Below are 424982 nucleotides of genomic sequence, written 5' to 3'. Positions count from 1 at the left end.
GCGAGAGTAGCTCAGTTGGTAGAGCGTCAGCCTTCCAAGCTGAATGTCGCCGGTTCGAACCCGGTCTCTCGCTCAAAAAAACCGAAACATTTGTTTCGGTTTTTTTTATTCATTTAACTTTAGCTTATCTCCAAACAAAAACATTACTAAAATAATTAACCCCATAATTCCAATCATTATTGGATTATTACTAACAACGCTAGGTTTCAAAAATAACGTTAAAACATAACCTCCTATAGCTCCACCTAAATGCGCTGAGTGACCAATATTCCCCAACTGTTTCTTCATCCCATAAATTGAATACACTAAATAACCTACTCCTAACGCATAAGCCGGAAAATCTATAAAAGGAAAAAACATAAAACTATATGTTTCATTAGGATACAACATAATTGCAGAAAACATAATACCAGAAACAGCCCCAGACGCACCTACTGCACTATAATAAAACTCATCTTTATGCTGATACAAAGAATACATACTCCCCAACAACAAGCTCCCAAAATAAATTAACGCAAAATTTATTGTAGAAAAATTACCAATTACCAAACCACCAAAAAGATATAAAGCATACATGTTAAACCCTAAATGAACCCAATCGGCATGTAAAAAACCAGAAGTTATCATTCTTATTTTTTCTCCATTTAGAATTTTTTGAACTTGAAATTTATAGCGATCAAAAAAAAGACGATCATTAAGTCCTTTATAAGAAACTAATACATTGGCTATTATTAATACTAATATTATCTGACTCATAACTTTCTTTAAATATCAACAAACATAATCAAAAGTTAATAAAGTAGTAGATTGATATTTTAATGCGATATTTGCGTTTTAAATTTAAAACATGCAATTACTACTATTTACTATTGTTTACCCTATAGTTTGGTTGATTTCAAGACTACCAATGAGAATTTTATATTTTTTCTCAGACATCTTCTTCCTTATTCTATACTACCTAGTTGGTTATAGAAAAAAAGTTGTTGAAGCAAACATTAAAATGGCCTTTCCAGAAAAGAGTGATTCTGAAGTAAAAAAAATATCTAAAAAATTCTTCAAACACTTTGTCGATTTAATTTTTGAGAGTATAAAAGCTTTTACTATTAGTGAAAAAGAGATATTGAAACGTTACAAATACAAAAATCCCGAACTGATAAATGAAATTGCAGCGAAAGGGAAAAGCATTGCTTTAGTTGGTGCGCATCAAGCTAATTGGGAATGGTCTATTAACCTACCTCTTGCTCTTAATATAAATGTTATTGGAGCATATACCAAATTAGGAAATAAATATTTTGAGAAAAAAGTAAAAGAATCTCGAATGAAATTTGGCGTTACAGGCTTTAAGACCTCAGAAACTGTAAAAGCCATACATAAAAATTACATGAATAAAATTCAAGGTTTATACATACTACTTAGCGACCAATCGCCTCAAGTGCATAAAACACACTATTGGACAGAATTTATGGGAATTAAAGTCCCTATCCATACTGGTGCAGAAATGTTAGCTAAAAAATACGATTTTGTTGTTGTTAATTACGTAGCCAAAAAAATAAAAAGAGGGTATTTTGAAACCCATTTTGAACTCATTACAGAAAACCCTAAGGAATTTGACAATTATCAAATTACTGATAAATATTTAAAGATTACAGAAAAAAATATTAAAGAGCAGCCTGAATGTTATTTATGGTCTCATAAGCGTTTTAAACATAGAGATAAATATGAAGAATGGCTTAAAAATTATAAAGCTTCTCGAAAATAATCGAGAAGCTTTATTTTTTTCATTGATTTTTATTTTACCTAGTATTTTAAAATAAAAAAAGCTTTCTCTAAACGAGAAAGCTTTTTGGGTGGATGATGGGATTCGAACCCACGACCCTCGGCACCACAAACCGATGCTCTAACCAACTGAGCTACAACCACCATGTGACTTGCGGGTGCAAATATAAGACAGTTTCTCATATCTGCAAAACTTTTTTTTAAATTAATTTACTTAAATTTTCTACTGCCACGTAACGTTCTGAGGTATAACCTTCTGCAAAATCGACTCCAATTAATCTTCCTAAATCTTTTGCTCTATACTCTACACTTTCTGTAAAATTTTTGCTTGTTATTGGTGTTTCTGGCTCATTACTTTTCGGATCAAAGAACTGAGATGAGTATGCTAACACCGATTTTATCTTTTTATCCATGAAACCTGATACATCAATTACAAAGTCTGGCTCAATGTTTTTCCATTGAATATAATGATACACTTGTTTTGGTCTCCATTTTTCTTGAGACATTCCATCCAATTCAGTTTCTATTTTCAACAATCCGCTTAAAAAACATGCATCAGATACCACTTGACTTCCTTTTGGATGATCAATATGACGATCATCAATAGCATTGCATAATACTATTTCTGGTTTGTACTTACGTATCATCTTTATAATTTTCAACTGATGCTCTTTATCGTTTCTAAAAAACCCATCAGCAAAACCTAAATTTTCTCTTACAGACACCCCTAAAATCTCGGCAGCCTTAGCAGCTTCTATATCTCGTAATTCGGCAGAACCTCGAGTACCTAATTCTCCTCTAGTTAGGTCAACAATTCCTACTTTCTTTCCTAAAGAGACTTCTTTTGCTATGGTTGCAGCACAGCCTAACTCTACATCATCTGGATGTGCTCCAAATGCCAATATATCTAGTTTCATTTATTCTATATTCTTTTCTTAATTGTTACCAACTATAACAATTGATTTATAAATTTTCTATTATTTCTATAAACAAGTTTAACTATAGTATAAAACTGCTTTTACACCTGAACTGTTTTCCATTTTCCTTTTCTAAATAACCAAATACCTATTACTGCAATTAGTACCTCAGCTAATGTTATTGACCAAAACACTCCTTTAGGTCCAAAATCTAAGACAATAGCTGATATATATGCTAAAGGCAATTGAAACATCCAAAAGCATATAAAATTAATTAATGTTGGTGTTTTCGTATCTCCAGATCCATTAAACGACTGTATTACAACCATTCCATAGGCATAAGCTATATAACCTGCTGCCATGATTTGCAAACATAAAGATCCATTTTCTATAACTACGGTACTGTCTGAAAACCAACTTAGAAAAGTAGGCGCAAAAAGGATATAAATAAGAGACACAGCTCCCATAAAATAAGCACATAATCTACTAGTAATCCATACTGATTTTTCTGCCCTATCAGGTTGTTTTGCTCCTAAATTTTGTCCTACTAAGGTTGCTGCTGCATTACTCATTCCCCAAGCAGGCATTAATGTAAACATCATTATACGAATAGCAATGGTATACCCTGCTAAAACTTCACTTCCAAATTTTGCCATTATCCACATTAAAAACACCCAACTCGATGTACCTATAATGAATTGTCCTATTCCTCCTAATGATGTTTTTACTAAATTAATCATTACTGAAGTTCTAAGTACTAAGTCTTTTAATGCTAATTTTACTTTTCCTGCTCCAAAAAACAATATTAATAATTGTGCTACCACAGCTACACCTCTACCTGTTGTAGTTGCAATTGCTGCCCCTTCTACACCATAAGCTGGTATAGGACCTAGTCCGAAAATAAAAATAGGATCTAAAATAATATTCAATCCATTAGATAAAATCAATGTCCACATAGCAATAGAAGCATTTCCTGCGCCTCTAAAAATTGCATTGATTAAAAAAAGTAACATTACAGTAATGTTCCCCCCTAATATTATTTGTGTATATCGATACCCTTCTTCTATTAAGGCTGGTTCTCCACCCATTAACTCTAATATTTCCTTTGGGTATAGTATACCTACAAAACTAATTGCTATAGAAATCGCTATTCCTAAAAATATTACCTGTACAGCTGTTTGATTTGCTCCTTCACTATCCTTTTCTCCTGTTCTTCTTGCTACCAATGCGGTTGCAGCCATACTTAATCCAATAGCTACTGCGTATACTAAGGTTAAAACAGACTCTGTGAGCCCTACTGTTGCTACGGCATTTACACTAACTCTTGATACAAAAATGATATCTACTAAAGCAAAAATTGACTCCATCATCATTTCAAGAATCATAGGAGTTGCCAACATGAAAATAGCCTTATTGATACTTCCTTGTGTAAAATCTTGCTGTTTCCCGAAAACTGCGTCTTTAAAAAGTGAGAATATATTTTGTTTGGTTGTTTGATTGTTCTCTGTCATCATTATTTTTTTGATATGAAAAATAATCCTTAAAGTATTAAGGATGAAATTGGGGTCGTTAAATACGACAAGTCTGAAGTAAAAACTTAAACAATCATAATACTACAAATATGCAAAAAATATTTTTAAGTAATTTCTCTTCCATAAAAATATATATCTTCGCTATTATGATTCGTGTATGTATTCTTGGAGGAGGCAATGTAGCAATACATTTAGCCAAAGCTTTTTTAAAAGCTTCTAATGTAGAATTAACGCAAATATATGCGCGTTCTATAGAACAAGTTATCGATTTTAAACATCAAACTTCCATAACGAATTCTTTAGACTTACTTAATGAGGCTGATGTTTATATTATAGCCGTTTCTGACGATGCCATTGGAAAAGTTTCTTCTGAATTAACAACAAATAATCAGTTGGTAGTACATACTTCTGGTTCTGCTCCTTTAGACTTACTAAAAAAGCATTCTCGATTTGGTGTGTTTTACCCGCTTCAAAGTTTTTCAAAAGAAAAAGAAGTAGATTTTTCTACGATACCATTTTGTTTGGAAACATCTAATGAAGAAGATTTTCCAATACTTGAACAATTAGCTTCAGCCATAGGAAAAAAAATATATGCTATAAATTCAGAACAAAGAAAAAGATTACACGTAGCAGCTGTTTTTGTAAACAACTTTACCAATCATATGTATAAAATTGGTTCTGACATTTGTACAGAATATAAAGTTCCTTTTGAAGTTTTGCTTCCTTTAATTCAAGAAACTTCAAAAAAAATTATTGAACTATCACCTGAAAAAGCACAAACTGGTCCTGCTAAGAGAAAGGATCAAGATACAATTCAAAATCACTTAGAATTGTTAAATACTGAACAACAAGAAATTTATAAATTAATTACAAAATCAATCCAAAACAATGGAGAAAAGTTATAAAGAAATATTACCTCAAATAGATACATTTATTTTTGATGTAGATGGAGTGTTAACCAATGGCATTGTTACAGTTTTTCCTGATGGACAATTAGTACGTCAAATGAATATTAAAGATGGTTATGCCTTAAAAGCTGCTGTTAAAGCTGGCTATAGAGTTTGTATTATTTCTGGTGGTAAAAACGAAGGTGTACGTACTCGTTTGGCTAATTTAGGCATTAGTGATATTTACTTAGGAGCACATGATAAAACAAAACAATTCAATGAATTAGTTGAAAAATACAATTTAAACACAGAAAATGTGTTATACATGGGTGATGACATTCCAGATTTCCCCGTAATGAAATTAGTTGGTATGCCTTGTTGCCCTAATGATGCTGTTAGAGAAATCCAACAAGTATCTAAGTATATTTCTGATAAAACTGGTGGAAATGGTTGTGCTCGTGATGTTATAGAACAAGTATTGCGAGTTCAACAAAAATGGGATAGCAATTTTGATGCTCAATACGATTAATTGGAATAATTTTTGAAATTTTCTCTCTATAAAACTTATAAAAAATGAAAAAAATAATTTTTACCTTTTTATGTATCGCTTTTAGTACTTCAATTTTTTCTCAATCTATCTTTGGTAAATGGCAAAATATTGATGAAAAAACCAACAAAGTAGATTCTGTAATTGAAATTTATGAACAAAATGGAAAAGCCTATGCTAAAATTATAGAGATTACTGATAAAGACAGACAAAAAGCTGTATGTGACAAATGTAAAGGCAAGCGCAAAAATGCACCTATTTTAGGAATGAACATTTTAACTGGATTAAAAAAAGATGGTGATGAATGGTCGGGCGGAAAAATTTTAGACCCAAAAAATGGGAAAGAATATAAATGCTATATCAAACTAGAAAATAAGAATAAGTTAAAAATTCGTGGATATATAGGCTTTGCCGCTTTTGGTAGAACTGCTTATTGGTATAAAAATAAATAATAAATTAATTAAAAATAGTAATAAAGCCCAAACGAGAAATCATTTAGGCTTTATTTTTATAAAAATGTTTGTAAGGTTTAAACAAAAACCACAACTAACTAAATGAATTTGAATTAATTAAACCTAAAGTATTAATTAACACTGGAGCATTTAACCATGCTCCTTTTTTATTTCATATTGAAAATCGTATTTACATTTCTCTCTTACGTTTTTGAATTTATCTTATTTCACATTTTCTTTTTTTATTTTTTAGTCAATAGAATTTTTAAATCATAACATAAATACAATAGGGCAATGAGGTGGTAAATATTTTAATTCAATTCCCTGATTGATTTTAACATTAAAATTTTCTTGAGGAAACAAACTTCTTATTACTTTAAGGGAAACTAATAATTTGATTAACTCAAGTAAAATAGAACAACTACTTCCCTCATTGCTTACTTTTTCATTAACTAGTTGATTTATTTTAATTCTTCAACTAGTTTTCTTGCTATAACTGTATCGTATATTATTTTCAACTTAGATATTTTATTTTTAGAATCTAATTCAATAATATCAACAACATCAAATTCTACTTTCTTATTATTTTTTAAAGTCCATTCATAAGTAAAATACAGAGCTAAATCATTTGAATCATTTTGTTCAAAAACTCCTTTTAGATACAACTTTGATTTTGTAGTATCATCTTTTAATTCATGGTAAAATTGATTAGCTCTTTTTACTCCATAAATAGGTGAATCGACTATTCCTTTTTCATTAAACAAACCAATTACCTTTTCAATATCTCCATTTTCAAGATATTCTAAATATTTAGTAGCTAACTTATTTTTATTCATTTCCCTTTGTTTTTATATATTCTCTTTTAGAATTTCAAATTGTTTTTTCAATATAAATTGATTTCGGTTATGACCTGCTCCTTTTATTGTAAAATACCCCTTACGTGGTGCCTTTATTTTTTCAAAATACAATTTACTTATTTTTTCAGATGTCAATATATCTTTATCTCCTTGTACAATATAAATTGGCACTTTAAACGTTAAAGAGTCATTATAAAAATCAAGGTTTTCTACCATAGATTTAACTCCCATCTTTTTATGCCCTGCGAAATATAAAAAAGAATAATCGTCTCCATAAAACCTATTTTGTTTATCAACTTTATTATTGTACTCTGGATTTATTTTCCACCAATTATCAGGAAGTGGGGTAGAATTTTTACGTTCATATTTTTTTACAATTCTTAACATTTGACCTAAATTCCTCGTGTTTTCATACGGAGGTTTTCCTAGTATCTTAAGTTTATTAATTGAAATACTATCTTTAGAGCTTTCTGCTAATGCTAAAACAGATTTATAGGCATTTAAATAATTTCTTTTATAACCAACAAATTGTGCATTTCCTATATATCCTTTAAATAAACTTGGTTTTGCTTGCACCATTTTTATTCCGAGTATTGACCCCCAGGATGCTCCCATTAATATAATTTTTTTCTTCTTTAAATGTTTTATAAGATATTCGGATACTTCTATTCCATCTTTTACCATCATATCTAGTGTAAGCTTTTTTTCTATAAAATAATCTTCACTTATTTTCTCTGGAACATTTTTTCCAAATGTTCTCCCTGCTCCTCTCTGGTCCCAATTAACTAGAATAAAATCTTTCTTCCAATTTTTGTAAATACTATCACAATAAGGACTCATAACACTTCCTGGCCCACCATGTAAAAAAAGAATTACAGGTTTTTCTTTATCCTCCCCTTTAATTGTTATCCATTGTTCAATTCCTCCAACTTTTATAAATCTATTTTCATTAATCGATTTTTCTTGAGCTATTAAACTATTTGATAGTAAAACAATTAAAATTGCTAAGTATAGTATTGTTTTCATGTAAAATATTTTTAGAAAAGGACATCTTTAAAATAATATTGTTACACCTTATCTAAACTTAATAATTCAAAACTCTAAAAAACAACTTTTTATGATTATTTTTTAATTAAAAAAAGATATCCTTTGCTTTAGTAATCTTAAAAATTTTCTTAAAAAAATGTTAATTACGTAGGGTAAAATCAATCTTAATAGTTTAATTATTGTGTTTCCCTTGAATTAATATGATAGAGGATGCTTCTTCGGAAGCGTTCTTTATTATTATCAAATCCTTGTTTCAATCAAAACAATAAGATAAAATTAAGGTAAATCAGTTTTTAATAGTTAGTGATAATGCTCCTTTCGGAGCATTTTTCATTTTTTTAAGAAAACTTCTTGTAAGTTTTAAAAAATTGCTCGTCTAAAAATTCGAAATTGAATTGCTAGGGGGCTTTTCATTTTTACACTATGAAGGGGAGCATTTTTATGCTCCTTTTTTATTTAATCTATATTTTTCAATGTTGCTTATTATTATGGATTTACCTTACTTTTTTTATGGATTTTCTCCCTTAAAAAAAGTTATATCTATCTAAATTTGAGAAACTTTAATTTTCAAAACTATGTTAAAAAACATTTCAAAATTAGGTACTCCCCTAAACAAAAAAGAACAAAAAACTATTAATGGTGGATTTAGATGGTCTCAATGTGGACGTAGAATGTGTTGTGCAAGATTTCCAAATGGTGAAATTTTTAGGGAGCCATGTTATTGTGATTCATGGGGACATTGTACCTTACTATAATTAATAATCAAACTGCTGAAGTTCTTGGTTACAAACTTCAGCAGTTTAACTTCTTACTACTTTAATCGTATAGCTTTTTCAAGTCAAACTTTTCTATTAAATATTTGTCTTTCCAATCTTTATTAACATGTTCTATTACAAGAGCTTCTGCAAATCCTATATCATAAACAGTTATTCTCTTCTCCTTTGAAAGCTTCATTTTTTTCACATTCTCTAAATGTCGAGTATAAAATTCTTTTAAATACACCTCATAAGCTACAAAGTCTTTTAAATTTAAAACTTCTTTTGAAGGTTCAAAATCTTGCAATAATCTCAAAAATGCATATTCAGTATATCTAGCAATTCCTTCTTGATACCATTGAAAAGAAATATATTTATAATCATCTGTAGGGCTAGGATGATTAATCAGATACTCATACCTATCGGTAACTAATACAATTGTAAAAGGTGATTTATTAAAACCTTTCCAAATAGCATCTCCATAAATTTTTGAAATCTTAATAGCTTCTTTTATTCTAATCCTATCTTCCAATCTAAAATCTAAATTAGCCTTAGAGTTTATTGTAGCAAAACTAATTGTACAAAAAATTGTAATCATTCTTAAAACATCCATTATTAACTTTTTAGTGTTTTTATAAAGGACTGATAATAATTATTAGTGTTGCAAAAACTATTAATAATAAAGATGTTACTGTATTTTTTTAAATATTTTTTTTTACTGCGTTAAATTAAAATTAATGCACAAATCCATACAGTAATTATAAACAAGTTAAAAAAGATTAAATTTAATCGAGCATTTTCTGTAATCTCTTTAGCTAAATTTACATAAACTATAGAAACCAACATAATACTATTAAACAAAATCAATAAGAATTTATTAAATCCATTAAACCCTGATGCTAAAGCTACACTTATATTATCGGGTATTATTACCGTTTTTACTGTTTTAAAAAGCGGACTTACTGTTAATTTTATATTTCTTGATTCTATTTTAGTTTCTATAGTAGAGAACTTTAAACCTGTAGCTGTTGTGTATTTATACCCAATACTTTTATTGGCTCTAACAGAATTATCTTGTGATGTTTGTGGTGTTTTTATAAAACTAACATAAGAAATTGAATCATTTACAATTGTCTCAGGTAAAAGAAAAAAATCTACTAAAAACAAAGCTGTTATTAATATTGGTTTCAATAAAAAGATTGTAAACTTCTTTTTAAAATCTTTTTTAAAAAACAAATTAATCTTTCCTGATACAATATTTATATGCATAATAATTCAATTAAACTGATTTAATATTTTTTAGCATTCTAATACACATAGCAGCTGTTTGTATTAACTCCTTTTCTACTTCTTCTATTTTCCCTCCTTCATATTCAAACTGTAATGCTGCTCTAGTTGCTTCTCCAGACTCTTCATTTACTATTGCTATTTGATGCAATATATCTTTTGGCCAATTTGGATGCATGATTTCTGCTTTATTTAACTCTTCTTTTATTTTTCTTATTGCTAAACTTTCAGTCATAATTTTGTTTTATTATTTTTACTTTATGGAAAATTGCTACGACAACTAAATATAGAATTTATTGAAACTAAAAAACCTTCTTTATTTGTTAAATTCATTTCTTTAAGCTTAATTTTTCTTCTAATGTCTTTATCGCAAATTGTTCCTGATTTTTCAACCTGCTATTGTTATGAGACTTTATCAGATTTTAAAGGTTGTGTTTTTAACTTTAACTCTTAGATTTCTTTAAATTTTAGACTAACAGACTGTAACGCTTTCTGATTTTTCTCTATTTATAATAAACAATTGGCTATGCAAAAATCAAGGATATTCATTTTATTTATTTTAGGGTTAATCTCAATATCTTCATCCTATATATTCGGGTATCTTTTTAACCTTTCTGACCTAGTAAAAGATATTTTTATAGGGTTAGGAATTGGATTATTAATTGTTCCCTTGAAACACCACAAATTTAAAACACTATAAAGTAGTGACTTATCTAAAAAACAAATCAAAAAAGCTTTAAAATTACTTTTATCTCCCTTTTACATTTTACGGTTTTACCTTACTTTTTTTACGTTTTTTTCTTCCTTTTATATTTTTTTGCATCCTATTTTCGCAGCTAATGTGTTATGGGGATGACACTTGTAATGAATAATTAAGGGGTTTCAGAAATGAGCTCCTTTTTTGCTTCATAAACTTCAAATCTTTCTCCTTAAAAGAGTATTAACAATCCAGCTCTTTTTAATTGTTACAAATAATCTTCAAGCAATTTATTTTAACTAATTTTTTGAAATTTTTAACTTTATTTATTCATTTCCAACACATAGATTTGCTTAAAATAATTTCATTCTGTTAGTCCCCTAATTAAGATCTCTATACCCCCTATTATTGAGGTCTTTTTTTTTACAAAACAATATTGTAAACTACTTTACCTCTAAAACATTTTATTATAAAACCATAAAGCTTTTAGGCTTATAATAAATTAAAACAATTCAATTAATAATTTTATTTAACCTAGCATTTTCAATATTATTTTTTCTTTCTTTTATTAAATATTAACATTTTCAAGTAACTTTATTTAATAATTAAGTATCTTTATTAGGCAATGAGGATATAGTTATATTTAAATTCGGTCCCCTGAATGAAATAAACTACAGAAGTTTTTTTATATCTAATTTTGCCATCGAAATCAAAAATTAGCTTAGAAAACTTCATTGAGGAATTTTATAGGTCAACAAGAATTAACCTTTCGTAAGATATATGATTAGACTCCTCATTGTTTTTACACACCGAAATATCTTATCCTATTTTTACTTAAATCGTAGCTAAAGTCTCTTCATCGAAACTTAACTACTCTTCATCTAATTTTTAAAATAACAACCTTTTATCCTAACTATATTTGAAGTATAAATAAAGATTTTGTTTTTTTCATTATATAGTTAGATTGATTAGTTAGTTTTAAGAAAAGAAGTATCCTTGATGGCAGATTACTTCTTTTCTTTTTTTGTATTAAGGTCTAAAACAATCGTTATAATTAACTCATATTGTCTAAAAGCTTTCTACATATTCCTAAAAAAACATACATACAATATCCTACAAAGGTACCTCAAAAAACTAAGACATAAGCTGACATATATCATTCCAAAACATATTTCTTACAGCTAAATTTGAATATCAAAACAAAAAAAAATGGAAGTACATATTCAATTCGTTAAAATGCCTGTAAGTGAAAATTTACAAGAATTCATTCAAAAAAAACTTGATAAACTTTATAAAAAATATGATTGGCTTATAAAAGTGCAAGTTTATATAAAACATGAAAACGACCCTACATCAAAAGGTAAAATCTGTGAAATGGTTTTAAGTCAATCTGGTCCTCAAATTTTTTCCTCTTCTAATGAAGATAATTATCAATTGGCTGTTAAAAATACTGTTAGCGACCTAGAAAGACAGTTAAGTAAGCGTAAGCAGATTATGAAGTCTCATTTATAATTTCTAAAACCTACTATTATGAAACATATTTTAATACCAACCGATTTTTCAGAGAATGCATGGACTGCCACTGTTTATGCACTTAAACTCTTCACCAATGAACAATGTGTTTTTCATTTACTTCACTCAGCTCCAGTTAAGTCATCGAGAATCTCTTCATTTTCAAATAAGTTAACCCGTGTAATGCAAGAAAATGCTGTAAATGATTTAAAACATTTACTTGAACGAGTAGAAAAAACATTTGCGAACCCTAACCATAGTTTTAAAATATCTACAAGTACACATGATATTGAACAAGCAGTTGCTATTGCTGTAGAAAACCATGATATAGATTTAATTGTTATGGGAACCAAAGGAGCAACAGGTGCTAAAGAAATTTTCTTAGGAAGTAACACTGTAGAAATTATAAGTAACCTTTCTAAATGCCCAATATTAGCAATACCAACTGGTATCGAATACAAAAAACCTGAGAATATTGGTTTTTCTAGTGGATTTAAACGCTTATACAATAGTACAGAACTAGATGAAATTAAAAATCTTATTAGTTTGTATAATTCTAAACTAAACGTATTCCATATACAAACAAATGAAGAATTAGATACTAGTCAAAAAGAAAATTTAGATTCTTTACAAATGTATTTGAAAAATGTAGAAACTAATTATACTGAAATAACTCAGTACACAAACATAACAGATGAAATTATCGATTTAATTAATACTAATAAAATTGATATTTTGACAATGATAAAATACAAACACAGTTTTTTTGAAAACCTATTTAGAGAACATGTAATAACTAATTTAGGACATCAATTAACTATTCCTTTTATGGTTATTCCATCTGTTAAATAAATAATTGCTAAAGTATAAAACCAAAAAGCCTTACTAAAATCAGTAAGGCTTTTAATAATTATAATTAATTCTAGTAGAAAATCTACTTATTTATAATTTAAAATTTTAGTAACAAATTCAATCCAATCTTGTTTAGGAATATCTTTACTTATATAATAATCTGGTTGAATACCTTTGTTATCAATTGTCATTTCAGGAATACGTAAACTTTTCGTTAAACTATATCCTAATTTAAGATTATTACAAGGAGAGTTTACAAAATACATGTTTGAAATATCTAAAACTCCAACGGTAGTTGCCCCAAACAACTTTACTTTCTTACTTTGTTTTGCTGCTAATAAAAACTGTTCTGCAGTACTTCCATTACCTTTATTTATTACAATACCAATATTTTTAGGATACTCATGAATAGTATCAAAAGAAGTAACAGATACAGGGTCTTTTTTTAGCATAACGAATTCACCAATATGCTTAGAAAGTGTATCGTATGATTCTTTTGCCCATTTTTTTCCTTTTTCATCAAATCCATAATTTTCATTATTAATAAAATCTAACATTCTCTGATTGTTAAGAGGCGTAGACAAGTATTGAACTCCTACTGTACAAATCGGGTTTGTATATAAAATAGGTAGTAATTCATCAAAACTAGAATCACTTCCTCCTCCATTGTTTCTAATATCTAGAATTAAATTTTCAGTACTTAATATTGTAGCTTTATTATCTTTAATTACTGCATCTATTTTTTTCTTTTCAGAACCTCTAAAACTTGGAATTCGTAAAAGCACAGTTGTGCTGTTTATACGTTTAAAATAAGGGTCATTTGCCGAAATTGCCTTAATATAATTAGACATTTTTTTACTTTTCTTAAGTATTGGATAACTACGTTCTAAGTTTATATACCCCATTTCTATAAAGTTAGAATCAAATAACGTAGCTTTTTTAAAGTCAACTTTAGAATGATCACGTAAATAGAATTTAGCGGCTCCTTGTGCGTCTATTTTTAGCTTAACTTGTCCTTTACTCCAGTAAACTCCATCTGCTTCAATAATAAATCCAACATAAATATCTCCTTCTTTTTTAATTCCAATTGTATAAGGAGAAGAAACCCAAATACCTTCAAAATCATGAGTTTTTTTCGCTGAAAGGTATTTTTTAAATGCCTTTAAATCGATAGTTCGCTTTTCCCAATCTTTAAAACTCGCTTTAATTTCAGCATTACTTTGTTTCTTTTTTGAGCTATTGGTTGGAGTTAGTATACTACGAATGCTAAGATGTCCTGATCGTAAAAAAGTTAACCATTCAGAAATTGCTTGTCTACAAGCATCTAATGTTTTTATTGTTGCAACTTTCTTTTTATAAATAGCGGTATGGTTATTATAAATCTCTTTTCCTTTATTACTGATTGCAAAAGCAAAACCTGCATCATTTTCTTCTATAGTCTTTTGCACCCATTTAAAATTAGCTGTACAATCACATTTTTGAGAAAATATATTGAAAGTTGTTATAAATAGTATAAAAAAGAAGTACTGTTTCATCATGTTATTTTAAATTGTATGTAATGTTGTGTTTATATCTTATTCTAAAAACAGAATATCTTCAGAAGCTGTATAATTAGCAACTTCTTTAGTTATGTTTTTTTCTAAATTATTTTTAAATCCTTTTCTAACTACTTCCCAATGATCTCCGAACACAGATTTATAACAGATACGTATGGAAGTTTTGTCGGAATACTTATAAATATAATTCATTAATGACGGATTTAGAGACCAATCTATTAATAAAAAATCTTCACCAGGTTTAATAACTCTATTTAAAAGAATATCGTTTCCATGTCGCTTTATAATGGTATCTGGAACTTTGGCTGCTTTATAAAACTCTTCCCAATTGGAAATAGGCTTTCCATCAAAAGTAATTTCAGTTTGTGTTACAATGGCAGGACCAATGCCTCTATTAGAAATTATAAGTGAGAATTCACTTAAAGTATCATTATCAAAACTACGACTCATACCAATACTCAAACTAGGCCAAGCACTAGATTTAGATTGCTCTAAAAAAATTTTAGTTTGCTCATTCATAATAGAAGCTTGTCTTGTAGAAACTATAAGCGCGCCAATACTAGCTAACAATACTCCAAATGCTATAATTAAATTGGCATCAAAGCGTTTTTTGTACTTTTTACTTTTTTTCATAATAATCTATTAGAGGTTGATTAAAGTGCTAACAAAAATATTCTTTCCTGTAATTAGACATTAAATTTTAACATAAAAAATGTCATGTTAAAAAGGAGAATATTTAACTATTCTTATTGTAGAGTTTTAAACAGATTTTCACTCTTTTACCATTAAAAGTATTTCTATGGTAAATACTCTATTTTTATTAAGCTTTTGAAATTCTAGAAAACAAAAAAGCCTTATTAAAACTAGTAAGGCTCTTCTAATCGTTATATAATTACTCTCCTTATTCTTTTACTCCTTCTATCTCTATTTTCTTATAATGGAAAATTAATTTATAACCCTCATTTATTTTTCTAAACTCAAAATAATCTTCTTCTTCAGGTTCTCCAAAAAAAGTATTTTCAGTTTCAGCTTTTAAAACACCGTTTTTTTCGCCATTTTGGTACATTACTAACTTTTTATTCTCTACTTTGTATTCAAAAACATGATTATTAAATTCTTTAACTCTGTATTTACCCTCATATCTTTTGAGAATATTCTCTGAAAGCTCTATTTCTTTTCTGTTAATTTTTCTAGGCAATTCATAAGACTGATTATTCATTATTCTATTTACAGTTTTTAAAATATCTCCAAACGGTATTTCATCATAGTTAGAAAAGAAAACTAATTCATAGTTTTTAGAAATATCATGTTCTACGTGAGATAAAATTCCATCTCCTCCACCAGACCAACCTATTTTATTTGAATTATTTTTAATTTTTTCACGATAGGGTGAGTTCATTATATGATTTATAAAAAGTGATAAATCTTCAACTGTAGAATATATTTTAGCTTGATTTTTATCATTTCTTCCAATGTTTGGTACTACAATTATTTCTTTATCATTTTTTTCATGGTTCTTCACTAAATTGTTAAGATTATTTTTCTTTAAATAAAAATGAGCTCCAGTGCTTTTCATGTTCAACGGCTGAAAGTATTTTTCATTAAGATACTGAACAAAAGGCTTTTTCGTTATTTTAGAAATTATATAATAAAGTAATTGATAACCCAAATTAGAATATACTGTGTCTGATCCTGGTTCAAATAATAGTTTCTCTTGCTTTATTAATTCAATTATTTCTTCTGAGTTTTTTTCTATTAGATTCTCAATTTTAACAGACAATCCTCTAGGCAAACCTGACTGGTTATCTAACAAATGTTTTATTGTAATTCTATTTCCATTAGGAAAATTAGGGATAAAACTAGAGACTTTATCAGTTACTGAAATAAGATTCTCTTTTTCTAAATCTACTATTACAGCTTTAGCCATTAACTTTGATATGGAGTGAATATCAAATTGTGATTCTTTTACAACTCTAAGACTACTTGTATCACTTTCTGACATATTATACACCTCAAAAAGTAAGCGTTTTCCTTCTTGCTCAATTAGTACTACTCCATTGAACTTCTTTAAAGTTTTTAACTTTTGAAAATACTCATCTAGTTTAATATAAAAACTATTATCTTGTTTTTGTTGAACTTCATTTTTTTTATTTTTAGAACTACAGCCTAGAAATAGAAAAATGCTTACCAAAAGTAATATGATGTTATTTTTTAGCTTATTATTCATTATTTATTTTTTCACAAAAAAACTATTCTTTTTGATAGTTTAATTGTAAAAACGGAAACAAACTATTTATGCCTTAATATAAACTCTGAAGGGGATTTAAAAAAAGTTTTAGGCGTTACACCACAAACTCTCTTAAAATCTCTTATAAAATGAGATTGATCAAAATATCCGTATTCATAACTCAGTTGCGTAAGTGTTATTCCTTCATTTTTAATCTTAAATTTCACTAAATCTAAAATTCTAACAGTAATTATAAAACTTTTAAGACTATAAAGAACTTCACTTTTAAAAACTCTATTCATGTATTGTCTTGTCTTATTAAACTGTAAACATAATTCATTAACCGAGATTTTTCCTTTTCGATTATAAATGTATTCACAAATACTTTTCACAAACTTCATTTTATCTGTAAATGTAACTTCGTGCTTCTCTATATAACCATATATCATTTGCAACCTTGTCATTACATCTTCTTCTTCAAAAATTGCTTGATGTAATAATTCTAAATCTTTATTATTTACAGCTAGATTTACAATACCATTCGTATTTAAATCAGAAAAAAAATAAGCATTCATCCAGGGTTGAAACTTAATAGTAACAAAAGAAAGCTTTTTATTTATTAGTAATTTATAAGGTGGTATACTTAAATCATGAATAGTAAACACCTTAGAGTTTAAAGAAAGACTTACTTGATCTTTTCCATATATAAACTTACCTAAACTTTCTTAAAAAAAGACTATATCATAACAGCAATCATCTATTAGAGGAATATAGTTTTTTTCTTTATTCTCCTTTATTGTAATATCATAAAATTCTTTATAAACATGCTTATAAGAAGCATTAGGAACATAGCTCTTTATTTTCATTAACTAATTTTAAGTTCAAAACTTTTTCAAAAATAACTTAAACATAATTATAACAAAAAAGCCTTACTGTTTCCAGTAAGGCTTATTGTGATCGCGACAGGATTCGAACCTGTGACGGTCTACTTATAAGGAATATCCTAACCCACCACAAATACTTTTATCTAGTAATTATAAATAACTCTTTAAACAAGATTAAAAAGATTTTTAAACACAATTTATTTAACATTTGAAATAGAAGGAACGTTATATTGGGTTAATTTAACATGACCTTTCTCTTTCAAAAACTTCATCCATAGAAAAGCTTTTTCAGACACACTATACAACATATTACTAACACTATTATTAAATTTTCTATCCTCACCAAAATGCTTATTAAAATATAACTCTAACAACCTTATTATTGAATACACATGTGTATGCCTTTCATAATCTCTTCCTCCTATAAATCCGTCTACAAGATTAAATTCTAAAACATTATATATTTTTTCAAAATCTAACTTTCCATTTTTTTTGTAAACAACCCCAGTTTTATCTAAATAAAACGAGTACAACTCAGCTTCGCTCATAGCTTCATAATTCTTATTAAACTCATTTATTAGTTCATCACTATAATCGTCCATTAAACAAAAACCTAAATCTCTGGTTAAATATTCAAGTCTTTTATAATCTGTAATAGGTAAATCTTTATAATACTTTAATACAGTTCCTAAATCTTTATAATTTGCATCTTTTAGTATTGATTTAGCCAGCTCCGTCCCTTCTGATTTCATAGCTATAACTTTTTGTAAAACATTTTCAATAGGTTCTCCTTGAAATTCTATGACACCGATAAATTTATTTACATATAGATAGTTAAAACTATCCTTTCTCAATATATTACGATACGCCTTTAAGGCTTCAATTATTTCTTCTTTATAAATACTACTTATATTAATTTCTTTAACCCAGTTCTTAAATTGTGTATTCCACATTAAATTGTAGTACATTTTACCTCTTTCACTTGGTTCAAAATTTTTAGATACTTCTTTTATATAATCTATAATTTTCTTGGGTGGTAATCCTTTAAATATTGTAACAACCCGTTCCAAATCTCCAGCATTAAACGAAGCATCTCTAAAATACCTAATATCTTCCATTCCTAGTATCCCTTCCTTAAGTTCTAAATATGAAATTGCATTTTTAGGCTTTACTTTAGCTAACGAAGAAAAAACTAAACTTTTATCCTCATTTTTATAATATTCAGACGATAATATTACATTTATATCTTGTATAGTAATGGAATCTTTCTTTTTCAATTTTTTAATTCTATTGAGATAAAAATTTCTTCCCCAATTTTTATATCCTTGAGCATTCTTCTCAAATAATTTCCCCCACTTATTTGCTGTTTTATGCTTGTTTCTGAAGTAACTACTGGATGATCTAGAAGAGGAAACAAATTTCACATCAAGTTTTGGGTCTTGTGGTATCGGAAAAACATGATTATGTATATGTTCTAAACAAGCTATTATCTTATCTGACACAAAAATATTATACGAAATACTATGATAATTCATATTTTTATCATGCCTACTAATATTCCCTTGATCTACTAACGTTTTAATAGTAAGTGATTTTATAAGAAACGGAGTCATGTTTACATTAACATTACGCATTATAATAGTTATAAGATTATTAGCTTCTTTTTTATCTGCTTTTGCTAAAGCTCCAAACAATGCTTCATAATCTTCTTCTGTATTCACTTTAACCAAACTGGCTGTTTCTTCACTTCTATTTTTTTTATTAGTTAAAAAATCAGATAAGGATATTATTATTTTTTCTTTTTTAGTACTATCTGTATAATTATTTAGCACCTTAAGAGCCATTGCTTTTATATCTTCATCATTTTCAAGTTTTACTAAGGCTTTAAGTTTTTTTATCGTTGAGGGCTTAGCATTATTAAACTTAAAAGCATATTTATTTACATTACCTATAATTCCTAATCTATCATATAAAGCTGATTTTTTGAGATAAAGTTTTAACTCTTTATTATCACCTACTATTTTATCCCAATTTTTTGAATACCATTTATCCAAAATTCTGGAAACTGATGAATTGGCTTTGTTATTAATTAAAGTATAATATTCCAAAGGAGTAATATCTTTAATATTTAATGATTGAATTAGTTTGTTTTCTATTTGGTATTTTTTTTTGAATGATTTTGTTTTATCTAATACATTTATTTCACTCACTAATGAGTTTGAAGGCAGATAAATTACTTTATGATTTTCACAATAAGCCGTTAATTCTACTAATTGCAATAGAAATTTTTCAGCAAACATCGGCAAGCTTCCATTTGAGTCACCAAAAGAAGAAAGATTATATTGATTTATTTTACTTTTAACTATTTCAGGTTTTTGTTGTGTTAATTGCAAATACGCATTTAACGCAATGGAATCATTTTTATTAAATAATTTTTTAAATAAAATAGAGACATAATCTGGCTCTAATATTTGATCATAAGTATTTTCAAATTGTTTTTTTAATGAATTCCACTTATAATCTTTATAATGATTATACCAATAAACAAGATAATTTACTTTGGCTACATCATCGTTATAATTTGCAGTCCAGTTTCCAGTTCTATCTTTAACTTCTAATTTCACCCCTGTTTTCTCTTCCATTATCTTAATAATATCAAATTCAACTCTTCCAAGATGATCATTATAAATAGATACTTTTCGATGTAACTGGGACCCCACATATCTCAATGAAAGTGGGTCATTTGATTCAAAAATATCTTGTAATGCATGATAGTTAATCCACCAATAATCAGACGAGTTCAATAACACAGTTCCATAAAACTCTGCAATGTTATCGGGGTCAAAATCATGATTCTTAAAAACAGCTTCGTATCCAAACTTTTTAAGTTCTTTAATACTTGGATAGGCTTCAAATAATTGCTTATATTCTTGCGTAATATTTTCATAGCTTTGATTTTTTATCACTAAATCGACATTTGTTATTTTAGATAATGCAAGAATGCATTCATCAATACTATACACTTCATGATTCTCAAGTATCTCTACAATCAATTTTGCAGATTCAATCGTCTTAAAATGCCTTAAAGAATAGCAAATTCCTGAATAAATTTGTTTCCCCCTATCATTTTCCCCGTTATCCCAATACCGACCTTCAGCACATTCTTTTAAAAATTCAAAAGCTTCGTTTGATTTTAATCTTGCAGCTGATTCTATTTTTTCTATAATATTATAATACCTACCATTTCCAACTAATTCTTTTATTTCTAACTTAATAGCTCTTAAAGAAGGCTCCTCTTCTATCTCCTTATTTAATTTTCTTAATCTATACTCGACCTTGCGTTCGCTAAGAGGAATGTTTATGAACTTATTTAAAAGATTAGAATATTTAATTTTTAAATTATTGTTATAAAGAAATTTTTTAAAAGATGAAGTTGTTAAAGAGTCATTAATAGACAAACCTTCAAAATCTGTATAATAATACAAGATTGATAAAGCTACCTCTCTAAGATTAGTTGTATTCGTATTCTGCCCTCTTTTTCGGATAAATTGACGTTTATCATCTAAAAAAACAGACACATCTGATATGGCTTTCCTATCTCCATTTTCAATAAGCTCAAGTAAATTATCTAGTTTTCTATTAAGTTCTATACTTTGCTTGTCTAGTTGAGAAAACATTATAGTAGGATAAACAAATAGAAGAGCTAATAGTTTTTTCATATTCAATTAATTTTAATTTTCAATAGCATACCAAAAATAAAGAAATTAACTTACATTTTCATGTAATATTTACAGGATACCCTGCTTAATTTATAAGATTAAAAAAGTGTAGCAGTTAATACACAAAAATTAAACACTAATTTTCATAGAACTGGAATTAATTAAAACCTTTTAATATAAAATTAAAAGATATTAAGTCGTCCTAAAATAGGTTGACGATTAATACTATATTTTAATGATGTAATGAAGTTAACTTCATTGCGTTTTTGTTATATATAAAGTTAGATGTTTTATAATTAAGACTTAAATGTGATCTTTTATCATTATAAATCTGAATAAATTCTCTTCTTAGGTAATCAAAAAGCGCATCTCTACCTATTTTGACTCCTTGATTATTAAACCTGCCTTTAAGCATATATTATAACTTTTTTGTGCCTATTCTAGACATAATCACACGTATTTCTTTAACTAACTTTTTGACAATAATCAACTCTTGTTCTCTGAATAAGAATCTACGCTCAGACTGATATATCGCTTGTCTATTAATCTCAAATAATCGACAACAATAAGAAAGGCTTAATCTTGCTTTTGTTTGATGCATCTGATTGTTAGAGTGAAAACTTTTTTCTAATCGAGGTACCATACTGCTTATCTGAAACATCAATCGTCTTATTTAGAATCTGACTCCTTAATTTTTCATCTTTAAGCTCTTGCTCTAATCGCTTAATCTTTTGTGCTGGTGTTTACTTTGATTTTGATATAGTATGAATTGAAGGTTTATTTCTGTCTAGGTTACCATGTTTTCGTAACCAAACCAAAACAGTACTTTTTCCTTGAATAACATAATCTTTTTAGAGTCTGTTTATAGGTCATTTATCCCTTTTCTACTTGAGAAACAACAGCTAATTTAAAATCCAAGGTATAATCTCGTTGTATACGTTTTTCTTTGGGCTCTCTGAATAATTCATAAATAAACCCAATTTATTTAAACTTATTTTAGGACAAGAAATATAAAACAAAAAAGCTCCACTAATTAAAGTGAAGCTTTATGTGAGCCCGATAGGATTCGAACCTATGACTATATATTTAATATTTACAATACCTCATACACATTTATTTAAATTAGTATTCCTAAAAACTCCCCTTTTTCTATATAGATGATTCATATTCCCATTTGTATCCTCCAGCTGAATTACGCTCATTTCTACAACACTTTGCTATACAAGTCTTATTAATTTTAGTTTTCCTGCTAGCCTCTGCTATTGAATTAAAAAAATTAATAACTTGACCAGAAGAAAGAGAATATTGAATTACCTTCTTTTGTCTGTTATCTTTTTTAGGTTGAAAAGGAATTTTTAATTTATAACTCCAATAAAAATTAGCGTATTTAATCTTATTTAAACATGCTCTAGAAACTTGTTGTTTAGTACCTTCTACTGTATTTGCTGCCTTATCAAGGCATTCAAATTTAGCTACTAAACTTCCATCTTTGATTCTATATTTGTATACAGATTTTTGAATACCTCCACCAGAATCCATATTAAGCGAAATACCTTTACCTTTATTTTCACTAATTAATTCCTTCTCTTTTCTAGCTAATTCATCAATAACATAAAGAGTATTATCTGATTCCCATTCAAAAGCATCAATCTTATAAGTTACTATAGAATTATAAAACTTACTTTGTTTACCTGATATCGTTTTTTGTAAATGGTCTTTTTTTCGAGCTTTTATAGAAGTAGTTGTTATACCAACATAAACTTCTTTAGTTTTCTTATTTGTTACGGTATACAAAATACCTTTTTTAGAATTATTTTTCATACCTACATAAATTTTGGCTTTAAATAAAATTCATATTTATTTTCCGACTTTCTATCTTCATATATTAAGTCTTTATCCTTAGCATAGGATTTCATCCATTTAGTAAATCTATGTGATGATATATTATTATAATGTTGATACTCTGATATAAATAATTCTAAAACTACTTTTTTGCTTATCCATTTTTCAACTTCAACTATTCCTGTTTCAATAAATCTCACAAACTCATGATTTGTTAGACTAATTAATTTGTTTCTTTTTAGGTTTATTGGCTTTGCTATAATTAATCCATGTTCAAAGTATTTTAAAACACAATTCATCATAAAGTAATAAAAAGAACTCCATTCTTGAATATCCCAATCATCAAAAAAAGTACAATTGAACTCATCAAAAGGAGTATTATCCCCATTATAGTGATTAGCAACCTCAAACTCACATCGACGTCTTGTATCTGTATTTCCTCCTGTCCCCTTAACAATATAGTTACTCGAAATAGCTATTTTTGGAGCATTTTCAGGTTTAATATAAATCTCATCTTTATATTTTTTATCTACTGTAATTCCTGTAGTAATCATTGAATATAATTCCTCTAAAGAAAAATCTCTATTTACATCATCATAAAAAATTATATCAGTTGTCAGTTTTATTCTCTGATTTTTAAACCAACTTTTACTTTTCAGGTTTTTACCATCAACAACAACTAGCTCCCTACATTTCCCTATTGCCTGTAACAAAAGGCTTTTCCCTGTCCCGCCATTAGCTGTTCCATCATAAGAAATATTCTCATCTATAAATATTAATGCTCTTGAATTTTTTGAATCATTATTTCTATGAAGTAAATACCCAATGTTAGTTTGTAACGCTAAATATCTAACATCGTTTTTACCCGATAAATTATAACAAAATTTCTCAAATTGAGACTTAGTAAGTTGTTTAGAGTCATATTCATTCTCTAAAACTCTTGATTCCCATATTTTATTTTTAAAATTTTCATATTTAATTTCTTTAATTTTATTATCGCCAACTTGACAACAAATGTTTTTGAAAAAGAAATAACTATTTTTTTCTATATCTCTGTCATTTATAAGTTCTGTCTTGGGTAGTAATTTTAATTTAGTTTTATTAATATAACTTGAAACTCCTTTAGAAAATTCTTCTATAATTTTTGTGTTTCCTATTTCTTTTAGATATTTTGAAACATAATCAATTACTACAGTATCTTCAATTTCTGAAACTCTATTTTCTTTTTCATAAACTAATAAAAACTTAGTATTTGAAATTTTTGCTTTATAAAAACCTGAATTAGCTAAAAACTCGATTAGCTTGCTTTGACTTATTTTAATATTTGTTTTGTTATCTATTAACCAAAAAACAAAGCGTTTATTTTTTAGATTCATTAATCTATTTTATTATTAATTATCAAAATGCTCTAAAAAAATAGAAGAAAGAGCTTAGTTCTTCTATTAATCTCTCTGCAAATATCTACTTAATAGTTAAAAAAAAAGTTAAACCTAATCTCTTAAAAAGCAATTTAAAATTGCGCAATTAATTTTTCTTTATTCTAAAGGGAATTATATTTTTGCGATATTTTATTAAAAAAATTTAATAATCTTTTTGAAGGTAATATTATTCTTTTTTTTATTCTACTTAATTCTGGTGTACAATTATTTATCACTACATAATCCTTTTTACTTATAGTTTCCCTTTCTAGAAAATGAGTAATAATCAACTCTGAAAAATACTTATTACTATCTACACCTTCTATAAAACCTTCTTCTCTAAGAAAATAAAAAACAAATCTCTGTTTTACTTAAATTAAATTTTATCTTGTTTTTCTCAAAATCATTTGAAAATTGTAAATACTCATTAGGAAGTATGTTTCTAATTGTTTTATCTATTTCGAATAATAAAACTTTCCTTATTTCATCATACCTTTTAATAAAATCATTATTTTCAAAAAAATTCTTTTCTGTTTCAAGAAAATTTATCAAGCTATTACAATTATAATATAGGGCTTGAGGATTCCCAGAATACTTATGACACAAACCTCTCATTTCCATCTCATAACCATAACATATTCTTTTTATTTTATTTGGTAAATATTCATTAAAAAAATCTACAACAACCTCTTCTGGATACACTATTTCTTCTTTTCCATTTTCATCATAATACTGATTACCTGGTCTTTGAAAATAAGCTTTGTATTTTTCATTTTCTAATAAGATCCCTTCCAACTTAAATCTTTCATAATTTTTTTGAAATTGTTTTTCTGATTTGAAATAATCAAAACTATCTATTGGTAATAATTCTTCTCTCATATTTTTTTATTAATAACACAGCAATATATAAATTACTGTGCTATTAATAAATAAGCTAACCTTTTCAGTATCTTTTTCATATAGAACAAACCATCTAAGAAATTAATATAGCATAATCATACTTTAAGCTATATATTATAACAAAGTATTTCAAAGTGATAATAGAAGAACCATTTACCCTTAATTTTAAACACATATTTTCCATTTTGGGATAATGCAGTTGCTTCTACTAATACTATTTTACTTTTTTTAAACCTATCAATATTGTAGATAAACTGTACAGGAAAAGGGCAAAACAAAGTTATTAATTCATTCCATTGAGTAACAACTAAAATTCTATTGGGGGCATAATATTTATTAAACGTTACAATTTCACTTTTACTCATACTGTTTTTACATTCATTTTATATTCTTCATTTTTAAGTTTTAGCTATATAACACTAATACAAGAAAAAATTAGGTTGTTCATTTTGTAGTGAATCAGCTAGCTCTTGGATAAACTCGTATGCTCGTAACTCACGTTGGAGAAAAGTATCTATATAGGTACTTTTTACTGCTCCAGTAAATAAGTTATATAGCTCCCATAAGTTTATCATCCCTTTTGGAGAAATATTGAAGTTTTCATCTTTGAAGTAGTTTTTAGCAATAGTATTTATTTGAGTATCATTAAAATCCAAAGGAAATAAATGCTTTTTCTCTGAACTACTTAAATATTGATACATTTTCATCTTACCAATTAAGTGAGCCACTTGTTCCATTGATAAATAGAACTTACTTAACCTTTCCATGTTTCCTAAATGTTTCTCTTGATTATAGGCTTTAAAAAGATTAATTACTCCTTGTTGTAAATCATTAATATTTAACACCTTTAAATCATCTTTAAAACCATCAGTAGCAACACATAAATTTGTACATACTGCGTTCACAAAACCAATAAAAATCTTAAACTTTTCATATGATTTTTTACTATATAAATTCTCATTGTTAAAAGCTCTTACTCCCCCAACTACAAGTGACAACTCATTTCCATTAACATTTTTAGTAATACTCGGTATTTCAATACAAAAAGCCATTCTTTCATAATAAATAGTTTTCTCATGTTCTTCTAGCTCTTTAACAGACTTACCAATAGCACTAGGTATTCTTCCTTTTACAATATGAGAAACCCTAACATTAGGTTCATTGAATTGATGAATAGGGAATACTTGTTCTAACGCTTCTATTGTAGTATTAATAAATACTGCATGACTAATAGTAACTTCATTGTCTTTTGAGAAGACAGGTAAAATAGTGTCATTAATCAAATGCTGAACAGTAACCTCTTTTGTATTAGCTTCGATAAATGGATTTTTAAACCTTTTATTACTTCGTTTTTCTGGTTGTAAATTTCTCAATTGAGTATTTACATTATTAAGAATTAATTCCATTATTACTTATTTTTACTGAGTCAAAAATTTGTTTGTTATCTATAATTTCAGAATTAGAAGATTCTATTTCTTGTTTTCTCTCTAATACCTTTTCTTTTATAGTTTCTTGTAAATTAGGGTGCTTAGTATAAATATGTCTCAATCCTTCAATTGTTAAACATTGATTAATTTCATTAAAAACATTCTCAATAGTAGTATCTGTATCGCACCATTTTTTAAGTAGTTTACCAGTACCAGAAGAGATAATAAATTCTGGTTTATTCATAAATAAACCTGTTCTATCTTTACTCGCTACTGTTAAATGTTTATCATTTACCAATTCGAAATTTACAGTAAGCTCATACTCAAACCCTTCACGTGTAATTTCTTTTGTTCCATGTTTAATTACTTTTGATTTTCCATTTGAATAAATATCTAAAGAATAATCAATTTTTCTTCGAACAGTAGTAATGATATGACAGTTTGATTGTAAGATTTTATCTATAAAAGTCTGATGTCTTGGAGTAACTTTTGCCCAATCTTGGAATCTTCCTCCTAGTTGCTCATGAATTTGCAAACAACCACCTGTGCCATTCCACTCGTGAGTAATACTATCAATTATGATTACTTCCATTTGAGCTTTTTCACATAATTCAATAGCTTCAATATACCTTTCTGGTGCATAAGGTGAATGCAATGCAACTGTATTATAATTCCCTAATTCTGCATACAAATTAGCTGAACCATTTTCTGTATCAATGATTGCTATTTTACTCCAATCTTTAGTTATTCCGTATGCTAATAAAAGTGCTGAGTAACTTTTCCCAAACCCTGATGCTCCACTTAAACCAATACGTAATTTTACTTGTTCTTTTTTTGCTTGTTGTAATTTCATATAAATGATTTTTAGTTAATGTATATATCAAAAAAAAGAGCCATAATTGGCTCTTTGATTATTAGTAATATCAAAATGTGATTATATCACATCTCTTTCTGGTATTAACTGCTCGTTGATTTCCTCCAACACTTCATCTCGATATTCATATCGATGCTTTAATGTTATAACTTCACCTGTTTCTGGAATAGCAAACTCAAATGGTTCACACTCGATTTTAACTATTTCTCCTGGGAATTTAGTTCCAACTAAATCTTCACACATACTTTCATCGAAAGTGCATGAAACTGATGCTGTTTTAGCTGTAAAATACATTCTTCCAGTGTTTTTACTCTTTACAGATGCAACTCCGCCTTGAACAATTAACACATTAAATTTTTCTCCTTCTGAATTTTCTCTTTGTTTGTACCCTTTAATAGTAACCATCTTTTTAAATTTTAAATTAAACAATGGCAGGGTACTTACCCCAACCTAAACTAAGGGGGAAGTGTTTGTTTAATCATCGTGGGCTTTTATCCAGAAAAAAGTGATGAAAAAATTAAAAATATTTTTTTTAAAAAGCTGGCTTTTTGACTTTAGCCAAGTTGACAAGTTTATTTCAAAAATAATTCTATTAACTTCATTGTAACTTTAGTTTATCAAAATAATAAAGCTAATACACAATAACCTATCATTATAAAAATAACAAAAATTGCATTTTTTAAGGTTACTGAAGATCTAAATTTGTTTTTTGATTATTCACTAATTATAGCAGTAGGAAAGCTGCTATTTTACATAATGAAACTAAAGTTAACGAGAAGTACCATAAGCTTCTATATGCAACTTAGCTTTGAAAAAAGTATTAATCTAACTCCATATAAGCTATACAGTCTTTAACAAAATCATTACATGCTGGTTCCAATTTTGATTTTTTTACATCGTCTATGAACTGATAGGCTTCATCCAAATAAAATTCTTCTTCTTCAAAATCATTAAAAAACCAAAGTGATATTTCAAAGATTGCAGAAGCAAGTTCTTCAAAATCCTTTGCTACACATGTAAAACAAACACTTAAATGTTCTGAGGGAGAAACATAATCATATTCAAAACTATCAGAAGCATTTTTTAACATTTGGCCTGAAAAAGCTAAAACAGCATAATCATTAGCAATATCTTGATTAGTACTATGGTAAAGCATTGTTTCTTTTGGAACAAAAATCTCAAATGGTTGATTCTTCTCTTCTAGTAATAAATTGATAACATCTTCTTTTGACGCGTTTTTTATTTCCTGAATTTGTATCATATTTTATAAATTTAGAACCCCTAGCCTAGAAACATGAGAAGCTAACTTAATCTGAATATCATTTACAAGATTTGTTCTTAAAGTAAATAAATAATCTTTCTTTTGGATTTCTTGTTGAGTGCTTGAAACCAAATATCTTAAATCCAAACCTAAAAATACGTCTTGACCATTGTAGTGAAAAACTGGTGTCTTAACAAAATATGCTAAATTATTTTGTGTTAAATTATAATACTCACTCGAAATCATATAACCAGTAACAATTCTGTGATACACTATTTTACCCTGTACAATATCACAAAGAGGAGAGAGATTTATTTCTATAATTGAAGCTGTTGAAAAAATACTAACTAAACAATAATCATCCTGTAGTTTCTTTAGCTCATCTGCTGGAATTACTCCTTTTATTTTACTCTCCTTTTTGTAAGCCTTAATGTACTCTTTACTAGCTTTAGAATTATCGAATGTATCGAAGAAAATTTGCTCAAAACCAGTAATATCTTGCGAAATACGATAAATGGACCCTGTTAAATCTATCTTATTGGGTTTAAAAATTAAAAGCTTGTTGTTGAGTAATGAAGAATTAACATCCCTCTTTATTTCTTTTATTTCGGAAATATCTTTGGCTTTCCATTGTTTAAACTCTTGTTGTCTCTCACTTAGTACATTCCTATCTACATCATCATTTAGAAGTTGAGTTAATGTCAATAAAACGGAATCTGTTCTATCTTGATTTTCTGTAAACTTTAAGTAACCTTCATCACCTGAATACGCTATAGACATAGCTGTTAGAATCTTAGCAAGATGTTCCTCCCTTTGATTTTCATCTGAAATATCATTTATTAATCCCATAATATCATCAATAGTATCTCCTGCTGATTGTGATATCACTTTATCCCACTCACAAAAGAGATTGAACGCTTCTAACTTTTCAAGCTGTTCATTGATTCTTTCCCTTAACTCTTGTTCTTTTTCTCCTAAAAAGGTATATGTTCCATCTTCTTGCTGTTTAAAAAAATCAGGTTTTGATAATGAAATTATTTTATAAGGAAGTTTAGATGTTTTATACTTTTCATCTTTATCAAAAATATTCAAGTAATGTTCTTTATATTCTTCCTCCTCATTACTCCAAATAACCAAAATAAAACTACGATTGCTATTTTTTAAAAGATTATTTAAAATCTGAGAATGAAGTCCCTTAAAAGTTTTTTGATTTCCCTCCGTAGTTAAACCGCCTGTGAACTGGAAATCAAGATTTAAGTCCATGAAGACTAGATTATAGTGTGCAGGCTTATTCCTATCAGGTAATGGGTAATCCGAATTAGGCTTACCTTGAGAATAAATAAAAGGTACATGTAGTCTTGTCAGAGAATCCAGTAAAGGTTTTGCTTCTTCATATTGATCGTCAATTACAATTGTTTTACCTGTTTTAAAATTTTCATGAATCATTAAGTAATTTTTTTTGGAAAAATCAAGCTAATAACCGCACCTTTTTTAAATTCTTCGGGAATTTGGTAATCCCCAAAATCAGGAATGTTTAATTTGCCTTTATGAGATAGCATTATCTCATTTGCAATATGAAGCCCAAGCCCCATACCTGTCTTTTTTCCTGTCACGAAAGGTTGAATTACTTCTTCTCGACTTAGTAAGAAGCCTGTGCCATTATCAGCTATTATTATATGAATATTTTTTTCTGTTTCTTCAATATTTATAAAAATCTTTTTCTGAGAAATAGACTTGTGTTCTTTTTTAGCAATCTCAAGCCAGTAAATTGAATTATCAATTAAGTTAATAATAATCCCTTCGATAAGCCCCTTTGATAAGTTTACATTACTAGTAGACTTCTCATACTCCTTTATAACTTCAACTTCATGAGCTTTTAATCTAAATTCTACAGAAAATAATGCGTCTTCTATAACATTTTTAACATCAATATAACCTCTACTGGATTTTTTAAAAATTTCCGCATACCCCTTGACTAGTTTGTTTAGTCTTTTAATTAGGTTAGTTATATTATCTGACCCTTCATTCTTAATAATATGTAGAAGCTCACCAATGATTTTCTCAATTTCATGAAGAACTATTCCTAAACTTAAACCTGCACTAGCACTTTTTATAAGTTGATTTTGAATAGTAGAATAACTTGATTCAATATCATTTATATATTTATTAAGAGCAATATTTAGTGGCTTATCATTTTTAACTTTTTCATTAACTAATGAACGTAATTTATTAATCGATGATATTACTGGCTCTTCACCTCCTTTGGGCCCATATAAATCTCTTAAAGCTTTAACATCAGATTTTCTAAAAATATCAATCACACTAACACTATGGTTAATTGCATCTCTGAAGTTTTTATAATTCTCATCTTCAATAAATCCTTGTCTATCTGTTTTTTCCTTTAAAGCCTTAGTACTTTCTCTATCAAGAAAAACGCCTCCAACAATTAAGTTATTACTAATACTTGATGAGAAGTTAACCCTTTTTAAATTTAACCCTAACCAATCATTTCCTGGCTCACCATAATTATAAACTCTAACAAAACTAGCTTCATTATCTTCATTTGGCTCAGTACCTCTATAAACCTTAATACCACTGTTTTCTGATAAATAAGATTTCAGTCCTTTTTTATCACTAACAGTATCCTTAATTACAAAAGCTTCAAGGTTAAATATATATCCTTTAAACTTGATAGTTCCTAGACCAGAAATATTTATTGATTCAGATTTTTTTGTATCTTCCAGAATAGTCTTATTAGCAGAAACGAGTTCATCTTCAAATGAAATCAAATTACCATTTTCATCTTCAAATTTTCCATATTTTACTATTCTCTTCTTTGCCTTTTCAAAAATAGCATGAGGCTCATATTCATAATGAAATTTAATAATCTCTTTACCTGATATTTCTATTTCAAATTGAATTATTGAATAATCCTTAACATCTTCCCAACTAATTATATCTTTTTTCCATTCTGGATTATCTAAAATATCAATTGTAGGTTTAAAGTTCTCATTGGTTTCTTCGAAAGGACTAGTAAATGAAGTTATCGTTCTTAAGATATTCCTAAACTTTCCACGAGTCCATTTTGTCTTTTCTTGAAAATCCGTAATAGCTATATAAGTTCCTTTAGTACCATTAAAAAAATGCACTGGAGTATCTTTTTCAATAACCTTAATAGGGACATCTTCTAAATATCCTCCTTTCTCAAACTCTCTCCAGTCAATATTTACATGAACTTCTTTTTCATTACTTTTCTTAGTAATTAATTCAATCTTATTTCCCAATTTATGTACACCTAATCTCCCTATACCTTTTTCTCCTATGGGAAGTCTACCTTTAGGTGTTGGTTGAGATTTTGCTATCAGTTTAGTTTTATAATCACTTGCCAATTCTAACCAAACGTTTAATACTAAATCCAAATTCATTCCGACACCATCATCCTCAATAATAATAATGCCTTCCTTTGGATCTGTTATTTTTTCCACCAAAACCTTAACCTCATCAGCATCAGCATCATATGAATTCTTGATTAACTCAAGAAAAGCTACATCCTCACTTTTTATTAACATATCTCCTAATTGAGGCAAAAGACGAGCTCTAGCTTTAAAAGGCTTTTCGATTACCTTATCTCCATTACTATTGTAGTTGACTATATTGCTCATTAAATTAGTTGTTGATATATTTTATTAGCAATTTCTTTTGCCATTAAAGGAGGTACGGCATTACCTATTTGTTTAAAAGCAGAAGTTCTACCTCCTTCAAAGAAAAAATTATCTGGAAAAGATTGGATACGCGCTGCTTCTCTAACAGATAAAGATCTTACCTGCTTTTTATTTGGGTAAATATAATGATGTCCATCTTTAGCTATATGAGCTACCATAGTATGTGAATGACCATTAGCATCAACTACCTTAAATCTATCTACAAAAGATTTTTGGTTTTTATGAGTCTTTAGTCTTTCTGGTAAATCAGGATATTTTAAACGTTCTCCTTTTTCAAACTTTTTAATAGCTATTTTATATATCTCTAAATCTCTATTATTATGTGGTCTAGCTACATGCTGAGTGACAAAATCTACTCCATTTCGTAGTTCAAAATGCGATAAATATTCAGTTGTGTCAGATTTATATTTTGTAATATTATTTTGCTCTCCATGTTTAAGTTTTTTTAAATCCACTAGTAAATCATTTACAATCCAATTATTAGTGATTTTTTCAAACTTCGGAAATTCAAAATCAATATTTTTTTGCCATCCAATTAAAATAATTCTTTTTCTTTTTTGTAAAACACCATAATCAGAAGAAGTTTCAATTGAATAATCTAATTCATAACCAATTCTTTTAAAATAAGCTTTCATGTTTTTAAAAAACTTCCCTTCATTTGCGGTTATTAATCCTATTACATTTTCAAATACAAATGCCTTGGGATTATATTCTTTTAAAAACTTAGCATATTCCTTGTATAAGTAATTTCTAGAATCATCTTTCATTCCATTTTTATCTCTAGCTCTTCCAATTAATGAATATGCTTGACATGGTGGACCTCCAACAACTAAATCAATTTCTCGGTTATTAGCAAGATTATTAATTTTATTAAAAATCTCTTTGTTATTATTACCTCCAATGGCTGTATTAATAACAGATTCTGAAATTCCTTTACTACCAAATTTTGACATGAAGTTTTCTCTAGAAATCTTTTCTAAAAGATAATCGTAATAATTATCTAATTTGTTTTCTTCTTTAAGCTTATGGTAAACTAGTCTTGTTTCTAGTGTTTTACACGCATTAGAGTCTATTTCTACATGAGCAATTGGGTTAAATCCTGCTTTAATAAAGCCTTCAGATAAGCCACCTGCTCCAGAAAATAAATCTATAAAGTTCATTAAAAATATTTTATAATACTCAAAAATATGTTTTTTAACTCAAAGTTCCTGGTACTTTTTCAATTATATTTACGAAAAATTATTGATAGTTAGATTCTTTTATCTTTTGAATTTTTATAGAAAGCTATCAAATTAAAGAATTGACACATTCGAGAACGGACAAGGCTTCTGTATCATTCTTCTAGTTCTTGTTTCAATTGAATATAACGAATTAAAGAAATTCTTACTTATTATTTTACTGTTTAATAATATTAATGAACATGAAATAACATAAAAAAAACTTGGCAAAATAACCTAAGCCAACTTACCAAGTTTTATTTCAAAAAATACTGCTTTGATTATTGTAATTTTAACTCATCAAAACAATTAAAGTGCGGTATATCTCTACTACAATATGTAATAGATTTATCCTTATTTTGTACCCATTCTGTTATTTTATAAGCGACTCCTTCATCATTATAATAAATAATGGTTTTAGTATAAATTTTTCTCTTTTCTGGACAAACGTGCCTTATTAGTTTAATTACGTCTCCAGAATTCAATCTAACATATTCTTCCATTTTTAACTTTAACTATCTTAAAATTATCTAGTATATAATATCCATTATTAGCAATGCCTCCAAGTAAAAAAAATACATCTCCAGAAGAATGTGAATTTTTGAATTTATGCCAATATTCAACTTGCTTTCCAAAAATTGTTTTCTGTTTTGAAATTGAATAAACCTTCACAACTTTATTATTCTCTATCTTGACTCCTTTTATTGCTCCTACTTTATAAAAGTCATTTTTTAATTTATTATCATGATTACTGACAAAGTCACCAGATGAAATATTCTTATACTTTTGAAGTATAGTTACTTTATTATTTTTGTCAAGTACATATTTCCCCTTGAAATAACGATTAGTTATCACACTATCATTTAAGACAATTAGTTGTTTTTCAGTTTCTAATTCTTTTAACTCTGTTTGTTTATTATTTATTAAAACCTTTTTTCCTTCAATGTTGAACTTTGAATTACCATCAATAATCTCTACAATGGTATTATCCATTAGTTTTAGTTCTTTAATATTAAGAGCTTTTTTTCGATGGTTAGCAATTAAGGTAATAAAGTCTTCTTTGTTGAGTTTATTCTCATTAAAAAAAACAAATGTTTCAGTATTAGTAGAATCTCTCTCTAATACCAAAACATCTTTTTCAAAATAACTATTATTAAACAATAGTTTTTCACTCCCTATCCTAACTATTAAATAACCATTTACAAACTCATAAGTACCATCTGATATAGTCCCGTTTACAGAAACACTTAACTGATTAGCCCTTTTAAAGAACCATTTTTTATGAATTCTTGCATTATCAAATTGAACCCAAGTTTTATTAATTATTTTTGTAATATCTTTTATTTCAGCATTACTCTCTTTTAATTTTTGAAAATAATATTTTAGAAAGGCTAGCATAACTATAGTTTATTATTTAGAGTATTTAAGAACTCTAATTATCTGTTGACTACTAGACTGACTGATGTGATTTACTGTTAAAGTATTTCCAGAAACAATAGCATTTGCTTTATCTGTTGCTCCTGTAAATTCAATTTTGTATTCTGAATCGTTTATTTCAGAAAAACTACCAGAAATTGAATTCATATCACAATCAGCTTCATAGTGAGTACCACTAATAGTATTATTTGAATTAAAAATAAGAGTCGATTTTTTCATACATTCTGGAAGTGAAATTAGGTCTGAGTGACTAATTAGTTTCCATGTTCCAGTAATTGAATTAGTATCTATCTCATCATCTGATGAGCATGAAGTGAATACTGTAATTGCTAATACTATTAATAAAAGGGGCTTCATAATTGATTGGTTAATGTTTATTTTCATAATTGTTTTTATTTTAAGTTCAAATATACAAAATGTAGCTATTTAAGGTTACAATATATTACTTACCATATAAGACTTTTACTACATGGTAGAATTGTCTGAAAAAAAATTGGATGAATTAAAAAATTCAATTCCAGTTAAAATTGGTGAAAGAGTTAGGTTTTTAAGGAAGCAAAAAGGATTAACTCAAACTGAATTAGCAGAGTTAGTAGGTAAGGACAGACAGTACTTGTATAAAATTGAAAAAGCTGTTGTTACACCAAATGTTGTAACTATTTCTACACTGGCTATTGCTATGGAAATCCCATTAAAAGAGTTTTTTGATATTAAACTTTAATACACAATTATTTACATTACTTTTATTGTTTAAATCTATTTCTTAAACCAAGTATCGTAAAAGTTAGTATTATTACACTAAATAGTTTTTGGATAAATTTAGGGCCCCAAGGTTGTTCTAAATTTGTTTTTACAAAGGGGAATGAATTTGAGATGCTTTTTTCTAAAGCTTCTGAATAATTATGAACACCTAAGGCATCTACTTCAGTAAACAAATAACATATTGGAAAAAAAAGTAAAGTAGAAAATAAAAATATTGATAACGGTCTTACATAGTTTTGAGTATAGCTTCCAAATAATTTATAAAATTGAAAAACCAACCACTCCAAGCTATATTTTGAAAAATATCTTAATTTATTTTCATCTATATGATAACCTATTTTTTTTAAAACCATCTCCATTTCACTAATATATGCCAAACTTGCCATGTGCCAATTTTCATCTTTCCTAAATATTCTTTTTAATTGACGGTACTGCCTCTCTAGTTGTTTTGCAGATTTGATATAATCCTCTGCTATAATCAATCTATTGGTAATGTGCCAATCACAATCTAAAAATTTTAATTTTTCAATATTTGAATTACCAAAATGAAAATTTTTTAAATTAATTGAATGAAATGTTAATAAACCCAATACCAAACTTTCCTCTAACCTTACATCAGGTTTAAAAACATACTGTTTCTTATATAAAAAATAATTTCTAAAAACATTTATTAAACTATCTCTATTACTTTTAAACTCATCTCCTGTTAGTTTTTTTTCTAAAAATTCAGAAAAATCGTTATCATTAAATCTAGCAAAGAATGAACCTAAAAATTTATTATTTTGTTTATCCTCTAAATGTTTTTCATAAATTTTATAAAATCTTTCAACAATTAAATAATTTTCAAAACTATATAAAGAATCATCAATACTTTTTAAATCTTTTATTAGACTTTCTTTTTTAGAGTTGAAAATTATTTTTTTTAATATTAATGAATTTTTAATAGACAAAGAATTAAAATTAAACCTTTCAATAATTTGGGTATTATTTAATACAATACTCTCAAAAAACAATCCTCCTTCAATTAAAAAAGTATTTATTTCTGAATCAATTAAATTTAAATTTCCTGATAATACAATAGACTTAATATCCAAAAAATCTATCTCGCATGACATAAAAAACACATTACTTTCTAAAACACAATCAATCAAAGAAAACTGTTCTATCTTCAACCCTTCAATAACAAAATCATCTAAAAAAGTACATTTAGAAAAGACAATATTATCTAAACTAATTGTAGATAATAAAACTTTTAAATCATCTCTGTTAAATCTTGGAATAATAATATTATTAATTTCATTATCAGATAACTCAATTAACCTATGAAAATGTAGCCAATAGTTCTCAATAAAGTTATCTTCCCAAACTTTTATATGATTATCATCCAAATAATAATTTTTAGAAAGGTCTGAACTATAAAAATCTAATATTTGTACATCAGAAAGTTTTTCCATCTTTAGCTTTTTTTGAAATATAAATATAATAAGGCTACCTCAATTTATCTATCTCCTTACTAACTTTAATTTGAACTATTTTACCATAATGAGCTTGTGTAATATTCATATTAGAATGTCCCAACAGTTCTGAGACTATTTCCATTGGAACACCATTATAAAGTAGTACAGTAGTTGCAAATGTTTTTCTAGCTATATGATGCGTTAATTTCTTTTCTATCCCTAAAACATGAGCTATTTCTATTAAATATGAATTAAACTTCTGATTAGATATTTTAGGCAATTCATTATTATACTTTTCTAAAATAGCTTTTGCTTTAGGCAATAAAGGAACTGAAATTTTACCATTAGTTTTTTGTCTATACATTTCAATCCATTCATTACCATCAAACCCTATTTTAATGTGATTAGAAGTTAAACTAGACATCTCTTGATATGCTAATCCTGTATAGCAACAAAACACGAATAAATCTTTTACTTTCTGTAATCTTAATTGATTAAAATTATGTTTTTCAAGCTTATCTAATTCTTCAACTGACAGATAAATAATTTTAGTTTTGTGCTTCTTATTCTTGTATAAATTAAAGGGGTCTCGCTGTAAATAATTTTCAGCAATAGCAAAGCTTATTATCTTTTTTACTCTCTGCATACTTCTGTAAATAGTAGCTTGTTTTAAATTTAATTCAGTTTTAAAATAATACTCTAAATCCTTGATAAATTTTAAATCCAAGTCTTTCAACTTAACATCTTTCTTTTTATAAAACTTAGTAATAAACCCCGCTACCTTTCTTCTACTCTCAACATACCTACTCCAAGACAACTCATTAAAATCAACGCCTATTAGTTTTTTAGTTTTCTCATTATGCAAATCATAAGCTCCCAATATGGTTATTTCTGTTTTAACATCTTCTCCTTTATACTTCCTATAAATATCATCTACATCGAAATTTTCTGACGAAATTTGAAGCAATAAAAAAGCCTCATTAATCTTCTGACTAATAAGGCTCAAATGCGTATTGATAATATTGTTTTGTTTATTGGGAGGTTTAGCTAACTGTTGTTTACTATTCCAATAATCAGGATTTATAAAAAGTCCTGTAGAAAATATTTTTCTCGTTTTAGAATATGTAATTCTACACCTCACAGGACAAAGTCCTTTTTTATTCATTTTTACCTTATTGAGTAAAAACAAAATTGATATTTTATAATCGTTCATAATTTTAAAAATTAAAGGGTGTACCTTAAGTAAAAATGGTGTACCCAAAGGTGTACCTGAAAAAGCACACTTTAATTAAATTGTAAGTTTATTGAAATATTCAAAAAGACTATTAAAACAAGCTGTAATTACTACTAAACCTGCAAAAACAAAAAAGCCTCACTAATTAAAGTGAAGCTTTATGTGAGCCCGATAGGATTCGAACCTATGACCGCCTCCTTAGAAGGGAGGTGCTCTATCCAGCTGAGCTACGAGCCCGTAGTTTTTATGTTTCTACGAAAACAGTGTCGGGGTGGCAGGATTCGAACCTGCGACCTCCGCGTCCCAAACGCGGCGCGATAACCGGGCTACGCTACACCCCGATTGCAATTCTTAGCGGAGAGACAGGGACTCGAACCCTGGCGACGGTTTCCCGTCGACAGATTAGCAATCTGCTGCATTACCACTCTGCCACCTCTCCGGGACATTCAAAGCGTTTAAAACTTTGAATTAAAAATTGCGAGTGCAAATATATAACCGATTAAACATTCCTGCAAGTTTTTTTGAAGAAAAAAATCATTAATCTGGATACTCAACACGTAAGTGATAGATATTCATTAACTTATTCTTAATAATTTTTTTTATTTTTTCTATTTCTCTAAACGTAATATCCGAATTTCGGAACTGATTATCGTTTTTTTGCTTGTTTATAATCTTATCGATTAATTCATCGATTGATTGTGCTGTTGGATTTTTCAAACTCTTTGAAGCTGCTTCTGCTGCATCACACATCATTAAAATTGCCGTTTCTTTAGAAAAAGGAATTGGTCCTTGATATTGGAAATTCTTTTTATCTATTTCTTCGTCTGGATTATTTTCCTGCTCTTTTTTATAAAAGTAATAAGTTACACTTGTTCCATGATGCGTTCTTATAAAATCGATAATTCTATCTGGTAACTTATTCTTCTTGGCTATTTCAATTCCGTTAATTACATGATCTAAAATAATTCGAGCACTATCTTTAGGTAACAAATCGTTATGCGGATTAACTCCTGTTGATTGGTTTTCGGTAAAATACATAGGTTGTACCATCTTCCCTATATCATGATACAAAGCTCCCGTTCTTACTAACATTGAGTTCGCCCCTATTTCATTTGCTGCTGCTTCAGCCAAATTAGCTACTTGCATAGAATGTTGGAATGTTCCTGGCGCTTTTTCATTTAAATCTCTTAAAAGCTTCGAATTTGTATTTGATAACTCTAATAACGTAACATCAGAAACCAACCCAAATAATTTTTCATAAAAGTAGATAAAGAAAACTGCTAAAAATGATAATAATCCATTTGCTGCAAACAATCCAAAGTACAACCAATTAATTTTATCTGCATTTCCTTCTTTAAGTATTGAAAATGCAAAATAAGTAATCATATAAATCAGTGTAATTTGTCCTATTGAGACAAATAAACTAGCTCTCTTATACAATTCAGAAACCGTTAAAATAGTTACAATCCCTGCAATGATGTGTAAATAAATAAATTCGAAACTATTGGGTACAATAAACCCTAATAATAATACTGTTAGCACATGAGTAAACAATCCTAATCGTGCATCAAAAAAAGCTTTTAAAACAATTGGTAAAATACTTAGAGGCACAACGTATAAATATTCTGAATTGTACTTAACAACCATTGTTTGTACAAAAATCATTAAGAAAATATTGAAGAATATGAAAGTTACTTTATTATTGTTTTTATAAATCTCTAGTCGGTATTTCTCTAAGAAAAGTAATAACATTAACAAAGCCAGTGATACTAAAATTGTATACCCAAAAACAATCCAGTTATAATTCGATTCTGTCCAAATTTGAGAGCTAGAAGCTAGCTCATATGATTTTAATACATTAAACTTTTTTCCTTCAACAATATCACCTTTTAAAATAATTAACTCTCCTTTCGACACTTTACCTTTAGCTAATGAAATACTATTTAAAGCCTCTTGTAGCTCTCTTTCGCTATATTTCACATCGTAACTTACATTTGACCTTAAAGTCTCTGATATGTATCTTAAAATTAGTTGTTGTTGATTTACATTTAAATCTTTTACTTTCTGATTAACATAACTTAAAACTTCATTGGATTGAATCAATCTAGAAAAAGGTATGTCCTCTATAGAATTTCCTTTTCTTAAAATAACAACATCACTTTTATTAGCTTTTGCATTACTAATTGCATCTAATAAACCATATCTGTATATAGAATTAATAATACTTTTTCCTATTTTTTTCAGAAACTGAACTTCTTTAATTGATAAAGAATCTGATGGTATAATTTTACCTTCAAATTCTTCCAATACTTTTGTTTTAATACCAGTATCTACAACAAAATATTTTTTTGAATTGGCTTCAATATTCTTTACCTCTTCTTCTTTTTCTTTTTCCGTTTTTTGAATTGCAAAATCAAAGGGTGAATATAAATTATCATACTGCCATGGCTTACCTTGAGGAAAATCGTATTTAAACTGCCCTCCCTTAGGAAATAAGTAAACAATTGCTGTAACGGTTATTAAGAATAATAATACTTTATAAATTATTGCATTGTTCTTATACAATTTATTGATAAAATCGTTCATTTTTAGCTTTTAAAAATGTAAATATAACCTTTCTCTATTATTTGAGTACTTGTTATAAAATGGTTATTTTCGCAGAACTAATCTTAATACAACATACTCAATATATGAAAGAAGTAGTTATCGTATCGGTTGCAAGAACTCCAATAGGTAGTTTTTTAGGAACTTTATCAACTACACCAGCTCCAAAATTAGGAGCGGTAGCAATTAAAGGAGCTTTAGATAAAATAAATTTAAAACCAGAAATGGTTGAGGAAGTTTTTATGGGAAATGTAGTTTCTGCTGGTTTAGGTCAAGCACCTGCACGACAAGCAGCTATTTTTGCTGGAATTCCTGATACTGTTCCTTGTACCACAGTTAACAAAGTTTGTTCTTCTGGTATGAAATCTATTATGTTAGCGGCACAAACAATCGCTTTAGGTGATGCTGAAATTGTTATTGCTGGTGGTATGGAAAACATGAGTATGATACCTCATTATCAACACGCTCGTAGTGCTACTAAATTTGGTCCTGTAAAAATGGAGGATGGTATGCAAAAAGATGGTTTAGTTGATGCATATGAGCAAGTAGCAATGGGTGTATGTGCTGATGAATGTGCTACTGAGTATGAATTTTCTAGAGAAGATCAAGATGCTTTCGCTATTGAATCATACAACCGTTCTGCTAAAGCTTGGAGCGAAGGTAAATTTGCAGATGAAGTTGTTCCTGTAGAGATTCCTCAACGTAGAGGAGAACCAATTATTTTCTCTGAAGACGAGGAGTACAAAAACGTAAAAATGGAAAAAATTCCAGCTTTACGTGCTGCTTTTACGAAAGAAGGAACAGTAACAGCTGCTAATGCTTCAACAATTAATGATGGTGGAGCTGCTTTAGTATTAATGTCTGCAGAAAAAGCTGCTGAATTAGGGTTAACTCCTTTAGCAAAAATTAAAGGATATGCTGATGCTGCTCATGAGCCTAAATGGTTTACTACTGCACCTGCAAAAGCATTACCTAAAGCTTTAGCTAAAGCTGGAGTTTCTATTGATGATGTAGACTATTTTGAGCTTAACGAAGCATTTTCTGTAGTAGGATTAGCTAATATGAAAATTTTAGGATTATCTGCAGATAAAGTAAATGTAAACGGAGGAGCTGTATCATTAGGTCATCCTTTAGGTGTTTCTGGAGCTAGAATTATAATTGCTTTAACATCTATATTAAAACAAAACAACGCTAAAATTGGTGCTGCTGGTATATGTAACGGTGGTGGTGGTGCTAGTGCAATGGTAATTGAAAGAGTATAATTTTAATAAAAGCTGTTAATGTCTTTCGGAATTTGTAATTTAAGTGTTGTTCCTCTTCGACTAGAGCCTGCTGATGTTTCAGAAATGGTGAATCAGGTTGTTTTTGGTGAACATTTTGAAGTTTTAGAAAAAACTAAAAAGTGGAGTAAAATTCGTTTAGCCTTTGATGATTATGAAGGCTATATCGATAACAAACAATACGAAGAAATTTCTAATGAAGACTACAGTCTATTATGCCAAGAAAAAAAGCATTTTGCAGGTGAATTAATAGACTTTATTACTGATGATAGTCATAACTTAACTACCATACCAATGGGAGCTAGACTTCCTTTGTTTAATAACAACAAAATAACCATTAATGCTACTTCCTATTTTTATGAAGGGAAGGTATGTAATAAACAATTAACAAAAGCTGCTATTATAGAAACAGCATATTTGTTTTTAAATGTTCCGTATTTATGGGGAGGTAAATCTCCTTTTGGAATTGATTGTTCTGGTTTTACACAAACAGTATATAAATTATGTGGTTATAATCTTTTACGTGATGCTAAACAACAAGCAACACAAGGAGACGTATTAAGTTTTATTGAAGAAAGTGAACCTGGAGACCTTGCCTTTTTTGATAACGAAGAAGGTATTATTACGCATGTTGGTATTATTATGAACGATTATAATATTATCCACGCTCATGGTAAAGTTCGTATAGACAAATTAGATCACAGTGGTATTTATAATGTAGATACTCATCAACATACACATAAACTTAGAGTAATAAAGAGATTAATCGATTAATCTCTTTATTGTAAATAATATAATATTAAACATAAAAAACTCTTTCTTTACAGAAAGAGTTTTTTATTACTATTATTTTAAATAACTTTTATTTAATTACTGGTTTAATAAAAGCTTCTAATTCTTCTTCGTTGGCTGCATTTACTTCATCCCACCCCATATCTTTGGTTGGAGATAATGCACCTCTTTTAAAGTCTAAAATTCTTTTCTTATCTGTAATTAGGTATGCAGATGGATAATCTAATTTATGAATGAATCCAGCAACTCTAATACTTGATCTATCAGCTAATTTTTCTTTAGAAGGCACTAAGAAAATTCTCTTATCTAATTTTTTTGCCATCCTTTTTACTCCATCTTCTTTATCCCAAAAAAGCATGATAAATTCAACTTTATCACTGTACTTTTCTACTAACTTATTTAAAGCTGGTATTTCTCCCCAACAAGGAGCACACCAAGTAGCTGCTGTTAATAATACGATTGGTTTTTTTATTGCATCTGTACTAATTGTTTTTCCATCGATAGAAGTAAAATCATAGTTAGAAATGTACTTATCTCTTATACAATTGTACACAATATCGTCTAACAACGCAGCATCATTGCTTGAAGTTGCAATACAATCGTCTACGATATCTTTATAATAAATCTTCTTTTGTGCAAAAGTATTCGAGACAGCTATCAACGCTAAAACCAGTAATAATCTCTTCATTTTTAATAATTTAAGGGGATTAAATTTTAAATATTATACTCCTTTACCGCATCAATAAATGCCTTTGCATTATCTAGCGGAATATTAGGTAAAATTCCGTGCCCCAAGTTAACAATATATTTGTCTTTACCAAACTCATTTATCATTTGGTGTACCATTTTTTTAATTTCTGCAGGTGGAGATAATAATCTAGATGGATCAAAATTACCTTGTAATGTAATATTTCCTCCTGATAAATAACGTGCATTTCTTGCTGAACATGTCCAATCAACTCCTAATGCTGATGCATTTGATTTCGCCATTTCTCCTAATGCAAACCAACATCCTTTTCCGAAAGCGATTACTGGAGCATCATCTTTTAATGCCTCAATTATTTGATTAATGTATTGCCATGAAAATTCTTGATAATCTGTTGGAGATAACATTCCTCCCCAAGAATCAAAAACCTGAACAGCATTTACACCTGCTTGTACCTTAGCTTTTAAATAAGCAATTGTGGTATCTGTTATCTTCTGTAGCAATTGGTGTGCCAAAATTGGTTGCGTATAACAAAACTCCTTTGCTTTATCAAAATTCTTAGACCCCTGACCTTGCACTACATAACACAAAATAGTCCATGGAGAACCTGCAAAACCTATTAAAGGAATTTCGTCATTTAATTTTTCTTTGGTTGCCTTAATTGCATCCATAACGTATCCTAATTCTTCATGAACATCTGGAATTATTACGCTATCTAAACCTTTTTTATCTCTTACTGGATTTGGTAAATAAGGCCCAAAATCTGGCTTCATTTCTACTTCAATATTCATTGCTTGTGGTATTACCAAAATATCTGAGAATAAAATCGCAGCATCCATTCCATATCTACGAATTGGTTGTACTGTAATCTCTGATGCTAGTTCTGGAGTTCTACAGCGTGTAAAGAAATCATACTTTTTTCTAATTTCCATAAACTCTGGTAAATATCTTCCTGCTTGACGCATCATCCATACTGGTGGACGATCAACAGTTTCTCCTTTTAAGGCTCTTAAAAATAAATCGTTTTTTATCATTCTATTCTGTTACAAAGACTATGTCTTTCTTTGTTTTTGGTATTTTTACTATATGTATTGGTTGTGTAAGAGCCATAGTAACCATATCCAAAGGTTTTGGTTCTTTAGACTCTATTGTTACCAATAGCTTACTTTTTTCTTCTTTTATTTTTGAAATTTCTATTGAAAACCCTCCTGTACTTTTTTCCGAGTCTATAGCAATCACTACCATATCCTTTGAAAAATCTATCAAATTATCTATTAGATTGGCCACTTCTGTTTTTTCTAAAAACGTTTTCCAGTCTCTTTCTGATTTGATTACAAGATTCTCTTTTTTAAATTTCCCTTGACTATCTGCTGATAATGTTCCTTTATATAAAGAGTTTATCATTGTTTTTTGATTTTCTTGACTATTATTTGGACATGATGCCAATAGTATACTAAAAAAAATTGCGAACATTGTTTTCATAAACTCCTTATTTTAATTTACATTTTAGAAACAGCTTCCATAGATTTATCAATCGCTTTCGCTATCTTTTCTATATCTTTTTCTGATAAAGCTGAAGATAAAAACCATGCTTCGAACTGTGATGGAGGTAAAAATACTCCATTTTTCATCATTTCCCAGAAAAACACAGCAAACTTCTCTGTATCACATGTTTGTGCTTCATCAAAATTCGTTACTTTTTTATTCGTAAAGAAAGGATTAATCATTGACCCAAACCTATTCACTGTTATTTCTACTCCATATTTTTTTGCTGATTCTAACAAGAATACCTCTATAATTTGAGCTATTTCGTTAAACTTCTCGTATGGATTTTGTTTTTTTAACTCAGTTAAAGTAGCAATTCCTCCTGCCATAGCAATTGGATTACCACTTAATGTTCCTGCTTGATACATCCCTCCTAAAGGTGCTACCATTTCCATAATTTCATTACGCGCTCCGTAAGCTCCCACCGGGAAACCTCCTCCTATTACTTTTCCTAAACAAGTAATATCAGCTTCTACATCAAATAATTCTTGAGCTCCTCCAAATTTCGATCTAAAACCTGTCATTACCTCATCTACAATTAACAAGGCTCCTTTTGATTTTAAATACTCTTTTAGCTCCTTTAAAAAATTATTTTGTGGAGTTACAACTCCCATATTACCCGCTACTGGTTCTAAAATAACTCCTGCAATATCATCATGTTCTTCAAAGTGTGCTTTTACACTTTCTAAATCGTTATAATTAGCAATTAAAGTATTCTTTACAGCTCCTTCCGGCACTCCTTTTGAGCCAGGTAAACTTAAAGTCGCTAATCCTGATCCTGCTGCAACTAATAATGCATCTTGGTGCCCATGGTAACATCCTGAAAACTTAATAATTTTGTCCTTTCCTGTAAAAGCTCTTGCTAAACGTATTCCACTTAGAACAGCTTCAGTTCCTGAGTTTACAAAACGAACTTTATCCATACCAGGAAATGCATCACAAACTATTTTTGCTAATTTAATTTCGTTTTTAGTTGATGCTCCAAATGAATATCCATTTTTTAAAGCCTTTGTAATTGCCTTTTGTACTTTTTTATGACGGTGACCTAATATCATTGGCCCGTAAGACAATACTAAATCTATATAAGAATTACCATCTACATCGATAATTTTACTTCCTTTTGCTTTTTTAATAAACAATGGATTCCCTCCTACTGAAGCAAATGCTCTTACTGGTGAGTTTACTGCTCCTACTAGATTTACTAATCCTTGTTGATATAATTCTTGTGATTTTTTAAATTCCATAACTCTACTTTAGTTATCAATTAAATTATTTTTTAGTCTGTGAGTTGTTTATTTTAATTGTAATAAATCCCACAAATTTCCATATAAATCTTTAAATACTGCTACCGTTCCATATTCAGCTTCTTTAGGCTCTCTAACAAACTCAATTCCTTTAGCTACCATATCTTTATAGTCTCTCCAAAAATCGTCTGTGTTTAAAAAGAGAAAAACTCTTCCTCCTGTTTGATTTCCTATAAAGTTTTTTTGCTCTTCTTTAGATGCTCTTGCTAACAGAATTGATGTTCCTTCTGAATTTGGTGGGGCCACAACAACCCATCTTTTATTTTGTTCTGGTTGATATGTATCTTCAATCAAAGTAAATTTAAGTTTTTTTGTATAAAACTCAATTGCTTCATCATAATCTCTTACTACTAAAGCTATATGTACTATTGATTGTTTCATTTTTTATCGCATTAAAACTCTTGCTGCTTCTTTAGCAAAATAGGTAATGATAATATCCGCCCCTGCTCTTTTCATAGATAACAAGCTCTCCATCATTACTCTTTCTCCATCTATCCATCCTTTTTCTGCAGCTGCTTTTACCATTGCATATTCTCCACTTACATTATAACAAGCTATTGGACGATCAAAATTTTCTTTTAAATCTCTAATAATATCTAAATACGACAATGCTGGTTTTACCATTAAAATATCTGCTCCTTCTTCGTCATCAAACGTAGCTTCACGTAATCCTTCATCTCTATTTGCTGGGTCCATTTGATAAGTTCTTCTATCTCCAAAACTTGGTGCAGAATCTGCTGCATCTCTAAATGGCCCATAAAATGCTGATGCATATTTTACTGAATATCCCATAATTGGTAAATTCGGATATCCTGCCTGATCCAAGCTCTCTCTAATCATGGCTATTGTTCCGTCCATCATTCCTGAAGGTGCTACCATATCTACTCCAGCTTTTGCATGCGATATTACTTGCTTTGCTAAGTTTACTAAAGTAGCATCATTATCAACATCATTATCACACAAAACACCACAATGTCCATGAGAAGTATATTCACAAAAACACACATCTGTGATCACATATAAACTTGGGTAGTTCTTTTTAATATAACGAACTGCTTGTTGCATAATTCCGTTATCATTCCATGTTTCTGTTCCTACCTCATCTTTTTCAGTTGGAATACCAAATAAAATAACCGCTGGTATGTTTAAAGCAACTACTTCATCTAATTCTTTTGAAACAGTATCTAAAGACCAACGTTTTATTCCTGGCATAGAAACAATCTCTTTTTCTATTCCTTCTCCTTCTTCAATAAATAAAGGATAAATAAAATCGTTTACCGACAATTGATTTTCTCTTACTAATCTTCGGATTCCATCTGTTTTTCTTAGTCTGCGTGTTCTAAACATAGTTTATCATATTTTCAAACAGAGCGCAGTTGAGATTTTTTTACAAATATCTCTAAACTGCGCTCGTATGACATTTTAATCTATTTTTTTACAAAGTGTAAATTCACCAATTCTATTACACTTTCTACTGTAGGTAATTTTGCAACTTCTACCTTTTCAAAATGTTTTCTTGCCTCTTTAGCTGTGCTTTCTCCTATACAAAAAGCCACTTTATCTGCTGCATTTTCTTTCATGTAGCTTTCAACTGTAGATGGACTATAAAATAAAACTCCGTTTACTTTTTCATCTACTTTAGCTGGACTATACATGGTTTTATAAGCTTCTACTTCATTTACTGTAATTCCGTTTTCTGCTAAAACATTTGGTAATGTATCTAATCTTAAGTCGCTACAAAAATATGTTACTTCCTGATCTTTTATTTCTTTTATAAGATACGCTGCTAACTTCTCAGCATTTCTTTCTGAATGTGTAACCTTACCTATTTTTTGCTCGATTAACTTTTTTGTTCTTCGACCAACACAATAAATATTTTTAAACTTCAATTCATCAGAAGTAAATGAATTCGCTATTGTTTCTACTCCATTTTTACTTGTAATGATTACATTTTCAATTTCATTTTTAACAACTTTAGGAGCTATTCTATTAAAACGAATTTTAATAAAATCGCTATCCTCAACTGCTATAGAGGTTGGTAATAATTTCTTTTGAATTTCTGATAATTTCTTTGTTGAAAATATGGCAAACTCTTTTTCAAGTCCCATATCTTCCATCATTAATTCTTTTCCTCCTTTATTAATTACATAATCTGCACAATCTTTTGCTAAAAATTTATGACGTCCAAGCTTTCCTTTCTTATTTACAGAAATCTTTTTCTTTCCGTCTCTACTTAACAAAATACCTTTAAAATTAATCTCTTCAGTTTTGTCGTCAATATAAGCTAATGCTCCAATTGGTGCTGTACATCCTCCTTCAAGTCTATTTAAAAACTCTCTTTCTATCCCAACACAAACTTGCGTTTCATAGTGATTCAATTGCTCACATGCATCTTTAGAGAAATCATCATTTTCTAAAGCTGTAATCATAATTGCTCCTTGTGCTGGTGCAGGTATCATCCATGAAAGACTAATTGCTCCCTTTGGTCTTATTCCTATTCTTTCTAATCCTGCCGCTGCAAAAACAGCTCCATTCCAATCGTTGTTTGCTAACTTCTCTAAACGCGTATTTACGTTTCCTCTTAAATCAACAACCTCATGTGTTGGGTAACGATTTAACCATTGTGCTTTTCTACGTAAACTACCTGTTGCTATAATTCCTTTTGGCTGTCCAAAAAACTCTTCATTGTCTTTTAACACCAAAATATCAGCATAGTTTGCTCTTTTTAATACAGCTGCTTGCACAATTCCTTGTGGTAATACTGTTGGAACATCTTTTAATGAATGTACTGCTATATCAATATCGCCATTTAACATAGCGATATCTAAATTCTTAGTAAATATTCCTGTAATTCCTAGTTCGTATAAAGGTTTATCTAAAACTAAATCACCAGTAGATTTAATTGGAACTATTTCACATTTATACTCTAACTCTTCTAATTGCTTGCGAACTTTGTTTGCTTGCCACATAGCCAACTGGCTATCTCGTGTACCTATTCTAATTATCTTCTGCATGGATAGTTTCTAAATTTGCTCCAAACACTTTAGCCATTACTTCTATACTTTTGTTTACAGAAGTTTCTTCATCTTTTAAGTGTTTTACAAACTGTGTAGTTATTTTTTGGATAAATCTTGATGTTATAACTTCTGCTTGAGTTTCATCAAAATCTTTTATTTTTTTCTTGTGGAAAGCTATTTCTCCTTGTTGAATTGTTTTTAACGATTGTTTTAATGCGTTAATTGCCGGTGTAAACCTTCTATGATTTAACCACTCTTGAAACTCTTCATTGTGTGTTTCAATAATTGCTTCTGCAACAGGAATTTCTTGTTGACGAATAGCTAAGGTTTCATCAGTTATTTTAGATAGTTCATCTACATTTACCAATGTTACATTATCTAATTCAGCTACTTCTTTAGAAACGTTTGCTGGCATAGACAAATCTAAAATTAACAATTCTTTATTTGTTAAAATATGTTCTTTCTTGATAGTTGCTTCTGAAGCTCCTGTAGAAACTATTAAAACATCTGTATTCGCAATCTCCTTATTTAAGTTTTCATACTTCGCATTTCTAATTGAAGTATTTTCTTTTACAAAGGCTATTGCTTTTTCTTCTGTTCTATTAATTAAACTTACCGTTTTATTTTGTGTGTACTCCGCTAAGTTTTTACAAGTATGCTTTCCCATTTTACCTAATCCAAAAACTAAAACATTTTTTGAATTATAGTCTTCTAGGTTTTTAATCATGTATTGAACAGCTGCGTAAGAAACGGATGTTGTCCCTGAACTTAACCTAGTTTCATTTTTAACACGCTTACTTGCTTGCATTACGTGGTTTAGCAATCGCTCGAAATATGCATTAGTAGTCCCAGCTTCTTTAGCTAACTTAAAGGCTTGTCTTAACTGACCTACAATTTCATAATCTCCTAAAATTTGACTATCCAATCCTGTCCCCATTCGAAACAAGTGGTTAATCGCCTCTTTATTCTTATATACATTTGATACTTGAGCAAATTCTTCTACAGACCCATTTGAATACTTACAAAGCATTCCAATTAATTGAAATGGATGATCTGCAAAACCAGTTATTTCTGTTCTATTACAAGTTGACAGTACAAAAATACCTTCCATACCTTTACTCTTAGCTTCCTCTAAAAGTGCTACTTGGTTTTCTTTAGAAACACTAAACTTCCCCCTAATAGTTGCGTCAGCTTTTTTGTAGCTAACTCCTATATTGTATAAATTCTTGTTATGTTTTTCTTCTACCATTAAGTCTTCGTCAATAAAAAGTGGGTCAAAAATATAAAGTTTCCTCATAAAAAAGTATCGCTAAAAGAACTTTTAATGTCGTTATTTGTTTTTTATCGTAAAATTAATGCTAAAACACAGATAAAGTGTATTTTTGCAATAAAATCAACTATTAAGGATGGATTACATTAGAATCATTCTAAATAAAAATTTTTAATTTATCTTTTGATATATGTCAAAAAACATCGCAGAAAGTACATTTAGAGAAGTTTCTTTAGAAAAAGTTTTTTTTGTATTAAAATTCCAAAACAACTCTAACAAAACTGAAGTATACAAAAGAGATATTGACAGCTCTTATATTCAACTACATTACTGTGTTAAAGGAAATTGCAAATTTCATTTTAACAACAATAGTTACACTTTTAACGTACTTGACAAGCATTCAATTTTCTTATACAACCCTCAACAGAATTTACCTATTAACTTAGAAATTCTACCAAAAACATCTTTAGTTTCAATAATTATATCTATTGAAAAATTTCATGCGTTGTTTTCTAACGAGGCTAGCTATATTCCTTTTTTAAGTGACGACAACAAAAACAAAAAATATTACGACAATACTGAGATAAAAGCAAATGCTTTAATAGTGCTTCAACAAATTCTAACGGCAAAAAACCAAAGCTCTATGCGTAACCTTTATATTAAAGGTAAGACATACGAACTTTTAAGTCTTCATTTTGATAATGGTGAAAACACTAACGATGAATACTGTCCTTTTTTAGTTGACGACAGGGATGTTTTAAAGATTAGAAAAGCAAAGGATATTATTATTTCAAAAATGAGTGAACCTCCTAGCCTACAAGAACTAGCTAATGAAGTAGGTTTGAACTTAAAGAAGTTAAAAGAAGGGTTTAAACAAATATACGGAGATACTGTTTACAGTTTTTTATTTGATTATAAAATGGAGCATGCTCGTAAACTTCTAGAAAGCAACCAGTTTAATGTAAATGAAGTTGGTATTCAAGTTGGATATAGCACTTCTAGCCATTTTATAGCTGCTTTTAAAAAGAAGTTTGGTACTACTCCAAAACAATATGTAATGAGCTTACAAAAAGAATAAATGAAACAACTAACACATTACGACATACAAAACACACAAAAAAGTTTTCCCATCACCATAGTTTGTGATGCTATAAGAACACCTGAAAATATTGGGATGTGTTTCCGTATTTCTGAAAGTTTTGGTGTCAAAAAAATATTTCTGCATGAAAATTCTCCAACAGTTGAAAATAGAATTGTTAAGAAAACTGCTAGGAATACATTAAGTCAAATTGACTATGAATATTATACCAATTTTGAAGAAACTATTAATAATTTAAAAGAAGAAGGAAATACTATTGTAGGTATTGAAATCACTGACGAAAGTGTAAACATTCAAGAATTTGATTTTTCCTCTAAAGAAAAAATAGTCTTGCTATTAGGAAGCGAAAGAAACGGAATTGAAAATATAAATTTAGTAGATGCAACTGTTGCTATTCCAATGTTTGGGCGCAACTCTTCTATGAATGTAATTCATAGTTTGGCTATTGCTCTATATGAAACCACAAACCAACTGAAAAGTATATAATGAAAGGAGTTTTACTTGTAAACTTAGGTTCACCAAAAAGTACTGACCCTAAGGACGTAAAAGAATATTTAGGTGAATTTTTAATGGACGAACGCGTTATTGACGTTCCATTATGGCTACGTACTTTTATTGTAAAAGGTATTATTTTAAATACTCGTCCAAAAAAATCAGCAGCTGCTTATAAAAAAATATGGTGGAAAGAAGGTTCACCACTAATTGTTTTATCGGAAAGACTACAAAGCAAGGTTCAAGCAAAAACTGAACTTCCTGTAGCATTAGCTATGCGATATGGAAACCCATCTTTAAAGACTGGATTACAAGAATTACATGACAAAGGTGTTACTGAAGTCATGCTAGTTCCACTCTATCCACAATTTGCTATGGCAACTACTGAAACAATCGTTGTGTTAGCTGAGGAATTACGTAAAGAGTTTTTCCCTCAAATGAAGATTAATGATGTACCTGCTTTTTACAACAAACCAGAATACATCAAAGCTTTATCTAACAGCATTAAAGATTACTTATCTGACAAAGATTACGATCATATATTATTCTCTTACCATGGAGTTCCAGAACGTCATATATACAAATCCGACATCACAAAAAGTCATTGTAAAATAGATGGTAGTTGCTGTAATACTCCATCTAAAGCTCATGAATTTTGTTACCGCCATCAATGCTTACAAACCACTAAAAACGTAATATCTGAATTAGATTTAGATGAAAATAAAGTTTCAACTTCATTCCAATCACGTTTAGGAGTAGACCCTTGGTTACAACCATACACTGATAGAACTATTGTGAATAAAGCCGAAAAAGACGGTATTAAAAAACTTGCAATTGTTACTCCTGCCTTTGTTTCTGATTGTTTAGAAACTCTAGAAGAAATTGCCATGGAAGGTAAAGAAGAATTTTTAGAAGCTGGCGGTGAAGAATTCTACACCGTTCCTTGTATTAATGATAATGACGAATGGGTTGATGTTTTAGCTGGATGGATTAACGATTTTAACAAAAACTAATTATGGATTTTTTATATGTAAAAGCTTTACACATTATTTTTGTAGTAACTTGGTTTGCAGGGTTATTCTATATTGGCCGTTTATTCATTTACCATGTAGAAGCTGAAAAAAAAGACGAACCTGCCAAATCCATCTTACAAACTCAATACAAATTAATGTCTAAACGTTTATGGTATATAATTACTTGGCCATCCTTATTTTTAACTAGTTTTTTTGCTTTTTGGATGCTTTGGAAAAATCCTATTTATTTAGAAATGCCATGGATGCATATAAAACTTTCCTTCGTATTAGCCTTATATTTTTATCATGGATTTTGCCACAAAATATATAGTGAACTACAAAATAACAAAATCCGCTACTCCTCTACCAAGCTTCGTATTTTTAATGAAGCTCCAACCATAATTTTATTTGCAGTTGTATTTTTAGTTGTTCTAAAAAGCACCATTAATTGGGTATGGGGAGTTATAGGCATTATTCTTTTTGGCGTTTTACTAATGATAGGAATTCGTTTTTACAAAAAAATTAGAGCTAAAAAATCTTGGGATAAATACGAACAAGAACTTATTGACGAAGACAAAAAATTAAACAGTTAAAATAACCAAAAGTTAAGTTTCAATTCTAACTCTTAAAACTCATTTATCCTTTCAATTATCTTCATTAATGGATTTTACAGAAGTAATAAAAGAAGTATACAAAAAAACAAGTAACATTGAGAACAAAGGTGAATTAGCCACTTACATACCTCAATTAGCAAAAGTGGACCCTTTAAATTTTGGGGTCCATATATCTACATTAGATAATTTGAACTTCGGTATTGGAGATTATTCTGAAAAATTTTCTATTCAAAGTATTTCCAAAGTTTTATCATTAAGTTTAGCTTACCGAACTCTTGGGGAAGATATCTGGAACCGACTTGGAGTTGAACCTTCTGGTAATGCCTTTAATTCTTTAGTTCAACTTGAAACTGATAATGGAATACCGCGAAATCCATTTATAAACGCTGGTGCTATAGTTATTTCAGACATTCTTCTCAGCATATTAGACAATCCTAAAAATGACTTTTTAGATTTTGTAAGAAACATAAGCAACAATCCAAAATTAAACTATTCTAGTAAAATTGCTACTTCTGAAAAAGAAGTTGGGTTTAGAAATATTGCCTTATGTAACTTTATTAAATCTTTTGGAAACATAAAAAATGACCCTGATGATGTTCTTGATTTCTATTTCGACCTTTGTTCTTTAGAAATGAATTGCAAAGAACTTTCCGAAGTATTTTTATTTTTAGCTAACGAAGGAAAAACAACAACAAATTCTCAAATTTTAACCAAGAGTCAATCAAAAAGAATCAATGCTTTAATGCAAACTTGTGGATTTTATGATGAGTCTGGAGAGTTTTCTTTTAAAGTCGGGTTACCTGGTAAAAGTGGTGTTGGCGGTGGAATTATAGCTGTACACCCAGGAAAATATAGTATTGCTGTTTGGAGCCCTAAATTAAACACTAAAGGAAACTCTTACAAAGGAATGAAGTTTCTTGAAGAATTCACTACAAATTCAGAATTATCCATTTTCTAACACTTCCACCAGTACCTATTCAAATTAACGAAACCTTCAATTCACCTATAGATTCATTCACTTTATCTAATTATTTCAACTTAATCAATTCTCAAAACTAATTTTAACCCAAATTTTTAAATTAGAATGAGATGTCAAATTCCTTTTTAGAACTAAAACGTTTAACTAACGAGTCTTTTCAAGACTATCTTATCAGAATTAGAAAAAACAATGCTTTTAACCATATTCCTGACGAAGTACTAGAACAATGGATGTACCCACATTTTAATCAATCTTTTACTATTAAAAATTATTCATCTATTAATTTTTATGAAGTAAAATTCAGTTTAATTGAACTCACAACAAATCAAATTAATAAGCTTACTATACTTAACAAGTTCAGCTCTTATGTAGATATGAAATCAAAACACAAGAGCTTTGAGAGTTTTTCATACTTAAACCCTAAAGATCTTAATTACTGGAAAAACAATAAAACTTGGGCTACACCTCCTATAATTATAAAACCTATAGATTTCCCTGAATTAGACAACACTAATATAAAAATTCAGAAAAATCATCATTTAATTGAAGGACATAATCGATTGGGGTATTTTAAATCTATAAACTCTTTTTCTAAATTAGCAGATACTCATAAAGTTTTTCTAATTAGAAAATAACCCTATTCCACCTCTTTTCTTACCTCCTCTCTTCCTTATCTTATCCAACTAAATTTGGAGGTTTTTTTTATACATAAAAAATCATAACAAATACATTCATAACACCATTCAACTAAGTAAACCAATCTTTTTTTTCTTTTAATTACACATTACCACATCTCAACTACACTTTCACTCTATTCATCTAATTTTCAATAAAACAACTACCATACCCTACTATCTTTGAAGTATAAACTAAAAGTTTTTTTTAATAGTTTGATTGATTAGTTAATTTAGAAAAGAAGTATCCGGGGGGGGACAGCTTCTTTTCTTTTTTATTTCAAAAAAAAGTCTCTCTTCCTTAAGAAAACTATAAAAATTGATTTCTTACTCACAATCAATCGTATATACATTTCTTACTTACGCTTATGAAATCACCCTAAATAACACGCCTTAATTGCCTTTATTTGAGAAACTTAAATTTTCATATTATGATAAACAACATTTCAAACTTAGGTGCAACTTTAAACAAAGAAGAGCTACAATCAATTAAAGGTGGAGGATATGGTTCTGTAACTTGTGGTGATGGAACTGTATTTGAAGCCACAGCAGAATCAATGAATTCAGTAGTACAAGGTGGTACTTTCTGGTGTCTACATCACGGACATGGTAATCCAACAAATTTTTCTTTCAACCCAAGATAAAATACCATCCAATTATTAAATCAGCTCTCTATTCAGAGAGCTTTTTTATTCTTCACAACCATTAAACATAGTTTTGTTTTAAGTATATTCGCTACAAACTACCCCCACTAAATAATGAATGAGATAAAAATTTCTATAAACGCTTTTGGTTTCACTGGTAATGAATATGTAGAAAGAGAAGTTCAGCAAGAAAATATTCTTACCAAAAATTCTGACGACAATTATTTAAACGAAATAGATTTAAAGCAAATACTTGAAACTATAATTCTTTCTATTAAAAAAACAAAACTATTATATCCCTGCTGTAAACAAACTAACACAATTCTTCACAACAACAATAGATTAGATAGCATAAAGTTTGAAATAAAATTTATCGATGATACTAGCACTTCTAAAATATTAGAAGAACTATCTTTTTTTGAATTAGTAGCTAAACACGAAAGTTTAGCTCCATTAATTTTAGAGTATTGTAAAATCACTGATAATGGTGAAGATGGCAATCGATTAATAATAAGAAACGAATATGACCAAGGACCTCCGGCTGGAACTTATGCCATACTTTCATTAGTTCACCAAAACAAAAAATGGATTCCTAATTATATTGAATTTTTAAGGACCAATGATTTAGAGCATGAAATTGAACAAATGTGGGATATCGAAGCTATCCTAAAAAAATACAGCTGGTGTGTTGAGACCCATAATCTTGCAATTGCAAGGAACATTAGCTGTTGTGGACAAGCTGGCAAAGAACAGTTTGAACGCTTTATAGAAAACGGCCTTGAAGAATCACTTAAAAACAAAAAAATCAGAAACCACTTTTTAAACAATATTCTAAATGAATTTCAAGAATGGAATTCTTTTAAATTTAGGTTAAAAGACGGTTCTTTTGAATATTATAAAAAGTACATCATTTCTTATGTACAACACTTTGAAAAACTATTAACAAAAAATGAAATTGTAAGTATTGAATCTTTTCTCTTACAAAAATGGGATGACTACAATAAAACAATTATAATTTAATTTCAAAACTAACAACATCTTAAACTAATGTTTTCTTTTAATTTGTAACATTTGTTACAATAACAACATTCCACTTACCATACATTTACAGAAATAATTAAACAAACAATCTTAGACAACAACTAACTGCACTAATAATGATTTCCCTCAATTTCCCATGTGCAGTTAGTATTATTAATTAAAAAAGCAACAAAAGCTTTTTCAAAAACAGTCTTTAGTTAATAATTTGTCTTTCATACTTCTTCTTAATACTACAATTAACAACTAATTCAAAAGAGTTTTCTTTTTTAAAATTCTTCATAAAATCAATTTTATTATAATTAATAGAACATAAAAAACTCCCTAAGGAGTAATTATTAATTAAAAACAAAAATTATGGAAACATTAAAAATTGAAATCCCTAAAGGATTTATCGTAAAAAATTTCGACAAAGAAACAGGTGAAATTGAACTTGAGGCTATACCTAAAAAAATAACGGAAGCCATCAGAACTATTCAAGATGTTTTGAATGACAATAACATTACACAAGAAAAACTTGACAAAATGTTTGAAAACACTCCAAAACATTTAAAGTATCAGTACATCATTGAATTATTATGTAAATCTTTAAATGAAGAATGGGTCCCTGATTGGAGCAACCCTAATGAACACAAATACTATCCTTGGTTTAAAATGAGCTCGTCAGGATTTCGCTATGATGACCATGGCCGTTGGGTTACATTTTCAGACGTGGGTTCTCACCTTTGTTTTAAAAGTCCCGAATTAGCAAAGTATGCTGGTGAACAGTTTACTGATGTTTTTAGAAAGTTTATGATAATAGAATAACTCTAAGGAACATCAATTATTTAAGGGGAATCCATATCTATTTGTAAAATGTTTCGATAAAGTTCTAATGCTTTAATTTTTTACTCTTAAAAAGCAAAATAGATATCAAAAAACTTCTATAGTTTATTTTATTCAGGGGGCCGAATATAATAAAAACTATATCCTTATTTTCATATAAAAAAACACAACTAAATACATTTTTTAATGGGTATTTAGTACTAACATACTTTAAAATAAATTTGCTTTTAAGTATATTAGCTATCACCAAAGAAAAGCTTATGAAAAGAATATAAAACACTTATTCTTCTATTAACTCCTTTCAATACTTTAGGACAGAATCTTGACAAATATAGAACTGAAAAGCATTACGAATGCTACAATTTTTTAATATGAAAACAGAAAATGAGTAATTACAAAGAAAATATTAACAGCTATATACATGAAGCCCTAATTTATTTAAAAAAAACTAAAAATTTATGGATAAAAGAAGACCATCCAGAAATTATTGAGCGACTTGAAAACTGGAATTGGAAAATCGATTTAATAAAAATTGAGCAACGCTTGCAATCAGCATATAAAGAAATTCCTTTTGAAGAAAACACGGGTACCATTGCCATAAACTGGGATGATTATTACAACAACGGAGTAACTCTTTATTTTGGTTCTGAAAGCGAATACCAAGAATGGGGTAATGATGATTGGTTAGATTGGGAAATTGATCTGACAGATGTAATAAACCAAATATTTGAAGGTATTGACAACTGGTATAATGAAATGGAAGTTGAATTAGATCTTTTTAAAGAATTGTTTTTAGGACTTGTTGAAATAGCAGCTATTCATTCTACAAAAACTGAAGAATTTAAACAACTCAAAAAACAGGATACTTATTTAATATCTAGCGCTTTATGGCATGACTCAGAATACGACATGATATTCAATTCTAAAGAACCTATTACTTATAAAATATCTCTCCGTGAAGAATACAAAAAAACAACACCCGAAATTTTAGAAAAAGGCTATTATGCTTTTTTTGGCGAAAAACATAACATCTCAACAAAATGGATTAGAGGCAATGGTTCTAAAGAAGGAATTATACCAGAAGAAATTGGACTCTTTCAAAACGTAGAGGAAATTAAAGCAAAAAACGAATACTTAAAAAACCTTCCTAAGTCCTTATTTTCTTTATCCAAACTACAAGATTTAGACCTATCACATAATAAATTAGAAAGTATAAGTAAAGACATTATCAAACTACAAAACCTAAACGTATTTGACATATCAAATAATCATTTAAGTCATTTACCAAACGAATTAGCTGAGTTAATAGAGTTAAAACGATTAAATATTGAATGTAATCAACTAACAAAACTCCCTTCTTTAGAAAAACTCCCAAAATTAGACTCACTAAGCGCTCACAATAACAATATAGAAGAGTTTTCAAAGTTACCACAAAGTCTTACTTGGCTTAATTTAAATTCTAATGAGTTAGAACAACTCCCAAAATCCATTACCAACTTAAAGAACTTAAAAACCTTAATACTATCAAAGAACTCTTTCAGTTCTTTTCCTAAAGAAATACTAGAACTAACATCTCTAGAAAGTATAGAACTAGGTGGAAATCCCATAGAAGATTTACCCAAAGAACTTCTTTCACTTCCAAACCTAAGAGAATTAAGAGTAATTCCAAACAAGTTTTCTATTGAAAAACGTAAGGAATTAAGAGAAGCTTTTGGCTATATTTTATTTGTAGGTTTCGATAGTGACTCCAACTCATTTATGTAAAAAACTTTTCTTTATACCTAATTAAAAAGATTAATTCCTGAGATTAGCGAGAAAATGCTAATTCAAGAATTAAAAAAAATGACCTCCTCTAACATCTTAAATAGAAAAGCCTACCCGGAAATTCCACCAAGAGTTGAATATTCTCTTACTGATAAAGGACTAAAAGTACTACCAATACTTGAACAAATAAAAAACTTTGGAATGGAGTTAATGAAAAAAGAATAACAGCTTTTATAATTATAAAAAAAGCTAGCTACCTTTAATTAATTCCTCAAAAGAAATTCAATTAACAAACACAAATATCAATAAGTCAAAAAAAAATAAACCTAAAGTTAAAACAAAAGTGAAGTATCTGTAAATCTAAACTTCCAAAACCTACAACTTTTTTTACACCTATATAGCTAACCACTACTCTTTTACATAAAAAAGAACAAAAGATACTAGAAATTCCTTTGTAAACTTACCGTAAAAAGAGATTAAAAGACTTATTTTTATCTTAGTTCGCTATGTTAATTTAAAACTCAATAAAATTATGAACATTGCTTTATGGCAAATTATAAATATAATAGTATACATCATTATAGGATATTTACTAATTAAATTTTTAAAAATATTGAAAAAGAAGATAAAAAAATGAAGCTAAGAAATTTACTATACATTATCCCTCTATTACTTTTATCATGTTCTCAAAATGAAAACATTATTAGTAACTAGAATAAATTAAGAGAGGAGTTAGGAATAAAACAAAATAATTTAACTAAATCAGAAATTAAAGAAATAAAGAAAACACAACCCCTATTTATTTTAACAACATTGAAGATGTTAAAGTTTTTTTAATGTGCAGAAGATAATATACATATAAGAGAATAACTATCAAAAAATAAGTAATCAAATAACAACATATCGAATTTAATATTTATAAAAAATCAACATTTATAAAATGTTGATTTTTTTCATTTTTAGACCTTAAAATCTCTTTAAAAACTATGGTTTTAAATGAAATATTAAATCACTAATTTAGAATAACAAATAACAACTTAAGATTTAAGGCTTTTTTCAAAAGGAATCCTATTAACAATACTTCTTCCTAAGGTAACCTCATCAGCATATTCTAACTCCCCTCCTACAGCAATACCTCTTGCAATAGTAGAAGTAGTTATATTGTATTTTTCAATCTGCTTATATATGTAGAAATTTGTGGTATCACCTTCCATAGTAGAACTTAAAGCAAAAATCAACTCTTTAATTTCACCTTCTTTAACTTTTTCAACTAACGATTCTATTTTTAAGTTTTGAGGTCCAATACCTTCAATAGGTGAAATTTTACCTCCCAATACATGATACAAACCTTTAAATTGTGCAGTACTTTCAATAGCCATTACATCACGGATATCTTCAACCACACAAACAATTTCTTCATTTCTGTTTGGATTACTACAAATGTCACATAAAATAGTATCAGAAATATTATGACATTTCTTACATGAATTTACATCATTACGTAAGTTCGTTAAAGCCTCTGCTAAATACTTTGTATTTTCTTTAGGTTGCTTTAATAAATGTAACACCAAACGGAGCGCTGTTCGCTTACCAATACCCGGTAATCGACTTACTTCATTCACTGCATTTTCTAATAATTTTGATGAAAAATCCATGCTGCGAATTTACAATTTTTCAACTAAGAAACGACCAATATATTTCATCTAAAAAAAGTATCTTCGTACTTTAAAACTAAACTAACAATTCACAATGAATTCGGAAATAAAAAACTTAGAACCTAAGGCAGTTTGGAAAAATTTTGCTGACTTAAATGCTGTACCTCGTCCTTCTAAAAAAGAAGAAAGAGTAATTCAATTTATGGTTGATTTTGGTAATAACTTAAATTTAGAAACCATGGTTGACAAAGTTGGAAATGTAATTATCCGTAAACCAGCTTCAGCAGGTATGGAAGACCGTAAAATGGTAGTAATGCAAAGTCACTTAGACATGGTTCACCAAAAAAATGCCGATACTGATTTTGATTTCGATACTGAAGGAATCAAAATGTTTGTAGATGGTGATTGGGTTAAAGCTGATGGAACTACTTTAGGAGCCGATAACGGATTAGGAGTTGCTTCTATTATGGCGGTTTTAGAATCAACTGATATTGAACACCCAGCTATTGAAGCTTTATTTACCATTGATGAAGAAACTGGTATGACTGGTGCTATGGGACTTGAAGGTGGGATTTTACAAGGTGAAATCTTATTAAACCTAGACACCGAAGAAGATGATGAAATAGGTATGGGATGTGCTGGTGGTGTAGATATTACAGCTACTAGAACTTATAACGAAGAAGACACTCCAGAAAACACCACTGCTTTTCAAATTTCAATTACTGGATTAAACGGTGGTCATTCAGGAATGGACATCATTAAAGGTTTAGGAAATGCTAACAAAATAATGAATCGTTTATTATTTGATGGTTTTACCAATTTTGGCTTACGTGTTTCTGAAATAAACGGAGGAAGCTTACGCAACGCAATTCCACGTGAAAGTTTTGCTACTGTGATAATCGATACAGTTTCTAAAGAACCTTTCTTATTTGAAATTCACGAATTAATCAACAGTATTAAAGCTGAATTTGCGACTTTAGAACCTAATTTATCTATTGAATTAACACCTGCTGAAACTCCAAGTAAAGTAATGGATTTAGGAGTTCAAGAAGGTTTAATCAAATCTTTATACACTGCTTTAAACGGAGTATATCGTATGAGTCCAGATATTGAAGGACTGGTAGAAACATCTAACAATATTGCTCGTGTTATTGTTAAAGAAGGAAACATTAAAATAGGATGTTTAACACGTTCTTCTTCTGAGACAAACAAATGGGATTTAGCAAATTCATTACGTGCTGCTTTTGAATTAGCAGGATTTAACGTAGAGTTTTCTGGTTCTTACCCTGGATGGTTGCCAAATGTAAATTCAGAAATATTACAAACAGTTACTAAATTATATGAAGATTTACATGGAGAAAAACCTAATGTAGCTGCTTGTCATGCTGGATTGGAATGTGGAATTTTAGGTCAAAACTATCCTAACATGGATATGGTTTCTTTCGGACCTAATATTAAAGGAGCACATTCTCCTGATGAACGTGCTCAAATTTCTTCAACTCAAAAATATTGGAAGTTTTTATTAGAAATTTTAAAAAATACTCCAATAAAAAACTAGTCAAAAACATATTTTTTAAAACCACAACTTTTAAGTTGTGGTTTTTTTTTACATTTATCAAATGAATTTTTTAGCCCATCTATACCTATCTGGAAGTGATACTGAGTTGATGATTGGAAATTTTATTGCCGATCATATTAAAGGAAATAAGTTTTCACACTTTCCCGAAGGCATAAAAAAAGGCATTATTTTACATAGAGAAATAGATACTTTTACTGACACTCACGAAATCGTTAGAAAAAGTAAAAGAAGATTACATGAACGCTACAGACATTACAATGGCGTTATCATTGATATTTTTTACGATCACTTCTTAGCTAGAAACTGGAAAAAGTATTCAGAAATACCACTTGATGTATATACTAACTCAGTATATAAATTATTAGAAGAAAACATTGATATACTCCCTGAAAAAACACAAGAACTACTTCCTTATATGGTAAAGTACAACTGGCTCTACAATTACCAGTTTGCCAAAGGAATTCAAGAAGTATTAAACGGAATGAATAGACGAACTCAAGGTAAATCAAAAATGAATTTGGCTACTGAAGATCTATTAATCCACTATCAAACATTAGAAGAAGATTTCACCTTATTTTTTGAGGAACTACGTAATTTTTGCAATTCAAAACTAAATCAGACTGCTTAAACATATGAAAAAAACATTTCTAATCGCTCTTTCATTAATTAGTATTGTTAGTTGTAAAACAACACCTAAAGAAAAAGAAAAAATTACAGGTTTAATTACCGACAAAGCTATGGTTGTTTCTGCTCGTGAAGAAGCTTCTAAAATTGGCTCAGACATTCTTAAACAAGGAGGTAATGCTTTTGATGCAATGGCTGCAACTGAATTAGCTTTAGCTGTAGCTTATCCATATGCAGGAAATATTGGCGGTGGTGGTTTTATGGTGTATCGAAAAAATGATGGAGAAATTGGAGCTTTAGATTATAGAGAAAAAGCACCACTAGCATCATCAAAAGATATGTTTTTAGATGAAGAAGGTAACATTATTAAAAACAAAAGTACTTTAGGTGCTATGGCAGTTGGAATTCCTGGTACAATGGCAGGAGTTTTTGAAGCTCATAAAAAATTTGGAAGCTTACCAATGTCTAAAATATTAACTCCAGTAATTGCTTTAGCTAAACGAGGAGTTATTGTTACTGAAAAACAAGAAAAAAGAATAAAAAAATACCAACCTTATTTTTTAAAAGCCAATAAAGAACCTATCATTTTTGATAAAAACTGGAAAAAGAACGACACTATTAAATATCCAGCTTTAGCAGAAACTTTTGAACGTATTTTAAAAAATGGACGTGATGAATTTTATAAAGGAGAAACTGCTAAACGTCTTGTAAAATTTATGCAAGACAACGGTGGAATTATGACCGAAGAAGATTTAGCTAAATACGAAGCTAAATGGCGTACACCAATCACTTTTTCATACGATGATTTAAGAGTAATATCAATGTCACCACCATCAAGTGGAGGAATTTGTTTAGCACAAATTATGAATGCTATTGAGCCTTATGAATTAGACAAGTACGGACATAACGCTACTAAAACCATTCAAGTAATTACAGAAGCAGAAAGAAGAGCTTATGCAGACAGAAGCCATTTCTTAGGAGATCCTGATTTTGTGAAAATTCCATTGAAAACATTAATTAGTAAAGAATACACAAAAGATAGAATGAACGATTTTTCTTTTGAAAAACCAACATCATCAAAAGATGTATCACACGGAAGCATTCAAATGGTTGAGAGTAACGAAACAACACACTATTCAATTGTAGATTCATTTGGAAACGCTGTATCGGTTACTACAACTATTAATGGAGCTTATGGCTCTAAACTATACTGCTCAGATTTAGGTTTCTTTTTAAATAATGAAATGGACGATTTTAGCAGCAAACCAGGTGTTCCTAATATGTTTGGGTTAATTGGAGCAAAAGCCAATGAAATAGTACCAGAAAAAAGAATGTTAAGTTCTATGACTCCTACCATTGTTGAAAAAAACGGTAAGTTATGGATGGTCGTTGGAACTCCGGGAGGATCAACTATTATTACTTCTGTTTTACAAACCATTTTAAATGTACATGAATTTAAAATGGGAATGCAAGAAGCTGTGAATCAACCACGTTTTCACCATCAGTGGTTGCCAGATGTTGTAATGATGGAACCTAATAAATTTGATACAACGGTAAAACAAGATCTACAAAAAATTGGATATACGTTAAACGAAGAGGATGCTCCAGTTATTGGTAAAGTTGAAGGAATCTTAGTTTTAAACAACGGAAAACTAGAAGGAGGAGCTGACCCTAGAGGTGATGATAAAGCTGTTGGGTTTTAATGACACTATCAGAGACACACAAAGTACCTTTATTAGAAAATCCTATTCGATTACAAGAATATGCCGTTGGAATATTTAAAACTATTCCTACAAAATCTGGTATAAAAAAGGCCATAAAAAAAGAGTTGGTTTTTGTTGATGGAAAACTAGCTTCTACTGCTCTATTCATTAGAGGTAATGAAACCATAGAGCTATTTAAAATCGAACAAAATTCTACAGTTAAAAAATTCAATTTTTCTTTAGAAGTTTTATTTGAAGATGAACATTTAGCCATTGTATACAAACCTTCTGGGATTTTAGTCAGTGGAAATTCTTTTGCTACCATCGATAATTCTTTAGAACAAAACCTAACAAAAAGTGCTTTATTTGATGCTGTACGCCCGAGACCAGTTCATCGTTTAGATTACCCTACCAGCGGACTTCTTTTGATAGGCAAAACAACTTCAAGTATTACTTTACTAAATCAATTATTTGAAAAAAAGAATATTCAAAAAACATATCATGCAATTACTATCGATAAAATGGAGATTAATGAAGAAATAAACTACCCTATCGATTCTAAAAACGCTCTTACACATTATAAAACCATTCAAACGCATACTTCTCCACGCTTTAAATACTTAAATTTAGTAGAACTCAAACCAGCTACAGGTAGGAAACATCAACTAAGAAAACACCTACTTTCTATAGGAAACCCTATACTTGGTGATAAGGAATATTATATAGATGGATTTGTTTTAAATGGTAAAGGATTGTATTTACATGCCACATCATTAGAGTTCATACATCCATTTACAAATGAGTTAATAAATATAAAAAAAGAACTTCCTAAAAAATTTAAAAAAATATTTCCCGAATCCTAAGCTAACCTGTCAGTTTTTCAATCTTTTTCCGACTCTATTAAAAACTGTTTTCACATGAAGTTAGTATTCTTTTTTTTAGTTTTCTTTAGTTACACAATCAAGGCTCAAAATATGAGTATTGAAAAGCTAGATGAGATAATAACTAAAAGTTCTGATAGTCTCTTAAGTAAAAACAATACATGGAGATTTATTTATAAAAACAGAATACTGATTTGTGTAGCCGACAAAAAAGCAAATCGAATGAGAATTATTTCTCCCATAGCCAAAAAAGAACAACTTACGGAAGAATTAATTTTAAATTCATTAGTTGCAAATTTTCATACTGCTTTAGATGTTAAGTATGCACTTTCAGATGAAATCTTATGGTCAGTTTTTACACATCCACTAAAAGAATTATCACCACAACAAATTGAAGATGCAATTTCTCAAGTGTATTACGCTAATATAACTTTTGGAACATTGTATTCGAGTACTTCATTAACTTTTCCTGGAAACACAAAAAAGAAAGAACTTAAAAAAGAGATACCTTTTAAAGAGAAAATTTAAATTTTCTGCAAAGAATTTCTTAAAAAAGAAATTATAATTCTTGTACATTTGCAGCTATGCGTATAGATATTATTACTGTAGCTCCAGAACTACTGAGAAGCCCGTTTGAACATTCAATGATGAAACGCGCTATAGATAAAGGTTTAGCCGAAGTACATTTTCATAACTTAAGAGATTATGGAATTGGTTCCTATAAAAAACTAGACGACATGCAATTTGGTGGTGGCGCTGGTATGGTTTTAATGATTGAACCTATAGCTAAATGCATTGAAAAACTTCAAGCAGAGAGAACATACGATGAAATTATCTACATGACTCCAGATGCCAAAACTTTGAATCAAGCTACGGCAAATTCTTTGTCATTAAAAGAAAATATTATTATCTTAACAGGACACTATAAAGGTGTAGATCAGCGAGTTCGTGATAAATATATCACTAAAGAAATATCTATTGGCGACTATGTTTTAACCGGAGGTGAATTAGCTGCTGCAATTTTATGTGATGCCGTTATTCGATTAATCCCAGGAGTATTAGGAGATGAACAATCTGCTTTAACTGATAGTTTTCAAGACAACTTACTATCGCCTCCTGTATATACGAGACCTTCTGAATATGAAGGCATGAAAGTTCCAGACATATTATTGTCAGGTAATTTTCCAAAAATAGAAGAATGGCGAAACGAAAAAGCATATGAGCGGACACAACTAATTAGACCAGATCTTTTAAATGACTAAACTTATCAATTTCACCAAACAGCATCCGATAATAAGTATTATTCTTGGATTTCAGTTATTCAGACTAATCCTTCTTCCTTTTATGGGACTAATGCCACAAGATGCTTATTATCATTTTTACGGTGAAAACTTATCCCTATCATACTTCGATCATCCTGGTATGATAGGATATATTTTAAGAGGTTTTACATTTGTTTTTGGAAAATCTGTTTTTATTGTAAAACTAGCCGATTTTACCATTACTTCGCTAACTCTCATTTGTTTTTACAAACTAGCTTCCAAATTTCTATCTAAGCAAAAATTAAACAACGCAATAATTCTTATAACATCTACGCTGTTTATTTCAATACTATCTTTTAACTCAACACCAGATGTACCTCTTTTATTGTTTTGGACACTTAGTATTATTTGTTTATTCAAAGCTATTTTTGAAAACAAAAAAACATATTGGATTTATGCAGGTATCGCTATGGGTCTAGCCTTTAATAGTAAATACACAGCTTTATTATTACAATTTGGATTGATAGCTTTTGTTTTGTTTTCTAATAAATATAGAAGATTACTTTTAACACCTTGGCTATGGATTAGTTTAGTCATTTCTGCTTTAGTAACCCTTCCTATTTGGTGGTGGAATTACCAACATGATTTCGCTTCATTTGTTTTTCAATCCTCTAATAGAACTGGAGATATTTCTGAGTTTAACTTATCACCTAAATATTTTTTAGGAGCTATTTGCCACCAAACTTTATTACTATTACCTATTCTTTTTGGAGTTATTATTGTTTTTACTACCAAATACATAAAAAGAGCACTCACTAAATTCAAATTACCTAGTAATAAAACATTGTTTTTATTAGCCTTTTTTATCCCTACATTTATTGGATTTTTTGCTATCTCTCCAATTTATTGGGTTAAATTAAACTGGATGATGCCTTCTTACATCACTGGAATTATTTTGGCAGGAATGTTTATTTCCAAAAAACTCGTCAAGTACCAAGTAATCTCTTCAATAGGATTACACTTACTATTAAGCCTTCAAATTTTATTTTATTTAGTTCCTATTAAAAGTGATGATACATGGGTTGGCTGGAGTGAATTAGCAAATAAAACAAAAGAAATTCAAAAAACATATACTCCAGATACTTTTATTTTTGCTGATGATGGGTATAAGACTTCAGCTGCCTTAAACTTTTTTATGGAAGAAAAAGTATATGCTCAAAATATTATTGGCTTACCTGCTTTACACTTTGATTATCTGGGAGACAATTTATCTTTATTAAATAATAAAAATGCTATTTTTCTAGATTCTGACAAACGTTTTAAAAACAAAAATATGAAAGGAGACATACCTAAAAAACTCCTCCCATATTTTAACACTGTCACCGAACTAGAACCTATAATACTTCATTATAACAACAAGGAAGTTCGTAAATTTTGGGTCTATTACTGTACTAACTATCAACCTAAGCCTTAGACATCTTATATAAAAATATATACTTTACAATAATTCCTTTTCTTTCTATCGGGACAGCTTTTATTATTGAAATATTTTGGTATTCATCTGCATATAAATCTCTGGGATCTTTAAAATTTCTACCATCAGTTATATACAAAACTTCATTTCCTAATTTTGAATTTTCTTTATTAATCCAATAATACTTATGTATTTTATCTAAAGTTCCAAGCCCATATACCTTCATACCATTTGGTCTAGCTATATAATAATCTATATGTGCAGCTGGATACCAATTATTCGATACAATAGGAATTTGGTTCAAATCATATTCTTTAAAAATCATTAATAGCTTTTTAGAAGCCTGCTCCCACCCATACATATCTAATAAAACATCATTCTTTCCTAATTTTTCTTTTTCTAATGTAGTATCTACAGATAACATTATTCCTCTATTAATTACTTGTGAAACCACAATCAATAATATTGAAAGTACAGTTACACCAACTAATAATCTCTTTATGATATTCTTTTTATCTACAATAAACAATGCTATAATTGGTAACAATGTAACATAGGCAACCCCAGACCAATGCGGTAGTGTGTTTCTATATAATGAAAGATAGATTGTAGTTAAAATTAACGGAATGCTACACAAATAGAAAAAGTATTGTGTAGATTTATTAAAAGTAAACTTTTTCTTAAAAAAAGCAATCAACACCAATATAAAAGTAACAACTATGTATGGGTTGTTATAAATAAACTGCCCTAAAACTTCCCTTATAAAAGAATTGACATTAAAATCTAAACTAAACAATGACACTCTTTTATTATGAAATTTATAACTAATAAAGTCATTCTCATAATTCCAGTAAAATATTAAACCAATAGCTACCAAAGGAAAAATAAACCCTACATATAACCATATATTTTTCAACCAAGACCTTGAGAAGAAAACAACATATAAAGCTACACCAAGTAGTAAAAAAACAGCCTGATACTTAGAATAAATAGCGCAAGCCGCAAAGAAAAATGCCAAAAGAAGTTTATTGTTTAATTCTTTACTAGACACTTGAGGTAAAGCCTGAATAAAAAAATAAAAACTCAACAACCAAAAGAAAACTAATGGAGAATCGGGAAGTATAAATGTTCCAGCAATTATAAAACCATAAATATGTAAGTGATATAATAGTACAGCGATAAAACCTACTTTTTCATTTTTAATATAACTTCCTATTAAAAAAATAACATACATATTTATACTTGTAGGTATAATTGCTGCTAATCGAATAAAAAACTCTGAATCAAAATATAAATTCCCTGTAAAAAACTGAATAAAAAAACCAACCATAGGAGGATGATCAAAATGACTTAAATCAGGATACTTTGCATACAACCAATAATAGACTTCATCATTTCCAAACTCCAAAACTCCACCTAAAAAAAGTCTTAGTAAAGTTCCTAAAACTATAAGTACTATTGTCATATTTTTATATGACCATTCCATTAACTTAATTTGCTTTTTTTGAACAAAATAACCCCATACTTACAAAACCTATCAAAATCCCTACAATCGATCCTACAAAAATATCAATCCAAAAATGTTGAGAAAGATACACTCTAGACATACCAGCTATTAAAGCTAATCCTAACCATAAATATTGTAAGCCGCTTTTTCTAAAATATAAACACAGAATAGTAAAAATAGCAAAGGCTGTAATTGTATGACCAGAAGGAAAGCTATTCCAATACGCCATTTTCACCCCTTTAATTAAATATAAACTTTCTTCTCCTAAAGCTCCAACTGGTCTTGGTACCCCTTTAAATATTATTTTCTTAAAAAAGTGAGTTATAACAAGGGTTAAGACTCCACTTGTTAAAAAAACTAAAGACATTCTTTTATTTATAAAAAAGAAAAGAAGAACTAAAACACCAAACATGATTCCATCACCTAAATGTGTTGTATATTTAAAAAAGAAATCGAAGAAAGGAGTATGAAACTTATTTATATATAAGTGAAGTGAAAGTTTATTAAACAAGCTGACTAAAAAAAATGAGCTTAAAAAAAACACTCCATAAATAAAAAACACTTGTTTTTTTACTGATAAGAATAAATCCCCTAGGATATGCTTTTGTTTTTTTAATCTAACACTAGAAAAAACAGCTCTACTATAGTTCATAAAATAAATACTTTTACTAAATTATTTTAACAATTGACCAACAAAAGTATAAAGCACAGTAAAGCTTTTATTTACAAAGGAATCCTATAACGTGTTTTAGGAGTTATTTCAGTTTTTAGGACTTATTTTACGTAAATTCGGACTTATTTTATAATTAAAATTTTAGGGTATAATACAATTATTACCTTTTTATCTTTTTAACTCAAAAAAAATTAATCCTATTTTCAGCTTAACAACAATACTTTAAATTATTACCATAAAGCTATCCATAGAGTATTCTAAAAACATCAAATTAACTTTAAGTATTTTTAAATATTTACCGCTTAATTAACGTTAAGCCAACTCTTTATTAAAAGCGAATTGAAAAAAGCTAACAAAAAAATAATTAACAATTAGAGTTTAATTATTAGAAAATAAGTCTTAAATTTGCAGCCACAAAAATCAACCTCTGACGAAAATCGTGAATGTTGCTTTTATACAACCATATAAATATTTATTAAAATGGATTTAGTAAAATTTGTTCAAGAAGAATTTGTAACAAAAAACGAATTACCAGAGTTTTCAGCTGGAGACACTATTACAGTGTATTACGAAATTAGAGAAGGAGAAAAAGTACGTACTCAGTTCTTTAGAGGAGTAGTAATTCAAAAAAGAGGTTCAGGTACTTCTGAAACATTTACTATCAGAAAAATGTCTGGTACTATAGGTGTTGAACGTATTTTCCCTGTAAACTTACCTGCTATTCAAAAAATTGAAGTTAATAAGAGAGGTAAAGTTCGTAGAGCTCGTATCTACTACTTTAGAGGTCTTACTGGTAAGAAAGCAAGAATTAAAGAAAGAAGAAACTAAGAATTTTTCTTTCCAAAAGAAATTAAAAAGCATTTTGTTTAAACAGAATGCTTTTTTTATTCACAAATGTTAATAACCAACGTTTATATCTTGTTGATATTTAAACTATTAAATATTTTATTTCAAGAAAATTGCATCATATATTTGAACAGAGTTTATTCTTAAATAGAAATAGTTACTACTATATATAATTTAAAATAAACTTATAAAGTAACGTTCTTTATATAAAGCTTTTAAACACTTTAAAGCAAGTAGACAATATCAATTTAATGATGATTATAAGTTATTTCATAATTTATAATTATTTGGTTATAAGTAATTATTAAATACATTTAACTTTAGAGTTCGTTAAAAGCAAAAGAAACATTAAAATTTATAAAGGAATATTTATAAAAATTATGTTTCGATTTGAAAATAGTTAAGCAGTAATTTCTAAGGAAATAACATAAACACTGTTTTATTTGACGATGTAGCAATACAGGTCAGTGCAAATACTATTTCAAAAGAAAGCCATGTTAGACAAGAAATTGTTTGATATGGCTTTTGTTTTTAATAACAAAAACAGCATCTTTCTTTTTTATTTTATCATATTCGCAATAAAACAAGCTAATTAATAACATTTTAGCATCAAAAAACTCATTCCGAATTCTTAAATTTGCATCACTTCAAAATTAATTTAATTTTTTATCTATAAACATGAACAAGACTGCTAAAATTATGTACACAAAAACGGATGAAGCTCCAGCGTTAGCTACACGTTCGTTTTTACCAATTGTAAAGGCATTTACAAAATCATCTAACATAGAGATAGAAACTAAAGATATTTCTTTAGCAGGAAGGATTCTTGCTAACTTTTCAGATTATCTAACAGAAGAACAAAAAGTAGAAGATGCTTTAGCCTTTTTAGGAGATTTAGCTAAGAAACCTGAAGCTAACATTATAAAACTACCTAATATTTCTGCTTCTGTACCTCAGTTAAAAGCTGCTATCAAAGAATTACAAGCCTTAGGATATGCTTTACCTGACTTCCCAGAAGAGGCCAATACAGAAGAAGAAAAAGCAATTTTAGCACGTTACAACAAAGTTAAAGGATCTGCAGTAAACCCAGTTTTACGTGAAGGTAACTCTGACCGTAGAGCTCCTAAAGCTGTAAAAAATTACGCAAAAAAGAATCCTCACTCAATGGGAGCATGGAGTTCAGACTCTAAAACTCATGTAGCAACTATGACCGATGGAGATTTTGCTCACAGTGAAAAATCAACAACAGTTCCAGCAGCTACTGACGTACAAATTGTTCATACAGATTCAAACGGAAACAAAACTGTTTTAAAAGAGAAAGTTTCATTATTAGCAGAAGAAGTAATTGACGCTTCATTAATGAGCAAAAAAGCTTTATTAACTTTCCTAGAAGAACAAGTAAAAGACACTAAAGAAAAAGGCTTATTATTTTCTTTACACATGAAAGCTACAATGATGAAGGTTTCAGACCCTATCATTTTTGGTCACGCTGTTCGCGTTTTCTTTAAAGATTTATTCGCTAAACATGGACAAACTTTTGAAGAAATTGGTGTAGATGTAAATAATGGATTTGGTAATTTATTAAGTAACCTTGAAGAATTACCTGCTGATAAAAAAGCTGAAATCCTAGCTGATATTGACGCTATTTATGCTAACAACCCAGATGTAGCCATGGTTAACTCTGATAAAGGAATTACCAACTTACACGTTCCTTCTGATGTTATTATTGATGCTTCAATGCCTGCAATGATTCGTACTTCAGGACAAATGTGGAACAAAGAAGGAAAACAACAAGATACTAAAGCTGTAATTCCTGATAGTTCTTATGCTGGATTATATCAAGAAACTATCGATTTCTGCATAAAAAATGGTGCTTTTGACCCAACAACAATGGGAACAGTTCCTAATGTTGGTTTAATGGCTCAAAAAGCTGAAGAATACGGTTCTCACGATAAAACTTTCCAAATTGCTTCTAACGGTAAGGTTCAAGTAATTGATGCTAGCGGAGCTGTTTTATTAGAACACAATGTAGAAGAAGGTGATATCTGGAGAATGTGTCAAACAAAAGACGCTCCAATTCAGGATTGGGTAAAGTTAGCTGTAACAAGAGCTAAAGCTACTCAAACACCTGCTGTTTTCTGGTTAGGAAAAAACAGAGCTCATGATGCTGAAATTATTAAAAAAGTAGAAAAATATTTACCAAACCACGACACAACTGGTTTAGAAATAAAAATATTATCTCCAGTAGAAGCTACTAAATACACTTTAGAAAGAGTAAAAGAAGGAAAAAACACAATTTCTGTTACAGGTAACGTATTACGTGATTACTTAACAGATTTATTCCCTATTTTAGAATTAGGTACATCTGCCAAAATGCTTTCTATTGTTCCTTTAATGAATGGTGGAGGTTTATTTGAAACTGGTGCTGGAGGATCTGCTCCTAAACACGTTCAACAATTAGTTGAAGAAAACCACTTACGTTGGGATTCTTTAGGTGAATTTTTAGCTTTAGCTGTTTCTTTAGAACACTTGGGAGAAACAAACAACAACAGCAAAGCAAAAGTGTTAGCAGAAGCATTAGATGATGCTACTGATAAGTTACTTGATAATAAAAAAGGTCCTTCTAGAAGAACTGGTGAACTAGACAATAGAGGTTCTCATTTTTACTTAGGTATGTACTGGGCACAAGCATTAGCTGCTCAAGATAAAGATGCCGAATTGAAAGCTCAATTTACTCCTGTGGCAGAAAAATTAGCTACAAATGTAGATACAATTGTAAATGAATTAAACTCAGTTCAAGGTAAAGAAGTTAATATTGGTGGATACTACGAGCCTATTGATAATTTAGCTGACGATATTATGCGTCCAAGTGAAACATTAAATACTATTTTAGCTAGTATTTAATAACACAGCAATAAATAAATTTAAAAAGCAGATGAGATTTCATCTGCTTTTTTTATTTAAACAAAATACTCTTCCAACCTTCTCTCCTATCTTCCATTTAAACATCTATAAATAGCTTTATTTTTTATAGCTTTCAAAAGTTTATAATTAGTAAATTTGAATTATGAAATTCACCAAAACAACAGAACAAGATTCAAACTATAATGATTTAGAAAAAATGAATATTTCTGAATTATTATTCAACATAAATAAGGAAGACCAAACTGTACCTTTAGCAGTTGAAAAATCATTACCACAAATTGAAAAACTAACTGAACAAATAGTTTTAAAATTAAAAGAAGGTGGACGATTATTTTATATAGGTGCTGGGACTAGTGGTCGTTTAGGAATTGTTGACGCTAGTGAATGCCCTCCAACTTTTGGTGTATCTCATGATTTAGTAGTTGGATTAATTGCTGGTGGAGATACAGCTATCAGAAAAGCTGTAGAATTTGCAGAAGATTCAACAAAACAAGGATGGTTAGATTTAGTTGATTACAACATTTCAGAAAAAGATATTGTAATTGGTATCGCTGCTTCTGGAACTACTCCTTATGTAATTTCAGCTTTAGAAAATTGTAATAAAAACAATATAGTCACAGGCTGTATTACTTGTAACGAAAAAAGCCCTTTAGCATTAACAGCTAAATTCCCTATAGAAGTTGTTGTAGGACCAGAATTTGTCACAGGAAGTTCTAGAATGAAAGCAGGAACAGCTCAAAAATTAGTTTTAAACATGCTTTCAACTGCTACCATGATTCAACTTGGAAAAGTAAAAGGTAATAAAATGGTTAATATGCAATTGTCTAACAACAAACTTGTAAATCGCGGAGAAAACATGTTAGTTTCTGAACTAAACATCGACAAAAAAACGGCAAGTCAGTTACTAGAAAAATACGGAAGTGTAAAAGAAGCTATTAAAAATTTTGATAATGACTAAAACTACAACTTTTGACAAAGTAGTAAAACGATTCTTAATTCTACTTGGATTATTAATTGTATCTCCAATAGTTTTAAGTATTGGATTCAAAGCTTTACGGGTTTTTACTGAGAGCCCTAAAAATTATATAGCCTATACACTACTAACGCTAGGTGGTTTTTTAATTTTATTTACCGTTTACTATGGATTTAGAACTATAAAAGCTTTCTTAGACAATCTATTTCAAAAATAAATTGAAGTCAAATATTAAATTAACAAAGCTCTTAAATTGGGAACATTGGCCTTCTTACATGTTCTATATTCCCAACATCCCTTTTGCTTTTTATCATGGAGTAAAAGCTGGTAGTTTAGTTTTCTACACAGCAACCAACCCTGGTATTGAAAATTCTGGAATTGGAACAGAATCTAAACACAAAACACTTCAATTATTACCTCAGGAATATTTACCAAAAACGATATTTCATAAGGCTAATTCAAATATAGAAGACACATTAAAAGCAGTTAACAACAACAAAATAACATATCCTTTAATAGCTAAGCCTGATATTGGTTTTAGAGGCTTATTAGTTAAGAAAATTGAGAATAAAGACAATTTAATTAGCTATTTAGAAAAGTACCCAATAGACATTTTAATTCAAGAATTTTTAACTGAAGAAAACGAATGTGGAATCTTTTATCATCGATTACCAAATGAGAAGAAAGGTAAAATTACCTCTATCACTTTAAAAGAATTTTTACATGTTATTGGTGATGGAACATCAACTATCGAAGAACTCATAAAAAAAGATAATAGAGCTAAAATTTATTTAGAACTAGTTAAAGAGAATTCAAAGAATATAGATTTACAAAAAATCATTTCAAAAGGTAAAAAGATAAAATTATCATCTATTGGAAATCATTCAAAAGGAACTCGTTTTATCAACGGAAATCATCTTATTTCAGAAAAACTTGAAGCTACTTTCAATAAATTAAACAATCAATCTAACGATTGGTTTTATGGAAGATTAGACCTTAAATACAATTCTTTTAGTGATGTAGAAAACGGGGATTTTAAGATTCTAGAGTTGAATGGAATTTTAGCAGAACCCACTCATATCTATGATTCAGAGAATATTAATTACTTTCAAGCATTAAAAGAAATTAGAAAACATTGGACACAATTAAACAAAATAGCAAGATATAATCACGACCAAAAAAACGTACCATACAGAACCACAATAGGTTTACTTAAAGACGTTAAAAAACTAGTCAATTACACTAAATATATTGCTAAATTAAACAAAAGTTAATGTACCTTTGTGACCTTTTAAAAAACTCTGTGTCAAAAGAATAAAACAAGGTTTTTCTGGTTAAATTTATTTTTTTTTAACAAAAAATTTAGTTATTATTGTAATACTAACCCCCAAAAGTATGAAGGTAAAAATCTCTTTAATACTTCTCTTAATCATTCAAATCCCTTTTTACGCTCAAGTAAAAATTGGGGACAATCCTTCGGTAATACATCCAAGTTCTGTATTAGAATTAGAAAGCCCAGATAAAGTTTTAGTAATTAGTAGAGTTAGTACTTCTGTTATGAATAGTATAACACCACTTGAAGGTGCATTAGTATATAATACCGATGTAAAGTGTGTTTTCTTTTTCAATGGAACTACTTGGGAAAACTTGTGTAATAACGGAACTAGTACTGGGATAAATGTAACAACTTCTGGAACAGCTCCTACTAGTAACAACACAGGTGATTTTTGGATTGACAGTTCAAAAAATAATGCAGTTAGTATCTGGAATGGAACCACATGGATTAGAATAGATTCTAACCCAACAAGAGGTAATGGACCTCCTCTTTTTAATCCTTCTTTAACACCTATAGCAGGTGATGTATACGTAGACCAAAGTAATGGTAGGATTTATGCATACAATGGGACAAATTGGGTAGCTGCTGGTAGTGGTTCTGGTACAAGTTTAAATATTAATGCAAATAACGGATTAGCTGCTACAACAAATGGTTCTGGTACAACAATAGAACTAGGTGGAGTTTTAATCAAACCAACAATTATAGAAGCATCTGCTGTAAACACACTTTCAATCATAGGTTTACAAGATGGTGATACAACCCAAGACGACATAGTAACTGTTAATAAAACCACTGGACAGTTAAGAAAAGTACCTTCTTCAGGTTTCTTTAGAGAAGAAGTCACAGAAATAGTTGCTACAGACGGACAACTACAATTTACCCCATCTATACTTATAAGCGATTCTAAAAAAGTAAATGTTTATAGAAACGGTGTAAGAATAGATTTTACTGTTGTAAACAATACAACTATAGAAATAGAACCTGAAGCAGTTTGCTATCAGGGTGACCAAATAAGAATAGTTCAATTTTATTAAACCCTATATATAAATCTTAAAACAATTATGAAGACAATTACGAACAAATTTAAATTAGCATTAGCCGCCATTGGTTTATTAGCTATTGGTACTGTGAATGCACAGACAACTACAGGTGATATCACCAAGCAAGCAAATGCTACGTTAAACTCATCAAATACTGCGGTAAAATTAGTAGACAATAAAGGTACTATTAAGTATTTACAAGCTGTAAATGGTTTAACTTCATTCACAAATACAACTCCTTCTGGTGGTGTAGTTACTACTTGGCAATTAGGAGGTGTGTTAACTGATAACACTTATATTACTGCTGACGCTGCTAAAGAATTTGCTTTAGATGGTTTACAATTAGTTACTGACGCTAGTACTGCTTCTACTAATGCTGTAGATCGTGAGGCTCATGGTAATGTTGGTACAGGTTTTACTGTGTTAATTAGAGATGAAGCTTCAGGTGCAGTTCAAAAAATGCAATTATCTGACTTATTAAAAGTTGATGGTATTAGAGTTGAATACACTCAAAGTGCTGCTGGTTCTGGTACTCCTGATGGGGCTGGAAATGCTACTGCTAATGTCGTCGTTGCAGTAACTGGTTTACCAACTTTAACAGCTGCAACTACTGCTGCTAAATTATTTGTATATAGAAATGGTGTAAAATTAAGATTTGGAACTGACTTTTCAGTTGCTGCTGATGCCGTTACAATAAACTTTAGCGCTACCGAATTACCTATGTACAACGGAGATGTTATTGAAATACAATACATTAAATAATAATTTTTAATGGTTAATAGTGGTTTTCTAAAATTGACTCTAACTTTAGCATTGATTTTTTTCTCTTTAAAAATCAATGCTCAAGAAGTTAGTGTAGTTGACAATAAAGGAACTATAAAAGCCATTAATAACAACAATGTATTTACAGCTACAACAGACCCTAATACCCCTACAGTTGTAGCAGTAGAAAACGACATTTGGATTAACACTAGTACTAGTCCAAATTCAATAAATATATGGAACGGGACAACTTGGGTAGACATAGCACATACTGGTACTACAGGTTCTATATTTTTTGCGGGAACAGATGGTAAACTTACTGAAAACAACACTAATCTATTCTGGGACAATATCAATAATCGATTAGGAGTTGGTAACAATACACCCAATGAGAGTTTGCATATTACTAACAACATGCAATTAGATGGAACTTTTAAAGATAAAGATGGAGATGAAGGAATATCTGGTCAAGTTTTATCTTCTACAGGTACTGCAACAGACTGGGTAGATTTAAATTTAGCTTCAGTAGATAATAAAACCTCAAATTACACATTAGTTGCTTCTGACAATGGAAAAGTAATCACTTTTAATAGTGCTTCAAACGTTACACTTACAGTACCTACAGGTTTACCTATTGGATACAACATAAGCATCTATCAAACTGGTAATGGAAGAGTTACTATAAGTGGGGCTGGAGGAGTTACCATTTTAAATAGACTTTCAAGGTTTATTACAGCTGGCAGAGATGCAGGTGCTGGATTAGTAGCAACAAGTACCAATACTTTTCATTTAACAGGAGATCTAAGGAGATAAATCAAATATTATGATTAAACAAAAAATTATTTTATTCTTTTTTTGTTGTATTTACTCCTTTACTTACAGCCAAATAGTAAAATACAATAACTTTCCTACAATGAAGCCTCATCATATACTTGATGAAAATTTAGGAAATATCAGTTTTGCTTTTTCAATGAGAGTTATTGAAAGCGACTATAATGGTCCTTTAGTTAGACTAAGAAGAGCTGGAGATAATGCTGAGCAAGACTTTACATGGGGAGATAATGATATTGTAGACATAGCTGCTATAAATGCTTGGCGAGGCGGAAGCAATGTTTTTATCCACACATGGTACGATCAAAGTGGATTAGGCAGAGACGCTATTCAAACAACAAGAAATCGACAACCTCGATTTTATCCAGACACAAGTAATCCTTATTTTCAAGGAGATGGATCAAATGACCATTTACTTATTGATACACCTAACGGAATTCAAGATGTTACCAATGCTGGAGATGAAGGAACAGTAATTACAATAGCAAGGGCTACAAATAATTATCAACACTCTTTTGGTGTATTAACTAACGCCAATAGATGGGCCACTCACATAAATTGGGGTAATGGAAGGCTTTATTTTGATCCCGGTGTTTGCTGTAATGCCACACGTTCTTTTATCAATAATTCAAACAATAATGTTTGGGAAATATATACTTTTATGAAAACAAACACCAATACAATTGCTCGTTCTGGGGGAACACAGCGATTTAATGGAGTTTACAATAATGGTAGGTGTACCCGGACAGAAGATTTTACAATTGGATGGGCCAATGGTAATCAAACAGGAAATCACGCAAGAACTAGTTTTACAGAATTTATAATGTACAACAGAGACATTACAACAGCACAAATACAAGAAATAGAACAAAATGCAATCACATTTTGGGGAATTTAATTTATAATCATTAAAAATAAACATTGTTTAAAAATTTATGATTCACTCTAGTAACATACTAAAGTTTATAGTTACAATTTTATTGTTAACATTTACCATTTCAACACAATCTCAAGAAATCAATGTAGTTGATAAAAAAGGAACTGTAAACACGGTAAATAACAATAATGTTTATACCTCTGCAACAGATCCAAACACCCCTACTCCAGTTGCAGTAGAAAATGATATTTGGTTCGATACAAGCACAGCACCAAACACCATAAAAGTATGGGATGGAACAACTTGGTTATCATTAGCTAATAATTTTTGGTCATTAACTGGTAATGCTGGAACAAATTCTACGACTAACTTCCTAGGAACCAGTGACGGACAAGATTTAGCACTTAGGACAAATAATATAGAGGCTATGAGAATAAACCAATCAAACCAATATGTCGGCTTAGGAATAGCGGGAGCTACTAGCCCTCTTCATATTAGTAGAGACTTAGCTGATGGGGTTGGAATTATTCGTGTTCAAGGGACAGAACCCGATATTAATTTCAATGACACTGATGGTGGATTTAATACCTTTACTTTTGAAAATGCCGGAGTAGCAAAATTTGCTTTCGGAAGAAGAAATACTGATGCCTTTTACATCACTAGAAATGATGGTACATGGCATGATGAAACATTCAACATTTTAAACAACAATGGACACGTTGGTTTAAATACTGACGCACCTACTGAACGTTTAGATGTTAATGGTAAACTTAGAGTTAGGGACATCTCTACAGTTACCACTAATAATAACATTTTAACAGCAACAGCAACTGGTGTTGTTGAAAAAAAAGAATTAATTGCAGCTGAAACCGATAATCAAATAACCACAGGAGCTAACGGAGGAGTTTATTTAGGCCCTACTGTTTTTGTTGGTTCATTTATTATTAACGGTCCTGGCGGAGGTTCAGCTACATTTACGCAAGATATAACAGGACTACCTTTTCAACCTTCACAAATAACATTTACAGCTCACGCAAATGTTGAGTCAGCTAATATTGATAATGATAATGGGGTTGGAAACAACAATGCATGGATTAATAATTCATTCGGGACAATGAATGGTTTTGTAAGAGACACTGGGGCGCCTTTTACACAACAAGTTATCTATGTTGGGGGACACGGAAATTCGATAAATGACATCTCCCGTTATGCTTCTAATTCAAATTGTATAGGAATTAGATATGGAAGTCAAAACGGTGATGATTTAGGGAAGATTACAGCTTCTTTAAATACTTTTTTATCAAATGGATTTAGACTTAATGTAGCCTATTCTTTGGGAACAATAGGACCTACTGCTAGGAGAAATGATGTTTTAAACGAAGATTTATTAGTAATTTACACAGCTTATAAATAAACATAATTTTTAGCATCAATTTACACAACACACAATCTTAACTAGTTAAAGATCTATTAGTTAAACAAAATTTTAACAAATAAAAGCGCAAGAGTCTCAAAAAAACATATTACTTTTGCAGCTTCAAAATTAAAAGTTTAATCCTCTTAAAAAAATTATAACATTTAATGCACATAAACCTACTACTACTTCAAGAATAGTTTACCTAACTATTAAAATATTTTCGTCTGAAAGTATATAGAAAAACTATAATAACATGCGGGTGTTATCATAATTATTACATATGCTTTGTGTTTGAAATTCAGTTAATACTTAACTGGAATATCTTTTAACATACGTTAAAAAAACAGTAAAACCTTATTATAAAGACGAATCCACTAGCCAGAAGAAAGATATACTTCAACCAATCTATGTCTCAAACTTAATTGAATCATAGCAATTTTGAAGCATACGTAGGAATTATGCATCTCTGTGTAATGAGGACAGTTACAAAACGACAACCATGTGGTTTTTAACTAAATGAAGATTTAATACAGTGGTATTATGAAGACGATAATTAAAATAACCATATTAATATTTACTTATTCTATAAGTGCTCAAACTGCATTTCACAATTTTGGTAATGTAAAAATGCACACAAACGCTAGCATTGGTTTTCATACTGATTTAACTAATGATGGTACTCTTGATGATGACAATGTTGGATTAGTTGGTTTTTATAGTAATAATGAAACAAGAATAGTATCTGGAAATAATAAGGCTATCTTTTATAATGTAGAGATAGATACTAATAACGATTTAGAACTTAGAAGTTCTTTAGGAATCACTAATGAATTAAGCTTTATAAATGGAAAGGTTATCACTCCAAAATCGGATACTAGTATATCTTTAGATTTTATTCAACATGATTTTTATGCTGGCGAAGATGATAACAGACATGTTGATGGATATGCTGCTGTTTCTGGAACTGAAGAATTTATTTTCCCTATTGGTGACGACAATAGATTAAGACCAATGATTATTCCTACTCAAAACCTAAACACTACTTTTAAAGGTGCTTATTTTAGTGAAGACCCAAATTCACCAACTACATTTACTCAAACATTTTTAACAAATCAAAAGCAAGTTTTTATAGAAAACATAAGTCAACTTGAATTTTGGGATTTAAACGGAGCAAACAAAACAACAGTCACATTAACTTGGGATAACCAAAGTGATATTGCTGCTATAGCCAATAATGTTGCTGAGTTAAAAGTTGTAGGTTGGAGCAAAACTGAAAACAAATGGATGAATCTTGGAAATAGTAATGTATCAGGTAACTTAACTTCTGGTCAAGTAACTTCTAACGAGTTTATTCCTGATGATTATGAAATCATTACTATAGGTGCTGGAGTTGCTGATGGTGAATTAGATGATGTAAATATCATATTTACTCCTAATGGAGATAGTACAAATGAAACTTTAGTCTTTGAAGGATTAGAACAATACAATAGAAATGTGTTAGAAATTTATAACAGGTGGGGAAACATTGTTTACAAAACATCTGATTATAAAAACGATTGGAAAGGAAAATCATCGGGAAGAGCTACAATAAACTCTAATGATGATTTACCAGTTGGAACTTATTTCTACACTTTAAAATTCGGTAACGATTCATTAAGTAAAACACAAAAAGGTTGGGTTTATATCCAAAGATAGAACAACTTCAACATAATTTTAAAATATTTAAAACTTATATGAATACCATTTAACGTACGTTAAATGGTATTTTTTTGACCTTATTTTTTCTAGTCAAATTCGTTAATCGGCAGAAAAACACAGTTCAACTAAAACCGCCATTAATCCTTATTGATTTGAAGCATCTTTGAAGTGTAAATACAAAGAAACATTTACATAACAATAACCATTTTAAATCAATAATTATGAAAACAATAACTAAAATAGCCGTATTATTATTTACATATTCTGTAGGTGCTCAAACTGCATTTCACAACTTTGGTAATGTAAAAATGCACACAAACGCTAGCGTTGGTTTTCATACTAATTTAACTAATGATGGTACTCTTGACAATAACAATGAAGGTTTAGCTGGTTTTTACAGCAATAATGAAACAATAACTGTTTCTGGAAGTAACAAAGCTACTTTTCAAAATGTAGAAATAGATGCTACTAATAATGTAGAACTTAAAAACTCTTTAGGAGTAACTAATGAATTAAGCTTTATAAATGGAAAGGTTGTTACTCCAAAATCAAATGCTAATGTTTCTTTAGATTTTATTCAACATGATTTTTATGCTGGTGAAGATGATAACAGACATGTTGATGGATATGCTGCTGTTTCTGGAACTGAAGAATTTGTTTTTCCTATTGGAGCTGACAACAAATTAAGACCAATGATTGTTCCTGCTCAAAACCAAAACACTACTTTTAAAGGAGCTTATTTTAATGAAGACCCTAATTCATCAACTACTTTAAGTCAAACTTTTGTTACAAATCAAAAGCAAGCTTTTATAGAAAACATTAGTCAATTAGAATTTTGGAACTTAAAAGGAACTAACAAAACAACAGTTACATTAACTTGGGATAGTCAAAGTGATATTACAGCTATAACTAATAACGTAGAAGAATTAAAAGTTGTTGGGTGGAGCAAAACTGAAAACAAATGGATGGACCTTGGAAGTAGTGATGTATCAGGTAACTTAACTTCTGGTCAGGTAACTTCTAACGAGTTTATCCCTAATGATTATGAAATCATTACTATAGGTGCTGGAGTTACTGATGGTAAGTTAGATGATGTAAACATCATATTCACTCCTAATGGAGATAGCACTAACGAAACTTTAGTATTCGAAGGATTAGAGCAGTATAACAAAAGCGAATTAGAAGTTTACAACAGATGGGGAAATCTAGTTTACAAAACAACTGATTATAAAAACGATTGGAATGGAAAGTCTTCTGGAAGAGCTACAGTAAATACTAACGATGATTTACCAGTTGGAACTTACTTCTACACTTTAAAGTTTGGTAACGATACATTAAGTAAAACACAAAAAGGATGGGTATACATCCAAAGATAAAAACAAATTCAACACTTAAGAGACAGCTCTCTTAGGTGTTGTTGGATTATAACCAAAATCAGGATCTGGTAGTTCTATATCTAATTGATTAATAATAAAACCAATACTTGCAAAATGATGTATTGCATGACTATGAGCTTGAGCCAAAGCACTCGCTAAAGTATAATTAGTAGTTACTTTACCAGTTCCCAAATCATCAGTAACAGAAATAATTTTATTGAAATCATCAGGATTCAAAGAATGCAATTGGCAAATTACACTATTAAAGTATTCAATACCTGCCGCTGTTTTTTCTTCCGCTAATTGATTACGCTCTCTATTAGAAAAATCAACACAATTTGTATCTAAACCACTAAAAATGCACGCAAAAACATCTAAAATATGACGCATGTTTGCTCCTATACTTGAATAATAAGGAGGAACATTCTTATCACTATATTGTTCATCGGTAATAGAATTTAATAACTTAACTCCTCTTTGTAAGTTTTTCTCAATTGCATCAATCATTGGTAAATCTAAATTTTTCAAGTGTGTCGTATAAATATAGAGCTTTTTACAAGTACTCATAAAATATTTTTGTAAAATTTATCAAACAACTCATTATCAAATAAATAAAAACACATTTCTTCTCTTAAAAAGTCACGATAACTTGTTTCTTCATTTTTTTGGCACGCTCTTTGAAAATTACACTTCAAACGCGGAAGCCGAAAAGCGAACAGAGTAAGCATAACCCTAAAATTAGCAATTATGAGAACAGGGATACTTTTTTTATTAGCAATCATGTCATTAGCAACAGTAAACGCTAATAACACAAACAAATCAACTAGCAAAATTGGGGTTACAAATCGCTATGACGATGTAGTTACCTTCGTAGAAAGAGGGGTACAATTTCATGTATTTTTAAATGGTGATTTTGACTTTAACACTCACTATAAAAACACGAGATATGTAGACTATTATGGTAGACGTACTAGAGTAAACCGTGGTGTTAGAATTGAACGTGACTTCAAAGGTAGAGTAAGACGTGTAGGTAATACTTTTATAAACTATGATAGCAGAGGAAATGTAAAACGAATTGGTAGTGTTTATATAAGGTATCGTTTTGGACAATTATCTAAAGTAGGTAATTTAACAATTAGATACGATCGTTGGGGAAATCCAAGATTTTATGGAAATGTAAAATTCGATGAGTACTGTGGAGATGACGTATATTATAACGACAACATAGATATTGATATTAATATCGGAGGTGTTTTTGATTACGATGATGTATATTTCTATAAGAGAAATTTTAGAAGAAACTACCGTCAATTTAAAGAAGATAATGACTTCTATTATTACAGAGCAGTACCAAATGCAAAAATTGGTAAGAGAAGTAGAATTATTAAAAGACGTAAGCAAAGGAGAAATCACAATGACGATTTATACTTCAAAGCAACTCCAGAACAAAAAGGAAAATCAAGAAGAAATAGATAATAAAAAAAAGCCTCATCAAATGATGAGGCTTTTTTTTATTGATTAAGCTATTAATTATTTAGCTACATTAACAGCTCTTGTTTCTCGTATTACAGTTACTTTAACTTGCCCTGGATACGTCATATCATTTTGAATTTTTTGTGAAATATTAAATGATAACTCAGCAGCTTTAGCATCATTTACTTTAGCACTCTCAACCATAACTCTTAATTCACGTCCAGCTTGAATTGCATAAGCTTTTTGAACTCCATTAAATCCAAAAGCAATGTCTTCTAAATCTTTTAAACGTTGAATATAAGAATCTAATACTTGTCTACGAGCACCTGGTCTAGCTCCAGAAATAGCATCACATACTTGTACTATTGGCGATAATAAACTCTTCATTTCAATTTCATCGTGGTGTGCTCCAATTGCGTTACATACATCTGGTTTTTCACCATATTTCTCAGCCCATTGCATTCCTAATAATGCGTGAGGTAATTCACTTTCAGTTTCAGGAACTTTACCTATATCGTGCAATAAACCAGCTCTTTTAGCTGCTTTAGCATTCAATCCCATCTCAGCAGCCATAATACCACAAAGGTTAGCTACTTCACGAGAGTGTTGTAATAAATTTTGCCCATAAGAAGAACGATATTTCATACGTCCTACAGTTTTAATTAACTCAGGATGTAACCCATGAATTCCTAAATCAATAACAGTACGTTTACCTACTTCTATGATTTCTTGACCAATTTGCTTCTCGGTCTTCTTTACAATTTCTTCGATTCTTGCTGGGTGAATTCTTCCGTCAGTTACCAATTTATGCATTGATAAACGAGCAATTTCTCTACGAACTGGATCAAAACAAGATAAGATAATTGCTTCAGGTGTATCATCAACAATAATTTCAACTCCAGTAGCAGCTTCTAAGGCACGTATGTTACGTCCTTCTCTACCAATGATTCGCCCCTTAACATCATCAGATTCTAAATTAAATACAGACACACAGTTTTCTACAGCCTGCTCTACTCCTACTCTTTGAATAGTATTTAAAACAACTTTTCTAGCTTCTTGTTGAGCTGTCATTTTTGCCTCTTCTACAGTGTCTTGTACAAAAGACATTGCATCAGCTTTAGCTTCATCTTTTAACGAAGCTACTAATTCTGTTTTAGCGTCTTCAGCAGATAAACCTGAGATTTGCTCTAGCATTTCTACATGGCGCTTATGAAGCTTATCTAATTCAGTTTCCTTTTTATCTAAAAAGTCTAATTTATAATCTAAATCCCCTGCTTTTTTCTCAAGTGATTTATTTAATTTTTTATTCTTATCTAATTCTGAAGAAACTTGACTTTCTTTATCTCTTATTCTCTTTTCTACGTCAGAAACTTTCTTTTCTCTTGATAAAATTACCTTTTCGTGTTCAGATTTTAATTCTATAAACTTTTCTTTGGCTTGTAATATTTTATCTTTTTTTATTGCATCTGCTTCTACTCTTGCTTCTTTTACAATATTCTTAGCCTCTTTTTTTGTCTCTTGAATTAATTTATTAGCGTTAGATTTCTCTAACATTTTAGCAATAAAGAATCCTATTGCTACCCCTATAATCCCTGCTAATACAGGGAATAATATTCCTTCCATAATTTTGATTTGATTGTATAAAAAAACCTACATTAATAGGGTTTTATAAACTCCAAAAAACAAGTTTAGGACTAACTGGCTTATCAAGGATCCGAGTAAAATCGGCATGCTTTACGAACCAAGACTCATCCTTTCTAAATAAATAGTGTTGAGTTTAACAAACAATGTACTAATGTAGGCAGTAATATTAAATTTATGTATTTTAAAGAACGTTATAAATGATTTTCTAACAACTTAGTCAATTCATTTATTTTATGTAATACTTCGGTATTTTCTTTAGTATTTGTTAATGATACTATTTCTGCTTTAGACGCATACTGCAATGCACACATTGCTAATACATCTTGTTTATCTGCTACCGCATAATTTTGTTCAAACTTGGCAATCAATTCATTAATATCTTTTGCAGCTTTACGCATTCCTTCCTCTTCATTTGTGTCTTTCACACTCAACGGATACGTTCTACCAGCAATTACTACATTAACTTTTATTTTTGCCATGTAAAGAACTTTTTATGAATTCAAAAGAGTAATACATTTATCAATCTCTCGAACTAAAGCATTTATTTTGAGTTTTGTTTCTCTCGTGTTTTCGTTACTACCTTCTATAGTTTTTGCAACTTTAAGCAATTTATATTCTTCATCCCTTGCTTTTAATTGTTGCTCTTTCTCTTCTAATAAAATATGTAACTTGGCATTATTTTGAAGCAGTACCTGATTTTCTTCTTTTAAAAATTCATAATTGGAAAGTAGTTTTTTCAACTTATCTTCCAGTAAATGAACTGCTTCTAAAGGGTTACTCATTTAATTTTTAGAATAAAACTATATCTACAAAGTTATTAATATAGATTTTAAATCGCAACTCTTTTGCTATATTTTACTAAAACACTAGTAATTAAACGTCTAACTCTTTGATATTATTTTAGTATTTTTGTTTAAAACTGTTATCATTTGAAATTTATTTTCTCTTTCTTTTTAAGCTTCGTTTTTTGTTTTAGCTACGCACAAAAACAATATCCAAAAAACTATTTTTCAGCACCTTTAAAAATTCCTATTGTACTTGCGGGTACTTTTGGTGAATTAAGAAGTAATCACTTTCATGCTGGAATTGATATTAAAACTCAAGGCAAACAAGGAATTCCAATATATGCTCCTGCCGATGGATATGTATCTCGTATCAAAGTAAAGCAATATGGTTATGGTAAAGCTCTATATGTAAAACACCCAAATGGTTATACTACTGTATATGGGCATCTTAAAAAATATGCACCAAAAATTCAGAAGTATGTAAAAGCTATACAGTACAAAAAAGAAAACTATAACACAGGAAACCTTTTTCCTAAACCAGAAAAATTCCCTGTAAAAAAAGGAGATATTATAGGTTATACAGGTGATACAGGAAGTTCTGGAGGACCTCATTTACATTATGAAATAAGAAATACAGAAACCGAGCACATTATCAATCCAATGCATTTTGGTTTAACTGTGGCTGACGATAAAAGTCCAAGTATAAAAAAATTAATCGCCTATCCACTTAATGATAATTCTCGTATTAATAATTCATCATTAAAAACTCTCATATCCTTTAAAAGCATAGGAGATAATAAATTTATAAGTGAAAGTATTAGTGCCAGCGGTGTAATTGGTTTTGGAATTAGTGTTTTTGACAGATTAAATGGTGCCTTAAATAAAAACGGTATTTATAGTTTAGAAATGAAAGTAAATGGTAGTAGAGTTTATTATCACGATGTTGAAACTTTTTCTTTTGCTGAAAGTAAATACATCAACTTATTAATTGATTATGAACATTACAAAACCTATAAGAACAGAGTTCAAAAAACTCATAAAGTAGATGCCAACAGATTAAACCTTTATGAAGACTTAGTAAACAATGGGAAAATAAATATTGAAAACGGAGCTAGTTACAATATTGAGATTATTGCCAAAGACTTTAAAAACAATACTTCTTCATTAACTATTCCTGTGAAAGGAGTAGAAAGTAATTTAGTTTTCAAGCGAAAAGATACTACTAATTACAAAGTAATAGCCAAAGACTTCAATAAGTTTACGCATAAAAACATAACTATAGCTTTTCCTAAAAACACATTCTATGAAGATTGCTTTATTGATTTTTCTTTAGACAATGGAATTGCTAAAATTCATAACCCAACCATTCCTCTTGACAAAAGATATACATTAACCTTTGGAACATCATTCTTAAATGAAGAACAAAAGCAACATGTATATATTGCAAATGTTACCAATACAAAATATCCAAGATACGTTTCAACTAGAAAAAGAATTGATAAAGTATTTACCACCACCAAAGTATTAGGGGACTATACATTATTATTCGATAAGGAAAAACCAAGCATTCAATCTTATAATTTTAAAAATGGACAATGGATTTCTAAAAACAAAACATTAAAATTAAGAATAAAAGATCGCAAATCTGGAATAAAAAATTATCGTGCAACCATAGATGGTAAGTGGGTTTTAATGGAGTATAATCATAAAAAAGGCATCCTTACCTACGATTTTTCCGATAAAAAGTTGGTAGGTAGCAAACATCTTTTTAAACTTGTAGTATCTGATAATGTGGGAAATACTAAAACTTTTTCTGCTACATTTTTCAAAAAAAATAAATTATAAAACCCTTGAGAAAACTACTTTTATTACTACTGTTCCCTTCATTAGTTTTTGCACAAAAAACAGTGATTGTAAAAGGAAAAATTACTAACAAATATAACGCCCCTATTGAAGGAGTAGCAATTTCCTACTTATCAAAAGGTACAACTACAAAAGCTGATGGTACTTATCAATTTACCATTCCTATGCGAAAAACGGTTGCGGTAACTTTTAGTCATGTATCGTATAAATCAGTTGTAAAAAAGTTTACCTCAAGAGGCAGAAAAGTTTTTAACTACTCTCCTACTTTAAATTTCAAATCTCAAGAATTAGAAGAAGTAGTTGTTAAGAATCTAAAAAAAGAAGCTCAAGGAATTACTAAAATCAAAGCTAAAAAAGCTACTACCATATTAGGAGCCAATGCTGGAGTAGAAAATATTCTAATGACGCTTCCTGGAGTTAGCAATAATAATGAACTAAGTACCCAATACAATGTTCGTGGAGGAAACTTTGACGAAAACCTAGTATATGTAAATGGGATTGAAGTATATCGTCCTTTTTTAATTCGTTCAGGGCAACAAGAAGGATTGAGTTTTATAAATCCCCATTTAGTACAAAATATTAATTTTTCGGCAGGAGGTTTTCAAGCAAAGTATGGCGATAGGCTTTCTTCTGTTTTAGACATTACCTACAGAAAACCTAAAGATTTTGCTGCCAAATTAGACTTAAGTTTATTGGGAGGAAGTTTTTCTATTGAAGATACTTTTTTAAATAATAAATTAAGTGCAATTGTGGGTGTTCGTTATCGAGACAACAGCTTATTTGTAAATAGTAAACAGGTAGAAGTTAATTTTAGACCTCGTTTTACAGATGTGCAAACTTTTTTATCGTACAAAGCTACAGATAAACTTACCTTAAATTTATTAAGTAACTTTTCACTAAACGATTATAACTACAAACCTTTAACGAGAAAAACTCGTTTTGGTACTCTTGCCAATCCTTTAGAGTTAATTGTATTTTACCAAGGACAAGAAATCGATCAGTTTAAAACACTTTTCGGGGCTTTTTCTGCGGAATATCAAGCTAACGAAAATCTAAAAATTACAGGAACAGTTTCTTCATTTAACACCCAAGAAGAAGAACATTTTGATATTGCTGCTTCCTATAATTTAGGGCAAGTTGACAGTAATATAGGTTCAGAAAATTTTGGAGAAGTACAATTTTCTCAAGGAATAGGATCGCAAATTAATCATGCTCGTAACGATTTAGATGCCTTAATCAGTAATGTTCAACTTAGAGCAACACTAAAAGATGGAAAAAATGAATGGAGAGCGGGAATAAAATATCAAACAGAAAATATTAAAGATCGTATACGTGAATGGGAAGTAATCGACTCGTTAGGGTTTTCGGTACGTCCACCTCATCATACAGGAAATAATCAACCCTATCAACCATTTACTGGACCTATAGAACCTTTTAGAAATGTTAGAGCTGAAAATGAAGTAGATATTAATCGTTTTTCTGGATTTATTCAATTTAGTAGAAAAACAAATTGGGGAGATCATCAAATTTGGATGAATATTGGTGTAAGAGGACAAACTTGGAAAGTAAAAACAGCTACAAGTAGTAGTAATAACCAATTTATTTTTAGCCCAAGAGCGCAATTTGCTATAAAACCAGACTGGGAAAAAGACATGCTTTTTAGAATTTCAGGAGGATGGTATTCTCAACCTCCATTTTATAAAGAACTCCGTGGTTACGATGGACAAATAAATCCGAATGTAAAAGCTCAAAAGTCGATTCACCTTGTTGCGGGTAATGACTATAGTTTTACACTATGGGAACGTCCATTTAAACTAACTACAGAATTATATTATAAAGACTTATCTGATGTTAATGCTTATTCTGTAGACAATGTTCGTATACGCTATCGTGCCGATAATGTTACTAATGCCTATGCTTATGGTTTAGACATACGCTTAAATGGTGAATTTGTTCCTGGTAATGATAGCTGGGTAAGTTTTGGGTATTTAAAAACAGAAGAGAACATTAATAATAGAGGTTATATTGCAAGACCTACCGACCAACGTTTAAAATTTGGTGCTTTATTTCAAGATTATGTACCAAATTTACCAGATTTAAAAGCGCATTTAAATATTGTTTACAATACAGGGTTACCTGGTGGAGCTCCTGCCTATGCTGATGTTTATCAATATCAAACTAGATTAGACGATTATAAACGTGCAGATGTTGGTATTTCTTATGTATTTGCTGATGCTAATAAACAACACAAAACTGGTTTTTTAAAGAACTTTAAAGAGTTAACTACTGGTTTGGAGCTATTTAATGTATTTGATATACGTAATTCAATTACCAATACATGGGTTAGAGATGCTTATAGTAAAGCACAATATGGAATACCAAATTTTATGACTGGTAGAGTTTTGAATTTTAGAGTAGGAATGCAGTTTTAAAATTCTTCTATAGGCTCATATAAAAAGCGGTATAACTCAAAAAACACCTTATACACACTACGACACAGTTTCGCTACTCTCTTACTAGAAAATGGTACAGATATAAGAAACAAAGTTGCGCGTAAAACAAGTTAGCAAATATTAAAAACGACAATTTGAAACAAAATCTTCTTACAATATTAACCTTACTAATCTGTTCGAGTTCTTTCGGACAGTTTGCTTTCAATAACATTGAATTTAAGCTAAAAGAACCACCTGAATCAGCTTACCGAATTATACAAACTGAAAAAGGACAATTAAAGAAAATCCTTGAATTTAACTCTGAAAACAAAATCATATTTGACTACCGAGAAACCGAAATCCCACCTTTTTTCAAATGGAAAGAACCTCATAGGTTTATTTACGCAAATGAATATGGAAAAGATGGTAGAATTGTAAAACGGTATGACTTTAATTCAAATGTTGGTTTGTCAATTTACACTTATGAATACGGACAAAACCCCTTAACAAAAACATTATTTACTCAAGAATATCCAGAAACAAAGGATTTCAAACAGAACACAAATGCTTATGCTTATATTTCAAAGTTTAAGGATTTTAAACAATTAAAGAATTCCAAAGAAGTTGAAAAAATCATTTTATCATCTAAACTGAAAGGTTACACAGAAATCCTCAATTCTAAAAACAAACCAATTGAGAAAAAAGAATATAGTAGAATGTATCGTGATACAATTGTGACTTCTTTTCAATACAATTCAAATGGAGATGAAAATTTCAAGAAAGTTGTAGGAATCAGTAATAATGAAACCAAAAGAGAAATAAATAACACTTTCGGACAAGACTCTGAAACTACGGAAATAAAGAATTTCAGAGATGGACAAGTAACTTCGGTTTATCGATTTGCTAATTCAAAAAATCAAGATAAGAACACAAAGACAGAATTTTCAGAAAGAAGAGGTATTTTGAATATTCGTCATTATGAATATGACAAAGACGATTACTTGATTAAAGTTTCAGTGTACGAGACTGAATACAATGGAAATCTGATTGTGCCAATTACATCAGACTTGCAAAAAACATCTGAAATGGTTTACGAATACAATAAAAATGGACTTCTTGAAAAGGAAAAAATGACAAATTACAAAAAGAACAAGAAGGACATCCGAAAGTATAAATATCGAATTGAAATAATTGAATAAATAACATTTGCTAACAATGCTATAGGTAATTGGAGGAAAGTGATAAAAAGAAAGTATAAACATAAAACTAAGGTCAAAGCTAAATCGAAAAGTTAGTGTGTAAAAACCCAAACTGCCTATAGCCGATACCGTTTGACCCAAACTGAGAATGAAGTACCTAATAATAATAATTCTTTGCTTATCGATACAATCCTGTGACCAAGATTGTGAAAATGTTTATTTTACTGAAAATGACAAAACTTGGTTCTCTAATTACAATATTGGAGATAAACTAATTTTTAAATCTCAAAAGAATGATTTGGATACTATTTTCATAACTAATAAAGTATTGAAAGAACCAAAAGGGAATTGTAAAACCTTCGTTTCTGGTGGATTTGATAGAGAGTTTGCTAGAATTGACTATAAAATAAAAAAAGACTCTCTGAAAACAATTGAGGACTATTTTATTCAAATTAATGCAAATGAGAAAAAGAAAGATGCAAGCCCTGTAATTCGTTTATTAAATTTAGAGTTTAGTAGTTTTAATAATATTCTTCCCAAAACAAAACAGTCTGAATTAAAAACTGAATGGAAAAATGTTTACACGTTTAACAAAGATAATTGCCCATATTCAAATCTAAATGGGAAATTTGGACTAACGGAATTTGAATGGGATAAAGATTATGGACTTGTATCATATACAAATGACAAAGGAGAAAAATGGGCTTTAATTAAAAAAGAATAAAAACGTGCTACAACAATGTAAAACCACAATTACAGAGTAGATTCGGACATAGTGGAATCTACTCTGTAATTGCAAAAAGCTGTGCTAAATCGAAAATTAACGCATATTAATCCGTAACTGACGATTATACGAGACCGTTGTAGTCAATTGCACATGATTCATTACTCTGAAAATTACTCACACCAAACAAAATAAACTTATGACGGAAATTCTCGCAACCCAAAACGAAGAAAAACCACAAAAGAACAAAAAGAAATTAGTCTTATCTATTGGAATAACAATTCTGAATATAGTACTTTATATCGTTGCTGGAAACACAAATATTAAATATACTGGAAATACGGAAGGTCCTTCCTTAACATCACAATTGATTAATTTTTATGTCGGATTTATTTTTATAAGTGTAATTCTAGGATTAATAATTGCTTTTATACCAAACAAAAAACTGAAATATTTAGAAAGGTTAATCCGTTCTACTTTAACTATATATTTTCTCCTGAATACTCTTCTATTAATTTTGACAATTAGAAGTGTAATTTTATTTTCATTTTGACATTTATGACAAATTTAAAACTTACTACAACACGTTTATAATTAATTGCTCTTCTATTCTGAAAATCCTCACGAATTTTCAGTATGATATATACTTGGAAAGTTGAGTACCAGCAACACAAGCACCTATATACAAGACCATTAATAAACATTTGACGCAACCAAATGGGAATAATTTCATCTATTAAATAAAAATACTTTAATCATGAAAAAATTTATATTTTTAATAACGACAATAGTAGTGCTTACAAGTTGCTCTAATAACGATGATATTTCTAACCAAATAGCTGGAAAGTGGAGATTAGTTGAAGCTAAGTTTTATGGACTGGAAAGTGGAAATTCATCTGAGAGCTCGATTGATTATTCAAAAGATAATATTATTTATAGCTTTCAATCAAGCGGAAATCTTGTTGTATTTGGAAGTGGAGAAAACGCTGGATATCCAAATGGCGAATATGAATATTTTTTCGGTAAAGACCATTTAGGTGGAGGCAATGATCCTGAAATTCTTTTGGTTAAAATTAATAAATCCAAATGGACCTATGATTTAACAAATGGCAAAATGACATTAGGAAAATCTTATGTTGACGGACCTGATTTAGTATTTGAGAGAAAATAAAAAATTATTTGGCAACATTATATAATTTATTGCTAATTATAACCTATTTCTGAAAATCCTCACGGACTTTCTATTGGGTATATTTACTAAATTAGGAATTGTTCAAATCAGTGTCAAACAAATCTACGCATATTAACAGCTAGAATTTATACGAGACTGTTACACATCATATAAAAAAATAAATACTAGAATGAAAAGAATTACAATTTTTTGCGGTTCAAGTTTTGGGACTGATAATAATTTTGAACTTCAAGCAAAAGAACTTGGAAAAAAACTAGCTCTTGAAAATATTGAATTGGTATATGGAGGAGCTAATGTTGGATTAATGGGAGCTGTAGCCAATGGAGCACTTTCAAACTCAGGAAAAGTAATAGGAGTTTTACCTACTTTTCTTAAATCAAAAGAAATAGCTCATACTGGATTAACTGAATTAATCTTAGTCGATTCCATGCACGAGAGAAAAACCAAGATGAATGAGCTTTGCGATGGTGTTATAGCTTTACCTGGAGGCTTTGGAACCATGGAAGAGCTTTTTGAAATGTTGACGTGGGGACAATTAGGACTGCATAAAAAACCTATTGGAATTCTTAATATTAATGGATTTTACAATAGCCTTATCACTTTCTTAGATCATATGGTTGTAATGGGACTTTTAAAAGAAAGAAATAGAAAAATGGTTTTAATTAGTAAAAATATTGATGAACTACTTACTAAAATGAAAACTTATCAAGCGCCAACCTCTGGTAAATGGATTACGAAAGAAACTACTTAAATTTCTATAAATAATATTTTAGTCATTTAAACCATTTAAAAGTTTTAAAGTCTATTAGAATAGAATAAAACTTTTAGATATGAACAAATTAAATTTAACATTACTATTTCTTATCAGTATTGTTTTTCTTTCTTGTAATGAGAACGATAATTCCCCTGAATCAATTGTAATAGCCAATTTTGAAACTGAAATACTATTAGGCGAAAATCAAGCGATTGTAGCTCTTACTAATTTATCTCAAAATGCAACTACCTACAAATGGTCATCATCCGATGGGGTAATTGAAAATACAACAGACGATAATACTTCAATTTATTTTACAGAGAATGGCACCTATCAAATTACATTAGAAGCATCTAATGGCATAAGTTCAAACACTAAAACAATTGATATTACTATTGATAATATTACTAATAACGGATATACCCCCTATCGTTATCTCGAAAACGATGGCATCTTTATGTATTATGAAACTGACAATGTAGAAGTATACAAAAGCTTAATCCCTGATGAATTTAATATGCCAAGTCGTATGATAGTCTTTGCTTTCTTTAATGACTTTTATAAGTTAGATTTCGGGGCAACACCATATAAAGAAAATGCAATATCAATACTTGTTGAATATCAAGGTGAAGAATTTTTCCACTGTGTATATATGCCTGTAACCGATGAGCATTCAATGAGAGCTGGTATTATTGGACTAGGCTTACCTAAAACAATGGGAAATATTAATTTTTTCAGAAACACTCCTGTATATGATGGATCTGCAGAAAATCAATTAGAAGGTACAATGAATATGAGTATCAATACTGAAAATTATTACATAAATAACGATGTTAAGCAGGAAATGATTAATCTACAATTATTAAAATCTCTGCAAATTAGAAATGGAAAAGTAATAGTAATTGGAAACACAGGTGGTAATGAAAATAGTGTAATTCAAACCGCTAATCAATATCCGAATTTGATAACATTAAAATTCGGTAAACCATCAATTACAACCAATACCGATGCTATTTCATTTAACCATCCTTTAGATTTAAAACCATCTCGTATAATTGGTGGCTTCTATCTTAAAAATACAATTCCTTTTGGGTTAACAGGAAATGCTTTTTAAGGTTTTAATAAAATACTGTGGGCAATATGTTATATTCCAATGATAATTCTATTTCATTCTAGAATACAATTATTGCCCATAACTCATGAAAATTGCTCTCTCTTAAGTGAGCAATTTTCCTATGTAACTAGGATTACAAAAATGTTCTAGTATGATAAATTGTTATGAATTAAAAAAACTTTTGAGGAATTATAATATTCTCTTTCTTTATATTGCGTATCATAAAAATTGAAAAAGATAAACGGAACTTGTTTTATTGAAAGTTCTGCATATAATCAAGTTAGAAATAATTATGAAAATAAAATCTCTACAGATCCTAATATTTTTGCCCCCTATTCTTTTATTTTCTCAAGTACATTTTGATAATTATGTTGAATGTGTTTACAATAAAGAATCAGTTAAGCCATTAATTATTTATGAATCTAGAAACGGTAAAGAAATTTTACGCTTAAAAAAAGGAGAGGAAAATTGTTATTATAAATTAGTTATAAAAAAAACAAAAAAAGGATGGGCTAAAATTTATAAACTAATAGGAGCTCCAAATTGTTCAGAAGATACTAAAATCAGAGAAAACAATGATTACAAAAACTTTTGGGTTAAACTTGATAATTTTGAAATGTATTCATTTTTTGCACCTAGAGGAAAAACATATATAAGTTTTTTAGAAAAACCAGACTTTAATTCTCGAAAAGTAATTACAATTGACAAATACACAAAATATCAATTAGTTGAGACAAAAGGACTATGGGCTAGAGTAAAGTTTGAATTCAAAGGACAAAACTATATTGGTTGGATTCACAAAAAAGACCAATGTTCTAGTCTTTGGACAGCATGCTAATAAATATTATTACTAACAAGAGCTATAATTAATACAGGTTTTGTTATTTAATCCAAATTAAGTGTATTTTAATGAAGTCCGCCAGATCTTTTGATTTGGTTTTAAAACAAAATAAAAAGTTTTGGTTAATTGATTAATCGAAAATTCATTGCTTTTAATCCCTTTACAAACCATAGCCGAGACCGTTACCTTACATTATTTATGAAAAATTGAAAGTTCACTAATTGAACACAAAAAAGTAATCACTTTATTGATTGTTTAAATTAAAAAGTTTTTAATCTTTACAAAAAATAATTTGCGCTCTAATTAAAACATTTAAATAAAACACCTATGAAAATAACAATAACCTTACTCTTATCCACAATCTTATTCTTTTCTTGTACAAAGACAAAGAAAACCAACTATTCTGAATTCAATAAAGCATATACTAATTTCATAGAATTAGTTACAAATGAATATGGAGCGAAGTACGGAATGGCTATATCGGTCGTAAAAGACGATCGTATCATATTTGAGAAATATCTCGGAATGGCTGATGTGGATAAAAACATAAAAGTTAGTAAGAATACTCTTTTTTATATTGCTTCAGTTACAAAATCATTCACAGCAATGGCTGCTTTAATTCTTGAATCTAAAGGTAAACTTGATTTTGATAAATCATTAGCTGAATTATTACCTGAAATTAATTTTGCTCCAGAGCTTAAAGCTGATAGTATTAAAATTGAACACTTAATTACGCATACATCGGGAATAGAAAATAACCCATTAAGGAATATAAAAGCTTATTCAGGCTCATATGACAAAAATAAATTACAAACTATAGTGGAGAAATTCACTGTAGTTAACAAAGATGCTCCTTTTGGTAAATTTGAATATACCAATACAGGGTACATCATCTTAGGAATGATTATAGAAAAAGAATTGGGAGCTGATTGGAAATCTTTAGTTCAGCAAGAAGTATTACACCCTTTAAAAATGAAGCATACGACTACCCGAATGTCTAAGGCTATTGAGCAAGGTTTCGAAATTGCAAAACCACATACACAGAATAATGATGAAAATAAATTAGTCCGTCTTTTTTTAGAAAAAAAGGATAATACAATGCATGCAGCTGGGGGTATGTTATCAACTGCTGAAGATATGGCTAGATATATGATCGTAGCATTAAACAATGGTAAAATTGATGGAAAACAAGTAATTGACTCAAATTTAGTTAAGAATAGCCAGTTAAAACATGCTAAGCAGAATAGAATGTGGTATGATCTTAAACGATTCGGTTATGGTTACGGTTGGAACATCGCAACAACTCCGTTAGGAGACACACTAGTGCACCATTTTGGCAGTTTTACGGGTATGCATCCTCAATTCTCATTCGTGCGAGAAACCGGAGTAGGTGTTGTTATAATGGCAAATGAAGGAAAAATTAGTTATGATCTTAATATGCTCCTTAGTGGCTATGTTTTTGATTATTTCTCTAAACGAGAAAACCTCGATACTCACTATAAAGAGAAACTAAAAGAGTATCACGAAAACTACATTAAAAAGAGAAAGTCAGATACTGAATATATGATTAAAATGGCGAAAAGACCTTGGAAACTTGAACTGCCTTTTTCTTTATATGCTGGAACTTATACAAGTGATTTATTTGGTACACTAGTAGTAAAAGAAGTTGGAGAAAATAAATTGATAGTTACAATTGGAAACCTTAAATCTGATATAGCAACACCACACAGAACTAATGCTATTAGAGTTGTTATGGGTGAGGATGGTTCAGTAGTCCAATTTGGAATAAACAATGGTAAGGTAGAAAAAGCTATCTGGAAAGGACTAATATTTACCAAAATGATACATTAAAACAACAAAAAGGTAAAATCGTATAAAATTAATTTCTAGATAAACCTAACTACGAAAATCCTCACGGACTTTTCTATCTGTGATTTATGCGCTAACTTTAGTGCTCAAACCACGCAACTAATCATACACTAACCGTTTGGTGTAAGTAGAAAAAACGAATGTTTAAAAAATATACATCCATAGAAAACACATATCGTGATGAGTTTTTAGATCGAATTAAAGATCATGGATTTTGGGATGATGAATTTGTTGTACAGGAAAAAGTTCATGAAGCCAACCTCAATTATTGGACAACCAATGAGAAAGACTTTTTTTCTGCAAAAAGAACTAACCTGATTGCGAAAGATGAAAAATTCTATAATAATGAATTAGTTCTAGAAGAAATAAAACCAAAGCTTAAAAATATTTGGTTTTATTAAAAAAAGATTGAAAGCTTAAATCAACTCACAATTTTTGGAGAAATTATCGGAGGAGATTACCCCCACAAAGAAGTTGAAAGTGATAAAAAATCTATAATAGTCCAAAAGGGAATATTTTTATAGTCCAATGATAATTCTATTTCATTTTAGAATAAAATTACTACCCATAGCTCATGAAAATTGCTCACTCAAGAGAGTGAGCAATTTTCATATACACTATAATTACTAAAATATTCTAGTATTTTAAGTTGTTATGAATTAAAAAAACTTTTGAGGAGTTATAATATTCTCTTTCTTTATATTGCGTATCATAAAAATTGAAAAAGATAAATGGAACTTATTTTATTGAAAGTTCTGCATATAAACAAGTCACCTAACAACCTGATAAAAAATGTGTAAAGAAGATTTAAAAATACATTTTTGTACATGCTCGAAAAAAGAGATAATTAATACTGATTTCGCTGATGAAGTTGTAAAATTATATGAATCAAAGAAAAGTGATTCACTAATGGCAATATTAAATGAAGATGAATCATATACTGATACCTATTTCAAATGGACTCTCTTTTCTTTTCATGAAAAAGTAAGTGAGCGTAGTGTTATGGGAATGATGATTTATCCAAAAAACAAAATCAATAAAGAACTTACAATTGATAATATTGACAAAGCTTTAAATTCAGATAATTGCTTTGATTTTGAATATAAACCTCAAGAAAAAGATTTGATTAGAATAGAAGAGAAATATAAGTTTATTGAATTGAAAAATAATCCTCGACCAAAAATAAATGGATATATTTCTTTCAGATTTGAGAACGGAAAATGGGAATTTGGTAGGTATCCAATGCACTATATTCACAAAGAAACTGAAATGGGAAAAATAAAAACGTTGCACAACAATGTATAACCGTAATTACTCCGGATTCGACTGCGTCTGAATCCACTCGATATTGCCAACGCCTATACCAAACCGAAAATTAGCGCATATTAACCCGTAACTGACGGTTATACGCGACCGTTACCTACAATTTGAAAAAATGAACAAACCTACTAAGATTTTACTTCTAACACTAACTGTATCACTTTTTATAAGCTGTGATTTTATTAATAACGCATTTACCTACAAAGACACTACTAAGGAATTTGTAAAAGCTCTAATAGAAGAAGATTATGAAAAAAGTATGAACTTTATGGCAATAGAAAACAAAGCCTTTAAAAATACGAATATAGATACGTTAAAAATAGGTTTAAGAAATTTTCAAAATATAATAGTAAAGAATTTTGGAAAAGAGTTAGACTTTAAGTTTATGACAGCTAAAAAAACTTTATCGACTGTAGCAGGAAAAAGTACGGCACCAAACACCACTTTAGCACAAATCGAATTTTCAAATGACACAGAATTTGGAGTCTTCGAAATTACTTTTGATGATGATTCAAATAAAATATTATACATCAAAACACTTAACATAAAAGAGAAAACTCCGAATATGACTTTGTTCTGGTTATTTGGGATTTTAGCAATTTGCGTTCCGATTTTTAACATTTGGATAATTAGAAAAATTAAGAAAAGTAATCTAAAGAGAAAATGGCTGAAATATATTGCTGTGATTTTCCTAAATGTTCCAGCAATAACTTATAGTGCAGTTTATGGGCTTTCTTTTAATTTATTAAGTTTTCAAATACTATTTGGAATTAGCTTTTCATATATGGGGTATTTAAGTTCAGTTTGGTCTTTCGGAATACCACTTGGTGGATTATATTGGTTATGGAAATTGAACAAAAAACCGAAGGACGAAGTAATAACAGAATAAAAAAAATGGTAGTAATACAGTGTATAAAACATAGCTATAAGTACTTAACCGAAAGGTTTATATAAATATATATATATATTTAGAAAGCCTGCCTAATTTTTAATTTGGCTTTAAAAAAATTGATAAATTAAAAACAAAATATAAAAATCCGGTTCTGTGTTAATCCGAAAAGTCAATGTCTTTTTACATGCTACGTTTCATACACAAACTGTTACCTATAATTAAGAGAAACATCTATCTATGAAAAAAATATACTGTCTGATTTTATTAATCTTCACATCAATTTATACATATCCCCAAATTGAAATAAGTGATTCTGATTTAAATAAACTAGTTGAGATTGGAGAATACTACTCTAAAAATGTAATGCTAACAAAAAAGTCTGCTATTGAGGATTTAGAGAAATTTAGAACCGAAAAGCTAAATAACATAATAGATGTACTTCAAACCCAATCTAAACAGAGTATTAAGATTTTAGACAAAAAATATTTGAACAGACCGAGTTATGATGATTTAGTAATGTGGTATGTAATAAGAGAAATTCATTACAATTTGAGAGATAAGGAAAATAAACCGAGAATTAGTATCGAAGTAGCCAAAGAGTTTCTCAATAAAAAAATAGATGAAAGATGGCTTTTGGATAATTATTATTTCAGACTGTATGGCGCTGTTGCAAGAATTTTCAATAAAACTGACTTAAGTAAATACAATATTGAACTTGACAGTTATGGATTAAAATCTAATACTGAAAAAGCTATTGTCTATTTAAATTTAATGGATGCTCTCGGTACAAGGTTTAAAGTACTTCAGATGATAAAGAATAATAAAAAGTTAATTGAGTTTGCCTCAAGAATGCCTAAATTCAATGGTAAAGAATATTTTTATTATTCAGATTTCCAATACGAAGATTTTGAATGGATTGGACATAGAAAAAAAGAAATGTTCAATGAAAGACATGTGGGACTTCTTTATGAAATTATTTTAGCCCATATGAATGCTGAATCAGATATTAATGGCAGGAAAGGAACTTTAGAAATATATCAAAATTCTATAATGACTAAACCAGAATATTTTAAGTATTCAAGCCTCAAATCTGAATTGAAAAAATTATATAAAAAGAGCAAATAACTATAGGCAACACCGTATAAAATTAATTGTAAGCCATTTGAGAAAACGCCAATGAAAATAATAATCGGAATAATTATAGTAATCGGACTTTTGTTTGTTTACCTAAACAAAAAGAAACAAAATACGACAGAATCTACATCTGAAAACACAAAACCAACCACTTTCTATTCATTAAATGACGGAAACCAAAATCAATTACTTATCTCAATAGAAATTCCTCAAACGTGGCTTGATTCAACAAAAACCAAATATGATTGGAACGAATTTGATGAATACGACAACAGAATGTGGGAATATATGTATAAATTATTTGACGAAACAGTTGCAAAAAGTGGAATTGAAGACTACAATGAATTATGGAACAAATTAACTCGTGAACAAAAAATATTCTGGGCATTTTTATCATTTAATGGAAATACTGACAATGGCGGAGTTTATCAATTTATTTTCAACCGACCTGAATTTATTGTGGCTGTTGCAGAAACTTGGGAAGAATTAAAAATAACGGAATTGGAAACTGACTACGAAAACGTATTGAAAGAATTAACTGGAAAATCTTCAAAAATTAGCGAACTAAAAGCAAATTTTAATGATGAATCCAGAGATTGGAAAAAAAGATGGAATTCGTTTGCAGATGGATATAAAGAATTAAAATCGACCGAAAAGATTGAGGAATATTATTACAACAAAAAATTTAAGAAAAAACTATACAAACAAGTTGCTTATTTAATCGAGAATAATGTTGATAAATTTGCAACAATAACGAAATAAAAAACGGCTTATAACAATGGCTATAATTCCTTGTTATGAACAAACTAAAACAAAATAACTAACTTTAATACAGCTTGATTTCTATGATTTTCAACCATAGAAATCATAGCCGGGAGATTTTACAACATATGAAACTAACATTAGTAATTACCTTTTTATCTATTTCATTGTTCTACTCTTGTGGCATTCAAACCGAAAGAGTTGAAAACAAATTAATGGATTGTAATAACCAAAGTTTTGTTGATGGAGGAAAGCAGCTAAAAGAATTAATAACCGATTATGAATCCAACTTGATAAAAGCAAAAATTATTTCAGATAATTCAGGAGAAAGTTATTTAAAAACAATAAGCCAAATATCCAATGGTATAGAACCTAAAGAAAAACCTTATTATTCATTCGGAGAAATGCTAAACGGGATTGAAAAAAATCAAAATTCTATATCAAACACTTGCTTTCAAACAGTATTATCAGATTCTACAAAATATGATTTTAAAAAGTTTTTGAAATTTCAAAACTCATTAGAGAATACCATCAAAAATGCTGTAAATTTAAGAATAGAATTATTAGCTACAGAATTTTCAAATATTTTATCCGAAAAAGATTTTGAACTTGACTTTTACAAAATGAAAGCATTTTTGTTATTCGATATGTTGCGTCCATATGGCGGAATAATTAAGGGGTTACCTAAAAAGAATTCCAATTTAAAAAACGCCTTTAAAATATACTTGAATAAAGAGAATAAAATATTTGTAAATAATACGGAAATTAAACTTAAAAGTTTGAAATCTAAAATAGTTAAATACTATAAAAACAATGAATCTAAATCTGTAATTTCAATCAAAACAGATAAAGAAACTATATATTCAGACTATGTTACTGTTCAAAACGAAATACAGTTTGCAATTAATTTAGTTAGAGATAATTTATCTAACAAAAAGTTCGGAAAAAAGTATGCAGATTTGACTAATGAAGAACAGAAATTAATAAATGAACAATATCCGAAATCAATAATTGATGAATAAAATACATTGCACAACAATGTATAACCACAATTACGGTGAATTCGACTACGTTCGAATCCTCTCGAAATTGCTAATGTCTGTTACAAACCGAAAATTAACACATATAAACCCTTAACTGACGGTTATACGAGACCGTTGTAACACATTTACCAAACTACCGCAAATGACTGAAATTAAGATACCATTAAGCAAAACGAAAATCATATTATTTATGCTTGGAGCATTAGCATTTGTTATTGGTGGAGCTTGGGGAGTTTTGGAACCTGAAAGATTTGCTTCTATTGGTTATCCGAAAAACATTGTTTTTATAAGCGGATTAGCTGGAGTTTTATTCTTTGGACTTTGTTTCGTTTTTATTGCTAGAAAAGTCTTTAGCGGAAAAGCAGGTTTGACTATAAATGATGACGGAATTATTGACAACTCGAACGCAACAAGTGTTGGACTTATAGAATGGAAAGATATAACTGGAGTAAAATCTTGGGGAACAGGTTCAGCAAAAGTAATTGTTATACTGACTTCTGAACCAGAAAAATACATTGAACGTTCCAAGAACATAATCTCAAAAAAAGCAATGAAAGCGAATAATAGAATTTATGGTTCGCCATTATCAATTATATCTAACTCATTGAAAATAAATTTCTCGGAATTGGAAAAACTGATTTTGGAACAAATTGATAAACGAAAAAAATAAAAACGATTTGCCAACACCGTGTATAATTCATTGCTAGTACTCGCCTACTTACGAAAATCCTACCGGATTTTCTGTTCGGTTTGTATTTACTAATTTAGTTGACTAAACACGCAATGAATTATACACGAATACGTTACAAACATTTATAACAAGATTTATGAAAAAAATATTACTCTCATTTTTAACTCTATTAGGAATAAGTGTCGGAGGAAAAGCTCAAACAATGGAAAAGTTAGATATTGGTCTGAGAAAAACTATAGAATTGACCTCTAAAAAATTTGAAAGAAATAATCACGCTTTTTTAATTAATGTAGCTAAAGATAATGTTGTCGTTATTCAATTAATTCATGGAATATTAATTCCAATGAGTTTAGGAAAATCTATGAACGAAATTAAAAATTCTGATAGGATTTTTAATTTTTCACTCAATTTGCCTTTCAATAATCATGAAAAAAATGAATTAGAGAAGTTTAAAAACCTTGATGTTTTTGAGAAATTTAAATATTATGATGCTAATGGAATACCTTGTTATTCAATTAATTTTGGAACGAATCAACAAGAAGCTAAACTAGTTACATTAGAAATTCTTCAAAAAGTCTATAACTATAAATTAAATGACACTTTTGAATTCGAGATTTACGACCAAGGAAGATTTTAAAAACGATTTACTAACAACACTTAAACTGCATTAAAACGCAGCTTAGCCAAACCGTTACCTTCAATTTAAAGCTGCAGTCCTGAAAACAATCTTTGCCATATCATTAAGTCTCATTTTCCTCGTCTTTAACCTGAATAGCGGAATAAAAACAACTGAAGTACAAAAATCAATAAATGAACAATATCCGAAATCAATAATTGATGAATAAAATACATTGCAAAACAATGTATAAACGTAATTACGGCGGTTTCAACTGCGTATGAATCCACTCGAAATTGCTAAACATGGTGCTTAACCGAAAACCCTAACTTAAAACCCGTAACGGATGGTTATACGAGACCGTTAGCTAAAATTGAAAATGAAATATTATCTCAATCATCCATTAAAAACTGAACCAATTGAATCTGGAGAAATTAAAAAAGAGGATTTCAAAGAAATATTTGACAGATTTCCTTGGATTGAGTTTCTACAAAAACAATTAGTAGCTATCGAAAAAGAAATAAAATGCTCACCTTCAATTACATTAGAAAATAAAGAAGGAATTGGAATCGATTTTTCAATAGTCGGAGAAATAGATAATTATGAATTTTATATTTGCTACAAGCGACCAATATTACGGAAAAAGAAAAAGTGGTTTAAAACTATAGAATATCTTGACAAAAACTGGCATAGCATAATTCCTGAACAAAATATGAATGACGGAATTGAAGCCTTTAATTTATTATTTGACAGAGATTTTGAAACTTTAGAGAAAAAATGGGGATAAAACCATTTGCTAACAATGCTTATAATTAATACGGGGCTTAGTGTTTAATCAGAAGTTTAATGTATTTTTAGAAAGTCTTCAAATCAAAAAGATTTGACTTTTGAACAAGAAAAAATTAAAACAAATAAAATGCTTCGTCTTAGTGCTAAATTGAAAAAAACCGAAATTGATAAAGAAAATTACATTAATCGGAATTGTTTTTCTTTTGGTTAGCTGTTTGCCAATTGAAACAAAGAATGCGGAAAAAGCATATAAATATTGGTCTGGAAGTGAAGTCCCGAATGAAATTGAATTGATAAAAGGAGAATATTATCAATCACCTCATTTTTCACTCGAATACGAGCTATTCCTCAAATTTAAATCGGACGAAAAATGGTTTGAGGAATTTGTTGAATACAACGGACTTGAAATTGACACAATCGGAAACGACTGGACACGTTGGACTGAATTACCAGAATGGTTTAAATCAGACCGTGATTTTCTGATTTATGCAAAAGACCAATCGGATGAGTTTGAACGCTCAAGATATATGAGAAATCCTAAAACTGGAATTAGTTATATCTACGAAACTGTTGGGATGTGAGAAATAAAAAACTACCGTAGAGATAGTTTCTAATGACTGAATGAATGATATATTTGAAGCTACAATTCAAGCTGTTGAAGAAGCAATAATAAATGCTATGGCTTCTGCTGAAACAAAGGAAGGAATTAATGGAAATAAAGTTTATGCTCTACCACACAATAAGCTGATTGAAATAATGAAAAAATATAATCGAATAAAATAACGAATTGAATTTAATGGAAGTGAGAAATTTTCATTGTTTGAACTTCTAAATGCTGAATTACATATTCAACTAAAAATTTATTCGAATTGACTCTGAATCAATTAATCAAAAAACTAACTAGAACATAATAAATGAAAAAGTATTTTAAAAGATTTGTAAAAGAAATAATCCCTGTTTTTTTTGGAGTATTAGTCGCTTTATGGATTAATAATTGGAACGAAGAAAGAAAGGACAAAAAATACATTGATAACTTCTATTCTTCCTTGAAAAAAGAGCTTAGTGATACTAATAAGGAGATGATTAAAAAAAGACCTTCTCAAAAAAAATTAGTAGACACTCTTGAATTTTACTCAAAAAATAACACAATTCCTTTACTTCAAGTTATTAGTAAAGGAGGAGGTGTTAATGGTCCACTTATTAAACTTAATTACTGGAATGCCTTATCTAACTCAAAAATAGAGTTAATAAGCTATGAGAAATTAGCTATATTAACAGAAATAGAAGAAGGAAAAAGTCTCTTAAAATACAAACGAAATAAACTTATTGATTTCATCTATTCTAATATGACTAAAACAACTAAAGAAGAAAAAGTGGTACTAAAAATTATGGTATTAGAATTAATGAATACAGAAAAACAAGTTCAAAGAAATATTCAAAAAATACTGAACAAATAAACAATTATTCCAATAATCCTTTTTTATTTAATCAAAGTATATTGCAATCTAAAAAAATAATTATTTCAGTATTATTTAGGTTATCTCTAGATTAAATCTATTCCAATACATTCATATATGACACAAATAATTAAATCAAGATGGAAATGGGATATAAAAGAGAATTCTTTTGATATAAACTTAGGTGATGATATAGCTGACTTGCTTTCTAGAAATATTATCAGAAAAAATGCCTATAACGAATATGAAAGTGTTAATGAACAAGTTTGGAGTATTGCAGAAACAAACGGAAAAGTAACTTCAATTTCGTTTAGAGAAAACTTTTTTGAATTTATTAGAGACGACTTATGGGAATTGGAATACCCCAAGTTTGAAAGCGAGCTAAACAGTAAATTAACAAAAGTGAATGACGAATTTAAAGGAGACTCCTTACATGTAGTCTTTAGAGGAAACTTCATTGCAATAGCAATCTTGAAAAGGAACTAATATAATCTATATATAAAAGCATTACATATTTATCATTTACAATTTAAAAACAATTGAAACTAAAAAAACTTACTACATATTTTGACACAAGAAAACAAAAACTCAGAATTAGCTGATAAAGAAATTACTAATCAAAAACAGAGCTCAAAATTAATTAATGCTTTACTAATTGGTTTTTTAGCAGGCATCATTGTTACTGGATTCATTGCTTGGATTATTGCAAAAAAGACTTGGGGAATTGTTCCAATGATAGCTCCTATTTTTATAATTTACTTATTAGTAAAAAAAGCAAAATAAAATACACATATCAACAAATGAAACCTAGAACAGCTAAACCAACAAATTATAAAAAATGGTCATTCAAACTATTATTATATTTAATTATAATAAATATTGTTGTAGCATATTTGGTTTTTAACTTTGCTATTGGACTTCACGATTCTTCAAGATTTAATCAAAATATAGGAACTTTATCTATTATCGGAAACTTGATTTTATTGGCTGGTATTGTTCTAACAATTCTAAGCATAGTAAATAAAGAAAAAAAGAACTATCAATTTTATATTTCTATTATTGGCTATCCAATATTTATCATTCTAACATTTTTATCTTTATTTTAAAACCACATAAAATAAACAATACTAAAATGAACTTTGAATTAAACAAATCAATAGAAATTTTAGAAAAAACTCCTCTAGTTTTGGAAAGCTTATTAAATGGTTTATCTAAAGAATGGATTGTAAATAATGAGGGAGAAAATACTTGGAGCCCTTATGATATTGTTGGACATTTAATATTTGGAGAGAAAACAGATTGGATTGTTAGAATCAAAACAATTTTAAGCAAATCTGAAAATAAGCTCTTTGAACCTTTCGATCGTTTCGCTCAACTTAAAGAAGATCAAAACAAACCAATTCAAGAATTAATAAAAGAATTCAAAACAATAAGAAAAAGTAATCTAAAAGAATTAACAGCTTTAAATATTACAACTGAATATTATAATCTTACAGGAATTCATCCCGAGTTTGGTCAAGTAACACTCAAACAATTAATTTCTACTTGGGCTGTTCACGACTTGGGACACATTGCTCAAATATCTAGAGTTATGGCTAAACAATATACAGAAGAAGTTGGTCCATGGATAAACTATTTAAGGATTTTAAACAAATAATACATTCAAAATAAAAAACATGACCATCAATATTCTAAAACATTGATGGTCATCTTTACATAACATAATCTTATCTAGATTATTAGTAATGTGGTCTCTCGATTAACAAACACAATGAGACCAATCTAATCCATAAAGTTCTAATTGACTTTGAATGTAATAAGCTCTATCTCCTTCTCTCCAACTGGTTCTACAAAAATCTGCACAACTAAAAAACATTCTTCCTCCTTTAATTTCTTGTTGATCTTTTTTGTTTAGTGCTTTACCTAAATCTAAAATTTGTTTTTTCATAATAATATATTTTTAATTATTCAAACATAGATAATTAGCATTACAACAATTAAGAAAAAACCATAATAATAGTAAGGGAATACCCTCTTTATTATAACTAATATATATTTTAAAGTATTTTTAATTCCTTATCAAAATCGTAACCATTTATCAACTTTTGTTGTCTATATAGAAAAGCTTATGAATAAACCTCAAAATCAAATTAAAAATGTTACTTCTTATATTACTATTATGATTTTAGAAAAACTATAAAAAGTAATCTTAAAAACCTAACCTAAAACAATTCAATTTTAATGTTTAAACACCACTACCTACTACTCGTTACCGTCTTTCTATTCGTATTAAACAGTAATGCTCAATTTTCAAAATGTTCTGATCAAGAAGAGTTTCCAGAATTCAAATCTTCTTTATGTACCACAGTAAAAACACCTCTGAACTACCAATCAAATAAGAATCAAACCTTAGATATATTTGTTAGAAAATTTCCTTCACTTAAAAAGAGGAAAGGTTCTATTTGGCTTATTGCTGGAGGACCTGGTGAATCTGGTGCTAGTTTTTATCCTTTAATCAACCAGTTTTCAAAACTATTCCCCCATTTAGATATTTTTGTTCCAGATCATAGAGGTACTGGATTATCGAGTAAAATATGTCCTAAACAAGAAAGTGTTGATTCTCCAAACGGTATCGCTTTAGCTAATAATGAATGGGGACCTTGTTTTGGACAAATGTTTAGTAACAAATCATACACACAAGCTTTTTCTATTACCAATGCTGCTAATGATTTGAGTGTTTTAATAAATCAATTAAGTGGAAAAGGGAAACGTTATGTATATGGAGTTTCTTATGGAACTCAATTAGTATTACGTTTACTTCAATTAAACTCAGTTAAGATTGACGGTGTTATTCTCGATTCACTAGTTCCTTTACAAGATGATACTGACTATGATTTAAGTCAAAGATCATTTGTAACGAATAATGTTGGTCGTGCAGTTTTAGATTTATACAACAAACGAGAACCAAACAATACTGTTTCATTAAACGATCAGTTACAAAACATTCTTAAGAAAACTCAAAACAATAGCCACTTTGCGAAAAAATTACCTAAACAAGATTTATCTATAATTTTAGGGATGATGTTAGATATTCCTGAAGTTAGAAATAAAATTCCTACGATTATAAAAGCATTAGCAAACAACAATGTAGAACCATTAAATAATGCTATTGCTGGTATTACAAAGTTTTATACAGATTATGGAGCTAAATACAAAACCTCATCTAATTCTATACCTTTAACTCAAGTTATTACGGGTTCTGAAAATAATTTAAAACCAGAAACTAAAAAAAGTGACGTTACTGAAGAATCGAAAGGCTTATTATTTACTAGTCCATTGCCTAAACTAATTGCTGAGAATTCTATGCCTACTTATCAACGTGATAACTACTTTGCTAAAGTCCCTAAAAACATGCCTCCAACATTAATCATACATGGAACATTAGATCCAAAGACGCATTACAATGGAGCACTTCGTCACTATGAAAAAATGGCCAAGAACAATGATATAACATTTATTGGTGTAAAAGATGCTCCGCATTTTATTGCTTTATTTGCACCTACAGCTTTTACCTCAACCGTAACATCATTTATGAACGGTCAGAAGTTAACAAATAAAACAATTATTGATAAAAACACGTTGATTAAATAAGTGTAATTCTCAATAATAAACTTAGAATATTAAAAGTTTTAGAAAAGACTAAAAAATTATAAACAATAAAATATCTTTGATTATTAAGAAAAAGTCTTAAAATGAGCACTAAACCTTTATTAGATTATATTAATAAACATACTTCCTTAACAGCAGAGGAAGAAGATATTCTTAATGCTAAAATTACATTCAGAAACTATTTAAAAGATCAATATATAGCTCAGCAAGGCGATGTGTGTAAAACGGTTAACTTTATAGTTTCTGGATGTACCAAAACCTTTTATACAAATCAAGAGGGGCAAGAGCATGTTGTAATGTTTTCTATTGAAGATTGGTGGGCTTCAGATTTAGGGAGTTTTATAACACAAACTCCTTCTGATTTTAATGTTCAATGTATTGAAGCTACTCAGCTTATTCAATTTACTTTTGAAAACCTTGAATATTTATATGCTGAAATTCCAAAGTTAGAACGCGTATTTAGAAAAATAGTAGAACGTGCTTTTGTTGCTTCTCAAAAAAGAATTATTAGAAACTTTAGTCTTTCTGCTAAAGAACGTTATTTAATTTTTAAAGAAACATATCCTAAAATAGAACAACGAGTTCCTCAATATATGATAGCTTCTTACTTAGGCATTACTAAAGAGTTTTTAAGTAAAATTAAAAGTCAAATTATTCAAAACCAATAAAAGTTAATCTAGTTTAACATCATTTCATAATCTACTTCATTTTTAGTCTTTTTTATGCTTTAGATATTTGTACCATAATATTTAAACAAAAAAGATGAATACTTTATTAGAAAAAATCAGCACTGTTAATGATATGATTCTTCAAGGTAAAGCCTTAGAAGCTTTTGATCAATTTTATCATGATGATGTTGTAATGCAAGAAAATAACGACCCAATTATTGAAGGAAAATCTGCTAACAGACAGCGTGAAGAAGAGTTTTTTGCTGCTATTACAGAATTTAGAGCTGCACAACCGTTAAAAGTTGCTATTGGAGAAAATACAACGATGGTCGAATGGCATTTTGATTATACTCATAAAGATTGGGGGATTAAAAACTTTACACAAGTTGCCGTTCAAGACTGGAAAGATGGAAAAATAATTAAAGAAAAATTTTATTACAACGCTTAAAAACAATAAAAATGAAGAATACAATTAAAAATATCGGAGCCATAACATTATTAGCTTTTCTTACATTTTCTTTTACTACTATAAAAGACACTAAAAAAGATATTAAAATTAAAAACAGTAAAGTTGTTTGGAAAGGATATAAAGTTACTGGTTCACATGAAGGAACTATTGCTTTAAAAACGGGTTCTTTAAGTTTTAACAACAATAAATTAACTGGTGGTGAATTCACTATAGATATGACAAGTATTGCTTGTACTGATTTAAATGGTGAATATAAAAATAAGTTAGAAGGTCATTTAAAGTCTGATGATTTCTTTGGAGTTAAGAAAAACCCAACTGCAACTTTAGTTTTCAAAAAAGTAAAATCTACAGGAAAGAATTCATATAAAGTTACTGGTGATTTAACTATTAAAGGCATTACTAAAAAAGTAGATTTTGTACTTTCTGTTTATGGAAATAAAGCAAATGCTTCTTTAAAAATAGATAGATCTAAATACAATGTGAAATATGGTTCAACTAGTTTCTTTGATGGATTAAAAGACAAAGCTATTTATGATGAATTTGACTTAGTTGTTGATTTAGAATTTTAATACAGTAAATTAATAGTTAGTATATAAAAATTCCCCTGAGTTTATACTTAGGGGAATTTTTAATTATAATTTTAGGAATGATATTTGCTTTAAATTATAAAACTAAAATTATGAAAAAGACTATACTTACTTTACTCTTAATCTTTGGCATTAATTCAATTTATGCTAATTGTTTTCTTTGTGCTAGTAGTGGAATGGAATTTTTCCCTAAACAAAAACAAATAGGTTTAAACCCTATGTTTATAATTGAAGGCTATGCTATGAGTCAGAAAACTATTAATGGTTTTAAACATCGAAAAATATATTTGGAAACTAAAAATGGAGAATTAATTGAACTAAATCTTCAGAAAATATTAAAAGGTCAAATGAGTTTGACCCAGGCTATCTTTAAACCTTCAAAACAGTTAGAACCTAATTCAATCTACTTTTTAAAATATTCTAACCAAACTGAAAAAGAAGGAAAAGAAATGACACAATATAATAGAGAGAGCAAAAAAATAGAAAAAGTTTACTGGGAAACAACTAAAAAGAATGTAAAAACCTCTGAAAAATACAATAATCTTGATATCTCTTTTATCAGATCAAATGTCACACATTTTGGTTGTGGACCTGCAGTAAGTGCTATTTTCAAAATTAAAAATATGAAAACATTTGACTTTTGGTACAAAGCTGAAGTGATTGAAATTAGCTCTAACACAAAAACAACTTACTATATAAAAAGCCGTAATAGTAAACTTTCTATAGGACATGGAATGTGTTCAGGAGCATTTACATTTAATCAAAAAAGTAAATATAAGGTTAAATTCACCCTAATTAATACTGAAGGAAAACCATTAAAAACTACCAATTGGAAAAGATTTGATAGCCCATATACAAAAGATAACAGTAGGTTTTAATTATCCAAGTCCATTTTTTAAATTGATAAACTTGATTTCTTCAATCTGTTCTTCTAAAAATGTGATTGCCTTTTTACTTCTTATTCCCGACTTACAATACACAACTACATTTTTTGTTATATCTATTTCTTCAAATCGTTGTTGTAACTCTCCTAGTGGAATATGCTGTCCACCAATATGATGTTGCTCACGCTCCCAATCTTCTCTAACATCTAAAAGATGATACTTTTCAGTATTCTCTTCTAACTCTGCTAATGTTATTTCGTTAGCAATTGTTTTAATTCCACAGAAAAAATCATAATCATCTTCTAGTGCTGTTACTTTTGACTTTGATGTTTTTTCTAAATTCAAAGTCATTTGACGCATATTTAAAGTATTATACATTAAAAGCTTATTGGCTAATACTTCTCCAATTCCACAAATAATTTTTACTACTTCATTTGCTTGAAATCCACCTATAATTCCTGGTAACACTCCTAGTACTCCTATTTGTGAGCAATTTGGTGATTCTTCTGGTTTTGGTGGTGTAGGATATAAACATCTATAGGTAGCACTCCCATTATAATTAAATACACTTACTTGTCCTTCAAACTTAAAGATTGCTCCGTAAACCAATGGCTTATTTGTTAGTACTGCTGCATCATTGGTTAAATATCTTGTTGAAAAATTATCACTTCCATCAACAATTACATCATATGCATTAAACATTGAAATTGCATTATCTCTGGTTAACTTTTCTTTATAAACATTAAACTGGATAAATGGATTTAGTTTTGACAATCGTTTTGCAGCACTTTCAGCTTTTGAAAAACCAATATCGTCTATAGTATACAATATTTGACGTTGTAAATTACTTTGATCTACCAGATCATCGTCAATTATTCCAATAGTTCCAACTCCTGCTGCTGTTAAGTATTGTAGCACTGGACATCCTAAACCTCCTGCTCCTATTACTAAAACTTTGGCTTGTTTTAATTTTAGCTGCCCCTCTACACCTATCTTATCTAGAATTAGATGACGATTGTATTGTTTTTGTTCTTCTTTTGTTAAGTCCATCTATTTATTCTTTTCCCATATAAACTTATCTTCCTCTCCTAATTCATAAAAAGTTGAATGAACCTTTTCAAGCTTTTCTTTATCTCTTAAATAATTTAAAACTTGTACTAATTTTGGTGTGTTATTGTAAAAAAGTTTACTTAGAGTTTTAAATTCATTTGTTGTTTTTAAAAATTCTTGAAAGAACCAAAAATCTAAAACACCATAATAACCATTATACTTCAAATTAACCTCAACAATTTGCTCTGTTTTATGATTATAGAAACGAACATCTTCTCCATGGAAATGATATCTCCATTCTTTAGATAGTTCATAATCATCATTCTTAAGGGTATCCTCTATCAAAGAAAAAGACTGCTCATTATTTTCAAAACTAAAATTATACTTAGACTCAAACTTTTCTATTAGTTTTTCACATATAAATCTATATTTTTTTGTAGCCTCCTCTAACTTTAGAGCCACATGCTCTATATCTCTTTGTGAAAGAGAATTTGAGTATAATCTTTTTATTTTATTTTTCCATTCTAAAATTTTATTTAAAAAATTCATAATCCTTTAATAACTTATACAAATTGTTCCCAATCCTTCCAAACTACTTCTAATCCTTGTTCTTTTAGCATGGTAACTATTTCTTCTGTGCTTCTTTCGTCTGATATTTCAAACTGCTCTAATGATTGTGATTCAACACTATAACCTCCTGGATTGGTTTTAGATTCTGCACTCATAGAAGTAGCTCCTAAATTAACAATATTATTTCTAAATACTTCACTTTCTCTGGTAGACATTGAGAGTTCTAAATCTTCATCTAATAGCCTAAATGCACATATTAACTGTACCAAATCTGCATCAGTCATTTCTACCTTTGGTTCTAATCCACCAGAATGAGGACGTAAACGCGGAAACGATATTGAGTACTTAGTTTTCCAATAGGTTTTCTGTAAGTATTTAAGATGTAAGGCAGTAAAAAAACTATCTGCTCTCCAATCTTCTAATCCAAACAAAGCTCCCAATCCTATTTTATGTATTCCTGCTTTTCCTAAACGATCTGGAGTATCTAATCGATATTCGAAGTTTGATTTTCTCCCTTTTGGATGATGTTTTTTATATTCATCTCTATGATATGTTTCTTGATATACCAAAACTGCGTATAAACCACTCTCTATAAGCAACTCGTATTCTTCTTGATCTAAAGGCTGTACTTCTATAGTAATGTTTGAAAACTGTGAACGTATTAACTCTATAGCGTTCTTTATGTATTCAACACCAACTGTTCTATTGGCTTCACCTGTTACCAACAATATATGATCGTATCCTTTTTCTTTTAAAAAAGCTACTTCTTTTAATATCTCAGCATCTGTTAAGGTACGGCGCGGAATTTTGTTAGTTAAGCTAAAGCCACAATAAGTACATATATTTTGGCATTCGTTACTTAAATACATAGGAGCATACATTTGTATGGTATTTCCAAAGCGCTTTTTGGTAAGCATACGGCTTTTTTGTGCCATTTGCTCCAAATAAGGCCTTGCTGCTGGGGAAATTAGTGCTTTGAAATCTTCCAAATCTAGTTTTTCCTTTGACAAAGCTTGTTCCACCTCTCCTGCTGTTTTCTCAAAAATGCTTTGGAGGGTAGTATCCCAATTATATTGGTTGAATATGTTTTCAAAAGTTTGTTCTATCACAATTCACTTTTTGTTATTTCATCTTAAACGCTAATGAAATATGTTGCAATTCAATAATTCTTAAAAATTACTTTGTTAACTCCTTTTTAAACTGTCTTAATTTAAAAAACTTGTCAATGGACTACTTGCTTCTGCTTGTTTCCTTACAGGTGCTAATTTAGCCTCGTACGCCATTCTTCCTGCTTCTACTGCCATCTTAAATGCTTTTGCCATGGCTACTGGATTTTCTGAAACGGCTATAGCTGTATTTACTAATACTGCATCTGCTCCTATTTCCATTGCATGAGCTGCGTGCGATGGTGCTCCTATTCCTGCATCCACTATTACTGGCACATTAGACTGTTCTATAATTATTTCTAAGAACTCTAAGGTTTTTAATCCTTTGTTACTCCCTATTGGTGCTCCCAATGGCATTACACATTGTGCTCCTACTTCTTCTAATCGTTTACACAAAACAGGGTCAGCATGTATATAAGGCATAATTACAAAACCTTGTTTTACCAATTCTTCTGCTGCTTTTAGAGTTTCTATTGGGTCTGGTAATAAATATCTTGGATCTGGATGTATTTCTAATTTCACCCAATTTGTTTCCAATGCTTCTCTTGACAATTGTGCTGCAAAAACGGCTTCTTTGGCTGTTCTTACTCCTGAAGTATTGGGTAATAAATTTATTCTTGAATGATTTAAATGTGTTAAGATATCGTCATCTTCATTTTGTACATCTACTCTTTTTAACGCTACCGTTATTAATTCACTTTCCGATGCTAATAAAGCATCTCTCATTAATTGTGACGTACTAAACTTTCCTGTTCCTGTAAATAATCGTGAATTGAAAGTTTTGTCTGCTATTTTTAATTCTGTGCTCATAGCTTCTATTTATTATCACCCAATTTATACACCTGTTCATTAGTGCTCGGTGCTTTTAATATTTTATGAAATGCTCCTATTTTATTGAAGTCTTTAGTTATTTCTCCAGATACTGCAATACCATATACTCCTGTATTTATAATCTCTGGCACATCTTCTATAGTAATTCCTCCTATAGCAATGATTGGAGTTTCTGTTTTTAGTTCTTCTAATAATACTTGATAACCTACAGTTCCTAAAACTGGACTTAAATTCTTTTTAGTTTCTGTAAACCTAAAAGGTCCTAATCCTATATAGTCTACTTTCTTTTCTAAAAGTTTCTTACAATCCTCTAAAGTATTGGCTGTTCCTCCAATTGTATAGAATTTCCCTAAGTAATTACGTGCTTTTAAAGGACAAGTATCTTTCTTTCCTAAATGAACTCCATCTGCATTTACTTCTTTCGCTATTTTATAATAATCGTTAATAATTAGCCTTGTTTGAAAATGCGCTGTTATTTCTCTAGCTTTCTTAGCTGTTTCTAAAATTGTTTTAGGATCTAGTTTTTTTAATCGGAGTTGAACCCACTCTGCTCCCGATGAACATGCTCTCTGAATATTTTCTAAATGCTCTTCTGGAGTGCTTCCTTGTGTTATATAGTGTAATTTACTTACCATCTTAGTTATAATTATGAACTCCTAGTAAAGTTTCATTTGAATTTAAAAATTGTTCTGTATACCATTTTGCTTCTTTACAAGCATCTTCCAATGGTTTTTCATTTGCTATATTAGCTGCTAAGGCTGCTGATAATACACAACCACTACCATGCTTTTGAAAAACAGCTGCTGTGTTTGGAGGAATATTCATTTTTACAATTTTACTGTAATACACTTCATCCCATCCTTTTTTTTCTGTTCTATGCCCTCCCTTTAAATAAACATTTGTTTTTTCCGAAATAAAGTCAATTGTTTCCTCTATTGTCTTTTCTGGAAATAATGCTTTTATCTCTTCATAATTTGGAGTGATAAATTCACATTCTTTCAATACGTTTTCAAGTATTTCTAAGTTTTCCTCTGTGTGAAATTTAAAACCTGCACTTGCTTTTAATATAGGATCTAGAATTATTTTTATTGATGGATTTAATCCCTTCAATGTTTGTAATATTTCGAGTAAAATTTCCCACGATTGAACAATTCCAATTTTTACAACAGGAATAGTAAACCGATTAAAAAGCAATGTTATTTGCTCTAAAATCATTTCCTTTTCAATCCAGTTACAAGCTTTAAAATCAATGTCATTTTGAGCCGTTACTGCAGTACATACAGACAGTCCATACAAACCATGAGCTTCAAATGTTTTAATATCTGAAGTTATTCCTGCTCCACTTGATGGATCTATACCTGCGATAGTGAGTATATAGTTTTTTGTATCTTTTTTAATCGACATCTTAAAATTTTAGATGGAATAATTTACTGCTTTGTATTCTCTTCGTAACTACGTTTAATTTCCTTAAAACTCTCTACTGGATTTTCAGCATTCCATACTCCTCCTAAAACTCCTATTCCTTGAAATCCTAAAGTGAGTGTTTTACCAATTGTACTTGCATTTATTCCTCCCATACCTATAATAGTTTTATCTATATGATTTACATCAAAACCTCTTCCTTCATACCCTTTCTTAGATATTGATGAAAATACTGGACTTAATAAATGATAATCAAATTCAATATCGCAAGCTGCTAATTCTTCTGGCTCATGAAACGAACTACTCATTGTTTTTCCTATCATGTTTAATCCTATAAAATATTCTTTTCCATTCTCTAAAGCGTCTATTCTTTTTTGTTCCTGAAAATGAATTCCTTTTAAGCCAAACTCATTAATTAACTCATGAAAATAATGTGTTACAATTCTATCATGATATTTCTTATCAATTTGCTTCAAATAGCTAACATGCTCCTCATATGTTTTAGATGGTTTTCTAAAATGATAATACATTAATCCTTCTTCAAATAATTGATGTAAGATTTCTATTTCTTTATCTATATCTATTTCCGGTGCTATTAAAACAATCATGATATTGGTTTATTTATTATGAATTACGAATGTACAATTAACTGCTAACTGTACATTCGTATTCAACAAAGATTATAAGTATACTTCGGAACCCTTATCTTTAAACTCTTTCGATTTTTCTTGCATACCTTTTGCAAACACTTCATCTCCTTCTACTTTGTTTACCGCTGCAAAATCGCGTACTTCCTGTGATATTTTCATTGAACAAAACTTCGGTCCACACATAGAACAGAAATGTGCAATTTTAGCTCCTTCTGCTGGTAATGTTTCATCATGGTATTCTCTAGCTAACTCTGGATCTAACCCTAAATTAAATTGATCTTCCCATCGGAATTCAAATCGAGCTTTACTTAATGCATCATCTCTATGCTGTGCTCCTGGATGTCCTTTTGCTAAATCTGCTGCATGTGCTGCTAATTTATAAGTTACTACTCCTGTACGCACATCATCTTTATTTGGTAATCCTAAATGTTCTTTTGGTGTTACATAGCATAACATTGCACATCCAAACCAACCAATCATTGCAGCTCCAATACCTGATGTTATATGATCATAACCTGGAGCAATATCAGTTGTTAAAGGTCCTAATGTATAAAATGGCGCTTCATCACATGCTTCCAGCTGCTTATCCATATTTGCTTTAATCATGTGCATTGGAACGTGACCTGGTCCCTCTATAAAACACTGTACTTCGTGTTTTCTAGCTATTTGTGTTAACTCTCCTAAAGTTTCTAACTCTGCAAACTGAGCTTCATCATTCGCATCTGCAATTGAACCTGGACGTAATCCATCTCCTAATGAAAAAGCTACATCATAAGCTTTCATTATTTCACAAATTTCTTCGAAATGAGTATATAAAAAGCTCTCTTTATGATGTGCTAAACACCATTTTGCCATTATTGATCCACCTCTTGATACAATTCCTGTAACACGTTTTGCTGTCATTGGTACATAGCGTAAACGTACTCCTGCATGAATTGTAAAATAATCAACTCCTTGCTCTGCTTGTTCTATTAAAGTATCTTTAAATATTTCCCAAGTTAAATCCTCAGCAACTCCGTTTACTTTTTCTAATGCTTGATAAATTGGTACAGTTCCAACTGGTACTGGTGAATTTCTAATAATCCATTCACGTGTTTCATGAATATTCTTACCTGTAGATAAGTCCATAATATTGTCTGCTCCCCAACGACAAGCCCAAACGGCTTTTTCTACTTCTTCTTCTATAGAAGATGTTGTTGCCGAATTTCCAATATTTGCATTTATTTTCACCAAGAAATTACGTCCTAAAATCATAGGTTCTGCTTCTGGGTGATTTATGTTTGATGGAATTACTGCTCTTCCTCTTGCTACTTCTTCTCGTACAAACTCAGCAGTAATTTTTGAAGGAATACTAGCTCCAAAATCTTGACCTGGATGTTGTTTAGTTAATCTAGTCATTTCATCTATTCGTTGATTTTCTCGAATAGCGATGTATTCCATTTCTGGAGTAATTATTCCTTTTTTTGCATAATGTAATTGCGTTACATTTTGCCCTTTCTTTGCTCTCTTAGGTTTGTTTTTTAAGTTAAATCGTAAGTGATCTAATTTTTCATTATTCAAACGTTCATTGCAATATTCAGAAGAAAACTCATCTAATTCCTCAACATCTCCTCTATCTAAAATCCACTGCTCACGAATACGCTCCAATCCATTATGAATGTTTATTTCACAATTAGGATCTGTATAAGGTCCAGAAGTATCATAAACTGTTACTGGCTCATTAGGCGTTCTTTTTTTAGTCATTGAGTCTACGGTATCGCTTAACTCAATTTCTCGCATCGCTACTTTTATTTGTGGATGGATTTTACCTTCTACATAAATTTTCTTTGAATTTGGAAACGGCTGTCTTGTTACTCCTTTACTTGGAGCTGTATCTTTTTTCTTCATACTACTGTTTAATGAATCAAATTAGTTGTTGTTATTTATTTTTTTATCCTCCTTGAGTTGATTTTATAATTAAAACCTCGTCGTTATTTTGGAGTGTTTCTGAAGTCCAATTTTCTTTTTTTATGACATTATTATTTACAGCCAAAGCAATACCATTAGTTTGAACCTTAAGGTTTTCTATTAGTTCTTTTACTGTTAAATTATTTGAAAACTGGTGTTTATTTTCGTTTACTTTAATTAAAATCATATTCAATATTTAAAGTAAACTATAGAAGAATGCATAGTACTGACTTACATCATGCACTAAATTTTAAGATACTAACTTTTTCCTACGCTGGTGTTAACCATATCAGGTTCTAAGGATATTTCTCAAACTAGTTACCTAGCTACTCCTAAAGCTTACGTTGACAAATGTAAGTAATTATTTTTTATTGAGTTAATTATATTAAAAACTAACACGATATATTTATAAAATACTCATATTTTTTTATTTCTAAAAAAAGAAATTAACTAAAATAAATAAGGGAAAATATCAATATATAAAGGGTAAAAACCCCACCTCTACAAAGCTTGTTAAGATTAGTTTTGATAACCTAATTACAAACTTTATATAATTATGAAAACTGAAACTTTAACAGAAAACCAAACAGTAGTTGGAGGATGGTCTCCATACACAGCTTTAACTCCAGAAGATCGTAAAGTATTTGATGAGGCTATGGCTGGATTAGTAGGAGTTAACTATACTCCAGAACAAGTTTCTAAGCAAGTAGTTGCTGGAATAAACTACCGTTTTAAATGTGAAGCTTCTATGCCTCCTTCAATGGCAGTATGGCAAGCTATCGTAGAAATTTATCAACCTTTAGATAAGAAACCTCACGTTGTTGGTATTATTCGTTTATAATTTTTAAAATTATATCATGTCTACAACAATTCAAAGCGCAGTTAATTCGAATACTGAATTAGAAAAATTATCGAATGGAGATATTGGTATCATTGCTGAATATGCTTTTCAAAACCCATATTCTATAAATGGTCCATTCGGTACAATGGAACTAACACTTTCTAGTGATCATGCTTCTGGTGAAAACATTGCTATAGGCAGTATTAAAATTAATACGCTATGGGGATTAGGTTCTAGTACTAATCTTCATTTTGACAGTGTTGATAAGTTTAATGGAAGTACTGGATATACTTCAATTAATACAGAAGCAAAAGGTAGTATAACTGTTCGTCCAAATCCTCCGAAATTAATTAGAGCCAAGGTTATTATTTCTTTAGAACCTGGCTTTCATCAAGGTACAATTAGTATTGAAGGTTTTTTTAGCGATTTCCAAATAAAAGCTACTAGTATTCATTACTCTAACGAGTAATAATTAATTTTGATTTTTTACATAAAAAACGAGCCTTATTATAAGGCTCGTTTTATTTATGATTTGTGTGCAAGTAATTACAACTTTTCTATAGTTTTTGTTACTTCTTCTAGTACTTCAAAAGCTGTTTCAGCCATCTTATTTCCTTTAAAATCAAGTAAAGGATTTATTTCAACAAACTCTAAACAAGCTACTTTTTTACTTTCTAGTAATTGATTTATAATTGCTATTACCTCATGTTGATCGAAACCTTTTGGAACTGGTGTTCCTGTTCCATAAGAAACCATATCACAATCCATAGCATCAACATCAAAAGAAACATAAATTACATCACAATCTGATAATTTTTCTAAAGCTTCTTTTACACAAACTTCCAATCCTCGGTATCGAACTTCTGCAACCATATAGTTCTTAATACCGTGCTTCTGCATTTGCTTATCCTCTGGCTCTTCTGTGTCACGTACTCCAAAAAATACAATATCCTCTGGTAAAACTTTTTGCCCAGGTGTACCAATATTTTTCATTCTATCCCATAACTCACTAGTTTCTCTATCTACATCATTTATTTGACAATCTAAATTATCATCAGAAATAGCTGCTGATAATGGCATTCCGTGTATATTTCCTGAAGGAGAGGTATACGGTGAATGTAAATCTCCATGGGCATCAATCCAAACTACTCCTACTCTTTTGGTTGAGTTTGCTGATTTTACTCCACTAATAGTTCCTAAAGCAGATGAGTGGTCTCCTGAAATTACAATTGGAAATTTTCCTTCTTGCAAATTTACTTTTACATGATTACTCAATCTTTTACATTGATTAAATACACTGCTTATTCTCTTTGCAAATGAGTTATTTTCTTTATTGTAAACTGATTCATTTTCTGTAATTACATCTTCAAATTCGTAAGAATCAAAATAATTACTATTTCTATTAATAGCTGCTATTTCAACAGCATCAATTCCCATATCAGACCCACGTGTTCCAGCTCCAATATCCGACCTATTTTTGATAATTTTAATTTCTTTCATCATCAATTATATTTAATAAAAAATGTCATCTAAATTTTAAATGACATCTTTTACGATTTTTTTATCTTCTACTAAGTTTTACAAATTCTCTGTGGTTTTCTCCTGTATAAACCTGACGTGGTCTACCAATTGGTTCTTTACCTAAACGCATTTCTCTCCATTGAGCAATCCATCCTGGTAAACGTCCTAAAGCAAACATTACTGTAAACATTTCCACTGGAATTCCCATTGCTCTGTATATAATACCTGAATAGAAATCTACATTTGGATATAATTTACGCTTTACGAAGTATTCGTCATTTAAAGCTTCTTGCTCTAACGATTTAGCGATATCTAAAATTGGATCTTCAATTCCTAAGTCAGCTAATACTTCATCGGCAGCTACCTTAATAATTTTTGCTCTTGGATCAAAGTTTTTATAAACTCTGTGTCCGAATCCCATTAAACGGAAAGGATCGTTTTTATCTTTAGCCTTCGCCATGTATTTCTTAGTATCTCCTCCATCTTGTCTAATCGCCTCTAACATTTCTAATACAGCTTGGTTAGCTCCTCCATGTAAAGGTCCCCATAAAGCTGAAATTCCTGCTGATAAAGATGCGAATAATCCTGCATGAGATGATCCTACAATTCTTACTGTAGATGTAGAACAGTTTTGTTCGTGATCTGCATGTAAAATTAATAACTTATCTAAAGCATCTTTAATTATTGGATTGATTTCGTAGTCTTCATGAGGCTGCTCAAACATCATTTTCATAACGTTTTCTACATATCCTAATTTTGAAGACCCATAATTTAAAGGTAACCCTTGTTTTTTACGCATTGCCCAAGCAACTAATACTGGGAATTTAGCTAAAATTTTCACAATAGCATTATACATCTCTTCTTCTGAATCAACATTCACAGAAGATGGATTAAATGCTACTAAAGCACTTGTTAAAGATGATAACACTCCCATTGGGTGTGCATTCTTTGGGAAAGCCTCAATAATTTTCTTTACGTCTTCGTCAACAATTGCTTTCGAACGAATATCGTTATGAAACTTATCTAGTTGTTCTTTGTTTGGTAACTCTCCAAAAATTAATAAATATGCTACTTCTAAGAAATCAGCTTTTTCAGCTAAATCTTCAATAGCATAACCTCTATAACGTAAAATTCCTTCTTCTCCATTTAAAAATGTAATAGCACTTTGGCAAGAACCTGTATTTTTATATCCTGGATCTATAGTAATAAGCCCTCCAGTAGCTCCTCTTAATGTTTTAATATCAATTGCAGTTTCATTTTCTGTTCCTTTAACTAATGGAAACTCATACGTATTTTCGCCAATTTGTAATTTTGCTATATCTGACATTTTATTTCTTAAAATTTTTATTATTGAAGTGAGTTGCGAAGATACCAATTTTTGTAAGATTTTAAAAATAGGTATTCATAGATTTTTAATATGAAAAAATAGGAACTACTTATAACATAATTTGTTAAAAAAATTGTCTTTTATTCTTAAAAAAAACGATTTTGTATAAACCCTAAAATTTTAAAAATTCATTATTAACCGAAAAAATCATCTTTATTATTTTATCTGATTTTTCTTTATTTTTTTCAGTATTCTTGTTAAACTAGTAATAATTATATTATCTGCACTTTTAGAAAAACCAAAATCTTCATTATTTTTTGGAATATGCATTTTTCCAATTGCTGATTGAGAATATATTTTTTCAAGTAAATTTAAATCGTAAATTTCTAATGTAATTTCTCCAGAATTCTCTAAAGAAGACAATGTATTCCCTGTTTCTAAAAACCCAACTTCATCAGATATTTTCTTTGCTTTTATATTGATAAGATAATCATAACCTGTTCCATTTTTAATATCTTCTAAAATTGATTTACTTGGATTATTTGGAATAGTATTAGGTACAAATATTCCTCCCACATTAGTAGCTATTGAAAACCTCTTTCCTAATAATATTTTAAATTCTTCCTTAGCTATTTTTGTTAAAATATCTTGAATATTTTTGTGTGATTCAACATTTTTTAATAACCATTTCCCTTTTTGAAAATTCAAACTTGAGTTTACATTTCCAGAATGATAATATTTAGTTGAATGACAAGAAATAAAAGCAATTGTTGTAAGTATAATAAATATCTTCTTTTTCATAGTATTTTAATTAAAGTATAAAGAAACAAAAAACCTCGTTAGAAAATCTAACAAGGTTTGAATTATTGTATTTACTATACTTTTATTTTACTTTAAATGCTTTTTCTTGTGGAAAGAAAGCAACATCTCCAAGCTCTTCTTCAATACGTAACAATTGATTATACTTTGCCATACGATCTGAACGAGAAGCCGAACCTGTTTTAATTTGCCCTGTGTTTAATGCTACCGCTAAATCTGCAATAGTATTATCTTCTGTTTCTCCAGAACGGTGACTCATTACTGATGTAAACCCGGCGTTATGCGCCATATTTACTGCTGCAATTGTTTCAGTTAAAGTACCTATTTGATTTACTTTAATTAAAATTGAATTTGCAATACCATTTTCAATTCCTCTAGATAAACGTTCTACATTAGTTACAAATAAATCATCTCCTACTAATTGTACTTTATCTCCACAAATTTCAGTTAAATATTTCCATCCTTCCCAATCATTTTCATCCATACCATCTTCTATTGATATGATTGGATATTTCTCTGCTAAGGATGCAAGATAATCAGCTTGTTCTTTGCTTGAACGAACTTCTCCTTTGGCTCCTTCAAACTTCGTGTAATCATATTTACCATCTACATAGAATTCTGCTGCTGCACAATCTAAAGCAATCATTACTTCTTCACCAAATGCATATCCTGCATTTTTAGTAGCTAAAGCAATTGTTTCAATTGCATCTTCTGTTCCTTCTAATGTTGGAGCAAAACCTCCCTCATCTCCTACTGCAGTAGATAAATTACGATCGTGTAATACTTTCTTTAAATGGTGAAAAATCTCAGAACCAACTTGCATCGCCTCTGTAAAGTTCTTAGCCTTTACTGGCATTACCATAAACTCTTGGAATGCGATTGGTGCATCTGAATGTGAACCTCCGTTGATAATATTCATCATTGGTACTGGTAATGTATTTGCTGACACCCCTCCTACATAACGATATAATGGCAATCCTAATTCATTTGCTGCAGCTTTAGCAACGGCTAATGATACTCCTAAGATAGCATTGGCACCAATTCTAGATTTATTTGGAGTTCCATCTAAATCAATCATTAACTGGTCAATCATGTTTTGTTCAAAAACTGATACTCCTAATAATTCTTGAGCGATTAATGTGTTTACATTCTCTACAGCTTTTAACACACCTTTCCCCATATATTTATCACCTCCATCACGCAACTCTACTGCTTCATGCTCTCCTGTTGAAGCTCCTGATGGAACTGCAGCTCTCCCCATAACTCCATTTTCTGTAGTTACATCTACTTCTACTGTTGGATTACCTCTTGAATCAAAAATTTGACGTGCGTGAATGTTGATTATAATACTCATAATTGTTTATTTTTAATATAGATTCCCGTGAATTTAAACTCACGGGAATGCTATTTTTATACTTGCTAATTTACTAATTGTGTCCGATTATTGGTTATTTGTGTAAAACTAATTACGAAAACGTTTACGCTTCTACCTTTGCCTTTTTTATATTTTCTATAAACTGATCGAATAAATATTCTGAATCATGTGGCCCTGGACTTGCTTCTGGGTGATATTGTACTGAAAATACGTTTTTAGACTTCATTCTAATTCCTGCTACCGTATGATCATTTAAATGTACATGTGTAATCTCAACATCAGCATGTGCTTCAGTTTCTTCTCTATTGATAGCAAATCCGTGATTTTGAGAAGTTATTTCTCCCTTTCCTGTAAGTAAATTCTTTACAGGATGATTAATTCCCCTATGCCCATTATGCATTTTATAAGTAGAAATCCCATTAGCTAAAGCAATAACTTGATGTCCTAAACAAATACCAAATAGTGGTAAATTTCTTTCTATTATTTCTTTTGCTGTATTTTGTGCTTCTACTAATGGCTCTGGATCACCAGGTCCATTAGAAATAAAGTAACCATCAGGATTAAAATCGCTCATTTGTTCGAAACTAGCATTGTATGGATATACTTTAACGTAAGCTCCTCTTTTTACTAAGTTTCTTAAAATATTCTTTTTAATTCCTATGTCTAAAGCCGATATTTTAATAGATGAATTCTCATCTCCAACAAAAAATGGTTCTTTAGTAGATACTTTCGAAGCTAATTCTAATCCTTCCATATTTGGAGTTTCAGCTAATTGCTTCTTTAACTCATCAATATTATCAATCTCTGTTGAAATAATAGCATTCATTGCTCCATTATCTCTGATGTAAGAAACCAATGCTCTAGTATCTACATCAGATATAGCAACTAGATTATGTTTTTCAAACCAATCGTATAAGTTACTATCAGAATCTACTCTCGAGTGTGTGAAACTAAAGTTACGGCAAATTAAGCCTGATATTTTTATACTTTCAGATTCATTTTCTTCATTATTGATACCATAATTACCAATATGAGCATTTGTAGTTACCATCATTTGTCCAAAATAAGATGGATCTGTAAAAATTTCTTGGTAACCTGTCATTCCAGTATTGAAACAAATTTCCCCTGTAGCTGTTCCTTCTATTCCGATAGATTTTCCGTAGAAGATAGTTCCATCTGCTAATAGAACTAATGCTTTTTTACGTGCTTGATATTTCATTTAGTGTGTTGTGTAATTTGTATGCAAAAATATATAAAAAAAGGGATAAACATTAAATGTTTATCCCCTTGATATAATTTATAAAAACTTTCATTTTTATTCTTCTTCTTGTGAAGTTGTAGTTTCAACAGCAGCTTCAACTTTCTTCGCACCACCACGACGGCTACGACGAGTACTCTTCTTAGCTTTGTTTCCTTTTGGATTGTATAATTCGTTGTAATCAACTAATTCTACCATTGCCATAGGAGCGTTATCTCCCTGACGGTTTCCTAATTTGATGATACGAACATATCCTCCTGGTCTGTCTCCTACTTTTACAGAAACTTCTTTGAATAATTCTGTAACAGAGTATTTATTACGTAAGTAACTAAATACAACACGACGGTTGTGAGTTGTGTCTTCTTTAGACTTAGTAATTAAAGGCTCAACAAACTTACGTAAAGCTTTTGCTTTCGCAACTGTTGTATTAATACGCTTGTGTTCAATTAATGAACAAGCCATATTTGCTAACATCGCTTTTCTGTGCGCTGTTTGTCTACCTAAATGATTAAATTTCTTTCCGTGTCTCATGACATTTGGTTTTTAGCTCTCATCTTGCTTCAACCCACTAAGGGGAGCAAAATATGAAAGGTTAATCTCTATCTAATTTATATTTGCTTAAATCCATTCCGAAACTTAAGTTTTTGTTTGCCACTAACTCATCTAATTCAGTTAACGACTTCTTACCAAAGTTTCTAAATTTCATTAAATCACTTTTGTTAAATGATACTAAGTCTCCTAAAGTATCTACTTCTGCAGCTTTTAAGCAGTTTAAAGCACGAACTGATAAATCCATATCAACTAATTTCGTCTTTAATAACTGACGCATATGTAATGATTCCTCATCATATGTTTCAGTTTGAGCAATTTCATCTGCCTCTAATGTTATACGCTCATCTGAGAATAACATAAAGTGGTGGATTAAAATTTTAGCTGCCTCTGTTAATGCATCTTTTGGATTGATAGAACCGTCAGTATCGATATCGAAAACTAATTTTTCGTAATCTGTCTTTTGTTCTACACGGAAGTTTTCTACACCATACTTTACATTCTTTATAGGAGTGTAAATAGAATCTGTAAAAATTGTTCCTAATGGAGCTCCTGCTCTTTTGTTTTCTTCAGCTGGTACAAAACCTCTACCTTTTTCGATAGTGATTTCTGCATTGAAGTTTACAGACTTATCCATGTTACATAATACTAAATCTGGGTTTAGTACTTGGAAACCTGAGATAAATTTTTGTAAATCTCCTGCCGTTAATTGCTCTTGACCAGATACTGCAATAGAAACTGTTTCTCTATCAGACTCTTCAATTTGCTTCTTAAAACGAACTTGTTTTAAGTTTAAGATGATTTCTGTTACATCTTCTACAACACCTTGAATAGTTGAAAACTCGTGATCAACCCCGTCAACACGTAATGATGTAATTGCGAACCCTTCTAAAGAAGATAATAATACTCTTCTTAAAGCGTTTCCAATTGTTAATCCAAAACCTGGTTCAAGAGGTCTGAATTCGAATCTTCCTGAAAAATCAGTAGATTCAATCATTATTACTTTATCAGGCTTTTGAAAATTTAAAATTGCCATAGTTTTTGTTCTTCTTTTTAATTGTTATTCAGTTGCGCGGTTTATAAGTTTGAAGAAGTTCAAATAAACCCTTTGGCTGAATTTCAATATGATTAATTTATTATTTAGAGTATAATTCTACGATTAATTGCTCTTTAATGTTCTCAGGAATTTGTAATCTTTCTGGTGCTTTAATAAAAGTTCCAGATTTTTGATCAGCATTCCAGCTTAACCATTCGAAAACATTGTTGTTAGATGCTAATGAATTCTCAATAGCTTCTAATGACTTAGACTTTTCTCTTACAGCAACAACATCTCCTGCTTTTAAACTATAAGATGGGATGTTTACGATTTCACCGTTTACAGTAATGTGACGGTGAGATACTAATTGACGTCCTGCTCTTCTAGAGTTAGCTATTCCTAAACGGAATACTACGTTATCTAAACGAGACTCACATAATTGTAATAAAACCTCACCTGTAATTCCTTTAGAAGCAGATGCTTTTTTGAATAAGTTTCTAAACTGACGCTCTAAAATACCATAAGAGTATTTAGCTTTTTGCTTTTCCATTAATTGGATAGCATATTCAGATTTCTTTCCTCTTCTTCTAGCATTTCCGTGTTGCCCTGGAGGGAAATTTCTTTTTTCGAAGTTTTTATCTTCTCCGAAGATTGCCTCGCCAAATTTACGAGCAATTTTAGTCTTTGGTCCTGTATATCTTGCCATTTCTTAATAATTTAGTAGGGATTATGAATTAAGGCTAACTCCTTCGATAATCTTATTCCTACTTTTGTTTAAAATATAATTTGTTGCGTACAAAAGTACACTAAAACAAAATATAAGTTGATTTACATCAACTTATACTCTTCTTCTTTTAGGTGGACGACATCCATTATGAGGAATAGGTGTAACATCAATAATTTCTGTTACTTCGATTCCTGAATTGTGGATAGATCTGATTGCAGACTCTCTACCGTTACCTGGTCCTTTAACATACACTTTTACTTTACGTAAACCTGCTTCTTTTGCTACGTTAGCACAATCTTCTGCTGCTAATTGAGCTGCATAAGGAGTGTTCTTTTTAGAACCTCTGAAGCCCATTTTTCCTGCAGATGACCAAGAAATAACGTCACCTTTTTTGTTTGTTAAAGAAATAATAATGTTGTTGAATGATGCAGTTACGTGAGCTTCACCTACTGATTCAATTACAACTTTACGTTTTTTTGTTATTTTAGACTTTGCCATAATTCTTTACTATTAGTAAAAAATAATCAGTGATTATTTTTTCTTGTTAGCTACAGTTTTTCTCTTACCTTTTCTTGTACGAGAGTTATTCTTAGTTCTTTGTCCTCTTAAAGGTAAACCTAATCTATGACGAATACCTCTTTGACATCCGATGTCCATTAAACGTTTGATGTTTAACTGAACTTCCGAACGTAACTCACCTTCAATGGTAAAAGTTCCTACTTGCTCACGAATCGCTGCAATTTGATCATCAGTCCAATCTTGAACTTTGATACTCTCATCAACTTTTGCATTTGCTAAAACTTCTTTAGCTCTGCTGTTTCCTATACCAAAGATGTAAGTTAAAGCGATAACACCTCTTTTATTCTTTGGAATATCTATACCTGCTATTCTTGCCATTACCCTTGTCTTTGTTTAAATCTAGGATTCTTTTTGTTTATTACGTATAATCTGCCTTTTCTGCGCACTATTTTGCACTCGGCACTTCTTTTCTTTAATGATGCTCTTACTTTCATCAGTGTGTTTTTTTAATATCTGTAAGTAATTCTTGCCTTAGTTAAATCGTATGGACTCATTTCTAATTTCACCTTATCTCCAGGTAATAATTTGATATAATGCATACGCATTTTTCCTGAAATGTGAGCCGTAACAATATGTCCGTTCTCTAATTCCACTCGAAACATTGCATTTGATAATGCTTCTGTAATGGTTCCGTCTTGTTGAATTGCTGGTTGCTTAGCCATACTATTTTAACGATTTTCTGTTACTGTTACCTGTTTTCATTAAACCGTCATAACGACTGTTTAATAAATACGAATTGATTTGCTGAATGGTATCTATTGCAACTCCAACCATAATGATTAAAGATGTTCCTCCAAAGAACATTGCCCAGTTTTGAGTAACTCCAAACTTAACAATGATTGCAGGTAAAATAGATAACGCTGCTAAAAAGATAGACCCTGGTAATGTTATTTTTGATAACACTGAATCTAAAAAGTTAGCTGTTTCTTCTCCTGGTTTATATCCAGGAACAAAACCATTACTTCTCTTTAAGTCTTCAGCCATTTTGTTTGTTGGGATTGTAATCGCCGTATAAAAATAACTAAAAACAATAATTAAGAAAGCAAATATAACATTGTACCATAACCCGAAATTATCAGTTAAACTGTTTAATGCTGGGAATTTTTGACCTAAAGCTACTGGTAAAAACATAATAGCTTGTGCAAAAATAATTGGCATTACTCCAGCTGCATTCAATTTTAATGGAATGTACTGGCGAGCGCCATCAACATCTTTAATGTTTGTAACTGCTGTACGACGTGCATACTGAACTGCTACTTTACGTACTGCTGTAACTAATAATACGGTTAACAAGATTACTACAAACCAAACTATTAATTCGATTAATATCATCATTATTCCTCCAGCTCCTGCCGTTTGCTTAGAAAGCAATTCTTGAATAAAAGCAGCTGGGAAATTAGCAATAATACCAACAGTAATTAATAACGATATTCCGTTACCAACTCCTTTATCAGTAATACGCTCTCCTAACCACATTGCAAAAATTGTTCCTGCACTTAAAAGAATAATTGATGACACCCAAAATTGAACTCCTGTTACTAAAAATGCTTCAGGTCCTAATCCCATTTGGTTTTGAATAATACCAATATAGGTTGGTGCTTGAAACAATGTAATAGCAATAGTAAGCCATCTTGTTATTTGCGTAATCTTCTTACGTCCACTTTCTCCATCTTTTTGTAATTTCTGTAAATATGGTACCGCAATACCCATTAACTGAACTACAATAGATGCTGAAATGTAAGGCATTATACCAAGTGCCATAACTGACGCTCTAGCAAATGCCCCTCCTGTAAATGCGTTTAATAAACCTAAAAGACCTTCGGAAGTACTGTCTTGTAAAGCTGATAACTGTGTTGGGTCAATTCCAGGTAATGGAACTGCCGCCATAAAACGGTAAACAGCAATTAAACCTAAAGTTAAAAGTAATTTCTCTTTTAACTCTTCTATCTTCCAAATATCTTTTAAAGTATTTATAAAATTCATCATTTACAATTCTTATAAGGTAACTGCCTCACCACCTGCAGCCTCAATAGCCGCTTTTGCTGATGCAGTAAATTTATGTACAGTTATATTTAATTTAGCTTTTAATTCTCCACCACCTAATATTTTTACTAAGTCGTTTTTACGAGCTAAACGATTTTCTACTAAAACGTCTAAATTAACTGTATCTGTAATTTTTCCGCTATCTACTAATCCTTGTAATTTGTCTAAATTAACACCAACGTATTCTTTACGGTTAATGTTTGTGAAACCAAATTTAGGTACACGTCTTTGAAGTGGCATTTGTCCTCCTTCAAATCCTACTTTACGAGAATAACCAGAACGAGACTTAGCTCCTTTGTGACCTCTAGCAGCAGTACCACCTTTACCAGAACCTTCACCACGTGCAATTCTCTTAACTTTCTTAACAGATCCCTCTGCTGGTTTTAAGTTGTGTAAACTCATGATTATATATTGTCTTATTTAACTTCCTCTACAGAAATTAAGTGTTTAACTGTATTTACCATACCAATAATAGAAGGAGTTGCCTCGTGCTCTACTGTTTGGTTCATTCTTCGTAATCCTAATGCCTCTAAAGTTCTCTTTTGATTTTTAAGGCGACCGATTTGACTTTTTACTTGTGTAACTCTAATTTTACTCATCGTCTTAAATTTTAACCGTTAAAAACTTTCTCTAAAGAAATACCTCTTTGCTTAGCAATAGTAGCTGCACTACGTAACTGTAATAAAGCATCAAAAGTAGCTTTTACTACGTTATGTGGATTAGAAGATCCTTGAGACTTAGATAATACGTCTTTAATACCAACTGATTCTAATACTGAACGTACTGCACCACCGGCAATAACTCCCGTACCATGTGAAGCTGGTTTAATAAAAACTTTTGCTCCTCCAAACTTACCTTTTTGTTCGTGAGGTAAAGTTCCATCTAAAATAGGAATACGTACTAAATTTTTCTTTGCATCTTCTACTGCCTTAGCAATTGCAGAAGCAACATCTTTAGACTTTCCTAATCCGTGACCTACAACTCCATTACCATCTCCAACAACTACGATAGCAGAGAATCCAAATGCTCTACCTCCTTTAGTTACTTTAGTAACACGTTGTACACCAACTAATTTATCTACAAGCTCTAATCCGCTTGGTTTTACTCTTTCTACGTTTTTATATCCTAACATAATATAATTTCTTAAAATTTTAAACCAGCTTCTCTAGCAGCATCTGCTAATACTTTTACTCTACCGTGATATAAAAAACCATTTCTATCGAAAGAAACTGTTTCAACGCCAGCTTTAACTGCTTTTTCAGCAATTGATTTACCTACTGCTGTAGCTGCCTCTGCTTTAGAACCAGATGCAATTCCTTTATCTCTTGATGAAGCTGATACTAAAGTTACTCCAGCTACGTCATCAATTAACTGAGCATAGATTTCTTTGTTACTTCTAAAAACTGATAATCTTGGTTTAGCAGCTGTTCCTGTAACAACTTTTCTAATTCTATACTTAATTCGTTGTCTTCTTTCAAGCTTTGATAATGCCATAATAATTTCTCTTAATTTATTATGCAGATTTACCTGCTTTTCTTCTTAATACTTCTCCTACAAACTTAATTCCTTTTCCTTTGTAAGGCTCTGGCTTACGGAAAGAACGGATTTTTGCTGCAACCTGACCAACTAATTGTTTGTCATGTGAAGATAATTTAATGATTGGATTTTTACCTTTTTCAGATACTGTCTCAACCTTAACCTCTGGAGCTAAATTTAATACTATGTTGTGAGAGAAACCTAAAGCTAAATCTAATTTTTGCCCTTGGTTAGATGCTCTATAACCTACACCTACTAACTCTAATTCCTTAGTATATCCCTTAGTAACACCTTCAATCATATTATTGATTAAAGCACGATATAAACCGTGAGCTGCTCTATGGTCTTTACTATCTGATGGTCTTTCAACTGTTAAAACACCATCTTCGATTTTTACAGTAATATCAGATTTTAACTCTTGAGCCAACTCACCTAATTTACCTTTTACTGTAACCACGTTTCCGTCTACTTTTACTTCAACACCTTGTGGTAATGCGATTGGATTTTTTCCTATTCTACTCATTGTACAAAGTGATTAATAAACGTAACATAATACTTCTCCACCAACGTTTTCTAGTCTTGCTTTCTTGTTAGTCATTACACCTTTCGATGTAGAAACGATAGCAATACCTAATCCGTTTAATACTCTTGGCATCTCTTTTGAACCAACGTATTTACGTAAACCTGGTGTTGAAATTCTTTGAATCTTTCTGATTACTGATTCTTTCGTGTCACGGTCATATTTTAAAGCTATCTTGATAGTTCCTTGAACTTTATCATCATTAAATTGGTAGCTTAAAATGTAACCTTGATCGAACAAAATTTTCGTCATTTCCTTCTTCAACTTTGAAGCAGGAATCTCAACTACTCTGTGATTTGCTGCAATAGCATTTCTCACTCGAGTAAGAAAATCCGCAATTGGATCTGTATACATAATTAATTAAATTTCGGTTTTGGTTTTCAATATTTTGTTTTTTATTGTTTGATAATAAACAGCTACTGAACCTGAAACCAGTTAATATTCATTTTTTGTTTTTCAGAAATAAATCACTTGCAAGGCTTTGTTAATTAATAACAGTTACTTACAAGACATAATTTACCCTATAAAAAACAGAGTGCAAATATACATATTTTTTTTAAAATTCAAACGTTTTTAAATCTTATCATTTTGACTCTTAATTTATTGGAACAAACTAGGTCTAATTTCTATCTATTTTCAACTTAAATTAAGCCAAGTAATCTATGGTATATAATTTTAGAAAAAGCAAAAAAGGCATATAGCATTTTACTGCTATATACCTTTTTTAATTTATAAAAACGTGCTGTTTACCAGCTTGCTTTTTTTACTCCTGGAATTAATCCTTGGTTAGCCATTTCACGGAAAGTTACACGTGAAATTCCGAACTGACGCATATATCCTTTTGGACGACCAGTTAATTTACAACGATTGTGCATTCTAATTGGTGATGCATTCTTTGGTAATTTTTGTAACGCTTCATAGTCTCCAGCTTCTTTTAAAGCCTTTCTCTTTTCTGCATACTTTGCTACCGTTTTAGCTCTTTTGCGCTCACGCGCTTTCATTGATTCTTTAGCCATCTTTTAGTTCTTTTTAAATGGTAAACCTAATTCTCCTAATAATGATTTAGCTTCTTTATCAGTGTTTGCAGATGTTACAAAAGTAATATCCATACCACTAATCTTTTTTACTTGATCAATATTAATTTCAGGATAGATGATTTGTTCAGTAATACCTAAATTGTAATTACCTCTACCATCAAAACCGTTAGCTTTGATTCCGTTAAAGTCTCTTACACGTGGTAAAGAAGCTGTAACTAATCTATCTAAAAATTCGAACATTTTATCACCTCTTAACGTAACTTTTGCACCAATTGGCATTCCTTTACGTAATTTGAAGTTTGCAACGTCTTTCTTAGAAATTGTTGGAACTGCTTTTTGACCTGTGATAGTAGTTAACTCATCAACAGCATATTCAATTAATTTCTTATCTGCTATAGCTGCACCTACACCTTTACTTACAACAATCTTTTGTAATTTAGGTACTTGCATTACATTGCTATAACCAAATTCATCAGTAAGAGCTTTGATAACTCTGCTCTTGTACTCTTCTTTTAATCTTGGTACGTAACTCATGGTTATATTGCTTTATCTGATTTTTTTGAAAATCTTACTTTCTTATCTCCTTCTACTTTATAACCAACTCTTACTGCTTCGCCATTTTCAACTAATGCAACGTTTGATATATGTAATGGAGCTTCTTTCTTTACAATTCCTCCTTGAGGATTAGCAGCGCTTGGTTTAGTGTGTTTAGACACCATATTAACACCTTCTACTAAAACTCTATCTTTATCTTTAAGAATTTGTAAAACTTTACCTTCCGATCCTTTGTGATCTCCTGCTAATACTTTAACAGTATCTCCTGATTTAATTTTGAACTTCTTCATCTTAATGTCGATTTAAAGCACTTCAGGTGCTAATGATACTATCTTCATAAATTGCTTATCACGTAATTCACGGGCAACAGGACCAAATACACGAGTTCCTCTCATTTCCTCTGTAGGATTTAAAAGAACACAAGCATTGTCATCAAATCTGATGTATGATCCGTCTTTACGTCTAATTTCCTTCTTAGTACGAACAACAACTGCACGAGATACTTGACCTTTCTTTACAGTTCCGTTTGGAGTTGCAGACTTTACAGTTACTACAATTTTATCTCCAACGCTAGCGTAACGCTTTTTTGTTCCTCCTAAAACTCTAATCACTAAAACTTCTTTTGCTCCAGTGTTATCTGCGACTCTTAATCTTGATTCTGTCTGTAACATATTATTTAGCTCTTTCTAGGATTTCTACTAATCTCCAACGTTTAGATTTACTCATAGGACGTGTTTCCATTATCCTTACAGTATCTCCTTCGTTGCAATCGTTATTCTCGTCATGTGCAACGTACTTTTTCGTTTTTAATACGAACTTACCGTACATTGGGTGCTTTACTCTTTTTACCTCAGAAACAACTATAGATTTCTCCATTTTGTTACTAGATACAACACCTATTCTCTCTTTTCTAAGATTTCTTTTTTCCATCTTTAAAACTGACTAGAATTATTGTAATTCTCTTTTGGTTAACTCTGTAGCAATTCTTGCCACAGTTCTTCTTAAGCTACGTAACTCTAATGGATTTTCCAATGGAGTTATGGCGTGAGCCATCTTAAGATCCGTATAATTTTTCTTTAACGCTCCTAACTTTTCTTGTAAGTCTGCGATAGATAATTCTTTAATTTCTGATTGTTTCATGTCTTTTAGAATTAAGCGTTAAAATCAAAATCTCTTGCGATAACAAACTTCGTCTTTACTGGAAGTTTTTGAGCTGCTAAACGTAAAGCTTCTTTTGCTACTTCCATTGGTACACCACCAACTTCAAACAAAATTCTACCTGGTTTTACAACAGCAACAAAATGATCTGGAGCACCTTTACCTTTACCCATACGTACTTCTAATGGCTTCTTAGTAATAGGTTTGTCTGGAAATATTTTAATCCAAAGCTGCCCTTCTCTTTTCATATAACGAGTTGCCGCAATACGAGCTGCCTCTATTTGGCGAGAGGTTAATAGGTTTTGGTCTAATGATTTGATTCCAAACATTCCGTTAGAAAGTTGGTTTCCTCTATTAGAGTTACCTTTCATATTACCTTTGGCCTTCTGTACCTTACGGTATTTTACTCTTTTTGGCTGTAACATTTTTAATTTCTAATTTTAAAAATTATTTTCTTCTGCGAGATTGACGCTTACCATTACCGCCACCTTTGTTTGAGTTACCTTTTTGTTTAGATAATCCAACTAATGGAGATAATTCACGTTTTCCATAAACCTCACCTTTCATAATCCATACTTTAACACCGATTCTTCCGTATTGAGTATGTGCTTCAACAAGTGCATAATCGATATCTGCTCTAAAAGTAGAAAGAGGAATTCTTCCTTCTTTATAATGCTCAGAACGCGCCATTTCTGCTCCGTTTAAACGACCAGATAATTGGATTTTAATCCCTTCTGCATTCATTCTCATTGAAGCTGCGATAGCCATTTTTGTTGCTCTCTTGTAAGAAATTCTGTTTTCGATTTGACGAGCTACACTAGCTGCTACTAATTTAGCATCTAATTCTGGACGCTTAATTTCGAAAATATTAATTTGAACTTCTTTACTAGTAATTTTCTTAAGCTCTTCTTTTAACTTGTCTACCTCTTGACCTCCTTTACCAATAATGATACCTGGACGTGCAGTAGTGATAGTAACGGTTACAAGTTTTAAAGTACGCTCAATAATTACACGAGATACACTTGCTTTAAATAATCTAGCATTAATATACTTTCTTATTTTATCGTCTTCAGCTAATTTATCTCCGTAGTCATTTCCACCATACCAGTTAGATTCCCATCCTCTGATGATTCCTAAACGATTTCCTATTGGATTTGTTTTTTGTCCCATTTCTACTTTGATTAATTACTGTTATTTTTAGTACCTAACTCTAAAGTTACGTGATTAGAACGCTTACGAATTCTGTGTGCACGCCCTTGTGGAGCTGGTCTTAATCTTTTTAACATACCTGCGCTATCTACACAGATTGATTTTACGAATAATCCAGCATCTTCGATACTTGCATCTTCATTTTTAGCTTGCCAGTTAGCAATAGCTGATAATAATAACTTTTCTAAGTTACGAGATGCTTCTTTTGGACTAAACTTTAAGATTTGTAAAGCTTTCTCAACCTCTACTCCTCTTACTAAATCTGCTACCAAGCGCATTTTTCTTGGTGATGTAGGACAATTAGTTATTTTAGCGAAAGCTCTAGACTTTCTAGCTTCTTTTAACTGTGTTGCCATGTTATGTTTACGACTTCCCATAATTTCCTACTTATTTTTTTCCTTTATTTTTTGCACCAGCGTGCCCTCTAAAAGAACGTGTTGGTGAAAATTCGCCTAATTTATGACCTACCATGTTTTCTGTAACGTAAACTGGTACAAACTGACGTCCGTTGTGAACTGCAATTGTTTGACCAACGAAATCTGGAGTAATCATACTTGCTCTTGACCAAGTTTTAATAACTGATTTGCTCTCAGTTTCAACGTTTGCCAACACCTTTTTCTCTAGTTTATAGTGAACGAAAGGTCCTTTTTTTAATGATCTTGCCATGTCTTATTTCTTTCTACGTTCTATAATATACTTATTACTAGCTTTAGTCTTAGACCTAGTCTTAAATCCTTTAGCTGGAATACCGTTTCTAGATCTTGGATGTCCTCCTGAAGAACGTCCTTCACCACCACCCATTGGGTGATCAACTGGATTCATTCTAACTGGGTTAGTTCTTGGTCTTCTACCTAACCATCTACTTCTACCTGCTTTACCAGACACTAATAATTGATGATCTGAGTTAGAAACAACTCCGATAGTAGCCATACAAGTTAATAAGATTAATCTTGTTTCACCTGAAGGTAACTTCACTGTAGCATACTTTCCATCTCTTGCCATTAATTGAGCAAATGAACCAGCTGAACGAGCCATAACAGCTCCTTGCCCTGGACGTAACTCGATACAAGAAATAGTTGTACCTAAAGGAATTTCACTTAAATACATAGCATTTCCAACTTCTGGAGCTACGTCTTTACCTGAAACGATAGTTTGACCTACTTTTAATCCGTTTTGCGCAATTACATAACGTTTTTCACCATCAGCATAACTAACTAATGCAATAAATGCAGTACGATTTGGATCATACTCGATAGTTTTTACTGTTGCAGGGATACCTTGTTTATCTCTTTTGAAATCGATAATACGGTATTTTTGTTTATGACCTCCACCGATATTACGTGTTGTCATTCTACCCTGATTGTTTCGACCTCCAGATCTTTTTTTCGGAGCTAATAAAGATTTCTCCGGCTTATCAGTAGTAATGGTGTCGAACCCATTTACAACTCTAAAACGCTGACCTGGTGTTATTGGTTTTAATTTTCTAACTGACATTCTGTCTTTTCTTAAAGATTGTTATAAAAATCAATAATTTCTCCTTCAGCTAACTGAACAATTGCTTTCTTGTATCCACTTTTTATCCCTGTTACTAAACCTTTCTTAGTGTATTTAGTAGTTCTTTGAATAGGATAGTTCATAGTTTTAACAGAAGTAACCGCTACACCATAAGCAGCCTCAACAGCTCCTCTGATTTCAACTTTGTTAGCTTTCTTATTTACTACAAATGCATAACGGTTATATACCTCGCTATCATTTGTTGCTTTTTCCGTAATAATAGGTTTTATTAAAATACTCATTTCGTTCCCTATTTACTTAAATTAGATTGAATTCCTTCTAAAGAGCTTTCAGAAATAACTACTTTATTAGCATTTAAAACACTGTAAGTATTTACTCCTGTAGCATTAACCACTTTAGATTTTTTTAAGTTACGAGATGATAAATAAACATTTTTATTTTCTTCTCCTAACACGAATAAAGACTTTTGAGTCTCTAATCCTAAAGCTTTTAAAACATTGATAAACTCTTTAGTCTTTGGAGCTTCAAAATTGAAATCTTCAACAACTACTAAATTGCTATCTTTTGCTTGAATACTTAAAGCAGATTTACGTGCTAAACGCTTTAAGTTTTTATTTAATTTGAAAGAATAGTTTCTTGGTCTTGGTCCAAACATACGTCCACCTCCTCTGAAAACTCCAGATTTGATAGAACCTGCACGTGCTGTACCAGTTCCTTTTTGCTTCTTAATCTTTCTTGTACTACCAGCTATCTCAGCTCTTTCTTTCGATTTATGAGTACCTTGTCTTTGATTTGCCAAATATTGCTTAACATCTAAATAGATTGCGTGATCATTTGGTTCAATTCCGAATACTTCGTTAGAAAGCTCAACTTTTCTACCAGTATCTTTCCCTGTAATATCTAAAACTGCTACTTTCATTATTTCTCGATAGTTACAAAAGCATTTTTGTGACCAGGAATAGCTCCTTTTACTACGATAAGATTCTTATCAGCAACCACTTTTAATACTTTTAAATTTTGAACTTTTACTTTGTCTCCACCCATACGACCTGCCATACGCATTCCTTTGAATACTCTTGCAGGGTAAGATGCAGCACCAATAGAACCAGGAGCTCTTAAACGGTTATGTTGACCGTGAGTTGCTTGTCCAACTCCAGCAAAACCATGACGTTTTACAACACCTTGAAATCCTTTACCTTTAGAGATACCAGAAACATCTACGAACTCTCCTTCTATAAAGTGTTCTACAGTAATTGAATCTCCTAATTTGTACTCTCCATCAAAACCTTGAAATTCAACGACTTTTTTCTTAGCAGATGTTCCAGCTTTTTTAAAGTGTCCATCTAAAGCTTTATTAGAGCTTTTTGCTTTTTTGTCATCGAAACCTAGTTGTAACGCATTGTATCCGTCAACTTCTTCGGTTCTGACTTGGGTAACTACGCATGGTCCTGCTTCGATTACAGTACAAGGAATATTCTTCCCGTTCTCATCGAATAAGCTGGTCATACCTACTTTTCTACCTATTAACCCAGACATATTTGTTAATTTTAAGACGATAGATTTATATTTTATCCAGCGCGTCTATTAATAATAATTGTTTGAAACAAAAGTTTCAGTTTTTCCTTTGATTTTCTCAAAAAAAAAGAGCGAAAAACTCCTTCACTCTGAATTTGTTTTTACCGTTTTTCCTTCGCGAAACCCTCAGGACATGTTAAATTCTGATAATCAACAGAATTTTTACACCACGAAATACAAAATTTCGGTGTGCAAAAGTAAAAAAAACTTTCGGTTTAACAAAATTAAACCGAAAGTTATCACTTACTTATACTTTTATCTCAACTTCAACACCGCTTGGTAACTCAAGTTTCATTAAAGCATCAATAGTTTTTGAAGAAGAACTATAGATATCTAATAATCTTTTGTAAGCAGATAATTGAAATTGCTCTCTAGATTTTTTGTTTACGTGTGGTGAACGTAATACTGTAAAAATCTTTTTATTTGTTGGTAAAGGAATTGGACCGTTTACTACAGCTCCAGTTGACTTTACTGTCTTTACGATTTTCTCAGCAGATTTATCTACTAAATTGTAATCGTAAGATTTTAATTTAATTCTAATTTTTTGGCTCATCTTAATATCTTATTAACCTTTAGCTTTTGCGATTACATCCTCAGCAACATTTGTAGGAGTCTCTGCATAGTGAGAAAATTCCATTGTAGACGTTGCTCTACCAGAAGACATTGTTCTTAAAGCAGTAACATAACCAAACATTTCTGATAATGGCACTAATGCTTTTACAACCTTAGACCCAGCACGATCACTCATATCGTTAACCTGACCTCTTCTTCTATTTAAATCTCCTACGATGTCCCCCATGTTTTCCTCTGGAGTTAACACTTCTAATTTCATTAACGGCTCCATTATTTTAGCTTTTGCAGCTTTTGCAGCAGCTTTATAACCTAATTTCGCAGCTAATTCGAATGATAACTGATCAGAATCTACAGGGTGGAAAGACCCATCCTTTAAAGTCACTTTCATTGAATCCATTTCGTATCCAGCTAAAGGACCATTTTTCATTGCTTCTTTGAATCCTTTTTCTACCGACGGAACAAATTCTTTAGGAACGTTACCACCTTTAATTATAGATTCAAATTGTAATCCTTGAACACCTTCATCTGCAGGCTCCATAGTAAATACAATATCAGCAAATTTACCACGTCCACCAGATTGTTTCTTATAAACCTCTCTGTGATCAGCAGCAGCAGTAATAGCCTCTTTGTACTCTACTTGTGGTTGACCTTCATTAACCTCTACTTTGAATTCACGTTTTAAACGGTCAACAATAATATCAAGGTGTAACTCTCCCATTCCTGAGATAATAGTCTGACCAGAAGCCTCATCTGTTCTTACTGTAAATGTAGGATCTTCTTCTGCTAATTTAGCTAAAGATAAACCTAATTTATCTACATCAGCTTTAGTTTTAGGCTCAACAGCAATACCGATTACTGGATCTGGGAAATCCATTGATTCTAAAATAATTGGGTTCTTTTCATCAGATAAAGTATCACCTGTTTTAATAGATTTAAACCCTACTGCAGCTCCAATATCTCCAGCCTCGATATATTCAATTGCATTTTGTTTGTTTGAGTGCATTTGGTAGATACGAGAAATACGTTCTTTCTTTCCAGAACGATTATTTAACACGTAAGAACCAGCATCTAAACGCCCAGAATAAGCACGGAAAAACGCTAAACGCCCTACGAAAGGATCTGTAGCAATTTTAAATGCTAATGCTGAAAAAGGTTCTTTTGCATTTGGCTTACGAGAAATCTCCTCACCTGTATTAGGATCAGTTCCAACAATTGCATCTTTATCTACCGGAGAAGGTAAGTAACGACAAACTGCATCTAATAAAAACTGAACTCCTTTATTTTTAAATGCTGAACCACAAATCATAGGAATAATAGACATATCCATTACAGCAGCACGAAGAGCAGCATGCACTTCTTCTTCTGTAATTGAATCTTCATCTTCCATAAATTTTTCTAAAAGATTCTCATCGTAAGCAGCAACTTCTTCAATAAGTTTACCACGTAACATTGCAGCTTCTTCTTTTAAATCTTCTGGAATATCTACAATATCAAATGTAGCTCCTTGTGTATGATCATGCCAAATAATAGCACGGTTCTTTACTAAATCAACAATACCTTTAAAATCTGCTTCATCTCCAATATTCATAACGATTGGAACAGCATTAGATTTTAACATATCTTTTACTTGCTGACATACAGCCATAAAATTAGACCCTTGACGATCCATTTTATTTACAAAACCGATACGTGGCACTTTATAGTTATCAGCTAATCTCCAGTTAGTTTCAGATTGAGGCTCAACACCATCAACAGCACTAAATAAGAAAACCAATCCATCAAGAACTCTTAACGAACGATTTACCTCTACCGTAAAATCAACGTGACCTGGAGTATCAATAATATTAAAATGATATCCTTTAGTATCTTTTGTAGGTTGACCATTTTCCACAGGAAACTTCCACTCACAAGTGGTAGCAGCAGAAGTAATTGTAATACCTCTTTCTTGCTCTTGCTCCATCCAGTCCATAGTAGCAGCACCATCATGTACCTCACCTATTTTATGACTTACACCTGTATAATATAATACACGCTCAGTTGTAGTAGTTTTACCTGCATCAATATGAGCAGCAATACCAATATTTCTAGTATATTTTAAATCTCTAGCCATTTCTTAGAATCTAAAGTGTGAAAATGCTTTATTTGCCTCAGCCATTTTATGAGTATCAACTCTTTTCTTAACAGCAGCTCCTTCTTCTTTAGCAGCAGCTAAAACCTCTGCAGCTAAACGTTGAGCCATTGTTTTTTCATTACGCTTACGCGCATAAGAAATCATCCATTTTATAGCCATTGACACCTTACGGTCTGGTCTAATTTGCATTGGAATTTGAAATGTTGCTCCTCCTACTCTACGAGAACGCACCTCTACATGAGGCATTACATTTGACAATCCATCTTTCCAAATTTCTAAAGCCGACTTTTCTTCGTCAGTCTTTTTTTCATTCACGATATCCATTGCATCGTAAAATACTTTGAACGCTACAGACTTTTTACCATCCCACATTAAGTTATTCACAAAACGTGTTACCAATTGGTCGTTAAACCTTGGATCCGGTAACAAAATCCTTTTTTTCGCTCTTCTTTTTCTCATGTCTTTACATTAAAAAAGTTAATTGATTAATTTTACTTCTTAGGGCGTTTTGCACCGTATTTAGACCTACGTTGAGTTCTTCCCTCAACTCCTGCAGTATCTAACGCACCACGAACAACGTGATACTTAACACCTGGCAAATCTTTTACCCTTCCACCTCTAACTAATACTATCGAGTGCTCTTGCAAGTTGTGCCCTTCTCCTGGGATATACGCGTTAATTTCGTTACCATTTGTTAACCTTACCCTTGCTACCTTACGCATTGCTGAGTTAGGTTTCTTAGGTGTAGTGGTATACACACGCGTACAAACTCCACGTCTTTGAGGACATGCTTGTAATGCAGCCGATTTACTCTTCTTAGTTATTTTGGTTCTTCCTTTACGAACTAATTGTTGAATAGTTGGCATACTAAATTATTACTTGTTTTTAATTTGTACTTAAATTACTCTAATTTTAAGAGTGCGCAAATGTACGATATTTTTCTAAACATTCAAATACCAATGAGTTAATTTTAAAAAACAAATCAAATATTATATTCATTAAATCTTCAAAACAATATTAATTATTAACATTAATAAACCGCACATTTCAATATAACTCACACAAACACTCACTACATAATTTATACCTCCTTTTATTTTTAAACACCAAAAACATAAACATCCAAAAACAACTTCTAGAAAAAAACAACATACCCTATATATTAATGACACATTAAATACACCCAGCTCTATTTAATTATAAAGACTATACAAGTAAAACAACCTATACTTTTAAAACTGTATCTAAAAATCACTCATCACAAGAAAACATATAAGATTGATTCAATTATATACAAAACACATAAAAATAAAATCATCAAATTATATTTCACAACACAATAGAATCATTTACACAACTATTATTTAATTGTCTAATAGCAAACATTTACAACATTCCTTTGAATATTTTTCATCTTTTTTTGTTAAAAAATTGTGTATTTAAGATAAAATTAAGATTTTAGCGACTAATTAATTCAAATAATTACATAATGAGAACAAAGTTTAATGGAATTTTGACGCTTCTATTGGCGTTGATTGTGCAGATATCCTTTGCACAAGACAGAACGATTTCAGGTACTGTTTCAGACGAATCAGGACCTTTACCTGGAGTTACAGTATTAAAAAAAGGTACCACTCAAGGTACTGAAACTGATTTTGATGGTAACTATACTATTAAAGTTAAAACAGGTGACGTACTAGTGTTCAGTTTTGTTGGAATGAAAACAACAGAAAAAACTATTGGTGCAGCTAATACAATTAACGTTACAATGGTTCAAGATAGTAACCTTCTTGATGAAATCGTTGTAACTGGTGTTGCTCAAGGTGTTAGTACAAAAAAATTAGGTTTCAAAGTAGAAAAAGTTTCTGTTGAAGGTACTCAAACTGTACCAACTGTTGATGCTGCCTCAGCATTAATTGGTAAAGTAGCCGGTGCACAAATCGTTAGAGGTAGTGGTAACCCATTACGTAATTCTGCTATTATATTAAGGGGAGCTAGTTCTATTGAAGGTAGTACTGAGCCTTTAGTAATAATAGATGGTATAATCACTGAAGGTGGTATGAGAGACATCAACATGAGTGACGTACAATCTTTTGAGGTTGTTAAAGGTGCTGCTGCAGCTTCTTTATATGGGTCATTAGCAGGTAATGGTGTTATACAAATAATCACTAAAAAAGGTACTAGCGGAAAACCAAAAGTTACTTTTAAAAGTGAGTATGGTTTCAACTCTATAGCTAACTCTTATCCTTTAGCTACTAAGCATGATAGAGCAATCAATGCAGATGGTTCTGTTGATTTCGCTAATGCTGATCCTGATGGTTTATTTGACAATGACTTTCAACAACCTTTAATTAACAATATTGATACATTTGTTAAGTCTCAAGGATATTCTCAATATTCTGCATCTATATCTCAACGTTTAGATAAGATCGATTACTTCGCATCAGCTCAAAGATCAGAAGTTGAAGGTATTATTCAAGGTTTAAGACCATACGTAAGAAAAAACTTTAGATTAAACTTAAACGCAGATGTTAATGATAAATTAAGTCTTGGTTTCACTACTAGTTTTATTGAAAGTAAAGGTCAAGAGGTAGCTCAAGCTGGGCAGGGAGATAACTTATTCTTCAACTTCTTAACTGCAAACCCAACAGTAGATTTAAATCAATTAGACGCTAACGGAAACTTTATTCCTTTCTTTAGTGGTAATGGATGGATCAATGAATACCAAAATCCTCTTTATGTTGCAAGAAATAGAAAGGATGATAGAAAAGAAGATAGATTTATTGCAGGTATTAATGCTAACTATCAAGTAACAGATAATTTATCTGTTCAAGCTAACTTATCTAAAGATAGAAATGCTTTTAAATATACTAGACTTTTCCCTAGAGGATATGTAAGTGGATCTGTTCCAAATGCAACTAGAGATAATGGTAATATTTTTATTAGAAACTCTGTTACAGAAAGAACAAATTCAAGTGTGCAAGTTAACTATAACACTAAGTTTAATGACTTTAACTTAAGATCTTCTTTCAAATATTTATTAGAGAATGTTAATTTCTCAAGAGAAGATGGATCAAGTTCAAACTTCTTAACTAATGATGTTTCTAACCTTCAACAAGGTACTCAAAATATTAATGTTAGTTCATTCAGATCTGCTACTAAAACACAAAACTTTTTCTTAACTGCAGATCTTGATTGGAAAGATAAGTTAATTATTGGAGGTCTTATTAGAACAGATAGAAGTTCTTTATTTGGACAGAATAATAGAGATCAAATATTCTATAGAGGTTCTTTTGCTTATAGATTAGGTGAAGATATAGATACAGAATGGATTGATGAATTAAAATTCAGAGCTTCTTACGGTACTGCTGGTTTAAGACCTGGATTTGGTGATATTTTTGAAACTTTTACAGTTACAGAAGCTTCAATTACTTTTAACCAAGTTGGTAACCCTAACTTAAAATCTCCAACTATTAGTGAGTTTGAGGCAGGTTTTGATTTAGACTTTTTAAACAAGTATAAGTTTGGATTTACATATGCTAAATCTAATACTAAAGACGCTTTATTAACTGTACCTTTATCTGGTGCTGTACCTGGAAGAACTACAGTTAGAAACTTAGGAGAGACTCAATATACTGCTTATGAAGCTAGTTTATCTGGTACTCCAATTTCTAATGAAGATTTTTCTTGGAATTTCGGTATTACTTTTTCTAGTGTAAACAACGAATATGTAAGCTTAGGAAATGTAGCTCCTTTTAACAGAGCTTTTGGTGGTACATTATTTGATTCTGCTCCTGCTATTAACTTATTTAGAGTAGAGGCTGGACAACCATATGGTGCTATGTTTGGTAACAAGTTAGTAACTTCATTAGACCAGTTAACTGTTGATGCTTCTGGTAATGTATTAAATGAAGGTTTAAACTTACCTCTTTCTGCTTTCTCTGTAAACGCACAAGGTCACGTAATTGTTACTGCTAATGATGGTAATACTGGACTTGTTAATGCTGGAGGAGAGCAAGCTATAAGATTATGGGATGCTAACACAAACTCAAGAGCTGTTGAAAGAATAGGAAATACTACTCCTGACTTTATCTTAGGTATTAGTAATACTTTTAACTACAAAAACTTCTCTCTTTATACTTTATTTGATATTCAACAAGGAGGAGATGTATACAACTATACTAAGCAATTATTATATTTTAACGACAGACACGCTGACTTACAAAAATTTGGAGCTCAAGGACAACCTGCATCTTATGCAAATGCAAGTTCTACTATTTATAATGGTGCTGCTCCAATTGATTACTTTGTTGAAGACGGTAGCTTTGTTAAATTAAGAGAGGTTTCTTTATCTTATAACTTTGGAGAAAAGATTTTAGGAACTGATTCATTCTTCCAAGATATTAAACTTACTTTATCTGGTAGAAACTTAATTACTATTACTGACTATACAGGATGGGATCCAGAAGTAGCTCAAGGAGGAAGTCCTATCTTCAAACTTGATGAATTTGCTTATCCAAACTTTAGGACTTATGCATTTTCAGTACAAGCTACTTTTTAATCATTAAAAACTCATAAACAATGAAAAAATTAATTTATTTATTTAGTGGGTTACTAATGTTATCATGCTCTCAAGAGGATTTTAATATTGACAACCCTAATCAGCCGAATGCTGCTGCTGTATTATCTAATGCTGCAGACTTTAAGAACTTTAATACTACCAACCATACTACTTTATTTTCTAATCAAATAGGTTTTGCTGGTATTTATTTTAGAGGTTTATCTGATCAGTTCACTACAACAAATGCTTTTAGAAGTTTTTGGAATTATTGTGATCAACCGAGAAGACAAATCAACAACTCTACTTCAGATGATGATTTAGCTGCAAGTGTTGCTTCTCCATGGGGAGGTTATAACGGTGTTATTAACAATGCAAACATAATTATTAATAATATTGAAAATCAATCAGGAAGTGTTGTTGTTTCTGGAAATGATTTAACACAACAAGAGCTTTCTGCAGCTTATTTTGATAAAGGAGTTGCTCAAGGTTATTTATCTATGATATATGATAAAGCTTATATCGTAAACCCAGATACAGACGTTAACGCTTTAGTTTTCTCTAGTTATACTGAAATGTTAGCTGCTGCTATTGCTAACATTGAAAAAGCAGTTTCAATAGCTAATGCTCAATCAGCAATTACTTATGAAATTTACCCTGGAGGTCCTGCTATTAACAAAGCTACTTTTATCCAGTTAGCAAATGCTTATATGGCTAGATTCTCTATTGGTGTTGCAAGAACTAATGCTGAAGCTTTAACTTTAGATTATGATAAAATACTTACATATGCAAATAATGCTATAACAAGTAACTTCCAACCTGAATCTAAAGAAGATGTTCTTTTTAACAACTTACAAGATTGGTCTTTATTTTTATTAGGTAGTGGTGCTGGATATATGCCAACTGATATTAAAATTGCGCACTTATTTCAACCTTCATACCCAACAGATTACCCAACTGACGCTACTATTTTACCAGCGGTTACAACTAGTGATCCAAGAATCAACTATTATGAATATGTTGGTGATAAATTTGGTTTCTTAAGAGCTTCTAGAGGTAGACACTTATTTTCTAGTTACAGACACGTAAGATTTTTCAATGGAAATAATGAAAATGTAACTGGTTTACCTTGTCAGATTTTCCCTAAAGCTGAAATTGATTATATTAAAGCTGAAGCTTATTACAGAAAAGGTGATATTACTAACGCAGTAGCTATGTTAGATGCTTCTCCTAGAAAAACTGTAGGAAATCAATCTACTACTGCTTCTGCTGACGCTGTAAGAAATTCATTAATTTATGAAAACTCTATCGAGCTTGATTTAGCAAGTGGTATGGCAGTAAACTGGGCATTCATGAGAAGACATGACTTATTACAAGAAGGTTCTCCAACTATGTACCCTGTTCCTGCATCTGAATTAGAAATTACTCAGTCTCCTATTTATACTTTTGGTTCTCCTGCAAATAAAGGAGAAGTAGGAACTGCTTCTGGTTCTAATGACTGGAGAAATATTACATTAACTTATTAATAATATTTAAGTTAATTAATTATTAATCATAAAAAATCACCTTAAATTAATTTTTAAGGTGATTTTTAAATTTTATAAAATGAATAAATATATATATATATTACTTATTTTTTTTGTCTCTTGTAATAAAGGTAACAACCTAGAATGTTTATATGAGGCTAAAAATATGACAATTGATTATGATGTTATGCTAAATAACAAATCATTTAATTCAAAATCTTTTTTAGATATAGATGGTACTCGTTTTTATCACTCGAGTATTTATGATAGTATTAAATCAAGTAATTATCTACCAAAAGGTAAAATTACACTGTTTAGTGTTGAAGGAAAAGAAGCCAAAATAGATTTCAATAAAATTATTTTAGCACAAATTTTATCAAGTAAAATAGCCAAAAACAATAACTATTTGATTCTAAACAAACCTCAAATACTTACACAAGGTATTATAAAATTTAAAAGAAAAGACAATAAAAACATTGTTATTACTACCTCAGAAAAATATCCGGTAACTATAAACAATGAAATCTGTAATTAAAATATTTTTTTCATCACAAATTGAACTACATTTGCAGTATGGAAGAAAATACAACTATTTTTGGTATAAGAGCAATAATTGAAGCTATAGAAAGTAATGCTTCAATTAACAAAGTTTACCTTCAAAAAGGACTTAGAGGAGAGTTATTTTTTCAATTAGATAAATTATTAAAAAAAAATAAAATATCTGTTAGCGTAGTTCCTATAGAAAAATTGGATAGATTATCAAAACATAATAATCATCAAGGTGCTGTTGCTAAAATTTCTCCTGTAGATTTTCATGATTTAGAAACACTTATTGAAAATACATTAAGCTCAGATAAAACTCCTTTATTCTTATTATTAGATCAAGTTTCAGACGTACGTAACTTTGGAGCAATCATAAGAACTGCTGAATGCACAGGCGTAAATGGGATTATAATTCAAAAAAGTGGAAGCGCTCCTGTTAACGCTGAAACTATAAAGACATCTGCTGGAGCTGCTTTTAAAGTTCCTATTTGTAAGGTTGATCATATTAAAGATGCTATTTTTCAATTACAGGCTGCTGAAATTAAACTAGCTGCTGCTACTGAAAAAACAGAAGATTCTATTTTTGATATTGATTTTAAACAACCAATTGCTATTGTAATGGGATCTGAACATAAAGGAGTAAGTAATTCCGTACTAAAGATGGTAGATTATAAAGCAAAACTTCCTTTACTAGGAGAAATAAGCTCTTTAAATGTTTCTGTTGCTTGTGGAGCATTTCTTTATGAAACTGTAAGACAAAGACGTTAATAAAATAGAAAATACGATAATAAAAAAGCCTTGAATATTCAAGGCTTTTTTATTTTTTAAAATCATCTATTACAAATCAATGATGTACCTTATTATAACTTTTCGAGTTAGAATAGATAAATTATACCTCCTATCCTATTTAAACATCATTATATTTCTTTTAATAAATACTAATTGAATTATTTAGTCTCATTTTGTACGAAAGTTTAAACCGTTTATTACACCAAAACAACCGTTTATTACATAATATGACCGTTTATTAATTTACCATACATTAAAGTGTTTTGAATCATTAAATTTTGAGCTTAATTAATTCAAATTCGTATGATTAAAACAAAACTTAATGGGATATTAACGTTAATATTAGCGTTAATTATGCAAATTTCTTTTGCACAGGAACGAGTAATTTCTGGTAATGTATCTGATGAATCAGGGCCACTTCCAGGAGTTGCAATAATAAAAAAAGGTACAACAAAAGGTACAGAAACTAATTTTGATGGAAATTATTCAATCAAAGCAAAAAAAGGAGAAATACTAGTTTTTAGTTTTCTCAGTATGAAAAAAGTAGAAAAAGTTGTTGGAAACTCTGATCAAATAAATGTTATCATGAAAAATGATAATTTGCTTGATGAAGTAGTTGTTACCGCTCAAGGAGTTAAAAAAGAAAAAAGAGCATTAGGATACTCTGTTGCTACAGTTAATTCAGAACAACTATCTAATAAACCTCAAAATGATGTAGCTAGAGCATTAGCTGGTAAAGTACCTGGTGTATCTATTGTAGGTGGTGGTGGTGTTTCTGGAGCAGCTGCAAATATTAATATTAGGGGTATATCTTCTATTAATGGTAATAATTCTCCACTATTTGTAATTGATGGTGTTTTGGTTTCATCATCTACTAATACACAAAGTGGTGCTTTATCTTCTTCTGGAGCTTCAACAGCGAGTAGGATCAGTGATATAGATCCTAATAATATTGCTTCTTTAAGTATTTTAAAAGGATTAAACGCTACTGTGCTTTATGGTTCACAAGGTAGAAATGGAGTTGTTTTAATAACTACAAAAACAGGAGCTGGTAATAATAAAAATGGTAAAACTTGGGCTAACATAAGTACTTCTTACTATGTAAATGCAATATCATCAACACCAGATTATCAAAACACGTATGGTAATGGTTGGCAATTAGGCTCTGGTAAAGCTTTTAGTAATTGGGGTCCTAAATTTACACCTGGAGCAACAATTAACCACCCTTATTCAGGTAACACTTATGCAACAACTCAAGGAGGAGGCTCTTTTGATACCTTTTTCCCTCAATTTGTTGGTCAAACTTATGAATATAAGCCATATAATTCTGTAGATAATTTTTTCAAACCTGGAGATATAGTTAATGTTTCTCTTTCTTTAGGAAAAGCATCAGAAGATTATTCATACTCAATGAGTTTTTCTAATTTAGAAGAAACCGGTTTTACTCCAGGTAGTACATTAGATAGACAAAATTTTAGTATTGGAGGTTCAGCCAACCTAGACCACGGTTTATCTATTCAAGGTAATATAAATGTTTCTATAACGAACAAAAAAAACCCTCCTACTGCGGGGAGTACTGGAACTTCAAATGTTGGAGACGGAGCTGCTGGTGTTTATGCTAATGTCTTATATACTCCAAGAAGTATTGATTTAAATAATTTACCATATCAAGATTCACAAGGTAGAAGTGTTTACTATAGAAGTTCTAATGATATTCAAAATCCTTTATGGACAGTAAACAATCAATATGTTAAAGAAAAAACACCTCGTGTTAATGGAAAATTTCAGGCTTCTTTAAAATTATTTGAAGGCGCATCCTTAACTTGGAAAACTGGTTTTGATATTTATTCAGAAACTCAAGAGTTTTTTTCAAATAAAGGAGGAATTCAAATAGCTCTAGGTTCATATCAGAAAATTAAAAACACTGAATTTACTTGGGATCATTCAGCTTTATTTAATTATGAAGCAAATTTAAATGATAATATTTCTTTAGAATCCTCTATCGGATTTAGTATTTATAATAATACTTTTGAAAGGTTATCTTCAAATTATTCAGAACAATTAGTTTTTAATAAATTCTTTGCTAGTAATTTTGTTAATAAAAATGCTGGTAGTTTTTATAATGAAGAATCAAAAATTTTAGGTTTATTTGGTACTGCTACATTTGGTTATAAAAAATATTTATATCTAAATATAGCAGGTAGAAACGATTGGGCATCAACTCATGAAATAGCTAATAGATCTATATTTTACCCTAGTACTAGTATTTCTTTTATACCAACTTCAGCTTTTCCAAGTTTAAAGTCAAAATATGGCTTAAATTATTTAAAGTTAAGAGGTGGTTATGCTACGTCGGCTAATTTTGCAAATCCATATAGAACTAGAGCTACTTTAGGAATAGGATCTAATCTCTGGTTATTAGATGGTACTGGAAATCCAATAAATACAAATAGCGTTAGTAATGTTTTAGCCAATCCAAACTTAAAACCTGAATTATTATCAGAAATTGAAATAGGGTTGGACGCTAAACTTGTTAATAATAGAATTGGTATAGATTTATCTTTATACAGAAAAAACGCTAAAGACCAAATAGTTAATCAATCTTTGGATCCATCTACTGGAGCTACTAGTACTACAATAAACGCAGGTGAATTAGAAACAAAGGGAATTGAGTTAGGTTTAAACTTAATCCCTATCAAAAATGAAAACTTTAACTGGGACACCTATTTTAACTTTAATTCAGTAAGAACAAAAGTTATTTCTTTACCTAACGGAATTAAAGAATTAAGAACTGCAGGTCCTTTTACAAATTTAGCAAATTTTGCTATCGTCGGTGAACAATACAACTTGATTAAAGGGTCATACATACAAAGGGATGCTAACAACAACCCTATAGTTAATGAACAAGGTTTTTATACGCTAGCTCCTGGTGAAAAAGTTATAGGTAATCCAAACCCCGATTTCACCTTAAATTTCACTAATAATATTAGATATAAAAATTGGAATTTAGGAATGCAATGGGATTATGTAAAAGGTGGAGATATTTATTCTGCAACGGCATATACACTTACTTCAAGAGGATTAACTAAAAACACCGATTTTGATAGAAGTATTCCTGTAATATTACCTGGAGTTAAAGCAGATGGAACTCCAAATGATATCCAAATTTCTGCAAATGATGCATATTGGGCTGGTAGTGCATTCTCAAGTGAATTTAGAATTTATGATGCTACTACTATAAGATTAAGAGAGATCTCTTTAACTTATAAGTTTACAAAGGAAATGCTTAAAGGAACTTTTTTTAATAATGTCTCTTTGTCTTTAACAGGAAATAATTTATGGTTCAAAGCTGTAAATATGCCTGATGCTATAAATTTTGACCCTGAAGTAACAAGTTTAGGTGTTAGTAATTCAAGAGGATTCGATTTATTAACAGGACCAACTTCAAAAAGGTATGGACTTTCACTTAATTTAAGTTTCTAAATAATTTTAAAATGAAAAAAATGAAAAAAATAAACATATTTATTATTCTCTTAATAACAATGGTGTTTGTTTCTTGTAGTTTAGATGATTTACAAGAGAATCCAAATGCCGCTACACCTGCTTCTGCGGATATTACTTTACTTGCTAATGGAGTACAAATTAACTTTGCAAATTTTGTTACTTCTGCTCAAAATCAACCTATGGGTGTTACAAGAATGATTCTAATGTCGGGAGTATATAACAATGCCTATAGCTCTGTAAGTTTTGATTCTAAATGGCGAAATGGTTATTCAGGTTTGTTAGCTGATGCTGTAACTTTATTAAATAATGTTGGTTCTGATCCTATTCACAATAATGTCAAAGCACAAACACAAATTTTAATGTCATATACTTTAACTACACTGGTTGATTATTTTGGAGATGTTCCTTATTCAGAAGCTATAAAATTTGATAGTAATACTAATCCAAAATTAGATTCAGGTGAAGCTGTGTATAAAGAAGCATTGAATTTGCTCAATAATGCTATTCAAAACATTAATAACAATTCAGCTTCAAATAAATTGGTAACAGACATGTTTTACGGAGGTTCAATGGCTAAATGGAAAACTTTAGCTAACACTCTGAAACTAAGAATTTATAATAATACACGCTTGGTCGATGCTAATTCAAAAGCAGAAATTAATAAATTAATTTTAGAAAACGATTTGATAGACACTCCCGATGAAGACTTCGTTTGGAAATATGGAACTCAAAGAAATGACCCAGACACAAGAAGTCCAAGATTCATAGAGTCTACAACAAGGAGTAATTACATGGGACAATATATCATGAATATTATGAAAAATACATATTCAAACCCAGACCCACGAATTTATTACTATTTCTACAGACAATCAGGTACATATCCTGGCAATGATGCGCAAGGGCTTTTCGATAGACCTTGTCAAAGATTTCCAAAGCCAATACATTATACCGCTAGCGACCCGTATTGTAATTCTATAGGTGATGGTTATTGGGGTAGAGATCACGGTAACAATGAAGGTGTACCAAGTGATGAAGGTAGGATTACTATATGGGGATTATATCCATATGGTACAAAATTTGACAACAATTCTTTTGCTACATTATCGGAAACTGGAAATAATGCTGGAGCTGCAGGTCAAGGGTATTTTCCAATTTTTATGTCTTCTTGGACTTCTTTTATTAAAACTGAAGCAGCATTAACCCTATCTACAGATGGAGACCCAGTTAGTTTATTTAGAGATGCCTTAAATAAGTCTTTTAATACAGTTAAAAATTTTAACACAACTCAATCTACTGGCTCAAATGCTATGACAACCAATAGAGTTAATGATTATATAAACGTTATAATAACTAATTATAATAATTCTAATGCTACTGAAAAATTGGATTTAGTTATGAAGCAATTTTACTTAGCTACATGGGGTAATGGATTAGAGGCTTATAATAATTATAGAAGAACTGGCTATCCTTCTGATATTCAACCTAACCTCGAAAGCGCTCCAGGTGATTTTATTAGATCTTTTAAATACCCAGCTTCTGCAGTTACTAATAATTCAAACATCAACCAAAAGCCAAATCAATCAATTAAAGTTTTTTGGGATACCCAAACTACTGTAAATATTAATAAATAATAAACATAATGAAAAATATAAAAAATTATAAAAAATTGGTTCTGCCCCTATTCTTTATTGGAATAGTATTTTCATTTATTTCTTGTTCTGAAGTAAATGATTCAGGCCAATTTCAATTTGATCAAAAACTTGGACAAGGTGCATTACTAAGAATAATAAATTTAAAATCTTCGTCTTTTGAATTTTCTGACCCAACAAACGCAGTATTTTCTTTTAATGGAGAGTTAATTAGCGAAGATCAAGGCAAAAATGTAAAATCTGTTAAAATTTACGCCACATTTAAAGATAATACAATAACTCCAGGTTCTACTGACCTTTCTGTAAATTCAAAAACCTTTATTAAAGAATATAATCAATCTAATTTTACAGATGGAGACAATGGTTTCAAACAACTTGAAGTATCAGTTTTATTAACAGAAGCAGCTTCTGCTATTGGTGTTAAGATTTCAGATATTTTATCTACAGATTTTTTTGAAATTTATGAAGATATTGAGTTAACAGATGGTAGAATAATTACTTCTAATCTAATAGCTAACTCTCTAAAAGGTAATAGTTATAATTCTCCTTTAATAAATAAAGTTGCCGTTGGTTGCGCTATACCAACCAATAAATTTTCAGGAGATTATATGATGAAAGTTACTGGAAGCGGATTTTTTCCTAAATCACAACAAGTAAAAATTACTTCTTTGGGTGGATTTGGGGCTAGACAAGTAGATTTTAATTATTCTGGTTTTGCTAGAAACTTTAAATTTGATTTAATTTGTAATCAAATATCAGTTCAAAAAGTATCAACAGGACTATCGTGCGGTGGTAAAGGTGATATTATTTTTACCACTACAGGAAACAATTCTACGTTTAATTTAAATGATGATAGTCAAATAGTATTTAAGTTATTAGAGACTGGAAGTTGTGGTCTAAATTCAACAAACACAATTACATTAACAAAAATGTAATTAATAATAGTAATAAATTATTTTTAGAGTCCATTTGCTTTTACATTTGGGCTCTTTTTAATTAAGTAGAATATTTTACTATAAAATTAATATATCTTACAGCTTAAAAATTTACTACTAAAAAAAGTCTTTTCAATTAAAAAACTTATTTATTCATCCCCTTTATAAATATATTTATAATTTAATTCTTTAATCTCTAATTCATCTTCTATAATTGGAGGCATATAATTTCCATTTTCATCAAACATATCATCAAATTCAGTTTTGGAAAACTCAAATTTTTTCTTTGTAATTCCCTTAGTTCTATAAAATATCGCTAAAATAAACCCTGTTATAAATCCTGACAGATGCCCTTCCCAAGACATTCCTTCCTTAATGGGTAATACATACCATATCATACTACCATATAAGAAAATTGTTATTAATGAAACTGCCACTAATCGATAATGCTTCTTTATAATTCCACTAAAAAAGATAAAACTAAAAAGTAAATAAACAATTCCACTAGCTCCAATATGATAAGATTCTCTAGCTATAATCCATGTAAAAAAACCAGTTGCTAATCCTCCATATACTAAAACTTTCAATGCTACCTCTTTATAAAAATAAAAAAGACATGTTGAGAGTACAAATAAAGGCACTGAATTATTAAAAAGGTGATTTGTATCACTATGAATAAAAGGTGAGCTTAAAACCCCTTTTAAACCTGTTAATTTTCTTGGTAATACTCCAAACTTGTTAAAATTAAATCCAAACTTAATCTCTATCCAATAAATAAACCATATTATAAAGACAAAAAGAAAAGGAATAATAAAAACCTTATTTGAATATTTTAATTGACTTTCTTCTTTCATTATAATAAAATTAACAAAAATAAATCCAAACAAAAATTTCGGAACATCTGTCATAAAACTTTTCTATTTTTACCAAATGAATCAACCTTTGGCAGAAAGAATACGTCCACAAAAATTATCAGATTATATAAGTCAGCAACATTTAGTTGGTGATAATGGTATTTTAACCAATCATATTAAACAAGGAATTATTCCTTCTTTAATACTTTGGGGACCTCCTGGAATTGGTAAAACAACACTTGCTAATATCATTGCAAAAGAATCCAACCGACCATTTTATACCTTGAGTGCTATTAGTTCTGGAGTAAAAGATGTTAGAGATGTAATTGAAAAAGCAAAGAAAAGTGGAGGGTTGTTTACGCAGAAAAACCCAATTCTGTTTATTGATGAGATTCATCGTTTTAGTAAATCTCAACAAGATTCTTTATTAGGTGCCGTAGAAAAAGGTTGGGTTACTTTAGTTGGAGCAACTACAGAAAACCCAAGTTTTGAAGTTATCCCTGCCCTACTCTCTAGATGTCAAGTATATATTTTAAACTCTTTTGATAAAAATGATTTAATCGCTCTAATACATCGAGCTATAAAAGAAGATGATTTTATATCTCAAAAGAAAATTACTTTAAAAGAAACTGATGCCTTATTGCAAGTATCAGGTGGTGATGCTCGTAAACTGTTAAATATATTTGAATTACTAGTTGCAGCAGATCAAGAAGTAGAAATAACTAATGAATTGGTTTTATCTAAAATTCAAAAAAACACAGTTAGATATGATAAAACAGGCGAACAACATTATGATATAGTTTCGGCTTTTATAAAATCCATCAGAGGAAGCGATCCAAATGCTGCTGTATATTGGTTAGCTAGAATGATTGAAGGTGGTGAAGATGTGAAGTTTATTGCTAGAAGAATGTTAATTTTAGCTTCTGAAGATATTGGTAATGCAAATCCTACAGCTTTTATAATGGCTAATAATACATTTCAAGCTGTTTCTACAATTGGATATCCTGAGTCTAGAATTATACTAAGTCAATGTGCTATATATTTGGCAAATTCCACTAAAAGTAATGCTTCGTATATGGCTATTGGTGAAGCTCAAAATTTGGTAAAAACTACAGGTGATTTATCTATTCCTTTACATTTAAGAAATGCCCCAACTAAATTAATGAAAGATTTAGACTATGGTAAAGACTATCAATACTCTCATAACTATCAAAACAATTTTGTAAATCAAGAATTCTTACCTGATGAAATAAAAAACACTAAACTTTATGAACCAGGTAATAATGCTAGAGAAAATCAATTCAGGGAATTGTTAAGACAACGTTGGGGTGAGAAATATAATTATTAAGTTAATTAAAATTTAATCTGATATTTTTCAATTACATTCTCTTCACCTTTGTAATATTCAGCAATCCAAATATTTCCATTTTTATATAAGATTCCATTCATATTTTGAATTACATAAACATCTTTCACATTAGTTTTTAATATTTTAAAAACTACTTTAGGCTTAGAATCGATTACTTGGTATCCAGTATTAGTAGACTGGGCGTATAGAATTGGGGTTGTTACAACCTTAGTATCACTCTTTATATTTTTCTTAACTTTAATGACTTTAGGTGTTTTAACTACAACTTGACTTTCTTCTACTACTGCCACCTCATTTTCATTTGATACTGGAGTATACTTATACTTTAATTGTTCTATAGATTTAAAAGCATTTCTTATTGCTTCATGATAAGCTTTTTTGTAATCTTTATTAGAACTTTTTCCCTCTTTAGAGGTATATATTAAATTATTATAACAATCTCTTAACTCAATAATACTTTTTGTATTAAACATCCCTGAATCATCTTTAACTGTTCCTATTAAAGCCTTACATCTATTTTTATTCAAACTTTCAGGTAAATTTTCATTGCTTAAGAAAGCTTTAAATCCATATTTATTAAATAAAAACTTAGTTAATGAGCTTGTCTTGTACTGATCCTTCTTTTTTACAAAATCAAACCTAACCGGTACAATAATATACTCATAGTTATTAACGCTTTTTTGACCAAAAACTGTTGCTGATAAAAGCAACAAAACAAAAAATATTTTTTTCATATTTATTTAAAAATTAAATTCATACCTAATTGAAATGAAGCTGTATTAGTGTCTGCTAAATCAGCTAATCCAAATATATTATCTACTAAACCGTAAACGTGAAATTTACCTATTTTACTTGATAATCCCAAACCTATATTTGTATAAGAGAAATCATCTATAGTATAAGTAAATTTAGTATTGACTTTTCCTGATAATTTACGCTCATAAAATCCTGTTAAAGCAAATTTAGGTCCGGTTGGTCTGAAAACAGAAAATAACTGGGCTCCTACAGAATTATTGTAATATTCTTTATAAGACATATCACTACAATTTTCTTCATTTCTACTTCTCCCCCATCCATATTTATAAGAAGCATTAAACTTAATAGGTCTCATTACAGAATAAGCTTCTTTATTTTCCTCCGAAGGAACTTGTTGTTTAAAATCATTATTCAAATTTTCCCAATAATTTGTATTAGAACTATCATATAAAAACTCTATTCCAGAAAAAGTATAATCTCCTTTAGCTGTTACATTTCTTATATCACTAGAATAACTAACAAAACCTATATCTAATAAACTCGCTGTTATTTTTGTTTGTTGATCTAATTGGTAACTAAAACCAATATCAAAACCTAAGCCTAAATTAGAAAAGAAAGCTTTACCAACAACATCACTTGCTGTTATATCATTTTCATAATAAAGCCCAGAACTATAACCATTAAAATTTAGATTATTAATTGTATGAGTATAAATATTATTTTGTCCTAAGCGAGTAGTAAAGCTACCTGTATTATTTGTTGAAGTAACATTTGCTATTCCTGAATATATTTTGAACCTTCCTCCAAGTGTAAATTGAGAATTAATTTTTCTTGAAAGCCCTACATGTAAAACACTTAAAGCTTCAGCTTTTACATTTACTTGTGAAACTAAAAACGTTCTATTTAAGTTTGCTGCATTACCATCATTAATCAAGTCAATAGCATCCTTCGGGTAATTAGCAAAAAAATCTATTTCTGTATAAAAACCAGCACTTAAAAAATCCTTTTCATTTAATCTATAACTTCCACTTAAGACTTCAATTTGATGATTAAAGCTTACATAATCATCCACTGAAACTCTATCTATAGCATTTCTAACCTTGATATTGAAATCTACATTATCATTTCTAAATAAATCAGCTACTGTAATTTCACTCAAACCAGCATTAAAATGAATTCCAGACAACAGTGGAATTCCAATATGTGCTTTGTAACCAGGTCGAACACTAGGATTTAATAACATTGTTTGAGGTATCTCATCAAAATCATATAGTAGAGGTTTGTTTTGACCATTTACAGATAAAACACCACATACTAACAGTACAATTAGTTTAAAAAAATTTCGCATTAATAATTATATTTTAAAGGTAAATGTACCTGCAGATTTAAAAATAAACTCATTTAAATCATTAGGGTCTATAGGTGCTCCTGTTGTTGTAATCAACTCTAAAGAAGTTCTTATTTTTCTTGTATTTAAAAACAAAGGAGAACTACTAATTGTAATCGTTTCTTTGTGTTGAAACTTTGGAGTATTTGCTTGTATTAATAGAGGAGTTACAGCATAAGTAACTACATTTGAATCGTCTAGAAATTCAATATTTATATTAATATTTCTATTAAAAGGATTGGTTATTTCAAAATCAAAAACAATTTCTAATAAATTATCCTGTACTACTTCTTCTTCTATAACTGTTAAATTTGATCGATCAGTAATAGGCCCAGTTATCTCTGTATTAGTATTATCTAAAAAACTTAATGCTGGAATTTTAAAAAAAACTAACGAAGCAATAAACTTAGGTTTAGAATTAAAATCATTTACTTGATCTAAATCTACATTCTTAACACACGACAAGAATGTGAAGCCTAACAATAGGAATAAACAATATCTTTTTAGTTTCATAATTTGGTTTTCTTATAACGCAACAAACCTATAAATATTGCTTTAATTGAGCAAGCGAATTAATACTAGTTACTGTATTATTTACATTAGGTTCAATAACAAAATGAATAGCATTCATTCCAATATTTATTGCTCCTTCTATATCTGCTTCATAACTATCTCCAATCATCATTGAATTATTTGCTTTAGCATTGGCTTGTTTTAAAGCATATTCAAAAATTTTAGGGTTTGGCTTTTTTACGCCTATACACTCAGAAGTTATTACTCTTTTGAAGTATTTATCAATTCCTGATTTTTTTAGTTTTACATTTTGCACTTCTTCAAAACCATTTGTAATAATATGCAGTTCATATTTTTGTACTAAATAATCTAAAATCTCAAAAGCTCCTTCAAACAAGTAATTATGATTAGGTAAATATTTAATATAATCTTCAGAAATCTTATCAATTAAAATATCTGAAGCATCATATTTAAGTGTATCAAAAGCTTCTTTTAACCTTTTATATCGTAAATCCTTTTTTAAAATTTTATTTTCTCTGAATAACCTCCAATATTTTAAATTGATAGGCATATAAACTTCTAAGAAGTCATCTATTTGAATTTCAATATCCAATTCCTTAAATATTTGTTCAAATGTTAATTTTGAATTTCTGTCAAAATCCCATAAAGTATGATCTAAATCAAAAAAAATGTGCTTTATATCCATCAACCTATTTTTAACTTCTCACTATTTTCAGCATAGAACTATATACCCTTCTCCAACCTTTCCATCGCTGATAATTACTTAAACTTTCATTATGAAAAACGGTTATAAAGGTTCCATTAACAGCTTTAACTTCATTTTTTAAATCCCTTATCTTTCCTAAAGACTGTTTAGCTGTTAATTTCATATAATCATTCAATGTAGAATCTATCAAAGCAAATGGAAAAATTTTTAGAGGTGTTTGAATTTCAAACTCTAAATCATAAAAATAAAATGGAGTACAAGTACTTGCTCTAAAACCAGTATAATTTGGATACCCCATTGAATAATCTTCTTCAATCTCTAAGTCAATTAATTTCTGATAAGTTTCTGGTAACGATACTCGTAAATAGTGCTGACGAGATCTTTTAACAGGTACATTCGTTATACTTTCTAACCTTTCAACTTCTTTTTTTAATAAATTTCCATTGTTCATAGTATAGTATGATGGATGTAAACCAACCCTCGCATAGTCAACCATATCCTTGATTAACAACCTGAACTTACTTTTTGAAGTAGATACATTCGTATCAAAAGTTGTATAATCACCAATTAGAAAGAAAAAAATAGTTCTTACTTTATATATTTTTTTCAATTCTAAAATCGTGCTAAATGTATTAAATGGGTCTCTTTTAATACCGAACAATACAGCGAATCTATCCCAAATGGTAAAAATTTTAAATTGCGAAATATCCTTAAAAAAACCTCCTATTGTTCTTACAAAACTTTTATGCTTATATGCAAATGCATTATCTACGTCTACAGTTGAAATGTATTCATATTTTCTTGTTGTATGTTCATAATCTGGAAACTTAATCTTTAATTTCTCTAAAAATTTATAAGCCCAAATATCTACTAATGGCTTTTCTAAAAAGTTGTTCTTAAAAGCTATACTTTCTTCTGCAGAAAACCTTCCATATTTATCTTTTATATGTGGTAAATACTCTTCATATCTTGATATTAAATAAAAACTGGCTGCAAAAATATCAAATGGTATTTCGGATTGTTCTCCTGTTAAAAAAAAGCAAGAAACATCATCCCACTTCTGAACATTAATATCAATATCCCTTACTCCCTGTTGAAACAATAATTCATTACTTTTTACAAAAAACTCTTTTCCTAAGGCTACATTGGTATATGAGAATTTTGCTCCATTATAAGCCACAAAATCTTCAACCTTTCCTGTAAAATCAATTGGAATTTGTAAAATACGTGTAAAAATATGTTTAAAAATATAACGTACTCTTGGTGTTACCTTATGAGTATAAATCAGTATCATAGTGAGTAAAAGTTAACTGTAAAGCCTAAGATTTATAAAATCATTTCATCGGCAAAGCTAAAGTACGTTTTTTCAGTAACTATTATATGATCCAATAGTTTTATGTTTAATGTATTTCCAGCACTTTTAATTTTTTTAGTCAACTCAATATCTGAATTGCTTGGCTCTAATTTCCCTGATGGATGATTATGACAAACGATTATTCCAACAGCCGACAATTCTAAAGCTCTTTTGTATAACAATCTAATATCTACTAAAGTAGCAGTAAAACCTCCTTTACTAATTTGAAATTTTTCTAACACTACATTTGAATTATTTAAATATAAAGCCCAAAACTCCTCATGCTCAATATCGCCAATTAAAGGTTGAAAGATATTAAAGGCATTTTTAGAACTATAAATTTTTAATTCTTCTTCTTTTTGCATGAATAATTTTCGCTTTCCAAACTCTAAAGCTGAAACAATTGCAATTGCTTTCGCTTCTCCTATTCCTTTAAATTTCATTAAAGCTTGTACTGATAATTTTGACAAACTATTTAAATCATTATCAACAGATAACAAAATTCTTTTAGCCAAACCTACAGCTGATTCTTGTTTATTTCCTGCTCCAATTAAAATTGCGATTAACTCTGCATTTGAAAGTGTACTTTTTCCTTTTAGTATCAGTTTTTTGCGTGGCATATCGTCTATAGCTCACGACTTTATTGGTATCTTTTTCATATAAATTTATTTACATAGCAAGGATAAATATAATTCATTTTTTGCACAACCCAAAGAAGCACAGTATCTTTGCGTTCTATCTTTTTCAATAAAAAATATGAAGATTATTATAGCCGGGGCTGGAGACGTTGGTTTTCATTTGGCTAAACTCCTTTCTTACGAGTCGCAAGACACCTTTGTGATAGATTTTGATGGTGATAAATTAAATTACATCAATAATCATTTAGATGTTTTTACTAAAAAAGGAGATGCTACCTCAATAAAACTTTTGAAAGAAATTGGTATTGAATCTGCCGATTTATTATTAGCTGTTACTGAAAGTCAAAATACAAATTTTACCATTTCAGTAGTAGGAAAAGCTTTAGGTGTAAAAAAAACAATTGCTAGAATAAACAACCCTGAATTTTTAAAAAACGATTGTATCAATTTTAAAGATTATGGTGTTGACTTTATGATTTCTCCAGAAGAATTAGCTGCTGAAGAAATCAAGTTTCTTTTAAATCAATCATCATTTAACGATACTGTTGCATTTGAAAATGGTTTATTTAATATCATGGGAACTACCCTTGGTTATAAATCTCCTATTTTAGATTTAACGGTAAAAGAGGCTAAGGATAAGTTTAGCTTAGTAGATTTTATTACCATTGCTATTAAACGAGAAGGTATTGCTCAAACAATTATTCCTCGTGGTGATACTGTTTATAAAATGAACGATCAGGTTTATTTTTCAGTTCCTAATTATAGTATTGATAAATTACATCCTATAATTGGTAAAGAGCAAATAGATATAAAAAATGTAATGATTCTAGGAGGAAGTAGTATAGGGCGAAAAACCTCTAGAAATCTTTGTAAAGATAACTTTAAAGTTAAATTAGTAGAGAAAAAGAAAGAAAAAGCCTTAAACCTTGCTGAAGACCTAAGAGATACCTTAGTAATTCATGGAGATGGTAGAGATTTAGGACTCTTAGAAGAAGAAAACATTAGAGAAATGGATGCTTTTGTAGCGGTTACAGGAGACTCTGAGACTAATATTATGTCTTGTTTAGTAGCTAAATCTAAAGGTGTTAAAAAAACAATAGCCTTGGTTGAGAATATGGATTATATAAACATTTCTCAAACCATTGGTATAGACACACTTATTAATAAAAAACTAATCGCTGCAAGTAATATTTTCCGTCATATCCGTAAAGGGGAAATATTAGCCTTAGCTAACTTACATAACATTGATGCTGAAGTTTTTGAATTTGAAGTTCAAGAAAACGCTAAGGTGACTAAAAAGCCTATTAAAGAATTACGTTTTCCAAGAGAAGCTGTTTTTGGTGGTGTTGTTAGAGAAGGGAAAGCTCATATGTCTTTTGGAGACTTCCAATTACAAAGCGGCGATAGAGCAATTGTGTTTTGTTTACCTGAAGCTATATCAACAGTAGAAGATTTATTCAACTAATGGAGAGTCTTAATTTTAAATTAATTTATCGTTTTTTAGGAATAACAGCAATTCTTAATGGATTGTTTATGTGGCTTTCATTACCTTTTAGCTTCTATTATGATGAGCCTTCTAAATGGGGAATTTTAAATGCTGGTATTATCACCGTTGCTTTAGGTTTAGTACTTTATTTTTTTAACAAACCTGATAATAAAAAAATTCAGAAAAAAGAAGGATATCTTATTGTAACTTTAGGATGGCTTACATTATCGTTTACAGGGATGCTTCCCTATGTATTATCAGGTAGTATACCTAGTATTACAAATGCTTTTTTTGAAACTATTTCTGGCTACTCAACTACGGGTTCTTCTATCTTAACTGATATTGAATCAATGCCTAAAGGAATACTATTTTGGCGTAGCGCTACTCATTGGATTGGTGGTATGGGAATAATCGTATTAACCATTGCTATATTACCTTTATTAGGAATTGGAGGTATGCAATTATTTATGGCTGAAGCTCCAGGCCCTTCTACAGACAAATTACATCCTCGAATTACCGACACAGCCAAACGTTTATGGCTAATATATGTTTTATTAACTGTTATAGAATTTTTACTTTTAAAAGTAGCTGGCATGACTTGGTTTGATGCAATAAATCATGCTATGGCTACGGTTAGTACAGGAGGGTTTTCGACAAAGAATGCTAGTGTAGCTCACTGGAATGGGACACCTTTAATACAATACATTATCATCTTTTTTATGTTCATAGCAGGTACAAATTTTGTACTAACCTATTTTGCTTTGAAAGGAAAAGTAAGTAAAGTAATTCAAAGTGAAGAATTCAAATATTACCTTTTTGGAACAATCATAATATCTTCTATTGTTGCTGTTATGATTATTTTTTATCAAGACCCAGCATTACAAACTACTGTCAATCATCCTATGGTTTTGGGTAAAGTAGAAAGTGCTATTAGACATTCCTTATTTTCGGTAATATCAGTAGTAACCACTACTGGTTTTGTAACGGCCGATTTTACCATGTGGAGCTTTTTTGTTACAGCTATTTTCTTTTCTTTATTTTTCTTAGGAGGATCAGCAGGATCTACTTCTGGAGGGGTAAAAATTGTTCGACACATTGTAATGCTAAAAAACAGCTTTTTAGAATTCAAAAAATCAATTCACCCTAATGCTATCATACCTGTGCGTTATGACGGAAAAGCTGTAAATCAAACTATTGTATTCAACATACTTTCTTTCTTTGTTTTATACATGCTTATTTTTATTATTGGAACAGTAGTTTTAGCTTTCTTTGGTTTAGATCTATACTCTGCTTTAGGAGCTTGTGCTTCTTCTTTAGGTAATATAGGACCAGCTATTGGAAGTGTTAGCCCTGTTGATAATTTTAATCATTTATCTACAGGAGCAAAATGGTTTTGCTCCTTTTTAATGCTTATTGGACGTTTAGAATTATTTACGGTTCTAATTTTACTTACACCTTTCTTTTGGCGTAAAAACTAAGTACTTACATACTATTTTTTTTTTTAGAAAGGATGTTTTCATCATACCTTTTAGGGGAAAAACACCCCAAAAAATAAATCTTCTGATATTAAATTTGGTATTCAAATTAACCAAACTTAACTATACATGTACGCACTTACTATTCAAAACAATTATATATGGGATATTAAAGTTTCTAATGGAAATAACGTATCAAAAGAAGGAGGCACTAAAACTTTTAACAAACTAGGTTCATTATATTTAACATTACCTGGAATGGGTGAAATCAGTTTTATCTATTTAGCCGATAAAAAATTAGATGGATATCCTTTTCCTTCTCAAAAATGGGGTGTGTTAATTAAAATTGGCACCATTGAATCTTACTATCGTTACAATGATAGCGGACAACTAACTGCCACAATAGATTCTTTTGGCTGCCTAACCTTAAGCACTACAAATGGCGATATGATTGAAATTTCATTACCAGAACTCACTATTAAATAAATATTAATGTTTCTTTCTTTAAGAAATTTAAAAACACTTATTACAAAAAAATACCCACTCATTCCTTAAAACACTTCACTTAATACTTTTCTAAAAAAAACTATGATAGTGATTAATAGCTTTGTTATAAGGAATTAAATAAAATCATTAACCAAACTAAAACTATTTATTATGAAATTAAAATTGAAATTCATCGGATTACTATTTATCTGCTTATTATCAGCTACTGAGAGTAAAGCACAAGAACCTATTTTAGGTGAAGTTAGAATCTTTGCAGGAAATTTTGCTCCTAGGGGGTGGGCTTTTTGTGACGGACAATTATTACCTATTTCTCAAAACTCTGCTCTATTTTCTTTACTAGGAACTATGTATGGAGGCGACGGAAGAACTACTTTCGGCTTACCTGATTTACGTGGTAGAGTAGCTATGAGTGCTGGTAGACACCCTGGTTCTAGCTATAACTATATACAAGGGCAAAGGGGAGGTCTTGAAGAAAGGTCACTAAATATTTTACAGTTACCTCAACACAGTCATTCTGTTACTAATGGTACAGGATTGGGCTCTCATGTTTTACTAAGCACTGATAATGCCGTTAGAGAAACTCCAATGGCAGGAGATGTACCAGCTGTAGGCACATTTACACAGGGAATCAGTAATCAATCAGTTAAAACTTACGGACCTCCTACAAACCTAGTAAATGGTCAACCTGTAGGTGGTAGTTCTTCTCTAATTATTAACAACGCTGGAAGTAGTCAACCTGTAGACAGCAGGCAACCTTATCTTGTTCTTCGTTATATTATTGCTTTACAAGGAATTTTCCCTTCTAGAAGCTAAATATTACAAAAATTACAAACCTCTTACACTTAAAATGTTTTTTAAGTGTAAGAATTTTTTTGGTCAAATAACAGCTAATTAAACACACAAAAAACATGAAAAAAATTACTCTTTTGTTAAGCTTTTTCTTCTTAACATTTATTTCAAACATCCATTTACATTCGCAAACGCTAGCTGGCTCTACAGTTACACTTGTTGAAACTAGTCAAATGGCTACTGTAACGGACGGAGATGCCTCTGTCCCTGGTGAGTATACTATCGGTAATACAAACTTTGATATTGATGGCACTCAAATCATCTATAGTTTACGAAACGGAGGTAGTATAGGTGTTCCTATAAATTTTACATTTACTGGAGGAACAGTAACGGGAATTACAAGCATAACCCTGAACAGTGGAGCCTCTACGGCCAATACAGCTGGAGTTACTGCATCAGTAGCTGGCTCAGGCATAGGAGTAACTATAGATATAACATCAGTTTCCAACGCTTCTCCGACTAATCAACAAATTGTATTTGATTTAGTTGTAACTGGAGCTGCCCCAAACACAGATCCTACAATCTCCATTGACAATACTGTACTAGCTTACACAGAAGGAAATACAGCTACTCAAATAGACGCTACAGCAACTGTTAATGATTCAGATGGAGACTCAGATTGGGATGGTGGAACATTAGTTGCTCAAATTACAGCTAATGCAGAAGCAGCTGATGAAATCAGTATTTCTGATACCGATGGAGATGGTACAGCAATTACTACAAGTGGAACAAATATTTTAGCTAATGGAATAGATATTGGTGATTTAAGCACTATTAATGGTACTGTTACAAATGGCACCGCACTTACCATTACTTTTGATAGTGATGCCACCAATGCCATTTTACAGGAAGTATTACAATCTTTACGATATAGAAATACCTCAACAACCCCAGGAACATCTAATAGAACTATTACAATAACTGCTACTGATAAAAATACTGCTAGTGCTAATGACACAAGAACCGTTAGTGTTTCTTCAGTACCTACTGCTACTCCAGTAGTAACAACTCCCTCTGGAGCTATTACTATAAATGCAGCAACACAAACAATTTCTGGAACTCATACCAAAAACGGTGTAACTGTACATGCATATGCTGATTCTAATAATGATGGAACTGCAGACAATGCTGTTTCTTTAGGTTCTGCTACTGTTAGTGGAAATGCTTGGAGTTTTTCTGTAAACTTAACACAAGATACAGCTAATAATTTTGTAGTACAAGCAAATGATAGTGGTGATACTTCTAGTGATGTCGACGTACCTACAATTACAGAAGACTCAACAAGTCCTGCCAATCCAATAGTAACTACTCCTTCTGGAGCTATTACTGTAAACGCAGCAACACAAACAATTTCTGGAACACTTACTGAAAACGGTGTCACCGTACATGCATATGCCGATGCTAATAACGATGGAACTGCTGATAATACTGCTTCTTTAGGTTCTGCAACAGTTAGTGGAAATACTTGGAGCTTATCTGTAAACTTAACTGCTGACACTGCTAACAATTTTGTGGTACAAGCGGAAGATAGTGCTGGAAATACTTCTAGCGATGTAGATGTACCTACAATTACAGAAGACTCAACAAGCCCTGCCAATCCAATAGTAACTACTCCTTCTGGAGCTATTACTGTAAACGCAGCAACACAAACAATTTCTGGGACACTTACTGAAAACGGTGTCACCGTACATGCATATGCCGATACTAATAACGATGGAACTGCTGACAATACTACTTCTTTAGGCTCTGCTACTGTTAGTGGAAATGCTTGGAGCTTCTCTGTAAACTTAACTGCTGACACTGCTAACAATTTTGTGGTACAAGCGGAAGATAGTGCTGGAAATACTTCTAGTGATGTAGATGCACCTACAATTACAGAAGATTCAACTAGTCCTGCAAATCCAATAGTAATTACTCCTTCTGGAGCTATTACTGTAAACGCAGCAACACAAACAATTTCTGGGACACTTACCGAAAATGGTGTCATCGTACATGCATATGCCGATGCTAACAATGATGGAACTGCTGATAATACTACTTCTTTAGGCTCTGCTACTGTTAGTGGAAACGCTTGGAGCTTCTCTGTAAACTTAACTGCTGACACTCCTAACAATTTTGTGGTACAAGCGGAAGATAGTGCTGGAAATACTTCTAGCGATGTAGATGTACCTACAATTACAGAAGATTCGACAAGTCCTGCAAATCCAATAGTAACTACTCCTTCTGGAGCTATTACTGTAAACGCAGCAACACAAACAATTTCTGGTTCACATACCGAAAATGGTGTCACCGTACATGCATATGCCGATGCTAATAACGATGGAACTGCTGATAATACTACTTCTTTAGGTTCTGCTACAGTTAGTGGTAATGCTTGGAGCTTTAATGTAAACTTAACCACTGATACTGCTAACAATTTTGTGGTACGAGCGGAAGATAGCACTGGAAATACATCTAGCGATGTTGATATACCTACAATTACAGAAGATTCAACTAGTCCTGCAAATCCAATAGTAACAACTCCTTCCGGAGCTGTAACAATAAACGCTGATACACAAACAATTTCTGGTTCACATGCCGAAAATGGAGTTATCGTACATGCTTATGTGGACGCTAACAACGATGGAACTGCTGATAACTCAGTTTCATTAGGTTCAGCTACAGTTAGTGGAAATGCTTGGAGCTTTAATGTTAATTTAACTCAAAATAGCATCAACAATTTTGTAGTACAAGCAGAAGATGATGCTGGAAATACTTCTAGCTATATAGATGTGCCTACAATTACAGAAACTTCAGCCATTACATGGACTGGAGCAACAAACAACTCTTGGAATACAGCTTCTAACTGGAATACAAATTCAGTTCCTGTCGCTACTTCAAATGTAACTATTCCAAATGGAATTACAAATTACCCAACAATCTCATCATCTGTAACAGTTAACTCTATAAATATTGCTTCAGGAGCTTCATTAATAGCCAATGCTTCTGTTACTGGTACAACAACGTATTCAAGAAACTTACCAACTACCAACTGGTATTTGGTATCTGCTCCTGTTTCAGGAGAAACACAACAAGATGCAATTGCTAATCATACTTTTGCAACTGGTTCTGGAAGTAACATTGGTATTGGTGCATTTACAAATAACGGTCCTACTCCATGGGTTTATGCTACCAATGCAACTACTGGTCCTTTAGTATCAGGAGCTGGTGTATCTATGAAATTAGCTGCTTCTGGAGATGTTTCAATTACTGGAAGTTTAAATACTTCTAATATAAGCTTCCCTATTGCTACAGGTAGCAGAAACAACTTTAATTTAATTGGTAATCCATATACGTCTTTTGTTAACTCAAGTACTTTTGCTGTTGCAAACACAGGATTATTAAGTGAAGAAACAGTTTGGCTATGGGATGGTTCGCAATATGTAACTTATAATGCTGTGAGTCCAATTCAAATAGCTCCAGCCCAAGGATTCTTTGTAGAAGCAAGTGGTTCTGGTAATGTTACTTTCGCTACAGCAAATCAAAGTCACCAAGGTTCTGATACCTTTATGAAACAAGCACCAAAGACTTCTTTTGAATTATTTGTTTCTGAAGGAAAAAACAAAAAATCTACTAAAGTGTTCTTTATAGATGGAAAAACAAAAGGGTTTGACAATGGATATGACTCTAAAATGTATGGAGGAGTAAATCATAAATTTGCTGTATTTACAGAATTATTAAATGATAATGAAGGAAAAAAGTTAGCAATTCAAACTTTACCTAATTCGGATATAGAGAAGATTGTTATTCCTGTAGGGCTTATCAGTGATGGAGATAAAGAAATTACATTCTCTATAAATTCACAAAACCTACCTTCTGATACTCAAATCTTTTTAGAGGATCGAATCAATAATAAATTTATTAATCTTTCTGAAGGAGAACATACGGTAAGCTTAACAAATGCCACTAAAGGAATTGGACAATTTTACATACATACTACGGCTCAAAAGTTAAACACACCTAGCACTTCTCTTGAAAATGTAAGCATGTACAAATCTGATGTACAAGAAATTACTGTAGCTGGTTTACGAGCTAAAGCCAATATCAAAGTATACTCTATACTTGGTAAAGAAATAGTTAATACAAATATTAACTCTAATGGAGTAAGTAGAATTACATTACCAGTTTTAGCTTCAGGAGTTTATATCGTTAAACTAAACTCTGATTTAGGTAATATGTCTAAGAAAATTATTTTAGAATAACCCCCTTCACATTTTAATTATGAAAGAACAAAACAAGAATACAGATAATATATCAAGAAAAGAAGCATTAAAAAAAATAGGTAAGTATGGAAAATATACTGCTTTAACTGCTTTGGGAACTTATATGATATTAAACCCTCAAAAAGCGCAAGCTCAAAGTCCAGAAGATCCTGGTGATGGGTTTTAATTAAATATTATAATTTTAAAAAAGGCTTCAATGTATTATTGAAGCCTTTTTATTTCTTTAACAAATTGTTAACATTTTAAAACAAGCTCTCATTTAAAGCATATTTTTTATAACTTACTAATTCAGAACACCATAAAAACTATATAATGAGAAAAAATTACTTTTTGATAATATTTCTATTATCAATTTTTATCCCCACAATTTCTTCAGCTCAAATTTATAGCGCTGATTTTTCTAATGATAATGATGGTTTTGCCGACCATACTAGTGCCAGCCCTCCTGCTGCAGGAGCTACTACTGTAGGCCCATTTGGTACCGCACCTAATCAATGGTCTTTATCTTATACCACAACTCCTAATACAGATGGCACCGCAAACTCTTTTAAAGTTAGTGGAGGTGCCTTAGTAAGTAATGACTGGGGAGGACAAGGTATATTTACTAGTCAATCAATAGACATATCTGCTATTTCAACTATAAACATTTCTGCTATTGGCTCTAACACTGGTGCTAATGATGATAATTTTACATATTTTTATATTTTAGACGGAGGAACTAGAGTTGAAACTGCAATTGGTGCAACTTCAAATGGAGATCCGGTAAACTATAGTATTAGTAGTTTAGACGTATCTGGAAACAATTCTATTCAAGTTGGATTTGAATTTAGTGAAAATGGTAGCGGAGATGGCTATTCAATATCTTCCTTCACAGTTACAAATGCAGCTAACCAAACTGTTAACTTTGATAATTCTACTAGTTCGGTTAATGAAACAAATGCTACAGTTAACACATTAATCCCAGTTACTCTTGCAAGCTTTAACGCTAACGTAACCCTAAGTGTAACAATTGATGGTAGTAGTACAGCAGCTGCAGCAGATTATACTTTAAATACTAGCTCTTTAAATTTTACTGGTAATGGAAGTCAAAACATTTCTTTAGACATTAATAACGATGCTGATTACTTAAGTGAGACTGTTATTTTAAATATTGCTGTTACTTCTGGTACAGCCGACATAACTACTTCTCAACATACTGTAACTATTACCGATGATGATGTACCAATTGTGATTAATGAAATTCATGCTGATCCAGATTCTACAAACGGTGACGCTAATGGAGACGGAACAGTAAATACATCTCAAGACGAGTTTGTTGAAATATACAATATAAGTGGATCTAGCTTAGATATTTCTGGATGGATTTTAGCCGATGGAGCTAGCGACAGACATACCTTCCCTAACGGAACTATTATCCCTGCAAACGAAGCTATTGTTGTTTTTGGTGGAGGTACTTTAGTAACTGTTCCTGGTTTAGTTCAATTAGCAAGTACAAATGCTTTAGGTTTAAATAACAGTGGAGATACAGTTACAATCAAAAATGAATCAGGCACTATAATTTTAACCGAAGTATATGGCGCAGCAGGAAGTAACCAATCTATTGCTAGAAATGTTGACTTTACTGGTTCTTTTGTAAATCATTCTACTATTGTTAGCAATCCTGTTTTATTTTCTCCAGGTAGAGACAATACAGATAACACTTCATTTGCTTCAACTATTAAATGGACTGGTATTACCGATAATAACTGGAATATAACAACAAACTGGTTAGGAGGAGCTGTTCCTTCTAATAGTGCAGATGTAGTTATTCCTGCTGGATTAACCAACTACCCTACGATTTCTTCAGCAACTACTGTTAACTCTATTATAATAGAATCTGGAGCTTCTTTAATAGCTAATGCAGCATTTACAGGAAGTGCTACTTACAAAAGAAATTTACCAACCACAAACTGGTATTTAGTTGCATCCCCAGTTTCAGGAGAAAGTGTTCTCGATTTAAGAACAAATAACACTTTTGCTAATGGTTCTGGTGGAGGAAGAATAGGAATTGCTCCTTATAAAAATGATGGAACTGCATGGAATTATTACACAAATACCTCAACTGGAACTATTTCCTCTGGTCAAGGTTTATCCGCTAAACTAGCTTCTGTAGGCGATTTAAAATTCACAGGAACTATTAACTCTAATAATATTAATTACGGAGTTACTCAAGCAACCAACAATTTTAACTTAGTTGGAAATCCATTTACATCTTACATTAATTTAGGTACCTTTCTTACTGATAATGTTGGTAATTTATCTGAACAAACAGTTTGGATGTGGAATGAAGCTACTAGTAGCTATGACGTAAGAATGTTTGGTACACACGGAAGTTTCCAAATAGCGCCTGGTCAAGCTTTCTTTGTTAGTGCAGGTTCTAATACCGATGTAACTTTTAATACTGCAAATCAAAGTCATCAAACAACTGATACTTTTCAAAAAAGTTCAAGAACTGAAATATCTGTAATTGTGAATGAAGGCAAATCTTCAAAATCAACTAACATCTATTATATTAATGGAGCTTCTAAAGGATTTGATAATGGTTATGATGGTTCTATATTTGGCGGAACTTCTTCTAAATTCACATTGTACTCTCAATTAGTTAGTAACAATAATGGAAGAAACCTAGCCATACAGTCGTTACCTTTAAGTGATATAGAAAAAACAGTTGTTCCTTTAGGACTTAAAGCTGATTCAGGAAAAGAAATAGAGTTTTTAATTAATGCTAAAAACTTACCTAATGGTCTAAAAGTATTTTTGGAAGATCGAATTGATAATAAATTTATCAATCTATCAGAAAATAATTACAAAGTTACTTTAGACAAAAACCTGGATGGTATTGGTAGATTCTATATACACACTACTACTTTAAAAACTGTAGCTGAAAATAGTTCTATTGAAGACGTTAGCATGTACAAATCAAATACTAACACTATAACCATTGCTGGTTTACAAGCCAAAAATGCTTCTTTAAATGTTTATTCTATTCTAGGAAAGAAAGTTTTTCAAAAAACATTTTTATCTAACGGAATATCTTCAATCACAATTCCTTCTTTAGCTAAAGGTATTTACATTTTTGAAATTAACTCAGAAATAGGAAAAACTAACAAGAAAATCATTTTAGAATAAACCCCGTCTAATTTTTGAGATTATGAAAGAACAAAACAAGAATACAAACAATATATCTAGAAAAGAAGCATTAAAAAAAATAGGTAAGTATGGAAAATATACTGCTTTAACCGCTTTAGGAACTTATATGATATTGAATCCTCAAAAAGCACAAGCTCAAAGTCCAGAAGACCCTGGTGATGGTTTTTAAATTCAATAACATTTTTAATAATAAAACCCTGATATAGTCAGGGTTTTATTATTTTTACAACACATGATTATACATAAAAAAATAGACAATAAATCGATAGTTTGGTTTCAAGACAACAATGAATATATTGTTGTTGAACCTTTAGTTACTGAAATCTTAACTTTATTAGATAATAAAGTTGACAAAACTCTAATTGTTACCAACATATTTAATTCTATAAATATTCCTTATCAACAAGCAGAAAACTTAGTTTCGGATATACAAAACTTATTAAAAACGAATGCAGAAGAGGTTAAAAACATTGAAGATATAGAAATACCTAAATCGTTCAATTTTCAAAAACATTACCTAATAAATGATATAATAATCCAAGTTGATTATTTATCTGATTTTGAACTTTCGTTGGTTCATCCAAAATTTGCTCATTTAGAAACTCAAAATCAACAAAAAGCTAAATTTCATTATAAAGTATATAGCAATAACGATTATATTAGTTTTTCTATTAATAATGAAATAATTAATACTTGGAACATAAATGAAGTTCATTATTTTCAAGGAAAATTTTCTATGAAAATAGTAGAACATATCCATGAAAAAATTGAAGATGAATGGCTTGGTGTATTTCATGCTTCAGCAATTAGTAACGGTAAAGAATCTATGTTGTTTTTAGGTGATTCTGGAAATGGAAAAAGTACTTCTTTAGCCCTATTACAAGCAAGTGGTTTTACATGTTTGGCAGACGATTTTGTTCCTATTGACTCAAAAAAACAAGAAGTATATAGCTTCCCTTCTGCTATCTCTATAAAAAAGAACAGTTTAGAAACTCTGTTCCCTATTTACCCTGAATTAAAAACATCTGCTGAATATCATTTCAAGAAGTTAAATAAAATAGTGCGTTATTTACCTCCTAATAATTCAAATTACACTGCTCATTTACCTTGTAAAGCTTTAATTTTCATAAAATATGAACAGGACAGTGATTTAATTTTAAAAGAAATATCAAAAATTGATGCTTTTGAGAAATTAGTACCAGATTCTTGGTTATCTCCTATTACTGAAAATGCAAAGGTTTTTTTAAACTGGTTTTCTAAACTCCCATGCTATCAACTTACGTATTCAAACAATAACAAAATGATAGAAACGGTTTCAAAAATCTTTAACAATGACTTATAAAGAAACATTATTTTTTGTTGGAAAGTGTCTAACAATTACACATGAGACTAAGAACAAAGAGATTATTGAGAAAGAATTAAAATCGGGAAATGTTGATTGGGATAATGTAGTAAAATTAAGTACTTCACATTATGTATTTCCTGCCTTATATTGTAATTTAAAACGTGCTAACTTTCTTCATTATTTACCAAACGATTTGGTAGAATATATGAAGCATATTACTGATTTAAACCGAGAACGAAACCAACAAATAATAGCACAAGCTAAGGAAATAAATGATTTGTTATTAGCGAATAATATTACTCCTATTTTTCTGAAAGGCACAGGAAATTTACTAGAAGGTTTGTATGAAGATATTGCAGAAAGAATGGCTGGAGATATTGATATACTAATTGTAAATAATGATATTTTAAAAACTGTTAAAATATTACAATCAAAAAAATATTATGTATTTGATAATAAAATTCCAAAATCTTACGGACGTCATTATCCAAGATTAATTCATGACACTAAGATTTGTGGTGTTGAAATTCATAGAGAACTTCTAAGAAAAAAGCATCGAAATCATCTGAACTATAACCTCATCTCTTCCCAAATTATTCAAAATAAAGAAAAATATACCTCTTTAGCTTTACCCCACAAATTCACTTATAATATACTTGCTAATCAAGTAAATGATTTTGGTTACTTATATAGAAATATTAATTTAAGAACCATATATGATACTTTTCTTTTTTCACAAAAATTAGATACTCTAAAAAGTAATTTATCATTTAAATATCATTTTAATATTTTAAATGACAATATTGCTTTAAGTAGTTTGTTATTGAATACTAATTCCAATTTAAAATATAATAACACTATTTCTTCAAAAAAATTTACTGCTAATGTATTTAAAAACAATAAATTTAGAAATAAAATAATTTCATCTATTCTACCTTTTTATAGAGGACTAATTATTAGTAAACAAATTATTACCACAAAAGAGTATTTTACTTTTTTTATTTTAAAATTTTTCAATAAAAATTGGTATAAAGAACGCTTTTTTAACACAAAATAATCAAATTCTTAACCTCTTCAAAATCCAATCCTCCATAATTACCTGAACTCATTAAAAGTACAGCTGTATTTTCTATATTTTGTTTGAATAAGAAATCCTTAAATTCTTGAGGTTTTGTATAAATGATTAAATCATCTCGTTCAAAAGCTTTAGCTATTTGTGCTTCTGTTACCTCTTCTAATTGTTTAATTTTTACAGCATGTGGCGAATAAAAGACAACAGCTTTATCAGCATTATCCAATGCTCCTTTATATTCTGCTAAGAACTCAGCATTTAAGCTACTGTATGTATGTAATTCTAAACAAGCCAATAAAGTTCTATCTTTATATTGATTTTTAACAGCAGTTGTAGTCGCTTCTACCTTACTTGGACTATGAGCAAAATCTTTAAAAATTACTGTAGAACTATTTTCTGATATTTTCTCTAAACGTTTACTTGCTCCTTTAAAACTCTCAATCGCTTCATAAAACTCATCTTCCTCAATTCCCATATGCTGGCAAATCCATTTAGCTCCAGCTATATTTTGCAAATTATGCTCACCAAAAACTTCTAAAGGCAAATTACCTTCTTCAGTTTCTATAAAAGTAGTTCCATTTTCAATAAAGTACGGAGGTGTTTTATATGAATATTTTTTTATTGGATGTTCACTTTCCTCTACGACCCTTTTTACATTTTCATCCTCTTCATTATACACCATGATTCCTCCATTGGTAAGAGAATTGGTAAAAATTGAAAACTGCTCAACATAATTTTCAAAAGTTGGAAACACATTTATATGATCCCAAGCTATACCACTTAACAAAGCAATATTTGGCTTATACAAATGAAACTTAGGACGCATATCAATTGGTGAACTTAAATACTCATCACCTTCTAAAACGATAAACTCGTTCTCTTCAGTAAGTTTTACCATGGTATCAAACCCATCTAATTGAGCTCCTACCATATAATCTACTTCTCTATCGTGATAATTTAACACATGTAAAATCATTGAAGTAATGGTAGTTTTTCCATGAGAGCCCCCAATAACAACACGAGTTTTATTTTTTGATTGCTCATATAAAAATTCAGGATACGAATATATTTTAACTCCTAATTCTTGAGCTTTTAATAATTCTGGATTATCTTTCTTAGCATGCATCCCTAAAATTATAGCATCTAAATCTGTAGAGATTTTTTCAGGAAACCACCCAAATTCTTCTGGTAACAAACCTTTCTTTTCTAAACGCGACTTAGACGGATCGTGAATAGTGTCATCACTCCCAGTTACTTGATATCCTTTTTGTTGTAATGCTATTGCTAAATTATGCATAGCACTTCCTCCTATAGCTATAAAATGTATATTCATGTAAACACCCTAAATTTTCCGTAAAGATAATGAAGTATAACAGCATATAGAAAGCAAAATAATTCTTTTTAAAAAGAAGGCCTCTTTTTTTATTAATCCCCAAATTTTCCGTTTTTTTGTAGTCAGAAAATAACAATATAAATTGCTATATACGATGTTATTAAGATCCACTCTTCTTATTTTTTTATTTTGCTTTGTTTTTATTTCAAATAAAGCTTTTTCACAATGTGCTGGTGCAAACAATTCTATTACAATTTGTAATAAGGATGCTGACCCTAATTATCAAAACTTCAATCTATTTAATCAATTAAATGGAGTTCCCGAAAATGGAGGTACTTGGTCTGCTAATACTCCAATCAATCAGCATGTCATTAACAAAACTACCGGTATAGTAAACTTATGGGCTATTAATCGATTTGGAGAACATAAATTTACCTACACAAATCCTAAATGTGGTGAAAGTGCTGAAATCACTATTCTTCTTGGAGGTTACCCAGGGGAAGACAATGTAGATGGAGGTGCAAATGCATGTAGTGATAATAGTACTGTAGACCTATTTACGTTTTTAGATAATGATTTAATTAACTTAAGTGCTGATATTAACGGACAATGGAGTCCTGCAGCTGGTACTCCTGCTGGACTTTTAACTGACAACTACTTTAATGCACAAGCTGCTGGTGTTGGTACATATACTTTTACGTATACTGTTGACAAAGTTGATACTTGCATCGCTAGAGAAGCTAGAGTAGTTATAGAAGTACATAGAGCAGCTAATGCAGGAACAGCTCAAAAAATTGAAATTTGTGACACAGATGATTTAACTCCTTATACCAATGTTAATTTGTTTGATTATATCATTGGAGGTGACTCAAATGGTATATGGGTAGAAGAAAGTGGAACAGATCAAATTAGCGGTCCATTAGATGCTATCATCAACATTCAAGAAATCTATAATAATTTTGGTTCTGGTAAATATGATTTTAAATATACTGTATATCCTGTACATGGAGTTTGTGGTGAAGAAACTGCTACCGTTTCTGTAATTCTACCTAAAATATCAGGTAATTTTTCTGTTCAAAACCAATGTAGAGAAAACTCTTTATTAATCAAAATCTTACATGACCGTACGCTAAACTCTACATTGACGTACAATTTAGAGTACGAAATAATAAATGCTACCACTAATGCAGTCATGTATACTAATAAGCTATTAGACATTGATATTGTTAACCCTGATGGAACAATAAATTCTCCTGAAATAACATTACCAAATACTACCTTACCACCTGGAAGTTATATAATCAGAACAAAATCAATTGAAGATATTAGAGGTATTATTTGTAATTCATTTACAGTAGTAGAAGATACTTTTACTATCAACGAGGCACATGCTAGACTAGATAATACATGCTATGATGGAGGAAATATAGATTTAACTATTTATGATTTTTACGACAAGAATGGTAATTTGTCAAATAATATTGAAACTATTACATATACAATTACAGGTGATAGTTCAACCTCAACCATAACTAATTATGATATTAATTTTGTAAATGGAAAAGCTATTATCCCTCTAGATTTATCTAAATTTCCTGTAGCAGAAAATGATTTTAATTTTAAAATCACTCCAGCTACTGAAAACGGATTGAGCTGTATTAATTACAATTTTACTATTAACAGAATTCCTGATGACATTCAATTAGATTTAGCTATAGATAATAAATGTGATGCTTCAGATTTAAAAGTAAAGATTGATGCTCCTAAACTCACAAGTGGTAATTATACTATAAACTATAAAGTAACCGAAGTTGCCACCAGTAAAGTATTAACTGAAAATACAATTGTTTTCAGTGGAGGAATAGCAAACTATAATATTGATATTACCAATTTAGACAAAGGTTTTTATAACGTTATCTTAAAAAGTACTCAAGATGATACTACTCCTTGTAGAACAAAGTTTGACTTTGAAATTGAAGAGAACTTCTCTATAGATGGTATTCCAGATGCACCAGACCTGGATGCTAATCAAACTTTTTGTACTTCAGATTTTCATCCGAATTTACCAACCCTAGCTGATATAAAAATAAAAAGTGGCGATAACTTATCTTGGTACGCTGATAACACTACTAGTGTTAAACTTAATCCAAATACAATCTTAGTTGATGGTGAAGATTATTTCGTAAGCGCTACAAGTTTAAATACAAACTGTGAAAGTTCTAAAAGAACTCTAGTTACAGTCACTATACTTGCACCTCAGAATGTAACCTCTACTAATACCACACCTTTGTTTTGTGGTATAGACAAACCTACTCTTGCCAATTTAGATGCCATTGTTAACTCAGGAACTCTCCTTTGGTACGATAGTTTATCAGGGGGTAATTTATTAGCAGTAGATACGCTTTTGGTAGATGGAGTTACTTATTATGCTACAGAAAGCATTAACGGATGCGAAAGTGTTAACCGATTAGCTTTTAATGTTACAGTTATCACTCCTCCCAAACCTCAACTAACTGGAACTACGCTTTTATGTGGGTTGAAAAAACTTACTCTTTTAGATTTTGAAAGCTCATTAACGAATAACACTGGTCATGAACTTATTTGGTACGATGCTTCAACTGGAGGTACTGAGCTTGACAAAGCTGATTTATTAGAAGAAGGTATTGTATACTATGTAGCTAATACACATATAAACTCAGGATGTGAAGGTGAACGTATACCTATTGAAACAACACTTAACAACTGTAATCCTGAAGATTACGACTTTTTTATTCCTGATGGTTTTTCGCCAAACGGAGATGGTGTCAATGATTTCTATTACATTCCAAATATCAGATATTTCTATCCTGACTATCAATTAGAAATTTTTAATAGATATGGTCAACTACTGTTTAGAGGAAATATCAATTCACCTAAATGGAATGGACAAAACTTGTCGAATAGCGATGTTACTAGTGGGGTTTACTTTTATATTCTTAATTATAACAGAGATAATATTAAAGCTAAACAAGGAAGAATTTACTTAAGTAAATAAGAATATGAAAAAGATCTTTTTAATAATTGTATTTATCAGTACGTTGAGTAACGTTTTTTCTCAACAAGACCCACAGTACACAAATTACATGTACAATCAAAGTGTTATAAATCCAGCCTATACAACTAATGAATTAGGAGTTATTAACTTTGGTTTTATGCACAGAACTCAATGGACAAATGCTGTTGGAGCACCTAAAACATATACTTTTTTTGCACACACTCCAATTACAGAAAAATTTGAAGTAGGTTTATCTTTAATAACAGATAATATTGGTGATGGAGTATTAAGAGAAAATAATGTTTATGCCGATTTTGCTTATATTTTATCATTAAGTGAAGGACATAAACTTTCCTTAGGATTAAAAGCTGGATTTACTAATTTTAGAACGAATTTTGCTAATTTCACATTCCCAGATGACGATCCAGTTAATGGAATATTAACTAGCGATACTGCTTTTGACAACCAAAATAAAACATCTCCTAATTTTGGAGTTGGAGCATTTTACTTTACCGACAAATATTATGTGGGACTTTCAGTTCCTAACCTTTTAAACTCGAAACACATTACAGAAAAGAACGGTTTAAGAAGTATCGGAGGAGAAGAAATTCACTTATTCTTAAACGCAGGATATGTATTTAGATTAAGTGACGTAGTTAAATTAAAACCTTCAACATTGGTAAAAGCAGTAAAAGGTTCGCCTCTTGTTGTTGATGCTTCTATTAATGTTCTTTTCAATAACAGATTAGAAGGTGGTTTATCATATCGATTTGACGATTCTTTAAGTGCTATGTTTAATATAAGAGCAAGTAGTAGTTTAAAAATCGGGTATGCCTATGATTATACAACTACTAATCTAAGCAACTTCAATTCAGGAACACATGAAGTATTTGTTCTTTATGATCTTGATACATTAGGGCTAAAAAACGGCTATGATAAATCTCCTAGATTCTTTTAAAAAATCGATATGAAAAAAATAATAACCTTACTAATTACCATATTCATCGTTAGTTTGAGCAATGCCCAAATTAACAGAGATTTAAAAAGAGCTCATAAGTATTTTAACAGAACTTTTTATAGCCAAGCAATTCCTTTATATGAAAAAGCAATTTCAGAAAACAAAAGTTATGAAGCTATAAGAAACTTAGCAGATGCTTATTATTTTCTAAATAATATGAACAAGGCTTCAAAGTATTATAAACTACTTTTTAGAGATTATCGTAAAATTATAAAAGAACCTTATTTTTTCAGGTATGCAAATGCCCTTAAAGCACAAGGAGAATATACTAGGGCAAATAATTTACTCCGTTCTCATTATAAAAATGAGCAATTATCTGATTTAGAAAAATCAATAATGTATCTAGAAAATATAGCTGCAATAGGTAATCGTTATAAAATTGAAAACCTAAATATCAATACAGAAAACTCAGAGTTTGGCGCTATTCAAAAAGGAAGTTCAATAATTTTTGCAGCTCCTAAAAAAGAAGAAGGTTATCACAAACGTTTTGGTTGGACTGGAAACAATTATTTAGACATTTATGAGATTTCTGACAATCAAATTGAAGAAGAAAGTATTAAAAGCTTCTCTTCTTCAATTAACACAAAAGTTCACGAATCAAATATCATCTTTACCAAAGATGGAAAAACAGCATATTTCACCCGAAATAACTTAGTAAAAGGAAAACGAAAAAAGGACAATAAAAAAGTTACTCACGTCCAAATTTACAAAGCAGAACTCATTAAAGGAAAATGGAAAAACATAACTCCTTTACCTTTTAACAGCAATGAGTATTCTACAGAGCATCCAGCATTAAGTAATGATGAAAAAACACTTTATTTTGCCTCTGACATGCCTAATGGATTTGGTTCGTTTGACATCTATTCGGTAACAATACACAACAATAATACTTATGGAGTTCCTCAAAATTTAGGTGCTACTATAAACACAGAAAAGAAAGAACAATTTCCTTTTGTTAGTAAAGATGGTAAATTATACTTCTCTTCAAATGGGCATCCAGGTTTTGGTTCATTAGATGTTTTTGTCAGTGCTATAACCGATAATAAATACGCTAAACCAAATAATGTTGGGTTTCCTATAAATTCAGGATACGACGACTTTTCTTTTAATATCAATTCAGACACCAAAGAAGGTTTCTTTGCATCAAACAGACTTGAAGGAAAAGGAAGTGATGATATTTATAAAATTGTAGAAGAAAAACCTTTAGTTATCGAAAACTGTAAACAATACATTTCAGGAATAATTACTGATATTGATACTGAAGAAGTTTTACCTAATACCACAATTATTCTAAGCAATAAAGCAACTAATAAAACTACTGAAATTAATACCGATAATGAAGGTAAATTCTTTTTTACTGTTGCCTGTGAAACAACTTATACCGTAAAAGCAATTAAAGAAGGTTATAAAACTAAACAAAGAACACTAAGCTTAAACAAGGAACGAAAAAAGAACAACGATGCCTCAATGAGCTTGAAGTCTATTTTACAACTAGAAAAAGAAAAAAGAGAGGCTATTGCTTTACAAAATGCTAAAGAAAAAGAATTAAAAAGAAAACAAGACTTACAGTTAGAAATAGAAAAACAAAAAAAGATAAAAGAAATTATAGCTAAAGAGAAAGATATTGTTCCTAAAAATGGACAATTAATAGTGAAGACAGATGATATTAATTTTGACTATAATCTTTGGTATTTAAGACGTGATACTAAAAAAGCAATAGATAAGGTTATCAACCTTATGAAAAAGTATCCTGATATGGTTATGGAAGTAGGAACACATTCAGACATTAGAGGTAATAACAGATACAACTTAGAATTATCTCAAAAAAGAGCTACAGCAGTAAGAATGTATTTTATGAAAAATGATATTGAACCTGATAGAATTACCGCTGTTGGTTATGGTGAAACAAAACCAATTATAAAATGTAAAACAGAAGAAGATTGCTCTGAAGAACAACATGAACTTAACAGACGATGTGAATTTGTAATTAAACAAATATTATAGATAAATATAAAAAGCAAGCTAAATGGCTTGCTTTTTGTTTATACCAATAGAAATACTTTAAGTATCTTTAAAACGAAACTCTTTGAATAGTTATGTTCACTCACTTAAAATCGAAGTTAACACATTGCCTATTGCATTGTTCATAAACATTTAAGTGCTTTGAATAATTAAATGAATATAGTTATGAAAAAACTAACCTCAATTATATTAGTGATTTTATTTTCAACCATTGTAAACGCTCAAAAAAACTACAAGAACATGTGGGAAGAAGTTCACAAGTTTGAATTAGAAAACTTACCTAAATCTGCTTTAAAAGTTGTAGAAAAAATCTATACAAAGGCTGAAAAAGAAAAGAATACTCCACAACTAGTTAAAACCTTATTGTACAAGAGTAAATTTTCTTTAACATTAGAGGAAAATTCGCAACTAAAAGTCATCAATCAATTTAAAAAGCTTATTGATCAAAGTGAATTTCCTACAAGCAATTTTTTAGAAAACATCTTAGCCAATCTCTACTGGCAATATTTCAACCAAAATAGGTGGAAGTTTTACAATAGAACACAAACAAAAGAAAAAGTTGACACTAATGATTTTAGAACATGGGATTTAAATACTTTGTTCAAAGAAATACATTTAACATTCCAAAAATCATTAGAAAATAAAAAACAATTACAACAAATTGATATTTATACATTTTCTGATATTTTAAATATTGTAAAAGACTCTAAGAGATATAGACCAACGCTTTATGATTTTTTAGCGCACAATGCATTAGAATTTTATAAAACAACAGAAACAAATATTACCAAGCCAGCGTATCAATTTAAACTAAACAATAAAAAATATCTTAGCGATGCTGGTACTTTCAATTCACTTAAACTAGAAAGTAAAGATTCATTATCACTTCAATTTAATGCATTAAAAATCTATCAAGATTTAATCAAATTTCATAAAAAAAATAACAAAAGAGCTTTAGTTGACGTTGATTTACATCGTTTAGCCTTTGTAAACCAACATGCCGTTTTTAGTAATAAACAGCAAACACTTATAGCAACTTTAATCGCATCACAAAATAACTTAAAAGGCAATGAGCTTTCTGGTTTATACGCTTATGAATTAGCAAAATCTTATAATGAACTTGGTAATTTGTACAAACCAGAAAAAAACATCGAATATCGATTTAAAAATAAAGAAGCGCTTGCTATATGTAATGAAATTATAAAACAATTCCCTAAAAGTAAAGGAGCATTAAAATGTGGTACTTTAAAGAATAAAATACTAGAAAAAACAATTCAATTAACTACTGAAAAAAATATTCCTTCAAACCAATTTTCTAAAACATTAGTAAGCTATAAAAATTTAAATCAAATCTATTTCAATGCTTACGAAATAAGTAAATCAGAATTAGAAAAATTAGAAAAGAGTTATCAGAAAAAAGATAAAATTGAATTAATCAATACCTTAAAAAAAGTAAATTCTTGGTCTTCAAAATTAAAAAACGAAAACGATTACCAACAACATACAAGTGAGGTAGTAATTCCTAAATTAGGATTAGGAAACTATTTAATAGTCGCTTCAACTTCTAAAAACTTAGAAGAAGCCATTATAGGTACAGCAGATGTTCAAGTAACAAATTTAGCCCTAATAGCTAGAAATAATGACGGAAGAAAAACTTACCAAGTAGTTAATAGAAATACAGGAAAACCTATAGAAAACGCTAAAGTCGAATTCGCTAATAACCCTAATCGCTATGAGAAAAAAATAGCCAAATATTTCACAACTGATCGTAATGGAGAATTTACTTACAATCCAAGTAGCTATTACTATAATGTAACAGCTACCGTAAGTCACCAAAATGATACAGCAGTTTTTAAACCGTTTTATTTAAACAAACGTTTCAAAAATAACGACGATTATAAATCACACGTTCAAACCTTTTTATTTACTGATAGAAGCATATACCGTCCTGGACAAATTGTTCATTTTAAAGGAATATCAATGAAGGTTTTTAAAAACAAATCGGAAGTTGTTACTAATAAAAATGCGACCATTAATTTTTATGATGTTAATTATCAAATCATAAAAACTTTAGAATTGAAAACCAATGATTTTGGTTCTTTTTCAAGTACTCTAACAATTCCAAATACAGGACTTACAGGAAACTTTACTATTGAAGTAGAAGTTGGAGGCAGAAAAAATTCAACAAGAATAGCTGTAGAAAAATATAAGCGTCCAAAATTTGAAACAGACTTTAATCCAATTACACAATCGTACAAAATAAACGATAGTGTTACGGTAAAAGGATTTGCAAAAGCATATTCTGGTGCCAACATAACCGATGCAAAAGTTGTGTACAGAGTACATAGAAAAGTACAATACCCTAGATGGTGGTATTGGTACAAACCAAGTTTTGTTTCAGAACCACAAGAAATAACTTTCGGAGAAAGTACTACAGACGATTCAGGAAACTTTACAATCAAGTTTAAAGCTTTAGCAGACGAAAGTGTTTCTAAAGATAATCTTCCAATTTTCACCTATGAAGTTACCGCGGATGTAACAGATATCAACGGAGAAACGAGAAGTGCTACTACCTCAGTAAAAGTTGGTTATCATAGCTTAATTGCTGCTATTGACATGGAGAATTCAATAGATAAATCGATTAAGAATAATTCTTTTAAAATTGACACAAAAAATCTAAACGACGAATTTGTAGCAGCTAGTGGAACAATTAAAATATACAAACTACAAGCACCGGATTATTCGTTAAGAAAACGTCCATGGAAAGCACCAGATTATCAAATAATACCTAAAAAAGAGTTTATAAGTAAGTTTCCTCATGAAGCATATCAAAACGAAGATAATGTGTACCAATGGAAAAAAGGAAAATTGGTTTTTGAAACAAAATTCAATACAGCAAAAGAGAAAGAAGTTCAATTAAAAAACATCAAAAAATGGACTTCTGGGAACTATGTAGTTGAATTAAATACCAAAGATAAATTTGATCAAAAAGTAACTGATAAGCATTTCTTTTCGGTATATTCTTTAAAAGATAAACTTCCTTCAGATAACAAATTAGTACAAGTAACAACAGACAAAGAAAACTACAAAGCTGGAGACACTGCTATACTAACTGTTAGTTCTAATTCAGAAGATATTACAGTAATGCTTTTTGTAGAGAAAAAACATCAAATTACCAGTTCTTATTACATAAAACTAGATAAGAATAGTAAAACTATAAAAATCCCTGTAACTAAAGAGGATATTGGCGGATTTGGTATCACTTATTATTTCATCAATTATAATGCATTTGAACAAGAAGCAATAAGCATATCTGTTCCATACCCAAGTACAGATTTAGAAATTATCACAAATACGTTTAGAGATAAACTACAACCAGGTGCCAACGAAACTTGGAAATTTACCATAAAAGGAACACAAAAAGATAAGTTAGCTGCTGAATTATTGGCAAGTATGTACGATGCTTCTTTAGATCAGTTTAAAGCACACCAATGGCAATTCAATCCAATTGAAAAACCAATTTACCATGCCTATAACACAGCTACGGCCAATCAAAGTTTTGGAAACACTCGATTTAACATACATAATTATTCAGATAGAAGAAGCAACTATGGTTTCCCACAGCAAAGTTATGATCGTTTAAATTGGTTTGGATTTAGTTTTACTAATAGAAGTTGGGTTAACAGGCAATACTTAAGTAATTTATCTATTCAACGTACTAATTTTGATGGAACTCTTACAGGAGTTGTAGAAGACGAAAGCGGTCCATTACCTGGCGTTACTGTTATTATTAAAGGTACTAACTATGGAACTGAAACAGATTTTGAAGGAAACTTTAGCCTAAAAGTAAATAAAGGAGATGTTTTAGAATTTAAGTTCGTTGGAATGAAAACTGTAGAAAAAACAGTTGGGGACTTCAAACACTTGTTCGTAGTAATGGAAAACAGTAATGCTTTAGAAGAAGTTGTAGTAACAGCTTATGGAACTAATAAAAGAAATAAATTGACAATAAGAGGGCAAGCTGCTGCTCCAGCAATGATGAAAAGTGAAGTATCTAGACTGAACGGAAATGTCGAAATGGAAAAAGGATGGGCTCCTCAAGACTCTTCTGAGAAATATCAAGATATAAATACTGAAAAAGAAGACTTTTCAAAAGGAATACAGATCCGTAAAAACTTACAAGAAACAGCTTTCTTCTATCCGCATTTAACAACTGATGCAAAAGGAAATGTTTCATTTAATTTTACAGTTCCTGAAGCTTTAACTAAATGGAAATTACAGTTATTAGCACATACCAAAAACTTACACTCAGCTACAAAAACCTTAACAACGGTTACACAAAAAGAGTTGATGGTAGTTCCAAATGCACCACGTTTTTTAAGAGAAGGAGATAAAATTACCTTAAGTGCAAAAATTTCAAATTTATCAGATAAAAACTTACAAGGTTTAGCACAGCTTATACTAAGCGATGCCATTACAGGAAAAGAAATTAACTTATTAGATAATTCAACAAAAAATCAATCATTCACTGTAAATAAGGATGGAAATACTAATGTATCTTGGAATTTAACTATTCCAACTACAGTACAAGCAGTTCAATATAAAGTAATAGCTAAAGCAGGTGATTTTTCTGACGGTGAGCAAAATGCTTTGCCAGTATTATCTAACAAAATGTTAGTAACAGAAACCTTACCAATGTGGGTTCGCTCAAATCAAACAAAAACATTTACATTAAATAAACTTAAAAATCATACCTCAACAACGTTAAAAAACCATAAACTAACTTTAGAGGTTACTTCAAATCCAGCATGGTATGCGGTACAAGCATTACCGTATTTAATGGAATATCCATACGAATGTTCTGAGCAAACATTTGCACGTTACTATGCCAACACTCTAGCAAGTCATATTGCAAATTCTAGTCCTAGAATTCAAGAAGTATTTAATCAATGGAAAACAAGTGAAGCATTGCTTTCAAATCTTGAAAAAAATCAAGAATTAAAATCCTTAATTATTCAAGAAACACCATGGTTACGAGATGCGCAATCAGAAACTGAACAGAAGAAAAGAATTGCATTGTTGTTTGATTTAAACAAAATGAAAAACGAACAACGCAAAGCAGTTAACAAACTTCAAAACATGCAAATGAGTAATGGTGGTTTTCCTTGGTTTAAAGGAGGACACTACCCTAGTCGTTATATCACCAATTATATTGCAAGTGGATTTGGACATTTAAAGCATCTTGGTATTAACCAATTTGATTCAAAAACTACTGCTATAATTAATAAAACAGTACAGTTTTTAGACCTTGAAATAGAAAATCAATATCAAGAATTATTAAAAGAAGCACAGCGTGTAAAAGAGAGAAATGGAGAGAAAAAGTATACAGAATACTTAACTAAGAACCATGTAAACTATTTTGTTTTACAGTATTTATACATGCGTAGTTTTTATAATGATATTACAATTGGTAACGAAACAAAAAAAGCTATTGATTATTACACAAAGCAAACAGCTAAATATTGGGATCAACAAAACTTATACGGTAAGGGATTGGTTGCATTAATTCAGCACAGAACAGGAACTAAAACAATTGCAAACAAAATTCTAAAATCATTAAAAGAAAATAGTATTACTTCTAATGAATTAGGAATGTACTGGAAGGCTAACAAACCAAGTTGGTTTTGGTATCAAGCACCTATTGAAACACAATCTTTACTGATTGAAGCATTTTCTGAAATAGAAAACGACACTAAAACAATTGATAATTTAAAAATATGGTTGTTGAAAAACAAGCAAGTAAGCCAATGGAAAACTACCAAAGCAACTTCAGAAGCAGTGTATGCATTGCTATTACAAGGTAGCGATTGGATATCAGTAACCAATGCTGTTGATGTTACTTTAGGTGACCTTAAAATTGAACCAAGTAAAATGTCAGCAGTAAAAGTAGAAGCAGGTACAGGTTATTTTAAAACTTCTTGGAATACTTCTGAAATCACTAAAAAAATGAGTGAAGTAACCATTTCTAAAAAAGGAAAAGGTATTGCTTGGGGAGGTTTATACTGGCAGTATTTTGAAGATTTAGATAAAATTACTTCAGCAAAAACACCTTTACAATTAGAAAAGAAATTATTTAAAAAAGTAAACTCAGATACTGGTAAAAAACTTATTGAAATAACCGACAAAACTTCATTAAAAGTAGGTGATTTAATTACCACAAGAATTGTATTACGTTCTGATAGGAATATGGAATTTATCCATATGAAAGATATGCGTGCTAGTGGTGTTGAACCAGTAAATGTATTATCAGAATACAAGTGGCAAGATGGTTTAGGTTATTACCAAAGTACTAAAGACGCTGCTACAAACTTCTTTTTCGATTACTTACCAAAAGGAGTATATGTTTTCGAATACGATGTAAGAGTAAACAATGCTGGTAACTTTAGTAATGGAATTACTACAATTCAAAGTATGTATGCTCCTGAATTCAGTAGCCACAGTAAAGGAACACGTATAACAGTTAAATAAAATTATTTAAAAGCTTAAACGCTCTTTAAATATATAGGATTGCCTTCTGGAGATTTCTATTTCTTCTCCAGATTGCATTTCTATTTTTAATTTCCCATTAAACCATGCTACTACTTTTTTTACATGGTTAATGTTTATTATTTGTTGTCTGTTAGCTCTAAAAAACAATGCCTCTGGCAACTTCTCTTCTATTTGTGCAAGCGACTTATATATTAATGGTTTATTGTCTTTAAAAAACACTCTAGTATAGTTTCCTACAATTTCAAATAGAGTTATATGTTTTATTTTCACCAACCAACAACGCTCTCCCTCTTTTATAAAAATTTGTTTTTCTGGACTTAACTTATTTGCTGTTTTTTCTTCTTTACTATCATCTTTACTATGCTCTTCTACAACTTTCTCTATAGTTTTAGCAAAACGCTTCGGATTAATTGGTTTTAATAAATAATCAAAAGCATTGTATTCGAATGATTTGATAGCATATTCATCAAAAGCTGTTGTAAAAATAGTTATAGGAACTTCATCTAACATTTCCAAAAGCTCAAAACCGTCTTTCTCTGGCATATTAATATCCAAAAACAATAAATCAGGATTCTTTTTTGTAATCAATTCAAAGCCTTCATCTACATTTTCAGCTTCTCCTTCCAATACTATTTCCTTATGCTCTTTTAATAACTCTTTCAACTCATTTCTAGCCAAACGAGAATCTTCTACTATAACCGCTTTTAATTGTTTCATGATAATGGTATTTCTATAATAGCAACAACTTCTTTTTCTCTTTCCTCTAAACTAAAAACAGCCTTAGACTCATACAATAACTCTAATCGTTTTTTTATATTCTCTACCCCTACCTGAGTAGTTTTATTGTCTTTTTTTAAAACTCCTGAATTTATAACACTGATGAATAGTTTCTCAGAATCTACCTTAGTTGATAATAAAATTCTTCCTCCTTCTTTTAATTTAGAAATCCCATGCTTAATAGCATTTTCTATTAGCATTTGAACGAGCATTGGAGGTATTTGTACACTAAGAGATGAATTATCTATTACAGTCTCATAATGCAATCTATTTTCAAATTGAATTTTAGAAATATCAATATACTTTTCTACCATTTCCAATTCGTCTTCCAACGCAATGGTTGTAATTGAATTTTGAGTAAGTGCATAACGTAACGTTTCTGATAATGACGTTAGCATTTGTCTTGCTTTCCCTACATCTTCCAACATTAATCCTCGAATATTATTTAAACTATTAAACATAAAATGAGGATTAATCTGCCCTTTTAAAGTATTTAACTGCGATTCTTTTAAAGTTGCCTCTAAAACTAGGTTTTTCATCTTAGCTTCTTTTACCTCTGTATACAAATTAAATGCGGTAAAAGACACAAACCATATAATCCAATTAAGCCAATTAAAAATACGAGTTGCAAACTTACCGTGGTAACTTGATTTATTCAGAAAATATTCATGTAACAAATCTATCAAAGGCCAAAAAACATAATTAAAAATAACAGAAGTAATTAGCATTAACAAAACTAAATACAAGGCTTTAACAGTAACTTTTTTGTTTTTAGTAAATGTTTCTAAACCAATTTGAATAACTCCTGTTAATAGTACTCCTATAAAGAACCAAAGCATACATTCTGAAACCAGATAATAGATTAGCTCCCTACTTTTTCCTAAATCACTAATTTTCATCACATATGAAGACATTAATGTAATTGCCCACACGCTGTAATTAGGTATTGCTTTTTTTGAGAAAAAATAATTCATCATTAAATTTCTTATAGCTATTGTTAGAAGTTATTCAAAAAAGTAAATGTATTTATTTTGTGGTAATATCAACTAAATAAGGAGCCAATAAATAACCATCTTTAGAGCGAAAAATATCTGTTATTAATAATTGTTGCCTTAAATTAGGTTGCAGCGCTATCTTATAAGTAATTTTCTTTTTGTCTTTAGACCATCCTACAATATCAGTTATCTCTAATAAATTCTTTTCACCTAAAGGTCCTAATCGTAAATTTACCATTGTAATATCCATTGCTTTAGAAAACTCAAGTGTCATTGTTTTAATAGCAGTATCAACTTTTGCTGAATTGTTTTCAAATTCGCTAATACCAATAACACGAGGTCTGTAATGCTCAAACTCTTTTTTATATACAGCTATTGGTTTTTCAAAATACATAGATGCATCTATAAATTTATAAACCTCATCTTCATCTAAATAATCCAACTCAATCATTTCTTTTATCGCTAGCTTCTTATCTTCAGCTTTCTCATAATAACTTTTACAAATGGCATACCCCACATAATAACCTAAATCTCCTACTTTAAACTGATTGTTAGTATTAGACCAAAACCATCTGATTTCAAATTTGGTAAACATTTCCTTTACAAAGGCATCCTTTATCTTTTTATCGTGTTGTTTACCATAAATTACACTTTCGTTTGGCGATGCTATGTTTAATGACTTCTCTGCAACAAACTCCCCTACTCCTTCAATTAATGTTTTAGACAATAATGAATTGGCTATAGTAGTATCCTGTTGTGTATGGACATATTCATGTACGTTACCAAACACAATACTTTCATCAGGAACATTTAATTTAAAGTGGTTTAACAAATTAGGAAAGTCTCTTTTTAATTCAGAAGCGTTTACAGATAAATCACCCAAAGCAACCTCAGAACCAATAAGTACTTTATCATCCATAGTCGTTCCTCCTGTTTTAAGTGCTCCAATAGTAAAATATATTGTAGCTGGGTTTGCTTCTGGATATAAACTCTTAAATCGTTCAATTCCATTATGTATCGCTTCTTTATATCCGTTTATTTTTAAAGTATTAGGTCGAATTGTTTCCCAAAATTTAGGATACTTGTGTATTGCTTGCATATAAGAATCGGCCGTATATCTTCTCGCCTCCATAATAGCTTTTAGTCCAGCGGTACCTTTATCTAAAAACAGTTCTTTTAAATAATTAATTTGCTGAATAGAATCTTTTGTTTTTTTAATTTTATCATAAGCCTCCCAAAAATTAGTTACATCTGTACTTATAATTGTATTTGGATTCTCTTTAATAGATGTACAACTTGAAAAAAGTAGTGCAATTATTAATATTTTCAACGTTTTGATCATAATAGTATATTTTGATTTTTTACTCAAAACTAGCTTGATTATAAAAGGCTAGAAACAGAATTATGACCAACGGTAAAATAAACTAGTTTAACGGAATTATGAGAATACTATTATCTTCAGTAAAACGTTAATTAGTATATTCGCATAACATTAAATCAGAAAAAAAATGAAAAAAATACTTTTAACTATCGGGTTATTTTTAGCTGCATTTACAATGCAATCACAAGACATTTCTGAAAATGCTATTGGGGTACGTTTTGGAGGTAATAATGGTTTTGGAGGAGAAATCTCTTATCAAAGAAAATTAAGCGATAGCAACAGATTAGAAATTGATTTAGGTATTAGAAAAGGTGATGCTTTTAAGGCCACTGGATTATACCAATGGGTATGGGCATTAGAACAAAACTTTCAGTGGTTTGCTGGTGCTGGAGGAGGAATAGCTTCTGCAAATAGTAGTACTGCTATTTTTGCTGCTGGTGTAGTTGGTATAGAATACAACTTCGATATTCCATTAGCAATTTCTTTAGACTATAGACCAGAAATTGGGTTTAACGGTTTTTACGACGGATTCCAATCTGATTTTGGTTTGGGAGTTCGTTACCGATTCTAACAACCAATCTTAATATAAAATACAAACCTCCATTATTTGGAGGTTTTCTTTTTACTAGCTTTTGCTAATGGATTATAATCTAAAGCTAATTGTAACCAGTAATGTAAATCTTCATCTAAATCAAAAGCTTCTTCAGTTAATATCACATAGCCTTTTACAGGTTTTCTTTTTCCACTAAAGCTCATATCTTCACAACCATCTTTTGTTAATGCTTCCTCATAAATATCAGGATGTATTCGAGCCATTAATTCGTTTTTGTTTACAATAACACACATCTTATCATTAACCATAAAACAAAGCGAACCAAACATTTTCTTCTCATAAAAAGAAACGTGTTTCTCATGAAAAAACTGCGATATCCTATCGGTTAAAAACTCGTTATATGCCATAGTAAATGTTTTTAAAAAGTAATTTTTACGTAATTTAAAATTAAACTAAACATTAGAAAATATTCAACAAATTAACAATCTATTAATCTTTTCATTAAAAGTTCGTAATAGTTTACTAACAATTTCAAAATCCAATTGCTCTTTTTGATAAATAGTTTTGCATGAACTAATTCAACATCAATTATATACAAAATGAAAAAACTACTACTAGTTAGTATTTGTCTTTTAAGCTTATGGGGGTATGCACAGGACAAATCTAGTTTAAAAGGAAGAATTTTAGACGAAAGTAACCTTCCTTTACCTGGTGCCACTATTGTAATACCATCCTTAAAAATTGGTATTTCAAGTAACTTTAATGGATACTATGAGCTTTTAAACATTCCAGAAGGAAATCATGTAATCTCAATTTCATTTATAGGATACCAAACAATTGAAGAAACTGTTTCTATACAAAATGGTGTTTTAATTAAGAACTTTTCTTTAGCTCCTAAAATGAACAAACTAGAAGAAGTAATTATTAAAGGAAGTATTGGAAAAGGACAAGCAAAAGCTTTAAATCAACAAAAAAATAAAGCGAATATTACCAATATTATTTCTGCAGATCAGGTTGGAAAATTTCCCGATGCTAATATTGGAGATGCTTTAAAACGTGTTCCAGGAATTTCAATGCAAAACGATCAAGGAGAAGCAAGAGATATTATTATTCGTGGTTTAGCTCCTCAATTAAATTCAGTGACTTTAAACGGAGATCGAATTCCTTCAGCAGAAGGAGACAACCGAAGAGTTCAAATGGATTTAATTCCTTCTGATATGATTCAAACTATTGAAGTTAACAAAGCAGTAACTCCAGATATGGAAGGAGATGCAATTGGTGGTTCTGTAAATTTAATAACACGCTCTGCTCCTAGTACTTTTAGAGCTTTTCTAACAGGATCATACGGTCAAAATCCAGTAAGAAATTCGCCTAATTATAATTTTTCAGCTTTAGTTGCTGATCGAATTTTCAATAAAAAACTAGGATACGTAATCAATACTTCATACAATTCTAACGATTATGGATCAGACAACGTAGAGTTTGAATGGGAACAAGAAAACAATAAAACCTATATTGGTGAACACGATATTAGACGATACGATGTAAAAAGAAATAGAATGAGTGTTGCTGTAAACTTAGATTGGAATGCTAGCAGTAACAATACTTTTTTCTTTAAATCAATGTATAACCAAAGAAACGACTTTGAAAATCGTTACCGATTACGTTTTAGAAAAATTGACGAGCCTAACGCTGCTGGAATTTCAAAAGCAGAAGTCCGTAGACAAACCAAAGGAGGAATCAATAACAGTACTAATGATAATACACGTTTAGAAAAACAAAGTGTATATAAATTGTCTTTGGGAGGTGAACATCTAATTTTTGGAAACATTAAATTGGATTGGAAAACGGGAATTTCAAAAGCGAAAGAAGAACGTCCAAACGAGCGTTATATTCGTTTTGAAAACGATAATATTGAAGTAACTCAAGACTTTTCAAGAGCAAAGTTTCCTAGTTTAATTCCAACAAACAACGACTTTAATGATCCTTCTAAATTTGTATATGACGAAGTAACTCAAGAAAGACGTTTTACACAAGAACGTAAAATTAGTTCTAACTTCAACATCTTAATACCAATTAACGCTACAGGAACTTATAAGAATTCTTTAAAATTTGGATTCAAGCACAAATACAAGGAAAAATTAAGAGATAATAATTTCTTTGAATATGATTTAGAAAGTCAGATTCCAACTATGAATGCTACAATTACTGCCGATTATACTGTAAATGGTTTCTTAGCAGGAAACAATTATAAATCGGGATTATTTACTTCAAAAGAATTTTTAGGAAGTCTTATTTTGGCAAATGGTGAAGCTGTATTAGATGAGTTTGTTCCTGAAAATTATGATGCCAACGAAAACATATATGCTTTCTATGGAATGCTACAACAAAAATTAGGTCAAAAATTCTCGATTATCGCTGGACTTAGAGCTGAAAAAACAACGATTGATTATAATGGTTTTGCTATTGATGTTGAAACTGCTCAAACAATAGACGACGCAACTAGAACATCGGGAAGTAAAAACTATACCAACTGGTTACCAAATTTCCATGCTAAATACAAAGTAAATAAGAATACAATACTAAGAGCTGCTTGGACCAATACAATTGCTAGACCTAATTATTTCGATTTAGTTCCTTATAGAAATATTAATAGTGACGATATAGAAGCAGAATATGGGAATCCAGATTTGAATCCAACCGAATCTATGAATCTAGATTTAATGTTTGAACATTATTTTAGTAACGTAGGAATTATATCTGCGGGAGTTTTTTATAAAGACATTGATAAATTTATTTATAATTCAATTTCAAAAGAATCGATAACCATAAATGGAACTACAGATGTTTATGATGTAACAAGACCTTTTAACGGAGGTACAGCTGAAATCTATGGTTTTGAAATAGCTTTACAAAGAAAATTAAACTTCTTACCTAGCTTTTTAAGAAATCTAACTGTTTATGGAAACTATACTTTTACAGATTCAAAAACAGATGGAATTGCTGACAGAAACGATGGTTTACCATTAGCAGGTGCCGTAAAAAATATGTTCAACGCTTCACTAGCTTATGAAACTTCAAAGCTATCGGTAAGAACATCGTTAAACTTTGCAGATGATTATATTTCTGAATATGGAAAAGACACCTTTACTGATGTATTTTATGATCAGCAATTATTTTTAGATATAAACGCTGCCTATAACATTACTAAAAAGCTTCGTGTTTTTGCTGAAGCTAAAAACTTAACTAACCAAGAATTACGTTTCTACCAAGGAACTAAAAACCAAACTAGACAAGCCGAATTCTATAACTACAACTGGAATATTGGGTTAAAATATAATTTCTAACAATGAGAATCATTTTTAAAATAATTATTACAGCTACTCTATTTATAGCTTGTAAAACAGAAAAAAAAGCAACAATCCAGACAAGCAATAGCAATCCTATAATTGCGTTAACTGCCGATGCTGAAACAACTCCTGTTACTTCTTACGACGATGCTGCCGATGACCCTTGTGTTTGGATCAATCCAAAAGATGTTTCAAAATCAACAATCATAGGTACCAATAAAAAAGAAGGTTTAGAAGTATATAGTTTAGAAGGAGAACGCTTATACTCTTACAAAATAGGACGTGTGAACAATGTAGATATTCGAAATGGATTTGTACTTAATAACGAAACTGTTTCTGTAGTTACTGCAAGTAACAGAACACACAATACAATTTCTATTTTAATAGTAAAACCAACTGGAGAATTAGAAGAAGTTTCAGCAAGACCAATAACATCTAACTTAAATGAAGTTTATGGATTAGGCATGTATAAAAGCAAAAAAACTTCTAAAATATATGTTTTCTTGGTAGGAAAAGAAGGAGGTATAGAACAATGGGAACTATTTGAAAACAATAGTAAAATTGATGCTAAAATAGCCAGAAGTTTTGCACTAAAAAGTCAAGGAGAAGGAATTGTTGCTGATGATTTTTATGCAAAGGTTTATATCGGAGAAGAAGAAACTGCCCTATGGAAGTTTAATGCAGAACCAGATACTTCTATAGATGCTACTGAAGTAATTAGTACTAAAGATAAAAATATGCATCCAGATTTTGAAGGAGTTACTTTATACGATTCAGGAAACGGTAAAGGTTATATTATTCTTTCTTCACAAGGAAACAATAGTTATGCTGTAATAGATAGAGTTAGTAATAAATACTTACATAGTTTTTCGTTAAAAGACAGCATTATTGACGGAACTTACGATACAGACGGAATTGATGTTACCTCAGTTAACTTAGGAGCTAAATATCCGAAAGGTATTTTCATCGCTCAAGACGGAGCAAATACTCAAAATAAAGACAGTTTACATCAGAATTTTAAAATAGTAGACTGGAGAAAAATTTCTAAAAATCTAACTTTAGATTAGTATTTTAGTAGTGTGTTGTAATGAAAGCCTCTATATTATTTAGAGGCTTTTTTTGGTGGATAACCTTTTAATATTTCTGTAATTACTTTTCTATAATGCATTACACGTTCTTGGGGTGTACTACGTTGTTTCAACTCACTATTAGCTATTCCTTGCCAAACAAGTTCATCACTTTTACTTTCAACAAAATCAATAATCAATTCTTGATTTATTTTCTTACTACCAATAGGAATACCTCCAGAAATTCCAAAACCAACATTTCCGCCACCACCTAAGCCAACACCAATGGTATTTCTTCTTTCTGATTCTCGCTCTTGTGATACAATATTGATAAAAACATCTGGTTTATCAGACAAACGCATTCCCTTAGCTTTTAGTTTATTGGTTAGTTCGTTAGTTATTCTTTTTACATCTAACTCATTCAAACCTTTACCAGCATCTTCAAAAAAATTAAAGGTTTTATATGCTGTAAAATTTGTTTGACTATCGTAATCATATACCACTTTTGTAGAAGAACAACTTATTAAAACAAGTAAGAAAAGGTATTTAAAGTATCTCATAATTTTAAAATTTACTGATTAGCTATCAAAAAACGTGCCTGATAAAAATACAAAAAGCCTCGAATTAACGAGACTTTTTGAAGATTAGTTAGTTGATTGAATTATTGAACTGCTTTTAAAGCATCGATATTTCCATATCCATAATCTGAGTGTTTATTTGGATAAAAATCTGCAGATTCTTTCATTTTTTGTAGTACTTGAGCACGTGTCCACGTTGGGTGTTTCGCCCATACTAAAGCTGCAATACCAGCTGTTGTTGCAGTTGCTACAGATGAACCACCTACATAATTAGCTTGCCCATTGTAGTAACTTAATACAGGAACTTTATTGTCTGTTCCATTCGTGCGTTGCATTTGAACTGTAAAATCGATTTTAGAACCAGAATGACATACATCACATTTATTATATTGTCCTTCTCTTACTCCTGTTACAGCAACTGTTTCTGACATACTTGCTGGAAAAATAACTCCATACCAAGTAGTAAAAGAAGTTGAAGTACCTCCAGCTGCTAACACCATTTTACCTTTACTATGTGCATACTTTATAGCATCCGATACGTTACCAATACTAAACGGATATCCTAACGACATTGATATCACTTTTACATCACTTCTGTTAGCTAATGCAGTTAAAGCTTCTACAATACCTCTTTTTTCATGGTAATCATTAATCACTACATTTTCAACAGCTCTATAAGAAACTAAGTTTGCATTGTATGCTACACCAACAGGTAAGTTATCATTATTTCTAGGAGCTGTAGCTACTGCAGCCATTTTTGTACCATGACCACACTTATCGTCTACACCATCATAGTTATTAGACCAAGCCCACCAAGAATCGACAAAAGTTCCATATTTCTGTACAAATCTTCCAGAAGAAGCTCCATCGTTAAAATATTGATTCATCCATTTTTGCTCTGGCGATAATCCAGAATCAACAATAGCAACTGTAATTCCAGCTCCTGTACTGTGATTCCATGCTTGTGGTATATTGTGTGCATCGAAAGACCAAGGCACTCTTGCTCCTGGCGACACTGTGCGGTAATCATTAGAACTTAAATTAGCCGTTCCATAACCACATCCAGATCCTCCAGATGACGAAGAAGAAGAACGTGCTTGATTATTTTCATCAACAAAACTATAGCCACTTGGTTCAATATAGCGTACTCTGCTATCTTTTAATAAAATTCCGATTGTTTCTTTATTAGTAACCTTAATATCTATTACATTAATATTTTCATCTACATATAGTTCAGTAGCTCCTTTTGCAGAAGTTCCTTCTAAATTTCTTACCAAAGCAATTAAATCGTTTTTAATAGTATTGGCTTCTGCACTTCTTGCAAAGTTATTTTTTGAAGTACCATAACCAATAGTTAAAATATTTTCTCCATGTTTAACAGCACTCCAAATTGTATTCACTTCTTGCGAAGTCCATTCAAAATCTCCAGTAGATTGTAAAGATTTATTAATAATTGCATTAATTTCTTTTTTAGAAAGCACATCTCCCTGAGGGTCAGAAACTTCTAAATTGTCATTTTGGGAACACGAAAACATAGCAAATACAATAGCTAGGCTTAAAATTTGTTTTTTCATAATATTGAAGGGTTTAATTAAAACTTTGCGAATATACTAAAATTTTAATATAATTTTAACAACATAACTAATTTAACTACATCTAAATTACCAAAACAACAAATAAAACTTAATTTCATTAAGAAAAAACCATAAAAAAAGAGCCTTAAAAAAGGCTCTTTAAAAAAATTGTTTTTAAGTATTATTTTTCTTCAATAACAACCCTAGTTGGGGTATCTTTTCCGTTAATAATACTTTCGGTTCCTTTAGCTACTGCTTTTACAGTTTCAGTAAGAATACCAACATCTAAAGTTTCAGCTTCATCAGATACATTATGGTAATCTTTGTCAATATCAATAGGTGTTGTTGAAAAAGTATGAGATGGCACTCCTAAACGTGCTAAAGAAGCATTATCTGATCTGAAAAATAAATTATATTTTGGGTATGGATCTGGAAATAATTTGTAGCCAGTACCTTCCAAATTTTTCTGAATAATCTTTCCAAAGTCTGAACGTTCAAAACCACTTAACCAAGCTGTTTTTGGTCCTGTTTTTGGCTCCTTCCCTATTAACTCTAAGTTTATTCCTGCTACAAATTTTGATGGATCTATATCTTTCCCAAAATATTTAGAACCTATTAGTCCCATTTCTTCTGCTGTAAAACATACAAACAAAATACTACGCTCGTTGTTTCCTTTTTTCGCATAATAGTCCGCTAAAGCTAACACTCCTACAACACCAGAAGCATCGTCATTGGCTCCATTAAAAATACGATCACCTTCTCCATCTTCCTTCATTCCTAAATGATCGTGATGAGCTGATACAATTACGAATTCATCTTTTTTAGTAGTTCCTTCTAACACACCAATAATATTACTCATTTGTATACCTTCGTGTGTAAAATTCTGACGGTAAGTTGATAAAGTATCAAAATGTTTTAAACCAATTCGTTTGTATTCATTTTCTATATACTGCGTAGCTTTTTCCATTCCAGGTGTCCCAGGCTTACGCCCTTCCATATCATCAGCAGCCAATGTATATAAGTGTTTTCTTACCAAAGAAGAATCTATGTTTACTGAATTGTTTAACTCTTTTTTAGGAGCTTCTACAGTATTTTTTGTTTCTTCTGCATCCTTATTTTTAGGTGTTTTACAGGCTACTGTTAGCACTGCCAAAGCCATTACAGTGTATATAGTTTTTTTCATCTTATTTAATTTAAAAGGCTAAAGATAGCCAATTTAATTTCTTAATTTTGTTCAAAATTTTTAATCATGGATTTAAACCTTATTCCCAATATAAAACACGCTGATTCTAATAACTTTTTCCTTTTAGCTGGCCCATGTGCTATTGAAAGTGAAGAGATGGCATTGAGAATTGCTGAAAAAGTAGTTTCTATAACTGATAAATTAGAAATTCCTTACATCTTTAAAGGGAGTTTTAAAAAAGCAAATCGTAGTAGAATTGACAGCTTTACAGGTATTGGTGACGAAAAAGCTTTAAAAATATTAAAGAAAGTTTCTGAAACTTTTAATGTTCCTACCGTAACTGATATCCATGAAGCATCTGATGCTGCTAAAGCCGCTGAATATGTAGATGTTTTACAAATTCCTGCTTTTTTAGTACGTCAAACCGATTTAGTAGTGGCTGCTGCAAAAACTGGTAAAGTGGTTAACTTAAAAAAGGGACAGTTTATGAGTCCTGAAGCTATGCAACATGCTGTTAGAAAAGTACACGATGCCGGTAATGAAAAAGCATGGATAACTGACAGAGGTACTATGTTTGGATACCAAGATATGATTGTTGATTTTAGAGGTATTCCTACTATGCGTCAATTTGCTCCTACTATTTTAGATGTTACCCATTCTTTACAGCAACCAAACCAATCTAGTGGAGTTACTGGTGGTAGACCAGATATGATTGAAACTATTGCAAGAGCCGGTGTTGTAAACAATGTAGATGGATTATTTATTGAAACACATTTTGATCCTTCTAACGCTAAGAGTGACGGTGCAAATATGTTGCATCTTGACTACTTAGAAAAGTTACTTACCAACTTAACTTCGATAAGAAAAACTATAAATAATTTATAGGCACAATTTTTGATAAATAAAGTTGTTTTAACTTATAGTATGAAGCAACTTTATTTTTTCCTTTTTCTTACTGTCTCGTCCTTATCGGCACAAGACTTTTCTGCTGTAGACAATACAGTAAAAACTTACCCAAAACATATTACTGCTGAAAAATTAGCAGACCAAATTGCCACAGATTTTACTTCTGATGAAGATAAAGTAAGAGCTGTTTTTATTTGGTTAGCCAAAAATATTCGATATAACTTAGATGAATATTTCAACCCTAAACAAAAAAGAATAGGCTTTCGATATAAAAATGAAGCTGATAAACAAGCTAAACTAAGAGCTATAAAAGACAATATTGTTAAAAAAACATTAGCTAGTAGAAGTGCTGTTTGCGAAGGATATGCTCAAACATTTAGTAAAGTTTGCACCCTTTTAAATATTGAAAACGAAGTAATCAAAGGCTATGTACGAAATTCTTCTCGCGACATTGGTCGTATAAGAAATACTACAAACCACGCTTGGAATGCTGTTAAAATTAATAACAAGTGGCAATATATAGACCCTACATGGGCAGCTGGTGCAGTTACCAATGGAAAATGGCAACGTAACTTTAACAACTATTTTTTCAACATTCCAAAAAGCAAGTATTTTTTCACGCATTATCCAGAAGAAACTGTATGGCAACTTAGGGTAAAAAGAATGACTATAAACGAATATTTTAACCAACCTATTTATAATTCTCCTTTTCTTAAAAAAGATTATATCTTAAGTAAACCTACATCTGGAATTTTAAAGAGAACTGCCAACTCTTCTGTTAAGCTCACATTAAAAAACATAAAGCCAACTCAAAGAATTCACTTTGGTTTTATTGGAGATCGATATGTTAAACAACCTGAAGTTACTTTTAAAAATAATACTGCTCAAATTAGTATAATTCCCCCTTCTAATAGTAAAACAGCTTTCTTACTTATTGATGGAGAAATAGCCATTGAGTTTCTTTTGATATAAAATGATTATATTGGACAGCAAAATGCTATCCTATGAAAAAAATTATATTTTCCTTATTTGTCTTTTTCTACAGTTTAAATTTCTTTTCACAAGATTTTGAAACGGTTGACAAAGTTATGTTGTCTTATCAAGAACCAAAATCTATTAAAAATTTAGCTGAAAGAATAGATTATGATTTTAAATCTGATATTGAAAAAGTTAGAGCTATTTATACATGGATGTGTTTAAATATAGCTTATGATTTACCAAGTACTAAAACATTAAAAAGCCCTGAATTTGTTAATTACTCTAATAAAGATGATTTCAGAAGAACACAAACACAAATAATACAAGAAATAATTAATAAAGCTTTCAGAAAAAGAAAAGGAATCTGTTTAGAATATTCTTTGTTATTTAGTCAGTTATGTAATTTAATGAACATAGAAAATGAATTAATTTACGGGTATACAAAACTTTCTGTTAACAAGATAGGTTATATTCCTACAGGTAAAAATCATGTATGGAATGCTGTAAAAATAAATAATGAATGGTTGTTTATTGATACAACTTATGGAGCTGGTTATATTTATAGAGGCGTGTGGCAAAAAGAGCAAAATTTAAACTATTTTAACGCTAAAAAAGAAAATTTAAGACTCACTCATTTTCCTTTCGCAAAGAACTGGCAAGTTTTATTGAAACAAAAACCTTTAGTAGAGTTTTGTTACGAACCTTTTTACCAAAATGCTTATTTAAAGTATAATATTGAAATCATTGGCCCGAATATAGGTGAGATTGATGTAAAAAATAAAAAGAAAATACACTTAAAAATTAAAAGACAAAAAAACGTAGAAAACATAAAATATATATTTTCTTATGATAATAAAGTTAGAACTGCTCGTATTATAAACGACAATCTTGTTACTAACATATATCTAAAAAAGCCTAAGCAAAATACAAATCTGCATGTATATGTTGAAAACGAGTTGGCGCTTCAATACAAAATAAAAACAGAATAATATTTTATTCTCTTATTTCATAGGCATCAGTTAAAACAGTAATTAATACTTCGCTATTAATACCATCTAAACTACTATAGCGAAGTGATTTTACTGCTTTTCTTTTTTCTGAAACAACGAACTCATTATATACGGTAAGTGGTGTTTTAGAATAAAAACCAACATCTACATATCCTTTTTTGGTAGCGTTGAAATAACATAGAGGTTTGCCTTTTAAATAATAAAATGGAAGTTTCCATTTATACAACAACTCTACCTCCTCAAAGTTTGTTTCTATTAAAATTTGCAGATGCAGTAAAATAGACTTGAAAGGTTCACTTTGTTTTAAGATATATTCTTCAGCTGGTTTCATGATTTAAAAATACAGCATTTTTTTATTTGTCAAATTAAAATAAATACATTTACTTTGTATTTCAAAGTTCTTTAAACTATGAGTGAAAAAGATTATTTAAAAGACATTACAGAAATTAAAAACTTAATGAATAAATCATCTCGATTTATTTCTTTAAGTGGATTATCTGGAATCATTGCAGGAATTTACGCTTTAATAGGTGCTTCATTTGCTTATTGGTTAGTTCAAAATAGCGAACAAGGATATTTAATATTAGATGGAAGAATCTTTCGTTTAGTTATTTCCGATTTACTTATCGTTGGATTCCTTAGTATTTCTACTGCTATCTTTTTAACAACCAGAAAAGCTAAAAAGAATAACGAAAAAATTTGGGACGCAACTACGAAGAGGTTATTAACAAGCTTCTTAATTCCCTTAATAGCTGGAGCTATATACATCATTATCATTTTAAAACAACAACGCTACGGACAAACTGGAGCATTAATGCTTTTATTTTACGGCTTGGCTTTGTTAAATGCCTCTAAATATACTATAGGCGATATAAAATACCTTGGATATACTGAAATTGTATTAGGTTTAATTTGTGCAATTTTTCCTGGCTATGGTTTTTGGTTTTGGGTATTAGGATTTGGAGTAATGCATATTGTATACGGACTAGTAATGTATTTTAAATACGATAAAAAATAGTTGCTTATTTTCGCACAAAATATAGTTTTTTGAAAAACATTATTCTAAATATAAATAAAGCTTTTGACCATAGAATACGACTAGGTATTATGTCGGTTCTAATGGTTAACGAGTACGCTGAATTTAAAACACTAAAAGAACTTTTAGGCGCTACAGATGGAAATCTAGCAAGTCATTCAAAAGCATTAGAAAAAGTAGGCTTTATTAGAGTAGAAAAACAATTTATAGGACGAAAGCCAAACACTAGGTACTATGCTACTGCCGAAGGAAAACTTGAATTTAAAAAACATATTGAAGCTTTAGAAAAGCTAATTAATAATAAATAAATTTTTTTACATATTTACTTTGAATTTCAAAGTTCTTTAAAACAACAAACTATGGAAACAATAAATAACAAAAGTGGGAAATTTGCTAAATGGATTAGAACATCAATAACTGCTAGAATGGTCATGGTTGGCTTTTTGATTTTAATTTTATTAATCCCTTTATCCTTTATAAAAAGCTTGATTAACGAACGAATGTATAGACAAAAGGAAGTAGTACAAGAGATAAATCAGAAATGGGGAAAAGAGGTACTTTTATACGGACCTATTTTAAAAATCCCTTATAAAACTTATCATAAAAAATCGATTTTAAATCAGCAAACTAATGAGTTACAGACTGAAATGATTGAGGAAATTAACTACGGTTATTTTTTTCCAGAATTGCTAAACATAAATTCTACTATAAATCCTGAAGAAAAGAAACGAGGGATTTATAAAACAGCTGTTTACAAAAGTCAAATAAATATTACCGGTGATTTTACTAGCCCTGATTTTAGTGAACTAGACATTAAAGAGGAAGATATTTTATGGAATAAAGCCAAGTTAATTATAGAAACTTCAAATCTTAAAGGGGTGAATAGTTTGGTAGAAATGAAACTCAACAATAATTCTTATTCTTTTACTTCTAAATATGAAAACAAGAACAGAAGATCAAACTATTTAGATTTACATAAACTGGAAAGTAAATTTCTACAAAAAGAAGATTTACCTTTAAAAAACAATGTCAATTTTAGTTTAGAAATGAACATTAATGGAAGTAAACAAATTCGTTTTATCCCAGTAGGAAAAGAAACCAATGTTCAAATAAAATCTGACTGGAAAACTGCTAATTTCTTAGGAGAATACTTACCACATAATTCAGACAAAATAACCAACGAAGGTTTTAATGCAAAATGGAAAGTATTGGACATTAACAGACCTTTTTCTCAACAATCATTCAGCGGTATTCCTAATTTAAAAGAATATGCTTTTGGGGTAAACTTTATGATTCCTGTGGATGAATATCAAAAAAGTGAGCGCTCAACCAAATATGGTTTCTTAGTAATTGTTTTAACCTTTTTAGTGTTCTTTTTAATACAAACTATGAGTAAAATTTCTATTCATCCTTTTCAGTATTTAATGATAGGAATTGCTTTAACCATGTTTTACACTTTATTAATATCAATTTCTGAGCATAGTAGCTTTCTAAAAGCTTATATTATTGCAGGAATAAGTGTAGTAGCATTGATATCGCTGTATTCAAAATCTATTTTAAAAGGTATTAAATTTCCACTCTTCATTGCACTTTCTTTAATTGCTTTGTACTCTTTTATTTTTATCATAATTCAATTAGAAAACTATGCACTATTAGTAGGAAGTACAGGTTTATTTGTCATTTTAGCTTCAGTAATGTATGCTTCTAGAAAAATTGACTGGCAAAACGAATAAATAAATTTTATAAAACTAACGTCAAACCTTTTGATGGGTTTGACGTTTAAAAAATTAGTTATGAGATTACATATTAAAAGTCTTATTATTTCTTTACTATTATTTATAACAGAATTATTAATAGCACAAACTTCAGGATTTATAAGACATACTTTTGGAGACTATTTGGTCGTTATTTTATTGTATTATCTACTAAAATCCTTTTTCAATTTACCTCCTAAAACAATTGCATTAGTAGTATTATTCTTCTCTTATACTATTGAAACTTTACAGTATTTTAATTTTGTTAACTTGATTGGATTAGGCAATTCTAAAATAGCTAACATTATTATAGGAAATACGTTTAGCATAGATGATTTAATCGCTTATACTCTGGGCGTTATTACTGTATTAATTATTGAAAATAAAACTCAGAAAGCTATTGAATAGAGTTTGAAACTTATTTAAGTTTACGTAAAATATCATCTAAACCATTTAGCTGCATTTCGTATACCAATCCCATCATCTTTCCCAATTTCCCAGCAGGAAAACCTTTGTTCTTATACCAAACCAGATAATACTCAGGAATATCTACTAAATAGGTTCCTTTATATTTCCCAAAAGGCATTTTCATCTTTGCAGTATCAATTAAAAACTGTTTGTCTGGCAACATATATTTTAGGCTATAAAAAAACCCGCTCATAGCAGGCTTTATTTTTATTCTTTTCCGTCTACGTAATCTTGTAAATATAAATAACGTTTGGTTAATTTCCCATCGTTGGTAGTCATTTTAGCTCTTTCTAAAATACCATCTTTATCCTCATTGTAAAATGCTGGAATAACGTGTTCTAAAAACATATCACCAAAACCTTCACTAGCATCTTTTGGTAATTCACATGGTAAATTATCTACAGCCATTACCGTAATAGCCTTCTCATCATTAAAATCAATTTCCGATTCTGTTGCTGGATCATATCCATAAATCGGATCGGCAATTGTTGAAGGTCTTATAGTAGAAGCAACTGGTCCATCAATATCACATGATATATCCGCTACATACTTTATTCTAAAATCTGCTTGTTTAGCATCTTCCCTTGTAAAGAAATAAGGTGCTCCATCACCATAAAAATGACCAGCGATAAAGAAATCTGTTACTTTAGCATAGGGCATAAAGTTACTTTCGTATCCGGTAGCATCTTTATAAAACTCGTACTTATCTCCTACTTTACCGTCTTTTCTTTTGCTATACTCCATTACATCAGCCATACAATATACTGGCTCTGTAAAATCTGCTGTTAAATACAACGCATCGCTTACTTGCTTTATTTGTAAGTGATCTAAGATTTCTTTTGCTCCTAGTGCTACTTTTCCTGTACCAGTAAGTAAAATCTTAATATTTGGTATGGTAATTTTATCTAACTCAGCCTTTACTTCATCTAAGTCTGCTAAAGTTTCTACTTTTGGTAAGTTAAATAAGTTTTCTCTTATCCCTAAAGCTCTAAAACCATTGTAGGCTCCTACTAAACCTGCATAACGTCCAAATCCAATTAAACGTGCGCCATTTTCTTTTACAATAGTTTCATGGTCAAACATTTCAATGTTTCTTTCCAACATTCCTTTTAACAACTTACGGTTATAAGGTTGTTTTTTGATAGTATGTGAAAAGAAAAAATATTTTTTGTTAGGAATTAATGCGTCTAAAGGAACTTCTTTTACACCTAATAACACATCGCAATCAGACATATCGTCTGTTACTTCAATACCTAAGTTACGGTAAGCATCATCGTTAAAAACTCGAATATCAGAACTTTCTACTTTAATCTCAGCTGATGGAAATTTTTCTTTTAGTTCTTTTAATTTTTCTGGTGAAAACACCACTCTTCTATCTGGAGGATTTTTACGTTCTTTGATGATTCCGAATTTCATTGTTGTTTTTTGTATAGAATTAAACAAATTGATTGTAATTGTTTTAAATTATTACAATTTAGGCGAAAATACTTGTTTTAAAATTATTGAACAAATACTATTTTCATATATTTGTTGCCCGTTAATTTCAGCGGTAAAAAGAATTGCAATTACTTTCTTTTTAGAAAATAGATAAAGGCATATTTTTTGCTGAGCTATACGTATATTCTTTGACATATTGGGGACGACTGGTTTTGACAGCAAGGCCAGTGATAATGTAAGCATACCGAGGAGTGAGATGACAACTCGTTAAACTTATTTCAACTTTTTAAACGGCGAAGATAACTACGCTTTAGCTGCATAATCCGAATCATAGTAAGATTAGCCTCGGCGCACAAGGTGCGCAAGCTTTATGTCCACGAAAAGCCTTGGTTTACGGCGTTTCATTTTTGGGCATCGTAAAAGTAAACATAGAAGACTTAGCACTCCGATAAGTTTTCGAAATTTAAGGAGATAAGCTAAAAGTGGGTGGTTTTGAATCAGCTTTTAGTCGAAAATTAAATCAAAACTAAGTATGTAGAAAGCCTTTGAGCTGCTTGTTTGGACCCGAGTTCGATTCTCGGCGTCTCCACTATTAAACCCTGTAAGCATTATGTTTACAGGGTTTGTTTTATATACAGAATACGCAAAATCTAAAATCGTATATCTAGCTCTTTAATTTACAAGCATGAGTTTAATTAATTAAATTCTTCTCTATCTAACATTATTAAAAGAGTTTACGTACAATACTAAAATCCTTTTAGTTATATTTAAACATTAAATTATTAATATTTAAATACCAAAACTTAAGAAAATATTCTTAGTCGTTCTTCTTACATTATAGTTTTAGAAGTAAACTCAAATAAAAATTAGATTATAAAATGGCTATTAAATAGTTATGGAAATCCTCAATTATATATCAATACATTTTATTACTTTTAAACCTCAAAAAACACCTACATTCTTATTTAAAATAAAAAACTGACTATGAGTTCTAAACAATCTTCTAAACCAATAGCGGTCTTTTTAAGAAAAACTCAAGAATGAAAAGTGAATTAGGAAATAGAATAAACCTATTTGATAATGTCCTTACATTATTAAATCAACTATAAAAGGATAAAACAAAACTATTTTATCCTTCTACATTAAAAAAGAAAAATGATTAAAAAGTTCCCCAACTTAACTCCAGAAGAGTCTAAAAGCTTTGATAAACTTATTTATAAAAATGCTTTACAACTAAAAAAAGATGCTATATCTATTGCAAGTATCAGAAAATCATACAGCTCCGCTACTTCGCTATTAATTTTAAGTTCAGAAGAAGTTATAAAGTCCATTTTAGTATTACTACATGCTGAAGGATATAATGTATACAAACTTAAAGAAACTCATAAATTTTTCTTCGATCATAAAATAAGACATCATATTGCTCAATTAATAGAAATGGGTTCGGGAATTATTAAATCAATGATAAGATATGATGAACAAGAACCCACTAAACTATTAAAAACAAAAATTAAGTGGTTAGATAATTTTGTTAATGGAACTATTGATATAATCAATGCTGCTAGACCAATTATTGACGCTAATGATAGAATAAAAAAACTACAAAAGTTTAATGAGCTGAAGAATAAAGGACTATATGTTGACTATAAAAACAACATAATATTACCTCAAAATGAAATAACAGAAAACACTTATAAAGAAACTCTTAAAATAACTGAGAATATTTTTTCTTTTTATAAAGGCCTACGAATTTTATTTAACCCTGCATTAAAAAATCGTGTAAATAATGCAGAAATAGACAAAGGAAAAGAGCTTCTAAAAGACTTAATTGATGAAGGGTTAAAAGATTTTTCATTTAAGGAATTAAATAAATTATAATAACTATACTCTATTTTACTTAAACAAAAAACAACGCTAAAAAACAAAAATATGAAATTAGGAATTAACATTGGAGAGGAGTATAAAATTAAGATTGAAAAAGAAAACGAGTTTAATAATTCTATTTTTAAAGAAGTCTATACTCAAGCAGCAAAGAATGTTGAAGAAATAATTTTACAAGCAAATACAGTTTATAATACTAAAAGTATTAGTAATGATGACTATAATAATGTAATTGCTTTTACAGGAGAACGTGGCACAGGTAAAAGTTCTTCTATGATTTCTTTTGCAGATGCTTTAAAAAACAAAAATTCTAAAGATACTTTTTGGAATGCCACTCCTAATCTTGAAAAAGCTAAAATAAAATCTTTAGATATTATAGATCCTTCTTTATTTAGAAATGAAGATAAACTTTTTGAAATTATAATATCTAAAATGTTTTCTAAGTTTCAGAAAAAATTAAAGAAAGAAAACACTATTAAAAATGACCGTAAAAGAGATTTAATAAAACAGTTTCAAAAGGTATTTAACAACCTTAAAGTTGTTCATAACGGAAAATCTGATGTTTATGAAAAAGAAGCTATTGAAGCTTTGAGTGATTTAGCTTTTGGAACTAACTTAAAAGATAATTTCAAAAAATTAGTTGACGAATATCTTCTTTGCCTATACGGAATTGATAATTCTATGGGCAAAAAAGGATTTTTATTAATTCCTATAGATGATTTCGATTTAAACATTTCTGGAACTTATGAAATGTTAGAAGATATTCGTCAATTCTTAATTCAAAGTAATGTTCTTATCCTTATTGCCTGTAAGATTGAACAATTACAAGATTCTATTAACAACGAAATTTTAAAGGAATATGAAACGCTTTTTAAGTACAAAAAAGATAATAACGATTTAGAACTTTCAGAAATAATTTCAAATAAATCAAATAAATATTTAACAAAATTATTTCCGATAGAGAGAAGGTTAAAAACACCAGATTTATTAACAAATCATTCCACTATGGTTACAATAACTTTTTATTTATAAAATATGCAAGATCAAAATAAAATTATATACTCTAAAGAAAAAAGTATTATAGATACTTTTATAAAAGTAGTTAAGGATAAAGCTAATTTTACTATAACCAAGGATGATTCAGAAGAAAATATTATTATCCCTTCTAATATAAGAGAATATGTAAATACAATTACTTATATATTTAGAGAAAGCACACTTGATTCTTTTAAGGAATATTTAATGAGTGAAATTAATAGTAATTTATCTAAAGAAAATGTTCAGTTTTTTAATGAATTAAATAATACGCCTAATAAAATCTTAAATAGAAAAATAATTAACTGGCTAGGTGTTATTTATAATCATAAATTAGAGAGTAGACTAAATAATTTATTTTCACTAACTCAAGCAACAAATTATAATAATGTTTCTTATGGAGATATTTTATCAATTATAAGATATATAGAAAAAACAAGATTATTTTCAGAAAAAGAAACACCATACTTTTTAACTTATTTATCTAATTTTTATTCAATTAGGTTATCAGAAACTTTGAACAATAACTTACTAAATTATTATGAATCTGATTTTTATTTTCTAGTTAATGGCCAATTGACTAATGAACAAATAAAGTACTTTCCTTATGAGAATAATAGTAAACCAAGAGATTACTTTAAAATTTATAAATCACCTCAGGAAATTTACGAGCTAATTTCTAATTTAAATATTCAAGAGAATAAGGAGGAACTATACTTATGGCTTACATTCTTTTTCGATCGTTTGGGAGATGACAAAGATTATACTATAATTGATGATGAAATTAAGAAGAGGACTATAAATAGACCTGGTAGTACTTTTAAATCTGTTACTTTTAATGCTATATCTTTTTTATACAATATATTATTTCTAAAAAATACAATTAGAACATATGTTCCTAATACTATAACTAACAAAGTCAGTGACTCAATCCTATATATAGAAATGGAAGAATGGAAAAACTCATTACAAACAGATAATGATTATTTCCAAATATTTAATATCGCTTTATTTAATAAACTTATTAATGCAATATATAAAAGAGCTATTACAAAGGACTCTTTATCTCATTTTAGCACATATCTATATGAATATATTTTTAATGGAATCCCTGAAGTAATAAACGAATTAAATGAAGAGTATCAATTTAACTTTGAAAAATTATTTGAAAATCCATTTTTTAAATACTGGAGTGAAAACAAACTAGTTTTAAACCAAATATTAGACTTATTATTTGAAGATTCTACAAAAGAAAAATTTAAATCTAAAAATAACTATATTATTGACAACACTAACCTGAAAATGATTAACAGATTTATTTACAGATCCTTACCTTATTTAAACAAAACTAGATTAACTATTTTACTTAATAAGCTACAAAAATCAAACAACCCGCCAAATCAAGCTTTTTTTGATGAAGCTTGGAGAATTAAAAATCAAATTACTAATAATAACATTCAAGAAAAGAAAGCAGAAATACAAAATTTATTAAATAACCTAAAATCTAATGGATAACCTCAGGAAATCCATAGAAGCAATATTCAACAATACATGTCCTGATTTTATTATTCAAGATATGTATGATAATAATTTTCGAAATGATTTTATTTCAGAAAAAAGATTCTTAGAACAAGGTTTATCACTTTTTAGTAATTATAGTTTTGATGAAATTGAAAACTTATATAAGAAATTAGATTCAGATTGGTTGCTAGATGTCTATCAAGGAAAAAGTAGTCGTAAGTCAATTTTTAATTTATTAACTCATTTTAATAAACAAGTTGTAATAGAAAGAGATAAAGAACCTTTTATATGTTATGAGCATTTACTACGTTGGAGAGACATATCTTTTTCTTTAGGAGAGGATTTATTTACTTGTTCTTATTTTGCTTACATGGATAATCGTTCTAAAAGAGAAAGAAATTTCTTTTCTTGGAGAACAGTTGCTTTTTCAAACAATAACAGACTTAAAAAATTATTAGTTAAAGGGGTTGCAGAAAATCATTTTCATTTAAAAGGCTCTGCTCCAATTTTTGACTTGAATTGGATTTCTTTAATGAATACAGTTAATAGTAATCATCATACTAAAAATTTTAAGAAGTTAAAAAAAGAACTTAAATTAAATGGAGCTACTTCTCACTCCTTTCACAATCAAAATAAAGAAATAGATATACTTGTTTATAAGGCTTCCAAAATAAGACTAGTTTTATTTCAATTTTTATTAAATGAAAATAGTGAAATTAACATAGCTGATTTTAAGAATTTATTATTTCCTAATTCTAATAAAAACGATTCATTTGAAGTATTAATGAATTTATCTAATATTCAAATTGAAATAAATGAGAAAAAGAAACTCTACGGCTATAAGTTTTATCATAAAGCAAAGCAAGAAGTAGCAGATTACGCTATTACTAAAAACATGCATATTAATAATTTTAAAGGTTCTTTCATGCTGTATGGTGAAAGACAGTTACTCTATAAGGCTTTAAAATATATTTATGCAGAAAAAAAAGAAAACTTTATAATCGAAAAATTATTACACGCATATATATCTATTAAAAATCAATTTAGATCAGAGTTAATTCAAGTAAATAAAAAGGTCGGCTTTGCTAACTTTTCTACGTATCAAGATAGAAAAGAATACTTTATTCCGGATAACAGTATTTATGAAACAGCCTTATTACAAATGGCTATTAATGATAGTACAAAGTTTCAAAATATAACTTCTTTTGAAACCAGAATTACCCCTAAAGACACAGCTTTAGCTATTAATAAGAGTTTAAAAAAATATCAAATTAATAGTGATTCGAAAGCATTAAAACAGACAACCAATAATATTCCTATCAAAAAGGTTTTAGGCACGTATAAAGCAAATAAAGAAAGACATTTTTATACAATTCATTTCATTAAACTTAAAGAAAAAGATACGAATTACAAATTAGCTCAAGAGGTATTACCAAGAAACCATCAATTAAGAAAAAATGTAAAAAAACAAGCTAGAGCAATTGTACAACTACGAGAGTCCTATTCTAAAAAAGCAAAACTTATAAGAGGTATTGATGCAGCTTCATCTGAATTTAATGCAAGACCAGAAGTTTTTGCACAAGCCTTTAGGTATTTAAAAGATCATAAACTAAATGGAAAATACAATCATTTAAAGAAGGTTATTGTAGAAAATAAACTGTATGCCACTTTTCATGCAGGGGAAGATTTTTATGATATTATAGATGGAATTAGATGCATTGACGAAACCATTAAATTTCTAAAATTTCGACAAGGAGATAGGATAGGACATGCATTAGCGTTAGGAATAAATGTTAAAGAATATTTTGAATTTAAAGGAAGAAAATTATTGATTCCAAAAGAGATGTTATTAGATAATATTGCTTGGTTATTAGCTAAGGTTAGAAAATATAATATTAATGATCATATTAGCGAAATCTATAAATTAGAAAAATTATTTGACTCATTGTTTAGAGAAATCTATCAAAGCTCATTTGATAAAGAATCTAAATTTTTTAATGTTAATTTTAAACATGAAAATTATTTCGACGCATGGAAGTTAAGAGGAGATGATCCTTATTTATACTTGGAAGACCTCAGTAATAATCTGGGAGACATTCCAAATATTACTTATTGGGAACGTTGTAGAATTAATCATTTTTATCCCAAAAGAGGGAACATCAGAAATGATGAAAACATTAAATTTTTATATCAACAATATCATTTTAACCCTAAAATAAAGAAAAAAGGTAAAGATATAAAGCAATTTGAAATTACTGACACTTATATAAAACTGGTAACAAGAATTCAAAAAGAATATCAAAACTACATAGTTCAAACAAATATAGGAATTGAATGTAACCCAACATCTAATTATTTAATAGGAACTATTAATAAATATAAGAAACATCCCATAAAGAATTTTTTTAATTTACATTTAGAAACTGATTTTGATAAGATAAAAGGATGTCCACAATTGTTTGTCTCCATTAATACAGACGATCAAGGTGTTTTTGGCACTTCTTTAGAAAATGAATATGCTTTATTAGCGATTGCTATGGAAAAAGAAAAAGATGAAAATGGAAAACCAAAATATAACCAAACAATGATTTATGAATGGTTAGACAAAATTCGAAAAATGGGGTTAGAACAGAGTTTTAAATAGGAAAAGAGGTTATCACCTCCAGACACCTCTTTTTTACAACTACTTTAAATTATTAATTTCATTGTATAATTAATACATTCAGTTCTCCCCTATTAATCCTTATTAAAAACTATAGTATTTTTAATCTATCTAGAAAACTCAAAAGATAACCTCAAGGCATTATATTTGCTATGAAAAGATTGGAGAAATGAAACGTAAATTAATTATCCTAATAATTGTTCTAAGTAATCTTCCTAGTTTTTCACAAACAATAGCTGATTTTTTTATAATGGTACCAGATAGTTCCATGATGAATTTATCAAAAGAAAAAAGAAAACAAATTTTGAGATATTCATCTGATAACTTAACAAAAGAAGACGCTTATAAGGATTTGAGAGATAGTAAAAACCTCTACGCTTTTGATATTTTTGATAAAAAAAATGGATACCTCAGAATGATTGGTGCATTTGAAGGGCAGGTTCAAATGTGTTATTGGAATTTAAAAAATGGCAACAAATTAATTGCAATATATTGAAGGCTGTGGACCCGTTTGCTATATAGAACAATTTGATTTTTATGAATATGATGGTATAAAATTCAATCCCATTACTTGGAAATCTATAATCCCAGAAATTTATAATGATTTTCTTGGAGCTGATTATAAAAAGAAACTAAAAACATTAAAAGAGCAAGATATTTTGGCAACTCTGTTATTTGAGTTACCAAGAAATGGTAAAAACATTATAGGGAAATGGGGAAATGAAGATTCTCAAAAAGTTTATAGAGATTTTAGTATTGGTAATCGAATGAACTTGAAATGGAATGATGGAAGTTTTTTAAAAGGAAATATCTATTGGAAATAATAAACTGATATTAGATATATTCAAGAACTTTTAGGACACAGTAGCCCTAAAACAACTATGATTTATACTCATGCTACATAAACTAGTTTTAAAAAAATTAAAAATCCGTTTGACGATCTATTTTAATCCTTTATTTTTATAAAATCCTATAGAAATATAAAGACATTAAACATCTGTATATCCTACCCAAACAGAACGATAAAACAACAAAAACTCTGTATATAAACAAGTTGTACATAATCAAAAAAACGAATGAAAAGAACATTATTGACCCTGACTTTATTATTAGTTATAAGTTTTTCTAACGCTCAAAAAATAGAAGTTGATTCTACAAACATTCTAACCTATAATGGGAAAAAAGTGACTTTGGATTTAACCCCAGATGAATTAAAAAAAGTGTTAGGAAAACCTGACAGAATAACTTTAAAACATAACACAATATGGACTTATGATAAGCTAGGTTTTATGGTTTATGTAAACCCTAAAACTTATAAAATCAATAATATCACAATCAATTTTAAAAAAGAATCATTCGATTTCTCTCCTAAAAAACTGTTTAAAGGAGAATTAATCATTTATAATTCAAATGTTACTGAATTCACTAATTTTAATGAATTAAAGAGTATTAAAACTAATGCTAAAAAAAGGAATATGGGGAACGTTTACGGAATAAAAAGTCTTAAACATTCAATATGGTTCTTCAAAAGTGAAAAAATTAAATCTGAATTATCAGGTTGTGAAATAAATCTGATTTAAGACTATGTACAACAATGTATAACCGCAATTACGGCGGATTCGACTACGTCCGAATCCAATCGGAATTGCTAAAGTCAGTGTCAAACCGAAAACTCAGGCATATTAACCCGTAACTGACGGTTATACTCACCGTTAGCAACAATTTAAATGAACCTATCGCTTAAATTTATATTATTGATTTTAATTCCACTTTTTTCATTTGGACAAGAGAAGGATTTTTATGATTTGGACAATTCGTATCACGGAATATATAGTGGTCAAAAAGTAAAATCTTTGAAAGTGTCAACGAAAGAATTTGATAATGGAAAATTAAAAGAGGAATATATTGAGTTAATCCAAGAATTTGCCAAAAACGGAGATATTATAAGAGAACGTGAGTTTTATGATTCAGATTCTACTGATGGTTGGGACGTGAAATACAAGTATAATGATAATCATCAAATCGTAAGAACAGAATGAACCTGGTTAAATGATAAAGACCAAGATTTGACCGAATATGAATACGATTCGGACAACAAACTAATCAAAAGTTGTGATTATTACAAAAGTACAAATGCAACTGAATTTCTACTTGAAGAGTGTCTCATTTATGTTTACCGCAAAAACCAAATATTTCAGGTCAAAACAGCCGAAAATGAACTTAAAAAGTACTTCGAGAAAAAAGGAGATTTTGTATTTGGGTACACAGCACATAAAAAATTGAAATACAAATATAAAAACGGAGAATTTATCTATCAAAATATGGATTCAATTATATTTAAATATGACAGAAATAAAATTGGCCAAATTATAAAAACTACGAAAACTGATAATAATGGCAATTTAATATTTACTACTGTTTATGAATATTTAAATGGATTATTAATGAAAGTCATTTCCAAAGACAAAAACGGAATTTTAAGGCACGAAGATAATTATGAATACGAATATTACGAATAAAAACTACTGCTAACACCGTGTATAATTCATCGCTAGTTATGGCCTACTACGAAAGTCCTCTCGGACTTTCTATCTGTGATTGATTTGCTAACTTTAATGCTTAAATACACAACGAAATCATACACAAATACGTTTTACAATATTAAAAAAAGGAAACTATAAGTAATGAAGCTGAATTTTATTTTCCTCATTATCCTTTTTCAAACAAGCAATATTTTTGGACAAATTAATGAATTTAGATACAATAGAAAATAAATTGGGAATTGAGATTCCGAACGATTATAAAGAATATCGTGGGACTGATTTAGGTAAAGAAAAAAATGTCAACTTTAAAATTGATGATTGGTTATTTTGGGATATAATGACAACTGTTGATAAGACTATAAGCTTAAGAAATAAAGGAGTAATTACAGATAAAGATTTTGCTTTTGCTATTAATGAAGAGGATCAAGTTTTATTATATCAGAAGTCAAAAAAATCAAGCACAAAGATTTCACACTTGGATGAAGAAAATGATATAATATTCTACGCTTATTCATTAACTGAATTTCAAAATTTCGAAAAAACACAACGCTTGATTGAAGAAATTGAAACTGTTGGATTTCAAAATCAAGACTTGGCAGGAATTATAAATTGCACAGGTAGCTTATTTAACTATGCTTTTGAACTTAACACTTCTGAGTATGATGACAATTTCTCTAAAAAGCGGAATAAGAAAGCACTTGAATTGTTTTTTACAACAGCGGAGAGAGGGCATCCTGAAGCAGCAAAAGAAATTGCTGATTACTATTATTATCAAGATAAAGTTGATATAGACAAAGTCATTGAATGGAGAGAAAAGGCAATTGAATTTGGTAATAAAGAGGACATATACGAATTAGCTGATTTTATAATTGATGAAAAAGTTGAAGATATAGATAGAGCCATTTTGTTACTCGAAAGTTTGTTTAAGGAACAATGGTATAAGGAAAGAGCGATATTAAAACTTTCAAGAATTTATATGAGAGGTACAGGTGATAAATTGAACTATGAAAAAGGGATTGAGTATGTTAAAATTTGTGCAGATTCAAATAATTACAATGCAATTTCTGATTTGGCATTTTATTACTATAAAGGTAAGGGTGTAGAAAAAGATGTTTCTAAAGCATATGATTTATTGGTTAAAGCTGAAAATCGAATAATTGAAAAAACAGGAAGTGGAATGTGGGGAGATTTTATAACACAATTAGAAAAGGAATTAAAAATTAAGAAATAAAATTGCATAACAATAGCTCATAAAGCATAGGCTTGCCGCAGGCGCAACACAAGCCAACGCTTCATAGTCGAACCATTAGGCTTAACCAAAGGTCGTTGTAATTTTATTACGTCTGATTTTCCTTCGGAAAATCCTCGCACACAAAACCACAACTAATCTTATACAAACACGTTGTGTTTAACTGTAGCCAAATTCAATTAACAATGGAAATAAACGCGATTAAATCGACTCTTAAAAATTATGCAGAAGCATATTATTCAAAAGATATTGAATCTATGATGAGTGTCTTTAACGATTCTGATAATATTTCTGTTATTGGAACAGGAGCGGACGAACTTTGTGTTGGACAAAATGAATTTAGAAATTTATAATGATTTTCTTGGAGCTGATTATAAAAAGAAACTAAAAACATTAAAAGAGCAAGATATTTTGGCCACTTTGTTATTTGAGTTACCAAGAAATGGTAAAAACATCATAGGGAAATGGGGAAATGAAAATTCTCAAAAAGTTTATAGAGATTTTAGCATTGGCGATCGAATGAACTTGAAATGGAATGATGGAAGTTTTTTAAAAGGAAATATCTACTGGAAATAATAAAACGGAAGTTTCTATATACTAACAATTCTCTTTTAATAAATAGCACTTTATGTATTAACAAAGAATGATTTCCTTATACTAAGGGAACTTGTTCTTTTAATCAATAATTTTAAAAAGAGACTAGATTTTATAGCTGGACTCTTAAATAAGAAAAGAGGTTATCACCTCCAGACACCTCTTTTCTATGACAACATTTAATTCTTGATAAAGTAATTTGTTGTAATTATTAATTTCATTGTATAAAACAACCAAGTTTATATTTACCCTAATAAATACCGAAGTTTTAATTTATTATTTTAGTTGAAAAAACACTATGAATATTAGTTTAAATTTTCCATTAGGATTTTGCATTTTAATATCTATAATCCAATTCTATTTTTATTTCTTCAACAACTCTTCTAATTTTATTTCTTTTAAAAAAAAGAATGGTCTTTTCATAAATGACTTGATCATTCTTATTATTATTTTGCTCGTGTATAATTTAATTTTACCGCGTTTTTTTTATCCTCCAAGGCCTAAACCAGGATTTATTTACTGTGGTCCAAGTAGTATTGATTACCATATAGTCTTTTTAAAATTTGGACTTGTAAGTACCCTATCTACACATTTCATTTGGAAAAAATTATCTAAATTTATTTTAACCTAACTTATATATCTACTGTTTTATATATTTGAAAATATTAGATAAAATATGAAATCCATAAAAGAAGGAGCCGAAGCAACATATACAAACCCTGTTTCTAACAATAAGCAAAAGATTATGATAATAGCAATAGATTCTGATGACTCTATAGCTGTTATTCCTATTGATTCAGTTGATCCTAACGAACATTTTTTTTGCACCCTACAAGAATTAAGTTTAGAATAAGACAAATAACTTCTCATAATACTTACACTTTGACTTTATTTTGTTTTTACTATTTTTACTACTATGAAAAATAGCTATGAACAACTTAATATTGAATTTATAGAACCGAGAAAAGCTTCTCTCTTTACTAAATTAGTTTCTTATGTTCTAATTATGATTTTTATTTTAAATCCTTTATACAAAATCATACCTGATTTAATAAGTTGTACTTGTTGGGAGCCATTTTTATATAGACATATCAATTTTCCAGTTAACACTCATGTATGTGAACTAATTTTATATTAGAAAATACTGTTTTTAAAGTTTCTATTTTAAATTTATGTCTTTAATTTTTTTCTTTTCAGTCTGCCAATATCAATATTTTTAACAAAAAATATTGATAAAAGATTTAGACTTTTATATAGTCATAAGAAAAAATTTCACCTTTTATCCTTCCTATTACTTTCATCATCTTTTTTAATTTTCTTGATTGGTTTTCCTTATCTATTCTTTTGGTTATTTATTTATCATAATTTTTATACCTATACTATTTATAACATTTGTAAACTCTAGCTAAGTAAGGTTTTCCCTTACTTATTTTACGGATTACAATTATACATTTGATTTTTAAATATTTAGATTTAAGAAATCTAAACTTCAAATTATGATAAAGAACATCTCAAGTCTTGGCAACTTGCTTAATAAGCAAGACCAGCAATCAATTAATGGAGGAGCCTCACAATGTTTTAAATATTGTAATCCTCAAGGACAATACATATTTTTTTGTCCGCCACACTGGGATCCAGTTAACATGGGACCTTGTCCTTAAAATAATAGCGGACTTCGGTTCGCTTCTATTTTTCTTATACTTATTGTTCTATTTTTTATAACTGTTAATTTTAGTTAAACAAGGTAAAACCTTACTTTTATTACGTTTTTTTTGCTCAAATCTTAATTTTTACTTTTTAGATTTGAGAAATTAAAAACTCAATTTATGTTAAAGAACATTTCAAACTTAGGTTCAACTTTGAACAAAAATGAACAACAATCTATTAATGGTGGTAAAGCATGTTTCCCATTCGATCCTTGCGAATTAGATGAAAAATGGGATTTTGGTTTATGCCAATGCGTATTAACCAATTCATAATAATTTATCAGCGAACTTCGGTTCGCTTTTTCTTTTTATCTCTTTTTAAATTTTTGACTAAAAAAAACACCTTATTTAAGGCGTTTTGTTCTAAATAAATTGCTTTATTAGTGCTTATATAATTTTCTTAATTAAATTGGAGTTAGTTATAAGGCCTTGTCCTGTTATTTATTATCAATACGGGCTATAAACTCTAATTCTGTTTGGTCTTGAACCATTATATTTACCTAGATGAATTTCATTATTATCAGGGTCTTTACTTGAATAAATAACTTGAAATTTTTGTCCAACACACCCATCAACTCCATTATCACATTTAAAAGAAAAAACATTTTTTTTTCCTACATATTTTTTATTATTTACAAAGAATACATATTTAATATATTTCTTTCCCCCAACGTTATAATAATCAATAATTTTAGCTTCACCGTACATTTTATTTTCCGCTAATTCTTTTTCTTTACTTATTACACGCCAAACAACTAAGGCTAAAACAAAGATTCCAAAAATCATTGCTATTTTATCTTTATTCATTTTGTAAAATTAAAAAATAAAGATACTATTTACTACAATATCAAAGAGCTTTTCTACTTTAAGGTATTGGAAAATCTATATTAATTATCATCCTCCATTATTACGTCAATGAACTTTATCTGTTCTTTTAGTAATACAGATTTATTTTGTTTTTATTAAATTTGGATTATGAGTGAAAAAGAAACCCACAGACCTCAATATTATCTTGGTTTTATTGCTATCTGTATATATTTTATCTATTCTTTTTTCTTTAATAGAGCTAATAAAATTGAAGAATTTATAATTATGGATTTATTTATCCTTTTTTCATTAGCTCTTCTTATTATTTTCTCAATTAATAGATTATATAGAATCTATAAGAAATAACTATTATTTTTTTATGACTAGTTGGTTACTCTGGATATTAAAATGTTCTCTCTTTGCTATAATTACTTTAATTATTGAATTTCTTATTGGTAAACTTTTCTTTCTTTTTAGTGAAAAAGAAAAAAAATGGTATTTAAAGAACAAAAAGAAATTTAGCCTTATTAATTATTTGGTAATCTTTATTTTGGTTTTTTATTTTTGGTAATTACTTTTACTTATATCTATTTTATTATTTGTTTCTAAATCTTTAAACATAAAAAAACACCTTTTAAAAGATTTTTGTGATAAGTAACAATTTTCACCATGATAGTTTTTTTTACCATTGAAAAGATAAATTATAATAAAAATAAGTAGAAAGATAAGCATAGATACAGCATAATAAGCAACCTAAAATTAAAAATATTACCCTAAACCTTTCCATTTTTAGTTTGTTATTAAAATAATAATTATCGAATATTTCAACCAAAATGCCGCTTGAATAAAAAATATTAGCTATTATTCCTAAAAGTATTATCCCAAATATATCTGATATAACGAATATATTTTCAGCCGCTACATAGATTCCTTTAACTATTCCAAGTACTCCAGAAAGTCCAACAAGCAAATTGAAAACCCATCTCTTAGATTCCCACCATTTAATTCCATCTATTATTTTTTCAGACTTGATACTTTTAAGTTCCTTATGCATTAAAATTCTCTTTTAAATTTTAAGATATAAATATATAATATTCAAATCTATATCAATTACCCACCACAATTATGTCAATGAAATTTTCTGCTTTCAAGAGATAAGAAACTAATAATCAATCTTAGACGCTATTATACCTTTTAAATGATAAAAATCATAAAAGCTTAATAACTCTTTTATTATTTTTAATAGTGATAAGATTAAGATGATTAATTAAAAAAACAATTTAAATGTTGAAGTATATACTAGCATGGTTTCCAATGATTATTATTGCCATAGTTAACGGATATTTTCGTGAAAAGTTTTTAGTAAACTATTTCAATAAACTCCAAGCACACCAGCTCTCTTCTGTAAGTATGATTATTTTGTTAGCTATATATAACTGGATTCTATTTAAGATTTTCTTTCCAGCTTCTGTCAATCAAGCAATGTTTATTGGACTAATTTGGTTAATATTTACAGTAACTTTTGAGTTTTTATTCGGTCACTACCTCTTAGGACATTCTTGGCCTAACCTATTAAATGATTACAATATTTTTAAAGGAAGAGTTTGGATTTTTGTTCTAATTTGGACTTCTATTGTTCCTTATATCATATATCGTATACAAGAGTAATGTATATTAGTATAGATTAAAACAACTAATAATTTATTTTCATTAATTTTGTTCTTATGAAAAAAAGCTATGATCAACTTAATATAGAATATGTAGAAACAAAAAAAGTTTCTACATTCACTAAATTAATTTCCTTTATTTTATCGTTAACAATTATATCTATTCCGTTGGTTGAAATAATTCCTGGTTTAGAATACATACATAATATTTACGATTATTGTATTTATGGAGGATGTTTAATTTCTTTTGGACCTAGCTGTTTTCCTTTCTTCTAAAAGCCTACTATTTATTATTTGTCTTCTAAATTTTTGACATAAAAAACAACACTAAACAAGTGTTGTACTATGCTAAACAATATTTTCAATTTGATTTTCAATCAACTTCATAAATTGATTATATGGTTGTACATATATAAAACTAAAGAATAAAAAACATACCCCATTAAAGTTGGAAATACATAGATAAAAAATCCCTTCACAATCTTATTACTTAAAAAAAATAATGCTTCGGTATAACTAAAGCTATTATCTTTCTTCCAAAGAATGAAAAGCAGTACTAATAAAAGAAACATACATAAAAGTACAATTCCTAATAAGAAAAAATGTATCATACAACAAATGTAAAAAAATAAAGATTACCGCAATTATATTATACCAATGAGCTTTTCTGTTTATAGAATCGAGAAACCTAGGTTTTTCTATTTTTTAAAACTTTACGGTAAAACCTTACTTTTTTTACGGTTTTTTAACATAGGTATCTATTATTTTAAATTATCTTTGCAGCCACTTAAGAGACGTCTTAAGTTCTTTTTCATAGCAATTTTCCCACTCAATCTTTGAGTGGGTTCTTTTTTATAACTCACACTAATTTTTCATCTTAACTTTAAAGTCTCTTACCTATACTTTTAAGAATCTTATCTTATTTTTCATTTTGCCCTTTACTTTTAATTTAAATTGATTTCTTAACCAATTAAAAGTATTTAACATGGTAAAAATTTATTTTTATAAATCTCATTTGAAAGAATTCAATCAAATTTCTGCCAATTTTCAAGATTACTCAAACATTCAAATTAATTCATCTAATTATGGCGTCAACCTAATTGAAGCTAAGTTAGATACCGATATTAAAATCAATCAAAATTCAATAAACTTGTTTATCAAGTATCTTAAGAATAATTGTGGCTTTATAATTATGTATTAGAGTTTTTTATCTAACTTATTATATTATTCATTTCTAATTTTTTTGATATAAAAAAACACCTCTAAAAGGTGTTTATTGTAAGTTTATAAATTGCTCTAGATTAATTCTTTTCTTTTAATAATTTTTGAACTAAAATCTCTAACTCTTTTATCTTAGAATTTTGTTTTCTATTTTCTTGAACTTGTTTTTCTAATACTTTTATTTTCTTTTCATATTTTTTAAAAAGACTATTCTTAAAATATAATTAATTGTACTTTTTTAAAGACTTCCTTAAAAGATTTATTGAATTTAACATTAATCCCATAATCGTTTTATCAAAATAAGAGCAACATTCTTTGGTGAGGTTTTAATAATTAATAATTTTATATTTTTTATACAAAATTGATAAGTAGTAATGTGTAACTCGATTAGATTTAATACAATGATGAAATCCTTATATATTTCTTTTTCACTAATCTTTATACCCTTTTTATCCTTAGCTGCCCAAGACTTCTCTATCAATTTACTTATTAAAAATCCAAAACCTTTAGTAGACATTAAACTATACTCCATAGTAGAACCTTTTGATATAAATACACTTAATACTAATAATTATTTAAATAGCGGAATACAAACAGGAAGTAACCTTTATAAAATAGAAGGAGTATTGGATGAAAGAACTTCACTATATAAGTTACACATAAATAAAAACGATGACTTAAAAACTCATTTAAATACTTCGTCTTCTACTATTTTTTTACACTTAAAAAAAAATGACTACATTTTTATTGAAATTAATAGCAATGATTTTTTTCAGAAATATCAAATTAAAGGCTCCCGAGAGAATATAGAATTAAAAAAATTACACGATATAGAAAAGAAAATAAAGAATGCTAATCTAATTTCTTCAACTATAGAACATGATAGCCTAATTGCAAATACAAAATACCCTGAAGTGTTTTTTATTGGGATTAGAGACAGTATAGATAAATATGAAAGAAATTTAAACTTTCTTAATAGTATTACGATAATAGAAAATCGAATAAATAATGATTTTCATGAAAATATTTTCTCTAAACAACTTAGACCTAACATGAAAAATCTAAGAAATAACTATACAATAATAGTTATATTACTATTCATGGGTGTTTTTATATTTCTTTGTTTTAAGTATTATTTATTTATACAGAAAAATAGATTAAAAAGAATATTATACTCTTTGTCTCTTCGTGAAAGAAATATCCTGTTTAAATTAAAGTCAGATAAAACTAATACAGAATTAGCCAATGAACTATTTATAGAGCCATCTACATTGAAGAAACATCTATCAAATATTTATAAAAAAATTCAAGTTACGAATAAGAAAGAAGCAATATTTTTTGCTTCTAAAATTCAACAACTTAAAATCTTTATTCATTCAAAAGAAACTTAAATACTTCTTTTTTACTCCCCCTAATACTCCTTTTTTACATTCAATAGTTTCATAAAGATTTTTGAAAAATTCGTTGTTTTGAACAATAATTTTCAAATTAAAAAAACTTATAAAAAGTATGAGACGAATTCCATTTTCTTTATTGTTTATACTAAACATAATTTGTTATAGCTGTAATAATAAAGATACCAAAATTACTATTGAGTTTACAAAACCGGTTTCTGATAAAGTAATCTATCTATCAAAAATTAACAATTTTAATTTTATCGCTGGATGGAGCTCAGATAAAAATGCCTTGATGTTAATAGACTCTGTAAAAATTAAGGACAATAAGGTTGTGTTTTCACCAAATATTGAAAATAATAACGGTTTATACAGAGTTGATTTCCTTAAAGGTTTTGATAATAAAAAAGCTATTTATTTGGACTTGAAAAGAGGAGATCATATAAACATCAATTGTGATCCAGATAATACACGTTCCTATCTTCTCAAAGGGAATAAAAATAACAAGCATATTCAAACTGCGTTTAACGAATTAGGTAAAATGTTTAAGGAAGTTGAAGAATTTTGGAATAAAAGAAATAAAATGTCAGAAATGAAACTCGACATAAATCAATTTTTAAAACAAGAAAGCAAGCTAGAAAGAGAACTTAGTGAATTAATTGAAGAACAATTCCAAAATTACCTGAAACTTCTTAAAAAAAGTTTTGAAAAACATGAGTATTCTGGTTTGATTGCATTACAACTATTATATTATTTTCCAGTTAAAAGAGATAAAATAGATTTTTTAAACAATTTAATACCTTCTATTGACAATAATCTAATTAAACAGTTTTTATTAACGAAAATAAGTCAAGATGAAAATAATTTAGCGGAGATAGAACGTTCAAAGAATATGAAAGGAAAACTAATACCAGATATTGAGCTAAGTTCCATCGATGGAAACTCTTTCAAATTATCAAAAAAACTCAGTAAGATAACCCTTATAGACTTCTGGGCTTCTTGGTGTAATCCATGTATTAATGAAAACAATAAAGTGATTTTACCATTGTACAAAGAATATCATAAATTAGGGTTTGAAATAATTGGGATTAGTTTAGATAGAGACATTGAAAATTGGAAAAAAAGTATTGAGAAGAATAAATACATTTGGCCGCATGGAATAAAGAAAAACTCATCCATTAGCCTAAATAAACTCTATAATTTTAGTACTATCCCTTATACGATAATTGTTGATGAAAATGGACTTGTTCTTGATATTGATATAAAAGGACAAGAATTAAAAGAATTATTGATTAAAACCCTAAAAAACAAATAGAGTGTGAAATAAAAAACACTCAAGAATTAAGTAGAGAATTATTATGAAAAAGAAACACTTTGAGTATTGTGTTATTTTAGTATATCTACTATTAAAAAACCTTTGTAAATAATTATTTACAAAGGTTATACATTATAATGTTAAAAATCTTTTCTCTTCTCAAAAAAACTGTTCTAAACTTGCTATCTCGTGCTCCAAAGCAGCAATTTCTGTTTGCATTTTTAATTCTCTATAATAGGAATATTTAGCCAATTGTAGTTCTAAATCTTTTTTACGTAAGCGAATCTATTTTTTATCAGTTATACTCAATTATTCTCCTTTAAAAACTATATTAATTTTAATGGTTATATTTTTTTAGCACTCCATAACTTTTATAAATTTCTGCAACAATTATGTTTAGATTTTTGTTAGTTCACTCTCTAATATTATTATCAAAAACAAATAGCAGAACACTGTATTCAAATGAAACTAATTCAGGAAAGTTCATATCATAATAAACAGCAGATTTTTCAAATTTTCTTTACCAAGTTAAAAGAAATAATTCATATAAATTCAAGCTAAAATCACTATAAAGGATTTTAACCATTAAAAAAATAGGGTTTTTCCCTACTTTTAGTAAGGTTTTTCATGAGGTTATATCTCATTTTTATATTAGATTCAAATGCTAAACATTCAATACAAATGTCACGTATGATAATATAGAAAACACTTTTAACCAACATTAACAATTGTCCCTCATGAATCTATCAACTATCAAAACGCCAGGAGTATATATTAATGAAATTAATACTATTCCAAACTCAGTAGTACCTGTTGCAACATCCGTACCTGCATTTATAGGATATACTCCTCAAGCTATGCATCAAGGAAAATCATGCATCAACGTCCCAACAAAAATTTCATCTTTTGCTGAATTTCAAGCGATTTTTTGTTTACCAACACCACCGTCTTCGGTGAATCCTGCTAAGCAATACAATCCGCAATATTATTTAGTAAAGCAAGAAAGTCAACCAAATTCCAGTAATCATATAATGATTGCTGACAATTATTATGCAATTGTGCCCGATCCAAACACCATTTATTACTTATACAATAGTATTAAATTGTTTTTTGATAATGGCGGAAGTAATGCTTACATCGTATCTGTTGGTTCTTATGGAGCTACCTCTGGAAAGGCCGCTCCAATTGGCAATCAAATTGTAAATCCTAATGTTCAAATTGACGATTTAACTAAAGGATTAGCTTTATTGAAAAAAGAACAAGAACCAACCATGTACATTTGTCCTGAAGCTACATTGCTTTCTGTAGAAAACAATGCTACTTTAATGCAGGAAATGTTATCACAAGCTTCAAAAAAACAAACTGCCATATGTATTTTTGATATTATTGGAGGAAAAACACCTCATCCTAATACCTATATCGAAGATATTAGTGCTTTTAGAAATGCAACTGGAAGTACTGGCTTAGATTATGGAGCCGCTTACTATCCTTTTGTAGAAACCACAGTTCAGAAAACCAATGATATTAATTATACAAATTTATTTGGTGGAGACTTGAATAAATTACAAGAAATTTTAAGCCCAGAAAGTAATCCAAATGAATCTGTGAACGCTATCATTGATACTATTCGAAGTACTTCGAGTGAACATGCCTTAACTACACATCAATACAATAGTTTGTTAATAGCAGCAAGTCCTATTTATAGCACTATTATGACACATATATTGTCTGATGCTAACTTATTACCTCCAAGTGGTGGAATGGCTGGAGTAATTACCAGAACCGACAATCAGTTAGGTCCATGGAAAGCTCCCGCAAATGTTGCCATGAACGATGTTATTAACCTACCTATAAACTTAACCAATGCTCAACAGGAAGTTTTAAATGTTGATATTGTTTCTGGAAAATCTATTAATGCAATTCGTTTTTTTAATAGAGCAGGAATTTTGGTTTGGGGAGCTAAAACATTAGACGGTAATAGCCCAGATTGGAGATATCTATCGGTTAGGAGAACCGTTATATTTTTAGAACAATCTTGTAAAGTAGCAGCGATGGCTTATGTTTTTGAACCTAATGATTATGGTACTTGGGAATCTGTAAAATCTATGATTAGTAGTTTTTTATATGGAATTTGGAAGCAAGGTGGATTGCAAGGTGCAACCCCTGAAGATGCCTTTTCTGTTGAATGTGGATTAGGTAGCACAATGACCGAAGAAGATATTCTTAATGGAATTATGAAAGTATCTATAACAGTAGCCCCAATAAGACCTGCTGAATTTATTGTATTTACATTTCAACAAAAAATGGCTAGCTCTAATTAATATAGAACTATCATCAAAACAAAAATTAATTTTTAATAGAAGTAAACTATTATTTTAATTAAATGAATAAATAATATTTTAGTTATAAACAAAATTTTATTTCCCTTATAAGCAAAGTATTATCTTCATTAAAAATAAAAGTTACCTATAAATTTAAATAGGAATTATTAAAATATAAAGCTTACAGAAAATAAATAAAAAGGCTGCTATAAAACGGGGTTAGCAGCCTTTTTTGTAGCAATGAAGCTACGAGGTAAATAAAGGAGTTTTTCAATTTGCTACCCTTCCTTAATTTAATGCTATTATCATAATTATATGATTTAAATTGTACTACCCGAAATACTTATTGTATAACAAAAAACAGCAATACTGAATTCATATATCTACCTCACATTTAAAACTAACTCAGAGTTGCCTATATAACTTACTTAAAAGCTTGTTCTAATTAAATCTTACAATAGAAAATCAATAAATTATTATAAACAAACTCTGCATTCTAAATTAATCTGAAGCTAAATTAAACAACATAACAATCCTTATATACTCAAAAGTAACCAACGGTCATTTTAAGTAATAAACGGTAGATATTTGTAATAAACGGTAAAAAGCTTATAAGTTGTAAATTGGGATTTGTGGATAATTAAAGTCTTTATTCATACACCACTTCGACTTCTTTTGTTAAAGGAATACTTTGACAACTTAATACATATCCCTCTTTTACTTCTTTTTCTGTTAATGCTAAATTCTTTTTCATATGTACCTTTCCTTTCTTCACTTTACATTTACAAGTAGAACAAACTCCTCCCTCACAAGAATACGGTGGCTCATGATTATCGTTTAATAATGCTTTTAAAATTGTTTTTCCTTTAGGTATTAAACTTTCTATCTTCTCACCTTTCAAATAAGTTACCAAACTAGCATTCTCTACAGATTCAATTTCATTAATAGTACTTCCTCCACCAAAACTTTCTACAAAAATTCTATCAAAAGGAACATCTATACTTTCCAAACCTTTAATCGTATTATCAATCATTGTTCCGGGTCCGCAAACATAATATTCTGTATTCTGAGCATATGGTGGATATTCATTAATAAACCACTCTATACTTACTGCATCTATTCTTCCTTTTCTAAATTTATTATTAGATGTTTTCCATAAATCACTCCAACTACTTTTAGGTCTACTTAAAGTTTGAACCAGTACAAATCGGTCTTTATATGTTTCTTCAAGGTGTTTTAACTCTTCCTCAAACATGATGGTTTCCTGACTTCTATTCCCATAAATCATATACACAAAGCTTCTTTCTTCTGTATACAAAACTGTTTTTAAAATAGATAGCACTGGCGTAATTCCACTTCCTGCTGCAAATAAATAATAGGTTTTGTAATTTTCTTTTTTTACCTCTGCATAAAAGCGTCCATCTGGAGGCAACACTTCAATATAGTCTCCTACTTTAACCTCATTATTAATATGATTAGAAACTAAACCATCTTTTACTCTTTTCACCCCTATTCTTAAAGGCTCTTCCTTTGCTGGTGAACTACATAAAGAATATGATCGACGAACCTGCTCTCCTTTTAAATTGAACTGTAAGGTTATATACTGACCAGGCTTATAGTTAAATGTTTCATACAATTCATATGGAACATCAAAAGATACCGAAACTGCTTCTTTGGTTTCGTTCTTTACTTCTATAACTTTTAAAGAATATGGTTTATTCATCATTCAACTTTGAAAATTCTTTTTGCAAAAATTTGTACTGGATAACTCTCCGCATACTCTCCTTCAATCCTAACCTTTTCTCCAATCTCTACACGCACATAATTATCTTCTAAATTTGGAATACTAATAGTACATGTATACAAACCTCCTTTTTTATCTTCTAAAGTAGCTGTATACCCATCTTTACCATTTTCAATTTTGGTAACAGTAAGCAACGGTAACTTAGATGCTTCTTCCTTTTTTACCGAACTACAGGCGGTAAGCAACACCAATAATAGCATGTATATTTTTTTCATCTCGTATGTATTTTTAATCAAAAGCTCCATGCTTTTTCATCCATTTTTTTACTTCTTCCTGAAAACGCATAACTGCATACTCTCCTCTTTGTGCTCTTGCTCCTACACTAAACATAGGTGATTTTAATGATTTTTGTTGCTGTTCGCAAGCATATACATCTTCTTGCATAAAATCTCCTGAGGCCATAGGATCACTGGCATCTCCTTCATATTTCCCTTTATTACCATAATGCAACCACACTTTACTCATAGACGACTTGGTATATTGCTTGGTAAATTCCCATTCGCTTGCATTTTCCATTTTCGAACGAATTACTACCAAAGTCCTGTCAGCTGCTAAAGGAATTGCATGAAAAGTATTCCACGCTGCCTCTCCTTCTGTAATTCCAATATTAGGGAATAACCAAGGAACATAAGCACCTATTTTTTCTCTTGGAACACTACTTATTAAAGGTTGTGGCGATGCATTATCAACATCTGCTAAATAATCTGGAACTAACGGCTCATAAAACCAGTAATGAGGTCCTTTCCATCCAAACTCTGCATTGGCATGATCGTACATATTTAATGTTCCTTCATGCAAATGTGCTAGGTGATAATGATCTATATAATTTTCAACAATAATTTTCCAGTTTGCTTTGATTTCTTTGGTATAAAATGCCTCTCCTTCTTTTTCTTGATACTCTACCAACTCCTCAGGAATATGAGGACCTAAATAGGGTTCTACTTCTCCAAAAAACTCCATAATACTAGGTGCATTCTTTTCAGGATGCACAAATAACATACCTTTAAAAATATCTACAGAAGCCTCGTGTAAATTTAATTCACAGTCATGTAATTCTTTACTACACAAATCAGGAAACTCTTCTTCTTTTTTAGGTACACTAATTAACTTTCCTTCTAAATCATAGGTCCAGTCGTGATAGGGACATGTAATTGCTTTTTGTGCTTTTCCTACCGCCCTTAATAATTGTGTTCCTCTATGACGACACATATTGTGAAAAGCTCTTAACCGATGATCTCGACCTTTTACAATAAAAATATTATTGAGTCCTGCTTGTACAGAAATATAATCTCCAGGATTAGCCACATCTTCTATCAATCCAGCGAATTGCCACGTAGTACTAAATATAGTTTTCATTTCTAAATCAAACCATTCTTGTGATGTATACGCTTCTATTGGCAATATATGCATCATATTTCCTGTGGTTGAATTATTATTTTTTGATGTTGAACTCATACTTCTAATAATTTATTTTTTCTTTTTCCTTTTCCAAGTTTCCTTATAGGGCTGACTTTCAACAGTCATTAATGCCTCTAATTCATCTTTATTTTTTAATGTAAAAATTACCTCATAATACGAACCTTCTGGTAAATACATTTTTCCATTAACGTATTTCTTTCCTTTCTTTTCTACATCTGTTAAAAAATAGTCCTTTTTTTCATTATTTCCTTTGTATTCATTTTTACCATCATTATAGTAATGAATTTTCCCAAAGAACTTTCCTTTATATTCAACAACCTCATATTCTGCTTCATAATATTGATTCTTTACTGTCCAAGTTCCAACAATCTCATCATTATTTTGAGCACACGAAATCAATGTAATCAAACATAAAAAGGTTAATAATAGCTGTTTCATTTTTTTTAATTTATAGTGTTCCAAAGTAATTATATAAGGTAGCTATTTCTATTACTGATAAGATTACAACTAGTAAAATATAATCTTTCCATGAAAAAGGATTGTCATAGGTAAAATAATCTATCACAGTCCAAAGAACAACTAACACTACCCACGTTATAAGAGAACCTGTTTGATAATATTGTAATCCGAAATAAGTTAGAATGGATACTATAAGCGTTAAAAATAATTTCATAATTTCTTGTTTTTAATTATTCTCTTTTGGCATCCAATCTGGGGGTTTAATAAATACCAATATTTTATTTTTGAATCCTTTTACTTCTCTTAGCTTTCTATTCAATCTAGTGAGTCCATGAAAAAATACCTTTATAGGATTAACACTATTTAAAGGTTCTGAAATTCCATACACCACCTTTTCTTCTTCTGGTTCAAAAGTTCCTAACATTCTATCCCAAATAATCAATATCCCTGCATAGTTTTTGTCCCAATACTGTTTGTTTGAACCATGGTGAACTCTATGATGTGAAGGTGTATTAAATATCAGTTCAATTGGCTTTATTAATTTACCAATTATTTCTGTATGTAACAAAGTTTGAAACACTTGTACAAATACTTCTGATAACAAAACTAAAATTGGATCGAAACCAAGCATTACAATTGGCAATGAAAAAACAATAGGCATAATAGCATCTAAAGGTCCAAATCTGTAGGCAACAGACATATTAAAATGTGGAGAACTGTGATGTACCGTATGTGTAGCCCAACCTATACCAATTCTGTGCATTGTTCTATGCTCCCAGTAATACGCAAAATCGGCCAATAACACACAAGCTATAATTGTTGCCCAATTAACATCTAAATGTGGCAAACTTAAATTGTTATACACCCAATAATACACCTTAGTTATTGCTAAAATTCCTAATATTATTTCAATTAAAAAGAAACCTCCAAAGGTTAATACATTGGCAACACTATCTAATATTAAGTCTTTAGTTAATCTTCTTAAAAAAGCATACCTAATAAGCTCAATTAAAAAGAAAGGAACTATTATATATACCAAACTCAAATCGTTAAAAACATAGAACCAATATTCTACGCTTTCCCACTGTAAAGTCTCTGAAAAAAATGATATAACACTCGAACTTCCACCTACATTGTAGTTATAATAGAAGTAGTGAGCAAAACCTGTTATAATTGCTATAACGAGTAAACTCCTGATTAATAATGTTGAATTTTTCATGCTGTTTAAATTTATTACAAAATTGGGTAAAACAACACTGATTTCTTTTGATTTAGGTCAAAATATCCAAGTAGTTTAAAATAGAAAATAACGCTAAAAACGACCATATAATAATCATTGTCCAGTACAGTCTTGGCGATTCTTCTAACGATACTTCCTCTACAAAATGTATTTTTTTACTACTTAACACATTAACCAGCCCCATAAAAATAAAAAATGCCCAAAACCAATTCCATTCGAAAAGCACTGCTAAAATCAATAAAAATAATGCTATAATCGTTTTCCATTTTCTCATGCTTTTGATATTGTATACAAGTTAACTTTATTCTTTTTACCTCGTAATAAGATATCTCCTAAGACCTTTGTTAGATAAGGATTCTTAACATTTAAATCGGACAATAAATTTTCTGAAATTAAAACTGGTACATTATACGTATTACACTCTGCCTGAATTCTAGCTGATGTATTTATAACATCTCCATGATATGCTAGTTCTTTTTTTATAGTTCCAACCTCGGCTACCATTAAAGTTCCACCATGTAAACCTGCTTTAAACTCTGGAACTTCATTATATTTTTGATTATAATAGTCTTTTTTTGACTGTAGTTTTTGTTGAAACTCAAAGAACAATGACACACAATTGTTATTCGCCAGTCCCTTTTTATATTCCCAATTTAACACTGCTTCATCTCCCACATATTGGTAAATTTCTGCTTCGTATTTAGGTACTAATTCGTTCAAGTCGTAAAAACAATCTTGAATAAATTGACTATACTTCAAATGCCCTAATTTTTCTGCAATAGGTGTAGAATTTTTCAAATCTAAGAACATAAATATTCGTTTTTCTTCTTGTGGACTTTTATACTTACCCAATAACATTTTAAGAAAAACTCCTGGCCCCAGTTTTTCTGTCGCCATTTTTAGAATAGAAAACACCAATGATGAGCAAACAAAGAATAATACTGTTACCCAAAATGTTTTGCTCTTTACCCACCAACCTTTTTTTATGACTGGAATTTCTAAATTATTGTCGTATTGATAATACTTTCGAATTATGGAAACACAAATAATTAAAACTATGAAATAGATAAATGTTTTGGATAAAATTTGAAACCATAATGCTGTTCGCTTTGACACATAGGTATCAAACACAAATTCAATTAATGAATAAAAAACACCTATAGAAGCCCCTAAAAATGCTGCATACTGTAAAGCTACATAAAAAGGAATATTTGTTTTGTCTATTAAAGGCAATCCTTCATCTTCCCCTATTCCATAAAAGCGAATTGTAATGAATAGCATGTATGTAATAGTCCAATAAAATACTGATTGTCCTAATAAATTTAGGTATGTTCTTAAGTTCCTACTCAATTTTAAATATTTTTTAGCCTTGTACTAATTTCTTGTAAACGAATTATTTGTTGAAATATAATAGGAAGCATAAACACACCTCCTGAAAACTCTAAAACATAAGTAAGTACCGAAAAAATGCCACCAGCTGTAGCATTTACAGCACTAGCTGAAGCATACAATGCATAAATTGCTAGTATGAACAATACAATTTCAATGATTGAAAAATTAACTGTTTCTAAATCGCTCATTTTAACTAACCACTTAGCTATTTTTTTAAAATGATTAAAAATACCTGTATGTTCACGAGTTTCTAACACATTTATTCGATGTTCTAACTCATCGTTTAAACCTATGTTATAGTTATAAATACGTTTGGTGCTAAAGGTATAAATTAAAATGATAATGATTATAGTTAACAAGCATCCTCCAAAAATCCACAAATCAAACAATGCTAACATTATCAATGCTCCCACAACACTAATCGCTGATGTGAATGCCTGGGTAACATCGTGCTCAAAAAAATCTACTAATTCTTTTACTAATGCACTTCTTGCTGCAATAGCTGAAACTTCTATTCCTTTTTTATTTTGTGTTTCTGCAATTTCCGAAGCTACATTTGTATATATAAATGTATAGGCACGAGTATCGTAATACCTACGTATGGTACCAATAACAAAACCTATTAAATACAAGCCTGTAAACAACCACAGTCCTTTGTTACTTCCATTAATTAAATCGTTAATAGCAATACCTAAAATCAAAGGTTGTAGCACTTTAGATATATTTTCTAAAATTAATAGTAAAAAAGTAAACGAAATTTTCCATTTATATCTCTTAAAAATAGCTCCAATAGAAAAATCATTCATAACTAATAAGTGTATCCTGGATAATCTATTACTAAAGTTGACAAAGAGAACAAGGCCATAAAAATCCAGCTAATAATAATTATCCAATATGTTTTAGGATTCTCTTTTTTAGAAATCGGCTCTATAAAGTAAGTTATCCCAGAAAAAAGATCGGGAATAACCCAAAACATAAACAAAACTCCCCAAGCCCATTCCCAGTTCATTAATATAGCAATGTACATTAACACTAAAGCAATTAAGGTTCGCCATTTAATTGTTTTCTTCATCCTTAAATATAAAAAGAAATTTTAAATAGAAATACCGAACCTTCTTAACATCTTCTTTTCCATGTTCCAAAAGAAATTAAATTGTCCAAAAAGCCATCCATATAATACCAAAAAAACTTGATAACATATAAAACTTAATAGTATAAACAACGGATAGTAAATAGCTGCATGCATATTTTCTAAGGTTATTCCTATTGCTTTTAAAACAGGGCGTCCTATTGTTATCGAAGTTGAACCTGTTATTGAAAAAACTATAAATATTATTATTAAATCTCTTGGTTTATCTATATTCCAACGTAACATCAATTTTTTCATCCTAAATAAATTTTGTTCAAATGTACACTGGTGCCTTAAGTTTTTGTTTGACTTAAATCAAAAACACTTCTTTATGATGATTTTGACATAGGTCAAAAATCTTTCTTACAAACCTTCTCAATTTTGTCTCCGTAATTATTCAGAATTAAAAATGAAGAGATATTTATTTGGTTTATTAATTTTTCTAATTGGGTGTTCTACTCGAATAGATGAGCGAATTTTAGGTATCTGGAATGTCCAAAGCTCATTTTATAAGGCCACTTATAAAATAGAGAAGCAGGCTAACAAACTTGTTGGTAAAGTTATTTATTATAACGACGACACTACTATTATTAGAGAAACTGGCACTGATAAAGATATCTTTTTAAACAATTTAACCTATAAGGACGACACTTTTGTTGATGCTATTTCAGGAGCTACACAAACCAACTCTGACAATCTTAAGATTAAAATTAAACACAAAGACACATTAGAAGTTACAAGCTACATCATGCATAAACCTCTAATTGAAATTTGGGTAAGAAAACAATAACAAAAACTAAATCATGAAAAAAAGACACATCCTTTTTGGGTTATGTATAACACTTGCTCTTGCAAGTTGTGAAGATGCAATTAGAGACATTACAGGTGGAACAAATTCTAACCCGCAACCTTCAGCTGAAGTTATTCCTGCCGACATTAATACTGATGGCTTTGACTTTTTTGAAAAAATGCAAGGTCACTGGGTAGGTAGCAATAGAGTTATTGCCGATGATTATCCCTGGTTCGCATGGGATTATAGAGCCATCTCAAAATCACATATTCACGGTATTCATGAAGGAGGTTCTTTAGGAAATTTACTTACCTCATTTTTTGTAACAAATTACAAAGGTAAAAGAACCATCATGGGACGTAACGGTGGGTTATTAAGTGGTATTTACAGAACTAGTTATTTTGTTTTAGATAAAGTAGAAGACAGAAATTCTGAAGGTAAATATTATCGTTTTGTAGACGCTATTGGAAATAAAAACATTATGTCATTTGAATTACGTTTTAAAAATGACAGTTTATATTTCAACTCATACACTAGTAATTTAGGTAGTCGTATTCCAACGCGTCATATGACTTTCAAAGGAAAGAAAATGCATATGGAATTAGCTCAAGCTGCTGCTAGTGCTACTAATTACCCTCAAAATGCTATTGACAGTGGTTTAGATTTTGCTGATGGGTTCAAAGCAGAAAACCTATATGTAAAACAAGGTGAACAAGCAGCTACATCTGCAACGTTTTTAGCACAACAAGCTAATAATAACATTTATGAGTTAGCCCCTCAATCTGGAGACCCATATCAAATTACCGATCATCCTAGACTAGGTACCTTAACTGTAAACCTAACTAGAAACAATCAAATTACCGACACTAATTTATTGGTATATCTTTCAAAAGATCCTTTAACTGACGCTAACGGTTATTTAACTTCTAGTTTTGCTGCTTTTGATACACTATTACATTTTCCTAGTTTAGAAAATAAAGAGAACACTTTTTTATTCACTTATCTACATCCCGGAGAATATTACTTAACTGTTATTGCTGATAAAACTGGTGATGGCACTCCAAGTCAAGGTGATATTTTAAGCATTAGTAAAAAAATTACCGTAGCACCATTAGAAAACAAAATAGAAAACGTAACCAATATTGATGTTCAAAATTAAAAAGATGAAAAAAGTATTTTATATCTCAATCGTAGCTTTAATGGTTAGTTGTACAAAGGCAGAAATACCATTACCTAATACTATTAGTAGAACAGTAACTTATACTAAAGATATACAACCTATTATTTACAATAATTGTTTGACCTGTCACAGTTCTGTAAACCCAAGAAAAGGATTAATCTTAGAAACATACGAACAAGTTAAAAACTCAGCTCAGTTTGGAACTCTAATTACTAGAATGAACGATGCTGCAAGTCCAATGCCTCAAAGTGGACTTCTTACTGCTGAAAAAAGAGCACTTATTGATAAATGGAAAGCTGATGGCTTTTTAGAATAATTCAACTCGTTTCAAAATACAAAACGTAATTACATGAAAAAAATAATCATCCTAGCAATTATATTGGTTAGTCAATCAATTACTGCTCAAAAATATTTTACCAGAACTGGTAGCACGCATTTTAAAGCTTCTGTAGAAGCATTTGAACCTGTAGAAGCTACTAACAATAGCTCTACAGCTATTTTAAAAACCAACACTGGAGATATAGCTGCTCAGTTATTTATTACTGCTTTTAAATTTAAAGTTTCTTTAATGCAAGAGCATTTTAATGAAAACTATATGGACAGCGACCAATATCCTAAAGCTACTTTTAGAGGAAAGTTAGAAGGGTTTTCTTTAGAAAATTTATCAAACTCAAAAGAATTTCCATTAAAAGGAACTATTACGGTTCGTGGAAAAAAGAAAAAAGTAAACACTACTGCCAAGGTTGTTTTGAAGAACAATAAAATTATGTTAAACTCTAATTTTTTTGTACAACCACAAGATTTTGGAATTAAAATACCAAGTATTGTTCGCAAGAAAATAGCTGAGCAAATAAACGTTTCTATAGCTTATGAATTGGTTGAAAAGAAATAAGTTTTTGGTTGTACTCTTCATTTTGCTCATAGGAGGATATTCAGCATACAAGTACGCTTATAAACCTCATAAAACAATTGAAGAGCTAAACGTAGATTTTGAAGGAAGCTCGACAGTTTTTTTACAAAAAGTAAGTCAGAATTTTTCTGAGTGGAACACAAAAGTTGTACAACTGTCTGGCAAAGTAACCGCTATTGATGAAAACGGTATCTCCTTAGAAAATCAAATCTATTGCCAGTTAAAGAATACTGATGCTAGGCTTTCAATAAAAGAAAATGACAACATACAAATTAAAGGTCGTGTTATAGGATACGATGATTTATTAGACGAATTAAAATTAGAACAATGCATATTAAAATAAAATACATCATAGCTTTTTTAATTGTTTTTACATCTATAAAAACTTTTGCTCAAGACGACTTATTAGATGAATTAGACAATGAAACTAAAAATGAAAAACTATTTGCTTTACCAGCTTTTAAAGCAATGCAAATAGGAAACTTACAATCTACTAAAATTGCCGACAAAGGGGATTTATATTTAATTGTTGCCCATCGTTTTGGATCTTTAAAAGATGGTGTTGATGAGTTTTTTGGATTGGATCAAGCAAATACTAAAATTCAATTAGCTTATAGCTTTTGGGAAGGAGTACAATTAAGTTTAAGTAGAGATAGTTTTGAAAAAACATATTCTGGTACAGCAAAAGTTCGTTTCACTAAACAATCAAGCAAGTTTCCATTAAACTTAGTAGGGTATGCTAGCGCGGATATCAACTCTGAATTAAAAAAGAAAAAATATCCTAATTTAAAATTTGGAGACCGAATGAGTTATACTTTTCAATTACTTGCTTCACGAAGAGTTTCTAAGAACTTATCTCTCGAAATAGCTCCTTCTTTTGTTCGTCAAAACTTACAAGACCACACTGTTACTGGTGGTAATACACACAATCAGTTTTTAATGGGTGTTGGTGGTCGATTAAAAGTAAGTAAGCGTATGAGTGTTAACTTAGATTATGCTCACAACTTTAGTAGACATAAAAATTCAATTTTTAAAAATCCTCTAACACTAGGAATTGATATTGAAACAGGGGGTCATGTTTTTCAACTATTATTTTCCAACGCAAGGGCAAGCAACGACAGCGCTTTCTTAACAAAGGCTGAAGGGGATTGGACCAAAGGGGATATATCTTTTGGGTTTAATGTTGTTAGAGTTTTTTAATCTCATAGAACTCAGCTCTTGTTAGGCTTTCTTTTAAATAAGGAAGCCTATTTTATTTTCCACGAATTCTACTTAATGTTTCTTGACTAATTCCCAACATTGAAGCTATATGCCCCAAATTTGCTATTTGAATTATTCTAGGGTATGCTTTAATTAATAACTCGTACTTTTCTTTTGCTGTTAAGAAATAATATCCTTTATAAAAATCATCAATTAACCCGATTTGTTCTTCCATTATTAAACGTCCAAAACGTTCTAATTTAGGATATTTCTGATATAATTCCTGCCAATCATCATAAGAAATAGCAATTACCTTAGCATCATTAGTAACTTCAATATATTCTGAAGAAGGTTTTCTTAAAATATAACTATGCCAAGAAGTAAACATTGAATTTTCTGGATAAATCCAGTTCGTTATATCTTTCCCTTTTAAATATAAATAAGCTCTTACAGTTCCTTCAGTTAAGAAATACAAATATTTACAAGTCTTTCCTTCTTCGACCAATAAATCATTTTTAAGGTACTCTTTTTCTACCGCAACACTTTTTATTGCTGCTTCAATTTCTTCTGAAATAAAAATGTGCTGTTTAATAAAATCAATAAAACTCTGCATGAAACAAAATTAAGAAATACTTCGTAAAATACTCCCATTTATGTATTTACAAACATTCTAAACTAATCAAATACTTCTAACTATTCTTGTTTTAATAATTTTTCTCTGTAGGCTGCTTTTTGTATTTGTGCTCTTCTTGCTACTGATGGCTTTGTAAACTGCTTTCGTTCTCTTAATTCTTGTAAAATTTTTACATTTCTGAATTTACGCTTATAACGTTTTAAAGCTCTATCAATATTCTCGCCTTCTTTTACTATAATTTTCAACATATATCTAATTTATTTATGGGTTAATACTTCAATAACCTTATCAACTTAGGGTTATTGATATAATGACTTACTCTCTTAATTAAAAATTCTAATAAAAATGCTTTACTTAAAGAAAACTATGAATACCTGAGGGGCTTCAGAAAAATAGTATTATACATGTGTAGATTTTCTCCTTATTACGGATAGAATATTAATATCTTTACAAGATACCATTTATTCTCCTGTTTTACAAGGAATAACAAAATAAAAAAGACCAATCAATGATTGGTCTTTTTTATTAGATAGTTTCTCCTAACTCTTTAAGTTTGGAAGTATTTTCTGCTAGCATTAATTCGTCTATAATTTTCTGAATATCACCATTAACAATATTAGATAAATCATATAACGTTAATCCAATTCTATGATCGGTTACACGACCTTGCGGATAATTATATGTTCTAATTTTTGCTGAACGGTCTCCTGATGTTACCATAGAACCACGTTTTGCTGCATCAGCCTCTTGTTTCTTTGCTAACTCTAAATCGTATAAACGAGAACGTAATACTTTAAATGCTTTTTCTTTGTTTTTATGCTGCGACTTTTGGTCTTGACACTGCGCTACTAACCCTGTAGGTATATGTGTTAAACGTACTGCTGAGTATGTTGTATTTACCGACTGACCTCCAGGTCCTGAAGAACAGAAAAAATCGATACGAACATCTTTTGGGTTAATTTCTACATCAAACTCTTCTGCCTCTGGAAAAACCATACAAGTTGCTGCCGATGTATGCACACGCCCTTGTGTTTCTGTTTGTGGTACACGTTGTACACGGTGTACTCCTGCCTCAAACTTTAATGTTCCATATACATCTTCTCCAGAAACTTCAAATTGGATTTCTTTAAATCCTCCATTAGTTCCTTCAGAAAAATCTACTGTAGATACTTTCCATCCTTTTCCTTCACAGTACTTCGTATACATTCTAAATAAATCTCCCGCAAAAATACTTGCCTCATCACCTCCTGTACCTGCACGTAATTCCACTACAGCATTTTTACCATCCTCTGGGTCTTTTGGTATTAGCAAAAACTTAATTTCATCTTCTAATTGTGGAATTCTAACTTTTGCTTCATCCATTTCCATTTTAGCCATTTCCACCATTTCTGCATCACTTCCATCAGAAATAATTTCTTTAGCTTCTTCTATGGTATCTAAAAGACCTTTGTACTCGTCTGCTTTTTTAACAACCTTTCCTAAGTCTTTATATTCTTTATTTAATTGCACATAACGTTTTTGATCAGAAATAACATCTGGTTGAATAATTAAATCTGAAACCTCATCAAAACGTTGCTTAACTATCTGTAATTTATCTAGCATTGTATCTTTTCTTGGGGTGCGAATTTACGATTTTTTATCGAATTTTATCTCTATCTTTATGTCTTTTAAGAGCAATAATATGCGTTACTATCTAATTATACTTATTTCTATTCTACTTTTTTCTTGTCAAAAAGAAACTCAAAAACCTAATTGGCTACAAGGAAAATGGCAACGCTTAAACGAAAAACCTACCAAAACAACTTTTGATTTTTGGAATAATGATTTAACCGGAATCGGTTTTACGCTACAAGAAAACGATACCGTTTTTAAAGAAACTATGAGTATTGTTTCTATTCAAAATATATTGCATTTAAAAATTGTAGGTGTGAATGAGCAACCTACGTTATTTAAATTTACACAACAAACTGATACTTCTTTTGTTTCTGAAAATGAACAAAATGAATTTCCTAAAAAAATTAATTACTATATGGATGGTCAGCAATTGAAATGCAAAGTTTCTAACGATGAATTTTCTATTGATTTTATTTTTAATAAAATAGAATAACCAACCTACTTACAATATTTTTATTGAAAAACTGTGTTAGTTTTATTGCATAAAAAAACCTTAGAATTTTCTAAGGCTTTTTATTTGTTTTATTTTAATATTCAAATGTTCCGTATTCGCTTTTGATAGTTAACTTCTTTTTATCTGAAGCCTCTACTCTTCCAATTATTTGCGCATTTACATTGTATGATTTTGAAATTGTTATGATTTCTTCTGCTACTTCTTCAGACACATACAATTCCATTCTATGCCCACAGTTAAACACTTGGTACATTTCTTTCCAATCTGTCTTAGATTGTTCTTGAATCAACTTAAACAATGGTGGTATTGGAAACATATTATCTTTTACTATATGCAACTCATCTACAAAATGTAATATTTTAGTTTGCGCTCCTCCTGAACAATGTATCATTCCATGCACTTTGTCTGAAGAAAACTTTGATAATATTTCTTTGATTATTGGCGCATAAGTTCTTGTAGGTGACAAAACTAATTTCCCAGCATCTATTGGCGAGTTCGCAACCTCATCCGTAAGCTTTGTGTTTCCTGAATACACTAATTCTTCTGGTACCAAAGCATCAAAACTTTCTGGATACTTCTCAGCTAAATATTTATGAAATACATCATGACGAGCTGATGTTAGTCCATTAGACCCCATTCCGCCATTATATTCTTTTTCATAAGTCGCTTGTCCAAAAGATTCCAAACCTACAATAACATCTCCTGCTTTTATATTGGCATTATCAATTACATCGGCACGTTTCATTCTTGCCGTTACAGTAGAATCAACAATAATTGTACGAACTAAGTCTCCTACATCTGCGGTTTCTCCTCCTGTTGAATGAATTGTTACTCCAAAATCTTTTAGTTCAGAAATCAATTCTTCTGTCCCATTGATTATTGCCGATAAAACTTCTCCTGGAATATTACTTTTATTACGTCCTATTGTAGAAGATAACATAATATTATCAGTCGCTCCTACACATAATAAATCGTCAATATTCATTATTAATGCATCTTGCGCTATACCTTTCCAAACAGAAATATCTCCTGTTTCTTTCCAATACATATATGCTAATGACGATTTTGTTCCCGCTCCATCTGCATGCATAATTAAGCAGTAATCATCGTCATTCGTTAAATAATCTGGAACAATTTTACAAAATGCCTTTGGGAACAATCCCTTATCAATATTCTTAATAGCATTATGAACATCTTCTTTAGATGCTGACACTCCGCGTTGCGCGTAGCGTTTAGATATTTCGTTACTCATTTGTTGTGTTGTTGTTACTGCAAAGTTAGTTTTTCTTAATTTCATATCAAGAAAAAAGCGAACGTTTTTTAACGTTCGCTTTTTAATTTTGAGTTAGTTATATAATATTATTCCCAATCTGGCATTATAGCATTTGCAAACACCATTCTACGTTCTATATTTCCTACTAAGTTAGTTCTCATAATATTTCTTTGTGAAATTCCATCGTTAGATGTATTTACAAAAATAACTTCTGCTTCATTTGGTGAAAATCGTGGATCTAAATCGTTAGTTCCACTTGTTTTTTCAACATTTGAAACATCTGTAAAACTCATATCAGTAAAATCGTAAATAAACAACCTAGTATCTAATTGTCTATAATTTGTAGCCTGATGATTTGAAATATCTCTTGTAAACAATAATTTATTTCCTGATGTTGACAAGTTAATTCCCCCCATAGCTCCAACAACTCCTGATATTACTGTATTTAACACATTCCCGTTCATATCAATAACTAATATAGCTCCATCATATCCATTTGCATTATTGGTTTTTATAGCTATTTTAGTTCCGTCGCTACTCCAATCGCATTCCGTTATTAAACTTCCTCCTGCTGCTTCATATATATTTTGTAAACCACTACCATCTTTATTTATTGAATATAATTTACCAAAATTAGCATACAATAGCTTACTTCCATCTGGCGACCATGAAAAATCCATTTCATTTAAATTAAAACCTGCTACTGGTATTGTTGATGTTACTTTTTGAACATCATTTCCATTAGTTTTCATTGTATAAATATGTGCTTCATTATTATCTATTCTTAAAAAAGCTATCAAATTTGCTACGTTACTTTTTCTTGGTCTCCATGAATTCAAATTAGGATCGGTTAATTGAACTGTATTTGAAACTTCATTATTGGTTTCATTAAAATTTGATGAATAAATTACATTATTTCCACCTTCATTTTTAACATAAAAATATCGATTTCCAGGATCTTCTTTTACTGTAAACGATCGAATACTACTTACTACTTCTGCATTTATCCCATCTGTTACTTCTATACTCCAAAAATATTTTCCGCCATATTTCAAATTTGACAATAGATATTTTTTCTCTTTTATATCTGTAATTCTGGTTACATCGTTATTAAAATCATTTCTAAGCTCTAAAACATAAGTTAACTCATCTTCTTCAGGATCTGTCGATTCCCATGTTAACTCTACTTCGTTTGGTAAATCTTCAGTTCCATCAGCAGGCATTAATAATTCTGGTTTTGTTGGTGGCTTATTTAACGCTGTTGATATTTCTAACTCTAACACCACATTAACTACAGCTTCCACAGTTACTGTAGCTCCTTCAAACTTATCTAAATATCCTTCTTTAGTTGCTTGCACTGAATACTCTTGCACTTCTATTCTTTCAAATTTAAAATTCCCTTCCGCATCTGTAAACGTTGTATTATTTGTAGGCGACAAAGTTATTTTTACATTTTCTAAAGGCACAAAACCATCCTTTTTTACAACTTTTCCTGTTAAATCTCCATACTCTATCAATCCTATAGTACCATCTTCTCCACACTGAATAAAAACAAGTGTAATTAATAGCAAGCTTATTATTTTTATTACTTTTCTCATCTGAATTTCTTTTAAAAATAGATATTAATACCCGCACCAAAACGCCATACTAAATCGTTTTTCTCACCAACTATTTGCCTATCCAAGTTATCACTTAGCAGCATGTTGTATTCTCCATTTACAAAAAGCCCAACCTTGTTTGTAATTAAATATTCTACTCCAAGTCCGCCTTGGAATTTGAAAAAAGTATCTTCTAAATTTTCCCTTGATATGGATCCTACTCCTCCATAGATATAAGGTGTAAATCTTTCATAAGGTAAGATTGTATATTCGAAATTAAGTCCAGAAGTTATAAATGTTTCATGAAAAGTTCTCTTATTATCTAATTCAAACCTACCTAGAGTTACCCAAAAATTAAATTTGGGATCATTAAGCATATATTTAAACTTTAAATCGAAGCCAAATTGATAAGTTGGACTAGCATAATCTCCGCTAATTCTTGAAGTCCCCATACTTGCTCCCACTGCAAACTTCTCTCTTCTTTTTTCTTCTTTTCTATTAAACAGCTTAGTGTTCTGAGCCTCTTCCTTTTCTTTATTATACACTTCTTTTATATAATCTATAGCCGGCTTCCCTCCTTTTGGCTGCCATATTCCATCTACTATTCCCTCAACTATTAATAAATCTACCGCCTTATCTATTGCTTCTTTAACCGCCAATTGAGAAGGTTCATTTTTTGTTACGCCTGTTTCAGCTTCTAATAGTCTTCTTAAGGAAACATAGCGATATAAATTTGCTGATATTCCTTGAGAAAGTATTGTTTTTGAAACATAAACATTCTTTAAAATTTCTCCTGTTGAAGTAGAAACAATTCTTAAATAAACAGTTATTCGATCTTGGCGATATTGATTTGATGCACCTACACCAAAATATCGCAAACCAGAGCCTCCTGTAATTATATTAGAATCATACGAAACAACCCCACCTTCTATAATTGTACCTGCAAAGAGTAATGGTGGCATGGTTACTTTTTTTCCATTTGCATACTCTTGCCTTGTGTTTCTAATTATTTGACGCTCATTTAAAAGGTTTCCTATATTTTCCCTTTCTATAGGTCTAAACCAACCCGACTCTTCTAATGATTTTAATAAAATTGTTGTACCTCCTTGCGTTACTGCAGTACTAAATGTAGATCCATTTTGCACAGGCTTGTATTGCCCTGTTTGATCTCGAAATTTATAAACTCCTACAATAATTTTATTCGCTGGTAAAAAACTTTTAGCTAAGGCTTCTGGAGATGTATTTTCTCCTATTCTTGCTTTAGTTTGTACAAATGGTTGATTAAAATAAGTCCCGCAGCTTGTTAATACACATAATATTAACATGTAAATTATACTTATACATTTTTTCATAGTTATTTTTAGTTACCGTTAGGGATTGTAATTTGCGTCTGTTCTCCTGTAGTAACATTAAGTATACTTACATTCAAACCATTAGTACCTGGTGTAATTTCTACCACCAAATCTCCAAAAGTATAGGTACCTACTGTTAAATTCGTATTTCCTAATTGTTGTTGAAACAAACTTTGCGATAAAGAGCTCAACAGTCTATTATTTAAACTATTAGTGAAATTTTCTAAATTAGTTGGTACATCTCTTTGATTATCCTCCTCCTCGGTAAAATCGTTTTGTGCTGTTACCGATGCTATAATTTGCTGATAATTAAAAGTATCTCCTCCAAAAAAAGGACTTATTGGACGGTAAACTAAATCTTGTGAATACACAAAACTTGTTATAAAAAACAAAATAAACAGTAATTTTTTCTTCATAATAATATTTTAATTGGGTTAAATTTTATTTTGGAAAGTTGTTTTCCTTGTTTGGTTATATCTTCTTAGTTTCCTCATTGCATACACCACATTAGACTTTAAATAATCTTCTGTAGGTCTTGCGAAAAACTCATGCACCTTCTTTCCATCTACCTCTACCGATATCATACTACTTCGACCAAGCGCTGGTTTTTCAACTATCTTTATAATAAAGGGGTAATTTTTACCTGTTACTAAATACTCTTTATAAAAAAAATCATGATAATCTTTACCTATTCTTGTAATTGCTTCATCAATTACAATTCCCCTAATTAGGTATTGTTGTTCACTAACTTCTTGTTTTCTTTTTACAGCTTTAATTTTTTGTCCTAAAAACAATGTATCTCGATGTATTAATTTATTCTCATACTTAATGAATAAATACACTCTCAACTCCTCTCCTTTTTTCATGTTTATTTTTATAGTAGACAACTGTTTTTCTTCACTCGGTTTCAAAGAAAAATCATTTGTTTGATCACTTTTAGAATAATTCCCAGAAACTCCTTTTTTTAGAGCTACAAAGTTGTAATTAAGCTTATCTATAAAAAACGCTTCCTCATTTACTACCAGAGCTGTTAATGTTAAAAAATCGTCTACTTTAATTAAATTTATTTTTCCTTTTACATTACGTTTACCGAATTCTTGAGAATACACATAAGACAAACAAAAACAACTAATTAAAACTAAAAACAAATTTTTCTTTTTCATCTCCTTTCAACTGATTTATTAGACACTAATAATTAATTATACTCATTCTTGCACCTCCAAACTGTGCTATTTTTAGGTTTTTAAATATTGAATTTGTTCCTTGAATTCTCAATGAGTTTTCATTTCCCGTTTGTAAAATTCCTAAGTCTATAGACATGGTATTTCTATAATTTATAAACTGGTAATTATTCCTATCTCCTATTTGATAAACCTTGTGCTTCCCTAATGAAGCTCTATCGTCTATTTTTGCTATATTTTCATCACCTATTTGCTTTAACGAAATTGTACTTATTACTTCTTTTGACTTTGTTTTAAAATCATAGGAAAAATCACCAACTATATTTAAATTATTTAATTGCAACTCTTCATTCGAAAAATAACTTGGTAGTTTCTCATCTTGCCCTTGAACAGCAGTAGCTAGAATCATAAACATAAAAGCAAAAACTACTCTCTTAAATGTTAACATTTTTTCTTTTTTTTATAAATTATATAAAATATGGAGTGAGAAAATAATCTCACCCCATATAAAAATCTTATATACCTCCTGGCCCAGTTTGAGTAACCTGAGCTGTATTCATATTACCTTTTTGCAATACACATGAAGCATTACTACCTCCTTGTAAAGCAGTTTGATTTACTTGAGAACGGTTTTGATTACCTAACTGATTAACTAAACTACAGTTATTTCCTCCTTGTGAATCTTGATCAACACATGATTTGTTATCATCTCCTACTTGGTTAACTGTAGAGATATTACAAACTGTTGGATCATCAGTAATTGTTACCTGAGTTTCTTCAGACTCATTATTATTACCTGTTTGGTAAGCAGACGCGTAGTTATGAGAACCTGTTTGATTTTGCTCTATAGAGTTACCATCTCCTACTTGATTAGCAAAAGCCTCACTACCACTAGAACCATTTGGTCCACTAGACTGGTCTTGAACAACCGAATTGTTGTTACCCCATTGGTATAAAGCAGCTTTATTATTATCATATCGCTGTTTTTGAGAAGCTTTATTCCCATCTCCTACTTGTAAGGCATATGTTAAGTTTCCTTCAGCATGCCCAACTCCTATATCTACTTTGGCATAGTTATCATTACCTCTTTGGAAAATACGAGATGTATTGTCATCACCATATTGTTTAATATTTGCTCCGTTTCTTTGACCTCCTTGATCTGTTGAAGCTAAATTACCTGTTGGTGGTGCAACACTACCAGCAGTATTGTTTTGTCTTATTAACGACATATTACGATGACCACTTTGAGTTGCTTTCGCCTCATTGTTATCACCTACTTGCTGAATACTAACTTTATTCTTATCTGCTGGAATAAAGCCATCTGGAGCACAATCTGCTTGTACTACTTCACACTCTGGACATGTTGGCCTTTCTTGTAAAGGTCTCTCCATTGCATGCTCTGACACTCCAGCCTTTTTAGCTATAGCTCCTTCATTTCCTTGACTTGTTTGAACATTTCGAGCCTGCGAAAATGCCATACTTGTAGCTAAACATAAAGCTACTATTAATAATTTTTTCATAATTAATAATTTTAAAATACGTTAGTTAAATTTTTAACACACCATATTTATCCGCTATAACTAAGTTTATAACGATTATGGGGTGCTATTAAAATTGGGGTAGAATAAAATTACTAGGGTAAAATGATATGACTGAGGTGTGTCATCTTTTCATTTTCATCAACCTATTATATTGTTATAAAGGTAGTACTAAAAACTATATATAGTTTGCGTGTTTAAACATAGCTAAGATACAAATTTTAGCCTTTTATTAAAATAGTAATCAACAACATAGCTTTGTTTTTCATTTTTCAAAAAATTAAAAAAACAAGGAATTATAGGGGAAAGAAAGAGAATTTTTATTCTATAACAAGCATAAAAAAAAGGGGTTTTCCCCCTTTTTCAAACAAGATATTTCTTTAAATAGCATCGTATTTATCTTGTAAAAAGTAATTCTCTATATTTAGCCAAGGGCCATAAATTATCATCTACCATCAACTCTAATTTATCGCAATGATAACGTACTTTATCAAAGTAAGGCTTTACTTTATTACAGTAATGAAATGCTTTTTTATCTGAATTACTCATTGCATTCCCTTTCTTTCTTTCTTCAATCATTAAACTTACTAAATGATTTATTTTTTCAATATGCTCAGAAATTGACTCAATAAGAGTCATTTGCTCCTTTGCTATTGTTTTAAAAGAAGTTCCATAAATTTCTTTTAAACCTTTCACGTTATCTACCAAAATATTTTGGTATTTTATCGCTGTTGGCACTACATGATTTCTAGATATATCAGCCAAAACTCTGGATTCTATTTGTAGTCGTAAACTATATTCCTCTATTTCTATTTCATAACGAGCCTTACATTCTACTTCATTCATTATATTCATCTCTTCATACAAATGAATTGTAGGCTTTGATATTTTAGCCTGTAATGCTTCTGGCGTAGTTTTATGATTACTTAATTTTCTCTTTTTTGCTTCTGCTTCCCATTCTTTTCCATAACCATTTCCTTCAAAACGTATACCTTTTGAAGCTTTTATATATTCTCTTAAAACATTAAAAATAGCATCATCTTTTTTTACTGAATGCTTATCTATATAAGCATCTACCTCTTTTTTAAACTCGATTAATTGTTTTGCTACAATAGTATTCAATACAGTCATTGCATTAGCACAGTTTGCTGTTGAACCTACTGCTCTGAATTCAAATTTATTTCCTGTAAATGCAAAAGGTGATGTTCTATTTCTATCTGTATTATCTAATAATATTTCTGGAATTTTCCCTACTACATTCAACTTTAAATCAGTCATTTCTTTAGGGGAAATTTTACCTTTAGTTACATTTTCTAATTCATCCAATACGGAAGATAATTGAGACCCTATAAAAACAGATATAATTGCTGGTGGTGCTTCATTTGCACCTAAACGATGATCATTACTAGCACTTGCAATAGAAGCTCTCAATAACTCTTCATAATCATTTACCGCCTTTATTGTATTGATAAAAAAAGTTAAAAACTCCAAATTACGCATTGGCGTTTTTCCTGGACTTAATAGATTTACTCCAGTATTTGTTGCTAAAGACCAATTATTATGTTTTCCTGATCCGTTTACTCCTGCAAATGGTTTTTCGTGAAAAAGTACCTTGAAGGAATGTCTTTCAGCTACTTTTTTCATTACATCCATTAATAAAGAATTATGATCTACTGCTAAATTTGCTTCTTCAAAAATAGGAGCTAATTCAAATTGATTTGGAGCTACCTCATTATGACGTGTTTTTACAGGAATACCTAACACTAAACTCTCTTGCTCTAAATCACGCATAAAATTCAAGACACGTGTTGGAATAGTTCCAAAATAATGATCATCTAGTTGCTGTCCTTTTGCTGATGAATGCCCTAGTAATGTTCGCCCGGTTAAACTAATATCTGGTCGTGACTTTGCCAAAGCCATATCTATTAAGAAATACTCTTGCTCCCAGCCTAAAGTCGCATTTACCTTATTTACATTTTTATCAAAATATTTTGCTACTGCCGTAGCTGCTTTATCTACTTCATGCAATGCTCTTAATAAAGGGGTTTTGTAATCTAACGCCTCTCCCGTATATGCTACAAATACCGTTGGAATACATAAAGCTGTACCATAAATAAAAGCTGGTGAAGTTGGATCCCAAGCTGTGTAACCACGAGCTTCAAATGTATTTCTAATTCCTCCGTGCGGAAAACTAGACGCATCTGGTTCTTGTTGTACTAATTGTCCACCATCAAAACGCTCCATAGCCCCTCCTCCATCTATTGGCTCAAAAAAAGCATCATGTTTTTCTGCTGTGGCTCCTGTTAATGGTTGAAACCAGTGTGTATAATGTGTAGCTCCTTTTGACAATGCCCATTCTTTCATACTAAGCGCTATCTGATCTGCAATTCCTCTATCTATCTTAGTACCTAGCTCAATTGCATTCTGAACTGCATTATAGGCTTCTTTCGTCATGTGTTTACGCATAGCTTGCTCATTAAAAACATTTTGCGCAAATAATTCTGATCTTCTTCCTTTTTCTTCAACCAAAATTGGTTTTCTATGTAATGTTTGTTCTAAAGCTCTAAATCGGATAGTAGACATTTTTATTATTTTACTATTAAACCACCTCAAAAATATCAAAAATATATTTAACCCTATTTTTTTAAGGGTTAAATTTAAATTAAAGTTAACATTTTTAAAAACACCCCTAAAAATTTTAGGGTATAAAAAAAATAACACATATTTGCATTGTAATTAATTCAAAAACAATAACAAAATAAAAATCATGACTAGATCTAAATTAGAATACATTTGGTTGGATGGTTATTATCCAACTCAAAACATGAGAAGTAAAACTAAAGTTGTTGAAGATTTTAGTGGGAAATTAGAAGACTGTCCAATTTGGTCTTTTGACGGTTCATCTACAAGACAAGCAGAAGGAGGAGATTCTGACTGTTTATTAAAGCCCGTAGCTATTTATCCAGACCCAGCTCGTGAGAATGGTTTTTTAGTAATGACTGAAGTATTAAATGCTGATGGAACTCCACACGTATCTAATGCTCGTGCTAAGATTGATGACGACGATAATGATTTTTGGTTTGGTTTTGAGCAAGAGTATTTCATCATGGACACTCACACTCAATTACCTTTAGGATTCCCTATTGGAGGATACCCTGGACCTCAAGGAATGTACTACTGTTCTGTTGGTGGTAAAAACACACATGGACGTGATTTCGTTGAAGAGCATGCTGACCTATGTATTGCTGCTGGTTTAGTTTTTGAAGGAATTAATCAAGAGGTAGCTTCAGGGCAATGGGAATTTCAATTATTCGCTAAAGGAGCTAAAAAAGCTGGTGATGAAATATGGGTAGCTCGTTATTTATTAGATAGATTAACTGAAAAATTTGGATACTACATTGAATATCATCCTAAACCTGTAAAAGGTGACTGGAATGGTTCTGGTATGCATGCTAACTTTTCAAACACTTTATTAAGAACTTGTGGAAGCAAGGAAACTTATGAAAAGGTTTGTGAAGCTTTTAGACCTGTTACTAAAGAACATATTGACGTTTATGGAGAATATAACGATCAACGATTAACTGGTTTACACGAAACTGCTTCTATTAACGATTTCAGTTATGGTGTATCTGACCGTGGAGCTTCAATTAGAATTCCAATTATTACCGTTGAGCAAGGTTGGAAAGGTTGGTTAGAAGATAGAAGACCTGCTTCTAATGCTGATCCATACAAAGTAGCTGGTAGAATTATCGATACTGTAAAAAGCGCAAAAATCTAATTAGATTTTTAGTTTTTGAATTCATAAAAAATCCCGCAAATGCGGGATTTTATTTTTATGCTAATGTTTGATATACAAAGAAAATATATGCTCCTAGCAAAATGATTCCGTCTTTCCAATTCAAACGTAATTTCTTTGGGAAAAACACTAATGGTAATACTATAAATGAAATAGCTAACATCCAATAGATATCATTATTAATTAAACTTAAAGCATCTGGTTTAACTTCAACAGGAGTAATTATTGCCGTAATTCCTAATACTGCCAAAATATTAAATACATTAGACCCTATTAAATTCCCTAATGAAATTGCTTTTTCCTTTTTTATAACTGCTATTATAGAAGCTGCTAACTCTGGTACACTTGTTCCTACCGAAACTACCGTCACACCAATAACAGCATCACTAACTCCCATGTTCTTTGCTAAACTTTCCGATCCATCTATTAAAAGTTCTGATCCTCCCCATAATCCTAATCCTCCAATTACTAAGAATAGTACTATTTTATACAATGGTAATTCTTCATCATCTTCTGGCATTTCATCTACTACTGCTGTCTTTTGAAAACGCAGTAAGTAAATTAAAAATACAATTAACATAGAAAATAAGATTATCCCTTCATATTGCTGAATTATATTATCAAAAGCTATAAAAAAATACAACAATACAGAAGCAATCATCATTACTGGCCAATCGGTTTTATAGAAACTTCTTTCAACTTCAATTGTTGACAAAATAACTGTAATTCCTAATACCAAACCTATATTTGCAATATTTGAACCTATTACATTTCCAACTGCCAATCCAGTAGCACCTTCCAAAGCTGATTTTACACTTACTATTAACTCTGGCGCTGACGTTGCAAAAGACACAACAGTCATACCAATAACTATTTTTGGTATGTTTAGCTTTAATGACAAACCTACTGCTGCTTTTAACAACCAATTTCCTCCAAGTACCAACAATAGTAATCCTAAGATTATATAAACTAAACTCATATATTTTTTTTGCGAAGATAGCGCTTTGACTCGAAAATACACAAGCTCTAAATCCTCCTTGACAACACTACTTTTTTTAAATTTTTTAAGCCCTCAAAAAATCAAAACCTTAAAAACCCTCTCTTTTCGATCTACATTTTCCTTTACTTTTTTAAAACAAGAAAAAAAAACCCTTTATTTAATTACAACTTAAAACAATAAACAGACTTAAACACTACAAATTAAAATAACAACAAAGAGAATAAAGTTATAACCTTAAACCAAAACAACTTTTTAAACTTTAATTTAAAATTCAATTTAATTATTTCTTTTTAAAAGCTTTGGTGCTATAGTTTCCTTTCTCATATATTCGAAAAACAATTAAGAAATCAACTAATTAAACTAACCAAAAAACACAAAAAAACTAATGATTGTTATCACTTTAAAACTAATTATTATTGCTATAAAAATTGTTACTCTGATTACTCATTTATTCTTTTAATCAAAACTTAAAACCACAATATTATTTTTAGGGAGTTTAAGTTCAGTAATAAATAAAGAAGAAAAATTACAGACCGATTTTAAAGTATTTTATATAAACCATAAAAACTGCTAAAAACATGAAGAAAATTAAAAACTTGTCTATGAAAAGATTTTAAAAGCTATGAACATTTGTTATTGAAAAAGAAATTGTGATTATTATGAAAAGAAAAAGTTAATTAGCACTGGTTTACCCCACAAAATAGGGATTAATAGGATTGTAAAACTATTGTGGGGACTGCCAGACTAACAAAAAAGAACATTAGTAATTTATTTGAATATTTAACACCTATTAGGGTATTACTAAAAATTGATAAAAAAGAAAAAGTAAAACAACTACCTAGCTATTTCTAGGGAGTGAATTGAATTCATTCCCTAGAATAAAACTAATTTTTTTTCAGTATTTTTGATATACAATCAACTTACAATGAAAAAACTAGTATTTAAATTTTTAGCCAAACTAAACAAAGCTCTTTTACCTTCTTTTACTAAAAAAGAATTGGATATTTCTAAGGCTTCAAAATTTCAATTAGCAATTATTGGATGGCGAGCCTTTGTTACAATAAATTCGTTGGATTAAAATTTTTATTATTATGAAAGAACATATAAAAGTTTACACAGGAACTTCTATCTTAATTAACAGACTTGCTTACTTACTTGACCAAGCCAAAATAGCAACTTTAATAAAAGACGATAAAGAATCTGGAAGACTTGCTGGTTTTGGAACTACTGGAGCTTCAAGCGATTTATTTATCTATAAATCTGATTTTGAGGATGCTCAAAAAATAATTCATGACTTTAACGAAGAAGTAAATTCATAGGTCAAATAAAAAATCAAAAAAAACTGTTTTTTTATTTTTTAGAATTAAAAAACATTCATATATTTGCACCCGCAAAACGGCCTCGTGGCGCAACTGAATAGCGCACTTGATTACGGCTCAAGAGGTTACAGGTTTGAATCCTGTCGAGGTCACAAAAAAGAGTATTAAAACTCTTAAAAAACCACATAAGTCTTATGATTTATGTGGTTTTCACGTTTTTAGAAGTTCATCTAATTCGATACAATTTGATTTAACCTGTCAGTTAATCGACAGTTATTTTTCAAAGTGTCAGTTCAACTGACACTTTCATAAAGCACCTTTTAAGAATAGTATAGTTGATTTTTACTTTCGTCTTGATGATTATTAACAATTTAATACAATAACTATGCGAATAAAAACAACTACAAACTAAACTCCATGCAATAACCAACCTCAACGCAAAAGAACTTGAACAACGTTATGTAAAACGAGTGCGTTCACACATGCGTCAACTCTTTAATTTAATAGCATTCTAAAAAGAAAGTAAAGATAAAAGAACCTGAAAGTTTATTTATTTAATACAGATATATTTTTCAATCATATAATTAGTAATTGGCCTTAAGGTTTTTCCAGTTTCAGGGTGCAACCCAACAGAACTAAATAACTCCAATTCACCATTACTATTTTTATAGTACCATACATTAACTTTCCCTCCGGGACCAAAAAAAGGATAATTACAATCGGCTTCAATTTTTTCAAAGTTTTTTATTCTTTCTTCTTTATACAACTTCAACTCACCTATTCCATACTTCTTTGTATCAAAAGAGACCTCTTCATAACGATCTCCCTTCCAAACCATCCAACGCTGCTTCTTTATCGAAAAAACAGAAACACAACTAATTAAAAGAACAACAAAAGACACAACAATAATCAATTTCTTTTTAGAAAATAAACTCCCTTTATCTTCTTCATCATCACCTTCATCAATTAAAACACCTTTTTTATACTTTTCAACATAAGCCTCATAATTATCATAATCCAAAAATTTACATAAAGCTTCTAAAACTTTTGGCTGATTAATTTTTGATTTCTCATTAGAAACATCCCGTAAGCTTTTCTCTCCATAAATAATATTATACTCGTCTTGCAAAATAGTAGACAAATATTCAGAACATCTTGTTTTAGACAATACAACTCCACTTTCTTTTTCAGCTCTTTCTTTAGTTTTTTCAAAAGCTTTATTTACGATTTCTTTATGCATAATAGTTTAGTTTTTGATAATCTAAATTTCGGAAAATAATAGGAAATGTAGCTTCCTAAAACTTTCCCAGTTGTTTCCTTTATTATTCCTAGCCTTCCTATCAATTTTAATTTCATTTGTACAAGAATTGAAGAACTAATCAGCTCAAATACAGCTAACAAAACAATCTTCATTTCTACTATAAGAACTGAGTATTCAGCAGCTTGAACCTGGAAGTGCATTCTCGCTTAACACTCATCTCTTACACTTCCAAAAGGCCTTTTAAAAAATGTTTAAACACATCATAATTGATTCGATGAAATAATCGAACAGCAACACTAATGTTTAAAATTTAACACCAAACAAAATGAAAAAAATAGGATTAATAATTTTTACGGTTTTTCTCAATTTAATATTATTCTCTTGTACAGACGAAGATGAAATCATAAAAAACGATACCAAATCAACAATCAATAAAGAACTACAATCATCAACAGAAACTGAAAAATGTTGCGACGAGGAAGAAGACATCATCCCTCCTCCTCCTCCTCCGAAAGGGAGTTAATAGTATTATTTTAAAAGAATGAAGCTTATAGCTTCATTCTTTTTACCTTGCTAACCATTAAAAAAAATAAAAAGAAGTCTATTAATCATTGCTATTACCTTCAACACAGTTTTAATTTCGTGCACAGATAATAACATACTTATAAAAAAACACAGTCAAAAAAGAAAACAAAAAATGTTGCGGAGAAGGTGGTGAAATTTTACCAACTCCTCAACCAAAAAGAATTAAATTTCAAAATATCTTTTTATAAGTTTTACTACCTTAGAGGAATGAAAAATTTAAAGAAATCATTTCTCTTTTTTACAATACTTTTTTACTTTTCTTCATATAGTCAACAAGCAATCGATAGTACAAACTATTATTTAACATTACTTCAATATCCAGAAAAGAATAAAGACCTCTCAGGAGCATACAAATACATCCAGCTAAATCAAAAATTAACTTTAAAAAATAAGGATACTTTAAAAGCTATTTACAATCTTTATTTATTAGCCAATATTGAATTTAAGATTGGACTATATTCTGAAAGTGAACAAACAGCTATTGCTGCATTAAAACTACAAAATAGTATTAGCTCCAATATATATCAAATAACGCTATACAACCATTTAGGTAAAATAAATAGGTTAAAAAAAGACTACAATACAGCTATTAGGTATTATGAAAAATTAAGTAACCTACTTAAAGAAAACATGCTAAATGAAAAAATGGCTTTACATAATAATTTGGGCGTTCTTTATACCCATAAAAAAGAATACAACAAAGCAATACGAGAATTAAACAAAGCATTTAATTTAAGTTTAAAGATAAAAGATAGTCTTAAAATTGCAAAATCACTTGATAATCTTGGATACACTCAAAGCAAGTTAAAAATTGATAGTGGCCTAATCAATATGAAAAAAGCACTCAAATTTCGTAAGTTCAAACAAAAATCAATTTTAATTTACACAAGTATCAGTCATATTTTCAACTATTATTTTGATAACAACAACAATGACAAAGCTTTAGAGTACGCTAAAAAAGGATACCTTTTATCTAAAAAAATTAATATCCCTAAATACAAACTTAATGCACTTAACAACTTTGTAAAACTAAAAAAAGAAAAATATTTCTTAGACTATATAAACCTAAAAGACAGCATTGATAATTTAGAACAAGCTAAAAGAAGGAAATTTATTTCTGCTAAATATAATTATACACAAGAACAACTAAAAGCAAAAGATAGCGAACTAAAAGCAGAAAAGCAAAAAAAATTAAAGCTTTTATATCAATCCATAGGAGCATTCATATTCTTACTATCAATAGGAGGATATTTCTTTTACAGAGAAAAAAACAAAAAGAAAATAGTAGAAAACGTAATTAAAACAGAAGGAAGAATTTCAAAAACAGTTCACGATGTAATTGCAAACGACATATACCAGGTAATGTCAAAAATACAATCAACAAATAATATAACTGACGAAATTTTAGATGACCTAGATGAAGTATACAACAAAGCAAGAAACATTTCTAGAGATAATTATGTTATAAATAACGAAATGAATTTCCTTGAAATTTTAAACGATTTATTTGATAGCTACCGTACCAATAAAACTTCAATAGCTTCACAAGCAAATACTGTTGATTGGAAAGGTATTTCAATTCATAAAAAAAATATGCTATATAGAGTATTAAAAGAATTAATGACGAATATGTCTAAATATAGCCAAGCAACATTAGTTACAATAGCATTTAAAAAAAATGGAAAAAAACTAGAAATACTATACAAAGACAACGGAATAGGAAGTGTATTATCCAAAAAGAATGGATTATTAAATGTGGAAAACCGTATAGAGTCCATCAACGGAAAAATTACTTTTGAATCAGAACCATCAAAAGGATTCAAAACAAAAATAACCGTTTAGTATGTATAAAAAAGTATTGGTAGCAGAAGATATGGACGACATCAACAAAGGTGTCTATACAATGTTAAAAGAAATAGGAGTTACAAAAATAGATCAAGTACAGTATTGCGACGATGCCTTTCTAAAAGTCAAAAAAGCAATTCTAGACAAAGCGCCTTATGACTTACTAATTACCGATTTATCGTTTAAAGATGATTATAGAACTCAAAAATACAAATCAGGAGAAGAATTAGTAAAGGCACTGTATGAAAAAAACATAAAAATGCCCGTAATTGTTTACTCTGTAGAAGATCGTTTGCAAAGAGTAAGAAACCTCATACATAACTACAAAGTAAATGCTTATGTATGTAAAGGACGTCATGGTTTAAAAGATCTTCAAAAAGCAATTAATAACATTCCTAACAACAAACCTTTTCTCTCATCCTTGGTTGAAAAAGCAATAAAAACATCCAATAACAGTAATATCGATGAGTACGATATACTATTAATAAAAAAAATAGCTGAGGGATATACAGACAAAGAAATAAGCCTTTATTTCTCACAAAACAATATTACACCTAGTAGCGTAAGTTCAGTAGAAAAAAAGATAAATAAATTAAAAGATCTTTTTCGAGCAAAAAACAAACCGCACTTAATCACATTAGCAAACGATTCTGGTTTTATATAACCTTTTTAAATTCCTTCTTCAATTTAAACAGCAATACAAACTGTTTATTTTTAGGAAATATAAAAATTAGTAAATATGTTATTCTAATTGTAGGAATAACATATTTTTTTTAACCCTCTTTTTAGAAACTACAATCAACTTGTGAAAAACCGTAAGGCTTTCTTTTTCATTTAATTTAAGTTTGAAACACTAAACTTAAATTAAAAATTATGGCAGTAAAACATACACCAACAGGGGAAATTCATAGAGGACAAAAAGGAGGAACTACTGGATGTGGATTTAACACACAGGATCACCCAGAACATTGGACTAACTCTAGTAGTAAAATTACTTGTAATAAAAACGGATGTAAAAATTAATTTATTATGAGTTTTTTAAAAAGCGCTGTAAATCAAGTTGGTCGAGATTTAGGAAAAGTAGTCAGTAATCAACTTTTTAATGATAATCACTCCACACCATACCGAAGAGCTATCAATAATAAATCAGTTCGCACTCCATATAAAACAGATTTTGATAAAGCCATCAACTTCCAAACGGGGCACAAACCCAATACTTTAATAATAAAACTTTCAGGCCTATATACTACTATCAAAAATGAAGCTAACGGCTTTATTTCTGATGGTTATTTAGACACTTCAGAATCCAATAAGTTATTTAACATGATTACTCAATTCAATAATAAAGTTGATGACGTATGTGATATCCTTGAAATTGATGAACAATCAAATAAAAAAGAGATTAACCAATTAACAACTTTAGTAAACAAAGTCAATAATTTATTTAATGAAACTTTAAAAATATCTGCAAACGGTTGCTTACATAGACAAAATGAACATAAAGAAGCTGCAAACAGTGTAGAAAACATTTCATTTAGTAAATATCTTGGGCTAAATCTTATTTGGTTGGGAGGTTATTCTAGAGGTGGTAAAAAATCAATTACAAATGCAATAATAGCTAACCTAGCAGATTTAACAACTTTAACCTTCCCTTTAACAAGAACCTATCTTTTCATAAAAGGAATATTTACCTACTCAAAAGAAAACAATCGTAGAATAAAAGTTAAAGAAGCTCTTTTAAAGTTAGCAGAACTTGAAGGCAAAAGAGCTGAAACATATTTAAGCATAGGAAATAAAAAACTTAACTAAAAACCAACTACAAATGCATAATATATCAGAAGAACTTAAAGCCCATTTCTTAAGATTATACAGCATGGCTTTTACAGATGATAACTTTCATCATTTAGAATTAAAAATGCTTTACGATTTTGCTAAAGAAAGAGGCGTTCCTAAAGAAACATTAGACAACCTTTTACTTAACCCTTCTTCAATTGAGAAAAACATACCTGAATCATTAATTCAAAAAATCACATATTTATATCAACTCAGTCAAATGATTTGGGCAGATGGAAAGGTAGACGACAACGAGCGTAACACACTTAAAAAATACATCAAGTTGTTTGGATTTAAAAACAGTAATATAGATGATTTATCTAATTATTTTTTAAACACAGTTGAAGAAAAAATACCTCTAGAAAAAGTTTTAAAAGAATTATAAATCATGCTAAAAAAATTAAAAGATTTGGTGCAAACAAACACAAGTGTTGCTACACAAGAATACCAAAATACCAAAGTAATTAATTTAGATGATCGAGAGCGAAAACAAACTTATCATGAAGCTGGATTTAGAGACAGTACTAGAAATTTTGGCGATAAAACTGCCCTTAACATATGTTTGCAGGCCATTTATGCAAAATTTCAAAATGAAGAAAAAGAAAATGAAATAAAACAAGAAAAATATAGAGAGCCTCTTAGAATCCAAAAATTAGAAAAAGAAACTGAAGTAAAAACAAAGTCCGTAGTAATTAACAATCTAGTTGAGAAAAAAGAAAAAAGAAAAAATACTATTGAAATTTTAAAACATGAAATTGCAGACATACCTAACAATCCTGAAAAATATGGCATAGACGCAAAAAAAGGAGCTTCAATTAAATTCTGGATTGGAATAGCTTTAATAATACCTATAACCCTATACTTAATCACATTCTATGTTTCTACAGCATACTCCGCTTTTTTCAAAAAATTTGAAATAGGAGACGGTGTCATACAATCAATTCTAGATGCAAATGCTTTTACAAAATCATGGAATGACGGACCACTAGAAGGAATGTTCGTTACATTTATTCCATTTGTTTTTATGGGATTAGGCTTTTTAATTCATATGTTTAGTGAATATAAAAGCATAAGTAATTCTTTAAAAATAACTTCTTTATTCATAGTTACTTTTATATTCGATGCAATATTGGCATATCAAATAGAGAATAACTTATATGACCTTACAAGAAGTATAAATTCTCCCGAGTTTTCTTTATCAATTGCATTCCAAAAAGTAGCCTTTTGGGGTATTATTTTCGCGGGCTTTATAGTATATATTATATGGGGGTTAGTTTTTGACTTTATAATGAAAGAACATAAAGAAAAAGACAAAATAAAAATGGCTATAGTTCAACGCAATAGCAAAATTAAAATAGAAAAAGAAAATCTAGAGCTATTAGACAACAAACTTCATGAATTAAAAGAAAATGTCGAAAAGGTTAAAGGAAAAATAGAAGAATTAAAAAGACTCATAAATGGTGTTATAATTCCTATTAAAGAATATCATTTATATGCTTCAGAATATATGCAAGGCTGGGTCACTTCAATTAACCAAAACTTACACGGCTCATTTAACAAAAAGAAAGACCTTATTCATGAATGTAATGAAACTTACAATAACCACATAAAAGAAGTAGGTTCAAATAATGACTATCAAAATAAAATTTTTGCATCTTAATACTAACCTTATGAGTTTAAAAAACACAATCAATAACATTGTTTTAATAGTTTTAATAGTTTTTATTTCCTGTACCAATAACGAGAAGGAAAAAAAAGATTTACAAGCAGTAATAAAAGAAACAAAAAAAGAAGGAGAATGTCCAGAATATTTATTGAAAAACAAAAAAAATAACCTTAACATTAGTATACTACTTGATCTATCGGATAGGATTGATGAAAAAAAATACCCGAATACCTCAATGGAATACTTTCAAAGAGATTTAGGCTATATAAACTCAATCTCAAATAGCTTTTTAGAACATATACAAAACAAGAAACTGGTATTAATAAACGATGACATGCAAATATATTTCGAACCCGCACCTGCAAATATTACTATCAATCAAAAATCAAAGGAATTAAAAGTCTCTTTTACAAAAAACTTAACTAAAGAATTAATTGAAAATACTAAAAAAAAATACACAACTATACCTAAAGAAATTTATACCCTAGCAAAAGAAAATGGGAAATATTTAGGTTCGGATACATGGCGCTTTTTTAAAGATAAAGCGAAGAGATATTGTATAAAAGAATGCAATAGAAATATTTTAGTAATACTAACAGATGGCTACATGTTTCACACTGATACCAAATTAAAAGAAAAAAATCTAACTTCTTTTATAACACCTCGCACACTTAGAAACTTCGGTTTAAATAATAGTCGTTGGGAAGAAACCTTTGAGAAGAAAGGATTTGGTTTTATACCAGCTTCAAAAAAATTAAACAATTTAGAAGTATTGGTTATAGGTTTAGTAAACCACGATAAAAAAAGAAACCCTTATAGTCAAGATGTAGTTAAAAAATACTGGAGTAAATGGCTTGAAAATATGGGAATTAAAAAATATGAAATTTACGGAGCAGAATTACCAAGCAATATGGATAACACAATTAGAAACTTTATTTTAAACTAAGCATATTAACATCAAACAAAAACATATTAGACTTTTAATTTTTGTAGTAATATTTATTACCACAAGCTGTATTAACGCACAAACAGTTTTTATAACTAAAACAGGTAAAAAATACCATACTGAAAAATGTAGATATTTAAGTTACTCTAAAAAGGAAATCAATTTAAAAAAAGCAATATCTCTAGGGTTTTCAGCTTGTAAAGTTTGCAAACCCAAAACTACAACATCAAATAAAAAAGAGGTAGTAAATAAGCTACACTTTCAAAAAACAACAACATCAAAAAAAAGAAACTACTCAGTACAATGTTCAGGCAGGACAAAATCCGGCAGAAGATGTAGAAGACACACAAAAAGCTCTAATGGTAGATGCTATCAACATTAAAAAAATGAATATAAAAAAAACAATAATTAACTTAATTACATTAATTCTAATTCAATTCTGTTATTCACAAGAATCAGGATTTACATATAAAACAAAAAATATAATAGAAACACGAGATCTATACATTAATGGTGGAGCTCGTTCTCATTTTGGAGGAAAATCAAGGGTATATATTAAAATAGATTTACCTAAAAATACCGATCATTGGTATTACAGCTTTTCAACATCAGCTGGTAAAGGAGGAACAAAAAACTTAAACCTAGCTATACAATTAGCAGGTCTTTTAGCTGACCCTAGTGGTTTTAGTTCTAATATTTTAACTGCAATTAAAATACCTCAAGGCTCAGCTTCTGTAGATGTTTATCTATTAGATAATTTTAATAAAAATGCATTTATTAACAAAACAAGATATCAATACTATACAGAAGGAATGGTTGAAAACACAAAACAAGCTGCTGTTAGAATTGACGACGTAAAAACAGGCACATATTATTTAGGAATCAAAAACCCGAGTACTTTAAATGGACTTAACATCAGTATTGAAGTAGTAGCAATAGTTAAAACCGAAATAGTTAAAAAAAAGAATATCAAACAGGAAAAAGCAGAATTATATGGAAAACTAGGATGGTCTAAATTTTTAAAAGGAGAATATCAAAAATGTATTCAATATTGCAACAAATCTAATGAGCTATTTCCTCTAGCATGGGTACAAGCTAATAAAGGACTAGCAACACTAATATTAGGTAAGGAAATAGAAGCTACGGATATTTACATAAACGCTCTTCTAATTGCTAAAAAGCAACCTAAAAAAGAAAAAATCTTAAGTGAAATCTTGGAAAATATTTACAATCTCATCGAGCTCAATCCTAATATTAATGGAGCCAATGAAATTATAGAATTAGTTAAACATCAAAAAATAAATTAAATAAAACCATCAATTACACATCATAATCTCAAATCAAGGCAAACAAAAATGTTTTTAACTTTCTTTATCCTACTTCCTAAAAGTATTTTACTTTATTTCAAAGCAACTAAACCACTATTCACCACCACATTAAATTACTTCATCTAATATTCAAAACAATAACCAATTCACTAATCTATATTTGAAGTATAAATAAAGATTTTGTTTTTTTCATTATATAGTTAGATTAATTAGTTAAAAAAGAAGTTATCCGGGGGGACGCTTCTTTTTTTTGCTATATAAATTCTTCTTTAGTTAATAACACAGCTAAATGAAAATTAGTTTTCGCATTAAATTTCTTTTTCAACTTATTTATTCTTTTTTCAATAATAGAAATACTATTGGGTACAACTCCTTTATTTTTTAATTCTTTAGAAACTTCATTTTGTTTGTATCCTTTAGCTAAGAGTTGTACAATTTTTAAATCTATTTTTTCCATAGCATTTTACTTATATTTGGTTAAAAATTGTCATGACTACACCAATAATCACGTGCCCAGTTTGTAATACGCAATATGAGGAAAATTACGAAGAATGCCCAAACTGTTCATTTAAAACAATTCATCACCAAGCGTACTTAGCAGAAAACTCAAGAGAACCACAAAAAATACTTAATGATAAATACGGTATATTTACAGTAAAATCATTCATTGTATTTTTACTTTTTAGCCTAAGTATTACTAGGGTTATAATGGCCGTTTACGATATTAGTTTACAAGATTTAATAAATTATATATACTAATAAAATATATTCTTATAACAGGAGTTTTATAAATTTAAAATTATGAAGAAAAAAAATATTGTCATTATAATTTTATTGACAACTTTATCTTTTTCAACATCATTATTTTTATCAGAATTAATTAGTTCAGAAAATACATATACAATATATTTTTGGTCGTACGTTGCTTTATTTATCTCTTTATCAATAGAATCTTGGCACTGGAGAACAAATACAAAAAGCTCCTTAAGAAATATAAATTACTACATTCTATATTTCATATTATCTTCAGGAATATTCTTTTACCTCATAAAATAACATCCTTACAACACCACTAATACAAATAATTATGTTTGTAAAATAAAAGAAAAGTTCATTTCCATTTCGTTCTTAATTCAGTTCCTATTGGAAACTTTTTAGGGGAAAAATCATACATATTAGTAGTACCATAGCTAGTATTAATCAAAACAGAGTCTACTTCAATAAAAAACTCTTCGTTTTTGGTTACTAGTGTCAATCGTTTATTCATTCTATCCTTTTCACCTTTATCTAATTCTATTTTCCAATAAATATAATCATCATCATTAGAGTCAATAATTTTCTCAATACTTTTTATTTTTGCAGAAATAGGTTCCTTTAAAAAGTGTTTTTGCCATTTCTTGGGTATTTGTTTTAAATCAAATTCTGTAGTAATTGGGTCATTAGTTTTATTAACCAAATACATTCCACTACTTTTAGGTTCAGAGCCATCATTTAAATAGTCAGCAAATCTGAGGTAATCATTTTCTTTTCCTATCCCCCAACCAAAATGAAAATAATCTGATAACAAATATTCATTATCCCCCCATTTTACAATTTGAAATTTGGTTTTTATCTTGAGTGAATCTGGACCATAAGAAACATTACTGGTTTTAGGTTTAGATTCAAAATCTAAAGGAAATTCAGTATATTTTATTTTTTCAGGAAGTAGCGTTAGTTGATTGTTTTTGATTTGATATTTTCCAAAGACCTTTTTTCTAAACCCACCACCTACACAACCATAAACGTAGTCTTCATTTATAAAAAACCCATTACTAATTAAATTAAGTTTAGCACCGTTATTAAAACCATGATACGAAAATTTTAAAGTATCAAGAGGCTTTATTCTATAATTCTCTATAGTTGAATTAGATTTACTATTAGAACAACTATAAATCAAAAATAATATAATCAAGTTCTTTTTCATATTTTCAAATGTTAGCTAAGTATTTTATTTAATAAAAAGCTGTAATCTTAGGTAAAATATCTAAAAAAAGTAACAGCTCTAAATATTTAATTTACTTACCACAATTATGCCAAAACCATTCGGTTTCTACTTATAATCAACAACTAATATTTTATTACTTTTACCATATGAAAAATAGCTATGATCAACTTAATATTGAATACGTAGAAACAAAAAATGTTTCTCCTTTTATCAAATTCATAACAATTATTTTAATACTAACTTTTGTTATTATTCCTTTGCCAGAATTAATAGATACATTAGAATACAATCATGCTGCTCCACAAACTATACATACTTGTTTTGTTGGATGGTCTTATGAACCTCTTCAATTTAAATCATTTGCTCTATCAAATTAATTCAGAAGCAACTAAATGATTTAAAGAAATCGAAACATTTATATTTACACTTATAGTAATTGTATTTATCTTGATAATTAAATTATTCATTCCACTTTCGAAAGAAGAAAAAGAGAAATTAAAAAAGTTATATCCAGAATTTCTTAATGATGATACTACAGAAGAAGAATAATTAATCACACTTATTTCATATTATTCTACATTTTTCACATAAAAAACACCTTCATAAGGTGTTTTAGTATTTACATCATGCTATTTAATAAAAACATTAATTATTTTTATTAATTCTTGGATAATTTATTTGAGCGTAACTTTCTTTCGACATTTTAACCCCTTCCTTCATAATACCGGTCTGTAAACTAGTAGACTCTAATAAATCTTCTCCTATATCTTCGCCTATTTTCTTAAGGTCATTAGAAAATTTATTATCACTTTTATGCTCCAACGTAGTTGCTAAAAGATTACAATTTAAATATTGCCAAGGTGTTAAGTTGTTTAGTTGGCTAAGAATTTCTTTTCCTAAATCACCTATTGAGTCATTCTTCATTGCTTTACTGGTTAAAAAAGTTAACTCTTCATTACCATTCGGGTTTTCATAATCTTCAGCTTCAAAAGGTGTTTTCCTATAAAACATTAAACCTTCATAACGTCTTTTGGTTCTATGATAAAGTACTATACATCTCGCATTAAAACAATCTGGGTTATTTAAAATATCACAAAAACCCATCGTTATATTCTCTGGATTATTATTTTTTTCACCACTTAAATGATGCATATGAAGATCATTATAACTACTTAATTTCTCTAAAACATTTTGTGTTGCAGTATTGGTATTTCCACTCATGACATTGATTTTTAATTAATTTTACATGAAGTTACTTAACCTATAAAGTCTAGATTATAAAAATGTTGTTACTAAGAGTTATTTTGTAGTAAAATATTAAAAACAAATACACATTGTATTTTTCAGATTGTTTGAGAAGATATTTATTTTTAAAAAGTAATTATTTTGTATTGTAAATTATAAAAGAGCTCCACTTTAAAGCTCCCTTAATAAATTATGATTCTTTTTCATTCATTAAATAGTTCACAATATTCATCTATAACTTCATCATCAACCTGCCAATTAGCTCCTTTAGTTTCATATAAAAAAATTAAACCAGCAAGTTCTAATATACTATAAGCTAAAAAAATTAAATCATCTTTTTGGGCTAGTAAAGAATCTCCTTTTTTCTCAATACTATAACCTTTATCAATAATTAATTTATAAGCAGGAGGTTCGGTATTCCCTGCAGCTGCAATAGTTACAAATCCATTCATTTTTATAAAATATTAGACTCAAAAATACTAAATCGAAAATCTAAACTAATAATGTACATAACATAAATTTATATCTATTAACACCCTTAATCATATAAGGGGTTTTAACTAAATACAATAAGGAAAAAGCCTCATTAAAAATAAGGTTTTTCATAACTCTATCGTTTTTATTCCACCTAATTTGTTCCTCTCAGAATTATAACAAACTATGTGTCATACACAAGCATATTCAATTCAAAGTAACTTAATTATGAAATCGTTTAAACTAAAAAGAGACATATTATTATCCAAATTAATGTTTAATGAAATAGAAATAATAATTTAAAAGCTATGCCAAAACTCAAATTTAAATTTAAAATAACTCTAATTCAAGGAATGAGAGTTACAACCTTTAGAATAAATAGTAAGAGATTAAAAAACAGTGAAATTGAAGCTTTTCAATCTCCTTCCAACCCGAATGAATATGAAGGAGAAATAGAAACAATTTGTATAAAAGACACTGTTATTGTTAGTGTTTGGGGGGTCGGAATTCCTTTTTTACAAGGATCATTCAATATTACTCAAAACGGTAATAAACTATTTTCAGAAGACCAGAAGCTTTCTGTAAAAAGTAAAGGAAGATTCAGGTTTTATAAAGTAGAAGTTAAATTACCTTAAAGATGATATTATGAAAAAAGAACTATTAATATTAGCATTTTTTGCCTTTCCTCTAACAAGCTTATTCTCACAAGGTATAACAAAGTCTGCAGATGGTGAAAGCACAATCTTATTTAGAGGATCAAGTATAACTGCAGATTTAGGAGAAACAGAACTTAATTTAAGTTTTAATAATCTACAAAAAAGTTTAGGAAAAGAAAATCTTTTAGTATATGGAGGTTCATTAAAAGGGCAAAATAAATCAGGTTTAGCTGGTTTATTTAATAAAGGAGATTTTGTTCCATCAAGTAATTTAAACGGTTTTATTGGTTGGTCTACATCAAATGGTATACCTAATGCATATCAAAAAAGTTACACTGAAAAATTAGCTATTTATGAAAAGTTTTTTGAGAAATCAGATAAAGAATTACATGAGGCATTTAATAATATAATCAACTTAGAAACAAAAGAACTAAATGATAAAGGAAAATTAAAACAAGAATTGTACGATATATTTGACAATATAACCTTTGGACAGTTTATCAATAAGCTCGAAAATTTAGATAAGGATAATGAAGATGAAAAGAGAGTTATAAATAAAATAATATTTAAGTGTAAAATACTTTATAAAAATTGGAAACATGAAATTAGTAATTATGAAGCTGAAATAAAAAGAATAGAAGAAAATATTAATAATACTTCATATAAACAATTTTCTATATTTCTATTCGGAGGAATTAATTCATTGAGCTTTAAACGTTATCTGGGTACTAATTTAGATGCATTGAACAAGAGTTTTCAAAGTACATTTTTTAGAGGAGGAGAAATAGGTTTAGGAGCAAACTTTCAATATAAAAATTGGATGTTTGGAACAAGCTATGCTTACTCTAAAACAAACAACTTTAATTTACTAACAAAAAAAGAATATACAATTAAAACCATTAGCAATCAATCTACTGGTAATTCAACATTAACTGAAGAAAAAAAAATTACAGCTTATTCAGGAACTTATGGAGAAGTAGAAGTAAATGAATTCAATATTGATGTCATTTACAGAGCTCCTTTAGACAAGAAAGAAGAAAAGCATATTTTAATTAATCCTTATTTAAAATCTCAGTTATTATCTCGAAATGAACAAATTCTCCCTAATGTACTAGATATAGGGTGCGGTTTTTACTTTTATGATAATACAGGGAAGTTTTTAGCTGGATTTTATGTGGAACTACCAGATGTAGAGAATAACTATGAAAAAGTAAAACCAGTAGAGAATCAAAACTTGAGAGATCCAATAAAAAGACTTTCCTTAGGGATTGTAACTAAGATGTCATTAAGCTCAGTATTAAACTTTTTCTAATATTTAAGTTAACCCATAATACAAAGCCTTAAACTTATTTAACTATCAAAAATAAAAAAACTTCTTACTAATTAAAATATGTTAATTAGTAAGAAGTTTTTTACAAGAATAATCTTAGAATAAATAATTCCAGAAAAGTATGAATAAGCTACTAAAAATTAAATAGCCATATTCAATCATAGTTATTTCTGAAAGAAAATCTTACCATTTTAACTTTTTAAGAGTCCGTTACTCTATTTCACTATTTCTCTTCAAATAGAAACTTACTAAAACAACTATTTAGTAGAAACTAATAACTCTCTAATATCTACATCAAGAATTTCAGCAATCCTTTTTAAATCTTTTAAATGAGGTTGTGCTTTGTTATTACAAAAAGCAGTTACAGAAGTAGTACTTCTTCCCAGTTCTTGCGCCAGCCAAACTTGCAATTTTCCTTGAATTACCAACACTTCTTTTATTCTATTTATTCTTTCTACTGCCATATTTTTTGAATGTATTGCACCTTAAAGATATAACACAGACTTGTTAAAATATAAGTTTAACTTAAATTTCAATAAGTCAAACTTATGGAATGTTATTCAAATCTTATGCCATATCCAAAATACACTAAAGCTGATCTAGAGAATTAACTAGCGGTAAAGAATCAGCTATTTTCACATTTTCAAACTTATATTAATCATTATTTAGTAGTTTTCTTTTGAAAAGGAATTTTATTTGGTTTCACTAACCCTCTACTATAAGAGTTTCATTGATTCAAAAATACGAAAATAAATATGTCAGCTTTCGTACTACCTTTAAGTTAATTTATAGAGTCTCTATATTTCAATGGTGTTAAACTCATTTTCTTTTTAAACAGTTTATTGAACTACTGTGAACTTTCGAAACCTAAATCATAAGCAATTTCTGTAACTGTTTTTTTGTAGACACTAATAATGTTTTGGCTTTTTCTATTTCTAACAAGTTATTATTTTAATTTTGTAAACTTATTTTGAAGTAACATGAAAAAAGAAATCACTAACTACATTTTCATTATTCTCGGTTCAGCTCTAATGGCTTTCGGCGTTGTTGCTTTTTTAAGCCCAAATAATGTTGCTATGGGTGGAACTGGAGGATTATCTATTATTCTAAATAAACTCTTTAATATTTCTATAGGTTTATTATTTGCTATAATAAATATTCCCTTACTAATTATTAGCACTCGATATTTAGGCAAATATTTTGCAATAAAGAGCACTATAGCTATTATAATTATTAGTTTTTTTATAGATATTTTCACTCATTTTTTTAAAATACCTGCTTTAAGTCAAGAAACTTTGCTAGCAACTTTATATGGCGGTATTTCAGTAGGAACTGGAATTGGATTAATATTTAAAGGAGGAGGATCTGCTGGTGGTGGTACCATCATTGCACGCATTATTACTACTAAAACTTCTCTCAAAACTGGAACAGTTATTCTGATATTAGATTCATTTGTTGTGATGGCAACAGCTATAGTTTTTAATAGTATAGAACTTGCTTTATGGAGTATAATAAGCATTTATGTTACTACAAAAATGATTGATGTAGTATTAACTGGTAGACCAAATGGTAGGGTTGTACATATTACATCTAAAAAAGATGTACATCAATTAGGTAAGTTAATTAATGACAAAATTGGAGTTAGTGGCACTATTTTTAAAGGAGACAACCTTAGCTTAACACAATCTAATTTTATGATAGTTGTTACTGTACCCGTTAACAGACTAAATTCTTTAAAACAAATAGTAAAAGATTATGACAACACTGCCAATATGATTGTTATGGATGCATCTCAAGTTTTAGGAACAAAATTTATTAACTAACAATATTGCTATCAGATTTTAAAACACCTTATAGCTTGTTTAAGATATTTTTTTTTATTAACCACCTCCTAATACCTTTTTCTAAATGAAGACGGACTCTCTCCTGTTCTAAGTTTAAAAAACTTAGAAAAATGCGAATAGTCATCAAATCCCAATTCGTAAGCTATTTCAGATAACTGCTCGTCCGAATGAACCAATAGTCTTTTTGCTTCTAAAACTACTTTACCATACAACATTTCTGTAATTGTCTTATCTAAAACCTCCTTAGCAACCCTGTTCAAATGCCTTACAGTTAAATGAATTTTTTCAGCATAGAATGATGCTTTTTTATGCTCCTTAAAATTTGAATCGATTAAACTCTCTAGTTTAGAAACTAGAATCAAATTATTGACAGACTGTTTAAGTTTTGGCTCACTATTTTCTTCAAAAAGTCTTAAAAAATCTATATAAATTAGATTTACCATACTTAATAAATAAGCTCTTTTAAAAATCTGATTACTATAATAAGCATTATTGATATTCATAAAAGCCTGAGTAAAGAAATCTATTTTATCTTTAGATAAATCTATAAAGGATTCATTTAAAGAGTAAAATGGAAACTCGTTTAAATTTAACTCACTCATGCTTAACATAAAAAACTCATGAGTATGAAAAAAAATGTATCCCTTTACTAAAGAAGTAAAACTCCAAAAATGAGATTGCCCTGGTTTTAAAAAAAATACACGTCCTGGCTTTACATCATATGTAGTAAAATCTATTTCATGCTTTCCTTCTCCCTCTATAATTAACACACATAAATAAAAATCGTGCCTATGAGGAGTACTAAAATGATGCTCATTTTTTTTAAGATGCACCGCTAAATCGTTACTATAAAAGTAATTATCAACTTCTTCTGATAAATTAAAATTCTCAATATTTAAAATCGAAATCACAACAAATGTCTTAATTATACAAATTTAAGCAACTTATATATAACACTTAACAAGTTATACATATATAATTTTGCAAAAAAATAATAATGAAATCAATTATCTCTTTAATTTCAAACAAATGTCCTAAATGTAATAAGGGGAAAGTTTTTAAAAACTCAGCTCTCAATCTATTTAAAATTGGGAAAATGGAAGAAAATTGTTCTCATTGTAACTTTATTTACGAGAAAGAACCTGGTTTTTTCTTTGGTGCAATGTATGTTAGTTACGGTTTAATAGTAGCAGAAAGCGTAGCTATTTTTATAATTTCTAGATTAATTTTAAACATCGATTGGTTTATCTGTTTTGGCTTGATTATTTTAATCTCACTAGCATTAATAGGTGTAAATTATAAACTATCGCGTTTAATTTGGATTTATATGTTTTACTCTGACAAAAAAGTCAAATCTACATAAACTTACTTTAATTAAAAAACTTCAAAAAAATAAAAAACCCATTCAAAAGAATTGAATGGGAAATTGCTATGAAAAAGAAGTCTTACAACGTCTTGTAAGACATATACAATATAGTGTAAATAAATTTAAAACCAACTCTTTTTAAAAAGAATTATGAAATTTTCTACATCTTATATCTTTTATTGATTTTTTTAACTCTAAAGACAATTACCACACTTACCCACTAACATAATCTCAGCAGAATCTACTTGTCTATTTTCAACAGAAGGTATAAGTACGTCTACAGGTAAACATTCAACATCACCACAATCTTTACATTGAAAATGTGGATGCACATCTAAATGATGATCTGCCGAACACCCTTGGCATTTAGCATACCATCTTAAACCATCTTTACCTAAAAAAGAATGAATAATTCCATCTTGCTCCAATCTATCTAAAATCCTGTATACTGTAGTCTTATTCATTTTCTCTTTTAAAAGCTTCACCAAAGCTACTACAGAAACAGCTTTCTCTCTTTCTTCAAAAATACTTAAGACAAACTTTACCGATGCTGTTTTTCTTACTATACCCATAATTACAAATTTAACGCAATTTAGTTGCACTTACAAATCTTTTATTTAATTTTACAACTTAGTTGCATTAACGTTTTTTATCGAATTAACTCATCAAAATATAATGATACTTACAAATAACTTAACCAAAAGCTATGGTGATTTCAAAGCTGTTCAAAATCTAAATCTTGAAGTAAAAGAAGGTGAAATTTTATGCCTCTTAGGAGCTAATGGAGCTGGCAAGTCTACTACAATTAATATGTTGTTAAATTTCATTCAACCAACATCTGGTGAAGCAAAAATTAATGGATTAGACGTAACTCAAAACTCAATTAAAACCAAAAGTTTTCTTACCTATATTCCTGAAAACTTAATGCTTTACCCTACACTAACTGCTGTGGAAAATTTAGATTATTTCACTAAACTTTCTGGAAAAAACTTTGACACACAAGAACTAAAACTATACTTAACTGAAGCTGGTTTGCAACAAGAAGCTCATGAAAAGCATGTAAAAACTTTTTCTAAAGGAATGCGTCAAAAAGTTGGAATTGCTTTGGCAATAGCAAAAGAATCTAAAGTACTTTTATTAGATGAACCTACTTCTGGTTTAGACCCAAAATCTAGCAATGAATTTATGGAGCTATTAACCAAAATGAAAAATGATGATGTAGCTATTTTAATGGCCACCCATGATTTATTTAGAGCTAAAGAAGTTAGTACACATATAGGTATAATGCGTTCTGGAATATTACAAAATTATTCAAACTCTTCAGAATTTTCTTTAAAAGAGCTAGAAACTATTTATCTAGACATTATGAACTTTAAAAATATGGATTAACATGAAACATATAATTTTTAAAGAACTTAAAGAACTATTGAGGGATGGGCGTTTTAAAATTACTCTAGGTATTTCTTTTGTTTTACTAATCATCGCAACTATTACTAGTATTAATCAATACAATAAAAATAATCAACAATATGTAGAGTCTACCAACAAAGAACGTAGTATTTGGGAAAGTCAAGATGAAAAAAACCCGCATTCTGCCGCACACTATGGTACTTATGCTTTTAAACCTAAATTTGCTTTATCTCTATTTGACTATGGCGTAACTAAATATACAGGGAATTCCATTTTTTTAGAAGCTCATAATAGAAACGAAGCCTCATTTAGCGAAGCAAGTGATCAAACTAGCTTAACTCGTTTTGGTACGCTATCCATCAACTTTGTTTTAATATACTTATTTCCTCTTATTATTATTCTAATTGGATATAACTCACATACTAAAGAAATTGAACATCAAACACTTTCTTTATTAAAAAGCCAAGGTATTCACCCTACAAAACTTGTAATAGGAAAATGGTTAGCCATATACATTCCTATTCTCATTTTAACTTCTTGTATATTTCTTATAATTGGTATAGTTTTATCAAACCTAGATAGCTTAAGTTTTTTTAGTTGGACTAGCCTACTTACTCTTTATATTTCTTACTTGATATATTATTTAATTATCACCTCTATTACTTTACTTATTTCTATAAGAAGTAAATCTTCTGGGATTTCATTAGTTAGTTCTTTAGTTATCTGGATTCTATTTAGTTTTGTAACTCCTAAAATAGCTACAAACTTTGCCAATACCAACCACCCTTACCCTTCTAAATCCGAATTTAATGCTCGTATTAGTAATGACAGAAAAAATGGATTAGATGGTCACAATCCATGGAATAAAGCAGCTAAAGAACTAGAGCAAAAAACCTTAAAAGAACATGGAGTTGACAGCTTAAGTCAATTACCTTTTAATTATGATGCCTACCGAATGCAAAAAGGTGAAGAGCATGAAGCTAAAATTTATGAAAAGCATTATAATATTTTACACAATACTGCAAAGGGACAAAATAGTGTTTATCAAAACCTATCATTCATTTCTCCATTTATTGCTTTACGCTTTTTATCTATGGATATCACCAATACAAGCGATAATTTGCACTGGAAATTCACCAAAGCCGCAGAAAAATATAGGATAGAAACTCAAAAGTTTTTAAACTATGATTTTAAAGACAATTCTAAAACTGGGGATTGGAGTTATAAAATGAAAGCTGAAACGTTTAAGAAACTTCCTAAATTCAACTTTACCCCACCTACACTTTCATCAATATTAAAGGAAAACACAAAAAACATATTGTTTTTAGTTTTATGGTTAGTACTTCCAATAATAGGATTAATTATCTATTCAAAAAAAATATAAATTATGTTTACTAATAATTTACGTTACGAGATAAAATTATTAAACAGAAGTAACTGGCTAATTTTACTTCTAATTAGTATTTCACTTTTATTTGTTTTTGCCACGTATAATGGGACAAAAAATGTAACTAAAAGAGAAAGCGACATTGTTAAAATGCAACAAGATTTACACAAAAAAGATAGCTTAATGCTACTTAACCTGTCTAAAATTGAAAAAGGAGAAAAAGTAAGTCTTCCTCGTTGGCAACTTCCTTCAGAACCAATGACTATAGGATATCGCCACCCTCGTTTAGCTATAATGAAACCTAGTTCCTTTTCTTTTTTAGCTACTGGACAAAGTGATATGTACACGCATTTTAAAAGCCCTAAGGCTTATGGAAACAACTTTGCCTTAGATTATTCAGACATGGTAAATCCCGTTCAATTGTTACTAGGGAATTTCGATTTGGCATTTGTTATCATCTATATACTTCCTCTATTAATAATTGGTTTTTCTTTCAATGTTTTATCTAAAGAAAAAGAGTTAGGTACCTTACAACTTTTAAATGCACAACCCATTTCTATTACTATATGGCTATTACAAAAAATAGCTATTAGGTATGTTATCTTTACTTTAATCACTCTTATTGTCTTAATTACTACTATTACTATCTTCTCTACTAATACACTTAATAGTTTTAGTAATTTAATTGAAGTACTTTTAATGATAGCAGGATACAGCTTATTCTGGTTTACAATCGCTTATACTGTGAATATAAAAATCAATAACTCTTCTAAAAACGCTTTAACTCTTATTGGTATTTGGTTATTAATTGTTTTAGTACTACCCGCTACAATAAATCAAATAGGGAACTCACTATTTCCCACCCCTTCTCGTTTAAAAATGATTAATGAAATTCGTCAAATAAAAAAGGAGAACGAGAAAAAGCAAGATAAAATTATGAGTGATTATTTACGAAGTCATCCAGAACTAGCAAAAGAAACTAATAAGGATAAATTTGGTTTTTGGCATAATTACTTTGCTTCCGAAAAAGTTATGGAAGAAAAAACGAAGCCTTTACTTGCTGAATATGATTCTCAATTACATAAACAGCAAAACCTAGTAAATTCTTTTAAATTTTTCTCTCCTGCAATATTAATGCAACAATCATTAAACAGTATCGCAGGAACTTCTGAAAAACATTATAACGAATACAAGAAACAAGTTTTCGAATTCTCTAATGAATGGAGAAACTATCTAGTTCCAATGTTATTTAAAGAGCAAAAATTCACTTTAAAAGATTACGAGAACTTACCTAAGTTCACTTATAAAAATAATGTTTCAAATAATGTTTGGACTAATTTATTAATCACTTTTCTTTTAAGCGGGTTAATTTTCACTTTAACCTTAGTTAAAAGGAAAAAAGACAATAGCATTTAGAAAAAACGAATACAAAAAAACTCATCTAAAAGATGAGTTTTTCTTTTTTTTATAATCCTTTCTACAATGAAAAAGACCTTGAATTTACATCCAAGGCCTTTTGTCTAACCAAACTTAGTATAAAAACTAACTACTACTATTATTTATATTGTTTCTTTTAGAGGAATCTTCTCCTTTCAACATAATTATTTACTCGGAGAAGGTTTTAATTTAAGGGTTTATTCACTTTAAGGGTTAGCTCTCTAAAAGAGTTAATTACTTATTTACACTATTATGACACAGTTTTTTTTGAGGGGTCACATAAAAACAAAAAAAAACTCAAAAAAAGTTTTTTTGAGTTTTTTTAATATAAATATTTTCTAAGAATCACCCGATGTTCTGGCACAGACTTATCGTAGTTTTTTATCAAACTTTCCAGTATTTCCGGAGATTTAACACCTATATCTTTTTTTGAGTCGTATTTAGAAACATACAAATTGTAGGCTTCATTATTTTTTTCAAAAATTAAAAAATGTTGTTCATTTAATATTGAAAAACATATTTCATTTCCTGAAAAAGCTCCTGAATTGTCTATTATAAATTCTGAGAACTCATAATACCTAAAAACATTTTCCATACTAAACGATCTCCGCAGATAAACCCAATTGTAATAATTTAGAACATCTTGATTCTAAATCTTTATATTCTCCTGTTTTTACTGCGCATTTACCTTTGTAATGTACTAAAATAGCACACTGCTCTGCCTGTTCTAATGTATGTTCACATACATCTACCAAACAGTCAATAACATGGTCAAAAGTATTTACATCATCATTGTGCAAAATAATTTCGTGCTTTTTTGTTTCTTGTATTAAAACATCCAGCTCTTCCTGTATCTTTTCTATCGTACTCATTTGCTTTATTTTTGATATTGCAAAGCTACCCAATTATTTCTTTCTATGGTCTTTTTTAATGTTAAAGCGTACTTAGACACCTCAGCATCAATAATTGGGATATCTTCACTATAAAACCCGCTTAACAATAAAATTCCTTTTTCATTTAAGCAATCGGTGTATGTTTTCATGTCATTTAACAGGATATTACGATTAATATTTGCTATTATTAAATCGTACTTTTTTCCTTCTAAAAGCGATGCTTCACCTTCATAAACAGAAATATGCTTACAACCATTTCTTTCTGCATTTTCTAGAGAATTCTCATAACACCAAGCATCTATATCTATTGCATCAATAGGTTTTGCTCCTTTCATTTCAGCAAAAATTGCTAAAATTCCAGTTCCACATCCCATATCTAATGTTTTTTTATTCTCAACATCTAAATCTATTAAATGTTGCACCATCATATGTGTTGTTTCATGATGTCCAGTACCAAAACTCATTTTTGGTTCTATTACAATATCATATTGTAAGTTAGGATTTTCATGAAAAGGCGCTCGTATACTCACCAAATCTTCTACCTGAATTGGGTTAAAATTCTTTTCCCATTCTGCATTCCAGTTGGTTTGTTCTATTTCTTTGTGATTATAATTTATTGTAAACTCTTCAGACTTTAAAATAAACACTTCCGATAATATATCTTCCTTCCATTCCTCCATTTGAACGTAAGCAACTACTCCATTATCGTTTTCTACAAAGCTTTCAAAGCCTACCATTCCTAACTCTGCTATTAAAATTTCAGTAGCTGGTTCTTTAGGGGTTACTTCAAATGTATATTCTATGTAAATATTATCCATTAGATTGCATTTACTATGGCTACAAAATCTTCAGGTTTCAATGAAGCTCCTCCTATTAAACCTCCATCTACATCTGGTTTTGAGAATATTTCTTTTGCATTTCCTGGTTTAACACTCCCTCCATATAAAATAGAAATATCGTTGGCTACCTCAGCTCCATAAGTTTTTTCCATAATTTCTCTAATGAAAGCGTGCATTTCTTGCGCTTGCTCTGGTGATGCTGTTTCCCCTGTTCCAATAGCCCATACTGGCTCGTAAGCTAAAGTTATTTTAGAAAAACTTTCTTTTCCTAAGTGAAACAATCCTTCTTTTAATTGTGTTTCTACAACCTTGAAGTGATTTCCTGATTTTCTTTCTTCTAACTGTTCTCCAAAGCAAAAAATAACTTCCAATTCATTTTCTAAAGCTGCATCTACTTTTTTAGCCAATAAATCGTTTGTTTCATTAAAGTATTCTCTACGTTCTGAATGTCCTAAGATTACAATATTAACTCCTAGATTAGTTAACATATTTGCTGATACTTCTCCTGTAAAAGCGCCACTGCTTGCTTGATGCATATTTTGTGCTGCTACTTCTACTTTAGATTTTCTCGTTCTTTTTATTGCAGTATTTAAATTAACAAAGCTAGGTGCAATTATTACTCTTGCATCCGTTTCTGAATTCTTTACTTCTTTCTTAATACCCTTGATTAATTGTTTTGCCTCTTCAAGGTTTTTATTCATCTTCCAATTACCTGCAACTATCTTTTGTCTCACTATTCTTCTTATTTATATTAAATATTATTTTTTAGAAATCTTTGTATCAACATTATACTTTCAAACACTAAAAACATTAATGATTTCTTTTTTAGCCGAAGATTGTTCTAACTTGTAAAAACAGATTTTAAAAACTTTTTCAACAAGTTACTTAGCTATTAAACAGCTAAAATACATTATTTTTTTAAGCCCTCTATAATTAAATTATCTGTTGCTTTTGTAGCATTAAAAACTTCAATTTCCCCTGTTTCATTTATCAGCAGATAACGAGGAATCCAACTCAGACCTAAAAAATCTCCAAACTTTCCTTCCCAATCAGATTTCATATAGTAATGTTGTCCTTTTATTTCTAATCTCTCTACACTATTTCTCCATGATTGTAAATCTCTATCTAATGATAAAAACAAATACACTACATCTGGATTCTCTTCTTGTAATTTTTTAACTTTTGGTAAATTCTCTAAACAATCTATACACCAAGAAGCCCAAACATCTATTAATATCTTTTTTCCTTTATTCTTAGTTAGAATTGTATCAAAAGTAACTTCTTCATTATTTAAAGTAATAAACACATCCTCTAATGCTTCTTTGGAAAATGTTGTTGGACTCTCCAGTGTGCAACTAATCAATCCTACTAACAATAACAACATTACTTTTTTGACCATATACTATTTAATTTTACTTTTAAGTCTTTCTGATAGACTTGATGTTTTATAAAGTATAATACTACCTTCATTATCCAACACCATAAATCTAGGTATTGTTTTAAGTTTTAAAAACTGTCCTAATTTTCCTTTTCCTTTTTTAGGTATATAATAATGTTCTCCTTTTGCCTTTATATTCTCAAGTCCTCTTTTCCAGTCGTGATAAGAATGGTCTACTGACAAAAAAATATAATTAATTGATGGGTTTTCTTTTTGAAAAGCTATAACATCTTCAAAACTATCTTGACTAATCGGGCAATAAGTAGCAAACACCTGTACAAACTGTTTTTCTGATGTATTTTTTTTTATAATTTCTTTTAAAGTTATACTATCTCTATTTACTGTAACTAATTTTTCTTCTAAAGCTTCCATATTAAACTCTTTGGGCTGAAAAACTGCACAACTTCCTAAAATTGAAAAACCTATTATTAATAAAAAAAGTCTCATATTTAATTTAATCTAATCCTCGGGTCTAACCAGCTATAAAGAACGTCTACCAAAATATTGATGACTATAAATAAAGTTGCTACTACGAGTACTGCTCCCATTATTACTGGTAAATCAAGTGTATTTAATGAATTTACAATCTCTTTTCCTAATCCATTCCAGTTAAAAATATACTCTACAAAAACCGCTCCTGCTAACATCGAAGCAAACCAACCTGAAATTGCTGTTATTACAGGATTCAAAGAATTTTTCAAGGCATGCTTTTTTACGACTTGAACCATAGTTAACCCTTTTGCTTTTGCTGTTCGTATATAATCTTGACTTAATGTTTCTAGTAATGAATTTCTCATTAACTGTATTACTACTGCTAACGGACGTATTCCTAAAACTATTGCTGGTAATATTAAATTTTTTAATTGAATATAACTTCCTTCTCCAAAATCATCTACTTCATACAAACTTCCAGTCATTTCTAAATTAGTGTATTTATGTAATACAAATCCAAAAAACCAAGCAAATAAAATTGCTGAAAAAAATGAAGGTACGCTCATTCCAAAAGTGCTTATCACAGCTATAACTCTATCGAAAATAGAATCTTTATAAAGTGCTGAAATAATTCCTAAAAATATACCTAACACCAAAGCTATTACAATTGCCGACACTGCTAATATCGCTGTATTAGGCAAAGTTTCTGCTATAATCTCAGATACTTCCTTTTCGTTTTTCTGAAATGATTCTCTTAAATATGGATATTTTAAAACTATTGTTGATTCTCCAAAAGAAAACAGTTTTTGAGCATTATACTTTTTTTCTGCTAAATAAGTATAATCTTCTTTATTATTACTGTGAATTGAAAGTGGAGAAACATCATTTAAATAATAGAGGTACTGTGTAAATACTGGCTTATCAAAACCATATTTTTTTCTAATATTATTTAATTGTTCTGTATCCTCTCTTTGATCTAACATCATACGAGCTGGGTCTCCAGGTAAAATATTAAACAGTAAAAATATTACTGTAACCACCCCAAAGAGCGTTAAAAAGCCGTAAAGTATTTTGTTTGTAATATATTGAAACATCTATAACAAAGATAACAGAAAGTGGCAAAAAAGTGTACTTTTGTACAACTTTTACAACAACTCATGACAACACAACAACTTGTATCTGAAATCAAACGAAAAAACTCGTTTTTATGCATTGGATTAGATGTAGATTTAGATAAAATTCCAACTCATTTATTAAAAGAAGAAGATCCTATTTTTGCCTTCAACAAAGCAATTATTGATGCAACACATCATTTATGTGTGGCTTACAAACCCAATACTGCTTTTTACGAAGCTTATGGTATTAAAGGCTGGAAAGCTTTAGAAAAAACCATACAATACATTAACAATAAGCATCCTGAAATTTTTACCATTGCCGATGCTAAACGTGGTGATATTGGAAATACTTCTACCATGTATGCGAAAGCTTTTTTTAACGATTTAGCTTTTGATAGCGTTACAGTAGCACCTTATATGGGAAAAGACTCTGTTGAGCCTTTTTTAGCTTTTGAAGATAAACACACTATAATGCTAGCTTTAACTTCTAATCAGGGAGCTTTCGACTTTCAAACTAAAAACGTTGATGGTATTGAATTATATAAACAAGTTTTAGAAACTTCTAAATCTTGGAATAATGCTGAAAACTTAATGTATGTTGTTGGCGCTACTAAAGCAGAGTTTTTAGCAGACATCAGAACTATTATTCCTAATTCATTTTTATTAGTTCCTGGTGTTGGAGCACAAGGAGGAAATTTACAAGATGTTTGTAAATATGGCATGAATGATACAGTTGGATTACTTATTAATTCTTCACGTGGTATTATTTATGCTTCTAATGAAAAAGATTTTGCTGAAGCTGCTGCTAAAAAAGCCGAAGAATTACAAACTCAGATGCAGAGTATTTTAAAATAAAAAAGCCAAGGTTAATGACTCCTCGGCTTGTCTTTAATTCAAATAATTACACCAATGAGAATAAAGTTGGTATAAGGTTCAGCAAATATATATACCTACATTAGTTATAATTATAAATTTGATTTGAACCCCTCTTTTTTTGATCTAAAAACCTATTTTAAAACAACAAAAGCTGAGAATTAATTCTCAGCTTTTTTTTCAAGGGGACTAATTTGTAAAAATTAAGCCTATTTTAATAATGGATTAGAATCTACAGCTCTAGTTGGATAAGGTAATATATAATTAACTTTTCCTTCTAATTTTAAATCTTCCCATCTTGTCCATTCAAAAGACATTTCTAAACGTCTTTCTTCTGATAAAGTTAACGATGATTTTCTTGCTGCTTGTAATTCTGTTAATCTATTAGCATTTCCTCCTTCAGCTGATATTAAATACATTTCAGCAATTCTAGACACTAATAAATCTGAATTACTTTCAGTTTTATATTTTTTAGAATAAATATAACCTGCATTAGCTACCTTTCCTGCAAAGTCAAATAAGATTTTACGAGTATCATTACCTTTTACTAAATCTGTTAAATCATCTGCTGCTGCAAAACAATTCCAAGATTTAGCTTCAGGACTCATAATCCATCCCCAAGACCCAACATTTTCAGCCTTTGTTCCTTTGAACATAAAAATTACTTCAGGATCTCTTTCCAAAGGATTTGCTGCTAACTTAAAAATACCAGAATTTATTAATTCTTCTGCTTCAACTGTTGCAGCGTTAATGTTTCCTTGTATTCTATAAACTCTAGCTAATAAAGCTGATGCAGCTTCTTTAGTCACAGCTTTTTGACTTGGTAATAAATTAATACTATTAAAAGAAATAGCGTTTAATTTTGCGTATTTTAAATCTTCAATAATAAAGTTTAATACATCTGCTTTAGAAGAAGGCGCTAATGGTTTCCCATTATAATTTTCATCTACTAAAGGTAATCTTTCAAACATATCATACAATCTTAAATAACTCAATGCTCTACCATATTTTGCTGATGAAATTTGGCTTTTTGTAGCAGTTGGAACTTTAATTATTGTATTAGCTCTATCTATACTTGCATAATAATCTGCATAAAAATAACTCAATAAAATATCTCCAGCAGGCACTTTATTTTCATAAAAATTCTGAACTTGAGACCATTGAAATTTAACTGGCTTATAGTTATCTCCCATTATTTCAGTATTCATAATAGCAAAATAACCGTATCTGTTCGGATGTCTTAACTTACTAAATAATCCGGTAACTAATTTATCTACATCTCCTTCTGCTAAATTAGAATTTGCAGATAATGATACTTCTGATGGAATATCCAATTCATCACTACATGAAGTAGTAAAAATTGTAAAAACACAAATAAAAGTAATCTTTAATAATCTTTTAAACATAATTTAAAATTTAAAATTTAACATTTAACCCTATCAAAAATGATTTAACATTTGGAATACCTCCTAAATCAACACCTGCCTGAATTTTACTTCCATCACTTGTGTTTTGGTTGTTTACTGCAGTTTGATCTACATAATTAGTTTCTGGATCTGCACCTGAATATTTAGTAAATGTAAATGGGTTTCTTAATTGAGCATAAATTCTTAATGAATTAATAAACTTTAGACTTTCTTTATCTTTAAGGAAATCAAAATTATAACCTAAAGTAATATCAGAAATTCTTAAAAAGTCTGCATCTTCTAAGAATCTACTAGATCTTAGAGTATTCCATGATGAAATTGAACTAGCTAAATGCGGTCTTGGATTCGCTGCATTTAAATTATTAGGAGTCCAATAATCTAACATTTCTGCTAACATATTATTAGAGTAAGAAGGAGCACCTACTGAACCTCCATTTAATAATCTTTCCTTATATGAAGCGTATATTTTGTTTCCTATAGAATATTGACCACTAATTGATAAATCAAACGCCTTATATTTCATAGTTGTATTAAAACCTCCAAACATTGGAGCAATACCACCTTCAAAAACCTTTCTATCATCGTCATTAATAACACCATCATTATTTTGATCTACATATAACATATCTCCTGCTGCTACTTTTTGTCCATCAGTACCATCAGCTTTCTTATAAGTAAATTCTTGACTAGCTATACCGTTAGCTTCTAATAAATAGAAAGATCCTACACTAGCTCCTTCTTTTACTATTGAAGCAAAACCTATAGTATACTGTCCACTTTCTGCACCTACTTTATTTACTAAGTTTTTATTATATGTAAAATTACCTCCAAAATTCCACTGAAAATCATCAGTCTGAATTAAATTTGCATTTACACTTACTTCAAAACCTTCATTTGTAATATTTCCAACATTTGCTAATTTAGTTCTAAAACCAGTTTCTTGAGGTACATTAACTCTACTTAAAAGGTCTTCAGTTTCTCTCTTATAATAGTTTAAACTTAAATCTATTCTATTAAGTAACCCTAAATCTAAACCAAAGTTATAATCTCTACCTTTTTCCCATTTTAAATCCTTATTAAAAATATTTGTAGCAGCTAAACCTGGTGACAAGTCATAATTCTCACCTGAACCTATTAAATTTTGACCAGACGCATACGATATTCCTGCTTGATTTCCTGTAAAACCATATGAAGCTCTAAATTTTAAATCATCGATAGCTTTTACATTAAAAAACTCTTCATTAGAAATCGTCCAACCTAATGATGCTGCTGGAAAGCTACCCCAACGGTTTTCTTTTGTAAATTTAGAAGACCCATCATATCTAGTAGAAACCATTAAATGGTACTTTGAATCCCAAGATAGATTCAATCTTGTAAAATATGATTCTAAAGCCATAGCTTGAATATAACTTCTTCCTTGGTTAATTTCACCTGCTGAAGCCAACCAATTTAAATCATCAGAAGGAAATTTTTCTCCAGCTACAAATGAATCTTCATAAGTCCACTTTTGATAAGAATGACCAGCTAATAAAGTAGCTTTTAATTTATCATTTGCAAATAAATCAGAATAAGTTATAGTATTTTCAACTAAAAAATCTCTATTATTTTGTGTCGAATAACGTCCATATCCTGTAGGTACTCCATCACCATTTAAACCTCTTCTTGTATTTGGTGCATCAAATCTATTATATCTATTACTTCTAATGTTTCCACTAAAAGCAGAGTGCCACGTCAATTTTTCAATTGGATTAACATCAAAATAAAGAGATGCTCCTAAGTTTTGCCATACACTTGACACTTTTCTTTCAAATGCAAATAAAGGGTTAACGAAACTATGAACTGCAATCTTCCCATTACTATCATAAGGACTTACATCTGGTCTTCCTCGTAAAGCATTTGAATATGGTTGGTATGTATTATTATCATCAGCTATAGGAGTAGCTTCAGAATATGCGAAAAATGAATTGATTCCATATTTTATGTACTTATTCATTTTTTGCTCCATATTTAACTTAATACGTGCAATTTTATATTGATCTTGTTTAATTATTCCTTCTTGATCAAATAATGATGCTGAAAAATAAACTTTAGTATTATCACTACCTCCTGAAATACTAAACTGATTTCTTTGAACTATTGCATCATTTCTTAAAACTAATGCTAACCAATCTGTATCATAAGAACTATTTGGTAACGGTGTTAAAACAGTTGGGTCTTTAGGTCCCGCTAAAGCTCCAGAAGCAATATCATTTTCATAATTAATTCTTGCTGCGTCAGAAACTTGTTTATATCCTGCTGCATTTAATAAATTTGGTCTTTTTATTAAATTTTGAAAACCATAAGATGTATTAAAAGATATTGTTACACCTTTGTTATAGCTACCAGTTTTAGTTTGAATTAAAACTACCCCATTAGATGCTCTAGACCCATAAATAGCCGTTGAAGCAGCATCCTTTAATACACTAATGCTTTTAATATCTTCTGGAGAAATACCATTCATAGATTCTTGAGGCACACCATCGATAACATATAAAGCTGTATTCGAAGCACTTAAAGAACCATTACCTCTAATACTTAATTGAGTAGCATCACCAGCTCTACCTCCAGTACTTACAATTTGTAAACCTGATGTTTTTCCTTGTAATGCTTGGTTAATAGATGCTACTGGAGCACTTTCTACCTCACTTACATCTATTGTTGAAATAGCTCCTGTTAAATCTTTTTTAGATGACGAACCATAACCAACAACAACAACTTCTTCTAAGATATTATCGTCTTGCTTCATTACTATGTTGTAATTTGTAGCCTCTCCAATAACTCTTTCTTCTGTCATCATTCCTACAAAACTAAAAACCAAAGTATCTCCTGTTTTAGCTTTAATAGAAAAAAGTCCATCGAAATTAGTCTCAACTCCTTTAGTTGTTCCTTTAATCATAATAGTTACTCCTGGTAGTGGACCTGAACTATCAGACACTGACCCTTCTATTAACTTTTCCTGAGCACTAACTTTTAGGATAATACCCAAAAAAAACAGTAAATACATCACTTTTCTCAAATGTAAATTCATTTTTTTCTATTTAAATAATTATTAGGTGATAAATGTAAACACTGCTTTTCCTTCTTAACATCGATTTGATGCAAAGCCCCCTTAATTTGATGTGAAAATTATTTTTTTTGAGTTAAAAAATACTAAAGACACTTTAATACTTAAATTATTGTTAAATAAAACCAAAAATTAAGGTCTAGAATAATTTTGTTTGCTAATTTTGCCTGTAGTTTTCCCTACTAAATGCTATAAAATGAATATAAAATGTGTTATTGTTAACGATAACAAAAATGACAAAAAGAGAATTGAATTCTTACTAAATCAAAACAATCATATAGATCTCTATGGTAGCTTTACAAATAATTTAGAAGCTATTGATAATATCAACAAAATGAAACCGGATGTTGTTTTTTTAGATATTACTGGTTTTGAAATTATCGAAAAAATTACTCTTGCGCAAAAGCCTCTATTTATCTTTATTAACAATAATGATAAATTTGCTCAAAAAGCTTTTGACTATTGTGTTTTTGACCACATATTAAGCCCATATAAAGACACCCGTTTTCAACAAACAATAGATAAAATAGTTAATCACTTTAGAAAAGAAGAATTATTAAATTTACAATCTAATTTAAACGATATACTTTCTATTGTTAAAAACACTGCTAATATTGAGAATAGAAAAATAAATATTAAGTCTGGCAATAAAATTTTCTTTATTGACATATCTACAATAAAATATATTTCTGCTTCAGGATATTATGTTGAAATTTATACTACAGATGATAAAAAACATTTATTAAGAGAATCTTTATTAAGTATTATGAGAAGATTAAACTCTAATAAGTTTATCAGAATTCATAGATCTACAATAATAAATAAGGATTACATAGAAGAAATTATAGCCTCTAATTACGGAGAAATAGATGTTAAAATATCTTCTATTAAAAAATTGCTTAGAGTAAGTAAAGGTTACAAAAAAGAGTTTCAGGAAGAAATGGGTGTAAAATAGTTTATGAATCTAATTAAAGAGTTAAAATTTAAAAATCCACCGAAAAGAATTATTTCTTTGGTTCCAAGTCAAACAGAATTACTTTTTGACTTGGGATTGGAAAATAGTATTGTTGGTGTTACTAAATTTTGTGTACATCCAACTCATTTAAGAAAAGAAAAAACTATTGTTGGCGGTACTAAAACAATTAAACTAGATAAAATAAAAAGTTTAAATCCTGATATTATTCTTTGCAACAAGGAAGAAAACACAAAAGAGATTGTTGAAGCTTGTGAACGTATTGCTCCTACTCATGTTTCAGAAATCTACACCCTTGATGATTCTAAAAAACTAATAACTCAATATGGTGCTTTTTTCTCTTGTGAACAAAAAGCCTTGGAAATTAACTCTGAATTAGACCTTAAACTACACAACTTTATACAATTTATTAAAAATAAGGAAGAAAAAAAGGTCGCCTATTTTATTTGGAGAAATCCTTGGATGGTTGCTGGAAATACTACATTTATCAATCACCTATTAGAACTAAATAAATTTAATAATATATATAGTTCTAAAAGTCGTTATCCAGAAGTAAATTTAGCAAACATTATTTCTGACGGAAATCCTGAGTTTATTCTACTCTCATCTGAACCTTATCCTTTTAAAAATAAGCACAAGGAGGAATTAAGAGAACATACAAACCACGCAAAAATAGTTTTTGTTGATGGTGAAATGTTTTCTTGGTATGGAACCAGGTTGTTAAAAGCCTTTGACTATTTTATAGATTTACACAACAGAACTTGAGAGGTCCTTATCTAAATATTTAATTCTATTAAGTTTCTCTAAAACTTTCATTGCCTTAAAAGCTGAGCGATCACTTTTACATTCATCCTCATACTTGTAATCATTAGCTCTCTCAACCAATTTACGGTATCTATTTTCTAGATGCTCTCTATACCTTTGTAATTGATTAACTCTTGACATTTTGTAATTGATTAACTAGGAGTATAAATATACACAAATATTTGATTTACAACAACATAAACCTACCCTTATTTAATTCTTAGTGTTTTCCCTATATTTTTATACGATTTAACCTTATCTCAAAAAAAGAGCTTGTTATGAAATTTCATAACAAGCTCTTAAGAAATAATAATATATTATTTTATCTTTTATCTTGTAAAGCAAATACTTGACGTAATAATGCTGTATTACGTAAACCTACTTTTTCTCGTATTCCTTTTTCTTCCACTTCTATCATTGTAAAAACTCCATTTAGAGCTTGTGTCGTAACATAATCTGTTAAATCTGGATTTACTTTTTTTACAAACGGTATACTATTATATTTTGAGATTAAGTTCGTCCAAATTTTATCGGCACCTACTTTAGCAAAAGAGTTTTTAATTACCGGATTGAACTCAGTATATAATGCCCTATTTGTTTTTCCTGCTAAATAAACTGTAGCAGCATTTTGTTCTCCTAATAAAATATTTTTCGCATCATTAAAAGTTATTTCTTTTACTGCATTAACAAATATTGGTGTTGCTGTTTTTACTGCATCTTCTGCTGTTCTATTAATTGCTTTCAGCCCTTCATCTGCCAAATTACTTAAACCTATTTTACGTAATCCTTTATCTACTGCTTGCAATTCTTTTGGTAAAACAATTTTCACTAATTTATTTCTATAAAAACCATCTTTTGCTGTTAATTTTTTGACTTGGTTTTTTATTCCATTATCTAATGCTTGACGCAAACCATTTCCTATTTGCTCTTGAGATAATGTTCCTCCTTGTGGTAATTGATTTACTACCTTTTGCAACTCTGCGCATCCCGTTAATAAAACAACGAATGCTACTGCTATAATTTTTTTCATTTCTCTTTAATTTATATTTTTTTAGAAACAGTTATTTTATAAATGTCACTTTATTTAAAGCTATCTGTTTTTTTATCGTATCCATAAGGGCAATGCTTACAGCCATTTTTACAACAATAACCTCTTTTTAAATGATATTTTTCTGTAAATACTCTATACCCCTGTTCATTTAGGTAATAATCCTCTTCAGTAAGAGCTACTCTTCTATTATGCATGAATGCAAAAATAATTGTTTTTATTATTAATATAACTCCATGTAACAAAAAGCTTGCTAAATATACCTATATATAGTACTATTGAATACATTTTACAAACTCTATGGGATATACATTCATTTTAATTATTATTAGTTTAATAAGCATAGGCTTTTTAATTCTATTAAAAAAGAAACAACAAAAATCAGAAACCCTATCTTTTGTTTCAACTCTTCTAGCTACTCTTTTCGGTGTTCTATTAGCCGTTAACCTATCAAATAGAGAAAACCTTAAAAAAGAGAAAGCTGACACTGTTAAACTTTTAAAGTCTGCTAAAAATATTATTGATAATACTTTTGATTACACAAAAGGATTAGGAACTTATATTGATACTATTAAAAAAGATTCTAGTTACACCTCTAATCTTATTAATAAACTAAAATCAGACAATCCTATTCCTTATCCTGATTTAATGGAAAATATTATTTCTAACGAAGTTGTTTCTAAAAACATTTCTGAGTATAGTCATAATTTCATTTTTAGTAGTTTAATCAATTTAAGAAAAATAGCAAATTATAGCTCTATTGATACTTACAAGTTTTTATTGAAAGAACTTGAATTTATAATTGACCTTGAAATCAAATATCAAGAAAGAGAAATTGACGAAGAAGAACTTGAAAAAATGTACAATAAAGGGAAAGAAAGATTAGAAAAAGAGTTTCCACATGACAGTAAAATCATAATTGATTAATAATTTGGTAAAAAAGAAAGCGCCTTGTTATAATAACAAGGCGCTTTCTTTTTTACGTAAGTAGTACATTAAAGTTTTCTTCTATTGTCATCAGACTTTGTATCTATTAACTTGTTATAAGGGTCTACTCCTACTTCAACAGGTTTTTTATCTACAATTATCGAAACTTTATTATTTATCTGCGTTATTTTATGTTTTTTCAAATATAACTCAGTCTCTTTTTTCTTTCCATCCACTTCTTCTTCTCCAAAAATACCGATATCTACATAGTCAGCTAATTTTACAGATAATACTGGTTTTTTCATTTTTTCAGTTTTATATGTTAAAGTATCTCCTGCTTGCTCACCATAAAAACGTTTTCCTTTTTCGTCATTACGATATTTAGATACTTCAAACTCTATATCAACCTGGTACTTTCCATTCTCTAGCTCTTTAGATTCAACTTTAGTTACTCTATTTTTATACAAAGTAATCGTTTCAAACATATCTTTAATTACATATTGTAAACTATCTGGTGTTGCTTTCTTTATGTAATCAACCATTTCAATTGATGTTGTGTATGGTGCATCTTGAAATTTAACCTTTTCTACATATTCTTTTAAAGCATTATTTAGTTTATCCTCTCCTATATAATCGCTTAAAGCATAAAATACTAAAGATCCTTTTTGATAACGGATATACCCTTGTCCGTCGTTATACATTAATGCTTTTTCTCTTTTACGCTCAAAAGTACGTTGTTGTAAGTAATCGTCTAAGCTTTTCTTTAAGAACTTACGCATCTTCGTTTTCCCATATTCGTGTTCTAATACTTTTAACGACACGTATTCTGATAAACTTTCCGATAACATAGTTGCTCCTAAAACATCTGCTCCAATTACTTGGTGCGCCCACCATTGATGCGCTAATTCGTGAACTGTAATTGCAAATGGATAATCAACTCCTCCTTCATCTGTATCATCTACATCAGCAATAAAACCAACTGCTTCTGAGAATGGAATCGTATTTGGGAATGATTGCGCAAAGCTTCCTTCTGTTCTTGGGAATTCAATAATTCTAACCTGTCTGTGTTGATATGGACTAAAGTTTTTTGAATTATAATCTAACGATGCTTTTATTCCTTTAAACATTCTATCTAAGTTATACTCATGCCCTTTTTGATAATAGATTTCAAGATTTACATCATTCCACTTATCTTTTTTAATCTCGTATTTAGCTGAGTTAAATGCATAGAAATTTAGAATCTTACTGTCCATCTTATAATGGAAATAACGACGTCCATCTTTTGTCCATTCCTTTTGTAAATACCCAGGTGCAATAGCTATTTGATCTTCTGATGTTGAAACAGTAGCTTCAAAATCAATCCAATCTGAGTCTTTAGAAATATAAGTATCTCCTAAAGCTGTACTATCTGATGGATGTGGTCTTAACTCATTCTTTGGCAAACCAAATTTCTTTCTAGTTTCGTCATCTCTTAATTCTCCTGCTGAAGAATACCCTAATGATGGATAAATTCCACTATTTATAAATGTTCCATTTTCTAACACTGGTGAATGGTTTCGTAAAAATGTATTTGGCTTATTATGAACCGTAAATTTCAACTCTAAACTATCTCCTGGTTGTATTGGTGTTTTGAATTTATAAATATCAAAATTCTGAATTGTATCTTCCAGTACTAACGTATTTGGTTTATTAAACTCAAACGTACTTGGATAGTCGTTATGATTTAGGAAAACACTATCAATAGCTTCGTTTGTTTTGTTTATCATTTTATAAGTTCCAGAAGATTTAAAATCTCTTGTATCCGGGAAAATATTCATGTCTACATTTACAGCTACAATTCTAGGCTGTGCTTTTCCTTCGTACTTTTTATAATTCTTCTCCCAATCAACTCTTAACTGTTCTCTCTCTTTCGAAGATAAACGTGTATTTAACACATTGTTTTCATAATAAATTCTTCCTCCTAAGCCGAAAAACAAAAGAGTCAAAACAGATAAAACTGCAATTACTTTATAATTTAGACGCTTTTTTGCGATTTTTAATCTTTCTGCAAAAGAGAATGTTATTCCTCTCATCCAAAATAACTTTGCTAAAACCAATAGAATCAAACCACCTATAAACCAATAAATCTTATAAGCAAAATATCTATTAAATGAAGCCCCATATTCATTCATATCAGAATACTGATAATTAGAACCTTGGTTATATTTAAATACTGATTGTTCTATTCCCGCTAACGATAATAATGGTAACCCTATTAAAAAAACTAACAGTACAAACAATCCTAAATATTGGTTTTTAATTAACGTTTGAATCAACATTGCTAAGAAGGCCCAAATAACAAAATGGATAAACATTAGTATATATACCTCATAAAAATAGTGTCTTAATTCAAAATTATAATACCCTTTATATATTTGAAATAACACTCCAGCTACTACAATTACAGCTAATAATACAATTTGCATTTTTAAAATGGCAATAAATTTAGACACTATAAGTGTCCAGTTTTTTACTGGAGTTACATCTATTAAATGGTTGGTTTTTGCTATTTCTCCTCTTCGTATTAACATTCCTGCATATAAAAAAGTTAATAAATTTATAAAGAAGGTAAATACAGTTCCTGGTAATAATAACATTTGCCAAGTAGTAGGATAGGTTTTAGTTCCAAACAATTCTCCTGCTGTCTGAGCAAACACTAATAATGATATCAAACCAACTAATAAAATGGCAATAAATGGCCAACTCTTGAAGATATATTTAAAATCTATATTTGATAATTTCCAAGTAGTTTTTAAATCATTTATAAATGAATAATCATAAGTAACTTTAGGTAACTCTATACGAGTAATTCCTCCAAAGTTGTGCTTTATAATACGTTCTCCTTTACTCTTTTTAAAACTAAACGTAAATGCACTTTGAGTAAATGAGAATAATTTATAAACTCCTGCTAGTATAACACTTGCTATTCCCAACCATAATAATCGGTTATAAATGATAACTCCTTTAAATGGTAACATTAATTCATTTTGTTCTGCCACTGTCCAATAACGTGTATAATAATTTGCCGCTTGTGAACCGAAAGGATCAAATAAAGCTGACCAAAAACGATTATCAGGATTTGATAAAAAGCTTTCCGCTACACCTTGAACAAACATTAATAAAACAACTGTTATAAAACCCGCTGCAATGTTTCTAGTAAACGTAACCACTCCAAATACAATAGCTCCAAATAACAATACGTTTGGTATAATATATATTAGATAAGAATGTGCATACGCTGAAAAGTTAAAAGCGCCAACTATCTCTTGATTTGTTCCTGGTAATCGAAAACCTAAGAACAATCCTATACCTGCTACTAAAATAATTAAGAGTACAACTACAAAAGAACTTAAAAACTTAGCCGATAAATAATTCGTTTTGTTAAATGGATAAGAATATAAAATAGAATGCATCTCACTTTTATAATCTCTATATACCGAAATTCCTATTATTGATGGAAATAAAAAGAATAAAAAAGTTGTCATTCCATTAAACAGCCCATTAATTGCCGTAGGTGAGTTTACAATAATAGATGAACCAGTTGTAGACCTAAAAGAATCAAAAAAACCTGCCGAATTTGCTGATAATAATAATGCTAACAAAAAGAAAATTGCAGCATAGATATAAGTGGCTGGCTTCTTAAACCAGTAATTTAACTCGTGTTTAAATATTGTGTAAAACATGTGTTTTTAGTTTAGAAATTGATTAAACTGCTACTGGTTGATCTTCTTTTAATGCTAAAAAGTACACATCATCTAACTGTGGTGTAGCCTCTTTAAAATCTTCAGCTGGTTTTATTTCTGAAAACACACGTACATTTAATGTATTGTCTTGGTTATAGTTTGAAGATAGTACGTTGTATGTAGCTTCTGTTTGCTCTAACGCTTCTCTATCAATAATTTTAGTCCAAATTTGTCCTTCAATTTCTTTTGTAGCCTCAGTTGGCGTTGTATGTTTTAAAATACGTCCTCCGTTTAGAATCGCCATTTCTTTACATAATTCTTTTACGTCTTCTACGATATGCGTTGAAAAAATAACTGTACAATTGGTTCCTACTTCTCTTAGCACATTTAAAAATCGGTGACGCTCTGCCGGGTCTAATCCTGCTGTTGGCTCATCTACTATAATTAATTTGGGGTTATTTAATAATAATTGCGCTATTCCGAAACGTTGTTTCATACCTCCTGAATATCCTGCTACGTATTTTTTACGTACTTCATATAAATTGGTAATCTCTAATACTTCTCTCACCAATTTTTCACGATCTGATTTTGAAGCAATTCCTTTTAATGTTGCGAAATAATCTAATAAATCTTCTGCTGACATTTTTGGGTACACTCCAAATGATTGTGGTAAATACCCCAGTACTTTTCGCAATGCCATTTTATCTTCTAAAACATTAATATCTCCAAAAGTAATAGTTCCAGAATCTGGACTTTGTAATGTAGAAATAGTACGCATTAATGAAGACTTCCCTGCTCCATTTGGTCCTAATAATCCAAACATTCCTGTTCCGATTTCTAAATTTAAACCATCAATAGCTTTTACACCATTCTTATAGGTTTTTGTCAAATTCTCTATAACTAACTTCATACTTTTTGGTTTTGTAATTTTAATGATTTACATATCAGTAGACTTGATTAATAGTTTGTTACATTTTTTTAAACTTTTTTTAACAAAAAAAGCATCAAATATTCTATTTGATGCTTTTTGTTTTTTATTTCTTATTTAATTACTTCTTACTCCCTGGAGGATACTTAGCCATAATTTCTTTTACAAACTCTTTAATTCTGGCTTCTTTTTTCTCCATATTGGTAATTTTTAATGCTCCAGTTCCAATTCCTTGCCAAACTAACTCTTTATTCTTCGCATCAATAATATCTAAAAATAATGTTCCTTCTGTATACTGGTTTACGTTTAAACGATTGGCTCCTCCCCACATCCATGGATTCCAGCCCCAACCATAACCCCAGCCCCAGCCGTAGTTAACATCATTAATATTGATACGCTCTCTAGATTTGGTAAACAAACTAACTAATACATCTGGATTAGATGACTTAGTCATACCTTTTGCTACTAATTCAGCTTCAACGGCACGCATAATTCTCTTCTTATCTAAGTCAGAGATAGGTGCTTTATCAATTCCTGTTTTATAAAACGCAAATGTTTTATAGTCATTAAAATTTACTTTAGTATCGTAATCTGTAGCTACTTTCACACTACTACAAGAAACAATAAACAAAGTAATCATTGGTAAAAAAAGTAATTTCGATATCTTCATTTTCTTAGGGTTTATACATTTTCTAATAATGCATCATCCACTAAGTTTGGTAAAGTTACTTTTAGGTTTGGCTCGACGTCCATGGCACGTTTAATAGCAAAAACTGCTTCTTCATTTCTTGCCCAACTACGACGTGCTATTCCGTTATTTACATCCCAAAAAAGCATTGATTTTAAGCGTCTTGATGCATCTAAACTACCATCAAGAAGCATGCCAAATCCTCCATTCATAACTTCACCCCATCCTACTCCACCTCCATTGTGGATTGAGACCCATGTAGCTCCTCTAAAACTATCTCCAATTACGTTGTGAATAGCCATATCTGCGGTATAACGAGACCCATCGTAAATATTTGAAGTTTCACGGTATGGAGAATCTGTTCCTGATACATCGTGATGATCACGACCTAACACAACTGGACCTATTTCACCTCTCTCAATAGCGTCATTAAATGCTTGTGCTATTTTCATTCTTCCTTCAGCATCTGCATATAAAATTCGTGCCTGAGAACCTACTACTAATTTGTTTTCCTGAGCTCCTTTAATCCACTGAATATTGTCAGCCATTTGTTGCTGAATTTCTTCTGGTGAATGTTTTCTTATTTCTTCTAATACATTACAAGCTATCTCATCTGTTTTAGCTAAATCTTCTGGTTTTCCTGAAGCACATACCCAACGAAATGGCCCAAAACCATAATCAAAACACATTGGCCCCATAATATCCTGTACATAACTTGGATATTTAAACTCTCTACCTAATGTAGGGTTTGGATTCATTACATCTGCTCCTGCTCTACTTGCTTCTAATAAAAATGCATTTCCATAATCAAAGAAATAGGTACCTTTAACTGTGTGCTTATTAATAGCTGCTGCATGACGACGTAGTGTTTCTTGTACTTTCTCTTTAAACAACTCTGGATTATTTGCCATCATATCATTTGATTCTTCAAATGACTGATCAACTGGATAATATCCTCCTGCCCATGGATTATGCAATGATGTTTGGTCTGATCCTAAATCAATATGTACATTCTCTTCTGCAAACTTCTCCCAAACCTCTACTATATTTCCTAAATAAGCTATTGAAACGACTTCCTCATTTACTTTAGCTTCTTTAACTCTCTTCACTAATTCATCTAAATCGGTAATTTTTTCATCTATCCAACCTTGATCTAAACGTATTTGTGTAATCTTAGGGTTTACCTCTGCACAAACGGTAATACATCCTGCTATATTTCCAGCTTTAGGCTGTGCTCCACTCATTCCTCCTAAACCAGCAGTAACAAACAAACCTCCTTTTGGTGATTTTCCTATCTTTCTAAATCCATTCAACACTGTAATTGTTGTTCCATGTACAATTCCTTGTGGACCTATATACATATAACTTCCTGCTGTCATTTGCCCATATTGAGTAACTCCTAAAGCATTGAATTTTTCCCAATCATCTGGTTTTGAATAATTAGGTATCATCATTCCATTTGTAACTACAACTCTTGGTGCATCTTTATGAGATGGAAATAATCCCATTGGATGTCCTGAGTACATTACTAAAGTTTGCTCATCTGTCATTTCAGATAAATACTTCATTGTTAGTAAATATTGAGCCCAGTTAGAAAATACTGCTCCATTTCCTCCATAAGTAATTAACTCATGTGGATGTTGCGCTACTGCATAATCTAAATTATTCTGAATCATTAACATAATAGCTTTCGCTTGTAACGATTTTCCTGGGTATTCTTCAATATCACGTGCATGCATTTTGTAAGTAGGACGGAAACGATACATATAAATACGTCCATACTTTTCTAACTCCTCAGCAAACTCTGGTAATAATACCTCATGGTGTTCTTTATCAAAATAACGTAATGCGTTTCTTAGCGCTAATTTTTTCTCCTCTGCGGTTAAAATTTCTTTACGCTTAGGCGCTCTATTTATTGATGAATCGTATACTGGAATTTCTGGTAATTCATTTGGAATCCCTTGTTGTATTTGTTCTTTGAATGTCATAATAATTTCTTTTTACGCTACTTTAAATTCTTGATTTTTAACCATTACTACCAAAGCATTAATATCATCTTTTAATACTCTATCCTCCTCTAATTTAGCTACTTTATTTCTAATCAGTTTAAAATTTTCTTCTATAATTGATGAAAACCTATTTGGTCTTCTAAAGTCCATTGCTTGTGCAGCATACATAAACTCTATTGCTAATATTTTATCTAAATTTCCTAAAATTTGGTTGAATTTTCTTCCCGAAATACTTCCCATAGAAACATGATCTTCCTGACCTAATGAGGTAGGTACACTATCTGCCGACGGTGGAAAACACAATGATTTATTTTCAGTTACTAAAGCCGCTGTAGTATATTGAGGAATCATAAATCCTGAATTCAATCCGCCAGCTGTAGTTAATAATCTAGGTAAACCGTATTTTCCTTCTAATAACAAGTATGAACGTCTATCTGAAATATTACCTAACTCAGCAACTGCGATTGATGCATAGTCTAACACCATTGCTAAAGGTTGTCCATGGAAATTCCCTCCTGATATCGCTTCTGTTTCACTTAATACAATTGGGTTATCTGTTACAGAATTCATTTCTATCTCAGCCATTTCATTTAAATGATTGTAAGCATTTCTTGATGCTCCATGCACTTGTGGCATACAACGAATAGAATATGGATCTTGTACTCTTGGAAAGCTAGTATCTTCTGCATTTTGAGAATCTTTTAAAAGCATTCTCATGCGTTCTGCTACTTTTAAATTTCCTTCAAATGGACGTATTTTATGTAACTCTTCTTTAAATGGTGATACATTACCCGAATAGCCCTCTAAAGTCATAGCTCCAGCAACATCAGCCAAATCTAACAAATACTCCATTTTTTTCAAACCAAGGATAGCATGTGCCAAAATAAACTGTGTTCCGTTTATTAATCCTAAACCTTCTTTAGCTTGCAGTACTAAAGGTTCTAAACCTTTAGCTTCTAAAACTTTTTTTGCTGATTCTATACTATCTCCTATCCAAAATTCTCCTTCTCCTAACAATGGTAAAAATAGGTGAGATAATGGAGCTAAATCTCCAGAAGCTCCTACTGAACCTTGCTCTGGAACTACTGGCAACAAATCATTTTCAATAAAATATACGATACGTTCTATCATTTCTAAACGTACTCCTGAAAATCCTTGACATAACGCATGTACTTTACATATCATCATTATTTTAGATAACTTTTTATCTATAGGATTCCCTACTCCAACCGCATGTGTGATTAATAAGTTTTCTTGTAACTTACTAGTCTCTTCTGGTGTAATTTGCACGTCACATAATGGACCAAAACCTGTATTTATACCATAAATAGCGGCATCAGAATTTGCCATTTTATCAACCTTCCCTCTACATACATTTACTTTATCTTTAGCTTCAGATGTTATTTCTGCTTTTAAAGTTCCTTCGGCAATTGCAATTACTTTGTCTACCGTTAAGTGATCTATTCCGTATTTAAACATGTCTATTATTTCATTTTTTACAAAGTTATTTTTAATTTTGATAACCAACAATATCAATTAAATCATCAATTAATAACTATGAGTTATCAAATAGAATTAAGACACTTTAGATATTTTTTGGCTGTTGCTGAAGACTTACACTTTAGGAAAGCTGCGGAACGTCTTTTTATTTCGCAGCCAGGTTTAAGTAGACAAATTAAACAAATGGAGGACGATTTAGGTGTCGAATTATTTGTGAGACATAACAGAAAAGTTGAATTGACTTCTGCGGGTTTATATCTTAAAAATGAACTTACAAGAAATCTGAAAAACTTAGATAACATTTTAGATTATGCAAAGCTTCTTCAAGACGGCAAACAAGGTAAGTTAGAATTTGGTTATGTTGGTTCTGCTATGCAAGATATTATCCCTAACCTATTAATTCAATTTAAAAAGGAGCACCCAAACGTACAATTTGGATTAAAAGAAATGGATAATCAGAAGCAAATTGAAAGTTTACTTTCTCATGACATTGACGTTGGCTTTGTACGTTTAGATAGAGTTCCAAGAGGTTTAAATATTAAACCTCTTTTAAAAGAATCTTTCTGCTTAGTATTACCCAAAAACCATCCAATAAATGCTTCTAACTTTAAAGGTTTACAAGAATTAAAAGATGAATCTTTTATTTTATTCGACCCTTCTTATAGTCCTTCTTATTATGAAAAAATAATGCAAATCTTTGATGAGAGTGGCTTTACTCCCATTGTTTCTCATAATACAATTCACGCTGCTTCTATTTACAAATTAGTTGAAAATAATTTTGGCTTATCTATTGTTCCTAAGTCACTCCAAAAAGGATATAATATGAATGTAAAATTTATTGAACTCCATAAAATACCTCAACGAACAACACTTTCGGTTGTATGGGATAAAAATAATAGAAACCCCATTGTGGCTTCTCTTATAGAAAAGATTACTACTTAAAAACACTCTTTTCATTCTTATAAAATATAAAATGGTTATTTTTACAGCATAATCTTATCATGATTTTTATCTCTAAACATATTATCCCGAAAGGGTTCATTGGGCTAACCTTATATCCTTTTATTTTTTTGAAAAGAAAAGATTTAAGATATAACTACGAGTTAATTAATCATGAAAAAATTCATTTAAGACAACAACAGGAATTACTTATTATTTTCTTTTTTTTGTTTTACATTATTGAATGGCTAGTTAAGTTGATTATTTATAAAAATCGTCATCTAGCTTATAAAAATTTAAGCTTCGAACGAGAAGCTTATTTAAACGAAACGAATCTATATTATTTAGAAAAAAGAAAATTTTGGAGCTTTATTCATTACTTATAATTTTCCTAATTGCTTTTTTTTCGTTTTTAAAATCATTTCAAAATTGAATAAGGTTTTTCGAACTATGCACTTTTTCAAAATTCCTTCCTTATTGTATATATAAGTATCTTTATGCCTGCTATTGGGGTTAATTAAATCAAACTTATTTTCACTTATTTTTGCCATTGTTTTATAAAAACCTCCTACTTCTTCAAAAACTCTTTCGTTATTTTTTGGTTTATGATACGTTAACATTATAGTACTCATAAATATGGGTTTATCATGAAATGTTTCTTTACCATCGGTTACTATAAAGTATTTATCCTTTTTATATTCTAAAACTGCTTTTTCTCTAGTTTTCTTATTTTTTTTCACTTCATAAAAACTCTTTTGCAAAACATCATTTTCATACACAGTTTCCATAAAAGTTGAAATTTCTTTTTTTCCAAAAAAGCGAATTGATGAAAAGGAACTAGTTTTATAAACAGTTTTAGTTCCTTTTTGAGTTCTATTGGCTGTAACAGTTCCTATTTTTTTTCCAAAAACCTTTACATCATAGATGTATTCTTGTCCGTACAATGTAGCACTTGCTAAAAACAGTACAATAATTATTAGTTCAATTTTTGTTTTCATAAGTTAAAATGATGTTTTAAAGCCAACTCGTATCCCAAAACCTGGGCTTACTGGTCCGTTTACATTTTTAAAATCTCCTCTCCAAATAAAATCAACACGTAAGGGTCTTAAATTCCCATAACCTATATTTTCTATTCCAAAACCATATTCGAAATATGGTTTCCTATTTGGTGCTACATATTTTATTGTTGATCTATTTATCTTTTTATTTTTATCGGAAATACTCCCATAAACCGCTCTAAAAGTTAGTAAACTTCTCAACCCTAATTTTTTAATTAGAGGAATACGGTTAAAAATCAAACCATTAAAATGCTGTTCAAAATGTCCTTCAATTGAGCTATCCGCTACAAAATCATAATAATCTAACAAGGCAAATGTATTGGGCGTTAAAAAGTAAGTTTGATTTGAAGGTACTGCTGTTAATACTGATAATGGTGTTTTTCCAAATGTTTTTGCTGCTATAATAGTTGGATCAAATACTCCAAACTTTCCTACTGGTATTGGATGATTATATAATATTGACAACTTTTCATAATCTACATTTCCTCCAAAAACTCCCCTATAAGCCTTTTTATAATTTATAAGTAATTTCGGATGTAATTTCGTTCCTAATTGCCTATCAACTCCAAAACCTTCTGTTATTCTTCCTGGCTGATAGCTTAAATAAAAATCGGAATACACATCTTTAGTTACATTTATTGTTTGATTCTTTTTCTGATCAAAAAATGCCATAGAAAAACGTTTGGGATCTGCTGAAGTTATTTTCTCATGAGCCAACTTAATTCCCATATTAAAGTTTTTAGCTACCTCCACATCAAATCGGAACATTTTCTTTTTCACTTTCGCTAAAAAATAATTGTTTCCTCTTACAAAAACTGCCTTTGGCCCCTTATCTGGTTGTGGTATTAAATCTCTTTCATTAAATCTAGTAAACCCCATTTGTTCAACATCATCCATATAAGCTGCTCCTATAATTATTCTTGGTTTTGACGAAATCAAATACCTACCTTCTAGACCATATTTAAACTTTTTATCTTTAAAACCATAAGCTCCATAACCTAATAATTTCATTCGATCATTATTAGTTCTAAAAGTTCTAAAACCTAATCTTAGCCTAATTCCCTCTACATCATTTCTTGCTGTTGTAGTAAATAAATTTCCTAACTGAATTCCTGTAATTGGTGTAAAATAACCATCAGATAATGTATATATAGTACCTGTTATCTTTTTTACTTTACTACTAGATTTTACTTTATTTACAAGCTTAAATGTGTTTTTTGTTGTTTCATCTTGCTTTTTATCCCAATAAGTATCAGATTTTTTAAATTGATTGGCTGAATTTTGAACTATTTTCACATCATAAAAAGCTGCCGATTTTTCTCTATCAAAAACATATTTTGAGAACTTTTCTTTCTTTACCAAATAAATACCCTTTTCTCTATTATTCTTTGTCAAAAAAGTGAATTCTCCTTTATATTTATTTGTTTTCGGCAAATAAATACTGTCGTTTTTTAATAAAAATGTTTTTTCTATTGATAAGTCTCTAACAAAATTCAGATTTACATCTTTTAAAATTTCCATATCAATAGAAGTTAAAGCAAAGCTTTTATCGGCAACTTTCATGTGACCTTTGAATACCAAATCTCCTTTTTGTCGAGGAAAAAAATGAATGGTATATTCTTTTCTATTATTTACAATTGAACTATCTGATAATACATAATCATAGCTTCCAAAACCTGTTGTTGAAATTGGGCTGATAAAGGTTTTATCTAAAATAAATACATTATCATTATATACATCTATTTCTTGAAAAATAGTAGTAGCTCTATCTACATATTTCCCTAATTGATGTATTCCTATTTTTCGTTCTCCTTCAACATCTCTTCTTTCTTTGTGTAATAAATTATTTCCATAAACTTTTTCACTTTTTTCTATAAACTCTACTGGTAAATAATAGGTATCATTATCATAGTTTTTTTGCACATTATCTTTTAAATCCTGAAACTTTTTACGTAAAACTTTACGTACAAAAGCACTATCCATATTTCCAAAACCAAGCTCTCTTGAATTATACTGATCATATTGATACGACCTAACCAATGAAAGTCCATTTTTTTTCTTCTTTTTCCAGATTTCTTTTAATATTCGATACGCTGGGTTTTCTTCTTTCTTAACTCTCTTTTTTGGTCGCTTAACGATTACAACTTCTTCTAAAGTAGTATTGTCTTCTTTTAGTGTAACCTTTATCCCATTCGTTATCCTATCCTTCAATTCAATTTCTTGAGTTTGAAAACCTAGAAAAACAATTGATATTACTGATTGCTTTTTAGCACTTTGTATATAAAACTCTCCTTTTTCATCACTTACTGTACCTATGGTAGTTCCTTTAAAAAAAACATTTACATAAGGTAAAGGTTCATTATTCTCATCTAAAATTTTACCACTAACTTTTGTCTGTGCACTCAATGCAGTGTATATGAAAATAAACACTACTACTAACCTCATCTTCATCCTAAAACTACTTTACTGTTTTTAACTTTACTTTTTTATAAATAGGATTAGTTGAATGCTCTCTGTTTTCATCAAACGGACGAGTAATTAAGTTTTTAAAATCTTTATTTTCTTCTACATCCATATTGGTATCTATTCCATGTACAATGTCTGATTGTTTCATTTTACTGAATGTTGAAAACAATCGATCCCAAATAGAAAATATATCTCCATAGTTACTATCTGTTTGCGGTAATACATAGTGATGGTGTATGTGATGTGTATTTGGTGTTACGAATAAAAGCGATACAATATTGTTTATCTTTTCTGGCAATTTTGCCTTTGAATGAGATGTTAAATTGATAAAACTTTGAATAAATTGTTTTATTAATAAAAACTCTACTGGAACTCCTAGAATAAAAACTATAGCTATTAAAAAACTTACTCTTACGGTAGTTTCTCCTGGATGCTCTCTAACCGTTGTTGAAATATCTACATCCATATCGCTATGATGTATTTGATGAAATCTCCAAAAAAATGGGACTCTATGCATCATTACATGGTACCAGTAATCAAAAAAATCAATACATATAAAAGCTACAATAAAATGTAATACTGAAAACTCTTCTAAAGGTAATTGGTAAACCAACCCCCATTTTTCTTTAACTGTCCAATTAGCTACCATAAACACTATGGTAGATAGTCCAATTTGAACTGGTAATACAAATATTATAAACTTTGCATTTAATAATGAATGGAGTGCTTTTTGTTTTATCTGTTGAGAAAACAGTACTAATTCTAATCCCCAAAAGAAAAAAATAATAAAAGCATAAACGATTAATTGTAAAACCAATGGGTTTTCATAAAATAGAGACATAGTGGATTTTTTTTTAAGTTACTATAACGTTAATTTGGTTGGTTGACGGCTATAGTTTTCCTATCCTACATTATGCTTTTAAAAAATAAGCATAACGTAAGACTAATGATAATACTCCCCTAGTAAATAGGGTTAAATATTAGATTTATTAAATTTTAAACAACAGTTATTTCTTCTGATAATGTAGAGTCAGAATACCCTCTTCGGTGTCTATATCTAGCACCATTTTATGAGCAGTAAAGCTTTTTACTTTAAAAACAGCGTCATCTTTTCCTGCTTTTACAGTAATTGTTTTTGATTTATCATCAACAATAAAACTCCCGCTTACTTTTTCTCCTAAGAAACCTGTAAATTTATTTGGTTTTTGGTACTCTTGATAGGCTTCGGCAACTCCAAAAACTTCCATAGGGCTTCCTTTTTGTCCCATTGCTTCTACTTGCTTTAATTGCCATTTACCAAAAATTTGTTTAGAAATCTCTTGATATTGTGCTGGAGCATGCCCCAACCAAAGTATAATTATGGTTACTATTATTTTCTTCATCGTGATTTGTTTTTAAAATTAGACATGTACTTATAAAAAGTAACTTTATCCCTTCAATAAATAACGTTACAATTACCTGTCAGCAAAGAAACGCTACACGATTAAAAAAATTCTTTTTAACAAGTCCTAGAACACGTATTCGGACTTCTTAACCCGTTTTTATACTCACTTGGAGTTACTCCTTCCACCTCTTTAAACACCTTATAAAACGTTGATTTCGAAGAAAAACCAGCATCTTTTGCTAGTCCTAATATTGAATAATGTACAACTTTGTCCGAACTTAATAGTTTCTTGAATTCTTCTACTCTAAACTTATTAATAAAACCATGAAAATTACTTTTTGCACATGAATTTATAAGTTCTGATAATTCTCTTTCTTTTATGAACAGAAAACCTGAAAGCAGTTTTAAAGTCAAATTTGGATTAGTAAAATATTTCTCTTTTAGAATTTGTTCACAGCAACGTTTATACTTCTCTAAATTTACATTTTCTATATTTTGTGGTTGTGAATTATTATCTTCATTTTCTTCTTCAGGAATTTCTATTAAGGCTACTGCTTCTGAAACATCATTAATATAACCTATTTGTTGAAATCCGTTATATCCTACCCAATACACTGCAAAGAATGTGAGCATGCTTAAAATTAATTCTAAGAACACCTCCAAATAACGGTTATCAAAAACCATTATCAGAACACCTTCAAAAAGAATATAAAAATGTATTATTAAAGTAGTTATTACTATTGTTTTAACCCATGAAATATTTTTATCTTCTATATATGAATAATAACTTTTCAGTTTCTTTTTAAATCTATTTAATACTCGAAAAGAAAAAAACAATAATGAAAAGTTTAACAACACAAATGCTAAGCCCTGAATAATTTCCTCTCCTTCAGAATCTGAAAAACCAATAATATTCATTAAAATCCCAGGCAAATAGAGTAGTAACCAAGCATAAGATATGTTCTTTCTTGCCACAGTTAAAGCATAAAGGAATATAGAAGGCATGATAAAAAAATCGGTTTCTATCACTATTCTTATGTTATCAGATAGTATTCCTAAGTTTTCGTCTTCAAAAAGATCTTCTATAAAACCTAATGATAAACTCAACACAAAAAGTGCTAAGTATATATTCCCTTTTTGATTTTTTATTTTTAGTGTTATAAAAAGAATTCCAATAGTTATACCCGAAAAGGCTGTTAGTAAATCAAATAACAGAGATATGAGTTCAAAGTTCTTCAAAGAAATTGATGTTTTAAATTATGAATCAGTCTACCCAACGTTGACACTTCGTTACAAAAACGAGCTTGGCCTAGTTTTTATTACTTCCAAGCTCCAAAACTTCTGCGCAACATACAAGACTTACTATTAAAAAACTAGAAATTTCTTTTAAATTCGGAAAAGTAACCAAACAGATACCTCTTATATAAGTTTATTTGGACATTTTAATTTACTCTTGTATTCACTAGGTGTCATCCCTTCTATTTGTTTGAATACTTTATAGAAAGTTGATTTTGAAGAAAAACCAGCATCTCTTGCTAGCCCCAAAATTGAATATTGCATTGCTTTATCAGATTCTATCAATCTTTTAAACTCTACTACTCTTAATTGGTTTATAAAGTGATGAAAATTCTTTTTAGCACATACATTTATCAAATTAGATAATTCTCTCTCTTTTATAGTTAATAGTTCTGATAAAAGTTTTACGTTTAAATTAGGGTTTCTGTAATATTTCTCTTTTTCTATTTTGTTATAAAGTTCTTTAAACTTTATATTATCAACTTCTTTGTTATTCTTTACAATTTCTTCTACTACTTCTTCTTTTTCTACTTCTACTTTAGATATTTTATCAGAAACATCATTTATGTAGGCTACTTGTTGAAATCCATTATAACCAATCCAATACACAATAAAAAAAGTAACTAAACTTATTATAAATTCAATTTGTGCCTCTACCAATTCACTTTCCTCATTTATCAATAAAACTCCACATAAAAACATAAAAATATGTAATCCAACTATGGTAAGCATAATTACTTTAATCCATGACAATGTTTTATTTTCTACATATGAAAAATAGTTTTCTAACTTCAATCTGTATCTTTTCAAAAAATAAAAAGCAATTACTAACAATGGAATATTCATAAAAAGAAACACCAGTTCGTGCAATACTTCCCCTAGTTCAGGATCTTTAAAAGGTATCAAATTTAAAAGGATACCTGGCAAATATAAAAACAGCCACCAAAAACACCCTTTCTCTTTTGTAACAATTATAATGTAAATAAATAGTGACGGAATAATAAATAAGTAAGTATTAATTTCTATTGAAATATGATTAAATACATTCGCTAGTTCTTCATCATTAAGAAAATCGCTTATTATATTAAACCCTAAAGCCCATAAAAATAATATTAAAAAAACATTTCCCTTTTGTTTTCTTATCTTCAAGGTTAAAAATAAAAACCCTATCATAATAGCTGAAAAAGAAGCTAATAGATAACTAAATAATGATAACTGATTTAAAATCTCCATTCAATTGTTTACTTTTTCTTTTAGTAAGTTGCTCTAACTTTAGTTTTGTTACAAAAATTGTCTTTTAGAATGAATAATACTCTTAAAAAATATATTCATTTTTAACTTTATATAAACTTTAACAATCATCTAGCATAATCCCCTAACAACATTAACTTTTATTATTCTTAGCAAATCCATTTATTTTTTAATATTTCCGTAAATTGCGTACCCAAAATTTAAGTTAATTTACGAATGGAACAAATAGCACCATATAAACCCAAACATAAAGTTAGAATTGTAACTGCTGCTTCATTATTTGATGGACACGATGCTGCCATAAATATTATGCGTAGAATTATACAATCTACTGGTGTAGAGGTAATTCATTTAGGTCATGATAGAAGTGTTGAAGAAGTTGTAAACTGTGCAATTCAAGAAGATGCAAATGCTATTGCAATGACATCTTACCAAGGAGGTCATACGGAGTACTTTAAATATATGTACGATTTACTTAAAGAAAGAGGTGCTGGTCATATCAAAATTTTTGGTGGCGGTGGCGGTGTAATTCTTCCTGAAGAGATTAAAGAACTAATGGATTATGGAATTACTCGTATATATTCTCCAGATGATGGACGTGAATTAGGTTTACAAGGAATGATTAACGATTTGGTAGAAACATCTGATTTTGCCATTGGAGATAAATTAAATGGAGAAATGAACAACTTAGCCAATAAAGAAATTGGAAGTATTGCACGTATTATTTCTTCTGCTGAAAACTTTCCTGAAGTAGCTAAAGAAACGTTAGAAGCTATTCATGAAAAAAATAAAAATTCAAAAACACCAGTTTTAGGAATTACTGGTACTGGTGGAGCTGGAAAATCTTCTTTAGTAGACGAATTAGTACGTCGTTTTTTAATTGATTTTCCAAATAAAACAATTGGGTTAATTTCTGTTGATCCTTCAAAACGTAAAACAGGTGGCGCTTTATTAGGAGACCGTATTCGTATGAATGCTATTAACGATGAGCGTGTATATATGCGTTCATTAGCTACACGTCAATCTAATTTAGCTCTATCTAAATATGTAAATGAAGCTGTTGAAGTTTTAAAAGCTGCTGAATTTGATTTAATCATTTTAGAAACTTCTGGTATTGGACAATCTGATACAGAAATTATTGAGCACTCAGATACTTCTCTATATGTAATGACTCCTGAATTTGGAGCTGCAACTCAGTTAGAAAAAATTGACATGCTTGATTTTGCTGATTTAGTTGCCATCAACAAATTTGATAAACGTGGGGCCTTAGATGCGATACGTGATGTTAAAAAGCAATATATGCGTAACAACAACTTATGGGATGTTCATATGGACGACATGCCTGTGTTTGGTACTATTGCTTCTCAATTTAACGATCCTGGAATGAATACCTTATATAAGCGTATTATGGATAAGTTAGTTGAAAAAACTAATGCAGATTTAAAATCTAACATGGAAATTACTAAGGAAATGTCTGAAAAGATATTTGTAATTCCACCAAGTAGAGTTCGCTATTTATCTGAAATATCAGAAAACAACAGAGCTTATGATAAAAAAGTTGATGATCAAGTAACAGTTGCTCAAAAATTATATGGTATTCACCAAACAATTGAATCTATCATCAATACTTCTGTTGAAATTATAAAAACAGGATTGAACGAAGATGAAATTTTAAAACAAACTCAAAGTGACGAACAAGACTTCATCAAACTTTTAATAGCACAATTCGATAAAGTAAAATTAAATCTTGACCCATATAACTGGGAAATTATTTTAAACTGGCAGGAAAAAGTTCAGAAATATAAAAATCCTATTTATACATTTAAAGTACGTGATAAGGAAATAAAAATCGCAACTCATACAGAGTCACTTTCTCATTCACAAATTCCTAAAGTAGCATTACCTAAATATCAAGCTTGGGGCGATTTATTACGTTGGAACTTACAAGAAAATGTTCCTGGTGAATTCCCTTATGCTTCTGGATTATATCCTTTTAAAAGAACTGGAGAAGACCCAACAAGAATGTTTGCTGGAGAAGGTGGACCAGAACGTACAAACAGACGTTTCCACTATGTAAGTTTAGGAATGCCAGCTAAACGTTTATCTACTGCTTTTGATTCTGTTACTTTATATGGAAACGACCCTGGGCACAGACCTGATATCTATGGTAAAATTGGTAACGCTGGAGTTTCTATTTGCTGCTTAGATGATGCTAAAAAATTATACTCAGGTTTCGACTTAAGTCACGCAATGACATCTGTTTCGATGACTATTAATGGTCCAGCTCCTATGTTATTAGGTTTCTTTATGAATGCTGCAATCGATCAGAATTGTGAGAAATACATCAAAGAAAACAAGTTAGAAAAACAAGTTGAAGCTAAGTTTAAAGAAGTTTATGATTCTAAAGGTTTAGAAAGACCAAAATACCAAGGGGATTTACCAGAAGGTAACGATGGTTTAGGACTTATGCTTTTAGGTTTAACTGGAGACATGGTTTTACCTGCTGATGTTTATGCTGAAATTAAAGCTGCAACCTTAGCACAAGTAAGAGGAACTGTTCAGGCAGATATTTTAAAAGAAGACCAAGCTCAAAATACTTGTATATTCTCTACTGAATTTGCCCTACGTTTAATGGGGGATGTTCAAGAATATTTTATTGAAAAACAAGTTCGTAACTTTTATTCAGTTTCTATTTCTGGATATCATATTGCTGAAGCTGGTGCAAACCCTATAACTCAATTAGCTTTAACTTTAGCTAATGGATTTACATACGTAGAGTATTATTTATCTCGTGGAATGGATATTAATAAGTTTGGACCAAACTTATCGTTCTTCTTCTCTAATGGTATTGATCCTGAATATTCAGTAATTGGTCGTGTAGCTCGTAAAATTTGGGCAAAAGCATTAAAATATAAATACAATGCCAACCCAAGAGCTCAAATGTTAAAGTATCATATTCAAACTTCTGGACGTTCATTACATGCTCAGGAAATTGATTTTAATGATATTCGTACTACGTTACAAGCTTTATATGCTATTTACGATAACTGTAACTCTTTACATACAAACGCTTATGATGAGGCTATAACAACACCAACAGAAGAATCGGTAAGAAGAGCTATGGCAATTCAGTTAATTATTAATAAAGAATTAGGATTGGCTAAGAATGAAAATCCAATTCAAGGTTCTTTTATTATTGAAGAATTGACAGATTTAGTAGAAGCTGCTGTATTAGAAGAATTTGATAGAATTACCGAACGTGGTGGAGTTTTAGGAGCTATGGAAACAATGTACCAACGCTCTAAAATTCAGGAAGAAAGTTTGTATTACGAAACTTTAAAACATACTGGTGAATTCCCAATTATTGGTGTAAACACTTTCTTAAGTTCTAAAGGCTCACCTACTGTACAACCAGCAGAAGTTATTCGTGCAACTGAGGAAGAAAAACAATTCCAAATTCAAACTAAAGAATTATTAAATAAGGCTAATGAAGAAAAAGTTCAAGAACAATTAGCTATTTTACAGGAAGCTGCTATTCAAAACCAAAACTTATTTGATAAGTTAATGGAAGCTACTAAGTATTGTTCTTTAGGACAAATTACACAAGCTTTATTTAAAGTTGGTGGACAATATAGAAGAAACATGTAATATTCTAATATGTACAATAACAACAAAAGCCTCACATTAATTTGTGAGGCTTTTTTATTTACGTTTAAATCAGCTTCCTATAACCACTGACAATAAATGATTTATAGCTATTTTCTATTTTTTTTTATAAAATTTATAGTCTTAAACGCAATAAATTAGAAAAACATCGTCTTTTAAAACGAAGACTCTTCATAAAAGGTTTTTAAATAATTTGGAATCAGAGAATACAAAAAAGCTTAAGGATTTTTTTGGTAGAGAATATCTATCACTTAAAAGGTATATCAATACCCGAATAAGTGATACGATTAATCGAAATGCCGAAGATATTATTCAAGATGTAGCTTTAAAACTATTTGCTGGTGCTGACAGATACGGTCCTATAAATAACGTAGCTAGTTTTGTGTATCGATCAATAAAAAATAAAATTATTGATACAATGAGGGCTCCTAAAAAATCTGACAAACTAGATTCTGATAAAAGCTTATTAAACCTTGTTGATGCATTTAATCAATCTGAGAATTATTACAATTCTGATCAAATGATATCAATTTTAAAACAGTGTATTGAACATTTAAAACCTGCTTACAAGGATATTATTATCGCAGTAGATTTTGAAGGTTATACTTATAAAGAAATATCAACTGAAACTGGAATTCCTATTGGAACACTAATGTCTAGAAGGCACAGAGCCATTGGAATTTTATATAAAAAAATAGAACAAGAAATACAAAAACATAAAATTATTGAATCATGACAAATTTTTTCACTCATAAGTTTAGAAAAAAATCGCCCGTAGAAATTGCAGCTATCATCATCTTTGGAGGTATATTTATTACAGGTTTAGCTATTTTATTTGGCTTTGTTATAATGTGGTTATGGAACTGGTTAATGCCTGAAATTTTTGGGTTTACTACACTTACTTATTGGCAAGCTGTTGGTTTATTTATCCTTTTAAGAATTTTAATTGGAGGCTGTGGTGGCGGTAGCGGCAAAAAATCTCATCATAAATGTAAATGTGAAAAGAATGGTAAAACAGATTTTTCTAAGTGGAAACACTATGACAAATTTTGGAAAGAAGAAGGCGATAAATATTACAGTGAATATCTTGAACGAAAAATGAACCCAGAACAAGGTAGCTCATCTAAAACTGAAATAGAATAAACTATGGAACCACTAATATTCAAAACCAATATTGATTCAGAAGAAAAAGTTCAATCTTTAGAATCTATACTTAATAAGCATCCAGATATTTTTAAATGGTCTATTGACATTGAGGATATTGATAATGTACTTCGGATTGAAGGATCTGAAAATTTACTTGAGGAAGATATTATTGATTTAATTAAATCTCAAAATTTCCAAATAGAAATTTTATCTGATGAAGCTGTTATTAAAACTGATAAGATTTTAGTTTACTAAACGAATTTACTATTAAAATACAGAGGTTCTAAATAACCTCTGTATTTTATATAACTCATAGTATCGTTTTATTTTCTACAGATATTTCTGAACCTTCTAATAAAAATACAGAAGCTGGTTGCAGGTTATTTAAAAATTCAAAAGCTTTTCCATAACTAGCTAAGAAATCTACATTGACATTATAACTCTTTAAAGGGTAATATTTCCATTTAGGATGCTTCACTTCGTATTCTGTTGTTTGGTCTTTATTTTTTGCATACCCCCAATAATGTTCTGAAATAAACTCTATTTCAGAATTATCTTTTATTTCAAGCTGTTCATTTTTAACTATTGCTTCAATTAGATTCCACTTTTCCTTAGTTTTCCATTGATAAGAAACATTAAAACTTCCATTTTTCTCACCCCATTCATGCTTCATTGGTAAGGTTTCATAATTCTCATTATAAATTGTGTTGGCAACAAAAGTTATGGCTGGTTTTGGTACTATTTCTTTAATAAAAACCACTCCTCTTTTATAAACTCCATTCTCTTTTCTTTTTACATAAAAGCGCAGGTTTACTTCTTCAAAATTTATATGAAATGGTATTTTAAGCCCCAACAGTTTTGTATTCTTAAACATGAAACCTATTAGACTTATATAACATTTATCTTTATAGAAATCTAATTCTGTTCCATTAGGTACAAATGGTTTTAAAACTTCAGGGTTTATTTGGTAGTTTACCATTAATAATTTTCTCCATTCTGCTTTTAAAAAACTCATAATTTTAATTTAATATTTCTTTCCATTTATTCGTTTCAGCAAACTCTTTTATTGTTCTATTTCTAATTTTTAAAAAATTAGTCATATATCTTTTTAAGAAAATAGCATCTACTAATTTACCTAGAAAACCAAAAGGTGATTTAAACTCTAAAACATCAATTAGTATGGTAGATTTATTTTCATTAGTACAAAAATAATGTTCGTGTTTAAAACTTTTAAATGCTCCTGAAATCATTTCATCTGCAAAATATTCAGATTCTTTACACCCTATTACTTTTGAGGTAAAATTTTGATATATTCCTAAATGTTTTGCTCTCCAAGTAACAGTTTCATTTAACTCTATAAGTCCTTCCATTTTTCCAGCAATAGCTTTCTCATTTGTACGTTTGGTTGATATTTTATGAAGTTCTATGCTACGAGAAAGATCAAATACTATTTTCTTAACTGCTTCTATCTTTGTTAATAATACTATGACTGCCATAAATTATATTTTAAATTCCTTAAAAGTTTTGGTAGTAAAATTAAAACCTAACTCTAATAGTTTTTCAGGGTATACATTTCTACTTTTCAGTAATAATTCTGGTTCTGTTCCTATGATTTTTGCTCCTATTTTAAGCAAGTTTTCTGAAACATTTAAACCTAATGACATGTTTAACTTTCGTTTCAATAAATTCTGAAAATCATAATTTTGTATTGGATTAGGAGCGCAAACATTATAAACTCCTTCTTTTTCATGTATTAAAAAGTTAATCGCTTTTACATAATCTTTCTCTGTAATCCAACTTATATACTGATTTCCTTTTCCTTGTCTTCCTCCAAAACCTAATTCCACCATTTTTTTCATTATAGGAAAAGCACCTCCTTTTTGACCTAAAACTATAGAAGTTCTTGTGATAATTTTTTTAGTTCGTTTAAACTTATAGCTATTAAATACTTCTTCCCATTTCTTACATACATCCATTGAAAAATCTGTTCCAATTTTTCCTTTTTCTTCTGTCATCAATTTATTTTCTGAATGCTCATAAATAGTCGCTGAAGAAGACTGAATAAATACTTTTGGTGGAAATTCTAATTCTTGGACTACCTCACAGAGTAAAGCAGTGCTATTTAATCTGCTTTTATAAATTTCATCTTTATTTTTTTGATGATATCTACAATTGACTGATTTTCCTGCTAAATTAATTAACACATCTGTGTTGTTTAACAAAACTGTCCAATAACCTTTAGAAATTCCATCCCATTGTATATAATTAACATTATCTACATTTATCTTTTGTTTTCTAGTTAAAATGTAAATTTGATTTTCTTTTTCTTTTTTATAATATTCAATAAGCAAATTTCCCAAATATCCAGTTCCTCCAGCTATTACTATTTTCATAACTTTTCTTTTTCAATTTTTAAATTACCTTCTTTACTTGCTTTTCTTCCTTTTAAGAAAAACAGAATAAAGAAAATCATTACAAGTCCTAAGTAAATTGAGAAACCACCAATTTTTGAACTTAGTGTTTCTACTAAATCTTTATAACCTGTTAGGCTGTATATTTCTATAATTCGCAAAGCAAAACCTATGTTTAATAAATAGAAACCTATTTTAAAAAGTTTATTTGTAGCCATTGCTATTTCTACTTTTTGATGAAAAATATCCAGCATAAATATTTTACTATTTTTAAATAAATGTTGTGACACAAATGTTGTAAGTCCTATACTAATAGGTAAATAAATGATGTAAGCTATTAATTCTAATGAAGTGTTCATATTACTATTTTTAGTGATTTATAATTTTCTTGTCATTCTTGCGAGATTTATTTTCTCTGCCTTTGTAAATTTTATTTCTCTTACCATACTCATGTCTTTCCATAAATATGTGTATCCTTTTAATAGTTTTGCTTTTCTAACTCTACGTTGCATTGCTCGGAATTCCGCTTCATTTGCATCTCTTTTAATTCCTAACTCACCATATAACTTTACTCCTGGATACTCTAAAAACTTGCCTAAAAACAATGATTTTAACCAAAACCATTTATTGGTATTTACCGCAAGCACACATATATTTTTGTTTGTTTTTTTATTCTCTTTTAGCTTGGTGGCAAATTTTTCAAAATAAAAACCTGTTTGATTATCGTTTAAAAACAAAGAACCTATTGGAGTTACTGTCGGCTCGTTATTAGCATTAACTGAAGCTATAGAAACATGCATATTTTCTTGTCTGCTTTTTCTAAAATGTTCTTTAATTTTTTTCCAGTTTTCTTTTAGTTGAATTTCCATATTACTTTTTCTTAAAATGTTTATGAATTAAATAGACTGTATAAATATTGATGAAATGAAGAGAGCCTACTATTAAGAATACATAGCTTAATCTATTCGTAATCTCTTTTATAACATCCGTAGAAGTGGTGATTTCTTTCATTGAATTTAGGCTCCATATAACCAAACCAATGTTTAATAAATAATAAGCAGTTCTTAGCAATTTATTGATTCCATTACCGAAGTTTACATCCTTTGGAAAATAATTTAAGATGTAAATTTTGCCATTACTATAACATTCATTTCCAACCTTAATTACAATAAGAATTGATAGCAAAACATAAATTATATAGGTTACTTGATTCATAGCTCTTTCTTTATTGATTCTAAAATGAAAGTGAAATAACCTGCAATACTTAAAGGCAAAACAATCATAGCAACAAACCATAAATCATCATAAAAATTTATAAAATCTGTAATCCAAAGAATCCCATAAGTAATTACAAACCCCCAATAAAACTTTAGTCTTTTCTGATTTTTTTTCGAGAAGTTTTTTATAAAATACAATAAAACTATTCCTGTTAAAACTTGTGAACACCCTAATATTATTTGAGCACATAACCCTAAGAAAATAGTAGCATATAATATTAAAGTAGCCCATACAATTACTCGATTGACATGTATTAAAATTCCTATATGTTTCATATTTTCAGAAATTATTGAAAGTTTGTTTGTAAATTTTTTTACTTTTTTATCATTTTAGTAAAATTAGATAACAACCAATGCTCATCAGCCTTAATTGCTTTATCTAAAATACCATTTACCGTTGTTGTTACTGATGAAAGATCATTCATTAGCTTTTTAAATTCTTCTGCATCTTCTGAGTTTTCTTCTACTCCATTTTTCAAATCGTCTAAAACCTTTAATACAGGTTCTATCTCTCTTTTCTTACGCTCTTTTGTTACTTGTTTAAATAATTCCCAGATATCTTTTCCTGCAATAAAAAACTCTTTACGCTCTCCTACTACTAATTCTTTGCTTACAATTCCCCAATCAATCAACGCTCTTACATTCATATTTACATTTCCGCGAGATATTTTTAAAGTGTCCATAATCTCATCTGCAGATAATGGTTTGGTAGATACTAATAACAATGCATGTACCTGCGCCATGGTTTTATTAATCCCCCAGTTTGTAGCCAAACTACCCCAAGTATGAATGTATTTTAATTTCGCGTCTTCTAACTTCATATTGCAAATATATATCTTTTTTCTTAACTTTCAATAATTTCTGAAAATAAAATATTTTTATTTTTTTCTTTATTCTTGTAATAATTTAAATTCTCGATTTACTAATCAACAAAAAACAATTTTGAGTAACGACTTTTATATAACATCTATTTTGCCTCATGCAGGTATTATTATTAAAATATGTAGAGCTTATACTGACTCTGAAGAAGACTTCGAAGATTTTTATCAAGAAGCTTGCTTACAGATTTGGAAAAGTAGAGATGCTTTTCAAAATAAATCAAAATGGTCTACTTGGATATATAGAATTACTTTAAACATTTGTTTAACGCTTTCTAAAAAAAACAAAAGAAGAGCTAATGTTGTTGAAGTTTTTCATGAAGAAACTGATAAAAACGCTGCTTTTGAAGATGAAAATTTGAATTTGTTATATGATGCTATTAAAAAATTGTCGGAACTAGATAGAGCAATTATCCTGCTTTATTTAGAAGAAAACCCTAACAAAGAAATTGCAGCAATTATTGGAACTAGCGCTAACAATATTGGTGTACGTATTAACAGAATTAAAAAACAATTAAAAATATTATTAGATGGAAAAATCAATTGAGAAAATATGGACTGAAGCTTTTATTAACGAACAATCGTTAATTGCTCCTAAAATAAATAATTTATACAATCAGAAATCAAAATCTATTATCAATAAGATTAAACGCACTTATGAAATAGATAACAAAGGGCTTATTCCAATGGCTATAATTGTTGTAATAGGAATGACATTGCTTTCTGAAGTCATCATTGGGTTATATGCTGCATTTTTAATTTTATGCTTGTACTTTTTTAATAGTAATCTGTTGAAAAAATTTAAAGATATTGATGTTAAATCTGATAACTTATCTTACCTAAAACAATACAGATATATTATTAGTATTATTATGAAATCGACTAAAAAACTTTTTGTTTTTGCGATTCCTGCAGCTGTTTTATCAATATTTATTCTTGCTTATAATCTTAAAGAAAAGAGTTTTCTTTCAAAATTTATTTCCAGCGATACTTCTTTATTAAAAATGATTAGTGTTGGCTTTCTTATCGCTGTTTGTGTATCTGTTATAGGATTTGTAGTTTATAATATTTCTACTAAAATTTTATACGCTACTCAAATTTCAAAATTAGATGACCTCATTAAAGAAATGGATCAATTGAAAACTGAATAAAAAACTATTTAAACGACATCTTAAATAATTGGATGTCGTTTTATTTTGTTCGTGTTCTCTTTTTTAGTTTAAAAATCCTGTCTTTATAGTATGCTTTTAATTCATCTACAAACAACATAGGCTTGTCATATTCATTTAGAACTTTGTTTGTATAGCTATTTAATAATTTTTCTAACTCTTTTTTTAAGCGTACAAGTTCATTTTTTAAATAGTTATTACTATTCGTATCTGACTTAGGTATAAAGCCTTCTGGTATCTTAACTCCTAAATTCCCACTAAATATATATGAATGGTACTCTTTTAATTCTTCTAAAGTTCCCGTTTGGTAGATTTCTATTAGTTTAGTTGTAATATCTGTTGCCAATGTTTCTTCTTCTCCATTCATTGAAAACTTATCTGGATGTACATATAACATAGCTTCTTTATACAATCTTTTTTTCTCCTTTACATCTTCTTTAGCTATGCTAACTTTTTCTTTTTGTATTACTTTTAATCCTTTGGGCTCTTTATAATTTTTTCCTCTACGCTTTTGTTCTAATCGTTTTTCTTTTTTTGCTTTTTTTTGTTTTTTGTATAGAATTACCAATTCCCTTTCTTCTACAATTAAATCAGCTATAGCATTTCGCAATAATTGCTCAAAAGGCAATAATTTTTCTCTAACTTTTTTTATTTCCTTTTCTAAGTTAAGTATTTGCTCTTTTAATTTTAAAGCTTCATTACTTGTAAAATCTATTGGTAATTGAGAATCTTCCATTACTTTTAAAACTATCTTTTCTTTTGTAAAATGGTAAGTCCAACCCTTATTTGTTCATAAGGAATTTTCTCTCCTAAAAACTCAAAATAAGGTTTTAACGCTGTTTCGTTTCTCAGCACTTTTTTTGCATTGGCTATTAACTTTAATTCATCTGCTGATATAAACTCATCTAAACTTACATCTTTTCCTTCTAAGTATAATTTAGATAAGTGGGAAAATACTGTTGGTGACTTTAAACCTCTTTTCTCTGCAATTTCTTCAATTGAAAAGCCTTCTTTATATAAATTATATGTTTCTAATGTTGTGTCCTTTCTTCCTCGCTTTTTTTCTTGTAAAAAAGTTCTTATCTCTTCCATAAACTCTCCACCATACACTTCTAATTTTCGCTGACCTACCCCACTTATAGCTAAAAACTCACTATCTGTTTGTGGTCTTTCATTTTCTAGTTCTCTTAACGTAGCGTCACTAAACACCAAATAGGCAGCTATGTCTTCCTCTTGTGCTATCTTGTATCGGAGTTTTCTTAAGCGTTCAAATAATGTATCTCGAACCACCTTAGTTGTTCGTTTAGCTTTAGTTCTTACTAATTTTTCTTCTTTATTTATTTCTTTCGGAATTGTTAATTGGATTTTCTCTCCGCTAAAAAGTATTTTTTTTGAAAACTCTGTTAACTGTAATGTATTATTTAAATGAAATGCTATTTGACAATACCCTTGGTTTATTAATTGAATTATATAATGTTGCCAGTCTTTCCAGGATATATCATTACCTACTCCATAAGTTTTTAATGTTTGATAGTTTTTATCTAAAACCGTTGCATTTTGTGCACCTCTAAGTACATCAATTACTGTACCCATGGCTTCTTTTTGTTGTAGTCGGTATATAGCCGATAATGCTTTTTGTGCTATAATGGTTCCATCAAAAAACTTAGGTGGATTTTTACAAACATCACAATTTCCACAGTTTTCTTCTATCAACTCTCCAAAATAACTCAGTAAAATTTTTCGTCTACAAACAGTTGCTTCTGCAAACTGCTTCATTCGATCTAACTTAGCTTCTTGCACCTCTTTATTGCCTGTATTAGCAATAAATTGTCGTAACTGAATTACATCAGCATAGCTGTGAAACAACAATGCATTTGCAGGTAAACCATCACGTCCAGAACGTCCAATTTCTTGATAATAGCCTTCTATGTTTTTTGGCATGTTATAATGTATTACCCAACGTACATTTGACTTATCTATTCCCATACCAAATGCTATTGTTGCACAGATAATAGTAACATCGTCCTTTATAAAATCTTCCTGTGTTTTTGCTCTTTCTTCAAAAGTTAACCCTGCATGATATGCCTTCGCATCTATATTATTCTGCTTTAGCTTTGTTGCTAATTGCTCTGTTGCTTTCCTACTTAAACAGTAAACAATACCCGATTCTTTGGGACGTCGATTGATAAATTGAATAATTTGTTTAATCCTATCATTTGCAGGACGCACTTCTAAACTTATATTCTTTCTATTAAATGAACTTACATATTTAGTCGCATTAGGTACGGCCAATTGCTCTAAAATATCTTCTTGTGTAGCTTTATCTGCTGTTGCTGTTAGTGCTACAATTGGCACATCTGGTAGTGACTTTTTTAAAAATGATAATTGTTTGTATGAAGGTCTAAAATCATGCCCCCAAGCCGATATACAATGTGCTTCATCTATAGCTATACAACTTATATAAGATTGGGTTAAAATATTTTGCAATAAGGGTAAACTCTCTGGAGCTACATATACCAATTTTACAGTTTTATTTACAATAGCATCAAATACTTTTTGCTGCTCTTCAGCTGATTGACTACTGTTATAATACGTTGCAGGTATTCCGTTAGCTTTTAAACTATCGACCTGATCTTTCATTAATGCTATTAATGGTGAAATAACCAAGGTAATATCTTTGAAGAATAATGCTGGTAATTGATAACAAATAGATTTTCCTCCACCTGTTGGCATAATAACCAACGTATCTCTTTTATTTAATATGTTTTCGATGATTTTTTGTTGCTCTAATCGAAAACTATCATATCCAAAATTTGACTTTAACTTTTCTAATAAATCTTTTTCCGTTATCTCCATCATAAGGCAAAAATAGTCATAAAAAAAGCGTAGAATTTAAATTCTACGCTTCATTTTATTTACTTTAAACTTACTTCGTTTATTTCAAATCTTTTAATAATACCTCAACTGCTTTCTTTAATTGTGCATCTTCATTTCTTTCTTTCCATCCTGGTGCATTCTTTACTAAATAATCTGGTACAGCTGGTGCTTCATTCTCCATATTCTTTCCCGATTTTTTCACAAACCAAGCTCTAAATGGCATACGAATAAATCCGTTTTGCAATCCTTTTCCTCCTGTAGAAATTACAGCTCCAAATGTTGGTTGTCCTACTAACTTTCCTAATCCTAAGTTCTTAAATGCATGTGAAAAGATTTCTGCATTTGAATAACTGTTCTCATTACATAAAGCTACAACTGGCTTTGTATTTACAGATAAAATTGCACGTTCATTAAATGGATAGTTTTTTGAAAACTTTTTATTGTTCTTTAAGCTTTTTGCTGCTCCTCTTGGTATTGTATATGCATGTTGGTCTACATTTAACACTGCCATTAATCGGTCTGTAGTCCATCCACCTCCGTTATAACGAACATCAATTACAATTCCTTTTTTTCCATATCCACTTGCTTTTAATTCTCTTTCAAAACGTTCAAAACTTGGAGTATTCATCCCTTGAATATGGATATATCCTAATTGTCCATTTGAATATTTATCTACTAGCTTTTTTCTAGACTCAATCCATGCCTCATATTGTGCTCTTCTAATTGAACTTTGTGGACGAATAACTATTTCTTTACCTCCTTTTAAAGTTAATAAGACTTCATTTGCTTGAGTATTCTTTAACAAGCTATAAAAGTTTGTATCCTTTTGAACTTTTTGTCCATTTACATGAGTGATTACATCTCCAACATTTAATTTACTTTTCGATTTACTAGCTACTGTATTATTTAAAACATATTTTACACGAGCTCCGTCTTTAGCATTTTCTACTTCTAAACCTAGTAATCCAATTTTTTCACTTTTATTTTTAGGTGTATTTCTTGCAAAATACCCCATATGACTTGCATTTAATTGCCCTAATAACAAGTTATACATATATGCATAATCTTGATATGTTGATGCTGATAATACCCAAGGTCTATACTTTTTAACTAAACCTTTCCAATCATATCCGTGAAACTCTGGATCATAGAAACCAGCTGTTAAAGCTCTTATTCCTTCATCAAAAACTTGAACATGCTCTTTTTCTTTATTTACAGTATAGGTAGCTGAATGTGGTAAACCTGTTACCTTATCAGATTTAGTATTCATTTGTTTTAATTTCCCTCCTGAAACAAAGTAAGCTTTATTGTTATTTAAAGTGAAACCTCCTGCTCTTGACACTCCTTTTATTGCTTTAGATTTAGTTCCATCCCACTTAATCTTGTACAAACCTCTCTTTTTAGTTGCTGGGTTTGTTGCTGAAAAGTAGATAAATTCACTATCGGCACTAAACATTGGTCCGAACTCATTATCTTGTAAAGAAGTTACTTGTACTAAACGATCAAAAATTCTATCAGAATCTATCTTTACGTTTACTTTTTTCTTCTTTTTATCTTTCTTTCCTTTTTTACCAGATTTTTTATCTTCTTTCTTTTCTGGGTAATATGCTCCTTCTTTATGATCTACTTTTGATTTTTCCCAATCTTCTTTTTGCAACCATACCATCCATACATCATAATTAATTCCATTTCTATTAGAAATAAAAGCTAATTTCTTTCCATCAGCACTCCAAACAGGACTTCTATCACTACGAGGGTGCATAGAAACATTCATTTTTTTGCTTTTATCTGCTACTGATTGGATAAATATTTCACTATCAAAATCTAAATCTTCTTGAGAATATGCGATATACTTACTATCTGGACTCCAAGAAAAATCTTCAGTTGGCGCCCATGAATCTGAATATACTTGTGGTTTAACAATTTTTCCATCTTTGATATCAGCAATCATTAAAGTACCTCTTCCTACTTGATAAGCTATCTTTTTTCCATTAGGTGATACTATTGGGTTATCAACATCTTCTTTACTCGATGTTAATTTAGTTACTTTCGTTTTTAAACTTCTTTGTAATCCTACCAAAGTATCCTTTGAAACTACACTATATAATTCATAATGCCCATCTCTATCTGACATAAAAACAACCGTTTTATCATCTAACCATTGTGGGCTACGGTCTCTAAAAGGATGTTTACTTACATTGTTAGAGCGCTTCTTTTCTTTGTTATTTTCTTTAACAAAAATTTCTCCGTTAATCTCCATCGCAACTTTTTTACCATCGGGAGATACTGCATAACCAGTTATCTTATTTGATACAGTATTGGTTATTTCTTGTTCAAAACGATTATCTGAATAAATTTTTAAATTAATTTTTTGAGCCTTTCCGTTTTCTAATTTAAAAATATTCATTCCACTTAAGTAAACAATTGTTCCATTGTTACTTACTGAAAATGTACGAACTCCATCTTTTTTATGTGATGTTAATTGAGTAGCTGCCCCACTTATTGTTCCGTTTGCAGTAATTGATTGCTTATAAATATTATAGCGACCGCTTTTAGCTCCTATATAATATAAATTTCCAGCAGCATCCCAAGCTGGTGAATGATCATTTTTATTACTTGTTGTTATTTGGTTGTACTTTTTTGTTTGTACATTATAAATCCAAATATCTCTTTGTGCAGAACCTGAATAGTCCTCACGAGCAATTCGACAAGCTCCTTTTACAAAAGCTATAAACTTTCCATTTGGTGATAATTGAGCATCTTCTCCATATGCTGTTAACAATCTGCTTGGAGTTCCTCCTTTTTGATTAACAGAATACATTTGTCCATCCCATTCTGGGCCTCTATAAACTCTCCTTGTATTAAATAACACATCCCCATCTTTAGTCCAATTAGTTGGAATATTAGCTGTTGGGTAATATGTTAATTGTTTAGGTACACCTCCTTTTATTGAAGTTGTAAAAATGTTATCATTACCTTTTCTGTTTGAAGAAAAAGCAATTTCAGTTCCGTTTGTATTCCAAACTGGGTTACTTTCATAAGCTTTATGAATAGTAAGTCTTGTTTGTTGTTGGTTTCCAAAATTATAAGTCCAAATATCTCCTTGGTATGAAAATGCCATTTGAGATGCATCTGGACTTATTTCTGGTTTTCGAATAAAAGTGTTTTGAGCTACTAAAAAGCTGGAGCATAAAAATGCTGCTAGTATGGAAAAAGGTTTCTTAGACATTATTGTTTGTGTTATAAACTACTAATTTATAACATTCAATAATGCCTTTAAGAATTTTAAGTTTTTCTTAACAGTTAATTTTTTATCCCTGAAATAAAGGCTGAAATATTGTCAACCCCATTTTCCTTCAACTCTTTTATAAATGCCGAACCGATAATTGCTCCATTCATATAATCACAAGCTGTAGTAAATGTTTTATGATCTGAAATTCCAAAACCAACAATTAATTTACTTTGTAAATTCATGGCATTTATTCGATTAAAATAATCTATTTGTTGTTGAGAAATTTCTCCTTTTGCTCCTGTTATTGAAGCAGATGCTACTACATAAATAAATGCGTTTGTTAGAGAGTCTATCTTACGAATTCTTTCTTCTGACGTATGTGGTGTTATTAAAAACACATTGGTAATTCCGTAACTATCAAACAATTCATTGTAATGATTCTCATATTCAATCATTGGTAAATCTGGAATAATCACAGTATCTATACCACATTCTTTTACCTTCTGACAAAATTCATGCTCTCCATATTTTATAATTTGATTCAAATATCCCATTAAAACTAACGGTGTCTTATTAGTGTCTTTAATAGCCATTAATTGCTCAAATATCACATCTAAGTTAATTCCATTATTCAATGCTACTGAACTACTGTGTTGTATTGTTGGTCCGTCGGCTAATGGGTCTGAATATGGTAAACCTACTTCTATAAAATCGACACCACTTGAACTTAGCTCGTCTATTATTTTAGTTGTATCATCTAGCTTTGGAAAACCTGCTGTAAAGAAAATAGATAATAGATTTTGACTTTTCTCTTGAAATATACTTTTTACTGAATTCATGATTACTCCTCTAAATGCTTAATATAAGTTTCTAAATCTTTATCTCCTCTACCTGATAAATTAATAATAATGGTTTGTTCTTTTTTTAAATTCATTTTAGGTAAAACAGCTAAAGCATGTGCACTTTCTAATGCAGGAATTATTCCTTCAATTTTTGTTAACTCATAAGCTGCTTCTAAGGCTTCTTTATCAGTTGCATTCATAAACTTAGCTCTGCTTGTTTCATGTAAATATGCATGCAAAGGACCAACCCCAGGATAATCTAATCCTGCTGAAATAGAATAAGGCTCTACTATTTGGCCATACTCGTCTTGCATCAAAATTGTTTTACTTCCATGTATTACTCCTACCTCTCCTAATTGTGAAGTTGCTGCACTTTCTCCTGAATTAACTCCTAATCCTGCTGCTTCTACTGCTATTAGTTCCACTTCTTCATCATCTAAATAATGATAAAAAGCTCCAGCTGCATTTGATCCTCCTCCAACACAAGCTATTACCGTATCTGGATTTTCTTTTCCTGTTTGTTCTTTTAATTGGGATTTCATTTCTTCTGAAATTACCGCTTGCAAACGTGCTACCATATCTGGATATGGGTGCGGACCAACTACAGATCCTATTAAATAATACGTTTCTGGGTTTTGAATCCAATAACGAATTGCTTCATTGGTTGCATCTTTTAATGTTTTACTACCACTAGTAGCTGGAACTACTTTTGCTCCTAACATTTTCATACGAGCTACATTCGGAGCCTGGCGCTTAATATCGGTTTCTCCCATAAAAACCACACATTCTAAATCCATTAACGCACATACTGTAGCTGTTGCAACACCATGCTGTCCTGCACCAGTTTCAGCTATAATTTTAGTTTTTCCTAAGTGCTTTGCTACCAAAATTTGCCCTATAGTATTATTCACTTTATGAGCTCCAGTATGGTTTAAATCTTCGCGTTTTAAATAAATAGTAGCTCCATATTTTTCAGACAATCGTTTTGCTAAATACAATGGACTTGGTCTTCCAACATAATGTTGCAACAAATCTTTATATTCTTTTTGAAAAGCTTCTGAACTAAGAATCTTCAAATAATTATCTTCTAACTCTTTTACATTTGGATGTAATAATTCTGGAATAAATGCTCCTCCAAACTGTCCGTAATATCCTTCTTTAGTTGGTTGAAATTTCATTTTTAAATTTCTTTATTTTTTTAACCGATTTTAAACCAGCTTCTTTTTCAAACTTACTATTTACGTCTAGTGCATAAATTGGTAAATCTGTTTTAATAATATTTTGTACTTCTTTAATTTCTTCCAATCCAATACCTCCGCTTAAAAAAAACGGTTTTGTTGAATTGTATTTTTTTAAGACCGTCCAATCGAATGTAACTCCATTACCTCCTCTTTCTTTCCCTTTAGTATCAAACAAGAAGTAATCAACAACTACCTCGTATGGTTTTAGTATTTCAAAGTCAAATTCGTCTTTAATTCCAAAAACTTTAATAAGTTCAACCTTCGGTAAATGCTCTTTTAAACTTTCAATATAAGTTACTGATTCATCTCCATGTAACTGAATTGCTTCTAGCTTATATTCTTCAACAAGAGAAATTACTATTTCTAAATACTCATTTACAAAAACCCCAGTTTTCTTAATACCTTTAGGTAATTGTGGAATAATTCCTTCAAAATTTCTTTTTGATTTATCGTAAAAAATGAATCCTAAATAGTCTGGCTGTAAACCTGCTACTTGCTGGATATTTTCTACATATTTCATTCCACATACTTTAAGTTTCATACAGATTTTAATTTATTTGATTTATACAACAAACTTATAGATTCAAAGTAATCTGAACCGAAGGAGATTACCCTAATATCTTCTTCAGAAAATTCAAAATCAAAATCTAAATCCACAGTTCCATCAGATTTTATAAAATCAATAAAAAAACTTTTTTCTTTTGACTTTTGAATCACACCATAAAACAATTCATCTTCTATATCATCTTGAAATTCAAAACAACCATATTCTTTTTCAGACCATTTTAAAAATTCAAAAGGAGACATGAACTTAAACCCTACAGGCTCTTCAAACTTCAAACGCTTTAATTCTAAAACCTTTTTTAATGATTTATTAGTATTTTCTCTTCTTTCTTTAAGGTACTTTTTTCTTAAAAGCTTATACCCATCAACTTGAAAATCTACAGGAATACTTTTTATTAGTATCCAATCCTCATTTTCTTTTAAAAAAACTCCAGTTTCCCTCTCTTCCCAATCTTTAATTAGATAATCCTCAACTTTCATATTACTATCTAATTTGGCTGATAAATTCTTTACATGCCTCACCTGGATTTTCTGTTTTCATGAAGTTTTCTCCTATTAAGAAACCTTGAAATCCATGCTCTTTTAATCCAGTAATAATTCTTGGATCTGAAATTCCACTTTCTGAAACTTTTAGAGCTGTATCTGGAATTTGACCTGCCAACTTTATCGAATGTTCTAAATCAACTTCGAAAGTTTTAAGATTTCGATTATTAATACCAATAATCTTATTATCTAAGTCATTTATTTTATCTAAATCTTCTTGTGTATGTACCTCATACAAAACTTCCAAACCTAAATCTGACGCTAACTGTCCATAGTTTTTCAATTCTTGTTTGGTTAAACAAGCAGCTATCAACAATACTACATCTGCTCCAATAGCTTTTGCTTCTACAATTTGAAAACCATCTACAATAAAATCTTTTCTTAAAATTGGTTTTACTTGATTTACTGTTCTAGCTTCTAATAAATCTGCCATAGAACCTCCAAAAAAAGAAGTATCGGTTAAAATAGATTGCGCTGCTACATTAGCATCTAAATACCCTTCTGTAACTTCTACAACTGTAGCCTTATCGTTTATAATTCCTTTTGACGGCGATTGACGTTTAAACTCAGCAATGATTCCTGTTGAACCAACTTGTAATAAAGATTTTTTTAATGAAAATGATGAATTTTTAAAGTTTGGACTCTCCACCAACTTCTTAACAGGAACTTCAGCTTTTATTTTTGCTACTTCTGTTTTTTTAAACGCTATTATTTTATCTAAAATTGTCATTTTAACTTACTAGTTTTTCTAATGATTTTTTTGCTTTTAATCCAAACAATGAATCTTTTGCTTCTTCAAAAGCAACTTCAAAACTCTTATTTTTATCAAATGTTTTTAATGCAAATGCTGTATTTGTTAACACTACATTATTTTGTTGTTCTGTTCCTTTTCCGTTAATAATATCTACAAATATTTTCGCTGCTTCTGCTACTGTGTCTCCTCCAAAAATATCTGATTGTAATATTTGCTTTTGACCTAAATCTGATGGCGAAATTTGTTGCTCTGCTTCTTTAGTAAACAATTTGAAATCACCTGTTAATGAAATCTCATCATAACCATCTAATGCATGTACCACTCCGTAATTTACACTGGACTGTTGCAACATATAATTATATACTCTAGCAACCTCTAAATTGAACACCCCCACTAATTGATTTTGTGGCGCACTCGGATTTACTAAAGGACCTAACATATTAAAAAACGTTTTTACTCCCAACTCTCTTCGTATTGGAGCTACCACCTTCATTGCTGGATGGAATAATGGAGCGTGTAAAAAACAAATATTTGCTTCATCTAACTGTTGTTTTAATACTGATTCATCATTAGTAAATTGGTACCCTAAAAACTCCAACATATTAGATGATCCAGAAGCAGACGATACTCCATAATTACCATGCTTGGCCACTTTGTTTCCTGTTCCTGCAACAATAAATGAAGTTAGAGTTGAAATGTTAAATGTATTTTTTCCATCTCCTCCTGTACCACATAAATCAATAGTATTAAAATCTGACAAATCAACTTTTATGGCTAATTCCAATAAAGCTTCTCTAAATCCAGATAATTCATCTACAGAAACTGGACGCATCAAAAATACTGTAATAAATGCAGCTATTTGAGACGCATTATATTTTTCTTGAGCTATATTTATAAGTACTTCTTTCGATTGTTCTTTAGTCAATCGTTTTTGTTCGAAAAGCGTATTTAATATTTTTTTCATTTCAATGGCTTTAAGCTTGAAGCTTTAGACTTTCAACTGAATTAATAAAGTTTTGAATCATCTTTTTCCCTTCTGGTGTTAAAATACTTTCTGGGTGAAATTGTACTGCTTCTAAATGATGTACTTTGTGACGCAATGCCATTATACTTTCATTATCATCAATAGCTGTTATTTCTAATTCTTCTGGGAAATTTGTATGCGAAGCAATCCATGAATGGTAACGTGCTGCTTCAAATGTTTCTGGAATATCTTTAAAAGTGATACAATCATCCTTTAAAACTTTCATCTCTGTAGCTACTCCATGAAATACATCATTTAAGTTTTCTAATTCACCGCCAAAAACTTCTGTGATTGCCTGTAAACCTAAACACACTCCAAAAATTGGAATCTTTCCTGTGTAAGTTTTAATCGTTTCTTTTAAAATACCTGCCTCATTTGGAATTCCAGGACCTGGCGATAAAATAATAGCATCGTAATTTTTAATTTCATCAATTGAAATTTCATCATTACGATAAACGTCAGGTAATTCTCCTGTTATATCTTCTACATAGTGTACCAAGTTATAGGTAAACGAATCGTAATTATCTAATATTAATATTTTCATTTTTCTATGTTGTATAATAAAGATTGAATAGTAAGATTAAGAATCTCTTTTATCAATTCTTCTGTGTATTTATATTTCTTCCGCTAACACCAAAGCCTTCTTTAATGCTGCCAGTTTATTATTTACTTCCTGCAACTCATTTTCTTCTTTTGAATTGATAACTATTCCTGCTCCAGCTTGATAAAACAACGTATTGTTTTTACTTACAAACGAACGTATTGCAATGGCCTGATTTACATCTCCATTTAGACCAATAAATCCAACACAACCTCCATAAAATCCACGTGTTTGATTTTCATATGTATCTATCAACTCCATTGCTTTGTATTTTGGAGCACCACTTAAAGTTCCAGCAGGAAAAGTATCTCCTACAATTTCTATTGGATTTCCAGTAATTTTCCCAGTAACCGTAGATACCAAATGAATTACATGACTAAAATACTGTACTTCTTTATAGGTTTCTACTGTAACATTTGTAGCGTGCTTACTCAAATCGTTTCTAGCTAAATCTACCAACATTACATGTTCTGCATTTTCCTTAGGATCGTTTGCTAATTCTTTTGCCAACTCAGTATCTTTTGCATCGTCTCCCGTTCTTCTAAATGTCCCTGCGATTGGATTTATAATAGCTTCTTTTGCATTAATTTTTATCTGAGCTTCTGGCGATGAGCCCATCAATTTAAAACTTCCATAATCGAAATAAAACAAATACGGTGATGGATTTATAGATCGTAATGCTCTATACACATTGAACTCATCTCCTTTAAATTTTTGTTGAAACTGACGTGATAACACCAATTGAAACACATCTCCTCTTTTACAATGTTCTTTGGCTTTTGTTACACTATTTTTAAAATCTTCATCTGTAATATTAGAAGTTTCACTTCCTTCAAAATTGAATTGATATTTTGCAAAGGATTGTGAATTAGCCAAATTCGAGATTTCTGACAATCGAGATTCTTCTCCTTCTGGAATATTCTCTATTAAAATCATTTCATTTTTAAAATGATTAATTGCAATTATAAATCGAAAGAAACTATACTGCAACATAGGTATTTCTGATGGTGCTTTTTTTGAATTCAATTTTATAGTTTCAAAATATTGAACAGCATCAAAAGTTGTATATCCATATAAGCCATTAAACGATTTAACTTCCTCAGTACAATCAACATCTATCAAACTACTATAATTATCAAAATAATCATAAAAATTACGATCTATAGCCTTTCTTTCTAACTCCTTTTTTTGATATGAAAATGAAATATCATTCCCTTCTGCTTTAATTGTTATTAAAGGCTCAATACATAAAAATGAGTAACTATTCTCTTTACTATGATAATCTGAACTTTCTAACAATAAACTATTTGCATATTTATCTCTTGTTTTCAAATACAAACTTACTGGAGTAATTGTATCTGCTAATTGTTGTTTAGATATTGTTGTAAACTTTATTTTATTCATTTTTAATTTTATTATAAAAAAAAAGGCTTATCATGAGATAAGCCTTTTCGTTGTATTATGGATATAACGGTATGGTCTCACTAACGTAAGTTATGAGTTCTCCACCACCAGTTATTTAATAATTGTTTCATCATTATGAAGCAAATGTATAACAGATTTTTAAAAATCCAAATTTTTATTTCAGTTTATTTCTAAAAAATCAAAAAAAGTAAGTTTTGAAAGCAAAACAAACACAAAACAATTACACTTTAACACAAATAATCATCTTTAAGTTTAAATTTATAACTCAAATAAACAATATTGTTTTCAAAAAAAAACATCATTCGGTTATTTGTATCGAAATAATAAACGAAAAAAACAAAATATGTTTCTTGACTCTATTTCAAGACACTAATTAAAAATATAAAACTATGTGTGGAATTGTATGTGCATTTGATTTAAAAGAAAAAACTGAACAACTAAGACCTCAAATCTTAGAAATGTCAAAGAAAATTAGACATCGAGGTCCAGATTGGAGCGGTATTTATAGCGATGAAAAAGCTATTATGGCTCATGAACGTTTAGCTATTGTAGACCCTGCTTCTGGACAACAACCTTTATTTAGTGAAGATCGTCGTTTTGTCTTAGCTGCAAATGGAGAAATTTACAACCACAAAGAGTTACGTCCACAATTTAACGGAAAACATACATTTTTAACACAATCTGATTGTGAGGTTATTATTGCTCTTTACAAGCAAAAAGGTGTTGAGTTTTTAGATGAATTAAACGGTATTTTTGGTTTTGCTATCTACGATTCTATTACTGACGAATACTTAATTGCCCGTGACCATATGGGAATTATTCCTTTATACATGGGATGGGATAAAAAAGGAACTTTTTATGTAGCTTCTGAACTAAAAGCTTTAGAAGGAGTTTGCAACAAAATTGAAGTATTTCCTCCAGGTCACTACTACACTCGTGAAGACGGTTTACAACGTTGGTACTCTAGAGATTGGATGGAGTACGAAGCTGTTAAAGACAACCAAACATCAATTGATGAACTACGTGATGCTTTAGAAGCTGCTGTTCACCGTCAATTAATGAGCGATGTTCCTTATGGTGTTTTACTTTCTGGTGGATTAGACTCTTCTATCACTTCTGCCATTGCTAAAAAGTATGCTGCTAAGCGTATAGAAAGTGGCGACACTAAAGATGCTTGGTACCCTCAATTACATTCATTTTCTATTGGATTAGATGGATCGCCAGATTTAGCTGCTGCAAAAAAAGTATCTGATCACATTGGTACAATCCATCATGAGATTACTTTCACTATTCAAGAAGGTTTAGATGCTATTCGTGATGTAATTTACAACTTAGAAACTTACGACATTACAACTATCCGCGCCTCTACTCCAATGTACTTAATGGCAAGAGTTATAAAGTCTATGGGAATTAAAATGGTATTATCTGGTGAAGGAGCTGATGAAATTTTTGGAGGATATTTATACTTCCATAAAGCACCTAATGCTGAAGAATTCCACAAAGAAACTGTTCGTAAACTTGATAAGTTATATCAATACGATTGCCTTCGTGCTAACAAAAGTTTAATGGCTTGGGGAATTGAAGGACGTGTTCCTTTCTTAGATAAAGAATTTATGGATGTAGCAATGCGTATTAACCCTGAAGATAAAATGATTAACGGAGAACGTATGGAAAAATGGGTATTACGTAAAGCCTTTGAAAGTTATTTACCTGAAGAAGTTGCCTGGAGACAAAAAGAACAATTTTCTGACGGAGTTGGATACAGTTGGATTGACACTTTAAAAGAATTAGTTGAAACTGCTGTAACTGATGAAATGATGAAAAATGCGCAACATCGTTTCCCTACTCAAACACCAAGAGCTAAAGAAGAATACTATTATCGTTCAATATTTGAAGAGCACTTTTCAAGTGAAACAGCAGCTTTAACAGTTCCTTCTGTTCCATCAATAGCATGTAGTACGCCTACAGCATTAGCTTGGGATGCTAGTTTCCAAAACGTAAACGAACCTTCAGGTCGTGCAATTAAAGCTGTACATGAAGATGCTTATTAAATATATTTTAAAATTTACAATCGAAAAAATCCTACCATTTGGTGGGATTTTTTTATTCAAAATCTAAAATATTTTCTGCTTCAATTAGTTTTTGCAATACATTTACTTTCTCCATCATTTTATGACAAAACACATTTTACTCTTTTTCCCCTGCTGTATTTAATAGTTTTAAATAACACAACTACCTACTAATCAACATTAAGCCCCAAAACAAAAATCACTTTTAGTTTAAACCTTCAATATTCGCCTTACAAAATAGAAGACTCCTTAAGAGAAGATATTGGCACTTTTGGTATCATTCCAAAAATCTTATTCACATTTTAACCTCATAACTAAAACCATAAAAAAAACACAATCATTCGTCACCTAACTACATTAATTTAAAATTCAAAAACTAGTTATCCTTTATTTTTAAAACAAAAAAAGCATCCTAATATAGGATGCTCTTCTTTATATATAATTACACTATTAATTAGATGCAACAAAGAAAGGAGATAAATTCACCTTTGCATTTCCTCTTGCACCATAATGATTGTTATAGCTTTTATTCTTTTCAATAGTATAGAAAGAATCTACATAATCATCATTATTAGTATACCACTGGTCTGGCATAGCTTGAATAATTGCTCCAGCAACTTGCCCTAAAACATTTACCCAAGGTTGTGTAGCTACAGTACCTATTATTTGGAATACTCCACTTACAATAGTAGACACTAAACTCTTATAATTTACGTTATCATCCTTTTCAAATAATTGGATATTTGCAGCTTGATACTTATAATCATCCCAGAATAATAATATTTGGTTTGGATAATAATCAGTACCATCGTAATCTAAATAATACATTGGAATCACTTTTATTTCAGGCTTATTTGCAGCGTCTTTAATTCCAGAAGTAATAGCGTATACTTCAGCAGCTCCACTTATCCATGGCTCCTCATCATTATTTAATCTAATCTTATCTAACTTAGTAGTTTCTAATCCTGAATTTCTTGATGACTCAGGACTAAAATCCATATTAGATTTAGCTAATCTTTCATTTTGCACACCTTCTTCTTGAAGATACTTATTCATATAAGCCACTTCCTTTTTCAAAGTCTCAAAACCATTAGTCTCAATTACAATAACTGCTTGCTCTGGAGCTTTTTTAGCATCTAAAAGCACTAACTTCTTATCTATAGTGTAAGCCTCTACTGTAGACCAGTTTTCTTCTTCTCCCTCAGGCGCAAAAGAAAATAACACTTTTGAAAAATCAAGTTTCTTTTTAGGATTGTGCATCCAAACTTCTAAAATTTCAATTTTATCAGGAGCAACATCAGCACTTGCTCTTTCCTCCAAGGCAATTGTTTGAGTGGATAAGCTTTTGTAAGCTTCTTGATTACCTACAAGACTTTTTGTTTCATTTAAAATTTTAGATAACGCAACACTAGGCTGTTGATCTTCCAGCATACTAATTGTTTTGCTCATAAAATCTTGATTCTTCATTAAATCAATGAATTTGAAAGCTACTTCTTTCTTATTCACTTCATTTAACTCTGCTTGTTGATTAGGAGTATCTAATTCACTTGATTTGGTACAATTCACTAATAATACCGAAGCCAATAAGGCTTTTACTAAAAATCGGGGGATTCTCATTTTTTAAAAATTTAATTTATTAATATTCACACCAAACATACAAAAATTACATTATATTATGTTAAAAATGTTAAATTTTTAAACTTAATTAACCTAAAATACAATAACACTAATTTATTCTTACCAAAATACAACTATTTAATAAATTTAAGTTAACACTCTTTTTTGGGCTATTTTTAGACTTCTTTATCTAAATCCACTAGTCTAAAATCTTATTTTTAAGACTTTATTTGTCTTTTCATTTTTTAGAATTAAACTAAAAAATCTATTTTCAATTTTAAGCACCTTTTTAAGCCTTTTAAAAGACTTTATCGCAAAAGAGTTTTTTGATGATTTCACAAACAAAACAGCTTAAAAACTTTATTATCAAATTTAAAAACTGTAGATTTGTAAGGGTAAATAATCGCAAAATGCGGTTATTTTTTATGTTATTGAATTACATTCTTCATTTGATTCTAATCAATTAGGATTTTTAACAATAACATTTCAGAAAACAAATTAATTTTTAACTCTAAGAAATGAGCGAAGAAAAAAAGCATAATTATTCAGCCGATAGTATTCAAGCACTAGAGGGAATGGAGCACGTAAGAATGCGTCCATCGATGTATATTGGAGATGTTGGTGTTCGTGGTTTACATCATTTAGTTTACGAGGTAGTTGACAACTCTATTGATGAAGCTTTAGCTGGTCATTGTGATACTATTTCAGTAGATATTAATGAAGATAATTCTATCACCGTTCGTGATAATGGACGTGGTATCCCAGTAGGAATACATAAGAAAGAAGGAGTTTCTGCACTACAAGTTGTAATGACTAAAATTGGTGCTGGTGGTAAGTTTGACAAAGACTCATATAAAGTTTCTGGAGGTTTACACGGTGTTGGGGTATCTTGTGTTAACGCACTTTCTGATCATTTAACAGCCACAGTACATAAAGAAGGTAAAATTTGGCAACAAGAATACGAAAGAGGTAAAACATTATATCCAGTAAAAACTATTGGAGAAACTGATTTTACTGGAACTATCGTTACTTTTTTACCAGACAGATCTATTTTTCAGCAAACTACAGAGTATAATTACGAGACTTTAGCCACTCGTATGCGTGAATTAGCGTATTTGAATAAAGGAATTACAATTACTTTAACTGATAAGCGAAATAAAGACGACGAAGGAAACTTCATAGTTGAAACATTTCACTCTACTGAAGGTTTATCTGAATTTGTAAAGTATTTAGATTCTACCCGTGAGCAGCTAACAGCTGGCGTTATTGCAATGGAAGGTGAGAAAAACGGAATTCCTGTTGAAGTAGCTATGGTATATAACACTTCTTATTCTGAAAACTTACATTCTTATGTAAATAATATTAATACTCACGAAGGAGGAACACATTTATCAGGTTTCCGTCGAGGATTAACTCATACTTTAAAAAAGTATGCTGATGAATCTGGGTTATTAAAAAATGTAAAGTTTGATATCTCTGGGGATGATTTCCGTGAAGGACTTACCGCTATTATTTCTGTAAAAGTAGGTGAACCTCAATTTGAAGGACAAACTAAAACTAAGTTAGGTAACAGAGAGGTTACCTCTGCAGTTTCTCAGGCAGTTTCAGAAATGCTAACTGACTACTTAGAAGAAAACCCTAATGACGCTAAGACTATTGTTCAAAAAGTAATCTTAGCAGCTCAAGCACGTCATGCAGCAAGAAAAGCTCGTGAAATGGTGCAGCGAAAAACTGTAATGAGTATTGGTGGTTTACCTGGTAAATTATCTGACTGCTCTGAAACAGACCCAGCTCAATGTGAAATTTTCCTTGTCGAGGGAGATTCGGCAGGTGGTACTGCAAAACAAGGACGTGATCGTAATTTCCAAGCAATTCTTCCTTTAAGAGGTAAAATCTTAAATGTTGAGAAAGCAATGCAACATAAAGTTTTTGAAAACGAAGAAATCAAAAACATGTTTACTGCATTAGGTATTACAATTGGAACAGAAGAAGACCCTAGAGCTTTAAATTTATCAAAATTACGTTATCATAAAGTAGTTATTATGTGTGATGCCGATGTCGATGGATCACATATTGCTACTTTAATCTTAACTTTCTTCTTCCGCTACATGAGAGATATGGTTGAACAAGGTTATATTTATATTGCCACTCCTCCTTTATACTTAGTTAAAAAAGGACAAAAACGCGAGTACGCATGGGATGACAACCAACGTGATTTAATCGCTCAAAAAATGGGTGGAGGTGTTAACATCCAACGTTATAAGGGTCTTGGAGAGATGAATGCTGAACAATTATGGGATACTACAATGAACCCTGAATTTAGAACTTTACGTCAAGTTGTGGTTGAAAATGCCGCAGAAGCAGACAGAGTATTCTCTATGCTAATGGGTGACGAAGTACCTCCTCGTAGAGATTTTATTGAAAAGAACGCTAAGTACGCTAATATTGATGCTTAGACTTTTAAAATAATTTACACTAAAAACTCAACCAAAACGGTTGAGTTTTTTTATTTTACCAATACATAGTATTCTCTTTTTTATACATTTGTTATCTAATTAACAACTTAGTAACATGAAAAAAATTACTTTATCCCTTCTAACAGTTTTCAGCTTAGTTTTTAGCGCAAAAGCTCAAGATGGTTTTGAGCAAGCTATCTTAGGTAGCGCAAAAGATGCTGGAAATCTTATCCAAGCATATTTCAATCCAGGTATGGAAGGATTAATAAACAGTATGAATTCAGGATGGTACCATACCGCAAAAGTTCATAAAAAATTTGGTTTTGATATTACTATTGGATTAAATGGTAGTTTTATTGGTTCTGAAAAAGAAACCTTTAATATCCAACAAGCTTTAGGACCTGGATCTTCGATTACTTCAACATCGACAACTGCTTCTACTTTTGCAGGACCAGATACCCCTACTACATTTACCGTTACAAGAACAATAGATGTAGGAGGAACTCCTCAGGTAGTAACTGCTAATTTTGATTTACCTGGAGGAATCATTGGAGACTTACCCCTAAAAGCTGTACCTGCACCGGCTGTGCAAGTAGGATTAGGTTTACCATATAAATTTGAAGTTATGGCTCGTTTCTTCCCAGAAACTAAATTTGGTGATGATGGAGGAAAAATAAACATGTTTGGTATTGGACTTAAAAAAGAAATAACTAGCTGGTTTGGACCTTTAGATAAATTACCTTTACACGTATCTTTATTAGCTGCTTATACTAATTTAGATGTAAACTATGGTTTCGGAAGTCAAACTACTGGTGCTTTAAGAGTTCAAAATGGTGCTGGAGAATTTGGACTATCTGCTTTTTCTTTTCAAGCAATAGCTTCTTTAAACTTCCCAATAATTAACGTATTTGGAGGTATAGGATACAATACTGGTAATGCAGATTTAAGAATGGCTGGTACATATACTGGTACATTCAACTATGTAGGAGGCACAGAACAAATAGCTTTAACTCCTCCTAGTTTAAAATTCAAATCAAGTAGTTTTAACACAACTATAGGTGCAAGAATTAGCTTAGGATTTTTTAAGCTTTTTGGTAGTTACTCCTTACAAGATTACAACACTGTTAACGCAGGGATAGCTTTTAGCTTTAGATAAAATTTATTTGTTAAAAAAATCTTAATAAAAAAAGAACTTTACTCTAATGAGTGAAGTTCTTTTTTTTATTTTCGAAACTCAATTATTAAAAAGAAATTATCAACACTAAAAAGATTATGAAAACAAGATTACTTATTTTATTATTCCTAACCTCTTTTCTAGGACACTCACAAAAAGAACCAGACCATACACTTACACTAGACAGTAGCATTAATGATGTATACCTACACAATTTAACTGGAATAGCTGTAGCGACAACAGATGGCGGTGTATACGGAGTTGATGGTGAAACAGGGAAAAAAATATGGGAATTTAAAGAAACAGGCTTTATTAAAAGTCTTAATTCCCTAGGACAAGATGGTGGATCTTCTTTTACTGAAGTGCCATTATCTCCATTCGGTAAATTTGGTCAAACAATTTTCAACATTAAAACTGGTCATAAAATTATAGACGAAAAAGCCAATGGCTATAAAGGTATATTTTCCAATAATTTTGTATTCGGAAAAAATGCTATTCTATTTTTTGCAAAAACTGATAAAACTGCTGCAAAACTTTTCTTAGTTAGTATAGAAAACGACAACATTCTTTGGGAAAATGCTATTAAAACTAATAAAAAACTAGGTAGCTTATTATCAGGAGGAGCATCTATCAGTAATTTTGTACAAAACGATAATCGAATAGCTTTTTCTGCAGGAAAAACAGTATTCCTATTAAATAAAGAAGATGGAGCTATTATTGTTTCAGAAAAGTATGATGCAGGAAAATTATTCTTTACAGAAGATAACAAATCTTTAATTGCTGTAGAAAACAAAAGTAGCTCATTAATTGGAGGAGCTATAAAAGCAGGATTTACCATGGGACTTTCTTTATTAGGAAAAAAAGTTATTGGTAAAGAATTAATTGCTTTTGACATTAATACTGGTAAAGAAGTATGGAAAAAAGCTATCAAACTTGACGAAGGTTTTGTAGACTACCAATTTGAAGATGGAAAACTTTTCTTAATTCATGAAGATGGAGCTAAATTATACGATTATCACACAGGTAAAGAAGCTTGGAAAAAAGAATTTAAAAGAAAAAAAGTAAAAGGTGTTGAAAAAACTGATGAAGGGTATATCGTTTATTACAAAAACAAAAAGCATTTAGTAGACAACAACGGTAAAAAAATATGGAAAAAACCTCAAAGAGTAATCAAAAATGTAGATTTCGATGTAGATGATGAAGAAGAGTTTACTGCATTTTCTTACGACAAAGGAACAATTTTTGTAACTCCTTACAGAATAGAATACTTTGAAAAAGGAAGAAAAAAAAGGGTTTACAGAATAGGTTTAGATGAAAAAAGTGATAAACTTACTTTTGATAAAAAAAACAAGAACTTAATATTATTAAGTGGTAAAAAAATGTATGTTTTAAATCCAGATAAAGGATTCGGAAAAGAACAAGTACAAAAAATTGATTTTCACAATAAAAACGATATTACAACTTTTGAAACAAGAGATAAAGGCTATTTTATTAATGGAAATTGGGAATATGTAATGCTTAATTTCAAAGGGGAGTTAATTAAAAAAGAATACTTTAAACAACCAGGAGAAGGTTTGCGTCATTTAAAAAATGTAGCATCAGTAGCTGGAGGACTTACAGGAGCAGCAATGCAAGTATCTGGTGTAATGAACATGTCTTCTGGAACCGTTATGGGTGGAACTGGAGCATTTGTTGGAAACAGAAATTTAGAAAATCATGGTGTAAAACACGTAAACAGAGGTATTAATCAATATAATCAAGGAGCCATGCTAAATTCTGTTTCAGAAAAAATGTGGGACCCAACTAGACATAGTGCCTTTAAAGCCACAAAAAACAATGCTTTTTTCTATGCTAAAAAAGATGGCAAAAAAGTTTTAGTTCAAGTCAACAAAGACTCAGGAGATACTGTTGAAACTTATGAATTTGATGTAAACAAACCTAAGTATAAAATTGATAAAGCTGCTAAAAAGATTTATTTCCGAAAAGGAAAAGACTTAAAAATATTCAGTTATAACTAATCAATTTAAAGCCCATCGAAATTTCGATGGGCTTTTCTTTTTATATCCTTAGGCAAATCGCTATTTTTGTGCATCTTAAATTAATCATCACAATTAAAATATAAATAAAATGAAAGTAACAGTTGTAGGAGCAGGTGCTGTAGGTGCAAGTTGTGCAGAGTACATTGCTATTAAAAACTTCGCATCTGAAGTTGTATTAGTTGACATTAAAGAAGGTTTTGCTGAAGGTAAAGCTATGGACTTAATGCAAACTGCTTCTTTAAACGGTTTTGACACTAAAATTACAGGAACAACAGGAGATTATAGTAAAACTGCTGGGTCTGATGTATGTGTTATTACTTCTGGAATTGCTCGTAAGCCAGGTATGTCTCGCGACGAGTTACTAGGAATTAACGCTGGAATTGTAAAAACAGTTTCTGCTAGTTTAATTGAGCACTCTCCAAATACAATTATCATTGTAGTATCTAACCCAATGGATACTATGACTTACTTAGTTCACAAAACTACTGGATTACCTAAAAACAGAATTATAGGTATGGGTGGTGCTTTAGATTCTGCACGTTTCAAATATCGTTTAGCAGAAGCTTTAGAAGCTCCTATTTCTGATGTTGATGGTATGGTTATAGGTGGTCACTCAGATAAAGGGATGGTTCCTTTAACTCGTTTAGCTACTCGTAACTCTGTTCCTGTTTCTGAATTTTTATCAGAAGAGCGTTTAGAGCAAGTAAAACAAGACACTAAAGTAGGTGGAGCAACATTAACTGGTTTATTAGGAACTTCAGCTTGGTATGCACCAGGTGCTGCCGTATCAGGTATGGTTCAAGCAATTGCTTGCGATACTAAGAAAATATTCCCTTGTTCTGCTTTATTAGATGGAGAATATGGTTTATCTGACTTATGTATTGGTGTTCCTGTTGTATTAGGAGCTAACGGTATTGAAAAAATCGTTAACATCAACTTAAGCGAAGAAGAAAAAGCACATTTAACTGCATCGGCTGAAGCTGTTAAAAATAACAATGCTGCTTTAGACATCTAAAATTAGCTTTAAAACAAATAACTAACCCCTGAATAATGAACTTATTCAGGGGTTTATCTTTATAAAAATATGTTAAAATATAACTATAGTTGTAAGAAATTTGAATTCTATACGTCTTTATAGTAAGAGAAACATCAGCAGTGTTTCTTTTTCATAGTTTTTCATAGCAATTTTCCCACTTCTTTCTACTGATAGAAGTGGGTTTGTTTTTTATACTGATTGCTGTACCACTTCAAACAACTCTCCTCCTTCACACTTTACAGTCTTTTGTTTAAACTTTACAATCAATTGATAATCGTGAGTAGCCATTAAAATTGTTTTTCCACTTTTATGAATTTCATTCAATAGCTCCATTACCTCTAAAGAAGTTTTAGGATCTAAGTTTCCTGTAGGCTCATCAGCTAAAATCAATTCTGGGTTATTTAATAAAGCTCTAGCTATTGCAACACGTTGTTGCTCTCCTCCTGAAAGTTCAAAAGTTTTTTTATAGTACTTTTCTTTCATCCCTACTTTATCCAAAACCTCATAAATTTTATCTTTCATATCGGTTTTGTTTTTCCAACCAGTAGCTTTTAAAACAAACTCTAAATTCTCGAACACATTTCTATCATTCAACAATTTAAAATCTTGAAAAACGATACCTAACTTCCTTCTTAAAAAAGGAATATCCTTTTCCTTAATCTTCTTTAAATCAAAACCAACAATATCACCTAAACCACGTTGCAAACGCAAATCTCCATACAACGTTTTTAGTAAACTACTTTTACCACTTCCAGTTTTACCAATTAGGTAATAAAAATCACCTCTATTCAAAGTAAAGTTAACTTTAGATAAAACTAAACTATCCTGTTGATAAATATCTGCATTTTCAAGGTGTAAAACGGGTCTTTCCATGTATCGTTATGTTTCTACAAATCTAAAATTTTATTACGTAATTATATAACATTTATTACTTTTGATAAAAAGTCTTCCAACAAAAACAAAAAACAAACGTTATACTACTTAGATAACTGAAAAATATGAGATTTATTTGTTCTAATAAGAGCTACTATTTATTATTTTTATTAGCCTTTTCAACATCATTAATAGCCCAAGAATCAGCTATTAACACCGACGTTGCTTCCAATTTCCATAAAGCATTAAAGTTTTATAACAATAAAGCTTATGCTGCGGCTCAAGATTTATTTGTGGAAGTATCCAAAAACTCAGACCAACATAAAAATCGTAAAGCTGATGCAGATTATTATGATGCTATGTGTGCAATTAAATTAATACAAGACGATGCTGATGAAAAAGTATTAGAATTTGTAAAAAATTATCCCTACAACAATAAAAAAGAAAAAGCTTTTTTAAATGTGGGTAATTATTATTTCGCAAATAGAAAAGCTGCACATGCTTTAAAATGGTATCAAAAAGTAAATGAAAAGCTTTTAACACAACCAGAGCGAGACGAGTTAAACTACAAAATGGGATATGCCCTTTTGGCCTCTAATTATTTGAAAGATGCTAAATCTCGTTTTAAAACCTTGTTAGGAAACCCTATCTATGGTAACGATGCCCGTTATTACTATGGATACGTTGCTTACAAACAAGAAAACTTTGGTGAAGCGGAAGACAACCTAAGTCAATTAGCAAATGATGCTACTTATCAGGCAAAAGCTAATTACTATATCTTGGATATTAGTTTTAAAGCTGGACGTTTCGACAAGTCAGTACAAATTGGAAAAAAACTTCTAGAAAGCACTAAAGACAAAAAAGAAATTTCTCAAATTTCTAAAATCATGGGAGAAAGTTATTTCAATTTAAAAAAATACGACCAAGCAATCCCATACCTAAAAGCTTACAAAGGAAAGAAGGGAAAATGGACAAATACAGATTATTACTATTTAGGATACGCTTATTATAAACAAAAAGACTACGAAAAGGCAATTAGTAACTTTAATAAAATTATAGGTGGTAATAACAAAGTTGCTCAAAACGCATATTATCATTTAGGTGAATGTTATTTAGAATTACAAAAAAAACCTGAAGCTTTAAATGCATTCAGAAATGCTAGCGAAATGGATTTTGATTTAAAAATCACTGAAAGTTCTTTATTCAACTATGCTAAATTAAGTTACGAGCAAGGGAATCCTTATGAAAACGTTCCTGATGTTTTAAAAGGTTTTATAGCAAAATATCCTAATTCTCCTAACACAAGTGAAATAAACAATTTATTAATAACTTCTTATTTACATCAACAGGATTACCAAGGAGCTTTAGATTATTTAAATGAATCTAAATCGCCGGAAAATCAAAATCTTGCCAATGAAGTATCACTATACAGAGGTATTCAATTATTTAATGAAAGTAAATTAAAAGAAGCTAAACCATATTTTTCAAAAGCTACTTTAGCTGAAAACGCTATTGTAAGCAACAAAGGAACTTTTTGGTTAGCAGAAACAGAGTACTTATTAGGAAACTATAAAGAAGCTTTAACTAGTTTTTTATTAGTTACAAATAAAGAAATAGAAGAAATTAAAAAGTTAGATTACAATATTGCATACACTTATTTTAAGTTGAAAGATTATGAAAATTCAGCCAAGCACTTTCAGCAATTTATAGATATAAAATTAGATGACAATGATTTAAATGACGATGCTTCTAATCGTTTAGGAGACTCTTATTATGCTTCTAAAAAATACCCAAAAGCTATTGAATCATACAATAAAGTAGTTCAAGAAGGAGGTGTTGGTTCTGATTATGCTCAATATCAAATTGCTATGAGCAATGGATTTATGGGGCAAAGTGATTCTAAAATTGAAAACTTAAAAACTTTAATCAATAGCTATCCAGACTCTCAATTACAAGATGATGCAATGTTTCAATTAGCTACAACTTATACAACAGCTAATAATTCAACAGAAGCTCAGAACACATACAATAAACTATTATCAAAACATGCTAATAGTAGCTATGTTCCTAATGTACTTCTAAGACAAGGACTATTATTTTATAACAATAATGACAACAAAAAAGCATTAGAAAAATATAAAGAAATTGTAGCAAAACACCCAAATTCAAAAGAGGCAAAACAAGCGGTTACGAATGTTAAAAATGTATACATAGACATAGGTAAGGTTGATGAATATGCTGCTTGGGTTAAAAATGTAAAATTTGTAAATGTTAGTAATGCAGAATTAGACAATGCTACTTTCCAATCTGCTGAAAATAAATTCTTAGAAAATAATAGCGCAAAAGCAATAGAAGGATTTAACAAATATCTTGAGGCATTTCCAAATGGAGCACATGCTTTAAAAGCACACTTCTATCTTGCCCAATCCTACAACAACATTAATCAATTTAAAAATGCAGTTCCTCATTATACTTATGTAATAAGTCAGGATAAAAGTGAGTATACAGAAGAATCTTTAACAAAACTTGCTAAAATCTATTTAGAGGATGAAAACTGGGATAATGGAATGTTAGTTTTAGAGCAACTAGAAAAAGAAGCAAATTATCCTCAAAACATCATTTTTGCGCAAAGTAATTTGATGAAAGGACATTATAAAAAGGAAGATTACAACAATGCTATAAACTATGCAGAAAAAGTACTAAGCAATGGTAAAGTAGATGCAAATATTATTGAAGACGCTAAAGTAATCATAGCTCGTTCAGCATTCAAAACTAACGATTACTTAACAGCAGAAGAATTCTTCCTTGAAATCAGCAAAAAAGCAACAGGTGCATTAAAAGCAGAAAGTTTATACTACAATGCTTTCTTTTTAAATGACCATAAAGATTATGGAGCTTCCAATAAAGCTGTACAAGATTTAATAGCTAATTATTCTTCTTATAAGTATTGGGGAGTAAAAAGTTATATTATAATGGCAAAAAACTATTATGCGTTAAAAGATGCTTACCAAGCTACTTACATTTTAGAAAACATTATCAAAAACTTTACACAATACAAAGATGTATTGGAAGAAGCTAAAAACGAGCTTAGCAACATAAAGAATAAAGAAGCAAAAACAAACGAATCAGTAACTACCCAAAACTAAAATTTGTTAACAACAAAAGAAAGTTCAATGATTAGATTAATGAAAAAGCACTTAGGTTTCCTTGTTTTATTTGTAACATTAATTGCAAATGCGCAAGAGAAAAAAGCAACCGAAAAAGCTAAAGACACCATAATAAAAACGGAAGTAGTTAATGTAGTTACTTCTTATGTGCCTAAAATTACTGATGCTTTTAAAATAAAGCAAAAGCCAATAATTAAGCACACTAAAGAAACTCAAAAGAAAGAGTTAAAATACCAAATATTTTCTGTGCCAGTAGCTTCTACTTTTATACCAAAAAGTGGAACTATGAAAAAAATTAACTTAGGAAAACGAGAAAGATTATATCCAAATTATTTTTCTATAGGTTTGGCTAATAAAATTGCGCCTTACCTTGAAGCATATGTTAGACGCAATGAGCGATTTAATAGTGAATACGGAGCACATATCAAATTTTTACTATCAGCAGACCCTGTTGAAAACACAAGATTAAGTAGTACTTTTTATAATGCTAGTCTTAATTTATTTTATGCACAACAAGAACGTTTCTTTAACTGGAAAGCAGGTATAAAAGCAGAACGAAATAAATACAATTGGTATGGTTTACCTAGCAACATTACTTTTACAGACGCTACTATTAGTGCTATAGAAGAAGAACAGGCTTACAACAATTTTAAGGTTTTTGGAACTATTAAGTTTGACGACACTGATTTTAAAGAAGCAAATGGTTCTATTACCTATTTCTCAGATGCTTTGAGTAGTAACGAATTCTTTATAGATGGAAATGCACTTTTTGAATTTCGTTTAAGTGAAATAATTCACCGTGACTTAAATGACTTAAGTTTAAATACCACTATAAGTTATTTAGGAACTAAATTTGACAAAGCATACGACTCACAAAATCAATTAAAACATAGTTTCTTTGTTTTTGGTGCGCACCCAACATACAGATTCAACGTACAAAATTTAGCTATTAAAATTGGAGCTAAAAGTTATTTTGCAATGGATTTAGAAAACAGCAAGAACAACTTTTTAATTTATCCAGATGTTGAGCTATCCTACCCTATTGTAAAAGATTTTGCTAATGTATTTGTAGGGGCTGGTGGTGATGTTGATATAACTTCATATCAATCTATTGTAGAACAAAACCCTTACGTATCACCAACACAAAACTTATTATTAAAAAATACAAAATATTCAGTTTTTGGAGGTATTAAAGGAAAACTAGACGCACAGTTTAGTTACAACTTCAAAGCTAGTTACTCTGATATAGAAAACAACCCTTTCTTTGCATTAAACCAATCAAAATCAAATGGAAGTAATACGGCAGGAAGCAATGCTTTTAGCTTTTCAGGATATGAATATGGAAACTCTTTCACTACTGTTTATGACGATATAAAACTCCTTAACTTCTTTGGTGAAGTAGCTTACAATGGCTTCAAAAACTTAACCGTAGGATTCAATGGACAATTCAACTCATTTACTTTAAAAAATCAGTTAGAAGCTTGGAACACTCCTAAAATGCAAGGAGAAATCTTTGGAACTTATAAAACAGAAAAATGGTATGCTGGAGCAAATCTTTATTTTGTTGGAGAACGAAAAGGAAAATTGTTTGATGTATTACCAGCACAAACATTCAATACAATTAGTTTAAAAAGCTATTTCGATGTAAACTTTAATGGAGGATATAATTTCAGTGACTCTTTTTCAGTTTTCTTAAATCTTAATAACGTATTAAATAACAGCTATCAAAGATTCAATAACTTTAACGTGCAAGGATTTCAAGCAATGGGAGGTGTAACTTGGAAGTTTGATTCAATTTTTTAATATTTTAAAATATAAAACTTACATTTATGGCACTTAAAAAAGTGTCATAAATGAAAAAATTAACTCTCCTATTAATTTCTGGACTATTTGTAATTGCTTGCAAAACAGAAAAAAAAGAAAAAATAGTAATTTCAAAAGGTTTAACCGCTGAAGAAAAAATAGATTCAGCACAGATTAAACAAATTTTCAATACTGCATTAACAGAAGGTAAATCATATGAATGGCTACGTGATTTAACTCAAAACATCGGAAGTAGATTATCTGGCTCAGAAGGCGCTGCTAAATCGGTTGTTTGGAGTGAACAACTAATGAAAGATGTTGGTTTAGACTCTGTATGGCTACAACCGGTTATGGTTCCTCATTGGGTACGTGGCGAAAAAGAAGTCGCAAATTATAGTTTTAATGGGCAAGAAGTAAATGTTCCTATTTGTGCTTTAGGAGGATCTATAGCAACCCCTAACAACGGAATAACTGCTGAAGTTATTGAAGTAAAAAGTACAGAAGAAGCTAAAAAATTAGGAGATAAAGCTAAAGGTAAAATCGTATTCTTTAATGGAGCTTTCGACAATACTCACATACAAACATTTAAAGCTTACGGAGGTTGTGTTGGACAACGTTATGGAGGAGCTTCAATTGTTGGTAAATTTGGAGCCAAAGGAGTTATAGTTCGTTCAATGACTAATGGAATTGATGACTATCCACATACTGGTTCTATGGGATACGGAGATATTCCTGAATCGGAATATATTCCAGCAGCAGCTATTAGCTCTAGAGCAGCAGAAAACTTAAGCAAGCACTTAAAAGAAAACCCAAATATTAAATTCTATTTTAAACAAAGCTGTAAAACATTACCAGACGCTCCTTCACATAATGTAGTTGGAGAAATAAAAGGAAGCGAAAATCCTGATAAAATTATGGTAATTGGAGGTCACTTAGACTCTTGGGATTTAGGAGAAGGTGCTCATGATGATGGTACAGGAGTTGTACAATCGTTAGAAGTAGCTTATTTATTAAAAAAGAACAACATCAAACCAAAAAACACCATTCGTATTGTATTTTTTATGAATGAAGAAAATGGTTTAAGAGGAGCTACAGAATATGCTCGTTTAGCAAAACAAAATAACGAAACACATATTGGAGCATTAGAATCTGATGCAGGTGGTCATACACCTAGAGGATTTTCAATAGATGCTAATGAAAAGAATAGAAAATTATTACAAAGCTGGAAAAAATTATTAGCACCTTATGGCCTACATGATTTAACACAAGGAGGTAGTGGTGCTGATATTGGACCTTTAAAAGATGAGCATGTAACTTTAGTTGGCTACAGACCAGACTCTCAACGTTACTTTGATTACCATCATGCAGCTACTGATACTTTTGATAAAGTAAACAAACGTGAATTAGAATTAGGAAGTGCTTCTATGACTAGTATCGTGTATTTAATGGACAAATACTTGTACAATAACGAGACTTTAAAACCTTAACAACCTTATATTTTCATAATTAAATTAAAGAATGAAAAAAATACTATTTCCCCTAGTTTTAACAGGAATTTTATTCTCTTGTAAAAAACAAGAAAAAGCAGATGTAATAGTTATCAATGCTAATACATATACAGTAAATACTAATTTTGATAAAGCAGAGAGCTTCGCTATAAAAGATGGTAAATTTATTGCAGTAGGAAGCAACAAAGAGATTCAAGAGAAATATGCTACTTTACAAACTATAGATGCAAATAATAAAGCTGTATATCCAGGGTTTATTGATGCGCATTGTCATTTTTACGGATTAGGTTTACAACAACAAAAAGTAAACTTAGTGGGTACTAAAAGTTATAGTGAAGTACTTCAAAAATTAGTAAAATTTCAAAAAGAGAAAAATACTTCATTTATTACAGGACGTGGTTGGGATCAAAATGATTGGGAAGTAAAAGAATTTCCTACTAAAGAAAAATTAGATCACCTTTTTCCAAAAATTCCAGTAGCCATTCGTAGAATTGACGGACATGCCATGTTGGTTAATCAAGCTGCAATTGACTTAGCTGGAATTACTATTGACACAAAAGTAGAAGGAGGAGAATTCTTACAAAAAGATGGAAAGCTAACTGGTGTTTTAATTGATAACGCCATGAACTTTATTAAAGTTCCTCAACCTTCAAAAAAAGAACAAATTCAAGCATTAAAAGATGCCCAAAAAATTTGTTTTGATCTAGGTTTAACAACTGTTGATGATGCTGGATTAGACAAACAAGTAATTGAATTAATTGATAGTTTACAACAAACAGGAGATTTAAAAATGCGTATTTACGCTATGATTTCTAATAATAAAGAAAATCTAGACTATTACTTAAACAAAGGAATTGTAAAAACAGATCGTTTAAATGTTCGTTCTGTAAAAGTATATTCAGATGGAGCTTTAGGATCTAGAGGAGCTACTTTAAAAGATGAATATTCAGACAAAAAAGGACATTTTGGAGCATTAGTAAATTCTTATAACGATTTACAAGATTTAGCAAAGCGAATTGCTGCTTCAGAATATCAAATGAATACTCATGCTATTGGTGATTCTGCTAATTATGTAATGCTAAAAACATATGATAATGTTTTAAAAAATAAACAAGATCGTCGCTGGCGTATAGAACATGCACAAATAGTAGATTTAAAGGATTTTCATTTCTTTAAGAACGTATTACCATCCATACAGCCAACACATGCAACTAGTGATATGTACTGGGCTGAAGACCGTGTAGGAGCAGAAAGAATAAAAGGTGCTTATGCATATAATGATTTATTAAAAGAATATGGAAAAGTTGCATTAGGAACAGATTTCCCTATAGAACATGTAAGTCCATTATATACTTATTATGCAGCAACCATTCGAAAAGATTTAAAAGGATACCCAGAAAAAGGTTACCAAATGAATAATGCATTGTCTAGAAAAAACGCATTAAAAGGAATGACCATATGGAATGCTTATGCAAATTTTGAAGAAAAAGAAAAAGGAAGTATTGAAGTAGGAAAAGTAGCGGATTTTATCATTCTAGAAAACGATATTATGACAGTAGATGGAAGTAAAATACCAAATACAAAAGTTATTGCTACCTATGTAAACGGAGAGAAAGTAAACTAAAAATGCATCTTTCCATATAAAAATAAGTCTGATTGTTAAAAATCATGACTAAAACACAACGAAGACAAGAATTTTATCGTCAATTAACATTATCTAAAAAGGCACTTAAAAACAATAGTTTTAAAGTGTCTTTTTATCATTTAGAAAATGCTCATATATTGGGGCAAAAACATTTATTTCGCCATACTTTATCGCATTATAAAATGTTAGTTTTTGGAATTAAAACCAAAAATTTAAAGGAAATATTAGGACAGTTTACTCGAATTATTGCATCAATTTTCTTTACAAATATCTGGGTACCAAAAGGAAATACTGGAGGCGCAAATATTTCTCCAATAAAACCTATTCCTATTAGAAAAGAATTACAAAAATATTTTTCATCATAAATGCATCTTTTTAAACAATTAAAAGTCTACTATATGAACTTAAAAAACAATAATTATGAAATATAAAAATCAGTGTACTTGTAATTGCGAAGGATGTAAAACAGGAAGTTGTGCAAACTGCACATGCGTAGATTGCACATGTAATAACTGCAACTGCTAAACAACAATAGTAACTGTTATTACGAAGTTTAAAATCGTATTAAACTTCGTAATAACATTTTTCATAAATTTATAGTATGACTACAAATCAAGTTTGGACAAAATATGCCGAAGATGTAAAGTTTTTCATCCTAAGTAAAGTAAAAGACACTACAATTACTGATGATCTTTTACAAGATACTTTTATTAAAGTCCATACCAAGTTGCACACTTTAAAAGATTTAACAAAGTTAAAATCTTGGATTTTTACAATTGCTAGAAATTCTATGATGGATTATTTTAAGAGCACTAATCAAACATTTGAATTAGCCAATTTTGAAACAGAAACCGAAATAGAAGAAAACACCCATACCGAAAAAGATTGCTTGCAAGGTATTTTAAAAAGTTTACCTAAAAAGTATAGAGACCCTTTATTTCTATCAGATATTAAAGGCTTAAAGCAGCAAGAAGTGGCAGATACCTTGAAACAAAGTTTACCAACAACCAAATCGCAAATACAACGAGCTCGTAAATTAATAGCAAAAGGCTTTATGGATTGTTGTGGCTTTGTATTAAATGAAGATGGAAAATTAGTAGGTGAAATTCAAGATAAAGAGGATTGTAAAATCTGTCATTAGTTATTTTATTTTGTGGTTTTTCTTTTTTTAAATATGTTTGAAAAAAGATTCAACCAACTATGAATAAAACTCCTCTAAGCAAGTTTGAAATTTTGCAAGAAGAAATTTCAAAAATGATAGAAAAAACCACAAGTTCTAGTGTTCAAAACAAAAAAAAATCATTCAGAATTTACATTGGTATTTCAATATCTTCAGCATTGGTTACCTTTCTAGTTGCCATTGGAGGAGACATTCCTAAAGAATGGAGTTCTACATTAAAAGTTGTTACACTATTTTTCAGCGCATTTAGCACCGTACTTGCTGCATGGGATGGCTTTTACAACCACAAACAATTATGGGTTTATTATGGAGATTCAAAAAATAATTTGAAAGCCCTTTTACTAAAATTGAGGCTTTTAAGTGAAGATGATAAAAATAATCCTGAGATGATAAATGAGATTCATAAGGAATACCAAGCCATTATGAATAAAGGTAATTACAAGTGGAAAGAACTGAGGCTTGAGGATAACGCCGACTAGTATTCTTCCTCAATAATAAAATTGCAATTCATCTTATTAAATTGTATATTTGATATGATGATAAATGAGAAGTCACATAATAAAAAACAAGATTTAGGTCCTAAATTTGAAGCTGCTGGTTCTTCTGGCACCAAGTTGCATGTAATGCATCGTAGTGGAAAGTGGGTTGTTTTTAAAGAACGTACTGAAAAAATCATTTCTCAACATACTACACGTAGAAGTGCCATACTACAAGGCAAAAAAATTATAAATCTTCAAGAAGCTGAAGCATTGGTTGTACATAAAACTGATGGTTCTGTAGATAAAGTTCAATTTGCTGGATAATTTTTATGGCTTTTGAAAATAACCTTTTCATAAATTGTCCTTTTGACAACGAGTATAAACCACTGTTAAAAGCCTTAGTTTTCTGTGCTGTATATTTAGACCTCTCTCCTCTTCTCTCTGAAACTACTAACTCAGCAGAATCTCGAATATCTGGTATTCAAAAGTTAATAGCTTCATCAAAGTATAGCATTCATGATTTATCACGAATGGAATCTACCAAAAAAAATCAACTAGCCAGATTCAATATGCCTTTTGAGCTAGGTATGGATATTGGATGTAAAGAATTTGGAAAAGAAAAAATGAAGAATAAGTTTCTATTAATACTCGATAAAGAGCGGTATCGATATCAAAGAGCTATTTCTGATTTATCAGGTAATGATATAGAAATTCATAAAAATTCACCCGAAGTTGCTATTCGAAAATTTAGAAATTGGATTCGTAAAATAAAAGGTACACATATAGATAGTGCTAACAAAATATGGCGTATTTACAACGAATTTAATGGTGATTTTTATTTTATTGCTAAAGAATATGAACTTAGCAAAGAAGACATTGAAGAAATGCCTTGGGAAGAATTATCTCAACACATAAAAAGATGGCTAAAAAGTCGAGAGAAATCTAGTTAAACATACACTATTCTTCACTCAAATGTTTACTAGCATTTACACAAAGTTTTTGTAGTTTTGTGTAAATACAACACTAAATGAAGATTCCACAAAATATCAAAGTTGCTGTAGATGCTGTTGTTTTTGGTTACGAACAAAAAGAGCTTTCAGTATTATTAATCAAAAGAGGCGTTAATCCTTATAAAGGTAGCTGGGCACTTCCTGGAGGTTTAGTTTTAGAAAACGAATCATTAGAAGATGCAGTTCAAAGAGAATTGCAAGAAGAAACAGGAGTTACCATTGATTATCTAGAACAATTATATACCTTTGGTACACCTGGAAGAGATCCAAGAAATAGAGTTGTATCAGTAACCTACTTTGCTTTGGTTAGGCCGAATAACTTTAAAATTAGTGCCGATACTGATGCTGATGAAGTACAATGGTTTTCTATAAATGAATTACCTGAACTAGCTTTTGATCATGATAAAATTCTAAGCATTGCTTTAAAACGATTGCAAAGTAAAATAAACTACCAACCCATAGGTTTTGAGTTATTAAAGAAAGAATTCCCTTTTTCAGATCTAGAGCATTTGTATCAAACTATTTTAAATAGAAAAATAGACCGTAGAAACTTCAGAAAAAAGATTTTAAGCTTTGGTATTTTAACAGAAACCGATAAAATTCACCAACCTTCTAGTGGTAGACCTGCCAAGCTTTTTAAGTTCAATGCTCAAAAATATAAAGAGCTACAAAAAAGTGGTTTCCATTTCGAAATAAAGTTTGCGTAAAAAAAACACAAAAACTTTTTTTACAACTATAAATGTTTTTTATATTTGCGTCAAAAATACGCAATATGATTTTAAATTTAGACAAACATTTTTCTCCATACGGAACTACAAATACCATAGAGTACAATTATTTTACTTTCTCAGGAGGAGAACCACATATTAAAATCATTACGGATTTAAAAGGTGTTTCGGAAGTAACTATAACACATCGTATCCAGTCATTTAATGATTTAGGTATACTATTGTTAGCTACCAATGCGCTAAAAAATATGGATGTAAAAAAAATTAAAGTACTACTTCCCTATTTTCCAGCAGCAAGGCAGGATAGATTAATGCAAACTGGCGAACCTTTATCTGTAAAAGTATATGCTGATATTATCAATGCACAAAACTATGAATCGGTAACTATATTCGATCCACATTCAGAGGTAGCACCTGCAGTATTAAACAATTGTAAAATAATAGACAATCATGCTTTTATTAGACAAATAACACAGCAACTCCCAGATGATTTATTATTAATATCACCTGATGGTGGAGCTTTAAAGAAAATTTATAAAGTAGCTGCTCATTTACAGAAGTATGAAGTTATAGAAGGGTCAAAAAGCAGAAATGTTAGAACAGGGGAATTAACAGGATTCAAAGTATATGCAGAAGACTTAAAAGGTAAAGATTGTTTAGTTGTAGATGATATTTGCGATGGAGGCGGAACCTTTTTAGGATTGGCACAAGAGCTAAAAGCTAAAAATGCAGGAAACTTATATTTAGCGGTAAGTCACGGAATTTTCAGCAGAGGATTTGAAGATTTAGAAAAAGTATTTACCAAAATATATACAACTGATAGTTTTAAAACTATTACACATGAAAATTGTGAACAAATTGAACTGAAAGAGATATTAAGATGAAATTAAAAAAAGAGCTATATAAAGAACAATTAAAAAAGTGGCCTCATGAAGGACATCATATTATGGCACAATATGATGATGAAAAAGTGATTGTTTATCAATCGTATCGACCAGCCATTGGGAATTTTGCTATGAAGAACCAATACTTCGGAGGCCCTTTTAAATACACAAGAATGACTTGGATAAAACCCAACTTTTTATGGATGATGTATCGTAATGGTTGGGGAACTAAAGAAGGGCAAGAAGTAGTACTAGCAATACATATAAAACGAGAAGCTTTTGAACGCTATTTAAGTAAAGCTGTATATTCTAGCTTTAAAGAAAACTTATACGAAAGTTGGGACAAATGGCAAGAAGAGGTAAAAAAATCTTCAATAAGATTACAGTGGGATCCCGATCACGATCCTTATGGTAATAAGCTAGAACGAAGAGCTATACAACTTGGTATTAGAAATGAAGAAATTATTCAATATGCTACTGAGGATATTATAGAAATTGAAGACATTTCTGATTTTGTAAAAGAACAATACCAGCATGTTTTAAACAATGATTTAGATAAATTGATTGTTCCTGCAGAGAAACCTTATTTATCATATGATAATGAGGTAAACCAAAGATTAATGCTTGAAATACAATAAATTCTCAAAAAATTAAGATTGCTATGAAAAAATCAACAAGAAAAATAAAAGCTCAAGAAACTCTTAATATAATTGAGCAAGGTTTTTATTTAGATACGAATAATAATAAAATAACAATAAGTAAAGAAATTGAAAAAGCTGTAAATAACACTAGATATTTTACATCACAAGAACTAGATGACTTAAAAAAAACAATCAATTTTAAAACCAATACTAAAACCGAATTTACTGTTATTCAAGAAGATTCTATTAGTAGTATATTAAGATTCTCAAAAAAAGGCGAAAACAAAATAATGTGTCTAAATTTTGCTTCTGCTAAAAACCCAGGAGGCGGTTTTTTAAACGGTGCCTTGGCCCAAGAAGAAAGTTTGGCTATTTCATCAGCTTTATATGCTTCTCAAATGAAAGCTTTTGAATTTTACACTACTCATAGAAATATGAAATCATGTATTTATACAGACAGTATGATTCATAGCCCTAATATACCTGTGTTTAGAGATCGAAACGGTAACCTAATTCAAAATTATGCCACTTGTGGTTTTATCACTTCGGCAGCTGTAAATAAAGGCGTCATAAAATTAAAAGAACAACATTTGTTAAGCTCTATTTCTAACATCATGGATTTGAGAATTGAAAAATTGCTATCTATATGTGCTAAAGAAAACTATGAAACATTAATACTAGGTGCTTGGGGATGTGGAGTTTTTCAAAATGATCCTAAAACTATAGCTACTCTATTTTATAAACATCTAAATGGTAAATTTAAAAACCATTTTAAACATGTTGTTTTTGCTATCTATTCTAAAAACGAAAAGTTTATAAATGCTTTTAATAACGTTTTTGATAAAGAAATTGTCAAATGATGAAAATTAAATTAATAAAAGGAGATATTACTAAAATAAAAGTGGATGCTATTGTAAATGCAGCAAACTCAAGTTTATTAGGTGGTAGTGGAGTTGACGGAGCTATACACAGAGTTGGTGGTTCATCTATTTTAGAAGAATGTAAGCAAATAAGAAATAAACAAGGAAAATGTAAAACAGGAGAAGTGGTTATTACAACTGCTGGTAAACTTCCTGCTAAATATGTAATTCATACCGTTGGACCAGTATATAATGGAGGACAAAAATCAGAAAAAAAATTATTAACTAACTGTTATAAAAACAGCATCCTACTTGCTAAAGAAAAAGACTTAACTTCTATTTCTTTTCCATGTATTAGTACAGGAATTTACCGTTTCCCAAAGCTTTTAGCTGCTGAGATAGCTATTGAAACTGTTAAAAAGAATCCAATAATTGAAGAAGTAATCTTTGTCTGTTTTGATGAAGAAAATTATAACATATATAAAAAATTGTTAGACCATGAATAACATTATTCATTATACAAAAGGAGATGCAACACAGCCAAAAACAAACGGTAATAAAATTATTGTACATATATGCAATGACATTGGAGGATGGGGAAAAGGGTTTGTTATGGCAATTTCTAAACATTGGAAAGAACCAGAACAAGAATATCGTAAATGGTATACATCGCAAAAAAATTTTGATTTAGGTGAAGTTCAATTTGTTCAAGTTGAAAAAAATCTTTGGATAGCAAATATAATTGGACAACATAAGATAAGAAAAGATGAAAACGGTAATGCTCCAATTAGATATGAAGCAATACAAAAAGGCTTAAAAAAAGTTTGTGCAAAAGCTAAAGATTTAAACGCTTCTGTACATATGCCTAGAATTGGTTGTGGTTTAGCTGGTGGTACATGGGACAAAATAGAGCCTTTAATAAACCAAGAATTATTAGAAAACCAAATTCATACTACCGTATACGATTTTGGTTAAAAACAAATAACTATGAAAAAAGTTGAGTTACACCCTGAAATTTTCACAATAGAAAACTTCTTTACAGTAGATGAATGCAAAGAGTATTTAGAGTTGTATAAAAACACAACATTTGAAGAAGCTAAAATTTCTATTGATGGTAAACAGGTAATGAATAAAAACATACGAAATAACGACCGTCATATTTTTTTCAATCAAAAATTAGCTGAAAACCTTTGGTATAAGTTAAAACAATTTGTTCCTGAAAAAGTTGGTTTTTATAAAGCATTAGAGCTTAATGAAATGTTCCGTGTTTATAAATATTCAACAGGGCAACGATTTAAAATGCATATTGATGGTAGTTTTCGTAGAAATTTAAATGAAGAAAGCTTATATTCTTTCCTTATCTACTTAAATGATAATTTTGAAGGAGGTGAAACCGATTTTAGAAAACTATTTACAATTGCTCCAAAACAAGGAACAGCATTAGTATTTAGACATCGTTTAAAACATGAAGGAAAAGAAATCATATCGGGAGTAAAATATGTTTTAAGGACAGATATCATGTATAAAAGAATTTAAATGAGAACACTTGCAATAGGAGATATTCATGGCGGATTAAAAGCTTTGCAACAAGTACTAGTTAAAGCCAATGTAACTACTGAAGATACTTTAATTTTCTTAGGAGATTATGTTGATGGCTGGAGTGAATCTGCTCAGGTAATTGAATTTTTAATAGAACTATCAAAAACGCATCAATGTCTATTTGTAAAAGGAAATCACGATTTATGGTGTGAAGATTGGTTAAGAACAGGAAAAGGTGAAGCCGTTTGGGAAATGCACGGAGGCAATGAAACAAAAGAAAGTTATTTGCATTTTTCAGAAGAAGAAAAGCAAAAACATATAACTTTTTTTCAGCAAATGCTTCCGTATTATTTAGATACTAAAAACAGATTATTTGTTCATGCTGGATTTACTTCTATGCATGGTATAGAAAAAGAAACCTTCAAAATGAACTATTATTTTGATAGAACATTATGGGAAATGGCTATAACAATGGATAAAAGAATAGAAAAAAATTCAGAATTATATCCAAATAGGTTAAAACATTACAACGAAATATTCATTGGACATACACCTACAACTCGTTATAGTAGTACACTTCCAATAAATGCTATTAACATATGGAATTTAGATACAGGTGCTGCATTTACAGGTGCTCTAACAATTATGGATATTGACACCAAAGAATTTTGGCAAAGTCAACCCGTAAAAGATTTATATCCTGATGAAATTGGAAGAAATAAATCTTAAAATTTTGCAGGAATAATTTAATTTGCGTAATTTTGACGCAAATTAAATTATTTACTATGAATCCATTATTATATACAGACGGTTATAAAGTAGATCACAGAAGGCAATATCCTAATCAAACAACACTAGTATATTCAAACTGGACACCTCGAAAAAGTAGAATCAATGGGATTGAAAAAGTAGTTTTCTTTGGTCTACAATACTTCATCAAAAAATATATTCTTCAAGACTTTCAAACAAATTTTTTCAATAAGCCTAAAGAAGAAGTTTGTAAACAATATAGCAGACGCATCAATAACTATTTAGGAGAAAACCAAGTAGGTATTAAACATATTGAAAACCTGCACGATTTAGGCTACATCCCAATGGTTATAAAAGCATTACCTGAAGGTACAGAAGTACCAATAAGAGTACCAATGTTTACCATGTACAATACCTTACCAGACTTTTTTTGGTTAACCAATTATTTTGAAACACTTTTATCTACCACAGTCTGGTTACCATGTAACTCTGCAACAATTGCCAAACAATACAGAAAAATTTTAGATCAATATGCACAGGAAACTTCTTCAACTCCTGAATTTGTAGACTGGCAAGGTCATGATTTTTCTATGAGAGGTATGGCTGGATTAGAAGCTGCTGAATTAAGTGCAGCTGGTCATTTACTTAGTTTTACTGGAACCGATACCATTCCTGCTATAGACTTCTTAGAAACTTATTACAATGCTAATGCTGACAAAGAATTAATTGGAGGTACCGTTGCTGCTACAGAACACTCTGTAATGTGCATGGGAACAAATGATGGAGAACAAGAAACCTTTAAACGACTAATTACTGATGTATATCCAAATGGAATTGTTTCAATAGTTTCTGATACTTGGGACCTATGGAAGGTTCTTACTGAATATTTACCAAACTTAAAAGAAGAAGTACTTGCTCGTGATGGAAAAGTTGTAATAAGACCAGATAGTGGAGATCCTGTTGATATTATTTGTGGAAATCCGAACGGAAAAACTAAAGAAGAACAAAAAGGCGTTATAGAGCTACTTTGGGAAACTTTTGGTGGTATAACTAACGAAAAAGGATATAAAGAATTAGACAGCCATATTGGAGCTATTTACGGAGACAGTATAACTATTGAAAGAGCTACTCAAATTTGTGAACGTTTAAAACAAAAAGGCTTTGCTTCTACCAACGTAGTATTAGGAATTGGTTCTTTTACATACCAATACAATACTAGAGATACTTTTGGATTTGCAATGAAAGCTACTTATGGGGAAGTTGACGGAATAGGTAGAGAGATTTTTAAAGACCCAATTACTGATGATGGTACTAAAAAATCTGCCAAAGGTTTATTAAAAATAACTTTAGAAGACGGTGAATATAAATTATACGACCAAGTAACTTGGGAAGAAGAACAACAAGGAGAATTAAGCGAAGTTTTTAGAGATGGAGAATTAATTATTGATGAAAAGTTAAGTAATATTAGAGAAAGAGTACAAAATTTCACAAATGAATTATTGCCTATATAACATTAAAAAGGTTGGAAAATTTTCCAACCTTTTTACCTTATAATACTTTATAATTTAGATTAATTTGTTATTGGTAACATATCTTATTGCTTCACTTATATTAGCTACATCTAACTTTTCAAAAAGTTTTTTTCTATGAAACTTTACCGTATCTGATGATACAAATATTTTTTCTGCAATTTCTTTTATTGCATACCCTCTAATAGAATATTGTATAATTTCTTTTTCTCTGTCAGTTAACTTAACTTTTTCTAGAGTTTTCCAATGATTATCAATTAAATCATATTCATAAGTAATATTACTTCCATTTTTATAGACAATGATATTACCAGAATTCGATTTTGTAGATAAAGAAACAACACAAAGTGCTTTCCAGACTTTACCTTCTTCATTCAAAAATATTGGAGTAAGTTTTTGATTGATTAAAATAGGTTTTCCCTCATTGTTTTTTAAAAGAAAATCATAAGATATAGTATACTCTTTACGCTCTTCAATTGGCTTTGTTTCATAAAGATCAAAACCAATTGTGTTTATTTTTAATAATAATTCTAAATCCTTAGCTGGAACATATTTAAAATAAAATTCATATCCCATTTCTTTTACTTCTTCTGGGGTATGTCCACATAAAAAAAGGGGATTATCTGAAACATAATCAAACCCTTTCTTATTGTAATCAATAATATAAAGACTACTATAAGTAGTTCTAGAAAAAGCTTTGATAGCCTCTATATAATTACTAGTCTGATTGATTTCGTTTTCCTTTAACTCGTTAATAGTGTTTCTAGAGCTAAAAAAAGAATTAAGATTAGTCATTGGAAAATTATACACTTTAATAGACTCTAAATATAACATTAAAAAACTACCCGTAAGAGTAGTTTTAAATTAAAAAAAATATACATATAAATGATAACTCAATAAAAACTACTCTTAAGTGTAATATTTAAAAGTATGCTCTCTAGTAACTTTGTATCTATAGATGCTCAATATTATGATAATAATTATATTTCAACTGATAGTAAGTATCATTCAGTTGCTCACTATACATTTTTTTTAATCTAATTAATCTTTGTTTTTGGTAATAGGAATTCTAACCGACGACCATTATTAATTAAATAGAAAAAAATATTATACACTAAAATATTTAGATAATTATTTAATAATAAAGTATCCTAAGCTATGATCGTAAAACTCGGGGAAGTTGCTTGCAAAAAAGGTTGGGTAAAACTCCAACCTTTATTTTTGTAATAAAGAAGCTTTAAAATCACTTTTCAACGGAATTTTTATAAATATTGAGACTCCTTTTTTATCCTTAGATTCCAATTGAAAACTTCCGTTTATTTTTTTAACTCTTGATTTAATATTTAATATTCCTATTCCTTTTTCTTGTTTATCTTTTTCAATACCTATACCATTATCCCTAACCTTCATTATTAGAGAATTGTCTTCTAAATTTATTAATAACTCAACAAAATTTGCTTTAGAATGTTTAACAATATTGTGTAATAATTCTTGAAATATTCTATAGATATTTATTTTGATTTTTTCATCTACTTCTTCCCAAAGAACTTCTGAAGATATTCGAGATTTATATTTAAACCCTCCAATATTACTTTTCTCTTCAAGTAATTCATTTAATAGTAAATCGAATTTTTGACTAACATTATAACTCAACTTATGTGATACTTCTCTAATTTCTTTTTCTATAAATTGTAACTCATTCAAATAATATTGGTACTTATTTAACTCCATTAAATCTCCTCTAATGGCAAAAAAACCTAAATTAAAACGAATACCAAAAAGCTTACTTAAAACACCATCATGTAATTCTTTCGATATTCTATCACGTTCTTGATATTTAACCCTAGCTTCGTTTAAAAGGTTTCTGTACAACATTTTTTTTCGTTGTAAAATCCAAAAAACAACAATTGTAACTATAATTAAAAAACTAACTAGAACAATATATAATCCTTTCTTTTTCTGATTAGAGACTTCTTTTTGTATGTTTAATTTTTCTGTTTGTAGAATAGAATTCTCTTTCTCTTTTACAGTGTTTAAATAGTTATATCTATTAGCCTTATTTACTACTTCATTATTTTTTTTTATCAACTCTTCTTTTAAGTTGATATATTTTTTAAAATATTCTTTTAATTCTTTGTTTAAATTAAAATTTAAAACTGATTCTAAAACTTTTAACTTAAAATCAATATCCTCTAAATTAACTGCATAGTCAAAAGCTTTCTTTGCATGTTTATTAGCTAAACTATAGTTTTTTGTTTTTAGATAATAATTGCTGATATTTAAATGTGTAGAACTTAATTTCCTAGCATCATTAAGCCTTTCTCTAATATTTAAAACTTCCTTATACTTTTTTAAAAGACCTTTAGTTTTCCCTAAATCTAAACTACTTACAGCGTAACCTTCTAAAAAATCTGCATACTCTTTGGGATAAATATTTTTAAGTTCTGGTATTTTTAAAGCAGTGGTAAAATCATTAATAGCTCTTTCATGCTTGCCTTCTTTCTGCGCTGAAAGTCCTTGACTTAAAAGTTGATTTAGAATCCAAGGTTTGGAATCAGTTTTATTTATTTCTTGACTAAAAGTAACACTAGAAATTAATAAAAAGCAAAGTAAAACATATCTCATTTTCATAACAAATTTGCTCTAAATATAGTTGTTTAAAGCTTGTTATAAAAATCTATAATATCAATTATCTACCTTCTTTTCTTTTTAAAGCCCTTACCTTTATTTCCTTTCGATTTATTTCTAGAGTTTCTAGACTTAGGATTAAAAGTGGTGACAGCATCATCAAAGGTATTTCTAGTTTTTCCTGCTTTATTTTTTCTCCAAGAAGTATCCTCCGGCAATAATTTTTTCAATAAATCATTACGTCCAACCTTAGTTAAAGTATCTTTAATCCACTTACGATTTTCTTTTTTATACCAAAAGAAAAACTTGTGTTGATCTTCTTTCTCCTTTTTTGTTTTAGGGGTATTTACTTCTTTTAAAGTATATGGGTGATATCCACTATAATAAATTACCGTAGCAACTGTCATAGGAGTTGGAGTAAACCCTTGTACTTGTTCTAACTGGAATCCCATATCTTTGGTTTCTGCAGCTAAATTTGCCATATCTTCAGCTTCACATGCTGGGTGACTAGATATGAAATAAGGTATTAATTGAAGTTTTAATCGCTTCTTTATGTTAATACGGTCGAACCTATTTTTAAATAAATGGAAATATTTAAATGATGGTTTACGCATTAATTTTAAAACAGGGTCAGAGGTATGTTCAGGAGCTACTTTTAAACGTCCAGAAACATGGTTTGTCATTACCTCTTCCGTATAAGCATCTAACTCTTTCGGATCTGCATTTTTATTAAACTCAGGCACTAACATATCATGTCGAATACCACTTCCAATAAATGATTTTTTCACTTTTGGATGTGCATCTACCGCCTGATATAATTTTGTTAATGGTTTATGTGAAGTATCTAAATTACTACATATAACTGGTGAAATACAAGACGGTGCTACACACTTGTCACAAATAGACTGTATTTTACCTTTCATTTTATACATATTTGCAGAAGGTCCACCAATATCAGATAAATAACCTTTAAAATCGTCCATCTTAGTAACTGCATCTACTTCTTTTAATACAGATTCCTGACTTCTACTTGCTATAAACTTTCCTTGATGTGCAGAAATAGTACAAAAACTACATCCTCCAAAACACCCTCGGTGAATATTTATAGAAAACTTAATCATTTCAAACGCAGGAATAGGTCCACGTTTATTATACTTTGGATGTGGTAAACGAGTAAATGGCAAGTCGAAAGAAGCATCAATTTCTTCTTCAGTCATTGTTGGATATGGCGGATTAATCATCAGCTTTTTATCTCCAACTTGTTGAAAAATACGACGTGCATATAATTTATTAGACTCCTGTTCTATTACTTTAAAGTTAGAAGCATATGCCTTTTTATCTTTCAAACAAAGCTCATGAGAATTTATCTCAACATCTTTCCAATTCTTATTTTTTGGTATTTTCTCTCCTTCTTCAATAAGAACAGCTGTTTGTTTAATAGTTCTTAAACTAGAAAACGGTACTCCTTTTTGTAATAGCTCTACTATTTCACGCAAAGGCTGCTCCCCCATTCCATACACCAACATATCAGCTTTAGAAGTTTCTAAAATAGTTGGTAATAATTTATCAGACCAGTAGTCATAATGAGTTACACGACGTAACGAAGCTTCTATACCTCCAATCAATACAGGCACATCAGGAAACTTTTCTTTTAAAATTTTAGAATATACAGAAGTAGCATAATCAGGTCTAAAACCTTTATCTCCATTTGGAGTATATGCATCTTTATCTCTTCTACGTTTACTAGCGGTATAATTACTAACCATTGGATCCATACATCCTCCAGTAACTGCGAAAAATAATCTAGGAACTCCTAATTTTTCAAAATCTTGTAAATTATCGTGAACACTAGGTTGTGGTACAATTGCTACCTTTAACCCGTAACTCTCTAATATACGTCCAATTACTGCAGGACCAAATGATGGATGATCTACATATGCATCTCCACTAAAAAGAATTACATCTAATTCTTCCCATCCTCTTAACTTAACCTCCTTATTTGTAGTAGGTAACCAATCTGAAACTCGTCTAATTCTCATGCCGTTGCAAAGGTACGATGTTTTAATCGATATTACATATCATAAAAAGATGTTAAATAAGTAACAAAAACTGTAACATAACGTCTTCTGTAGATACTTATCAACTATAACAAAATACATTCATGAAAAAAATCATATTAGGAATAGCTTCATTAGCACTACTAGCTAGCTGTTCATCAACAAAAAAGCTTGCAGAAAGTAAGCCTTTAATAGAAACTACGATTGACATTACCAATGTAGTAGACGATAGAGTTAAAGTAGAAATAAATCCACAAAAAATAAAAAAATCAACTATTGTATATCAAATTCCAGCTATAGTTCCTGGTACCTATGCAATGAGCAATTATGGACAATTTGCTACAAATTTCAAGGCTTTTGATTATGATGGAAATGAATTAACTGTAAAACAATTAGATCAAAATTCATGGCAAATTGATAATGCTACCAAAATGGATAAGTTATCTTATTGGGTAGATGACACTTTCGATTCTGAAGTAAAGCATGGAATTTACGTAATGGCTGGAACTAATATTGAAAAAGATAAAAACTTTTTCATAAACCTTCCTGGTTTTGTTGGGTATTTCAAAGGAAAAAAAGAAACTCCTTACCAAATCACTGTTGTACATCCATCAAACTTATATGAAACTTCTTCTCTAATTAATAAAAATACTACTAAAGAAGATAATACTAAGGATGTTTTTGTTGCTTCTAGATATGACGAAATATCAGACAACCCTATTATGTATGCTCCATTAAACTCTATTAGTTTTAATGTAGATGGTATTGATGTTACTTTAGCTGTTTACTCTCCTAACAATGTGCATTCTGCAAAAGATATGGAAGCAGATTTAAAGAAAATGATTCAAGCACAAAGTAACTTTTTAAAAGGATTTAAGACTACTAAAGAGTACAATATCTTATTATACTTATTTGATCCTAAGGTTTATAACTGGAGTAGCTTTGGAGCTTTAGAGCACCTTTCTTCAACTACAGTTGTATATCCTGAAACTTACACTAAACAACAATTAGCAGATGGAATGATTAATGGAACTATTTCTCATGAATTCTTCCATATTGTATCTCCATTATCTGTACACTCAGAAGAAATTCATAATTTCAACTTTAATGAGCCTAATATGTCTAAACACTTATGGATGTATGAAGGTATTACAGAATACTTTGCAAATTTATTCCAAGTAAATCAAGGATTAATTACACCACAAGAGTTTATTTCTAAAATGCAAGGTAAGATTGCTACTTCTAAACGTTTTAAAGATGATATGTCTTTTACTAAGATGAGTAAAAATATTTTAGATAAAGAGTATGCTTCGAACTATTCTAATGTATACATGAAAGGAGCATTAATTGGAATGTGTTTAGATATTATTTTACGTGAAGAAACAGATGGTAAATATGGTTTACGTGACTTAATGAGAGATTTATCTAACAAGTACGGACAACACAAACCTTTTAAAGATGATGAAATTATTGCTGAGATTGTAAAGATGACAAACCCAAAAGTTGGTGCATTCTTTGCAAATCACGTAGAAGGAGCTACTCCAATCGATTATACTAAATACTTGGATAAAGTAGGTGTAAAAGAAGCTACAAAAACTATGAACTCTGCATACTTTATTGATGCTAAAGGACAACCTTTTATTTCGGTAAATAAAGACAAAAAAATATTTTTTACTTCAAGAACTAACTCTGCACTAACTGCTTTAGGAGTAAAAGCAGGGGATATCTTAGAAGCTGTAAACGGAGAAAAAGTATCATTAGCTAACATCCGCCCAGTAATAGGACAAACAATGCAGTGGAAAGCTGGAGATAAAATAGCTTTAGAAGTTTCTAGAGATGGAAAAATAGTGAAACTAGAAGGAGACTTTGTACAGCCTACTTACGAAAGTTCTAGCTTAGTACTAGAAGAATTACCAGCAAACAATGCTAAAGTAATTTTAAGAAATGCTTGGTTAAAAAACTAAAAATCAAACTATTTACAAACTAAAAGCTGCCAATTGGCAGCTTTTTTTAGTTAATCGTTCAAAATTATATGCGGAACTTTATCAACATCCCAATCAATAACCAACCCTCCAGCTAAAGACTTCGCAATTTCTTTCCCATATAAATATTCACATAAATACAAAGCAGCTTCAAAAGATTTTGCACCTCCTGCCGAAGTAATATATTTTCCATCGTGAACAAATAACACTTCACTCATTATATCTAAATTAGGAAACATAGCACGCATTTTCTCAATATCAGATGGAAATGTTGTTGATACTTTTCCATTTAAAACTCCAGCTTTAGCCAATACAAAAGCCCCATCGCAATGAGAAGTAACAAACTGAGCTTCTTTATCAACTTTTTTCACAAAACTAATTAATGCTTCATTTTCTAAATCGGTATCTAAATGATGTTCAGCACTAGGAACAACCAAAATATCTATTTTTGGCAAACTATCTTTTAGATAGTTAAAATCTGGTAGTATTCGCATGCCTTCAAATGTTGTAATAGGCTTATCTGTATCAGCCACAGTAAAAACATTCATCGGTTTAATTCCTTTTCTAAAAACAGTATGTTGAAAAATATCAAATGGAGCTGTCAATTCTGTATTGAAAGTTCCATCCATAATTAAAAAAGCAACATTATATCGATCTGGTTTTATTTCAGGAAATACTTTTTTTGTGACTACTTCTTTTGTTGTTTTTTTGGCTACTGTATTAGTACATCCTAATAACATTAAAATAGAAATACTTAAAACTAAAACTCTCATAAAATATATTTTAAAGCTAAAATATTAAATATTTGTAGCTAAACCGCATCTGTTTTTTATATTTACCTCCAAAACAACCAAATAACGTTATGAAACTTTACTTAAAGCTATTTTTAGCTGTTTTACTTACTTCAATAAGTTGTACTAAAAAAACAACGCCTAACAAACCTGAAATTTCAAAAAATGATTCTTTTGTAAAAGATAATTACACAAAAAAAGAAGTGCGTATTACCATGCGAGATGGAATAAAGTTACATACAACTATCTATTCTCCTAAAGACACTAGTAAAACATATCCAATATTATTACAACGTACACCTTATAGTTGTAGACCATATGGAGAAGATCAATTTAAAAACAAAATTGGTCCTAATTTAAACTTAATGAAAGAAGGTAATATTATTGTTTATCAAGATGTCCGTGGTCGTTGGATGAGTGATGGTGTTTATGATAATATGCGTGCTTATATTCCTAACAAAACAGAAAAACAAGCCGATGAAACTACCGATACTTACGACACTATAGATTGGTTGGTAAAAAATGTAGCCCACAACAATGGAAAAGTTGGTACTTGGGGGATTTCTTACCCTGGACACTACTCTACTGTATCTACTATTGATGCACACCCTGCTTTAAAAGCAGCATCACCACAAGCATGTATTGGTGATTTCTTTTTTGATGATTTTCATCATAACGGTGCTTTCTTATTAAGCTATTTTAAAGTAATTCCATTATTTGGGACCTATAAAGATCAACCAACAGATTCTGCTTGGTACTCTTTTGCTGATATGGAAACACAAGATCAATATCAATTTTTCTTAGACAAGGGGCCTTTAAAAAACTTAAATAGTTATTTTCAATATGATAAGTTAGACACAAAGTCTCCTGGTAGTGAAAATAATATCGATGATTTCTTTTGGAAAGAAATTGTAAATCATCCAAACTACGATTCTATATGGAAAAGTAAAGGAATTATTCAACACTTAAACAAAGTTCCTTCAACAGTAGCAACAATGGTAGTTGGTGGTTGGTTTGATGCTGAAGATTTATATGGTCCATTAGAAACTTATAAAAACATAGAAAAATACCAACCTAATAATTACAATACTCTTGTATTTGGTCCTTGGGACCATGGAGGATGGTCTAGAAACAAAGTAGCTAATAAAGTAGGGAACTACTATTTTGGTGATTCTATTTCTTTGAAATTTCAAAAAAATGTAGAAACTAAATTTTTCAATCATTTCTTAAAAGGTGATGGTTCTAAAAATAGTGGTTTACCAGAAGCTTATGTTTTTGACACAGGTAAGAAAGAATGGAAATCATACGATGTTTGGCCACCAAAAAACACTCAAAAAGAAACTTTTTATTTATCGGAAAATCAAGAATTGACTTCTACACAAAATGGAGTAGAAAAAATTAATTTTGTTAGTGACATCAAACGTCCTGTTCCTTATTCAGAAGATATTAAAACCGTATTTACACCTCGTAAATATATGACAGACGACCAGCGTTTCGCTGCTAGAAGACCAGATGTATTAGTTTTTGAAACTGATGTATTAACTGATGATTTTACATTAGCCGGTGATATTTTAGCTAAATTAAAAGTAGCTACTACTGGTTCTGCTGCCGATTGGATTGTTAAAGTTATTGATGTGCATCCTCACGATTTAAAAAACGACAATAAAGAAATGCAAACACATTTAAAACTAAGCAACTATCATATGATGGTACGTAGTGAAATAATGCGTGGTCGTTTTAGAAATAGTTTTGAAAAACCAGAGCCTTTCACTCCTAATAAAAAAACTTCTGTAAATATTAAATTACAAGATGTATTTCACACGTTTAAGAAAGGGCATAAAATGCAAATTCAAATACAAAGTACTTGGTTTCCTTTAATTGACTTAAACCCTCAAACATATGTAGACAATATTTACAAGGCTGACGAGAAAGACTTTAAAACACAAACACATACGGTATTTACCGATTCGTCTATTAGTTTAACTGTTCTTAAAAAATAATTATGAATTGTAAAAACTGTAATGAAATTTTAGAGGTAAACGATCACTTTTGTGATAACTGTGGGGCAAAAGTAATTAAAGACAGAATTACTTTTCGTTTTTTAATGGTTGAATTATTTGCTGTATTAGGCTTTGATAGTTTGTTTTTTAAAACTTTGAAAAAAACACTTCAAGCTCCTCAAGATGTTTTAAATGAATACATGAATGGTGTAAGACGTAGATACGTAAATCCTTTTGCTTATTTAGCTGTGGGTGCTGCTTTGTCTTTAATCATTTACAATTTCTTCTCTGAAGATTATATAAGGATGCAAGGGAGTCTTAACGAATCGCAAGTAAAAGAAATTAAAGAAACAGCTAATCAAGATCTTTCAAATGTTAAAAATCTATCAGAAAAAGAATTAAGGAGAATTAAAGCCCAACAGCAAATGGCTAAAAAACAAATTCAATTTATGAATGGTTGGGTTGGATTTGTTTTGAATAATTTTAATATAATGACTTTTTTATTCCTGCCTTTTTATGCGTTAATGAGTAAACTTACTTATCCTAAACCATATAATTATGGTGAGCATATAGTAATGAACGCATACATACAAGGAACAATGATGTTTATTTCTATTATTACTTTCTTTTTAGCAATGCTTATTCACCCAATTGTTTTTTCGGCTAGCTTTTTCTTAACAATAGTATATTATCTTTATGTTTTTCATAAACTATTTAAACATAATTTTTGGAGGTCATTTTTAAAACTCCTTAGATTTATTCTTGTCCTAATTTTATTAGTTATTATACTTTCGATTATTGGAGGAATAATTGGACTTATAATTGGTAAGTTTTTCCCTTCAGTTATTTCTTAAAAATATATTTTATTTATTTTAAATATTTTAGAAAGTCTTTTCTTTCTATTTCATGAGCACCTAAACTAGCTAGGTGCTCATTATATACTTGACAGTCTATCAATTTATATCCACAATTTTGAGCTAAATGAATAAATGCCACTTTACTCATATTACTCACTTTGCTAAACATACTTTCTCCACAAAAAACTCCATTGTTTAAATCAATTCCATACAAACCTGCAACCAACTCATCATTTACCCAAACTTCTATAGATTTTGCATACCCTTTTTCATGTAAGTTTATATAGGCATGTTCCATTTCATTAGTTATCCAAGTTCCAAATTGGTCTTTTCTATCAATACTTCTGCAATTAAAAATTACATCTTTAAATGCTTTATTTTTAGTGATTGTATAATCTTCTTTTCTCAAAATCTGCTTCATTGATTTTGATACTTTGACATTTTCTGGAAATAATACCATTCGTTCCCATGGTGAATACCAAATAATAGGTTCCCCTTCATTATACCAAGGAAATATTCCATTTCGATATGCATAAACCAAACGTTCTACAGATAAATCGCCACCTATAGCTAAAAGTCCATCTTCTGTAGCTAACTCATATGGTGGAAATTCTATTTTATCGGAAAGCCAAATCATACTAAAACAATAATAATCCTAATAAATAAACAATACTACCAACTACCATAGCTATTAATGTATAGGGTAATATTTCTTTTGCTTTTAACTTAGTAATGCCTAATAATGGTAATGCCCAAAATGGCTGTAACATATTTGTTATTTGATCGCCGTAAGCTAAGGCCATAATTGCTTTAGGTAAAGGAACCCCTAATTGTAATGCACTCTCTACTACTATAGGTCCTTGTACTACCCATTGTCCTCCTCCACTAGGCACAAAAATGTTTACCAATCCCGAACTAAAAAAAGTAAAAATAGGCAAAGTCGTTGCTGTTGAAATAGACACAAAGAAACTAGAAATTAAAGTTACCATTCCAGTACTTTTCATAATTCCCATGATTCCAAAATAAAGAGGAAATTGAATTAATATTCCTGATACATCACTGATTGATTCTCCTACTGCTTTGCTAAACTTTTTTAAGCTACCATGCAACATAATCCCTAGCCCTAACATAAAAAAGTTAATTAGATTTGGTGTTATTTTTAGTTCTTTAATTTCATCAAAATATCGATATGAAAATGCTATTAAAATCAAAATTCCAAACACATAAGCTAATACTTTAGATGTATCTAATTTTTCTGCTTTTGTCATTGCTTTTTCATCAACATCCATTTTATACTCTGGTAAATCTATTTTAGTTGGTGCTGCTTTTTTTCCTAAGAAATAAAAAGTACTAGAAACCGCTAGTAATACGATTAAAAAAGTAAGCAAATTCCACCAGCTAAATACAGTTTGAGAATAATCTATAATATCAGGTATTTGGGCTAAAACACTTTCTGATGATATCGAATTCATAATACCTTTAATATGTCCGCTTTCATTAATTTTTATAGGTGCAGAACCTGAAATTCCTCCATGCCATACCATTAAACCTACATAACCAGCAGCTCCTATAATTGGGTAATTTAGCTTAATATTATTCTTTTGAGCATGTTCGGCTACTTTACGAGCTAAAAGCGCTCCAAAAATTAAACCTAAGCCCCAATTAAAAAAAGCAACTAACATCGTCGTACAACTAACAATAGCCGCACTATTTGCTGTATTTGTACAATATTGCGTTACTCTTAAAATTAAATTACTCACAGGTTTACTTAATACTAATACATGTCCTAGTACTAATATCAACATCATTTGGTAAGCAAAAACCAATAGATTATTATTCCAAACACCTTTTTCCCAATATTTTAAAACTTCTAAAGAATAATTCCCTACAGAAACATCAATAGGTTTGGTAAATATTAAGGCTAGAATTAATGTAACTAAAGTTAATAGAATAGCAATGGTAAAAGGGGATGGTAAGTATTTTTTAAATACGTTTTCGATAACCTGAGTAATCTTCATAAAACTAAGTTTGTTTTGCTAAAATAAACAAATCAAGCAAACTTTATGAAGGCATATTTTATGACTTCAGGATGCTCTTATTCTATAATAATTTGCACTTATGAGTATTTTATTTCTCTTTTAGCGAGTAAATCAAAATTTACCTAGCTTTGCAGCATGGTAAAAGAACTTCAACTACGAGTTAATTTAATAGAAGAAAGAAAGGAAGATATCTTAAAAAAGAAAGCTTCAAAAAAGTTAGCAATTAATATTGCTTCCATCACAGCAATAAAAGTTCTTAGAAAATCTATTGACGCCCGTAAAAAAGATGTTATTTTCAATTATAAAGTAGCTGTTTATATTAACGAACCTTTACCAGAAACTCCTGATTATGTTTTCGATTATAAAGATGTTTCTAATGCAAAAGAAATTCATATCATTGGTTTTGGTCCTGCAGGAATGTATGCTGCTCTTCGTTGTATTGAATTAGGTTATAAACCTATTGTTTTAGAACGTGGTAAAAACGTACAAGATCGTCGTAGAGATTTACGTGCTATTAATCAATTTCATGATGTTAATGAGGATTCAAATTATTGTTTTGGTGAAGGTGGAGCTGGAACTTATTCTGATGGGAAATTATATACACGTAGTTTAAAACGTGGTGATGTTCGAAGAATATTTGAAAATTTAGTTTACCATGGAGCTACTGAACAAATTCTTATTGATGCTCACCCACATATTGGAACTAACAAGCTTCCTAAAATTATAAAAAACATACGTGAGAATATTTTAAAATACGGTGGTGAAGTTCATTTTGATTCTCGAGTTACCGACTTTATCATTAAAAATAATAAACTACAAGCTATTCAGTTACAAAATGGTACTGAAATGACTGTAAACTCAGTAATATTAGCTACTGGACATTCAGCTAGAGATATTTATGAATTACTACATAAAAAAGACATTTTATTAAAAGCTAAATCATTTGCAATGGGAGTTCGTGTGGAGCACCCACAAGAAATTATTGATCAAATTCAATATAGCTGTACCGGTCAAAGAGATGAATTATTACCAGCTGCTGCATATAGTTTAGTTCATCAGGTAAATAACAGAGGAGTTTATTCTTTCTGCATGTGTCCTGGTGGGTTTATTGTTCCTGCGGCTACTGCAAATGGTGAAGTTGTTGTAAACGGAATGTCGCCATCTCGAAGAAATAACAAATTTGCAAATTCTGGGATTGTTGTTGAAATTAACGTTGATAAAGACTTACCTAAATATGAAAAGTTTGGAGTACTTAAAGGACTTCAATACCAAAAAGATTTAGAAAAATTAGCGTTTAATGCAGGTGGTAGAACTCAAGTTGCACCAGCACAACGTTTAACAGATTTTGTTGAAGGTAGATTTTCACACTCTTTAAATGAAACATCCTACCAACCTGGACTAAATTCTTCTCCGATGCATTCATTACTTCCAAAATTAATTGGAAGTCGATTACGAAAAGGTTTTGCTGCCTTTGGTAAAAAAATGCATGGATATTATACACAAGAAGCGAATATTATTGGGGTTGAATCTCGTACCTCATCTCCTGTAAACATTCCTAGAAAAGATAACTTAGAGCATCCACAAATAGCTGGTTTATTCCCTTGTGGAGAAGGTGGAGGTTATGCTGGAGGTATTATTTCTGCTGCCATGGATGGAGAACGCTGTGCTGAAGCTGCTATTGCTAATTTATAATTAACAATATTTCTTTGATTTATCTGTAATTACCTTGTATTTTTGCCCCTTCTAAATGATTTTAGAAAAATAAGTAGAAAGAAAGTGGAGAAAAAAAGAAAGAAAAAAAAGAATAAACCTCACGTTAAAAGACTACACACCTACTACCAACGTACAGGTTTTTATATGTTTATATGGGAAAGTTTGAAAAAGGCTTTCTGGCCAATAGTGGGTGCAGTTGTAGGTATATATTTATTTAATAAATACGTTTATAATATTAATGACGGTTTACAAGCCATGACCGAAACTTTTTCTAGGCTTGGTGTTTTAGTTACCTTCTTTATATCTGAAACAATCTTAGGATTAATTCCGCCAGAAATTTTTATCGCATGGTCTAAGAAAACTGCCAATCCAGTTTTAAACTTATCTATTTTAGCAACTTTATCATATTTTGGAGGTCTTACAGCCTATTTTATTGGTAGAGCTTCTTTAAAAATTGAGTCTATTAGAACTTATTTAGAAGTTAAAATGGCTAAAAACCTTAAAAACACTAGTAAATGGGGAGGATTTCTAATTCTTGTAGGAGCATTATTGCCTTTACCTTTTGCTATTAGTTGTTTAACAGCTGGTATGATTAAATATCCTTTTAGAAACGTAGTACTATTTGGTTTATTCCGTTTCTTGCGTTTTGCCATTTACGCGTGGGCAATTTTTAAAATGGTTAACTAATTAATATATTACTATTATGGGTGGATTATCTAACAATGATGTTTTTAAAAAATTGAGAGTAGCTCACAAACTACGAGATACTGATATTATTGAAATTTGTGCTTTAGTTGACTTTAAAGTTTCTAAAAGTGAATTAGGAGCTTTTTTTAGAAGTGAAGATCATCCAAAATACATGGAATGTGGAGATCAAATTTTGAGAAACTTTTTAAACGGTTTAATCATTCATTTAAGAGGTCCAATGCCTGAAAAGAAAAAACAAAAACAATAAAAAACCTTCTGATAATCAGAAGGTTTTATTTTTCCCCTTAAATTCCCCTTCCAGTTAAAAACTGGACGAAGATGGTACAAATATATATTGATGACTTAGATAAAAAAACGGGATTTCCGCAATAAAAAATGCAGATTTCCGCAAAACACAAATTTATTTACATAAGCTATTGATAATTCCATTTAAAAGCATTAAAAAGGGGCTGTCTTAACAGCCCCTTTACTTTTTATTAAAATTTGGAATATTTATTTAACAATTAATTTACGTTTCTCTCTTTTTCCATTTACTCTTAACTCATAAACATAAACACCTGTTTGAAGTTTACTTCCTCTTACTTGACCATCCCAAGTTACTTGGTGTTTAACATTACCTTTTACTTTTCTAGCTATAAAAGTATGTAACTTTTGGCCTAATAAATTATATAAACTAAGATCTACATATCCATCTTTAGAAATACTAAAACTAATTTGAGTATATGAATCGATTGGATTTGGTACATTTTGAGATAATGATAACTCATAATTGTTACTCGATACATCTTCTCTAGATTTTAATGTAAATTCATAAGGAACATTCATATTTCCTAATGTTTTATCTACAATAAACTCTTCTACATTATCTAAATCAAATAAATTAACTCCATCATATAGTTTGAAACTAACTTTCTCTTGATTATTACTTCCAACTCCAATATAATAATGATATTCGTTATTAATAAACTCCGATTTAGAAACTCCTCTTAATTCACCATTAACAAATGCTAAAATAGTTTGTGCTTTTGATGAGTCTAAATTTTCATCAGCTATTATACCATTCAAATACATAAAGTTTGCATACTTATTAATATCTATTTTAAGATTTAAGTCTTTATATGATGGCGTTTCTTCTAGCTTACTTGATAATTCTTCAACTGTTTCTACTTTAGATTCTGAATTTCTAGCCATTGATCTTGCTGCTCCACTCTTAACAATACCTGAGTAATTAATTGCTCCAGCATTTTGCGATTTAAAGATATAACCTAATCCAGGAGTTAAGTGTGTTAAACTACCTCTCCATCCTTCAGAAGTTGAATACTCAGCAAACAATCCTCTTCTTTCAATTCTATCTCCTTCACTAACATTTGTTGATGTAAATGATCGTAATGCATATCCTGTACGTTGTAAATCGTTAGGATAAAATGGAATCGCATTTCTTGTGTTTCCACCGTTTATAGTTAGGTTAGTATCTAAGTTAACTGGAACACCACTTATTTCAATATATTTAACATCTTCGTGTGTAGGTGCTACATTTACTAAATAAGCTTTTGTTACATCAATTTCTGTTAATCCTCCAGTAAAAATATTGTTACTTCCTAATACCGCTACTTTATTCTCTAATAAATCAAGAATTTGAGAATTAACTGGTAATCCTTTAATCGATGTTAATGATAATTTATTTGATGCTTGGTTATCTTTTAAATTAAAACTTAACTCTTGATATCCTGACACTACTGGTATTCTACGAGTAACTTTATTTCCTACTGTAAACTTTACTGGAGCTGAATTTGACCCTATTGTAGCATTTGAATTAAAGCTATAGTTCTCAACAATACCTTCATACTCGGTACACTCTGAAGCATCCCATACTTTAAAGTTTAAAGCAGCTGTTTCTCCAACATTTCCAAAAACTGTTAAGTCTACCAAACCATTTGCTCCTACTTTTGCATATCCTCTTATTTGATTTCCTACATAAGCTTTTACAACATCGTTTATATCTACAGAGTTTTCTGAGTTAATAACTAAATTACCTTTCATATTCATTGAGAATGGATAATTGTTTTCAAAACCAGCCTCAACTGTTGGTTCTGGACATTTAACCGTAACCTCAACTCTAAAACTTTCAACTCCTAATTTTACACCTGTATTTTTATTACTAGTTTTAATATAGATTGTTGCTGTATGAACTCCTGGATTTAGATAATTCTTAACCTCAAACTCCAAATCTCTATTTGTTTCTGTAGCTCTAATTACATTTAAAGCATCTTTATCTGGGTTTGCTCCTTTGTTTACACTAAACCAAACTGGTAAATTTTCAAAAGTATAAGCTACATCTACTCCTCCTTCTTCATTTATTAAATCTACATAATCAATTGTTGTTGCTTCTCCTTGATTTTGACTTATTGAAATATTATTATGACTCCATTTTAATTTACTTCTGTTTACAATAAAGCTCCAAGATGTTTTATCTATTTTATTTCCTAATGGATCTTCTAATTTTTTATCTTTTACAAAGACCGTTAACCTAGCTCCTTCTACAAACTCTAAATCTGAAATCTTCATATTAAAATTAATAATCGTATTATTTTCAGACATTGTTGTTGTAAACTGAATATCATCAACCATTTTTGTTTTATCTAATGGTGCAGCCTCTTCATTAGTAACAAAATCAATTCCTACAGCTGTTGTTCCTTTAGCCGTTCCTGTAAAATCTTGAATTGCTTCATCTGGTTCTCCATCTACTCCTTGTTTTGCCAATGTATTATTATTAAATACAAAATATGCTTCCAAGGTATCTTCATTACCTAATAATTGATTTTTAAAATTACTAGCTATTTGTAATGGTGTTCTAGCCGATTGCCATAGTCTCATTTCATCTAAAGACCCCACAAAAGAATCTGATGACACCATAGGAGAAATTACTAAATTCTCTGTATTGGCTTCGTTTCCTATAGTTGAAATATTTCCTGAACCAACTTCTCCACCATTAAAATAAATAACAGCATTTCCATTAGTTTTATCATATACTACAGCAACATGTGTCCATGCAAATGGCTGAATTCCTCTAGTAGATTTTACACCATCATTTGTTATTATTTTACCATCTGGCATTAATGAAACATGATAGTTTTCTCCTTTTTGAATAATTGGAATGTTAGTTCCTGAAGGATACTTAGATGGATTTACCCACATCTCAACTGTTAACTTATCCTCTAAGTTAAATTTATCGTTATGAGGAATTGTTATTAAATCGGCAACATTATCTAGTTTAACAGAAGTTAATGGTTTTGGTACACCTCCTAAAATCCCTCTCATTGCTAATGAATTTAAGTTTACAGTAGCTGGATTTATAGGTGCTGAGAATTTTGCTGAAATAGTTCCTGTTGTAAAAATCCCACCATTATCTGGTGTTGTTAATACTAACTGAGGTGCATCTCTGGCAATCTTTCCTTTTACAAATGGTGTAGGATTCTTTCTGTTATTAGGATTATCTGATCCTCCATCACCACACACTGGTACAATTCTAAAGTTATATTCCCCATTTGTTAATGCAGATACATCTGCACTATATTCTACTTGATCTGTTTTAGAATTCAAGTGCGCTTTTAAAGTCTGTAGATTTAATTTCTTTAAAATTTTAGGTGTGTTATTTCCTTTAATAGTATACTCTAAATCTACTGAGAAATCTTTATCATCTGGCATTCCTTTTAACTCTGGAATTCTAAATGTAAAATCTAATTTCTTTTTATCAGAACCATTTACAATCCAATCGTTTTGTGGAGCATCTGCTGTAATTTCCTCTACACAAGCTCCTGTAAAGTGAGCCGTTACTAAAATTTCTGCATAAGGTTTTACACCAACTTCATTATACTCATCAACTCCATATGAACGATATCTATCTCCTGTTTGCTCACATTCTGAATACATTTGTATTTTGATATTTTCATATGATATTTCAGAAGGAGCATCGGTTCCTCTTGAAATTCTTAATTGTGCTTTGATTTCATTCTTAACTCCTGTTGGTGAACTCGGATCTAAATCGAATACAAATTTTGAAGATGTTGTTGGTTCAAAAATTGGCGACTCATTTAAATTCACCACAGCTCCTAATGGGTTTGAAGCTCCTGCCATACCTACTATATAAGTTTTTCTAGTAGCATCTTTTGCAATTTGCGTATTTCGTAATGTTAAGTTAAATAAAACTGACTCATCACCAGTTCCATAACCTACTACTTTATCTACAATTAATTCTACTCCTTCTCTAGGTACTGTTCCTGATTCAAATGGACAAGAACTTCTTCCTCCATTTGTTAAAAACATTGGAGTATCATACTCAGGATCTCTTCTTATTAATACATCAAAATGATCTCCTGCATCATCATCATTTAAAGTAAAACTATCTACTCTATTGTTTCCGTTTTCATCAGTATCTGTTCTACTATTAAAGTTATGAACTTTTGTCTGGTTTTCTAACGTAAGTCCTACTCCAAAAACTGTAAAATCTGTTGAAAAACTAACTCCTACGTATGGTCCTCCACTAAACGAATTTCCTGTACTTTTTGTTTTTCCTCTAGATAATGTATAACTAATTTCTGTTAATGCATCAAAAGTAATACGCTGATCTAATGCAGATGCATTTAATCCTGCTCCACTTTGTCCTACATCATTATCGTTAGTAAGCTTTTTAGTTGTTGAACTAAAGTTTGGTGCACTATCAAAATATGCTTTTGTTCTCTTATCATGATTCTTTTTAATAATAGCATTCCATCTAGAAATTTGATGTAAATAATTAACTATATCCTTATCTTCTCTATCTTTTGGAGTGCTTGCTAATAACTTTTCTAAAGTTCCTTTTAAATCTAGATAATCTCTGTCTTTAGGTGGACTTACTATGTTATTATTTTTATCATATTTAGCTATTGCTAATTGATATAAATTAGGTATAACGATGTCATTTAAACTTTGTTTTGTATAAGCAAATGGCGTAATTGTAGATGGTTTTGCTACCTTACTTGAGCTTTCTACTACTGGCGAACATCCGTTTAATTTTAATACTTGTCCTGTTCCAAACGTAATTACCTTAGAAGTACCTATAAATACATCGGCGTCTTCACCTACATAAGTTGGATCTGAAGGTGTTGAAATAGATTTTTCTAGGGTTACTGTTTCAGAATTACCACTATGTCTTACATAATCGAACTTTCCTCCTATTAACCCTTTAGTATCACTACTTGTTTGAAGTGCTGGATTTACAAAACCTGCTACAGTTCCAACTCCTAATGGCGCTGCTACTACTCCTGTTAAAATTTGTTTTTTAAACTTTAATTTAGCTCCAATTGAATTGTCTATTTCCAAACCAATTCCATTTTCTGCTGAAAAAGAATATGAATAAGTAGCTCCTTTAGCTAAAGTTGCAGAACTGTTATCTCCTGGAGGATCGTGTAATACAAATCCTACTTGTGGTTCTACTAATGTAAAATCTGAATTTCCTTGACGAGCTCCTAAAATAATTGCTTTTTTAGTTACTGATGCAGTTCTTCCATTATGACTTGCTGAGATTAAAAAGTTTCTTGTATGATCTCCTAAAAAGTTTGGTGATGATACTTGTGTAATAATTTCTAACAATCCCTTACTTAAAGTAGTTCCTGATAAATTACTATCTGATAAAATAGCATCTCCTCCAAGTGTTACCTCAGCTCCTTCTACTACACATTTATTTGCTCCATACCTTTCAAAAACACTAACATCCATTTTAAATCCATCATGAGAATTAAATGTATAGCTTCCATTACATGTACTATTGATTTGTTCTCCAACATAATCTCTCATATTACCAACATCTCTAACACCAGCCATGTCAAACTTAAATAACTCTATTTCGATTTCTATAGGGTTTCTAAATTCGAAATCATAAATTACATTACTTCTACGTAAATCTATAATAGGGCTATCTAATTTTCTATTACTATCAACATTGGTAATCTCTACTCTATATTGACCAGGTAATAAATCGTTTACTGTAAATACTGTTGCATTATTATTAAAGTTTGCTACACTAATTGTTTTTTCAAACTTTGGAGACTCAATATCTGTACGGACTATTTTTCCTGTCCAAGATCCCACATTATTATTACATGGAACTACTATGTTTCCTATAAAACTACGACGCGTAGTATTTTCAAAATTCACATTTTGTAAAGGCTCTTCTAAAACCACTTCATAACTATTTCCTTTAGGATTTAAGCTTTCATTAGTAGCTTTATATGTATACTTTACTTCTCTAACATATTGTTTATGCGTAGTATTATCAAACTTACATCCTCCTTCAAATTGTAAATAGTTATTTTCTAAATCGCTAGTAACTAAATTAATTGCTTTAGTTCCATACTTTTGGTCAAAACTATACGATAATGTTAATTGAGATTTTTCTGTTGTAAGATGTTTACCTTCTCTTATCTTAACAACATCTTCTTCTTCAAGTGCTGTTGTTCTATACTCTAATAAGTCTACATGTGATTTTGAAAAGTTAACATACTCACCTGCTTTTTCTTCTGCTCCTACTACTAAGTTACCAGCTATAGCTAAGCTACTTAAAGCTGTGTTCTTCCTCTTATTATTTACATACAGCGACATTGTTCCTTTTGCCTTGTCGAAATTTATACTGAAGAAAGAAAATTGTCCTGGGCTATTTGTTGGCAATGTTTCCGATAACTTTACTTCAGTTCCTTTATACACTTTTAACGTTGTATTATTAACTAACTTTAAACTTAAAGTTCCCCATTGCAAAATTGTTTGAACTGCTGGAATTTCCTCTTCTGTATTTGTTCTTAAAAATGGTCTGATGAAACCTGACCAAACAAAACTTTCTCCTTCATTCGTAATAGATTTAGAAGAACGAGCATATCCTGTTTTTCCATCAAAAGCTAAACTTCCTTCATTTAAACGCTCTTCATTTGCTAATGATAATCTAGCGCTAGGTGTAATGATATGTTTTCCAGGAGCTGTTTTAATAGCATAAGTTCCTGTATTATCTGTAGTAACTTTAGCATCTTCACTACTTTGAATTACTGAACCGTCTACCTCAATTGAAGTTCCTCTAATTACTGGATATAATTCTTCTCCTACCTTATATGAAATAACTCCAGTTACTGGTAAACTAGATACATCATTAAAGTTTACAGCTGTAACCTCAGCACCATTTAGTCTTCTTGGTACACCTACTAACCTATTTTTTGGTAAAAATTCAAATCTCGGTTTTGATGGTGTTACTGTGTATTCAAACTTATTATCGTTATTTGTTACACCTTGAATTCCCGTATTTAAAGTATTAAACTCATAATTCCCTGTTTCATTGGTATATGTAGCATATGTTATTTGTGGCTGCTCTTCTGCTGCTAAATGTTCTAACTCACTTTCAGTTTCTGCTATATACTGTCCTCTTCTTGTTGGTGAATAGTTAAATGCTTTATGTGTATCGTTAAAGTCAAAACGATAATAAGCAAATAAACCTTCTACATCTCCTCCAATAATATGATTTGAATATTTACTTATCTCTAATGCTGTTCTTGGTCTATCCCATAAACGAACCTCATCTAAATAATACGTTACATTCACTGTTTCATTTAAAGAAAATGCATTTACACTACTTAAGTTCAAGTTAAGTAAAGTAGCTGTACTAGCATTATCTATAGGGTTTCCATCTTCATATAACGTTCCTCCAGAAGCACTAAACACAAACGCATAATGATGCCAGTTTGTATCTGATGTTCTTGTTCCTTCTAAGTAATTAGTTCCATTAACTTTTACTATTATTTTATTTCTCTGAAGAACTAACTCGCTATTCCCTACTTTTAAAATCTTATTTTCTCCTTCCGATACAGTAGGAGTATTATACCAAAATTCTAATGTAGCGCCTCCTTTAGCTTTTCTAAAAGCATCGATATTTTTTATTAATAACGGCTTTTTTCCTTGTACAAATTTTAAAGCTCCTCCTGGGTTTATATTTCTATCTGCAATTGCTTCTACTTTTGCATATTTCGTAGCTACATTTGACGATGTTTCAATGATTCCACTTACTTTTCCATTTGGCAATACAAATCCTACATCTTTTCCTGATAATGTTGTTGCTCCATTTTTTTTAGCTTCAACTGTGTATTCGTATATTTCGTTTGGTAAAATTCCTCTATCAACGAAAAACAAAGACTCTGAGGGACTTCTTGTTTCTGTATCTTTTAATGAATGTACTACTGTACTAGTAGTTCCAGCTCTTAAGTTTCTTCTTTTTACATCATAAGCCTCAACATTTCTTACATGTTGCCACTCTATTAAAATACCGTTTGTACCTGATAACAATGGATTATCTATACCATCTCCATCACTTGCTCTAACAATAATTTTATTCAAGTTTAATATAGGATGTGCTATATCTGACCCTATTCTTCCAATTGCATTTGTTTTTAAACTTGATGAAAACTCTGCTTCTTTCACTAAATTATCATTAGGGAAATACTCATATAATAAATTTTCCCATGAGACAGAAGTTAATACATTTCCTCCAAAATAATCTTCGTTTTTATAGTTAGTATTGGTATATACTATTTCTAAACCATTATTTTTTAATTCTGATAATGAGTTTTGAGTTTCTTTATAAAAAGTTCGATACTGCTCATCTTTTATTTGATTTTTACTCTTTACATTCGACCAACCTCTATATTCTGCTAAAAACAAATCGGTTTTCTTATCACTTGAAAAATATAATTCGTGTACATCAAAAGTAAGTTGGTTATTAAAGAAGTATTCATCACCATCTATATATACTCTCAACTCATTAAATTCCTTATCTAAAGTAATAGCATAATGATGCCATGTATTTTTAAATAATTTATCACTAAGCAATAAATTTCCTACCTGCTCATTATCGCCTACTTTTAAAGTAACCTTATCTTCTTCTATACTTAAAGTAAACTCCTTAGCACCTTTTTCTAAATTTGAAAATTGCCAATTTACAGCTTCAGCATTCCCTGAACTTGCTGTATTATGCATTCCCCAAAACTCAATGGTTGCTTTTTTATTTATTCCTTTACCTAACAAACTTTTTAAGCTTGTTTGTGGATTAAATATCCTGCTATACTTTCCCTTACTTTGTAATTGTAGTACTGCCAAATCATACGATTGTTGAGCGTGTACAAAAGAAAAAGAATGCAATAGTGCTATGATTAAATAGCCTAAAATTTTATTTTTTTTCATCGTTATTATTTTAAAGTACGTTTGCTAATTTTTCTATTGTAAATCGGTATTGATCACCTACTTTTTTATTCCCAACTAACAATTGATTTTCAGAATCTTTAAATACATTTACTCCAATGGTATTATTATCCATCTGTACTAGTCCTTTGGTAGGATTATTTAAAGGAGAAATTAAAACCTTACCTGTTCCAGCAAATTGAATTTGCCATGTATATTCATTTAGTTGTTCTGGATTTTCAATAGTTGAAAAAACTATTTCATTAGAAGTATTATTAAATTTTAAAAAGTATTTTTTCTGCTTTGCTGAAGCAATTAACACCTTTCCTTTTTCTAATCTTTTCAATATAAAAGATTGTAAATAACCATCTTTTTTATTGAAGTCAGAACTTGATTTCTTGATTAAACTTATAGAATTGTTTGAAATATTATGGAACAAAACCATCTCATTTCCATTTACCAATTTGGTATTGGTAAACCTATATAACTCTATATCTTGAGCAATAGTTATCCCTGCACCTATGAAGAATAGGCACAAAAACAAAATAAATTTGTTTCTCATTTTCTTTATTTATTTTTTGTTGATTTTATAGCTTCTTTTATCGCTGTCAATTCTTTTAACAACTTCTCTATTTTTTCTTCTTGAGCTATTGTATGTAATGTAAGTTCTTCAACTTTTTCTACTAAAACTGTGTTTACTTGTTTTATATCCATTCCATTGGCAAGTACTTCAGCTTCAGATGGCATATTGGGTAAGTGCTTATTTTCTTTTATATAAGTAGCAACTTCTTTCAATGGCATTAACTTATAATCTTTAGAAAAAACATAATCTGGAAACGAACCTACATTTAATACCACTCTATCTAAAGTTAAAACTCCATTTTCTAAAGATGCCATTTCATTATTACTACCATTAATAAAACTTATCTTTTCATTGGTACCATGCCCTAAATTAAGTCGACCTGTAGTTTGGTTATAAGAAACACTTCCTAATGTACCTTGCTGAAACTGTACATTATCAGATGTAATTCTTTGATTAAACACTCCTGTATTAATTGTTAAAACACCATCGTGAATCTTTGCCATTTCACTATTAGCACTGTTTCTAAAAGAAATAATATCATCTCCATTATTATCTACATCAGGACGCAATATTATTGGTCCCCAACTCTGATACTCTCCACCATCTACTCTAACATTTTTATTTTTTATATGTATTCCTTCAGTAGGAGTTATACCAATACCTATTTTTGAAAATTTACTAATACCTGATACTTCAAAATCAGAATAAATATTAGCCTTTTTGTAAAAAACTGCTGACTCATTGAAGTTTACTCTATCAGAAAAATGGGTAGGTACATAAAATCTATTATATCCTGGATAGAATGCAGCCATCTTTTTGTTTGCTGCATAAAATCGTATTCCTTCATAATATGTAGGATCTGCATCGGTATCTGCTTTTATATCTATTCCACGTACAGTTCCAATTACATGTTGTGCTTGTATAGTACCAACTCCTAACAATAATAAACTTACCAGTGTAATTTTTTTAATCATTCTAAAACTAATTTTTGGTTGAGTTATATTGTTGCTCAATTTTTGATAATCTTTCTAAAAGAGCTTGCATCTTTTTTTCTGTCTCTTTTGATTTCTTTTCAACTACTTTCAATTCTTTTAAAAGTGTATCTATTTTTTCTTCTTGTGAAATTGTATGTAGTGTAAGTTCCTCTACTTTTTCTACTAAAACAGTATTGATTTGTTTTATATCCATTCCTTTAGCTATTACTTCAGCTTCTGATGGCATATTAGGTAAATGTTTGTTTTCTTTAATATAAGCAGCAACTTCCTTTAAAGGCATTAACTTATAGTCTTTTGAAAAAACATAATCTGGAAACGAACCTACATTTAACACTACTCTATCTAAAGTTAAAACTCCATTTTGCAGAAATGCCATTTCGTTATTACTTCCATTTAAAAATGTTATTTTTCCATTAGTACCATGCCCCAAACTAAGTCTACCTGTACTTTGTGTATAAGAAACACTACCTAAATTACCTTCTGTAGCAGAAATACTATTATTAAAAACTCCTCTGTTAGTTGTTAAAACACCATCATGAATCTTTGCCATCTCACCGTTAGCGCTATTTCTAAAAGAAATAATATCATCTCCTGTATTATCTACATCTGGATGAAATATTAACGCTCCCCAACTCTGATATTCACCATTATCAACTCTAACGTTTTGGTTTTTTACATGTATTGCTTGTTGTGGAGTAACACCAATACCTATTCTTGAAAACGTACTATTTCCTGAAGCACTTAAACCACTATTAAAGTTTGCTGCTCTGGCAAAAAAAGCATCGCCATCTGCATAAAAACGTCCTTTGGCTCTTAACTCTCTATTAGCTTTAAAGTTTACCTCAGAAATATTACCTGTTGTAAACGATCTAAAAGTCGTTATTGTTCCACCTCCTACTCCTCCATTAATAAATAATCCTTCGGATCCTTGATGACTTCCATCTTTATCGAAGTAAATAATGTGTGTACTTCCTTGTGCTTTCATGTTGAAGCTAGCTAGTAATAATGTACCTAGCAAAAAAATTGTTTTTCTCATTTTACTTATCTATTTATTGTTTATCATTTTTTATTAATTGTTTTAATTTATTTATAGTTTCTTGTTGTTGAATAGTATACAAGGTTAACTCTTCAACCTTTTCTACTAATTTTAAGGTAAGATTTTTTAAATCCATTCCTTCCTCAATCACTTCTAATTCAGAAGGCATACTCGGTAAATGTTTGTTCTTTTGGATATACTCCTTTACTTTTTCTAAAGGCATTAATTCATAAGTATCACTAAATACATAGTCTGGAAATGAACCTACATTTAATACAACTTTATTTGCCAAAATATCTTGAGCTTTTATATTTTGAGTAATTAGTTCTTTGTGAACAACAACATTATTTCCTCCTGCAGTTAAAACCTCTGATTTTTCTCGGCCATACAAAACTTTAAATTTGTCTACTTGTGAATTATTATTTTTATCAATGTTTACTAAAAAGCTTCCATCATTTTCTGATGTAAAATTTCTAGAAAACAGTTTGGTATTACTTATACCTACATCAAATATTTTAGCCCCATTAGTACCGTGCAATATTTTAAATGTATCCACATTTGGATCATTACTATTATCATCAATATGAACACTAAATGAAGCTGAATGTTTAGCTTTAAAACTCCCTCTATTGATATCTAAAAAACTATCACTTCCTTTATAACCAAAAAGTTTAAATGAATTTGTATGAAAAGTTGATTCGGCTAAAGACGTTCTAAAAACCTCATTTTTAGAATCGTGTCCTATTTGAACTTTAAATATTGCGCTAGTATTATTATGCCTTCCTACTCTCATCTCTACGTCTTTCTCAGACATTAGATAAAATCGATCTTTGGCATAGTGAAGTATTTCATCTGATAAAAACTTCACATACTGATTTGAGCCTCTAAAAAAAGGACTACTTCCTTTCCCTTGGTAAATTTTAAAGTAATCTACTCCTGGATCATTATTATTGTTATCTACTCTAATACTATAATCTCCAGAAACACTTACTTGTGCATTTAAACTGTAACTAAGAAGCAGCAGTGTTAATAATAAAATTGTTTTTCTCATGAATGCTTATTTTTTGTGGTTGTTAATTTCTAAGTAACACTTAGTTAATTTCAAGTCCACAAAATTGAGATAAGAAAAACCATTTGATTTAACAGAAATCACGATTTGACTTGTATCAAAAATTGATTTACATCACATTAAGCATCTGTTTATAAGATATTCACTAGTAATTTCAGCTAAAAGAGTTACCAAATTCTAGCTTAAACAATTCAGGTAGTATTTTTTTAATGTAAAATTAACATTTATTTAACATTTTACACTAAATTCGTCTTTATTAGAATATTAATCCCCTAAAAATTAATACTTATGAATAAAAAATTACTTTCTTTTTTTCAAAATAAAACAAGCAAACTATTGCTAAGCCCCTTCTATTCCTAAACTATAAGTAATACTTATGCCTTATAAGTATTTAGTATGAAGAAAACATAGGGTTTTCTTTTTACACACTGTTTAAAATATATTGTAAGAACACAATATAATTTACTACTAAATAACCGCTTATAGATTTAAGCAATAATTAATTGTAAAATAATTTATAATGATTTTAAAGTCCCTCATCAATTGTAAAGAATCAACAGTTAGATTAATTCAATCTACTGCTATAAAAAAGAAATATATCACAGGTGACCCTATCTTATTAAAAGATGTACCTATTAATCATAGCGCTATTATAATTAAAGGTGTTTTAAAAGCGCATTTAGATCAAGATGATAGCTCACTTCTATTATACCATATTTCACCAAAAAACAACCCTCTGATAGTGTTAATGAACATGACAGAAAACCAAGCTTCTCCTATTTCTATAACTGCAATAGAAGATAGCACTTTGTTATGGGTACCAAACGATAAAGTGGCAGAATGGGAAAGTAATTGCTTGTCTTTTAAAAAAGCTATTATTAACTCTAGTGAACACAACATTAGTACTATGGTTTATAGGCTTCAAAACCTATTAACACATTCATTGGAAAACAGGCTATTTTATTACTTAAAAAATAAGTCTAACATCTACGAACAAAAAGACATTCGTATATCTAGAGCTGAAATTTCTTCAGATTTAAAAACTCCGAAGGCTTCAATTTCTAGAGCCATAAAACGTTTGGAAAATCAACATAAAATTATTGGAAAGCCTAGGTCTATACAATTAGTTGTATAAACCTACATTTAAAATAAATTACTATTTAACAGAGGTTTGTAAGTTTTAATTACAAGCCTCTAAAAGTCTATCACCCCTTAATTATTTCAAATAAATGCTAACTAACTATTAATCTAGGATACTACCTAGGTTAGACAATCAACAAACTAAATTTATGCTAAAAAATTTACCACTGTCTAAAGAGGTAATCGACCTATTGAAAAACTATGGAACAATATTACACTACGAAAAAGGATATTTATTACAAGACTGCAATCGTTTTGATCAAGGGGTTTGTATTTTAATTTCTGGAATCGTTAAAATGTCTGTCAAACACAATGATAAAAAAATACTATTGTACCATCTAGATTGTAGTAAGCCTATAATTATAAATTATACGAATACTCCAAATATATCTTCAGATGTAATTTGCAGTACTGTTATAAAAGATGTAACTCTTTTAAATATTCCAAATGATTTATTTTTAGAATTGACAAGCACCTATATTGAGCTTAGAGATTTTATGATTACTTCTTTCCAGTTTCATTACATGAACATTATAAATAAAACTCAAGAAATTAGTAATCAAACATTAGAAGAACTTTTGCTTAGTTATATAAAAACAAAATCTAGGTTATATAAAAGCGTAGAGATTAAAATACCTCTTTTAGAAATATCTGAAGATTTAAATTTTTCAAGAGAAGCAATTTCAAGAGGTTTAAAAAACTTAGAAAACAATGAGAAAATCATTCGTAAAACTAGATCTATAGTATTACTAGACAATTAATTAAAAACAAAAAACCTATGAATTTTCATTCATAGGTTTTTGTATATAACACCTTATTTAACTTTTTTATATTAAAAAGGTAAATCGTCTGGTTCGTTAGCTGATAAATCTGGAGCTGGTTCAAATTGACCTGCAGGAGGTGTACCTTGAGGTGCAGATTGTGCTAAGTTCTCTATTCTCCATCCTTGGATAGAATTGAAATATTTAGCAACTCCTTCTGGGTTAATCCACTCTCTACCTCTTAAATTAATAGATACTTTAACATCTTGACCAACTGAATAGTTATTTAAAACATCACATTTATCCTGAACAAATTCAATCATAATCATTTGTGGATACTGCTCATCTGTAGTTACAACCATTTCTCTCTTTCTAAATCCGCTAGCTCCAAATGTTTGAGTTTCGTTAATTAATTTAATCTTCCCTATAACTTCCATATTCTTATCTATTTAATTAAAAGTACCTTCCACGCACTTTCTACATCATTTTTTTGTAAATAATCTTGTGCAAATGTATGTCTTTTTTCAATTGAAAGCGAAATATATTCTGGATGTTCTTTACCAAAGTTATTAACAGCTTCTTCGCTTGGTAATTGCTCTACATTACCTAACATCCCTAAATTATTCCCTGTTAAAACAGTACTATTTCTTATTTCTTCTGGAATTTGATCTACTCCAATTCCTAAAGTAGAAATAGGTTTAGGTATTTCAAAAAAACCATCTCTAGCTCTAGAATAATAACTACCTCCTGCTCTTGCTACTAAATCTATTTTATGCTGATCTATACTTCCATCTTCAGCTATTACATTTTCATTAACATGAAGTTTAACTACTTCACAAACAATCAAATTTCCTGCTCCTCCTTCTGTTCCTGTATAAATTATATCGGTTACTTTGCATTCAAACTGTACTGGTGATTCTACTACACGAAACGGTTTTACCTTATCAGACGCTAACATGGTAAGTCCTGACTTTTCAAACTCATTAACTCCTTTTGGATACATTGTACTACTCAAAGACATTTGTTGTACCATGTCGTAATTAACTACATTAATAACCACTTCTCTTGTTTCCTCTGCATTATCTAAAGTATGCTTTGTTTTATTTCCTCTTACACTTCTTGCTGGAGAGAAAATCATCATAGGTGGATTAGCTCCAAAAACATTAAAAAAACTAAATGGTGATAAATTAGGATTTCCGTCTTTATCAATTGTACTTGCAAAAGCAATTGGTCTTGGGGCTATAGCTCCAAGTAAATAACTATGTAATTTTCCTGTAGGTAAATCTTTAGGATCTAATGATAACATGCTGTTTTTTATTTTTAATGTAAATATACTACGGTTTTACAAATTAAGTTATTATACAGAATAGTTTATATTTGACTAATGACTTTTTTTAAGAATACTTATTGGGTTAAACGGATTGCCATTTTTATATCCCTTTTAATCGTTTCATTTATTTTGTGGAACACTTATATCTTCTTTCAAAAATTTAAAGAAGAAGAGCGAGGTAAAATTGAAATCTATGCAACTGCTATTAAAGAACTTGCCTCTAATCCTGATTTGAATGACAATACAAATCTTATAAATAAAGTTTACGAGACTATTGAAGATATCCCTACTATTCTAGTTAATAAAGATGGAAGTATCAATTTATATAGAAATTTAGATTCTATAAAATCTAAAAACCCTAAGTACTTACAAAAGCAATTAACTATAATGAAAAGTCAAAATGATCCAATAGTTATTGAATACTTTGGCTTTACACAATATCTTTATTATAGAAACTCAGATTTATTATACAAACTTAAGTACTATCCGTTAGCTTTACTTCTTATTTTAGGGCTTTTCTTAACCATTATTTACATGGTTTATAAATCGAGTAAAGTAGCTGAACAAAATAAACTTTGGACTGGTATGGCCAAAGAAACTGCTCATCAAATAGGAACGCCTTTATCTTCTTTATTAGGTTGGATTGCTATTTTACGCACAGAAAATGTTGATGAAGATTATATTATAGAAATAGAAAAAGATGTTGATCGCTTAAGTACTATTGCTAATCGTTTTTCAAAAATTGGTTCTTTACCAAAATTAACAGCACATAATATTGTTTCAACTACTGAAACTGCTTTTAATTACTTACGTTCAAGAAGCTCTAAACAAATTAATTTCACTTTTTCTTCAAATAAAGACGAAATTATAACTCAGTTAAATGCTGAATTATATGGTTGGGTTATAGAAAACTTAGTAAAAAATGCTATCGATGCAATGCAGGGAAAAGGTAGTATTTCATTAGAAATAAAAGGTACTAATAAACTTGTAAAAATTATAGTATCAGATTCGGGAAAAGGAATCCAAAAATCACAATTTAAACAAATATTTAAGCCGGGGTTTACAACTAAAAAGCGTGGTTGGGGATTAGGGCTATCTCTTTCTAAACGAATTATAGAAGACTACCATAACGGGAAAATATCGGTTCTAAAATCAGAAATAGGAAAAGGTACTACTTTTGAAATTCAATTAAATAAAATGTAGTTTATTCTTAAGCTTCTTTATTTATTCTTTTCTTTTGAAGTAATCCAAGTAAAATTCCAGCTAATATCCATATAGGTAATGATATTAAAACCTTTTTTGTTGTTATTGACTCTTCAGTAAAAAAGGAAAAATAAAGTTTATCATTATAAATATTATTCCTCCTCTAATTAAATCAGTTTTCACTCACTTTTTCATGAGCTTTTATAACTATTCAAAATTACTTGAAATACCTTCAGCTAGTTCTACAAACTCTTCCTTAGATAATTTTACTTTTTCTATAAACTGAATATCACTCATGGCATTTAATGGAATTAAATGTACATGTACATGAGGAACTTCTAAACCAATTACACTCATTCCAACACGTTTACATGGTATTGTTTTTTCAATCGCTTTTGCTACTCGATAAGAAAAAGACATCAATCCATCATACTCTTCTTTAGATAAGTCGAATAACTTGTTTTCTTCTCTTTTAGGAATTACTAGGGTATGCCCTTTAGCATTTGGATTTATATCTAAAAAAGCAAAATAATTTTCATCCTCTGCTATTTTATATGATGGAATTTCTCCTGATACTATCTTTGTAAAAATACTAGCCATAATTTTATATTTTGTATGCTTGTAAAAATAAAAAAAGTGCTGCAAAGGCAACACTTTAATTTAGAATAATATTTTCAGAAAAGATTAACGAGAAATCTCCATAATTTCAAATTTCATAATTCCATTAGGTACTTTAATCTCAGCTATTTCTCCTACTTTTTTACCTAATAATCCTTTACCAATTGGTGAATTTACAGATAACTTACCATTTCTTACGTCAGTTTCAGAATCGGCAACTAAAGTATAAGAGAACTCCATACCGTTAGCTGTATTTTTAATTTTAACAACAGAGTGTATCAATATTTTAGAAGTATCTAATTGGCTCTCATCAATAACACGTGCACTAGCTACTACGTTTTTTAATTTAGCTATCTTAAATTCTAACAAAGATTGCTCTTCTTTAGCTGCATGATACTCTGCATTCTCACTTAAATCACCTTTATCACGAGCATCTGCAATTTCTTGAGACACACGCGGTCTTTCAACTTGCTCTAAATGAGCTAGCTCTTCTTTTAATTTTTTTAATCCTTCTTCAGTATAATATGATACTCCACTCATAACTTATAAATTTAAAAATCTCACACCGATAGGAATGAGATTGTATAACAAATGTACAAAATATTTGTAAATTCGTAGCGTTACATTTACAACTCTATTTAAAAACAATGAAAAAATTATTTTATCTATTTATTCTCTTAATTAGCTTAGGCTGTAGCGATAATACGCCAGTAAACAATTGTTTTAATGGAGTAACTATAAATTCTATAATCGATTTAACACTACCTGAATTTCAAGGTCTATTAGTTCCTAGTGGAAGTTCTCAAAACATAATTCAAGGTAGGAATGTTTATATTTTTAGAACAGGAAATACTGGTTATAGAGCTTTTGATAGGCAATGTCCAGAAGCTACCTGTAATTCACTAATGACATTTGATGGTATTCATATTAAATGTCCTTGTGATGATAAAAAATACAATTACTTAGCAGGTGGAGCTCCAATAGATAACTCTGGTTGTAATGCTTTAATGTATTTTGTTACACAAATTAACAGCACACAGTTAAGAATATCTCGTTAATTCTATTTGTACTATTATTAAGATTCTTATTTTTGCGTTAACAACAACACAATAAAATATTTATCTTGAAAAATTATTTTTCTTCAGATTTTAAATTGGGCGTTCTTGGTGGCGGTCAATTAGGAAGGATGCTGCTTTCCGAAACTCAAAAATTTGATATTTACACAGCTATTTTAGACTCCAATAAAGAGGCTCCTTGTGCTAGAATTTGTAATGAATTTCATCAAGGAGATTTATTAGATTTTGATACCGTTTATAATTTTGGAAAAAAAGTAGATGCTTTAACCATTGAAATTGAAAATGTAAATATTGATGCCCTTGACAAACTTGAAGCAGAAGGTTTAACTATTTATCCCAAACCATCTAACTTAAGAATTATTCAAAGTAAAGCACGCCAAAAAACTTTTTACACAGACAACAACATACCTACTGCTAGTTTTTCGCATTATGCTTTTTTAGAAGAGTTAAAACATTCTTACGAAAACAACATTATTGAATTCCCTTTTGTATGGAAAGCTGCTCGTTTTGGTTATGATGGAAATGGAGTGAAAGTAGTTCGTAATTATGATGATTTACAGTCATTACCAGATGGTGAATGTATTGCCGAAAAATTAATTCCTTTTAAAAATGAATTGGCAGTAATTGTTGCTCGAAATTCCGATGGTGAAACAAGTACTTATCCTGTAGTGGAAATGGAATTTCATCCAGAGGCAAATCAAGTAGAATATGTAATTTGTCCTGCAAGAATTGATAACAACATAGCCGAAAAAGCTCAAGAAGTTGCTTTAAAAGTAGCTAATGCTTTTGAATTCGTTGGTTTACTTGCTGTAGAAATGTTTTTAACTGAAAATGACGAAATTTTAGTTAACGAAGTCGCTCCTAGAACGCATAATTCTGGACATTACTCTATTGAAGCTAGTTATACAAATCAGTTCGAACAACATTTAAGAAGTATCTTAAATCTTCCTTTAGGAAACACAGAAAGTAAAGTTGCTGGTATTATGGTTAACTTAGTTGGTGCTGAAGGTTACACAGGAGAAGTTGTGTATGAAAACATTGAAGACATTTTAAAAATAGATGGTGTGACTCCACATATATATGGAAAGAAAATTACCAAACCTTTTCGTAAAATGGGGCATGTAACTATTGTAAATGAAAATATAAATAAAGCGAGAGAAATCGCTCAACAAGTAAAAGAAACTATAAAAGTAATTAGCAAATAATTATGGTAGGAATTATAATGGGAAGTGATTCAGATCTTCCAATCATGCAAGAAGCAATTGATATTTTAGAAAGTTTTGATATCCAAATAGAAGTAGATATTGTTTCTGCTCATAGAACTCCAGAAAAATTAGTTGACTATTCAAAAAATGCACATTCACGAGGAATAAAAGTAATTATTGCAGGAGCTGGAGGAGCTGCTCATTTACCTGGAATGGTAGCAAGTATGAGCCCTTTACCTGTTATTGGTGTTCCAGTAAAAAGTAGAAACTCAATTGATGGATGGGATTCTGTTTTATCAATCTTACAAATGCCTGGTGGTGTACCTGTAGCTACTGTAGCTCTTGATGGTGCTAAAAATGCAGGGATTTTAGCAGCACAAATTATTGGAGCTTCTGATAAATGTGTATTAGATAAAATTATAGCCTACAAGGAAGGCTTAAAACTTAAAGTTGAAAAAGCTTCTGAAAGAGTAAAAAAATAAGTAATTTAGTACAGTACATATATAGAAACCTCACAGATATTAGATTTGTGAGGTTTCCTTAATTATTAAAATGAATTTTTCATGACAAAAAATCCGCTATTACAAGATTTTAATACAGCTCCTTTTTCTAAAATAAATACAGATCATTATAAACCTGCTATTAAAAAAGCTATTGAATTAGCTAGAGATGAAATTAATGCAATTGCTGAAAACCCAGAAAAAGCTACTTTTCAAAACACTACTGAGGCCTTAGATTATACTGGTGAAAAATTAGATAGAGTTACTTCTATTTTCTTTAATTTAAATTCAGCTGAAACCAACACTGCTATTCAAGAAATAGCTAAAAATATTTCTCCTTGGTTAAGTGAATTCAAGAATGATATGATTTTAAATGAAACTTTATTTAATAGAGTAAAAGTAATTTATGATCAAAAAGACTCTTTAGTTTTATCTCCAGAGCAAACTATGTTATTAGAAAAACAGTACAAAGGTTTTTCTAGAAATGGTGCTAATTTAAACGAAGAAGAAAAAACAGAATTGCGAAAATTAGATGCTGAACTTGCCAAGTTATCTTTACAATTTGGTGAAAATGTACTGGCTGAAACCAATGCTTTTGAAATGCATTTAATAAATGAAGAGGATGTTAAAGGATTACCTGAAAGTGCAAAAGAAGCTGCTAAAGAATTAGCCAAATCAAAAGAAAAAGAAGGATGGCTTATTACATTAGACTATCCTAGTTACATTCCTTTTATGACCTATGCTGACAATAGAGAACTCAGAAAAAAGTTAGCTATTGCAATGGGAAAAAAAGGGTTTCAAAAAAATGATTTCAACAACGAAGAAATTGTTTTAAAAATAGTAACTCTTCGACACAAGCGAGCTAACTTATTAGGCTATAAAACTCATGCACACTTTGTTTTGGAAGAACGAATGGCTGAAAGTCCTGAAAAAGTACTAAACTTTTTAAATGAATTATTAGAAAAAGCAAAACCAGCCGCTAAAAAGGAATTTGAAAACTTAGAAACCTATGCTAAAAAATTAGATAATATTGATCAACTTCAAAAGTGGGACTCAGCCTATTATTCAGAAAAATTAAAAAAAGAATTATTTAGTTTAGACCAAGAATTACTAAAACCTTATTTCAAATTAGAAAATGTAATTGATGGAGTTTTTGAAATCTCAGGTAAATTATTCGATTTACAATTTGAAGAAATCGATTCTATTGATAAATACCATGAGGATGTAAAAACCTATGCTGTATCCGATTCTAAAGGAAATTTCATTTCTCACCTTTATGCTGATTTCCATCCTAGACCAGGAAAAAGAAATGGAGCTTGGATGACCTCATACAAATCGCAACAAATCAAAAAAGGAGTTAACGAAAGACCACAAGTTTCTATTGTTTGTAATTTTACTAAACCAACAGAAACCAAGCCTTCATTATTAACTTTTAATGAAGTTACTACGCTATTTCATGAATTTGGTCATGCTTTACATGGAATGTTAGCCAATACTACTTATAATAGCTTATCTGGAACGTCAGTTTCTTGGGATTTTGTAGAATTACCTAGTCAAGTTTTAGAAAACTGGTGTTACGAAAAAGAAGCTTTAGAATTGTTTGCAAAACACTATGAAACAGGAGAAACTATTCCTATGGAATATGTTACTAAAATTAAAGAATCTGCTAGCTTTCATGAAGGTATGCAAACCTTACGTCAATTAAGTTTTGGTTTATTAGATATGAGTTGGCATGGAGGAGCTTCGCCTCAAAATATTTCTTCGGTAAAAGACTTTGAAACAAAAGCGTTTTCTGAAACTCAATTACACCCTAATGTTGCCGAAAATTGTATGAGTACTGCTTTTTCTCATATTTTTCAAGGAGGTTATTCTGCAGGTTATTATTCTTATAAATGGGCAGAAGTTTTAGATGCCGATGCTTTTGAATATTTCTTAGAAAAAGGAATTTTCAATAAAGAAGTCGCTGATAAATTTAAAGACAACGTACTTTCTAAAGGAGGTACAGAAAAACCTATGGATTTATATGTGCGTTTTAGAGGAAAAGAACCTAAGCCTGATGCATTATTAAAACGAGCTGGGTTGATTTAACACTAAATAACATTACTTCTTTTTAAAGAAAAAATAAGTCCCTATTTTTATAAAAATTTATTTTATGAAAAAGGGATTTATTCTTTACTGTCTATTTACTTTTATTTCAATTTATAGTTTTTCTCAAACTAAAATTTCAGGAAAAATTATTTCCAATGAAAATGAAAATATAGAAGGGGCTTCTGTGTACCTTAACAACACTACAATTGGAACTATTACCAATAGTAATGGTGAGTTTCAATTAAAAGCTCCTAAAGGAAACTATACACTTGTTATTTCTTTCTTAGGATATAAAGTTGAACAAATTCCTATTACTACTTCAAAAATTCCTATTTCTCTAAATATTACTCTTAAACAAGAAGACACTTTGTTAAATGAAGTTATTGTTCATAAAACTAAATATGATGATGAATGGAAATATAATTTAATTCGGTTTAAAGAAACATTTTTAGGAAGAACGTCTCTAGCTGAACAATGTGTAATTCAAAATCCTAAAACACTTCATTTTGAATACAATAGAAAAACAAATAGTTTAACTGCATTTGCTAAAGAACCTTTAAAGATAAAACATAAAGGTCTTGGATATTTAATCACTTACGATTTAGTTCACTTTGAAATAAAAGGTAAACAATTATTTTTTAGTGGATACGCACGTTATGAAAACTTAAAAAAATCTATTAAAAAGAAATGGAAACAAAATAGATTAAAAGCTTACAACGGTTCTCGTATGCATTTTTTAAGAAGTTTGCTTGCTCAAAACTTAAAAAATGAGGGTTTTCTCATAAACCAATTTAAACGTGTTTTAAATCCTGAAAGACCTTCTGAAGAAAAAATAAAAATGGCTCGTGAATTCATTAGGCTACATAACAAAAACATTAATTTTTCAAAAAGAATAACAACTCCAAAAACACCACTGGATAGTGCTTTGGTTACCCTTAGAAAAAGTCGACTAACAAAATACAAAGATTATTTATACAAAAGAGATGTTCCTTACAAAGACATGATTGAATATATTGAAAACAATCCTTTTTTAAACTTTGAAAACTACCTTTCAATTACCTATACTAAAGAATCTGAAGAAGATAAATATTTGATTGGTATGTTTGGGAGACGTAAAAAAGCTTCTGGAGTACAAACATCAAACATTGTTTTATTAGAGAAAAAATCTCAAATTGAAAATTATGGAATATTATTAAATCCGCATTCAATTTTCAATGAAGGATATTGGGCTTTCGAATCTTTTGCTAATATGCTTCCTTTAAATTATCAACCTCAAAAAAAACAATAATTCCTTATTATTAATATCTCTAATAATACAAATTCTTAAATCTTTAAAATTTTAATTGACTTTGAATTCTCTATTCCTAATTTTAAAATGTATGTTCCTGAATTATAGTTTTCAAACGGAATAATTAATATATTTCCATTCACTTTTATTAATTTGTCAAATATCATTTTTCCTGAAAGATCATACACTACAGCATTCACATTACTTTTACCTAAATTGTTTGGCAATAATAATTCTATGTATTTTGTAATTGGGTTCTTTTTTAAAAAAACTCCGTCTGTAATCATTTTAAATGTTCCTTCACATTCCTTATTGGTTTTAACTTCTAACATTCCACTTTCCTTTACATGAACATTAAATATTTTATCGTTAAATGTCCCCAATAAACCTCCATTAAAATATACATTATATGGAGCCGTTCCACTAGCAATATTTACAGTATACTCCCTTAAAACCTGTTTCTTCCCTATTTTTAGAGAAATTAAAGCTGCTGATTTAATATTAACCTCAAAACATTGTGTATAATTTCTTTCATCTACAAAAACACAAACTTCATAACTACCTGGACTTAATCCCTCAAATAAAGCCGTTTTTTCTAAACCAGTTATTTTTTTTGTTTCAAAAACACCTTTTCCATTAAGTGTTACTGTATAGTTTACAAATATTTCTTTAATATTTATCATTATCTTACCATCAGATTGCCCTTGACAAGACTCCGAAATATATTCTAAACTAATATTTCCCTGAGCTTCATAACTCGTATCACATAAATCTCCTATACCATTACTATTGGTATCTGTTTGTTTTGGATTTTTGGTTGTAGGGCAATTATCTTTAGCGTCAAAAATACCATCTCCATCTGAATCATCACAAACATCCCCTATACCATCATTATCAATGTCAGATTGATCCATATTTGCGGTTGTAGGACAATTATCTTTAGCATCAGAAATACCATCTCCATCTGAATCATCACAAACATCCCCTATGCCATCATTATCAATATCAGATTGATCCATATTTGCGATTGTAGGACAATTATCTTCAGCATCAGAAATACCATCTCCATCTGAATCATCACAAACATCCCCTATACCATCATTATCAATGTCAGATTGATTCATATTTGCGGTTGTAGGACAATTATCTTTAGCGTCAAAAACACCATCTCCATCTGAATCATCACAAACATCCCCTATACCATCATTATCAATGTCAGATTGATCCGCATTTGCAGTTTTTGGGCAGTTATCATTATTATTCAGAATACCATCTAAATCATCATCTCTATCTATAATTAGATGTGAGCATGATAATATATTAGTTAATTGTAATGTTTTAATTGGGCTAATACTAACTAATGAAACCGATGAATTATCTCTCCAATCATATATTTTAACCTGGTCTTCATTATTTACATTCCAAAAGTTATTCTTTGCATCTATTCCTATACTCCCTGCTTCATTTTGATTATATATTTCATAGTTTACTAAATTTGTAATATTATTTGAATTAATCTTTACTCTTACATTAGTTAAACTAAAAGTTTGTGATGCTTTATTTTGATTAATTGTATTATTTTCAATTTTATAATCATCTAAAAAGGCAGTACTTCCTTTTAAGTTAATTATAGATCTATTGCTTGATGCCTCATTATTGATAATACTATTGTTTTTAATCTCAATATTTGTTGAATATGAAACTATATAATAAAAATCAATTAAATGCCCTAACCCTGATGAATTATCTATTATTAAGTTATTTTTTATCTTTACGGTATAGGGATTATACCCATTTTCAAAGTACATTAATCTTGTATTATACCCTTTATTTTCTTTCATTAAATTACATTCAATATTTATATCAAAGCCTCCATCTATGGATATAAAATTATTGTTTGTATTATCTCTATTTTTATAAATTTTATTATTAGTTAAAAATATACTTCCACTACCACTTCCTCCTGCTGAATATACATATACAATTTGTCCAATATTATTCGAAATTGTATTATTCTTTATATTAATTATACCATTTCCTGCTTTAGGAATTTTAATCCCTCCCGATAGATTGTTACTTATATTAGAATCTAACACCTGGATATCATAATTATACATATAATTTGGATACATAATTCCAGCTCCTTGATTTAATAAAATTGTACATTTTTTTATTATTGGATCTGATTCCTTTATATAAATTCCATCAGATTTACTCCCTTTTAAAAGGTTATTTTCAATATGAGGTCTAGATTTATCTATAAATAACATACCATTATTCAAACTCCCTCCATATCTAAATTCACAATTTTTAATAATAGAACCCTCTATATATTTATCACCATTATATACAGCTTTTTTTGAACTTTTTGTTAAACGAATATGTCCCCAATACTCATTCTTCTTTTCTGAAGTAAAAACTATAGGAGAATTAACTGTTCCCTCTGCTATAAACTCACCATTAACTTGAATTATAACATTTTTTTCTAATTTAATTACCACTCCTGGCTCTATCATTAATCGAGTTCCACTATTTATTAAAAGATCTCCTTTAATTATATATGGAGAAGATTCGATTTTCCAATTAACATCATCTGTTATTATCCCTCCATTAATATATGTTTGAGAATATATTTTAAAAAAAGAAACTAATAGAATAATTAGGGTAACATGTTTTTTCATAACAAAAAATTTAAAGCAAAATTTGTACAAATTTAGTTTTTATTTTCATCAATTTTCTTAAAACGGATGCTTTTTTCTTCAATCCACTTACTCATATATTTTGTGGCATGAAGTGTTTGGTGTTGTAATAAGCTTCCTAAAAAATTATGTGTACGATGAGTATTTAAATTCTCTTGAAGTTCTTCGATTCGATTTAGAAAAAGAAAACCTATGTTTTCTTTATCATAAATTTGGTTTATAATTTCTATTCCTTTTTTCTGAGATTCGTCCCATACTTTTTTGTCTGAGTAAAGCAATACTGCTTTATTAGAAAATTCATCTAAATCTGATTCAACAAAACCGTTCCATGGCAAATCTTCATGCATACCTTCTGCTCCGATTAAAGTAGTTACAGATGGTGTTCCAGTAATCATAGCTTCCGTTAGCTTTCCTTTGATACCTGCTCCAAAACGAATAGGTGCTAAAACTACTTTAGAATTACTAATTACATCAATTGCATTATCTGCAAAACCTTTTACTAAAAAACCTTCTTGTGGTTTATTTAATTGCTTTATTTGTTGTGTTGCATATGCCCCATAAATATGCATCTCTGCTTTAGGTAATTGTTTTCTTATCTTTTTCCAAACATGTTTTTTTAATTCTAAAACTGTATCTACATTTGGCGCATGAAAGTAGTTACCTATAAAAACAAAATGGTTTCTTTCTTCAAAAGACTTCCAGTCGTTTATTTTATTATCATCTATTCTATCTAATAAAAACGGAAGGTGATATAATAAACGTTCATCTATTTTAAAAACCTCTTTAAGTAATTTCATTTCATAGCTCGAAATAATTAAAGTTAAATCGCATCGTAAGATAGATGCAATCTCTCGTTTAGCATCATCAGAATTTAACAATGCATTTGTAGAAAACTCTTCTCCTTTTTTTAACTGTTTTTGACGTGTTTTACGCAAGAAATGTAAGTCTTCTGTATCTAAAACACGTAAAGATTTTGGGCTATTTTCTGCTACACGCCAACCAAATTGTTCTTCCATCATAAACCTATCGAACATAACAATGTCTGGTTGTAAACCTTCTATGAATTCATCAAAAGAAGAAGAATTTAGCTTAATAGAAACTTCTTCAACTCCTAAATTTGTTAACTCAATTGAATTTTCGGTTTTTTGAGCGGGACTTCCAAAAAGAATTTTATAATCTTGATTTTTAAAAACCTCTATAAGCTGTAGCATTCTATTCCCAGCTCCCGTGGTTTTTTCTACCCAAACATACCCAATTATTAAAAGTGTTTTCATATAATTTTCAAAGGTAAAACAAATAGAATAAAACAAATCTAAAAACCTTTATTGCAAGTCAGTTAGATTGTGTAATTTTGTAGTTATAATTCTGAAATACAAAATATAAAACAGATGAAATACGATTTAATCGTTATTGGTTCTGGACCAGGTGGATATATTGCTGCCATCAGAGCTTCTCAATTAGGTTCTAAAGTTGCTATTATTGAAAAATACTCAACTTTAGGTGGTACATGTTTAAATGTTGGGTGTATTCCTTCTAAAGCATTATTAGACTCTTCTCACCATTATTATGACGCTATAAAACATTTTGACGAACACGGAATTTCTGTTGAAAATCCTACGTTTGACTTTGGTAAAATGGTTGCTCGTAAAGCTAATGTTGTAGAGACTACTACTGGAGGAATCAAATATTTAATGGATAAAAATAATATTGATGTTTACGAAGGTTTAGGTTCTTTTGAGGATGCTACTCACGTAAAAGTTAGTAAAAATGATGGTACTTCAGAAGTTATTGAAGGTACAAATATCATTATTGCTACTGGTTCTAAACCATCTACGTTACCTTTTATTTCTATTGATAAAGAACGTGTAATTACTTCTACTGAAGCTTTAAAATTAAAAGAAGTTCCAAAACATTTATTAGTTATTGGTGGTGGAGTTATTGGATTAGAGTTAGGTTCTGTTTATAAACGCTTAGGTGCTGATGTAACAGTTATCGAATATGCTCCAACAATTACTCCTACTATGGATAAAGATGTTTCTAAAGAGCTTACTAAAGTTTTAAAGAAACAAGGAATGAAATTTAATACAAGTCACGGTGTTACTTCTGTTGAAAGAAATGGTGATGAAGTTGTTGTAAAAGCAACTAACAAAAAAGGAGAAGAAGTTACATTTACTGGTGATTACTGTTTAGTATCTGTTGGACGTAGACCATACACTGAAGGTTTAGCTTTAGATAAAGCTGGTGTAAAAGTTACTGAAAGAGGTATGGTTGAAGTAAATGACCATTTACAAACAAACGTTTCTAATATTTATGCTATTGGTGATGTAGTACGCGGTGCTATGTTAGCTCATAAAGCAGAAGAAGAAGGTGTTGTTGTTGCTGAGTATTTAGCTGGGCAAAAGCCTCATATTGATTATAATTTAATTCCTGGTATTGTATATACTTGGCCAGAAGTTGCCGCTGTTGGTAAAACTGAACAAGAATTAAAAGATGCTGGTGTTGAATATAAAGCTGGTAAATTCTCAATGCGTGCTTTAGGACGTTCTCGTGCTAGTGGTGACATTGATGGGTTTGTAAAAGTTTTAGCTGATAAAAATACGGATGAAGTATTAGGTGTTCACATGGTTGGAGCTCGTGTAGCTGATTTAATTATGGAAGCTGCCGTTGCTATGGAGTTTAGAGCTTCTGCTGAAGATTTAGCTCGTATTTGTCATGGACATCCAACGTATTCTGAAGCAGTAAAAGAAGCTGCTAAAGCTGCTTGGGATGGTAAACCATTAAACGCTTAATAAAAAGCTTTAAAACATATTTAAAAAGCAATCTCAAATGAGATTGCTTTTTTGTTCATACTATGGAGAGTTTTTATCTATATGATAATATAAAAAAGCCGAACGAATATCGTTCGGCTTTTTATAATCTATTTTCTTATCCTTATTGAATTCCGTAAAATGAACTCATGTTATCTTCAATATTTGAAGCTTTTTTAACAGCTTCATACATTTGGAATGTTTTATTCTTTCTTTCGTTAGCTAAACGCTTTCTGTAAGTATCGTAATTAGGTAAAGCAGTTGGTAACTCTCTAGACTCAACTTCAAAAGCAAAAACTCCTTTGTCTCCTGATACATTCTTAATTACTTGCTTTTCTTTAGCATTTAACATTGCTCCTACAACTTTAGGCTCATAACCTACACCTGCTAATGTTGGTGAATTTAAATTAACGTCTGCTGCATTTCTTACTATTACATTTACAGACTTAGCCATTTCAGCTAATGTAGCACCGCTAATTTTATCTTCTATCATTTTAGCTTTTCTTTCGTTCATTAAAATTGGACGAACTCTTGAAATTGCTTTATCTACTGGCATTAAACCTTTTTCAGTTATTCCTGTTAAAACTGCTACTACATATCCTCCTTCTACATCAAAACGCTTAAAGCTTCCTTCATTTACATCATTTCCAAAAGACCAAGTAATAATTTCTCTTTCATTACCTATTCCTGGAACAGTTTCATCTAAAGATTTTAATCCAACAGCTGGAGAAGATGTTAAATTTTTCTCTTTTGCTACTTCATCAAATTCTTTACCATTTGCCAATTCTAAAGCAAAAGTTTCTGCATCTTGGAAAATTGCATTTTCTGTTGCCTCTGAAGCCTCTATTTTACGTCCAAATGTTACTAACTTAACAACTGGTTGAAAGTTCTTTTGACCATCAATTTTAATAACGTGGAAACCAAATGGAGATTGTACTACTCCCATATCACCTTCTTTTCCTTCAAAAACAAAGTCTCTAAAGCTAGGTACCATTCTGTTATAGCTAAACCAATCGTAAAAACCACCTTTATCTGCTGATCCTTTATCAGAAGACATTTCTTTAGCTAAATCTGCAAACTTAGACTTATTAGCCTTAACTACTGTTAATAAACTATCTGCAGTTTTCTTAGCTTCTTCTTCTGTTTGAGTAACATTTGCATCTGCACTTGTAGCTCCAACAAAAGGAATTAATATATGACTTGCTTGTGCTGAATCTGGTAATTGAGTAACCTTAGATATTTTTGAAATCTTAAAATAATCAGCATCTTTATATGGTCCGAAAACATCTCCTTCTTTACCGTTAAAAATTTCTTCAGCAATAACTTGTGGTACTTGTACTTTAAATTTATAGTTATCATCTAAGGCGATATCTGAATCATTCTCATCTAAGAACTCTACATAGTCAGTAGCGTTTTTTAATCCCTTAATTACAACTCCTCTGTTATCAGAATCGTTAATTAATTTAGCTACTTCTTCTTTAGTTGCTGCTTCATCTCCTTCAGTTGGTTTAATATCAAACTTTACAAAGTTAATATCTCTTGAAGCTTCAACTTGAAAATCATCTTCATGTTTTTTGATGTAATTTTCAACATCACTCTTTTTAAGTACAACTAAACTATCTGCTATTGTAGTGTATGGTACATAAACAAATTTAGCATTAACTTTAGTGTTTTCAATTAAATATTGAGCCTCACCTTCTTTTAAAGAAGCTCCTAAACCTGCAGCTACTAAATTGTCGTAAGTTGTTTTCTCAATATTATTTTTTAAAGAAACCATATAGTTTTGCCAAGCTTTCCATTCTGCGCCATCTGCATCTTTAATAGTTGCTAAAAATTCTTTTAATTTATTTTTATCGAATAATCCAGAAGTTTGAAATCTAGGGTCATTCTGTAATGCTGGAGAATCATAAAGAGCAGTCATAATATCTTCGTCTCCTACAGTAATACCAGCTTCTTCTAATTGAGTTTGATAAATTTTTTGTCTGATTAAGTTATTCCAAACAGTTTTTGCTGCTTGCATTTCAGAAACTCTATTTCCAGTTTGTGCTTTGTATGCATCTAAAGCTTCGGCAAATTCTTGGCGCGATATAGTTTCACCATTCACTTCCCCTACTTCATTTACTTTACTTGCATTAAAAAAATCTGATATTGTAGATGGGTCTAAAACAAATGCAAAAAGTGCTAAACCAATTACAAGAATTAAGAACATTGAGCGTTCTCTAATTTTCGATAAAATTGCCATAAGTAGTTTATTTTATTAACAGTGTGCGAAAATACAATTTCACATTAAATAATGCAATGTTTTTTTTAGCTGTTTTTGAGGTAGTTTGCTGCTTGAAGCATAAATTTCTATCTACTCTTCTTTATCGAGGACTTTCAAATAAATAGTATCAATTTTAGTAGCACTGGCATTTAATATTTTTATTTGGAATCTATCTACTTCTAAAATTTCTTCTTGTTTCGGTATAGTTTCTGTATAATTTATAATAAAACCTCCTAAAGTTTCATAAGCTTCTTCTTTAGGTATATTTAAATCATATTCTTCATTTAAATAATCAACTTCTAACCTTGCTGATAAATTAAACTCTTCTTCACTTATTCTTTCTTCTAACAATTCTTGATTGTCATGTTCATCTTCAATTTCTCCAAATAATTCTTCAACAATATCTTCTACAGTTATAATTCCAGATGTTCCTCCATACTCATCAACAACTACAGCAATACTCTTTCGTTTCTTCATCAAACTATTCAAAACATCGTTTATAATCATTGATTCTGGAACAAACTCAACTGGCAACAATATTGATTTGATTGCTCTAGGTTTTTTAAATAATTCGAAAGCGTTTACATATCCTAAAATATCGTCTAAAGAATTCTTATAAACCAAAATTTTAGATAATCCCGTTGATATAAACATTTTCTTAAGGTTGCTCACAGATTCATGTATATCTACTGCCATGATTTCTGTTCGAGGTACCATAATTTCTCTTGCTTTTACTTTATGAAACTCTAAAGCATTTTGAAAAATTTGAATTTCTGAATCAACCACTCCTTCTTCATTCCCTCCATCTAATTGTTCTGAAATATAATTTCCTAATTCTTCCTTACTAAACTCTGTTTGAATTGCATCTTCTTTTGTTTTGAAAAATACACGTAAAAAGAAATCAGAAATTTTTGTGATTACCCAAGTTATTCCATAAAAAATTAAATAGAAAATATAGGCTGGTATTACGAATATCTTTAGCATTTCATTTGCATAAATTCTAAAAATAGCCTTAGGTAAAAACTCTGCTGTAACAAGTATTACAACAGTAGATATAATTGTTTGTGTTAGTAAACTTAAATCGTCTAGTAAATAATTTATAAACGATATGTTTGTAGGTAATATCGATTGAAACCACGTCATTAACAACTGCCCCATAAAATAACTATAAATTACCAAAGCAACATTATTTCCTACTAGCATAGTAGTAATAAACTTAGATGACTTTCTAGTTAATTTTGCTAAAATTTTAGGCAAAAAACCTTCTCTCTTTTTCTCTAGCTCAATATGTAGTTTATTGGCAGAAATAAAAGCTATTTCCATACCTGAAAAAAAGGCTGAAAACAATATAGAAGCTAAAATTATAATGATTTCAATCTGCATTAACGCTGTTGGTTTCTATTTTCTATTTTTCTTCTAAAATGTCTTTTAAAGAAGAAAATTAAGGTAATAAAGATAGCTAATCCAAACATAATAAGTGCGGCTTCTTTATCTGAACTCCATTTTAAAATTCCATCTATTAAAAAAATTACCCCAACAACAAGGTATCCATATTGTAAATATTTCCAAAGTGTGTTCATTATATTTCTTTTTGATTTGCCTCTACGTCTCCTGTAATGTCTTTAGCTATCCATTTGGTTAAGTCTTCTTTTGACTCAAATCCAAATCCATTAATTACACTTTTGGGAGTTGTTAATCTAAACCCGTCTTCTGTAAAAAAATAGTGTTCTTTTTGATCCCAAAATAGCTGATTGGTTTCTAATATTGAATTCTCCGTATGGTTTGTAATCACTACATTTCCTTTAATTTCAGAAACTTTCGTTTTACTATAAGTTAAAGCGTAATTTCCAGTGATAGTTATAGAATCTTTTCCATTCTTACTTATTGACACTATTTTTATTCCTTTTGGAAACTCGTTATACGGATGTTTATCTCTATTAGAAAAATCGTAAAAAACAGGAGCTTTTGTTTTTGAAGTTATTTTTCCAGAGTCTTTATGTATGTGATAAATATTCTTAGCTGTCCCCATTGGTAAGTTTTTGTCAGCTAAAAAATCACGCACTTCTTTTTTTGTATTTGTGCAAGAAAAAAACATTGCTACCAAACAAATGGCAGCAATGCTATTATATATATTTACTAAAAATGATTTCATTTAAATCTTTTAAGGAACACGCACAGTTTCGCCTATCCAACATCCAATTTTATGACTAGCTCCAGATGCAATTCCTTTTTGAAAAATTAATTTCTTAGATGGTACATTTTTCTTATAACTAGAAATATATCTTCCAGCTCCACATCCTGGATCAACTCTTTTAGCTTTTAACGCTTTGTTTAAAGCTGCTACGTATACCATTCTCTTTTCAAACTCATCACTACCACAAGAATTAGCACTTTTTTGGTATAAACTAGCTATGAACAAGTAAGCTTTCCCCATATTTGGATTGTACTTTAATGCTTCATAAGCTAATGCTCTAGCTCTACTTCCGCTTGCACTTTGAGCCTCTCTTAATTTATATTTTGCTTTCTTAAATGGATCAGTTTCTAAGTCAAATGCTTTCTTTCTCATTTCAGCAGCTCCACTCTTATCTCCATTTTTAGCTAAAACTCCCGCTAAGAAATTGTATGCGTCTGCTGATTGTGTCGCTTCTGCATAAGCATTTGCTAATTTTTCGAATAATGGATCTGATTGACATCCTTTGTTGTACATTCTTGATACAGCTCTCTTTAACCAAACACCATCTGCTTTATTAGCTTCAAAATCTCTAGTATAAATAGGTATCAATCTCTCACAAGTTGCTAATTTAGATATCATTCCATCTAATCCTCCTTCAACTTTACCTAGAGCAGATGAGTTCATAGTATAAGCTCTCAATAACTTTTTCTCTTTGGCTCCTATAGTCCCCATCGAATCTTTTTCTTGTAAAGCCGGTATTTTCTTACTGTAAACATCTAATTTCTCTTGTACAGATTCCATTACATCATCGTATGTATCAAATACTACTTGAGGATTTGTATCTTTATTCTCTTCCGTTACAGCTTTAAAATATCTGAAGATATTTCTCACCCCCATATCTTTTGGTGAAATTTTATATGCTTTCTTTAAAATCTCATAAACCTCAGCATCTGAAGCCAATTTATTTTTAATTAAATAAGTAGCATAATCACTATGAGCTTTAGCAGCACCTTTTGTTGGAAAATTTATCAGCCTTGTTTCATATACTCTTTTTGCTAAAGCTGGATCTTTTAATTTATCCGCTACTTTTGCCCCATATTTATATATATTAACCGATAGTTTAGGACAATTTGTTAATAAATATTCTAAGCTAGGCTTCGCCTGAGTATACTTTTTGGTTGTAGCATCTCCTTTAAAAAGATTATATTTAATATTACATTCTTGACTTGCCTGCGCTTTAACACCATTTACGGCTACAAACAAAAATAATCCTGTAAGTAAATACGTAAGTTTTTTCATCATTTATCAGTTTTTATTAATCTATTTGTCGTTTTTTAAACCAGTTAACATCGTTCAAAGATAAACTTAATCTTATATTAAAGTAATTTTCTTTTATAAGATTATTATTCGTTGTACCTTTTTGTCCATATTCAAATCCTAAATTTAAATTAGATAGTTGTCCCGGCAATGGCAATCCTAAACCAACATTTATGCCAAAGTCTTTAATTGAAGTAAAATTATTATTCGTTTGTACTTGAAGTCCTGTATCTTCGATGCGAACACCTGCTCTATATACTACTCTATCCCAATAACTAGATATTGAATTAATTTTTGGTATATAATAACCTCCCAACGAGAACTTACTTGAATTACCATATTTATATGCTCCTCCATTAGCTACAATTTGGCTTGTAGTAGTTATTGCTCTTTGAAATTTTTGATTAACTCCAACATACCATTTACTACTTTTCCCTAGCCCAAATCCAAAGACTGTTTTTAAAGGAACAGTAACATTTCCTTCTACTTCTCTATCATGACTAATTCTTCCTATAATTTCTTGTCCTGTAGAACTGAATGTTAATGAGTACATTTTTTCATTTCCACCACTTGATAAATTTGAGTTAAGAGTAAGGGAAACACCAGAATATAAATTTAACTTATTCTTTAACTCTTTCTTATATTGAGCTCCAAACTTAAATTGTCCTCCTCTTAAACGAACAACCTCTTCTTGTTTTGTAGCAAAAGACACATTAGCTCTTTGATTCAATACATTATTTTTTAAGTTCCCAAATATAAATCCAGCTTCAAAACCTAAAGACAAGCCTTTAGCCACATAAATACCATAACCTGCATATATTTTACTAGCACCACCTTCACCTTTAAAAGAGGTTTTATTATCTGGGTTCTTATCATCTACTAACGAATATCCAACAGATGAAAAAGGCTGTAATCCTATAGATATTCCCGCTTTTTTCCCTACAGGAAAACCTAAAGAGAGGTATCTTAAATTCGTAGAATTTCCAGTTTGTGACTTAGCTTGTTCTTTTACTGTTAGTAAACTTAAACTTCCTCCAATGGCATATGTTGCAGCTCTTAAATCTGCAATAGATGCTGGATTGGTAAAATTTAAACGATGTGTATCTTTTAAAGCAACTCCAATCCCTCCCATAGAGGCTTGCTCTACAGTTACTGCTTCAAAACTTTCACCTATTCCAAAATAAGAGTATGGTGACGCACTATTTCTTTGTGCTGCTATTGTTATTGTACTTAATAAAAGTACCCCTGATAATAATCTCTTAATCATTCGCTATATTGTATGTCAAAATAGTATGTAACCCTTCCAAAACAAAATTTGGATGGGCAAATATGCCACTTTTTAATTGTTTAGCCAAGAAATATGTATCTCCTCCTGTTAAAACTACTGTTAAATCTTGATACTCATCTTCATATTGCTTAATAACTCCACTTATTTCATTACAAATTCCATTGACAATACCTGAATGTATTGAGGTATTTGTATCCTTACCTATAAATTTTTCCACTTTACTAGGTTTTAATAACGGTAATTTAGAAGTGAAATTATGTAAAGCTTTGTATCTCATATTAATCCCTGGAGATATAGCTCCTCCTAAATATTCTTTTTTAGAATTGATAAAATCGAAAGTAATGCATGTACCTGCATCAATAACTAATACATTTTTTTTAGGATACCTTTTAATAGCAGCCGATGCCAAGGCTATTCTATCTACTCCTAAAGTCTTTGGTGTACGATAAAGATTAAAAAACGGGACTTTAGTTTCATTATCTAAAAAAATAGGATCTAATAATTCGACTATTTTATCCCTATCTGAGTTCGTAAAATTGGCTACAGAAGATATAATAGACGCTGAAATTTTAAAATTTGAAATAATTTTTTTCAATTCTGAAATAATTTTTTCTTTTTCAAAAACAAATACTTCTTTCAACGTATTTGTTTCAAAAACAGCAACTTTAACCCTAGTATTTCCTACATCAATAATCAAATTCATATCTATAATTCTTAGATTTCAAATTTACGTTACATTTTTTTAAAACAATTACTTTGTATAATTAAAAAACCATTGTATATTTGCATCCGCTTAACGAAAGTAGCAACTGGTGCCTTAGCTCAGTTGGTAGAGCAAAGGACTGAAAATCCTTGTGTCCCTGGTTCGATTCCTGGAGGCACCACTATTTAAATTTTAACTTTAGTTATAATTTTTATACGTTTGTTACTTCAATAAGCTTTAACTGGTGCCTTAGCTCAGTTGGTAGAGCAAAGGACTGAAAATCCTTGTGTCCCTGGTTCGATTCCTGGAGGCACCA

The 424982-nt window shown here is 29.8% G+C and carries 412 protein-coding genes, 8 tRNA genes, 2 other RNA genes, 2 pseudogenes and 1 riboswitch; of the genes and pseudogenes, 207 read left to right on the top strand and 217 right to left on the bottom strand.

Going from position 1 to position 424982, the window contains the following annotated elements; genetic code table 11:
- Positions 1–73 (top strand) — tRNA-Gly (locus Q0958_RS09670).
- 32 nt (positions 74–105) lie between these two features.
- On the opposite strand, the gene Q0958_RS09665 is transcribed toward Q0958_RS09670, so the two are convergent.
- Entirely contained in the window at positions 106–756 is a 651-nt protein-coding gene (locus Q0958_RS09665; RefSeq protein ID WP_299122381.1) for a rhomboid family intramembrane serine protease, read from the bottom strand.
- A gap of 91 nt (positions 757–847) precedes the next feature.
- On the opposite strand from Q0958_RS09665, the gene Q0958_RS09660 reads away from it, so the two are divergent.
- Positions 848–1759 carry a lipid A biosynthesis acyltransferase gene (locus Q0958_RS09660; RefSeq protein WP_299122379.1) on the top strand — a complete coding sequence of 304 codons (912 nt, stop codon included), beginning with the start codon at positions 848–850 and terminating at the stop codon, positions 1757–1759.
- A gap of 87 nt (positions 1760–1846) precedes the next feature.
- On the opposite strand, the gene Q0958_RS09655 is transcribed toward Q0958_RS09660, so the two are convergent.
- The 3 genes from Q0958_RS09655 to Q0958_RS09645 form a co-directional block, all read right to left on the bottom strand.
- Positions 1847–1920: transfer RNA gene (locus tag Q0958_RS09655), tRNA-His, on the bottom strand.
- A 56-nt stretch (positions 1921–1976) separates the two neighbouring features.
- Positions 1977–2693, bottom strand: coding sequence for a bacillithiol biosynthesis deacetylase BshB1 (gene bshB1 / locus Q0958_RS09650; RefSeq protein ID WP_299122377.1), 717 nt, complete (start codon positions 2691–2693; stop codon positions 1977–1979).
- Positions 2694–2794: 101 nt separating this feature from the next.
- On the bottom strand, positions 2795–4204 hold the full coding sequence (locus tag Q0958_RS09645; RefSeq protein WP_299122401.1) for an MATE family efflux transporter: 1410 nt from the start codon (positions 4202–4204) through the stop codon (positions 2795–2797).
- A gap of 110 nt (positions 4205–4314) precedes the next feature.
- Between Q0958_RS09645 and Q0958_RS09640 the strand changes: the two genes are divergently transcribed.
- From Q0958_RS09640 to Q0958_RS09630, 3 genes are read left to right on the top strand one after another with little or no spacing between them, the layout of a single operon-like run.
- Positions 4315–5130: a Rossmann-like and DUF2520 domain-containing protein gene (locus Q0958_RS09640; RefSeq protein ID WP_366140147.1), complete on the top strand. Its 816-nt coding sequence runs from the start codon at positions 4315–4317 to the stop codon at positions 5128–5130.
- Positions 5114–5641 (top strand): HAD family hydrolase, encoded by a 528-nt coding sequence (locus Q0958_RS09635; protein WP_150899777.1) that lies wholly within the window; start codon positions 5114–5116, stop codon positions 5639–5641. The genes Q0958_RS09640 and Q0958_RS09635 overlap by 17 nt, the downstream gene beginning before the upstream one ends.
- Before the next feature lie 44 nt (positions 5642–5685).
- Entirely contained in the window at positions 5686–6111 is a 426-nt protein-coding gene (locus Q0958_RS09630) for a DUF2147 domain-containing protein (RefSeq protein WP_299122374.1), read from the top strand.
- Between the two features lie 461 nt (positions 6112–6572).
- On the opposite strand, the gene Q0958_RS09625 is transcribed toward Q0958_RS09630, so the two are convergent.
- Both Q0958_RS09625 and Q0958_RS09620 read right to left on the bottom strand, forming a co-directional pair.
- Positions 6573–6947 carry a nuclear transport factor 2 family protein gene (locus Q0958_RS09625; protein WP_299122372.1) on the bottom strand — a complete coding sequence of 125 codons (375 nt, stop codon included), beginning with the start codon at positions 6945–6947 and terminating at the stop codon, positions 6573–6575.
- A gap of 12 nt (positions 6948–6959) precedes the next feature.
- Positions 6960–7994 (bottom strand): alpha/beta hydrolase, encoded by a 1035-nt coding sequence (locus Q0958_RS09620; RefSeq protein WP_299122369.1) that lies wholly within the window; start codon positions 7992–7994, stop codon positions 6960–6962.
- A gap of 596 nt (positions 7995–8590) precedes the next feature.
- Between Q0958_RS09620 and Q0958_RS09615 the strand changes: the two genes are divergently transcribed.
- Positions 8591–8770, top strand: coding sequence for a hypothetical protein (locus Q0958_RS09615; protein ID WP_272149785.1), 180 nt, complete (start codon positions 8591–8593; stop codon positions 8768–8770).
- Positions 8771–8831: 61 nt separating this feature from the next.
- Here the strand turns inward: Q0958_RS09615 and Q0958_RS09610 are convergent, their stop codons facing one another.
- The 3 genes from Q0958_RS09610 to Q0958_RS09600 all read right to left on the bottom strand — a co-directional run bounded on the left by Q0958_RS09610 (position 8832) and on the right by Q0958_RS09600 (position 10292).
- Complete coding sequence (locus Q0958_RS09610) at positions 8832–9383, bottom strand: hypothetical protein (RefSeq protein ID WP_299122365.1); 552 nt, start codon at positions 9381–9383, stop codon at positions 8832–8834.
- Between the two features lie 110 nt (positions 9384–9493).
- A complete protein-coding gene (locus Q0958_RS09605) occupies positions 9494–10039 on the bottom strand; it encodes a hypothetical protein (protein WP_299122363.1) in 546 nt (181 codons plus the stop codon).
- Positions 10040–10049: 10 nt separating this feature from the next.
- Complete coding sequence (locus tag Q0958_RS09600; RefSeq protein ID WP_299122361.1) at positions 10050–10292, bottom strand: hypothetical protein; 243 nt, start codon at positions 10290–10292, stop codon at positions 10050–10052.
- 1671 nt (positions 10293–11963) lie between these two features.
- Between Q0958_RS09600 and raiA the strand changes: the two genes are divergently transcribed.
- Both raiA and Q0958_RS09590 read left to right on the top strand, forming a co-directional pair.
- Positions 11964–12266: a ribosome-associated translation inhibitor RaiA gene (gene raiA / locus Q0958_RS09595; RefSeq protein ID WP_299122359.1), complete on the top strand. Its 303-nt coding sequence runs from the start codon at positions 11964–11966 to the stop codon at positions 12264–12266.
- Between the two features lie 18 nt (positions 12267–12284).
- Entirely contained in the window at positions 12285–13118 is an 834-nt protein-coding gene (locus Q0958_RS09590) for a universal stress protein (RefSeq protein ID WP_299122357.1), read from the top strand.
- Between the two features lie 86 nt (positions 13119–13204).
- Here the strand turns inward: Q0958_RS09590 and Q0958_RS09585 are convergent, their stop codons facing one another.
- The 21 genes from Q0958_RS09585 to Q0958_RS09485 form a co-directional block, all read right to left on the bottom strand.
- Positions 13205–14653, bottom strand: a complete 1449-nt coding sequence (locus Q0958_RS09585; RefSeq protein ID WP_299122355.1) for a S41 family peptidase — start codon at positions 14651–14653, stop codon at positions 13205–13207.
- A gap of 39 nt (positions 14654–14692) precedes the next feature.
- Positions 14693–15307 carry a hypothetical protein gene (locus Q0958_RS09580; protein WP_299122353.1) on the bottom strand — a complete coding sequence of 205 codons (615 nt, stop codon included), beginning with the start codon at positions 15305–15307 and terminating at the stop codon, positions 14693–14695.
- A gap of 268 nt (positions 15308–15575) precedes the next feature.
- Positions 15576–16901 (bottom strand): serine hydrolase domain-containing protein, encoded by a 1326-nt coding sequence (locus Q0958_RS09575; protein WP_299122351.1) that lies wholly within the window; start codon positions 16899–16901, stop codon positions 15576–15578.
- A gap of 62 nt (positions 16902–16963) precedes the next feature.
- Complete coding sequence (locus tag Q0958_RS09570) at positions 16964–17566, bottom strand: helix-turn-helix transcriptional regulator (RefSeq protein WP_299122349.1); 603 nt, start codon at positions 17564–17566, stop codon at positions 16964–16966.
- A gap of 60 nt (positions 17567–17626) precedes the next feature.
- Positions 17627–17767 carry a hypothetical protein gene (locus tag Q0958_RS09565; RefSeq protein ID WP_299122347.1) on the bottom strand — a complete coding sequence of 47 codons (141 nt, stop codon included), beginning with the start codon at positions 17765–17767 and terminating at the stop codon, positions 17627–17629.
- Positions 17768–17982: 215 nt separating this feature from the next.
- Entirely contained in the window at positions 17983–21504 is a 3522-nt protein-coding gene (locus tag Q0958_RS09560; RefSeq protein WP_299122345.1) for a hypothetical protein, read from the bottom strand.
- A 418-nt stretch (positions 21505–21922) separates the two neighbouring features.
- Positions 21923–22165 (bottom strand): hypothetical protein, encoded by a 243-nt coding sequence (locus Q0958_RS09555; protein ID WP_299122343.1) that lies wholly within the window; start codon positions 22163–22165, stop codon positions 21923–21925.
- A 488-nt stretch (positions 22166–22653) separates the two neighbouring features.
- Positions 22654–23325, bottom strand: a complete 672-nt coding sequence (locus Q0958_RS09550) for a GIY-YIG nuclease family protein (protein WP_299122340.1) — start codon at positions 23323–23325, stop codon at positions 22654–22656.
- Positions 23326–23327: 2 nt separating this feature from the next.
- The gene (locus Q0958_RS09545) at positions 23328–24722 is read right to left on the bottom strand and encodes a DUF5906 domain-containing protein (protein ID WP_299122338.1); all 1395 of its coding nucleotides are present in this window, start codon (positions 24720–24722) and stop codon (positions 23328–23330) included.
- A gap of 381 nt (positions 24723–25103) precedes the next feature.
- On the bottom strand, positions 25104–25643 hold the full coding sequence (locus Q0958_RS09540; protein WP_299122336.1) for a hypothetical protein: 540 nt from the start codon (positions 25641–25643) through the stop codon (positions 25104–25106).
- A gap of 128 nt (positions 25644–25771) precedes the next feature.
- Entirely contained in the window at positions 25772–26029 is a 258-nt protein-coding gene (locus tag Q0958_RS09535; protein ID WP_299122335.1) for a hypothetical protein, read from the bottom strand.
- Positions 26030–26083: 54 nt separating this feature from the next.
- Positions 26084–27070 (bottom strand): DUF3871 family protein, encoded by a 987-nt coding sequence (locus Q0958_RS09530; RefSeq protein ID WP_299122333.1) that lies wholly within the window; start codon positions 27068–27070, stop codon positions 26084–26086.
- Positions 27054–27944: an AAA family ATPase gene (locus Q0958_RS09525; protein ID WP_299122331.1), complete on the bottom strand. Its 891-nt coding sequence runs from the start codon at positions 27942–27944 to the stop codon at positions 27054–27056. The genes Q0958_RS09530 and Q0958_RS09525 overlap by 17 nt, the downstream gene beginning before the upstream one ends.
- 81 nt (positions 27945–28025) lie before the next feature.
- A complete protein-coding gene (locus Q0958_RS09520; RefSeq protein WP_299122329.1) occupies positions 28026–28370 on the bottom strand; it encodes a hypothetical protein in 345 nt (114 codons plus the stop codon).
- Between the two features lie 415 nt (positions 28371–28785).
- On the bottom strand, positions 28786–29226 hold the full coding sequence (locus Q0958_RS09515) for a hypothetical protein (protein WP_299122327.1): 441 nt from the start codon (positions 29224–29226) through the stop codon (positions 28786–28788).
- A gap of 3 nt (positions 29227–29229) precedes the next feature.
- A complete protein-coding gene (locus Q0958_RS09510) occupies positions 29230–30672 on the bottom strand; it encodes a hypothetical protein (RefSeq protein WP_299122325.1) in 1443 nt (480 codons plus the stop codon).
- Positions 30672–32888: a sensor histidine kinase gene (locus Q0958_RS09505; RefSeq protein ID WP_299122323.1), complete on the bottom strand. Its 2217-nt coding sequence runs from the start codon at positions 32886–32888 to the stop codon at positions 30672–30674. The genes Q0958_RS09510 and Q0958_RS09505 overlap by 1 nt, the downstream gene beginning before the upstream one ends.
- Positions 32888–34108, bottom strand: coding sequence for a DNA cytosine methyltransferase (locus Q0958_RS09500; RefSeq protein ID WP_299122320.1), 1221 nt, complete (start codon positions 34106–34108; stop codon positions 32888–32890). The genes Q0958_RS09505 and Q0958_RS09500 overlap by 1 nt, the downstream gene beginning before the upstream one ends.
- A 338-nt stretch (positions 34109–34446) precedes the next feature.
- Positions 34447–34668, bottom strand: a complete 222-nt coding sequence (locus Q0958_RS09495; protein WP_299122318.1) for a hypothetical protein — start codon at positions 34666–34668, stop codon at positions 34447–34449.
- Positions 34652–35563, bottom strand: coding sequence for a hypothetical protein (locus Q0958_RS09490; RefSeq protein ID WP_299122316.1), 912 nt, complete (start codon positions 35561–35563; stop codon positions 34652–34654). The genes Q0958_RS09495 and Q0958_RS09490 overlap by 17 nt, the downstream gene beginning before the upstream one ends.
- Positions 35564–35575: 12 nt before the next feature.
- The gene (locus Q0958_RS09485) at positions 35576–35959 is read right to left on the bottom strand and encodes a lipocalin family protein (RefSeq protein ID WP_299122314.1); all 384 of its coding nucleotides are present in this window, start codon (positions 35957–35959) and stop codon (positions 35576–35578) included.
- A 112-nt stretch (positions 35960–36071) separates the two neighbouring features.
- On the opposite strand from Q0958_RS09485, the gene Q0958_RS09480 reads away from it, so the two are divergent.
- The gene (locus tag Q0958_RS09480; protein WP_299122312.1) at positions 36072–36323 is read left to right on the top strand and encodes a helix-turn-helix transcriptional regulator; all 252 of its coding nucleotides are present in this window, start codon (positions 36072–36074) and stop codon (positions 36321–36323) included.
- A 22-nt stretch (positions 36324–36345) separates the two neighbouring features.
- Here the strand turns inward: Q0958_RS09480 and Q0958_RS09475 are convergent, their stop codons facing one another.
- The 6 genes from Q0958_RS09475 to Q0958_RS09450 all read right to left on the bottom strand — a co-directional run bounded on the left by Q0958_RS09475 (position 36346) and on the right by Q0958_RS09450 (position 41641).
- Complete coding sequence (locus Q0958_RS09475) at positions 36346–37818, bottom strand: hypothetical protein (protein ID WP_299122310.1); 1473 nt, start codon at positions 37816–37818, stop codon at positions 36346–36348.
- A 34-nt stretch (positions 37819–37852) separates the two neighbouring features.
- The gene (locus Q0958_RS09470) at positions 37853–39034 is read right to left on the bottom strand and encodes a site-specific integrase (protein ID WP_299122308.1); all 1182 of its coding nucleotides are present in this window, start codon (positions 39032–39034) and stop codon (positions 37853–37855) included.
- A 184-nt stretch (positions 39035–39218) separates the two neighbouring features.
- Positions 39219–39292 (bottom strand) — tRNA-Arg (locus tag Q0958_RS09465).
- A 29-nt stretch (positions 39293–39321) separates the two neighbouring features.
- A tRNA-Pro gene (locus Q0958_RS09460) sits at positions 39322–39396 on the bottom strand.
- A gap of 14 nt (positions 39397–39410) precedes the next feature.
- Positions 39411–39494, bottom strand: a tRNA-Ser gene (locus tag Q0958_RS09455).
- A 98-nt stretch (positions 39495–39592) separates the two neighbouring features.
- Complete coding sequence (locus Q0958_RS09450; RefSeq protein WP_299122306.1) at positions 39593–41641, bottom strand: HDIG domain-containing metalloprotein; 2049 nt, start codon at positions 41639–41641, stop codon at positions 39593–39595.
- A 104-nt stretch (positions 41642–41745) separates the two neighbouring features.
- On the opposite strand from Q0958_RS09450, the gene Q0958_RS09445 reads away from it, so the two are divergent.
- Positions 41746–42921: an acetyl-CoA C-acyltransferase gene (locus Q0958_RS09445; RefSeq protein WP_299122304.1), complete on the top strand. Its 1176-nt coding sequence runs from the start codon at positions 41746–41748 to the stop codon at positions 42919–42921.
- 18 nt (positions 42922–42939) lie between these two features.
- A complete protein-coding gene (locus tag Q0958_RS09440; protein WP_299122302.1) occupies positions 42940–43713 on the top strand; it encodes a C40 family peptidase in 774 nt (257 codons plus the stop codon).
- An 88-nt stretch (positions 43714–43801) separates the two neighbouring features.
- On the opposite strand, the gene Q0958_RS09435 is transcribed toward Q0958_RS09440, so the two are convergent.
- From Q0958_RS09435 to hemA, 8 genes are all read right to left on the bottom strand, one after another.
- Complete coding sequence (locus tag Q0958_RS09435; protein WP_272149810.1) at positions 43802–44419, bottom strand: thioredoxin family protein; 618 nt, start codon at positions 44417–44419, stop codon at positions 43802–43804.
- 26 nt (positions 44420–44445) lie between these two features.
- A complete protein-coding gene (gene hemE / locus Q0958_RS09430; protein ID WP_150899746.1) occupies positions 44446–45471 on the bottom strand; it encodes a uroporphyrinogen decarboxylase in 1026 nt (341 codons plus the stop codon).
- A gap of 1 nt (position 45472) precedes the next feature.
- On the bottom strand, positions 45473–45919 hold the full coding sequence (locus Q0958_RS09425; protein ID WP_299122297.1) for a protease complex subunit PrcB family protein: 447 nt from the start codon (positions 45917–45919) through the stop codon (positions 45473–45475).
- 17 nt (positions 45920–45936) lie between these two features.
- Positions 45937–47226 (bottom strand): glutamate-1-semialdehyde 2,1-aminomutase, encoded by a 1290-nt coding sequence (hemL, locus tag Q0958_RS09420; RefSeq protein WP_299122296.1) that lies wholly within the window; start codon positions 47224–47226, stop codon positions 45937–45939.
- Between the two features lie 48 nt (positions 47227–47274).
- Positions 47275–47667 carry a VOC family protein gene (locus Q0958_RS09415; protein ID WP_299122295.1) on the bottom strand — a complete coding sequence of 131 codons (393 nt, stop codon included), beginning with the start codon at positions 47665–47667 and terminating at the stop codon, positions 47275–47277.
- Between the two features lie 3 nt (positions 47668–47670).
- A complete protein-coding gene (gene hemB, locus Q0958_RS09410; RefSeq protein WP_299122294.1) occupies positions 47671–48633 on the bottom strand; it encodes a porphobilinogen synthase in 963 nt (320 codons plus the stop codon).
- Between the two features lie 80 nt (positions 48634–48713).
- On the bottom strand, positions 48714–50300 hold the full coding sequence (gene hemC, locus Q0958_RS09405; protein ID WP_299122293.1) for a hydroxymethylbilane synthase: 1587 nt from the start codon (positions 50298–50300) through the stop codon (positions 48714–48716).
- Positions 50284–51552 (bottom strand): glutamyl-tRNA reductase, encoded by a 1269-nt coding sequence (gene hemA / locus Q0958_RS09400; RefSeq protein ID WP_299122397.1) that lies wholly within the window; start codon positions 51550–51552, stop codon positions 50284–50286. Before hemA ends, hemC begins: the two co-directional genes overlap by 17 nt.
- A gap of 211 nt (positions 51553–51763) precedes the next feature.
- Here hemA and Q0958_RS09395 point away from each other — a divergent pair, with 211 nt between their 5' ends.
- The 11 genes from Q0958_RS09395 (at position 51764) to Q0958_RS09345 (ending at position 60940) form a co-directional block, all read left to right on the top strand.
- A complete protein-coding gene (locus tag Q0958_RS09395) occupies positions 51764–52651 on the top strand; it encodes an AraC family transcriptional regulator (RefSeq protein WP_299122292.1) in 888 nt (295 codons plus the stop codon).
- A complete protein-coding gene (locus tag Q0958_RS09390; RefSeq protein WP_299122291.1) occupies positions 52652–53158 on the top strand; it encodes a TrmH family RNA methyltransferase in 507 nt (168 codons plus the stop codon).
- Positions 53158–54177, top strand: coding sequence for a ferrochelatase (hemH, locus tag Q0958_RS09385; RefSeq protein ID WP_299122290.1), 1020 nt, complete (start codon positions 53158–53160; stop codon positions 54175–54177). The genes Q0958_RS09390 and hemH overlap by 1 nt, the downstream gene beginning before the upstream one ends.
- Before the next feature lie 2 nt (positions 54178–54179).
- Complete coding sequence (locus tag Q0958_RS09380) at positions 54180–54770, top strand: CopD family protein (protein WP_299122289.1); 591 nt, start codon at positions 54180–54182, stop codon at positions 54768–54770.
- A 67-nt stretch (positions 54771–54837) separates the two neighbouring features.
- On the top strand, positions 54838–55749 hold the full coding sequence (locus tag Q0958_RS09375) for a glutaminase (protein ID WP_299122288.1): 912 nt from the start codon (positions 54838–54840) through the stop codon (positions 55747–55749).
- Between the two features lie 131 nt (positions 55750–55880).
- The gene (locus Q0958_RS09370; RefSeq protein ID WP_299122287.1) at positions 55881–56405 is read left to right on the top strand and encodes a hypothetical protein; all 525 of its coding nucleotides are present in this window, start codon (positions 55881–55883) and stop codon (positions 56403–56405) included.
- Between the two features lie 470 nt (positions 56406–56875).
- On the top strand, positions 56876–57088 hold the full coding sequence (locus Q0958_RS09365) for a hypothetical protein (protein WP_299122286.1): 213 nt from the start codon (positions 56876–56878) through the stop codon (positions 57086–57088).
- A 114-nt stretch (positions 57089–57202) separates the two neighbouring features.
- Complete coding sequence (locus tag Q0958_RS09360) at positions 57203–58108, top strand: hypothetical protein (protein ID WP_299122285.1); 906 nt, start codon at positions 57203–57205, stop codon at positions 58106–58108.
- A 375-nt stretch (positions 58109–58483) separates the two neighbouring features.
- Positions 58484–58933: a hypothetical protein gene (locus tag Q0958_RS09355; RefSeq protein WP_299122284.1), complete on the top strand. Its 450-nt coding sequence runs from the start codon at positions 58484–58486 to the stop codon at positions 58931–58933.
- 402 nt (positions 58934–59335) lie between these two features.
- Positions 59336–60715, top strand: a complete 1380-nt coding sequence (locus tag Q0958_RS09350; protein ID WP_299122283.1) for a leucine-rich repeat domain-containing protein — start codon at positions 59336–59338, stop codon at positions 60713–60715.
- A gap of 33 nt (positions 60716–60748) precedes the next feature.
- Positions 60749–60940, top strand: coding sequence for a winged helix-turn-helix transcriptional regulator (locus Q0958_RS09345; RefSeq protein ID WP_299122395.1), 192 nt, complete (start codon positions 60749–60751; stop codon positions 60938–60940).
- An 812-nt stretch (positions 60941–61752) separates the two neighbouring features.
- Here the strand turns inward: Q0958_RS09345 and recR are convergent.
- The gene (gene recR, locus Q0958_RS09340; RefSeq protein ID WP_299122282.1) at positions 61753–62370 is read right to left on the bottom strand and encodes a recombination mediator RecR; all 618 of its coding nucleotides are present in this window, start codon (positions 62368–62370) and stop codon (positions 61753–61755) included.
- 94 nt (positions 62371–62464) lie between these two features.
- On the opposite strand from recR, the gene Q0958_RS09335 reads away from it, so the two are divergent.
- The 7 genes from Q0958_RS09335 to Q0958_RS09305 all read left to right on the top strand — a co-directional run bounded on the left by Q0958_RS09335 (position 62465) and on the right by Q0958_RS09305 (position 69893).
- Positions 62465–63928 (top strand): aminoacyl-histidine dipeptidase, encoded by a 1464-nt coding sequence (locus Q0958_RS09335; protein WP_299122281.1) that lies wholly within the window; start codon positions 62465–62467, stop codon positions 63926–63928.
- A gap of 61 nt (positions 63929–63989) precedes the next feature.
- The gene (locus Q0958_RS09330) at positions 63990–64577 is read left to right on the top strand and encodes an ACP phosphodiesterase (RefSeq protein WP_299122280.1); all 588 of its coding nucleotides are present in this window, start codon (positions 63990–63992) and stop codon (positions 64575–64577) included.
- Positions 64578–64581: 4 nt separating this feature from the next.
- The gene (gene ggt, locus Q0958_RS09325; RefSeq protein ID WP_299122279.1) at positions 64582–66276 is read left to right on the top strand and encodes a gamma-glutamyltransferase; all 1695 of its coding nucleotides are present in this window, start codon (positions 64582–64584) and stop codon (positions 66274–66276) included.
- On the top strand, positions 66276–67139 hold the full coding sequence (locus tag Q0958_RS09320) for an RluA family pseudouridine synthase (RefSeq protein WP_299122278.1): 864 nt from the start codon (positions 66276–66278) through the stop codon (positions 67137–67139). Before ggt ends, Q0958_RS09320 begins: the two co-directional genes overlap by 1 nt.
- A gap of 54 nt (positions 67140–67193) precedes the next feature.
- A complete protein-coding gene (locus Q0958_RS09315) occupies positions 67194–67685 on the top strand; it encodes a hypothetical protein (protein WP_299122277.1) in 492 nt (163 codons plus the stop codon).
- Between the two features lie 56 nt (positions 67686–67741).
- Positions 67742–68419, top strand: coding sequence for a tRNA (guanosine(37)-N1)-methyltransferase TrmD (trmD, locus tag Q0958_RS09310; RefSeq protein ID WP_299122276.1), 678 nt, complete (start codon positions 67742–67744; stop codon positions 68417–68419).
- Complete coding sequence (locus Q0958_RS09305) at positions 68412–69893, top strand: glycosyltransferase family 39 protein (protein ID WP_299122274.1); 1482 nt, start codon at positions 68412–68414, stop codon at positions 69891–69893. Before trmD ends, Q0958_RS09305 begins: the two co-directional genes overlap by 8 nt.
- Here the strand turns inward: Q0958_RS09305 and Q0958_RS09300 are convergent.
- Positions 69883–71358 carry a glycosyltransferase family 39 protein gene (locus tag Q0958_RS09300; protein ID WP_299122272.1) on the bottom strand — a complete coding sequence of 492 codons (1476 nt, stop codon included), beginning with the start codon at positions 71356–71358 and terminating at the stop codon, positions 69883–69885. The genes Q0958_RS09305 and Q0958_RS09300 overlap by 11 nt on opposite strands.
- Before the next feature lie 25 nt (positions 71359–71383).
- Positions 71384–72052, bottom strand: coding sequence for a phosphatase PAP2 family protein (locus tag Q0958_RS09295; protein ID WP_299122271.1), 669 nt, complete (start codon positions 72050–72052; stop codon positions 71384–71386).
- Positions 72053–72553: 501 nt separating this feature from the next.
- Between Q0958_RS09295 and rplS the strand changes: the two genes are divergently transcribed.
- The 12 genes from rplS (at position 72554) to Q0958_RS09235 (ending at position 86154) form a co-directional block, all read left to right on the top strand.
- Positions 72554–72901, top strand: a complete 348-nt coding sequence (gene rplS, locus Q0958_RS09290; protein ID WP_150899700.1) for a 50S ribosomal protein L19 — start codon at positions 72554–72556, stop codon at positions 72899–72901.
- A 696-nt stretch (positions 72902–73597) separates the two neighbouring features.
- The gene (locus Q0958_RS09285) at positions 73598–75823 is read left to right on the top strand and encodes an NADP-dependent isocitrate dehydrogenase (protein WP_299122269.1); all 2226 of its coding nucleotides are present in this window, start codon (positions 73598–73600) and stop codon (positions 75821–75823) included.
- A 163-nt stretch (positions 75824–75986) separates the two neighbouring features.
- A complete protein-coding gene (gene murQ, locus Q0958_RS09280; RefSeq protein ID WP_299122265.1) occupies positions 75987–76802 on the top strand; it encodes an N-acetylmuramic acid 6-phosphate etherase in 816 nt (271 codons plus the stop codon).
- Positions 76795–77034 (top strand): DUF6095 family protein, encoded by a 240-nt coding sequence (locus tag Q0958_RS09275; RefSeq protein ID WP_299122263.1) that lies wholly within the window; start codon positions 76795–76797, stop codon positions 77032–77034. The genes murQ and Q0958_RS09275 overlap by 8 nt, the downstream gene beginning before the upstream one ends.
- A gap of 1 nt (position 77035) precedes the next feature.
- Positions 77036–78091: a D-alanine--D-alanine ligase gene (locus tag Q0958_RS09270; protein WP_299122261.1), complete on the top strand. Its 1056-nt coding sequence runs from the start codon at positions 77036–77038 to the stop codon at positions 78089–78091.
- A gap of 121 nt (positions 78092–78212) precedes the next feature.
- The gene (locus tag Q0958_RS09265; protein WP_150899695.1) at positions 78213–79187 is read left to right on the top strand and encodes a hypothetical protein; all 975 of its coding nucleotides are present in this window, start codon (positions 78213–78215) and stop codon (positions 79185–79187) included.
- Positions 79188–79214: 27 nt separating this feature from the next.
- A complete protein-coding gene (locus Q0958_RS09260; RefSeq protein ID WP_299122258.1) occupies positions 79215–79955 on the top strand; it encodes a hypothetical protein in 741 nt (246 codons plus the stop codon).
- Between the two features lie 33 nt (positions 79956–79988).
- A complete protein-coding gene (locus tag Q0958_RS09255) occupies positions 79989–80768 on the top strand; it encodes a hypothetical protein (protein ID WP_299122256.1) in 780 nt (259 codons plus the stop codon).
- A 100-nt stretch (positions 80769–80868) separates the two neighbouring features.
- A complete protein-coding gene (locus Q0958_RS09250) occupies positions 80869–81684 on the top strand; it encodes a hypothetical protein (protein ID WP_299122254.1) in 816 nt (271 codons plus the stop codon).
- 37 nt (positions 81685–81721) lie between these two features.
- On the top strand, positions 81722–83077 hold the full coding sequence (locus Q0958_RS09245) for a hypothetical protein (protein ID WP_299122252.1): 1356 nt from the start codon (positions 81722–81724) through the stop codon (positions 83075–83077).
- A gap of 543 nt (positions 83078–83620) precedes the next feature.
- Positions 83621–84775 carry a gliding motility-associated C-terminal domain-containing protein gene (locus Q0958_RS09240; protein ID WP_299122249.1) on the top strand — a complete coding sequence of 385 codons (1155 nt, stop codon included), beginning with the start codon at positions 83621–83623 and terminating at the stop codon, positions 84773–84775.
- A 224-nt stretch (positions 84776–84999) separates the two neighbouring features.
- Entirely contained in the window at positions 85000–86154 is a 1155-nt protein-coding gene (locus Q0958_RS09235; protein WP_299122247.1) for a gliding motility-associated C-terminal domain-containing protein, read from the top strand.
- 15 nt (positions 86155–86169) lie between these two features.
- Here Q0958_RS09235 and Q0958_RS09230 read toward each other — a convergent pair whose 3' ends face one another.
- Positions 86170–86721, bottom strand: a complete 552-nt coding sequence (locus Q0958_RS09230) for a DinB family protein (protein ID WP_299122246.1) — start codon at positions 86719–86721, stop codon at positions 86170–86172.
- A 180-nt stretch (positions 86722–86901) separates the two neighbouring features.
- Between Q0958_RS09230 and Q0958_RS09225 the strand changes: the two genes are divergently transcribed.
- Complete coding sequence (locus Q0958_RS09225) at positions 86902–87630, top strand: hypothetical protein (RefSeq protein WP_150900248.1); 729 nt, start codon at positions 86902–86904, stop codon at positions 87628–87630.
- Positions 87631–87684: 54 nt separating this feature from the next.
- On the opposite strand, the gene rny is transcribed toward Q0958_RS09225, so the two are convergent.
- From rny to Q0958_RS09205, 4 genes are all read right to left on the bottom strand, one after another.
- Positions 87685–89250 (bottom strand): ribonuclease Y, encoded by a 1566-nt coding sequence (gene rny, locus Q0958_RS09220; protein ID WP_299122241.1) that lies wholly within the window; start codon positions 89248–89250, stop codon positions 87685–87687.
- 47 nt (positions 89251–89297) lie between these two features.
- Positions 89298–89404, bottom strand: a non-coding RNA gene (gene ssrS / locus Q0958_RS09215) — 6S RNA.
- 58 nt (positions 89405–89462) lie between these two features.
- Positions 89463–89750, bottom strand: a complete 288-nt coding sequence (locus Q0958_RS09210; protein WP_299122239.1) for a cell division protein ZapA — start codon at positions 89748–89750, stop codon at positions 89463–89465.
- A 12-nt stretch (positions 89751–89762) separates the two neighbouring features.
- Entirely contained in the window at positions 89763–90053 is a 291-nt protein-coding gene (locus Q0958_RS09205; RefSeq protein ID WP_299122237.1) for a hypothetical protein, read from the bottom strand.
- Positions 90054–90200: 147 nt separating this feature from the next.
- On the opposite strand from Q0958_RS09205, the gene Q0958_RS09200 reads away from it, so the two are divergent.
- The 25 genes from Q0958_RS09200 (at position 90201) to Q0958_RS09080 (ending at position 112405) form a co-directional block, all read left to right on the top strand.
- The gene (locus tag Q0958_RS09200; protein ID WP_299122235.1) at positions 90201–91901 is read left to right on the top strand and encodes a M23 family metallopeptidase; all 1701 of its coding nucleotides are present in this window, start codon (positions 90201–90203) and stop codon (positions 91899–91901) included.
- 5 nt (positions 91902–91906) lie between these two features.
- On the top strand, positions 91907–94351 hold the full coding sequence (locus Q0958_RS09195; protein WP_299122233.1) for a carboxypeptidase-like regulatory domain-containing protein: 2445 nt from the start codon (positions 91907–91909) through the stop codon (positions 94349–94351).
- A 155-nt stretch (positions 94352–94506) separates the two neighbouring features.
- Complete coding sequence (locus tag Q0958_RS09190) at positions 94507–95550, top strand: hypothetical protein (protein ID WP_299122231.1); 1044 nt, start codon at positions 94507–94509, stop codon at positions 95548–95550.
- A gap of 148 nt (positions 95551–95698) precedes the next feature.
- Positions 95699–96274: a hypothetical protein gene (locus tag Q0958_RS09185; RefSeq protein ID WP_299122230.1), complete on the top strand. Its 576-nt coding sequence runs from the start codon at positions 95699–95701 to the stop codon at positions 96272–96274.
- Between the two features lie 757 nt (positions 96275–97031).
- A complete protein-coding gene (locus tag Q0958_RS09180) occupies positions 97032–97445 on the top strand; it encodes a membrane lipoprotein lipid attachment site-containing protein (protein ID WP_299122229.1) in 414 nt (137 codons plus the stop codon).
- A 190-nt stretch (positions 97446–97635) separates the two neighbouring features.
- Positions 97636–98217: a TIGR00730 family Rossman fold protein gene (locus Q0958_RS09175; RefSeq protein WP_299122228.1), complete on the top strand. Its 582-nt coding sequence runs from the start codon at positions 97636–97638 to the stop codon at positions 98215–98217.
- 79 nt (positions 98218–98296) lie between these two features.
- Positions 98297–99334: an acetoacetate decarboxylase family protein gene (locus Q0958_RS09170; RefSeq protein WP_299122227.1), complete on the top strand. Its 1038-nt coding sequence runs from the start codon at positions 98297–98299 to the stop codon at positions 99332–99334.
- 325 nt (positions 99335–99659) lie between these two features.
- Complete coding sequence (locus Q0958_RS09165) at positions 99660–100172, top strand: hypothetical protein (protein ID WP_299122224.1); 513 nt, start codon at positions 99660–99662, stop codon at positions 100170–100172.
- A 330-nt stretch (positions 100173–100502) separates the two neighbouring features.
- Positions 100503–102026 (top strand): serine hydrolase domain-containing protein, encoded by a 1524-nt coding sequence (locus Q0958_RS09160; RefSeq protein ID WP_299122222.1) that lies wholly within the window; start codon positions 100503–100505, stop codon positions 102024–102026.
- 158 nt (positions 102027–102184) lie between these two features.
- A complete protein-coding gene (locus Q0958_RS09155; protein ID WP_299122220.1) occupies positions 102185–102445 on the top strand; it encodes a hypothetical protein in 261 nt (86 codons plus the stop codon).
- Positions 102446–102836: 391 nt separating this feature from the next.
- Positions 102837–103349 carry a hypothetical protein gene (locus Q0958_RS09150; RefSeq protein ID WP_299122218.1) on the top strand — a complete coding sequence of 171 codons (513 nt, stop codon included), beginning with the start codon at positions 102837–102839 and terminating at the stop codon, positions 103347–103349.
- A 130-nt stretch (positions 103350–103479) separates the two neighbouring features.
- On the top strand, positions 103480–104253 hold the full coding sequence (locus Q0958_RS09145; protein ID WP_299122216.1) for a hypothetical protein: 774 nt from the start codon (positions 103480–103482) through the stop codon (positions 104251–104253).
- 240 nt (positions 104254–104493) lie between these two features.
- Entirely contained in the window at positions 104494–105381 is an 888-nt protein-coding gene (locus tag Q0958_RS09140) for a hypothetical protein (RefSeq protein ID WP_299122214.1), read from the top strand.
- 51 nt (positions 105382–105432) lie between these two features.
- Positions 105433–106152, top strand: a complete 720-nt coding sequence (locus Q0958_RS09135) for a DUF4375 domain-containing protein (RefSeq protein WP_299122212.1) — start codon at positions 105433–105435, stop codon at positions 106150–106152.
- Between the two features lie 128 nt (positions 106153–106280).
- Positions 106281–107174, top strand: coding sequence for a biopolymer transporter ExbD (locus Q0958_RS09130; RefSeq protein ID WP_299122211.1), 894 nt, complete (start codon positions 106281–106283; stop codon positions 107172–107174).
- Positions 107175–107337: 163 nt separating this feature from the next.
- Positions 107338–107865, top strand: coding sequence for an STM3941 family protein (locus Q0958_RS09125; RefSeq protein WP_299122209.1), 528 nt, complete (start codon positions 107338–107340; stop codon positions 107863–107865).
- A gap of 157 nt (positions 107866–108022) precedes the next feature.
- Positions 108023–108523: a hypothetical protein gene (locus tag Q0958_RS09120; protein ID WP_299122207.1), complete on the top strand. Its 501-nt coding sequence runs from the start codon at positions 108023–108025 to the stop codon at positions 108521–108523.
- A 358-nt stretch (positions 108524–108881) separates the two neighbouring features.
- Positions 108882–109289 carry a hypothetical protein gene (locus Q0958_RS09115; protein ID WP_299122205.1) on the top strand — a complete coding sequence of 136 codons (408 nt, stop codon included), beginning with the start codon at positions 108882–108884 and terminating at the stop codon, positions 109287–109289.
- Between the two features lie 166 nt (positions 109290–109455).
- A complete protein-coding gene (locus Q0958_RS09110) occupies positions 109456–109872 on the top strand; it encodes a hypothetical protein (RefSeq protein ID WP_299122203.1) in 417 nt (138 codons plus the stop codon).
- A 40-nt stretch (positions 109873–109912) separates the two neighbouring features.
- Positions 109913–110074 (top strand): P1 family peptidase, encoded by a 162-nt coding sequence (locus tag Q0958_RS09105; RefSeq protein WP_299122201.1) that lies wholly within the window; start codon positions 109913–109915, stop codon positions 110072–110074.
- A gap of 131 nt (positions 110075–110205) precedes the next feature.
- Positions 110206–110748: a hypothetical protein gene (locus Q0958_RS09100; protein WP_299122199.1), complete on the top strand. Its 543-nt coding sequence runs from the start codon at positions 110206–110208 to the stop codon at positions 110746–110748.
- A 117-nt stretch (positions 110749–110865) separates the two neighbouring features.
- Complete coding sequence (locus Q0958_RS09095) at positions 110866–111234, top strand: hypothetical protein (RefSeq protein ID WP_299122198.1); 369 nt, start codon at positions 110866–110868, stop codon at positions 111232–111234.
- An 81-nt stretch (positions 111235–111315) separates the two neighbouring features.
- On the top strand, positions 111316–111531 hold the full coding sequence (locus Q0958_RS09090; protein ID WP_299122197.1) for a hypothetical protein: 216 nt from the start codon (positions 111316–111318) through the stop codon (positions 111529–111531).
- A gap of 17 nt (positions 111532–111548) precedes the next feature.
- The gene (locus Q0958_RS09085) at positions 111549–111854 is read left to right on the top strand and encodes a hypothetical protein (RefSeq protein ID WP_299122196.1); all 306 of its coding nucleotides are present in this window, start codon (positions 111549–111551) and stop codon (positions 111852–111854) included.
- Between the two features lie 26 nt (positions 111855–111880).
- Positions 111881–112405: a DinB family protein gene (locus Q0958_RS09080; RefSeq protein ID WP_299122195.1), complete on the top strand. Its 525-nt coding sequence runs from the start codon at positions 111881–111883 to the stop codon at positions 112403–112405.
- Positions 112406–112507: 102 nt separating this feature from the next.
- Here Q0958_RS09080 and Q0958_RS09075 read toward each other — a convergent pair whose 3' ends face one another.
- Entirely contained in the window at positions 112508–112696 is a 189-nt protein-coding gene (locus Q0958_RS09075; protein ID WP_299122194.1) for a hypothetical protein, read from the bottom strand.
- 293 nt (positions 112697–112989) lie between these two features.
- Here Q0958_RS09075 and Q0958_RS09070 point away from each other — a divergent pair, with 293 nt between their 5' ends.
- The 5 genes from Q0958_RS09070 (at position 112990) to Q0958_RS09050 (ending at position 117019) form a co-directional block, all read left to right on the top strand.
- Complete coding sequence (locus tag Q0958_RS09070) at positions 112990–114399, top strand: alpha/beta hydrolase (protein WP_299122193.1); 1410 nt, start codon at positions 112990–112992, stop codon at positions 114397–114399.
- 101 nt (positions 114400–114500) lie between these two features.
- The gene (locus Q0958_RS09065; protein ID WP_299122192.1) at positions 114501–115085 is read left to right on the top strand and encodes a Crp/Fnr family transcriptional regulator; all 585 of its coding nucleotides are present in this window, start codon (positions 114501–114503) and stop codon (positions 115083–115085) included.
- A gap of 94 nt (positions 115086–115179) precedes the next feature.
- The gene (locus Q0958_RS09060; protein WP_299122191.1) at positions 115180–115533 is read left to right on the top strand and encodes a nuclear transport factor 2 family protein; all 354 of its coding nucleotides are present in this window, start codon (positions 115180–115182) and stop codon (positions 115531–115533) included.
- An 11-nt stretch (positions 115534–115544) separates the two neighbouring features.
- Positions 115545–116123: a YceI family protein gene (locus Q0958_RS09055; RefSeq protein ID WP_299122190.1), complete on the top strand. Its 579-nt coding sequence runs from the start codon at positions 115545–115547 to the stop codon at positions 116121–116123.
- A 110-nt stretch (positions 116124–116233) separates the two neighbouring features.
- A complete protein-coding gene (locus tag Q0958_RS09050) occupies positions 116234–117019 on the top strand; it encodes a hypothetical protein (RefSeq protein ID WP_299122189.1) in 786 nt (261 codons plus the stop codon).
- On the opposite strand, the gene moeB is transcribed toward Q0958_RS09050, so the two are convergent.
- The 9 genes from moeB to thiS form a co-directional block, all read right to left on the bottom strand.
- The gene (gene moeB / locus Q0958_RS09045; RefSeq protein ID WP_299122188.1) at positions 117020–118075 is read right to left on the bottom strand and encodes a molybdopterin-synthase adenylyltransferase MoeB; all 1056 of its coding nucleotides are present in this window, start codon (positions 118073–118075) and stop codon (positions 117020–117022) included.
- Complete coding sequence (locus Q0958_RS09040) at positions 118076–118624, bottom strand: hypothetical protein (protein ID WP_299122187.1); 549 nt, start codon at positions 118622–118624, stop codon at positions 118076–118078.
- 14 nt (positions 118625–118638) lie between these two features.
- Positions 118639–119751 carry a 2-iminoacetate synthase ThiH gene (gene thiH / locus Q0958_RS09035; protein ID WP_299122393.1) on the bottom strand — a complete coding sequence of 371 codons (1113 nt, stop codon included), beginning with the start codon at positions 119749–119751 and terminating at the stop codon, positions 118639–118641.
- 99 nt (positions 119752–119850) lie between these two features.
- Entirely contained in the window at positions 119851–120621 is a 771-nt protein-coding gene (locus Q0958_RS09030) for a thiazole synthase (protein ID WP_299122186.1), read from the bottom strand.
- A gap of 5 nt (positions 120622–120626) precedes the next feature.
- Positions 120627–121277 (bottom strand): thiamine phosphate synthase, encoded by a 651-nt coding sequence (gene thiE / locus Q0958_RS09025; RefSeq protein ID WP_299122185.1) that lies wholly within the window; start codon positions 121275–121277, stop codon positions 120627–120629.
- 1 nt (position 121278) lies between these two features.
- Complete coding sequence (locus Q0958_RS09020; RefSeq protein WP_299122184.1) at positions 121279–122046, bottom strand: hydroxymethylpyrimidine/phosphomethylpyrimidine kinase; 768 nt, start codon at positions 122044–122046, stop codon at positions 121279–121281.
- 23 nt (positions 122047–122069) lie between these two features.
- Positions 122070–122672, bottom strand: coding sequence for a thiamine phosphate synthase (locus tag Q0958_RS09015; protein ID WP_299122183.1), 603 nt, complete (start codon positions 122670–122672; stop codon positions 122070–122072).
- Between the two features lie 72 nt (positions 122673–122744).
- Positions 122745–124601 (bottom strand): phosphomethylpyrimidine synthase ThiC, encoded by a 1857-nt coding sequence (thiC, locus tag Q0958_RS09010; protein ID WP_299122182.1) that lies wholly within the window; start codon positions 124599–124601, stop codon positions 122745–122747.
- A gap of 43 nt (positions 124602–124644) precedes the next feature.
- Positions 124645–124848, bottom strand: coding sequence for a sulfur carrier protein ThiS (thiS, locus tag Q0958_RS09005; protein ID WP_150900282.1), 204 nt, complete (start codon positions 124846–124848; stop codon positions 124645–124647).
- Between the two features lie 62 nt (positions 124849–124910).
- A riboswitch (TPP riboswitch) is annotated at positions 124911–125005 on the bottom strand.
- Between the two features lie 212 nt (positions 125006–125217).
- Between thiS and Q0958_RS09000 the strand changes: the two genes are divergently transcribed.
- Entirely contained in the window at positions 125218–125502 is a 285-nt protein-coding gene (locus Q0958_RS09000; protein ID WP_299122181.1) for a hypothetical protein, read from the top strand.
- A 16-nt stretch (positions 125503–125518) separates the two neighbouring features.
- Entirely contained in the window at positions 125519–125971 is a 453-nt protein-coding gene (locus Q0958_RS08995; RefSeq protein ID WP_299122179.1) for a hypothetical protein, read from the top strand.
- Positions 125972–126048: 77 nt separating this feature from the next.
- Here Q0958_RS08995 and Q0958_RS08990 read toward each other — a convergent pair whose 3' ends face one another.
- From Q0958_RS08990 to rpsL, 37 genes are all read right to left on the bottom strand, one after another.
- On the bottom strand, positions 126049–127002 hold the full coding sequence (locus Q0958_RS08990; RefSeq protein WP_299122177.1) for an arginase: 954 nt from the start codon (positions 127000–127002) through the stop codon (positions 126049–126051).
- A 61-nt stretch (positions 127003–127063) separates the two neighbouring features.
- A complete protein-coding gene (locus Q0958_RS08985) occupies positions 127064–128350 on the bottom strand; it encodes a citrate synthase (protein ID WP_299122175.1) in 1287 nt (428 codons plus the stop codon).
- 216 nt (positions 128351–128566) lie between these two features.
- Positions 128567–129151 (bottom strand): hypothetical protein, encoded by a 585-nt coding sequence (locus tag Q0958_RS08980; protein ID WP_299122173.1) that lies wholly within the window; start codon positions 129149–129151, stop codon positions 128567–128569.
- Positions 129152–129233: 82 nt separating this feature from the next.
- Complete coding sequence (eno, locus tag Q0958_RS08975; protein ID WP_235273047.1) at positions 129234–130523, bottom strand: phosphopyruvate hydratase; 1290 nt, start codon at positions 130521–130523, stop codon at positions 129234–129236.
- 124 nt (positions 130524–130647) lie between these two features.
- Entirely contained in the window at positions 130648–131763 is a 1116-nt protein-coding gene (gene carA, locus Q0958_RS08970) for a glutamine-hydrolyzing carbamoyl-phosphate synthase small subunit (RefSeq protein ID WP_299122170.1), read from the bottom strand.
- 96 nt (positions 131764–131859) lie between these two features.
- Positions 131860–132333, bottom strand: coding sequence for a 50S ribosomal protein L17 (gene rplQ / locus Q0958_RS08965; protein WP_150900289.1), 474 nt, complete (start codon positions 132331–132333; stop codon positions 131860–131862).
- 61 nt (positions 132334–132394) lie between these two features.
- Positions 132395–133387 carry a DNA-directed RNA polymerase subunit alpha gene (locus Q0958_RS08960; RefSeq protein WP_150900290.1) on the bottom strand — a complete coding sequence of 331 codons (993 nt, stop codon included), beginning with the start codon at positions 133385–133387 and terminating at the stop codon, positions 132395–132397.
- 100 nt (positions 133388–133487) lie between these two features.
- Positions 133488–134093 (bottom strand): 30S ribosomal protein S4, encoded by a 606-nt coding sequence (gene rpsD, locus Q0958_RS08955; protein ID WP_272149879.1) that lies wholly within the window; start codon positions 134091–134093, stop codon positions 133488–133490.
- 132 nt (positions 134094–134225) lie between these two features.
- A complete protein-coding gene (gene rpsK, locus Q0958_RS08950) occupies positions 134226–134612 on the bottom strand; it encodes a 30S ribosomal protein S11 (RefSeq protein WP_272149880.1) in 387 nt (128 codons plus the stop codon).
- 33 nt (positions 134613–134645) lie between these two features.
- Positions 134646–135011: a 30S ribosomal protein S13 gene (rpsM, locus tag Q0958_RS08945; protein WP_272149881.1), complete on the bottom strand. Its 366-nt coding sequence runs from the start codon at positions 135009–135011 to the stop codon at positions 134646–134648.
- Positions 135011–135127 (bottom strand): type B 50S ribosomal protein L36, encoded by a 117-nt coding sequence (ykgO, locus tag Q0958_RS08940; protein WP_073316873.1) that lies wholly within the window; start codon positions 135125–135127, stop codon positions 135011–135013. Before ykgO ends, rpsM begins: the two co-directional genes overlap by 1 nt.
- Before the next feature lie 12 nt (positions 135128–135139).
- Positions 135140–135355, bottom strand: coding sequence for a translation initiation factor IF-1 (gene infA, locus Q0958_RS08935; RefSeq protein ID WP_068206835.1), 216 nt, complete (start codon positions 135353–135355; stop codon positions 135140–135142).
- A 1-nt stretch (position 135356) separates the two neighbouring features.
- Entirely contained in the window at positions 135357–136676 is a 1320-nt protein-coding gene (secY, locus tag Q0958_RS08930; protein WP_299122391.1) for a preprotein translocase subunit SecY, read from the bottom strand.
- Between the two features lie 12 nt (positions 136677–136688).
- The gene (gene rplO, locus Q0958_RS08925) at positions 136689–137138 is read right to left on the bottom strand and encodes a 50S ribosomal protein L15 (protein ID WP_235273049.1); all 450 of its coding nucleotides are present in this window, start codon (positions 137136–137138) and stop codon (positions 136689–136691) included.
- Positions 137139–137152: 14 nt separating this feature from the next.
- Positions 137153–137335 (bottom strand): 50S ribosomal protein L30, encoded by a 183-nt coding sequence (rpmD, locus tag Q0958_RS08920; protein ID WP_150900295.1) that lies wholly within the window; start codon positions 137333–137335, stop codon positions 137153–137155.
- A gap of 11 nt (positions 137336–137346) precedes the next feature.
- Complete coding sequence (gene rpsE, locus Q0958_RS08915; RefSeq protein ID WP_150900296.1) at positions 137347–137871, bottom strand: 30S ribosomal protein S5; 525 nt, start codon at positions 137869–137871, stop codon at positions 137347–137349.
- Between the two features lie 8 nt (positions 137872–137879).
- Complete coding sequence (rplR, locus tag Q0958_RS08910) at positions 137880–138230, bottom strand: 50S ribosomal protein L18 (protein WP_150900297.1); 351 nt, start codon at positions 138228–138230, stop codon at positions 137880–137882.
- A gap of 19 nt (positions 138231–138249) precedes the next feature.
- Complete coding sequence (rplF, locus tag Q0958_RS08905) at positions 138250–138795, bottom strand: 50S ribosomal protein L6 (RefSeq protein ID WP_272149884.1); 546 nt, start codon at positions 138793–138795, stop codon at positions 138250–138252.
- A 12-nt stretch (positions 138796–138807) separates the two neighbouring features.
- Complete coding sequence (gene rpsH, locus Q0958_RS08900) at positions 138808–139206, bottom strand: 30S ribosomal protein S8 (RefSeq protein WP_272149885.1); 399 nt, start codon at positions 139204–139206, stop codon at positions 138808–138810.
- 392 nt (positions 139207–139598) lie between these two features.
- Positions 139599–139868, bottom strand: coding sequence for a 30S ribosomal protein S14 (gene rpsN / locus Q0958_RS08895; RefSeq protein WP_091891535.1), 270 nt, complete (start codon positions 139866–139868; stop codon positions 139599–139601).
- Positions 139869–139871: 3 nt separating this feature from the next.
- Positions 139872–140423 (bottom strand): 50S ribosomal protein L5, encoded by a 552-nt coding sequence (gene rplE / locus Q0958_RS08890; RefSeq protein WP_272149886.1) that lies wholly within the window; start codon positions 140421–140423, stop codon positions 139872–139874.
- A gap of 2 nt (positions 140424–140425) precedes the next feature.
- Entirely contained in the window at positions 140426–140734 is a 309-nt protein-coding gene (gene rplX / locus Q0958_RS08885; protein ID WP_272149887.1) for a 50S ribosomal protein L24, read from the bottom strand.
- Positions 140735–140746: 12 nt separating this feature from the next.
- Positions 140747–141115, bottom strand: coding sequence for a 50S ribosomal protein L14 (gene rplN / locus Q0958_RS08880; protein ID WP_150900302.1), 369 nt, complete (start codon positions 141113–141115; stop codon positions 140747–140749).
- A 1-nt stretch (position 141116) separates the two neighbouring features.
- Complete coding sequence (rpsQ, locus tag Q0958_RS08875) at positions 141117–141374, bottom strand: 30S ribosomal protein S17 (RefSeq protein WP_028890734.1); 258 nt, start codon at positions 141372–141374, stop codon at positions 141117–141119.
- Between the two features lie 18 nt (positions 141375–141392).
- Positions 141393–141584: a 50S ribosomal protein L29 gene (gene rpmC, locus Q0958_RS08870; RefSeq protein ID WP_150900303.1), complete on the bottom strand. Its 192-nt coding sequence runs from the start codon at positions 141582–141584 to the stop codon at positions 141393–141395.
- A gap of 11 nt (positions 141585–141595) precedes the next feature.
- A complete protein-coding gene (rplP, locus tag Q0958_RS08865) occupies positions 141596–142027 on the bottom strand; it encodes a 50S ribosomal protein L16 (protein ID WP_272149888.1) in 432 nt (143 codons plus the stop codon).
- Between the two features lie 22 nt (positions 142028–142049).
- On the bottom strand, positions 142050–142772 hold the full coding sequence (gene rpsC / locus Q0958_RS08860; protein WP_272149889.1) for a 30S ribosomal protein S3: 723 nt from the start codon (positions 142770–142772) through the stop codon (positions 142050–142052).
- Between the two features lie 11 nt (positions 142773–142783).
- Positions 142784–143188, bottom strand: a complete 405-nt coding sequence (gene rplV, locus Q0958_RS08855) for a 50S ribosomal protein L22 (RefSeq protein WP_272149890.1) — start codon at positions 143186–143188, stop codon at positions 142784–142786.
- 10 nt (positions 143189–143198) lie between these two features.
- On the bottom strand, positions 143199–143477 hold the full coding sequence (rpsS, locus tag Q0958_RS08850; protein WP_150900307.1) for a 30S ribosomal protein S19: 279 nt from the start codon (positions 143475–143477) through the stop codon (positions 143199–143201).
- 3 nt (positions 143478–143480) lie between these two features.
- The gene (rplB, locus tag Q0958_RS08845) at positions 143481–144305 is read right to left on the bottom strand and encodes a 50S ribosomal protein L2 (RefSeq protein ID WP_235273056.1); all 825 of its coding nucleotides are present in this window, start codon (positions 144303–144305) and stop codon (positions 143481–143483) included.
- Positions 144306–144316: 11 nt separating this feature from the next.
- A complete protein-coding gene (gene rplW, locus Q0958_RS08840) occupies positions 144317–144607 on the bottom strand; it encodes a 50S ribosomal protein L23 (protein ID WP_150900309.1) in 291 nt (96 codons plus the stop codon).
- 8 nt (positions 144608–144615) lie between these two features.
- On the bottom strand, positions 144616–145245 hold the full coding sequence (gene rplD / locus Q0958_RS08835; protein ID WP_272149892.1) for a 50S ribosomal protein L4: 630 nt from the start codon (positions 145243–145245) through the stop codon (positions 144616–144618).
- The gene (gene rplC / locus Q0958_RS08830; RefSeq protein ID WP_272149894.1) at positions 145245–145862 is read right to left on the bottom strand and encodes a 50S ribosomal protein L3; all 618 of its coding nucleotides are present in this window, start codon (positions 145860–145862) and stop codon (positions 145245–145247) included. The genes rplD and rplC overlap by 1 nt, the downstream gene beginning before the upstream one ends.
- Before the next feature lie 286 nt (positions 145863–146148).
- The gene (gene rpsJ / locus Q0958_RS08825) at positions 146149–146454 is read right to left on the bottom strand and encodes a 30S ribosomal protein S10 (RefSeq protein WP_024740605.1); all 306 of its coding nucleotides are present in this window, start codon (positions 146452–146454) and stop codon (positions 146149–146151) included.
- 12 nt (positions 146455–146466) lie between these two features.
- Positions 146467–148584 carry an elongation factor G gene (gene fusA / locus Q0958_RS08820; protein ID WP_272149895.1) on the bottom strand — a complete coding sequence of 706 codons (2118 nt, stop codon included), beginning with the start codon at positions 148582–148584 and terminating at the stop codon, positions 146467–146469.
- A gap of 3 nt (positions 148585–148587) precedes the next feature.
- The gene (rpsG, locus tag Q0958_RS08815; RefSeq protein ID WP_272149896.1) at positions 148588–149064 is read right to left on the bottom strand and encodes a 30S ribosomal protein S7; all 477 of its coding nucleotides are present in this window, start codon (positions 149062–149064) and stop codon (positions 148588–148590) included.
- Between the two features lie 32 nt (positions 149065–149096).
- Positions 149097–149471 (bottom strand): 30S ribosomal protein S12, encoded by a 375-nt coding sequence (gene rpsL / locus Q0958_RS08810; protein WP_028887479.1) that lies wholly within the window; start codon positions 149469–149471, stop codon positions 149097–149099.
- 623 nt (positions 149472–150094) lie between these two features.
- Between rpsL and Q0958_RS08805 the strand changes: the two genes are divergently transcribed.
- The 7 genes from Q0958_RS08805 (at position 150095) to Q0958_RS08775 (ending at position 162112) form a co-directional block, all read left to right on the top strand.
- On the top strand, positions 150095–153166 hold the full coding sequence (locus Q0958_RS08805) for a SusC/RagA family TonB-linked outer membrane protein (RefSeq protein WP_299122142.1): 3072 nt from the start codon (positions 150095–150097) through the stop codon (positions 153164–153166).
- A gap of 20 nt (positions 153167–153186) precedes the next feature.
- Positions 153187–154689, top strand: a complete 1503-nt coding sequence (locus Q0958_RS08800; RefSeq protein ID WP_299122140.1) for a RagB/SusD family nutrient uptake outer membrane protein — start codon at positions 153187–153189, stop codon at positions 154687–154689.
- Between the two features lie 79 nt (positions 154690–154768).
- The gene (locus Q0958_RS08795) at positions 154769–155224 is read left to right on the top strand and encodes a hypothetical protein (RefSeq protein WP_299122138.1); all 456 of its coding nucleotides are present in this window, start codon (positions 154769–154771) and stop codon (positions 155222–155224) included.
- Positions 155225–155262: 38 nt separating this feature from the next.
- Positions 155263–156000, top strand: a complete 738-nt coding sequence (gene rlmB / locus Q0958_RS08790) for a 23S rRNA (guanosine(2251)-2'-O)-methyltransferase RlmB (protein WP_299122136.1) — start codon at positions 155263–155265, stop codon at positions 155998–156000.
- 324 nt (positions 156001–156324) lie between these two features.
- Positions 156325–159504, top strand: a complete 3180-nt coding sequence (locus Q0958_RS08785) for a SusC/RagA family TonB-linked outer membrane protein (RefSeq protein ID WP_299122134.1) — start codon at positions 156325–156327, stop codon at positions 159502–159504.
- Between the two features lie 20 nt (positions 159505–159524).
- Positions 159525–161159: a SusD/RagB family nutrient-binding outer membrane lipoprotein gene (locus Q0958_RS08780; protein WP_299122132.1), complete on the top strand. Its 1635-nt coding sequence runs from the start codon at positions 159525–159527 to the stop codon at positions 161157–161159.
- A gap of 8 nt (positions 161160–161167) precedes the next feature.
- Positions 161168–162112 carry a hypothetical protein gene (locus Q0958_RS08775; RefSeq protein WP_299122130.1) on the top strand — a complete coding sequence of 315 codons (945 nt, stop codon included), beginning with the start codon at positions 161168–161170 and terminating at the stop codon, positions 162110–162112.
- Between the two features lie 149 nt (positions 162113–162261).
- On the opposite strand, the gene Q0958_RS08770 is transcribed toward Q0958_RS08775, so the two are convergent.
- Positions 162262–162966 (bottom strand): rhomboid family intramembrane serine protease, encoded by a 705-nt coding sequence (locus Q0958_RS08770; RefSeq protein ID WP_299122128.1) that lies wholly within the window; start codon positions 162964–162966, stop codon positions 162262–162264.
- A gap of 76 nt (positions 162967–163042) precedes the next feature.
- Here Q0958_RS08770 and Q0958_RS08765 point away from each other — a divergent pair, with 76 nt between their 5' ends.
- Positions 163043–164314 (top strand): replication-associated recombination protein A, encoded by a 1272-nt coding sequence (locus Q0958_RS08765; RefSeq protein ID WP_299122125.1) that lies wholly within the window; start codon positions 163043–163045, stop codon positions 164312–164314.
- A gap of 5 nt (positions 164315–164319) precedes the next feature.
- On the opposite strand, the gene Q0958_RS08760 is transcribed toward Q0958_RS08765, so the two are convergent.
- The 6 genes from Q0958_RS08760 to radC are packed head-to-tail and all read right to left on the bottom strand — an operon-like array spanning position 164320 to position 169692.
- Positions 164320–165069 (bottom strand): hypothetical protein, encoded by a 750-nt coding sequence (locus Q0958_RS08760; RefSeq protein WP_299122123.1) that lies wholly within the window; start codon positions 165067–165069, stop codon positions 164320–164322.
- Positions 165070–165071: 2 nt separating this feature from the next.
- Positions 165072–166439 carry a DUF5723 family protein gene (locus Q0958_RS08755; protein ID WP_299122121.1) on the bottom strand — a complete coding sequence of 456 codons (1368 nt, stop codon included), beginning with the start codon at positions 166437–166439 and terminating at the stop codon, positions 165072–165074.
- Between the two features lie 6 nt (positions 166440–166445).
- Positions 166446–166991, bottom strand: a complete 546-nt coding sequence (locus tag Q0958_RS08750) for a hypothetical protein (RefSeq protein ID WP_299122118.1) — start codon at positions 166989–166991, stop codon at positions 166446–166448.
- Positions 166992–167019: 28 nt separating this feature from the next.
- On the bottom strand, positions 167020–167697 hold the full coding sequence (locus tag Q0958_RS08745; RefSeq protein WP_299122117.1) for a YjjG family noncanonical pyrimidine nucleotidase: 678 nt from the start codon (positions 167695–167697) through the stop codon (positions 167020–167022).
- A 10-nt stretch (positions 167698–167707) separates the two neighbouring features.
- Complete coding sequence (locus tag Q0958_RS08740; protein WP_299122115.1) at positions 167708–169012, bottom strand: polysaccharide deacetylase family protein; 1305 nt, start codon at positions 169010–169012, stop codon at positions 167708–167710.
- A gap of 32 nt (positions 169013–169044) precedes the next feature.
- Positions 169045–169692 (bottom strand): DNA repair protein RadC, encoded by a 648-nt coding sequence (radC, locus tag Q0958_RS08735; RefSeq protein WP_299122113.1) that lies wholly within the window; start codon positions 169690–169692, stop codon positions 169045–169047.
- A 136-nt stretch (positions 169693–169828) separates the two neighbouring features.
- Here radC and trkA point away from each other — a divergent pair, with 136 nt between their 5' ends.
- From trkA to Q0958_RS08685, 10 genes are all read left to right on the top strand, one after another.
- A complete protein-coding gene (gene trkA, locus Q0958_RS08730) occupies positions 169829–171175 on the top strand; it encodes a Trk system potassium transporter TrkA (RefSeq protein ID WP_235273110.1) in 1347 nt (448 codons plus the stop codon).
- Positions 171175–172674: a potassium transporter TrkG gene (locus tag Q0958_RS08725; RefSeq protein WP_299122109.1), complete on the top strand. Its 1500-nt coding sequence runs from the start codon at positions 171175–171177 to the stop codon at positions 172672–172674. The genes trkA and Q0958_RS08725 overlap by 1 nt, the downstream gene beginning before the upstream one ends.
- A gap of 126 nt (positions 172675–172800) precedes the next feature.
- Positions 172801–173157 carry a hypothetical protein gene (locus Q0958_RS08720; RefSeq protein ID WP_299122107.1) on the top strand — a complete coding sequence of 119 codons (357 nt, stop codon included), beginning with the start codon at positions 172801–172803 and terminating at the stop codon, positions 173155–173157.
- A gap of 171 nt (positions 173158–173328) precedes the next feature.
- Complete coding sequence (locus tag Q0958_RS08715; RefSeq protein WP_299122105.1) at positions 173329–173991, top strand: tail fiber protein; 663 nt, start codon at positions 173329–173331, stop codon at positions 173989–173991.
- A gap of 95 nt (positions 173992–174086) precedes the next feature.
- Positions 174087–178268 carry a T9SS type A sorting domain-containing protein gene (locus Q0958_RS08710; protein WP_299122103.1) on the top strand — a complete coding sequence of 1394 codons (4182 nt, stop codon included), beginning with the start codon at positions 174087–174089 and terminating at the stop codon, positions 178266–178268.
- Positions 178269–178287: 19 nt separating this feature from the next.
- On the top strand, positions 178288–178455 hold the full coding sequence (locus tag Q0958_RS08705; protein WP_175578724.1) for a hypothetical protein: 168 nt from the start codon (positions 178288–178290) through the stop codon (positions 178453–178455).
- A gap of 146 nt (positions 178456–178601) precedes the next feature.
- A complete protein-coding gene (locus Q0958_RS08700) occupies positions 178602–181457 on the top strand; it encodes a lamin tail domain-containing protein (RefSeq protein WP_299122102.1) in 2856 nt (951 codons plus the stop codon).
- 22 nt (positions 181458–181479) lie between these two features.
- Positions 181480–181647 carry a hypothetical protein gene (locus Q0958_RS08695; RefSeq protein ID WP_175578725.1) on the top strand — a complete coding sequence of 56 codons (168 nt, stop codon included), beginning with the start codon at positions 181480–181482 and terminating at the stop codon, positions 181645–181647.
- A 63-nt stretch (positions 181648–181710) separates the two neighbouring features.
- Complete coding sequence (locus tag Q0958_RS08690) at positions 181711–182820, top strand: hypothetical protein (protein WP_299122099.1); 1110 nt, start codon at positions 181711–181713, stop codon at positions 182818–182820.
- The gene (locus Q0958_RS08685) at positions 182810–183880 is read left to right on the top strand and encodes a nucleotidyltransferase family protein (protein WP_299122098.1); all 1071 of its coding nucleotides are present in this window, start codon (positions 182810–182812) and stop codon (positions 183878–183880) included. Before Q0958_RS08690 ends, Q0958_RS08685 begins: the two co-directional genes overlap by 11 nt.
- Here Q0958_RS08685 and Q0958_RS08680 read toward each other — a convergent pair.
- Positions 183867–185228, bottom strand: coding sequence for a Mur ligase family protein (locus tag Q0958_RS08680; RefSeq protein WP_299122097.1), 1362 nt, complete (start codon positions 185226–185228; stop codon positions 183867–183869). The genes Q0958_RS08685 and Q0958_RS08680 overlap by 14 nt on opposite strands.
- A gap of 154 nt (positions 185229–185382) precedes the next feature.
- On the opposite strand from Q0958_RS08680, the gene Q0958_RS08675 reads away from it, so the two are divergent.
- The 4 genes from Q0958_RS08675 (at position 185383) to Q0958_RS08660 (ending at position 197830) form a co-directional block, all read left to right on the top strand.
- Complete coding sequence (locus Q0958_RS08675) at positions 185383–188262, top strand: gliding motility-associated C-terminal domain-containing protein (RefSeq protein WP_299122096.1); 2880 nt, start codon at positions 185383–185385, stop codon at positions 188260–188262.
- A 4-nt stretch (positions 188263–188266) separates the two neighbouring features.
- The gene (locus Q0958_RS08670; protein ID WP_299122095.1) at positions 188267–189220 is read left to right on the top strand and encodes a type IX secretion system membrane protein PorP/SprF; all 954 of its coding nucleotides are present in this window, start codon (positions 188267–188269) and stop codon (positions 189218–189220) included.
- Positions 189221–189229: 9 nt separating this feature from the next.
- A complete protein-coding gene (locus Q0958_RS08665; RefSeq protein WP_299122094.1) occupies positions 189230–191284 on the top strand; it encodes an OmpA family protein in 2055 nt (684 codons plus the stop codon).
- Between the two features lie 183 nt (positions 191285–191467).
- On the top strand, positions 191468–197830 hold the full coding sequence (locus Q0958_RS08660) for an MG2 domain-containing protein (protein ID WP_299122092.1): 6363 nt from the start codon (positions 191468–191470) through the stop codon (positions 197828–197830).
- Positions 197831–197836: 6 nt separating this feature from the next.
- Here the strand turns inward: Q0958_RS08660 and Q0958_RS08655 are convergent, their stop codons facing one another.
- Genes Q0958_RS08655 through Q0958_RS08645 form a run of 3 tightly spaced genes read right to left on the bottom strand, consistent with a single transcriptional unit; the run spans position 197837 to position 200953 of the window.
- Entirely contained in the window at positions 197837–198568 is a 732-nt protein-coding gene (locus Q0958_RS08655) for a LytTR family transcriptional regulator DNA-binding domain-containing protein (RefSeq protein ID WP_299122091.1), read from the bottom strand.
- Positions 198565–199605: a histidine kinase gene (locus tag Q0958_RS08650; protein ID WP_299122090.1), complete on the bottom strand. Its 1041-nt coding sequence runs from the start codon at positions 199603–199605 to the stop codon at positions 198565–198567. Before Q0958_RS08650 ends, Q0958_RS08655 begins: the two co-directional genes overlap by 4 nt.
- A gap of 49 nt (positions 199606–199654) precedes the next feature.
- The gene (locus Q0958_RS08645; RefSeq protein WP_299122089.1) at positions 199655–200953 is read right to left on the bottom strand and encodes a hypothetical protein; all 1299 of its coding nucleotides are present in this window, start codon (positions 200951–200953) and stop codon (positions 199655–199657) included.
- A gap of 178 nt (positions 200954–201131) precedes the next feature.
- Here Q0958_RS08645 and Q0958_RS08640 point away from each other — a divergent pair, with 178 nt between their 5' ends.
- Positions 201132–201575, top strand: a complete 444-nt coding sequence (locus Q0958_RS08640; RefSeq protein ID WP_299122087.1) for a hypothetical protein — start codon at positions 201132–201134, stop codon at positions 201573–201575.
- A gap of 32 nt (positions 201576–201607) precedes the next feature.
- Here Q0958_RS08640 and Q0958_RS08635 read toward each other — a convergent pair whose 3' ends face one another.
- Positions 201608–201964 (bottom strand): TfoX/Sxy family protein, encoded by a 357-nt coding sequence (locus Q0958_RS08635; protein WP_150900345.1) that lies wholly within the window; start codon positions 201962–201964, stop codon positions 201608–201610.
- A gap of 192 nt (positions 201965–202156) precedes the next feature.
- On the opposite strand from Q0958_RS08635, the gene Q0958_RS08630 reads away from it, so the two are divergent.
- Both Q0958_RS08630 and Q0958_RS08625 read left to right on the top strand, forming a co-directional pair.
- Positions 202157–204904, top strand: a complete 2748-nt coding sequence (locus tag Q0958_RS08630; protein ID WP_299122086.1) for a TonB-dependent receptor — start codon at positions 202157–202159, stop codon at positions 204902–204904.
- A 2-nt stretch (positions 204905–204906) separates the two neighbouring features.
- Positions 204907–205974 (top strand): phytase, encoded by a 1068-nt coding sequence (locus tag Q0958_RS08625; RefSeq protein ID WP_299122085.1) that lies wholly within the window; start codon positions 204907–204909, stop codon positions 205972–205974.
- Positions 205975–206009: 35 nt separating this feature from the next.
- On the opposite strand, the gene Q0958_RS08620 is transcribed toward Q0958_RS08625, so the two are convergent.
- The 3 genes from Q0958_RS08620 to Q0958_RS08610 all read right to left on the bottom strand — a co-directional run bounded on the left by Q0958_RS08620 (position 206010) and on the right by Q0958_RS08610 (position 209309).
- Positions 206010–206534, bottom strand: coding sequence for a DUF4136 domain-containing protein (locus tag Q0958_RS08620; RefSeq protein ID WP_299122084.1), 525 nt, complete (start codon positions 206532–206534; stop codon positions 206010–206012).
- Between the two features lie 101 nt (positions 206535–206635).
- Positions 206636–208126 carry a S8 family serine peptidase gene (locus tag Q0958_RS08615; protein ID WP_299122082.1) on the bottom strand — a complete coding sequence of 497 codons (1491 nt, stop codon included), beginning with the start codon at positions 208124–208126 and terminating at the stop codon, positions 206636–206638.
- 181 nt (positions 208127–208307) lie between these two features.
- The gene (locus Q0958_RS08610; protein WP_299122081.1) at positions 208308–209309 is read right to left on the bottom strand and encodes a M28 family peptidase; all 1002 of its coding nucleotides are present in this window, start codon (positions 209307–209309) and stop codon (positions 208308–208310) included.
- A gap of 66 nt (positions 209310–209375) precedes the next feature.
- Between Q0958_RS08610 and kdsA the strand changes: the two genes are divergently transcribed.
- The 3 genes from kdsA to Q0958_RS08595 are packed head-to-tail and all read left to right on the top strand — an operon-like array spanning position 209376 to position 212182.
- On the top strand, positions 209376–210194 hold the full coding sequence (gene kdsA, locus Q0958_RS08605; RefSeq protein WP_299122079.1) for a 3-deoxy-8-phosphooctulonate synthase: 819 nt from the start codon (positions 209376–209378) through the stop codon (positions 210192–210194).
- A 39-nt stretch (positions 210195–210233) separates the two neighbouring features.
- Positions 210234–211187: a transglutaminase domain-containing protein gene (locus Q0958_RS08600; protein ID WP_299122078.1), complete on the top strand. Its 954-nt coding sequence runs from the start codon at positions 210234–210236 to the stop codon at positions 211185–211187.
- 32 nt (positions 211188–211219) lie between these two features.
- On the top strand, positions 211220–212182 hold the full coding sequence (locus Q0958_RS08595; protein WP_299122077.1) for a transglutaminase domain-containing protein: 963 nt from the start codon (positions 211220–211222) through the stop codon (positions 212180–212182).
- Positions 212183–212186: 4 nt separating this feature from the next.
- Here the strand turns inward: Q0958_RS08595 and Q0958_RS08590 are convergent, their stop codons facing one another.
- Positions 212187–212534 (bottom strand): DUF1801 domain-containing protein, encoded by a 348-nt coding sequence (locus tag Q0958_RS08590; protein ID WP_299122075.1) that lies wholly within the window; start codon positions 212532–212534, stop codon positions 212187–212189.
- Positions 212535–212612: 78 nt separating this feature from the next.
- On the opposite strand from Q0958_RS08590, the gene Q0958_RS08585 reads away from it, so the two are divergent.
- From Q0958_RS08585 to Q0958_RS08570, 4 genes are read left to right on the top strand one after another with little or no spacing between them, the layout of a single operon-like run.
- Positions 212613–213221, top strand: a complete 609-nt coding sequence (locus Q0958_RS08585; protein ID WP_299122074.1) for a hypothetical protein — start codon at positions 212613–212615, stop codon at positions 213219–213221.
- Between the two features lie 29 nt (positions 213222–213250).
- Entirely contained in the window at positions 213251–213547 is a 297-nt protein-coding gene (locus Q0958_RS08580) for a transcriptional regulator (protein ID WP_235273150.1), read from the top strand.
- A gap of 51 nt (positions 213548–213598) precedes the next feature.
- Positions 213599–214972, top strand: coding sequence for a cell envelope integrity protein CreD (creD, locus tag Q0958_RS08575; RefSeq protein WP_299122073.1), 1374 nt, complete (start codon positions 213599–213601; stop codon positions 214970–214972).
- Between the two features lie 60 nt (positions 214973–215032).
- Entirely contained in the window at positions 215033–215401 is a 369-nt protein-coding gene (locus tag Q0958_RS08570) for a DUF2809 domain-containing protein (RefSeq protein ID WP_299122071.1), read from the top strand.
- Positions 215402–215411: 10 nt separating this feature from the next.
- On the opposite strand, the gene Q0958_RS08565 is transcribed toward Q0958_RS08570, so the two are convergent.
- Positions 215412–215624 (bottom strand): DUF3820 family protein, encoded by a 213-nt coding sequence (locus Q0958_RS08565; RefSeq protein ID WP_299122070.1) that lies wholly within the window; start codon positions 215622–215624, stop codon positions 215412–215414.
- 44 nt (positions 215625–215668) lie between these two features.
- Complete coding sequence (locus tag Q0958_RS08560; protein ID WP_299122069.1) at positions 215669–216877, bottom strand: NAD(P)-dependent oxidoreductase; 1209 nt, start codon at positions 216875–216877, stop codon at positions 215669–215671.
- A 219-nt stretch (positions 216878–217096) separates the two neighbouring features.
- On the opposite strand from Q0958_RS08560, the gene ssrA reads away from it, so the two are divergent.
- From ssrA to Q0958_RS08485, 15 genes and pseudogenes are all read left to right on the top strand, one after another.
- Positions 217097–217490, top strand: a transfer-messenger RNA (tmRNA) gene (gene ssrA, locus Q0958_RS08555).
- A 563-nt stretch (positions 217491–218053) separates the two neighbouring features.
- On the top strand, positions 218054–218776 hold the full coding sequence (locus tag Q0958_RS08550; protein ID WP_299122068.1) for an AbiV family abortive infection protein: 723 nt from the start codon (positions 218054–218056) through the stop codon (positions 218774–218776).
- A gap of 51 nt (positions 218777–218827) precedes the next feature.
- Complete coding sequence (locus tag Q0958_RS08545) at positions 218828–219811, top strand: hypothetical protein (protein ID WP_299122066.1); 984 nt, start codon at positions 218828–218830, stop codon at positions 219809–219811.
- Positions 219812–219814: 3 nt separating this feature from the next.
- Positions 219815–221329, top strand: coding sequence for a hypothetical protein (locus Q0958_RS08540; RefSeq protein WP_299122065.1), 1515 nt, complete (start codon positions 219815–219817; stop codon positions 221327–221329).
- The gene (locus Q0958_RS08535) at positions 221322–223979 is read left to right on the top strand and encodes a hypothetical protein (protein WP_299122064.1); all 2658 of its coding nucleotides are present in this window, start codon (positions 221322–221324) and stop codon (positions 223977–223979) included. Before Q0958_RS08540 ends, Q0958_RS08535 begins: the two co-directional genes overlap by 8 nt.
- 187 nt (positions 223980–224166) lie before the next feature.
- Positions 224167–224493 carry a hypothetical protein gene (locus tag Q0958_RS08530; RefSeq protein WP_299122062.1) on the top strand — a complete coding sequence of 109 codons (327 nt, stop codon included), beginning with the start codon at positions 224167–224169 and terminating at the stop codon, positions 224491–224493.
- Entirely contained in the window at positions 224480–224821 is a 342-nt protein-coding gene (locus tag Q0958_RS08525; RefSeq protein ID WP_299122061.1) for a hypothetical protein, read from the top strand. The genes Q0958_RS08530 and Q0958_RS08525 overlap by 14 nt, the downstream gene beginning before the upstream one ends.
- 3 nt (positions 224822–224824) lie before the next feature.
- Positions 224825–224902 (top strand): annotated as a pseudogene (locus Q0958_RS08520) (tyrosine-type recombinase/integrase); the annotation flags it as partial.
- A gap of 171 nt (positions 224903–225073) precedes the next feature.
- Positions 225074–225577, top strand: a complete 504-nt coding sequence (locus Q0958_RS08515) for a hypothetical protein (protein WP_299122060.1) — start codon at positions 225074–225076, stop codon at positions 225575–225577.
- A gap of 147 nt (positions 225578–225724) precedes the next feature.
- Positions 225725–226036 carry a hypothetical protein gene (locus Q0958_RS08510; protein ID WP_299122059.1) on the top strand — a complete coding sequence of 104 codons (312 nt, stop codon included), beginning with the start codon at positions 225725–225727 and terminating at the stop codon, positions 226034–226036.
- A 282-nt stretch (positions 226037–226318) separates the two neighbouring features.
- The gene (locus Q0958_RS08505) at positions 226319–226516 is read left to right on the top strand and encodes a hypothetical protein (RefSeq protein WP_299122058.1); all 198 of its coding nucleotides are present in this window, start codon (positions 226319–226321) and stop codon (positions 226514–226516) included.
- 229 nt (positions 226517–226745) lie between these two features.
- Entirely contained in the window at positions 226746–227771 is a 1026-nt protein-coding gene (locus tag Q0958_RS08500; protein ID WP_299122057.1) for a tetratricopeptide repeat protein, read from the top strand.
- A gap of 203 nt (positions 227772–227974) precedes the next feature.
- Entirely contained in the window at positions 227975–228142 is a 168-nt protein-coding gene (locus Q0958_RS08495) for a nuclear transport factor 2 family protein (RefSeq protein WP_299122055.1), read from the top strand.
- Positions 228123–228365 carry a hypothetical protein gene (locus tag Q0958_RS08490; protein ID WP_299122054.1) on the top strand — a complete coding sequence of 81 codons (243 nt, stop codon included), beginning with the start codon at positions 228123–228125 and terminating at the stop codon, positions 228363–228365. Before Q0958_RS08495 ends, Q0958_RS08490 begins: the two co-directional genes overlap by 20 nt.
- Before the next feature lie 694 nt (positions 228366–229059).
- Positions 229060–229236: a hypothetical protein gene (locus tag Q0958_RS08485; protein ID WP_299122052.1), complete on the top strand. Its 177-nt coding sequence runs from the start codon at positions 229060–229062 to the stop codon at positions 229234–229236.
- 1300 nt (positions 229237–230536) lie between these two features.
- Here the strand turns inward: Q0958_RS08485 and Q0958_RS08480 are convergent.
- Together Q0958_RS08480 and Q0958_RS08475 are read right to left on the bottom strand one after the other, a co-directional pair.
- Positions 230537–230896 (bottom strand): hypothetical protein, encoded by a 360-nt coding sequence (locus Q0958_RS08480; RefSeq protein WP_299122051.1) that lies wholly within the window; start codon positions 230894–230896, stop codon positions 230537–230539.
- Between the two features lie 682 nt (positions 230897–231578).
- Complete coding sequence (locus Q0958_RS08475) at positions 231579–231950, bottom strand: hypothetical protein (RefSeq protein ID WP_299122049.1); 372 nt, start codon at positions 231948–231950, stop codon at positions 231579–231581.
- A 230-nt stretch (positions 231951–232180) separates the two neighbouring features.
- On the opposite strand from Q0958_RS08475, the gene Q0958_RS08470 reads away from it, so the two are divergent.
- The 5 genes from Q0958_RS08470 (at position 232181) to Q0958_RS08450 (ending at position 238814) form a co-directional block, all read left to right on the top strand.
- Complete coding sequence (locus Q0958_RS08470; protein WP_299122048.1) at positions 232181–232564, top strand: hypothetical protein; 384 nt, start codon at positions 232181–232183, stop codon at positions 232562–232564.
- 56 nt (positions 232565–232620) lie between these two features.
- Positions 232621–232839, top strand: coding sequence for a hypothetical protein (locus Q0958_RS08465; RefSeq protein ID WP_299122047.1), 219 nt, complete (start codon positions 232621–232623; stop codon positions 232837–232839).
- 1346 nt (positions 232840–234185) lie between these two features.
- Positions 234186–235175, top strand: a complete 990-nt coding sequence (locus Q0958_RS08460; RefSeq protein WP_299122045.1) for a helix-turn-helix transcriptional regulator — start codon at positions 234186–234188, stop codon at positions 235173–235175.
- A gap of 118 nt (positions 235176–235293) precedes the next feature.
- Positions 235294–236493, top strand: coding sequence for a TlpA disulfide reductase family protein (locus tag Q0958_RS08455; protein ID WP_299122044.1), 1200 nt, complete (start codon positions 235294–235296; stop codon positions 236491–236493).
- 737 nt (positions 236494–237230) lie between these two features.
- Positions 237231–238814 carry a phage tail sheath C-terminal domain-containing protein gene (locus Q0958_RS08450; RefSeq protein ID WP_299122043.1) on the top strand — a complete coding sequence of 528 codons (1584 nt, stop codon included), beginning with the start codon at positions 237231–237233 and terminating at the stop codon, positions 238812–238814.
- Between the two features lie 649 nt (positions 238815–239463).
- On the opposite strand, the gene Q0958_RS08445 is transcribed toward Q0958_RS08450, so the two are convergent.
- From Q0958_RS08445 to Q0958_RS08395, 11 genes are read right to left on the bottom strand one after another with little or no spacing between them, the layout of a single operon-like run.
- Positions 239464–240537: a ferredoxin--NADP reductase gene (locus Q0958_RS08445; protein ID WP_299122042.1), complete on the bottom strand. Its 1074-nt coding sequence runs from the start codon at positions 240535–240537 to the stop codon at positions 239464–239466.
- Positions 240537–240833, bottom strand: coding sequence for a hypothetical protein (locus Q0958_RS08440; RefSeq protein ID WP_299122040.1), 297 nt, complete (start codon positions 240831–240833; stop codon positions 240537–240539). Before Q0958_RS08440 ends, Q0958_RS08445 begins: the two co-directional genes overlap by 1 nt.
- 13 nt (positions 240834–240846) lie before the next feature.
- The gene (locus Q0958_RS08435; RefSeq protein ID WP_299122039.1) at positions 240847–242073 is read right to left on the bottom strand and encodes an aromatic ring-hydroxylating dioxygenase subunit alpha; all 1227 of its coding nucleotides are present in this window, start codon (positions 242071–242073) and stop codon (positions 240847–240849) included.
- Positions 242074–242085: 12 nt separating this feature from the next.
- A complete protein-coding gene (locus Q0958_RS08430; RefSeq protein WP_299122038.1) occupies positions 242086–242475 on the bottom strand; it encodes a DUF2147 domain-containing protein in 390 nt (129 codons plus the stop codon).
- A gap of 10 nt (positions 242476–242485) precedes the next feature.
- Complete coding sequence (locus Q0958_RS08425; RefSeq protein ID WP_299122037.1) at positions 242486–242710, bottom strand: hypothetical protein; 225 nt, start codon at positions 242708–242710, stop codon at positions 242486–242488.
- Positions 242711–242722: 12 nt separating this feature from the next.
- Positions 242723–243715, bottom strand: coding sequence for a sterol desaturase family protein (locus Q0958_RS08420; protein ID WP_299122035.1), 993 nt, complete (start codon positions 243713–243715; stop codon positions 242723–242725).
- Between the two features lie 52 nt (positions 243716–243767).
- On the bottom strand, positions 243768–244010 hold the full coding sequence (locus Q0958_RS08415) for a hypothetical protein (protein WP_299122034.1): 243 nt from the start codon (positions 244008–244010) through the stop codon (positions 243768–243770).
- Positions 244007–245086: an adenylate/guanylate cyclase domain-containing protein gene (locus Q0958_RS08410; RefSeq protein ID WP_272149978.1), complete on the bottom strand. Its 1080-nt coding sequence runs from the start codon at positions 245084–245086 to the stop codon at positions 244007–244009. Before Q0958_RS08410 ends, Q0958_RS08415 begins: the two co-directional genes overlap by 4 nt.
- 2 nt (positions 245087–245088) lie before the next feature.
- Entirely contained in the window at positions 245089–245934 is an 846-nt protein-coding gene (locus Q0958_RS08405; RefSeq protein WP_299122033.1) for an ABC transporter six-transmembrane domain-containing protein, read from the bottom strand.
- Between the two features lie 2 nt (positions 245935–245936).
- Positions 245937–246200, bottom strand: coding sequence for a hypothetical protein (locus Q0958_RS08400; RefSeq protein ID WP_299122031.1), 264 nt, complete (start codon positions 246198–246200; stop codon positions 245937–245939).
- A gap of 21 nt (positions 246201–246221) precedes the next feature.
- A complete protein-coding gene (locus Q0958_RS08395; RefSeq protein ID WP_299122030.1) occupies positions 246222–246515 on the bottom strand; it encodes a DUF6787 family protein in 294 nt (97 codons plus the stop codon).
- Positions 246516–246666: 151 nt separating this feature from the next.
- On the opposite strand from Q0958_RS08395, the gene Q0958_RS08390 reads away from it, so the two are divergent.
- From Q0958_RS08390 to Q0958_RS08365, 6 genes are read left to right on the top strand one after another with little or no spacing between them, the layout of a single operon-like run.
- Positions 246667–247047 carry a hypothetical protein gene (locus Q0958_RS08390; protein ID WP_299122029.1) on the top strand — a complete coding sequence of 127 codons (381 nt, stop codon included), beginning with the start codon at positions 246667–246669 and terminating at the stop codon, positions 247045–247047.
- Positions 247048–247060: 13 nt separating this feature from the next.
- Positions 247061–248206, top strand: coding sequence for a hypothetical protein (locus Q0958_RS08385; protein WP_299122028.1), 1146 nt, complete (start codon positions 247061–247063; stop codon positions 248204–248206).
- 4 nt (positions 248207–248210) lie between these two features.
- Positions 248211–248543, top strand: a complete 333-nt coding sequence (locus Q0958_RS08380) for a hypothetical protein (protein ID WP_299122026.1) — start codon at positions 248211–248213, stop codon at positions 248541–248543.
- Between the two features lie 33 nt (positions 248544–248576).
- On the top strand, positions 248577–249119 hold the full coding sequence (locus tag Q0958_RS08375; protein WP_299122025.1) for a YceI family protein: 543 nt from the start codon (positions 248577–248579) through the stop codon (positions 249117–249119).
- Entirely contained in the window at positions 249097–249480 is a 384-nt protein-coding gene (locus Q0958_RS08370) for a hypothetical protein (protein ID WP_299122024.1), read from the top strand. Before Q0958_RS08375 ends, Q0958_RS08370 begins: the two co-directional genes overlap by 23 nt.
- Positions 249465–250337 (top strand): DUF5777 family beta-barrel protein, encoded by an 873-nt coding sequence (locus tag Q0958_RS08365; RefSeq protein WP_299122023.1) that lies wholly within the window; start codon positions 249465–249467, stop codon positions 250335–250337. The genes Q0958_RS08370 and Q0958_RS08365 overlap by 16 nt, the downstream gene beginning before the upstream one ends.
- Positions 250338–250389: 52 nt before the next feature.
- Here Q0958_RS08365 and Q0958_RS08360 read toward each other — a convergent pair whose 3' ends face one another.
- The 3 genes from Q0958_RS08360 to prfA form a co-directional block, all read right to left on the bottom strand.
- Positions 250390–250950, bottom strand: a complete 561-nt coding sequence (locus tag Q0958_RS08360) for a Crp/Fnr family transcriptional regulator (RefSeq protein ID WP_299122021.1) — start codon at positions 250948–250950, stop codon at positions 250390–250392.
- 80 nt (positions 250951–251030) lie between these two features.
- Positions 251031–251219: a 30S ribosomal protein S21 gene (gene rpsU, locus Q0958_RS08355; RefSeq protein WP_150900392.1), complete on the bottom strand. Its 189-nt coding sequence runs from the start codon at positions 251217–251219 to the stop codon at positions 251031–251033.
- A gap of 277 nt (positions 251220–251496) precedes the next feature.
- On the bottom strand, positions 251497–252573 hold the full coding sequence (prfA, locus tag Q0958_RS08350) for a peptide chain release factor 1 (protein WP_299122020.1): 1077 nt from the start codon (positions 252571–252573) through the stop codon (positions 251497–251499).
- Between the two features lie 79 nt (positions 252574–252652).
- On the opposite strand from prfA, the gene Q0958_RS08345 reads away from it, so the two are divergent.
- On the top strand, positions 252653–253078 hold the full coding sequence (locus Q0958_RS08345; RefSeq protein WP_299122019.1) for a hypothetical protein: 426 nt from the start codon (positions 252653–252655) through the stop codon (positions 253076–253078).
- A 94-nt stretch (positions 253079–253172) separates the two neighbouring features.
- Here the strand turns inward: Q0958_RS08345 and Q0958_RS08340 are convergent, their stop codons facing one another.
- The 8 genes from Q0958_RS08340 to Q0958_RS08305 all read right to left on the bottom strand — a co-directional run bounded on the left by Q0958_RS08340 (position 253173) and on the right by Q0958_RS08305 (position 262624).
- Positions 253173–254351 (bottom strand): AIR synthase related protein, encoded by a 1179-nt coding sequence (locus Q0958_RS08340; protein WP_299122387.1) that lies wholly within the window; start codon positions 254349–254351, stop codon positions 253173–253175.
- 107 nt (positions 254352–254458) lie between these two features.
- Positions 254459–255970 carry a carboxypeptidase regulatory-like domain-containing protein gene (locus Q0958_RS08335; protein ID WP_299122017.1) on the bottom strand — a complete coding sequence of 504 codons (1512 nt, stop codon included), beginning with the start codon at positions 255968–255970 and terminating at the stop codon, positions 254459–254461.
- Positions 255971–255981: 11 nt separating this feature from the next.
- Positions 255982–257295: a CsgG/HfaB family protein gene (locus tag Q0958_RS08330; RefSeq protein WP_299122016.1), complete on the bottom strand. Its 1314-nt coding sequence runs from the start codon at positions 257293–257295 to the stop codon at positions 255982–255984.
- A 35-nt stretch (positions 257296–257330) separates the two neighbouring features.
- Positions 257331–257738, bottom strand: a complete 408-nt coding sequence (locus Q0958_RS08325) for a curli assembly protein CsgF (RefSeq protein ID WP_299122015.1) — start codon at positions 257736–257738, stop codon at positions 257331–257333.
- Positions 257739–257756: 18 nt separating this feature from the next.
- Positions 257757–258485: a CsgE family curli-type amyloid fiber assembly protein gene (locus Q0958_RS08320; RefSeq protein WP_299122014.1), complete on the bottom strand. Its 729-nt coding sequence runs from the start codon at positions 258483–258485 to the stop codon at positions 257757–257759.
- Between the two features lie 25 nt (positions 258486–258510).
- Positions 258511–258951, bottom strand: a complete 441-nt coding sequence (locus tag Q0958_RS08315) for a hypothetical protein (protein ID WP_299122012.1) — start codon at positions 258949–258951, stop codon at positions 258511–258513.
- Between the two features lie 67 nt (positions 258952–259018).
- Complete coding sequence (locus tag Q0958_RS08310) at positions 259019–260023, bottom strand: hypothetical protein (protein WP_299122011.1); 1005 nt, start codon at positions 260021–260023, stop codon at positions 259019–259021.
- A 414-nt stretch (positions 260024–260437) separates the two neighbouring features.
- Positions 260438–262624 carry a glutamine synthetase III gene (locus Q0958_RS08305; protein WP_299122010.1) on the bottom strand — a complete coding sequence of 729 codons (2187 nt, stop codon included), beginning with the start codon at positions 262622–262624 and terminating at the stop codon, positions 260438–260440.
- Positions 262625–262808: 184 nt separating this feature from the next.
- Here Q0958_RS08305 and Q0958_RS08300 point away from each other — a divergent pair, with 184 nt between their 5' ends.
- Positions 262809–263819, top strand: coding sequence for a glutamine synthetase beta-grasp domain-containing protein (locus Q0958_RS08300; protein WP_299122009.1), 1011 nt, complete (start codon positions 262809–262811; stop codon positions 263817–263819).
- 55 nt (positions 263820–263874) lie between these two features.
- On the opposite strand, the gene Q0958_RS08295 is transcribed toward Q0958_RS08300, so the two are convergent.
- Positions 263875–264816, bottom strand: a complete 942-nt coding sequence (locus Q0958_RS08295; RefSeq protein ID WP_299122007.1) for a calcium/sodium antiporter — start codon at positions 264814–264816, stop codon at positions 263875–263877.
- 946 nt (positions 264817–265762) lie between these two features.
- Between Q0958_RS08295 and Q0958_RS08290 the strand changes: the two genes are divergently transcribed.
- The 4 genes and pseudogenes from Q0958_RS08290 to Q0958_RS08275 all read left to right on the top strand — a co-directional run.
- Positions 265763–265915 (top strand): SsrA-binding protein, encoded by a 153-nt coding sequence (locus tag Q0958_RS08290; RefSeq protein WP_235273229.1) that lies wholly within the window; start codon positions 265763–265765, stop codon positions 265913–265915.
- A gap of 13 nt (positions 265916–265928) precedes the next feature.
- Positions 265929–266156 carry a DUF2007 domain-containing protein gene (locus tag Q0958_RS08285; RefSeq protein WP_150900405.1) on the top strand — a complete coding sequence of 76 codons (228 nt, stop codon included), beginning with the start codon at positions 265929–265931 and terminating at the stop codon, positions 266154–266156.
- A gap of 78 nt (positions 266157–266234) precedes the next feature.
- Positions 266235–266308 (top strand) — tRNA-Arg (locus Q0958_RS08280).
- A gap of 246 nt (positions 266309–266554) precedes the next feature.
- Positions 266555–266671: pseudogene (locus tag Q0958_RS08275) on the top strand (ATPase); the annotation flags it as partial.
- Between the two features lie 35 nt (positions 266672–266706).
- On the opposite strand, the gene Q0958_RS08270 reads toward Q0958_RS08275, so the two are convergent.
- Positions 266707–267396: a hypothetical protein gene (locus Q0958_RS08270; RefSeq protein ID WP_299122005.1), complete on the bottom strand. Its 690-nt coding sequence runs from the start codon at positions 267394–267396 to the stop codon at positions 266707–266709.
- Between the two features lie 346 nt (positions 267397–267742).
- Here Q0958_RS08270 and Q0958_RS08265 point away from each other — a divergent pair, with 346 nt between their 5' ends.
- The 9 genes from Q0958_RS08265 (at position 267743) to Q0958_RS08225 (ending at position 275599) form a co-directional block, all read left to right on the top strand.
- Positions 267743–267940, top strand: a complete 198-nt coding sequence (locus Q0958_RS08265; protein ID WP_299122003.1) for a hypothetical protein — start codon at positions 267743–267745, stop codon at positions 267938–267940.
- A 269-nt stretch (positions 267941–268209) separates the two neighbouring features.
- Positions 268210–269844: a hypothetical protein gene (locus tag Q0958_RS08260; protein WP_299122002.1), complete on the top strand. Its 1635-nt coding sequence runs from the start codon at positions 268210–268212 to the stop codon at positions 269842–269844.
- A 1-nt stretch (position 269845) separates the two neighbouring features.
- Positions 269846–270511 (top strand): response regulator, encoded by a 666-nt coding sequence (locus Q0958_RS08255; protein ID WP_299122000.1) that lies wholly within the window; start codon positions 269846–269848, stop codon positions 270509–270511.
- A 209-nt stretch (positions 270512–270720) separates the two neighbouring features.
- Positions 270721–270870: a hypothetical protein gene (locus Q0958_RS08250; protein ID WP_299121999.1), complete on the top strand. Its 150-nt coding sequence runs from the start codon at positions 270721–270723 to the stop codon at positions 270868–270870.
- A gap of 6 nt (positions 270871–270876) precedes the next feature.
- Entirely contained in the window at positions 270877–271656 is a 780-nt protein-coding gene (locus Q0958_RS08245) for a hypothetical protein (protein ID WP_299121997.1), read from the top strand.
- Positions 271657–271669: 13 nt separating this feature from the next.
- Entirely contained in the window at positions 271670–272065 is a 396-nt protein-coding gene (locus Q0958_RS08240) for a hypothetical protein (protein ID WP_299121996.1), read from the top strand.
- 3 nt (positions 272066–272068) lie between these two features.
- On the top strand, positions 272069–273340 hold the full coding sequence (locus Q0958_RS08235) for a beta-carotene 15,15'-monooxygenase (RefSeq protein WP_299121994.1): 1272 nt from the start codon (positions 272069–272071) through the stop codon (positions 273338–273340).
- A 10-nt stretch (positions 273341–273350) separates the two neighbouring features.
- A complete protein-coding gene (locus tag Q0958_RS08230) occupies positions 273351–274292 on the top strand; it encodes a hypothetical protein (RefSeq protein WP_299121993.1) in 942 nt (313 codons plus the stop codon).
- A 386-nt stretch (positions 274293–274678) separates the two neighbouring features.
- Positions 274679–275599 (top strand): hypothetical protein, encoded by a 921-nt coding sequence (locus tag Q0958_RS08225; protein WP_299121991.1) that lies wholly within the window; start codon positions 274679–274681, stop codon positions 275597–275599.
- 274 nt (positions 275600–275873) lie between these two features.
- Here Q0958_RS08225 and Q0958_RS08220 read toward each other — a convergent pair whose 3' ends face one another.
- Positions 275874–276077, bottom strand: a complete 204-nt coding sequence (locus tag Q0958_RS08220) for a hypothetical protein (RefSeq protein ID WP_299121990.1) — start codon at positions 276075–276077, stop codon at positions 275874–275876.
- A 344-nt stretch (positions 276078–276421) separates the two neighbouring features.
- Here Q0958_RS08220 and Q0958_RS08215 point away from each other — a divergent pair, with 344 nt between their 5' ends.
- Positions 276422–276676, top strand: a complete 255-nt coding sequence (locus tag Q0958_RS08215; protein ID WP_299121988.1) for a hypothetical protein — start codon at positions 276422–276424, stop codon at positions 276674–276676.
- A 55-nt stretch (positions 276677–276731) separates the two neighbouring features.
- Here the strand turns inward: Q0958_RS08215 and Q0958_RS08210 are convergent, their stop codons facing one another.
- Positions 276732–277583, bottom strand: coding sequence for a hypothetical protein (locus Q0958_RS08210; protein ID WP_299121986.1), 852 nt, complete (start codon positions 277581–277583; stop codon positions 276732–276734).
- A gap of 167 nt (positions 277584–277750) precedes the next feature.
- On the opposite strand from Q0958_RS08210, the gene Q0958_RS08205 reads away from it, so the two are divergent.
- Positions 277751–277981, top strand: a complete 231-nt coding sequence (locus Q0958_RS08205) for a hypothetical protein (RefSeq protein ID WP_299121985.1) — start codon at positions 277751–277753, stop codon at positions 277979–277981.
- 268 nt (positions 277982–278249) lie between these two features.
- On the opposite strand, the gene Q0958_RS08200 is transcribed toward Q0958_RS08205, so the two are convergent.
- A complete protein-coding gene (locus Q0958_RS08200) occupies positions 278250–278825 on the bottom strand; it encodes a hypothetical protein (protein WP_299121984.1) in 576 nt (191 codons plus the stop codon).
- A gap of 227 nt (positions 278826–279052) precedes the next feature.
- Positions 279053–279301 carry a hypothetical protein gene (locus tag Q0958_RS08195; protein WP_299121982.1) on the bottom strand — a complete coding sequence of 83 codons (249 nt, stop codon included), beginning with the start codon at positions 279299–279301 and terminating at the stop codon, positions 279053–279055.
- A 330-nt stretch (positions 279302–279631) separates the two neighbouring features.
- Between Q0958_RS08195 and Q0958_RS08190 the strand changes: the two genes are divergently transcribed.
- A complete protein-coding gene (locus Q0958_RS08190; protein WP_299121981.1) occupies positions 279632–279958 on the top strand; it encodes a hypothetical protein in 327 nt (108 codons plus the stop codon).
- Positions 279959–279968: 10 nt separating this feature from the next.
- Positions 279969–281291: a hypothetical protein gene (locus Q0958_RS08185; protein WP_299121980.1), complete on the top strand. Its 1323-nt coding sequence runs from the start codon at positions 279969–279971 to the stop codon at positions 281289–281291.
- Between the two features lie 275 nt (positions 281292–281566).
- Here Q0958_RS08185 and Q0958_RS08180 read toward each other — a convergent pair whose 3' ends face one another.
- A complete protein-coding gene (locus tag Q0958_RS08180; protein ID WP_299121978.1) occupies positions 281567–281773 on the bottom strand; it encodes a helix-turn-helix transcriptional regulator in 207 nt (68 codons plus the stop codon).
- 516 nt (positions 281774–282289) lie between these two features.
- Between Q0958_RS08180 and Q0958_RS08175 the strand changes: the two genes are divergently transcribed.
- A complete protein-coding gene (locus Q0958_RS08175; protein WP_299121977.1) occupies positions 282290–283132 on the top strand; it encodes a YitT family protein in 843 nt (280 codons plus the stop codon).
- A 68-nt stretch (positions 283133–283200) separates the two neighbouring features.
- On the opposite strand, the gene Q0958_RS08170 is transcribed toward Q0958_RS08175, so the two are convergent.
- Positions 283201–284064 (bottom strand): helix-turn-helix transcriptional regulator, encoded by an 864-nt coding sequence (locus Q0958_RS08170; RefSeq protein ID WP_299121976.1) that lies wholly within the window; start codon positions 284062–284064, stop codon positions 283201–283203.
- A 185-nt stretch (positions 284065–284249) separates the two neighbouring features.
- Between Q0958_RS08170 and Q0958_RS08165 the strand changes: the two genes are divergently transcribed.
- Positions 284250–284516: a DUF983 domain-containing protein gene (locus tag Q0958_RS08165; RefSeq protein WP_299121974.1), complete on the top strand. Its 267-nt coding sequence runs from the start codon at positions 284250–284252 to the stop codon at positions 284514–284516.
- Between the two features lie 197 nt (positions 284517–284713).
- On the opposite strand, the gene Q0958_RS08160 is transcribed toward Q0958_RS08165, so the two are convergent.
- Entirely contained in the window at positions 284714–285091 is a 378-nt protein-coding gene (locus Q0958_RS08160; RefSeq protein ID WP_299121973.1) for a transcriptional repressor, read from the bottom strand.
- Between the two features lie 103 nt (positions 285092–285194).
- Here Q0958_RS08160 and Q0958_RS08155 point away from each other — a divergent pair, with 103 nt between their 5' ends.
- Genes Q0958_RS08155 through Q0958_RS08145 form a run of 3 tightly spaced genes read left to right on the top strand, consistent with a single transcriptional unit; the run spans position 285195 to position 288732 of the window.
- Positions 285195–285908: an ABC transporter ATP-binding protein gene (locus Q0958_RS08155; protein WP_299121971.1), complete on the top strand. Its 714-nt coding sequence runs from the start codon at positions 285195–285197 to the stop codon at positions 285906–285908.
- Between the two features lies 1 nt (position 285909).
- A complete protein-coding gene (locus tag Q0958_RS08150; RefSeq protein WP_299121969.1) occupies positions 285910–287313 on the top strand; it encodes a DUF3526 domain-containing protein in 1404 nt (467 codons plus the stop codon).
- A gap of 3 nt (positions 287314–287316) precedes the next feature.
- Positions 287317–288732, top strand: coding sequence for a DUF3526 domain-containing protein (locus tag Q0958_RS08145; protein WP_299121968.1), 1416 nt, complete (start codon positions 287317–287319; stop codon positions 288730–288732).
- Between the two features lie 343 nt (positions 288733–289075).
- Here Q0958_RS08145 and Q0958_RS08140 read toward each other — a convergent pair whose 3' ends face one another.
- The 7 genes from Q0958_RS08140 to Q0958_RS08110 form a co-directional block, all read right to left on the bottom strand.
- Entirely contained in the window at positions 289076–289348 is a 273-nt protein-coding gene (locus Q0958_RS08140; RefSeq protein WP_299121967.1) for a hypothetical protein, read from the bottom strand.
- 1 nt (position 289349) lies between these two features.
- Positions 289350–289625: an ATP-dependent Clp protease adaptor ClpS gene (locus Q0958_RS08135; protein WP_299121965.1), complete on the bottom strand. Its 276-nt coding sequence runs from the start codon at positions 289623–289625 to the stop codon at positions 289350–289352.
- A 5-nt stretch (positions 289626–289630) separates the two neighbouring features.
- Positions 289631–290464 carry a 50S ribosomal protein L11 methyltransferase gene (gene prmA / locus Q0958_RS08130; RefSeq protein ID WP_299121964.1) on the bottom strand — a complete coding sequence of 278 codons (834 nt, stop codon included), beginning with the start codon at positions 290462–290464 and terminating at the stop codon, positions 289631–289633.
- Positions 290464–291219, bottom strand: a complete 756-nt coding sequence (gene tpiA / locus Q0958_RS08125) for a triose-phosphate isomerase (RefSeq protein ID WP_299121962.1) — start codon at positions 291217–291219, stop codon at positions 290464–290466. The genes prmA and tpiA overlap by 1 nt, the downstream gene beginning before the upstream one ends.
- Before the next feature lie 176 nt (positions 291220–291395).
- On the bottom strand, positions 291396–291884 hold the full coding sequence (locus tag Q0958_RS08120; protein ID WP_299121961.1) for a TlpA disulfide reductase family protein: 489 nt from the start codon (positions 291882–291884) through the stop codon (positions 291396–291398).
- A 3-nt stretch (positions 291885–291887) separates the two neighbouring features.
- Positions 291888–292370, bottom strand: a complete 483-nt coding sequence (locus Q0958_RS08115; RefSeq protein WP_299121959.1) for a thioredoxin-like domain-containing protein — start codon at positions 292368–292370, stop codon at positions 291888–291890.
- A gap of 2 nt (positions 292371–292372) precedes the next feature.
- Complete coding sequence (locus Q0958_RS08110) at positions 292373–293449, bottom strand: ABC transporter permease (protein WP_299121958.1); 1077 nt, start codon at positions 293447–293449, stop codon at positions 292373–292375.
- 63 nt (positions 293450–293512) lie between these two features.
- Here Q0958_RS08110 and pyrF point away from each other — a divergent pair, with 63 nt between their 5' ends.
- A complete protein-coding gene (gene pyrF, locus Q0958_RS08105) occupies positions 293513–294325 on the top strand; it encodes an orotidine-5'-phosphate decarboxylase (protein ID WP_299121956.1) in 813 nt (270 codons plus the stop codon).
- Between the two features lie 227 nt (positions 294326–294552).
- Here the strand turns inward: pyrF and Q0958_RS08100 are convergent, their stop codons facing one another.
- Together Q0958_RS08100 and Q0958_RS08095 are read right to left on the bottom strand one after the other, a co-directional pair.
- Positions 294553–295749, bottom strand: a complete 1197-nt coding sequence (locus Q0958_RS08100; protein ID WP_299121955.1) for a RagB/SusD family nutrient uptake outer membrane protein — start codon at positions 295747–295749, stop codon at positions 294553–294555.
- A gap of 10 nt (positions 295750–295759) precedes the next feature.
- Positions 295760–298837, bottom strand: coding sequence for a TonB-dependent receptor (locus Q0958_RS08095; protein WP_299121953.1), 3078 nt, complete (start codon positions 298835–298837; stop codon positions 295760–295762).
- Positions 298838–299069: 232 nt separating this feature from the next.
- Between Q0958_RS08095 and Q0958_RS08090 the strand changes: the two genes are divergently transcribed.
- Together Q0958_RS08090 and Q0958_RS08085 are read left to right on the top strand one after the other, a co-directional pair.
- Positions 299070–299828, top strand: a complete 759-nt coding sequence (locus Q0958_RS08090) for a LytTR family DNA-binding domain-containing protein (protein ID WP_299121952.1) — start codon at positions 299070–299072, stop codon at positions 299826–299828.
- A 3-nt stretch (positions 299829–299831) separates the two neighbouring features.
- A complete protein-coding gene (locus Q0958_RS08085; protein ID WP_299121950.1) occupies positions 299832–300611 on the top strand; it encodes a helical backbone metal receptor in 780 nt (259 codons plus the stop codon).
- A 361-nt stretch (positions 300612–300972) separates the two neighbouring features.
- Here the strand turns inward: Q0958_RS08085 and Q0958_RS08080 are convergent, their stop codons facing one another.
- Together Q0958_RS08080 and Q0958_RS08075 are read right to left on the bottom strand one after the other, a co-directional pair.
- Entirely contained in the window at positions 300973–301680 is a 708-nt protein-coding gene (locus tag Q0958_RS08080) for a DUF4197 domain-containing protein (RefSeq protein WP_299121949.1), read from the bottom strand.
- Positions 301681–301730: 50 nt separating this feature from the next.
- Positions 301731–301895 carry a DUF5522 domain-containing protein gene (locus Q0958_RS08075; RefSeq protein WP_175578729.1) on the bottom strand — a complete coding sequence of 55 codons (165 nt, stop codon included), beginning with the start codon at positions 301893–301895 and terminating at the stop codon, positions 301731–301733.
- A 103-nt stretch (positions 301896–301998) separates the two neighbouring features.
- Here Q0958_RS08075 and Q0958_RS08070 point away from each other — a divergent pair, with 103 nt between their 5' ends.
- A complete protein-coding gene (locus Q0958_RS08070) occupies positions 301999–302625 on the top strand; it encodes a hypothetical protein (RefSeq protein WP_299121946.1) in 627 nt (208 codons plus the stop codon).
- Between the two features lie 68 nt (positions 302626–302693).
- On the opposite strand, the gene Q0958_RS08065 is transcribed toward Q0958_RS08070, so the two are convergent.
- The 5 genes from Q0958_RS08065 to hutH form a co-directional block, all read right to left on the bottom strand.
- The gene (locus Q0958_RS08065) at positions 302694–306347 is read right to left on the bottom strand and encodes a M1 family aminopeptidase (protein WP_299121945.1); all 3654 of its coding nucleotides are present in this window, start codon (positions 306345–306347) and stop codon (positions 302694–302696) included.
- Positions 306348–306369: 22 nt separating this feature from the next.
- Positions 306370–307257, bottom strand: coding sequence for an ABC transporter ATP-binding protein (locus tag Q0958_RS08060; protein WP_299121944.1), 888 nt, complete (start codon positions 307255–307257; stop codon positions 306370–306372).
- Between the two features lie 139 nt (positions 307258–307396).
- The gene (locus tag Q0958_RS08055) at positions 307397–307945 is read right to left on the bottom strand and encodes a DUF4136 domain-containing protein (protein WP_299121942.1); all 549 of its coding nucleotides are present in this window, start codon (positions 307943–307945) and stop codon (positions 307397–307399) included.
- 11 nt (positions 307946–307956) lie between these two features.
- Entirely contained in the window at positions 307957–309951 is a 1995-nt protein-coding gene (locus Q0958_RS08050; RefSeq protein ID WP_299121941.1) for a urocanate hydratase, read from the bottom strand.
- A 12-nt stretch (positions 309952–309963) separates the two neighbouring features.
- Entirely contained in the window at positions 309964–311451 is a 1488-nt protein-coding gene (hutH, locus tag Q0958_RS08045; RefSeq protein WP_299121939.1) for a histidine ammonia-lyase, read from the bottom strand.
- A 78-nt stretch (positions 311452–311529) separates the two neighbouring features.
- Between hutH and Q0958_RS08040 the strand changes: the two genes are divergently transcribed.
- Positions 311530–312414, top strand: coding sequence for a LysR family transcriptional regulator (locus Q0958_RS08040; protein ID WP_299121938.1), 885 nt, complete (start codon positions 311530–311532; stop codon positions 312412–312414).
- A 377-nt stretch (positions 312415–312791) separates the two neighbouring features.
- Here the strand turns inward: Q0958_RS08040 and Q0958_RS08030 are convergent, their stop codons facing one another.
- The 6 genes from Q0958_RS08030 to Q0958_RS08005 form a co-directional block, all read right to left on the bottom strand.
- On the bottom strand, positions 312792–313409 hold the full coding sequence (locus tag Q0958_RS08030) for a DUF6134 family protein (protein ID WP_299121936.1): 618 nt from the start codon (positions 313407–313409) through the stop codon (positions 312792–312794).
- A 3-nt stretch (positions 313410–313412) separates the two neighbouring features.
- Positions 313413–315920 (bottom strand): DUF5686 and carboxypeptidase-like regulatory domain-containing protein, encoded by a 2508-nt coding sequence (locus tag Q0958_RS08025; RefSeq protein WP_299121934.1) that lies wholly within the window; start codon positions 315918–315920, stop codon positions 313413–313415.
- Between the two features lie 7 nt (positions 315921–315927).
- A complete protein-coding gene (locus Q0958_RS08020; protein WP_299121932.1) occupies positions 315928–316776 on the bottom strand; it encodes a sterol desaturase family protein in 849 nt (282 codons plus the stop codon).
- A 166-nt stretch (positions 316777–316942) separates the two neighbouring features.
- Positions 316943–317317: a hypothetical protein gene (locus Q0958_RS08015; RefSeq protein ID WP_299121930.1), complete on the bottom strand. Its 375-nt coding sequence runs from the start codon at positions 317315–317317 to the stop codon at positions 316943–316945.
- Positions 317318–317433: 116 nt separating this feature from the next.
- Positions 317434–318558 (bottom strand): AraC family transcriptional regulator, encoded by a 1125-nt coding sequence (locus Q0958_RS08010; RefSeq protein ID WP_299121928.1) that lies wholly within the window; start codon positions 318556–318558, stop codon positions 317434–317436.
- Between the two features lie 180 nt (positions 318559–318738).
- Positions 318739–319848, bottom strand: coding sequence for a helix-turn-helix domain-containing protein (locus Q0958_RS08005; RefSeq protein WP_299121926.1), 1110 nt, complete (start codon positions 319846–319848; stop codon positions 318739–318741).
- A gap of 234 nt (positions 319849–320082) precedes the next feature.
- Between Q0958_RS08005 and Q0958_RS08000 the strand changes: the two genes are divergently transcribed.
- From Q0958_RS08000 to Q0958_RS07985, 4 genes are all read left to right on the top strand, one after another.
- Entirely contained in the window at positions 320083–323514 is a 3432-nt protein-coding gene (locus Q0958_RS08000) for a methylmalonyl-CoA mutase family protein (RefSeq protein ID WP_299121924.1), read from the top strand.
- Between the two features lie 211 nt (positions 323515–323725).
- Entirely contained in the window at positions 323726–324268 is a 543-nt protein-coding gene (locus tag Q0958_RS07995; protein ID WP_299121922.1) for an RNA polymerase sigma factor, read from the top strand.
- Positions 324265–324675 (top strand): hypothetical protein, encoded by a 411-nt coding sequence (locus Q0958_RS07990; protein ID WP_299121920.1) that lies wholly within the window; start codon positions 324265–324267, stop codon positions 324673–324675. The genes Q0958_RS07995 and Q0958_RS07990 overlap by 4 nt, the downstream gene beginning before the upstream one ends.
- A 3-nt stretch (positions 324676–324678) precedes the next feature.
- Positions 324679–324933 (top strand): hypothetical protein, encoded by a 255-nt coding sequence (locus Q0958_RS07985; RefSeq protein WP_299121918.1) that lies wholly within the window; start codon positions 324679–324681, stop codon positions 324931–324933.
- A 55-nt stretch (positions 324934–324988) separates the two neighbouring features.
- Here Q0958_RS07985 and Q0958_RS07980 read toward each other — a convergent pair whose 3' ends face one another.
- Genes Q0958_RS07980 through Q0958_RS07945 form a run of 8 tightly spaced genes read right to left on the bottom strand, consistent with a single transcriptional unit; the run spans position 324989 to position 329187 of the window.
- Positions 324989–325693, bottom strand: a complete 705-nt coding sequence (locus tag Q0958_RS07980; RefSeq protein WP_299121916.1) for a DUF2071 domain-containing protein — start codon at positions 325691–325693, stop codon at positions 324989–324991.
- 4 nt (positions 325694–325697) lie between these two features.
- Entirely contained in the window at positions 325698–326174 is a 477-nt protein-coding gene (locus tag Q0958_RS07975; RefSeq protein WP_299121914.1) for an SRPBCC family protein, read from the bottom strand.
- 3 nt (positions 326175–326177) lie between these two features.
- Entirely contained in the window at positions 326178–327071 is an 894-nt protein-coding gene (locus Q0958_RS07970; RefSeq protein ID WP_299121913.1) for a TIGR01777 family oxidoreductase, read from the bottom strand.
- Positions 327068–327448: a hypothetical protein gene (locus Q0958_RS07965; protein WP_150900458.1), complete on the bottom strand. Its 381-nt coding sequence runs from the start codon at positions 327446–327448 to the stop codon at positions 327068–327070. The genes Q0958_RS07970 and Q0958_RS07965 overlap by 4 nt, the downstream gene beginning before the upstream one ends.
- Positions 327449–327466: 18 nt before the next feature.
- Positions 327467–327958 carry a hypothetical protein gene (locus tag Q0958_RS07960; protein WP_299121910.1) on the bottom strand — a complete coding sequence of 164 codons (492 nt, stop codon included), beginning with the start codon at positions 327956–327958 and terminating at the stop codon, positions 327467–327469.
- A 1-nt stretch (position 327959) separates the two neighbouring features.
- On the bottom strand, positions 327960–328304 hold the full coding sequence (locus tag Q0958_RS07955; RefSeq protein ID WP_299121908.1) for a hypothetical protein: 345 nt from the start codon (positions 328302–328304) through the stop codon (positions 327960–327962).
- The gene (locus Q0958_RS07950; RefSeq protein ID WP_299121906.1) at positions 328301–328642 is read right to left on the bottom strand and encodes a hypothetical protein; all 342 of its coding nucleotides are present in this window, start codon (positions 328640–328642) and stop codon (positions 328301–328303) included. The genes Q0958_RS07955 and Q0958_RS07950 overlap by 4 nt, the downstream gene beginning before the upstream one ends.
- Positions 328643–328680: 38 nt before the next feature.
- The gene (locus Q0958_RS07945) at positions 328681–329187 is read right to left on the bottom strand and encodes a MarR family transcriptional regulator (protein ID WP_299121904.1); all 507 of its coding nucleotides are present in this window, start codon (positions 329185–329187) and stop codon (positions 328681–328683) included.
- Positions 329188–329308: 121 nt separating this feature from the next.
- Here Q0958_RS07945 and Q0958_RS07940 point away from each other — a divergent pair, with 121 nt between their 5' ends.
- Together Q0958_RS07940 and Q0958_RS07935 are read left to right on the top strand one after the other, a co-directional pair.
- Positions 329309–329791, top strand: coding sequence for a sigma-70 family RNA polymerase sigma factor (locus Q0958_RS07940; protein ID WP_299121902.1), 483 nt, complete (start codon positions 329309–329311; stop codon positions 329789–329791).
- Positions 329775–330395 (top strand): hypothetical protein, encoded by a 621-nt coding sequence (locus Q0958_RS07935; protein WP_299121901.1) that lies wholly within the window; start codon positions 329775–329777, stop codon positions 330393–330395. Before Q0958_RS07940 ends, Q0958_RS07935 begins: the two co-directional genes overlap by 17 nt.
- A 40-nt stretch (positions 330396–330435) precedes the next feature.
- On the opposite strand, the gene Q0958_RS07930 is transcribed toward Q0958_RS07935, so the two are convergent.
- The 11 genes from Q0958_RS07930 to Q0958_RS07880 form a co-directional block, all read right to left on the bottom strand.
- A complete protein-coding gene (locus Q0958_RS07930; protein WP_299121899.1) occupies positions 330436–331149 on the bottom strand; it encodes a hypothetical protein in 714 nt (237 codons plus the stop codon).
- Positions 331150–331160: 11 nt separating this feature from the next.
- Positions 331161–333269 carry a DNA helicase RecQ gene (gene recQ, locus Q0958_RS07925; protein ID WP_299122385.1) on the bottom strand — a complete coding sequence of 703 codons (2109 nt, stop codon included), beginning with the start codon at positions 333267–333269 and terminating at the stop codon, positions 331161–331163.
- 79 nt (positions 333270–333348) lie between these two features.
- Positions 333349–336519, bottom strand: coding sequence for a S41 family peptidase (locus Q0958_RS07920; RefSeq protein WP_299121897.1), 3171 nt, complete (start codon positions 336517–336519; stop codon positions 333349–333351).
- A 74-nt stretch (positions 336520–336593) separates the two neighbouring features.
- Complete coding sequence (trpA, locus tag Q0958_RS07915) at positions 336594–337361, bottom strand: tryptophan synthase subunit alpha (protein ID WP_299121895.1); 768 nt, start codon at positions 337359–337361, stop codon at positions 336594–336596.
- Positions 337362–337363: 2 nt separating this feature from the next.
- Entirely contained in the window at positions 337364–338542 is a 1179-nt protein-coding gene (gene trpB, locus Q0958_RS07910; protein ID WP_299121894.1) for a tryptophan synthase subunit beta, read from the bottom strand.
- The gene (locus tag Q0958_RS07905; protein WP_299121892.1) at positions 338523–339146 is read right to left on the bottom strand and encodes a phosphoribosylanthranilate isomerase; all 624 of its coding nucleotides are present in this window, start codon (positions 339144–339146) and stop codon (positions 338523–338525) included. Before Q0958_RS07905 ends, trpB begins: the two co-directional genes overlap by 20 nt.
- Positions 339143–339649, bottom strand: coding sequence for a hypothetical protein (locus tag Q0958_RS07900; protein WP_299121890.1), 507 nt, complete (start codon positions 339647–339649; stop codon positions 339143–339145). Before Q0958_RS07900 ends, Q0958_RS07905 begins: the two co-directional genes overlap by 4 nt.
- A 4-nt stretch (positions 339650–339653) precedes the next feature.
- Positions 339654–340442 (bottom strand): indole-3-glycerol phosphate synthase TrpC, encoded by a 789-nt coding sequence (gene trpC / locus Q0958_RS07895; RefSeq protein WP_150900469.1) that lies wholly within the window; start codon positions 340440–340442, stop codon positions 339654–339656.
- Between the two features lies 1 nt (position 340443).
- On the bottom strand, positions 340444–341430 hold the full coding sequence (gene trpD / locus Q0958_RS07890; RefSeq protein WP_299121887.1) for an anthranilate phosphoribosyltransferase: 987 nt from the start codon (positions 341428–341430) through the stop codon (positions 340444–340446).
- A 10-nt stretch (positions 341431–341440) separates the two neighbouring features.
- Positions 341441–342034, bottom strand: a complete 594-nt coding sequence (locus Q0958_RS07885) for an aminodeoxychorismate/anthranilate synthase component II (RefSeq protein ID WP_299121885.1) — start codon at positions 342032–342034, stop codon at positions 341441–341443.
- 69 nt (positions 342035–342103) lie between these two features.
- A complete protein-coding gene (locus tag Q0958_RS07880; protein WP_235273285.1) occupies positions 342104–343495 on the bottom strand; it encodes an anthranilate synthase component I family protein in 1392 nt (463 codons plus the stop codon).
- Positions 343496–343905: 410 nt separating this feature from the next.
- On the opposite strand from Q0958_RS07880, the gene asnB reads away from it, so the two are divergent.
- The gene (gene asnB / locus Q0958_RS07875; protein WP_299121882.1) at positions 343906–345567 is read left to right on the top strand and encodes an asparagine synthase B; all 1662 of its coding nucleotides are present in this window, start codon (positions 343906–343908) and stop codon (positions 345565–345567) included.
- Between the two features lie 468 nt (positions 345568–346035).
- Here asnB and Q0958_RS07870 read toward each other — a convergent pair whose 3' ends face one another.
- Positions 346036–347202 carry a DUF3103 family protein gene (locus Q0958_RS07870; RefSeq protein ID WP_299121880.1) on the bottom strand — a complete coding sequence of 389 codons (1167 nt, stop codon included), beginning with the start codon at positions 347200–347202 and terminating at the stop codon, positions 346036–346038.
- A 518-nt stretch (positions 347203–347720) separates the two neighbouring features.
- Here Q0958_RS07870 and gyrB point away from each other — a divergent pair.
- The 4 genes from gyrB (at position 347721) to mdh (ending at position 353886) form a co-directional block, all read left to right on the top strand.
- Positions 347721–349658, top strand: a complete 1938-nt coding sequence (gyrB, locus tag Q0958_RS07865) for a DNA topoisomerase (ATP-hydrolyzing) subunit B (protein WP_299121877.1) — start codon at positions 347721–347723, stop codon at positions 349656–349658.
- A gap of 115 nt (positions 349659–349773) precedes the next feature.
- Positions 349774–350814: a DUF6588 family protein gene (locus Q0958_RS07860; protein WP_299121875.1), complete on the top strand. Its 1041-nt coding sequence runs from the start codon at positions 349774–349776 to the stop codon at positions 350812–350814.
- A 116-nt stretch (positions 350815–350930) separates the two neighbouring features.
- The gene (locus tag Q0958_RS07855; protein ID WP_299121873.1) at positions 350931–352850 is read left to right on the top strand and encodes a PQQ-binding-like beta-propeller repeat protein; all 1920 of its coding nucleotides are present in this window, start codon (positions 350931–350933) and stop codon (positions 352848–352850) included.
- Between the two features lie 109 nt (positions 352851–352959).
- Positions 352960–353886 (top strand): malate dehydrogenase, encoded by a 927-nt coding sequence (mdh, locus tag Q0958_RS07850; RefSeq protein ID WP_150900481.1) that lies wholly within the window; start codon positions 352960–352962, stop codon positions 353884–353886.
- Between the two features lie 210 nt (positions 353887–354096).
- On the opposite strand, the gene Q0958_RS07845 is transcribed toward mdh, so the two are convergent.
- Complete coding sequence (locus Q0958_RS07845) at positions 354097–354780, bottom strand: ATP-binding cassette domain-containing protein (RefSeq protein WP_299121871.1); 684 nt, start codon at positions 354778–354780, stop codon at positions 354097–354099.
- Positions 354781–354905: 125 nt separating this feature from the next.
- Between Q0958_RS07845 and Q0958_RS07840 the strand changes: the two genes are divergently transcribed.
- The 18 genes from Q0958_RS07840 to Q0958_RS07755 all read left to right on the top strand — a co-directional run bounded on the left by Q0958_RS07840 (position 354906) and on the right by Q0958_RS07755 (position 372485).
- Positions 354906–357926 carry a tetratricopeptide repeat protein gene (locus Q0958_RS07840; RefSeq protein WP_299121869.1) on the top strand — a complete coding sequence of 1007 codons (3021 nt, stop codon included), beginning with the start codon at positions 354906–354908 and terminating at the stop codon, positions 357924–357926.
- A 39-nt stretch (positions 357927–357965) separates the two neighbouring features.
- A complete protein-coding gene (locus Q0958_RS07835; protein WP_299121867.1) occupies positions 357966–359750 on the top strand; it encodes a hypothetical protein in 1785 nt (594 codons plus the stop codon).
- A gap of 50 nt (positions 359751–359800) precedes the next feature.
- A complete protein-coding gene (locus Q0958_RS07830) occupies positions 359801–361237 on the top strand; it encodes a M20/M25/M40 family metallo-hydrolase (protein ID WP_299121865.1) in 1437 nt (478 codons plus the stop codon).
- Positions 361238–361268: 31 nt separating this feature from the next.
- On the top strand, positions 361269–362882 hold the full coding sequence (locus Q0958_RS07825; RefSeq protein WP_299121862.1) for an amidohydrolase family protein: 1614 nt from the start codon (positions 361269–361271) through the stop codon (positions 362880–362882).
- A 44-nt stretch (positions 362883–362926) separates the two neighbouring features.
- Positions 362927–363268, top strand: a complete 342-nt coding sequence (locus tag Q0958_RS07820; protein ID WP_299121860.1) for a DUF3703 domain-containing protein — start codon at positions 362927–362929, stop codon at positions 363266–363268.
- A 236-nt stretch (positions 363269–363504) separates the two neighbouring features.
- A complete protein-coding gene (locus Q0958_RS07815) occupies positions 363505–364044 on the top strand; it encodes a sigma-70 family RNA polymerase sigma factor (RefSeq protein WP_299121858.1) in 540 nt (179 codons plus the stop codon).
- A gap of 59 nt (positions 364045–364103) precedes the next feature.
- Positions 364104–364562, top strand: coding sequence for an SLATT domain-containing protein (locus tag Q0958_RS07810; protein WP_299121856.1), 459 nt, complete (start codon positions 364104–364106; stop codon positions 364560–364562).
- Between the two features lie 54 nt (positions 364563–364616).
- Positions 364617–364886 (top strand): DUF2188 domain-containing protein, encoded by a 270-nt coding sequence (locus tag Q0958_RS07805; protein ID WP_150900491.1) that lies wholly within the window; start codon positions 364617–364619, stop codon positions 364884–364886.
- A 5-nt stretch (positions 364887–364891) separates the two neighbouring features.
- Positions 364892–365512: a hypothetical protein gene (locus Q0958_RS07800; RefSeq protein WP_299121852.1), complete on the top strand. Its 621-nt coding sequence runs from the start codon at positions 364892–364894 to the stop codon at positions 365510–365512.
- A 77-nt stretch (positions 365513–365589) separates the two neighbouring features.
- Positions 365590–366279, top strand: coding sequence for an NUDIX domain-containing protein (locus Q0958_RS07795; RefSeq protein ID WP_150900493.1), 690 nt, complete (start codon positions 365590–365592; stop codon positions 366277–366279).
- A 65-nt stretch (positions 366280–366344) separates the two neighbouring features.
- Positions 366345–367184 (top strand): ribose-phosphate diphosphokinase, encoded by an 840-nt coding sequence (gene prs / locus Q0958_RS07790; RefSeq protein ID WP_299121847.1) that lies wholly within the window; start codon positions 366345–366347, stop codon positions 367182–367184.
- Entirely contained in the window at positions 367181–367822 is a 642-nt protein-coding gene (locus Q0958_RS07785; RefSeq protein ID WP_299121845.1) for a DUF4291 domain-containing protein, read from the top strand. Before prs ends, Q0958_RS07785 begins: the two co-directional genes overlap by 4 nt.
- A 23-nt stretch (positions 367823–367845) precedes the next feature.
- Positions 367846–368685 (top strand): TIGR02452 family protein, encoded by an 840-nt coding sequence (locus tag Q0958_RS07780; protein ID WP_299121843.1) that lies wholly within the window; start codon positions 367846–367848, stop codon positions 368683–368685.
- Entirely contained in the window at positions 368682–369191 is a 510-nt protein-coding gene (locus Q0958_RS07775; RefSeq protein ID WP_299121841.1) for an O-acetyl-ADP-ribose deacetylase, read from the top strand. The genes Q0958_RS07780 and Q0958_RS07775 overlap by 4 nt, the downstream gene beginning before the upstream one ends.
- A gap of 1 nt (position 369192) precedes the next feature.
- The gene (locus tag Q0958_RS07770) at positions 369193–369660 is read left to right on the top strand and encodes a macro domain-containing protein (RefSeq protein WP_299122383.1); all 468 of its coding nucleotides are present in this window, start codon (positions 369193–369195) and stop codon (positions 369658–369660) included.
- Between the two features lie 12 nt (positions 369661–369672).
- A complete protein-coding gene (locus Q0958_RS07765; RefSeq protein WP_299121839.1) occupies positions 369673–370221 on the top strand; it encodes a 2OG-Fe(II) oxygenase in 549 nt (182 codons plus the stop codon).
- A complete protein-coding gene (locus tag Q0958_RS07760; protein WP_299121837.1) occupies positions 370222–370953 on the top strand; it encodes a metallophosphoesterase in 732 nt (243 codons plus the stop codon).
- A gap of 56 nt (positions 370954–371009) precedes the next feature.
- Positions 371010–372485 carry a nicotinate phosphoribosyltransferase gene (locus tag Q0958_RS07755; protein WP_299121835.1) on the top strand — a complete coding sequence of 492 codons (1476 nt, stop codon included), beginning with the start codon at positions 371010–371012 and terminating at the stop codon, positions 372483–372485.
- A gap of 54 nt (positions 372486–372539) precedes the next feature.
- Here the strand turns inward: Q0958_RS07755 and Q0958_RS07750 are convergent, their stop codons facing one another.
- The 3 genes from Q0958_RS07750 to Q0958_RS07740 form a co-directional block, all read right to left on the bottom strand.
- On the bottom strand, positions 372540–373298 hold the full coding sequence (locus Q0958_RS07750) for a helix-turn-helix transcriptional regulator (protein WP_299121833.1): 759 nt from the start codon (positions 373296–373298) through the stop codon (positions 372540–372542).
- A 420-nt stretch (positions 373299–373718) separates the two neighbouring features.
- Complete coding sequence (locus Q0958_RS07745; RefSeq protein WP_299121831.1) at positions 373719–375134, bottom strand: ATP-binding protein; 1416 nt, start codon at positions 375132–375134, stop codon at positions 373719–373721.
- 62 nt (positions 375135–375196) lie between these two features.
- Complete coding sequence (locus Q0958_RS07740) at positions 375197–377170, bottom strand: YgiQ family radical SAM protein (protein WP_299121830.1); 1974 nt, start codon at positions 377168–377170, stop codon at positions 375197–375199.
- A 122-nt stretch (positions 377171–377292) separates the two neighbouring features.
- On the opposite strand from Q0958_RS07740, the gene Q0958_RS07735 reads away from it, so the two are divergent.
- Positions 377293–379152: a peptidase M61 gene (locus Q0958_RS07735; RefSeq protein ID WP_299121828.1), complete on the top strand. Its 1860-nt coding sequence runs from the start codon at positions 377293–377295 to the stop codon at positions 379150–379152.
- Positions 379153–379202: 50 nt separating this feature from the next.
- On the opposite strand, the gene Q0958_RS07730 is transcribed toward Q0958_RS07735, so the two are convergent.
- Positions 379203–379943, bottom strand: coding sequence for a DJ-1/PfpI family protein (locus tag Q0958_RS07730; RefSeq protein WP_299121827.1), 741 nt, complete (start codon positions 379941–379943; stop codon positions 379203–379205).
- Positions 379944–380032: 89 nt separating this feature from the next.
- On the opposite strand from Q0958_RS07730, the gene Q0958_RS07725 reads away from it, so the two are divergent.
- Together Q0958_RS07725 and Q0958_RS07720 are read left to right on the top strand one after the other, a co-directional pair.
- Positions 380033–381961, top strand: a complete 1929-nt coding sequence (locus Q0958_RS07725) for a CocE/NonD family hydrolase (protein ID WP_299121824.1) — start codon at positions 380033–380035, stop codon at positions 381959–381961.
- A 2-nt stretch (positions 381962–381963) separates the two neighbouring features.
- Entirely contained in the window at positions 381964–382815 is an 852-nt protein-coding gene (locus tag Q0958_RS07720; protein ID WP_299121822.1) for a DUF3667 domain-containing protein, read from the top strand.
- A gap of 13 nt (positions 382816–382828) precedes the next feature.
- Here Q0958_RS07720 and aat read toward each other — a convergent pair whose 3' ends face one another.
- Positions 382829–383455 (bottom strand): leucyl/phenylalanyl-tRNA--protein transferase, encoded by a 627-nt coding sequence (gene aat, locus Q0958_RS07715; protein WP_299121821.1) that lies wholly within the window; start codon positions 383453–383455, stop codon positions 382829–382831.
- A gap of 1 nt (position 383456) precedes the next feature.
- Positions 383457–384836: a TIGR00366 family protein gene (locus Q0958_RS07710; protein ID WP_299121820.1), complete on the bottom strand. Its 1380-nt coding sequence runs from the start codon at positions 384834–384836 to the stop codon at positions 383457–383459.
- 156 nt (positions 384837–384992) lie between these two features.
- On the opposite strand from Q0958_RS07710, the gene Q0958_RS07705 reads away from it, so the two are divergent.
- From Q0958_RS07705 to Q0958_RS07695, 3 genes are all read left to right on the top strand, one after another.
- Entirely contained in the window at positions 384993–386549 is a 1557-nt protein-coding gene (locus Q0958_RS07705) for an FAD-dependent protein (protein ID WP_299121819.1), read from the top strand.
- Positions 386550–386633: 84 nt separating this feature from the next.
- On the top strand, positions 386634–387257 hold the full coding sequence (locus tag Q0958_RS07700; RefSeq protein ID WP_150900514.1) for a short-chain dehydrogenase: 624 nt from the start codon (positions 386634–386636) through the stop codon (positions 387255–387257).
- Positions 387258–387273: 16 nt separating this feature from the next.
- The gene (locus tag Q0958_RS07695) at positions 387274–387525 is read left to right on the top strand and encodes a DUF1456 family protein (protein ID WP_299121818.1); all 252 of its coding nucleotides are present in this window, start codon (positions 387274–387276) and stop codon (positions 387523–387525) included.
- 245 nt (positions 387526–387770) lie between these two features.
- Here the strand turns inward: Q0958_RS07695 and Q0958_RS07690 are convergent, their stop codons facing one another.
- Genes Q0958_RS07690 through Q0958_RS07670 form a run of 5 tightly spaced genes read right to left on the bottom strand, consistent with a single transcriptional unit; the run spans position 387771 to position 400189 of the window.
- Complete coding sequence (locus Q0958_RS07690) at positions 387771–396527, bottom strand: LamG-like jellyroll fold domain-containing protein (protein WP_299121816.1); 8757 nt, start codon at positions 396525–396527, stop codon at positions 387771–387773.
- Positions 396528–396537: 10 nt separating this feature from the next.
- The gene (locus tag Q0958_RS07685) at positions 396538–397086 is read right to left on the bottom strand and encodes a hypothetical protein (protein WP_299121813.1); all 549 of its coding nucleotides are present in this window, start codon (positions 397084–397086) and stop codon (positions 396538–396540) included.
- 5 nt (positions 397087–397091) lie between these two features.
- On the bottom strand, positions 397092–398081 hold the full coding sequence (locus Q0958_RS07680; protein ID WP_299121812.1) for a hypothetical protein: 990 nt from the start codon (positions 398079–398081) through the stop codon (positions 397092–397094).
- Between the two features lie 7 nt (positions 398082–398088).
- Positions 398089–399138: a hypothetical protein gene (locus Q0958_RS07675; protein WP_299121810.1), complete on the bottom strand. Its 1050-nt coding sequence runs from the start codon at positions 399136–399138 to the stop codon at positions 398089–398091.
- A gap of 13 nt (positions 399139–399151) precedes the next feature.
- On the bottom strand, positions 399152–400189 hold the full coding sequence (locus tag Q0958_RS07670; protein WP_299121809.1) for a hypothetical protein: 1038 nt from the start codon (positions 400187–400189) through the stop codon (positions 399152–399154).
- A 538-nt stretch (positions 400190–400727) separates the two neighbouring features.
- Between Q0958_RS07670 and Q0958_RS07665 the strand changes: the two genes are divergently transcribed.
- Together Q0958_RS07665 and Q0958_RS07660 are read left to right on the top strand one after the other, a co-directional pair.
- Positions 400728–401342 (top strand): Crp/Fnr family transcriptional regulator, encoded by a 615-nt coding sequence (locus Q0958_RS07665; protein WP_235273332.1) that lies wholly within the window; start codon positions 400728–400730, stop codon positions 401340–401342.
- Positions 401343–401496: 154 nt separating this feature from the next.
- A complete protein-coding gene (locus tag Q0958_RS07660) occupies positions 401497–402108 on the top strand; it encodes a Crp/Fnr family transcriptional regulator (RefSeq protein WP_299121805.1) in 612 nt (203 codons plus the stop codon).
- Between the two features lie 71 nt (positions 402109–402179).
- On the opposite strand, the gene Q0958_RS07655 is transcribed toward Q0958_RS07660, so the two are convergent.
- Positions 402180–402545, bottom strand: coding sequence for a DUF3127 domain-containing protein (locus tag Q0958_RS07655; protein ID WP_272150088.1), 366 nt, complete (start codon positions 402543–402545; stop codon positions 402180–402182).
- 8 nt (positions 402546–402553) lie between these two features.
- Complete coding sequence (locus tag Q0958_RS07650) at positions 402554–403414, bottom strand: flavin reductase family protein (protein ID WP_299121800.1); 861 nt, start codon at positions 403412–403414, stop codon at positions 402554–402556.
- Positions 403415–403492: 78 nt separating this feature from the next.
- Between Q0958_RS07650 and Q0958_RS07645 the strand changes: the two genes are divergently transcribed.
- Positions 403493–404641: a HAMP domain-containing sensor histidine kinase gene (locus tag Q0958_RS07645; protein ID WP_299121798.1), complete on the top strand. Its 1149-nt coding sequence runs from the start codon at positions 403493–403495 to the stop codon at positions 404639–404641.
- Between the two features lie 207 nt (positions 404642–404848).
- Here Q0958_RS07645 and Q0958_RS07640 read toward each other — a convergent pair whose 3' ends face one another.
- Entirely contained in the window at positions 404849–405241 is a 393-nt protein-coding gene (locus Q0958_RS07640; RefSeq protein WP_299121796.1) for an HIT family protein, read from the bottom strand.
- Positions 405242–405325: 84 nt separating this feature from the next.
- Entirely contained in the window at positions 405326–405799 is a 474-nt protein-coding gene (greA, locus tag Q0958_RS07635) for a transcription elongation factor GreA (RefSeq protein ID WP_235273342.1), read from the bottom strand.
- Positions 405800–405906: 107 nt separating this feature from the next.
- Here greA and Q0958_RS07630 point away from each other — a divergent pair, with 107 nt between their 5' ends.
- The 5 genes from Q0958_RS07630 (at position 405907) to Q0958_RS07610 (ending at position 411416) form a co-directional block, all read left to right on the top strand.
- Entirely contained in the window at positions 405907–406317 is a 411-nt protein-coding gene (locus tag Q0958_RS07630) for a hypothetical protein (protein ID WP_235273343.1), read from the top strand.
- Between the two features lie 65 nt (positions 406318–406382).
- Complete coding sequence (locus tag Q0958_RS07625; protein ID WP_299121793.1) at positions 406383–407540, top strand: 5-(carboxyamino)imidazole ribonucleotide synthase; 1158 nt, start codon at positions 406383–406385, stop codon at positions 407538–407540.
- Positions 407541–407542: 2 nt separating this feature from the next.
- The gene (gene purE / locus Q0958_RS07620) at positions 407543–408022 is read left to right on the top strand and encodes a 5-(carboxyamino)imidazole ribonucleotide mutase (RefSeq protein WP_150900529.1); all 480 of its coding nucleotides are present in this window, start codon (positions 407543–407545) and stop codon (positions 408020–408022) included.
- 81 nt (positions 408023–408103) lie between these two features.
- A complete protein-coding gene (locus Q0958_RS07615; RefSeq protein ID WP_299121787.1) occupies positions 408104–410128 on the top strand; it encodes a M3 family metallopeptidase in 2025 nt (674 codons plus the stop codon).
- A gap of 64 nt (positions 410129–410192) precedes the next feature.
- On the top strand, positions 410193–411416 hold the full coding sequence (locus tag Q0958_RS07610; RefSeq protein WP_299121785.1) for a carboxypeptidase-like regulatory domain-containing protein: 1224 nt from the start codon (positions 410193–410195) through the stop codon (positions 411414–411416).
- A gap of 35 nt (positions 411417–411451) precedes the next feature.
- Here Q0958_RS07610 and Q0958_RS07605 read toward each other — a convergent pair whose 3' ends face one another.
- Positions 411452–414097, bottom strand: coding sequence for a thrombospondin type 3 repeat-containing protein (locus Q0958_RS07605; RefSeq protein WP_299121784.1), 2646 nt, complete (start codon positions 414095–414097; stop codon positions 411452–411454).
- A gap of 32 nt (positions 414098–414129) precedes the next feature.
- Complete coding sequence (locus Q0958_RS07600) at positions 414130–415389, bottom strand: glycosyltransferase (protein ID WP_299121782.1); 1260 nt, start codon at positions 415387–415389, stop codon at positions 414130–414132.
- Between the two features lie 114 nt (positions 415390–415503).
- Between Q0958_RS07600 and lpdA the strand changes: the two genes are divergently transcribed.
- The gene (gene lpdA / locus Q0958_RS07595) at positions 415504–416904 is read left to right on the top strand and encodes a dihydrolipoyl dehydrogenase (RefSeq protein ID WP_235273348.1); all 1401 of its coding nucleotides are present in this window, start codon (positions 415504–415506) and stop codon (positions 416902–416904) included.
- Positions 416905–417046: 142 nt separating this feature from the next.
- Here the strand turns inward: lpdA and Q0958_RS07590 are convergent, their stop codons facing one another.
- The 7 genes from Q0958_RS07590 to Q0958_RS07560 all read right to left on the bottom strand — a co-directional run bounded on the left by Q0958_RS07590 (position 417047) and on the right by Q0958_RS07560 (position 424666).
- Positions 417047–419164, bottom strand: a complete 2118-nt coding sequence (locus Q0958_RS07590) for a peptidylprolyl isomerase (protein ID WP_299121779.1) — start codon at positions 419162–419164, stop codon at positions 417047–417049.
- A 111-nt stretch (positions 419165–419275) separates the two neighbouring features.
- Positions 419276–420568: a hemolysin family protein gene (locus tag Q0958_RS07585; RefSeq protein ID WP_299121777.1), complete on the bottom strand. Its 1293-nt coding sequence runs from the start codon at positions 420566–420568 to the stop codon at positions 419276–419278.
- Positions 420568–420765: a hypothetical protein gene (locus Q0958_RS07580; protein ID WP_299121776.1), complete on the bottom strand. Its 198-nt coding sequence runs from the start codon at positions 420763–420765 to the stop codon at positions 420568–420570. Before Q0958_RS07580 ends, Q0958_RS07585 begins: the two co-directional genes overlap by 1 nt.
- On the bottom strand, positions 420765–421337 hold the full coding sequence (gene lptC / locus Q0958_RS07575) for an LPS export ABC transporter periplasmic protein LptC (RefSeq protein ID WP_299121774.1): 573 nt from the start codon (positions 421335–421337) through the stop codon (positions 420765–420767). The genes Q0958_RS07580 and lptC overlap by 1 nt, the downstream gene beginning before the upstream one ends.
- A 9-nt stretch (positions 421338–421346) precedes the next feature.
- The gene (locus tag Q0958_RS07570; RefSeq protein ID WP_299121772.1) at positions 421347–422657 is read right to left on the bottom strand and encodes a hypothetical protein; all 1311 of its coding nucleotides are present in this window, start codon (positions 422655–422657) and stop codon (positions 421347–421349) included.
- 16 nt (positions 422658–422673) lie between these two features.
- On the bottom strand, positions 422674–423942 hold the full coding sequence (locus Q0958_RS07565) for a hypothetical protein (protein WP_299121770.1): 1269 nt from the start codon (positions 423940–423942) through the stop codon (positions 422674–422676).
- Positions 423935–424666 (bottom strand): type III pantothenate kinase, encoded by a 732-nt coding sequence (locus tag Q0958_RS07560; RefSeq protein ID WP_299121768.1) that lies wholly within the window; start codon positions 424664–424666, stop codon positions 423935–423937. Before Q0958_RS07560 ends, Q0958_RS07565 begins: the two co-directional genes overlap by 8 nt.
- Positions 424667–424774: 108 nt before the next feature.
- Here Q0958_RS07560 and Q0958_RS07555 point away from each other — a divergent pair.
- A tRNA-Phe gene (locus Q0958_RS07555) sits at positions 424775–424847 on the top strand.
- A gap of 62 nt (positions 424848–424909) precedes the next feature.
- Positions 424910–424982: transfer RNA gene (locus tag Q0958_RS07550), tRNA-Phe, on the top strand.

It is taken from the genome of uncultured Tenacibaculum sp., assembly GCF_947499065.1.
Lineage (GTDB): Bacteria > Bacteroidota > Bacteroidia > Flavobacteriales > Flavobacteriaceae > Polaribacter.
The sequence above is the reverse complement of the archived record's forward strand: the minus strand, read 5'-3'. Positions and strand labels throughout refer to the sequence as shown.

Bases quoted from the DNA above. Each gene is read 5' to 3' on its own strand.
- Q0958_RS08545 (WP_299122066.1), top strand. From the start codon at position 218,828: ATGAAATTAGGAATTAACATTGGAGAGGAGTATAAAATTAAGATTGAA.
- Q0958_RS07810 (WP_299121856.1), top strand. From the start codon at position 364,104: ATGAATAAAACTCCTCTAAGCAAGTTTGAAATTTTGCAAGAAGAAATT.
- Q0958_RS09350 (WP_299122283.1), top strand. From the start codon at position 59,336: ATGAGTAATTACAAAGAAAATATTAACAGCTATATACATGAAGCCCTA.
- Q0958_RS09115 (WP_299122205.1), top strand. From the start codon at position 108,882: ATGAAATATTATCTCAATCATCCATTAAAAACTGAACCAATTGAATCT.
- rplR (WP_150900297.1), bottom strand. From the start codon at position 138,230: ATGGCATTATCAAAGCTTGAAAGAAGACAACGAATTAAGTATAGAATT.
- Q0958_RS07660 (WP_299121805.1), top strand. From the start codon at position 401,497: ATGCTAAAAAATTTACCACTGTCTAAAGAGGTAATCGACCTATTGAAA.
- Q0958_RS08310 (WP_299122011.1), bottom strand. From the start codon at position 260,023: ATGAAAAAATTATTAATAGTAGCTTTATGTTTAGCTACAAGTATGGCA.
- Q0958_RS08085 (WP_299121950.1), top strand. From the start codon at position 299,832: ATGAATCTAATTAAAGAGTTAAAATTTAAAAATCCACCGAAAAGAATT.
- ggt (WP_299122279.1), top strand. From the start codon at position 64,582: ATGAAAAAAACATTTCTAATCGCTCTTTCATTAATTAGTATTGTTAGT.
- Q0958_RS08190 (WP_299121981.1), top strand. From the start codon at position 279,632: ATGCCAAAACTCAAATTTAAATTTAAAATAACTCTAATTCAAGGAATG.
- Q0958_RS08380 (WP_299122026.1), top strand. From the start codon at position 248,211: ATGAAAAAAGTATTTTATATCTCAATCGTAGCTTTAATGGTTAGTTGT.
- Q0958_RS09575 (WP_299122351.1), bottom strand. From the start codon at position 16,901: ATGAATAATAAGCTAAAAAATAACATCATATTACTTTTGGTAAGCATT.
- Q0958_RS08020 (WP_299121932.1), bottom strand. From the start codon at position 316,776: ATGTCTCTATTTTATGAAAACCCATTGGTTTTACAATTAATCGTTTAT.
- Q0958_RS09265 (WP_150899695.1), top strand. From the start codon at position 78,213: ATGAAGGTAAAAATCTCTTTAATACTTCTCTTAATCATTCAAATCCCT.
- Q0958_RS08655 (WP_299122091.1), bottom strand. From the start codon at position 198,568: ATGAAACAATTAAAAGCGGTTATAGTAGAAGATTCTCGTTTGGCTAGA.
- Q0958_RS08365 (WP_299122023.1), top strand. From the start codon at position 249,465: ATGCATATTAAAATAAAATACATCATAGCTTTTTTAATTGTTTTTACA.
- Q0958_RS07755 (WP_299121835.1), top strand. From the start codon at position 371,010: ATGAATCCATTATTATATACAGACGGTTATAAAGTAGATCACAGAAGG.
- Q0958_RS08160 (WP_299121973.1), bottom strand. From the start codon at position 285,091: ATGGGTATAGTAAGAAAAACAGCATCGGTAAAGTTTGTCTTAAGTATT.
- Q0958_RS07780 (WP_299121843.1), top strand. From the start codon at position 367,846: ATGAAAAAATCAACAAGAAAAATAAAAGCTCAAGAAACTCTTAATATA.
- Q0958_RS07675 (WP_299121810.1), bottom strand. From the start codon at position 399,138: ATGAGAAAAACAATTTTTTTGCTAGGTACATTATTACTAGCTAGCTTC.
- Q0958_RS09240 (WP_299122249.1), top strand. From the start codon at position 83,621: ATGAAGACGATAATTAAAATAACCATATTAATATTTACTTATTCTATA.
- Q0958_RS08775 (WP_299122130.1), top strand. From the start codon at position 161,168: ATGAAAAATATAAAAAATTATAAAAAATTGGTTCTGCCCCTATTCTTT.
- moeB (WP_299122188.1), bottom strand. From the start codon at position 118,075: ATGGACTTAACAAAAGAAGAACAAAAACAATACAATCGTCATCTAATT.
- Q0958_RS08070 (WP_299121946.1), top strand. From the start codon at position 301,999: ATGGGATATACATTCATTTTAATTATTATTAGTTTAATAAGCATAGGC.
- Q0958_RS09080 (WP_299122195.1), top strand. From the start codon at position 111,881: ATGAACTTTGAATTAAACAAATCAATAGAAATTTTAGAAAAAACTCCT.
- Q0958_RS08675 (WP_299122096.1), top strand. From the start codon at position 185,383: ATGTTATTAAGATCCACTCTTCTTATTTTTTTATTTTGCTTTGTTTTT.
- eno (WP_235273047.1), bottom strand. From the start codon at position 130,523: ATGAGTATTATAATCAACATTCACGCACGTCAAATTTTTGATTCAAGA.
- Q0958_RS07980 (WP_299121916.1), bottom strand. From the start codon at position 325,693: ATGAGTTTTTTAAAAGCAGAATGGAGAAAATTATTAATGGTAAACTAC.
- Q0958_RS07655 (WP_272150088.1), bottom strand. From the start codon at position 402,545: ATGGAAGTTATAGGGAAGATTAAATTAATTAACGAAACTCAAACATTT.
- Q0958_RS09360 (WP_299122285.1), top strand. From the start codon at position 57,203: ATGAATGAGATAAAAATTTCTATAAACGCTTTTGGTTTCACTGGTAAT.
- Q0958_RS08245 (WP_299121997.1), top strand. From the start codon at position 270,877: ATGAGTTTTTTAAAAAGCGCTGTAAATCAAGTTGGTCGAGATTTAGGA.
- Q0958_RS07615 (WP_299121787.1), top strand. From the start codon at position 408,104: ATGACAAAAAATCCGCTATTACAAGATTTTAATACAGCTCCTTTTTCT.
- Q0958_RS09435 (WP_272149810.1), bottom strand. From the start codon at position 44,419: ATGAAGAGATTATTACTGGTTTTAGCGTTGATAGCTGTCTCGAATACT.
- rpsC (WP_272149889.1), bottom strand. From the start codon at position 142,772: ATGGGACAAAAAACAAATCCAATAGGAAATCGTTTAGGAATCATCAGA.
- Q0958_RS08080 (WP_299121949.1), bottom strand. From the start codon at position 301,680: ATGAAAAAAATTATAGCAGTAGCATTCGTTGTTTTATTAACGGGATGC.
- Q0958_RS07845 (WP_299121871.1), bottom strand. From the start codon at position 354,780: ATGGAAAGACCCGTTTTACACCTTGAAAATGCAGATATTTATCAACAG.
- Q0958_RS08505 (WP_299122058.1), top strand. From the start codon at position 226,319: ATGGATTCAATTATATTTAAATATGACAGAAATAAAATTGGCCAAATT.
- Q0958_RS08450 (WP_299122043.1), top strand. From the start codon at position 237,231: ATGAATCTATCAACTATCAAAACGCCAGGAGTATATATTAATGAAATT.
- Q0958_RS09440 (WP_299122302.1), top strand. From the start codon at position 42,940: ATGTCTTTCGGAATTTGTAATTTAAGTGTTGTTCCTCTTCGACTAGAG.
- Q0958_RS07590 (WP_299121779.1), bottom strand. From the start codon at position 419,164: ATGGCAATTTTATCGAAAATTAGAGAACGCTCAATGTTCTTAATTCTT.
- Q0958_RS08695 (WP_175578725.1), top strand. From the start codon at position 181,480: ATGAAAGAACAAAACAAGAATACAAACAATATATCTAGAAAAGAAGCA.
- Q0958_RS07745 (WP_299121831.1), bottom strand. From the start codon at position 375,134: ATGAAAATGAGATATGTTTTACTTTGCTTTTTATTAATTTCTAGTGTT.
- Q0958_RS08060 (WP_299121944.1), bottom strand. From the start codon at position 307,257: ATGAAGTTAGTTATAGAGAATTTGACAAAAACCTATAAGAATGGTGTA.
- Q0958_RS08175 (WP_299121977.1), top strand. From the start codon at position 282,290: ATGAAAAAAGAAATCACTAACTACATTTTCATTATTCTCGGTTCAGCT.
- Q0958_RS09185 (WP_299122230.1), top strand. From the start codon at position 95,699: ATGAAGTACCTAATAATAATAATTCTTTGCTTATCGATACAATCCTGT.
- creD (WP_299122073.1), top strand. From the start codon at position 213,599: ATGGAAACAATAAATAACAAAAGTGGGAAATTTGCTAAATGGATTAGA.
- Q0958_RS07900 (WP_299121890.1), bottom strand. From the start codon at position 339,649: ATGAAAGTTGAGGATTATCTAATTAAAGATTGGGAAGAGAGGGAAACT.
- Q0958_RS07880 (WP_235273285.1), bottom strand. From the start codon at position 343,495: ATGAATAAAATAAAGTTTACAACAATATCTAAACAACAATTAGCAGAT.
- Q0958_RS08710 (WP_299122103.1), top strand. From the start codon at position 174,087: ATGAAAAAAATTACTCTTTTGTTAAGCTTTTTCTTCTTAACATTTATT.
- Q0958_RS08665 (WP_299122094.1), top strand. From the start codon at position 189,230: ATGAAAAAAATAATAACCTTACTAATTACCATATTCATCGTTAGTTTG.
- Q0958_RS09305 (WP_299122274.1), top strand. From the start codon at position 68,412: ATGACTAAACTTATCAATTTCACCAAACAGCATCCGATAATAAGTATT.
- Q0958_RS09520 (WP_299122329.1), bottom strand. From the start codon at position 28,370: ATGGTTACTATTAAAGGGTACAAACAAAGAGAAAATTCAGAAGGAGAA.
- Q0958_RS09135 (WP_299122212.1), top strand. From the start codon at position 105,433: ATGAAAATAATAATCGGAATAATTATAGTAATCGGACTTTTGTTTGTT.
- Q0958_RS09235 (WP_299122247.1), top strand. From the start codon at position 85,000: ATGAAAACAATAACTAAAATAGCCGTATTATTATTTACATATTCTGTA.
- Q0958_RS08595 (WP_299122077.1), top strand. From the start codon at position 211,220: ATGAAAAAAATTATATTTTCCTTATTTGTCTTTTTCTACAGTTTAAAT.
- Q0958_RS08510 (WP_299122059.1), top strand. From the start codon at position 225,725: ATGAACCTATCGCTTAAATTTATATTATTGATTTTAATTCCACTTTTT.
- Q0958_RS08300 (WP_299122009.1), top strand. From the start codon at position 262,809: ATGACTAGATCTAAATTAGAATACATTTGGTTGGATGGTTATTATCCA.
- Q0958_RS09545 (WP_299122338.1), bottom strand. From the start codon at position 24,722: ATGAATCTAAAAAATAAACGCTTTGTTTTTTGGTTAATAGATAACAAA.
- Q0958_RS09160 (WP_299122222.1), top strand. From the start codon at position 100,503: ATGAAAATAACAATAACCTTACTCTTATCCACAATCTTATTCTTTTCT.
- Q0958_RS09625 (WP_299122372.1), bottom strand. From the start codon at position 6,947: ATGAATAAAAATAAGTTAGCTACTAAATATTTAGAATATCTTGAAAAT.
- Q0958_RS08375 (WP_299122025.1), top strand. From the start codon at position 248,577: ATGAAAAAAATAATCATCCTAGCAATTATATTGGTTAGTCAATCAATT.
- Q0958_RS08055 (WP_299121942.1), bottom strand. From the start codon at position 307,945: ATGAAGATATCGAAATTACTTTTTTTACCAATGATTACTTTGTTTATT.
- hemC (WP_299122293.1), bottom strand. From the start codon at position 50,300: ATGCAGAAGATAATTAGAATAGGTACACGAGATAGCCAGTTGGCTATG.
- Q0958_RS09635 (WP_150899777.1), top strand. From the start codon at position 5,114: ATGGAGAAAAGTTATAAAGAAATATTACCTCAAATAGATACATTTATT.
- Q0958_RS08290 (WP_235273229.1), top strand. From the start codon at position 265,763: ATGAAAAAACTAGTATTTAAATTTTTAGCCAAACTAAACAAAGCTCTT.
- thiS (WP_150900282.1), bottom strand. From the start codon at position 124,848: ATGATTTTAATTAAAGTAAACGAAAATAAACACCAGTTTTCAAATAAT.
- Q0958_RS07705 (WP_299121819.1), top strand. From the start codon at position 384,993: ATGGTAAAAGAACTTCAACTACGAGTTAATTTAATAGAAGAAAGAAAG.
- Q0958_RS09285 (WP_299122269.1), top strand. From the start codon at position 73,598: ATGAACAAGACTGCTAAAATTATGTACACAAAAACGGATGAAGCTCCA.
- Q0958_RS09600 (WP_299122361.1), bottom strand. From the start codon at position 10,292: ATGACTGAAAGTTTAGCAATAAGAAAAATAAAAGAAGAGTTAAATAAA.
- rpsL (WP_028887479.1), bottom strand. From the start codon at position 149,471: ATGCCAACTATTCAACAATTAGTTCGTAAAGGAAGAACCAAAATAACT.
- Q0958_RS08235 (WP_299121994.1), top strand. From the start codon at position 272,069: ATGCTAAAAAAATTAAAAGATTTGGTGCAAACAAACACAAGTGTTGCT.
- rplP (WP_272149888.1), bottom strand. From the start codon at position 142,027: ATGTTACAGCCAAAAAGAGTAAAATACCGTAAGGTACAGAAGGCCAAA.
- Q0958_RS09450 (WP_299122306.1), bottom strand. From the start codon at position 41,641: ATGAACGATTTTATCAATAAATTGTATAAGAACAATGCAATAATTTAT.
- rplS (WP_150899700.1), top strand. From the start codon at position 72,554: ATGGATTTAGTAAAATTTGTTCAAGAAGAATTTGTAACAAAAAACGAA.
- Q0958_RS08985 (WP_299122175.1), bottom strand. From the start codon at position 128,350: ATGTCAGATATAGCAAAATTACAAATTGGCGAAAATACGTATGAGTTT.
- Q0958_RS09145 (WP_299122216.1), top strand. From the start codon at position 103,480: ATGAACAAACCTACTAAGATTTTACTTCTAACACTAACTGTATCACTT.
- Q0958_RS09210 (WP_299122239.1), bottom strand. From the start codon at position 89,750: ATGGCAAAAATAAAAGTTAATGTAGTAATTGCTGGTAGAACGTATCCG.
- rpsN (WP_091891535.1), bottom strand. From the start codon at position 139,868: ATGGCTAAAGAATCAATGAAAGCGCGTGAGCGCAAAAGAGCTAAAACG.
- Q0958_RS09065 (WP_299122192.1), top strand. From the start codon at position 114,501: ATGAGCACTAAACCTTTATTAGATTATATTAATAAACATACTTCCTTA.
- Q0958_RS08760 (WP_299122123.1), bottom strand. From the start codon at position 165,069: ATGAAAAAAATATTTTTTGTTTTGTTGCTTTTATCAGCAACAGTTTTT.
- raiA (WP_299122359.1), top strand. From the start codon at position 11,964: ATGGAAGTACATATTCAATTCGTTAAAATGCCTGTAAGTGAAAATTTA.
- Q0958_RS07710 (WP_299121820.1), bottom strand. From the start codon at position 384,836: ATGAAGATTACTCAGGTTATCGAAAACGTATTTAAAAAATACTTACCA.
- Q0958_RS08330 (WP_299122016.1), bottom strand. From the start codon at position 257,295: ATGTTAATATTATGTGTATTAACAAGCTGCGGGACTTATTTTAATCAA.
- hutH (WP_299121939.1), bottom strand. From the start codon at position 311,451: ATGTTTAAATACGGAATAGATCACTTAACGGTAGACAAAGTAATTGCA.
- trkA (WP_235273110.1), top strand. From the start codon at position 169,829: ATGAAGATTATTATAGCCGGGGCTGGAGACGTTGGTTTTCATTTGGCT.
- Q0958_RS09510 (WP_299122325.1), bottom strand. From the start codon at position 30,672: ATGATTCATGAAAATTTTAAAACAGGTAAAACAATTGTAATTGACGAT.
- Q0958_RS09640 (WP_366140147.1), top strand. From the start codon at position 4,315: ATGCAAAAAATATTTTTAAGTAATTTCTCTTCCATAAAAATATATATC.
- Q0958_RS07870 (WP_299121880.1), bottom strand. From the start codon at position 347,202: ATGAGAATCCCCCGATTTTTAGTAAAAGCCTTATTGGCTTCGGTATTA.
- Q0958_RS08135 (WP_299121965.1), bottom strand. From the start codon at position 289,625: ATGAGTACGATAGAAAAGATACAGGAAGAGCTGGATGTTTTAATACAA.
- Q0958_RS09645 (WP_299122401.1), bottom strand. From the start codon at position 4,204: ATGACAGAGAACAATCAAACAACCAAACAAAATATATTCTCACTTTTT.
- recR (WP_299122282.1), bottom strand. From the start codon at position 62,370: ATGGATTTTTCATCAAAATTATTAGAAAATGCAGTGAATGAAGTAAGT.
- Q0958_RS09555 (WP_299122343.1), bottom strand. From the start codon at position 22,165: ATGTTTCAGATAAGCAGTATGGTACCTCGATTAGAAAAAAGTTTTCAC.
- Q0958_RS07820 (WP_299121860.1), top strand. From the start codon at position 362,927: ATGACTAAAACACAACGAAGACAAGAATTTTATCGTCAATTAACATTA.
- Q0958_RS08995 (WP_299122179.1), top strand. From the start codon at position 125,519: ATGTCTACAACAATTCAAAGCGCAGTTAATTCGAATACTGAATTAGAA.
- Q0958_RS08465 (WP_299122047.1), top strand. From the start codon at position 232,621: ATGAAAAAAAGCTATGATCAACTTAATATAGAATATGTAGAAACAAAA.
- Q0958_RS09515 (WP_299122327.1), bottom strand. From the start codon at position 29,226: ATGATACAAATTCAGGAAATAAAAAACGCGTCAAAAGAAGATGTTATC.
- Q0958_RS08165 (WP_299121974.1), top strand. From the start codon at position 284,250: ATGGAAGAAAATTGTTCTCATTGTAACTTTATTTACGAGAAAGAACCT.
- Q0958_RS09155 (WP_299122220.1), top strand. From the start codon at position 102,185: ATGTTTAAAAAATATACATCCATAGAAAACACATATCGTGATGAGTTT.
- Q0958_RS08475 (WP_299122049.1), bottom strand. From the start codon at position 231,950: ATGCATAAGGAACTTAAAAGTATCAAGTCTGAAAAAATAATAGATGGA.
- Q0958_RS09415 (WP_299122295.1), bottom strand. From the start codon at position 47,667: ATGAAACAATCAATAGTACATATAGCTTTAGTAGTAAGAGATTATGAT.
- Q0958_RS09620 (WP_299122369.1), bottom strand. From the start codon at position 7,994: ATGAAAACAATACTATACTTAGCAATTTTAATTGTTTTACTATCAAAT.
- Q0958_RS09390 (WP_299122291.1), top strand. From the start codon at position 52,652: ATGAAACAACTAACACATTACGACATACAAAACACACAAAAAAGTTTT.
- Q0958_RS09610 (WP_299122365.1), bottom strand. From the start codon at position 9,383: ATGGATGTTTTAAGAATGATTACAATTTTTTGTACAATTAGTTTTGCT.
- Q0958_RS09130 (WP_299122211.1), top strand. From the start codon at position 106,281: ATGAAACTAACATTAGTAATTACCTTTTTATCTATTTCATTGTTCTAC.
- Q0958_RS09100 (WP_299122199.1), top strand. From the start codon at position 110,206: ATGAAAAAGTATTTTAAAAGATTTGTAAAAGAAATAATCCCTGTTTTT.
- Q0958_RS08210 (WP_299121986.1), bottom strand. From the start codon at position 277,583: ATGAAAAAGAACTTGATTATATTATTTTTGATTTATAGTTGTTCTAAT.
- rpsM (WP_272149881.1), bottom strand. From the start codon at position 135,011: ATGGCAAGAATAGCAGGTATAGATATTCCAAAGAATAAAAGAGGTGTT.
- trmD (WP_299122276.1), top strand. From the start codon at position 67,742: ATGCGTATAGATATTATTACTGTAGCTCCAGAACTACTGAGAAGCCCG.
- Q0958_RS08485 (WP_299122052.1), top strand. From the start codon at position 229,060: ATGAAATCCATAAAAGAAGGAGCCGAAGCAACATATACAAACCCTGTT.
- Q0958_RS09335 (WP_299122281.1), top strand. From the start codon at position 62,465: ATGAATTCGGAAATAAAAAACTTAGAACCTAAGGCAGTTTGGAAAAAT.
- Q0958_RS08685 (WP_299122098.1), top strand. From the start codon at position 182,810: ATGACTTATAAAGAAACATTATTTTTTGTTGGAAAGTGTCTAACAATT.
- Q0958_RS07860 (WP_299121875.1), top strand. From the start codon at position 349,774: ATGAAAAAAATTACTTTATCCCTTCTAACAGTTTTCAGCTTAGTTTTT.
- Q0958_RS08495 (WP_299122055.1), top strand. From the start codon at position 227,975: ATGGAAATAAACGCGATTAAATCGACTCTTAAAAATTATGCAGAAGCA.
- Q0958_RS09225 (WP_150900248.1), top strand. From the start codon at position 86,902: ATGAGAACAGGGATACTTTTTTTATTAGCAATCATGTCATTAGCAACA.
- Q0958_RS08005 (WP_299121926.1), bottom strand. From the start codon at position 319,848: ATGGAGATTTTAAATCAGTTATCATTATTTAGTTATCTATTAGCTTCT.
- Q0958_RS08725 (WP_299122109.1), top strand. From the start codon at position 171,175: ATGGAGAGTCTTAATTTTAAATTAATTTATCGTTTTTTAGGAATAACA.
- rplN (WP_150900302.1), bottom strand. From the start codon at position 141,115: ATGTTACAGACAGAATCAAGATTAAGAGTCGCAGATAACACTGGAGCA.
- Q0958_RS07610 (WP_299121785.1), top strand. From the start codon at position 410,193: ATGAAAAAGGGATTTATTCTTTACTGTCTATTTACTTTTATTTCAATT.
- Q0958_RS09580 (WP_299122353.1), bottom strand. From the start codon at position 15,307: ATGAAAAAAAGTAAAAAGTACAAAAAACGCTTTGATGCCAATTTAATT.
- Q0958_RS09500 (WP_299122320.1), bottom strand. From the start codon at position 34,108: ATGAACTTTATAGATTTATTTTCTGGAGCAGGTGGCTTATCTGAAGGC.
- Q0958_RS08155 (WP_299121971.1), top strand. From the start codon at position 285,195: ATGATACTTACAAATAACTTAACCAAAAGCTATGGTGATTTCAAAGCT.
- Q0958_RS09000 (WP_299122181.1), top strand. From the start codon at position 125,218: ATGAAAACTGAAACTTTAACAGAAAACCAAACAGTAGTTGGAGGATGG.
- prs (WP_299121847.1), top strand. From the start codon at position 366,345: ATGATTTTAAATTTAGACAAACATTTTTCTCCATACGGAACTACAAAT.
- Q0958_RS09050 (WP_299122189.1), top strand. From the start codon at position 116,234: ATGAAAAAGACTATACTTACTTTACTCTTAATCTTTGGCATTAATTCA.
- Q0958_RS08225 (WP_299121991.1), top strand. From the start codon at position 274,679: ATGAATATAAAAAAAACAATAATTAACTTAATTACATTAATTCTAATT.
- Q0958_RS08650 (WP_299122090.1), bottom strand. From the start codon at position 199,605: ATGATGAATTATTTTTTCTCAAAAAAAGCAATACCTAATTACAGCGTG.
- Q0958_RS08700 (WP_299122102.1), top strand. From the start codon at position 178,602: ATGAGAAAAAATTACTTTTTGATAATATTTCTATTATCAATTTTTATC.
- Q0958_RS08680 (WP_299122097.1), bottom strand. From the start codon at position 185,228: ATGAATATACATTTTATAGCTATAGGAGGAAGTGCTATGCATAATTTA.
- Q0958_RS08560 (WP_299122069.1), bottom strand. From the start codon at position 216,877: ATGAAATTCGGAATCATCAAAGAACGTAAAAATCCTCCAGATAGAAGA.
- rplO (WP_235273049.1), bottom strand. From the start codon at position 137,138: ATGAGTTTACACAACTTAAAACCAGCAGAGGGATCTGTTAAGAAAGTT.
- Q0958_RS09475 (WP_299122310.1), bottom strand. From the start codon at position 37,818: ATGGAAAAACTTTCTGATGTACAAATATTAGATTTTTATAGTTCAGAC.
- Q0958_RS09040 (WP_299122187.1), bottom strand. From the start codon at position 118,624: ATGAATTTTTTAAATAAAATTTTAGAATGGAAAAATAAAATAAAAAGA.
- Q0958_RS07970 (WP_299121913.1), bottom strand. From the start codon at position 327,071: ATGAAAATAGTAATAGCTGGAGGAACTGGATATTTGGGAAATTTGCTT.
- Q0958_RS08630 (WP_299122086.1), top strand. From the start codon at position 202,157: ATGAAAAAACTACTACTAGTTAGTATTTGTCTTTTAAGCTTATGGGGG.
- Q0958_RS08220 (WP_299121990.1), bottom strand. From the start codon at position 276,077: ATGGAAAAAATAGATTTAAAAATTGTACAACTCTTAGCTAAAGGATAC.
- thiE (WP_299122185.1), bottom strand. From the start codon at position 121,277: ATGGTAAGTAAATTACACTATATAACACAAGGAAGCACTCCAGAAGAG.
- Q0958_RS08395 (WP_299122030.1), bottom strand. From the start codon at position 246,515: ATGAAAAAATTGATGTTACGTTGGAATATAGATAAACCAAGAGATTTA.
- Q0958_RS09540 (WP_299122336.1), bottom strand. From the start codon at position 25,643: ATGAGAGAAGAATTATTACCAATAGATAGTTTTGATTATTTCAAATCA.
- hemB (WP_299122294.1), bottom strand. From the start codon at position 48,633: ATGTTTAGAACACGCAGACTAAGAAAAACAGATGGAATCCGAAGATTA.
- infA (WP_068206835.1), bottom strand. From the start codon at position 135,355: ATGGCTAAGCAACCAGCAATTCAACAAGACGGAACCATTACAGAAGCA.
- Q0958_RS09330 (WP_299122280.1), top strand. From the start codon at position 63,990: ATGAATTTTTTAGCCCATCTATACCTATCTGGAAGTGATACTGAGTTG.
- ykgO (WP_073316873.1), bottom strand. From the start codon at position 135,127: ATGAAAGTAAGAGCATCATTAAAGAAAAGAAGTGCCGAGTGCAAAATA.
- Q0958_RS08600 (WP_299122078.1), top strand. From the start codon at position 210,234: ATGAAGCAACTTTATTTTTTCCTTTTTCTTACTGTCTCGTCCTTATCG.
- Q0958_RS09490 (WP_299122316.1), bottom strand. From the start codon at position 35,563: ATGCTAGCCTTTCTAAAATATTATTTTCAAAAATTAAAAGAGAGTAAT.
- Q0958_RS07975 (WP_299121914.1), bottom strand. From the start codon at position 326,174: ATGGCAGTCATAGTATTATTAACAAAGATAGAAGCAGTTAAGAAAATA.
- radC (WP_299122113.1), bottom strand. From the start codon at position 169,692: ATGCCACGCAAAAAACTGATACTAAAAGGAAAAAGTACACTTTCAAAT.
- Q0958_RS09565 (WP_299122347.1), bottom strand. From the start codon at position 17,767: ATGAAAATAAAGAGCTATGTTCCTAATGCTTCTTATAAGCATGTTTAT.
- Q0958_RS07750 (WP_299121833.1), bottom strand. From the start codon at position 373,298: ATGACTAATCTTAATTCTTTTTTTAGCTCTAGAAACACTATTAACGAG.
- Q0958_RS08405 (WP_299122033.1), bottom strand. From the start codon at position 245,934: ATGAATGATTTTTCTATTGGAGCTATTTTTAAGAGATATAAATGGAAA.
- rplD (WP_272149892.1), bottom strand. From the start codon at position 145,245: ATGAAAGTAGCAGTTTTAGATATTACAGGGAAAGATACTGGTAGAAAA.
- bshB1 (WP_299122377.1), bottom strand. From the start codon at position 2,693: ATGAAACTAGATATATTGGCATTTGGAGCACATCCAGATGATGTAGAG.
- Q0958_RS09020 (WP_299122184.1), bottom strand. From the start codon at position 122,046: ATGTCGATTAAAAAAGATACAAAAAACTATATACTCACTATCGCAGGT.
- Q0958_RS08620 (WP_299122084.1), bottom strand. From the start codon at position 206,534: ATGAGATACTTTAAATACCTTTTCTTACTTGTTTTAATAAGTTGTTCT.
- Q0958_RS08565 (WP_299122070.1), bottom strand. From the start codon at position 215,624: ATGTTGCCAGACAAACAGTTTTTAATTGATACTGCAAAGATGAAAATG.
- Q0958_RS07640 (WP_299121796.1), bottom strand. From the start codon at position 405,241: ATGGCTAGTATTTTTACAAAGATAGTATCAGGAGAAATTCCATCATAT.
- Q0958_RS09055 (WP_299122190.1), top strand. From the start codon at position 115,545: ATGAAGAATACAATTAAAAATATCGGAGCCATAACATTATTAGCTTTT.
- Q0958_RS09550 (WP_299122340.1), bottom strand. From the start codon at position 23,325: ATGAAAAATAATTCTAAAAAAGGTATTTTGTATACCGTAACAAATAAG.
- Q0958_RS08960 (WP_150900290.1), bottom strand. From the start codon at position 133,387: ATGGCAATTTTAAATTTTCAAAAGCCTGATAAAGTAATAATGATTGAA.
- Q0958_RS07905 (WP_299121892.1), bottom strand. From the start codon at position 339,146: ATGAAACTTAAAGTATGTGGAATGAAATATGTAGAAAATATCCAGCAA.
- trpC (WP_150900469.1), bottom strand. From the start codon at position 340,442: ATGACAATTTTAGATAAAATAATAGCGTTTAAAAAAACAGAAGTAGCA.
- rplB (WP_235273056.1), bottom strand. From the start codon at position 144,305: ATGTCAGTTAGAAAATTAAAACCAATAACACCAGGTCAGCGTTTTAGA.
- Q0958_RS07955 (WP_299121908.1), bottom strand. From the start codon at position 328,304: ATGAATCAAGTAACCTATATAATTTATGTTTTGCTATCAATTCTTATT.
- Q0958_RS07690 (WP_299121816.1), bottom strand. From the start codon at position 396,527: ATGAAAAAAAATAAAATTTTAGGCTATTTAATCATAGCACTATTGCAT.
- Q0958_RS09295 (WP_299122271.1), bottom strand. From the start codon at position 72,052: ATGAACTATAGTAGAGCTGTTTTTTCTAGTGTTAGATTAAAAAAACAA.
- rplF (WP_272149884.1), bottom strand. From the start codon at position 138,795: ATGAGTAGAATAGGAAAAAATCCAATCGCATTACCACAAGGTGTTGAA.
- hemA (WP_299122397.1), bottom strand. From the start codon at position 51,552: ATGGTAGAAGAAAAACATAACAAGAATTTATACAATATAGGAGTTAGC.
- Q0958_RS08215 (WP_299121988.1), top strand. From the start codon at position 276,422: ATGAAGAAAAAAAATATTGTCATTATAATTTTATTGACAACTTTATCT.
- Q0958_RS07985 (WP_299121918.1), top strand. From the start codon at position 324,679: ATGGAACCACTAATATTCAAAACCAATATTGATTCAGAAGAAAAAGTT.
- Q0958_RS08180 (WP_299121978.1), bottom strand. From the start codon at position 281,773: ATGGCAGTAGAAAGAATAAATAGAATAAAAGAAGTGTTGGTAATTCAA.
- Q0958_RS09585 (WP_299122355.1), bottom strand. From the start codon at position 14,653: ATGAAACAGTACTTCTTTTTTATACTATTTATAACAACTTTCAATATA.
- rpsH (WP_272149885.1), bottom strand. From the start codon at position 139,206: ATGTATACAGATCCAATTGCGGATTTTCTTACTCGAGTGAGAAATGCT.
- Q0958_RS09530 (WP_299122333.1), bottom strand. From the start codon at position 27,070: ATGGAATTAATTCTTAATAATGTAAATACTCAATTGAGAAATTTACAA.
- Q0958_RS07785 (WP_299121845.1), top strand. From the start codon at position 367,181: ATGAAATTAAAAAAAGAGCTATATAAAGAACAATTAAAAAAGTGGCCT.
- Q0958_RS07670 (WP_299121809.1), bottom strand. From the start codon at position 400,189: ATGAGAAAAACAATTTTATTATTAACACTGCTGCTTCTTAGTTACAGT.
- Q0958_RS09560 (WP_299122345.1), bottom strand. From the start codon at position 21,504: ATGAAAAAACTATTAGCTCTTCTATTTGTTTATCCTACTATAATGTTT.
- Q0958_RS08360 (WP_299122021.1), bottom strand. From the start codon at position 250,950: ATGCAGAGTTTTATTGATTTTATTAAACAGCACATTTTTATTTCAGAA.
- Q0958_RS09300 (WP_299122272.1), bottom strand. From the start codon at position 71,358: ATGACAATAGTACTTATAGTTTTAGGAACTTTACTAAGACTTTTTTTA.
- Q0958_RS08625 (WP_299122085.1), top strand. From the start codon at position 204,907: ATGAGAATCATTTTTAAAATAATTATTACAGCTACTCTATTTATAGCT.
- Q0958_RS08745 (WP_299122117.1), bottom strand. From the start codon at position 167,697: ATGGATATAAAGCACATTTTTTTTGATTTAGATCATACTTTATGGGAT.
- Q0958_RS07695 (WP_299121818.1), top strand. From the start codon at position 387,274: ATGGGTGGATTATCTAACAATGATGTTTTTAAAAAATTGAGAGTAGCT.
- Q0958_RS07630 (WP_235273343.1), top strand. From the start codon at position 405,907: ATGAAAAAATTATTTTATCTATTTATTCTCTTAATTAGCTTAGGCTGT.
- aat (WP_299121821.1), bottom strand. From the start codon at position 383,455: ATGATTTGGCTTTCCGATAAAATAGAATTTCCACCATATGAGTTAGCT.
- Q0958_RS09015 (WP_299122183.1), bottom strand. From the start codon at position 122,672: ATGATTGTTTTAATAGCACCGGAAATAGATATAGATAAAGAAATAGAA.
- Q0958_RS08640 (WP_299122087.1), top strand. From the start codon at position 201,132: ATGAAAAAAATACTTTTAACTATCGGGTTATTTTTAGCTGCATTTACA.
- Q0958_RS09320 (WP_299122278.1), top strand. From the start codon at position 66,276: ATGACACTATCAGAGACACACAAAGTACCTTTATTAGAAAATCCTATT.
- Q0958_RS07570 (WP_299121772.1), bottom strand. From the start codon at position 422,657: ATGAAAAAACTTACGTATTTACTTACAGGATTATTTTTGTTTGTAGCC.
- hemL (WP_299122296.1), bottom strand. From the start codon at position 47,226: ATGGAATTTAAAAAATCACAAGAATTATATCAACAAGGATTAGTAAAT.
- Q0958_RS09315 (WP_299122277.1), top strand. From the start codon at position 67,194: ATGAAGTTAGTATTCTTTTTTTTAGTTTTCTTTAGTTACACAATCAAG.
- Q0958_RS09105 (WP_299122201.1), top strand. From the start codon at position 109,913: ATGAATGATATATTTGAAGCTACAATTCAAGCTGTTGAAGAAGCAATA.
- rny (WP_299122241.1), bottom strand. From the start codon at position 89,250: ATGGAAGGAATATTATTCCCTGTATTAGCAGGGATTATAGGGGTAGCA.
- Q0958_RS09275 (WP_299122263.1), top strand. From the start codon at position 76,795: ATGACTAAAACTACAACTTTTGACAAAGTAGTAAAACGATTCTTAATT.
- Q0958_RS08460 (WP_299122045.1), top strand. From the start codon at position 234,186: ATGATGAAATCCTTATATATTTCTTTTTCACTAATCTTTATACCCTTT.
- Q0958_RS08585 (WP_299122074.1), top strand. From the start codon at position 212,613: ATGAGTGAAAAAGATTATTTAAAAGACATTACAGAAATTAAAAACTTA.
- Q0958_RS08740 (WP_299122115.1), bottom strand. From the start codon at position 169,012: ATGATACTGATTTATACTCATAAGGTAACACCAAGAGTACGTTATATT.
- Q0958_RS09095 (WP_299122198.1), top strand. From the start codon at position 110,866: ATGACACAAATAATTAAATCAAGATGGAAATGGGATATAAAAGAGAAT.
- Q0958_RS08980 (WP_299122173.1), bottom strand. From the start codon at position 129,151: ATGAAAAAGAAGATATTTATTATACTTACAACAATTGCTTTTATTTCT.
- Q0958_RS07930 (WP_299121899.1), bottom strand. From the start codon at position 331,149: ATGGAAGATTCTCAATTACCAATAGATTTTACAAGTAATGAAGCTTTA.
- lptC (WP_299121774.1), bottom strand. From the start codon at position 421,337: ATGAAATCATTTTTAGTAAATATATATAATAGCATTGCTGCCATTTGT.
- Q0958_RS08750 (WP_299122118.1), bottom strand. From the start codon at position 166,991: ATGAAACTAAAAAGATATTGTTTATTCCTATTGTTAGGCTTCACATTC.
- Q0958_RS08615 (WP_299122082.1), bottom strand. From the start codon at position 208,126: ATGAAAAAACAAATTTTAAGCCTAGCTATTGTATTTGCTATGTTTTCG.
- Q0958_RS07740 (WP_299121830.1), bottom strand. From the start codon at position 377,170: ATGAGAATTAGACGAGTTTCAGATTGGTTACCTACTACAAATAAGGAG.
- Q0958_RS07990 (WP_299121920.1), top strand. From the start codon at position 324,265: ATGACAAATTTTTTCACTCATAAGTTTAGAAAAAAATCGCCCGTAGAA.
- Q0958_RS08260 (WP_299122002.1), top strand. From the start codon at position 268,210: ATGAAAAATTTAAAGAAATCATTTCTCTTTTTTACAATACTTTTTTAC.
- Q0958_RS08205 (WP_299121985.1), top strand. From the start codon at position 277,751: ATGAAAAATAGCTATGATCAACTTAATATTGAATACGTAGAAACAAAA.
- Q0958_RS08435 (WP_299122039.1), bottom strand. From the start codon at position 242,073: ATGAGTTCAACATCAAAAAATAATAATTCAACCACAGGAAATATGATG.
- Q0958_RS07965 (WP_150900458.1), bottom strand. From the start codon at position 327,448: ATGAACACTTCATTAGAATTAATAGCTTACATCATTTATTTACCTATT.
- Q0958_RS08755 (WP_299122121.1), bottom strand. From the start codon at position 166,439: ATGCGAAATTTTTTTAAACTAATTGTACTGTTAGTATGTGGTGTTTTA.
- Q0958_RS08440 (WP_299122040.1), bottom strand. From the start codon at position 240,833: ATGAAAAAAATATACATGCTATTATTGGTGTTGCTTACCGCCTGTAGT.
- Q0958_RS09535 (WP_299122335.1), bottom strand. From the start codon at position 26,029: ATGAGTAAAAGTGAAATTGTAACGTTTAATAAATATTATGCCCCCAAT.
- Q0958_RS08200 (WP_299121984.1), bottom strand. From the start codon at position 278,825: ATGAGTGGAAATACCAATACTGCAACACAAAATGTTTTAGAGAAATTA.
- hemH (WP_299122290.1), top strand. From the start codon at position 53,158: ATGAAAGGAGTTTTACTTGTAAACTTAGGTTCACCAAAAAGTACTGAC.
- Q0958_RS09230 (WP_299122246.1), bottom strand. From the start codon at position 86,721: ATGAGTACTTGTAAAAAGCTCTATATTTATACGACACACTTGAAAAAT.
- Q0958_RS08090 (WP_299121952.1), top strand. From the start codon at position 299,070: ATGAATATAAAATGTGTTATTGTTAACGATAACAAAAATGACAAAAAG.
- Q0958_RS09495 (WP_299122318.1), bottom strand. From the start codon at position 34,668: ATGGAAGAATATGTTAGATTGAATTCTGGAGACGTAATTAAACTAATA.
- Q0958_RS08120 (WP_299121961.1), bottom strand. From the start codon at position 291,884: ATGGTCAAAAAAGTAATGTTGTTATTGTTAGTAGGATTGATTAGTTGC.
- Q0958_RS07775 (WP_299121841.1), top strand. From the start codon at position 368,682: ATGATGAAAATTAAATTAATAAAAGGAGATATTACTAAAATAAAAGTG.
- Q0958_RS08530 (WP_299122062.1), top strand. From the start codon at position 224,167: ATGAAACGTAAATTAATTATCCTAATAATTGTTCTAAGTAATCTTCCT.
- Q0958_RS07855 (WP_299121873.1), top strand. From the start codon at position 350,931: ATGAAAACAAGATTACTTATTTTATTATTCCTAACCTCTTTTCTAGGA.
- Q0958_RS08065 (WP_299121945.1), bottom strand. From the start codon at position 306,347: ATGTTTTACACAATATTTAAACACGAGTTAAATTACTGGTTTAAGAAG.
- Q0958_RS08145 (WP_299121968.1), top strand. From the start codon at position 287,317: ATGTTTACTAATAATTTACGTTACGAGATAAAATTATTAAACAGAAGT.
- gyrB (WP_299121877.1), top strand. From the start codon at position 347,721: ATGAGCGAAGAAAAAAAGCATAATTATTCAGCCGATAGTATTCAAGCA.
- rplE (WP_272149886.1), bottom strand. From the start codon at position 140,423: ATGAGTTACGTACCAAGATTAAAAGAAGAGTACAAGAGCAGAGTTATC.
- rpsQ (WP_028890734.1), bottom strand. From the start codon at position 141,374: ATGGAAAAAAGAAATCTTAGAAAAGAGAGAATAGGTGTTGTATCTAGT.
- Q0958_RS08800 (WP_299122140.1), top strand. From the start codon at position 153,187: ATGAAAAAATTAATTTATTTATTTAGTGGGTTACTAATGTTATCATGC.
- Q0958_RS07765 (WP_299121839.1), top strand. From the start codon at position 369,673: ATGAAAAAAGTTGAGTTACACCCTGAAATTTTCACAATAGAAAACTTC.
- prmA (WP_299121964.1), bottom strand. From the start codon at position 290,464: ATGGATAATATTTACATAGAATATACATTTGAAGTAACCCCTAAAGAA.
- Q0958_RS08195 (WP_299121982.1), bottom strand. From the start codon at position 279,301: ATGAATGGATTTGTAACTATTGCAGCTGCAGGGAATACCGAACCTCCT.
- Q0958_RS08795 (WP_299122138.1), top strand. From the start codon at position 154,769: ATGAATAAATATATATATATATTACTTATTTTTTTTGTCTCTTGTAAT.
- Q0958_RS08095 (WP_299121953.1), bottom strand. From the start codon at position 298,837: ATGAATTTACATTTGAGAAAAGTGATGTATTTACTGTTTTTTTTGGGT.
- Q0958_RS08315 (WP_299122012.1), bottom strand. From the start codon at position 258,951: ATGTTAACATTTAAGAGAGTAGTTTTTGCTTTTATGTTTATGATTCTA.
- Q0958_RS08255 (WP_299122000.1), top strand. From the start codon at position 269,846: ATGTATAAAAAAGTATTGGTAGCAGAAGATATGGACGACATCAACAAA.
- Q0958_RS08670 (WP_299122095.1), top strand. From the start codon at position 188,267: ATGAAAAAGATCTTTTTAATAATTGTATTTATCAGTACGTTGAGTAAC.
- Q0958_RS09355 (WP_299122284.1), top strand. From the start codon at position 58,484: ATGGAAACATTAAAAATTGAAATCCCTAAAGGATTTATCGTAAAAAAT.
- Q0958_RS08285 (WP_150900405.1), top strand. From the start codon at position 265,929: ATGAAAGAACATATAAAAGTTTACACAGGAACTTCTATCTTAATTAAC.
- Q0958_RS07760 (WP_299121837.1), top strand. From the start codon at position 370,222: ATGAGAACACTTGCAATAGGAGATATTCATGGCGGATTAAAAGCTTTG.
- Q0958_RS07945 (WP_299121904.1), bottom strand. From the start codon at position 329,187: ATGAAGTTAGAAGACGCGAAATTAAAATACATTCATACTTGGGGTAGT.
- Q0958_RS07825 (WP_299121862.1), top strand. From the start codon at position 361,269: ATGAAAAAAATACTATTTCCCCTAGTTTTAACAGGAATTTTATTCTCT.
- Q0958_RS08420 (WP_299122035.1), bottom strand. From the start codon at position 243,715: ATGAAAAATTCAACATTATTAATCAGGAGTTTACTCGTTATAGCAATT.
- rpsG (WP_272149896.1), bottom strand. From the start codon at position 149,064: ATGAGAAAAAGAAGAGCGAAAAAAAGGATTTTGTTACCGGATCCAAGG.
- Q0958_RS09085 (WP_299122196.1), top strand. From the start codon at position 111,549: ATGAAACCTAGAACAGCTAAACCAACAAATTATAAAAAATGGTCATTC.
- Q0958_RS08780 (WP_299122132.1), top strand. From the start codon at position 159,525: ATGAAAAAAATAAACATATTTATTATTCTCTTAATAACAATGGTGTTT.
- Q0958_RS08720 (WP_299122107.1), top strand. From the start codon at position 172,801: ATGTACGCACTTACTATTCAAAACAATTATATATGGGATATTAAAGTT.
- Q0958_RS08455 (WP_299122044.1), top strand. From the start codon at position 235,294: ATGAGACGAATTCCATTTTCTTTATTGTTTATACTAAACATAATTTGT.
- Q0958_RS07600 (WP_299121782.1), bottom strand. From the start codon at position 415,389: ATGAAAACACTTTTAATAATTGGGTATGTTTGGGTAGAAAAAACCACG.
- rpmD (WP_150900295.1), bottom strand. From the start codon at position 137,335: ATGAGTAAAATTAGAGTTACACAAGTAAAAAGTCAAATCGGTCGCCTT.
- Q0958_RS09030 (WP_299122186.1), bottom strand. From the start codon at position 120,621: ATGAGCACAGAATTAAAAATAGCAGACAAAACTTTCAATTCACGATTA.
- Q0958_RS09470 (WP_299122308.1), bottom strand. From the start codon at position 39,034: ATGAACGATTATAAAATATCAATTTTGTTTTTACTCAATAAGGTAAAA.
- Q0958_RS07680 (WP_299121812.1), bottom strand. From the start codon at position 398,081: ATGATTAAAAAAATTACACTGGTAAGTTTATTATTGTTAGGAGTTGGT.
- trpD (WP_299121887.1), bottom strand. From the start codon at position 341,430: ATGAAAAAAATATTAAATACGCTTTTCGAACAAAAACGATTGACTAAA.
- Q0958_RS08185 (WP_299121980.1), top strand. From the start codon at position 279,969: ATGAAAAAAGAACTATTAATATTAGCATTTTTTGCCTTTCCTCTAACA.
- Q0958_RS09630 (WP_299122374.1), top strand. From the start codon at position 5,686: ATGAAAAAAATAATTTTTACCTTTTTATGTATCGCTTTTAGTACTTCA.
- Q0958_RS08025 (WP_299121934.1), bottom strand. From the start codon at position 315,920: ATGAAGATGAGGTTAGTAGTAGTGTTTATTTTCATATACACTGCATTG.
- rplC (WP_272149894.1), bottom strand. From the start codon at position 145,862: ATGTCTGGGTTAATAGGTAGAAAAGTAGGTATGACCAGCTTATTCGAT.
- Q0958_RS09060 (WP_299122191.1), top strand. From the start codon at position 115,180: ATGAATACTTTATTAGAAAAAATCAGCACTGTTAATGATATGATTCTT.
- Q0958_RS08425 (WP_299122037.1), bottom strand. From the start codon at position 242,710: ATGAAATTATTTTTAACGCTTATAGTATCCATTCTAACTTATTTCGGA.
- Q0958_RS08660 (WP_299122092.1), top strand. From the start codon at position 191,468: ATGAAAAAACTAACCTCAATTATATTAGTGATTTTATTTTCAACCATT.
- trpA (WP_299121895.1), bottom strand. From the start codon at position 337,361: ATGAATTCAGTAAAAAGTATATTTCAAGAGAAAAGTCAAAATCTATTA.
- kdsA (WP_299122079.1), top strand. From the start codon at position 209,376: ATGGATTTAAACCTTATTCCCAATATAAAACACGCTGATTCTAATAAC.
- rpsD (WP_272149879.1), bottom strand. From the start codon at position 134,093: ATGGCAAGATATACAGGACCAAAGACTAAAATTGCTCGTAAATTTGGC.
- Q0958_RS07605 (WP_299121784.1), bottom strand. From the start codon at position 414,097: ATGAAAAAACATGTTACCCTAATTATTCTATTAGTTTCTTTTTTTAAA.
- Q0958_RS08430 (WP_299122038.1), bottom strand. From the start codon at position 242,475: ATGAAACAGCTATTATTAACCTTTTTATGTTTGATTACATTGATTTCG.
- Q0958_RS09375 (WP_299122288.1), top strand. From the start codon at position 54,838: ATGGATTTTACAGAAGTAATAAAAGAAGTATACAAAAAAACAAGTAAC.
- Q0958_RS08340 (WP_299122387.1), bottom strand. From the start codon at position 254,351: ATGAGTAACGAAATATCTAAACGCTACGCGCAACGCGGAGTGTCAGCA.
- Q0958_RS08990 (WP_299122177.1), bottom strand. From the start codon at position 127,002: ATGAAAGAAATTAAAATTATCAAAAATAGGTCGGATATTGGAGCTGGA.
- Q0958_RS08150 (WP_299121969.1), top strand. From the start codon at position 285,910: ATGAAACATATAATTTTTAAAGAACTTAAAGAACTATTGAGGGATGGG.
- Q0958_RS09395 (WP_299122292.1), top strand. From the start codon at position 51,764: ATGTCAAAAAACATCGCAGAAAGTACATTTAGAGAAGTTTCTTTAGAA.
- Q0958_RS09485 (WP_299122314.1), bottom strand. From the start codon at position 35,959: ATGAAGCCCCTTTTATTAATAGTATTAGCAATTACAGTATTCACTTCA.
- Q0958_RS09180 (WP_299122229.1), top strand. From the start codon at position 97,032: ATGAAAAAATTTATATTTTTAATAACGACAATAGTAGTGCTTACAAGT.
- Q0958_RS08325 (WP_299122015.1), bottom strand. From the start codon at position 257,738: ATGAAGAAAAAATTACTGTTTATTTTGTTTTTTATAACAAGTTTTGTG.
- greA (WP_235273342.1), bottom strand. From the start codon at position 405,799: ATGAGTGGAGTATCATATTATACTGAAGAAGGATTAAAAAAATTAAAA.
- Q0958_RS07685 (WP_299121813.1), bottom strand. From the start codon at position 397,086: ATGAGAAACAAATTTATTTTGTTTTTGTGCCTATTCTTCATAGGTGCA.
- Q0958_RS09260 (WP_299122258.1), top strand. From the start codon at position 79,215: ATGAAGACAATTACGAACAAATTTAAATTAGCATTAGCCGCCATTGGT.
- rlmB (WP_299122136.1), top strand. From the start codon at position 155,263: ATGGAAGAAAATACAACTATTTTTGGTATAAGAGCAATAATTGAAGCT.
- Q0958_RS09480 (WP_299122312.1), top strand. From the start codon at position 36,072: ATGGTAGAATTGTCTGAAAAAAAATTGGATGAATTAAAAAATTCAATT.
- Q0958_RS08110 (WP_299121958.1), bottom strand. From the start codon at position 293,449: ATGTTTCAATATATTACAAACAAAATACTTTACGGCTTTTTAACGCTC.
- Q0958_RS09175 (WP_299122228.1), top strand. From the start codon at position 97,636: ATGAAAAGAATTACAATTTTTTGCGGTTCAAGTTTTGGGACTGATAAT.
- Q0958_RS08715 (WP_299122105.1), top strand. From the start codon at position 173,329: ATGAAATTAAAATTGAAATTCATCGGATTACTATTTATCTGCTTATTA.
- rplX (WP_272149887.1), bottom strand. From the start codon at position 140,734: ATGAAGAAGTTCAAAATTAAATCAGGAGATACTGTTAAAGTATTAGCA.
- Q0958_RS07960 (WP_299121910.1), bottom strand. From the start codon at position 327,958: ATGGAAATTCAACTAAAAGAAAACTGGAAAAAAATTAAAGAACATTTT.
- Q0958_RS07800 (WP_299121852.1), top strand. From the start codon at position 364,892: ATGGCTTTTGAAAATAACCTTTTCATAAATTGTCCTTTTGACAACGAG.
- murQ (WP_299122265.1), top strand. From the start codon at position 75,987: ATGAAATTCACCAAAACAACAGAACAAGATTCAAACTATAATGATTTA.
- Q0958_RS08470 (WP_299122048.1), top strand. From the start codon at position 232,181: ATGTTGAAGTATATACTAGCATGGTTTCCAATGATTATTATTGCCATA.
- Q0958_RS09075 (WP_299122194.1), bottom strand. From the start codon at position 112,696: ATGAAAAAACAAATTTTAGATTTAGGTAAAGCACTAAACAAAAAAGAT.
- rplW (WP_150900309.1), bottom strand. From the start codon at position 144,607: ATGAGTATTTTAATAAAACCTATTATTACGGAAAAAGCAACAAATGAT.
- Q0958_RS09615 (WP_272149785.1), top strand. From the start codon at position 8,591: ATGTTAAAAAACATTTCAAAATTAGGTACTCCCCTAAACAAAAAAGAA.
- Q0958_RS07735 (WP_299121828.1), top strand. From the start codon at position 377,293: ATGAAAAAAATCATATTAGGAATAGCTTCATTAGCACTACTAGCTAGC.
- Q0958_RS08765 (WP_299122125.1), top strand. From the start codon at position 163,043: ATGAATCAACCTTTGGCAGAAAGAATACGTCCACAAAAATTATCAGAT.
- Q0958_RS08230 (WP_299121993.1), top strand. From the start codon at position 273,351: ATGAGTTTAAAAAACACAATCAATAACATTGTTTTAATAGTTTTAATA.
- Q0958_RS07645 (WP_299121798.1), top strand. From the start codon at position 403,493: ATGACTTTTTTTAAGAATACTTATTGGGTTAAACGGATTGCCATTTTT.
- Q0958_RS08590 (WP_299122075.1), bottom strand. From the start codon at position 212,534: ATGAAACCAGCTGAAGAATATATCTTAAAACAAAGTGAACCTTTCAAG.
- Q0958_RS07920 (WP_299121897.1), bottom strand. From the start codon at position 336,519: ATGTCTAAGAAACCTTTTTCCATACTAGCAGCATTTTTATGCTCCAGC.
- Q0958_RS08100 (WP_299121955.1), bottom strand. From the start codon at position 295,749: ATGTTTAAAAGATTATTAAAGATTACTTTTATTTGTGTTTTTACAATT.
- Q0958_RS07805 (WP_150900491.1), top strand. From the start codon at position 364,617: ATGATGATAAATGAGAAGTCACATAATAAAAAACAAGATTTAGGTCCT.
- Q0958_RS08400 (WP_299122031.1), bottom strand. From the start codon at position 246,200: ATGAAGAAAACAATTAAATGGCGAACCTTAATTGCTTTAGTGTTAATG.
- Q0958_RS08385 (WP_299122028.1), top strand. From the start codon at position 247,061: ATGAAAAAAAGACACATCCTTTTTGGGTTATGTATAACACTTGCTCTT.
- pyrF (WP_299121956.1), top strand. From the start codon at position 293,513: ATGACAACACAACAACTTGTATCTGAAATCAAACGAAAAAACTCGTTT.
- Q0958_RS09070 (WP_299122193.1), top strand. From the start codon at position 112,990: ATGTTTAAACACCACTACCTACTACTCGTTACCGTCTTTCTATTCGTA.
- Q0958_RS08390 (WP_299122029.1), top strand. From the start codon at position 246,667: ATGAAGAGATATTTATTTGGTTTATTAATTTTTCTAATTGGGTGTTCT.
- rpsK (WP_272149880.1), bottom strand. From the start codon at position 134,612: ATGGCAAAGTCTAAAATAACAAAAAAACGTAAAGTTGTAATTGAATCA.
- Q0958_RS08345 (WP_299122019.1), top strand. From the start codon at position 252,653: ATGCGTTACTATCTAATTATACTTATTTCTATTCTACTTTTTTCTTGT.
- Q0958_RS08540 (WP_299122065.1), top strand. From the start codon at position 219,815: ATGCAAGATCAAAATAAAATTATATACTCTAAAGAAAAAAGTATTATA.
- Q0958_RS08770 (WP_299122128.1), bottom strand. From the start codon at position 162,966: ATGAAAGAAGAAAGTCAATTAAAATATTCAAATAAGGTTTTTATTATT.
- Q0958_RS07950 (WP_299121906.1), bottom strand. From the start codon at position 328,642: ATGAAACATATAGGAATTTTAATACATGTCAATCGAGTAATTGTATGG.
- Q0958_RS07665 (WP_235273332.1), top strand. From the start codon at position 400,728: ATGATTTTAAAGTCCCTCATCAATTGTAAAGAATCAACAGTTAGATTA.
- Q0958_RS08480 (WP_299122051.1), bottom strand. From the start codon at position 230,896: ATGAATAAAGATAAAATAGCAATGATTTTTGGAATCTTTGTTTTAGCC.
- Q0958_RS08270 (WP_299122005.1), bottom strand. From the start codon at position 267,396: ATGCATAAAGAAATCGTAAATAAAGCTTTTGAAAAAACTAAAGAAAGA.
- Q0958_RS07585 (WP_299121777.1), bottom strand. From the start codon at position 420,568: ATGCAGATTGAAATCATTATAATTTTAGCTTCTATATTGTTTTCAGCC.
- rplV (WP_272149890.1), bottom strand. From the start codon at position 143,188: ATGGGAAGTCGTAAACATAACATGGCAACACAGTTAAAAGAAGCTAGA.
- rpsU (WP_150900392.1), bottom strand. From the start codon at position 251,219: ATGTTGAAAATTATAGTAAAAGAAGGCGAGAATATTGATAGAGCTTTA.
- Q0958_RS09170 (WP_299122227.1), top strand. From the start codon at position 98,297: ATGAACAAATTAAATTTAACATTACTATTTCTTATCAGTATTGTTTTT.
- Q0958_RS08370 (WP_299122024.1), top strand. From the start codon at position 249,097: ATGAATTGGTTGAAAAGAAATAAGTTTTTGGTTGTACTCTTCATTTTG.
- Q0958_RS07560 (WP_299121768.1), bottom strand. From the start codon at position 424,666: ATGAATTTGATTATTGATGTAGGAAATACTAGGGTTAAAGTTGCTGTT.
- Q0958_RS07725 (WP_299121824.1), top strand. From the start codon at position 380,033: ATGAAACTTTACTTAAAGCTATTTTTAGCTGTTTTACTTACTTCAATA.
- Q0958_RS09125 (WP_299122209.1), top strand. From the start codon at position 107,338: ATGACTGAAATTAAGATACCATTAAGCAAAACGAAAATCATATTATTT.
- Q0958_RS08705 (WP_175578724.1), top strand. From the start codon at position 178,288: ATGAAAGAACAAAACAAGAATACAGATAATATATCAAGAAAAGAAGCA.
- Q0958_RS07830 (WP_299121865.1), top strand. From the start codon at position 359,801: ATGAAAAAATTAACTCTCCTATTAATTTCTGGACTATTTGTAATTGCT.
- fusA (WP_272149895.1), bottom strand. From the start codon at position 148,584: ATGGCTAGAGATTTAAAATATACTAGAAATATTGGTATTGCTGCTCAT.
- Q0958_RS08550 (WP_299122068.1), top strand. From the start codon at position 218,054: ATGATTAAAAAGTTCCCCAACTTAACTCCAGAAGAGTCTAAAAGCTTT.
- Q0958_RS07720 (WP_299121822.1), top strand. From the start codon at position 381,964: ATGAATTGTAAAAACTGTAATGAAATTTTAGAGGTAAACGATCACTTT.
- Q0958_RS08000 (WP_299121924.1), top strand. From the start codon at position 320,083: ATGGAACAAATAGCACCATATAAACCCAAACATAAAGTTAGAATTGTA.
- Q0958_RS07815 (WP_299121858.1), top strand. From the start codon at position 363,505: ATGACTACAAATCAAGTTTGGACAAAATATGCCGAAGATGTAAAGTTT.
- Q0958_RS08040 (WP_299121938.1), top strand. From the start codon at position 311,530: ATGAGTTATCAAATAGAATTAAGACACTTTAGATATTTTTTGGCTGTT.
- Q0958_RS08250 (WP_299121999.1), top strand. From the start codon at position 270,721: ATGGCAGTAAAACATACACCAACAGGGGAAATTCATAGAGGACAAAAA.
- Q0958_RS08140 (WP_299121967.1), bottom strand. From the start codon at position 289,348: ATGGAAAATGTTTTTAGGTATTATGAGTTCTCAGAATTTATAATAGAC.
- thiC (WP_299122182.1), bottom strand. From the start codon at position 124,601: ATGAAGAAAAAAGATACAGCTCCAAGTAAAGGAGTAACAAGACAGCCG.
- Q0958_RS08635 (WP_150900345.1), bottom strand. From the start codon at position 201,964: ATGGCATATAACGAGTTTTTAACCGATAGGATATCGCAGTTTTTTCAT.
- hemE (WP_150899746.1), bottom strand. From the start codon at position 45,471: ATGATAAAAAACGATTTATTTTTAAGAGCCTTAAAAGGAGAAACTGTT.
- Q0958_RS08075 (WP_175578729.1), bottom strand. From the start codon at position 301,895: ATGCATAATAGAAGAGTAGCTCTTACTGAAGAGGATTATTACCTAAAT.
- Q0958_RS08690 (WP_299122099.1), top strand. From the start codon at position 181,711: ATGATTATACATAAAAAAATAGACAATAAATCGATAGTTTGGTTTCAA.
- secY (WP_299122391.1), bottom strand. From the start codon at position 136,676: ATGAATTTTATAAATACTTTAAAAGATATTTGGAAGATAGAAGAGTTA.
- Q0958_RS07795 (WP_150900493.1), top strand. From the start codon at position 365,590: ATGAAGATTCCACAAAATATCAAAGTTGCTGTAGATGCTGTTGTTTTT.
- Q0958_RS08445 (WP_299122042.1), bottom strand. From the start codon at position 240,537: ATGAATAAACCATATTCTTTAAAAGTTATAGAAGTAAAGAACGAAACC.
- Q0958_RS07935 (WP_299121901.1), top strand. From the start codon at position 329,775: ATGGAAAAATCAATTGAGAAAATATGGACTGAAGCTTTTATTAACGAA.
- Q0958_RS07580 (WP_299121776.1), bottom strand. From the start codon at position 420,765: ATGAACACACTTTGGAAATATTTACAATATGGATACCTTGTTGTTGGG.
- rpsS (WP_150900307.1), bottom strand. From the start codon at position 143,477: ATGGCAAGATCATTAAAAAAAGGACCTTTCGTTCACTATAAACTAGAG.
- trpB (WP_299121894.1), bottom strand. From the start codon at position 338,542: ATGAAATTTCAACCAACTAAAGAAGGATATTACGGACAGTTTGGAGGA.
- Q0958_RS09245 (WP_299122252.1), top strand. From the start codon at position 81,722: ATGATTCACTCTAGTAACATACTAAAGTTTATAGTTACAATTTTATTG.
- purE (WP_150900529.1), top strand. From the start codon at position 407,543: ATGGTAGGAATTATAATGGGAAGTGATTCAGATCTTCCAATCATGCAA.
- Q0958_RS08335 (WP_299122017.1), bottom strand. From the start codon at position 255,970: ATGAGAAAAGTAATAAAAATAATAAGCTTGCTATTAATTACACTTGTT.
- rplQ (WP_150900289.1), bottom strand. From the start codon at position 132,333: ATGAGACACGGAAAGAAATTTAATCATTTAGGTAGACAAACAGCGCAC.
- Q0958_RS09250 (WP_299122254.1), top strand. From the start codon at position 80,869: ATGAAGCCTCATCATATACTTGATGAAAATTTAGGAAATATCAGTTTT.
- asnB (WP_299121882.1), top strand. From the start codon at position 343,906: ATGTGTGGAATTGTATGTGCATTTGATTTAAAAGAAAAAACTGAACAA.
- Q0958_RS08490 (WP_299122054.1), top strand. From the start codon at position 228,123: ATGAATTTAGAAATTTATAATGATTTTCTTGGAGCTGATTATAAAAAG.
- Q0958_RS09380 (WP_299122289.1), top strand. From the start codon at position 54,180: ATGGATTTTTTATATGTAAAAGCTTTACACATTATTTTTGTAGTAACT.
- Q0958_RS08415 (WP_299122034.1), bottom strand. From the start codon at position 244,010: ATGAGAAAATGGAAAACGATTATAGCATTATTTTTATTGATTTTAGCA.
- Q0958_RS09505 (WP_299122323.1), bottom strand. From the start codon at position 32,888: ATGAGCAATATAGTCAACTACAATAGTAATGGAGATAAGGTAATCGAA.
- Q0958_RS07565 (WP_299121770.1), bottom strand. From the start codon at position 423,942: ATGATTAAGAGATTATTATCAGGGGTACTTTTATTAAGTACAATAACA.
- Q0958_RS08785 (WP_299122134.1), top strand. From the start codon at position 156,325: ATGATTAAAACAAAACTTAATGGGATATTAACGTTAATATTAGCGTTA.
- lpdA (WP_235273348.1), top strand. From the start codon at position 415,504: ATGAAATACGATTTAATCGTTATTGGTTCTGGACCAGGTGGATATATT.
- Q0958_RS09605 (WP_299122363.1), bottom strand. From the start codon at position 10,039: ATGCATATAAATATTGTATCAGGAAAGATTAATTTGTTTTTTAAAAAA.
- Q0958_RS07840 (WP_299121869.1), top strand. From the start codon at position 354,906: ATGAGATTTATTTGTTCTAATAAGAGCTACTATTTATTATTTTTATTA.
- Q0958_RS08515 (WP_299122060.1), top strand. From the start codon at position 225,074: ATGAAAAGAACATTATTGACCCTGACTTTATTATTAGTTATAAGTTTT.
- Q0958_RS08535 (WP_299122064.1), top strand. From the start codon at position 221,322: ATGGATAACCTCAGGAAATCCATAGAAGCAATATTCAACAATACATGT.
- Q0958_RS08570 (WP_299122071.1), top strand. From the start codon at position 215,033: ATGAGATTACATATTAAAAGTCTTATTATTTCTTTACTATTATTTATA.
- Q0958_RS09590 (WP_299122357.1), top strand. From the start codon at position 12,285: ATGAAACATATTTTAATACCAACCGATTTTTCAGAGAATGCATGGACT.
- mdh (WP_150900481.1), top strand. From the start codon at position 352,960: ATGAAAGTAACAGTTGTAGGAGCAGGTGCTGTAGGTGCAAGTTGTGCA.
- Q0958_RS07835 (WP_299121867.1), top strand. From the start codon at position 357,966: ATGAAAAAGCACTTAGGTTTCCTTGTTTTATTTGTAACATTAATTGCA.
- Q0958_RS08610 (WP_299122081.1), bottom strand. From the start codon at position 209,309: ATGAAAAAAACTATATACACTGTAATGGCTTTGGCAGTGCTAACAGTA.
- Q0958_RS08295 (WP_299122007.1), bottom strand. From the start codon at position 264,816: ATGAGTTTAGTTTATATAATCTTAGGATTACTATTGTTGGTACTTGGA.
- Q0958_RS09150 (WP_299122218.1), top strand. From the start codon at position 102,837: ATGTGTAAAGAAGATTTAAAAATACATTTTTGTACATGCTCGAAAAAA.
- Q0958_RS09425 (WP_299122297.1), bottom strand. From the start codon at position 45,919: ATGAAAACAATGTTCGCAATTTTTTTTAGTATACTATTGGCATCATGT.
- Q0958_RS08500 (WP_299122057.1), top strand. From the start codon at position 226,746: ATGAATTTAGATACAATAGAAAATAAATTGGGAATTGAGATTCCGAAC.
- Q0958_RS09205 (WP_299122237.1), bottom strand. From the start codon at position 90,053: ATGAGTAACCCTTTAGAAGCAGTTCATTTACTGGAAGATAAGTTGAAA.
- Q0958_RS09665 (WP_299122381.1), bottom strand. From the start codon at position 756: ATGAGTCAGATAATATTAGTATTAATAATAGCCAATGTATTAGTTTCT.
- rpmC (WP_150900303.1), bottom strand. From the start codon at position 141,584: ATGAAACAATCAGAAATTAAAGAATTATCTATCGCAGACTTACAAGAA.
- Q0958_RS07730 (WP_299121827.1), bottom strand. From the start codon at position 379,943: ATGAGAGTTTTAGTTTTAAGTATTTCTATTTTAATGTTATTAGGATGT.
- Q0958_RS08320 (WP_299122014.1), bottom strand. From the start codon at position 258,485: ATGAAAAAGAAAAATTTGTTTTTAGTTTTAATTAGTTGTTTTTGTTTG.
- Q0958_RS09120 (WP_299122207.1), top strand. From the start codon at position 108,023: ATGAAAAAAATATTACTCTCATTTTTAACTCTATTAGGAATAAGTGTC.
- Q0958_RS08030 (WP_299121936.1), bottom strand. From the start codon at position 313,409: ATGAAAACAAAAATTGAACTAATAATTATTGTACTGTTTTTAGCAAGT.
- Q0958_RS09365 (WP_299122286.1), top strand. From the start codon at position 56,876: ATGATAAACAACATTTCAAACTTAGGTGCAACTTTAAACAAAGAAGAG.
- Q0958_RS09525 (WP_299122331.1), bottom strand. From the start codon at position 27,944: ATGAAATTACAACAAGCAAAAAAAGAACAAGTAAAATTACGTATTGGT.
- carA (WP_299122170.1), bottom strand. From the start codon at position 131,763: ATGAAATATCAAGCACGTAAAAAAGCATTAGTTCTATTAGCAGATGGA.
- Q0958_RS08015 (WP_299121930.1), bottom strand. From the start codon at position 317,317: ATGAAGAAAATAATAGTAACCATAATTATACTTTGGTTGGGGCATGCT.
- rpsJ (WP_024740605.1), bottom strand. From the start codon at position 146,454: ATGAGCCAAAAAATTAGAATTAAATTAAAATCTTACGATTACAATTTA.
- prfA (WP_299122020.1), bottom strand. From the start codon at position 252,573: ATGCTAGATAAATTACAGATAGTTAAGCAACGTTTTGATGAGGTTTCA.
- Q0958_RS08265 (WP_299122003.1), top strand. From the start codon at position 267,743: ATGAAAAAAATAGGATTAATAATTTTTACGGTTTTTCTCAATTTAATA.
- Q0958_RS09660 (WP_299122379.1), top strand. From the start codon at position 848: ATGCAATTACTACTATTTACTATTGTTTACCCTATAGTTTGGTTGATT.
- Q0958_RS09445 (WP_299122304.1), top strand. From the start codon at position 41,746: ATGAAAGAAGTAGTTATCGTATCGGTTGCAAGAACTCCAATAGGTAGT.
- Q0958_RS07885 (WP_299121885.1), bottom strand. From the start codon at position 342,034: ATGAAAATATTAATATTAGATAATTACGATTCGTTTACCTATAACTTG.
- Q0958_RS08115 (WP_299121959.1), bottom strand. From the start codon at position 292,370: ATGAGACTTTTTTTATTAATAATAGGTTTTTCAATTTTAGGAAGTTGT.
- Q0958_RS08240 (WP_299121996.1), top strand. From the start codon at position 271,670: ATGCATAATATATCAGAAGAACTTAAAGCCCATTTCTTAAGATTATAC.
- recQ (WP_299122385.1), bottom strand. From the start codon at position 333,269: ATGGAGATAACGGAAAAAGATTTATTAGAAAAGTTAAAGTCAAATTTT.
- Q0958_RS08805 (WP_299122142.1), top strand. From the start codon at position 150,095: ATGAGAACAAAGTTTAATGGAATTTTGACGCTTCTATTGGCGTTGATT.
- Q0958_RS07650 (WP_299121800.1), bottom strand. From the start codon at position 403,414: ATGTTATCATTAGATCCTAAAGATTTACCTACAGGAAAATTACATAGT.
- Q0958_RS08305 (WP_299122010.1), bottom strand. From the start codon at position 262,624: ATGTCTACTATCCGATTTAGAGCTTTAGAACAAACATTACATAGAAAA.
- Q0958_RS09370 (WP_299122287.1), top strand. From the start codon at position 55,881: ATGTCAAATTCCTTTTTAGAACTAAAACGTTTAACTAACGAGTCTTTT.
- Q0958_RS09140 (WP_299122214.1), top strand. From the start codon at position 104,494: ATGAAAAAAATATACTGTCTGATTTTATTAATCTTCACATCAATTTAT.
- Q0958_RS08050 (WP_299121941.1), bottom strand. From the start codon at position 309,951: ATGACATTCAAAGAACAAATACAACAAGGGATTCCAAATGAATTACCA.